Source organism: Robertmurraya sp. FSL R5-0851 (genome assembly GCF_038002965.1).
In the GTDB taxonomy this organism is placed as follows: domain Bacteria; phylum Bacillota; class Bacilli; order Bacillales; family Cytobacillaceae; genus Robertmurraya_A; species Robertmurraya_A beringensis.
In genome coordinates this window covers 1-461,373 of sequence record NZ_JBBOOE010000002.1, presented here as the reverse complement: position 1 = coordinate 461,373, position 461,373 = coordinate 1, and the positions used below count along the sequence as shown (strand labels likewise).

General features: G+C 35.1%; 436 protein-coding genes, 31 pseudogenes and 2 riboswitches (1 of these 469 only partly in view). Of the genes and pseudogenes, 216 read left to right on the top strand and 251 right to left on the bottom strand.

Annotation, left to right across the window (positions count from 1 at the left end; translation table 11 throughout):
- Window positions 1-1,120, top strand: a pseudogene (locus MKX65_RS26515) (IS3 family transposase); it begins 442 nt to the left of the window's first position.
- Window positions 1,121-1,225: 105 nt separating this feature from the next.
- Here the strand turns inward: MKX65_RS26515 and MKX65_RS26510 are convergent.
- From MKX65_RS26510 to MKX65_RS26495, 4 genes are all read right to left on the bottom strand, one after another.
- A complete protein-coding gene (locus MKX65_RS26510) occupies window positions 1,226-1,720 on the bottom strand; it encodes a hypothetical protein (RefSeq protein WP_340906839.1) in 495 nt (164 codons plus the stop codon).
- Window positions 1,717-2,388: an ArsR/SmtB family transcription factor gene (locus MKX65_RS26505; RefSeq protein WP_340906838.1), complete on the bottom strand. Its 672-nt coding sequence runs from the start codon at window positions 2,386-2,388 to the stop codon at window positions 1,717-1,719. Before MKX65_RS26505 ends, MKX65_RS26510 begins: the two co-directional genes overlap by 4 nt.
- A 193-nt stretch (window positions 2,389-2,581) precedes the next feature.
- On the bottom strand, window positions 2,582-3,436 hold the full coding sequence (locus tag MKX65_RS26500; RefSeq protein WP_340906837.1) for a hypothetical protein: 855 nt from the start codon (window positions 3,434-3,436) through the stop codon (window positions 2,582-2,584).
- 444 nt (window positions 3,437-3,880) lie between these two features.
- Entirely contained in the window at window positions 3,881-5,158 is a 1,278-nt protein-coding gene (locus MKX65_RS26495) for an IS110 family transposase (protein WP_160549947.1), read from the bottom strand.
- A 539-nt stretch (window positions 5,159-5,697) separates the two neighbouring features.
- Between MKX65_RS26495 and MKX65_RS26490 the strand changes: the two genes are divergently transcribed.
- Both MKX65_RS26490 and MKX65_RS26485 read left to right on the top strand, forming a co-directional pair.
- Entirely contained in the window at window positions 5,698-6,087 is a 390-nt protein-coding gene (locus MKX65_RS26490; RefSeq protein WP_340906836.1) for a hypothetical protein, read from the top strand.
- Window positions 6,087-7,184, top strand: a complete 1,098-nt coding sequence (locus tag MKX65_RS26485; protein ID WP_340906835.1) for a PD-(D/E)XK nuclease family protein — start codon at window positions 6,087-6,089, stop codon at window positions 7,182-7,184. Before MKX65_RS26490 ends, MKX65_RS26485 begins: the two co-directional genes overlap by 1 nt.
- 49 nt (window positions 7,185-7,233) lie before the next feature.
- Here the strand turns inward: MKX65_RS26485 and MKX65_RS26480 are convergent, their stop codons facing one another.
- The 5 genes from MKX65_RS26480 to MKX65_RS26465 all read right to left on the bottom strand — a co-directional run bounded on the left by MKX65_RS26480 (window position 7,234) and on the right by MKX65_RS26465 (window position 9,630).
- Window positions 7,234-7,518, bottom strand: a complete 285-nt coding sequence (locus tag MKX65_RS26480; protein ID WP_340906833.1) for a hypothetical protein — start codon at window positions 7,516-7,518, stop codon at window positions 7,234-7,236.
- A 217-nt stretch (window positions 7,519-7,735) separates the two neighbouring features.
- Window positions 7,736-7,861 (bottom strand): hypothetical protein, encoded by a 126-nt coding sequence (locus MKX65_RS26475; RefSeq protein ID WP_263479876.1) that lies wholly within the window; start codon window positions 7,859-7,861, stop codon window positions 7,736-7,738.
- Between the two features lie 45 nt (window positions 7,862-7,906).
- Window positions 7,907-8,806: an IS3 family transposase gene (locus tag MKX65_RS26470; RefSeq protein WP_040344397.1), complete on the bottom strand. Its 900-nt coding sequence runs from the start codon at window positions 8,804-8,806 to the stop codon at window positions 7,907-7,909.
- An 11-nt stretch (window positions 8,807-8,817) separates the two neighbouring features.
- A complete protein-coding gene (locus tag MKX65_RS27250; protein ID WP_016205489.1) occupies window positions 8,818-9,129 on the bottom strand; it encodes a transposase in 312 nt (103 codons plus the stop codon).
- 21 nt (window positions 9,130-9,150) lie between these two features.
- Window positions 9,151-9,630 carry a hypothetical protein gene (locus MKX65_RS26465; RefSeq protein ID WP_340906831.1) on the bottom strand — a complete coding sequence of 160 codons (480 nt, stop codon included), beginning with the start codon at window positions 9,628-9,630 and terminating at the stop codon, window positions 9,151-9,153.
- A gap of 161 nt (window positions 9,631-9,791) precedes the next feature.
- Here MKX65_RS26465 and MKX65_RS26460 point away from each other — a divergent pair, with 161 nt between their 5' ends.
- Both MKX65_RS26460 and MKX65_RS26455 read left to right on the top strand, forming a co-directional pair.
- The gene (locus MKX65_RS26460) at window positions 9,792-10,415 is read left to right on the top strand and encodes a hypothetical protein (protein WP_340906830.1); all 624 of its coding nucleotides are present in this window, start codon (window positions 9,792-9,794) and stop codon (window positions 10,413-10,415) included.
- A 78-nt stretch (window positions 10,416-10,493) separates the two neighbouring features.
- Entirely contained in the window at window positions 10,494-10,766 is a 273-nt protein-coding gene (locus MKX65_RS26455; RefSeq protein ID WP_340906828.1) for a hypothetical protein, read from the top strand.
- A 166-nt stretch (window positions 10,767-10,932) separates the two neighbouring features.
- On the opposite strand, the gene MKX65_RS26450 is transcribed toward MKX65_RS26455, so the two are convergent.
- Window positions 10,933-12,333 (bottom strand): hypothetical protein, encoded by a 1,401-nt coding sequence (locus tag MKX65_RS26450; RefSeq protein WP_340906827.1) that lies wholly within the window; start codon window positions 12,331-12,333, stop codon window positions 10,933-10,935.
- 829 nt (window positions 12,334-13,162) lie between these two features.
- Between MKX65_RS26450 and MKX65_RS26445 the strand changes: the two genes are divergently transcribed.
- From MKX65_RS26445 to MKX65_RS26435, 3 genes are all read left to right on the top strand, one after another.
- Entirely contained in the window at window positions 13,163-14,317 is a 1,155-nt protein-coding gene (locus MKX65_RS26445; protein WP_340906826.1) for a hypothetical protein, read from the top strand.
- 979 nt (window positions 14,318-15,296) lie between these two features.
- The gene (locus tag MKX65_RS26440) at window positions 15,297-15,773 is read left to right on the top strand and encodes a hypothetical protein (protein WP_340906825.1); all 477 of its coding nucleotides are present in this window, start codon (window positions 15,297-15,299) and stop codon (window positions 15,771-15,773) included.
- Entirely contained in the window at window positions 15,754-16,383 is a 630-nt protein-coding gene (locus MKX65_RS26435) for a hypothetical protein (protein WP_340906823.1), read from the top strand. The genes MKX65_RS26440 and MKX65_RS26435 overlap by 20 nt, the downstream gene beginning before the upstream one ends.
- A gap of 145 nt (window positions 16,384-16,528) precedes the next feature.
- On the opposite strand, the gene MKX65_RS26430 is transcribed toward MKX65_RS26435, so the two are convergent.
- The 3 genes from MKX65_RS26430 to MKX65_RS26420 form a co-directional block, all read right to left on the bottom strand.
- Complete coding sequence (locus MKX65_RS26430) at window positions 16,529-16,861, bottom strand: YolD-like family protein (RefSeq protein ID WP_340906821.1); 333 nt, start codon at window positions 16,859-16,861, stop codon at window positions 16,529-16,531.
- 303 nt (window positions 16,862-17,164) lie between these two features.
- A complete protein-coding gene (locus tag MKX65_RS26425) occupies window positions 17,165-17,449 on the bottom strand; it encodes a hypothetical protein (RefSeq protein ID WP_340906820.1) in 285 nt (94 codons plus the stop codon).
- A gap of 18 nt (window positions 17,450-17,467) precedes the next feature.
- Window positions 17,468-18,313, bottom strand: coding sequence for a hypothetical protein (locus MKX65_RS26420; RefSeq protein ID WP_340906819.1), 846 nt, complete (start codon window positions 18,311-18,313; stop codon window positions 17,468-17,470).
- A 230-nt stretch (window positions 18,314-18,543) separates the two neighbouring features.
- Between MKX65_RS26420 and MKX65_RS26415 the strand changes: the two genes are divergently transcribed.
- On the top strand, window positions 18,544-18,906 hold the full coding sequence (locus MKX65_RS26415; protein WP_340906818.1) for a hypothetical protein: 363 nt from the start codon (window positions 18,544-18,546) through the stop codon (window positions 18,904-18,906).
- A gap of 55 nt (window positions 18,907-18,961) precedes the next feature.
- Here the strand turns inward: MKX65_RS26415 and MKX65_RS26410 are convergent, their stop codons facing one another.
- Genes MKX65_RS26410 through MKX65_RS27245 form a run of 3 tightly spaced genes read right to left on the bottom strand, consistent with a single transcriptional unit; the run spans window position 18,962 to window position 20,355 of the window.
- A complete protein-coding gene (locus MKX65_RS26410) occupies window positions 18,962-19,087 on the bottom strand; it encodes a hypothetical protein (protein WP_263479876.1) in 126 nt (41 codons plus the stop codon).
- Between the two features lie 45 nt (window positions 19,088-19,132).
- The gene (locus MKX65_RS26405) at window positions 19,133-20,032 is read right to left on the bottom strand and encodes an IS3 family transposase (protein ID WP_040344397.1); all 900 of its coding nucleotides are present in this window, start codon (window positions 20,030-20,032) and stop codon (window positions 19,133-19,135) included.
- An 11-nt stretch (window positions 20,033-20,043) separates the two neighbouring features.
- On the bottom strand, window positions 20,044-20,355 hold the full coding sequence (locus tag MKX65_RS27245) for a transposase (protein ID WP_016205489.1): 312 nt from the start codon (window positions 20,353-20,355) through the stop codon (window positions 20,044-20,046).
- Between MKX65_RS27245 and MKX65_RS26400 the strand changes: the two genes are divergently transcribed.
- The gene (locus tag MKX65_RS26400) at window positions 20,338-20,622 is read left to right on the top strand and encodes a hypothetical protein (protein ID WP_340906817.1); all 285 of its coding nucleotides are present in this window, start codon (window positions 20,338-20,340) and stop codon (window positions 20,620-20,622) included. The two genes, MKX65_RS27245 and MKX65_RS26400, sit on opposite strands and share 18 nt — an antisense overlap.
- Before the next feature lie 64 nt (window positions 20,623-20,686).
- On the opposite strand, the gene MKX65_RS26395 is transcribed toward MKX65_RS26400, so the two are convergent.
- Window positions 20,687-20,989 (bottom strand): hypothetical protein, encoded by a 303-nt coding sequence (locus tag MKX65_RS26395; RefSeq protein ID WP_340906816.1) that lies wholly within the window; start codon window positions 20,987-20,989, stop codon window positions 20,687-20,689.
- Window positions 20,990-21,682: 693 nt separating this feature from the next.
- Between MKX65_RS26395 and MKX65_RS26390 the strand changes: the two genes are divergently transcribed.
- The 3 genes from MKX65_RS26390 to MKX65_RS26380 all read left to right on the top strand — a co-directional run bounded on the left by MKX65_RS26390 (window position 21,683) and on the right by MKX65_RS26380 (window position 25,096).
- Window positions 21,683-22,489: a hypothetical protein gene (locus tag MKX65_RS26390; protein WP_340906815.1), complete on the top strand. Its 807-nt coding sequence runs from the start codon at window positions 21,683-21,685 to the stop codon at window positions 22,487-22,489.
- A 127-nt stretch (window positions 22,490-22,616) separates the two neighbouring features.
- The gene (locus tag MKX65_RS26385; protein ID WP_340906813.1) at window positions 22,617-24,008 is read left to right on the top strand and encodes a hypothetical protein; all 1,392 of its coding nucleotides are present in this window, start codon (window positions 22,617-22,619) and stop codon (window positions 24,006-24,008) included.
- Between the two features lie 866 nt (window positions 24,009-24,874).
- Window positions 24,875-25,096 carry a hypothetical protein gene (locus MKX65_RS26380; protein WP_340906812.1) on the top strand — a complete coding sequence of 74 codons (222 nt, stop codon included), beginning with the start codon at window positions 24,875-24,877 and terminating at the stop codon, window positions 25,094-25,096.
- Window positions 25,097-25,229: 133 nt separating this feature from the next.
- Here the strand turns inward: MKX65_RS26380 and MKX65_RS26375 are convergent, their stop codons facing one another.
- Together MKX65_RS26375 and MKX65_RS26370 are read right to left on the bottom strand one after the other, a co-directional pair.
- The gene (locus MKX65_RS26375) at window positions 25,230-26,345 is read right to left on the bottom strand and encodes an IS4 family transposase (protein WP_160549960.1); all 1,116 of its coding nucleotides are present in this window, start codon (window positions 26,343-26,345) and stop codon (window positions 25,230-25,232) included.
- Between the two features lie 353 nt (window positions 26,346-26,698).
- A complete protein-coding gene (locus tag MKX65_RS26370; RefSeq protein WP_340906811.1) occupies window positions 26,699-26,824 on the bottom strand; it encodes a hypothetical protein in 126 nt (41 codons plus the stop codon).
- A gap of 164 nt (window positions 26,825-26,988) precedes the next feature.
- On the opposite strand from MKX65_RS26370, the gene MKX65_RS27240 reads away from it, so the two are divergent.
- From MKX65_RS27240 to MKX65_RS26360, 3 genes are read left to right on the top strand one after another with little or no spacing between them, the layout of a single operon-like run.
- On the top strand, window positions 26,989-27,300 hold the full coding sequence (locus MKX65_RS27240) for a transposase (protein ID WP_016205489.1): 312 nt from the start codon (window positions 26,989-26,991) through the stop codon (window positions 27,298-27,300).
- 11 nt (window positions 27,301-27,311) lie between these two features.
- Window positions 27,312-28,211 carry an IS3 family transposase gene (locus MKX65_RS26365; RefSeq protein ID WP_040344397.1) on the top strand — a complete coding sequence of 300 codons (900 nt, stop codon included), beginning with the start codon at window positions 27,312-27,314 and terminating at the stop codon, window positions 28,209-28,211.
- 45 nt (window positions 28,212-28,256) lie between these two features.
- Window positions 28,257-28,382, top strand: a complete 126-nt coding sequence (locus MKX65_RS26360) for a hypothetical protein (protein WP_263479876.1) — start codon at window positions 28,257-28,259, stop codon at window positions 28,380-28,382.
- Window positions 28,383-28,557: 175 nt separating this feature from the next.
- Here MKX65_RS26360 and MKX65_RS26355 read toward each other — a convergent pair whose 3' ends face one another.
- Entirely contained in the window at window positions 28,558-28,902 is a 345-nt protein-coding gene (locus MKX65_RS26355; protein WP_340906810.1) for a hypothetical protein, read from the bottom strand.
- Between the two features lie 1,084 nt (window positions 28,903-29,986).
- On the opposite strand from MKX65_RS26355, the gene MKX65_RS26350 reads away from it, so the two are divergent.
- The 7 genes from MKX65_RS26350 to MKX65_RS26320 all read left to right on the top strand — a co-directional run bounded on the left by MKX65_RS26350 (window position 29,987) and on the right by MKX65_RS26320 (window position 36,430).
- A complete protein-coding gene (locus tag MKX65_RS26350) occupies window positions 29,987-31,453 on the top strand; it encodes a UDP-N-acetylmuramoyl-L-alanyl-D-glutamate--2,6-diaminopimelate ligase (protein ID WP_340906809.1) in 1,467 nt (488 codons plus the stop codon).
- Window positions 31,454-31,684: 231 nt separating this feature from the next.
- Entirely contained in the window at window positions 31,685-32,197 is a 513-nt protein-coding gene (locus MKX65_RS26345) for a VanZ family protein (RefSeq protein ID WP_340906806.1), read from the top strand.
- A gap of 93 nt (window positions 32,198-32,290) precedes the next feature.
- Entirely contained in the window at window positions 32,291-33,109 is an 819-nt protein-coding gene (locus tag MKX65_RS26340; protein ID WP_340906805.1) for a C39 family peptidase, read from the top strand.
- A 37-nt stretch (window positions 33,110-33,146) separates the two neighbouring features.
- Entirely contained in the window at window positions 33,147-33,536 is a 390-nt protein-coding gene (locus MKX65_RS26335; RefSeq protein ID WP_340906804.1) for an urease accessory protein UreH domain-containing protein, read from the top strand.
- 145 nt (window positions 33,537-33,681) lie between these two features.
- A complete protein-coding gene (locus tag MKX65_RS26330) occupies window positions 33,682-34,935 on the top strand; it encodes an IS4 family transposase (protein ID WP_340902419.1) in 1,254 nt (417 codons plus the stop codon).
- Window positions 34,936-35,104: 169 nt separating this feature from the next.
- Window positions 35,105-35,476 carry an urease accessory protein UreH domain-containing protein gene (locus MKX65_RS26325; RefSeq protein WP_340906959.1) on the top strand — a complete coding sequence of 124 codons (372 nt, stop codon included), beginning with the start codon at window positions 35,105-35,107 and terminating at the stop codon, window positions 35,474-35,476.
- A gap of 330 nt (window positions 35,477-35,806) precedes the next feature.
- The gene (locus MKX65_RS26320; RefSeq protein ID WP_445677973.1) at window positions 35,807-36,430 is read left to right on the top strand and encodes a nitrite reductase; all 624 of its coding nucleotides are present in this window, start codon (window positions 35,807-35,809) and stop codon (window positions 36,428-36,430) included.
- Between the two features lie 565 nt (window positions 36,431-36,995).
- On the opposite strand, the gene MKX65_RS26315 is transcribed toward MKX65_RS26320, so the two are convergent.
- Together MKX65_RS26315 and MKX65_RS26310 are read right to left on the bottom strand one after the other, a co-directional pair.
- On the bottom strand, window positions 36,996-38,273 hold the full coding sequence (locus MKX65_RS26315; RefSeq protein ID WP_340906802.1) for an IS110 family transposase: 1,278 nt from the start codon (window positions 38,271-38,273) through the stop codon (window positions 36,996-36,998).
- Window positions 38,274-38,378: 105 nt separating this feature from the next.
- Window positions 38,379-39,251 (bottom strand): LysR family transcriptional regulator, encoded by an 873-nt coding sequence (locus tag MKX65_RS26310; protein ID WP_340906801.1) that lies wholly within the window; start codon window positions 39,249-39,251, stop codon window positions 38,379-38,381.
- Between the two features lie 138 nt (window positions 39,252-39,389).
- Between MKX65_RS26310 and MKX65_RS26305 the strand changes: the two genes are divergently transcribed.
- The 3 genes and pseudogenes from MKX65_RS26305 to MKX65_RS26295 all read left to right on the top strand — a co-directional run bounded on the left by MKX65_RS26305 (window position 39,390) and on the right by MKX65_RS26295 (window position 42,272).
- Complete coding sequence (locus MKX65_RS26305) at window positions 39,390-40,538, top strand: threonine synthase (RefSeq protein ID WP_340906800.1); 1,149 nt, start codon at window positions 39,390-39,392, stop codon at window positions 40,536-40,538.
- 29 nt (window positions 40,539-40,567) lie between these two features.
- Window positions 40,568-41,854 (top strand): cation:dicarboxylate symporter family transporter, encoded by a 1,287-nt coding sequence (locus tag MKX65_RS26300; protein ID WP_160548476.1) that lies wholly within the window; start codon window positions 40,568-40,570, stop codon window positions 41,852-41,854.
- A 32-nt stretch (window positions 41,855-41,886) separates the two neighbouring features.
- A pseudogene (locus MKX65_RS26295) lies at window positions 41,887-42,272 on the top strand (RidA family protein).
- Window positions 42,273-42,369: 97 nt separating this feature from the next.
- Here MKX65_RS26295 and MKX65_RS26290 read toward each other — a convergent pair.
- Window positions 42,370-43,287 (bottom strand): plastocyanin/azurin family copper-binding protein, encoded by a 918-nt coding sequence (locus MKX65_RS26290; RefSeq protein ID WP_340906958.1) that lies wholly within the window; start codon window positions 43,285-43,287, stop codon window positions 42,370-42,372.
- A gap of 346 nt (window positions 43,288-43,633) precedes the next feature.
- On the opposite strand from MKX65_RS26290, the gene MKX65_RS26285 reads away from it, so the two are divergent.
- The 9 genes from MKX65_RS26285 (at window position 43,634) to MKX65_RS26245 (ending at window position 52,327) form a co-directional block, all read left to right on the top strand.
- Window positions 43,634-43,981: a metal-sensing transcriptional repressor gene (locus MKX65_RS26285; protein WP_160548478.1), complete on the top strand. Its 348-nt coding sequence runs from the start codon at window positions 43,634-43,636 to the stop codon at window positions 43,979-43,981.
- A gap of 15 nt (window positions 43,982-43,996) precedes the next feature.
- Window positions 43,997-44,203 (top strand): copper chaperone CopZ, encoded by a 207-nt coding sequence (copZ, locus tag MKX65_RS26280; RefSeq protein ID WP_340906797.1) that lies wholly within the window; start codon window positions 43,997-43,999, stop codon window positions 44,201-44,203.
- An 85-nt stretch (window positions 44,204-44,288) separates the two neighbouring features.
- Window positions 44,289-46,652, top strand: a complete 2,364-nt coding sequence (locus tag MKX65_RS26275; RefSeq protein WP_340906796.1) for a heavy metal translocating P-type ATPase — start codon at window positions 44,289-44,291, stop codon at window positions 46,650-46,652.
- 12 nt (window positions 46,653-46,664) lie between these two features.
- Window positions 46,665-46,796, top strand: coding sequence for a hypothetical protein (locus MKX65_RS26270; protein WP_340906795.1), 132 nt, complete (start codon window positions 46,665-46,667; stop codon window positions 46,794-46,796).
- A gap of 139 nt (window positions 46,797-46,935) precedes the next feature.
- Window positions 46,936-47,658 carry a YwmB family TATA-box binding protein gene (locus MKX65_RS26265; protein WP_160549846.1) on the top strand — a complete coding sequence of 241 codons (723 nt, stop codon included), beginning with the start codon at window positions 46,936-46,938 and terminating at the stop codon, window positions 47,656-47,658.
- 1,507 nt (window positions 47,659-49,165) lie between these two features.
- The gene (locus tag MKX65_RS26260) at window positions 49,166-49,480 is read left to right on the top strand and encodes a four-helix bundle copper-binding protein (protein WP_340906793.1); all 315 of its coding nucleotides are present in this window, start codon (window positions 49,166-49,168) and stop codon (window positions 49,478-49,480) included.
- A 671-nt stretch (window positions 49,481-50,151) separates the two neighbouring features.
- Window positions 50,152-50,697, top strand: a complete 546-nt coding sequence (locus MKX65_RS26255) for a redoxin domain-containing protein (protein WP_160549843.1) — start codon at window positions 50,152-50,154, stop codon at window positions 50,695-50,697.
- An 11-nt stretch (window positions 50,698-50,708) separates the two neighbouring features.
- Entirely contained in the window at window positions 50,709-51,446 is a 738-nt protein-coding gene (locus MKX65_RS26250) for a hypothetical protein (protein ID WP_340906791.1), read from the top strand.
- Window positions 51,447-51,661: 215 nt separating this feature from the next.
- A complete protein-coding gene (locus MKX65_RS26245) occupies window positions 51,662-52,327 on the top strand; it encodes a hypothetical protein (RefSeq protein ID WP_340906790.1) in 666 nt (221 codons plus the stop codon).
- Window positions 52,328-52,565: 238 nt separating this feature from the next.
- On the opposite strand, the gene MKX65_RS26240 is transcribed toward MKX65_RS26245, so the two are convergent.
- Complete coding sequence (locus MKX65_RS26240; protein WP_340906789.1) at window positions 52,566-54,257, bottom strand: methyl-accepting chemotaxis protein; 1,692 nt, start codon at window positions 54,255-54,257, stop codon at window positions 52,566-52,568.
- 578 nt (window positions 54,258-54,835) lie between these two features.
- Here MKX65_RS26240 and MKX65_RS26235 point away from each other — a divergent pair.
- Window positions 54,836-55,810, top strand: coding sequence for a F510_1955 family glycosylhydrolase (locus MKX65_RS26235; protein ID WP_340906788.1), 975 nt, complete (start codon window positions 54,836-54,838; stop codon window positions 55,808-55,810).
- A gap of 173 nt (window positions 55,811-55,983) precedes the next feature.
- Here MKX65_RS26235 and MKX65_RS26230 read toward each other — a convergent pair.
- Window positions 55,984-57,426 (bottom strand): annotated as a pseudogene (locus MKX65_RS26230) (multicopper oxidase family protein); the annotation flags it as partial.
- A 205-nt stretch (window positions 57,427-57,631) separates the two neighbouring features.
- On the opposite strand from MKX65_RS26230, the gene MKX65_RS26225 reads away from it, so the two are divergent.
- From MKX65_RS26225 to MKX65_RS26210, 4 genes are read left to right on the top strand one after another with little or no spacing between them, the layout of a single operon-like run.
- On the top strand, window positions 57,632-58,162 hold the full coding sequence (locus MKX65_RS26225; protein ID WP_340902976.1) for a DUF6431 domain-containing protein: 531 nt from the start codon (window positions 57,632-57,634) through the stop codon (window positions 58,160-58,162).
- 44 nt (window positions 58,163-58,206) lie between these two features.
- Entirely contained in the window at window positions 58,207-59,562 is a 1,356-nt protein-coding gene (locus MKX65_RS26220) for a DDE-type integrase/transposase/recombinase (protein ID WP_160549917.1), read from the top strand.
- Entirely contained in the window at window positions 59,555-60,355 is an 801-nt protein-coding gene (locus MKX65_RS26215; protein WP_197197386.1) for an AAA family ATPase, read from the top strand. Before MKX65_RS26220 ends, MKX65_RS26215 begins: the two co-directional genes overlap by 8 nt.
- The gene (locus MKX65_RS26210) at window positions 60,352-60,588 is read left to right on the top strand and encodes a DUF5348 domain-containing protein (protein ID WP_340902974.1); all 237 of its coding nucleotides are present in this window, start codon (window positions 60,352-60,354) and stop codon (window positions 60,586-60,588) included. Before MKX65_RS26215 ends, MKX65_RS26210 begins: the two co-directional genes overlap by 4 nt.
- A gap of 4 nt (window positions 60,589-60,592) precedes the next feature.
- Here the strand turns inward: MKX65_RS26210 and MKX65_RS26205 are convergent, their stop codons facing one another.
- The gene (locus tag MKX65_RS26205; protein WP_340906787.1) at window positions 60,593-60,838 is read right to left on the bottom strand and encodes a hypothetical protein; all 246 of its coding nucleotides are present in this window, start codon (window positions 60,836-60,838) and stop codon (window positions 60,593-60,595) included.
- A 264-nt stretch (window positions 60,839-61,102) separates the two neighbouring features.
- A complete protein-coding gene (locus MKX65_RS26200; protein WP_340906785.1) occupies window positions 61,103-62,197 on the bottom strand; it encodes a D-alanyl-D-alanine carboxypeptidase family protein in 1,095 nt (364 codons plus the stop codon).
- A 527-nt stretch (window positions 62,198-62,724) separates the two neighbouring features.
- On the opposite strand from MKX65_RS26200, the gene MKX65_RS26195 reads away from it, so the two are divergent.
- On the top strand, window positions 62,725-63,234 hold the full coding sequence (locus MKX65_RS26195; protein ID WP_340906783.1) for a GNAT family N-acetyltransferase: 510 nt from the start codon (window positions 62,725-62,727) through the stop codon (window positions 63,232-63,234).
- 116 nt (window positions 63,235-63,350) lie between these two features.
- On the top strand, window positions 63,351-63,875 hold the full coding sequence (resA, locus tag MKX65_RS26190) for a thiol-disulfide oxidoreductase ResA (RefSeq protein ID WP_340906782.1): 525 nt from the start codon (window positions 63,351-63,353) through the stop codon (window positions 63,873-63,875).
- Between the two features lie 267 nt (window positions 63,876-64,142).
- Here the strand turns inward: resA (MKX65_RS26190) and MKX65_RS26185 are convergent, their stop codons facing one another.
- From MKX65_RS26185 to MKX65_RS26175, 3 genes are all read right to left on the bottom strand, one after another.
- Window positions 64,143-64,556, bottom strand: coding sequence for a cupredoxin domain-containing protein (locus MKX65_RS26185; protein WP_160548885.1), 414 nt, complete (start codon window positions 64,554-64,556; stop codon window positions 64,143-64,145).
- Window positions 64,557-64,982: 426 nt separating this feature from the next.
- A complete protein-coding gene (locus tag MKX65_RS26180) occupies window positions 64,983-65,549 on the bottom strand; it encodes a TVP38/TMEM64 family protein (RefSeq protein ID WP_340906780.1) in 567 nt (188 codons plus the stop codon).
- A 139-nt stretch (window positions 65,550-65,688) separates the two neighbouring features.
- Window positions 65,689-67,053 carry an ATP-binding protein gene (locus MKX65_RS26175; RefSeq protein WP_340906778.1) on the bottom strand — a complete coding sequence of 455 codons (1,365 nt, stop codon included), beginning with the start codon at window positions 67,051-67,053 and terminating at the stop codon, window positions 65,689-65,691.
- A gap of 421 nt (window positions 67,054-67,474) precedes the next feature.
- On the opposite strand from MKX65_RS26175, the gene MKX65_RS26170 reads away from it, so the two are divergent.
- From MKX65_RS26170 to MKX65_RS26160, 3 genes are all read left to right on the top strand, one after another.
- Window positions 67,475-68,389, top strand: a complete 915-nt coding sequence (locus MKX65_RS26170; RefSeq protein WP_340906776.1) for a F510_1955 family glycosylhydrolase — start codon at window positions 67,475-67,477, stop codon at window positions 68,387-68,389.
- A gap of 147 nt (window positions 68,390-68,536) precedes the next feature.
- Entirely contained in the window at window positions 68,537-68,728 is a 192-nt protein-coding gene (locus MKX65_RS26165) for a DUF2187 family protein (protein ID WP_340906775.1), read from the top strand.
- A gap of 427 nt (window positions 68,729-69,155) precedes the next feature.
- Window positions 69,156-69,311, top strand: a complete 156-nt coding sequence (locus tag MKX65_RS26160) for a hypothetical protein (protein ID WP_340906773.1) — start codon at window positions 69,156-69,158, stop codon at window positions 69,309-69,311.
- Window positions 69,312-69,320: 9 nt separating this feature from the next.
- Here MKX65_RS26160 and MKX65_RS26155 read toward each other — a convergent pair whose 3' ends face one another.
- Entirely contained in the window at window positions 69,321-70,748 is a 1,428-nt protein-coding gene (locus tag MKX65_RS26155; RefSeq protein ID WP_340906957.1) for an MATE family efflux transporter, read from the bottom strand.
- An 88-nt stretch (window positions 70,749-70,836) separates the two neighbouring features.
- A complete protein-coding gene (locus MKX65_RS26150; RefSeq protein WP_340906772.1) occupies window positions 70,837-71,598 on the bottom strand; it encodes a hypothetical protein in 762 nt (253 codons plus the stop codon).
- A 268-nt stretch (window positions 71,599-71,866) separates the two neighbouring features.
- Here MKX65_RS26150 and MKX65_RS26145 point away from each other — a divergent pair.
- A pseudogene (locus tag MKX65_RS26145) lies at window positions 71,867-72,085 on the top strand (glutaredoxin family protein); the annotation flags it as partial.
- 225 nt (window positions 72,086-72,310) lie between these two features.
- On the opposite strand, the gene MKX65_RS26140 reads toward MKX65_RS26145, so the two are convergent.
- On the bottom strand, window positions 72,311-74,323 hold the full coding sequence (locus MKX65_RS26140; protein ID WP_340906771.1) for a LysM peptidoglycan-binding domain-containing protein: 2,013 nt from the start codon (window positions 74,321-74,323) through the stop codon (window positions 72,311-72,313).
- Window positions 74,324-74,999: 676 nt separating this feature from the next.
- Between MKX65_RS26140 and MKX65_RS26135 the strand changes: the two genes are divergently transcribed.
- Entirely contained in the window at window positions 75,000-75,593 is a 594-nt protein-coding gene (locus tag MKX65_RS26135) for a cell wall hydrolase (protein ID WP_160547483.1), read from the top strand.
- Between the two features lie 281 nt (window positions 75,594-75,874).
- Here MKX65_RS26135 and MKX65_RS26130 read toward each other — a convergent pair whose 3' ends face one another.
- Window positions 75,875-76,387, bottom strand: coding sequence for a hypothetical protein (locus tag MKX65_RS26130; RefSeq protein WP_160547484.1), 513 nt, complete (start codon window positions 76,385-76,387; stop codon window positions 75,875-75,877).
- Window positions 76,388-76,932: 545 nt separating this feature from the next.
- Between MKX65_RS26130 and qoxA (MKX65_RS26125) the strand changes: the two genes are divergently transcribed.
- The 5 genes and pseudogenes from qoxA (MKX65_RS26125) (at window position 76,933) to MKX65_RS26105 (ending at window position 82,109) form a co-directional block, all read left to right on the top strand.
- Window positions 76,933-77,799, top strand: a complete 867-nt coding sequence (gene qoxA / locus MKX65_RS26125; RefSeq protein ID WP_160547485.1) for a cytochrome aa3 quinol oxidase subunit II — start codon at window positions 76,933-76,935, stop codon at window positions 77,797-77,799.
- Between the two features lie 92 nt (window positions 77,800-77,891).
- A pseudogene (gene qoxB / locus MKX65_RS26120) lies at window positions 77,892-79,823 on the top strand (cytochrome aa3 quinol oxidase subunit I).
- Window positions 79,823-80,419, top strand: a pseudogene (gene qoxC, locus MKX65_RS26115) (cytochrome aa3 quinol oxidase subunit III). Before qoxB (MKX65_RS26120) ends, qoxC (MKX65_RS26115) begins: the two co-directional pseudogenes overlap by 1 nt.
- A 1-nt stretch (window position 80,420) precedes the next feature.
- Entirely contained in the window at window positions 80,421-80,702 is a 282-nt protein-coding gene (gene qoxD / locus MKX65_RS26110) for a cytochrome aa3 quinol oxidase subunit IV (RefSeq protein WP_160547486.1), read from the top strand.
- Between the two features lie 78 nt (window positions 80,703-80,780).
- The gene (locus MKX65_RS26105; RefSeq protein WP_160547487.1) at window positions 80,781-82,109 is read left to right on the top strand and encodes a serine hydrolase; all 1,329 of its coding nucleotides are present in this window, start codon (window positions 80,781-80,783) and stop codon (window positions 82,107-82,109) included.
- A 163-nt stretch (window positions 82,110-82,272) separates the two neighbouring features.
- Here MKX65_RS26105 and MKX65_RS26100 read toward each other — a convergent pair whose 3' ends face one another.
- The 8 genes and pseudogenes from MKX65_RS26100 to MKX65_RS26065 form a co-directional block, all read right to left on the bottom strand.
- Window positions 82,273-82,821, bottom strand: a complete 549-nt coding sequence (locus MKX65_RS26100) for a cytochrome c biogenesis CcdA family protein (RefSeq protein ID WP_445677972.1) — start codon at window positions 82,819-82,821, stop codon at window positions 82,273-82,275.
- Between the two features lie 167 nt (window positions 82,822-82,988).
- Entirely contained in the window at window positions 82,989-84,122 is a 1,134-nt protein-coding gene (locus tag MKX65_RS26095) for an IS110 family transposase (protein WP_160549954.1), read from the bottom strand.
- A gap of 251 nt (window positions 84,123-84,373) precedes the next feature.
- Window positions 84,374-84,508, bottom strand: a pseudogene (locus MKX65_RS26090) (cytochrome c biogenesis CcdA family protein); the annotation flags it as partial.
- A gap of 15 nt (window positions 84,509-84,523) precedes the next feature.
- The gene (resA, locus tag MKX65_RS26085; RefSeq protein ID WP_160547489.1) at window positions 84,524-85,051 is read right to left on the bottom strand and encodes a thiol-disulfide oxidoreductase ResA; all 528 of its coding nucleotides are present in this window, start codon (window positions 85,049-85,051) and stop codon (window positions 84,524-84,526) included.
- Window positions 85,052-85,121: 70 nt separating this feature from the next.
- On the bottom strand, window positions 85,122-85,904 hold the full coding sequence (locus MKX65_RS26080) for a C39 family peptidase (protein ID WP_160547490.1): 783 nt from the start codon (window positions 85,902-85,904) through the stop codon (window positions 85,122-85,124).
- Between the two features lie 384 nt (window positions 85,905-86,288).
- Window positions 86,289-87,639: pseudogene (locus tag MKX65_RS26075) on the bottom strand (IS3 family transposase).
- A 105-nt stretch (window positions 87,640-87,744) separates the two neighbouring features.
- A complete protein-coding gene (locus MKX65_RS26070; RefSeq protein ID WP_160547491.1) occupies window positions 87,745-88,707 on the bottom strand; it encodes a cation diffusion facilitator family transporter in 963 nt (320 codons plus the stop codon).
- Window positions 88,708-88,947: 240 nt separating this feature from the next.
- Window positions 88,948-90,003 carry an NAD(P)-binding domain-containing protein gene (locus tag MKX65_RS26065; RefSeq protein WP_160547492.1) on the bottom strand — a complete coding sequence of 352 codons (1,056 nt, stop codon included), beginning with the start codon at window positions 90,001-90,003 and terminating at the stop codon, window positions 88,948-88,950.
- A 295-nt stretch (window positions 90,004-90,298) separates the two neighbouring features.
- Here MKX65_RS26065 and MKX65_RS26060 point away from each other — a divergent pair, with 295 nt between their 5' ends.
- From MKX65_RS26060 to MKX65_RS26035, 6 genes are all read left to right on the top strand, one after another.
- Window positions 90,299-91,552 carry an IS4 family transposase gene (locus MKX65_RS26060; protein ID WP_340902419.1) on the top strand — a complete coding sequence of 418 codons (1,254 nt, stop codon included), beginning with the start codon at window positions 90,299-90,301 and terminating at the stop codon, window positions 91,550-91,552.
- 328 nt (window positions 91,553-91,880) lie between these two features.
- The gene (locus MKX65_RS26055) at window positions 91,881-92,129 is read left to right on the top strand and encodes a FeoA domain-containing protein (RefSeq protein WP_160547493.1); all 249 of its coding nucleotides are present in this window, start codon (window positions 91,881-91,883) and stop codon (window positions 92,127-92,129) included.
- A complete protein-coding gene (locus MKX65_RS26050; RefSeq protein ID WP_160547494.1) occupies window positions 92,126-92,818 on the top strand; it encodes a FeoB small GTPase domain-containing protein in 693 nt (230 codons plus the stop codon). The genes MKX65_RS26055 and MKX65_RS26050 overlap by 4 nt, the downstream gene beginning before the upstream one ends.
- Window position 92,819: 1 nt before the next feature.
- The gene (locus tag MKX65_RS26045; protein WP_160547495.1) at window positions 92,820-94,220 is read left to right on the top strand and encodes a nucleoside recognition domain-containing protein; all 1,401 of its coding nucleotides are present in this window, start codon (window positions 92,820-92,822) and stop codon (window positions 94,218-94,220) included.
- A 483-nt stretch (window positions 94,221-94,703) separates the two neighbouring features.
- Window positions 94,704-96,683, top strand: a complete 1,980-nt coding sequence (locus MKX65_RS26040) for a sulfatase-like hydrolase/transferase (protein WP_160547496.1) — start codon at window positions 94,704-94,706, stop codon at window positions 96,681-96,683.
- 235 nt (window positions 96,684-96,918) lie between these two features.
- Window positions 96,919-97,317, top strand: a complete 399-nt coding sequence (locus tag MKX65_RS26035; protein WP_160547497.1) for a FixH family protein — start codon at window positions 96,919-96,921, stop codon at window positions 97,315-97,317.
- A gap of 70 nt (window positions 97,318-97,387) precedes the next feature.
- On the opposite strand, the gene MKX65_RS26030 is transcribed toward MKX65_RS26035, so the two are convergent.
- Window positions 97,388-97,879, bottom strand: a complete 492-nt coding sequence (locus MKX65_RS26030; RefSeq protein WP_340906956.1) for a PCYCGC motif-containing (lipo)protein — start codon at window positions 97,877-97,879, stop codon at window positions 97,388-97,390.
- Between the two features lie 341 nt (window positions 97,880-98,220).
- Between MKX65_RS26030 and qoxA (MKX65_RS26025) the strand changes: the two genes are divergently transcribed.
- The 4 genes from qoxA (MKX65_RS26025) to qoxD (MKX65_RS26010) all read left to right on the top strand — a co-directional run bounded on the left by qoxA (MKX65_RS26025) (window position 98,221) and on the right by qoxD (MKX65_RS26010) (window position 102,059).
- On the top strand, window positions 98,221-99,150 hold the full coding sequence (gene qoxA, locus MKX65_RS26025; RefSeq protein ID WP_160547498.1) for a cytochrome aa3 quinol oxidase subunit II: 930 nt from the start codon (window positions 98,221-98,223) through the stop codon (window positions 99,148-99,150).
- A gap of 80 nt (window positions 99,151-99,230) precedes the next feature.
- Window positions 99,231-101,180 (top strand): cytochrome aa3 quinol oxidase subunit I, encoded by a 1,950-nt coding sequence (qoxB, locus tag MKX65_RS26020; RefSeq protein ID WP_160547499.1) that lies wholly within the window; start codon window positions 99,231-99,233, stop codon window positions 101,178-101,180.
- Window positions 101,177-101,773: a cytochrome aa3 quinol oxidase subunit III gene (gene qoxC / locus MKX65_RS26015; protein WP_160547500.1), complete on the top strand. Its 597-nt coding sequence runs from the start codon at window positions 101,177-101,179 to the stop codon at window positions 101,771-101,773. Before qoxB (MKX65_RS26020) ends, qoxC (MKX65_RS26015) begins: the two co-directional genes overlap by 4 nt.
- Window position 101,774: 1 nt before the next feature.
- Entirely contained in the window at window positions 101,775-102,059 is a 285-nt protein-coding gene (gene qoxD / locus MKX65_RS26010) for a cytochrome aa3 quinol oxidase subunit IV (RefSeq protein ID WP_160547501.1), read from the top strand.
- Window positions 102,060-102,079: 20 nt separating this feature from the next.
- Here qoxD (MKX65_RS26010) and MKX65_RS26005 read toward each other — a convergent pair whose 3' ends face one another.
- A complete protein-coding gene (locus tag MKX65_RS26005; RefSeq protein WP_160547502.1) occupies window positions 102,080-102,334 on the bottom strand; it encodes a hypothetical protein in 255 nt (84 codons plus the stop codon).
- A 261-nt stretch (window positions 102,335-102,595) separates the two neighbouring features.
- On the opposite strand from MKX65_RS26005, the gene MKX65_RS26000 reads away from it, so the two are divergent.
- The gene (locus MKX65_RS26000) at window positions 102,596-103,936 is read left to right on the top strand and encodes a peptidoglycan DD-metalloendopeptidase family protein (RefSeq protein ID WP_160547503.1); all 1,341 of its coding nucleotides are present in this window, start codon (window positions 102,596-102,598) and stop codon (window positions 103,934-103,936) included.
- A gap of 31 nt (window positions 103,937-103,967) precedes the next feature.
- Here MKX65_RS26000 and MKX65_RS25995 read toward each other — a convergent pair whose 3' ends face one another.
- Entirely contained in the window at window positions 103,968-104,729 is a 762-nt protein-coding gene (locus MKX65_RS25995) for a hypothetical protein (protein ID WP_160547504.1), read from the bottom strand.
- 224 nt (window positions 104,730-104,953) lie between these two features.
- On the opposite strand from MKX65_RS25995, the gene MKX65_RS25990 reads away from it, so the two are divergent.
- Both MKX65_RS25990 and MKX65_RS25985 read left to right on the top strand, forming a co-directional pair.
- Complete coding sequence (locus MKX65_RS25990) at window positions 104,954-105,661, top strand: ZIP family metal transporter (RefSeq protein ID WP_160547505.1); 708 nt, start codon at window positions 104,954-104,956, stop codon at window positions 105,659-105,661.
- A gap of 57 nt (window positions 105,662-105,718) precedes the next feature.
- Window positions 105,719-106,057 (top strand): metalloregulator ArsR/SmtB family transcription factor, encoded by a 339-nt coding sequence (locus tag MKX65_RS25985; protein WP_160547506.1) that lies wholly within the window; start codon window positions 105,719-105,721, stop codon window positions 106,055-106,057.
- A 178-nt stretch (window positions 106,058-106,235) separates the two neighbouring features.
- On the opposite strand, the gene prsW is transcribed toward MKX65_RS25985, so the two are convergent.
- Window positions 106,236-106,925, bottom strand: coding sequence for a glutamic-type intramembrane protease PrsW (gene prsW, locus MKX65_RS25980; protein WP_160547507.1), 690 nt, complete (start codon window positions 106,923-106,925; stop codon window positions 106,236-106,238).
- Window positions 106,926-107,182: 257 nt separating this feature from the next.
- On the opposite strand from prsW, the pseudogene MKX65_RS27235 reads away from it, so the two are divergent.
- Together MKX65_RS27235 and MKX65_RS27230 are read left to right on the top strand one after the other, a co-directional pair.
- Window positions 107,183-108,093 (top strand): annotated as a pseudogene (locus MKX65_RS27235) (YIEGIA family protein).
- 48 nt (window positions 108,094-108,141) lie between these two features.
- Window positions 108,142-108,300 carry a capping complex subunit for YIEGIA gene (locus tag MKX65_RS27230; RefSeq protein WP_377058895.1) on the top strand — a complete coding sequence of 53 codons (159 nt, stop codon included), beginning with the start codon at window positions 108,142-108,144 and terminating at the stop codon, window positions 108,298-108,300.
- A gap of 135 nt (window positions 108,301-108,435) precedes the next feature.
- On the opposite strand, the gene MKX65_RS25965 is transcribed toward MKX65_RS27230, so the two are convergent.
- The 4 genes and pseudogenes from MKX65_RS25965 to MKX65_RS25950 all read right to left on the bottom strand — a co-directional run bounded on the left by MKX65_RS25965 (window position 108,436) and on the right by MKX65_RS25950 (window position 111,273).
- Window positions 108,436-108,858: a disulfide oxidoreductase gene (locus tag MKX65_RS25965; protein WP_340906955.1), complete on the bottom strand. Its 423-nt coding sequence runs from the start codon at window positions 108,856-108,858 to the stop codon at window positions 108,436-108,438.
- Window positions 108,859-108,869: 11 nt separating this feature from the next.
- A pseudogene (locus MKX65_RS25960) lies at window positions 108,870-109,548 on the bottom strand (DsbA family protein).
- 66 nt (window positions 109,549-109,614) lie between these two features.
- Window positions 109,615-110,706 (bottom strand): CopD family protein, encoded by a 1,092-nt coding sequence (locus MKX65_RS25955; protein WP_160547509.1) that lies wholly within the window; start codon window positions 110,704-110,706, stop codon window positions 109,615-109,617.
- Window positions 110,707-110,709: 3 nt separating this feature from the next.
- Window positions 110,710-111,273 (bottom strand): copper resistance protein CopC, encoded by a 564-nt coding sequence (locus tag MKX65_RS25950; protein ID WP_160547510.1) that lies wholly within the window; start codon window positions 111,271-111,273, stop codon window positions 110,710-110,712.
- A gap of 239 nt (window positions 111,274-111,512) precedes the next feature.
- Here MKX65_RS25950 and MKX65_RS25945 point away from each other — a divergent pair.
- A pseudogene (locus MKX65_RS25945) lies at window positions 111,513-112,773 on the top strand (IS110 family transposase); the annotation flags it as partial.
- A 1,247-nt stretch (window positions 112,774-114,020) separates the two neighbouring features.
- Window positions 114,021-114,887 carry a peptidylprolyl isomerase gene (locus tag MKX65_RS25940; RefSeq protein WP_160547511.1) on the top strand — a complete coding sequence of 289 codons (867 nt, stop codon included), beginning with the start codon at window positions 114,021-114,023 and terminating at the stop codon, window positions 114,885-114,887.
- Between the two features lie 210 nt (window positions 114,888-115,097).
- Here the strand turns inward: MKX65_RS25940 and MKX65_RS25935 are convergent, their stop codons facing one another.
- Window positions 115,098-115,934, bottom strand: coding sequence for a hypothetical protein (locus tag MKX65_RS25935; protein ID WP_160547512.1), 837 nt, complete (start codon window positions 115,932-115,934; stop codon window positions 115,098-115,100).
- A 692-nt stretch (window positions 115,935-116,626) separates the two neighbouring features.
- Between MKX65_RS25935 and MKX65_RS25930 the strand changes: the two genes are divergently transcribed.
- Window positions 116,627-117,484: a cytochrome c oxidase assembly protein gene (locus MKX65_RS25930; protein ID WP_160547513.1), complete on the top strand. Its 858-nt coding sequence runs from the start codon at window positions 116,627-116,629 to the stop codon at window positions 117,482-117,484.
- 523 nt (window positions 117,485-118,007) lie between these two features.
- Window positions 118,008-119,258 (top strand): murein hydrolase activator EnvC family protein, encoded by a 1,251-nt coding sequence (locus MKX65_RS25925; protein WP_340906764.1) that lies wholly within the window; start codon window positions 118,008-118,010, stop codon window positions 119,256-119,258.
- Between the two features lie 271 nt (window positions 119,259-119,529).
- Here the strand turns inward: MKX65_RS25925 and mntR are convergent, their stop codons facing one another.
- Window positions 119,530-119,949, bottom strand: coding sequence for a transcriptional regulator MntR (mntR, locus tag MKX65_RS25920; protein ID WP_160547514.1), 420 nt, complete (start codon window positions 119,947-119,949; stop codon window positions 119,530-119,532).
- A 226-nt stretch (window positions 119,950-120,175) separates the two neighbouring features.
- On the opposite strand from mntR, the pseudogene MKX65_RS25915 reads away from it, so the two are divergent.
- Window positions 120,176-120,412 (top strand): annotated as a pseudogene (locus MKX65_RS25915) (cation diffusion facilitator family transporter); the annotation flags it as partial.
- A gap of 38 nt (window positions 120,413-120,450) precedes the next feature.
- Here MKX65_RS25915 and MKX65_RS25910 read toward each other — a convergent pair.
- Window positions 120,451-121,044: pseudogene (locus tag MKX65_RS25910) on the bottom strand (IS3 family transposase); the annotation flags it as partial.
- 369 nt (window positions 121,045-121,413) lie between these two features.
- On the opposite strand from MKX65_RS25910, the gene istA (MKX65_RS25905) reads away from it, so the two are divergent.
- Window positions 121,414-122,976, top strand: coding sequence for an IS21 family transposase (gene istA, locus MKX65_RS25905; protein WP_025909802.1), 1,563 nt, complete (start codon window positions 121,414-121,416; stop codon window positions 122,974-122,976).
- A gap of 2 nt (window positions 122,977-122,978) precedes the next feature.
- Window positions 122,979-123,350: an ATP-binding protein gene (locus MKX65_RS25900; protein ID WP_340906762.1), complete on the top strand. Its 372-nt coding sequence runs from the start codon at window positions 122,979-122,981 to the stop codon at window positions 123,348-123,350.
- 61 nt (window positions 123,351-123,411) lie between these two features.
- Here the strand turns inward: MKX65_RS25900 and MKX65_RS25895 are convergent, their stop codons facing one another.
- The 3 genes from MKX65_RS25895 to MKX65_RS25885 are packed head-to-tail and all read right to left on the bottom strand — an operon-like array spanning window position 123,412 to window position 126,638.
- Window positions 123,412-124,434 carry a site-specific integrase gene (locus MKX65_RS25895; RefSeq protein ID WP_251520838.1) on the bottom strand — a complete coding sequence of 341 codons (1,023 nt, stop codon included), beginning with the start codon at window positions 124,432-124,434 and terminating at the stop codon, window positions 123,412-123,414.
- Complete coding sequence (locus MKX65_RS25890) at window positions 124,421-125,404, bottom strand: tyrosine-type recombinase/integrase (RefSeq protein WP_251520841.1); 984 nt, start codon at window positions 125,402-125,404, stop codon at window positions 124,421-124,423. The genes MKX65_RS25895 and MKX65_RS25890 overlap by 14 nt, the downstream gene beginning before the upstream one ends.
- Window positions 125,397-126,638 (bottom strand): site-specific integrase, encoded by a 1,242-nt coding sequence (locus MKX65_RS25885; RefSeq protein WP_251520844.1) that lies wholly within the window; start codon window positions 126,636-126,638, stop codon window positions 125,397-125,399. Before MKX65_RS25885 ends, MKX65_RS25890 begins: the two co-directional genes overlap by 8 nt.
- Before the next feature lie 148 nt (window positions 126,639-126,786).
- On the opposite strand from MKX65_RS25885, the pseudogene MKX65_RS25880 reads away from it, so the two are divergent.
- Window positions 126,787-127,218, top strand: a pseudogene (locus MKX65_RS25880) (ATP-binding protein); the annotation flags it as partial.
- Between the two features lie 360 nt (window positions 127,219-127,578).
- The gene (locus MKX65_RS25875) at window positions 127,579-128,481 is read left to right on the top strand and encodes a DUF2268 domain-containing protein (protein ID WP_025911946.1); all 903 of its coding nucleotides are present in this window, start codon (window positions 127,579-127,581) and stop codon (window positions 128,479-128,481) included.
- Between the two features lie 188 nt (window positions 128,482-128,669).
- On the opposite strand, the gene MKX65_RS25870 is transcribed toward MKX65_RS25875, so the two are convergent.
- Window positions 128,670-129,119: an AraC family transcriptional regulator gene (locus MKX65_RS25870; RefSeq protein ID WP_025911945.1), complete on the bottom strand. Its 450-nt coding sequence runs from the start codon at window positions 129,117-129,119 to the stop codon at window positions 128,670-128,672.
- 362 nt (window positions 129,120-129,481) lie between these two features.
- On the opposite strand from MKX65_RS25870, the gene MKX65_RS27225 reads away from it, so the two are divergent.
- Window positions 129,482-130,687 carry an ABC transporter permease gene (locus tag MKX65_RS27225; protein ID WP_082804596.1) on the top strand — a complete coding sequence of 402 codons (1,206 nt, stop codon included), beginning with the start codon at window positions 129,482-129,484 and terminating at the stop codon, window positions 130,685-130,687.
- A gap of 579 nt (window positions 130,688-131,266) precedes the next feature.
- Here the strand turns inward: MKX65_RS27225 and pdxR are convergent.
- Window positions 131,267-132,667 (bottom strand): MocR-like pyridoxine biosynthesis transcription factor PdxR, encoded by a 1,401-nt coding sequence (gene pdxR / locus MKX65_RS25865; RefSeq protein WP_061794359.1) that lies wholly within the window; start codon window positions 132,665-132,667, stop codon window positions 131,267-131,269.
- Window positions 132,668-132,829: 162 nt separating this feature from the next.
- Here pdxR and MKX65_RS25860 point away from each other — a divergent pair, with 162 nt between their 5' ends.
- From MKX65_RS25860 to MKX65_RS25805, 12 genes and pseudogenes are all read left to right on the top strand, one after another.
- Window positions 132,830-133,456, top strand: coding sequence for a hypothetical protein (locus MKX65_RS25860; RefSeq protein WP_061794360.1), 627 nt, complete (start codon window positions 132,830-132,832; stop codon window positions 133,454-133,456).
- Window positions 133,457-133,496: 40 nt separating this feature from the next.
- The gene (locus tag MKX65_RS25855; RefSeq protein ID WP_061794361.1) at window positions 133,497-133,904 is read left to right on the top strand and encodes a DUF2000 domain-containing protein; all 408 of its coding nucleotides are present in this window, start codon (window positions 133,497-133,499) and stop codon (window positions 133,902-133,904) included.
- A gap of 14 nt (window positions 133,905-133,918) precedes the next feature.
- Window positions 133,919-134,689 carry an SUMF1/EgtB/PvdO family nonheme iron enzyme gene (locus MKX65_RS25850; RefSeq protein ID WP_197174533.1) on the top strand — a complete coding sequence of 257 codons (771 nt, stop codon included), beginning with the start codon at window positions 133,919-133,921 and terminating at the stop codon, window positions 134,687-134,689.
- A 12-nt stretch (window positions 134,690-134,701) separates the two neighbouring features.
- Complete coding sequence (locus MKX65_RS25845; RefSeq protein WP_235831252.1) at window positions 134,702-135,340, top strand: molybdopterin-dependent oxidoreductase; 639 nt, start codon at window positions 134,702-134,704, stop codon at window positions 135,338-135,340.
- A gap of 26 nt (window positions 135,341-135,366) precedes the next feature.
- Window positions 135,367-136,686: an APC family permease gene (locus MKX65_RS25840; protein ID WP_061794352.1), complete on the top strand. Its 1,320-nt coding sequence runs from the start codon at window positions 135,367-135,369 to the stop codon at window positions 136,684-136,686.
- A gap of 43 nt (window positions 136,687-136,729) precedes the next feature.
- A complete protein-coding gene (hisC, locus tag MKX65_RS25835) occupies window positions 136,730-137,833 on the top strand; it encodes a histidinol-phosphate transaminase (protein WP_340906755.1) in 1,104 nt (367 codons plus the stop codon).
- Between the two features lie 30 nt (window positions 137,834-137,863).
- Window positions 137,864-138,631 carry a fatty acid desaturase family protein gene (locus tag MKX65_RS25830; RefSeq protein WP_340906753.1) on the top strand — a complete coding sequence of 256 codons (768 nt, stop codon included), beginning with the start codon at window positions 137,864-137,866 and terminating at the stop codon, window positions 138,629-138,631.
- Between the two features lie 134 nt (window positions 138,632-138,765).
- Window positions 138,766-139,881 (top strand): IS4 family transposase, encoded by a 1,116-nt coding sequence (locus tag MKX65_RS25825; protein ID WP_101730630.1) that lies wholly within the window; start codon window positions 138,766-138,768, stop codon window positions 139,879-139,881.
- A gap of 147 nt (window positions 139,882-140,028) precedes the next feature.
- Window positions 140,029-140,271: pseudogene (locus MKX65_RS25820) on the top strand (fatty acid desaturase); the annotation flags it as partial.
- Between the two features lie 26 nt (window positions 140,272-140,297).
- Window positions 140,298-140,915 carry a LysE/ArgO family amino acid transporter gene (locus MKX65_RS25815; protein ID WP_061794395.1) on the top strand — a complete coding sequence of 206 codons (618 nt, stop codon included), beginning with the start codon at window positions 140,298-140,300 and terminating at the stop codon, window positions 140,913-140,915.
- A gap of 355 nt (window positions 140,916-141,270) precedes the next feature.
- Entirely contained in the window at window positions 141,271-141,696 is a 426-nt protein-coding gene (locus tag MKX65_RS25810; RefSeq protein WP_235831259.1) for a type II toxin-antitoxin system PemK/MazF family toxin, read from the top strand.
- Window positions 141,697-142,378: 682 nt separating this feature from the next.
- Entirely contained in the window at window positions 142,379-142,735 is a 357-nt protein-coding gene (locus MKX65_RS25805; protein WP_115596795.1) for a hypothetical protein, read from the top strand.
- Between the two features lie 19 nt (window positions 142,736-142,754).
- Here MKX65_RS25805 and MKX65_RS25800 read toward each other — a convergent pair whose 3' ends face one another.
- Both MKX65_RS25800 and MKX65_RS25795 read right to left on the bottom strand, forming a co-directional pair.
- On the bottom strand, window positions 142,755-145,712 hold the full coding sequence (locus MKX65_RS25800) for a Tn3 family transposase (RefSeq protein ID WP_160549439.1): 2,958 nt from the start codon (window positions 145,710-145,712) through the stop codon (window positions 142,755-142,757).
- Between the two features lie 27 nt (window positions 145,713-145,739).
- The gene (locus tag MKX65_RS25795; protein ID WP_061793710.1) at window positions 145,740-146,294 is read right to left on the bottom strand and encodes a recombinase family protein; all 555 of its coding nucleotides are present in this window, start codon (window positions 146,292-146,294) and stop codon (window positions 145,740-145,742) included.
- Between the two features lie 321 nt (window positions 146,295-146,615).
- On the opposite strand from MKX65_RS25795, the gene MKX65_RS25790 reads away from it, so the two are divergent.
- Genes MKX65_RS25790 through MKX65_RS25770 form a run of 5 tightly spaced genes read left to right on the top strand, consistent with a single transcriptional unit; the run spans window position 146,616 to window position 152,363 of the window.
- Complete coding sequence (locus MKX65_RS25790; RefSeq protein ID WP_061793711.1) at window positions 146,616-147,674, top strand: threonine aldolase family protein; 1,059 nt, start codon at window positions 146,616-146,618, stop codon at window positions 147,672-147,674.
- Window positions 147,667-148,863, top strand: coding sequence for an MFS transporter (locus MKX65_RS25785; RefSeq protein WP_061793712.1), 1,197 nt, complete (start codon window positions 147,667-147,669; stop codon window positions 148,861-148,863). Before MKX65_RS25790 ends, MKX65_RS25785 begins: the two co-directional genes overlap by 8 nt.
- Window positions 148,860-150,089, top strand: coding sequence for an ATP-grasp domain-containing protein (locus MKX65_RS25780; RefSeq protein WP_340906744.1), 1,230 nt, complete (start codon window positions 148,860-148,862; stop codon window positions 150,087-150,089). Before MKX65_RS25785 ends, MKX65_RS25780 begins: the two co-directional genes overlap by 4 nt.
- On the top strand, window positions 150,082-151,281 hold the full coding sequence (locus MKX65_RS25775; protein ID WP_061793714.1) for an ATP-grasp domain-containing protein: 1,200 nt from the start codon (window positions 150,082-150,084) through the stop codon (window positions 151,279-151,281). The genes MKX65_RS25780 and MKX65_RS25775 overlap by 8 nt, the downstream gene beginning before the upstream one ends.
- Window positions 151,281-152,363, top strand: coding sequence for an ArsR/SmtB family transcription factor (locus MKX65_RS25770; protein ID WP_061793715.1), 1,083 nt, complete (start codon window positions 151,281-151,283; stop codon window positions 152,361-152,363). The genes MKX65_RS25775 and MKX65_RS25770 overlap by 1 nt, the downstream gene beginning before the upstream one ends.
- Window positions 152,364-152,517: 154 nt before the next feature.
- Here the strand turns inward: MKX65_RS25770 and MKX65_RS25765 are convergent.
- Window positions 152,518-153,290 (bottom strand): annotated as a pseudogene (locus tag MKX65_RS25765) (IS3 family transposase); the annotation flags it as partial.
- On the opposite strand from MKX65_RS25765, the gene MKX65_RS25760 reads away from it, so the two are divergent.
- The 16 genes and pseudogenes from MKX65_RS25760 to MKX65_RS25685 all read left to right on the top strand — a co-directional run bounded on the left by MKX65_RS25760 (window position 153,237) and on the right by MKX65_RS25685 (window position 171,219).
- Complete coding sequence (locus tag MKX65_RS25760; RefSeq protein ID WP_340906738.1) at window positions 153,237-154,019, top strand: cation diffusion facilitator family transporter; 783 nt, start codon at window positions 153,237-153,239, stop codon at window positions 154,017-154,019. The pseudogene MKX65_RS25765 and the gene MKX65_RS25760 sit on opposite strands and share 54 nt — an antisense overlap.
- Window positions 154,020-154,935: 916 nt before the next feature.
- Window positions 154,936-155,130 (top strand): hypothetical protein, encoded by a 195-nt coding sequence (locus MKX65_RS25755; RefSeq protein ID WP_340906736.1) that lies wholly within the window; start codon window positions 154,936-154,938, stop codon window positions 155,128-155,130.
- Window positions 155,131-155,253: 123 nt separating this feature from the next.
- Window positions 155,254-156,819, top strand: a complete 1,566-nt coding sequence (gene istA, locus MKX65_RS25750) for an IS21 family transposase (RefSeq protein ID WP_340906734.1) — start codon at window positions 155,254-155,256, stop codon at window positions 156,817-156,819.
- Window positions 156,816-157,205: an ATP-binding protein gene (locus MKX65_RS25745; protein WP_340906732.1), complete on the top strand. Its 390-nt coding sequence runs from the start codon at window positions 156,816-156,818 to the stop codon at window positions 157,203-157,205. The genes istA (MKX65_RS25750) and MKX65_RS25745 overlap by 4 nt, the downstream gene beginning before the upstream one ends.
- Before the next feature lie 69 nt (window positions 157,206-157,274).
- The gene (locus tag MKX65_RS25740) at window positions 157,275-158,516 is read left to right on the top strand and encodes a site-specific integrase (protein ID WP_251520844.1); all 1,242 of its coding nucleotides are present in this window, start codon (window positions 157,275-157,277) and stop codon (window positions 158,514-158,516) included.
- Window positions 158,509-159,492 (top strand): tyrosine-type recombinase/integrase, encoded by a 984-nt coding sequence (locus MKX65_RS25735; protein WP_251520841.1) that lies wholly within the window; start codon window positions 158,509-158,511, stop codon window positions 159,490-159,492. Before MKX65_RS25740 ends, MKX65_RS25735 begins: the two co-directional genes overlap by 8 nt.
- On the top strand, window positions 159,479-160,501 hold the full coding sequence (locus MKX65_RS25730) for a site-specific integrase (protein WP_251520838.1): 1,023 nt from the start codon (window positions 159,479-159,481) through the stop codon (window positions 160,499-160,501). The genes MKX65_RS25735 and MKX65_RS25730 overlap by 14 nt, the downstream gene beginning before the upstream one ends.
- Window positions 160,502-160,623: 122 nt before the next feature.
- Window positions 160,624-161,055: pseudogene (locus MKX65_RS25725) on the top strand (ATP-binding protein); the annotation flags it as partial.
- Window positions 161,055-161,315, top strand: a complete 261-nt coding sequence (locus tag MKX65_RS25720) for a hypothetical protein (protein ID WP_340906730.1) — start codon at window positions 161,055-161,057, stop codon at window positions 161,313-161,315. The pseudogene MKX65_RS25725 and the gene MKX65_RS25720, both read left to right, overlap by 1 nt.
- A gap of 1,079 nt (window positions 161,316-162,394) precedes the next feature.
- On the top strand, window positions 162,395-163,672 hold the full coding sequence (locus MKX65_RS25715) for an Nramp family divalent metal transporter (RefSeq protein ID WP_340906727.1): 1,278 nt from the start codon (window positions 162,395-162,397) through the stop codon (window positions 163,670-163,672).
- 299 nt (window positions 163,673-163,971) lie between these two features.
- Window positions 163,972-165,231 carry a cytochrome P450 gene (locus MKX65_RS25710; RefSeq protein WP_160547517.1) on the top strand — a complete coding sequence of 420 codons (1,260 nt, stop codon included), beginning with the start codon at window positions 163,972-163,974 and terminating at the stop codon, window positions 165,229-165,231.
- A 256-nt stretch (window positions 165,232-165,487) separates the two neighbouring features.
- A complete protein-coding gene (locus MKX65_RS25705; protein ID WP_160547518.1) occupies window positions 165,488-165,859 on the top strand; it encodes a metalloregulator ArsR/SmtB family transcription factor in 372 nt (123 codons plus the stop codon).
- A complete protein-coding gene (locus tag MKX65_RS25700; protein ID WP_160547519.1) occupies window positions 165,852-168,023 on the top strand; it encodes a heavy metal translocating P-type ATPase in 2,172 nt (723 codons plus the stop codon). The genes MKX65_RS25705 and MKX65_RS25700 overlap by 8 nt, the downstream gene beginning before the upstream one ends.
- Before the next feature lie 197 nt (window positions 168,024-168,220).
- A pseudogene (gene lpdA, locus MKX65_RS25695) lies at window positions 168,221-169,637 on the top strand (dihydrolipoyl dehydrogenase).
- Window positions 169,638-169,712: 75 nt separating this feature from the next.
- On the top strand, window positions 169,713-170,495 hold the full coding sequence (locus MKX65_RS25690; protein ID WP_160547520.1) for a ZIP family metal transporter: 783 nt from the start codon (window positions 169,713-169,715) through the stop codon (window positions 170,493-170,495).
- Between the two features lie 61 nt (window positions 170,496-170,556).
- Window positions 170,557-171,219 carry a CadD family cadmium resistance transporter gene (locus MKX65_RS25685; protein ID WP_160547521.1) on the top strand — a complete coding sequence of 221 codons (663 nt, stop codon included), beginning with the start codon at window positions 170,557-170,559 and terminating at the stop codon, window positions 171,217-171,219.
- Between the two features lie 88 nt (window positions 171,220-171,307).
- Here the strand turns inward: MKX65_RS25685 and lspA are convergent, their stop codons facing one another.
- On the bottom strand, window positions 171,308-171,757 hold the full coding sequence (gene lspA / locus MKX65_RS25680) for a signal peptidase II (protein ID WP_160547522.1): 450 nt from the start codon (window positions 171,755-171,757) through the stop codon (window positions 171,308-171,310).
- A gap of 252 nt (window positions 171,758-172,009) precedes the next feature.
- On the opposite strand from lspA, the gene resB reads away from it, so the two are divergent.
- Together resB and ccsB are read left to right on the top strand one after the other, a co-directional pair.
- A complete protein-coding gene (gene resB / locus MKX65_RS25675) occupies window positions 172,010-173,653 on the top strand; it encodes a cytochrome c biogenesis protein ResB (protein WP_160547523.1) in 1,644 nt (547 codons plus the stop codon).
- Window positions 173,654-173,666: 13 nt separating this feature from the next.
- The gene (ccsB, locus tag MKX65_RS25670; RefSeq protein ID WP_340906721.1) at window positions 173,667-174,842 is read left to right on the top strand and encodes a c-type cytochrome biogenesis protein CcsB; all 1,176 of its coding nucleotides are present in this window, start codon (window positions 173,667-173,669) and stop codon (window positions 174,840-174,842) included.
- Window positions 174,843-174,985: 143 nt separating this feature from the next.
- Here the strand turns inward: ccsB and MKX65_RS25665 are convergent, their stop codons facing one another.
- Together MKX65_RS25665 and MKX65_RS25660 are read right to left on the bottom strand one after the other, a co-directional pair.
- Entirely contained in the window at window positions 174,986-175,660 is a 675-nt protein-coding gene (locus MKX65_RS25665) for a hypothetical protein (protein ID WP_160547524.1), read from the bottom strand.
- Between the two features lie 68 nt (window positions 175,661-175,728).
- Complete coding sequence (locus MKX65_RS25660) at window positions 175,729-177,081, bottom strand: alkaline phosphatase (RefSeq protein ID WP_340906950.1); 1,353 nt, start codon at window positions 177,079-177,081, stop codon at window positions 175,729-175,731.
- 1,092 nt (window positions 177,082-178,173) lie between these two features.
- Here MKX65_RS25660 and MKX65_RS25655 point away from each other — a divergent pair.
- From MKX65_RS25655 to MKX65_RS25630, 6 genes and pseudogenes are all read left to right on the top strand, one after another.
- Entirely contained in the window at window positions 178,174-178,542 is a 369-nt protein-coding gene (locus MKX65_RS25655; protein WP_160547526.1) for a metalloregulator ArsR/SmtB family transcription factor, read from the top strand.
- Complete coding sequence (locus MKX65_RS25650; RefSeq protein ID WP_340906718.1) at window positions 178,535-180,670, top strand: heavy metal translocating P-type ATPase; 2,136 nt, start codon at window positions 178,535-178,537, stop codon at window positions 180,668-180,670. The genes MKX65_RS25655 and MKX65_RS25650 overlap by 8 nt, the downstream gene beginning before the upstream one ends.
- Window positions 180,671-180,949: 279 nt before the next feature.
- Window positions 180,950-181,402 (top strand): annotated as a pseudogene (locus MKX65_RS25645) (cation diffusion facilitator family transporter); the annotation flags it as partial.
- A 75-nt stretch (window positions 181,403-181,477) separates the two neighbouring features.
- Window positions 181,478-183,039, top strand: a pseudogene (locus MKX65_RS25640) (IS3 family transposase).
- A gap of 165 nt (window positions 183,040-183,204) precedes the next feature.
- A pseudogene (locus tag MKX65_RS25635) lies at window positions 183,205-183,639 on the top strand (cation diffusion facilitator family transporter); the annotation flags it as partial.
- Window positions 183,640-184,001: 362 nt separating this feature from the next.
- Window positions 184,002-184,124 (top strand): hypothetical protein, encoded by a 123-nt coding sequence (locus tag MKX65_RS25630; protein WP_340906716.1) that lies wholly within the window; start codon window positions 184,002-184,004, stop codon window positions 184,122-184,124.
- 203 nt (window positions 184,125-184,327) lie between these two features.
- Here MKX65_RS25630 and MKX65_RS25625 read toward each other — a convergent pair whose 3' ends face one another.
- On the bottom strand, window positions 184,328-184,672 hold the full coding sequence (locus MKX65_RS25625) for a winged helix-turn-helix transcriptional regulator (protein ID WP_160547529.1): 345 nt from the start codon (window positions 184,670-184,672) through the stop codon (window positions 184,328-184,330).
- 551 nt (window positions 184,673-185,223) lie between these two features.
- On the opposite strand from MKX65_RS25625, the gene MKX65_RS25620 reads away from it, so the two are divergent.
- The 26 genes and pseudogenes from MKX65_RS25620 (at window position 185,224) to trxB (ending at window position 204,620) form a co-directional block, all read left to right on the top strand.
- Window positions 185,224-186,486 carry an IS110 family transposase gene (locus MKX65_RS25620; protein ID WP_160547530.1) on the top strand — a complete coding sequence of 421 codons (1,263 nt, stop codon included), beginning with the start codon at window positions 185,224-185,226 and terminating at the stop codon, window positions 186,484-186,486.
- Between the two features lie 537 nt (window positions 186,487-187,023).
- Entirely contained in the window at window positions 187,024-187,521 is a 498-nt protein-coding gene (locus MKX65_RS25615) for an arsinothricin resistance N-acetyltransferase ArsN1 family A (RefSeq protein WP_340906713.1), read from the top strand.
- Between the two features lie 13 nt (window positions 187,522-187,534).
- Complete coding sequence (locus MKX65_RS25610; RefSeq protein WP_160547531.1) at window positions 187,535-187,750, top strand: hypothetical protein; 216 nt, start codon at window positions 187,535-187,537, stop codon at window positions 187,748-187,750.
- A 46-nt stretch (window positions 187,751-187,796) separates the two neighbouring features.
- A complete protein-coding gene (locus MKX65_RS25605; RefSeq protein WP_160547532.1) occupies window positions 187,797-188,246 on the top strand; it encodes a MarR family transcriptional regulator in 450 nt (149 codons plus the stop codon).
- Between the two features lie 49 nt (window positions 188,247-188,295).
- The gene (locus MKX65_RS25600; RefSeq protein WP_160547533.1) at window positions 188,296-189,354 is read left to right on the top strand and encodes an NAD(P)-binding domain-containing protein; all 1,059 of its coding nucleotides are present in this window, start codon (window positions 188,296-188,298) and stop codon (window positions 189,352-189,354) included.
- A gap of 91 nt (window positions 189,355-189,445) precedes the next feature.
- On the top strand, window positions 189,446-189,619 hold the full coding sequence (locus tag MKX65_RS25595) for a hypothetical protein (protein WP_340906710.1): 174 nt from the start codon (window positions 189,446-189,448) through the stop codon (window positions 189,617-189,619).
- A complete protein-coding gene (locus MKX65_RS25590) occupies window positions 189,583-190,818 on the top strand; it encodes an NAD(P)-binding domain-containing protein (protein WP_340906707.1) in 1,236 nt (411 codons plus the stop codon). Before MKX65_RS25595 ends, MKX65_RS25590 begins: the two co-directional genes overlap by 37 nt.
- A gap of 68 nt (window positions 190,819-190,886) precedes the next feature.
- Window positions 190,887-191,174, top strand: coding sequence for a hypothetical protein (locus MKX65_RS25585; RefSeq protein WP_160547534.1), 288 nt, complete (start codon window positions 190,887-190,889; stop codon window positions 191,172-191,174).
- Between the two features lie 38 nt (window positions 191,175-191,212).
- Window positions 191,213-191,503, top strand: coding sequence for an MFS transporter (locus MKX65_RS25580; protein ID WP_160547535.1), 291 nt, complete (start codon window positions 191,213-191,215; stop codon window positions 191,501-191,503).
- Between the two features lie 71 nt (window positions 191,504-191,574).
- Window positions 191,575-192,081, top strand: coding sequence for a hypothetical protein (locus MKX65_RS25575; RefSeq protein WP_160547536.1), 507 nt, complete (start codon window positions 191,575-191,577; stop codon window positions 192,079-192,081).
- A 267-nt stretch (window positions 192,082-192,348) separates the two neighbouring features.
- The gene (locus tag MKX65_RS25570) at window positions 192,349-193,077 is read left to right on the top strand and encodes an organomercurial lyase (RefSeq protein WP_160547537.1); all 729 of its coding nucleotides are present in this window, start codon (window positions 192,349-192,351) and stop codon (window positions 193,075-193,077) included.
- 82 nt (window positions 193,078-193,159) lie between these two features.
- Window positions 193,160-193,558, top strand: coding sequence for a mercury resistance transcriptional regulator MerR1 (merR1, locus tag MKX65_RS25565; RefSeq protein ID WP_160547538.1), 399 nt, complete (start codon window positions 193,160-193,162; stop codon window positions 193,556-193,558).
- Window positions 193,559-193,571: 13 nt separating this feature from the next.
- Window positions 193,572-193,841 carry a transporter gene (locus tag MKX65_RS25560; protein WP_160547539.1) on the top strand — a complete coding sequence of 90 codons (270 nt, stop codon included), beginning with the start codon at window positions 193,572-193,574 and terminating at the stop codon, window positions 193,839-193,841.
- On the top strand, window positions 193,838-194,140 hold the full coding sequence (merT, locus tag MKX65_RS25555; RefSeq protein ID WP_160547540.1) for a mercuric transport protein MerT: 303 nt from the start codon (window positions 193,838-193,840) through the stop codon (window positions 194,138-194,140). Before MKX65_RS25560 ends, merT begins: the two co-directional genes overlap by 4 nt.
- Window positions 194,141-194,158: 18 nt before the next feature.
- Entirely contained in the window at window positions 194,159-194,527 is a 369-nt protein-coding gene (gene merP, locus MKX65_RS25550; protein ID WP_160547541.1) for a mercury resistance system substrate-binding protein MerP, read from the top strand.
- A gap of 13 nt (window positions 194,528-194,540) precedes the next feature.
- Window positions 194,541-194,720, top strand: a pseudogene (locus MKX65_RS27220) (heavy-metal-associated domain-containing protein); the annotation flags it as partial.
- A gap of 87 nt (window positions 194,721-194,807) precedes the next feature.
- The gene (gene merA / locus MKX65_RS25545) at window positions 194,808-196,436 is read left to right on the top strand and encodes a mercury(II) reductase (RefSeq protein ID WP_445677971.1); all 1,629 of its coding nucleotides are present in this window, start codon (window positions 194,808-194,810) and stop codon (window positions 196,434-196,436) included.
- A 203-nt stretch (window positions 196,437-196,639) separates the two neighbouring features.
- Window positions 196,640-197,122 carry an NUDIX domain-containing protein gene (locus tag MKX65_RS25540; RefSeq protein WP_160547542.1) on the top strand — a complete coding sequence of 161 codons (483 nt, stop codon included), beginning with the start codon at window positions 196,640-196,642 and terminating at the stop codon, window positions 197,120-197,122.
- Window positions 197,123-197,227: 105 nt separating this feature from the next.
- A complete protein-coding gene (locus MKX65_RS25535; RefSeq protein WP_340906949.1) occupies window positions 197,228-198,217 on the top strand; it encodes an arsenic resistance protein in 990 nt (329 codons plus the stop codon).
- A 352-nt stretch (window positions 198,218-198,569) separates the two neighbouring features.
- Entirely contained in the window at window positions 198,570-198,920 is a 351-nt protein-coding gene (locus MKX65_RS25530) for a metalloregulator ArsR/SmtB family transcription factor (RefSeq protein WP_160548514.1), read from the top strand.
- A gap of 14 nt (window positions 198,921-198,934) precedes the next feature.
- Complete coding sequence (locus tag MKX65_RS25525) at window positions 198,935-200,233, top strand: arsenic transporter (RefSeq protein WP_340906698.1); 1,299 nt, start codon at window positions 198,935-198,937, stop codon at window positions 200,231-200,233.
- 21 nt (window positions 200,234-200,254) lie between these two features.
- Window positions 200,255-200,674, top strand: coding sequence for an arsenate reductase (thioredoxin) (gene arsC, locus MKX65_RS25520; protein WP_160548513.1), 420 nt, complete (start codon window positions 200,255-200,257; stop codon window positions 200,672-200,674).
- A gap of 88 nt (window positions 200,675-200,762) precedes the next feature.
- Window positions 200,763-201,116, top strand: a complete 354-nt coding sequence (gene arsD / locus MKX65_RS25515) for an arsenite efflux transporter metallochaperone ArsD (protein ID WP_160548512.1) — start codon at window positions 200,763-200,765, stop codon at window positions 201,114-201,116.
- 12 nt (window positions 201,117-201,128) lie between these two features.
- Window positions 201,129-202,898, top strand: a complete 1,770-nt coding sequence (gene arsA / locus MKX65_RS25510) for an arsenical pump-driving ATPase (RefSeq protein WP_160548511.1) — start codon at window positions 201,129-201,131, stop codon at window positions 202,896-202,898.
- A gap of 310 nt (window positions 202,899-203,208) precedes the next feature.
- A complete protein-coding gene (locus tag MKX65_RS25505; protein ID WP_160548510.1) occupies window positions 203,209-203,637 on the top strand; it encodes a dual specificity protein phosphatase family protein in 429 nt (142 codons plus the stop codon).
- Between the two features lie 32 nt (window positions 203,638-203,669).
- Window positions 203,670-204,620, top strand: a complete 951-nt coding sequence (trxB, locus tag MKX65_RS25500) for a thioredoxin-disulfide reductase (protein WP_160548509.1) — start codon at window positions 203,670-203,672, stop codon at window positions 204,618-204,620.
- A gap of 192 nt (window positions 204,621-204,812) precedes the next feature.
- On the opposite strand, the gene MKX65_RS25495 is transcribed toward trxB, so the two are convergent.
- Entirely contained in the window at window positions 204,813-205,472 is a 660-nt protein-coding gene (locus MKX65_RS25495) for a DUF4352 domain-containing protein (protein WP_160548508.1), read from the bottom strand.
- 59 nt (window positions 205,473-205,531) lie between these two features.
- Complete coding sequence (locus MKX65_RS25490; protein ID WP_160548507.1) at window positions 205,532-206,929, bottom strand: alkaline phosphatase; 1,398 nt, start codon at window positions 206,927-206,929, stop codon at window positions 205,532-205,534.
- A gap of 1,243 nt (window positions 206,930-208,172) precedes the next feature.
- On the opposite strand from MKX65_RS25490, the gene MKX65_RS27215 reads away from it, so the two are divergent.
- The 5 genes from MKX65_RS27215 to xerS all read left to right on the top strand — a co-directional run bounded on the left by MKX65_RS27215 (window position 208,173) and on the right by xerS (window position 212,481).
- Complete coding sequence (locus tag MKX65_RS27215; protein WP_016205489.1) at window positions 208,173-208,484, top strand: transposase; 312 nt, start codon at window positions 208,173-208,175, stop codon at window positions 208,482-208,484.
- Window positions 208,485-208,495: 11 nt separating this feature from the next.
- Entirely contained in the window at window positions 208,496-209,395 is a 900-nt protein-coding gene (locus MKX65_RS25485) for an IS3 family transposase (RefSeq protein WP_040344397.1), read from the top strand.
- A 45-nt stretch (window positions 209,396-209,440) separates the two neighbouring features.
- Window positions 209,441-209,566: a hypothetical protein gene (locus MKX65_RS25480; RefSeq protein WP_263479876.1), complete on the top strand. Its 126-nt coding sequence runs from the start codon at window positions 209,441-209,443 to the stop codon at window positions 209,564-209,566.
- Between the two features lie 652 nt (window positions 209,567-210,218).
- The gene (locus tag MKX65_RS25475) at window positions 210,219-210,956 is read left to right on the top strand and encodes a DUF3800 domain-containing protein (RefSeq protein WP_340906690.1); all 738 of its coding nucleotides are present in this window, start codon (window positions 210,219-210,221) and stop codon (window positions 210,954-210,956) included.
- Window positions 210,957-211,356: 400 nt separating this feature from the next.
- Window positions 211,357-212,481, top strand: coding sequence for a tyrosine recombinase XerS (xerS, locus tag MKX65_RS25470; protein WP_160548506.1), 1,125 nt, complete (start codon window positions 211,357-211,359; stop codon window positions 212,479-212,481).
- A 326-nt stretch (window positions 212,482-212,807) separates the two neighbouring features.
- Here the strand turns inward: xerS and MKX65_RS25465 are convergent, their stop codons facing one another.
- Window positions 212,808-213,353: a hypothetical protein gene (locus MKX65_RS25465; protein WP_160548505.1), complete on the bottom strand. Its 546-nt coding sequence runs from the start codon at window positions 213,351-213,353 to the stop codon at window positions 212,808-212,810.
- Window positions 213,328-214,482: an ImmA/IrrE family metallo-endopeptidase gene (locus MKX65_RS25460; protein ID WP_160548504.1), complete on the bottom strand. Its 1,155-nt coding sequence runs from the start codon at window positions 214,480-214,482 to the stop codon at window positions 213,328-213,330. The genes MKX65_RS25465 and MKX65_RS25460 overlap by 26 nt, the downstream gene beginning before the upstream one ends.
- Before the next feature lie 393 nt (window positions 214,483-214,875).
- On the opposite strand from MKX65_RS25460, the gene MKX65_RS25455 reads away from it, so the two are divergent.
- Complete coding sequence (locus tag MKX65_RS25455) at window positions 214,876-215,574, top strand: hypothetical protein (protein WP_160548503.1); 699 nt, start codon at window positions 214,876-214,878, stop codon at window positions 215,572-215,574.
- Window positions 215,575-216,668: 1,094 nt separating this feature from the next.
- Here the strand turns inward: MKX65_RS25455 and MKX65_RS25450 are convergent.
- A pseudogene (locus MKX65_RS25450) lies at window positions 216,669-217,812 on the bottom strand (reverse transcriptase domain-containing protein); the annotation flags it as partial.
- A 139-nt stretch (window positions 217,813-217,951) separates the two neighbouring features.
- Between MKX65_RS25450 and MKX65_RS25445 the strand changes: the two are divergent.
- From MKX65_RS25445 to MKX65_RS25435, 3 genes are read left to right on the top strand one after another with little or no spacing between them, the layout of a single operon-like run.
- Window positions 217,952-219,187, top strand: a complete 1,236-nt coding sequence (locus MKX65_RS25445; protein ID WP_340902104.1) for a site-specific integrase — start codon at window positions 217,952-217,954, stop codon at window positions 219,185-219,187.
- Entirely contained in the window at window positions 219,180-220,166 is a 987-nt protein-coding gene (locus tag MKX65_RS25440) for a tyrosine-type recombinase/integrase (RefSeq protein ID WP_340902106.1), read from the top strand. The genes MKX65_RS25445 and MKX65_RS25440 overlap by 8 nt, the downstream gene beginning before the upstream one ends.
- Window positions 220,153-221,166: a site-specific integrase gene (locus MKX65_RS25435; protein ID WP_340902108.1), complete on the top strand. Its 1,014-nt coding sequence runs from the start codon at window positions 220,153-220,155 to the stop codon at window positions 221,164-221,166. The genes MKX65_RS25440 and MKX65_RS25435 overlap by 14 nt, the downstream gene beginning before the upstream one ends.
- A gap of 113 nt (window positions 221,167-221,279) precedes the next feature.
- Here MKX65_RS25435 and MKX65_RS25430 read toward each other — a convergent pair.
- The 7 genes and pseudogenes from MKX65_RS25430 to MKX65_RS25400 all read right to left on the bottom strand — a co-directional run.
- Window positions 221,280-221,957 (bottom strand): annotated as a pseudogene (locus tag MKX65_RS25430) (reverse transcriptase domain-containing protein); the annotation flags it as partial.
- A 963-nt stretch (window positions 221,958-222,920) separates the two neighbouring features.
- The gene (locus MKX65_RS25425) at window positions 222,921-224,240 is read right to left on the bottom strand and encodes a TrkH family potassium uptake protein (protein WP_160548502.1); all 1,320 of its coding nucleotides are present in this window, start codon (window positions 224,238-224,240) and stop codon (window positions 222,921-222,923) included.
- Window position 224,241: 1 nt separating this feature from the next.
- Window positions 224,242-224,895 (bottom strand): NAD-binding protein, encoded by a 654-nt coding sequence (locus MKX65_RS25420; RefSeq protein WP_160548501.1) that lies wholly within the window; start codon window positions 224,893-224,895, stop codon window positions 224,242-224,244.
- A gap of 69 nt (window positions 224,896-224,964) precedes the next feature.
- Window positions 224,965-225,092: riboswitch (cyclic di-AMP (ydaO/yuaA leader) on the bottom strand.
- A 240-nt stretch (window positions 225,093-225,332) separates the two neighbouring features.
- Window positions 225,333-225,806, bottom strand: a complete 474-nt coding sequence (locus tag MKX65_RS25415) for a hypothetical protein (protein WP_340906682.1) — start codon at window positions 225,804-225,806, stop codon at window positions 225,333-225,335.
- 539 nt (window positions 225,807-226,345) lie between these two features.
- Window positions 226,346-227,640: pseudogene (locus MKX65_RS25410) on the bottom strand (IS110 family transposase).
- Between the two features lie 461 nt (window positions 227,641-228,101).
- Window positions 228,102-228,515 (bottom strand): type II toxin-antitoxin system death-on-curing family toxin, encoded by a 414-nt coding sequence (locus MKX65_RS25405; protein WP_160548499.1) that lies wholly within the window; start codon window positions 228,513-228,515, stop codon window positions 228,102-228,104.
- Window positions 228,512-228,676 (bottom strand): hypothetical protein, encoded by a 165-nt coding sequence (locus MKX65_RS25400; protein ID WP_340906679.1) that lies wholly within the window; start codon window positions 228,674-228,676, stop codon window positions 228,512-228,514. Before MKX65_RS25400 ends, MKX65_RS25405 begins: the two co-directional genes overlap by 4 nt.
- Before the next feature lie 563 nt (window positions 228,677-229,239).
- Here MKX65_RS25400 and MKX65_RS25395 point away from each other — a divergent pair.
- Window positions 229,240-230,355 carry an IS4 family transposase gene (locus MKX65_RS25395; protein ID WP_340902899.1) on the top strand — a complete coding sequence of 372 codons (1,116 nt, stop codon included), beginning with the start codon at window positions 229,240-229,242 and terminating at the stop codon, window positions 230,353-230,355.
- Between the two features lie 240 nt (window positions 230,356-230,595).
- Window positions 230,596-231,711: an IS4 family transposase gene (locus MKX65_RS25390; protein ID WP_340902901.1), complete on the top strand. Its 1,116-nt coding sequence runs from the start codon at window positions 230,596-230,598 to the stop codon at window positions 231,709-231,711.
- Window positions 231,712-231,967: 256 nt separating this feature from the next.
- Here MKX65_RS25390 and MKX65_RS25385 read toward each other — a convergent pair.
- Window positions 231,968-232,111 (bottom strand): annotated as a pseudogene (locus MKX65_RS25385) (transcriptional regulator); the annotation flags it as partial.
- 391 nt (window positions 232,112-232,502) lie between these two features.
- Between MKX65_RS25385 and MKX65_RS25380 the strand changes: the two are divergent.
- Both MKX65_RS25380 and MKX65_RS25375 read left to right on the top strand, forming a co-directional pair.
- Window positions 232,503-233,393 carry a cytochrome c oxidase assembly protein gene (locus tag MKX65_RS25380; RefSeq protein ID WP_340906676.1) on the top strand — a complete coding sequence of 297 codons (891 nt, stop codon included), beginning with the start codon at window positions 232,503-232,505 and terminating at the stop codon, window positions 233,391-233,393.
- Between the two features lie 90 nt (window positions 233,394-233,483).
- The gene (locus MKX65_RS25375; protein ID WP_160548496.1) at window positions 233,484-235,388 is read left to right on the top strand and encodes a copper resistance protein CopC; all 1,905 of its coding nucleotides are present in this window, start codon (window positions 233,484-233,486) and stop codon (window positions 235,386-235,388) included.
- A gap of 561 nt (window positions 235,389-235,949) precedes the next feature.
- Here MKX65_RS25375 and MKX65_RS25370 read toward each other — a convergent pair.
- A complete protein-coding gene (locus MKX65_RS25370; protein ID WP_160548495.1) occupies window positions 235,950-236,570 on the bottom strand; it encodes a methyltransferase domain-containing protein in 621 nt (206 codons plus the stop codon).
- 171 nt (window positions 236,571-236,741) lie between these two features.
- Between MKX65_RS25370 and MKX65_RS25365 the strand changes: the two genes are divergently transcribed.
- The gene (locus MKX65_RS25365; RefSeq protein ID WP_160548494.1) at window positions 236,742-237,125 is read left to right on the top strand and encodes a hypothetical protein; all 384 of its coding nucleotides are present in this window, start codon (window positions 236,742-236,744) and stop codon (window positions 237,123-237,125) included.
- Window positions 237,126-237,474: 349 nt separating this feature from the next.
- Window positions 237,475-238,884, top strand: a complete 1,410-nt coding sequence (locus tag MKX65_RS25360; RefSeq protein ID WP_160548493.1) for a fused MFS/spermidine synthase — start codon at window positions 237,475-237,477, stop codon at window positions 238,882-238,884.
- Between the two features lie 104 nt (window positions 238,885-238,988).
- Here MKX65_RS25360 and MKX65_RS25355 read toward each other — a convergent pair.
- The 5 genes and pseudogenes from MKX65_RS25355 to MKX65_RS25335 all read right to left on the bottom strand — a co-directional run bounded on the left by MKX65_RS25355 (window position 238,989) and on the right by MKX65_RS25335 (window position 245,900).
- Window positions 238,989-239,584: pseudogene (locus MKX65_RS25355) on the bottom strand (cell wall hydrolase).
- 386 nt (window positions 239,585-239,970) lie between these two features.
- Window positions 239,971-241,248 (bottom strand): IS110 family transposase, encoded by a 1,278-nt coding sequence (locus tag MKX65_RS25350; RefSeq protein WP_340903327.1) that lies wholly within the window; start codon window positions 241,246-241,248, stop codon window positions 239,971-239,973.
- Between the two features lie 363 nt (window positions 241,249-241,611).
- Window positions 241,612-242,898 (bottom strand): murein hydrolase activator EnvC family protein, encoded by a 1,287-nt coding sequence (locus MKX65_RS25345; protein WP_340906670.1) that lies wholly within the window; start codon window positions 242,896-242,898, stop codon window positions 241,612-241,614.
- Window positions 242,899-243,209: 311 nt separating this feature from the next.
- A complete protein-coding gene (locus MKX65_RS25340) occupies window positions 243,210-243,806 on the bottom strand; it encodes a DUF1405 domain-containing protein (RefSeq protein WP_160548492.1) in 597 nt (198 codons plus the stop codon).
- A gap of 123 nt (window positions 243,807-243,929) precedes the next feature.
- A complete protein-coding gene (locus MKX65_RS25335) occupies window positions 243,930-245,900 on the bottom strand; it encodes a sulfatase-like hydrolase/transferase (protein ID WP_160548491.1) in 1,971 nt (656 codons plus the stop codon).
- A 590-nt stretch (window positions 245,901-246,490) separates the two neighbouring features.
- Here MKX65_RS25335 and MKX65_RS25330 point away from each other — a divergent pair.
- On the top strand, window positions 246,491-247,171 hold the full coding sequence (locus MKX65_RS25330) for a response regulator (protein ID WP_160548489.1): 681 nt from the start codon (window positions 246,491-246,493) through the stop codon (window positions 247,169-247,171).
- Window positions 247,172-247,307: 136 nt separating this feature from the next.
- Here MKX65_RS25330 and MKX65_RS25325 read toward each other — a convergent pair whose 3' ends face one another.
- From MKX65_RS25325 to MKX65_RS25310, 4 genes are all read right to left on the bottom strand, one after another.
- Complete coding sequence (locus MKX65_RS25325) at window positions 247,308-248,270, bottom strand: metal ABC transporter solute-binding protein, Zn/Mn family (RefSeq protein WP_340906665.1); 963 nt, start codon at window positions 248,268-248,270, stop codon at window positions 247,308-247,310.
- Between the two features lie 147 nt (window positions 248,271-248,417).
- Complete coding sequence (locus tag MKX65_RS25320; RefSeq protein ID WP_340906664.1) at window positions 248,418-249,917, bottom strand: UDP-N-acetylmuramoyl-L-alanyl-D-glutamate--2,6-diaminopimelate ligase; 1,500 nt, start codon at window positions 249,915-249,917, stop codon at window positions 248,418-248,420.
- Window positions 249,918-249,982: 65 nt separating this feature from the next.
- Window positions 249,983-250,738 carry a flagellar motor protein MotB gene (motB, locus tag MKX65_RS25315; RefSeq protein WP_160548486.1) on the bottom strand — a complete coding sequence of 252 codons (756 nt, stop codon included), beginning with the start codon at window positions 250,736-250,738 and terminating at the stop codon, window positions 249,983-249,985.
- 752 nt (window positions 250,739-251,490) lie between these two features.
- Window positions 251,491-251,664: a hypothetical protein gene (locus MKX65_RS25310; protein ID WP_160548485.1), complete on the bottom strand. Its 174-nt coding sequence runs from the start codon at window positions 251,662-251,664 to the stop codon at window positions 251,491-251,493.
- A 279-nt stretch (window positions 251,665-251,943) separates the two neighbouring features.
- Between MKX65_RS25310 and MKX65_RS25305 the strand changes: the two genes are divergently transcribed.
- Window positions 251,944-252,615 carry a response regulator gene (locus tag MKX65_RS25305; protein WP_160549373.1) on the top strand — a complete coding sequence of 224 codons (672 nt, stop codon included), beginning with the start codon at window positions 251,944-251,946 and terminating at the stop codon, window positions 252,613-252,615.
- 329 nt (window positions 252,616-252,944) lie between these two features.
- Here the strand turns inward: MKX65_RS25305 and MKX65_RS25300 are convergent, their stop codons facing one another.
- From MKX65_RS25300 to MKX65_RS25260, 9 genes are all read right to left on the bottom strand, one after another.
- On the bottom strand, window positions 252,945-253,880 hold the full coding sequence (locus MKX65_RS25300; RefSeq protein ID WP_340906662.1) for a F510_1955 family glycosylhydrolase: 936 nt from the start codon (window positions 253,878-253,880) through the stop codon (window positions 252,945-252,947).
- A gap of 130 nt (window positions 253,881-254,010) precedes the next feature.
- On the bottom strand, window positions 254,011-255,174 hold the full coding sequence (gene spoIIP, locus MKX65_RS25295) for a stage II sporulation protein P (protein WP_340906661.1): 1,164 nt from the start codon (window positions 255,172-255,174) through the stop codon (window positions 254,011-254,013).
- A gap of 181 nt (window positions 255,175-255,355) precedes the next feature.
- Window positions 255,356-257,788 (bottom strand): heavy metal translocating P-type ATPase, encoded by a 2,433-nt coding sequence (locus MKX65_RS25290; protein ID WP_340906660.1) that lies wholly within the window; start codon window positions 257,786-257,788, stop codon window positions 255,356-255,358.
- A gap of 346 nt (window positions 257,789-258,134) precedes the next feature.
- Window positions 258,135-258,341, bottom strand: a complete 207-nt coding sequence (copZ, locus tag MKX65_RS25285; protein ID WP_160549370.1) for a copper chaperone CopZ — start codon at window positions 258,339-258,341, stop codon at window positions 258,135-258,137.
- A 186-nt stretch (window positions 258,342-258,527) separates the two neighbouring features.
- Complete coding sequence (locus MKX65_RS25280) at window positions 258,528-259,157, bottom strand: YdhK family protein (protein WP_340906659.1); 630 nt, start codon at window positions 259,155-259,157, stop codon at window positions 258,528-258,530.
- A gap of 100 nt (window positions 259,158-259,257) precedes the next feature.
- On the bottom strand, window positions 259,258-260,070 hold the full coding sequence (lgt, locus tag MKX65_RS25275; protein WP_160549368.1) for a prolipoprotein diacylglyceryl transferase: 813 nt from the start codon (window positions 260,068-260,070) through the stop codon (window positions 259,258-259,260).
- A 335-nt stretch (window positions 260,071-260,405) separates the two neighbouring features.
- Window positions 260,406-260,903, bottom strand: a complete 498-nt coding sequence (locus MKX65_RS25270) for a Rieske 2Fe-2S domain-containing protein (protein ID WP_160549367.1) — start codon at window positions 260,901-260,903, stop codon at window positions 260,406-260,408.
- 99 nt (window positions 260,904-261,002) lie between these two features.
- Window positions 261,003-261,203, bottom strand: a complete 201-nt coding sequence (locus tag MKX65_RS25265) for a DUF2933 domain-containing protein (RefSeq protein WP_160549366.1) — start codon at window positions 261,201-261,203, stop codon at window positions 261,003-261,005.
- 37 nt (window positions 261,204-261,240) lie between these two features.
- Window positions 261,241-261,612, bottom strand: a complete 372-nt coding sequence (locus MKX65_RS25260) for a hypothetical protein (protein ID WP_340906657.1) — start codon at window positions 261,610-261,612, stop codon at window positions 261,241-261,243.
- Window positions 261,613-261,929: 317 nt separating this feature from the next.
- Here MKX65_RS25260 and MKX65_RS25255 point away from each other — a divergent pair, with 317 nt between their 5' ends.
- Window positions 261,930-263,429 (top strand): transposase, encoded by a 1,500-nt coding sequence (locus tag MKX65_RS25255; protein WP_340902990.1) that lies wholly within the window; start codon window positions 261,930-261,932, stop codon window positions 263,427-263,429.
- Window positions 263,430-263,929: 500 nt separating this feature from the next.
- Here the strand turns inward: MKX65_RS25255 and MKX65_RS25250 are convergent, their stop codons facing one another.
- From MKX65_RS25250 to MKX65_RS25235, 4 genes are all read right to left on the bottom strand, one after another.
- Window positions 263,930-264,181 (bottom strand): hypothetical protein, encoded by a 252-nt coding sequence (locus tag MKX65_RS25250; protein WP_160549364.1) that lies wholly within the window; start codon window positions 264,179-264,181, stop codon window positions 263,930-263,932.
- A 14-nt stretch (window positions 264,182-264,195) separates the two neighbouring features.
- Window positions 264,196-264,861, bottom strand: coding sequence for a response regulator transcription factor (locus MKX65_RS25245; protein ID WP_340906948.1), 666 nt, complete (start codon window positions 264,859-264,861; stop codon window positions 264,196-264,198).
- Window positions 264,848-266,242, bottom strand: a complete 1,395-nt coding sequence (locus tag MKX65_RS25240; RefSeq protein WP_340906656.1) for a sensor histidine kinase — start codon at window positions 266,240-266,242, stop codon at window positions 264,848-264,850. Before MKX65_RS25240 ends, MKX65_RS25245 begins: the two co-directional genes overlap by 14 nt.
- A 210-nt stretch (window positions 266,243-266,452) precedes the next feature.
- Window positions 266,453-267,541, bottom strand: a complete 1,089-nt coding sequence (locus tag MKX65_RS25235; RefSeq protein ID WP_445677970.1) for a YncE family protein — start codon at window positions 267,539-267,541, stop codon at window positions 266,453-266,455.
- Between the two features lie 181 nt (window positions 267,542-267,722).
- On the opposite strand from MKX65_RS25235, the gene MKX65_RS25230 reads away from it, so the two are divergent.
- Both MKX65_RS25230 and MKX65_RS25225 read left to right on the top strand, forming a co-directional pair.
- Window positions 267,723-268,838: an IS4 family transposase gene (locus tag MKX65_RS25230; protein WP_160549961.1), complete on the top strand. Its 1,116-nt coding sequence runs from the start codon at window positions 267,723-267,725 to the stop codon at window positions 268,836-268,838.
- Between the two features lie 294 nt (window positions 268,839-269,132).
- Window positions 269,133-270,374, top strand: coding sequence for a hypothetical protein (locus MKX65_RS25225; RefSeq protein WP_340906654.1), 1,242 nt, complete (start codon window positions 269,133-269,135; stop codon window positions 270,372-270,374).
- 200 nt (window positions 270,375-270,574) lie between these two features.
- Here MKX65_RS25225 and MKX65_RS25220 read toward each other — a convergent pair whose 3' ends face one another.
- From MKX65_RS25220 to MKX65_RS25200, 5 genes are all read right to left on the bottom strand, one after another.
- Window positions 270,575-271,099, bottom strand: a complete 525-nt coding sequence (locus tag MKX65_RS25220; protein ID WP_340906653.1) for a DUF2269 domain-containing protein — start codon at window positions 271,097-271,099, stop codon at window positions 270,575-270,577.
- A complete protein-coding gene (locus tag MKX65_RS25215) occupies window positions 271,083-271,319 on the bottom strand; it encodes a hypothetical protein (RefSeq protein ID WP_160549362.1) in 237 nt (78 codons plus the stop codon). The genes MKX65_RS25220 and MKX65_RS25215 overlap by 17 nt, the downstream gene beginning before the upstream one ends.
- Before the next feature lie 551 nt (window positions 271,320-271,870).
- Entirely contained in the window at window positions 271,871-273,229 is a 1,359-nt protein-coding gene (locus MKX65_RS25210; RefSeq protein WP_340906652.1) for a 4Fe-4S binding protein, read from the bottom strand.
- 611 nt (window positions 273,230-273,840) lie between these two features.
- A complete protein-coding gene (locus MKX65_RS25205; protein WP_160549947.1) occupies window positions 273,841-275,118 on the bottom strand; it encodes an IS110 family transposase in 1,278 nt (425 codons plus the stop codon).
- 87 nt (window positions 275,119-275,205) lie between these two features.
- Window positions 275,206-275,445 carry a hypothetical protein gene (locus tag MKX65_RS25200; protein WP_340906651.1) on the bottom strand — a complete coding sequence of 80 codons (240 nt, stop codon included), beginning with the start codon at window positions 275,443-275,445 and terminating at the stop codon, window positions 275,206-275,208.
- A gap of 413 nt (window positions 275,446-275,858) precedes the next feature.
- Between MKX65_RS25200 and MKX65_RS27210 the strand changes: the two genes are divergently transcribed.
- Window positions 275,859-276,155: an AbrB/MazE/SpoVT family DNA-binding domain-containing protein gene (locus tag MKX65_RS27210; protein WP_445677966.1), complete on the top strand. Its 297-nt coding sequence runs from the start codon at window positions 275,859-275,861 to the stop codon at window positions 276,153-276,155.
- Between the two features lie 313 nt (window positions 276,156-276,468).
- Window positions 276,469-276,882: a response regulator transcription factor gene (locus MKX65_RS25195; protein WP_340906650.1), complete on the top strand. Its 414-nt coding sequence runs from the start codon at window positions 276,469-276,471 to the stop codon at window positions 276,880-276,882.
- A gap of 80 nt (window positions 276,883-276,962) precedes the next feature.
- On the opposite strand, the gene MKX65_RS25190 is transcribed toward MKX65_RS25195, so the two are convergent.
- Window positions 276,963-277,475, bottom strand: coding sequence for a hypothetical protein (locus MKX65_RS25190; protein ID WP_340906649.1), 513 nt, complete (start codon window positions 277,473-277,475; stop codon window positions 276,963-276,965).
- A 226-nt stretch (window positions 277,476-277,701) separates the two neighbouring features.
- Between MKX65_RS25190 and MKX65_RS27205 the strand changes: the two genes are divergently transcribed.
- On the top strand, window positions 277,702-277,890 hold the full coding sequence (locus MKX65_RS27205; RefSeq protein ID WP_445677965.1) for a DUF3896 family protein: 189 nt from the start codon (window positions 277,702-277,704) through the stop codon (window positions 277,888-277,890).
- Between the two features lie 264 nt (window positions 277,891-278,154).
- Here the strand turns inward: MKX65_RS27205 and MKX65_RS25185 are convergent, their stop codons facing one another.
- From MKX65_RS25185 to MKX65_RS25170, 4 genes are all read right to left on the bottom strand, one after another.
- Window positions 278,155-278,601, bottom strand: a complete 447-nt coding sequence (locus MKX65_RS25185) for a hypothetical protein (protein ID WP_340906648.1) — start codon at window positions 278,599-278,601, stop codon at window positions 278,155-278,157.
- Window positions 278,602-278,928: 327 nt separating this feature from the next.
- Window positions 278,929-279,939, bottom strand: a complete 1,011-nt coding sequence (locus MKX65_RS25180; RefSeq protein ID WP_340906647.1) for a hypothetical protein — start codon at window positions 279,937-279,939, stop codon at window positions 278,929-278,931.
- Between the two features lie 642 nt (window positions 279,940-280,581).
- Entirely contained in the window at window positions 280,582-280,980 is a 399-nt protein-coding gene (locus tag MKX65_RS25175; RefSeq protein WP_340906645.1) for a hypothetical protein, read from the bottom strand.
- A 275-nt stretch (window positions 280,981-281,255) separates the two neighbouring features.
- A complete protein-coding gene (locus tag MKX65_RS25170; RefSeq protein WP_340906644.1) occupies window positions 281,256-281,813 on the bottom strand; it encodes a hypothetical protein in 558 nt (185 codons plus the stop codon).
- A 339-nt stretch (window positions 281,814-282,152) separates the two neighbouring features.
- Between MKX65_RS25170 and MKX65_RS27200 the strand changes: the two genes are divergently transcribed.
- From MKX65_RS27200 to MKX65_RS25160, 3 genes are read left to right on the top strand one after another with little or no spacing between them, the layout of a single operon-like run.
- Complete coding sequence (locus tag MKX65_RS27200; protein ID WP_016205489.1) at window positions 282,153-282,464, top strand: transposase; 312 nt, start codon at window positions 282,153-282,155, stop codon at window positions 282,462-282,464.
- Window positions 282,465-282,475: 11 nt separating this feature from the next.
- Window positions 282,476-283,375: an IS3 family transposase gene (locus tag MKX65_RS25165; protein ID WP_040344397.1), complete on the top strand. Its 900-nt coding sequence runs from the start codon at window positions 282,476-282,478 to the stop codon at window positions 283,373-283,375.
- 45 nt (window positions 283,376-283,420) lie between these two features.
- The gene (locus MKX65_RS25160; protein WP_263479876.1) at window positions 283,421-283,546 is read left to right on the top strand and encodes a hypothetical protein; all 126 of its coding nucleotides are present in this window, start codon (window positions 283,421-283,423) and stop codon (window positions 283,544-283,546) included.
- A 325-nt stretch (window positions 283,547-283,871) separates the two neighbouring features.
- On the opposite strand, the gene MKX65_RS25155 is transcribed toward MKX65_RS25160, so the two are convergent.
- The 11 genes from MKX65_RS25155 to MKX65_RS25105 form a co-directional block, all read right to left on the bottom strand.
- Window positions 283,872-284,816 carry a DUF5677 domain-containing protein gene (locus MKX65_RS25155; RefSeq protein WP_340906642.1) on the bottom strand — a complete coding sequence of 315 codons (945 nt, stop codon included), beginning with the start codon at window positions 284,814-284,816 and terminating at the stop codon, window positions 283,872-283,874.
- A gap of 127 nt (window positions 284,817-284,943) precedes the next feature.
- Entirely contained in the window at window positions 284,944-285,888 is a 945-nt protein-coding gene (locus tag MKX65_RS25150) for an HNH endonuclease (RefSeq protein WP_340906641.1), read from the bottom strand.
- A gap of 266 nt (window positions 285,889-286,154) precedes the next feature.
- Window positions 286,155-286,745, bottom strand: a complete 591-nt coding sequence (locus tag MKX65_RS25145; RefSeq protein WP_340906640.1) for a hypothetical protein — start codon at window positions 286,743-286,745, stop codon at window positions 286,155-286,157.
- A gap of 213 nt (window positions 286,746-286,958) precedes the next feature.
- Window positions 286,959-287,759 carry a DUF2726 domain-containing protein gene (locus MKX65_RS25140; RefSeq protein ID WP_340906638.1) on the bottom strand — a complete coding sequence of 267 codons (801 nt, stop codon included), beginning with the start codon at window positions 287,757-287,759 and terminating at the stop codon, window positions 286,959-286,961.
- A 55-nt stretch (window positions 287,760-287,814) separates the two neighbouring features.
- A complete protein-coding gene (locus MKX65_RS25135) occupies window positions 287,815-288,378 on the bottom strand; it encodes a hypothetical protein (RefSeq protein ID WP_340906636.1) in 564 nt (187 codons plus the stop codon).
- 145 nt (window positions 288,379-288,523) lie between these two features.
- Window positions 288,524-289,633, bottom strand: a complete 1,110-nt coding sequence (locus MKX65_RS25130) for an AlbA family DNA-binding domain-containing protein (RefSeq protein ID WP_340906634.1) — start codon at window positions 289,631-289,633, stop codon at window positions 288,524-288,526.
- Window positions 289,634-289,767: 134 nt separating this feature from the next.
- Window positions 289,768-290,112, bottom strand: a complete 345-nt coding sequence (locus tag MKX65_RS25125) for a hypothetical protein (protein WP_340906633.1) — start codon at window positions 290,110-290,112, stop codon at window positions 289,768-289,770.
- Window positions 290,113-290,284: 172 nt separating this feature from the next.
- On the bottom strand, window positions 290,285-290,503 hold the full coding sequence (locus tag MKX65_RS25120; protein ID WP_340906632.1) for a hypothetical protein: 219 nt from the start codon (window positions 290,501-290,503) through the stop codon (window positions 290,285-290,287).
- Window positions 290,504-290,523: 20 nt separating this feature from the next.
- Window positions 290,524-290,733: a hypothetical protein gene (locus MKX65_RS25115; RefSeq protein ID WP_340906630.1), complete on the bottom strand. Its 210-nt coding sequence runs from the start codon at window positions 290,731-290,733 to the stop codon at window positions 290,524-290,526.
- A 49-nt stretch (window positions 290,734-290,782) separates the two neighbouring features.
- Window positions 290,783-291,709 carry a hypothetical protein gene (locus MKX65_RS25110; protein WP_340906629.1) on the bottom strand — a complete coding sequence of 309 codons (927 nt, stop codon included), beginning with the start codon at window positions 291,707-291,709 and terminating at the stop codon, window positions 290,783-290,785.
- A 186-nt stretch (window positions 291,710-291,895) separates the two neighbouring features.
- Window positions 291,896-292,378, bottom strand: coding sequence for a hypothetical protein (locus MKX65_RS25105; RefSeq protein WP_340906628.1), 483 nt, complete (start codon window positions 292,376-292,378; stop codon window positions 291,896-291,898).
- Window positions 292,379-292,554: 176 nt separating this feature from the next.
- Between MKX65_RS25105 and MKX65_RS27195 the strand changes: the two genes are divergently transcribed.
- From MKX65_RS27195 to MKX65_RS25095, 3 genes are read left to right on the top strand one after another with little or no spacing between them, the layout of a single operon-like run.
- Window positions 292,555-292,866, top strand: coding sequence for a transposase (locus MKX65_RS27195; RefSeq protein ID WP_016205489.1), 312 nt, complete (start codon window positions 292,555-292,557; stop codon window positions 292,864-292,866).
- An 11-nt stretch (window positions 292,867-292,877) separates the two neighbouring features.
- Window positions 292,878-293,777: an IS3 family transposase gene (locus MKX65_RS25100; protein WP_040344397.1), complete on the top strand. Its 900-nt coding sequence runs from the start codon at window positions 292,878-292,880 to the stop codon at window positions 293,775-293,777.
- A gap of 45 nt (window positions 293,778-293,822) precedes the next feature.
- Complete coding sequence (locus MKX65_RS25095) at window positions 293,823-293,948, top strand: hypothetical protein (RefSeq protein ID WP_263479876.1); 126 nt, start codon at window positions 293,823-293,825, stop codon at window positions 293,946-293,948.
- A 66-nt stretch (window positions 293,949-294,014) separates the two neighbouring features.
- On the opposite strand, the gene MKX65_RS25090 is transcribed toward MKX65_RS25095, so the two are convergent.
- The 3 genes from MKX65_RS25090 to MKX65_RS25080 all read right to left on the bottom strand — a co-directional run bounded on the left by MKX65_RS25090 (window position 294,015) and on the right by MKX65_RS25080 (window position 295,994).
- Complete coding sequence (locus MKX65_RS25090) at window positions 294,015-294,479, bottom strand: helix-turn-helix domain-containing protein (RefSeq protein WP_340906627.1); 465 nt, start codon at window positions 294,477-294,479, stop codon at window positions 294,015-294,017.
- A 312-nt stretch (window positions 294,480-294,791) separates the two neighbouring features.
- Window positions 294,792-295,601, bottom strand: a complete 810-nt coding sequence (locus MKX65_RS25085) for a hypothetical protein (protein WP_340906626.1) — start codon at window positions 295,599-295,601, stop codon at window positions 294,792-294,794.
- A gap of 174 nt (window positions 295,602-295,775) precedes the next feature.
- On the bottom strand, window positions 295,776-295,994 hold the full coding sequence (locus tag MKX65_RS25080) for a DUF2187 family protein (protein WP_445677964.1): 219 nt from the start codon (window positions 295,992-295,994) through the stop codon (window positions 295,776-295,778).
- A gap of 263 nt (window positions 295,995-296,257) precedes the next feature.
- Between MKX65_RS25080 and MKX65_RS25075 the strand changes: the two genes are divergently transcribed.
- Both MKX65_RS25075 and MKX65_RS25070 read left to right on the top strand, forming a co-directional pair.
- Entirely contained in the window at window positions 296,258-297,724 is a 1,467-nt protein-coding gene (locus tag MKX65_RS25075; protein WP_340906623.1) for a hypothetical protein, read from the top strand.
- 59 nt (window positions 297,725-297,783) lie between these two features.
- Window positions 297,784-298,212 carry a GIY-YIG nuclease family protein gene (locus tag MKX65_RS25070; protein ID WP_340906622.1) on the top strand — a complete coding sequence of 143 codons (429 nt, stop codon included), beginning with the start codon at window positions 297,784-297,786 and terminating at the stop codon, window positions 298,210-298,212.
- 687 nt (window positions 298,213-298,899) lie between these two features.
- On the opposite strand, the gene MKX65_RS25065 is transcribed toward MKX65_RS25070, so the two are convergent.
- The 5 genes from MKX65_RS25065 to MKX65_RS25045 all read right to left on the bottom strand — a co-directional run bounded on the left by MKX65_RS25065 (window position 298,900) and on the right by MKX65_RS25045 (window position 301,971).
- A complete protein-coding gene (locus tag MKX65_RS25065) occupies window positions 298,900-299,139 on the bottom strand; it encodes a hypothetical protein (protein WP_340906620.1) in 240 nt (79 codons plus the stop codon).
- Window positions 299,140-299,180: 41 nt separating this feature from the next.
- Window positions 299,181-300,347, bottom strand: a complete 1,167-nt coding sequence (locus MKX65_RS25060) for a hypothetical protein (RefSeq protein WP_340906618.1) — start codon at window positions 300,345-300,347, stop codon at window positions 299,181-299,183.
- Window positions 300,348-300,410: 63 nt separating this feature from the next.
- The gene (locus MKX65_RS25055) at window positions 300,411-300,587 is read right to left on the bottom strand and encodes a hypothetical protein (RefSeq protein ID WP_340906615.1); all 177 of its coding nucleotides are present in this window, start codon (window positions 300,585-300,587) and stop codon (window positions 300,411-300,413) included.
- A 16-nt stretch (window positions 300,588-300,603) separates the two neighbouring features.
- A complete protein-coding gene (locus MKX65_RS25050; protein ID WP_340906614.1) occupies window positions 300,604-301,320 on the bottom strand; it encodes an XF1762 family protein in 717 nt (238 codons plus the stop codon).
- 21 nt (window positions 301,321-301,341) lie between these two features.
- Window positions 301,342-301,971 (bottom strand): DNA cytosine methyltransferase, encoded by a 630-nt coding sequence (locus MKX65_RS25045; RefSeq protein WP_340906613.1) that lies wholly within the window; start codon window positions 301,969-301,971, stop codon window positions 301,342-301,344.
- Window positions 301,972-302,134: 163 nt separating this feature from the next.
- Here MKX65_RS25045 and MKX65_RS25040 point away from each other — a divergent pair, with 163 nt between their 5' ends.
- Genes MKX65_RS25040 through MKX65_RS25025 form a run of 4 tightly spaced genes read left to right on the top strand, consistent with a single transcriptional unit; the run spans window position 302,135 to window position 308,692 of the window.
- A complete protein-coding gene (locus tag MKX65_RS25040; RefSeq protein WP_340906612.1) occupies window positions 302,135-303,466 on the top strand; it encodes a hypothetical protein in 1,332 nt (443 codons plus the stop codon).
- On the top strand, window positions 303,453-306,197 hold the full coding sequence (locus MKX65_RS25035; protein ID WP_340906611.1) for a hypothetical protein: 2,745 nt from the start codon (window positions 303,453-303,455) through the stop codon (window positions 306,195-306,197). Before MKX65_RS25040 ends, MKX65_RS25035 begins: the two co-directional genes overlap by 14 nt.
- On the top strand, window positions 306,190-307,929 hold the full coding sequence (locus MKX65_RS25030) for a hypothetical protein (protein WP_340906610.1): 1,740 nt from the start codon (window positions 306,190-306,192) through the stop codon (window positions 307,927-307,929). Before MKX65_RS25035 ends, MKX65_RS25030 begins: the two co-directional genes overlap by 8 nt.
- Window positions 307,930-307,942: 13 nt before the next feature.
- Complete coding sequence (locus tag MKX65_RS25025; protein ID WP_340906609.1) at window positions 307,943-308,692, top strand: hypothetical protein; 750 nt, start codon at window positions 307,943-307,945, stop codon at window positions 308,690-308,692.
- A 123-nt stretch (window positions 308,693-308,815) separates the two neighbouring features.
- Here the strand turns inward: MKX65_RS25025 and MKX65_RS25020 are convergent, their stop codons facing one another.
- The 7 genes from MKX65_RS25020 to MKX65_RS24990 form a co-directional block, all read right to left on the bottom strand.
- Window positions 308,816-309,181, bottom strand: coding sequence for an ArsR/SmtB family transcription factor (locus MKX65_RS25020; protein ID WP_340906608.1), 366 nt, complete (start codon window positions 309,179-309,181; stop codon window positions 308,816-308,818).
- A gap of 221 nt (window positions 309,182-309,402) precedes the next feature.
- Entirely contained in the window at window positions 309,403-310,668 is a 1,266-nt protein-coding gene (locus MKX65_RS25015) for an FtsW/RodA/SpoVE family cell cycle protein (protein ID WP_340906607.1), read from the bottom strand.
- Between the two features lie 5 nt (window positions 310,669-310,673).
- Complete coding sequence (locus MKX65_RS25010) at window positions 310,674-311,084, bottom strand: PadR family transcriptional regulator (RefSeq protein ID WP_340906606.1); 411 nt, start codon at window positions 311,082-311,084, stop codon at window positions 310,674-310,676.
- A gap of 2 nt (window positions 311,085-311,086) precedes the next feature.
- On the bottom strand, window positions 311,087-311,557 hold the full coding sequence (locus tag MKX65_RS25005) for a sigma-70 family RNA polymerase sigma factor (protein WP_340906946.1): 471 nt from the start codon (window positions 311,555-311,557) through the stop codon (window positions 311,087-311,089).
- Between the two features lie 628 nt (window positions 311,558-312,185).
- Window positions 312,186-312,542, bottom strand: a complete 357-nt coding sequence (locus tag MKX65_RS25000) for a GntR family transcriptional regulator (protein ID WP_340906605.1) — start codon at window positions 312,540-312,542, stop codon at window positions 312,186-312,188.
- 284 nt (window positions 312,543-312,826) lie between these two features.
- Complete coding sequence (locus MKX65_RS24995) at window positions 312,827-313,441, bottom strand: VanZ family protein (protein WP_340906604.1); 615 nt, start codon at window positions 313,439-313,441, stop codon at window positions 312,827-312,829.
- Window positions 313,442-313,522: 81 nt separating this feature from the next.
- The gene (locus MKX65_RS24990; RefSeq protein ID WP_340906603.1) at window positions 313,523-313,927 is read right to left on the bottom strand and encodes a hypothetical protein; all 405 of its coding nucleotides are present in this window, start codon (window positions 313,925-313,927) and stop codon (window positions 313,523-313,525) included.
- 285 nt (window positions 313,928-314,212) lie between these two features.
- Between MKX65_RS24990 and resA (MKX65_RS24985) the strand changes: the two genes are divergently transcribed.
- Window positions 314,213-314,737: a thiol-disulfide oxidoreductase ResA gene (gene resA, locus MKX65_RS24985; RefSeq protein WP_340906602.1), complete on the top strand. Its 525-nt coding sequence runs from the start codon at window positions 314,213-314,215 to the stop codon at window positions 314,735-314,737.
- An 84-nt stretch (window positions 314,738-314,821) separates the two neighbouring features.
- Here the strand turns inward: resA (MKX65_RS24985) and MKX65_RS24980 are convergent.
- Window positions 314,822-314,943, bottom strand: a pseudogene (locus MKX65_RS24980) (IS3 family transposase); the annotation flags it as partial.
- A 399-nt stretch (window positions 314,944-315,342) separates the two neighbouring features.
- Here MKX65_RS24980 and MKX65_RS24975 point away from each other — a divergent pair.
- Entirely contained in the window at window positions 315,343-315,786 is a 444-nt protein-coding gene (locus MKX65_RS24975; RefSeq protein WP_340906601.1) for a Panacea domain-containing protein, read from the top strand.
- A gap of 68 nt (window positions 315,787-315,854) precedes the next feature.
- Window positions 315,855-317,717 carry a hypothetical protein gene (locus MKX65_RS24970; protein WP_340906600.1) on the top strand — a complete coding sequence of 621 codons (1,863 nt, stop codon included), beginning with the start codon at window positions 315,855-315,857 and terminating at the stop codon, window positions 317,715-317,717.
- 262 nt (window positions 317,718-317,979) lie between these two features.
- On the opposite strand, the gene MKX65_RS24965 is transcribed toward MKX65_RS24970, so the two are convergent.
- The 3 genes from MKX65_RS24965 to MKX65_RS24955 form a co-directional block, all read right to left on the bottom strand.
- The gene (locus tag MKX65_RS24965; protein ID WP_340906945.1) at window positions 317,980-318,198 is read right to left on the bottom strand and encodes an HNH endonuclease; all 219 of its coding nucleotides are present in this window, start codon (window positions 318,196-318,198) and stop codon (window positions 317,980-317,982) included.
- Window positions 318,199-318,259: 61 nt separating this feature from the next.
- Window positions 318,260-318,868, bottom strand: a complete 609-nt coding sequence (locus MKX65_RS24960) for a hypothetical protein (protein ID WP_340906599.1) — start codon at window positions 318,866-318,868, stop codon at window positions 318,260-318,262.
- A 207-nt stretch (window positions 318,869-319,075) separates the two neighbouring features.
- On the bottom strand, window positions 319,076-320,191 hold the full coding sequence (locus MKX65_RS24955; RefSeq protein ID WP_160549407.1) for an IS4 family transposase: 1,116 nt from the start codon (window positions 320,189-320,191) through the stop codon (window positions 319,076-319,078).
- 202 nt (window positions 320,192-320,393) lie between these two features.
- Between MKX65_RS24955 and MKX65_RS24950 the strand changes: the two genes are divergently transcribed.
- Window positions 320,394-320,744 carry a helix-turn-helix domain-containing protein gene (locus MKX65_RS24950; RefSeq protein ID WP_340906598.1) on the top strand — a complete coding sequence of 117 codons (351 nt, stop codon included), beginning with the start codon at window positions 320,394-320,396 and terminating at the stop codon, window positions 320,742-320,744.
- A gap of 236 nt (window positions 320,745-320,980) precedes the next feature.
- Here MKX65_RS24950 and MKX65_RS24945 read toward each other — a convergent pair whose 3' ends face one another.
- The 6 genes from MKX65_RS24945 to MKX65_RS24920 form a co-directional block, all read right to left on the bottom strand.
- Window positions 320,981-321,739, bottom strand: a complete 759-nt coding sequence (locus MKX65_RS24945; protein ID WP_340906597.1) for a DNA cytosine methyltransferase — start codon at window positions 321,737-321,739, stop codon at window positions 320,981-320,983.
- 65 nt (window positions 321,740-321,804) lie between these two features.
- Window positions 321,805-322,101, bottom strand: coding sequence for a DUF5983 family protein (locus MKX65_RS24940; RefSeq protein WP_340906596.1), 297 nt, complete (start codon window positions 322,099-322,101; stop codon window positions 321,805-321,807).
- Between the two features lie 18 nt (window positions 322,102-322,119).
- Window positions 322,120-323,154 carry a hypothetical protein gene (locus MKX65_RS24935; RefSeq protein WP_340906595.1) on the bottom strand — a complete coding sequence of 345 codons (1,035 nt, stop codon included), beginning with the start codon at window positions 323,152-323,154 and terminating at the stop codon, window positions 322,120-322,122.
- A gap of 37 nt (window positions 323,155-323,191) precedes the next feature.
- On the bottom strand, window positions 323,192-323,515 hold the full coding sequence (locus tag MKX65_RS24930; RefSeq protein WP_340906594.1) for a hypothetical protein: 324 nt from the start codon (window positions 323,513-323,515) through the stop codon (window positions 323,192-323,194).
- 88 nt (window positions 323,516-323,603) lie between these two features.
- Window positions 323,604-324,380 carry a hypothetical protein gene (locus MKX65_RS24925; protein WP_340906593.1) on the bottom strand — a complete coding sequence of 259 codons (777 nt, stop codon included), beginning with the start codon at window positions 324,378-324,380 and terminating at the stop codon, window positions 323,604-323,606.
- A 134-nt stretch (window positions 324,381-324,514) separates the two neighbouring features.
- Window positions 324,515-325,126: a hypothetical protein gene (locus MKX65_RS24920; RefSeq protein WP_340906592.1), complete on the bottom strand. Its 612-nt coding sequence runs from the start codon at window positions 325,124-325,126 to the stop codon at window positions 324,515-324,517.
- A gap of 296 nt (window positions 325,127-325,422) precedes the next feature.
- Between MKX65_RS24920 and MKX65_RS24915 the strand changes: the two genes are divergently transcribed.
- Together MKX65_RS24915 and MKX65_RS24910 are read left to right on the top strand one after the other, a co-directional pair.
- Window positions 325,423-325,881: a hypothetical protein gene (locus tag MKX65_RS24915; protein WP_340906591.1), complete on the top strand. Its 459-nt coding sequence runs from the start codon at window positions 325,423-325,425 to the stop codon at window positions 325,879-325,881.
- A gap of 129 nt (window positions 325,882-326,010) precedes the next feature.
- Complete coding sequence (locus MKX65_RS24910; protein WP_340906590.1) at window positions 326,011-326,247, top strand: hypothetical protein; 237 nt, start codon at window positions 326,011-326,013, stop codon at window positions 326,245-326,247.
- A 100-nt stretch (window positions 326,248-326,347) separates the two neighbouring features.
- On the opposite strand, the gene MKX65_RS24905 is transcribed toward MKX65_RS24910, so the two are convergent.
- From MKX65_RS24905 to MKX65_RS24890, 4 genes are all read right to left on the bottom strand, one after another.
- Window positions 326,348-326,704, bottom strand: coding sequence for a hypothetical protein (locus MKX65_RS24905; RefSeq protein ID WP_340906589.1), 357 nt, complete (start codon window positions 326,702-326,704; stop codon window positions 326,348-326,350).
- A 235-nt stretch (window positions 326,705-326,939) separates the two neighbouring features.
- Window positions 326,940-327,647 (bottom strand): hypothetical protein, encoded by a 708-nt coding sequence (locus MKX65_RS24900; protein WP_340906588.1) that lies wholly within the window; start codon window positions 327,645-327,647, stop codon window positions 326,940-326,942.
- A gap of 75 nt (window positions 327,648-327,722) precedes the next feature.
- Entirely contained in the window at window positions 327,723-328,826 is a 1,104-nt protein-coding gene (locus MKX65_RS24895) for a hypothetical protein (RefSeq protein WP_340906587.1), read from the bottom strand.
- A 216-nt stretch (window positions 328,827-329,042) separates the two neighbouring features.
- Entirely contained in the window at window positions 329,043-329,609 is a 567-nt protein-coding gene (locus tag MKX65_RS24890) for a hypothetical protein (protein ID WP_340906585.1), read from the bottom strand.
- A 337-nt stretch (window positions 329,610-329,946) separates the two neighbouring features.
- Here MKX65_RS24890 and MKX65_RS24885 point away from each other — a divergent pair, with 337 nt between their 5' ends.
- Window positions 329,947-331,080, top strand: a complete 1,134-nt coding sequence (locus MKX65_RS24885) for an IS110 family transposase (protein ID WP_160549954.1) — start codon at window positions 329,947-329,949, stop codon at window positions 331,078-331,080.
- A gap of 184 nt (window positions 331,081-331,264) precedes the next feature.
- On the opposite strand, the gene MKX65_RS24880 is transcribed toward MKX65_RS24885, so the two are convergent.
- The 12 genes from MKX65_RS24880 to MKX65_RS24825 form a co-directional block, all read right to left on the bottom strand.
- Complete coding sequence (locus MKX65_RS24880) at window positions 331,265-331,468, bottom strand: hypothetical protein (RefSeq protein ID WP_340906583.1); 204 nt, start codon at window positions 331,466-331,468, stop codon at window positions 331,265-331,267.
- Window positions 331,469-331,576: 108 nt separating this feature from the next.
- Window positions 331,577-332,005 (bottom strand): DUF4257 domain-containing protein, encoded by a 429-nt coding sequence (locus MKX65_RS24875; protein WP_340906582.1) that lies wholly within the window; start codon window positions 332,003-332,005, stop codon window positions 331,577-331,579.
- A 154-nt stretch (window positions 332,006-332,159) separates the two neighbouring features.
- The gene (locus MKX65_RS24870; RefSeq protein WP_340906580.1) at window positions 332,160-332,438 is read right to left on the bottom strand and encodes a hypothetical protein; all 279 of its coding nucleotides are present in this window, start codon (window positions 332,436-332,438) and stop codon (window positions 332,160-332,162) included.
- Window positions 332,439-332,701: 263 nt separating this feature from the next.
- The gene (locus tag MKX65_RS24865) at window positions 332,702-333,316 is read right to left on the bottom strand and encodes an excalibur calcium-binding domain-containing protein (protein WP_340906579.1); all 615 of its coding nucleotides are present in this window, start codon (window positions 333,314-333,316) and stop codon (window positions 332,702-332,704) included.
- A gap of 209 nt (window positions 333,317-333,525) precedes the next feature.
- Window positions 333,526-334,641: an IS4 family transposase gene (locus MKX65_RS24860; protein ID WP_160549961.1), complete on the bottom strand. Its 1,116-nt coding sequence runs from the start codon at window positions 334,639-334,641 to the stop codon at window positions 333,526-333,528.
- Window positions 334,642-334,925: 284 nt separating this feature from the next.
- Window positions 334,926-335,723 carry a thermonuclease family protein gene (locus MKX65_RS24855; RefSeq protein WP_340906577.1) on the bottom strand — a complete coding sequence of 266 codons (798 nt, stop codon included), beginning with the start codon at window positions 335,721-335,723 and terminating at the stop codon, window positions 334,926-334,928.
- A gap of 26 nt (window positions 335,724-335,749) precedes the next feature.
- A complete protein-coding gene (locus tag MKX65_RS24850) occupies window positions 335,750-335,914 on the bottom strand; it encodes a hypothetical protein (RefSeq protein ID WP_340906576.1) in 165 nt (54 codons plus the stop codon).
- Window positions 335,915-336,616: 702 nt separating this feature from the next.
- On the bottom strand, window positions 336,617-336,757 hold the full coding sequence (locus MKX65_RS24845) for a hypothetical protein (protein ID WP_340906575.1): 141 nt from the start codon (window positions 336,755-336,757) through the stop codon (window positions 336,617-336,619).
- 53 nt (window positions 336,758-336,810) lie between these two features.
- The gene (locus MKX65_RS24840) at window positions 336,811-337,101 is read right to left on the bottom strand and encodes a hypothetical protein (RefSeq protein ID WP_340906574.1); all 291 of its coding nucleotides are present in this window, start codon (window positions 337,099-337,101) and stop codon (window positions 336,811-336,813) included.
- Between the two features lie 9 nt (window positions 337,102-337,110).
- Window positions 337,111-338,064 carry a helix-turn-helix domain-containing protein gene (locus MKX65_RS24835; RefSeq protein WP_340906573.1) on the bottom strand — a complete coding sequence of 318 codons (954 nt, stop codon included), beginning with the start codon at window positions 338,062-338,064 and terminating at the stop codon, window positions 337,111-337,113.
- Between the two features lie 132 nt (window positions 338,065-338,196).
- Entirely contained in the window at window positions 338,197-338,535 is a 339-nt protein-coding gene (locus MKX65_RS24830) for a hypothetical protein (protein WP_340906572.1), read from the bottom strand.
- Window positions 338,536-338,686: 151 nt separating this feature from the next.
- Window positions 338,687-339,277, bottom strand: coding sequence for a hypothetical protein (locus MKX65_RS24825; protein ID WP_340906570.1), 591 nt, complete (start codon window positions 339,275-339,277; stop codon window positions 338,687-338,689).
- A 345-nt stretch (window positions 339,278-339,622) separates the two neighbouring features.
- On the opposite strand from MKX65_RS24825, the gene MKX65_RS24820 reads away from it, so the two are divergent.
- Together MKX65_RS24820 and MKX65_RS24815 are read left to right on the top strand one after the other, a co-directional pair.
- Complete coding sequence (locus MKX65_RS24820) at window positions 339,623-340,789, top strand: tyrosine-type recombinase/integrase (RefSeq protein WP_340906569.1); 1,167 nt, start codon at window positions 339,623-339,625, stop codon at window positions 340,787-340,789.
- 156 nt (window positions 340,790-340,945) lie between these two features.
- Window positions 340,946-341,992 (top strand): outer membrane protein assembly factor BamB family protein, encoded by a 1,047-nt coding sequence (locus MKX65_RS24815; protein WP_340906567.1) that lies wholly within the window; start codon window positions 340,946-340,948, stop codon window positions 341,990-341,992.
- Window positions 341,993-342,553: 561 nt separating this feature from the next.
- On the opposite strand, the gene MKX65_RS24810 is transcribed toward MKX65_RS24815, so the two are convergent.
- From MKX65_RS24810 to MKX65_RS24755, 12 genes and pseudogenes are all read right to left on the bottom strand, one after another.
- Window positions 342,554-342,790, bottom strand: coding sequence for a DUF5348 domain-containing protein (locus tag MKX65_RS24810; RefSeq protein ID WP_169102663.1), 237 nt, complete (start codon window positions 342,788-342,790; stop codon window positions 342,554-342,556).
- Window positions 342,787-343,587 (bottom strand): ExeA family protein, encoded by an 801-nt coding sequence (locus MKX65_RS24805; protein ID WP_340902837.1) that lies wholly within the window; start codon window positions 343,585-343,587, stop codon window positions 342,787-342,789. Before MKX65_RS24805 ends, MKX65_RS24810 begins: the two co-directional genes overlap by 4 nt.
- Entirely contained in the window at window positions 343,580-344,935 is a 1,356-nt protein-coding gene (locus tag MKX65_RS24800; RefSeq protein WP_160549919.1) for a DDE-type integrase/transposase/recombinase, read from the bottom strand. The genes MKX65_RS24805 and MKX65_RS24800 overlap by 8 nt, the downstream gene beginning before the upstream one ends.
- Before the next feature lie 44 nt (window positions 344,936-344,979).
- The gene (locus tag MKX65_RS24795; RefSeq protein ID WP_340906172.1) at window positions 344,980-345,465 is read right to left on the bottom strand and encodes a DUF6431 domain-containing protein; all 486 of its coding nucleotides are present in this window, start codon (window positions 345,463-345,465) and stop codon (window positions 344,980-344,982) included.
- Window positions 345,466-345,727: 262 nt separating this feature from the next.
- Window positions 345,728-346,657, bottom strand: a complete 930-nt coding sequence (locus tag MKX65_RS24790; protein WP_340906566.1) for a hypothetical protein — start codon at window positions 346,655-346,657, stop codon at window positions 345,728-345,730.
- A gap of 148 nt (window positions 346,658-346,805) precedes the next feature.
- Window positions 346,806-348,367, bottom strand: a pseudogene (locus MKX65_RS24785) (IS3 family transposase).
- Window positions 348,368-348,896: 529 nt separating this feature from the next.
- Entirely contained in the window at window positions 348,897-349,583 is a 687-nt protein-coding gene (locus tag MKX65_RS24780) for a reverse transcriptase domain-containing protein (protein ID WP_340906943.1), read from the bottom strand.
- A gap of 99 nt (window positions 349,584-349,682) precedes the next feature.
- Entirely contained in the window at window positions 349,683-350,696 is a 1,014-nt protein-coding gene (locus MKX65_RS24775; protein WP_340902108.1) for a site-specific integrase, read from the bottom strand.
- Complete coding sequence (locus tag MKX65_RS24770) at window positions 350,683-351,669, bottom strand: tyrosine-type recombinase/integrase (RefSeq protein WP_340902106.1); 987 nt, start codon at window positions 351,667-351,669, stop codon at window positions 350,683-350,685. The genes MKX65_RS24775 and MKX65_RS24770 overlap by 14 nt, the downstream gene beginning before the upstream one ends.
- Window positions 351,662-352,897, bottom strand: coding sequence for a site-specific integrase (locus MKX65_RS24765; protein ID WP_340902104.1), 1,236 nt, complete (start codon window positions 352,895-352,897; stop codon window positions 351,662-351,664). The genes MKX65_RS24770 and MKX65_RS24765 overlap by 8 nt, the downstream gene beginning before the upstream one ends.
- A 150-nt stretch (window positions 352,898-353,047) precedes the next feature.
- Window positions 353,048-353,701 (bottom strand): reverse transcriptase domain-containing protein, encoded by a 654-nt coding sequence (locus tag MKX65_RS24760; RefSeq protein ID WP_340906564.1) that lies wholly within the window; start codon window positions 353,699-353,701, stop codon window positions 353,048-353,050.
- 598 nt (window positions 353,702-354,299) lie between these two features.
- On the bottom strand, window positions 354,300-355,259 hold the full coding sequence (locus MKX65_RS24755) for a DNA/RNA non-specific endonuclease (RefSeq protein WP_340906563.1): 960 nt from the start codon (window positions 355,257-355,259) through the stop codon (window positions 354,300-354,302).
- A 241-nt stretch (window positions 355,260-355,500) separates the two neighbouring features.
- On the opposite strand from MKX65_RS24755, the gene MKX65_RS24750 reads away from it, so the two are divergent.
- Window positions 355,501-357,096 carry a histidine kinase N-terminal 7TM domain-containing diguanylate cyclase gene (locus tag MKX65_RS24750; RefSeq protein WP_340906562.1) on the top strand — a complete coding sequence of 532 codons (1,596 nt, stop codon included), beginning with the start codon at window positions 355,501-355,503 and terminating at the stop codon, window positions 357,094-357,096.
- 242 nt (window positions 357,097-357,338) lie between these two features.
- Here the strand turns inward: MKX65_RS24750 and MKX65_RS24745 are convergent, their stop codons facing one another.
- The 3 genes from MKX65_RS24745 to MKX65_RS24735 form a co-directional block, all read right to left on the bottom strand.
- Window positions 357,339-357,533, bottom strand: coding sequence for a DUF2187 family protein (locus tag MKX65_RS24745; RefSeq protein ID WP_340906561.1), 195 nt, complete (start codon window positions 357,531-357,533; stop codon window positions 357,339-357,341).
- Between the two features lie 192 nt (window positions 357,534-357,725).
- Window positions 357,726-358,025: a hypothetical protein gene (locus MKX65_RS24740; protein WP_340906558.1), complete on the bottom strand. Its 300-nt coding sequence runs from the start codon at window positions 358,023-358,025 to the stop codon at window positions 357,726-357,728.
- 39 nt (window positions 358,026-358,064) lie between these two features.
- Complete coding sequence (locus tag MKX65_RS24735; RefSeq protein WP_340906556.1) at window positions 358,065-358,874, bottom strand: hypothetical protein; 810 nt, start codon at window positions 358,872-358,874, stop codon at window positions 358,065-358,067.
- A 323-nt stretch (window positions 358,875-359,197) separates the two neighbouring features.
- On the opposite strand from MKX65_RS24735, the gene MKX65_RS24725 reads away from it, so the two are divergent.
- Genes MKX65_RS24725 through MKX65_RS24715 form a run of 3 tightly spaced genes read left to right on the top strand, consistent with a single transcriptional unit; the run spans window position 359,198 to window position 362,808 of the window.
- Window positions 359,198-360,334: a tyrosine-type recombinase/integrase gene (locus MKX65_RS24725; protein WP_340906554.1), complete on the top strand. Its 1,137-nt coding sequence runs from the start codon at window positions 359,198-359,200 to the stop codon at window positions 360,332-360,334.
- The gene (locus MKX65_RS24720) at window positions 360,335-362,422 is read left to right on the top strand and encodes a tyrosine-type recombinase/integrase (protein WP_160548902.1); all 2,088 of its coding nucleotides are present in this window, start codon (window positions 360,335-360,337) and stop codon (window positions 362,420-362,422) included. It abuts the gene before it with no gap.
- A 5-nt stretch (window positions 362,423-362,427) separates the two neighbouring features.
- The gene (locus MKX65_RS24715; RefSeq protein ID WP_160548901.1) at window positions 362,428-362,808 is read left to right on the top strand and encodes a DUF6262 family protein; all 381 of its coding nucleotides are present in this window, start codon (window positions 362,428-362,430) and stop codon (window positions 362,806-362,808) included.
- A gap of 216 nt (window positions 362,809-363,024) precedes the next feature.
- Here the strand turns inward: MKX65_RS24715 and MKX65_RS24710 are convergent, their stop codons facing one another.
- The gene (locus tag MKX65_RS24710; RefSeq protein ID WP_160548900.1) at window positions 363,025-363,183 is read right to left on the bottom strand and encodes a hypothetical protein; all 159 of its coding nucleotides are present in this window, start codon (window positions 363,181-363,183) and stop codon (window positions 363,025-363,027) included.
- Window positions 363,184-363,200: 17 nt separating this feature from the next.
- Window positions 363,201-363,884 carry a hypothetical protein gene (locus MKX65_RS24705; protein ID WP_160548899.1) on the bottom strand — a complete coding sequence of 228 codons (684 nt, stop codon included), beginning with the start codon at window positions 363,882-363,884 and terminating at the stop codon, window positions 363,201-363,203.
- 165 nt (window positions 363,885-364,049) lie between these two features.
- Here MKX65_RS24705 and MKX65_RS24700 point away from each other — a divergent pair, with 165 nt between their 5' ends.
- On the top strand, window positions 364,050-365,489 hold the full coding sequence (locus MKX65_RS24700; RefSeq protein ID WP_340903366.1) for a DDE-type integrase/transposase/recombinase: 1,440 nt from the start codon (window positions 364,050-364,052) through the stop codon (window positions 365,487-365,489).
- A 983-nt stretch (window positions 365,490-366,472) separates the two neighbouring features.
- Window positions 366,473-366,886 (top strand): hypothetical protein, encoded by a 414-nt coding sequence (locus tag MKX65_RS24695; protein WP_160548898.1) that lies wholly within the window; start codon window positions 366,473-366,475, stop codon window positions 366,884-366,886.
- Window positions 366,887-366,949: 63 nt separating this feature from the next.
- Here the strand turns inward: MKX65_RS24695 and MKX65_RS24690 are convergent, their stop codons facing one another.
- Entirely contained in the window at window positions 366,950-367,459 is a 510-nt protein-coding gene (locus tag MKX65_RS24690; protein WP_160548897.1) for a DUF4367 domain-containing protein, read from the bottom strand.
- Between the two features lie 262 nt (window positions 367,460-367,721).
- On the opposite strand from MKX65_RS24690, the gene MKX65_RS24685 reads away from it, so the two are divergent.
- From MKX65_RS24685 to MKX65_RS24665, 6 genes and pseudogenes are all read left to right on the top strand, one after another.
- On the top strand, window positions 367,722-367,979 hold the full coding sequence (locus tag MKX65_RS24685) for a hypothetical protein (RefSeq protein WP_160548896.1): 258 nt from the start codon (window positions 367,722-367,724) through the stop codon (window positions 367,977-367,979).
- A gap of 377 nt (window positions 367,980-368,356) precedes the next feature.
- The gene (locus MKX65_RS24680; RefSeq protein WP_445677963.1) at window positions 368,357-369,526 is read left to right on the top strand and encodes an IS6 family transposase; all 1,170 of its coding nucleotides are present in this window, start codon (window positions 368,357-368,359) and stop codon (window positions 369,524-369,526) included.
- A gap of 46 nt (window positions 369,527-369,572) precedes the next feature.
- Window positions 369,573-369,884: a transposase gene (locus MKX65_RS27190; RefSeq protein ID WP_016205489.1), complete on the top strand. Its 312-nt coding sequence runs from the start codon at window positions 369,573-369,575 to the stop codon at window positions 369,882-369,884.
- An 11-nt stretch (window positions 369,885-369,895) separates the two neighbouring features.
- The gene (locus MKX65_RS24675; protein WP_040344397.1) at window positions 369,896-370,795 is read left to right on the top strand and encodes an IS3 family transposase; all 900 of its coding nucleotides are present in this window, start codon (window positions 369,896-369,898) and stop codon (window positions 370,793-370,795) included.
- A 45-nt stretch (window positions 370,796-370,840) separates the two neighbouring features.
- Window positions 370,841-370,966, top strand: a complete 126-nt coding sequence (locus tag MKX65_RS24670; protein ID WP_263479876.1) for a hypothetical protein — start codon at window positions 370,841-370,843, stop codon at window positions 370,964-370,966.
- A gap of 63 nt (window positions 370,967-371,029) precedes the next feature.
- Window positions 371,030-371,332: pseudogene (locus tag MKX65_RS24665) on the top strand (integrase core domain-containing protein); the annotation flags it as partial.
- 395 nt (window positions 371,333-371,727) lie between these two features.
- Here MKX65_RS24665 and MKX65_RS24660 read toward each other — a convergent pair.
- The 14 genes from MKX65_RS24660 to MKX65_RS24595 form a co-directional block, all read right to left on the bottom strand.
- Window positions 371,728-372,273: a hypothetical protein gene (locus MKX65_RS24660; RefSeq protein ID WP_340906552.1), complete on the bottom strand. Its 546-nt coding sequence runs from the start codon at window positions 372,271-372,273 to the stop codon at window positions 371,728-371,730.
- 23 nt (window positions 372,274-372,296) lie between these two features.
- A complete protein-coding gene (locus MKX65_RS24655; RefSeq protein ID WP_340906551.1) occupies window positions 372,297-372,461 on the bottom strand; it encodes an aspartyl-phosphate phosphatase Spo0E family protein in 165 nt (54 codons plus the stop codon).
- 131 nt (window positions 372,462-372,592) lie between these two features.
- Complete coding sequence (locus MKX65_RS24650; protein WP_340906549.1) at window positions 372,593-373,438, bottom strand: hypothetical protein; 846 nt, start codon at window positions 373,436-373,438, stop codon at window positions 372,593-372,595.
- 32 nt (window positions 373,439-373,470) lie between these two features.
- Entirely contained in the window at window positions 373,471-375,621 is a 2,151-nt protein-coding gene (locus MKX65_RS24645) for a type IA DNA topoisomerase (protein WP_340906548.1), read from the bottom strand.
- A gap of 21 nt (window positions 375,622-375,642) precedes the next feature.
- Window positions 375,643-375,852 (bottom strand): hypothetical protein, encoded by a 210-nt coding sequence (locus tag MKX65_RS24640; protein ID WP_340906545.1) that lies wholly within the window; start codon window positions 375,850-375,852, stop codon window positions 375,643-375,645.
- Between the two features lie 145 nt (window positions 375,853-375,997).
- On the bottom strand, window positions 375,998-376,222 hold the full coding sequence (locus MKX65_RS24635) for a hypothetical protein (RefSeq protein WP_340906544.1): 225 nt from the start codon (window positions 376,220-376,222) through the stop codon (window positions 375,998-376,000).
- Window positions 376,223-376,233: 11 nt separating this feature from the next.
- Window positions 376,234-376,548 (bottom strand): DUF2325 domain-containing protein, encoded by a 315-nt coding sequence (locus tag MKX65_RS24630; protein ID WP_340906543.1) that lies wholly within the window; start codon window positions 376,546-376,548, stop codon window positions 376,234-376,236.
- Window positions 376,549-376,629: 81 nt separating this feature from the next.
- Complete coding sequence (locus MKX65_RS24625; protein ID WP_340906542.1) at window positions 376,630-377,040, bottom strand: hypothetical protein; 411 nt, start codon at window positions 377,038-377,040, stop codon at window positions 376,630-376,632.
- Between the two features lie 132 nt (window positions 377,041-377,172).
- A complete protein-coding gene (locus MKX65_RS24620) occupies window positions 377,173-377,808 on the bottom strand; it encodes a hypothetical protein (RefSeq protein ID WP_340906541.1) in 636 nt (211 codons plus the stop codon).
- Between the two features lie 24 nt (window positions 377,809-377,832).
- Window positions 377,833-378,396 carry a hypothetical protein gene (locus MKX65_RS24615; RefSeq protein ID WP_340906540.1) on the bottom strand — a complete coding sequence of 188 codons (564 nt, stop codon included), beginning with the start codon at window positions 378,394-378,396 and terminating at the stop codon, window positions 377,833-377,835.
- Window positions 378,393-379,067 (bottom strand): hypothetical protein, encoded by a 675-nt coding sequence (locus MKX65_RS24610; RefSeq protein WP_340906539.1) that lies wholly within the window; start codon window positions 379,065-379,067, stop codon window positions 378,393-378,395. Before MKX65_RS24610 ends, MKX65_RS24615 begins: the two co-directional genes overlap by 4 nt.
- Before the next feature lie 370 nt (window positions 379,068-379,437).
- On the bottom strand, window positions 379,438-380,301 hold the full coding sequence (locus tag MKX65_RS24605) for a hypothetical protein (protein WP_340906538.1): 864 nt from the start codon (window positions 380,299-380,301) through the stop codon (window positions 379,438-379,440).
- Between the two features lie 13 nt (window positions 380,302-380,314).
- A complete protein-coding gene (locus tag MKX65_RS24600; RefSeq protein WP_340906537.1) occupies window positions 380,315-381,925 on the bottom strand; it encodes a DEAD/DEAH box helicase in 1,611 nt (536 codons plus the stop codon).
- A 157-nt stretch (window positions 381,926-382,082) separates the two neighbouring features.
- Window positions 382,083-383,207: a reverse transcriptase domain-containing protein gene (locus MKX65_RS24595; protein ID WP_340906939.1), complete on the bottom strand. Its 1,125-nt coding sequence runs from the start codon at window positions 383,205-383,207 to the stop codon at window positions 382,083-382,085.
- A gap of 145 nt (window positions 383,208-383,352) precedes the next feature.
- Between MKX65_RS24595 and MKX65_RS24590 the strand changes: the two genes are divergently transcribed.
- The 3 genes from MKX65_RS24590 to MKX65_RS24580 are packed head-to-tail and all read left to right on the top strand — an operon-like array spanning window position 383,353 to window position 386,567.
- Entirely contained in the window at window positions 383,353-384,588 is a 1,236-nt protein-coding gene (locus MKX65_RS24590) for a site-specific integrase (protein ID WP_340902104.1), read from the top strand.
- Window positions 384,581-385,567: a tyrosine-type recombinase/integrase gene (locus MKX65_RS24585; RefSeq protein ID WP_340902106.1), complete on the top strand. Its 987-nt coding sequence runs from the start codon at window positions 384,581-384,583 to the stop codon at window positions 385,565-385,567. The genes MKX65_RS24590 and MKX65_RS24585 overlap by 8 nt, the downstream gene beginning before the upstream one ends.
- Window positions 385,554-386,567 carry a site-specific integrase gene (locus tag MKX65_RS24580; RefSeq protein WP_340902108.1) on the top strand — a complete coding sequence of 338 codons (1,014 nt, stop codon included), beginning with the start codon at window positions 385,554-385,556 and terminating at the stop codon, window positions 386,565-386,567. The genes MKX65_RS24585 and MKX65_RS24580 overlap by 14 nt, the downstream gene beginning before the upstream one ends.
- A gap of 113 nt (window positions 386,568-386,680) precedes the next feature.
- Here the strand turns inward: MKX65_RS24580 and MKX65_RS24575 are convergent.
- From MKX65_RS24575 to MKX65_RS24555, 5 genes and pseudogenes are all read right to left on the bottom strand, one after another.
- Window positions 386,681-387,358, bottom strand: a pseudogene (locus MKX65_RS24575) (reverse transcriptase domain-containing protein); the annotation flags it as partial.
- 642 nt (window positions 387,359-388,000) lie between these two features.
- Entirely contained in the window at window positions 388,001-389,734 is a 1,734-nt protein-coding gene (locus tag MKX65_RS24570) for a hypothetical protein (protein ID WP_340906535.1), read from the bottom strand.
- 167 nt (window positions 389,735-389,901) lie between these two features.
- On the bottom strand, window positions 389,902-390,114 hold the full coding sequence (locus MKX65_RS24565; protein ID WP_340906534.1) for a hypothetical protein: 213 nt from the start codon (window positions 390,112-390,114) through the stop codon (window positions 389,902-389,904).
- Between the two features lie 28 nt (window positions 390,115-390,142).
- Complete coding sequence (locus MKX65_RS24560; protein ID WP_340906533.1) at window positions 390,143-391,030, bottom strand: ArdC family protein; 888 nt, start codon at window positions 391,028-391,030, stop codon at window positions 390,143-390,145.
- A 625-nt stretch (window positions 391,031-391,655) separates the two neighbouring features.
- Window positions 391,656-392,735 carry a DnaA N-terminal domain-containing protein gene (locus tag MKX65_RS24555; RefSeq protein WP_340906532.1) on the bottom strand — a complete coding sequence of 360 codons (1,080 nt, stop codon included), beginning with the start codon at window positions 392,733-392,735 and terminating at the stop codon, window positions 391,656-391,658.
- A gap of 493 nt (window positions 392,736-393,228) precedes the next feature.
- Between MKX65_RS24555 and MKX65_RS24550 the strand changes: the two genes are divergently transcribed.
- Entirely contained in the window at window positions 393,229-393,492 is a 264-nt protein-coding gene (locus MKX65_RS24550; protein ID WP_340906530.1) for a helix-turn-helix transcriptional regulator, read from the top strand.
- 377 nt (window positions 393,493-393,869) lie between these two features.
- Here the strand turns inward: MKX65_RS24550 and MKX65_RS24545 are convergent, their stop codons facing one another.
- The 42 genes from MKX65_RS24545 to MKX65_RS24340 form a co-directional block, all read right to left on the bottom strand.
- Window positions 393,870-395,279 carry a DNA cytosine methyltransferase gene (locus MKX65_RS24545; RefSeq protein WP_340906526.1) on the bottom strand — a complete coding sequence of 470 codons (1,410 nt, stop codon included), beginning with the start codon at window positions 395,277-395,279 and terminating at the stop codon, window positions 393,870-393,872.
- 56 nt (window positions 395,280-395,335) lie between these two features.
- A complete protein-coding gene (locus tag MKX65_RS24540; RefSeq protein ID WP_340906524.1) occupies window positions 395,336-395,518 on the bottom strand; it encodes a hypothetical protein in 183 nt (60 codons plus the stop codon).
- The gene (locus tag MKX65_RS24535; RefSeq protein WP_340906523.1) at window positions 395,519-396,025 is read right to left on the bottom strand and encodes a hypothetical protein; all 507 of its coding nucleotides are present in this window, start codon (window positions 396,023-396,025) and stop codon (window positions 395,519-395,521) included.
- 12 nt (window positions 396,026-396,037) lie between these two features.
- Window positions 396,038-397,891, bottom strand: a complete 1,854-nt coding sequence (locus MKX65_RS24530; RefSeq protein WP_340906521.1) for an LPD1 domain-containing protein — start codon at window positions 397,889-397,891, stop codon at window positions 396,038-396,040.
- Window positions 397,892-397,992: 101 nt separating this feature from the next.
- A complete protein-coding gene (locus tag MKX65_RS24525; protein ID WP_340906519.1) occupies window positions 397,993-398,298 on the bottom strand; it encodes a hypothetical protein in 306 nt (101 codons plus the stop codon).
- Window position 398,299: 1 nt separating this feature from the next.
- A complete protein-coding gene (locus MKX65_RS24520) occupies window positions 398,300-398,644 on the bottom strand; it encodes a hypothetical protein (protein ID WP_340906516.1) in 345 nt (114 codons plus the stop codon).
- A 13-nt stretch (window positions 398,645-398,657) separates the two neighbouring features.
- Window positions 398,658-399,122 carry a hypothetical protein gene (locus MKX65_RS24515; protein WP_340906515.1) on the bottom strand — a complete coding sequence of 155 codons (465 nt, stop codon included), beginning with the start codon at window positions 399,120-399,122 and terminating at the stop codon, window positions 398,658-398,660.
- A 204-nt stretch (window positions 399,123-399,326) separates the two neighbouring features.
- Entirely contained in the window at window positions 399,327-401,126 is a 1,800-nt protein-coding gene (ltrA, locus tag MKX65_RS24510; protein ID WP_340906513.1) for a group II intron reverse transcriptase/maturase, read from the bottom strand.
- Between the two features lie 710 nt (window positions 401,127-401,836).
- The gene (locus MKX65_RS24505; RefSeq protein WP_340906511.1) at window positions 401,837-402,394 is read right to left on the bottom strand and encodes a DUF6094 domain-containing protein; all 558 of its coding nucleotides are present in this window, start codon (window positions 402,392-402,394) and stop codon (window positions 401,837-401,839) included.
- On the bottom strand, window positions 402,391-402,702 hold the full coding sequence (locus tag MKX65_RS24500; RefSeq protein WP_340906509.1) for a hypothetical protein: 312 nt from the start codon (window positions 402,700-402,702) through the stop codon (window positions 402,391-402,393). The genes MKX65_RS24505 and MKX65_RS24500 overlap by 4 nt, the downstream gene beginning before the upstream one ends.
- A 127-nt stretch (window positions 402,703-402,829) precedes the next feature.
- Window positions 402,830-403,264: a single-stranded DNA-binding protein gene (locus tag MKX65_RS24495; RefSeq protein WP_340906508.1), complete on the bottom strand. Its 435-nt coding sequence runs from the start codon at window positions 403,262-403,264 to the stop codon at window positions 402,830-402,832.
- A gap of 79 nt (window positions 403,265-403,343) precedes the next feature.
- On the bottom strand, window positions 403,344-403,748 hold the full coding sequence (locus MKX65_RS24490; RefSeq protein WP_340906506.1) for a DUF6018 family natural product bioysynthesis protein: 405 nt from the start codon (window positions 403,746-403,748) through the stop codon (window positions 403,344-403,346).
- A 212-nt stretch (window positions 403,749-403,960) separates the two neighbouring features.
- On the bottom strand, window positions 403,961-405,007 hold the full coding sequence (locus tag MKX65_RS24485) for a hypothetical protein (RefSeq protein WP_340906504.1): 1,047 nt from the start codon (window positions 405,005-405,007) through the stop codon (window positions 403,961-403,963).
- 119 nt (window positions 405,008-405,126) lie between these two features.
- A complete protein-coding gene (locus tag MKX65_RS24480) occupies window positions 405,127-405,444 on the bottom strand; it encodes a hypothetical protein (RefSeq protein ID WP_340906502.1) in 318 nt (105 codons plus the stop codon).
- 41 nt (window positions 405,445-405,485) lie between these two features.
- Window positions 405,486-406,340, bottom strand: coding sequence for a hypothetical protein (locus MKX65_RS24475; RefSeq protein ID WP_340906500.1), 855 nt, complete (start codon window positions 406,338-406,340; stop codon window positions 405,486-405,488).
- A gap of 331 nt (window positions 406,341-406,671) precedes the next feature.
- Window positions 406,672-407,793 carry a DUF418 domain-containing protein gene (locus MKX65_RS24470; protein WP_340906499.1) on the bottom strand — a complete coding sequence of 374 codons (1,122 nt, stop codon included), beginning with the start codon at window positions 407,791-407,793 and terminating at the stop codon, window positions 406,672-406,674.
- Between the two features lie 516 nt (window positions 407,794-408,309).
- Window positions 408,310-408,999, bottom strand: coding sequence for a hypothetical protein (locus tag MKX65_RS24465; RefSeq protein WP_340906498.1), 690 nt, complete (start codon window positions 408,997-408,999; stop codon window positions 408,310-408,312).
- Between the two features lie 17 nt (window positions 409,000-409,016).
- A complete protein-coding gene (locus tag MKX65_RS24460; protein WP_340906497.1) occupies window positions 409,017-411,017 on the bottom strand; it encodes a hypothetical protein in 2,001 nt (666 codons plus the stop codon).
- A 113-nt stretch (window positions 411,018-411,130) separates the two neighbouring features.
- Window positions 411,131-411,364, bottom strand: a complete 234-nt coding sequence (locus MKX65_RS24455; protein WP_340906495.1) for a hypothetical protein — start codon at window positions 411,362-411,364, stop codon at window positions 411,131-411,133.
- Window positions 411,365-411,378: 14 nt separating this feature from the next.
- Window positions 411,379-412,272, bottom strand: coding sequence for a hypothetical protein (locus tag MKX65_RS24450; protein WP_340906494.1), 894 nt, complete (start codon window positions 412,270-412,272; stop codon window positions 411,379-411,381).
- 92 nt (window positions 412,273-412,364) lie between these two features.
- Window positions 412,365-412,763: a hypothetical protein gene (locus MKX65_RS24445; RefSeq protein WP_340906492.1), complete on the bottom strand. Its 399-nt coding sequence runs from the start codon at window positions 412,761-412,763 to the stop codon at window positions 412,365-412,367.
- A gap of 16 nt (window positions 412,764-412,779) precedes the next feature.
- A complete protein-coding gene (locus MKX65_RS24440) occupies window positions 412,780-413,001 on the bottom strand; it encodes a hypothetical protein (protein ID WP_340906491.1) in 222 nt (73 codons plus the stop codon).
- A 17-nt stretch (window positions 413,002-413,018) separates the two neighbouring features.
- Entirely contained in the window at window positions 413,019-413,456 is a 438-nt protein-coding gene (locus tag MKX65_RS24435; RefSeq protein WP_340906490.1) for a hypothetical protein, read from the bottom strand.
- Window positions 413,453-413,986: a hypothetical protein gene (locus MKX65_RS24430; protein ID WP_340906488.1), complete on the bottom strand. Its 534-nt coding sequence runs from the start codon at window positions 413,984-413,986 to the stop codon at window positions 413,453-413,455. Before MKX65_RS24430 ends, MKX65_RS24435 begins: the two co-directional genes overlap by 4 nt.
- 373 nt (window positions 413,987-414,359) lie before the next feature.
- The gene (locus MKX65_RS24425; protein ID WP_340906487.1) at window positions 414,360-414,680 is read right to left on the bottom strand and encodes a hypothetical protein; all 321 of its coding nucleotides are present in this window, start codon (window positions 414,678-414,680) and stop codon (window positions 414,360-414,362) included.
- A gap of 222 nt (window positions 414,681-414,902) precedes the next feature.
- Window positions 414,903-414,985: riboswitch (cyclic di-GMP riboswitch) on the bottom strand.
- Window positions 414,986-415,384: 399 nt separating this feature from the next.
- Window positions 415,385-417,598 (bottom strand): CARDB domain-containing protein, encoded by a 2,214-nt coding sequence (locus MKX65_RS24420; protein WP_340906485.1) that lies wholly within the window; start codon window positions 417,596-417,598, stop codon window positions 415,385-415,387.
- 87 nt (window positions 417,599-417,685) lie between these two features.
- Window positions 417,686-418,579, bottom strand: a complete 894-nt coding sequence (locus MKX65_RS24415) for a hypothetical protein (protein ID WP_340906484.1) — start codon at window positions 418,577-418,579, stop codon at window positions 417,686-417,688.
- A 735-nt stretch (window positions 418,580-419,314) separates the two neighbouring features.
- Window positions 419,315-419,812, bottom strand: coding sequence for a peptidase M23 (locus MKX65_RS24410; RefSeq protein WP_340906481.1), 498 nt, complete (start codon window positions 419,810-419,812; stop codon window positions 419,315-419,317).
- Window positions 419,813-419,823: 11 nt separating this feature from the next.
- Window positions 419,824-420,201 (bottom strand): hypothetical protein, encoded by a 378-nt coding sequence (locus MKX65_RS24405; protein ID WP_340906478.1) that lies wholly within the window; start codon window positions 420,199-420,201, stop codon window positions 419,824-419,826.
- 62 nt (window positions 420,202-420,263) lie between these two features.
- On the bottom strand, window positions 420,264-420,440 hold the full coding sequence (locus MKX65_RS24400; protein ID WP_340906476.1) for a hypothetical protein: 177 nt from the start codon (window positions 420,438-420,440) through the stop codon (window positions 420,264-420,266).
- A 26-nt stretch (window positions 420,441-420,466) separates the two neighbouring features.
- Entirely contained in the window at window positions 420,467-420,622 is a 156-nt protein-coding gene (locus MKX65_RS24395) for a hypothetical protein (RefSeq protein ID WP_340906473.1), read from the bottom strand.
- A 182-nt stretch (window positions 420,623-420,804) separates the two neighbouring features.
- Entirely contained in the window at window positions 420,805-421,722 is a 918-nt protein-coding gene (locus MKX65_RS24390) for a hypothetical protein (protein ID WP_340906471.1), read from the bottom strand.
- A 14-nt stretch (window positions 421,723-421,736) separates the two neighbouring features.
- Window positions 421,737-422,720: a hypothetical protein gene (locus MKX65_RS24385; protein ID WP_445677962.1), complete on the bottom strand. Its 984-nt coding sequence runs from the start codon at window positions 422,718-422,720 to the stop codon at window positions 421,737-421,739.
- On the bottom strand, window positions 422,713-424,233 hold the full coding sequence (locus MKX65_RS24380; RefSeq protein ID WP_340906468.1) for an ATPase, T2SS/T4P/T4SS family: 1,521 nt from the start codon (window positions 424,231-424,233) through the stop codon (window positions 422,713-422,715). The genes MKX65_RS24385 and MKX65_RS24380 overlap by 8 nt, the downstream gene beginning before the upstream one ends.
- Window positions 424,234-424,249: 16 nt before the next feature.
- Window positions 424,250-425,410 (bottom strand): ParA family protein, encoded by a 1,161-nt coding sequence (locus MKX65_RS24375; protein WP_340906464.1) that lies wholly within the window; start codon window positions 425,408-425,410, stop codon window positions 424,250-424,252.
- A gap of 18 nt (window positions 425,411-425,428) precedes the next feature.
- Window positions 425,429-426,193, bottom strand: a complete 765-nt coding sequence (locus MKX65_RS24370; protein ID WP_340906462.1) for a hypothetical protein — start codon at window positions 426,191-426,193, stop codon at window positions 425,429-425,431.
- Window positions 426,190-427,716, bottom strand: a complete 1,527-nt coding sequence (locus MKX65_RS24365; RefSeq protein WP_340906460.1) for a hypothetical protein — start codon at window positions 427,714-427,716, stop codon at window positions 426,190-426,192. Before MKX65_RS24365 ends, MKX65_RS24370 begins: the two co-directional genes overlap by 4 nt.
- Before the next feature lie 254 nt (window positions 427,717-427,970).
- Window positions 427,971-428,555, bottom strand: coding sequence for an HD-GYP domain-containing protein (locus MKX65_RS24360; protein ID WP_340906459.1), 585 nt, complete (start codon window positions 428,553-428,555; stop codon window positions 427,971-427,973).
- 12 nt (window positions 428,556-428,567) lie between these two features.
- Entirely contained in the window at window positions 428,568-429,524 is a 957-nt protein-coding gene (locus MKX65_RS24355; RefSeq protein WP_340906458.1) for a hypothetical protein, read from the bottom strand.
- The gene (locus MKX65_RS24350; protein ID WP_340906456.1) at window positions 429,524-430,387 is read right to left on the bottom strand and encodes a S1 RNA-binding domain-containing protein; all 864 of its coding nucleotides are present in this window, start codon (window positions 430,385-430,387) and stop codon (window positions 429,524-429,526) included. Before MKX65_RS24350 ends, MKX65_RS24355 begins: the two co-directional genes overlap by 1 nt.
- 238 nt (window positions 430,388-430,625) lie before the next feature.
- A complete protein-coding gene (locus tag MKX65_RS24345) occupies window positions 430,626-431,282 on the bottom strand; it encodes a helix-turn-helix domain-containing protein (protein ID WP_340906454.1) in 657 nt (218 codons plus the stop codon).
- Between the two features lie 31 nt (window positions 431,283-431,313).
- The gene (locus MKX65_RS24340) at window positions 431,314-431,805 is read right to left on the bottom strand and encodes a restriction endonuclease (RefSeq protein WP_340906452.1); all 492 of its coding nucleotides are present in this window, start codon (window positions 431,803-431,805) and stop codon (window positions 431,314-431,316) included.
- 169 nt (window positions 431,806-431,974) lie between these two features.
- Here MKX65_RS24340 and MKX65_RS24335 point away from each other — a divergent pair, with 169 nt between their 5' ends.
- Window positions 431,975-432,178 carry an alpha/beta-type small acid-soluble spore protein gene (locus MKX65_RS24335; RefSeq protein WP_340906450.1) on the top strand — a complete coding sequence of 68 codons (204 nt, stop codon included), beginning with the start codon at window positions 431,975-431,977 and terminating at the stop codon, window positions 432,176-432,178.
- Window positions 432,179-432,219: 41 nt separating this feature from the next.
- Here the strand turns inward: MKX65_RS24335 and MKX65_RS27185 are convergent, their stop codons facing one another.
- The 5 genes from MKX65_RS27185 to MKX65_RS24315 all read right to left on the bottom strand — a co-directional run bounded on the left by MKX65_RS27185 (window position 432,220) and on the right by MKX65_RS24315 (window position 437,243).
- Window positions 432,220-432,378, bottom strand: a complete 159-nt coding sequence (locus tag MKX65_RS27185; protein WP_445677961.1) for a DUF4275 family protein — start codon at window positions 432,376-432,378, stop codon at window positions 432,220-432,222.
- Window positions 432,357-432,680 carry a DUF4275 family protein gene (locus MKX65_RS24330; protein WP_445677969.1) on the bottom strand — a complete coding sequence of 108 codons (324 nt, stop codon included), beginning with the start codon at window positions 432,678-432,680 and terminating at the stop codon, window positions 432,357-432,359. Before MKX65_RS24330 ends, MKX65_RS27185 begins: the two co-directional genes overlap by 22 nt.
- A 179-nt stretch (window positions 432,681-432,859) precedes the next feature.
- On the bottom strand, window positions 432,860-433,102 hold the full coding sequence (locus tag MKX65_RS24325; RefSeq protein WP_340906449.1) for a hypothetical protein: 243 nt from the start codon (window positions 433,100-433,102) through the stop codon (window positions 432,860-432,862).
- A 66-nt stretch (window positions 433,103-433,168) separates the two neighbouring features.
- A complete protein-coding gene (locus MKX65_RS24320; protein ID WP_340906448.1) occupies window positions 433,169-435,922 on the bottom strand; it encodes a type IV secretory system conjugative DNA transfer family protein in 2,754 nt (917 codons plus the stop codon).
- Window positions 435,912-437,243, bottom strand: a complete 1,332-nt coding sequence (locus MKX65_RS24315) for a replication-relaxation family protein (RefSeq protein WP_340906447.1) — start codon at window positions 437,241-437,243, stop codon at window positions 435,912-435,914. Before MKX65_RS24315 ends, MKX65_RS24320 begins: the two co-directional genes overlap by 11 nt.
- A gap of 1,248 nt (window positions 437,244-438,491) precedes the next feature.
- On the opposite strand from MKX65_RS24315, the gene MKX65_RS24310 reads away from it, so the two are divergent.
- Both MKX65_RS24310 and MKX65_RS24305 read left to right on the top strand, forming a co-directional pair.
- Window positions 438,492-438,917, top strand: a complete 426-nt coding sequence (locus MKX65_RS24310) for a hypothetical protein (RefSeq protein ID WP_340906446.1) — start codon at window positions 438,492-438,494, stop codon at window positions 438,915-438,917.
- A gap of 1 nt (window position 438,918) precedes the next feature.
- Window positions 438,919-440,370 carry a cell division protein FtsZ gene (locus MKX65_RS24305; RefSeq protein ID WP_340906444.1) on the top strand — a complete coding sequence of 484 codons (1,452 nt, stop codon included), beginning with the start codon at window positions 438,919-438,921 and terminating at the stop codon, window positions 440,368-440,370.
- A gap of 299 nt (window positions 440,371-440,669) precedes the next feature.
- Here the strand turns inward: MKX65_RS24305 and MKX65_RS24300 are convergent, their stop codons facing one another.
- Window positions 440,670-441,641, bottom strand: coding sequence for a hypothetical protein (locus MKX65_RS24300; protein ID WP_340906443.1), 972 nt, complete (start codon window positions 441,639-441,641; stop codon window positions 440,670-440,672).
- Between the two features lie 865 nt (window positions 441,642-442,506).
- On the opposite strand from MKX65_RS24300, the gene MKX65_RS24295 reads away from it, so the two are divergent.
- From MKX65_RS24295 to MKX65_RS24255, 9 genes are all read left to right on the top strand, one after another.
- On the top strand, window positions 442,507-443,457 hold the full coding sequence (locus tag MKX65_RS24295; protein WP_340906442.1) for a hypothetical protein: 951 nt from the start codon (window positions 442,507-442,509) through the stop codon (window positions 443,455-443,457).
- A 494-nt stretch (window positions 443,458-443,951) separates the two neighbouring features.
- Window positions 443,952-444,830, top strand: a complete 879-nt coding sequence (locus tag MKX65_RS24290; protein ID WP_340906440.1) for a tyrosine-type recombinase/integrase — start codon at window positions 443,952-443,954, stop codon at window positions 444,828-444,830.
- Window positions 444,831-444,939: 109 nt separating this feature from the next.
- On the top strand, window positions 444,940-445,521 hold the full coding sequence (locus MKX65_RS24285) for a hypothetical protein (RefSeq protein WP_340906439.1): 582 nt from the start codon (window positions 444,940-444,942) through the stop codon (window positions 445,519-445,521).
- Entirely contained in the window at window positions 445,518-446,201 is a 684-nt protein-coding gene (locus tag MKX65_RS24280; protein ID WP_340906438.1) for a hypothetical protein, read from the top strand. Before MKX65_RS24285 ends, MKX65_RS24280 begins: the two co-directional genes overlap by 4 nt.
- A 15-nt stretch (window positions 446,202-446,216) precedes the next feature.
- Window positions 446,217-447,065 (top strand): hypothetical protein, encoded by an 849-nt coding sequence (locus MKX65_RS24275; protein ID WP_340906436.1) that lies wholly within the window; start codon window positions 446,217-446,219, stop codon window positions 447,063-447,065.
- A 581-nt stretch (window positions 447,066-447,646) separates the two neighbouring features.
- The gene (locus tag MKX65_RS24270) at window positions 447,647-448,033 is read left to right on the top strand and encodes a glyoxalase superfamily protein (protein ID WP_340906938.1); all 387 of its coding nucleotides are present in this window, start codon (window positions 447,647-447,649) and stop codon (window positions 448,031-448,033) included.
- 953 nt (window positions 448,034-448,986) lie between these two features.
- Entirely contained in the window at window positions 448,987-449,193 is a 207-nt protein-coding gene (locus MKX65_RS24265; RefSeq protein WP_340906434.1) for a hypothetical protein, read from the top strand.
- A 505-nt stretch (window positions 449,194-449,698) separates the two neighbouring features.
- Entirely contained in the window at window positions 449,699-451,846 is a 2,148-nt protein-coding gene (locus tag MKX65_RS24260; RefSeq protein ID WP_340906432.1) for an AAA family ATPase, read from the top strand.
- Window positions 451,840-453,636, top strand: a complete 1,797-nt coding sequence (locus tag MKX65_RS24255; protein WP_340906429.1) for an ATP-dependent helicase — start codon at window positions 451,840-451,842, stop codon at window positions 453,634-453,636. The genes MKX65_RS24260 and MKX65_RS24255 overlap by 7 nt, the downstream gene beginning before the upstream one ends.
- 212 nt (window positions 453,637-453,848) lie before the next feature.
- Here the strand turns inward: MKX65_RS24255 and MKX65_RS24250 are convergent, their stop codons facing one another.
- The 3 genes from MKX65_RS24250 to MKX65_RS24240 are packed head-to-tail and all read right to left on the bottom strand — an operon-like array spanning window position 453,849 to window position 460,839.
- Complete coding sequence (locus MKX65_RS24250; protein WP_340906427.1) at window positions 453,849-456,278, bottom strand: hypothetical protein; 2,430 nt, start codon at window positions 456,276-456,278, stop codon at window positions 453,849-453,851.
- 60 nt (window positions 456,279-456,338) lie between these two features.
- The gene (locus MKX65_RS24245; RefSeq protein WP_340906426.1) at window positions 456,339-459,728 is read right to left on the bottom strand and encodes a hypothetical protein; all 3,390 of its coding nucleotides are present in this window, start codon (window positions 459,726-459,728) and stop codon (window positions 456,339-456,341) included.
- Window positions 459,721-460,839: a restriction endonuclease-related protein gene (locus MKX65_RS24240; protein WP_340906424.1), complete on the bottom strand. Its 1,119-nt coding sequence runs from the start codon at window positions 460,837-460,839 to the stop codon at window positions 459,721-459,723. The genes MKX65_RS24245 and MKX65_RS24240 overlap by 8 nt, the downstream gene beginning before the upstream one ends.
- Window positions 460,840-461,373: the final 534 nt, after the last annotated feature.

Sequence of the window (461,373 nt, the reverse complement as noted above, 5' to 3'; positions counted from 1 at the left end):
CAGAAGCTGCAGCCTTATTACTATTAAGAAAAAAGGCCCAAGCGATCTGGGGGGACCAAGAGGACGAATGATCAGCCCGTCAGATCGCGCACTAGCAGTAGAACTCATCCAAGAAGCAAACCAAAATGGTGCGCGATTAGCCCCGGCGTGTAAAGAATTGAACATTAGCGTTCGCACCTATGAACGCTGGATTTCAGAAGGTGGAATCAAGGAGGATCAACGCCCTATTGCGTTACGTCCAGAGCCAAAAAATAAATTAACGATAGAGGAAAAACAAGAGATACTGGAGGTTGTTAAAAAAGAGGAATTTGTAGACCTACCGCCTACTCAAATCGTGCCAAAATTAGCAGATCAATGCATTTATATCGCCTCCGAATCTAGCTTTTATAGAGTTCTTCGTGAGCATAAAATGCAAAATCATCGGGGAAGAAGCAAAAAGCCCGAGGGTAGATTACCAGAAAGTCATTTAGCAGTAGCCCCAAACCAGGTATGGACATGGGATATAACGTGGTTAAAAGGGCCGGTGAAAGGCTTGTTTTATCGACTCTACTTAATTATCGATATTTTTAGTAGAAAAATCGTAGGTTGGGAGATTTGGGAGTCAGAGGAGGCAAAACACGCTGAAGATTTAATGAAGAAGACGATTATTAGTGAAAAAATCCAAGGTAAACCACTCGTTTTACATTCCGATAATGGCAGTCCCATGAAAGCCGCAACATTTCAGGTATTACTTGAAAAATTAGGGATCCAAAGCTCTTATTCAAGACCAAGAGTAAGTAATGACAATCCCTATTCTGAAGCAATGTTTCGGACTCTGAAATATCGACCTGAATTCCCGTACAGAGGCTTTGAAACACTTGAGGCTGCACGTGAATGGGCATTAAGATTTGTGAATTGGTATAACTGTATACATTTACACAGTGGTATAAATTTTGTGACGCCAGAACAATGCCATACAGGTGCGCATATTGGGATACTGAAAAAGCGCAAAGAAGTTTATGAACTAGCGAAACAAAAGCATCCAGAACGTTGGACGCGCTCAACTAGAGACTGGAGTGCACATGATTCAGTGGCTTTAAACCCAATAAAGGACAAGATAGAAAAGGATGGAACAAAATAGCCCCACTGCGACTGAGCTTGAACTACCCATTCCCTTCTCATCAAAGAACAGAATGAATTCTGTTCTTTGATGAGAAGACCACCAAGCAAAGCGCGGTAGTTACCCTTACGTTCTTACACTAGTAAACAAGTTAAATGCGACAACTATCTTGACAAACACCGGAGTTCCCTCTAATAAACTATTTGCTTGTACTAACTCCTTTTCAGAACATATATCAGGCAATAGTGAGAATGAAAGGCTTGCATATATCGGCTGAACTAGGCCTAATAAACATTGTAAAATAATTAAACCTATAATTGTAATGTGATTTTCTCCACTTAAATAGCCTAAGAGAGGGAGAAGGTACGCTCCCGAACGAATCAGTTGTATATTTTTCAGCATTTTTTCTTTAATAACATGGTTAAGAAAAGGCGAGCTTATCCCTTGGAGTATTAAGGAAGGAAGAAAGTAAATCAACCAGAGTGCTCCCATCCATTCTTTTGAACCAGTTAATTCATATAACAATAAACCGTTAACAATTCCGCCAGCAACTCCTCCAAATTCTGAGATAATCTCACCAATCCAAAGAGCTTTAAATGATTTTGAATATGTCATTTTCATAGTTTGTCACCCAGGTATTGAGTAAGACGTGAAGTAAATGACTGGATTTGCACTGTGTTAACTGAATAGGTACCCTTATCAACGGAAATAAACTTTGCTGCTTTAAGTAAAGAGAGTTGATGATGAAGTGTTGTTTTAGAAACATTAAACTTCACACTTAGATCTTGAAGTGATTGTGGTCCTCTTATAATTTGATAAAGTAATTTTAATCTAAGTTCGTCCCCCAAAGCTTTATGTCCCCGAATAAGATCCTGTGGGGGTACTCCTGGTTCTAGTAATGCTTGATCTTTTAATGGATAAAAGATCAATTTGGTATCACTTGTACGTAGTTCTAAAATCCATGGACGATAGGATACATGTGGAATAAGCTTGATATGCCATATAGAAGGCTCAGGCAGGTATTTTGCTCCACCCGTTATTCTTTCAATCTCTTCAATAGGTTTAGTATTATCAATACTTAATTGAAATTTTCCTTCAAAGGATAATGCTTGCATCCATTTATTCCAATCGACTATTTCGTGTAACCAATCATACCAATCAGATAGAGTCTCAATAAATAAATCAATAATCTCATTTTTTGTTTTTTGAGCAATCGATAGAACATAACCCTCTAAGTAATCATGTTCCTTAAATAGAGATGCATATTCTGTAAGTGTATTTGGGTTCATTGCAGCGTTACGTCTGAATGTTTCATGTAAACGATCTTTGTAGGGTAATAGCGTTTCATAAAACTCTTGTGAGGTTAATTTTCTTATTGCGTTCGAAAAATCTTGAATTGTAATTGTAGAGAGTTTGTTTTGCATTAAAAGTATACCGTACCATAGATTTGTACTTTGGATAACCTCCAAGTTTTTTATTAATCTAGGTGACATTGAACAATAACTTTACAGTATCTTTGCTAAATCGGATAAACTTCACCCTTTTTCCATAGCTACCTTTATTAAAAGTACTGGCTTCTTGAAATGATTTACGAGATCGATAATCTCCAATTGTCAACTCAATAACTTCTGATGCTCTTGCTCCAGTTTCAAAAAGTAATCGAGCAATTAAGATTTCTCTTAATGACCAGTTTACTCTTTTCCCTGCTCCATAAACTTGATAGGGAAGATAAATATCACCAATAATTTCGGGTTTCCATTCCTCATTAATCAATTTAAAATAAGAATCTGTCAATCTTCTATGATGTATAGCATCCTCTGTTCCTGCTTCTGATGGCATTCGAGGCTTGTCTTTTCTAACCCCTTCAGTCCCTCTTTTATAAATATTTAAAACAGCATGTGAATCAATTAAGGGATTGGAATACAAATAGAACTTTAAATGAATTAGTGATTTATAAAATGATTTTAACGCTGAAAGAAATCGATTTACTGTATTAGGACTCTTGTTTGTACGGTTTACAAACCGAAAAGTATCTTTCTCTCTAATTTTACAAGCCATTTCACTCATAAGATAATCTTCAACGACTTTACGTATCCTGTCGGGTGAATCGTCCCATTTAACGTGTTTCCCTTGATAATTACTATATTGATCCAACCAAGTAAAGAATGGAAGGAGGGATTGAATGTACGATAGAGTAGAACTATTACTAATCCTACCAGTACAATCATGGTAATACTCTGTTAAGGGAAGAAAGGGTTGATCATGACAATTAAAGACTAACAATTTAAAACGACTTTTTACTCCTTTAGGACAATAATCATACCAATATTTGGACATGAATTTTACACCAACTCCTTCTTCGATATTCTAAGTAATATTGAAAAAAATAAATTATTTAGACCTCCCTCTATAAATGTTGATTTAGCAACAGTTTAACCCGTTGCTGGGGTGTCAAAAAAATATTTTTCGACACGTTCCCTAACAATATTTTTATATTATGTGAATCTATTCCAATACATGGGTACGCTACGCGGTCACTACTGGGTAATAGTGGTAAGTAGTGTTAGGGAATTATTTGATGCACAATGGATCTCTGCGTAACTTATGATGACGTACCCTCCCATGTCTCTGGGCATCAATGTGCCTACATTCCTTCGTTCGGTCTAGTCATAAGGCAGAGGCTAGCGAAGCTCCTTTAGGGACTCAAGGTCGAATGGAAAAAATATTGCCAGCTTCTCCGTGTCATCCTATTGTCTAGGTCTTTTAAGGGGATGTAGAACTTTACATAGCCTCTGCGAGACTAGGAATATCCTTCATCATTCGCTGTGCGTCAAACGCTTTGTGCTTTGTACAGATTCCATGTAACACTTTTAATAGTTTTCCGCATAGTACCACGATGGATTGCTTCTTGCGTAACGGATTTTCCTTACGGTTTGTGTAATACTCATGTAGTTTTCTAAAAGCTTCATTATGGCGAATCATCGGCATCATCACCCGGAAAAGGAGGGCGCGTAGCCTTCTTCTGCCTCTTTTGGAAATGCGCTTCTGTCCTTTGTGTTGCCCAGAGGAATTTTCACGTAATGTTAGTCCCGCAAGTTTCATGATTTGGCGTGAATCTACATAGTGTGAAAAACTACCGATTTCAGCTAATAAATCGACAATTGTAACATCTCCAAGTGCTTGAACTGATGAGAGCCATTCGTACTCTACGGATGTTTGTACAAGTTCAACCAAGTGCTGTGTAATGCTTTCAATATCTTGTTCCAACTGGTGATAACGGCGAACGAGTGTGGCGATTTCAATACGGGCCATCTCACGTCCCTCTGTTACTCCTATGGAGTTAGCAGCGACTTCAATGAGACGCATTGCTTTCGGTCTCTGGGGGGATTTGAGTCCCTCAACCTGACGATAAAGAGTTAAAACTTCATCGGGTTGTTTCTGATGAAGATCACTTGGAAATGGGGTACATTCAAGTACAGCCATAGCCATTTTTCCGAATGATGGAAACACCTGGGTAAACTCAGGAAAATAGCGATCTAACCAGCGAATCATCATATTTTTGACAGCTCCAAGTTCCTCTGTCAATTTACTCCTAAACGTTGCTCCCACACGGAGTTCAGCTTCCTTGTCTTTCAAGATACGTGGATAACTGAAGCGCCCATCTTTTATGAGTCGAGCGATTACCAGCGCATCTTTGCGGTCATGTTTGGTTGGCAGATTGTCATCTAACTCTTTTGACCGTTTGACATGCATAGGATTGGCCATAACTAGGGGGATGCCCCGTTCCTCTAGAAAATAGGCTAAATTGAGCCAATAATGGCCAGTAGGTTCAATCCCTACGATGACTTCCGTTTTCTCGTGTTCTTTCATTTCAGTTAGAATACATTGATAGAAAAGTTCAAACCCATCTCGAGACTGAGAAACAGAGAATGACTTTCGGAGCACCCGTCCGCGATCATCCACAAAGCAAGCGTAATGAATCCTCTTGGCAATGTCGATTCCGACTACAAGTGTTTTTTCGGTGACTTGATTTATTTTATGATTTTGTTTAAAATCCATATGGAGTCCTCCTTGGTTAACTAAGTTAGGGGTCATCTCGGCATACGATTTGACACCCCGTATCATACCAAGAGGGCTCTTTTTTGTTCAAGTCCCCGATAATCCTTCTAACAGGAATGCTCCTTTATACAAAAAAATACACCACTTTTAGATAAGTGATGTAGATAATTCTATATTGTGTGTGACATTATAGACAAGTTACCTTTAGTATAAGAATAAGATACATTCACTTATACTTTATATTACAAAGTAATACCGTCATTCGTGGAATGGGCCGAATAAATCGCACAACAACATAGACCCCCCTCATTAATTAGAGGAAGGTCTACGTTTGGTCCTTAAAGATGAATACAACAAAACAACCAGTCATCAAGAGTGTATAAACACTTTTGATGTTTTTTTATTCTGTCCTTAATGATACTTTTTAACACCATTTTTGTTATATTTAAGAAGCCTGTATGCGTTTAGTTTCGACTTTTAGATGATTGACACCAAATTTGTTATAGTAAATGATTTTCAAGGGGAGGGACATAAGCAAAATGGATAAAGAAATGTTACCCGAACAGGATAAAGAATTGGCCTTTCAATCCATCATATTAAACTTGCTAATTACCGCCCTGGATCGTGACATAGAAAGTATTAATAACTATAAGTTAAAACTGAAGAAGCAGCACGTACTCTTCATGGAAAAGATACGTCAACGTATCCAAAAGGATTTAACACAAGTTAGAAAGGATATGGGACGTAAAGGGATAAAGGTTTTTGCCATGGAGAATACGAACGAAGATTTCTGTAGTTATCGTTACTTGGTTCGAGGATACGAGAGCCGTTTTAATTGCTTTAGACCAGCTCTAAAGATGCATACAGAAAAACTATTAGCAGCTTATTATGAAATTGATCATGAGGATATAAGAAAGAGTGAGAAATAGTGAATACCTTTACATTACTAGGTTCGTTTTATCGTGAGGATGTAATAACGGACTTCTTAGCAAACCTTATTAATGAAGAGATAGCTTTTGCAGATTGGTTTATGAAGACCATCTGTTCTACATATTTGTTAGAGAATGAAAAAGTAGTAGCACGTACTCGTGTTGGATTAGGGAAGGGGATAGGTACTCCAGATCTTATCATCGAGAAAAAGAACGGTATAAAAACGAACATGATTATTGTAATCGAGAACAAGTTAGGGGCCTTGGAAGGGGTAGAGCAAACGAACCGGTATGCGTCTGAACAAGGGAAGAACGCTCTCATTTTTGAGTTGGATGTAAACAATGATGTACCATTTAAGTTCTTATTTTTAACTCTAGACCCTTACACTCCCGCTTCCAATAAAGAGTTTCAAAAGCAAGACTACCGAGCTTTCTTAGATGTGGACTGGAGCAATCATGTAAACCATCCTATAGCGGAACAGTTACTTAGAGATTACAGTAAACTACTCCATAATTTTTACCAACCCGTTATAAACTGTAAGCCTACTGATCACATTGCAGAAAAGACTAAGAACCTCAATGGGCTGCAGAAAAAATTGATTTGGATCAACATACTCCAACAAGCAACTGAAGTAAGTCATCTAAACATGACATTCGGGGAAGCTGGGGGATCAGGACGTAATACTGCAGTCTTTCTATTCAGTAAACCAGAATGGAAACAAGATAATTTTGATGGCAATGTTTTACTCCCTACATCAGCTAATATTCACTTTGAGTTAGCAGTTAACTTGTTGGACTATAGTAAAGTGAAAGATTTCCACTTACATTATGAGCTGAATCCTTATAAACCAAAGGATAAATACGAGAAGGTTACTGGATACCCTGAGTACGTAAACCTTCGTACAAAAAGAAGAGAAGCATTCCATGAAGCAATAAAGGGTTTGGATTGCTATCGCATTCTTACTCCACGAAAAGGAAGTAACTCCTTTTTAAGAATCAGCATTAATCAGAATGAGCGGTTTGAAGAGGTAATAAACGAATTAGTAACAATCATGAACCAGATTACTCCACTTATAGATAATATTCTTGAAATATAGAGTAAATGTAAAATGGACCGTCACGGTCCATTTTCTATTTCTGTTAATTTTATTTGTTATTTAAGCTAAAGTTATATTTTTTATTTATTTTACTAGCAATTTTGCCTAAAAATTCTTGGACGGTCATATCTTCAACTTCATTGGTGTACCATGCTAGCTTTGCTCCCTTATCCATCCGATTGTATTCAACTTTTAAAGGCATATATGTATTCATGGTATAAGTGTAGTCAAACTTGATATTCAATTTATTTCCTTCAGGACTTTCTAATATTACGTTATATATTGGGTTCTTATATTCTGGTTCAAACTTTACTTTCTTTATTTTCGTTCGCATTTCTTTCTCCTTGCTAGGTTTTAATTATCTATTTAAATTCATTACGTGTTTGTTTAGATATTCCTCAATTTGCATGTACCTAAGTATTGGTGACTGCAATGCTTTGGTTTCTTTTCTTGAGTAGTTTCGCAATTGTACTAGACACTCTTGATATCGGATTAACCCCCGAATTTTGGACAATAACTCTCTTATTCTTTCATTTCCTCAGTTTTTTATTTTATAGATTTCTTTCATTATTCTTCAAAAAGGCCATGTTGCTTGACATGGAGCCTCTGCGGGCATGATTCTCCTGCCAAGAAGCCAGCTGTTTTACAACATTGGCATCGCCGAACGAGGCTATCATGCCCGCCACTCCAAATCAAGCTGATGCTTTGAATGAATACATCCATTACACCCGAACCTCCTTGATCACCAATGAATCTTGTTTTTGATAGAATTCCTTTGGTGACAAATCTAGTATACTAGAATGCATACGTCTCTCGTTGTAGAACTCCATAAAATTCATGACTTCTTGATATGCTTCTGTGTAGGTTTCAAACTGCCATCTGGATAGGCAATCGTCCTCAAAAATGCGATGGAAAGACTCAATATGAGCATTCATATTTGGTGTTCTTGGTGGAATTCTTTCGTGCTCAATTTTGGAATCTTCACAAAACTTTTCAAAAGTATGGGAAATAAACTGCGGTCCATTGTCTGTTCGGATTACAGGTTTTTCCAATTCATCATATTGTTGGCGTTTTAATAATGCCCTTTTCAGTGTCTGTTTGACATCATCTCCAGTGCAGCTTAATCCCATATGATAGGTAATGATGCCCCTGTCATAAACATCGATGATGGACATGACAAAGAAAAAGCGATCCTCACCTTCGATAAAGCCATATTTAATGTCAGCTTCCCATAGCTGATTAGATCTTGTAATAATGCGATTTCTTGCTAGTTTCCTAGGGTATGAGACTTTCTTTTGGCGCTGTGGGCGTAAGATGCCCAATTCTTTACAAATCCGGTATACTTTTTTCTTGTTAATTTTAAGTTTGTATTTTCGCCTTAAGACCTTAGTGAGTTTGCGATAACCATAGTTATAGCAATCACCGGCAATCTCTTCTAGTAGAAATTCTTTAATCTGTTCGTCTGATATCTTTTGACCGTCCTCTTGGATCGAATAACCTGGTGCTGGACGTCCCTCACTTACTTTTTTCTCCTCAACACGATAATTCTTTTGATAGTAGTATGTGGATCGAGGAATACCTATGATTTTAAGCACCTTTGAAATCGAGTAGCCTTTTTGAATCCATTTGTTAGCTACTTCATGCTTTTCAGCAAGTGAGGGTTTTTCTTTTTTATAAGATCCCTCAGGATCGCTATTTCAAGGTCTTTTTCACCTAATAACATTTTAAGTTTTTCATTTTCTTTGGATAATTCTTTGGAGTCTATATCTGGCAGCACAGCCACATCTACTTCACCAAATTTACCATCTTTGTATTCACGAACCCAGCGACTAACCATATTGGGATTCAGATCATACCGGCGAGCTACAAGGGTATTCTTCCCTGTGTCTTGGGCTTCCTTGATGACTTGTAATTTAAATTCTTTAGAATGTTTTATTCGTTTCATGATGTCAGCCTCCTTGGTACATTAAGCAGTATAATAAATATTACTCTTATTGTCCAAGTTCATTTTGGGGCTTATGAGATATTTCTCATTTATTACAAGTTCTAGATCTACACCAAACTTATCTTGAATCATTTCTTTTACAATATTAACTTGATAGATTTGGCTATTTTCACGTGTTGTCTTATTGTCCTTTACGATTGGGGACCAAAGTATATAGTGTTTTTTATAGCCTGGCAGGTACTTTTCAGCATACTCAATATCTTTGCTAAATTTATCGTACAATTTCTGAATGTTATTGCTTTTATTATCCTTCCCCGTATAAAGCAAACCCGTAGTCAAATGCGTTGTAGATTCACAAACATAAGCTTCATTTGTCTTAAGATTTACCCCCACAACATCTATTTCACCTTGAACATCTTTTGTATAGAGATTCCTCTGAACAAAGTCACATTCTTTAATATATTCTAAGTAAGAGGCTACAATTTCTTCACCTATATTCATATTTACACCTCAATAGTTTTCTAGCAAAATATTCAATTTCAATTATAAACTCTTTTCTAATGATTGTTCAATTGAAGAAGAAGTATAATTGGTTTAGCTAATATCTGAAGTTATCTATAGTTATCTATTAAACTTACCGTTGCACATAAGGAGACGATAATATGAACCGCCTATATCTAGTTGGAATTTCACTTATTTTGCTTGTATCACTATTTGGGTGTTCTTCTAATTCTCATACAGTTGAATCAAATGAAGACAATGAAGTAATAGTCAACAAGCCAGCTAATAAGGATTCAACAATTAAACCCTCTGAAAAAGAATACGTAGAGGAATTAGCTGATACTACTCATGAAGGTGTTTCCAAGGAGGAAATGGAACAATTAAAAGAAAAGTTGAGAACATACATATTTGTTGAGTATATGGGTAGCTCTGATTACGTTTATGCAAAAGGAGTTAATTGGACAGAAAATTATTATGATAATCTAACCGCTGAAGAGATCTGGAACGTTATAGAGGAATATAAGAAAATGAATAACGGTGAGGAAGGGACATTGTTTGACCAAGCTAGTTATCTATCTGTAAATGCACCTATAAAAGATAATTGGGAAGAACTATTTTTAGAAAACTGGGAGAATAGCTCTTATGCAGAAGATAACCAAATAGAAACTATGATTGATAAAGGGGATTCAGTTTGGATTTATACCGATAATATGCCTTATACAGGTGAGGAAGACAATTATCCATTCATAACATTATTTAAGCGAACCGGTAATTGGCACGGCTAAAGTATTTTATTATTTGCATAGAAAATCTAAGAGGTAGAAAAGGCACAGTCACTCGAAAAAATGGAGGTCGGTCATAAAATGGAAAGTCATTTTACCATCAAAGGGGATAAAGAGTCTGGAAAGTATATTGTTCATGAAAGTGGTAGACTAGAACCAGTAATCGAAATTACTGGTATGCACTATGGTGGATTAAAAGAGGCAAGACAAAGGATTGGAAACTATTTAAAGAATAAAGGGTATGCTCTTAACAGTGTATTTGAACATCGTTGTATTAAACCTGGTAGAAAAAATAATCCAATCCATAGTTGGACTGTTGAAGAGTACTTAATTGGAGCACCAAGGAGAAAGTAATCCCTCTACAGAGGAGCAGTTTATACAATATTAATAGAAAACGCACCACGTGGCGGAACCTGTCCCCTAAAAACGCACCACCTATTCGGTAGTATCTTAGTCTTCAATAAACATAATAAAAAGTAGTATGGGTACTGTCAAAAGGAGGTACCTATACTACTTTTTCTCATTTTTCAAGCACTGGTAGAACAGAGGATAACCATTCAAGCAGTCTCTCTTTTGTATTTTTTCTAAGTTTCATAAAGGTTGATTCATCAGTCATCAATCTTGATATAGTTGGCTGACTAACCTTGGATACTTTAGCCAGCTGCCGATCACTCAAATCAAGCTTGTCCTTTACGTTAGCAAGGATTCTTGGAGTTAATGGGATATCTCCCTTGATAACAGATTCCACTTCACTTGCTACGGATAGATAACTTTGTAAGGCCTGTACTTCCTCTTCCTCCACTTTAAAGAATGGAGCGATATTTTTAGGAGGGGTAATGATCACACGCTGCTTCAAGAAGTAATCAAACAACCAACCTCTTTTGTTTAATAGTTCAGGATCCAGTTCTCCATCTGGTGTTCCATATCTCCATGAACCTATTACTCCATCTTCTCTTAAATCTTCAAGGATACGGGTAAACTCTTCTAGAAAAACACTTGGCTTTTTCTTACGATTATCCGTAATCTCAAGACCCATCACGCTGAGTAATCCTTTTTCACCACTTATAGGATATGAATATAAGGAGATTTGCTTTAGTTTCTTATTTAAGTCCCAAGCTAAGTTTAAATATCTAGTTAGCCTTTTATGATATACCTGGTGCTTAAAGTGGTATTTAAGTGCCTGCTGCGACATTAACCGCATGTTGCTTTTATCTTCTTCTTCCTCTAACAAAAGATTCTCCATAAGAATATTACCTGGTCGTACATATACCTGTTCGAAGCCTAATGGCTCATCATTTTCGTAGTACATTTTGTAATCCCCGATATAGAAAAGACTTTTGACTTCCTCTGTTTCAGAGATGTTTAGGACAACACCTGTTTTTGGATCTACCTCTACATCCTCAACTTTCCTACCTAAACTTAAAGTCAGGCTAAAAAGCTTTGTTAACTCTTGCATCGCTTTAATTCTTTTTTGTTTATGATAAACCGGTGTACCATCTGCAAGGTGTTTATGAGGAGATTCTTGTCTGAACTGCAAGATATCATCAACCGTCAGGGAAATCATTCCTGAGCTATCTTTTTGCTTCTGCTCTGTCCATAATACACGCACGACATCGAAAACGTCCCCAGTGTATTCATCAAGGTCCATAATGGTCTTACTCATTAATAAATTCCATTCAATACTTTTACTCTCTTCTTTTTTGATAAAAGGAGTAAGTTTCCGCTTTTCAACGAGACTAACCATTCCCTCTTCGGGGTTTTCTATTTTGGACTGTGGATAGGGATATACTTCCGACTCTTGAAAGTTATCTCTCGCGATCGCTTCTTGAATTCTATAATTAAATACGTAATTTTTATCTAAAATAAATTCCTCGGACAAAATATCTTCGATTAGAACTTTATTGTTTGATCGGATTGCCATACGTTTTTTTCACCTCAAACAAGCTATTTCTCTTATTCTATCATGCTTGTAGCGATGTGTAATCGCTTTTGAATAGGGATATTCATCAGCTTCATTTCCTTATGAATCACTTTTTGAAATAGGACAACTTAGAGGATATAACAATTACATCCTCACTAAAAACACTGATATATAGCGTTTTTATTATATAGAAGAGTGATTCATAAGTAAGAGGATTTCTCTTATGAATCACTTTTGAAAAAAGGACAACTTAGAGGATATAACTACTAGTGATAATGGTATTTCTAAAAGTGAAACCCTTATATATCAAGGTTTCTCTAACTTTTCAGGTGATTCATAAACTTTTTCTGTTTTTTCATTATGAATCACTTTATAAAAAAGGACAACTTAGAGGATATTACCTAGTAACATTCATTCATTAACCCACTTAATCCCTTATATTTCAAGGCTTTTTCCGTTATCTAAAGTGATTCATAACCATTTTATCTATATTTCCTTATGAATCATTTTTAAAAAAAGGACAACTTAGAGGATGTAATATGAATCACTTGGGACAACTTAGAGGATATAAAAAATCGCCAATCTCCCATATTTCCCTATAAATCAACATTATCTTTACTCTTTTTGATTTTCGTTATGAATCACATAGGACAACTTGGAGGAAGTTAAAAAAATTGAAAATTTTACTAAACCCATTCGTATCAGTACTTCTAATGGTATATCAATATAAAGGTTTTCCTTTATGAATCATTCGGTTTGTTAGAATACAACTAGTATTTGTTACCAATATGTCGAAATTATAGCAATCTTACCAAAGGGAGGGGATACAATGACTACGATTAAAACCATTAACGGGAAAAAGTTCTTTCAAGATGGACTAACAAAACTGAAAGTAGAGCATGATTGTTATCCTCTCCCAGCTTCAGCTGTGTGTACTTATGTTTTATTTCATTTAGAGTGTGACGATTTAGGACGAGTACACGCTAACTCATTTTCTCTAACTAAATTCACGAAAATGACAGGGATTCCTTCCTCTACATTATATGGGGGGATGGAGGCCCTGTTTCAACGTGGTTTCATACAAGAGGTGATCGTTAAGAATCAACCATACTATGAAATTATCGGTTATTCAACATGGAACACTCCAGAATTTAATATACACTCAGGAAGAGAAGAAGGGTTAAATTACTTCCGTATTCCTTATAAAATTACGGAAGGCTCCGCTTTAAAGAGATTGGTATCTTCAAGAGATGCTGCAGGAATCATTATGCTCCTTGATCTCTTTAATGCTTTTACTCGATTAGTCAATCTAAAGGGGAAGAAAGCAGAAGAAGGGTTAACTCGTAGAATGGGTTACCTAAAGCAAAAAATGAAAAAAACTGCCCTTAAAATTAGACAATGGGCTGAAATTATTGAAGGTTTATTTACTTTTGAACCAGTAGGAGTAGCAGAACGAAGACCACGAAAAGACCGCTTAACTGTTCGAAAGCAAAATAACCCCGTACAAGTATTTATCGAAAAGTTCAAAGTCACGATTAATCCGTCTCTAATTGCTGAATTAGAAGATACATACGATACACAACAAGTAGAAGCCGCCGTAAGAAAAGAAGTATCATTCAAGCTTGTGGAAGAAGGTATTAAACATACTCAAAAGGATATTAGAGACATTCTTGGGTCTGTAAAACAAGAAGTGATCGATGTAATGAAATACTATAATGAATCAATTCCTAGAAGGAATAAAGTTATATTTGATGTATTTAATTCTGCCTTCGGACAATTCATTGATTTCTATAAAGATAAGAAGGAGAATGACCCCGAAAATCAAGTGCGGTCTATTGGAGCATTTATACGTAGCAGCTTGATTTCTTCGTTTGGACACTATGTAAACAACCCTAATCCTTATGGTGAAGTAGTAGAGGAAGCAATCTTCCACTATGCAAATGCAAATCGTAAGTATCCAAATTTTATACAAAAAATGAAATAAATTAGCTCTGTTAAAAAAATGTAGATTAACAGGGCTATTTCTCGTGTAGTTAAACCCTTCCTTTCTTTACAAAATCCAGGTTCATTCAGACAAAAATCAAACCACCTGAAACTTAATCTGTTTCAGGTGGTTTTTTCTAAAAATCACTATTCGGTTATCCACATGTGGATAAGTGTATATTCTGTTTCACTATTTCTTACTAAGTTAGTAAATTGGTAATGTACCTGTTTAAAAGTGGTTATTTTGCTGATAAAGATGTTTACAAATGAATTATCCGATTCTTTATTGGCATAAAGTACCGTGAAAATCAGTAACATCAAGGCTCCAAGCACCCTAATTAGTTCTCTATATTTTTAAATATTGTTTTTTTATATCTTATTCTGTACTTATATTATAAATACCTTAAATTTATACTCTTATTTATTTAAGTTATACAAAGTAAGTTGAAAATTAAAAATGGAACTGGAATTTTCTAATAAAAAAATTTGTCTTATATTAAAATCAATATAAGGTAGGGGAGTCAAACTTTAATCTCAGTAAAGCCTTAAATCAGTAATAACTCTCTCAGCATTTTAACTTTTCCTTTTCTATTTGAAACGTTTGCAAAAGGATAGGAGATTCTTTATCCGTACGAACTCTAAAGAGGTCCTAGAAATTAAGTTTCAAATAACCAAAAAATGATCCTTACACCAAGTAAGGATCATTTCACTTTAACAGCAATAATTTTAAATCCTGCTTTCTTTCTTCGTTTCTCCAATTCTTTTAGAGCCTTTATTTCCTTTTCCCTCTGTTTCTTACTCATCTTACACCCTCCAATAGAATTCCCTCTTAGTTAGTCCCATTATGAACAGATATGGCTAGAAATATACAAAAATAGTTCTAAACCTTGTCCCTTCATCCATATATATCTAGTAAAGAGTGGAAAAGTGGAAAAATGACCGAAAGTTACCTACTAAAATAGTGAGAGGTGGGGGAGAGGATGGACTACATTAATCCACTGTTCAATAATATCGAGATAGCAAATGAGAAGAAACCTCCTACACCAAGTCAGTCAAAAAGAACACCTTCAAAAAGGGCGATAAGATCAGATAAGTGTCACTCAATAAAATTCCCTGTTTCTCCAGTGATTCAAATGAAACTTAAAAGCTACCGTGCGGAAGCAGCAAGAATATATAAGTCTCAAAGAAAAGAGCCTCTTAGTCAGACGAAATTTAATACGCAATTGTTACGATTTGGACTTCGTAATGAGCATATTCTATCCTGGCAGCACGATTACAAAGATACCAAAGTCTATATGCACACGAACCTTCTTGAAACGGAGTATATAGAAATTGGAGGTCCTCATGGTCTGGCTATTCGTAAAAATCTTTCAGAACGTAAGGTTGTTTATCAGGTCATGCTTTCAATAATGAAGTGGTTAGAAGGAGGGGGAACGATTGAAAAAATCCTACAGTAACTTAAATGTGTTACAGGAGAGGTTATCGGGTAATACGGAAGAAAGAGGATTTTTTAGCTATTTCTTTAATAATAGACCAACTATCGAAGTGAAGGTACCTTACTATGAATATTTAAGAGGAGAAGTCTTCTGTGATGATCTTCGGGATAATTTTGAATCAGAGGTTCCCTTCCACTTTGATGCTTCTCATTTGATTTATCTCTTATACGAAGATTTTCTAAGACAAATTAAAATGGGAGCTAAGAATGAGCAAATAGCCAAATTTATCTTGGTGGGTAAACAGAATTACTTTCGTAAGAGGGTTCAAGAGAAACGGATCATGAAACCTATTTCTAAATACGTATTTGAATTTGAAACGGTGGAAGAAGAAGAAATAGAGGAAACACCTTCTGAGGACGCAAAAATGGCCTATATTACGATTCGGATGAAAAAATCCGAGCTACTAAGAGCGGAAGTGTTATTACACGATTTACAACCCTTTATGAGTTCTGGGGAAAGTGTAACCGTCGAAGAAGTCATTGCTATTGTGTTTCTTAATTTCATTGAGATGATTAAGAAGGAAGGTAACACATTGAAATTGCAAAAATCTATATTGACTCACCTTAAGTAATTTCAGTTTCAGACCAATTTGTATAGATTACGATAACATAAATATAAGCACCCTTTTAAATAGAGGGTGCTTACTTTAGTCTAGTTGCAATTCATAGCTGTACATTAAGTATATGACAAACCGTTTAGATTATTGCATGTATGCTTCAATTAATTCGAATATCAATAATGTTTTTTAGTTCAATCTGTGTCCATTGGTCAAAGGAATCCACTACACGTATGTACTTGCTATATTCATTCATGTAATGGATCGTACCTTTTGTTATCTCATATCGAGCCTTTTTGTAGAATGTTACGGTTGCCTCCAAGTTGAACTCCATGCAGTTACATATGGTCTGGTCCAACTTTTCAAGATGTTGTTCATCCAATTCTGGCATCTTCACATCGTCTTGCTCTTTGTACATCTGCTTAATACTGGCTATTTGTTCAGGCATGAATGCTACAGGTCTATACTTCATCAATCCACGATCCCTAAGCATAAAATCAACCTTTCTAATAAGAACATTTGTTCTCATATCTTATGCCTGAATTTCAAGTATTACAACAGAAATAAAAAATTATTTAATACTCAATTTATTTTTTCTGCGGAATATCAATCCAAAACCTCCTGAAACTCCGAACGATAATCCTAAAGCCACCGAAAAGGCAGTTAGTAGGTTAAATGAGGATTTAAACATAGCATTTGTAATAATCCCAATTAGAAAGAATATAAGAAATTTTATCAAAAATTTAAAAGTAAATTGTCTTAATTGCAAAGAATACACCTATCCTTTATATATTTCTTAATATAACTTGGCTAGAAGAGTAATAACAATAAAAACCAATGCTAATTTGACTCCTTGAATGACCGATTTCTTGCTCACTTTTTTCTCTTTATCCTTTACGGCTGCTAGGTCAATCCCAGACAGAATGGTACCAATGTATGCTAACCCTGCAAAACCTAATAGTTCATATTTATCTTCACTTACAACTATGGACCAATCCTTTATATAGCTGTATATCAAAAAAGCTCCAAAGACAGCAAACATATAAATGGTTGAGATTTTAGATAGCTTTTTCTTATCCATTTCATTGTTTCTCCTTTGTTAGACGAATATCCGATTATGCTCAAGGAATTCAAGAATAATATCCACACCTTCTTGATTGGTCGGTAAATTCATGGATGAAGTAGAGTAGATCACGAGAGGTAATCCTTCAGAATTCCGAACAGGTTTAAACTTATAGAATCTTTGTCCCACTTTCCCTTTAGGACCTTTTAGCGTTTTGCAATCTTCAAGAACGAAAAGGTTAGAATAGTGACTTAATATATCTATCCACGGTAGTCCGATTCCTAATATATGTCGTACCGCTCTTGTGGAAGCTATTTCTTCAAGTACTCTGATAGCATGTATAGTACTTGGTAAGTTGTATAAGGTCTCCCGGTCTTTTTTTGATACCTTCCATGAGTCTGAATGAAAAGGGAAAAACTCAATAGTATGTAAAAATCCAATGTCTTCACCAAGTAATTGGCGAACTTCTATTAATTTTCTACCTCTCCAATGTTTGTTCTTTCCTCCAAATACACGGTCGTATTCCCGTTCTTTCTGATGAAACACTTCCTTTGTCCAGATGTTGGTACAGTGACGCTCAACGATATTCAAATTCCATTGCTTTCTAGACTCTATCTCAGAATCAGAGGGGAATTGTTTTAACACATCCGAAGCGTTCAATGAACCAGGATTGATTAAAGGCACTAATACATCATTTTTCATATCTTCCTCAAAGTAACCATAGAAGGGTTGAGGAAAGTAATTTAAATTGAATTTTTCACGGGTCCGTATAGAAATCTCTTTAAAATCGTTATCCTCCGCTTGAAAGCTGGATAAGTCTTTTTGTTGCAAATACTGCTTTTTCCAATATGCGCTTAATTCCTGAATAGCGATTCTTTCCATAGGCTAACACTTCCTTGAAACAAAGAGATAAATGTAATCATAGATTACCAGTTCTTACTAGAAACGGCTATGAGAAATATGGGTAATTATCCCAAAAAAGGCAATAAATTTTTTCGTTATTGTGAAAATACGCAATATCGGAATTTTATTATTGGTAGCCTAATCTTAACCGATTGTTATGGAAACCATAAAATCCTGTTAATTCAATAGGAACCAAGGAGAGAACGAGAATGAAAAAAACAAAAAAGTTAATTATGACTGGGGTTATCGCAGGAGCTACCCTATTGCCGACGGCTGTGGGTGCAGCAACTCCAACTTTAAAGGACGCATTTATTAATTTCAATAACTACAAAAATTCTTATTCTAAGACATTAGCCACTAATACTGAAAATAAGATAAAAGCAAATAAAACGGTATTAAAAGAGTTAGATACCAAAGAATCAAGTTTAAATACAAGTACTAACAGCAAGATTAAAGAAGCTAACAATGAGATTGATAAAAAGATTAAATATTGGCAAGAAAAAGGGAAAAATAATACTGACCCAGTTAAACAAACCCAAATTCAGTATGAAATTAAACTTTTAGCGGATTAACCCCCGAATTTTGGACAATAACTCTCTTATTCTTTCATTTCCTCAGTTTTTTATTTTATAGATTTCTTTCATTATTCTTCAAAAAGGCCATGTTGCTTGACATGGAGCCTCTGCGGGCATGATTCTCCTGCCAAGAAGCCAGCTGTTTTACAACATTGGCATCGCCGAACGAGGCTATCATGCCCGCCACTCCAAATCAAGCTGATGCTTTGAATGAATACATCCATTACACCCGAACCTCCTTGATCACCAATGAATCTTGTTTTTGATAGAATTCCTTTGGTGACAAATCTAGTATACTAGAATGCATACGTCTCTCGTTGTAGAACTCCATAAAATTCATGACTTCTTGATATGCTTCTGTGTAGGTTTCAAACTGCCATCTGGATAGGCAATCGTCCTCAAAAATGCGATGGAAAGACTCAATATGAGCATTCATATTTGGTGTTCTTGGTGGAATTCTTTCGTGCTCAATTTTGGAATCTTCACAAAACTTTTCAAAAGTATGGGAAATAAACTGCGGTCCATTGTCTGTTCGGATTACAGGTTTTTCCAATTCATCATATTGTTGGCGTTTTAATAATGCCCTTTTCAGTGTCTGTTTGACATCATCTCCAGTGCAGCTTAATCCCATATGATAGGTAATGATGCCCCTGTCATAAACATCGATGATGGACATGACAAAGAAAAAGCGATCCTCACCTTCGATAAAGCCATATTTAATGTCAGCTTCCCATAGCTGATTAGATCTTGTAATAATGCGATTTCTTGCTAGTTTCCTAGGGTATGAGACTTTCTTTTGGCGCTGTGGGCGTAAGATGCCCAATTCTTTACAAATCCGGTATACTTTTTTCTTGTTAATTTTAAGTTTGTATTTTCGCCTTAAGACCTTAGTGAGTTTGCGATAACCATAGTTATAGCAATCACCGGCAATCTCTTCTAGTAGAAATTCTTTAATCTGTTCGTCTGATATCTTTTGACCGTCCTCTTGGATCGAATAACCTGGTGCTGGACGTCCCTCACTTACTTTTTTCTCCTCAACACGATAATTCTTTTGATAGTAGTATGTGGATCGAGGAATACCTATGATTTTAAGCACCTTTGAAATCGAGTAGCCTTTTTGAATCCATTTGTTAGCTACTTCATGCTTTTCAGCAAGTGAGGGTTTTTCTTTTTTATAAGATCCCTCAGGATCGCTATTTCAAGGTCTTTTTCACCTAATAACATTTTAAGTTTTTCATTTTCTTTGGATAATTCTTTGGAGTCTATATCTGGCAGCACAGCCACATCTACTTCACCAAATTTACCATCTTTGTATTCACGAACCCAGCGACTAACCATATTGGGATTCAGATCATACCGGCGAGCTACAAGGGTATTCTTCCCTGTGTCTTGGGCTTCCTTGATGACTTGTAATTTAAATTCTTTAGAATGTTTTATTCGTTTCATGATGTCAGCCTCCTTGGTACATTAAGCAGTATAATAAATATTACTCTTATTGTCCAAGTTCATTTTGGGGCTTATGAGTTAGAAGCAGAAAGAAAACGAAAAGATACCGAGTTAAATCTTACTGAAAGACTTGAAGTTGAAAAGATTAATACTCAACGGAAAGTAATTCTAGAAGAGATTGAATCGTTAGAATCTAATCACACTGAAAATATTGGATTAATTTCAAAGGTATATAGCTTCTTCTCACCATTTAAACCAACAAAATAATAAGAAAAGCTCCTTTCACTGTGAATTTGCAGTAAAAGGAGCTTTTTTTACTTAATGGTTGATTTTAATAAAGCGGACGAATACCTAATTTATTATAAAACTGATCAACGAAAGCCTTAGCAGTTTGATAAGACCATTCTGCACACCCACTACCAAGACATTTATCGGGATAAAAAGGGTTACCAGTACCTAAATATAGTTTACTCTCATCAAATTTTCCTCTTAATTCCTTTTCCACATCGTATATAGAACCTGGATCTTCAGAGGTAACCCATTCCGGTTTGTAATGAACTAACCTATTCCTTAGTTGTATTAATAACCTAATATCCTCGAATAGTTGGTGGTCTATCTTCTCCTTACCAAGCACATTTAGAAATTCCATATATTTTGCTGATATTAGAGACATCTTTTCTGGTGGTTTGAGATTTCCTCTTTTAATCTTTCTCGCTAATATTTTAATCTCATCAACTTCTTCAATAGTTAGCGCTTGCCGTAATGTTGCAGTATCTCCATCAATAGCTTCAGCTAATAATTCATTGATATTTGATTATAGAAAAGCGACTGAGGCAAAAATACATCCAGTTACATAAGAGAAATTTTGGTATGATTTGCCTGGAAATGAATTACCATCGTAATTATCCTCTAGCTTTCTACTTAATTTAGAAAAAAGTTTAGCTGACTTTAAATGACTAATAGATAGTGGTGTCCAAAGCATAGTGCCAACAATCCTTTCCTATTAACAATTCTAGTTTAATTAAAGACCAAATCCTCTGTAGTGATGTACCTCTCAATCAGTCCTCTTCTACCTACATCCTCAACTTCTAGATTAAGCCGACCACGGTACCATACTATGGAAGAACTATTGTAAGGAGGGGCATGCCAGTGAATTAATAGTAATTCGGTATCATTTAACTTTTTAGAGGAGTATTTTACACCTTAAGGACACTCTAATAAACCTAATCTTAAATGAATAGAACCTCTAACATTCTATCTCCCATATTTTATCTGCGATTATATAAAAGTCTACCCTTATTTTATAATATTTTACAGCTATTGGATAATGGATATAGACAAGAAGAGGGTTCTTAAATATGATGAACCCTATCTTATCAGGTTCGAAGGAGAGGGAAGAAAACAAATTGAGATTAGTCGGGCTTATATAGAGTTAATTGAAAAAGGGTATTCTTTAGCTGTTGAGGAAGTATCCAGTTATCTCCGTTGCTCCTACCAGTATGTAATTAAAAAAATAGTTCCAGAGGTTCCACACATTCGAATAACAGAAGTTAGTAAACTTATGCTGATGAGATATGCTACTAACCATATTATCGATGAAACTATGATTCCCTTGTTTAATAAACGAATCTTGTTTAACCGTTTTGAGTTTGAACAGTATATTTGCAACAAAGCAGAAAAGGTAATTACATATAAAAGATTTTATGAAAAGGATTTTGATCCCGCTGCAGTCCTTGAAATAAAAGAGAAGCTGCTTACACTTAATCACGCAAAGAAAGCACAACCGGTCTCATTCCGAAACCACATGCAACGGGTGATGGATAGTTTTATCTGGAAAGATTTCGAAAACAATACTCGTGTTATTCCCATAGATAGTTTCCCTTTATCCTTGAAAAGTCAGCGTGATCTTGTCAGTGAATGGGGATTAAAATATAAAGTGAACTTCTATAGAAGGATTGAAACACAAGGGATAAATAAGGTTAGAATTGGTAATTTAATCCGCTTTGACAAACAGATGGTTGAAGAGGAGTATCTAGCTCATATGTACATATCCGTTTATTATCGGTTAAAGGTCAATTATGGAGGGGCATTGACTAAAATAATCCAGGATCGTGCCATAGAGCTACTAGAATAAGTTCCTAATCTAATATGTTATTAATATAGGTAACATATAGTATGTTATATGTTTGGCTAATAACTATCGCTATAGTCTATTTTAGTTATAATGGATAGAGATAATACTTTGTACAGGTGGTGGAGAAGTGAATGCTGCAATCCTTCATTATGGATTAGTAAACATTGAGGAAATAAGGATTAGATTAGAAGAACAGGGATTTAAAAGGGTAGACGTTAAGGCTAAACTTGAGGCGGATTACCGTTCTTTTGCAAAGAAGAAAGCATTTCACTGTCTTTGTTGTGATTCACCAGTTGAAATGGTTTTACCATTTGATCGAAATTTTTATTTTCGTCATTGGGATAAATCCGAATGTTCTTATAGTGAAAACTATAAAAAATATGAAAAGAAAATTAGCACTTATGAAGAACCAAGAAAACATATACTGGGCAAAACTATCATCCGTACCATTTTAGAGGGGCAATCTAAACCCCTTGGATTAACGGTAGAACCCGGATATCTATATCGAACGATTTTATCTATAGTTCCCGATTTCATCATAAAGCATCCAAATGGCGATGTATGGGCTATTGACTATTTAACTGGTATTAGAACCAATACAGCGTATTCAAAAAATGTAGAAAAGCGTAAAGAAATTTACGAGCAGAATAATTTCAAAGCACATTTCTTCATAGATGATGAATGGTTAGCGTATAAATCTGGCCTTCCTTATACGACTTTTGTTCAAACGGAAATTGATTCAAGTGTAATTACCTCAGAAGATTTGGATTGGCAAGACTATATTAAGGCTCTTCCTCCAGAACTCATAAAAGTCTTAGTCGGTGACACGGTATTGCATTATTTTCCTAAAAGTATCACTTACATTAATCCAACAAAGAGAGAGGCTACCATCTTACGTTATCTATTATTAGATAGTAATAATGCCCGACTTTTAGCAGAACCTATTTATATTTCATTAGAAAATGCCCTCTCTATTGATCCTGAACACATGGAGTTTAACCTTTTCGGGGAGAATGAGAACCTTGAACGAATGGATACAACGGAAAAGCTTTTCAAAGAACTTGATGAAATTAAGTTCAAGGAGGAGCAAGAACGGATTTTAAAGAAACAGTTAGAGCAGCAACAAAAGAAAAACACCTCTGAAGCTTCAATAGATGATCATCCGATTGAGTACTCTAATGAGAGAGGGTCTATTTTTAATGAGACATATGAAGAGACTGAAAAAAGGGTAATTGCAAAATGGGGAAATCCAAATAGAAATCACCAAGATGTTTCCCCAACACCTGAAGGTATTTGGAATTTAGCTGCTTATTTGAACTTGCTTCCTGTAAATGTCGAAGAATCGACAGATTACAAAAGAAAACGGAAAAAGGAAAGAGAGCTGATAGAACGTATTGTTAATCACTCAATTACTGGTGAAACCTATATTTTAGGTGGTACTAGAGCCTGGAAAGAGACTATATTAAGCGAACTAGGAAATATAAGTAATGGGTGCCATTGGAATTACAGATTTAATTAAGTTATTAAAGGAAAGAGGTTATACATTTACTCAACCTGAAAAGCATATTGAGTACCCCATTAGGGAGTTTGTTGGCCATGTATCAAAAATTTTAAAAGAACCACTCATATTGAAGTGAAACGTGTAAAGGAATGAAAGAAAAATTTATTCCTTTTCTATTCCAGATATTTTCTAACCAAACAGGATAATTAATGGGCATTTAGCCCACACACCGCTTCAAAAATTCTATGTTATAATGAAGGAAATACAATTGAATAGGCTTTCGAGGGAAGGTCGGCTCACCCCACAAGAGAAAGGGGGTGAGTAGATGGTGTCCATACAAGACGCATTAACCTTGGCAATTAACCTTTGGTATGTTTACTTTAACATTTGTCGGAGTAGTCGTAGCAATTGTGACACTTGTGAAAAAAGACAAATAGACCTTCCTTTTCGAACCTGAGAAATTCAAAGGAAGGTCTATCTCAATGATACCTGAGCCGATTGCCCCGAAAGGCAAATTCATTGTATTTACATCAGAGGTGTTACCAGCAACTTTGATGTTTTTTTATTATAACCATTATAACACAATCATACTAAAATTATAAATTACTTATCAATTGCTTTATGAACACCTTATAAACCCTTCTAATTCCCTTTGTTAACCCCAATGGTCCTGAGATAATTAAATTGGAAGAATAAACGGGCCATAGCCTGTTCCTAACTCTGTAGGTCAGATGGTTAACTCTAAGTACACGCCCATAAAACAAATAGCAAAGATTCTTTTATCAAAATTGAACCTCAATTAGCCGATATATTCCTAGCATTGTTTACATAAAGGGAAAAAAGTCAATAATGCTGTTATATATTGGTAGAGTGAGGGGATTAATATGGGGAAGCAAGTTTCAATAGATGAATTACCAGTTGAACTTCAAAAAGCCTTTAAAGAATACTGTAGTATATATCCTTATTTATTATTAAACGTAGTAAAGTGTACGTACAGTGAAATTCCCATACAAAAGGGAAAAGATCACCACTATCAGATTTATGCTAGCGGAAAAGAGGGTTCATTTGTTATTTTTCATTTACCTATAATCACTAGTGTTGCATGAATAATATTTAAATTTTCAGTTTAATTATTTTCCTTATTTGGAGCCAAAAAAGGAAATACCCATACAAAGGTGGCTCTATCCATTTGGAAATTATTTTACAATTAGACTGAGGTGACACCGACAGTTTGGCTGATTAAGGAACAGCCTTTCCTTCTATTTTTCGAATCCAGATCGTAGCCGGCTTCCACAATGCTGCCTTTAAATATCGGCTAATCTGCAGAATTTTCCTCTTGCTGTCCGTCTCGATCTGCGCGAGAACATTGAGACAATAGACGATTAACGCGATGAACACCTGATTCTGTATCGCCCACTCGCTTTGGCCGTAGAACTTTTTGATGTTTAAGTGCTGCTTGATCCATTTGAAAAAAAGTTCAATGGCCCAGCGGGCCTTGTACATCTCTGAAATTTCTTCTGCGCTCAAATCAAAACGGTTTGTGATGAGGTGAAGCAGATTCCCTTTTGAATCAGCCACTTTTAGAAGACGGAAGTAATTCTCTGTACGGTTTTGTGTGCTTCCGAGCAACACCATTTGATCAGACAAAACAGATGAATCATCAGGTAATGGAAAATCACTGACTTCTCGGATCACAGCGTTTTTGCGTAGTCTAGAGAGAAAAAAGTATCCATCATCCGTCATACGGTCAAAGCGCTCGTAGTCCAGATATCCTCTGTCAAACACATACATGCATTCTTTGTCATCGACCAGAACCTCCAACTGACCTCGGTCATGTTCACTGGCTTTGGTGATGACGGCTTTTTCCGGATAGGAAGATCCCTTTTCCATGAAGACAAGACGAAGATGTAACTTTACGCCTGCTTTAGTTTTCCGAAATTTTGCCCACCGATGATTCGTCAAATTAAGTGGCAATGTACTCGAATCAATGATTTTCAAAGGCATAACCAGTTTTGTATAGTGGGTTTTGGCGTGAATCCGCCCCACTAAATCGAGGAAAAGAAGTTGAAACAGATCTGGATTTAAGCTGTTTAACCGTCGAGATAACTGAGAAATACTGATCGAATCTAGTTCAATTCCCTTTTGAAGCTGTTCGTCAAAAAGACAATCACCAAGAGCGTGCAGGCTCTCGACTTCAACTAGCTGCGCAAAGAGCAGCAGTTTCAGGAAGGACTCTGTCCTTAACTTTTTTGTATAATAGTCTAATTTCTTGATTTTCACCTGATCTTCAATTAATTGAAGATTCATGGCTGAAAACCATTGCCCAAATGAAGTTTTTCGTGTAATCTTGTCCATGCGTGTGTCCTTTTTAGTGGATTTGGACGGGTTACCACCTGACTTATCCATTATAAAGGACTTTTTCTTTGCACAAAATAAAATTAGTGAAGATTTTGAGTCTTTTTAATATTGAAATTAAATTAGTGCAACACTAGTGACCTATAATAGATGTTCCAAACTATGAATCTAAAGTAGAGACCACTTTTTTTACCTTAGATGATTTGAAAGTATTTTTCCTTGATTCGGAAGAGGGAAGGGAAACGTTAGACCATTTAACTTCAGCAATCCTTTGAGGTTAGTTAAGGAGAATTTCTAATAAAAAAGTAAAAGCGGATGTACTCACCATAATGAGATATCCGCTTTTTTCAATTCTACTCTTCAACTATCTTAATAAGGTCATTTAACACTTTTGGATATAGTTCTTGTCGTAACTCTTGTAACTGTCTAGATTTCTTTAAACCAATAATAGATAGAGCAATAAAGACAACCAACACCATAAGATAAAACACTAAGAAGGGGATATCAGTAATCGATAGATTAAGTATGTAAAAAGCGGTATATCCCAAAACAAAGATTGACCATACTCATAAGCCCCAAAATGAACTTGGACAATAAGAGTAATATTTATTATACTGCTTAATGTACCAAGGAGGCTGACATCATGAAACGAATAAAACATTCTAAAGAATTTAAATTACAAGTCATCAAGGAAGCCCAAGACACAGGGAAGAATACCCTTGTAGCTCGCCGGTATGATCTGAATCCCAATATGGTTAGTCGCTGGGTTCGTGAATACAAAGATGGTAAATTTGGTGAAGTAGATGTGGCTGTGCTGCCAGATATAGACTCCAAAGAATTATCCAAAGAAAATGAAAAACTTAAAATGTTATTAGGTGAAAAAGACCTTGAAATAGCGATCCTGAGGGATCTTATAAAAAAGAAAAACCCTCACTTGCTGAAAAGCATGAAGTAGCTAACAAATGGATTCAAAAAGGCTACTCGATTTCAAAGGTGCTTAAAATCATAGGTATTCCTCGATCCACATACTATTATCAAAAGAATTATCGTGTTGAGGAGAAAAAAGTAAGTGAGGGACGTCCAGCACCAGGTTATTCGATCCAAGAGGACGGTCAAAAGATATCAGACGAACAGATTAAAGAATTTCTACTAGAAGAGATTGCCGGTGATTGCTATAACTATGGTTATCGCAAACTCACTAAGGTCTTAAGGCGAAAATACAAACTTAAAATTAACAAGAAAAAAGTATACCGGATTTGTAAAGAATTGGGCATCTTACGCCCACAGCGCCAAAAGAAAGTCTCATACCCTAGGAAACTAGCAAGAAATCGCATTATTACAAGATCTAATCAGCTATGGGAAGCTGACATTAAATATGGCTTTATCGAAGGTGAGGATCGCTTTTTCTTTGTCATGTCCATCATCGATGTTTATGACAGGGGCATCATTACCTATCATATGGGATTAAGCTGCACTGGAGATGATGTCAAACAGACACTGAAAAGGGCATTATTAAAACGCCAACAATATGACGAATTGGAAAAACCTGTAATCCGAACAGACAATGGACCGCAGTTTATTTCCCATACTTTTGAAAAGTTTTGTGAAGATTCCAAAATTGAGCACGAAAGAATTCCACCAAGAACACCAAATATGAATGCTCATATTGAGTCTTTCCATCGCATTTTTGAGGACGATTGCCTATCCAGATGGCAGTTTGAAACCTACACAGAAGCATATCAAGAAGTCATGAATTTTATGGAGTTCTACAACGAGAGACGTATGCATTCTAGTATACTAGATTTGTCACCAAAGGAATTCTATCAAAAACAAGATTCATTGGTGATCAAGGAGGTTCGGGTGTAATGGATGTATTCATTCAAAGCATCAGCTTGATTTGGAGTGGCGGGCATGATAGCCTCGTTCGGCGATGCCAATGTTGTAAAACAGCTGGCTTCTTGGCAGGAGAATCATGCCCGCAGAGGCTCCATGTCAAGCAACATGGCCTTTTTGAAGAATAATGAAAGAAATCTATAAAATAAAAAACTGAGGAAATGAAAGAATAAGAGAGTTATTGTCCAAAATTCGGGGGTTAATCCGCATATATTTGCGATCTTTTTGTACACTTTAAGAGTATGTTCCTTAGCCATATAAAGTTCAAATGGGTTACGTTCATTCTTACTTTTGCCTTTCCAATTGGCTTCAGCTGCTTTCATGCTCTGATCAAATTTTTGCAGTTCTGTTTCTTCCTGGGAAGGTTTAACTTTTTTTTTTCAGAAAAGCGAATTTGCCGGGCTATACTTTCAATTTCTTCTTTGTTATCTTCTCTAAACTCCTCTTGCCATTTCTTATCTTCTAATTGTTTGATTCTGCGATTAATGCCCAATAAACCGGTTAGGGTGTAGGTTGCTATAGACAAGCAGACGATAGAAACAAAGAGAGAATAAGTGTCATTGTTGTAACTCGGATTAACGATAGTATTTATGTATAATAGCAATGCTGCGATTCCAATTATAAAAAATATAAGAAATAGCCTTTTTGTACTGAAATATATCATTCTATTTCTCCATTCAATGTAATCTTTAATTTATAAAAATACTGTTTAAGCCCTTTTAAAACACGTTTAAATCCCCAATACGTCAAAAAGAAACAAACACCAAATAAAGAACTATTATTAAAACTGCAATTAGATTACTATCATGGTGTAAACCCACATCCTCAAACTTTTTTAAACGATATATTCTGTACGCTTTATTCTGATCCTCCACGAATTCAATTTATCTACTACGGCCAAGCCGTTTTTTCAAAAAATGTTGCCGTTTATTTATATTTCGGATCCTTCTAGCGCCTTCATATTCACCAAAGAGTTTATTTCGTATAGTCCGGTAATGTTGAATACTATTTAATTCAATTACAACTAGTGGGTAATTATTTTGACAAATGAAAATAGAAATTTAGACATTCTTGAAAAAAAAGTATTTTTTGCACAATATCTCGACATTTTTATTCTACTATACATGTGTGATTAATTGTTAAAGTGGATCTGATACTAACACTAAAGAATTAAAGGTAACTAAAGTATTTAGTTACCTTTATTATTGGTCCGTATTTATTAAATATTTTACCTAGTATCTAGCCAAAAGAGTTAGAAGAAAGTATTGCTTTTGTGATTATGTTTGAGAAAAAATTGTTATTGAATAATTGGCTTTCAAAGAAGTAAGAAGGGGTTTAGGTTTATTTATGTTATTTCAACCCCTATAACATCCTCATTTTCTATAAACATAAGCTTCTTCTATTAAGGCACCTGTACCATAACCCTTAGTCAAGATAATGACTAACTCTTTCTTCTTATCTTTATTTATGTCTTCATAAAAGGCACAGTTGAATGTGTGAAAAAATGAACCTGAAAGATAGAAAAATTGCAGAATTTATGCAGTTTAGGGTGATTACGACCAGGGTAAAAATGGTCTTATGTGCTTAAAAGCGTTTTAGGAAGTTAAGGGAACTGACTTTAGCAGAACGAACCAAAGATATATCTTTCTGAATTGGTAGAAAGTAAATCTCAATGGGGTCGATAATATAGAAACGTAATCTATCAAGTCAACTTAGAATTAACTGAATTAGGAGGTCGGTGTTTGTAAATGAAGCTAAACCAGCTTATGTTCCCTTTAATTGGAACTGAAATCAAACCTGATATTGAAATCAATAGTATTCAATTTCAATCGAGTTTGGTTCAAAAGGGAGATATTTATATTGCAATAAGGGGATTCACCAATAATGGACACAAGTATATTGGTGAGGCCATTTCAAAGGGAGCTTCGGCAATCGTTGGAGAAGAAGACCTTTTATCTTTGCCTATACCATATTTTCGCGTGGCTGATTCCAGGGAAGCGTTAGGAAGGTTAGCAGCAAGCTTTTATAACTTTCCAGCGAAAAAGCACAGAATGATAGGAATAACTGGGACTAATGGCAAGACCACAACGGCCTATATGGTGAAATATATATTACAATATGCAGAAAAGTCTTGTTCTTTGATCAGTACAGTCTCCAATTACATAAATGGGCAGGAGTTAGTTTCCACCGCAACGACCCCCAGTTCATTGGAGTTAAACAAGTTATTAAGTTTAAGTAATGATGAAAGTGTAGTTATGGAGGTTTCCTCACATGGTCTTGATCAAAAACGGGTTGAGGGTATTGAATTTGAGTTTGGTCTTTTTACGAATCTGACTCAGGATCATTTGGATTATCATAAGGACCTTAACGAGTATTTTGAAACCAAATCTAAACTGTTTGATTGCTTGGGATCCAATGGAGCAGCAATCATAAATTCTCGTTGTCCCTGGGGTTTAAAGATGATTGAAAGACTCAGATGTAGAGAGATACCTGTTTACACGTTCGGACACCAGGCAACGGATGATCTTCAGTTACTGACTTTCAATGAACAGCTAGACTCCGATTTCATCATTCAAGAAAAAGGGAAAGATGAGATATGGAACATTAAATTATCCATGCCGGGAGCCTACAATAGAGAAAATGCAATGGCCGCCATCCTGTTGGCTCGACGAATGGGAGTCGGTATGAAATTAATTTGTGAAGCAATCGAAACATTCCCAGGGGTTCCTGGACGCTATGAAGTTTATCAACATCATTCGGGTATATCTTTTGTAGTTGATTATGCACATACACCGGATGGGATTGAGAACTTCTTGGAAACAGTTAAGAGACGGGAAAATAAAAAAATAATTCATATTTTCGGATTCAGAGGAAACAAAGACGTTTCGAAGAGAAAACAAATGATGGATATATCCTCATTCTACTGTGATGAGATCATTTTGACTTTTGACGATTTAAACGGTGTTTCAGCTAAAAAAATGAAGACAGAATTGAACGAATTAGCCGTTAAGTGGGGAAAGGGAAAGGCACGTATAATAACGGATAGGACGAGTGCTATTGAGTATGCGTGGGAACATGCTGATAAAAATTCTTGCATTATTATAACCGGGAAGGGGCCTGAATCCTATAAGGAGGATTTCTCTTTGCCTACTGATACTGATGCTGATACAATTAAATATTTATTTACAAAGAAAGTTAAATTTATTGAGCGATAGAATTTGACTGATGGCCTTAAGCCTAATGATAGACAGTATGTATTTAAAAAAGCTAATCATGCTGTCTTTGTTTATCTTGATAGGCTTAACAAGAATATTAATACACTTTTCGTTTTGGAAGGATGAAGAAGATAAGATGGGGTGGGGAATATACGAAAATCATTCTTACGTTCGCTAATATTTTCACAGTGTATGTTTTTACTTTCACTGCCATTTTTGATGCAATTATTCATGTATCTACATGAAGTCGTTATCCTGGTTATTTGGATCGGAATCACTTTACTTGTATACTTTATTGTATGCTTTGTTAGAAACGAGAAGATGGTTGTATCCTTGTATATTATTTTTCTACTATTAATTGTTTATTCAGCCAGTCTGGGGCTGCTTCTTTTTAATCGACCGACTGAACAATATTATGGGAATTTTAATTTAATACCGTTTAGTACCATTCAATTTTATTTTTCAGGCAAGGTAAACCCATTTATTTCATTTTATAATTTAGCAGCTAATGTATGTTTGACCATTCCCTTTGGTTTATTTTTAATGATTAGGAGAGAAAAGCATAATTTATCCGTTTTGAATATTATATTTAGTCCTCTTATTTTTATCTCTATAATTGAAGTCCTTCAATATTTCTCCCACCGTGGAAACCTTGACATTGACGATTTGATTCTAAACTTTACAGGAGTATTAATTGGTTTTTTAATTTACCCTGTTTTTAAACGAGTGGTTCAAATAAAGTAGAAATATTGGTTTAAGAGGTTGAATTTATTAGTTTACTAGTGTAACTCGGCTTGGTTATTTTTATTGCGAAATAAGTTATAAGGAGATTTTATCTTGGGGGAAAGAGTAGGAAAAATAGCATTATCGATTTTAATCATTGTTGCTTCAGCGATCAGTTATTTTCTATTTGCCATAATTAAAAATGAGGGAGGAGTGAGGAACCTACTAGATAGAATTTCTCAGGATAATAAGGTGGAAACTGTAAAAGCATCTGGTATGAATAATTTAGTTGTGCAAATAAAGGAGAATGTGTTGTTGGATGCTCCAATTGTAAAACAATTTCCGGAGCTTCCGAGAGGATGTGAGGTTACTAGTCTCGCAATGCTTCTCCAGTATAAAGGTATCGATATTGGAAAAATGGAACTGGCGGAAAGAGTTATCAAGAATACTACTCCCTTGAAAAAAGAAAATGGAACGATATATTGGGGAAACCCCAATGATGGATACATAGGTGATATGTATTCATACAGCAATCCCGGTTATGGAGTGTATCATAAACCTATTAAAAAGCTAGCAGAAGAATTTCTTCCCGGACAAATTATTGACCTTACAGGGAGAAATTTCGAAGAATTGAAAACTTATTTGTCACTTGAAATTCCAGTTTGGGTAATTATCAATACTACTTATCAACCACTCTCTGAAAATGCCTTTGAAACTTGGAAGACACCTAGTGGAGAAGTGAAGATTACCTATAAAGAACATTCTGTATTAATAACAGGTTACGATAATAAATACATCTACTTCAATGATCCCATCACAGGTATTAAGAATCTAGCGAAGCCAAAGGATCCATTTATAGAAGCGTGGAAGCAGATGGGAAGTCAGGCCATCAGTCTTCTTCCTGATGCTAACACGATAGAAGGGAGTAAATAGGCTGTAAAAACTCAGAATAAAAGGGGGGGAAGCTTTTATGTACGAGATATTTAGTCAGATTAGTAACTTATTTAGCCAACCATTAATCAACATTTTCAGAGAAACGGAGGGTATTCCTCTCCTGTCTGCTTTAATTTTGGGCCTTGTAGGAGCGTTAGCACCCTGTCAATTTACAGGTAATTTGGGTGCTATTACGATATATGGGAATCAATCGGTTCAAAAAGGGCTCGCTTGGAGGGAGGTTCTCTTTTTTATCTTAGGGAAAATCGTTGTGTTCGCCTTATTGGGTCTAATCGTTTGGGTTGTGGGGAATGAGGCCAAATCAACGTTAACAATGCTTTTTCCCTGGGTAAGAAAATCTTTTGGACCATTACTAATCATTATCGGATTTTTTATGCTTGGAATCATTAGCTTTGCATTTATTTAAATTAAATTTGTCAAGACATTTTTACGGAAAGGTATCTGTAATTTTATTGAAAATATGGTAAATACAAGTCTTCTTGGGTATAAAAAAACCCCTTATAATTAGGTTTGGTAGTCCTGTCCAAATCCCTAAATATAAGGAGAATCCCATGGACAAGGATAACACAAAAACCACAATTAATGAACTACTAAAAGTATTAGATGAACAAACTTTTACTAAATTAATCAATGTAGTGGACATCGACAAGTATGTTAAGAAACTGACGGCATATAAATTTTTGCAGCTACTCATCTTGGCACAAATCAATGAATTAGACAGTTTAACCCATCTATCCAAGCATTCGAAAGATAAGAAAGAACTTCAGGTTCACCTGAATATGGATGGCATTAGTACATCTCAGCTTTCCAGAAAACAGTGTGATCTATCTCCGAAGTTGTTTGAGAAGATCTTACACCATCTTGTTTTTATGATTCAGTCCCAAATGAAACAATCTCCGATTGTTCGAGATATTGGACGTCTTCATGTGATTGACTCATCGACAATGAGTATGTCCATATCGCAGTATCCATGGGCAAAGTTTCGCAAAACAAAGGCCGGCGTTAGACTGCATTTACGGGTCGTTGTGACCAAAGATTTAACAATCCCTGATAAAGCCGTTCTATTGCCGGCAAAACATGCTGACCGGACCCAAATGAATGAACTAATCGAGATTGATCCTGATGCTCTTTACCTTTTTGACCGAGGATATGTGGATTACAAGCAATTCGATAAGTACTGCCTGGAAGGCGTTCGATTTATTACTAGACTTAAGAAAAACGCCGAAATTGAAGTACTAAGCGAACAATCACCCGATCCCGAAAATTTGATCTATCAAGATGCTGAGGTATATCTTGGAAATGCACAAAATGGTACGAAGATGCAGCACACCCTACGCCTAATCAAAACTAAAGATCAAGAAGGAAATCTTGTTATTATCGTTACTAGTTGTTTTGACCTTACTGCCAAAGAAATCGGAGATTTATATCGATATCGTTGGAAAATAGAAACTTTTTTTAAATGGATGAAACAACATCTGAAGATCAAATCCTTCTTTGGAAAAAGTGAAAATGCTGTCTATAATCAAATCTGGATTGCCTTGATCACATATTGTCTTGAAGTATTACTTCAATTTAGAGTCAGCCACGATGGCAGCCTGTTAGGGCTGAAAAGGACTTTAGAAACTTGTCTTTATGAAGGGCTTGATGCATTTATTCGTGCTCTTTTCCAGAAACCATCCCGACACTCAAAAGGACGAAGAAAATATGATTGGGAAAAAGATTTCGCATTGATTGTACGCCAATTTGACGAAGGTGAGGTGGATCACCTAGACGATTTAACATTTGACCCACTTTACCAATACTAAAAGGAAATAATTTACCAATTGTGGATAAGGACTACTTCTTATATCCTTATCAATCTTTTTAAATTCCGGATAAAACAATATATCTGAATATTCAATTATTTGTAGTTTCACCCATAAAAATCCAATTTGACAAGTTTCAAAAATCTTTATGCAACGCTAATGGCTTGGAATAATAAAATTCAGAAGTTCTCTAACCTTAGGAAATATTCCAAATAAATTTATGAAAAAAGGTAAGATAGGGGCATTTTTGATGGGCGTGAGTTTTACCCTTGGCTTCTGCCCGACAATGTTTGTATTGTTTTTTATCACTCTAATGCCTATCGCACTAGCTGTACCCTACGGACCAGTTCTTCCAGCTATTTTTGCTGTAGGTACATCGATCCCTTTAATCCTTTCCATCTTCTTAATATGGTATTTTGATTTAAGTGGTAAATTGTTGAAAAAGAACGGAAGAAAATTGGGGTTATTCGTTCAGAGGTTGGCGGGAGTAGTCATGCTTTTAATTGGAGTCCTGGACACATTAACTTATTGGGGGATTTAATTGGATAAAGAGCCATCTGAAGCTGAAGTTCCCCTATAAAGTTAGACTGTTTTTCTCTTTAAGCGGAATGTGGTTGGCATAAACGCGGTATTGTACCGAGTTTATGCCTTTTTTTACCTTAAACGCCCCATAGTAAATTTAGTAATCTCCCGTACTAACCAGAAAAACTTTTATTAACACCTATTTACATTCGGTAAAAGGATAAATTATACTATAGAGGGGTACCCTAAAACATAGGACGAAAGTGGAATTTAGTCTTTAAAATTAAAGCTTAAAAGTTAAAAAAGGAATTATTAAATAACTTAGGGTTAAGAAAGGGGAACTACCATGATGAGTGATAAAAAGATTAAAATTGCGGTCAACGGAGGAATCAAATTCGGTGCAAAGCTAACCGCCAAGCAACTGATCGTTTTAGCAAAATATCTGGAGGAAGGGGAGGAGCTTGAGCTCACAACATTCCAGCAATTATACATTGAAATTCCAGAAGAAAGAAAAACAGAAATAATTGCTGAATTTGAAGAAGCAGGCTTAAGCTGTTACCCAGTTGGGAATTATGTGAAAAGTCTACGAACCTGTAATTTTTGTAAAGGCGCTGAAGAAGAGGGGATGCCGGTTGCCATTGAACTAAATAAGCGGATTGCAGGAAAACATGTACCTTTTACGTTAAAACCTGCCTACACCGGTTGTCCAATTGGATGTGGTGAACCAATGATTAATGATATTGGAGTCATGAAAATTAAAGATTCCTATAGCCTTTATGTTGGAGGAAAATCAAAAGGTAAAGACGCGGAAGCTGGGATATTGCTAATGGAACAACTTCCACCTGATGAACTGTATCAAGCGATTGATAAGATTATTAATCTTTATAATGAGCAAGGAAAGAAACGGGAAGCCTTTCATAAATTTGTAAAAAGATTTGGGGCAGACGAACTTTTGGCTAGTATTAACCAATAGAAAACCAATGGGCATCTATCTATTTAGAAAAGCTGGCCAATCCCCTAGAAACAGATTTTTGTTTTTAATAATTGTCACCATTTTATATAGATTTCAATAGGCCATGGAGGAGTGAACTCTCTCTCCTTGGCCTTTTTATTGATAATAAGGAGAACATGGTGTCCTCGATTAAAAACTTAGAAAACCTCCCTCTATAAATATTGATTTATCAACGGTTTGAGCCGTTGGTTGAGTGTCAAAAAAATATTTTTCGACATGACCTTTAACAGTATTTTGATAATATGTGAATCTATTCCATCCTATGGGTACGCTACGCGGTCACTACTGGAGAATAGTGGTAAGTAGTGCTGGTGAAATATACGATGCACAATGGATCTCTGCGTAGCTTATGATGACGTACCCTCCCATGTCTCTGGGCATCTGTGTGCCTACATTCCTTCGTTCGGTCTAGTCATAAGGCAGAGGCTAGCGAAGCTCCTTTAGGGACTCTAGGTCGAATGGTGAAAATAATGCCAGCTTCTCCGTGTCATCCTGTTGTCTAGTTCTTTTAAGGGGATGTAGGGTTTTAAGCAGCCTCTACGAGACTGGGAATATCCCTCATCATTCGCTGTGCGTCAAACGCTTTGTGCTTCGTGCTGATTTCGTGTAATACTTTTAGTAGTTTCCCGCATAGAACCACGATGGATTGCTTCTTACGTAACGGATTAACCGTACGAGTTGTGTAATATTCATGCAGTTTGCGAAAGGCCTCATTATGGCGAATCATGGGCATCATCACTCGGAAAAGGAGGGCACGCAGCTTTCTTCTTCCTCGTTTGGAGATGCGTTTTTGTCCTTTGTGCTGACCGGAGGAATTTTCACGTAACGTTAATCCCGCGAGTTTGATTAGTTGGCGTGGATCTTGATAATGTAAAAAGCTACCGATTTCAGCTAAAAGATCAACGATAGTTGTGTCTCCAAGCCCCGGAACCGTTGAGAGCCATTCATATTCTACAGATGTTTTTACAAGCTCAACTAAGTGTTGCGTAATACTTTCGATATCTTGTTCTAGTTGATGGTAACGGCGGACAAGCGTGGTGATTTCAATACGGGCCATCTCGTGTCCTTCTGTTACTCCAATAGAGCTAGCAGCGATCTCAATAAGGCGCACTGCTTTTGGTTTTTGAGGGGATTTTAACCCATCGACCTTTCGATAAAGAGATAAAACTTCATCAGCTTGTTTCTGGTGAAGATCACTCGGAAATGGGGTACATTCTAGTGCGGCCATCGCCATCTTGCCAAATGTCGGAAAGACTTGAGTGAACTCAGGAAAATAGCGATCTAACCAGCGTATCATCATGTTTTTGACAGCACCTAATTCCTCTGTCAACTTACTTCTAAACGTTGATCCAGCACGAAGTTCAGCCTCCATACCTTTTAAGATACGTGGATAGCTAAAGCGTCCGTCTTTAACTAATCGAGCGATGACGAGCGCATCTTTACGGTCATGTTTCGTTGGCAGATTATCATCCAATTCCTTTGAACGCTTGACGTGCATTGGATTCGTCATGACAAGTGGAATGCCTCGCTCTTCTAAAAAATAAGCTAAGTTGAGCCAGTAATGGCCTGTTGGTTCAATACCAACAATCACTTCTGTTTTTTCATTTTCTTTCATTGCGGCCAAAACCCGTTGATAGAAAAGCTCAAAACCATCTCTAGATTGTGATACAGAGAATGACTTACGGAGCACTCGTCCACGGTCATCCACAAAGCAAGCGTAGTGCGTGCTCTTGGCAATATCGATTCCTACAACAAGTGTTCTTTCGGTGACTTGATTTATTTTCTGATTTTGTTTAAAATCCAATTTGGAGTCCTCCTTGGTTAACTAAGTTAGGGGTCAATTCTGCAGATTTGACACCCCGTATCATACCAAGAGGGCTCTTTTTTGTTCAAGTCCCCGAAAATCCTTCTAACAGGAATGCTCCTTAATATAATCTGAAAGTACCTCCATGTTGCTATATGTAGATGATTGTTTCCTTTTCAGCAAATAAATAGATCTGCTCGGAACAGGAACGTTTGCTTCAAATGGAACATTAATAACTTTCCCTTCAGATATTAGACGCTTTGCTACAGAATTGGGAAGAAAACCGACACCATGTCTGGAATGTAAAAATTTCAGAAGAAGAGAAACATGGTCAACCTGTAGTTGGTAATTTAGTTGATTCGAAGTGATCTTACTAAACCAATCTGAAAAAGACCCACCCCAGTCTAAATGAATATATAGATTACGTAAGTCCTCTGGTAGGACAAGAGGTTTCTTAAATCCAAATTGAGGATTAGCTACCAAAATAAAAGTATCTTCAATAATTAGCTCCATCGTAACTTTCGTATGATTGACAGGATAGAAGACAATTGCCATATCAATTAAGCCGTCAATCATTTTTCTGATAATAATATTGGAATGTTCAGTGATCATCCCAAGTGAGGTTTCTGACTGTGATTTTTGGAATGCATCTACTGCTTCGAATAATACATAATCCCATAAAGCATGAGTTGTCCCTATAACGATATGATTTTTATAGCTGTTTTCTACTTGTACAAGCTTTGTTCCTTCATCAGTAAGTTCCAATATTCTCTCTGTATAAGGGAGAAAAATAATTCCTGCCTCCGTTAGTTTAATGTTTCGCTTATCTCTTTCAAACAATTCTTTTCCAATGTGCCTCTCTAACATTTGTATTCTAGTTGTAACAGTTGATTGAACAACGTTTAAAAGTTCTGCGGTTCGAGTAAAACTTTTCGTATTTGCAACAAGAACAAAAGCTCTTAGTTGATCAATATCCATTAAAATGCCTCCTTCACTTATTTAAAATCTTGATAATACATATTTAAAATATTCGTTTTACAAATTCATTCACTTTCTCTAAGATTAACATTAATTCTAATTATTCAAAATATTAAAATTAATCACAGGAGGGATAAGGTGTACGATTGGAATGGTCTTATAAAAGCTCTCACTTGCATTAGGTGTGAACATCACTTGGAACCGGATGATTACTTTAAAGGGTGTCCCCGTTGTTTAGATGATGGGTACCCTGCCAGTTTAAAGATTCTGTTTGACTACAAGAATTCATGGGATATCGATCAAAAAGCAAGGGGGATGTTTCGATATATCGACCGATTACCCTACCGCTCATTTCCCACCCTCGGTGAAGGGGGAACGCCGGTCATTCATTTGGAAGGACTGGCGGATGAATTAGGTATCCCTGAGTTGTGGTTGAAAAATGAAGGACAAAATCCAACAGGATCCCACAAAGATAGAATGAGCCCTCTTATCGTTGCAAGGGCTGCTTCACTAAAACGAACAACAGTTGTCGCTGCTTCAAGTGGAAATGCAGGTGCGTCTTTGGCGGCCTATGCAGCAGCTGGTGGTCTGCAATGCAAAATTGTGACCACACCAAAAATTGGCCGAATCTGGGAGAAAGCAATTCGTACTTCAGGGGCAGAGATTATCAAAGTATCCAATTCAAAGGAAAGATGGGAGGTAATAAGAAATCAAGTAGAGAATGAGGGGGCCTATCCTGCTACAAACTACAGCTCCCCTCCAGTAGGAAGCAATCTGTTCGGTGTTCAAGGATATGTTACAGTTGCTTTTGAAATTGTTGAGCAAATGAAAGCTAACTTGCCAACTGCAATTATCATCCCTTGCACGAGAGGTGACCTGCTATGGGGGATATGGGAAGGGTTTATAGAAGCAAAGCGAATGGGGTGGATTAATTCAATTCCTCGTTTATATGCAGTAGAACCTTTTCCTCGTCTTTCACAAGTTCTTCAAGGAAGTGACTATCGAGAGGAATTTAAAGGGGATTCCAGTCAAATGCCTTCAATTGGAGGAAATACAGTTACCTACCAAGCGATGCACGCTATTAATTCATCAGGTGGAGGAGCCGTTTCTATTCCTAATATTGAAGTAGAACAAGCACAAAAGGACTTAGCAAAAAGAGGTTTATTTCTCGAAGGTTCCGCGGCGGTCACCTGGCCGGCAGCATCAAAATTGATTAAATTGGGAGAAATCAATAAAAATGACAAGGTTCTTCTTATGCTTACATCACACGGTTATAAAGGAGTATAAATAGCATTTTTATAAAAGGGGGAAAAAGAATGAAATTAGCCACCAGAACACTAATAGCTATTTTACTGGGTATTTTAACAGGATTGGGATTGAGCATATACACACCTGGAATTTACGAAATCTTAAATAACTACATTTTCGCTCCTGTTGGTGAATTGTTTATTAAGGCAATTAAGATGGTAGTGGTCCCATTAGTTTTTTCAGCAGTGGTTACCAGTATTGCGTCTGCAGGGACTCCTAAGAAACTTGGTCAAATGGGGCTAACCACCATTTCATTATTTGTCATTACCACTATTATTGCGTGTACAATTGGAATTTTAACGGCTATAGCAGTAGGACCTGGTAAAAACGTACAGTTACCCGATACTGCTTCTTTAGAACAAGGGGAAAATGGGGGGCATGGTAGTTCCACGTCTGGATCAGAAGAGGTACCAACAATAAGGGAAACGTTACTAGACATTATACCTAGTAATCCAATCGAAGCGATGGCTTCAGGAAACATGTTACAGGTTCTAACGTTTTCCTTGCTTTTTGGTATTGCATTGGCCCTTGTTGGAGAAAAAGGTCAAACAATAAAACACTTTATTTCACAATTAAATGAAGTGATGATGAAACTGGTTCTTATTTTTATGAAAGTCATACCTTTTGCTGCCTTTTCACTTGTCGCTACAGCTATGGGGACTGCTGGTCTTGATTTGGTTGGTTCGATGGCAAAATATGTAGTGTCTATTGTCCTTGGTTTGGTAATCTACGTGGTACTCACCTATGGTTCTATGATTTCTTTCTTTTCTAATTTACGTCCAGTTGCATTTTTACGTCAAATGATTCCTGCTATGGGCACAGCATTCGCTACAAGCAGTAGTGCAGCTTCGTTACCAATTACTAAGAGTTGTTGTGAAGAAGGATTAAAAATATCCAAGAATGTCAGTGCTTTTGTCCTTCCTCTTGGGATGACAATGAACATGAATGGTGCGTCTTTGAGCCATGGTGTTGCAGCCGTATTCGTAGCTCAACTGAATGGCATAGAACTTGGACTCATGCAATACCTTACAATCATTTTAATATCTCTTTTAGCCTCGGTTGGAGCACCAGCAATCCCAGGTGGTGGAATTGTATCACTTTCTATGATATTTCTAGCAGTGGGTCTCCCTATTGATGGTGTTGGAATCGCTATTATATTAGGGCTCTGGAGATTGGTAGATATGCCTTTAACCTCAGTCAACGTCTTAGGAGATGCGGTATGTGCGAGTGTCATTGATAGGCGTATGAATAAGATACCCGAGGTAGTACAGTCTAATGAGACCTTAAAGGCATAGTTACAAATATAAAATAAAAAGGAGAAATAAATATGGGGAAAGAAGTTCACACTAACCGCGCTCCTATGGCAATTGGCCCATATTCTCAGGCCTATCAAGTTGGTTCTTTTTTGTTTACATCCGGACAAATACCATTAACACCAGCAGGAGAAATAATAAATGGGAATATAATAGAGCAGACCCACCAGGCATTCAATAATCTCCGAGCAGTCTTAGAGGGTGGGGGAGCATGTCTAAACGACGTGGTAAAAGTAACAGTATTTATACCAACCTTAATGAGTTTACGAAGATTAATGAGGTTTATGCTTCTTATTTTGGAGACCATCGTCCTGCACGTTCATGTGTTGAAGTTTCACGGTTACCAAGAGATGTGGCAATAAAACTAGAGGCAATAGCCTTTTTGAATAACAATAGATAATTAAGAAAAGCCTGATAAGAATAAAAGCTCTGTTGCGATGGTATTCACAACAGAGCTTTTTAAGTTGTTTAGATTTTAGAATGAATTACAAAACAATTTAAATTACAACGATAACACCTGTCATTCCTTCTTCTTTATGACCCGGGATGGTGCAATAGAACTCATACGTCCCTTTCTGTAACGGAGTAAAAACTAATGTTGTCGTGTCTTTTGCAGGTGCATGTAAATGGAAATCTGGACTGTTTTCTCCATGTCCCGCATGCCCCACTTCAGTTTTCTCAACAGGAAACTCTTTAATTTCAATATCATGCTCAACAGAATCAAGGTTATCCAATGTAATGGAAGTCTGTTCTCCCTCTTTTACGATGATCTTTTGAGGGTTATAAAGAAAATTAGCTACCTGAACACGGATCATAGCATTTTCCGGCTGTATATCACTCGGTTGTTGAGACTTATCCTCTGGTTTGGATATATTTGATTCTGACTGGACTTGTACCTTACTGAACTGACTGCCGAATATCAACATACCGGAGAGGATAAGAAAGGCAAACGCAGGTTTGGTGTACCATATTCTGTTAGCTATTTCTTTTGTTTTAGCCTGAATTCTTAGTGCAGGAAATAATAACAAGAAGCTAACTGAAAGGGTAAGAAAAATATTAATGAGGGTGTGCGCCTGTACTGTTGAAACCATTTCTCCTAGCATCGCACCCATCATGCCACCCATAAGACCAGCCATTAGACCTTCTAAAAAGGCATAAACCCCAAATCCAAGACCGCAAATAGCTCCTCCAATAACACCAGCTAGTATAGCTAAGAGGGTAGAAAGATACAAATTTCCTTGTAACATAGTTCCGAATAGCAATCCGGCCGTTAGACCCACATTCATTCCTATAGTCATGGATAAAACCATGCCAGCCATGTTTTTTAGTCTGTTCCGAAAATAAAAAGACAAAAATGTAGCCAAAAGGATAATACAAACAAGTGTACCTAATACAAAATAATAAAAAATGTTCATCACATTCAACCCTCCTGTATTGCTACAATGATATGACTAAGCCGTACAAGCCATACCAAATTCTTTATATTTAATGAAAAACAGATGAACATATCTTTAGTAGTTTCTAAATAATTGATAAAAGGACAAAAAAGAATTCATAAGAGCGAAACCATGGATTAATATGAATGGGAATATAATTGTATGAAAAATATAAAGAATATAATTACGAGGAAGACATCATACAAATGAATTTGACTGACAGAGGAATTAATTACTTGCTGAAGATACTTCTTTAAACAAAAAATATTAAATTCACCTATTTACATACTATACTGGGGTATAATATAATGAACTCAAGGAGGTAATGATTATGGAAAATGAATTGTTGAAAGACGATCCAGAAATCACAGAAGATGACTGCTGTACGAGTGACAGAAAAAGCCATCATTCTGATAAAGTGAAGAAGAATTTGGTTAGCCGCTTAAATCGTATTGAGGGTCAAATTCGAGGTATTAAAGGGTTAATTGAACGAGATACTTACTGTGATGATGTCATTACTCAAATTGCGGCTACTCAGTCCGCTTTAAATAGTGTTGCAAGAATTCTTCTTGAAGGCCACCTAAGAAACTGCGTTGTGGAGAGGATTCAAGAGGGTGATATGGAAGTGTTAGACGAAGTACTAGTAACGGTTCAAAAATTAATGAAAAAATAAAAGGAGATGTTATCGATGGAAAAAATTACATTAAATGTTCAAGGTATGTCATGTGGTCACTGTGTAAAAACTATTGAGGGAAGTGTAGGGGAACTTAAAGGAGTTTCTAAAGTTAAAGTGAACCTTGAAGATAGTAAAGTGGATGTAGAATATAATGCAAGTGAAGTTTCTCTTAATACTATTAAAGAAACAATTGATGACCAAGGTTACGACGTTGAATAATACAAAAAGATGAGGTGCTATTATGTTATAGCACTCTCTCTTTTTCACAAAAACATACCCTGTATAGGTATAAGGAGTTGTGTATATGAGTGAAAATGTTCTTGTAAAAGAAAAAGTATCTGAGGACCAATTTCAAATCACGGGAATGACCTGTGCGGCCTGTGCGACCCGAATTGAAAAAGGTTTAAAAAAGATGGAAGGAGTTAAGGACGCTAACGTTAATCTAGCATTAGAAAAGGCCACTGTTAAATATGACTCAACTAAAATGGGCCCTGCTGAAATTCAGAAAAAAGTACAAGATCTAGGCTACGATGTAATAACTGAAAAGGCTGAACTTGTCTTGACAGGGATGACATGTGCAGCTTGTGCCACCCGCATTGAAAAAGGTCTAAATAAACTTGATGGTGTTATCCATGCGAATGTTAACCTTGCACTTGAAAAGGCATCAATAGAATATAATCCTTCTATTGTGACTACAAAGGACATGATTGAAAAAGTAGATAAATTAGGCTATGGTGCTACAGTAAAAACCAATGAAAACGAAAAGGAAACAGTGGATCAGCGCTTAAAAGAAATAGAAAATCAGCAGGGGAAATTTATCTTTTCGCTGATACTTTCCCTGCCACTCCTGTGGGCCATGGTAGGACATTTCAGCTTTACAGCGTTTATTTATGTACCAGATGCGCTTATGAATCCTTGGGTCCAGATGGCTTTAGCAACTCCTGTTCAGTTTTATATCGGAAAGCAGTTTTATGTAGGGGCATATAAAGCGTTAAGAAACTTTAGTGCCAACATGGATGTCCTAGTAGCACTTGGTACTTCAGCAGCTTATTTTTATAGTGTTTACCTTGCATTTGAAACGCTTGGTACAGATGTTCATTCAGTTGGATTATATTTCGAAACAAGTGCAATTCTAATTACATTAATTATTTTAGGGAAGTTATTTGAAGCGAAAGCAAAAGGTCGTTCTTCAGAAGCGATTAAGAAGTTGATGGGTTTACAAGCAAAAACAGCTAAAGTTTTACGTGAAGGGGAAGAAATTGAAATTCCCCTTGAAGAAGTAGTTGCAGGGGATATTGTGTTCGTTAAACCAGGTGAAAGTGTTCCTATCGATAAGACTGTTGGCGATAGTGTAATAGGTGCAACAATTAATAAAAATGGATTTATCAAAATTAAAGCCACAAAAGTTGGCAAAGATACAGCTCTTGCCCAAATTATCAAGGTGGTGGAAGAAGCTCAAGGCTCAAAAGCACCAATCCAACGTCTAGCTGATTCCATCTCGGGGATTTTCGTTCCCATTGTTGTCGGGATTGCAGTTGTGACATTTTTCGTGTGGTATATATGGGTGGCACCGGGGAATTTTGCAGAGGCATTAGAAAAACTGATTGCCGTTCTTGTTATAGCATGTCCTTGTGCCCTTGGTCTTGCAACTCCAACCTCCATAATGGCGGGTTCAGGCCGAGCTGCAGAGTTTGGAATTTTATTTAAAGGCGGGGAACATTTAGAGATGACCCACCGAATTGACACGGTTATTTTAGATAAAACAGGAACTATTACAAACGGTGCACCGGTTTTAACGGATGTAATCACTGATTTAAATGAAACGGAATTCTTAACACTAGTGGGAACTGCAGAGAAACAATCAGAACACCCACTTGCCGAGGCAATTGTAGAAGGGATAAAAGAAAAAAACATTAGTCTTGCAGAGGTTTCAGAATTTGAAGCTATTCCAGGATTCGGAATAAAAGCGATTGTTAACGGAAAAGAGATCCTTGTCGGGACTCGTCGTTTGATGAAAAAATACAATGTAGATGTAGATCATATTTTACCCATTATGGGAAATTTAGAAAAGCAAGGGAAAACAGCTATGCTAACAGCCATAGAAGGCAATTACGCTGGAATCGTTGCGGTGGCAGACACAATAAAAGAAACATCAACCCAAGCAATCCAGCGCCTAAAAGATATGGGTCTTGAAGTTATTATGATTACAGGTGACAATCAGGAAACAGCCAGAGCCATAGCAAAGCAGGCTGGGGTCGAAAATGTCATTGCAGAAGTATTGCCAGAAGGGAAGGCCGAGGAAGTAAAAAAACTTCAGCAACAAGGCAAGAAAGTAGCCATGGTAGGAGATGGCATTAACGATGCTCCTGCACTTGCCATAGCAGATATTGGGATGGCAATCGGAACAGGTACGGATGTGGCGATGGAAGCAGCGGATATAACTCTTATACGTGGAGATCTTAACAGCATTGCAGATGCTATCTTTATGAGTAAGAAGACCATTCGAAATATTAGACAGAATCTTTTCTGGGCATTTGCCTATAATACTCTAGGAATCCCAATAGCTGCTTTAGGTTTCTTGGCGCCCTGGCTTGCAGGAGCGGCAATGGCCTTCAGTTCTGTGTCAGTAGTTCTCAATGCATTACGTTTGCAACGAGTAAAATTATAGGGAGAAGTGTATATGAAAAAATGGGTAATTTCAGCACTAGTTTATCTTGTGGTTGTTGTTGGGGCATACTACGCATACTCTTCTATTGCAGGGGAGCCTACTGATGAGGCGGATCATTCCAATATGCAAATGGAAGATAAATAAAAGTATAGATTTAACTATATTGTTGTTACAACGGGTCCTTTTAAAGGACCTGTTTTTTTATGAGGAAATATTTTTTTATTAGATTATCAGGTATATATTTTACTAGATTGCCCATAATGATGGGCAGGGGGGAAGAAAAATGAAAAAATCATTACTATTAATTTTTATAGGATTAGTTCTATTGTTTAGCTTTTATGGAAAATATCGTGAGGTTCAAGCACAAGAGGAAAAAGTAATTAGTACAGTTAATACCATTAAAAAAGCTAAAGGCATTATTAGTGAGTGGACAATTTATTATAGTGAGGAAACGGAACTCATAAAAACACTAAAAGAATATAGAAAGATGGAAACAAGCCTTAAGCAGGATTATCCTAACTTCAAATGGATTGAAGATGATTCGAAGGAACACCATATAAAAATTACTGGCAGTGCTGTAGAAAACGTAAAGGAAAAGGAACTAATAACATTAACCGCATATAAATCTGGAGAAGGATACAAAGTTCTACAGACATATAGCTATACAAGTAAAAAGTGGTCGGAGAATACCTATTTTGACATTCTTCAAAAGTTGAACAACAAAAAGGATGTATTTTTTACTGTAAAGGCAAAATTAAGTGATTCAGGAATGACCGACTTAAACGAGAAAGCGAATTTATTATTGGACGAACTTTCATCGGTTCAAGTCGAAAGCTTAAAAGAAGAAGATTTTGTATCGATTTCAGCTTTTAATGACAATTGGGAATATTTCCTTCCTACTGCCAATCATAAAAAAATGAATCTACAGTTGGCACTAAGAAAAAATGTAGACGAATCTAAGATAAATCTAACTATTGGTAGTCCTATTATTACCGTGGAGTATTAAGATGAAAATTTAGTTAAACAAGAGTATGTTATTGGAACTCGAATGATCTTAATAGATTTAAAAGTTAAATTATTCGCGGCATAGTAGGAGAGCAAAGAGTATTAGAGTGACCGAAAACTCCCTAGACTTAAAATATGGCTTTGATAGATTGTCTTTTCAAAAGGAAAACGAGCTGTCACTGCTTAGGTTTTAATCGATTACTTTTTCCCAATTCAATCTTTATCTTCCTGCTCGAGTATAAATTTAAATCAAAAAACCATAACCTCATTAGGCACTTTTACATACACTAAAACAAAAATGCAATTGATCAATGGTAAGGAGAGGTTACATTTGATAATCGCCGAGTATGGTAGGGAATTGTCTAAAATAGGGAAAAGAATTTCTGATTTGAATAACCAAAATAAAAGGGAAGATAATATAATTCAAAAAATACTTAATCTTATTAATATATATGAAGAGGCGTTTAATCAATAAAAAAAGGTGGAAGCACCACTAGTTTTTAACCCTGAACATATAAAATTACTAGATTCATTTGAAGAACTAATTACTGCCTATGCAATACAGTTGAAATCAATCGACGTTAACAAAGAAATAAGTAAAATTGAGTTATATCTTAAGGGTAAAAGTAAAGAGGAAGAAGTAATTAGAAAAATAGGAACAATCTTAATATCACTACTCTCAAAATGTAGTAGTTTAGCTTTGAGCGAGAACTTGAAAGAGTTTTGGGAGTGAGGTTGATGGCTAAAAGTAAAGTAAAACAGAAATTAAAGATGACAATGATATATTAAAGATCCAATAAAAAAACAAATTGCAGTTACTCAGTGGATTCAAACAGTTGTGGTTATTGCCGAAGCTATTTTACTGACTATATTATATTCTTTAAACGGAGATTCTGAGGGGGAGAAAAAAATACTAAATGGAATTTGGGCCAAACAATAGGATAGTTGCTTGAAGCAACTGGAGTTACAAACCAAATAAACAATACAAACGAGTATTCTATTTTTAGTTCTCAAAAATAGCAGTAACAGGAGATATCGTCCAGTCAATTGGATCGGTACTACAGGCATTAGGTGGAGAAGAATTGCTGTTACAAGATGGTATAGGGAATTTATTCGAATCAATAATTCCCTAAGAAAATTTTATAAATGAAATGATTAGTTGGATGATTTTTACTGGGCCTATTTTTTAATTAAAAAGGGCTCTTTTTATTGTATTCTGCAAGGTTTGTGCATATATGTCTTAATGGCATTCATGAAGAACCTGGGGAAATAATAAATCCATGAATAAAAATTTGTAGTGTTTTGATTAAACATCAAGTGACGAATAATGGGTGAGAAATAACAACCTTTTCCTTACTGTCATTGGGAATAGATGTAGTTTCAAGATTTTAATTTTTCCTGAAGAAATGTTGAAACAACGGGAATAAATATGCAGTTTTTATGTAGTTTAAAACACTAAACCAAGGGAAAACTTAAAGTCGTAATGGACAAAAGGAGGTGTATTAAATATGAACCATGAACAATGTATTAAAGCATGCTTGGAATGTATGGAAGCGTGTAATGTTTGCTTCGATGCTTGTTTGAAAGAAAATCATATGATGGCAGATTGTATCCGCATGGATCGCCTATGTGCTGATATGTGTGAGTTTGCTGCAAAAGCAATGCAAACGAATAGTCCCTTTATCCAGCAAATCTGTCAGTTATGTGCTGATATTTGTGAGGCCTGTGGAAACGAATGTAAGAAACATAACCATGATCACTGCCAGAAATGCGCTGAAGTCTGCTTCAGATGTGCAGATGAATGCCGTAGAATGGCATCTTAATCACTTGAAATATTTTCTTTAAAAAGAAAAGACGGCCTCTTGAATGCTGAAGTATTCCTTTGGGAGCAGGTACTCAGCTGTAAGGGGTCGTTTTTTTTTACATACTACTTACTATCTAATTGTTCAAAATCGATTAGATATTTACTGGATAATACATCTGGCTCTAAAGGTATAGAAGTAAGGTTTCCAAAGTTTCCACCGTTACTATCATTTCTGCATGGTTTCTCTATATTTACCAAGTATGATAGTTATATCCCCACTGTTTACGGAAGGAAGAAATGGTGCTAGCTTCCTACCGCATATTTCACCCTGTTGTTCAGCTTTGGGTTGTTTACTAAATAACTGGTGTCTTAAGGGACGATTTTACGAAATAACCGGTGAATTCAAAATAAATATTTACATACTCATAATTTGCTTTTCACTAAATTTCATAATCTAGTAAGTAACCAGAGTGGAGATTTTTTGTAAATGATATGTATTATGTTATGAGCTTATCTATTCTGTTTTTTATATTGACTTTTTTATGGTGAAATTCTGGACCGAGGCTCAATCAGCGATATATCAAATGTGTTTATATTTTAAATGATCACTAAGATTAATCATTCTTGATTTAGATTGTTTTAACGAATTTATTTGTTTTTAAAAATTTTCTAATAAGAGAGGGGTTTCTTATGAAAAAAACGATTAAAATTGTTTTACTTGGTTTGCTACTATGGGCTTTTGTATTTACTGTAAACAAAGAGATTACAAAGTTTCAGTCTATCTCAAAAAGCACTGTAAATACTGAACAACTACCTCAAAAGAATTTTCAGAGACCTAGTTTTTCCTTAACGGGTTTGGATGGAAAGCAATATTCAACGGATGAAGTCTCTAAACCGCTGGTAATAAATTTTTGGGCTTCCTGGTGCGGACCTTGTAAAGTGGAAGCTCCAGAACTAGTGAAACTCTATCAAAAATATAATGATAAAGTCGAAATATTTGCAGTGAATCTTACAGAAGGGGATTCAAAAGAAGCTGCTAAAAAATTTGCTGATTCTTATGGTTTCCAATTTCCGGTGTTGTTGGACACGGATAACAAGGTTTCAGATATGTATAGGGTGACAGCAATTCCCACTACATACTTTGTCAACAGAGATGGTATTATCGTTGATCAGATATTGGGTTTTGGGGGTGTTGAATTATTTGAAGATAAATTTGAAAAATTAGCGAAAGAATAGGTGGACGTTATATGAATGAAATTATTCAATTAAGCCCATTTATGGTGAAATATCAACTGATTGCAGTTCTGCTTAGTGCTGTAATAGGCTATTTCCTATTAAGGTACAAAATGAACAAATTGAATATTGAACCTGAAGTGTTCTCTGATGTACTTGCTGGTACTCTATTTATAGGAATTGTTGTCTGGAAATTTGGCGGTGTCTTTTTTAATCCTAGTGTTTTGTGGACAAATCCATTATCGATTCTGTTTATTAGCGGTAGTGAAAAGACAATTATCTTTGCCATTTTTAGTTCGTGTCTGTATTTGGGCTATAAATTAAAGAAGGGCAATATGCCTTTTTATTATTGCTTTGATGTTCTTCCTTTCGGAATACTTCCTTTTGTGTTTATATATAGCCTTCTAGTTCCAGGTATTGGATTTGAAACCACCCTGCCTTGGGGAAAAAGCTTAGCAAATTCAGAAGTTAACTATCACCCAATTGGTTATTACCGTGCAGTGTTATTCGCTTTTTTAACTTTTTATATTTTGAGGCTCAAAGCTAACGTCGGTACGGGAATCAATTTTTCTCAATCATCCATTGGTATCGGTGCAATTGGCTTGCTTACATCCTTTTTTATTCACCAAGACATTGTCCTAATTGGCCTGTCTTTTAATCAATTGTTACATTTAATATTGCTTTTATTCGGAATTGCAGTATTTAAGTCCAATAAAACAGTGGAGAAGGACGAAACTCAGTTTATAAACTAAAAAGCACAGAATCTAGAGTCTCATATTAACATGGATATGGGAGACCGTAATAATATACTACAATGGGTTGTCAAAATTAATAAAACTATATAATAGCCTACAGGTAATAATCGGTAGCTTTATTCTAAAAAAGAGTCCACTGCATTTACTTACCATAAGAGTTTAATCCCAGATACTTTCAAATCCAATAATAGAAAAGGGGAGTTAGATTTTCATTGAAAACTTTGAAAAGAAATTTGGTTGTAGGGTTGTTTTCTATCATAGCAGTATACTTATTTTTCTTATCTCGCTCTGGATGGGACCCAATGCATGCTTGGAATCGAGCTTTTGCTGATGTTTCATTGTTATTACTATTATTGACTCTCGTGATTGGTCCTTTGGGCAAGATAAATCGATTCTTTATTTCTTATAGACCATGGCGCCGTGAAATGGGTATCTGGAGTGCGTTGACGGCAATTATTCATGTATATATACTATTCGATGGCTGGTTCCAATGGGAGCCTATCAGAACCATAGCAGGTTTTGATCAAGCTACAGGTCAATTGTTTTTTGATTCTGGGTTTACTCTTGCTAACCTTCTTGGTTTAATTGGATTGGTGTATGTGTTCCTCCTAACACTTATTTCGAATAACAAATCAGTGAAACTTCTGGGTAAGCCAGCATGGGATTATGTTCAGCAAAAGAGCAGCATATTATATATACTAGTAGTGGCGCATACTGCCTATTTTCTCTTTTTCTATCGAATCGGTAATGCCAACTGGTTTCAAAAACCGTTTCTAGTATTCGTTATTATCCTATTCTTAATACAATGGGGTGTTTTTTTTCTTACTGTATTAAGAAATCGAGCCAAGGCTAGAAAAGCTCTTGTGAATCAAGATTAAACTTCTAAATACGTTGTTATGTTAGCAATCTATGCTCCTTAACGAGTAGATCCATACAGAGGTAATATGTCATTATCATATGTCTACACTTTAGGAGATTACTTAATCCGAATTAAGGAGAATAGAAAGATTATCAAGGGAGAGAAAACTATTTAAGAATATAACTTATCGGATTTATAAGATTTAAACTAATAAGATTTTAGAAAAAAGAGGTGCTTCAGGGCACCTCTTCATTTTTTTAAATCTTAAAATTGTTTATTGTTTTTTGTAAAGTCTCGGACATATTACGTAATGAGTATGCTGAGCATGCTATATTCTCTAGACAAGTTAATTGTTGTTGAGAAGATAATGCAACTGTTTGAGCATTCCCTGCAGATTGATTGACAAGCCTTGCTACATTTTCCTCTGAAGCTGCCACTTGTTTGGTGGTCTTAAAGATTTGTTGAGAAGCAGTCGATACTTGTTGTGTTTGTTCTGCTACATCTTGAATAGCTGTGTAAATAGTTTGAAAGGCCTCACCCGCTTTGGTTACCATCAGCAACCCTGTGTTTACTTCTTTTGTCCCCCTGCTCATTACTTGAACAGCGGATACGGTATCGTCCTGTATCCCTTTAATAAGCTTAGCTACCATATCTGCAGATTCAGCCGATTGCTCCGCCAATTTGCGTACTTCATTTGCTACCACTGCAAAACCCTTTCCATGTTCCCCAGCCCTCGCGGATTCAATAGTAGCGTTCAAAGCTAATAATTGAGTCTGAGATGAAATATCGGTAATGGCATCGATAATTTCTCCTATTTGAGAAGTCCTTGATCCCAATTGTTCAATAACAGAGGCAATATTTCGGACGGATTGATCAATCAAATTCATTTGGTATACTGCCTTTTGTATTTCTTCATTGCCTTTATTAGCTTGTTGAGAGGCGCTAACGGATGAATTAGAAACCATAGTGGCCGTTTCAGCAATTCGTTGTACATCACTTGCAACTGCCCCCATAGCTTTTACACTCTCCTTTGTTCCTTCCAACGCTGCTTCAGATCGAATAGATACTTCCTGGACAGAGGCTGCTATTTGATTTGCTGACTCTGTTGTCTCCTTTGCAACTATGGTAAGTTCTTGGGAAGAAGCAGCTACTTCTGTTGAACTAAGGGCGACCTGCTGGATTAAACTATGGAGATTTTTCTTCATTTTATTAAAAGAAAGGGCTAGATCTCCAATCTCATCTCTATTATTAATCAGTAGGTCATCAATGGTTAGGTTTCCTTCCGCAATCTGTTCGGCTACACGGGCAATTTTCAAAACGGGTTTTGTTATAATCCTACCCATATAAAGTGCAATGAAAATACCTGATATAAGAGCTATTAAGCTAATAATTAAAGTTAGTATTTTTATATTCTTAACCTTTTGTGTTGTAGTCTGATGTTCCTTCTCTAACAGTTCCTCCTGTAAATTAGCCATTTCTGAGGCAGACCTCATGAATTCATCTCCATGCTCCGCACCTTGTTCAGAAGCAATGCGAGTATATTCCTCTTTATTGTTCTCTCTTTTAAGTGTGAGTAATTGAACTGTAGTTTCTGCATAATGAGCATTCATTTCATTCATTTCTACGAAAAGCTCTTTTTCTGCATCAGAGGATATGAGAGATCCTAGTGTGTTTTTTAATTCTTCATAGTCCTTTTCTGCATTTTGATAAGCTTTTAAATCCTCATCATTTCCAGTAAGAAGATAACTAATAAAAGACTTTTGCTGTCCATTTACCGTGGACATCATGTCTTTTGTTATCATTGCCTTTAGAGCGCGTTCATCCACCAGGTCACTATATAATTTATTAACAGAGGTAATTTCATATAATCCAATAGCTGAAACCAATCCTAACAGTAAAACTATTATAAAAAAACCGCCAAACATTTTCTTTTGAAGATTCATTTTCATATATGTTTTCTCCTTTATAGTATTTATCCTAAGAATATAATAAAAATGTCCAAAAAATATGAAGATAGTCACAATATTTCTTGGACGTTTGAGTTTAAAGTCCCGATTCATTCTCATAATATGGAGAAAAAATTAATACAAATAGAAAATGTAAGACTTTTATTAATCTACTTCAGTTGATGCAACGAGTGTTTTTTTTTATATAGGCTTCTATTGATTAAATATGTATTAGTCAAATAGTGAAGAATATTCGCCTGCACACTTTCTCGATAATTTAACGATATAGTAAAAATTAGTTTTAATTTGGGAATTGAAAGAATAAAAAGAACTTCATACAATGATGGTTACGAAAGAGTAAAAAGATTTTTGGTACTTAAGGATTTAACTTTCTTAGTGGGTAAGAAGTGCTAGGTGAGAAATATGTTATTAAAAATTAGATAAAAGTAGCATTGGAAGATTTAAAGGAAGGGGATATAACAATTAATAATAAAATTTAATGCTAGATAGGGCCTCTATTTCTATATAATGATTAGAGTTTGGAATTAAATAAATTTCGGAATAACTAGGAGATGACTAAAATGAAGAAAATATTAATTGCTTTAGGAGCATTTGCAATGATTACTGCATTAACAGCATGTAATCAGGAGGACACTGGAGAAGGACAAAGTAGTAATGAGCAAACAAAAGAGATTGAAAATTCTTCAACTAGTATTGCTTCCAATAATTTTTATGAGGCATTCGATGGAGATATTGACCATATCCATGGGATGGGATATGCAGGGAGTCAGGGTGCCGTTTATTTTGCAGCTCATGATGGTTTGAAGATTTTGGATAATGGAAATTGGTATAAGACAAAAGAAGAGAATAATGATTATATGGGCTTTAATGCTACTGAAAACGGATTCTACTCAAGTGGTCATCCAGGTTCTGATTCCACTCTACCAAATCCTGTTGGGATAATTCAAACGACTAATGGGGGTCAAACTTTGGAGTCCCTTACCCTTGAAGGTGAATCCGACTTTCATGCAATGGGAGTAGGTTTTAAAAATGAGACAATAGTATTATTAAATGGTCAAAAAAATTCATTGATGGAAGAAAATTCGTTCTATTTGAGTGAGGATAAGGCTAAAACGTGGAAAAAAGTCAGTGCAAAGGGGTTGGAAGACCAAATCTTAAGCATTGCCGTGCATCCAACAAATGCTAATTTAGTTGCGGCTGTAGGTATGCAGGGAGTATATCTATCTGAGGATAAGGCAGAGAGTTTTACCCTGATCAGTGAGGGACTACAAGGAACTTCAGTGTACTTTACAGAGGATGCCCTATTCTATGGGGGATATAATGGGAGCGCAGTACTTGTAAAACGAACGTTACAAGGAGGGACTGAAGAGGATTTACCGCTTCCTGAATTAAAGGAGGATGCGATCATGAACATTGCTCAGAACCCTCAAAAAGAATCAGAGATCTTTATTGTTACATTTAACGGTAATATATATCAGTCAACTGATGGATCAAATAAATGGAATCTACTTGTAGAGGATGGGAAGATTCAATAAAGTATGTCTTTTTGTTACACAAAAAATGCACTCTGAAAATATATTGAATAGCAATGCAAAAGCCTTCAGATATATTAAATACTGAAGGCTTTTGTTTGTAGCTAACTAATATTTGCTTTCATTTCTCTTAATATCAAAAAAAGCGGTCACTATTTAAGCGACCGCTAGTACTGTTATTCTGGTTTATTTCCAGCTTCTGGATCAGGTGTGAAGGTTGGCTTAAAGCCCTCATACGTTACTAACGTTACCATACCAGCTGAAGCATGATGCAAGTCATGACAGTGGAAAAGCCAGTTTCCTGGATTATCAGCCTTGAATGCAATTTCATATTCTTCACCAGGTTTTAAGTTAATTGTATCTTTTATGATAGGAGAGCCCTCGATTGGCTTACCATTTTTGCTAAGAACTTGGAAGAACTGTCCATGAAGATGCATTGGATGATCATCTGATTCCGAATTATTAACTAACTTAACCTTGACGTTGTCACCTTCTTTAACCACTATATTTTCTGTATCAGGGAAGGTTTTTCCATTGATGGTATACACCATCTCACTATTATCCATTTCTGTATTCAGATTCATGGTGTACTCTAAATCAAAGTTTTGGTCTAGCGTAAATTCTCCATCCTTTGCAACACCGTAATTAGTGAAAGTGAACTCTGGAAGGTTTTCACTTTGATTCGATTCATCAGTTGATTTCGTATTTCCTTCGTATTGAATCTTTGTTTTCATACCATCCGTGCCTTCCATGTCGCCGTGACATTCTAGGAACCATTCACCTGGATTATCAGCGACAAATTCAATATCATACCGTTCCCCAGGTGCAATTGTTAATAATTCATCCTCGATTTCCTGTGGTTCATTTAATTCTTGCCCATCGATAGCTACCACTTTAAACTTGTGTCCGTGTAGATGGAATTTGTGAGACATGAATCCTATGTTGGCTAGACGAATTCGAACCTTTTCGCCTTCCTTCACCTTAAGAGGCTCAATCAAATCCCCGCTTTTTCCATTAATGGTGAAGATGTCATAGCTATCCATACTGTGTTCCATTGCTTCCATGCCACCGTCACTACGATCTTCGTTTTCTTCTGAATTGTCTTCGGAACTCATGCCAGACATGTTGCTATGATCCATACCCTCCATATCTCCCATTTCTTCCATTGAAGCTTCATCTGGATTACTCATCCATTCATCAAGCATGAGAGTATAATCTCGGTCATATGTTGTTTCTTCAGGCTCAACGATAAAGGATCCATAAAGACCTTTATCAAGCTGTTTTACACCGTCCTGGTGAGTATGGTACATATATGTCCCTTTTACTGAGGCTGTGAACTCATAAGTGAATGTTTCACCAGGCTGAACAGCGTTTTGAGTTACGCCTGGTATACCATCCATCTCATTAGGAACTGGAAGACCATGCCAGTGTATTGATACAGGATCTGGCAATTCATTTTTTAATGTAATCTTTACTTGTTCACCCTCTTTAACACGTATTTGTGAACCAGGTACAGAACCATTAAAAGTCCAAGCATCTACTTTTACGTCAGTAGTTAATTGGTGATCTGCTTCTTTTGCAACCAATGAAATTTCATTGCCTGTCAGTACTTGTGTGTTTTTGACATCTTTAAATTTCCTAAAGTTGACGGTATTGCCTGTCCAGAATTAGTCGATTATAATGTCCGTATATAATTCGAAACATTTCGACATTTATTTTGGGGAAAGGAAAAGACGTCCCCCATAATGTATAACTGCGCCAACAGTTATACAGGAGACGTCCCACAAAAAAAGTATATGATTATTGTATCAGATTATCAGCTGATTGAAAACATACTTACTGGAGTTTTTAGTTAGGGGTGCGGGGAGGATTCCTTCCCCATGCTGCGGGAAAGACATGTTGGTTAGAGGTACAAAGAATCGAAAAGCCAAGGATCATACAGGTCAGAGTAAGACATATAACATCCGAAGATTGCAGTGCACCAATTGTCAGACCATTCATCATGAACTTCCAGATTTATTGATTCCTTATAAACGCTATGAGGCTGAATGTATCGAAGACGTTCTTACGAACCCGTCCACCCACATTGTTCCCGCCGATGATTCCACTCTTTCGAGATGGTACGGCTGGTTTCATCAATTTGTGGATTATTGGATAGGCTGTTTGAATTCCATCATGATCAGAACCAACCAAGGAAATATCCCCCTGGATGTCACGTCCAAATGTTCAGGGACCGCACTTCAAAGGATAGGACGCTTGGCAGGAGATGCCAATGGATGGCTAACAAGAATTGTCCGGCCCATCGTAAATATTAATTTATGGATACACACCCGTTCTGCATTCATTGTCCAATAACACCTGATTTACACTCGTGATAGACACAGAGAGGAGAGTGTATCATGAGGGAACATAAGAAATCAGAGGAATTGGCAGTGCAGCGTTTTCAGCTGATATCCCCTTTATTGGCAGAGGGGCTTGACGCTGGGAAGGTAAAGGAATTAAGAGACCAAATAGTGAAGGCCAGCGGTCTTTCAGAAAGAACCATCAGGCGATATTTGGCTCAATTTCAGGAAGATGGGTTTGGGGGACTAAAGCCACAAGGAAGAAAAGGTGCTCGTAAGTCTGAAGCTATCCCTCCTCATTTATTGGAACAGGCAATCCTTCTGCGTAAGGAAGTGCCAAGCCGGAGCGTAGCACAAATCATACAGATACTCGAGTGGGAAGGGTTGGCTGAGCCAGGACAGATCAAAAGGTCAACGCTCCAGGAAAAGCTCACTGAAAAAGGTTACAGCACACGGCATATGCGACTTTATTCCCAGACAGGAGTAGCTGCCAGGAGATTTCAGAAGCGACATCGCAACCAACTATGGCAATCAGATATCAAGTATGGCCCTTACCTGCCGATTGGTCCCAATGGAATGAAGAAACAAGTGTATCTTGTCGCCTTTATCGACGACGCAACCAGGTTTGTGCTTCATGCAGCTTTCTACCCTACATTGGATTCAAGGATCATTGAGGATTCCTTCCGTCAGGCCATCCAGAAGTATGGTGTTCCAGAGGCTGTCTATTTTGATAATGGAAAGCAATATCGAACCAAATGGATGTCGCGTACCTGCTCAAAAATAGGCACCCGCCTTACTTACACACGGCCGTACTCAGCTGAATCAAAAGGGAAAATTGAACGCTTCAATAGAATCATAGATTCATTCATCAGTGAGGCTGTCATCGAAAAACCCAATACACTTGATCGTCTGAATGAGCTTTTCCAAGTGTGGCTGACAGAGTGTTATCAGAATAAGCCTCATTCTGCACTTGGGGAGAAAATTAGCCCGGAAACGGCATTTCGTTCAGATAAGAAAGCGATTCGGTTCATCGATCCGGATACGTTGAGTAATGCATTTCTCCATTGTGAAACGAGAAAAGTCGATAAATCAGGATGTATCAGCTTCATGGATCAAAAATATGAGGTGGGCCTGGCATTCATTGGACGACAGGTTGAGGTTGTTTATGACCCTGCGAATATCAAGGAGCTGACCATTGAGTTCGAGGATCATACTCCTTGGAAGGCCAAAAAGCTTGTCATAGGGGAAAGAGCTGGGAAGCGTCCTGCATTACCTGAGCACCTACAGGTGCAGGATGTAGAATCTTCAAGACTATTAAAGGCAGCTGAACGAAAGAACCAAAAACGTCAAACTGAACAGAAACCTGCCGTGACCTTCCGTGCCGTTTGGAAGGAGGATGATTCTCGTGTTTGAAGCCTTCTATGAAATGGATAACACCCCTTTCGCCAGAGATCTTCCGACTGATCAATTGTATGATTCCTCCATGATGCAAGAAATCCTTGGAAGGCTGAAGTACACAGCTGAAAGACAGCTTTTTGCCGTTTTGAGTGGGGATAGTGGTACTGGAAAGACCACGACCATCCGTAAGTTTGTGGACAAATTGGATAAAGGGAAATTCCATATCCTTTACCTGTCCGACTCTAAATTAACACCTCGTCATTTTTACAAAGGTCTTTTGGAACAGTTAGGCTCCGAAGCGAAGTTTTATCGAGGAGATGCAAAACGGCAGCTTCATCGTGAGATTGAATTAATGAAAGGCATACGAGGGCTACAACCTGTGGTGGTAGTGGACGAAGCCCATCTTCTGGACCGGGAAATGCTTGAAGAGGTTCGTTTCTTACTGAACTTCAAAATGGATTCGCAAAGTCCGATGGCACTCATTCTCGTCGGTCAAAGTGAATTGTGGGATCGTCTTCGACTCCAATCCTACGCAGCGATACGCCAAAGAATCGATATCCAATTCCAGTTAGGACATCTCGATCGTGCCCAGGTTGAGGAATATGTTTCTAGGCATCTTCGTTATGCTGGAGTTGATCAACCAATTTTCTCTGACGGGGCGCTCGACGAAATCCATCGGTTTTCTGGTGGTGCCGCAAGGCTGATAAATAAACTCTGCACACATAGTCTACTCTATGGCTCACAAAATGGCCGAAGGATCATTGACGACCATATGATCAAGCAAGTCATACAGGGTGAGCTTTCATGAAAAGTCGCTGGAAAGAAATGAATTACAATGAAGAGTTGGATTGTTGGGTCGTGTTTTGGGGAGACAATTCTGGTTATAAGATGAGATGTGGTGAATGGTTTGATCTACATCTGGGAAGTGGGAAGACTCTTTCCTGCCGCTTGGAATTGGGCAGAGACTGGTATATCCTTACGGGTCGAAATGATGTTAGGTTCTACCTTAAGAAAAATGAGACGTATCAAGTTGATTTGTAAATCATTAGGGAAGCATGTGAACTGCTTCCCTTTCATTTTTGGACAGTGAATCCGTCAGTTTTAGGACAATCAACACCGTCAAGTTCTGGACATTGGAGAACGTCATTAACACTTGTGTACTGGTCGTCACTACTCCTGTAGTGGTTGGTTTTTCCTCACTTTTTGTCCCTTCATCAGTATTGCTCTGGTTAGAACATGCTCCTAATATAAGGACTAAGAAAAAAAGAAAAGCTACATATTTAAGCTTCATCGAAGCCACCTCCAATATTTTTCATATTGTTGATGGTAACAAAAATACATGCAGAAATTATGAATTTTCCACAAAAATTTAAAAGAGGGTAAAATACATAAAATTTATTTGAATTCTTCAATCAAGAACAAATAAAAGGAGAGGGGAGCGAGATAAACGCTCCTTAGTTGATGGGTAATGGAAAGCCTATTCAATTTTCTAAAAGGAATGATTGTTAGTTTATTCTTAAAAGAATTTAAATTAGAATCAAACCAATATTAAAAACTACCTATTTTGCTTTCTTTTTATTATAAGTAGGATAATCAAAGAAACTATTAACACCGTCAATGGTAATGTGTAGAAATTATTCATCATGGCTTTAATATTACTTTGTTTTTTGACTGTTTCTTTTTCTGGGTTACTCAATTGTCCCTGATTACGTAATAATTCATCTTCTTGGTTGACAGCTAAATTATTTGAATTCTCCTCAATTACTTTAAACCCACTATCTAACAGGTTAGTCATGTCTTTGTATGCTGTATCAGAATCCTTAGATTTTAGAAGTACGGCAATTAATTCCGTCCCCTTTTTTTTAGCTGAACCTACTAAAGTGTACCTTGCTTCATGAGTGAACCCATTTTTAATCCCGGTCGCTCCTTCATACAAATCAAGTAAAAGATTATGATTAACAATTTTCGGATCGCCTTCCCATGGTATCCCTAATTTTGAGGCATCAATCTTTTCATGTTCCATTAAGTCGTTTCTCCAGAAATGACTATCCCAGGTATACTGTTTATGTTGTACAATTTCTTTAAAAACATTGTTCTTCATTGCATATCGAGTAATAATTGCCATATCATACGCTGTAGTATAGTGATTGTTATTAGGGAGTCCACTTGCATTTGTAAATTGGGTATTATTCGCTCCAATTGATCTTGCAAAAGACGTCATTTTCTTTGCAAATTCCATTTCACTATTCGAGATGTGTTCAGCAATTGCTACAGCACCATCGTTACCAGAATGTAACATGATTCCATATAGTAGATCCTTTAAAGAGATTCTATCACCAGCTATTAATGAGAGACTGGTACCTTCCGTATTCTGTGCGTGTTCAGAAATTGTTACCGTTTCATTTATATCTCGTTCCTGAATAGCTATAATAGCTGTTATTATTTTGGTTATGCTTGCAGGAAATTGTTGTTTATTCATATTTTTTTCTATTATGATTTCACCAGTTTTACTATCTATTACTATATAAGAATCCGCATTTATTTCCTGATATGAATGCTCTTGAGCATAGATTCTTTCACTAAATATAAACAAAAATACAAAAATCAGTGTAATAACGATCAATGGTTTATTAATAATGTAGGCTTTCAATTTGATTCCCCCAAGTTTCTTTTGCTTTAATTAATTATTAAGATGAATGTTAAGTGAAACTAGACTTTAAATTTTTTAGAATTCTAGTAGAATGTATTTTTTTGTCTAGTAAATCTGTATGTACATTCTAGGGAAAATATGAACTAAAACTATATTAACTTCCTTTACTTTTTTCTAAGATAGTTTTTATTTAAATTTGGAAGGATTCCTATAGAAACAATACAACTTGTATTAATTATATTAATTTTAAATATGTTTAAAAATCCATAGTTTCTGCAAAAGTAGATGATATGATTAAAATCTAGGACACCCCCTTAAAGCACCCTTTATTTTTTGGGGTGCTTTTTCATTACAAACAAACAGTGAAAAAAATATATCCTATTTTGTTTCATAGGATGAAGAGCAATAAGTAGTGGACACTGGAATATTGGGTTGATATTTATAGATTTTTAGATTTTTTATCAGTATCTAAGACTTTATAATCCACTTATATTAAAAATTTGATTGAAAAAGAGGAGGGTATACAAATGGTAAAAATTCGAAAGGCTGCAAGCAATGAAGTTGAAATAATTCGAAGGGAAAGAGTTAAGGCATATGAAGAACATGAAAATAGTATACCTAAAGGGCATTGGGAAGCTCTAAAGAAAGCAATTTCATCGGACACTGACGAACAACCAGGTGTAGAACTATTAGCCGCTGAACTAGATGGTAAAATAGTAGGAAGTGTTGCTATATTCCCTTCAAAATCAGATGTCTATGATGGGTTTACTGATATGTTAGATTATCCTGAAATAAGAATGCTCGCTGTTAATGAGGAATATAGAGGTCAAGGGATTGCTGAAGCCTTAATAAAAGAATGCATAGTTAGAGTGAAAACGAAAGGTTACCAACATGTTGGTTTACATACAGCAGATTTTATGATAACCGCCATGAGGCTATATAATCGACTTGGATTTGTGAGGATACCAAAATATGACTTTCAGCCCGCGGATGATGGAATAATTGTAAAAGCCTTTCAACTATCAATCAAAGATTAAAAAAAGTAATTAGATAATATAACAAAGGGTACTTTGAAATCTGAAAGTCTTACTGGTTTGTGAAAAAATATTTTGTAATTGATTTTTATTGCATAGTGAGTAAGGAGAGGAGTTTCTTGAAAAATAAAAGACAAGTTTTCCGTACTGTTATTTTATGTGTTCTCTTATTTGCAGTTGTTTTTACAGTATATGCTAATTTCACTAAAGAAAAAGGCGATATTAAAAAAGGTTCGGATGCACCTGACTTTGTTTTACAAACACTTGATGGGAAGGAAGTAAGACTATCCGAATTAAAAGGCAAGGGAGTTTTTCTAAACTTCTGGGGAACCTGGTGTAAACCATGTGAAAAAGAAATGCCTTATATGGAGAACCAATATTCTAAATTCAAAGAGAAGAATGTTGAGATTCTTCCAGTAAATATAGGAGAGAGTGATCTTTCGGTTTCTACATTTGTCGAGAGGCATGGATTATCGTTTCCAATCCTTATGGACCGTAAAAGTGAAATAGTAGATTTATATAACATTGGTCCAATTCCAACCACTATTTTAATAGATGCCGAAGGAAAAATAGTTGATTCTATAACAGGTACTTTGACTGAGCAAGATATTATTAATCACTTGACATCCATTTCCCTATCATAAAAGAGAGAGGGTATCCAAATATTTAGTTGGATACCTTTTTCTCTTTATAGGATTTTTTTAATAACCATGTTACAAATTTTACTTCCATTACAGATGGCACACAGTGTAGGTAAACTTACTAATGGAAGAAAGGGTCAAAGAATCAGAATTTTACTTCCATAATAACCATAATAAATCCTTATATTTATTACATACAAAGAGCTACTTAACTATTATAGTATTAGTAGGATAAAACCCTTATGGATAACTAATACTGTTAAGTACAGTTTATACTACAATTAAGGTTGTCACCATGGTAGCGTGTCCATTACCACACGGAACACTACAATATATCTTATATTCACCTGGTTCTTCAGGTGTAAATGTCGCCATCCCATCTCCTTGAATATCAATATCAAATTCATCAATTGCTAGTCCATGATATCCTTCACTATTTGTAAGAGCAATGTTCACTTCTTCACCGGCTTTAACAGTAATTTCTGACTGATCAAATTCCCAGTTACTTGCTGTGATATTAATAGTTGAAGCATCCTGAGAACCCGTATCTTCTGATTGTTCACTTGTCTGATTTTCTGCAGTTTCTTCATTATTATTTGGCTCACTACTTTCATTTCCACTACATGCTGCAAGCAGTAAAACCAAACCTAAAAATAGTAGTGATAAGAACCCCTTTTTTTTCAAGCCAATTCCTCCCTTTTAACTTTTCAACGACAATCGTAATTAAAAAGTATCTATTTTTTATCGAAAAAGAGTGACAATTATGTGAACATTTACTTTTTAAACAAATTTATTTTTTGTTTGACGTGTTTTTTGAAGGAGGAATGGGAATTCAATCTTTTTTATTGTTTATGTAATGGAAATTTATCAAATTTTTCTTATACAAAACATGAGGATAATTTAATTTAATGGGGGAACTTGGTGAAATATTCAAAGATAACCAATAAATTTATTCTAACTATATTTATCATTTGGTGTGCTTTAAACAGTGGTTAGCGAGATATCAATTTTCTTTATGCTTCCGGAGGGGCCGGTGCTGTGGACAGAGCATCGGCTGTAGGCATACCAGGTATATGAGGATAATCTCGCTCGGGTTAAGGTAAAGTATTTTTAGGCATGCTTTCTTTTTCTTACCCAATAATACAAAGTGAATACTGAAAGTCCCAATACTAATGAGAAAATCTGCCACTCTGTACTTAAGTCAAGAAGTCTATCAACACTGTACGCTTCAATAAACAAAGCGGGTACTTTTCCTAATGTGCTAGCAAGGCAGAAAGATATTAGTGCCATTTTGCTGTATGCAGCAGCCAAGGTCACTACCCCGGAGGGAACAAAAGGCATTATTCTTAGGATTACTACCAAAAGAAAGGCCTCAACACCTTTTGTGGCTTGTAGCTTTTTTAATAGCTTATTGTTGAGTTGAACATGGCTTGTTAGTTTGGACAGTCCTTTTCGATAAAGGATAAAACTAATTATTGCTCCTACAGCTTCGCCTATTATGGATAGGATGAGACCTGATCTAAAGTCAAATAGAGTAATATTTGCAGCAGTAAGAAAGGCGCTCGGAAGCACACCCGAGACGGCAACAATGATATTTAGAGTCAAACTAATTAAGACTATAAGTATAGGATTTTTAGGTAACCACTCGAGTAAATATTCTTCCATTTCTATTTTCATTAACCCCTTTGTAACCACGGCGAATTTCGTCAGCTCAGCTCACAAACCTAGTATTGCGAATATTTTCATTAAATTGTTATATAAAAAAATAAGTCAATACTACATGGTTTAAGACAACAAACAATAAGCTTTCCATGTTTTAGCCCCTAAAAATCAAATTGAATTCCGTGCCTGAATTTTCTTTGCTCTTTACTTCAATAGTGCCACCATGTGCATGTACCAAATCTCTTACTATCGCAAGCCCGAGTCCTGTTCCTCCTAGAGAGCGGGTTCTGGACTTATCTACACGGTAGAAACGGTTAAAAATATAAGGAATATCTTCTTCTGGGATCCCTTTTCCATTATCACTAATCGTGATTTGGACTTTATGTTTTTTTCTGGAAACAATCAAATCTGTTCGGGCTCCTTCAGGAGAATACTTAATAGAATTATCAAGTAAATTAAAAATGATTTGTTCCAATCTAAGGGGATCCGCGAATAAATTGGCATCCTCAGTACAGAAAATATGGAGCGTCATATTCTTTTCACCAAAAGCGGGGGATAGCTTTTGATCAATTTTCGCTAAAAACTCCTCAATGTTAATTTTTTGTTTTTGAATAACAAATTGATTTTTGTCTATTTTTGCAAGTTCGAACAAATCCTTGATCAAATCGGATAGCCGTTTTGTCTCGTCAAGGATGATGTGAAGGTATTTTTGATTCTCTTCCTCTGAGAGTTTCCGTTTCAAAACTATATCTGCATAACCTTTAATATACGTTAACGGCGTTCGAAGTTCATGCGAGATGCTTGCAAGAAAATCATTTCGTTCACGTGTGAGATAATTAAGTTCCTTTGCGAGCAACTCAATTGATTTTCCAAGGTCACCAAGTTCATCATCTCCTGTTTTCGGAAGAGTGACTAGAAAGTTTCCTTTGCTGATTTTGGACGTAGCCTCTTTCATTTCAATTAGTGGTTTGGTAAGTGCTTTTGAAAGCAGAATGATAATAATAAAGGTTAATATGACCAATATCAATCCAGCTAAAAGGAAGTGGTCGTTCAAACGTTTGATTAACGTTTGGACAGATTCTGTGTCCTGGAACATATAAACATACCCTATGACCTGTTCATCTGTTTTTATTGGAGTTACTGTTGAAATATATGGTTTTTTCCTCCAATTCTCTTCGAGTATTCTCCCTTGGCGTGGAAGGCTCGTGGGTTGTTTCTTAATATATTTGTAAAAATGTTGACTCTCAGCCGAAGATGCCAAAATCTTATTGGAGGCATCAGTTATGACCACGTCAGTATCTGCTTCAGATTCCATTAGGGCAACATGGTTAAGAGTTGGTGTATCAAAATGCATTTCAAGAATGGCCCTATGAGAGTTTCCTCTAGTTTGTAATGCATAAATTTCCTCCTTAACCCTGGAATCAACCAATGCAGAATGAAGGAAAAAAAACATAAAAGTTTCGAGTCCGAAAATAATAAAGAAAAAGACAATACCTAGCTTAACTGAAAGCTTTTTCAAGAAAAATCACCCATTTCGTCATATCACCTTATTTTACTGTAAGATTTTCAAGAAATTATGCAGAAATTGTTATCAATTGATTATTAATATATATTTCAGTGTTATAAAGAAAGTTTTTCAATTGCATTAGAGTCGTTAAAACAAATATTTCTTTCTCCACATTTTCTCCAAAATTATACATTATAATGGATGTGCACTCACATTAATGAAAAATTCCTATACATATTTTTTAGTGGAAATTTCGGAACAATAAAACTATAAATACCGTGTTTACAGTTAAAGTTATTCTAATTAGATTGGAAAAATATAGATGAATTTCCGAATAAAGAACAGATCATTCTTTAAGCAAGTCTTTTTTGATTTTTTTTATGCCTTACAGGTATTGCTAGATTCTAAATAATAAACATAGGGAGATGTATAGATGAAAGTAGGGATTCTTTTAACAACTTTGATTGGCATCTTTTTAGTAGGTTGTACAAAAGAAAATACATTAATCTCCTCCTTTAAACCAGCAAAGGAAATAAAAATTAGCCATATACATGGTATAGGTTATGTGGGAAATGAGAGTGAGTTGTATATTGCAACACATGAAGGTTTAGTTAAATATGTTGACGATAATTGGTTTGAAGACAGATATAATAAACACGATTACATTGCATTTGAAGCAATGAGTAACGGATTTTATTCAAGTGGTTACGAATCTTCTAACTCAAACATCAAAACTCCACTGGGTATTGTAAGGAGTGTCGATGAAGGCAAATCTATAGAATTTTGGCAATTTTATGGTGAAACAGATTTTAGCCACCTCACTGCCGGCTACAATCAGCAAAGTCTATATGTCATTAATGAAATACCCAATCAAAAATTAAATAAAGGTCTGTACTACTCAGTTGATATGGGGGTTACATGGACACAAAGCCTACTCTATGGTCTTAACACCAAAGCAGTTTCAAGGATTGCTGCGCATCCTTCAGAACCTAATATTATTGCAGTTTCTACAAAAGAGGGTTTGTTCTATTCAAGTGATTTCGGTGATAATTTCAAGCTCCTTAGCGAACCAAATATGATTACAACTGTCTATGTAGAGGAAAACTCCCTTATTTATTCATCAATTGAAGGAGAGGATATTTTCTTGAATGAAATGAGTATGGATTCAAGTCAAGTAAGTAGGATTTCTTTGCCGGAACTTCTAAAAGAAAATCCAATAACAAATATATCTACAAACCCCAATAATAGAGAGGAAATTACTATTACAACATTAAGGGATGACATTTTCCTTTCATTAAACAGAGGAAAGGAATGGACCAAAATTTCATCATATGGAAAACTAGATTAAAACTTCATTTTAATTAAACTTTTATTTATACGTTTATTTGTCTTTAGCTGTCTATAAAATTCTCGACTCTATGTGGAGGTAAGGTAGGAAAACAATCAGGTGAAAATAGAAATAAAATTGTTTATTTCATTTTATAGGAGTGATTTCATGAAAAAAACTAAAGCAAAAATTAATGATCAGATTGAGTTTGTTAGAGAAGGTTACCTTTTAATAGGGTTAGTTGAAAGTGTGAGAGATAATAGTGTGATTGTTGAAATATCATATGACGATGCTAGTAAATTAAATTATGTAAATAATAAAACAGTGGTTAGTCATTCAAATTATATTGTTATTGAATAATTGGCTTTCTAAGAAGTAAGAAGGAGGATTTAGGTTTATTTATGTTATTTCAACCCCTATAACATCCTCATGCGCAGTATACAGCTCCAGACGATGATCGTATCCTCATGGTTAGTTCAGATTCATAATTTAGTACGATAATTTATAGGCTTACCAGAAAAACGCAAAACATAACTCCTTTGAATAAGAAAACCACCTAATACTGTGTATTTTCATTTGAGAAATAAATTGTGATCTCTTGTACATTACAAATAGGAAAGTAAATATCTTTAAGAAAACGGTAAGAAGAAAGAGTTCGTACTCGATTCCTTTAATATTTAAACATTTTGATTTAGATAGATATGTTCGGAGATACAACAGGGACATTTAAACAGGGAAAAAAGCAGGAGCAAAAGGCTTTTTGCCTGGGGAGAGTTACCACTAGCCAATGCGGTATTTCTTGATTTATTTAGCCAAACTAATAAGTTTCGTATCCATTGATAGTAGATACAACGGCCGTTTAATAAAGAAAATCACTGCTGTCACAAGTCCGCTTCGTACTGAAATGGAATTGACAGCAGTCTGGTTTGGTGTTGGAACTTAACCGATATTTTTAATAGTTGTTAGCACATGAAGACATATTTTCCTTTGTTGATTGTGGATGGCAGTGTGCCTCGGGCTCTGGAGCATCTCCAAGCCTAACCCATTTTCCGCTTTTAAATTTGACCATCAAGACGATTGCACGAAAGGCAATATCGAGACCTATTGCAATCCATACTCCTGCAAGTCCCCATTCAAATCTAATACCGAGTAAATAGACTAGAACAGTACGAACGGCCCATATTCCGACAGCCGTTAGGTACATAGGGTATTTAGTGTTATTCGCACCCTGGAATGCTCCCGTCAAAACTAACAGGATAGCCAAGAAGGGCTGGAAAATACCTGAAATCTTTAGAGCAGTACCGATATCATTGATAACGGCCTGTTCTTTTGTAAAGAAGGATGCCGCCCAGTCGCCGAGGAAGAATAGCAAAACCCCAAGAACAACCATTGAGCTAAAGGCTAGATAAGTCGAAAGCTTAGTGTAATTTTTGGCCTCTTCATAATTTCCTGCTCCTATTTGCTGACCGACAAGGATAGTCGTTGCAGTAGAAAAACCATAGCCAATCATATAAGAAAATACCTCAACATTTCCTGCAATTTGATGAGCAGCAAAAGCATTGGTACCCAGAGCAACTACAAACCCAAAATATACAATTTGACCTGCTCTCATTAATAACCGTTCACCCGCTGCTGGAGTTCCGAGGGTCATAAGTTCCTTCAAGTGAACTTTATCTGGCTTCCAGTAATCCCTACGAAAAACAAGTACATTTGAACGGTTTATATAGAAAAATAGAAGAACACTTCCCACAAATCTTGAAAAGACAGTTGATAAAGTTGCACCAATTATCCCCATTTCCGGGATAAACAAAAAGCCAAATATTAGCACATAGTCGAGAAAAGCATGCAGGACATTTATAATAATGCTGACGTACATAGGAGAACGTGTATCCCCTGCTCCTCTTAATATAGCGCTCATGACAAACATCAATGACATAAGGATTGATGAAATACCGACAATTTTAAAGTATAAGGAACCAACCTCCAGTACATTCTCTTCAATTCCCATCAGTTTTAGCAACGGTTCCGAAAAAAATAGTGTAAGGACGCCAGTAAGTAAACCGCACAGAATGGCTAATAAAATCGATTGCTGTGAAATGTGGCGGGCTTTTTCTGGAAGATTTGCTCCAAGGAAATTGGCAATTCGAACATTTGCAGCTACCCCAATGGCCATGAATAGGGCAAAATATATTGCAAGAATGGCATTGGTTACCCCAACAGCAGATACCGCAGCCAAGTCAATTTTTGAAACAAAAAACGTATCAACAAAGCCAAGGGCAGTTTGAAAGAAATTTTCGATTACAGCTGGTATGGCGAGGATTATAATTAGTTTCAGCCGGGATTTATCAGTGTCTGCTTCCATAACTTTTTTGGAATTCATATGTCCCTTCAAGATCTATCCTCCTTTTTGTCAGGAAAATAAGTATTATTAACATTAAGAAAAGCAAACAGGTGCCAGGTGTGCTTTTCTAGATTAGTTCATGAGGAACAGGGATCACAAAAGGAACCGTATACAAGTTACCCTTAAATTTAAATTGCCCCCACATCTTATAAATACCAGGTGCTGGAAATGAAGTCGTGTATGAGACAGTTTGCTCTATACTGGTTTCATCAGTAGGGTGAACATGCAAGAAAATTTCTAAATCTTCGCTAACAATCACCACGTGACCTGCAGAACCAAGATATGTTTCAAGTTCAATTGGTTCCATACTATTAGCATCTTTTACTGTAAAAGCCATCTGTAAATGTTGGTGTGCTGTCAAAGCCTTAAATTTAAGCTCGAAGTGCAAGTCATTAACTGTTTTATTAAATTCTTTGTCTGGTATAATCATCTCTTTGGTTTCTTTACCTGTGGTCTGTATATCAAAAGTTGCTAACTGCTGGGAGCCATTTTCCGGCATGAAGTCTGCAAATAATCTATAACTGCCTGCTTTAGGGAATTGAGTTTTCACCACAAATTGCCCCTCACCCCTGTACTCAGGATGAAGGTGCTGAAAGGATGACAGGTCTTTACTTATTGCTAATAAATGCATTTGTTTCTCATGAATAACAGCAAAGGAAGTAGCAGAATATCCATGTTTGTCTTTAATGGTTATGGAGATTTCTACATCTTTGTTAGGTATGGTTTTTTCAGGATAGACCTTCCATTCTACATTTAATTCGCTATCAATACTGTAATCATTGTGTTTAAGATCAATTTTGTTATGATCATGTCCGTGTTCTACATTCATATTTATCACCTCTTTTATAGCATGACCGTTAACTTCTATTGTAACTCCACTTAATTCAATTTCTCTTGACCTTTAACTTGTATTTCTGGACAAGATGTATAAGAAAGAATGGGGGTACATAAAGGTGGCCTCTGAACAATGCCCCTTTTTTAACAGATGAGTATTTCCCATTTATAAATCAATAATAATAATAGGGAAAGGAGTGTTAAGGATGTCAAAGATGTCGATTGAATTATATACAAGACCAACTTGACTAGATTGTAAGGTAGCGAAGGAGTTTCTTTCGCAACACCATATTGCTTACACTGAATATGATCTTACAATACTCCCTGAAAAAGAAGCAGAAATGATTGATCGTACAGGTGTGCGAATTGTTCCTGCTTTTATTTTAAAAAAGAAGGGATTTTCCGGTTTGTTTAACAAAACACAAATATTTATTGGGTTTGAAATAAATCAACAGCAAATTGAACAACTGCTCCTTACGTAATTTTTTTTCTAAAAGGCTGAGTTTAACTATTACGTCTGGTAAGTAGTTGGTTATTTACAACCTATAAAAATGGAGATAAACGTTCCCGATATTTAATTGAGATTTTAGAAGAATTTTGTATTTTTTTCTCACTATTGATAGGTAACTGGGAATTGGAAGAAGAAAATTCAGAAAACGACCCTTACAAAGAAGAACTCCCTTTTCGAAGGGAGCTCTTCTTTGATTTTATCTTAGGCCTGCTGCCCGCTCAACTTGGGCTTGATGAGAGGCGTCGGGTTTCCCATCTACGTGACGTGTAGAGTTACTAAAATACACATCGAAATGCCCGGTTATACCGTTATTAGCGATATATTCACGATCATGAGGCATAAAGCTCATGCTAGCAGCAATTTTTCTACCTTCTATTTCGAGAATAACAGCTCTAGGTGTCCATGAATAACCTCCCCATATAGACTTAGCAATGTTAGTGTCATTAATGGTAGGCGTTTCACTGTCAGCATGGTTTGCACCAATAGTGCGGGTAATATTGAAAAACTTCCCTGTTGCCAAATCTGTAACCTTTACTGTTTTTCCGATAGTGAAAACATACTGGGCCTCGGTCCACCAATCCAAAAATTCACCGTGCTTTTCGCTTACAACTGGTTTTACGGCAATATTATGAACTGGAATTTTAAGCCTCTGTCCTAATGTAAGCATACTGGTGATCGTTAAATTATTTACTCGTAAAAGTTCACTCTGTGGAATTCCGTAACGGACACTTAAGTCCCAAATATTATCCCCTGATACTACAGTGTGTGTTAAATAGGTCAATGTATTTTCGCTAGTTTGAGCTGGTGCATTAATGCCGTTTGGTATGGTTAAAGCTTGTCCTACCTGTAAGATATCTGAGTTCAAGTTATTGGTTGAACGAATATTATCAACTGATACTCCAAACCGTTGGGCGATAACAGAAAGTGTATCTCCTGATCTCACAGAATAAGTAAACGTATTTCGTTCTTCGGTATTAGTAATCGGAGTTGGCGTTTTAGTTTCATTAGGTTCAAGACTTGGTGTTGGTTGTGTCTCGTTTGTTCTTGTTGGTATGTTGAGTATTTGCCCAATTCGCAATAAATCGGTTCCTAGATTATTTGTACTTCTAATAAGTGCGACGGTAGTTCCAAATCGTTGCGCGATATTCCATAAATTGTCCCCTGCGACTACTGTATATGTTGATGGGGCAGTTGGTGTAGCTTGTTCATTCGCACCTGCTGGAATTTCAGTTGTTGTATTCCTACTAGGTATGACTAAGACCTGCCCAATTTTTAATAAATCCGTTGTTAAGTAGTTAGCACTTCGCAATGCCTCTACTGTCGTTCCAAAACGCTTTGCAATCACGGATAAACTGTCTCCTCCAACAACCGTATAATTCCTGGTAACCTGTTCCGGGATAGGTGCTGTTGGTGCAGGTGTGTTTGGGGGTAGTGTCAAGGTTTGTCCAATTGTCAACAAGTCAGTAGTTAAATTATTTGTAGCACGTATAGCTTCTAATGTTGTACCAAAGCGTTGAACAATGGAATATAAAGTGTCACCGGCGACCACAGTATACGTATTTGTTTGTGTGGGTTGTGTAGGGGGCGAAGTTGTTGGTTGAAGTATAGTTTGTCCCTCAATCAACACTGGGATAATCAATACTTGCCCAAGCTGGATACTATCACTAGTTAAACGATTGGCTTCCTTAATAGCATTAACCGTAGTTCTGTAGTCTCTTGCAAGTACTGTTAAATAGTCACCTTTTTCTACTTTATGGAATGCTTTTGGAATAATCAGTCTCTGATTAAGTTGTAAGATATCAGAAGTTAAACTGTTTGCTCGTTTAATATTATTAACCGTTGTATTAAAATTCCTCGATACACTCCAAAGGGTGTCACCAGAATTAACCTGATAATATATCGAGCCATCTTGTGATACTTGATTAGTGGATGCTGTAGAAGTGGCTGCTTGTACAGAAGATTCATCCCCACCCATTAAAGGAAGAGATGTAACTGCAATTCCACCAATGATAACTTTTACCATCGTAACCTTGATATTAGGGTAGCGTTCTCCAATAATCTGTTTTGCTAGCGCAACTACATCTTTTCTTTCTCTAGGTAACGTGCCTAATTCATTAGCAAACTCCGATAAGTGATCGGCTAAGTAAATAACAATTTCGTACTCGTCATTTTTTATCAACCTAATCTCATACCTCTTGTATTTGTCCATACTGTCTCCAGCTCCTTAAAATAGTTTCTTAAAAAATTACACAACTCATTCTTCTTTAAGTGAATTTCTCAGCACAAATAATAATTTAGCCACCTGTACGGATATAAGATTGATTGAGAGATAGCAGTTAATTAAATATGAACGCCAATATCTAAAGGTATCTTCAGTTAAATCCTATGAGAGAAGCATAATTATTTTAAGGTGGAAGGAGCATATATAGTTATTTAATCAAAATATTCGCCTAAAGCTATTTGTTGTATTTAGGGAGATAGGGGAGAAGTATTTAAAAGGCATAAGCTCCTTGCAAATCTGTCTTTTGAAACAGTGTGAAGAAAAGCTTCTATAAGGGGAAAATTAAAATGTTAGTGTTGGAAGTTCGATTGTTACTTGTAAAGAAGGGTGGCAAATGCGAATGAAGATGGTGATAATAACAAATAACATTCAGTTGTTACAATGCATTCACAGTTGTAAAATTTAAACCAAAATTATACTAAATAGCAAACTTTTAGGTGAAAATAAATATGTGGAGAATATTTCCTAAGGATATATTAATACTTTACTAGCCTGGGTTTGGATGGACTAGATTGCCCACTTCCATTTTTTGTACAAACAATAGGAATGTTACATCTGATAGCCTAATAGTAGACAGAGAAACGACTACTAGGAGGTTATTGACTTGAATAAATTTAAAAAACTGATAGTAGCAGCTGGACTTATGTTATCCATTTCATCATTTACATTAACAAATCAAACTGAGGCTGCAACAACATATACAGTTAAATCTGGTCAAACATATTGGAAAATAGCTACAGGTTTCGGCATTCCTTTAAATAGTTTAATGAGTGCAAATAATAGTAAGCCACTTATTGCAGGACAAAATATAACACTACCAAACTCTCCAATTTCAGCAGCAGATAAAGATTTAATGGCACGTTTAGTTCGTGCAGAGGCTGTAGGTGAACCGTACGCTGGAAAAGTGGCAGTAGCGGTTGTCATTCTTAACCGTGTAAAAAGTGACCAGTTCCCTAATTCGGTCCGTGGAGTTATTTATCAAATATCAAATGGATATTATGCGTTTACTCCTGTAGCAAACGGTGAAATTAATAAGCCGGCTGATGCTGAATCCAAAAGAGCTGTTAATGAAGCAATTGCCTTAATGGGTAAAGGTGGGGGCTCATTGTTTTTCTATAATCCTGATACTTCTACAAATTCATGGATATTATCTCGACCTGTGACAGCTAGAATTGGAAATCATGTTTTTGCAAGGTAAGAATAATGTATTAAAGGGGACAATCTTAAAAGATTGTTCCCTTTTTAAAAATTCATTTCATTTTATTCACGAGTTTTAATACATAAAATTTACCTTTACTTTAAATACGAAATACTATCAAATAGGTTGGCCCTATTTGGCTTACCGTATTCTAACTTAATCCTTCATACTTTAATATAACTTTAACTTAATTGGGGACTATGTGTTGGAAATATAAAGTAAGAGGCACTCCCTAGATAAGAGGGAGTATAGGATAAGTGGTCTTAACTTATCAAGATTTATTAATCCATTAACAGATGTTTGTGACGGTTTATTATGTTTTGCTGTGCTTCTTTAGAAGACATAGGTGGTTCTTGGTTAAATGATCTAGTGATAAAATTCGAATACAACTCTTGAAGCTTTCCTTGTTGTAAAGACATTTCCTTGTGGATTGCTTTTACATTAGGATTCTTCATCATTAGCGCAGACATGAAGTTCATATTGGACATATTTTGAGCGGTAGCTCTTCCTTCAATAGCTATAGGTTTATCTTGTTCAGAAGTAGATCCTTCAAGAGAGGATGGAACTATTTCAAATTGAATAGGTTCAAGTTTTACTTCTTTTGTTCGATTTGGATCTAGGAGTTCTAGCATTACTCTGACATGATCCAACATAACCATATATTGCTTTTGAATGATTTGTTTTAAATTAAGATTCTTTGTTTGGTAATAGTAAATTCTTAGTTTATATAAAACACCTTCATGAGTTGTCAAATGTTCGTTTATTAATTGAACATCGATCGCAGGTATGATCAACTTTAAGCCCCTCCAATTATTTAATGTATAGGTATACATCTATAGCCTATGAAGGACTTTTATTTTCGTTCATATACATATATAGTATCCCAATTTGAGTTTGTTAAGGATTCTTATGCCTTTATTGAAGTTATTGAACTAAGAAAAAAACGAGAAAACTTATGTAGGAATACATCCTTTTGCTGTGGAGTATGTTGTAACGGTCGTTAGAATTGTGAAGCTGTCTTGCAAATAGTTAAGTAACCTGTAACTACTATATATGGCAATTTTCAAAAAACGGAGAAAATCTATATAAAAAATCAAAAATTTAAATACCCTTTATATAAAATTTAATAACAAACGAGCAATGAGGCATGTGTCAAGCCTAAATGCTCGTTTGTTTTTTTGTGTTAAAGACTATTGTCGAATTTGTGACAAATTCAATTCTTCACAAATTCTCAATACTTGAATGATAGTATAACAAACTGAAGTTCATTGTAAGATCTATACATTAAAACTCTTATAATCCATGAATTACGATTATTGATTATGAAAGGAGTATTTACATGAAATTTAAATGCGGAGTGTTAACGTTTATAACTATTGCCACAGTGCTAACAGGATGTCAACAACTAACGGTATTAGATCCGAAAGGTCCTCAAGCTGAGAGACTTGCGAGTGACATCCTTTTGACAATGGGGATCATGGCATTTATTGTCATTGTTGTTTTGGCACTATTAATCTACATGTTAGTTAAATTCCGTGCTTCTAAACAAAGTCCATCTGATGAACCGCCCTATATTGAGGGGAATGCATGGGTTGAAGCGGTCTGTGTAGGGGTACCGGTTCTAATAGTTGCCTATCTTTCGTTTGTATCTGTTCAAAGTAACTATATTGTTGAAGCAACACTAAAAGGATACGAAGATCAAGAGCCTTTAGTCATTTATGCTTCGTCTTCTAATTGGAAATGGCATTTTAGTTACCCTGAAGAAGATATTGAGACGGTTAATTACTTATATATTCCAACTGATAGACCTATTGAGTTCAAACTTTATTCCTACGGACCAATTACTAGTTTTTGGATCCCACAGCTTGCTGGCCAAAAATATGCAATGAGCAACATGGTTAATACATTACACTTAGCCGCTGATGAACCTGGTGAATTTATGGGGCGAAACGTAAACTTTAGTGGGGAAGGATTTGCGGAAAATACCTTCAATGTAACTGCGATGTCTCAGGTTGAATTTGAGGAATGGGTAGAAGAAGTTAAGGAAACAGCTGACCCACTGACTGAGAAAAAGTTTAATGACTTATTAGAACCTGGTCATCTTGGGCAAATGACCTTTACGGGAACTCACTTAGAATTTAACCCACCTCCAGAAGAAAATGGATCCTCTGAAACAGCGACTTCCAATGATGAATCAAAGAATTAATCATCAGTTTTTGAGTAATTTCGAGTTGAATATACTAGTTTTTAATTTTAAGCATGAGGAAATAAAATATTTTTCAGAAGGTGCAACAATGGATGGAATTCTTTGAACGGTTTATTGTACCCAATCCAACACCTACGATTTATGCTTCAATGGCAGCTATCGGTCTTACGGTGATTGCAATCATTGCTGGTTTAACCTATTTTAAAAAATGGGGCTATTTATGGCGTGAATGGTTAACTACTGTTGATCATAAACGAATCGGTATTATGTATTTGATTTTAGCTTTATTAATGCTTTTCAGAGGTGGAGTAGACGCACTTATGATGCGTGCTCAACTTTCTGCTCCCGAAAACAAATTGCTCAATGCACAGGAGTATAACGAGATTTTTTCAACACATGGAATAGTAATGATTTTCTTTATGGCGATGCCATTTATTTTTGCCTTAATGAACTTTGTAATGCCGTTACAAATCGGAGCTCGTGACGTAGCATTTCCACGACTAAATGCGCTAAGTTTTTGGTTATTTTTTATGGGGGCGATGTTATTTAACATCTCTTTTGTTATTGGTGGTTCACCGGATGCAGGTTGGACTTCTTATTTCCCGCTTGCAGGGAATGAATTTAGTAAATCCGTTGGAACAAACTACTACATGATATCTATCCAGATATCTGGTATTGGTTCCTTAATAACTGGTATTAACATGATTACGACTATTCTTAAAATGAGAACGCCTGGCATGACCTTAATGAAAATGCCAATGTTCACTTGGTCTTCATTAATTGCCAATGTCATTTTTGTTTTCGCGTTCCCTGTGTTAACAGTAGCTCTTGCGATGGGAACAATGGACCGATTATTTGGAACAAACTTCTTTACATTGGATAATGGGGGGATGGGGATGCTTTGGGCGAACCTGTTTTGGGTTTGGGGACATCCTGAAGTATATATTTTAATACTCCCTGCATTTGGTATTTATAGTGAAGTTATCTCAACTTTTGCACAGCGTAATTTATATGGTTATAAATCAATGGTTGCTTCAATGGCCATTATTTCAATCATGTCATTTTTAGTATGGGCACACCATTTTTTTACAATGGGACAAGGTGCATTAACGAACAGTATCTTCTCGATCACAACCATGGTGATTGCCGTCCCGACAGGGGTTAAAATATTTAACTGGCTGTTAACTCTTTGGAAAGGGAAAATAGAAATTACTACCCCAATGCTTTATGCTCTATTATTCATTCCGCTCTTTACGTTGGGAGGAGTTACCGGAGTTATGCTTGCGATGTCAGCTGCTGACTACCAATATAACAATACAATGTTCCTAGTCGCCCATTTTCACAACGTGATAATTCCTGGAGTAGTTTTTGCTATGCTTGCCGGTCTAACGTACTACTGGCCAAAAATGTTTGGTTTCATGCTGAATGAAAGAATTGGGAAATGGACAGCTTGGATACTCTCTATCGGCTTCGTATTAGCCTTTATGCCTATGTATGTTACTGGTGTAGATGGGGGCAGGTACGTCGGATGTACACGTACTCAGCAGAAAGTGGTTTTGGTCCATTAAATATGGTTTCGTTTATTGGAGCAATTATTATGGGTATAGGTTTTGTTTTAATCGTATACAACGTATACTACAGCACTCGATATGCATCTAGGGATATCAGTTCAGATCCATGGAATGCACGGACTCTAGAATGGGCTACTCATAGTCCAGTCCCTGAATATAATTTTGCGGTTGTCCCTCAAGTACAATCAAGTGAAGGATTTTGGAATGCGAAGAAAAAAGGTCATGAATTATTTAAAGGTTATGCCCAATAAAAGTGGCGTTCCATTTATCATGAGTTGTATCTTCTTGGTTTGGGGATTTTCTTTAGTATTTAGTTTATGGATTCCTGCTATTCTTTCAACGATTGGAATTCTAGCCTGTATTGCTCATCGCTCATTTGAACAGGATCATGGTTATTACATCTCTGTTGAAGAAATTAATGGGACAGAAACAAAAATAAGAGGTGCTAATTAATGAAAATTGAACAATCACTACCACTTGAATATAGCACGGAACAAAACAAAATAAATATACTAGGTTTCTAGATTTTCCTTGGGTCGGAAATAATGCTTTTCGCCACTCTATTTGCTACCTATTTTACCTTAGTAAACCGCACAGGCAACGGCCCTACTGGAGCTGAGATTTTCCAAGTTGGTCCAGTACTCATAGAAACACTATTACTGTTAACTAGTAGTTTCACCGTTGGTCTTGGGATTCACGCAATGAGAATGGGGAAGCAAAATGCAATGATTATGTTTTTTACTATCACCCTTCTTCTTGGTTTAGGATTTTTAGGAGTTGAAATTTTTGAGTTCATTACGTATATACACGAAGGAGCTGGAATACAAACTAGTGCATTTACATCTATTCTATTAACAACCTTAGGAACACATGGTGCACACGTAACACTGGGTCTATTCTGGGGTTGGTTTATTATCTTGCAAGTGAAGAAACGTGGGTTGACTCCTCAAACAACGAATAAAGCGTTTATCTTTTCAATTTACTGGCACTTCCTAGATGTAGTATGGATCTTCATCTTCAGCTTCATCTATTTGAAAGGAATGATGTAATATGACCGAATTATTCCCTCGGAAACAAGTAATAGGGTTTGTGTTTTCGTTAATTCTTACCGCGGTAGCACTTGGGGTTTATTTCTTTGACATGCCGTTTGCAGTAGGTATGACGGTACTCCTTTTAACAGCATTCGCACAGGCAGGTCTTCAACTTATTGTTTTTATGCATGCTGGTGAAACAGAGGATAAGGGTTCGATTTATATAAATATATACTACGGATTAATTATTGCCTTAGTTACCATCTTTGGTACATTACTAGCTATGGTTTGGAATATGTAACCTTACTAATAAACTGGTATGTACAAAAATAATTGATGAAAATATAGCAATTGCAATTATATTGGAGGTAAATTTGTTTTGAAGGGTTTAAAAAAAATTTCAATATTACTTATTATTTTCTTTATCGTTTTAACAACAGTATTAATAAGTTTCGCAAGTAAATCAGATGCAGCTGAAGATGAGTTGGATTTAAAGTTAGAAGCCGCTATTCTGATAGATGCCGATTCAGGTATTGTATTATTTGAAAAAAATGCAGATGTTGTACTGGGAATAGCTTCAATGTCGAAAATGATGACTGAATACATGGTTCTTGAGGCAATTGACCAAAAAAAGATTTCTTGGGACCAACCAGTTGAGATTAATGAATACGTTCATAAGCTCTCAGCAGCTCCGGGACTATCCAATGTGGGTCTCACACAAGGTGAAGCTTATACTGTAAAAGAGCTCTATGAGGCAATGGCGATTTTTTCCGGTAATGCAGCAACAGTTGCGCTCGCTGAACTTATTGGTGGTACAGAAAAGAATTTTGTTGAAATGATGAATAAGAAAGCCGAAGAACTTGGTCTGAAAGACTATAAATTTGTAAACTCATCAGGGTTAAATAATAGTTCTTTGCTGGGTAATCATCCTGCAGGAGGGCCTGATGAAGAAAATGTTATGTCTGCAAGGGCGACAGCAAAGTTAGCGTATCGTTTGTTAAAAGATTACCCTAAGGTATTAGATACTGCGAGTCAACCAAGATTAGAATTTAGAGATGGTAGAACCTATGATAACTTCAATTTCATGCTTCCAGGACTAGTATATGGGTATGAAGGAGTTGATGGATTAAAAACTGGTTCTACTGATTTTGCTGGATATGGCTTTACAGCAACTGCAAAAAGAGGCAATCAACGGTTTATTTCAGTGGTGATGAAGGCCGATACGAGAGATATGCGGTTTACAGAAACAACAAAAATTCTAGATTATGCTTTTAATAACTTTAAAAACGAAATAGTAGTTGAAAAAAACTATCAACTAAAAAGTAAAGATTCAGTGCCAGTGACAAAAGGAAAAGAAGACCAGGTTGAAATCCAAACAGTTGACGAAATCATTCTCCCAATTAAAAAGGGTGAGGAAGATCAATATGTACCAAAGCTTGTCCTTGATAAAGGAAAATTAGATGAAAAGGGAAATCTAACTGCCCCCATTAAAGAGGGTGATAGGGTTGGATATTTAACCATCCAAACTAAAAGTAATGAGCCTATTAGTTATTTAACTAGTGAAGATGAAAATCTCGTGAAAGTGGATGTTGTTGCAGCAGAAGATGTTGAAAAAGCCAATTGGTTTGTGTTAGTGTTGAGTGGAATAAGAGGATTTTTTGGTGCCTTTCTCAACAATGTATCAACATCAGTAAAAGGGTTATTTTAACGTAATAAATGTTTGGCTTCCTGGATCTTACAAGGAAGCCATTTTTATGTTGGTTTTGGAGTTTTTGAGAAGAATTACGACAGGAAATAATAATGAGTAAACATTCATATACTTATTAGTAATTGAGTCATAATATGAAACGATGGGATGTGTGATAGTAATCTTAAAATCCCGTAAACCCGCCAAAAAGTGGTGTTAAAAATGTAATAATTTTTGTCATCATGTTAAAGTATAATAATACTCCCATAAGGACCATTAAAATGCCACCTAAAGCCATAATAACAGCACTATGAGTCTTTAAAAATGTCATTTTATCAATAAACAGAGACATTAGTAGAAAGGGGATAGAAAAACCTAATACATAAAGGAGCATATAGAAAAGTCCTCTACCAGGATCTGATACTCCTAATGCGATTACCCCAGCAAGAATTGGGCCTGTACATGGTGTCCATCCAGCTGCAAAACCAATCCCAATAATAATTGAACCTATATAGCCTGAGGGTCTTTTTTGAAATTTTATTTTTTTATCGGATTGAAGAAAATCAAATTTAAGCAGGCCAGAAAGTACTAAACCAAAGAATACCATTAAAATGGCACCTAATTGTCTAAGTAAATCTTGATAATCTAAAAAAAACGAACCGATGAAAGAGGTGGACAAACCTAAAGCTATAAAAATAATTGAAAATCCTGCTAAAAAAAGAACTGTATGGATGAAAGCTTCTCTATTTAATATCCCTTTTCTGTGAAAATAAATATGGGTTTAAACAAGATCAGTTGTGTTAATGATATTATTAATGCAATTTTTGCAATAGGAAAGCAGAGGTACCTAAATTTATGGTATCTCGAATATCTTTTTTAACTTTTGTCTATACTGCTAATTTATGTTGACTCATGGTAGGGTTCTTTGTTCTTTAGCATGTGATAGATGATTGTAAGCATTCGATGTCCAATGGCAACGAGTGCTTTTTTCTTTCCTCTTCTTGCAGCTAGTGACCAATATTTAGCGGATAACCTGGTGTTTTTACTTCGTGATGCTGCCCACGCAGCTTCGCAAAGTGCTGACTTAATATGAGGGTTTCCTTTCACCGTCCGTGTGCTTTTTCTTTTCCCTGCACTTTCATGATTTCCTGGTGATAGTCCTGCCCAGGAAGCAATATGTTTGGAAGTAGGAAATTGTTCCATATTTACTCCGATTTCTGCAATTATTGTAGCTGCTGTATCTTTTTTAATACCTGTCATCGTGACAATGATATCCACTTCTTCTTTGTAGTCTTTTAAGATTTCATCTATCCTTTTTTCAATATCTGATATTAACTCTTCTAGATAGACAATGTGCATCCAAGATTGTTTGATAAGAAATAATTGGTGGTCATTTATCGTACCAAACAAGGAGTCCGTAATTGACTGTTTTTTATGAGCCATTCGACCATGAATTCTTTGTTCAACGTCTTTTTGATCTAAGTAACCATTAGACATTAGTTGTTCTAAAAGTTTCCTGCCGGAAACTCCAAATACATCTGAAATTACTGTACTTAATTTGATATTTGAAGTCTCAAGTACCTTTTGGATTCGATTCTTTTCAGATGTCATATGACCAATCCATTTCTTGCGGAGACGAGTTAGATCCCTTAGATTTCTTATGTCCTCTGGAGGAACAAAGCTCTTCTCTATTAATCCATGTCTTAATAATTTGGCAATCCATTCTGCATCTGACACATCTGTCTTTCTACCGGGAACGTTTTTGATTCTTTGTGCGTTTGCCAAGGTAATATCAAAAAAATCTTCTAAGATGTTATAAACAGGTTTCCAGTAAACGCCAGTGCTTTCCATCGCAATATGAGTTACCTGTTTTTCTTCTAACCACTTTAGAAGCCGAAACAAGTCTTTAGTCATAGTAGGAAATGTTTCAGTTTCTTTTACCAGGTCTGCCTCTGATTCACCCATTAGGACACAGGCTACAATAGTCTCTGAGTGAACATCCAAGCCAGCACACCGTTTGTACAATGTTTCCATTTGTTCAACCTTCCAGAATTATATTCCACAAACAGTGGAATGAATTTGAAATTAAGCATTTTTCTGTTCGTAGTCATCTCTCATAGGAGAGAGCTAACAATGGGTTGTGCACCAAATTCATTCCAACAGTTTTTTGTACAGGGTAAGACCACCAATAAGAGCCACGTCATATACTCACTGTTTGTGGTATCTACATTATGGAGTGGGGAACCAATTTTCATTCCTGGGTTAAGAGCGAAAGATCATGATTGTTTTTTGTTCTTTAAATCGTTTACCGACACCCCAGTTATATAAGATAGAAATGCGGGATATAACGGAAGGGAACATGGTGATAAAAATGAAAGAAGACCTGCTCCAAACGCTAAAAATAAATTGACTTGTTCCATAATTCATCACCTAACTCAAGGTTTAATAAGTTCCATATAGTTTGCTATATCCCGTTCAGTCATACTGCCAGTTATGACCTTCACTATTGTCCCGTTCTTATCAATTAAAAATGTTGTTGGAATAGGAGTTATATCATAAGTTTCTGTAACAGCTGAATCTTTATCTTTAAGTATAGGAAATGTAAGACCATATTTATTGGCAAATGCTTCAATAGCAACTTCACTTTCTCCTATATTAATAGCTAATGTCTCTACTCCTAGATCTTTATAATGTTTATACTGTCTTTCCATATAGGGCATTTCCTTTTCACACGGTTTGCACCAAGTTCCCCAGAAATTTAGGAAGACTCCTTTTCCATTTAGATCAGAAAGTTGAACTTTGTTTCCTTGCATATCCTCAAGTAAAAAATCAGGTGCTTTTTCTCCTGCTTGAACTCGCATTTTTTCAGTAAAGAAATTTTGGTAAAGTGTATAGGATATTGCTAATAACATTATTAGTAACAAGCTTATTCTAAAAATTGTCCGCTTTTTTTTGTTTCCCATGCTATTCTCCCTTTTATTATATAAATAATTAATTAAATATTCTTATAAAATTTATTAATAAACATTGTAATTAATAATAGGTGACTGCCTGCCTCCCTAATTGCTCCCAAGCCGCAATAAAATTATCCGTAGAAACCCTTTTATTTTTTCCTCCATTTAAAGGATCATTAAAATAAACATACTTATCATCGTAACCTGTTATTAGAACTGAATGTAATCTATACGTTATGTTCACATCACCTCTAGGTGTTTGCCAGGTTTCGAAAGCGCTATCTGGTAAACTATTATATGTTGCATTAGTAATAACCCAAACTGGGCTACCAAGGGAAAGATATGTTTTTAATTCATTAAATTCACTCCCTGTTAGGTCAACTACTTTCCCTGGCATATACTCCTCTGCAAGCTTTTTTATTGGAAGATGGTATACACCGTAACCGGGATTATTATATGAATACATATCTCCAATGAATCCATCGTTAGGATGCCCCCAAGAAATGTTACTACCTTCTTTTATTAAAGGTGTTGTATCTTTTGGGATTTTTTCGGCTAATTCCATTTTTCCTACATTTATACCCTTATATTGTAAAAGCATGGCTAGAGATGTTACCTCACATCCCCTAGGTAGTTCAGGGAATTGCTTAATAGTAGGGGCATCTAACAAAACGGTATCTTTAATTTTAATAATAGGTAATCGATCTTTTTTAGCTTCAAATGATGTAGCGTTAAATTTTTTGTTATCAATTATTTGTGCAAAAGTTATTTCTCCATACTTTTTTTGTACAAATAGGGTATAGAGGCTGAAAGTAGAAAGTAATAAAATAATAGAACCTAATATATATTTCCAAATTTTCATAGTAAATGATCTCAACTTTATGATAAGCAGTATTTAAATTTGTGCAGATCTAAATTGTTGATTTTATATCTCCCTTCTAATCTTTAACAATGTACAACCTTATTATATTCTAGAACCACACCTTACTCAAAGGTTAATTTGAATGAAGTAGAAATCATGTAGACACAAAACAGATTGAAAAGAAAGGATTACTTATAATTATCGAACGTTTTGATAGCTTTTTTTATTAAAGATTTGTTGATTGGATTAACCTCGGGAAAATGTCTCGGCTATGCCACGGGAAGATTCTTCTACGCATCTAGCCGTACTACTTCACTAAAACTTATTGTAAAGATAAAAGACTGTAGACAAACTTGATCTGACCCAAAAAAGTTAGACAATAATTTAAGCAGCTTCTAAGATCTGAGTCCGGTATTGTACTGGACTTAGGTCTTTTAATTTTGTCTTCATACGTTTGTGATTATAGTAATTAATATAATCTACTAATTCTTCTTCAAAGTGCTCCATACTTTCGAATTTCTGGAGGTAAAGCAGTTCAGACTTTAATAAGCCAAAGAAATCCCTTCCATGACGGCGTTGTCTAAACAATTTCCCTTACGGGACATGCTTTGTATGATGCCATGCTCCTTTAACGTTCTTTGATATCTTTTCATTTGGTAATGCCAGCCTTGATCGGAATGGAGGATGACTCGATCTTCTGATGTTAAACGCTGAGTTGCTTGTTCCAACATATCACCTACAAGTTGATAAACTGGTGGTTTCATTACTGTATAGGCAATGATTTCGCCATTACATAAATCTAGGATGGGTGATAAATAGCGCTTCTCACCAAATAGATGGAATTCCGTTACATCTGTTACCCATTTTTGATTCATTTTTTCTGCTTTAAAATCACGTTGAATCACGTTCGGGGCAATACGCCCGACATTTCCTTTGTAAGAGCGATATTTTTTCAATCGAACCAGGCATTTTAAGCCCATTTCATTTATAAGACGGTTGATGGTCTTGGGATCATGAGAAAACCCGATTTTCTTTAATTCTTTTGTGATTCGACGATAACCATAACGCCCTTTATGCTCATGAAAAATAGATTGGATAGCTGTCTTTACTGCAGAATATTTATCTTCCCGATTTAAACGTTTTTCCCAATAATAATAGGTACTACGTGGAATTTCAGTGACTTTGATAAGGGCCACTACATCATAGATTGCCTTTAGTTCATAAATTACTTGCGCTTTAATTTTGGATGGAATTTTTCCTGCATTTGAACTAAGGCATTTAACTTTTTTAAATAGGCGTTCTCCATTTCAAGATGTTTAATTCGTTCTTCAAGCGCTTTAGTTGAACCTTCAACTAACTTTCTTTTTTTTGTTTCTTTTTTCATGGATGGTAGCCCCTTTTTCTTAGGAATGAGGGCATCGAATCCACCAGCATTAAAATTTAGCCGCCATGTTCGAACTAATGATGGAGAAGAAATATTAAAAATAGCAGCTGCATCGTAGGAGGATGTACCCGTATCCTTCATATAATTAAGTACATCCATTTTAAACTCCGCGGAATAACTTGTATAGGATTTCTTAAATCCCTCTTCTCCCTGTATTTGATATAACCGGACCCATCCTTGAATCATTTGATAAGAAACGTTATATAAATCTTGAAGTTCCAAAAAACTATGTTTCCCCTCAAGGTAAAGACGAGCAATAAATATTTTCTCTTGGGCTGTAAAATTAGCCATAAAAAACACCCCTAAATCGTTAGATTTAATGTCTAACAATTTAGGGGCAGTTCAACTCGAAATACATTGGGTTTGTCTACAGTCTGGATGTATCATTAGGTAGGTTTAAACTTTTAATTCATTATGAGCAATCTGAGATTTTTCAATTTGAATAGTGGTGTGTTCAATAAGAAAAATATCATGCATTTTATTAATGGCTTCTTGTAGAACCTCTTGACTGTTAATGTTATCCTCAACTAAAATATGACAGCTAAATGAGTCTAATCCAGAAGTGATTGTCCAAATATGGAGGTCATGGACATCAATTACCCCTTTTATTTCTAATAAAACAGACTTTACTTCATCTTGGTTAATACTAGGGGGAGTACCCTCCATTAAAATATGAGTGGAATGTTTTATAACTCCCCAAGCACTTTTTAAAATCAGTAAAGCGACCAAAACTGAAATAATTGGGTCGGCAACATACCAATCGAATAAAAGCATTAAAATTCCAGCAATTATAGCTCCAACCGAGCCTAATGCATCACCAAGAACATGTAAGTAGGCACTACGTAAATTTACATTGTTTTTTACATCACCTTTTCTCATTAGAGACCAAGCGCTAAACAAATTTGCAAATAAGCCTACAGATGCAATTAACATCATTGAACCACTTGCAACAGTGGGTGGTTGGAAAAAGCGGCCATAAGCTTCCCACACAATAAACCCGGCAATAACAAATAAAGTAACACCATTGAACAATGCAGCTAAGATTTCAAAACGATAAAAACCATAGCTTTTGTTTGCTGAGGCTGGTTTAGAAGCAAACCAGATAGCGACTAAACTTAATAATAAAGAGCTGGCGTCACTCAGCATATGTCCTGAATCTGATAATAGAGCTAAACTGTTTGTTATTAAACCACCGAAAAACTCTAAAAACATAATAATTGTGGTAACCAATAGTGCGATTATTAACCCTTTTTTATTGCCTTCCCTGGCTTCCTCAAAGTGATTATGGCCGTGTGAATGACCATGATGATCGTGGCCATGATGATGGTGACTATGACCATGGTGGTGATGATGCCCCATAATAATGCCTCCTTTGGTTCATTTTTAACGTTGTTGATTTACTTAATGGATTGATTAAGGTGTTAAATATTGTAATTCAGCTTAATTTCTTGCTGCCTCCCCATGTTATAACTAGGGGAGGTATGGTCAATATAAAATACAGAGGATTTTGCAATTATGCCAAATAAATATGAAAACTCTTTATAATTAGTCCAGTGAGTACTGACAATAATGATCTTAGTTGGATACGTATTGAACTGCTTATGCTTTGAAATTTGTTGCTAGAATATTTTGATACAAATACTCTGCATCATCCCCAACCCCTAATAACAGAGAAGATCCTCTCCGATGTTGCCAGGGGAGTCCGAGAAAATATAGACCCTTAATATTAGTAATACCTCTAATGTGATTTATAGTCCCATATGAGTTAAGTAAGCCTGGGATATCAATCCAATTAAAGTCTTGTATAAAACCAGTAGCCCAGATGATATTATTAATTTTTAAATTCGTCTTGTCCTGAAAGAGGATCTCATTTTTTTCCCTGACATCAATAGCTCTCGGTTTTATTTTGACTTTGTTTGTTTTAATATTTTTTTTCAATTCATCTCCAAAGAGAATGTCACCTTTACTTTGAAGTTTTCTACCAATAAAGGATTTATTGTCAGCTTTTAATATCCCCAACTTGTCTAACCACCAAAAAATACTTCGCCTCGCTATAGTGAGAGGTAGATATTGAATATCGTGACTAATCGATAGGTATGTTTCTCGGGTATCCGATAATTCAAGTGCAATTTGAGAACCGGAATTACGACCACCGACTACTAATACAGATCCACTGTTTAACTGAGATTGATTTTTATATTGGGAAGAATGTACCTGCATAATGTCTTTATCGATTTCCTTAGAAAATGAAGGAATATTAGGGTATTGATATGAACCAGTCGCAATTATAATATTCCTTGCTGTAAATGATTCATGCTCCGAAAAAAGCCTAAATAGGGATCCCTCTTTAATGATTCTTGTAATATTGGTGTTCATTCTAAAAGGTAATTTAAAAAACTGTACATAATACTCTAGATAATCTGCTACTTCATCTTTTGTTGGAAACCCATTAGGATTACCTTCCAGTGATAGGCCAGGTAAAGAACTGTAAGAACGTGGTGTAAATAAAACTAAGGAATCGTACCTATTTCTCCACGTATTACCAATCCTTGAGCCTTTGTCAAGGATTAAAAAAGATAATTTCGTCTTTTTTAAAAAATACCCCATAGATAAAGCAGATTGACCAGCGCCAACTATAATTACATCATAAAACATAAATATATACTCCTCATATATATTATATATGAACATATGCTCATATATAATATATAGTGTCATCCTTGTTTTTGTCAATTCTACTTCAAGAAATTTATGGTTTTTTCTCGTTTATATTTATACCTAAACATTAGCTTTGCATTTATTTAAATTAAATTTGTCAAGACATTTTTACGGAAAGGTATCTGTAATTTTATTGAAAATATGGTAAATACAAGTCTTCTTGGGTATAAAAAAACCCCTTATAATTAGGTTTGGTAGTCCTGTCCAAATCCCTAAATATAAGGAGAATCCCATGGACAAGGATAACACAAAAACCACAATTAATGAACTACTAAAAGTATTAGATGAACAAACTTTTACTAAATTAATCAATGTAGTGGACATCGACAAGTATGTTAAGAAACTGACGGCATATAAATTTTTGCAGCTACTCATCTTGGCACAAATCAATGAATTAGACAGTTTAACCCATCTATCCAAGCATTCGAAAGATAAGAAAGAACTTCAGGTTCACCTGAATATGGATGGCATTAGTACATCTCAGCTTTCCAGAAAACAGTGTGATCTATCTCCGAAGTTGTTTGAGAAGATCTTACACCATCTTGTTTTTATGATTCAGTCCCAAATGAAACAATCTCCGATTGTTCGAGATATTGGACGTCTTCATGTGATTGACTCATCGACAATGAGTATGTCCATATCGCAGTATCCATGGGCAAAGTTTCGCAAAACAAAGGCCGGCGTTAGACTGCATTTACGGGTCGTTGTGACCAAAGATTTAACAATCCCTGATAAAGCCGTTCTATTGCCGGCAAAACATGCTGACCGGACCCAAATGAATGAACTAATCGAGATTGATCCTGATGCTCTTTACCTTTTTGACCGAGGATATGTGGATTACAAGCAATTCGATAAGTACTGCCTGGAAGGCGTTCGATTTATTACTAGACTTAAGAAAAACGCCGAAATTGAAGTACTAAGCGAACAATCACCCGATCCCGAAAATTTGATCTATCAAGATGCTGAGGTATATCTTGGAAATGCACAAAATGGTACGAAGATGCAGCACACCCTACGCCTAATCAAAACTAAAGATCAAGAAGGAAATCTTGTTATTATCGTTACTAGTTGTTTTGACCTTACTGCCAAAGAAATCGGAGATTTATATCGATATCGTTGGAAAATAGAAACTTTTTTTAAATGGATGAAACAACATCTGAAGATCAAATCCTTCTTTGGAAAAAGTGAAAATGCTGTCTATAATCAAATCTGGATTGCCTTGATCACATATTGTCTTGAAGTATTACTTCAATTTAGAGTCAGCCACGATGGCAGCCTGTTAGGGCTGAAAAGGACTTTAGAAACTTGTCTTTATGAAGGGCTTGATGCATTTATTCGTGCTCTTTTCCAGAAACCATCCCGACACTCAAAAGGACGAAGAAAATATGATTGGGAAAAAGATTTCGCATTGATTGTACGCCAATTTGACGAAGGTGAGGTGGATCACCTAGACGATTTAACATTTGACCCACTTTACCAATACTAAAAGGAAATAATTTACCAATTGTGGATAAGGACTACTTCTTATATCCTTATCAATCTTTTTAAATTCCGGATAAAACAATATATCTGAATATTCAATTATTTGTAGTTTCACCCATAAAAATCCAATTTGACAAGTTTCAAAAATCTTTATGCAACGCTAATGATACCTAAAGTAAAAATAAAGTAATTATGATCCGATTTATAAGGAAAGGATATAATTTCACTAATTTTTTTGGCTTTTTAAAAATAAGTTTGACAATTTCAAAATATAATCATATTATAACCACAAAGTTGGATTGAGGCAAAAAAAGAGCGGAGGGTAAATAAAAATGAGCCAGTCAAAAGTAGTGAAGTTATCTGAAGCCAAGAAGGGTGATTCTATACGCATTACCAAGTTGGAGATAAGTGGAGTTATGAGAAGAAGATTACTGGATTTAGGATTCGTTCCTGGTTCTATCGTTGAAGTTCTAAGAAAGAGTCCTATGGGTGATCCAATTGCATACCGAGTTAGTCAAACAATAATTGCTTTAAGAAAAGAAGAGAGTAATAGAATCGAAGGGGAGTTGATTGTGACATGAGTAAATCGTTCCAAATCGCCCTTGCCGGTAATCCTAATACGGGGAAAAGTACATTATTTAATCTTCTTACAGGATTAAAGCAACATACTGGAAACTGGGCAGGAAAAACGGTGGACTTAAAAGTAGGAAATTTTTACATTAAAGATAAAATGTTTGAAATGATTGATTTACCTGGAACATATTCTTTGTTTTCAAATTCTAAAGATGAAGAGATCGCACGTGACTACATTGTGTTTAACAAACCTCATGTTACACTGGTTGTTTTAGATGGGACTGCACTTGAGAGAAACATGAACCTAGCTTTGCAAGTAATGGAGATAACTGACAATGTAATTGTTTGTATAAATCTAATAGACGAAGCAGAAAAATTAGGGATTAAGATAAATGAAAAAGTGTTAATGAAACGATTAGGAGTACCGGTGATTAAGATATCAGCTAGAAACAAAACGGGTATTCCAATGTTACTGGATACAATTGATCGTTTGGCATCTGGAGTAATTCGATGTAAACCATATCAGTTGAAATACGATGAGGAAACAGAGCAAAAAATCAACCTCCTACTACCAGAAGTTCGTATTATATCAGGTGGAAAATTTCCAGAAAGATGGTTGGCTTTACGGCTACTTGATGGAGATAAATCACTTTTAGAAAAAATAGAAAAAGAACTTTCGAATTCTGAGGTGATATAAGATGGAGTCACAACAAATAAATATTAACATGAAGATTAAAGATCTAATTCAACAGGCTGAACGACTCTCCTCTTTTACTATTCGTGATCGGATTGTGGAACAAATTTATAACAATAGTCAGGAGGTAATAAAAGAGGGGGTAAGTTTCACTAAAACAAGGTATGATCAAAGAACTGAAAAGTTAGATGCAATATTTACATCTCCTATTTGGGGATATCCAATAATGCTTACTATGTTAGGAATCGTTTTTTATCTAACCATTGCTGGAGCAAACATCCCATCAAGTATGTTGGCAAGTTTCTTTAGCTGGGTCGAGGGATATTTGAGTCTATTTTTCAATGCTGTTAATGCACCAGAATGGCTCCATGGTGTATTGGTTTTAGGTTTATTTAGAGGAACAAGCTGGGTAATTAGTGTGATGCTGCCTCCGATGGCTATTTTTTTTCCTACCTTTGCACTATTAGAAAACTATGGGTATTTACCAAGAGTTGCGTTTAATATGGATCGTTTATTTAAAACTGTAGGGGCTCACGGCAAACAATCCTTAACCATGGCTATGGGTTTTGGCTGTAATGCAGCCGCCGTTATGTCTTCAAGAATAATCGAATCTCCACGTGAGAGAATGCTGGCAATTCTGACAAATAACTTCGTCCCTTGCAATGGTCGTTGGGGAACACTCATTGTATTGTCATCACTATTTATGGCAGCCGGTTTTACAGGAGGGATGAAGTCATTAGTAACAACATCTGTGATTGTAGGAATCGTATTGTTTGGAATAATAATAACCTTCCTTGTCTCATGGGTATTATCTAAAACTGCTCTTAAAGGTGTACCGACCCATTATACTCTAGAATTGCCCCCATATAGAAAACCAAAGTTTGTTGATACTGTCATCCGTTCTTCACTAAATAAGTCTGCATCCGTTCTAAACCGTGCAATTAAAGTAGCTGCTCCAGCTGGGGTGTTAACGTGGATCTTAGCTAATATCTCGATAGGTGATGTTAGCATCCTATTGCATATTGTAAACTTTCTAGATCCACTAGGAAAGTTAATAGGGTTAGATGGGTATATTCTTATGGCATTTATAATAGGTTTGCCAGCAAATGAAATTGTACTCCCTATACTACTGATGGGATATCTTTCTACAGGAGCATTAATTGATGTGGATGGAATAGAGGGGCTTAAACAAATATTTTTAGACAATGGGTGGACTTGGTTAACCGCAATAAATATGATGCTATTTTCCTTGTTACATTATCCATGTGGAACAACACTAGTAAATATCTATAAGGAAACAAAAAGTATTAAATGGACTTTTTGGTCCTTTATAATACCCACAGGAATCGCTTTTTTAATTACTTTCTTAGTCGCTCAAACTGTGCGTATTATGGGATGGGTATAAACTTGAGTCTTTGCTAATTAACGAATAACTAGGGAGTTTGGATTTATGTGAATCACCTTTTCGAGAACATTCTAATTATTTTTTTCTTATTTTGTATAATGGTTTCTTACCTAATGCTAAAAAACAAAAACCACGGGTGGGAATTTACAGGTAAGATTTGTTTGTTAATCTTTATTATACTAATAGTAACATTTATTATTAGATTCTTTTAAACGGTAGCTTTATAAAGCTACCGTTTTACTTATTAAATAGAAGAAGGAATAAAGCGCTTTGTATGCATTCTTTTAATAATAAATAGGGAAATATATATGCCTCTAAATAACAAATAAAATTTTATTGTTTGCAAAAAAAATTAATGTAGTAAGCTATGAAACGCATATTTATAATAGAAAAATGGATAGTTAATAATTATTTAGATGGATTTTCCTATTTTTTTTTTATATAATTTATGTTTTAATACTATGTTAGAAAGAAGGTGTTAAAATGAAAAACTTTTTTCAATTGGCTCAAAGAAGAATCAATCTAGCGTTTGAGCACAACCATTACATCATTTTTTTCTCTGTAGCGGTAATCTTACTTTGGTTAAAAACATATATAGTTCAGTTAACACAGTTTGACTTAAATACGGAAAGTTCACTACAAGATTTTTTATTACTTTTAAATCCACTTGGGTCATCTTTACTCTTACTAAGTTTTGCGACTTTGTTTAAAGGAAGAAAGAAGTATTTAATTTTATTAACTACTTATTTTTTATTAACGTTCCTAGTATATGCAAATACTATGTATTATCGGTTTTTTAATGATTACATCACCTTACCGACTTTAACACAGACACAAAATTTTGGGGATGTTAGTAGCAGTGTTACCTCTCTTTTAAAACCGTATGACATCTTGTTTTTCTTAGATTTTCTTATTTTAGTAGGATTGTATTTTGTTAGAAATAAAAAAATTCAAGATAAAAATCCTGGACGGCGATATGTAGCAGCTATGTTTTCTTTGGCTTTAGGTTTTTCTTTCTTTAACCTAGCTTTGGCTGAAGGGGATCGTCCACAGCTGTTAACTAGGGGATTTGATAGAAACTATATAGTTAAGTATTTGGGTCTATATAATTACACTTTGTATGATGCAGTTCAAAGTACAAAGGCCTCTACTCAAAGAGTTTTGGCAGATAGTAACGATATCACAGAGGTAATCAATTATACAAAATCAAATCATTCGGAACCTAACCCAAAATACTTTGGGGCTGGAAAAGGAATGAATGTTATTTATCTTCACCTTGAATCCATGCAAAACTTTTTAATTGATTACAAATTGAATGGAGAGGAAGTAACACCGTTCCTAAACTCCATGACAAAGGAAGAAAATACACTTTATTTTAATAATTTCTTCCATCAGACAGCACAAGGGAAAACAGCAGATGCAGAGTTTATTTTAGAGAATTCCTTGTATGGACTTCCACAAGGGTCAGCATTTACAACAAAAGGCTTAAATACTTACCAGGCTGCCCCTGCTATATTGGGACAACAGGGTTACACGTCAGCGGTTTTCCACTCAAATACGGGGAGTTTTTGGAATCGAAATGAGATTTATAAATCTTTTGGATATAACAAATTCTTTGATTCTAATTACTACACGATGGATTCGGAAAACATTGCAGATTACGGGTTAATGGATAAGCCATTTTATGAACAATCCATTCCTTTATTGGAATCTTTGCCTCAACCCTTTTATGCAAAATTTATACCAGTAACGCACCATTTTCCATATGAAATTGGGGAAGAGTACGCTTTAATTCAACCTCATACTACAGGGGATAAAACTGTTGATGGATATTTTCAAACAGCACGTTATGCTGATGAATCATTAAGGCAGTTTTTTGACTATCTAAAGAAGTCTGGTTTATACGACAACTCTATCATCATCATGTATGGTGATCATTATGGAAATTCGGTCAATCGTAATAAAGCAATGGAGAAAGTATTAGGTAAAGAAATTACACCTTTTGAGAGTGCGGGTTTACAAAGAGTACCATTATTTATTCGTGTACCTGGGATAGAAGGTGGAGTGAACCAAGAATATAGTGGTCAAATAGATATTTTACCAACACTACTTCATTTACTTGGAATTGATACAAAAAATTATATACAATTTGGAACAGACCTATTATCAGAAACTCATAATGAAGTTATTCCGTTTCGAAATGGTGACTTTGTAAGTCCAGAAGTTTCATCCATAGAGGGTAAATATTATGACTCGAAGACTGGCCTTGAGTTGCTTCTTGAAGATAAGTTAGTGCTTGCAAAGGAATATAAAAAAAATGTAGAACTTAAATTAGAGGAATCCGATAGAGTAGTAAACGGAGATTTGTTAAGGTTCTATACTCCAGAAAACTTTACTCCTGTGGATAGATCTAATTATGATTATAATAAAGAGGATACCCAGGAAGTTAATAATCAAAAATAAAACACAAAAAGGCTGAATTGAGAATATCTCAATCAGCCTTTTTGTGTTTTGTTTTCATTAATCAGTTATTAGTTTATACAAATTCATTTGTAAAAAGAGCGATCCTCAAAATACCCAATATAGATCTAACTATTGGAAATAATGACGTATATTTGTCACAATGACAACTTCTATATATGATAAAATTAATTTAAGTAAATTTATTAAAGTAAAAAGTGTAGAGGTGAGCTTTTTTATGGCGAAATTCGGAACCTATTTATTGGCCATATTATTTTTTCTGGTTGGTTGTAATAACAACGTTGAAACTCAAATTAATGATGAGGTCCCTGAAATAATTGAGGTTACGGTTGAAACTATCCCTGATGAACTAAAAGTCAATGAGGAAGTAATTATTCAAGCTAAAATTACACAAGGAGAAGATATAGTAAAAGATGCTGACGAGATGCAGTTTGAAATTTGGAAAGAAGGTCAATCTGATCAGGAACATGTAAAAGTAGAAGGAGAGTTAGATAAAAAAGAAGGTGAATATTACATCAAGAAGACTTTTACCGAACCTGGTCTTTATTTTGTAATTGCACATGTTACGGCAAGAGGGATGCATAATATGCCAAAAGTCGAGTTCCAAGTTAAATAATAGATGAAAAGGAATATACAAGGTTGATAATGAATAAGACCGGCAGCTTTGAAGCTGCCGGTCTTATTCATTAACCTTTAGGCATTGGAGTAGGTGTAGCTGGTGTACCTAAACCTTCATATTTTTTGTCAATGTTTTCACGAATGGTTTTTAAATCTGTTCCTTTTTCATATTCTAGTTTCGCCTCACGGGCGATATCCACACAGACACCTCAGCCAAAGCCCATGGTATCTAAAAGGGCTACATCACCTTGTACTGAATCCACAAAGCAGTTTGTATTGCTTGTATGTCCGTCTTCTTCATAACAACCACAATAACATGGCATGTAATCCAAAACTTCTGGATGTTCAACTGCAAATTGATAGGCTTCTAAAATTTTGGGATTGTCTGTTAAATTAGTAACTACAGACCAATCATTACTTCCCATTGTATACTCTAACTTTGGTTGAACTTGTTCAGATTTGCTAGGTGGTTGCTCTTGTTCATTTTCTTGACTCTCTAAGGATGAACAACCCGTAATAACTATTGTACTAAATACTAGAGTGGTAATTATTTTATTCAGATAACTCACCTCAGTTTTTACAATTTTGATATTAAAATAATATCATTGGTTGTTTTGTAATACAATTGCCAAAAATTCGAATCAAATTGAGGTGAATTATCATGGGATCCTATAAGAATCAACGGATTGTTTGGAAAAAAATACAAAAAACTTGAAAAAAAATCCTTTTTAATATTGTCACATTTATTCTACTAAACTAATGATATTATTATAAATGCATAAATTCTTATTTGTATATCTAACTATTTCTTTGTGAAGAAATGCGCATGTAAGCAGAGATATCTATGAATATATGTGCACTTATTAAAATGATGAAAATATTTAAAGAAAGGGGTACCTCTATGAAAATGAAATTGGCATTATTTTCGTTAATTTTCACTATTGCCACTGTGTTAACGGGATGTGAACCGCTTCTCGTTTTAGACCCGAAAGGACCTCAAGGTCGTACAACATCCGATGTTATAATGATTTCGATTTGGACAATGGCTATTGTCGTAATTGTAGTCTTCACACTCTTTGTGTATATAGTTAGGAAATATCGTGCTTCTAAACAAAGGGAAGATTATGAACCACCTCATATTGAAGGAAGTATTAAATTAGAAATTCTTTGGACATCTATTCCAATCTTAATCGTTGCTTTCCTTTCGTTTATTACGGTTAAGTCAACCTATGAAGTGGAGGATGTCCCAAAGGGATATGAAGAAGAGCCATTAGTTATTTATGCTTCTGCATCTAATTGGAAATGGCATTTTAGTTACCCAGAGGAAAATATTGAAACGGTTAACTATCTCTTTATTCCGACGGATCGTCCGGTTCAGTTTAAACTATATTCTTATGGGCCAATTGCGAGTTTCTGGATACCACAGCTTGGAGGTCAGAAATACGCAATGTCTGGAATGGTAAATACCTTGAATTTAGCAGCTGATGTTCCTGGTGAATATATGGGTCGAAACGCTTCGTTTACTGGAGAAGGATTTGCTGAACAAACGTTCAACGTTCAGGCAATGACTTCTGAGGAATATGATGAGTGGGTAAAGGAAGTTAAAGAAACTGCTGAACCTCTTACAGAAGAAAAGTTTAACGAATTATTAAAACCAGGCCACCTTGGACAGTCGACCTACACTGGAACACATTTAGAGTTTTCGCCACCTCCGGCAGCTCATCATAATGGTGGTTCTACTGAAAATAACGAAACAGACCCAGAAAAAGCAGATCAATCTGACTCAGATTCATCTGAAGGGAATTCTGATCATAGCAACATGAATCATTAATAATTAACTCTCACTAGCTCAACGTTAGTTTTTATGAAGAGCAATAAGCAATATTATTCCTGAAAGGGGTCAAAAAAAGTATGGATTTCTTTGATCGATTTGCCGTACCTAATCCAGGTCCAACAATATATGCATCGATGGCAGCCATTGTACTTACTATGATTGCCATTGTTGTTGGGTTAACCTATTTTAAAAAATGGGGGTATCTATGGCAAAACTGGTTAACAACTGTTGACCATAAACGAATCGGTATAATGTATTTAGTTTCTGCCTTATTGATGTTATTCCGAGGCGGAGTAGATGCGATTATGATGCGTGCTCAAACTGCTGTACCTGATAACAAATTGTTAGGTGCACAAGAGTATAATGAAATATTCACCACTCACGGAGTTGTGATGATTATATTTATGGCTATGGCTTTCATTATGTTTTTTATGAACTTCGTAGTACCATTACAAATTGGTGCTCGTGACGTGGCCTTCCCTAGATTAAATGCAGTAAGTTTTTGGTTATATTTTTTCGGAGCAATGTTATTTAACATTTCGTTTGTTATCGGTGGTTCACCAGATTCAACCTGGACATCTATTTTCCCTTTAGCAGGTAATGAATTTAGTAAATCTGTAGGAACGAACTATTATATGATTGCTCTTCAAATTTCTGGTCTAGGAACGTTAATAACAGGTATTAACTTTATTACGACCATTCTTAAAATGAGAGCGCCTGGAATGACATTGATGAAAATGCCAATGTTCACATGGTCTGCTTTGATTACAAATCTAATCATCGTTTTTGCCTTTCCAGTTTTGACTGTTGCTCTTGCAATGGGAACGTTTGATCGTCTGTTTGGTGCTAACTTCTTTTCAATGTCCAATGGTGGTATGGATATGCTTTGGGCGAACCTGTTCTGGGTTTGGGGACATCCGGAAGTTTATATATTAATCCTACCGGCTTTTGGGATATATAGTGAAATCATTTCAACTTTTGCAAGACGTAATCTTTATGGGTATAAATCAATGGTTATCTCTATGGTAGCTATTTCTGCACTATCATTCTTAGTTTGGGTTCACCATTTCTTCACAATGGGTCAAGGAGCTTTTGTTAATAGTATTTTTTCTATTACAACCATGGCTATTGCGGTACCGACTGGTGTTAAGATTTTCAACTGGTTATTTACCCTTAGAAAAGGAAAGATTGTTTTTACAACACCAATGCTATACACATTAGGCTTTATTCCGATTTTTACTATCGGTGGTGTAACAGGTGTTATGCTTGGGATGGCTAGTGCTGACTACCAATATCATAATACTATGTTCTTAGTTGCTCACTTCCATTTAGTTATAATTCCAGGTGTGGTTTTTGCGATGATTGCAGGACTCTTTTATTGGTGGCCAAAAATGTTCGGCTTTATTTTGAATGAACGATTAGGAAAATGGTCATTCTGGTTCATCTCTATCAGCGTTTGTGTAACATTCTTCCCAATGTTTATTTCTGGTTTAGACGGGCAAGCTCGTCGTATGTATACCTACTCAGAATCAACTGGATTTGGAATTTGGAATATGATTTCGTTTATCGGTGCATTGGGATTAGCCGTAGGGTTTGCTTTAATTGTGTACAATATATATTACAGCATTCGCTACGCACCAAGAGATATACCTGCAGATCCATGGGATGCACGTTCTCTTGAATGGGCTACTCATAGTCCGGTTCCAGAATACAATTTTGCAATTGTGCCTGAAGTTGATTCAACAGAAGCATTTTGGGATTCAAAGAAAAAGGGATATAAATTGTTTAAGGGTGATATCAAGAAAATTCATATGCCAAATAACAGTGGAATGCCGTTTATCTTAGGAGCAATCTTCTTCGTATGGGGCTTTGCGTTTGTATTCGGTATTTGGATTCTTCTAATCCTTTCAACAATCGGACTTTTTGCTTGTTTAGCATTCCGTTCATTTGAGAAAGATCATGGTCGCTACATCTCTGTTGAAGAAGTAAAAGAAACAGAAGAAAAATTGGGAGGTACTAGAATATGAAGATAGATCACTCGCTCCCTCTCGAATATAGTACAGAACAAAATCGTTTAAATATCTTAGGGTTCTGGATTTTCCTTGGAGCCGAAATTGCACTTTTTGGAACGCTTTTCGCATCATATTTTACATTAGTAAATGGAACTGGCAACGGACCGACAGGAGCAGAAATTTTTGAGATTACTCCAGTACTAATTGAAACCATCTTGTTATTAACAAGTAGTTTTACTATTGGCCTTGCGATCCATGCTATGCGTATTGGAAGACTAAAAGCAATGATGACATTCTTTGTCATAACACTAATTCTTGGCCTAGGATTCTTAGGAGTAGAAATATACGATTTTGTAGTATATATTCACGAAGGCGCTACGCTACAAACTAGTGGCTTTACATCAATCCTTTTCCTTACGTTAGGAACTCACGGAGCTCACGTTGCGTTTGGTCTATTCTGGGGTCTATTCATCCTAATACAAATTAAGAAACGTGGATTAACCCCTGAAACAACTAATAAAGCGTTCATTTTCTCTCTTTACTGGCATTTCTTAGACGTGGTGTGGATCTTCATCTTTAGCTTCGTCTTCTTGAAAGGAATGATGTAACTTGAAAGAATTGTTCCCACTAAACCAAGTTTTAGGTTTTGTATTTTCGTTAATTTTAACTGCTGTTGCACTAACGGTTTACTTCTTTGATTTATCATTTACTGTAGGTGCGTCGATTCTTCTAGTGACAGCATTCATACAGGCAGCCTTACAGTTAGTTGTGTTTATGCACGCTGGTGAATCAAAGGATAAGAAGTCGATTTACACGGCAGTTTATTATGGTTTCTTCATAGCTTTAGTTACCGTATTTGGTACGTTACTAACTCTTATATGGGGTTATTATTAAATGTTTACCGAGGGGCGTCTTTATGGGCGCTCCTTTTTTGTTATAGAAACGATTCTATTTGGAAGGTGCATTTTATTAAGAATTTCTTCTGTTACTACAAAAAATACACCCATAAGAAAGATAAAAACAGAACCGATTACTATCCCAACACCAATTGGTGTCAAAACGCTGTAACCGTTTACAAACAGTCCGATAAAGAAAGAAATGATTCCAAATGTAAGACTCGTTAAACTAACGTACTTCACTACATTAAGTATTTTAACTTTAGATTTCATCACATTCATCTCCTTCATTTCTTTATATATAAATTATTCACTAAGTTCACAAAGTTGTCAAACATTTTTACAAAAATACGCAAAATTACGCTTGACTTTAAAATAAATTTTGGTGTAAGTGGAATATGTGTTTTAATTTCAATAAAATCCATTTAAAAGTAGATTACAATTTTGTAACATTTTGTCGATTGATAATTTCGTATGTTATTATAGAAAGGGATTGAAAGAATGGACATCAAGTTTATAGGGAAGTGGTAACTTTTGGCCTCAAATAATGTTATAAAAAAAATATTATACATAACATCCACTTTATTAATAGTATCAAGCTCTATTAGTTCAGGAGAAGCTTCAGCCAAAGTTGAGTTGCAAAAAATTTATCATGTTTATGTAGGTAATCAATATATTGGCATTGTCCACGATATTGATGAAGCTCAATCAGCTATTAAGCAAAAGATACAGGAATCAAAAAATAATTATCCTAACTTAGAAATGGACACGTCAAAAGAGGTTGAATTTGTCCCTGAAAATACTTTTCAACCTAAAGAGCATGATCAACAAACAATTGAATGGATTAATAATAATATTGAAATCAATGCTGTTGGGCAAGAAATTAGATTCGGTGATCGGGCGGTTTTTGTAGCAAGTAAATCAGATGCGGATGAAGTAATAAAAACACTAAAGTCAAAGTTTACTAGCGATGGTACGCTTACAACATACATTTCACCAGAACCACTTGTTGAAGAAGTAAAGGTAATTCCTCAAAATGTATTAGGTGTTTCAGATGCTGTTAACTCAATCTTAAAAGGAACTCGCGAAAACGCTTACCATATAGTAGAAGAGGGTGAAGTTCTTGGGGAAATTATTAATAGTTATGACATATCTAAAGAGGAGTTTTTTGAACTAAACTCTATCAGCGAAAACTCCGTATTAAAAATCGGTCAAAAACTATTGGTGAAATCCTACAAACCTATCGCTGATGTAATGGAAGAGAAACTTGTTACTGAAAATGAGCCAATTCCTTTTGAAACTGAAGTTGTAGAGGACGAGTCTCTTTACAAGGGAGATCAAAAGGTTAAACAAACAGGTTCAAATGGTGAAAAAGTAATTCAATACAAGTACATTAGTAAAAATGGTCAGTTAGAAAATAAGGAAGTTGTAAAAGAGGATATTATTAAACAACCTGTAAAACAAATCGTGGTTAAAGGGACCAAAGTTATTCCATCAAGAGGAACCGGTACTTTCACTTGGCCAACAGTTGGTGGCTATGTATCTAGTAAAACAGGGGCAAGATGGGGTACTATTCATAAAGGTACTGACATAGCTAGGCCAAGTGAACTTTCTATACTCTCAGCTGATAACGGTACGGTGACATTTGCGGGTTGGGACGGAGGTTATGGGAATAAGATTGAAATATCCCACAACAACGGCTATAAAACTATCTATGCGCATTTAAGCTCAATTAGTGTAAATGTTGGTCAAACCGTGGAAGAGGGAAGTAAAATCGGAATTATGGGGACAACAGGTGATTCTACAGGTGTTCATCTTCATATTGAGTTGTATAAAAATGGGCAGTTGAAAAATTTCTTAGATTATGTAAATTAATTATAAAAAGAGAAGGGAGAGACTAAATAATTTAGTCTCTCCCTTCTCTTTTTGCTGTAATTGTAGCACATATGGTAATTGTAAAGGTAGTAAGAGTCAAATGCATGAAAGAGGTAAATACATTTTGCTCGTGTAATCTTGGTAAGACCCCAAATAAGATAGTTAATAGTAATGTTACTATTAAATATATCGATCTTGTTTTATATACATTATAAGAGATGGATAAGGATAGGATATATGCAGCAATTAATAATATTGTAATCGCTAGTATCCCATGTAAAGAGTTTACGGTACTTGAAAATAGTGTATTGCTGACCAAGCCAAGATTGTTTGTAGTTGAATAAAATAACTCACTAATATTAGAGTGTTTAAAAAATGCGCCAATAAGAGTTTCGACAAAGATAACTATCAATAAAATTTTAGATGGTTTCTTAATTATATTTAAATTGACAACTTCTTTTGGTTCTTGTGTTGAGTAATGCAAATAAATCACGGAAGTGAGTAATAGAAGATTTAGTGTTACTTCTAATGTTGAAAATTCCAGCCTCTCGTTTACCAATTGAAGTAGATAAAGAAGACTAGAAAGTATTGCAAAGAACCTTGAATTCTTCCTTTTTTGATTTTTCAATGCGTTAATAGAAATCAGAAGCAAAAAAAATCCTAATACAATATTAATTGTTCGATGGGAATATTCAATCCAAATTTCCCCTGAATCAGTAGCTATGACTAAATTTCCTATAACAAGTCCAAGTATTGTTATAAAAATAGTAAGTTTTGTAATCCTATTTATCATAATAAATCATTCCTATCTACATATATGAATATATTTGCATATACTCTTATTAGAATATCATGTAAGAGTCTTAGCCTCAATAATAAGTTGACAGATCAATTCTCTCACTGTATTTAATAAATCATTAAATTCGTTAATTATCAAGTATGTAGATGAATGATTCTTAATTATAAGCATACATTTTACTATGGACGTGTTCTCAATAATTTTGAAAGGGATTGTACATGGTACCTATATGGATTTTTTCCGCATCCCTTATTGGTTTATCATTAGGGGGATTTCTTGCAGTATTGTTAGTTGGATTAAGGAACAATCAAAGTACTGTTATACTTTTTAGTGGTGGAATGATTTTGGGTATACTTATATTAGAGATAATACCAGAGGCCCTTGAAGAAAATCATATTCTTTTGTTAATTGGGATAATTATTTCTTTTGCATTTTATATTTTAGTACATGATTTACTAGATAGGTCAAAATTTATTAAGAAAGATCCTAATAAGAGCAAACCTTTAAAGGCTGGATTGATTATTGTTGCATCTTTATTAATACATAACTTTCCTCTAGGTGTAACTACAAGTAATCAATTATTAGAAGGGAACAGTACATTCCTTGCTGCAGTTTTGATTCATAACATACCAGAAGGAGTTATACTAGTTAGTCCATTACTAACAGCAGGTTTGCCGCTCATAAAAGTTATTGCTTTAATTGTGTGTTTAACAATTCCAACAACTATTGGTGCTTTTTCAAGTGTGAAAGATATTATAGGTGTGGAAACAGTCTTACAAGTGGTCTTCCTGGGAATAAGTATTGGGATGTTATTATCAGTTGCTTTAAAAGAAATGATAATTCCTTACATAAAAGAGGGAAGAAGTAGTATTTTATCGTATATAACATTATTATTGGGGTTTTTGTTAATCTATCTCGTATTTTAGGAAAGAAAAAATAAATGTTATAATAACTTATAATACTTGGTAGAGGTGTACAGCAAAATGTCCAAATTTGAATATGATGATTTTATAGAAAAAAGTAATGAAAATGATGACCTTGATGAAGAAACCTTATTTATCGTTTCCCAGACCTTTAAGGCTATTTCGGATCCTACAAGGATAAGAATTCTACATCTTCTATCACAGAAGGAGTATTCTGTAAATGAGATGGCAGATAAACTTACAATGCTGCAATCTACGGTATCACATCAATTAAGATTTTTAAAAAACTTGAGGTTGGTGAAATACAGACGGGAAGGTACGTCCATTTATTACACTTGTGATGATAAACATGTTATGGATATACTACAACAAACAATAGAACATGCGAGACATCATTGATATTCTTTTTATAGTTCAACATCAAAGTGAAATATATATTTCTTCATCTGTAGCTATCGAGAACTATCTCGATAGCTTAAGTTTTATTCCATTATTCATTATTATGTCTATTACTTAGAACTTTATAAGCAGTGGATAACAGGAGTTACATATTTTGTTAATGGAGTAATTAGTTAATTTAATTTATATGTTTATACCTTATTGTTTTGTCATCAATCCCTTCTCTAGGAACTATAGAACTAGCAGATTTGACCTTTATTAAAGCTAACCACCATAGAAAAGCCATAAATGGTACAATAATTAATAACCAGTTTACAAAAGAATTTATTATAAAATCATATGTTCCGTGTAGGATAAATGGAATTAGGATGGAGAATGTTAAACATCTTCTCCTTATAGATGCGCTAAATTTCCCTTTTCCTAAGTAATACCCCATGATAACTCCAAGTAAGGCGTGAATTGATACTGGTAAAAGTGCTCTCCCTATGGCAACTTCTATACCATTAGTAACTAAATACATGATATTTTCGGCAGTTGCAAACCCTACAGAAGCTGATACCCCATATACAATTCCATCATAAGGCTCATCAAATTCAACATGGTGATAAACAGTGTAAATTAAAATAAACCATTTGAAAAACTCCTCAAGGAGACCAACAGTAATAAACGACTTAATAAAATTAGAGTTTATTAGGTTTTCTACATCTATAACATACTCAATAAACATGATTGGAAACACAAGCAGGGCCCCTAGGATAAACATTTTAAATACTAATGAAAGTGGCTCAGGCTCATATTTATCTTTTAGGTAGAAATAACATAATAAGGCTAATCCAGGTGCAGTCCCAGCAGATAAGATCCCCAGCATAAACTTCCTCGTTTCGAACCTTTTATTTAATCGTATCACGTAATGTCAAAATAGAAAATGAATATTTACGAATTGAATCTCACGGTTAAAATTCTTATTCAGGCTATATTATTAGTCAGGAATTAGGTATTTCCAAGGGAGTATAATTGTCTGTTTAGTGGAAAGTGGATTTTTTTCTTACTTAAATGAAAAGGGTATTTGTCATTAGGTTATTTTTTAAAAAGAAAGGAGAGAATGTGTGTTAGAGGAGTGAGAAAATGAATGGTGGAATGATTTCAACAGAGCAAATTGTATTAATCGTTACGGCGATTGTAGTCGGCACTCTTGCAAGAATCTTAACAATAAAAGAAGATTATTTTCAATATCCTAGTTTTCCTAATGGTTATCTCATTCATTTAATAACGGGATTTGTAGCAGCAGCATTAGGGGCTGTTGCCATTCCTGCTCTGACGACTAAGAACTTTGTAGCAGTAACTTTTTTAACCCTTGCAATACAACAGTTTAGAGATGTTCGAAAGACAGAAAGGGATAGTTTAAAAGATCTTGAAACCACGGAGTATGCGTATAGAGGAGATGCTTATATCGATGGCATTGCCAAAACATTTGAAGCACGTAATTATTTTGCATTAATCGTATCTTTCGCGACGGGACTTACAATCCAAATAGTCGATAGCAAATCAACATGGATAAATATTGTCTGTGGCGTGGTAGTCGGCTTGATTGTGTTTTTAATTGTAAAACGATTTTCAAAAGGAAAAAGTGTTGGTGATATTGCAGATGTGAAGGAAGGAAAGATACAAGTTAAGGGTTCAGAGCTCTTTGTGGATGAATTTATGTAACTAATCAACTAGGAACTAAAAATGCTCAAAATTTGGTCGAGAAGGGTGGACTTGCTGTTATAGTGTATCCTCGTGAAAATCATTTCCGAATAACCCTTGATAACTATGGACAAAGACAGGCAATCTTGTTTGAGGCTACAAGATCATTAGGGGTGAAAAGATATCATTTCACAAGAAAAGACTATGAAGATGGACGTGTAGTGATTGTACTAGTACCAATCGTGAATGACATAAACAAACTTATAGAAACTATTAAGAATACGCCATTATTGGAAAGTTCAAAGAAAAGTCACTTGGTTATGAAAACAAATTTATTAGGGAGGGAGTAGTTTGGGACGTGAAGTTACAGCAAGACCTAATTATGAGATTTAGCATTTATAACTACAGATAAGGAGAAGTTATTAGGTGGAAAGCAACTTTCATTATGGGCAAAGGATGAAAATGAAGCTGAGGCTTTAACGGTAGATATTGCCAAGGCAATGAAAGCTGATGTAGTACAAATGAAATCAGGAGATTATCTTGTCTTGCGTGTATAAACAAGCGGAAGGTCTATTTATGTAGGACAAAAAGTTAAGATTGGTTTAACTAACTCCAAAAATCTTCGGGTAAAAAGTAAAAATAAGAGCAGTATGGGAGATGTTATCAACTTTACTTCTGCTCTTATCAATAGTTTAATTTTGTGTTTGTTTTACAGGCTTTATATAAATCATCAAGTATATGATTATAGTAAAGGCAGTTAGTGCAAGAAATGGTATTGTAACAAATCCAAACCAATTTATATATTCAGTAGTACAAGGAACACCATTAACACAAGGTTTTAATTCTGCAAGTCCTGGTACTTTTTGCAACATATAATGATAAAAGGATATGCACCATCCTATAATAGCCATAGGTAAAGCGATTTTTTTAACTGATAAATCATTTTGAAAAGTTCCAATTCCTAGTATTAACGTTAGAGGATACATCAGAATACGTTGATACCAACAAAGTTCACATGGAATAAAACCCCGTATTTCACTAAAATAAAGACTTCCAAGCATCGCGGTGATAGAAACAATCCATGCCATATACAAATAGACTTGATTAGAATTAATTTCTTTCATTTTTATTTATCCTCTAATTCTTTATTTATAAGACTTTTAATTTTTTCATAGTCAAAAGGATCATCAAGCATTGTGCCGTTAACCATGATGCTTGGTGTCTGTTGGACCTTGAAATCTTCTACTAGTACTGAATCTTTGTTTACTTCGTCTATTACTGACTGACTCTTCATATCTTCCTCCAACTGTGTCACATCAATATCAGGTATTAAGCTAGCAGTTTCCTTAATTTTCTCCATTGTGATCCATAATGAATCGTGGTCTTCATCTGGTTGTTCACTAAAAAGTTTTTTGTGGAAATCCCAATATCGCTCGGGATTTTGTTTATAGATAGCTTCAGAAGCTACAGAACCCAGTTTCGACTCGTCTCCATGAAATAAGACGTTAATGTATGAGACTTTAACTTTCCCAGTATCAACATAATCTTTTACTAACTGTGGAAAGATGGTTTCCCCCCAAGTTTTACATGCAGGACACTTAAAATCACCGAATTCAACTACAGTTACAGGTGCTTCCGATTCTCCTAATGTTGGTTGACCTTCAATCGATGGCTGTGTTCATAACTAGTCCCTATGCTCGACTCAGAAGTTTTCTTATTTATTACAATTAAGGCACTTAATATGAAAATAATAATATGGTGATAATTACTGCAACTTTAAAAGGTGAAGTCTTTCTTTTTGTCATCTTGATAACTCCTTTATTTTAAGTTTGTAACTAATTAAAATGATAGGTAATAAACCTATCGAATGACTATTTAATGCTTAGTATTAATGCTAGGTAAAAACAAATAACAGATAGCATATTCATTAGGAACGATAAAATAGTAGGAACTCTTTTTATAAATGAGAAAATTGATAAAACCAGGAAAAGGATTGCTAATAAGAAAAACGAAAAACTTGTTAAGTTTAGTACTAGCTGAACATTCATATCAGGTTGAAACTCTCCCTGATATAATATTGTAAATAATTTTGAAAGAACACCTTCTACAATCGTCGTTTCATGAGGAGGAGATTGTTGTCCTAATGCTGCTGTTGCAGAGAAAATAAGTAAAAGCACAATACTTTCTACTCGTACCCAGGGTGTAGGATTAAAGGTAATATCTTTTTTTATTTTTTTTTTAACAAGTATACTGTTTATCACTATGTATACCATTAATGGAATAATAAGGATATGCTTTATTAATAAGGATTGCCCATAAGGGATCATCCACGAATTTGAATAATCCTTAAATTCTACAACAAAGGTCATTAGAATAAGCCCTGTTAAAATAGTAATGATGAAACAAAATAGAGCAATAGGAGTAAACCATTTTAAAAACTTTAACCAATTTGAATTACTTTTGGAAAACCAACTAACAACAATTAAAATCCCAACCCAAATAGTTACGGCAGTAAAATGGGATGTATGAGTTAAAAACCCTTTTACTTGATCATATGAGCTAGCATGACTGGACCAGCCTAGAGCTAGAATTAAGAAAAAGGTAAAGATAAGACCGATCCAGCTATATTTAGCTTTATTTTGGTAATCAAACCATATGACAAATATGTATAATAAATTTGCCACAATAAAAGTGAATACCCATGATTGTCCCACTTCAAACGTAAAAAGTACAGACAGGAAAGTTTGAGCAAAACCAATATCAGGAGATAAGAATAAAATCAATTGTAAAACGGGAAAAAATGAAAAGATGGCGATTCCACCTGTTGCAATCATTAAAATTCCCTTTGGTACCATAATATCCGGACGGTGTGTACTTGGTATTAGATAAAGTACAAAACTTCCTATCGTTAATGAAAAGCAAAGGTATAACAATGTCTGACTAATAATTCCAATAGTAAGCATTTTCTATTTCTTCCTTTTCAAAATTAATAAGAAACTTCCAATAACGATAACTATCAGAATTCCAATAATAGAGGGTATAACATACGATGGTAATTTGTTTTGTTGAACATCTTCTTGTTCTGTTTCTATTCTTGTTTCTGTATTCTCTGTATTCGCCGCATCATCTGGTTGAGATTGTGGTTCCTCAGTATTTTCGGGAGCGGTTTCAGAAACAGGTACATCTACCGAAAATGACAACTCGCCTTCTATTGGGTGACCATCTGCACCGATAATCTTCCAATTTATTTGGTACGTCCCATTTTCTAATGGGTTTATTAAACTTCCTACCATCTGGAATTCGGATAATGTTATATTTTCAACGGGGATAGTATCTCCATTAGAATATTTAAGTTCAAATGTACTGTTCTGTTCGACTTTTGTTTCAAAATTTAGGGTGATTTGTTTTAATTCCTCTTTAATTACTTGTCCATTTTGAGGAATGGAACTTTCTAATCCTGTGTGAGCAAAAGTGTTGTTAACAAAGCCGATGAAAAAAATAATTGTTAACAGAGATAATTTTTTTAACATTAGTAACCTCCAAATAGTATTAACTTATTTACGAACTTAATTTTAGCAAAGTGTTATATCTAATTCAAAAAACCATTTGAATAAAATGTGACAAATTTGCAAACTTTCAACTTGATAATTATTGCTTGACAGGTTAGCATTCCTGTAGATTGTTATTTTTGAGCTTTGATAAAAATAGGGCTCCTCAGTAAGATATGAATAAGACACGACTCTAACTCAACCTAGGAGGAACCCTTACTATGAAGTTTAAAATGCAGGACAAACAAAATCAACTAATAGAGAGAATTACTGATAAACATATCGTTGTTGGTGTGGATATTGCACAACAATTTCACGTAGCCAGAGCTGTCAATTTCCGAGGGATTGTAGTAGGAGATCCAATTACGTTTCAAAACAATGAAGAGGGATTTTCAACCCTTTTAAACTGGATTGATAAGCTTAAGAGATTACATAAACTTGAGGTAGTGATAGTCGGTATGGAACCTACTGGCCATTACTGGATCAACCTTTCTAAATGGCTAATGAAACAAGATATTGAGGTCGTGACAGTCAATCCACATTTAGTAAAAAGAAATAAAGAGAACCGCGATAATAGCCAATCAAAAAGCGATAAGAAAGATGCCCTGGTAATAGCCGACATGGTGAAGAATGGTTACTATGCCTTTGTGAGGAATACTTCCGAGTCGTTTGAAAAACTTAGGGTCCTCATGTCTAATCGGGATGTGATTGTTAAAAGACTTGTTATCTCTATTAATCAATTGAATCGCTGGGTGGATATTGTTTTTCCTGAACTTAGACAGGTATTTAAAGATATCACTGCTAAAGGGGCAATCGCCACATTAAGGCTCTTCCCATCCCCAATGGAACTGGGTTCCATGAAGCCTGAAGAGATAGTGACCGGTTGGAAGTCACTCATGAAAAGGCAGCCTGGATTAAAGAAAGCCTATTTACTTCTCAATGTAGCCAGGAAATCTGTAGGTACAAGACAAGCTATTGAGGCTTACAAATTTCATTTAGAACAATTACTCGAAGAGTATGATCTTGCGGTTCAACAACTTGAAAGGGTTGAGCGTGCAATAAAGGATGAATTACCTAAAATTCCTTTTGCAAATAAGTTACTTATGATTAAGGGAATTAGTGATATTTCTTTAGCGGGTATTTTAGGTGAGGCAGGCGATTTAAGTGGGTTTTCACACGGTAATTCTTTACTCCGCCATGCAGGACTCCGCAAGCTCAGGGAAGTGGAAAGGGCAAATAGTCATTTCAAAGCGTGGAAGATCAAGGCTTAGACGGTTCCTTTATCTAGCCACTATGAGTCTAGTGATGAACAATCCGGAATTCAAGGCCATCCACTCAAATAATGTTAAAGTCAAGAAAATGAAAAAGATGAAATCTATCATGAAACTGGTAGGTAAGTTGGTCAGGATCTTTGTAGGAATAGCACGCAAAAACGAATCGTATTCCGCCAAGAAAGTCCAACCATTATCCGAGTTGGCAGCGGATCGAGTGTTGGCTTATTCGCAGGATTTCAAATATGTACGGAGTACCAGATTTATTAAACAAAAGGGCACTGACCCATCAGGTTAGCATAACTGGCCTCCACCCCTTGGACGGGCATGACGAAGGAATGATAGGGCAATTGACCCGTTGAGACATGGGAGGGAAAGCCTCCAGGGGCGGCGTGGAGAAGTACATTATATGGTATAATATGGAGTGGAATGCTACTCCTCTATTCAACTATGCCATCGCGTGGCCACTTGTCCTAAAACAACTCCTTTCTTTTAAGAAATATAGATTCTAGGCGGATGAAATCCTGCGAATAAGCGAGTATTCGTGAGATAATCGTAATAAACTGAGGGAGTTCAATAAATAGTATTACTAAATGAAATTTTATAGAAGATATTAAGTAATTTAAAAACCGTTCGGAATTCGAACGGTTGGATTATTTGTTAATAATTGGATTTCAATTTTTTGTATGTAGGGTGATTTTTCCTAATATTGAATTTTTGTAGATCCTTTAATCAATTTGTTTCTCTTCTTGACCGAGTTCCCTTAACTCTTTGTCAGATTTTTTCTTGAAAATATATATAACTCCTAGAGAGAAAAGAGATAGAACTAAATAAAATATAACAGTATACAACATTTGAATCACTTCCTATTTATATATAGATTGGTTAGTAATGGAAAGTATTTTGGGAATAGAAAAAATACCTTGTACTATAAAAGATTCAATTAACATATAAGCCAGGATTTTGCTCATTTTGAATAAAATAAAAGGTGGAAATTCGAATTGTTTGTAGTTGTAACTAATACCTTTTTTCGAAGGAATTAGTTACAGTTGTTTTTAAATATTCAATACCTTTTTAGTCCTTTAAAATAAAAGGAACCTTCCAACTTCATGTTAGCATAAAAATCAGGTGCTTGATATAATTCTATTAATAAAAATTAGAAAGACTATTCGTTTAATGTATAAATAAATTTAGAAGCACTCAAATAGAGTGCTTCTTTTTAAATAGAAGGGTAAAACGTCCTAGGCCTCTATACTATATCAAAAGTTTGCAGAAACTGTGCATTTTTCAGAAAAACTGGTGAAAAGTTAAAGGTAATCTCAAAAAAGCAAATATGTGTTATTTTAGATAAAAGAATAGATTGACTTTTTTTGGTTAAATATCATAATATATATGAGCATCTATTCATAGATAGATATTTGGAGAATTATTTAATACTAAAACAAGAGGAGTGTTCGTATGAAAAAATTGATTTTAGCAGTTTCTATGACTGGTGGTCTTATTGCTTTAAGTGCTTGCAGTTCTCAAACTACTAATTCAGAAGCAATAGTCCAGACAAAAGTAGGTAATATTTCAAAAGAAGAACTTTATACTGCCATGAAAGATAAATATGGTGAACAAGAACTTCAGCAACTTCTCTATGAAAAAGTGTTAGGTAATAAATACAAAGTAGAAAGTGAAGAATTAAATAAAAAATTTGAGGAATTTAAAGCACAATATGGTTCTAATTTTGAAATGATACTTGCACAAAATAATATAAAAGATGAAAGTGAATTTAAAAAAATACTTAAGTTTCAACTCCTAGTAGAAAAAGCTGCAATAAAAGACATAAAAGTTACTGAAAAAGAGTTGAAAGAAAGTTATGAAAACTATAAACCAGAAATAAAAGCAAGACATATTCTCTTAGAGGATGAGGAAACAGCTAAGGAAGTAAAGAAAAAGTTGGATGAAGGGGCCGAATTTGAAAAGCTAGCAAAGGAATATTCAAAGGATCCTGGTTCTGTTGAAGCAGGAGGAGATTTAGGGTGGTTTGGTTCAGGTAAAATGGTTCCTGAGTTCGAAAATGCTGCCTATTCACTTGAAATCAATCAAATTAGCGAACCAGTAAAAACTCAAAATGGATTTCATATTATTCAAGTTTTAGAGAAAAAGGAAAAAGAATCGTTTGAAAAAATGAAAAATGAACTCGAATACAATATTAAGGTATCAAAAATCGACGACAGTAAAATTCAAGAAGTTTTACAAAAAGAACTGAAAGACGCAAATGTTAAAATAAAAGATGAAGATTTAAAAGGGTTACTTGAAACTGCTAGCACCCAACAATAATTCTTTTAGAATTTCAATCCCTGTAGTAAAATTAAATAATGATCAGTTCACAATAAAATTTAATTTAAGAAGGATTTTTTTTACAGTATAAAAGAATGATTACCCGTTGGGCAATCATTCTTTTTTTATATTAGTTTTTTATCCATCTCTTCACTATTTTGGGGGTACTTCGTTTTCTTTTAACACTTTTGCAGTGTTTTTTGAAGGTTACTATTTATATTTGTCTAACTTAATTAAGGCCTCATTTTGGATTATATTTATTAAATCTTCTCCATACAATTCTTGAAGCCTTCTATAAATACTCAAATACATTTGGAAAATGTATTTTTCATCTTCTTTTACCTTCTCAAACCGAACGAGATTTCCATATTTGAGTCTTCTAAAGCCAAGTTTTAGTTCGACTTGTTTGTAAAAATCAACCTTATATTTTATTCCATACTCTTTCATTATTTCTTTTTGAGTATATAACTTAACTGGAAAAGAATTTATATGTAAATTCTCTTGTTGATTTTCAAATCTAACAACTCCATTTTCGTCGGTGAAATATTTTTTCTTCAAAATATCCGTAATTCTTGTCATATGAGATTGTAGAGTTAGCTTTTTGCCTTTTTCGTTACCTCTAGCAATCCTCTTTTTAATTTCATCAATAAATCCAGGTTCAAAATCATTTTCTGAGAATTTCTTGTATGAGATAACCAGCTCTATTGAATTGCGGATGTGTTCTTTAAAATTATCCTCAGAGAGAAGTATTCTCTTAGTGAACAATCTAGCTCTTCTTTCTTCAATCCCATTGTCTTTTGCGTATTTCATTAAAATCATTTTACTAAGACGGGTAATTCGAATATGTTTCACCTCAGGGACAATCGTATTAATAACATACGGACCTGTACAATTTAGATAGGTAGCAGCATCATCTATCGTAAGACGATATCCATTCTCAATGTAGTGAAGATATTCCGAACAAATATCCTTCCTACTTTTCGATTCGATTCTTATAAGATTTGTTTCTTTATAAGGTTTCTGTTCATTTTTTATTACTCGATCCATGTTAAATAAATCCCCTTTTATATCAAAAAAACGTGTTTAATTTATTATTAACATATGTTTAAAATATAAAAAAGAAATTAAGAAAAATGAAAAGGGGCTTATACGCTCTTATAATTCTTTTCTGTTCTTATAGTTTTCAAGGCATTAATTTATAATATTTCTTCAGGATTCACCTTAAATACATTAGCTTTGCTTATCCATCTAAATGGGTGTATTTGTTTTAATATGGTTGGGGAGTCTTCAACAACAGCTATAATGATATAACACAATTACCATAAAATTTTGATGTTGGGTAATTTTAAGGGTAATCACAAATTTAATCAATACAAAAACAGAGAAAATAGAAATTAGATATATTAGTAGAAACCATTTCACATTACTTTTCATGGATTTAGAACGGACGAGATTATATAAAACCCTTGATATTCCTGAGTTTTTGAGATTCATATTCTATGAAGTTTCAAGGGATAGCCCCTAGTAAACAATTATTTATGGAAATGTTTAAAAACAATTGATTATAATTTATATGAACATATACTCACGAAATAAGGAGAGGTTTTATTTGCTTGAATCATTCTTTTACGTAATCTTTTTGTTAATAGTAATTTGTTTGGTATATGGTTTATTTTTATACAAAGTTTATAAGCGGAGAAGAAGGTAATTAATATTAAAAAGGGAGAATATAAAATTATATGAATATGCAACATAAAGCACTTAGTGAACTTTATTTTGAATGGAACATACCGTTAATTATTGTTTGCTTGGCAATTGCTTTTTTATATGAACATAAACGAAAAACTATGGAGTTCCATCTAACAAAAAATCAAAAAATCAGCTTTCATCTTGGAGTATCGCTTTTAGCAGTATCATTGGGTTCACCACTAAATAGTGTTGGGCATTATCTTTTTTCTGTTCATATGTTCATCCAATCAATAATTTACCTTGCGGTCCCACCTTTAATTCTTTTCGGATTGCCAAAAAAAGAAGTGGGGAAACTAATTAACAAATATAAAATCGTAAGGAAAACAATACATATCGTTACAAAACCTGTACTAGCTATTCTTTTGTTTAATGTTGTTTTTTCGTTTTATCATGTGCCTTTCATTTTTGATTTTATAATGGGAAATCAACTTTATATTAATCTATCCATTCTTTTTCTTTTCTTTCTGTCTTTCATTATGTGGTGGCCTATTCTTCCACCCGTTGATAGTATAGAAGGTATGAAACCACTTTATAAAATAGCTTATATTTGTGGTATGGGCATTCTTCTTACTCCTGCTTGTGCCCTGATTATTTTTTCAAAGGATATTTTATATTCTTCTTACATGCATATGCCTAGACTATTCGGGATTGGTACACTGGATGATCAACAGGCTGGTGGTGCACTTATGAAAATTATTCAAGAGGCGATATATGGATCTGTATTGGCTGTCATATTTTTTAAATGGGCAAAAGAACAAAGAAACTTAGATTTAGAAAGTGAGATTGATAGAAAGGAAGAAGAGTATCTACAAAAATTTAGAAATATAGATACGGATTCATTAAGCTAAGATAATTCGAACGATTCAAACGGAGGAAAAAAGAAGACAGTTTACCGAAGCCTTGGATGAATAAATTAATTGACTTTGGTTCTGATAAATAGAGAACAAGTATACGGATTGAATCTGTCCAATAGGTATACCTCAAATATTCTATTTCGCTAATGTGCAAATAAAATGCCTTGTTCTGCATAAAATCAGTAGGACTAAAAAAGAAGATAAGCCCTTAGGCAATCGAAAAATCTTGTTGATTAGTCTAACTCTTTTAATAGGTAGAAAATATCAAAATATCTTTGAATGATTTTTTTATTTTTTATATGGAAGTAATTTTAGTTCATTCCGATAGGGAAATGATAACTTTAATAACCTACTAACAGGATAGATAGTTTTATTTGAAAAGAAACTGTAATAAAATTGTTTTAGTATTCGACAAAAACAGTTGTTATTATTTAGATAAGAGGAATTAAAACGACAAAATAACTGAAGAATACCTATATTTTTCAGATTCTAAATATAGTTAAAGGTGAGGTAAAAAGTGAAGAGTACAATAATTTCAGTTTCAGTTCTTACTTTGTTAGGGTTCGGTGTAACTTTATCAGAAGTGCCGACAAAAGTATTAGCTGAAGCTAATTTAGAAGACTTGAAGGAGCAAAAAAATGAGATTGATAGTAAACAGTCATCCATTGAATCTGAAATTGGTGATACGGAAAAAGAAGTAAACAAAATTAAAAATGAACAAGCAAAATTAGATGCTGAGATTAAACAGTTAGATTTATCAATTACCGAAGCAGAAGAACAAATGCTGTCAAAACAGAATGAAATTAGGGAAACCGAAAATCAGATTTCTAAATTAAAAGAGGAAATAAAGATAGTCGAAGAACGAATGGCAAAGCGTAATGAACTCCTAAAAAATCGCGCTCGTTCCTTCCAAGAGAATGGTAGTATGATTAGTTATATCGATGTTTTGACAGGAGCAAATGACTTTAGTGAATTTATAGATCGGGTAGAATTAGTTACCACCCTATTAGAAGCAGATAGAGCTATTCTACGAGAACATAAAGCAGATAAAGAATTGCTGGAGGAATCGAAGAAAAACTTAGAGAAAGAGGCGGAAAGCCTTCAAATAAAACTTAAAGAAATTGAAGTGTTAAAGCAAAACTTAAATACACAGAAAGATGAAAAAGATAAGTTAATGGCATCTTTGGAACTAGAGGAAAAACAGTTAGAAAACTATAAGATGGATCTTGAGGAAGAAGGACAGCTATTATCCTCTCAAGAATCAGCTATAAAAAGGGCAATTGAATTAGAACAAGAACGCCAAGCAAATAAAGCTAAAGAAGCCCAAAATTCCGGAAGTGGTGCTTCTGTTTCGGCTCCACCTGTTTCTAGTGGTTATTTTACAAGACCAACGAGCGGAGTTGTATCATCAAGTTTTGGTTCAAGATGGGGTGCAAATCATTTTGGGACAGACATTGCTCAAACAGGTACAGTACCTGTTGTTGCAGCTGCTGACGGGGTTGTTATAAATTCATACTATTCATCTAGTTACGGTAATGTGGTCTTTATATCCCATTCTATTGAAGGTGTGACCTATACAACAGTATATGCTCATATGAGCAGTCGTTTAGTTGGTTCTGGTGAAGTTGTTTCTAAAGGTCAAATGATTGGTTACCAAGGTAATACAGGTCAGTCATTTGGACAACATTTACATTTCGAGCTTCATAGAGGTGCTTGGAATTCTGGAAAAACTAATGCAATAAGCCCTATTGGCATTGTCCCATTGTAAATAATTATTAGATTATAAGAACTAAATAAAAGAACAACCTAGAGCATCTCATTAGGTTGTTCTTTTATTTATATAAGCATATGGATTTTTTTAAAGAAATATCTATTTTATTAGGTTAACAGACCGGTGCCCATTAAGTAAACTACTAGAACGTACAGTTTATCGTGTCAAAACGGGTGAGAATCGGAAAATAAGAATGCATCCTTTATTTATTTTATAAAATTTTATACTAATGCTTTAAATACATACCATTTGACCAAACAAATCACTGTTACCTTTTATCCTTTCGATGAATTTCTTTTAATGCCTTTATCCGTTGTTCATCCTCTTCGAAAAATTGTACCAGGCCATTTATACAATCCAACGTTTTCAGACTAAGATGGTGTTCAATCCTTTCAACTTCCTCATAGATTAAATCTTCATCAACCCCAATGATGCGAAAGAGAGATTCCAATAATTCATGTCTATAAACAAGTTGTTTTCCCATGTTTTGACCATATGGAGTAAGAATTATTCCACGGTACTTTTCATAGATTAAATATTTATTTTGATCTAATTTTTGAACCATTTTCGTAACCGAAGAAGGGTTGACACCAAGAACATTAGCTATATCAGACACACGTGCATACCCCTTATTTTGAATAAGTAAATAAATTTTTTCAATATAATCTTCCATACTAGGTGTAGGCATATAATCCTCCTATATATTCAATACCTTTATACATTATAACGAAATTAGAATAAAAGTTGCACATCATCAGTTAATGAATTATTTTGTTTTTTTCTGTAATTTCTTAATAATCTTTAGTACTGGTTCCCACATTTATTATTTAAAGTATCTACTTTAAATAAAAATTCAATGAAGTTAAATACTATATATAACTTGTGAATTTTCGAAGGTACTTTTAGAGGAGGATATGATGATTAATACAAATTTAAAGAAAGCTGAAAGAGGAGTTTGGATTAGTATTTTAGCATATATTTTTCTTTCAGTTATTAAGTTGATTTCTGGTAATATAGGTAATTCGGAAGCCTTAAAAGCCGATGGGATAAACAATCTAACGGATGTTATTGCATCGGTGACTGTTTTAATTGGGTTGAGATTTGCCCAAAAACCTGCTGATGAAAATCATAAATATGGTCATACAAGAGCAGTAAAGTGTACCCGTTGTAAAGGACATTTAAAAAAAGGTTATGCCACATCAAGTAGATGATTTCTGTATTCAACAGGGGTCATCTTCTTTAAATTCCATTGATATCTGAAATTGTTATAGTAAGTCATATAACTTCTTATTTCCCTTTTAAGTTCTTCTAAAGAATTACACGGTTTTATAAATGCTTCATCCTTAAAATGTCCGAAAAAAGACTCTTGTGGAGCGTTATCCCAACAGTTTCCCCTTCTTGACATTGATTGTCCTAGACCTAGTTTTTTTACGTGCTTCTGAAAATTGGGACTAGTGTAGTGTACTCCTTGATCTGAGTGAATAAAGGCTCCTTCTGCCAACTCTACTCGTCTATTATTCTTTAACTTTACTAATGTATCCGTAGCTAAATCCAATGTAAGTCGATTAGAAACATTATAGGCCAATATTTCATTCGTTGAACTATCCTTAATAGTGGACAAATAAGCTTTTTGTCCCTTACCGTAATATAAATAAGTAATGTCAGTAAGTAATACCTTACCTGGGATCTCTTGTTTAAATTCACGGTTAAGTAAATTTGGTTGTACCGAATGTTCTTGGGTAGCTTTTAACATCTTTTTATAAGGGTTGGCTCTTCTAATAGGGGTCCTACCAACAAAAAGCGCAAAACATACGCTAAGCAAATTTCGCCATAAAGAAAGCCGATTTTTCCTACGTTAAGGAAGTATCGGCTTTTCTTATTGTACACTAAAGTAAAAGCCCATTTTTTATTTGACATTAACGTTGCGTAATACCTTAACCTTGTAATGTGGAGGTGAATTACGCTGCTTACAACTGGAGAAGTTTATAAAATAACTGGACTTACTGAACGCTTGTGACTGCTAGAATAAAGTGTACAGTTTTTGCTTGATAAGATGAAACGCTTATTTACCCAAATATACCAGCAAAAAATATCAACCTATCACTGTAAAATGATCATAGTTCATACTTGCAGTGGAGGTTAGCTAGCGAAGGTGGATAAGTGGGAAATGTACATGGAGATAAAGCAATTATTAAAGCAAGGATTTAGTCAGACAAAGATAGCTGAAAAGTTAGGGGTTTCTCGAACAACTGTTTACAGGCACTTAAAGAGATCTCCTTCGGAGATGGCGGAATGGGTTGATTCTCTTCAGTATAAAAAGAAAAAATTAGATCCATATAAAGAACTGATTTTATCTTGGTTGAGAATGCATCCGGATATGTCAGCAGCACAAGTTTATGATTGGCTTTTAGAGAAATATAAAGATCTAACTGTTGGAGAAAGTACAGTAAGAACATATGTAAAAGCATTAAGAGAAGAATACAAAATAAATAAGGAAACATCTCCTCGAATGTATGAGGCAATTCCTGATCCCCCAATGGGAGAACAAATGCAAGTAGATTTTGGTCATACGAGACAAAAAACTGTTGATAATAAGGAAGCCAAACTCAACTTTATAGCTTTTGTCTTATCACATTCTAGACAAAAGTATAAAGAGTGGTTGGATAGACCATTTACAACACGGGATGTTATACAAGCCCATGAGAACGCGTTTAAATGGTATGGAGGAATGACCAATGAGATCGTTTATGACCAAGATAGTTTAATTGTTGTTAGCGAAAATGGTGGAGATCTAATTTTAACTAAAGAATTTCAGCAGTATAGAGAATCCAGAGGAATAAACCTTCGGGTTTGTAGAAAAGCTGACCCTGAGAGTAAGGGAAGAATAGAAAATGTAGTTGGATTTATCAAACAAAACTATGCCAAACATAGAGTGTTTCATAACATCGACTCTTGGAATGAGCAAGGATGGGAATGGCTGAACAGAACGGGTAACTATAAAATACACAATACAACAAAAAAGAGACCATTCGAAGTGTTCCTCCTGGAAAAGCAACACTTAAAACCAGTCTCCCAAAATATAGATATTCAAAATAACTATGAGATAAGTATAGCAAGATGTGTTCATAAGGACAATACTATTCGTTACCAATCTAATCGGTACTCTCTTCCACTTGGAACTTATAACAAATATGAAAAAGTATGTATCAAGGAAACGGAGACTAAAGAATTAGTTATTTATATACCTGATACTGGCGAAATTATTGCAAAACATTCAATTCCCGAAGGGAAAGGGATGTTAATAAAAGATAAAAAACATAGTAGGGATCGTACAAAAGGTGTTGGAGCATTCATTAATACAGTGGCTGAGAGATTTGAAGATAAAGAACTAGCCTTTAAATATTTAGAGAAGGTTAGGGAAAAAAATCCTCGTTACATTAAAGACCAGTTGCAAATCATCTTGCGCGAAACAAAAGGTATCGATAACGAAGTACGCACTAAAGCGTTAGCAGAGTGTTTAAAAAGGAAATTATACAGTGCAACTGATTTTGGCGATATCATTGCATATGTGAAACGTCAGCGCCAGGTACATGAAACAGTTATTGATAAAAAGAAAGAAGTTAAGACTTTGAACAGGCTATCAGAATGGGTTTTAGAAACAGAAGCATACAAAAGAAAAGTAGATACTTACACGGTTTTAATGGAGGTTGAATAGCGATGAGCCAAATCCAACAATTACAAGACATAATGAAAGGGTTAAGACTCGTTGAAACTGCCAAGCATCTCCCCCATTTGATCAGAGAAGCTGAGCAAAAAGACCTTTCATTTACTCAATTCCTGTTAGATGTCACTTCTTATGAGCAAACTCGAAGAGAAGAAAAGCAACTAAACAACCGATTAAAGTGGGCAACTTTTCCTTTCAGCAAAACACTTGAGGAGTTTAATTTAAAAGAACAAAAGTCTTTAAGCAACAAACAACTAAATAGATTAAAAGATTTAACTTGGATAGAACAGCTGTACAATTTGATTTTATTAGGGCCACCAGGTGTAGGTAATTATCGAAAGTTTTTGTTTATGGAAAGATATTAGTAATTAGGCGTAACATTCGTAGCTGGCATAACAAATATCTTTCCATAATACTCCAAAATTCCTATCGACAAAATTCCTCCAGCCACTTTAATAAATCTGTATCCTCATCCCAAACAGGGGTATCTTGCTTCACAACCTCCATATATGCGGCTTCTAATGCATTTCTTTTTATTTCCGTATTTGCTCTTAAATATATATCAGTTGTAGTAACATTTACGTGTCCTAGTAAATCCCTTATATAAATTAGATTTACACCAGCCTCCAATAAATGCATAGCTTTTGTATGCCTGATCATGTGAGGATGAAGTCTGTCAGAGAACAGAACATCTGAATGATTTTCCTTAGCCTGTTTTAAATACTTTTCTAAAATGTATGTGATTCCAGGCCTTGTAAATGCGCGTCTATTGCTATTAAAGAAAAGTGGATAATCTTGTTTTCCATTTTCCAATAGTTTGTTTTCTTTCATGTAATTCTCCAACAGAACTCTTGTTTTATCCATAATAGGTACACTTCTTCGTTTATTTCCTTTGCCGGTTAAAGTAATTGTGGCTGGTTTCGTAAGTCTGACATCTCTTGTTTTTAAATCAATTAATTCTTGTACTCGTGCCCCTGTATCATATAGAGTAGCCATTAACGTTAAATCTCGACGCCCTTTTTTCTTGGTAGTATCAGGTTGTTCTAATATATACCTTAAAGATTCCTGTGAGAGGAATTCAACCGTCTTTATCTCCCTTTTTTTAAAGGGAATTCCTAATATTTTTTGACATTCAAATATATTTTCAGGGTGTTCTGACTGTGCATAACGGTAGAAACTATGGATTGCTGCTAGTCTTTGATTACGGGTGTTAATTCCGACGTTACGCGACTTTTCAAGCCAAAGGAGAAAGTCTCTAATTTTTTCTGCTTTAATTTTTTCAAAGGTAAGGTACTCTGGCCTGATTTTCAATTCTAAATTAAAATAAATTAGCACTTGTTTAAAGGTATCCCGATAGGACTTTATCGTATTAGTACTAACATTACGATGGCTAGGAAGGTAATCGGAAAGGAATCGTGTTAGTGTTCTGGCAAAATCAGTCTGTTTCACTGAACGATACCTCCGGTATTAAAGTTGAAAAATTCTGTTCAACTGATGCAATAATTTTTGGATATAAATCAGCAGTCAGTCTTAAGTAATGTTGTGTACCTCTTAAATCAACGTGTCCTAAAAATGCAGAAAGATAGGGAAGGAGATTCGTAATATCTTCTTCATCTAAGACCCATTTTTTCAAACAATGGACCGCAAAAGTGTGCCTAAAATCATGAAGTCTTGGTCCCTTTCCACTATGGGATATTCCAGCCTTCCACAATATCTCTCTAAATAGGTTATATATAGTACTTTCCTTATAATGTCCTCCGTAAGGGGATTGGAATAAATAAGTATCACTGGACTTTAGGTTATGAGTTTCTTTTACATACAAACGACAACGCTTCGTCAATGAATCTGTCATTGGAACATTTCGTTCTTTTCCAAATTTCGTATCCCGAATGAATAAAGTCCCATTACCCAAATCAACATCTTTTAGTTTTAAATTCAATGCTTCTGAAATCCGGAGGCCACAACCATATAACATACGGAACAGAAAAGGTAAGGTCAGATGTCTGTTGGGAGAAACATCTGAAAAAGGATAAATGTCGCATGTGGTAAAAATGTTCTTCAACTCTATTTCAGAAAAAATGTAAGGAACATAAGAATATCTATCAATCGAAATAGTTGCAGCTGGAAAAATGTATGCCTGATACCCAAGACGAACCATATATTTAGCGAGCCCTCGTATGATAGAGATTCTTCCATTTCTAGTACTGACAGTCTCATTTGGCCTTTTTTCTGTCCAAAGAAATACTAATTCTTTCGAAAGTTTTATATCTATTAAGTTTTCATTGGCAGCCAATGTGTCAAATTGTTTCAAAAGAGAAGATCCTTTTTTGTACTTATAGCCAACAGATCTCTTTTCCTCAATGTATCCATCAATCAATGGACCAAGAATACTTTGAAACACTACAGATTTCTTAGACATTCTTAAGCACCTCCTCTGGATCAATGGCACATTTCCTTAACCCATCCATTCCTGTATGCAGATAGACATTGGTAGATTTAGAATTAAAATGTCCTAGGATCTCAGAGATTACTGGTAATGGGGTTCCCTGCTCAAGCAAAGTACTCGCAAGAGTATGACGAAGCGAATGTAACCCTTGCCGTTTACCATCAGGAACAGTAATTCCAGAAAGTCTGGTATATTTTGTAATGATATTATGAAGATTAGCGTCTCTTCCAAATGCCTCAAAGGGTGCATTCATCCGAATAAAAACGAATGGAGAGTTACTAATAGGACGCCCATTTTTTAGGTAATCAATTAATGCCCAACCTATATCATTTAATATTGGATATGACACGATATTCTTTGTTTTATTTTGTCTTATTTCTATATTTTTTGATTGCCAGTTTAAATCTGATAACTTCAAGGATTTGATGTCACCAACCCTAATACCAAGTTTGGCAACCAGAAGCAGAATCGCATAATCTCTCTTTCCGGTTGGGTTCCCTCTATCAATACTATTCAACATACGAATAACATCATCTTTATTCCAGACAGAAGGAACAGGTGGATAATAATATTTACTCTGTTTAGGAACTTTTAAAGACAAATCTTCATCCGTATATTGGTTAAAATAGAGAAATCTTAAATAAACCCTAAGGGCTGTTAAGATAGATGCAATACTTTTTTCATGATACTTATAAATTGTTTTTACATAATCAGAAATTATATTTGCAGTAATATCATTCGATTTTTGAACATCTCTACTGTCAAGATAATCTATGAAAAAGAACAAACGTTGCATCCGTGTTCGTAGACCTCTTTTGGAGTACTCGTTATTTTCGCATTCCTTTTCATAGCCAGTAAGTTCTGATTCAAACTGTGGTGGTTTAACATATCCTGGCTTTTTTACAATCCTTCGGATAATCACACCATGAAGCTGATAATCGCCTAGAACTCTAATTCTTCTAATAGGACCTTTGAGTTCTTTAGGTATAGCTTCTTGATAATAGTTAACTGTACAATTGTATGTTTCCTTCAAAAAAGCCCTTCCTAACGCTTCTGAAAAATAGAACTCATCTCTTGCATTTGCAAATGAAATTACTCTTTTGTAAAAAGCACGATATCCACAAATAGTGTTATATGCATAATTTAGCCTTTCTAATTCAGATAAAACATTTGCAACTAATTCTTCAATGATTATTCGATTTTCCATATGGCACCTCCTAGATTTTAATAAATCTATTGTGAGGTGTTATGGAAAGAAATAAACGTATATTTCAATTCAAATAGGGCATATACACTTATTTCTTACCATAAACAAAAACTTTCCATAATTCCCCTTATGAAAAGCTTTGCATAAGGGCAAAACTCACCTGGCCGTAGGCCTAGGAATAGAGGCTATTAACCAAGGGTATAAAGCGATATTCACATCAATGGGAGATTTAATTCATAACCTGAAAACAGAAGAAATCACACGAAAGTCAAAAGCAAGAATGAAAAGAATTAGAGAGGCTGATTTAGTCATAATAGATGACTTAATGTTTATGGCAATGGATCAACAAGAAGCTAATATGTTCTTTCATTTAATTAATGACTTGTATAATCAGTCTTCCATTATCTTGACCTCTAATAAGGCACCAAAAGAATGGGGAGAATTATTGGGTGATCAAGCTATAACAACAGCAATTCTAGATAGGATTCTTCACCGAGTAGAAATCATTCATTTAAATGAAGATAGTTATCGTATGAAGCATCGTTCTACCATATTTGGGGAACAAAGTGTTTCAAAATAACGAGCAAAAATTGTTTCATTCTACTTGACGGTCACAACGCTCTATACGATACTATTCTAATTTAAATTTATTGAAAGCAAATAAGAATGACAACGGTCAATTGGTTTTATTCAAGTCAGACTTCGAAAAAATTGTGCAAATTCTCGCTGCAAAGATAACAGGTTATAAACTTAAAGATTTAATAGACCGACAACCTTCATTAAGTTGTATTAAAAATGACATGACTCAAATGATTACAGATCTAGAAAATATATTATTTCATTTGGACTTAACTGACTCCGAAGAAAATCTTATGAAGAATATAAAGTTGCTTCAAAATTACAATACTAGATATTTACGAAAGAAGTGATTGAAATGAGCATGAACTATAAATTAGTTAACACAATAGAACAATACGAAGAATTACTTGCAATTACGGATTTGGAAGAAAGAAGAAATTATTTTCGTTATACAATGATGACGCCATTTAAGGAAATGTGGAATTTAATAAACGTTCCTATAAAAGCAAAACAAGAAAATGGTTATGATGTTTTAATGGCTACGAAAATGCTAGGTTACGCAGACATTTCTAACGATAAACAAATTCAACAAGGACTATCTATCTTAAATGATAATAATGCCTTTGTGGTAGCAGAGAATACTATCAAAAACTGTATAGAAAAAGCTAATAAGGAAGGATTGAAAGTGAATGCCGATGAAATAAAATTTGGATTGTATGTTGCAGACCCCGACAAATTGAAGCTTCAGAAGGGATATACGGGGTTTGGAGGTATTCCCGGGTTTATTACTGTGAATATTTATCCAAATGATTACAATTTGCCTAAACTTCCTGCTGTTATTGCCCATGAGTTCCATCACAATATTCGTTTTTCTTATTTTGATTGGGATCATGGAAATGTAACAGTGGGAGATTATCTTGTCATAGAAGGTTTGGCGGATTCGTTTGCAAAAGAACTGTATGGAACAGAACAGCTAGGACCTTGGGTGACTAGTATGGACAAAGACGATTTAGAGTACTCAACTTATGTTATTGGAGAGGCTTTAAACATAAAAGGATTTGCCGAGGTAAGTAGCTATATGTTTGGTGATGAAATTGCCAAACAAGAAGGATATCAACCTGTAGGCCTTTCTTTTTGTTCTGGTTACGCAGTAGGTTATGAGGTTGTCCAGTCCTTTATGAAAAAGCAAAATAAAACGATATATGAAACAACGTTAATGTCTAGCGAAGAGATCATTAATGGATCTGGCTTATTTTCTTCCTGACGGGGCGAATATTTAGTTAATAAGAAGTAAAAATACACTAGTCATTTATCCATTTAATACAATAAGAGCATGCCTTAATGTAAATTTTTTTAAAACATGCTCTTTTGATCTTCTTAGCAACAACTGATGTTATTAAATAGATTTATATTTTCGTTTGTAAAATTCAGTAATTTTAGACACCCGGAAAGTCATGGTTTTATTGGGACACAAATTTCGCAATAATGGTTATTTACCATATCATAAGTGTATCTTTCCAAAATAGGCTTGTTATCAATTTGATATCCAGTACTTTGTACAGCTGTAAAAATTTCTGCATATGCTTTTTGGATATCTTCCGCAGTATGTTTGATTTCGTAAACAAGGTATTTACCACCAGAAATTTCACCTTCATAAATTGAATCATCCATTTGATAATCATTTGAAAGCACAATACAAGCATCATATCGACAGTTTTCAGGTAGTGTTGTCTCAGGGTTATCTTGCGGGACTGCAAAAATGATTGACGATTCAAAAAGATTTTTTTCTTTAGCCCATTTTTTTAACTTCTCCATTACTTCAATATTTGCAGAACCATATGAGCCAACTCGTCGTACATAAGCGATGCGATAGTTTGGAAGTGTTTCGACTTTAAATTTCATAGATTCTCTCTTCCCTTCTTCATTTATATTTGTTTGGTACATTTTGAATGTAGCATGCTTTAAAATTATTTACATTTGAATTTTTAAAATATTATTGTCCAGAAAATCACGAGTTTTGTAACATGTATCTAGCTTGTAAAATATTAACATGTTATCATTTTGATTAAAGGGCGCTTTTTAATTTTGTTCTGCAATCTGGGCCTTAAAGGAATAACATTTCTAAATTAAAATGGATATTTATGTTAATTTTTGTGTAAGTTGTGAAACAATGTACTCAAACTTACCGGTGCAATTGTACAACAAGAAAAATTAGCTAATTGAATTATACATATAGTGCCATTAGGATATTATTCAATGAAAGTATGGGTGTATTAATGGATATAAAAACATTATGGGGGTTAAGGGTTCAGGAATTTTATAGAAAGATGTTCAGATACTATTCAATAATTGGTGCGAATGTTGTTTATTTTTTTCTGATTATTAGTAGTATCTTTATTTATTATTTTAATTTATTTCTTCAGTGGATACCTCCTCAAATATCTGTTGAAGTAATCTTATCACTATTTGTAACCTTCATTTTAATGCAGACAAAAGTTCGTACATTTATTAAAAGGGCAGATATAGTCTTTTTGTTGCCATTAGAATGGAAATTAAAGTCGTATTTTATTAAATCACTTGTATATAGTTTTGTTATTGATTTTATTAAATCGCTTAGTTTGATTACCATTTTATTATCCCTATTTTTACACAAAACTAATATAAGTCTTCCAGTCTTCTTTTTAATAGTGGGGATTGTTTCTTATAACATTTTAATGAAGTGGACTGAACAATGGTTAAAGAACCATGTACAATTTGTGTTACATAGGTTAAATAGGTTTTTTTCAATATATTTAATGTGTTACTTTTTGTTTAAAAATGACTGGGTTTTTGAGCTTGTTTTAATGAGTATAAATTTCGTCTATTTAATTTATTTTATAGGAAAAAAAAGAAATCTGAATTGGCAGTGGCTAATAGTTGAAGAAGAAAGTGCCTTATTAAGAAACTTTAAATTTATTAATATTTTCATGGATGTTCCTAATCTTAAACGTTCTTTTCGGAATAGACGTTTGCTCACTATGATTCTGAAAAGGTGTATCCCATATAGTCAAAGTAGCACATTCGTATATTTATACTCACACTTGTTTGTAAGATATAATGATTACTTTTACCTTTATTTAAGACTAACTTTAATTGGCATATTTGTTAATTATGCTATACCAACAAGTGGTTGGATTTTTAATCTCCTAATTTTATTTATGACTGGATATCAAGTAATTCCTTTACAACATGAAATTAAACAAAGTGTATTACTTTACCCTATTTCTAAAACCCAGATAAATGATTCTTTCTTAAAGTTTGTCTTGGTTGTATTATATGCACAATTATTTATTCTATATTTCGCTATGTTCATTTATACTTCTACTGCTAAAATATACTATCTTGTAATTGGAAGTTTATTTGTTTATGTATTCGTGTATTTCTTTGTATCAAAGAGAGTCAATGTCTCAGGAAGTGCCTTAAAAGAATAGCGTGGTGTTCAACTAACAAGGGCTTTAGCAAAATAACTGAGGAACTATTTTGCAACTTTGAAGTTCTTCAATTTTCCGTAATCGGGTGCGTTTGTAAAGTAACAAAAAAGGTCTGATTTCCCAATTTTAATGCTGGGAAATCGGACCTTTTTATATTTATATATAGTGCAAAATAGCACTTAAAATGAGTGCGAAATAACTCCAAAAGTGACACCCTTTTGTCTACAAACTGAAACGCCATTGGGGCGTTTTTTATTTGTTTACTGATCATAAAGGGAAAGGAAATTTCCTGACTGATTAACAGTTTTTTTCGAGAAAAATAGTGAAAGCAATCCTACAATTAGAACACAAATACCGATAAAAAAGAGTTTGCTTCAATAAAAGTCCATAAGAATAAATAAATGCTAAAGACTAAGAAAAGCCATCCTATAATAGGATGTTCGAATATACTTTACGCATTAGATTCAATCTTTCTATCTAAATTTCTTTTTATTTCAAACTTTTATAAGTGAACATTATGGACATATTTTATTGACCGGTATTAAAGTCCAATAACCACATTCATATGGATATAAACTTTTAAATTAGAGCTTGTTTTAGTCTATTGATACCTTCTTTTATTTCCTCTATTGTTAAATTTCCATAACCTAAAATTATTTTATTTTGATGCATTTCCTTTTTAATGGTATGAAGTTCGACTGGATAAATATTAATTTTATGTCGTTCCATTATGCTTTTTACTTTTTGATCTGTAAACTCTATGTTTTTAAATTCAGCAATCAAATGCAGGCCTGTTGAATCCCCTAAAATTTTCACCTTATTACCAAACTCTTCTGTTAAACATTTTTTCACCTGATCCCGTCGTGCTTTATAAATTTTTTTCATTTTTCTAATATGGCGCTCCAAATGTCTTTCATCTATAAAGCGTGCAATAGTAAGTTGTTCTAATGAGGGGGTGTGAAGATCTGTGAACCATTTTAAATCTTTACATCGTTTTGTTAAAGAAGGCGGAAGAATTAAGTAACCTAATCTAAGCGCTGGTGACAATATCTTGCTAAAAGTTCCTATGTAAACCACTCTATCTGGATCAAGCCCTTGAAGTGAATTAATGGGAGCACCTTGATAACGAAATTCGCTGTCATAATCATCTTCTACAATATAGCAATTAGCTTTTCGAGCAAATTGAATAAGTTGAATCCGGCGTTGAATAGGCAAAGTCCCTCCAAGTGGAAACTGATGTGACGGTGTGACAAAAATAAAACTAGGTTTTTTATCTAGTGGAATTAAATCTGTTCTCATTCCTTGTTCATCCACAGGTATAGGATAGAGTGTTGAGCCTGGAGAAGTAAAAATTGTTTGAATTTCATGAGTAATAGGATCTTCAATCATTACTTCATCCCCAGGGGAAAGAAATAGATTAGCTATAAGAGATAAAGCTTGTGTTGCTCCGGAGGTAATAACTAATTGGTCTGGATGGCAATGAACCCCCCTTGTTCTTTTAAGGTAGCGAGAAAGGATATGACGTAGTTCAATTCTCCCTTCAGGATAGCCATAACCAAAAATGGAATGAGAAGTATCTGCACAAACTTGTTTAGAGATTTGTCCCCATGTATTCCTTGGAAACATATCTAAAGCAGGAAGACCTGAACGAAAATCAATAATGTCGTTTGTTTCCTCTTTTAATTGATGCATGTCAAAAAAAGATAAAAAATCTTTTTTCTCCTGTTGATCCAAGTATGCTCCTTCAGCAACATATGTTCCTGACCCTTGCCGTCCTTCTATATATCCTTCTGCTAATAATTGGTCATAAGCTTCTACTACAACATTTCGTGAAATACCTAGACTTGAGGCTAATTCACGGGAAGGTGGAAGACATTCCCCGGCTGAAAGTTCCCCATGTAATATACGCATACGAATTTGTTCGTAAACTTGTCTAATTAAAGGCATATCCATTGTTCGATCAATTGATATCCACAGCATACTCTTCACCCTTGCTTTCGTTTTCAAATTGGTCCTATAAAATTTTATAATAATTGGTCCTTATACCAACCATTTTACCATGCTAAATTATAAAAGGGGAAAGAAGTTACACATATTGGAAATATACAACGTAAATAATCAAATCGATACAGGTGGTGTGAAATGGCCGTAAAATCTCAGGTAAGAGAGCAAAATCATCGTTTATCAAATTGGAATGATAGGCTTTTTTCTTCTTTATTTTTCTTAGATCAACTTGAAATTGCTACTCTAGGTCCTTCTGGAACCAGCAGTGAAGCATCAGCTGAATATTTGCTATCATCACTAAAAGCAGAACATGGAAAATATTCGCTTTTCCCTTCTTATGAAGAAGCTTATGAAAGCTTGGTTTCGGGAGTATCTAATGTTCTTCTTGTAGCGAATGCTTACAAGGGAATAGATAAGTTTTACATGTCAAAGGATATCAAATTTTTGTTCCCATTTGTCTTTGAAACACCTTTATATGGAGTTGCAAAAAGACCATGTGAAGAATTGGATACGGGGCGTCCTTTGATTATTGCAACTCATCATGCACCTTCAAGTCTTCTTCCTTGGTTCTTAGCTGATTTTGACATGAACTATGAAGTGCTGCTTGTTAATTCAACAAGTGAAGCTGCGGTTAAATTGCAGAATGGTGATGTTGATCTTTGTTTAACGACTGAAAATGCCGTCAAAAAATATAATATCGAATTCATTTCGCCTACCCGAACTATTTTAATGTTATGGTCCGTTTTTGGCCGAAATCAACGATAGTATTAATTCAAACTTAACAAATGGAGGAATAATCGTGGAAATGAAATGTGTAATGGTTATTGATGCGGATTTACCAACAGGATTAATTGCAAATACTGCTGCGGTGTTAGCCCTTACTTTAGGAAAGAAAATAGATGGAATTATTGGGCCAACTGTAATAGATGGAAGTGGTCATTCTCATGTAGGGATAACTACCACTCCGATTCCTATTCTGAAGGGTGATTCTCTAAAGATTAAGGATTTAAGAGATAAGGTATATGCTGAAGAATTTTCCGATTTACTTGTTGTTGACTTTAGTAATGCTGCACAAACAACAAAAAATTATGAGGAATATACCCAAAAAATAGCGACATTCTCAGCAAATGATCTAGAGTATTTAGGATTAGCTTTATGTGGAGACAAGAAAAAGGTTAATAAACTAACTGGAAGTATGGGACTTCTAAGATAATGGGGGAATCTATGGTGAGTAATCAAGTGAAAAATCAGTTAGAAAATATGATAGTGATCCCAGGTGGGACGTTTCTCCGAGGGAGTAACGATTCACCAGATGAACAGCCAGTTAAGTTGGTTACTTTAAATGATTTTGCTATTGATAAAACACCAGTAACAAACCAACAATTTCGAGTGTTCGTAGAAGAAGGAGGATATGGAAATCCGGTCTTTTGGGCACCAAAAGGGTGGGATTATATCAATGATAACAATATAAAATACCCAAATTATTGGTATGACGATCACTTTAATCAAGATGATCATCCGGTAACAGGAGTCAGTTGGTGGGAGGCAATGGCCTTTGCTGAGTTTGCAGGAAAGACCTTACCGACTGAAGCACAATGGGAATACGCTTGTAAGGGTAAAGATCAAAGAAAATATCCATGGGGAAACGACGAACCTACTTTTGAGTATGCAAACTATGCCGTTGATTGCAATCCTGAAGAATTAAATCGTAGCTCGACATCTGTTTTTGCATTCCCTAAGAATAAATCTTTTTTCGGATGTTTAGATATGGCAGGGAATTTAGCAGAATGGTGTTTAGATAACGCTTCTCTTAATTACAAATGGGATGAAACAGGAATGAATCCATTATATCTTTCATCACAAGAAGATTATCACATTGTTAGAGGTGGATGCGGATTACATAATGAAGATTTTATGAGATGTACAGCAAGAGACAACTATCCTGTTTCAGTTAGAGATAATTTAATTGGTTTTCGTTGTGTTATCAATACTATTTAAGGAGAGAGAAATGTGAATTACCCAATGCTTAAGACTCCAAATTTAGACCGAAAGCCATCTTCGCTTCGGTATTATCAAGAAGGTCCACCTAAATCTATTGATTTAGATACTTGGCATCTATCTGTTACTGGATTGGTAGAAAAAGAATTAACTTTTACCTATCAAGATTTATTAGAAATGCAACAAGTAGAGGAAAGTAGAAGAATGGTTTGTGTCTGTAATTGGAGTATTCGCCGTCCATGGAAGGGAATTTTGTTATCCAGCGTTATAGAAATGGCTGGAGTAACTAATCCTGAAAAATACTATTTAAAGCAAACTAGTATAGGAACTAAGGAAAAAGGTGTATATGAATCAACTATTCCTTTAGGTGATGCTCTTTCCAGACGAGCATTGATTGTTCATACGGTTGATGGGGAACCTTTACCAATGGAACAAGGATATCCATTAAGATTATTCGATTTTGGGCTGTACGGATACAAAAATGTAAAAGGTTTAGCAAAATTGGAAGTAACAGAAGAATATCAAATTGGGGAATGGGAACGACGTGCGGGATACGATATCAATGGTATAGTTAGGCCTAAAAAATACTGGATTGCAGATTTGAAAAAATGGGGTTTTATAGAAAAACCAGGTGAAGTCACGGAATTTTAGTTTAATTGATGAAAAGGGGTATTTTTATGAGCCTAAAAAGAGATTTAGGGTGGAAAGAAGCTACTTCTCTAGGAACTGGAGCTATGGTAGGTGCTGGTATTTTTATTCTAAGTGGTGTAGCAACTGGAAAAGCAGGCCCAGCTGTGATGCTTGCTTTTGTCATTGCAGCAATCTTAGAGATTTTACTTGGATTATGTTATGCAGAACTAGCATCAAGATACCCTAGGGCAGGTGGTGCCTATGAATATGTTAGTCAAACAATGGGATCATTTGTTGGAACTCTAATTGGATGGTCATACTGGGGGGCATGGCTTGCAGCAAGTAGTTTCGTTTCCCAAGGATTTGGGAATTATCTTCATTCTTTAACGGGTGCCCCTCCGTTACTGAGTGCGATCATTCTTCTTCTTGTTTTAGGATTTCTAAATATGCTTGGAATAAAGTTTAGTGGTGTCGTTCAAGTGGGAATTGTAGTTGTTGAAATTATCGTACTTATTTTATTTTTTGCTCTAGGTTTTGGTCATGTGAATTATTCATTATATACACCGTTTGCCCCTAATGGCTATGAAGGAATACTTGCTGCCGCATTGGTTGGTTTTCTTTCCATGGTTGGCTGGGATGTAATTGTGGATGCTGGAGAGGAAATGAAAAATCCGAGTAAAACCATTCCAAAAGCCATTTTATCATCCATTATCATTGTACTTGTTCTGTACTCGGGACTATTATTTGTTTCAACAGGAGTTGTTCCTTGGCAGGAACTTGGTTTATCAAAAGTACCAGTCGCTTTAGCTAGCCAACAATTTTTAGGGGATTTTGGACCGACCTTAGTCAGTATAGTGATTGTTATAGCTTTACCAGCAACAGCCAATGCTTTTATCATATCGATTTCGAGAACTGCCTTTGCGATGGGTCGTAATGGATTATTACCGAAAAAATTTGGATTTATCCATCCTCGATTTCAGACTCCAGTTTTGGCAATATTGTTAGGGGTTAGCATACAAATTATGTTTACCCTTGTAAGTTCAATCAATATTGCCGTTAATGCAACTGGCTTTTTGTATCTCCTTACGTTTATTTTTACGATGATTGCCTTTTTTATTTCGAGGAGAAAAGTATCTGTTGAAGAAAGAGCAAATCAGTTTTCAGTCCCTATGTATCCTTTTTTACCAGCCCTTGCCTTAATTATTAGCATTTGTTTACTCGTTCCAGTTGGAGGGTCCGGTTTCTTTTCAGGATTGATATGGTTGTCAATCGGATTTGCTATCTATTTAATTCGTACTAAGTCAATTAAAGAAACTGATAGGATAAGAATAAAAGAGAATGAGGCTAAATTCTCTTCTGCGAAATGATATTGGATAAAACATTATTATAATTCTATAGGAGGTGTTTAATATGAAACCTAAAAAACAACTTTCGACAATAACACCCTATCATCCAGGAAAAACAATTGAAGAAGTTAAACGTACTTATGGTCTTAATCATGTAGTGAAACTTGCTTCCAATGAAAATCCATATGGTTGTTCTCATTACGTTCAAAAGTCAATTATGTCTGAGCTCAACAAACTATCCTTTTATCCAGACAGTCGGGCAGATAGATTAAGAGAAAAACTTGCTGATTCTATTGGAGTGAATGAAGATCAGTTTATATTTGGAAATGGAACTGATGAATTGATTCGGATGATATGTAGAGCTTACTTAGGATCGGATACAAACACAGTGATGTCAGATTTGACTTTTTCTCAATATAAACGAAATGCGATTATAGAGGGGGCAGAGGTCCGAGAGGTTCCCCATGTAAATGGTCGTCACAATATTATGGGAATGATCGATGCGACTGATAAAAAGACAACGGTCGTTTGGATTTGTAATCCTAATAATCCTACAGGTGAGTATGTTCGTAAAAATGAGCTCATAACACTTTTAGATGAGCTCAACAAAGACATCCTTGTAGTCTGTGATGAAGCGTATTACGAATACGTAGATGCAGACGATTTCCCGGATACAGTATCTATAATGAATAAGTATCCTAATTTAATGATTTTGCGAACTTTTTCGAAAGCTTATGGTCTAGCAGCACTTCGTATTGGTTATGGTATTTGTAAAACGGAAGTAATTAATGTTTTAGAAACAGTGAGGGAAACATTTAATACTTCTCGTTTAGCCCAAGTGGCTGCTGTCGCAGCTTTTGAAGATCAATCCTTTATTAAAGAGTGTCACGAGAAAAATCGAAGGGAACTGCAACAATTCTATTCATTTTGTTGGAGATTTGGACTCTCTTATTTTCCAACCCAGACTAATTTTATATTTATTGATATGAAAAGAGACACAGATAGTTTAGCAAATCGTTTATTATCTAAAGGATTTATTATTCGTCCAGGTAGTGAGTTTGCATGCCCAACTAGTGTAAGAATTACGATAGGTAGCTCAGCACAAAACGATGATCTAATTGCACATTTGTCACAATTACTTCAGATGTCGGAAATGATTGAAAAATAGAGTTTTATATTGCGGCAGGAGGATAGAAGTATGCAAACAAACACGGATAAACATAAGATTAAAAAGGCAAAGTTCTCTGCAGAAATACGTTCAAGAACTAAGGAGCTACATAAGAGGAATAATTGGTATAATTTCTTTTCTATTGGCTATGATTGGGCTATTATTACATGTGCAATTGTCTTTGCTAAAACATTTCCTGACTGGTGGACCTATATCATTAGCATAGCTATTATAGGGAGTAGAATGAGAGCTTTCGACAACTTAATGCATGAAGCAAGCCATTTGTTGTTATTTAAAAATCGTATTTTGAATAAATGGATAGCTTGCCTGTTTGCTGCATTTCCTGTATTTACATCCTATACTACTTACTGCAATTCGCACTATTTACACCATAGGCACCTATGGGATATAGAAAATGATCCTGATACTAAAAGATATGCCCTAATTGGATTGGACAAACCACAAAATAATATAAACAGATTTATAATGAAACATATTATAAAACCACTTACATTAACACATGTTCCAAAATATATTTATGGCACAATTAAAGTAAATATCTTTTCAAAAGAAGAGCCTTGGTCAGAAAGAGTTGCTAAAGTTTTATATTGGTTGTCAATTATTACAATTAGTGTTACTTTCAACTTTTGGCAGGAATTAATTCTTTTCTGGTTTGTTCCTCTTCTATCCACATTTCAAATTATAAGATATTGGGCAGAAATGGCGGAGCATTCAGGTTTAAAAAATGAAAATGAACTATTCGCAAGTAGAAATACTTTTGGTAATCCAGTACACTAGTGTTGCATTAATTTAATTTCACTATTAAAAATACTCAAAATGTTCAACTTTATTATATTGTGCAAAGAAAAAGTCCTTTATAATGGATAAGTCAGGTGGTAACCCGTCCAAATCCACTAAAAAGGACACATCTCATGGACAAGATTACACGAAAAACTTCATTTGGACAATGGTTTTCACCAATTAATATTCAATTATTTGAAGAACAGGTGAAAACGATGAAATTAGATTACTATACGAAAAAATTAACGACAGAGTCTTTCCTAAAATTACTACTTTTTGCCCAGCTAGAAGAAATCGAAAGCCTGCATGCGCTAGGTGATTGTCTATTCGATGACCAACTTCAAAAAGGGATTGACCTTGATTCGATCAGTATTTCTCAGCTGTCACGGCGATTAAATGGCATGAACCCAGATCTATTTCAAAGGCTTTTCCTTGATTTGGTCGTACAAATTCATGCCAAGACACACTATACGAAACTGGTCATGCCGTTAAAAATCATTGATTCAAGCACATTGCCACTTAATTTGACCAATCATAAATGGGCAAAGTTCCGTAAGACAAAAGCCGGTGTGAAGTTGCATCTACGCCTTGTGTTTATGGAAAAAGGTGCGTCCTATCCCGAAAAAGCAGTCATAACAACGGCAAACGAACATGATCGTGGTCAACTTGAAATCATGGTCGATGACAAGGAATGCATGTATGTGTTTGACCGTGGCTATCTAGACTACGAGCGCTTTGATCGCATGACAGATGATGGTTACTTTTTTCTATCAAGGCTAAGAAAAAACGCCGTTATACGGGAGGTTTATGATTTTAAACTACCCGAGGATTCCGCTGTTTTATCAGATCAAATGGTCCTGATTGGTACAACCCAAAACCGTGCTGAAAATTACTTTCGCCTTCTAAAAGTGCTTGATTCCAAAGGAAATGAACTCCATTTAATCACCAATCGCTTTGATTTGAACGCTGAAGAAATTTCAGAGATGTATAAATCAAGGTGGGCCATTGAGTTGTTTTTTAAATGGATCAAACAGCACCTTAGCATCAAAAAGTTCTACGGACAAAGCGAATGGGCCATTCAAAATCAAGTGTTTATCGCACTTATCGTTTTTTGCCTACATGTTCTTGTTCAACTTGAGACAAATAGTAAGCGAAAAACCTTAAAAATTAGCCGTTATCTACGGGCTGCCCTTTGGAAACCAGCCCATATTTGGCTCCGAAAAATTGAAGGAAAAGCCATTCCTTGATAAGAAAGTTGTCGTCGTCACACAGGTCTAATTGTAAATAAATTTCCAAATGGATGGAGCCACCTTTGTTGGGTATTTACTTTTTTGGCTCTAAATAGAGAATATAATTAAACTGAAAATTACGAAATTATTTATGCAACACTTGTGAATCCAGTAGAAAAATTCTTTTTACATCCACATCATGACAACTATCACTTAGTACATCATTTGTTTCCAGCGATCCCCCATTATAATTTGAAAAAGGCTCATTTAATTTTAATGGAGGACCCAGCATATAAGGAAGCACACCATTGTACAGGCTTCTTTAGATCATTCCTACCTGGCTTTTATAGCGTGGTAGAAGATATATGTGGCCGTTACCTAGATAGACATAAAAAGAAAATAAGCTAATTGTTTAAGCGAAGGGGGAAAACATTATGTTAGCAGCACTAATTCACGGAATAGTATTAGCCTTTGGGCTAATACTTCCCCTTGGGGCACAGAATGTATTTGTATTCAATCAGGGGGCTTCTCAACCAAAATTTAGAGGAGCCATCCCAGTTGTAATTACAGCTTCACTTTGTGATACTTTACTCATTTTATTAGCAGTATTAGGGGTATCTGTTATCGTATTATCTGTTCCTGTTCTGCAAACAGTCATCTTTTCTATAGGGCTATTATTTCTTCTTTATATGGGGTGGTCTATTTGGAATAGTGATCCTGCAAACCTGAATCAACAAGAAGTAGCCATGTCGCCTAAGAAACAGATTTTGTTTGCTATGTCAGTGTCCCTTCTTAATCCCCATGCAATTCTTGATACGATTGGTGTGATTGGAACTAGTTCACTTAGCTATACGGGTACAGAAAAAGTAGGATTTACTGTCGCATGTATTGTCGTCTCTTGGCTTTGGTTTCTAGGTCTTGCAATAGCCGGAAAAGTAGTAGGTAACTTTGATACAGAAGGAAAGCTATTAAAACTGCTAAACAAAGTATCTGCAATAATTATATGGGGAGTAGCTTTATACATAGCTATTGAGTTGTACAATATGTTCTAGAAATACTAAAAGCTTTAAAGGGAATAACTCAGGATTTCCAACCTTAGCAGATTTTTTCGTCTTTTTGCTGGTAGGACGTAAACCTGTAGGCAGTGCCTTAGATGCCTTTGATAACCATATTTCTCCCTCAATTTCGAATCAATTTCGAATTGATTAAAAAACCTTATCATAAAAAATGATATATGGTTTATAATCGTTAATTAAGGGGGAAACTATTCATGACCACTACAGATAAATTAAATGATTCTCAGAAGAACCGGTTGAAAGACATATTATTAGACAAGCTTTCAACACTTCATAAAAAAACTTCAGAAAAGCTTTGATTATCATCAATTCCATTCCCGAAAAGTGCCGTTTGGATCAAAAATCATACGACCATGCTGTTTTAAAAAAGGCAGATAAGAAAAAACTGCATCCAACGCGCCCTGTAAGAGGGGAGATTTATAATGTTCTCATCTCTGAAGATAACGTCGGGACTGAATTAAACGGGAATCACTTGTGTGTTATTATCTCGAATAAAAAGAAAAACCTATATTCTGAGAAAGTGAATGTGGTACCCATTGAGGGTGATGGTAAAAAAATCGATCCCAAAAACAATATCCAGTTAACAAACGCTGACCTTGAAGATGGAAATTTAGATAAAGACCCATCGAAAATCATCGGAGCTGATATTATGACGTTAGACAAGGCCAGGTTGGAACGAAGGATAGGCAAATTAAAAGATGACAAACTAGATGAAGTAATTGAAATGGTTAAAGCACAATTAGGTATTACCAACTAAAAGCTTGATTTTTTCTTGGTATTAGTGTATTATCAAGGTAAGAAATGAACGTTATCAAGCCCGATGGGCACCGGCTTAAATAAGCTTTTCAAGAAAGAGTCATTAGCATCTTTGTGATCTGGTGGCTCTTTCACCATTTATGTATCTAATTTTAACTTTTGCATATATTAGAATGTATAGTTTATCAAGCCTTTACGGCACCGGCTTCCTACGGAAGCTTTTTCAAGCTATACGCACAGAAGGTCCTAATTTTAATTAGGGCCTTTTTATTTTTGTAATGTGTTCATATTGAGTATAAGTGCCGATAGCAAAATGTTTTTCTCCTCGGTGTTAGGCAATTTATTGCTAGAAGCATGTATAAATTGTTCATGAAATCCTGTCCAACTGGCCACTTCTAATAATAAGTCTGTAAGCTTTATTCTTGGCAACATTTCATATAAGGGGTACAGACAGCAAAACGGAATTATCTTAACCAGCCAAAACGGATGACTTTACAGTATTCAATGTAAAGTCATCCGTTTTTTTGTTTCTTTAAATCCTAGATAACTGTATTCAGTTTTATAGTATTTATAGTAAATTAAGAAGGCTTATGTTTAAGGGGCTGACTTAAGGATTTGATGGTCCCCTTAATAAGCAGCAAAGGCTTGAAAAAACATCATTAAATCAGGAGGATTCAACAATCATGAATACGTTCAACCTAAAAGAAACAACAGCCGTGTTACACTCGTATGGTTTCAAATGTGACACAGAATTGGTAAGTCATTGGATAAGTGAGGGGAATATTAAAAGCATTGAAAACGGTGGAGTATACGAAGTTTTGGAGGAAGAGGTTTATAGATTTATAGAAGCATACAGATGGGAAGGTACAGCCTTTGAGGAAGGCATTGATGATCAAACTAAGATTGAGAGATTACTAGAAGAAATTTCGGATCTTAAAAAGCAAATTGTAAAACTACAAGAAGGGGTCCTACCAACAAAAAGCGCAAAACATACGCTAAGCAAATTTCGACATGAAAAAAGCCGATTTTTCCTACGCTAAAGAAATATCGGCTTTAATTTTATTGAATAAGAGGACGCAGTGAATTTAAACTAGCTATTTTCCTCATATCAAAGGTGTATTCACCAAGAAAATTGATATGCTCCCATCCCAAGGGTGAAATATGTTTTAGCAAGTATTCTCGCAAATCCCCTTTTTCCTTCAACAAATTTGTTGCTTCGGTAAGGTATACGGTATTCCATACGCTAATGGCATTAATTATAATGTTTAAAGCACTTGCGCGTTGAAGTTGATCTTGCAGTCCTCGTTCTCGTAATTCACCTCGTTTTCCAAAGAATAATGCTCTTGCCAAGCCATTCATAGCTTCTCCTTTATTTAAGCCTCGTTGAATACGCCTACGTAGAGCTTCATTAGATATGTAATCTAAAATAAAAATAGTCTTTTCGATTCTTCCCATTTCTCGTAAGGCAGTAGCTAACTTGTTTTGTCTTGCATATGACCCCAATTTCCCCATAATCAGCGAACCAGACACTTTTCCTTCTCGAATCGAATGGGCTAAACGGAGTACGTCATCAAAGTTTTCCTGAATAATCTTTGTGTTAATCCGTCCACGAAGTAATTTTTCTAGGTCAGGAAAATCACTTGGCTTTTGAATTGTGTATAGTTTGGAATCAGCTAAGTCACGAAGCCTTGGCGCAAAACGAAAACCTAACAAATGACTTAATCCGAATACTGAATCTGTATAGCCAGCTGTGTCTGTGAAATGCTCTTCAATATTTAATTCTGTTTCATGATGAAGTAACCCATCGATTACATGGACAGCATCTCTTGCATTGGTATTAATGACTTTCGTATAAAACGAAGAAAATTGATCACTTGTAAACCGATAAATAGTTGCACCCTTTCCGGTACCGTAATGAGGATTTGCTTCCGCATGCAACGATGAAACACCAACTTGTACTCGCATTCCGTCAGATGAAGATGTAGAGCCATCTCCCCAATAAGAAGCTAGAGCAAGTTTGTGTTGAAAATTTACCAAAGTTGCCTGTGCTCGATTTATAGCATCATCATACAATCGCCATTGTGCGGCATTGGCCATCTGGTGATAAGTAATTCCAGGTGTAGCATCTGCCATTTTAGTCAACCCAATATTTGTTCCCATTGCCATAAGTGCAGCCATCAAAATGACCTTTTCTTCTCCCTTCGGAGGGCGATTGGTGGAAGCGTGTATTAACATTTCGTCAAATCCTGTCCAGTGCGCTACCTCCATTAATAGATCAGTGAGCTTAATTCTTGGGAGCATATTATATAAGGATAAACTGAAGGTTCGTGCATCTTCTGGGGTATTCTTTTCCAAACGATCCACTCTAAGTTTTGCTTTTTTTATATTTACTCCTTCAAGACTATCAAGATTATTTGAAATCCATGTAAAGCGTTCAGCTAGAGCCTTCCTTCTTTCTTCAAGATATTCCTCTGCTGATGAACGAACCGCCAGTCTAGTTTCCTTTAGATTGGTTGTTGTCCATTCATCTTTGGGAACAAGGTACTCCTCAAAGTCTTTATGGAGCCTACTACCGACAACAGATACGTCTCCTGAACGAATATGATTTTTTAATTCTGTAAGGGCAGCCATTTCATAATAATGCCGATTAATGGTTCCTTCTTCATCGTATACATGCTTTTCCCATCGTTTTGGAACGAAATCTAACGGAGCTTCATCTGGTACTTTTCTTTTTCCAGATTCATTCATTTCGTTCAATGTTTTTAATGCACGTAATAATGGTTCTGCTGCTTTTGTAGAACGAAACTCTAATGATTTCAGAAGAGTAGGGGTATACTTTCTCAGATAAGTAAATCGATTCTCTAGCAAATCAAGGTAATCATAATCCATTGGTCGAGCTAATTTTTTTGCCTCTTCAACAGAAGTAACGATTTTATCCCAAGGCATTACCTTTTCAATGGTGCTAAATGGATCAAGTCCTTCATCTCGTGCTTGAATAAGTGCAGCCCCAATATCTGCAAAATGAACAACTTTTTCATTAACTGCTTTTCCATTTTCCCTTTGCATTTCCTCTTGGGTTTTACGGCCTTTCGATTGTAAAATCATCATTTGCCGATCATGAATTTCAATTGCTTGGTCAATTAAATCCTGACTTAATGTTACTAGATATGCTATAAGAATGGCGTATTTCTTATTGTCTTTAAATCTACGAAATGAATGGGGTTCATAACGAGCCCCAATGCGAGATAATTGAAGTAATCGATTAGGATGAACTTCATTTATGTTTAATGGCAGTTTCAACTCTCGAATATATTCTAAACGCTCTATTACTTTTAGAAAGGCATCAGGTGATGATTGGCCGGGAAGTTCTCTCAACCATGCTAATGGGGTTTTCCTGCTTTCCACAAAGGGATCTATAAGTTGATCCAATTTATGTTTTTGCCACAATGAAAGAGTGGTGGTTAAGGATTTAAAAATCTTTTCCTCTGCCCTACGACGGGTTTCCCACACGAGCCTCTCTATTGTAGTCATTCCAGGAAGAATTATTTTTCGATTCCTAAGTTCCTCTTGAACAGTTCGAAGCAGATACATGGAATTACCATTTTGAAGAGCATGCTTCAAAAGATACTGAGCTAATTCCCGATATGTACTTACAGAAAAATTCTGATATCCGTATACCTGTCGAATCTCTTCCATATGTTCATGCTTGGTTGGGTCACGTTGGGCATATAAAGAAAAAGAATCAGGATTAGCATTGATTTGTTTAGCAATATATTGGATTACATAATCTGGTATAGGTTCAACATCTGTGAGAGACCATCCGGGATAGCGCAGTACACATAATTGGACAGCAAATCCCAAACGATTATGATCTCTTCTATGCCTTTTAATAATCTCCATGTCATATTGAGAAAAAGTATAGTAGGTTTCTAGTTCCCGTTCGGTCATATCAGCCGGAATTCTTACAAATTCTGCTCTTTGATCAGCTGTAAGCAGTTCCTTTCCCCTTGATGCCATTTCCTCCCGTCCCTTCATAAGTTTAGTTTATTTCTTTTCTAGGTATCGATAAACGGTTGTTCGTGAAACTCCCCACATTTGAGCAATATCTGTAATAGGTGTTCCACTTGCCACTAGTGTCTTTAACATTTCTAATTCTTTCTTATCTAACTTTTCCGGTCTTCCTCCTAATCGTCCTCTGGCTCTTGCTGCAGCACGACCAGCTGCCGAACGTTCGTGAATAAGATTGCGCTCAAATTCGGCAAAAGCCGCAAAGAGATGAAACATAAGCTGTCCCGTAGCGCTAGCCTTGTCCATCGTAATGTTTTCTTGCAGGCTATGAAAACTAACGCCTTGATCATTGAGATCATTGACAATCTTAATAAGATGTTGCATATTCCTTCCCAATCGATCCAAGCGCCAGACCACTAAAGTATCACCAGTTCGAACAAAACGGAGAGCATCTTCTAATCCCTGTCGTTTATCTTTAGCACCACTGATCTTATCAGTAAATATCTCTTCACAGCCATGTTCTTTAAGCGCATCTAGTTGTAAATCTAAATTTTGAATGCCTGTGGAAACGCGCGCATATCCTACCTTCATTTATTTCATCCTTTTTTGATTATTCTGCTTTTTATCGTAACATAACTTAATTGGATGGCAATATCTGAACATAGATTTATTTACAGGGTTTATGAACAATTATTGAATACAGAAAGGTAGAAAACTAATTTTATAATGCCATGTTCATTAATTGATGAGTATCTGAACAGTAATATTAATTGGTAGTTATTGGTAATTTCCACTAATAACAATTATTTTCCAAAAGGGAATTGATTATCTCTTAATTACATGATAATATAATTGCGTAATTGTGTAAATGTGTAATTACATATTAACTATACTTCTGTGAGGTGCAAAACAATGATTGATATGAGAAGCGATACTTTAACAAAACCATCTGAAGAAATGCGGGAAGTAATGAGGACTGCTATTGTAGGTGATGATTGCTACGGTGAAGATGAAAGTGTAAATAATTTAGAAGACTATTGTAAAGAACTTTTTGAAGTAGAAGGGGCACTGTTTGTTCCTAGCGGAACAATGGCTAATCAAATAGCAATAAAAGCCCAGGTTGAAGAAGGAAATGAAATTATCACCGAAGCAAATTACCATATTAATTTTTATGAAAGTGCTTCGACTGCAATACTTAGCAGAGCAGTATTGAATTGTGTAAGAAAAAAAGACGGGATTATTAATAAGGGCGATGTCGAGGAATTAATAAATTCAAAGCCGAGAGGGCCTCTATATTCGAAACCACAGTTAGTCACTATTGAGAATACAATAAATTATTATCAAGGTAAGACTTTCCCAATTGAAACCATTAAAAGTTTGTACAACTACACAAGAGAAATAGGTATCTCACTCCATATGGATGGAGCAAGGTTATTTAATGCCCATATTGCTACTGGAGTTCCTTTAAAGGAATATGCAAGAAATGTTGATTCCTTAAGTGTTTGTTTCGCAAAAGGACTGGGTGCACCTTATGGCTCAATGCTTATGGGGAGTGAAGATTTTATACAGTCTGCTAGAGCATTAAGAAAGCAGTTTGGAGGGGGATTACACCAAATTGGAATGTATGCTGCTGCAGCTCAATACGCATTGGATTATCACCTTATAAAAATAAAAAAAGATCATCAACTTACAAAAGAGATGGCTGTTTTACTAAATGAAATTCCAGAGATTTCAATAAATGTTGAAAGCATAGAAACCAACATGATCTTTATAAACATAAATAGCTTAACTAACAACACAAATGAATTTTTAAGATTATGTGAAGAGTACGGATTATTACTTTTTCCTTGGTTACCTGGTTTGGTAAGGATAGTGATTAATCGGCATATATCTAGGGAGGATATTTATAAAGCTTCAGAAATAATAAAGACGGTTGTAAAAAAACTCTCTAGGAGTGTTGTTTATGTATAAAATAAAAAATGAAGGAGTATTAAGCTTTTTTATCAGGGTTTTTAATTCGATTGGTTTTTTTTCAATAATTCCTCTCCTTTCACTTTGGTTGGTAGAGGTGAAAGATATAGAGATTAGTAAGGCTAGTTTTATAGTTGCAGCATTTACTTTTATGTCCAAGGCAGGAAGTGCTTTTGTTGGAGGAATTATCAATAAGCTTGGACTAAAACAAAGTTTACTTATTGGCTTATTTGGTTCTTCCTTAACACTTCTAGTGATTACCTATTCCACTAACTATTTTATACTTCTATTATTTGTTATTACTTTAGGTATATTTATATCTTTATATAATATTGCCTTAAAAACGCATATTTCAATGCTTGAAGAATCCAAAAGGCTAAATGCTTATGCGTTACTTAATATTGCTGTAAATGTTGGAGCATCCCTTGGTCCTCTTTTAGGGGGATTAGTATTAGATTGGAATCCAAATAATCTACTAATTATCAGTATGTTTAATTATGTGTTTGCTGGATTTATAGCTCTGCTTCTCCCTAACATACAATTAAAAAAATCAGAGGAAAGTTTAAATATTTTTGAGTTTATTAAATACAGAAAAGAAAATAAAGGATTTAAAACTTTTTTAAGATTTACACTGTTTTCTTCTATTTTCTGGTTTCTTTATACACAAATATTTACTACTTTTCCAGTTGTATTTTCGCAAGAATTTACTGGGAAAACAATAGGTCTACTTTTTACAATAAATGCGATAACTGTAATACTGATTCAAGGTGTTTTTCCAAAATTTCAACCTCTTATTCGTAAAGAATTATGGTATTCAATTGCATTTGTGTTAATTGGTATTTCTTTTATGGTTTTGTGGCTTAACCCAACAATTCCATTTGTCGTAATAGCTATAATTATATTTAGTATAAGTGAAATTATATGGGTCCCATCAATTGATAGTGAACTAGTAGCTAATAGAGGTGAACTAAGCTCATCATGGGCATTTGGAGTTGCTGGAGTTGTATGGGGATTGGGAGAGTCCCTAGGAAGTTTTGTAGGTTTAAATCTTTATCAGTATTTTAATGATTTTACTTTCTTAATTTTATTTGTACTTTCTGCCTTTATATTAACAATCCATATTTTAAGCTTAAAATCTAATAATAAATTCATACAGACTAGAGAATATTTAGAGGAGAAGAAAATATGAAAAACATTTTATTTCTTGAGACCAATACTACAGGAACCGGATCAAAAGCTATGAAAATAGCAAAGGAGAAGGGTTATAAAGTTCATTTTTGGACATCTGATTTTGGTCAGTATAATTCTATGCAAGAGGATCATCCGAGTAAAATTGCAGACGAATTTCTAGTTATTGATACTTATGATATTGATCAAATGAAGTATGTAATTAATGAGAAGCAATTGAGTTTTTCAGGAGTTTTAGCATTTGATGATTATCACCTCTTGCCAGCAGCATCATTGGCGAATGAACTTAATTTGCCTGGTCATAAAACATGTTCTTTAGAAAAAGTTAGAAACAAAAGAAAAATGCGTGATCACATTATAAAAAATGAATTTAATTTAATTTCTCAACCAGAGTACAATGCTGTTTCTTCTATAGAAAACCTTGACCAATTAAAATTGAATTTCCCATGTGTAATTAAACCAGTAGATGATAGTGGAAGCAACGGAGTAACGGTCTGTAAAAATGAAGAACAATTAAGAAACTCATTAACAACTGAGATTAAAAGAAAAACAAATGAACGTGGGTATCAATTAGCAGAAGAATGGCTTATTGAAGAGTTAATAATCGGAAAAGAGTATTCTGCTGAAATGATATATACCGATTTACAATGGAAGCTTGTTTCCATTACCGAGAAAGAAACCTTTGGTGAGCATTCAGTTGAATGTGGTCATGTAACTGGCCCCTTAGATTTTCCTTTTACTAACCTAGAAGAAAATCTATCAAAATTACTCGAATTATTTGGACTTAACTTTGGAGCCTCCCACATTGAGTTTTTTATTAACGAAAACAATTTATATTTAGTGGAAATAAACCCCAGATTGGCCGGGGATTGTATACCAAAATTAGTAGAGATAGCTACAGGTATAAACATGGTAGAGCATGTTGTACTCCAAGCTATAGGTACTAAACCGAATATTGGTGATAAGAAAGAGAAATATGCATCCATTCAGTTCGCTCTGCCGACATCTTTAGGGGAATATACAGAAGTGAATGGAGTTGATAAGGTTAAAGATACAAAAGGTTATGTAAGAATGAGTATTAATAAATTACCTTATAGCTCAACAGGCATAAAAAGCAGCTACAACCGGTTAGGTTATATTATTACAAAGGGTGATACAAAAGAAGAGGCCCAAGAAGCTGCTAAAGAGGCTATAAATAGCTTAGAATGGAGTGTTACTAATGGATAAAGTTTTAATTATATTAGGTGCTAGCGAATTTGGAGTGTTAGCAGGAAAAAATCTTGGTTTTAAAGTCATAGTAATTAGTCCTAGATCTACAGGTATCTCTACTAAAGTTACCGATCAAGCAGAGAGTATTATTATTGTAAATAGTTTAGAGGATGAAGAAGAGATATATCAAAAGGTTAATGATATTTTAAAAATTTATAAGAAGATTGACTTAGTAATAAGTTTTACAGAATTAGGGTTAAAATCTGCTTCAATTATCAGCGAAAAACTAAATTTACCTACTAATCACCTTGAAGTTATAGAATCCACTAGAAATAAATCACTTATGAGAAAAATATTTTTAAAGAGTGATATACTAAAATTAAACTATAAAGCAGGCCTTATTAGTAATTTTCATCATCAGGAATTACCGATTCAAACTCCCTTTATTATCAAGCCCCTCGATGGTTATGGTAGTAAAAATGTCTCTTTTATTGAAAATCATGAGGAATGGACAGAATGGCATCTGAAGAATAAGGAAGACAATGATACAAAGTGGATAGTTGAACCATATATAGAAGGACCTGAGTATAGTATTGAAGCAATTTCTTCAAAAGGGAAGCATTTTATATTAGGAATAACTGAGAAAGACACAACTGGAAAACCGAACTTTATTGAAACTGGACATTCTGTTCCAGCATCCCTAAATCAGGACTTATATGATCAAATTATACACTTAACAAAGGAATCTCTAACATTAATAGGAGTAGAATATGGCCCTAGTCATATTGAAGTTAAATGGGATAATAAGAACAATAAAATAGTTATTATTGAAATGCATACTAGACCAGGTGGTGATTACATCCCCTATTTGCATACCCTTTCAACCGGTATAGATCAGTATGAAATAGGTATAAGATCTTATTATGATCCATCTGTTTTAGAATTGGTAATGACTAAACACGTCAAGCATAGTTCAATCAAGTTTTTAACATTTGCAGAAGGAATATTATTAAGTAAAGGATTTTCAGATAAAATCAGTGATGAAAATATCAAAGAATGGGATATATATTATAATATTGGTGAAAAAGTAAAGGAGACGGCTGATTCTTATAGTCGTGCAGGACATATCATTGTAAGTTCAAATTCAAGAGAATCAAATAAACAATCATTTAATTCCTTTATAAAAAATTTACTTATTAAAATATATTAATGAAAGTTAGTGATTTTATGGCTGTTTTTACCATAGCAACTATTAATAGCAATTGTACGGTGGAATGTAAGATTTCCCCTTTATTTGAAATGATGGCTTGTCTAAGAAGTTGTTACTTAAATAAAGGTGATAATGATGAAGATTTAAAAACTTTTTACAAAAAGAATTATAAAACTTTGAGTAAGTTTTATGGGAATTTTGAATATGGTGCCCAGTTAGCTGAATGTATCTTAGGGATGAAGGAAGATCATACTTTTCCAAATTTTATTAAACACTTGAATAATTTGGAGAAAGAAGAATTTTTATATTATCTACTAGGAAGATATATTGAGGCTTTTGAAATTAAAAATATTTTAGAAAACTCAAATTCACCAAGAGAAGAAATTAAAAATAGAATTGAACAGTTAAATGGTATTATCAATGAAGAACAACTAGAATTTATTGAAAGTTTTAACTCCTACTATAATGAATTGATCCAACTTTGGACTGATTTCTACGAGAACCTTTTTAAACGGAAAGAATTAGATTTAGAAGATAAATGGGAACAAAGTAATAATTCACTCGATGTAGACTTATTGTCGAATGGTTTTGATAAGGTTGTCTCTAAATTACTAACAGGATATGAAATACCTGAGCAATTTCCAACTAGAGAAACTAAATTGATTCGTTTTTACCCTTCTTTATATGTTTCTCCAAAATTTATAGTAATTTGGGGTTTAGGTGAATTAAATATAGTATACGACGCATCAATATATTTAAGTAAAGAAATAAATAATGAGTTGATTAAACAAAAATTAGAAGAAGAAAAGTCTTTAGAAAGCTTATCTGAAATTGGAAAATCACTTTCAGAGCTAGGAAGATTAAAAATACTTTCTTTAATTTCTAGCAACTCCAAAATTAAATCTCAGGAAATTGCGAATGAATTGAATATTACCACAGCTACAGTATCGAGACATCTTAGCCTACTCAAACAGAATAATTTAGTAATTGAAAGAAAGGAAAACGGATTTAACATTTATACTATAAACCAGACGGAATTTGACAATTATTTTAATAATATTAAAAAGTATTTCTTTAACTGATCAATTTATTTAAATTATCTATACCCTTGCTTAGGCGAAGTTTACCTAAATACTAATATTAGTTAATAATTCTTTTCCAATAGAAAAGCCGATGATTCCTTAGCGTAGGAAAAATCGGCTTTCTTCATGTCGAAATTTGCTTAGCGTATGTTTTGCGCTTTTTGTTGGTAGGACCCCTAATAGGGCATATAATCTTGAATTTCTTCATAATCCTTCGGATTCGTTTTAAGTTATATTTAATATCAAACTGCCCTTTTAACGTCATCTTAATTTGCCGTGCACCTTTATGACGTCGCTTAAAATGAAAAGCTTTTAAAATATTTTCTTTTAAGATTAAATCTTCTTTTTCACGGCGATCTCTGTTTTCCTGAGATTTCGGAGAAAAATAATGATAATAACCCGAGCGAGAAACACCGGATATTTCGCATAAGTAACTTACCATATTTTTAAGTTCATACTTTTCTATTACTGTACGAATTAAGAGAAATTTCTTTTCCGCTGATACTTTTACTCGTTTCTCTCCAGCCCCCTTTCCATCATGTCTAACTTTTTTAGTAATTCATTTTCAGCTCGCAACAGTTGAATTTGTGCTTCTAATTTTGCATTTTTTTCTTCTAAACTAAGCTCTCTTTTAGTGGGTCTCCCAGAATGATCTTTACGTGAATCTCGAAGGCCCATTACTCCAGATTTATTATAAGCAACACGCCATCTATACGCTGCTCTATTTACTCTAACGATACCAGTGATATCAATATCAAAACCTTTGTCCTCAAAGATCTGTCGTGGTGATTTTCCATTTTCGCTTTCAGCTATAAAAATCCTTTTAAATTCATCAGTATAGGTAATACCTTTTGTACTGACAGATTTGACATATTGATTATTAGAAAGGATTTTTATTTCTTTATCATTGAAGAGTTTTTTTGGCATAAGATTATTCTCCGATTCCCACATTTTTTTTCATTATACATAAAAGTACCCGATAGGGCAGACCTTTTTTTCAGTGTCTACTCTATCGGGTACAGTTTAGCAGAGACTATTGCCTCTTTAATAGCAGCAATAATCATGTTTATAGTAGGACTGCAAGTTGTTACAGAGGCCTTTAAAGAATTTTTTTCTCCTACGGATGAAATACCAGAATTATTTACTGCATTTATAGGTCTTTTCAGTGCCATTTTTATGTATTTTATATATAGATATAACCGTAAATTATCAATGGAACTTAAGAGTAAGGCACTTTATGCAGCTGCACAGGATAACCGTTCAGATGCATTAGTTAGTATTGGTGCTGTTATTGGGATAATTGGTTCATATTTAGGTTGGGGTTTCTTAGATCCTGTTATTGCTGCCATAGTAGGCTTTGTCATTTGTCATACTGCCTGGGAAATATTTAAAGAGGCTGTTCATGAATTAACGGATGGTTTTGATGCTGCGAAGCTGAAAGAGATTGAAGAAGTAATAAAGAATACACCTGGTGTTACCTTAGTTAAGGATTTAAAGGCAAGGGCATCCGGTAACATAACAACTGTTGACGTTATAGTGTTTGTTAAGTCAACTCTTTCGGTTCATGAAAGCCATTTAATAACTAATCGAATTGAACAAAGCCTTCAAGATATTTACAATATCCAAAGGGTCCATATACATATTGAACCTTATTAATATTGTTTTACATTATTGGATTAATTTTGATTGGTAATGAAAATATTGGATGAACAATACAAAGAAAAATGTGTTATAAAGAAATCCTATAGTGGGGGAGACATTATAAAAGATTATGACAAAAAAACCGCATTTCCTGCGGCAGAAAAGAGTAGTTAGTGTTTCATACTTACAACCTATGTATTACTTCTAATATTGTGCTTTAAAATGTAATAATGTCCTAACTTTATTTTCAGGGATAATATCAAAGCACACTCTGGAAGTTGTAAATGCTATATTCTTAAGGATTCTGAGGAGGAAAATGATAAACTGATATTTATATTTGTACAACTTCCACATTCGTCCGTTATTTTAGGAGCAGAATATTTGGTATAAAAGGTAAAAAAAGCTGTCACAAGTCAGAAGTCAGCTTTTTCTGTTTTTATCAACCTAATAAGAAAATTTATCTCTTTACCAATCTTAGTAATATACAATGACAATCGCCTATATCATTGCATAGGATATTAAAGAAATGGGGTGAAAGACACTGAGAGAATATATTCTATAAATTTGACAATGAGGAACAGCTTACCAAGCTTGAAAAAAGAATATCCATTGCTTCTGGATGATATTCGTTGGCTCATTACTAGAGGGAGTTCAAGATGTTCTAAATGAGAAACAAGTATTACAAGTAATTTGGATTCAGACCATAGGGTAATTCTTTGACAGTTATGGTATAACAAAACAAACTCTTTCAAGAGAGGAAACAATTTTGGGTTGACTTAGCAATAATCTCAAATATAGGGATTGGATACAAAGTATTAGGTGGTATTCTTGAGGCTTAACAAGAGAACTAGTTAATAATGAAGATATAGAAAATTTGAAATCATATCTATTTATTCAATAATTAGATATATATTTTCAAGGAGACCGGAAGATGGACAATAATAATTTTATTGAATACGGAGTTTCACTAAAAAAGATTGGCGAGGGATTAGTTCAATCTTCAATATACTCTGTTATTCATATTGGTGAGGATCTAGATATAATGATAGATAAATTAGAACGTCAAGTAACTTCACATGAAACAAATGCTGTCCGATTAGAATCAATAGCCCCTTGTGACTGCTAGAATAAAGTGTACAGTTTTTGCTTGATTAAATGAAACAGATAATTACCCTAATATACCAACAATAAATAATAGCCTGCCACAGTAAAATGATAGTTAGTTATTTTACAAGTGGAGGCCAGTAAGGTGGATAAATGGGAAATGTACATGGAAATCAAGCAACTATTAAAACAAGGTTTTAGCCAAACAAAGATAGCTGAGAAATTGGGGATCTCACGTACAACAGTCTACAGGCACTTAAAGAAGTCGCCTTCGGAGATGGCTGAGTGGGTGGACTCTCTTCAGTACAAAAAGAAAAAATTAGATCCCTATAAAGAACTTATCCTCTCATGGTTGAGGATGCATCCAGATATGTCAGCAGCACAAGTGTTTGATTGGCTCTTAGAAAAATATGAGGATTTAGAAATTGGAGAAAGTACGGTAAGAACTTACGTGAAAGGACTGCGAGAAGAATACAAGATCAAAAAAGAAACAACTCCTCGAATGTATGAGGCAATTCCTGATCCTCCAATGGGAGAGCAGATGCAAGTAGACTTTGGTTATACAAAACAAAAAACAGCAGATAACAAGGAAGTGAAGCTTAGCTTTATAGCTTTTGTCCTATCGCACTCTAGACACAAATATAAAGAGTGGTTGGACCGACCTTTTACTACACAGGATGTTATTCGAGCTCATGAAAATGCCTTTAAGTGGTATGGCGGAAAAACCCGTGAGATCGTTTATGACCAAGATAACTTAATTGTAGTAAGTGAAAATGGAGGAGATTTAATTCTAACCAAGGAGTTTCAACAGTATAAAGAATCTAGGGGGTTAACCCTTCGAGTTTGTCGTAAAGCTGACCCAGAAAGTAAAGGAAGAATAGAAAATGTAGTTGGCTTTATTAAGCAAAACTTCGCAAAGCACAGAGTGTTTCATAACCTTGATTCTTGGAATGAGCAAGGTTGGGAATGGTTAAACCGAACAGGTAACTACAAAATACACAACAGCACAAAAAAAAGACCGGTGGAAGTATTCCTCCTCGAAAAGCAACACTTAAAACCAGTCTCTCGACAAATAGATATTCAAAATAACTATGACACTAGTATAACAAGGAGCGTGCATAAGGACAATACTATTCGGTATCAATCGAATAGATATTCATTGCCCCTTGGCACCTATAACAAACTAGAAGTAGTCTGCATAAAGGAAACAGAAAATAAAGTAATCATTTATACTCCTGATACTGGTGAAATTCTAGCGAAACATTGTATTCCTAATGAAAAAGTTGTGTTAATAAAAGATAAAAAGCATAGTAGAGACCGTTCAAAGGGAGTTGAACCTTTCCTGGAGACTGTAGCAAATAAATTTAATGAGACAGAGATTGCCTATCAGTATTTACAGAAGATCAGAGAAAAGAACCCTCGTTACATTAAGGATCAGTTGCATATCATTTTACGTGAAACAAAAGTAAGCAATAGCGATGTACTGGACAAAGCATTAGCAGAATGTATAAAGAGGAACTTGTTCAGTGCAACAGATTTTAGCGATATCGTTGCCTACGTAAAACGACAACGTCAAGTGCATGAAACAACTAAAAAGGAAATGAAAGAAATTAAACCCCTAAATCAGCTATCTGAATGGGTACTAGAAACAGATGCATATAAAAGAAAAGTAGACTCTTATACGAAATTAATGGAGGAAAATAGGGCATGAGTCAGTTTCAACAACTACAGGAAAAGATGAAAGATTTAAGACTGGTTGAAACAGCGAAGCACCTTCCCTATTTAATTAAAGAGGCAGAGCAAAAGGATCATTCTTATACACAATTTTTATTGGATATAGCTACCTATGAACAAACTTGTAGACAAGCAAAGCAGCTAAATAATCGGTTAAAGTGGGCCAATTTTCCCTTCTATAAAACATTAGAAGAGTTTGATTTAAAAGAACAAAAATCATTAAGCAATAAGAATTTGAATAGACTAAAAGATTTAACCTGGATAGAGCAGCTTTATAATTTAATCCTCTTAGGACCGCCAGGTGTGGGGAATTATGGAAAGTTTTTGTTTATGGTAAGAAATAAGTGTATATGCCCTATTTGAATTGAAATATACGTTTATTTCTTTCCATAACACCTCACAATAGATTTATTAAAATCTAGGAGGTGCCATATGGAAAATCGAATAATCATTGAAGAATTAGTTGCAAATGTTTTATCTGAATTAGAAAGGCTAAATTATGCATATAACACTATTTGTGGATATCGTGCTTTTTACAAAAGAGTAATTTCATTTGCAAATGCAAGAGATGAGTTCTATTTTTCAGAAGCGTTAGGAAGGGCTTTTTTGAAGGAAACATACAATTGTACAGTTAACTATTATCAAGAAGCTATACCTAAAGAACTCAAAGGTCCTATTAGAAGAATTAGAGTTCTAGGCGATTATCAGCTTCATGGTGTGATTATCCGAAGGATTGTAAAAAAGCCAGGATATGTTAAACCACCACAGTTTGAATCAGAACTTACTGGCTATGAAAAGGAATGCGAAAATAACGAGTACTCCAAAAGAGGTCTACGAACACGGATGCAACGTTTGTTCTTTTTCATAGATTATCTTGACAGTAGAGATGTTCAAAAATCGAATGATATTACTGCAAATATAATTTCTGATTATGTAAAAACAATTTATAAGTATCATGAAAAAAGTATTGCATCTATCTTAACAGCCCTTAGGGTTTATTTAAGATTTCTCTATTTTAACCAATATACGGATGAAGATTTGTCTTTAAAAGTTCCTAAACAGAGTAAATATTATTATCCACCTGTTCCTTCTGTCTGGAATAAAGATGATGTTATTCGTATGTTGAATAGTATTGATAGAGGGAACCCAACCGGAAAGAGAGATTATGCGATTCTGCTTCTGGTTGCCAAACTTGGTATTAGGGTTGGTGACATCAAATCCTTGAAGTTATCAGATTTAAACTGGCAATCAAAAAATATAGAAATAAGACAAAATAAAACAAAGAATATCGTGTCATATCCAATATTAAATGATATAGGTTGGGCATTAATTGATTACCTAAAAAATGGGCGTCCTATTAGTAACTCTCCATTCGTTTTTATTCGGATGAATGCACCCTTTGAGGCATTTGGAAGAGACGCTAATCTTCATAATATCATTACAAAATATACCAGACTTTCTGGAATTACTGTTCCTGATGGTAAACGGCAAGGGTTACATTCGCTTCGTCATACTCTTGCGAGTACTTTGCTTGAGCAGGGAACCCCATTACCAGTAATCTCTGAGATCCTAGGACATTTTAATTCTAAATCTACCAATGTCTATCTGCATACAGGAATGGATGGGTTAAGGAAATGTGCCATTGATCCAGAGGAGGTGCTTAAGAATGTCTAAGAAATCTGTAGTGTTTCAAAGTATTCTTGGTCCATTGATTGATGGATACATTGAGGAAAAGAGATCTGTTGGCTATAAGTACAAAAAAGGATCTTCTCTTTTGAAACAATTTGACACATTGGCTGCCAATGAAAACTTAATAGATATAAAACTTTCGAAAGAATTAGTATTTCTTTGGACAGAAAAAAGGCCAAATGAGACTGTCAGTACTAGAAATGGAAGAATCTCTATCATACGAGGGCTCGCTAAATATATGGTTCGTCTTGGGTATCAGGCATACATTTTTCCAGCTGCAACTATTTCGATTGATAGATATTCTTATGTTCCTTACATTTTTTCTGAAATAGAGTTGAAGAACATTTTTACCACATGCGACATTTATCCTTTTTCAGATGTTTCTCCCAACAGACATCTGACCTTACCTTTTCTGTTCCGTATGTTATATGGTTGTGGCCTCCGGATTTCAGAAGCATTGAATTTAAAACTAAAAGATGTTGATTTGGGTAATGGGACTTTATTCATTCGGGATACGAAATTTGGAAAAGAACGAAATGTTCCAATGACAGATTCATTGACGAAGCGTTGTCGTTTGTATGTAAAAGAAACTCATAACCTAAAGTCCAGTGATACTTATTTATTCCAATCCCCTTACGGAGGACATTATAAGGAAAGTACTATATATAACCTATTTAGAGAGATATTGTGGAAGGCTGGAATATCCCATAGTGGAAAGGGACCAAGACTTCATGATTTTAGGCACACTTTTGCGGTCCATTGTTTGAAAAAATGGGTCTTAGATGAAGAAGATATTACGAATCTCCTTCCCTATCTTTCTGCATTTTTAGGACACGTTGATTTAAGAGGTACACAACATTACTTAAGACTGACTGCTGATTTATATCCAAAAATTATTGCATCAGTTGAACAGAATTTTTCAACTTTAATACCGGAGGTATCGTTCAGTGAAACAGACTGATTTTGCCAGAACACTAACACGATTCCTTTCCGATTACCTTCCTAGCCATCGTAATGTTAGTACTAATACGATAAAGTCCTATCGGGATACCTTTAAACAAGTGCTAATTTATTTTAATTTAGAATTGAAAATCAGGCCAGAGTACCTTACCTTTGAAAAAATTAAAGCAGAAAAAATTAGAGACTTTCTCCTTTGGCTTGAAAAGTCGCGTAACGTCGGAATTAACACCCGTAATCAAAGACTAGCAGCAATCCATAGTTTCTACCGTTATGCACAGTCAGAACACCCTGAAAATATATTTGAATGTCAAAAAATATTAGGAATTCCCTTTAAAAAAAGGGAGATAAAGACGGTTGAATTCCTCTCACAGGAATCTTTAAGGTATATATTAGAACAACCTGATACTACCAAGAAAAAAGGGCGTCGAGATTTAACGTTAATGGCTACTCTATATGATACAGGGGCACGAGTACAAGAATTAATTGATTTAAAAACAAGAGATGTCAGACTTACGAAACCAGCCACAATTACTTTAACCGGCAAAGGAAATAAACGAAGAAGTGTACCTATTATGGATAAAACAAGAGTTCTGTTGGAGAATTACATGAAAGAAAACAAACTATTGGAAAATGGAAAACAAGATTATCCACTTTTCTTTAATAGCAATAGACGCGCATTTACAAGGCCTGGAATCACATACATTTTAGAAAAGTATTTAAAACAGGCTAAGGAAAATCATTCAGATGTTCTGTTCTCTGACAGACTTCATCCTCACATGATCAGGCATACAAAAGCTATGCATTTATTGGAGGCTGGTGTAAATCTAATTTATATAAGGGATTTACTAGGACACGTAAATGTTACTACAACTGATATATATTTAAGAGCAAATACGGAAATAAAAAGAAATGCATTAGAAGCCGCATATATGGAGGTTGTGAAGCAAGATACCCCTGTTTGGGATGAGGATACAGATTTATTAAAGTGGCTGGAGGAATTTTGTCGATAGGAATTTTGGAGTATTATGGAAAGATATTTGTTATGCCAGCTACGAATGTTACGCCTAATTACTAATATCTTTCCATAAACAAAAACTTTCGATAATTGCCCTTATGCAAAGCTTTTCATAAGGGTAAAACACACCTGGCAGTAGGATTAGGAATAGAAGCCATTAACCAAGGATTTAAATCGGTATTTATCTCAATGGGTGAATTAGTTCAAACGCTAAAGACAGAAGATATAACGCGCAAATCAAAAGCAAGAATGAAAAGGATTAGGGAAGCAGATTTAGTCATTATTGATGATCTCATGTTCATGGCAATGGATCAGCAGGACGCAAATATGTTCTTTCATCTCGTTAACGATCTATACAACCAATCGTCAATCATACTTACTTCGAACAAGGCACCAAAGGAATGGGGAGAATTATTGGGTGATCAAGCTATCACCACAGCCATTTTAGACAGAATCCTACATCGTGTGGAAATCATTCATTTAAATGATGATAGCTATCGAATGAAACATCGTTCTACCATATTTTGGGAAAACAGTGTTTCAAAATAATGAGCAAAAACTGTTACATTCTACTTGACGGTCACACCCCTCCAAGTATTATAGAAAAAGAGCATTTAGAATTAATCGATTTTTTAAAATACCAAGCAATAAGAAAGAAATATATAATTGAAAACATTAAATTAAGCGGGGAAAATATTAATTTGGAAGAAATCTTTACCGAATTAAAACAATTAGACAATAAGGGATTTAATATTATAATTTTATTTAAATCAATGATTTTAAATTTGTTTAATAGCTTAGAGAGGTGACATTCTAAAAAATGACCTTAAGTCCTAATCTACAAAATTTTTATGGTAAAGAAAATGATAGGTTACTTAAATCCTGTAATTCTGTTTAGTTATTTTGGTTATTTCGATTGTCTTTTCTCATCTTTGTAAGCCCCTTTTTCTAAAGAATTAGGCTGTAAATACCATTGATTCTAAGGCTGCTTCACCATCTTCGAACCATGACCAGATAAGAAAAATTGAACTGCATACTGCTTTTTCTATAGGAGCCAATCCATTGTGTTCATGTTATTAAATGTATTTTACTTATCTTTAAAGAAGAACCATTTTGGGTCTTCTCAAAAGCATCAAGATAACATCTTTCCACCCAGTATGCAATTACTTCGGTACTAGTTTTGAAAATAAATTTACATTCCATAAATGCCACTGCTTCTAAACAAAGTTATTTAGCATGCGCAAATATCGCATAGAATGAAATAGTATTAATTTTATTGGGAAGATATTGATTAACTATTAGGTGTTTTAAATAATCCTAGAGTTTATATGAAACTTTAAAAACTTTTTGAAATGTATTTTTTATCCAAGAATGGATAAATCTATTTTTCATCTTTAACTGTATCTAGATTCTCCGTATGATATACAATAATAAAGCCCCAACTCATATATGAGAGGGGCTTGAGTTATTTCTGTTCTTTGAAATCTTTTCTTCCACCTCTTTTTAATCATTTCGTTTTTCACCTCTATTTTTGTATTCCCTTATTTTAATAGTATTAGTGTTTTTATTATTTAATAAAACATAAGCGAGTGTTACATAAATTTCCAGTGGTCAAAGAAGTCTTTTTTTTGATAACTGAGTAAGGAATAGGTTAATAACACCAATACTTTCTGCAAAATCAGCAACGAAAGCATAACTCTTTTGTTTCTATTTAATAAGTTAGTTCAACATAATCTTCAATAAAAGTCCTGAATTTTCAATATCTTTTTACATTTAAAGTTTAATAATAGTTGCACATAATGGAGTAGGAGCATATAATTTGGTCGAAGGAAACATTTTTATGTTGGACAAAAAAGATAGTAGTTACGCAAAAGAGAGGTGCATCAAGGTGAAATCTAATACAGTGAAACAGCAGGTATTGGCAAAGACAGCTCAAGATGCTTTAAGTGGCAGGACTCATGGATTCAGAAGGTTATTACCGTTTCTAGGACCTGCATTTATAGCAGCAGTAGCCTATATTGACCCAGGTAATTTTGCAACAAATATTGCTTCGGGATCCCAATATGGATACATGTTGCTTTGGGTCGTGTTATTCTCAAACCTAATGGCCGTGTTGATTCAATCCATGTCTGCGAAACTCGGTATTGCAACAGGTAAGAACTTACCCGAAGTAGCTAGAGAACAATTTCCGAAGCCCGTGTCCTTTGGACTCTGGATACAAGGCGAGCTAGTCGTAATGGCAACGGATCTTGCAGAATTTATAGGTGCTGCGCTTGGATTATATTTGCTGTTTGGAATTCCTCTCCTTCCATCAGCGATAATAGCGGCAATTGGTTCTTTTGCAATCCTTGAACTACAAAGAAGAGGTGTAAGATCTTTAGAGGCGGGTATTGCGGGGCTTGTTTTTATTGTTGTTATTGCTTTTGGAATTCAGGTATTTTATGCAAAGCCAGAAATCGGCCCTTTTTTGACTGGATTATTTATTCCAAAATTTGAAGACGTAAACAGCGTCCTACTTGCTGCTGGAATTCTCGGAGCAACAGTTATGCCACATGCTATTTATTTACACTCGGCACTTACGCAACGACGGGTTATTGGTAGAAATGAAGAGGAGCGTAAAATGATTTTCCGTTTCGAGTTTATTGATATTATAATTGCAATGGTAATTGCAGGGGCTATCAATGCAAGCATGTTAATAATAGCTGCATCTATGTTCTTTGAAAATGGATTAATTGTTCAGGATTTAGAAGTAGCTTTTGAACAGCTGGGGATCTTAATTGGTCCTTTTGCAGCTATTTTGTTCGGTATCGGTTTGCTTACAGCAGGTTTATCAAGTTCCACGGTTGGTACCATGTCTGGTGATGTTATTATGCAAGGGTTTATAAGGAGAAGAATTCCATTATACTTAAGACGCCTAATAACCGTTACACTCCCACTTATCATCATTGCAATGGGAATTAATCCAACAAAAGCGCTTGTAATGAGTCAGGTTATTCTATCATTTGGAATTGCATTTGCGTTGGTTCCATTAGTTCTATTTACAAGCAATCATAAACTAATGGGTGGTTTAGTTAATAAAAAGATTACGACAATTACAGCATGGGTCTTGTCTTTTGTTATCATTGCACTAAATATATTTCTCCTTTACCAATCTTTCTTTCGATAATAAAGAATAAACAGACAGCACCCCATAAAGTTAATGTTCCCCCAATATTGGGCAAACATTGACTTTATGGGGTGTCTTTATATGCAAAAATATGCTCGAATATGAATTTTAAAATTAACAACGGACATTAGCCATTTAACTTATCCATAAAGATTATACCTACCTGACCAATAGCAAACTGATATTCTCGTTAGAAGAAAATTACTGCTAACCAAATGATACATACAGGACGAACACCGAGTAAAAAATAAAAAGTTACAAAAAATAAACTCATCCTGATGAAAAAGGAGTTGAGTAAAATGTCAGATACGAATCAAATGCCTCGAGAAGAAGGAATAGATCATAGCTTAAGTCTTATTAGAGAAGGTTACTTGTACATTTCAAACAGGTGTCAAAGTTTCAATTCTAATATTTTTGAGACCAGATTGCTTGGGAAAAAAGCAATCTGTATGGTAGGAAAAGATGCTGCGCAAGTTTTTTATGACAATGAAAAATTCATGAGGGAAGATGCTGCACCCAACCGTGTAGTGCTAACGTTGTTTGGAAAGAATGGTGTTCAGGCTTTAGATGGAAAGTCCCATCAACATCGCAAGGAAATGTTTATGTCTATCATGTCTCCTGAAGGACTTAATAAACTCAAAGATATAACAAAGCACCAGTGGGAGAAAACACTAGATAAATGGGAACAGATGGATAAGGTTATTCTTTACGAAGAAGCGAAGGGAATTATGTACAGAGTCGCCTGCCAATGGGCTGGTGTCCCGATTCAAGAAGACGAAGTAAACAGATGGACAAGAGACTTGGGGGCGATGTTTGAGTCGGCAGCTGAAGTTGGTCCAGCTCACTGGCTAGGGAGAAATGCACGGAATCAGGTAGAAAAGTGGGTAGGTGAACTAATCGAAAAGGTTCGTGATGGAAAAGTAACTCCTCCAGAAGATACGGCGTTACACAGATTTTCCTGGCATCGTGATTTGGATGGGAATCTTCTGAATACGGAGATCGCTGCTGTGGAAGTAATTAATATCTTGAGACCCATTGTTGCAATTGCTATATTCATAAATTTCATTGCATTAGCAGTATACCATTATCCAGAAGAAAGGGAGAAACTTAAATCTGATGATGGTAAATATGCTCAGATGATTGTACAGGAAGTTCGACGTTTTTATCCGTTTTTTCCGTTTGTAGGGGCGCGGGTAAAAAAAGACTTCACTTGGGGCGGCTATAAATTTGAAAAAGATACTTTAACATTGCTCGATCTTTATGCCACTAATCATGACCCGGAAGTATGGGGAAATCCTGAAAAATTTAATCCTGAGCGGTTCGCGGATTGGGATGATAGCCCCTTTAGCTTCATACCACAGGGTGGGGGTGATTATTCATTAGGTCATCGCTGTGCTGGAGAGTGGGTGACCATTGAAGTCATGAAAGTGAGTCTTGATTACCTAGCTAATCGATTGGAATACGAGGTTCCTGACCAGGATTTAAGTTACAGTATGGTGAGAATTCCTAGTATTCCCCATAGCAAAATAGTGCTAAAGAGTGTAAAGCGAAAGATATAATTACACTACATTATTCGAATGATAACCTTATTAAGCTCGCCAGACGTGCTAATATTAATGAGAGAGTTGAAAAGACAAAGTCCGTTTTTCTTTAACAAAGAGAGAATCGGGCTTTTTCAATTGTTGAACTTCTTTTTGCCATTAGTAGCAACTTACAATCGTAATTAAATAACAATCAAATATATATTTGACTATTTGTTTGTTGTGACTTAAAATAATATTCAAATAGATGTTTGATTGAAAAGAGGTGATAAACTTGAAAAATGATGGATGTGAAGTTACCTGTATAGATGAAGAAAAAGTCAATAGAGTAAGAAATGTATTAATCCAACAAAATTCATTGGACGTAGCTAAAATTTTTAAAGCTTTGTCTGATGATACGCGGATTAAGATTGCATTTGCTCTTTCATTAGAAGATGAATTATGTGTATGTGATGTAGCCAATATTGTGGGTGCTACAAATGCTGCAACATCTCATCATTTGAGGTTACTTAATAATCTTGGATTAGCAAGGTATCGCAAAAAAGGAAAGTTAGTTTATTATACATTGGATGATGATCATGATCATGTAAAGCAACTAGTACAAGTTGCATTTGCACATCAGAAGGAGGCTGTGAAAAATGTCTAAAGCAAAAGCATTAGAGAATGAAAAAAATGTGTACCGCGTTCAGGGATTTACATGCGCAAATTGTGCAGGGAAGTTTGAAAATAATGTTAAAAAACTTCCGGGAGTTCAGGATGCAAAAGTAAATTTTGGCGCATCAAAAATTTCCGTTTACGGGGAAACAACGATTGAAGAATTAGAAAAAGCAGGTGCATTTGAGAATCTTAAAGTGACATCGGAGAAAACTGTAGGACCATCTTCAGAAAGGGGGAGAGAGGAAAAAGAGGTTAAAGAAGAGAAAGTCCCTTTCTATAAAAAACATAGTACTTTGCTCTATTCAGCCTTATTCGTTGTCTTTGGTTACCTTTCCGCAAATGTAAATGGGGATGAGAACATTGTAACTGCATTATTATTTGTAGCATCCATGTTAATCGGAGGATTACAGCTCTTCAAAGTTGGTTTACAAAACTTATTACGCTTTGAATTTGACATGAAAACCCTGATGACAGTAGCAGTTATAGGTGGTGCGATTATAGGAGAGTGGGCAGAAGTTGCCATTGTTGTCATATTATTTGCGATCAGTGAGGCTCTTGAACGCTTCTCTATGGATAAAGCCAGACAATCGATTCGTTCGTTAATGGATATCGCTCCAAAGGAAGCCCTTGTTAGACGGAATGGAAAAGAAAGTATGATCCATGTGGATGATATTGTGGTTGGAGATATTATGATCGTCAAACCTGGTCAAAAGATTGCTATGGATGGTTTGGTTGTAAGTGGGTACTCTGCAGTTAATCAAGCAGCGATTACAGGTGAATCCGTCCCTGTTGCCAAAACCGTTGATGATGATGTTTTTGCAGGTACTCTAAATGAAGAAGGATTACTTGAAGTAAAAATAACCAAACTTGTAGAAGATACAACCATTTCTAAAATTATTCATCTGGTAGAGGAAGCACAAGGTGAACGCGCTCCTTCGCAAGCATTTGTGGATAAATTTGCGAAATATTACACACCGATCATCATGGTCATTGCAGCATTAGTTGCGATAGTCCCTCCTTTGTTCTTTGATGGTAGTTGGGAAACATGGATTTATCAAGGTTTAGCTGTTCTTGTAGTTGGTTGTCCTTGCGCGTTAGTTATTTCAACTCCGATTTCTATTGTTTCAGCGATTGGGAATGCAGCGAAAAAAGGTGTACTAATAAAAGGAGGTGTTTATTTAGAAGAAATGGGTGCCTTAAAAGCCATTGCATTCGATAAAACAGGTACCTTAACAAAAGGTGTTCCAGTAGTAACTGATTTTAATGTGGTAAATAAACAGGTAAATGAAAAAGAAATACTTTCTATCATTACTGCATTAGAGTATCGTTCTCAACATCCACTTGCCTCTGCGATCATGAAAAAAGCTGAAGAGGAGAACATTAGTTATTCTGATATTGTAGTAGAAGACTTCTCTTCTATTACGGGTAAGGGTATCAAAGGAATTGTAAACGGGATGACTTATTATATTGGTAACCCGAAACTCTTTAAGGAATTAGCAACTTCTAATTTCGATAAGAACTTAGAGCAAAATGTAACAACTCTACAAAATCAAGGAAAAACAGCGATTGTAGTTGGAACTGATAAAGAAATACTCGCTGTTATAGCGGTAGCTGATGAAGTACGTGAATCAAGTAAAGAAATTATTCAAAAGCTACATCAACTTGGGATCAAAAAAACAATTATGCTTACAGGTGACAACAAAGGTACTGCTAATGCTATCGGAGGGCAGGTTGGAGTATCAGAAATTCAGGCTGAACTGATGCCTGAGGACAAATTAAATTATATTAAACAAATGAGATCTGAGTACGGTAACGTAGGGATGGTTGGAGATGGTGTCAATGACGCTCCGGCGTTGGCAGCTTCTACAGTTGGGATTGCTATGGGTGGGGCTGGTACAGATACAGCGTTGGAAACGGCAGACGTTGCACTAATGGGAGATGATTTAAGAAAACTTCCATTTACTGTGAAACTAAGCCGTAAATCTTTAAATATCATCAAGGCTAACATTACCTTTGCAATCGCTATTAAATTAATTGCGTTGTTACTAGTCATTCCGGGTTGGTTAACTCTTTGGATCGCCATTCTTTCTGATATGGGAGCAACCCTTTTGGTAGCGCTAAATGGATTACGACTTATGCGAGTGAAAGAATAAAGACAATAGTGGCTTTCCAGACAAAGTGGAAAGCCCTTTTCTTGCAATGATTGTATTAAAAAAATAAATTAAATCAATTCTAATAAAGATGTAAAGGTTGGGTATAAGTAAAACATCAGTATTTATATTACATAACGGTGTCATGTGATTTTATCTTTAACTATAATTCTTTTCAATCACCGAAGGAGGAAGCTGAAATGACTGTAGCTGTTAAAAAAGATGTTGATTTATTAATTATAGGTGCAGGATCTGGAGGATACGTAGCCGCCATACTGCCGCTCAGCTGGGAAAACAAGTAGTTCTAGTGGACAAAGCGGAACTAGGAGGGGTTTGCCTTAACCGTGGATGTATACCATCGAACGCTCTTATTAGTGCATCTGAACGAGTAAAACACATTAAACATGCGAGTGAAATGGGCATAAAAGTTTCTGGTGAAATTAAAGTTGATATGCCGGAAGTAGTGAAGTGGAAAGACGGGATAGTGAACAAGCTGACGAATGGGGTTCGTACCCTGCTAAAAGGCAATGGAGTGGAGGTGATTAGTGGGGAGGCCTATCTCACTGAATCCCATACCGCAAAAGTCAGGATAGATAACGAAGAACATGTATATTCTTACAAAGATTTAATCCTTGCTATAGGGTCCTTACCTACGGAGTTAAAAAGTATGCCATTTGATAAAAAAAGAATCATCTCTTCAACTGAGGCATTAATGCTTCAAGAAGTACCAAAACATTTAGTTGTAGTAGGTGGAGGCTATATCGGTTTGGAGTTGGGTACTGCTTATGCCAAATTCGGGGCTAAAGTGACCATCCTTGAGGGGTCAGACACCATTCTTCCAGGTACAGATCCTTTATTAACTAATGTAGTAAAACGTCATTTAAAGGAATTGGACATCACCGTCATAACTAACGCTTTCGTCCAAGGCGGAGAAAATACTGGTGATGAAGTAAATGTCCATGTTCAATTAAATGGAAAAGAAGAAATATTTAAAGGAGATTATTGCTTAGTTTCTATAGGAAGAAAACCAAATACAGCAAAAGTTGGTTTAGACAATATCGGAGTAGTGTAGATCAACGAGGGTTTATTAAGATAAATGACAAATGTCAAACAAACATCGAACATGTATATGCAATAGGGGATTGTGCCGGTGGTTATCTCCTTGCTCATAAAGCTAGTTACGAAGGGAAGATAGCTGCTGAAGTAATAAGTGGTCAAAATAGTGTAATTGATTTTCGAGCCATGCCTTTTGTTATTTTTAGCGAACCTGAAGTGGCCTATACAGGTTTAACGGAAAAGGAGGCAAAAGAACAAGGATTCGAAACAGTTACTAGTCGCTTTCCATTCCAAGCGAATGGCAGAGCATTATCTGTGTCGGACGCGGATGGCTTTGTACAAGTTGTAGCTGAAAAGAAAACAAAAATGGTGTTGGGGGTACAGATGGTAGGTCCAGAAGTATCATCACTCCTTTCTGAAGCGGTTTTTGCGATTGAGGCAGGGGCAACAGCCGAAGATCTTAGTCTTACCATACATGCTCATCCTACACTGCCTGAGCCACTGATGGAGGCGACAGAGGGTATTATGGGACATGCCATTCACATGTTAAATAAAAAGTAATAGTGAACACGCAGGTTGACCTACATTTTTCATTAGTGCAGGTCTGATCTGTTAAATTTACGGGAGAGGGAATCAATGACCATACTGTTTTACGTTATTGCCGCTGCTTTGGCTAATATCTTGGGTGGCCTTGTGATTTTCCTTAAAATAAATTGGTCTAGGAGAGGCTTAAACGGCTTAATGGCTTTGAGTGCTGGAATACTTTTTACAATTGCTGTTATGGATTTAATACCAGAAGCATTGGAAATTCATGAATCCAGTGCCATATATATTGTTATAGGATTTGGATTGATCTTTTTGTTCCAACAGTTTCTTGCACCCCATTTTCATTTCGGAGAAGAGACTCATACACATTCTCATTCTCAAAGGACAACCCTTAGTGCTTTAGTGGGTATGTTGGTTCACACGTTTTTTGATGGTGTTTCTATTGTTGCCAGTTTCAAATTAGATGAGAGAATACGATTTGTTGTATTAATTGCTGTATTACTAAACAAAATTCCGGATGGTTTGACGATTTCTTCAATTGTATTTGCCAGTTTAAAAAGCAAGAAGAAGGCAATAGGAGCATCATTCTTATTGGGTGTATCAACGATAGCAGGTGCGATAGCTTCCTTGTTTTTAACTCAATTTTTCACTGTTGATAGCAGTATCCTTGCTATCGCTCTTTCCATTACATCAGGTATATTTCTATACATAGTTACAGTTGATTTGTTACCTATTGTAAATGCGATGGGAGATAGACCCATTATTCTCTTCTTTTTTGTTGGAATTTTACTGTATTTTGCTCTTCACTTGATATTGAACCAGTTATCTTTTCATGTGCACTATCCAGAACATATTTTGTTTATTCAATTTTAAAAAATGTAAATTATATTGCATGTACTAATATTTTATTGAAATCATAGTGGAGTTGATAAAAATGGCAATAGTCGTTATATCTGCAATTGGTGCTTTCATAGTAACCAATATTGATGACATTTTTGTTTTAATGCTTCTGTTCTCTCAGGCAAATGCACAGGCTAAAGCAAATGACAGTAGGAAGGTTAACATGCACACAAAAACTAAACTAATCTACCCTAGAGATATAGTCATTGGTCAATATTTAGGTTTTGCCTTATTAGTTTTGGTTAGTCTGTTAGGTAATTTCGGTCTTATGATAATACCTGAGCAATGGGTTGGTTTACTTGGTTTAATTCCAATCTATCTAGGAATTAAACTTTTTATTATGGGTGAAGATGAGGATGAAGGAGCAATCCTATCTAGTTTGAATTCTGGAAAATTTAATAAATTATTCTTGAGTGTCGCTTTTATTACATTTGCTAATGGTGGGGATAACATTGGAATCTATGTACCTTACTTTTCTACTCTAAATTCAAGTGAATTGTGGATCACTGTTGTTATCTTTTTCATAATGGTGGCAGTCTGGTGTTTCATAGGTAATCGATTGGCAGCTTTCAGACATGTATCTGAAGTATTAGAAAAATTCGGAAGATGGATTATCCCTATTGTATTTATTGGATTAGGTATATATATCATGGTTGAGAATGAAACTTTAAATGCCATTTTGAATTTGGTCAAGTAGGCTAGTTTATTCAAAAAAGTCCCTTTGGAGATTCCAAAGGGACTTTAAATTTTTGAAAAAGATTATTGAGTTTATTTAGTGGTTGGGTCTAATTGGATTGATTTCTCTCCGTTTTTGCTTCTCTAAAAGTACCTATTAGTAATAAGAATACCCCACTAATAAGGAAGACATCTGCTGTGTTGAAAATGGGGTAATTTATAAATCGGATATCAAACATATCAGTTACTTCTCCGAAGATTAATCGATCTGTTACATTGCCAGCGGCACCACCAATAAAAAAACCAATGGCTAATCGTGTTAGTTTATCCGTTACTTTTCGGGAATAAAAGATCATTGCAATAATGGCAATAAAAGCTATGCTGATTAGAAAGAATTTTTGTCCCGAAAAAATTCCCCATGCAGCTCCTGGATTACGATGGGAGGTTAGATGGAAAAAGTTATTAATAATAGGAATGGTTTCACCATATTCCATAAAGTTTCTGGTCATATATTTAGCAAGTTGGTCAATTGCTAGTGTGATAAGAGCAATCCAGTACAAGATTTTTCACCTCAACATTATAATATAGAGTTCCTATTATTTACCCCCTCGCATAATATCTTTAAAACATTCAAATAATTATTTGAGTATTTTGTGTTTCTAGATTAAAATTAATAGGGAATTATGTCAAGATTCAAATAAAAAAAGGGGGAGTTTTAATAAATATGTTTTCACAAGTAATTCCTGTTTAATCTTTGTCACTCTACCATTCTATATTATAAAAATAATTAATATTGGTTAGGCGCTTTTAGAATGGAACTTGTCAAATGTGAATGTGGTTATTCCATTCCATATGGAACGGTTCTTTGTGAATCTTGTGGACGAACTATCAGTGATAACAGAGGAGAAGGTTCAAATACTCTACTGGATATGAGATATGATGGAGGTGCCAGACGCTCACAAACGTATAAAAAATCAATTATTGATAAAATTTGGAACTTTTTTCCATCCGTTAAAGTGGGAGTTTGGATAATTGTTCTTCTTTTAATTGCATCTGCAATTGGAACAATTTTCCCTCAAGAGATGTATATTCCTCCAACCGTTGTTCCACAAGAGTTCTATAAGGAAAAATATGGATTTCTTGGTCAAATGTATTTTGAATTAGGTTTTCACAATCTTTATGGTTCATGGTGGTATTTTTTATTAATTGCAGCTCTCGGTATATCACTTGTTATTGCAAGTTTAGACCGGTTTATTCCACTATATCGGGCTTTGAAAAAACAAGGGATTACACGGCATGAAAGTTTCATGCGCAGACAGCGCCTTTTAAGTGAAACCATTGTGACAGAGAACATTAATGAGCAATTGACGTTGCTAAAATCTAAATTAAAAGGAAAACGTTATAATGTATCGGAGGAAAATGGTAATATTTTAGCTGAAAAAAATCGATTTTCAAGATGGGGACCTTATGTAAATCATGTCGGCCTTATTATCTTCCTTATGGGTGGGATGTTGAGATTTGTTCCAGGAATGTACATAGACGAAATGCTTTGGATTCGTGACGGTGAAACAAGTGTTATCCCAGGGACAGATGGGAAATATTATTTAAGCAGTGATAAGTTCATTATTGATACTTATCAAAAAGAACAAGAGGATGAAGTTTTTGGAAATACTCTTACAAGAGTTGGAGATGGAAATGTAGTAAAAAACTTCCAAACAAATGTGACTTTGTATGAACGAAAAGGGGAAATTGTTCATGGATCGAAGCCCGAATTAAAAAAGGTGAAGAATGAACAAATAAGAGTAAATTATCCCTTAAAATACGATTCATATGCTCTTTACCAGACTTCTTATAAATTAAATGAATTGAATAAGTTTACTTTTAGTTTAATAGACAAAGAGACAGAAGAAAGTTTTGGTAAGATTACTGTAGATTTGCTGGATCCAAAGAAGGAGTATGATTTAGGCGATGGGTATAAAGTCGAAATAGTTACTTATTTTCCAAACTTCTATTTCAATAACGAAGGTGAACCTGATACAAAAAGCCGAGTTCCCGACAACCCAGCATTTGTTTTTAATATGATATCTCCTGCAAAACCAGAAGGCGAAAAAAGCTTTGTTGCCATCCAACAAACGCTCGACCCAGTGGAAGACAATCAATTAAAACTAAAATTTGAAGGCCTTGAAACGAAAAACCTTTCGGCTTTGACAGTTCGGAAAGACCATACTCTATGGTTTCTTGGTGTAGGGGGAGCTATTTTCATGATTGGAGTTATTCAAGGAATGTACTGGAATCATAGACGAATATGGATTAGAAGAGTCGGTGACAGCTTATTAATTGCAGCACATACAAATAAAAATTGGTATGGAATGCGAAACGAAATAAACGGTATTTTAAAAGAATCCAGCATTAATAAACTATCCGACCAATCAAACGAAACTACTAAAAATAAATAGAGGAGGAATAAATGTGGTAGCTTTAAGTAGTAATTTACTATATACAGCATTCTTACTTTATCTAGTTGCAACATTTTTATTTGGTGGAGCCATTCGAGATAAAAGAAAGCTATACGAAAAACCGAGCAAATGGGCGACAGTCGCAATAATTGTCACCATCCTAGCTTTTGTTTCACATTTGGGTTATTTTATTACACGATGGGTTGCATCTGGACAAGCGCCTGTTAGTAATATGTTCGAGTTTATAACTGCTTTTAGCATGATGATGGTTCTTTCATTCATTATACTTTATTTTATTTACAAGGTAGCTATACTCGGTTTGTTTACTTTACCAATTACATTGTTGATTATTGCTTATGGGAGCATGTTTCCAACAGATATTGCTCCATTAATACCCGCTCTACAAAGTGATTGGCTCGCTATCCATGTAACAACAACGGCACTAGGATCAGCTATTTTAGCGAGTAGTTTTATTGCAGGTGTAATTTATCTAATTCGTTCTGTTGATCAGACAAAAAGCTCAAAAGGGAATTTTTGGCTAGAGGTGGTCTTGTACACGATTGTGGCGACGCTTGCATTTGTGGTAATTACAAGTATATTTAGAGGAATAGGGTATGAGGCGGTCTATAAGTGGGTTGATAAAAATGATCAGGTGGTTGAATTGACGTATAATTTACCTTCAATTATAGGGCCAAATCAAGGAGAATTACTTACAAAAGGTAAAATGGAAGCTCTTGTTGAGGTACCAGCAATCGTCGCAGCAGGTAAATTAAACACGGTGGTTTGGTCTGCTGTTACAGGTTTAATTCTATATGGAATTCTTAGATTTATTTTTAAAAAGAGAATTGCTGCAGTTCTTCAGCCATTAACAAAAAATATCAAACTTGATTTGGTCGATGAAATTGGATACAGGTCAGTTGCAATCGGTTTCCCAATATTTACTTTAGGGGCTCTTATTTTTGCAATGATTTGGGCGCAAATAGCCTGGACTCGTTTCTGGGGATGGGATCCTAAAGAGGTATGGGCCTTAATTACGTGGTTATTTTATGCTGCCTATTTACACCTCCGTCTATCGAAAGGATGGCATGGTGAGAAATCAGCTTGGCTTGGAGTAATAGGTTTTGGTATTATTATTTTCAATCTAATATTCGTTAATCTAATTATTGCTGGTCTACATTCATATGCCTAAAAAAAATTTAATCACTGAGAAAAAAGAACTTAGGTTTCAAAATTTATTTTGAAGCCTAAGTTCCTTTTTCAATAAAAATATGGAAAAAGATATAATAGAAAATTATATATTAGTTCTAGGTTGGAATTGAACATAAGAAGATACTAAAATTCAATTTGGATCTTTCCAGCATCAGTTATTTTTTTATCTGTTTGATTAAAAACATCGCTTGTTGTAATCTCTATCGAGTCAATGTCTGATTCTTCTAAAATAAAACCTATGTTACCCTTTTTCTTTGCATTTGCTTCTATTTGTCCATTTAATTCCTCTAGGTAAATATCATCTTCCCATGTCTTTTTCTCACCTGAATTGGTGTTTATTATTGCAGCAGGTGCAAATTTTAGAGGTTTATTTGACGTGTTTTTTATTTCTACAAATAGTTTAATAAAATCAAACTCTTGAGCTTGAGTATAAGAGTGATAGAAATCAATTAAGCTATAATCTGGTTTAAATTGGAGTATCTTTACTTCTCTTATAGTTAATTCGATTTGACCTATAAGAAAAGTATTAGTTTCATTATTTATTGCCTTTAATATTCCCTCACCTTTATGATCTTTAAACGATTGCCCTATCTCTAGTATAGTCCTGTCATCTATCACTTGAGGACTAACAATATAATCTTGATAGTAACTTGGTATTCCATTGTTAGAATTTGTTGAATTTGATTTTATATCTTGATTTCTCTCTGTTGTAACAGATTTATTAGTAGTATTACTATTATTGGAGCAACCTATTAATATAATAGATAATATTAAACATAGAAATATTGCTTTTTTCATTTTAACTCCCCTATGTTAAAAAGAATGTCCATTGTAGATTACAATGGACATTCTTTTATTTTTTCAAGTTATTTATCGTTAATGTTAATTTTAGATTTCAATAAATCAAAGATAATTTTTGCGTGGTCAGTATTGTCAATACTGCCAACAAATTTATCACTTGATGGACCGAAGGCATATACTGGGACGTCTTCACCGGTATGTCCACCAGTTGTCCAGCCAGTCTTAGAACGTTCATTAAAAATATTTTCAATGGCATTGTCTATATTTGTGAAGTTTTTAGTTACAGCTGCATCTTTAACAGTTTGAATTTCTTTATTAGATAAGTCAAGACTAATGAATTGTTTTAAAGTTTCCTCCACGTTTTCGCCATTTAAAATTTGATTAGCCATAAAATCTGGAGTGCGTTTTGCTGATTTGATTGGCTCACCAAACCAGTTATAATTTCCGTTAGCCCCTATAGAAAAGCCACCTGTAGAGTGGTCTGCTGTGGCAATAACTAATGTATTCTTATCCTTTTTAGCGAATTCAATTCCTGCTTTGAATGCTTTCTCAAAATCCTCCATCTCACTCATAGCCCCAACGATATCGTTATCATGACCGGCCCAATCAACTTGGCTTCCTTCAACCATATGGAAGAAACCATCTTTATCCTTTTGTAAGCGATCAATTGCGGTTTTTGTCATTTCCTCTAAGGAAGGAGTATCATTTTCACGGTCTATCGCTTTAGGCATACCTGTTGGTGCAAACAAGCCAAGAACTTGCTCATCTTTATTATTCAGTAAATCATTTCGATTTGTTACGTAACTATAATCATCTTTTTGAAATTCTTCTACTAGGTTACGGTCCTGTCGTACAAATAGGTCAGTTCCTCCACCGAGCATAACATCTAATTTATGTTTTCCATTGATTAACTCTTCATAATAATCATCAGCTATACTATTCATATTTTTACGGCTACTATCGTGAGACCCGTAAGAAGCAGGGGTAGCATGTGTAATTTCAGAAGTAGCGACAATGCCAGTTGATTTGCCTTTCTCTTTAGCTGCTTCTAGTACGGTTTTTACTTCAGTTTCATCATTATCTACAGCAATTGTATTGTTGTATGTTTTAATTCCAGCTGATATGGCTGTTGCAGCAGAAGCTGAATCTGTAACATTTTGTGATGGATCTTCCGGATATGTCATTTGCTGTCCGACTAGATATTGATCAAAGGCTGTTTTTTCTGTAATTTTTGTAGTTGGATCATCCTTAAGATAACGGTATGCTGAAGTATAAGATGTACCCATTCCATCCCCTATTAAAAAGATAACATTTTTTACTTTACCGGTATTTTGGCTATTATCTTTGGCTTCAACTGAGGAGAAAGATCCTGTAAAACTAGTAAGAGCTAAGGAAGTAACAATTGCAAAAGGTATAATTTTCTTTTTTAAATTCTTTTTTCCTCCTAATTTGGTTTACATGTAATATAATATTTTAGTAGTTTTAAGTGCTTGTTAACGTAGGGTGTTTATATTGTAAATATATAGATAACAAAAATGTTTATTCCTTTCTCCTGAATTTAGTTCTATAATACTAGGGTGTTCGGTGTTTTCTTAATAGTGTAGTTTAATATTTTTTTTGGATAGTTCAATGGTATCTCATAGAGAATATAATTAACACAAATGGCATTTACATTTTATTTACAAATTTAATCTCTTGTTTACAATCAACGCATTTATTCGACAAACTTTGTTAACAACAAAGATGATTTCCATTGCAATTGACAATTGGATTAACGTATTACATTAACGTATTACATAAGGAAGAATTTTAAAGAAATGAGTCATTATTTCTTTAAAGTGTTTTATAATGAGTAAATAGATACAATGCAATCGTTCTCAAATTCCCATCTTATTATCTTAAAAAAATCTATCATCTTCTATATAAGATATATGTTGTTCATAGAAATATTTTAGTTAATTTTTAAAGGATTTTTTCAGAGAAATTAGAATTTAAGAATTGGACTGCATAAAATATATGTCAACAAAAATAGCTAATATCTTCTATGATAACCAACAATTACTTGTTGTAAGTCCAGTGAGTTTGTTTGCTTATATACTTAAATTTTATCCGTTCAAGATAATGCAATGAAATAGAGGGTATTTTATATAAAATGGCCCCTATAAAAATTAGAGAAAAATAAAATGTCTGGATTAATCACTTATTAGTTGAGGGAGTTTTTTTATAAGGGATATTAGAGGTAGAAATTACAACCCTTTTAGCAAGACTAAATTGGTGACAAGAACCTTGTTTTTAGTAAGGTGTTGGAGGTGTTTCTCTCAACTAAACACTATGTATGTTAATGATGTGGATACTATGTGCAAGACGGAAATATATGTAGCAACAATTGATAATTAATTATAATCATTTAAAGATAAAATATCATAAATTACTCCCAATAGTAATTGACCATTAAACTTTAATTACATATACTGATAATCAAACGAACATTTGAATAAAGGGGTGAATTTATGAAAGAAGAAGATATCTGTGAAATATCCTGTGTGGACGAAGAAAAGGTAAAAAAAGGTAAAGAGTCAATTTCTGCAGTAGATACCCTTACTGTTGCACAAATATTTAAGGCCCTTTCAGATGACACTAGAATTAAAATTGCTTACTCTTTAAGTGAGGAAGATGAACTTTGTGTTTGTGATGTAGCTAATATCGTCGGTTGTACCACGGCAACGGCATCCCATCACTTAAGACTTCTTAGAAACTTAGGGTTAGCTAAATACCGTAAGGAGGGTAAATTAGTTTTTTACTCTCTTGATGATGATCATGTAAAACAACTTATAATGATTGCAATTATGCATCAAAAGGAGATAAAAACTCATGGGTGAAGCAGTTGAACAAACAAGTAAAAAGGCAGTATATCGAGTCCAAGGATTCTCCTGAGCTGGCTGTGCGACAAAGTTCGAAAAGAACGTAAAACACCTGGATGGTGTTTCTGATGCGATTGTAAATTTTGGTGCTTCCAAAGTAACGGTATACGGTGACACAACGATCGAAGAATTAGAAAAAGCAGGCGCTTTTGAGAATATAAAAGTAATACCTGAAAATGAACGTTTTGATGAAAAGAAAGAACCCTTTTTCCAAAAACACGCCACTGTAATTATGTCTCTAATTTTTCTATTAATGGGTTGGTTTTCAGGTAACCAGTATGGAGAAGAAAGCTTACCTTCTATTATAGCTTATGGTGCTTCCATTCTAGTGGGTGGCTATAGATTATTTACAACTGGATTAAAAAATTTATTACGTCTCCAATTTGATATGAAGACACTCATGACTATTGCGGTGATAGGTGCTGCGATTATTGGAGAATGGGGTGAAGGAGCGACAGTGGTTATCCTGTTTGCTATCAGTGAAGCCTTAGAAACTTACTCCATGGACAAAGCACGTCAATCTATACGCTCTTTAATGGATATTGCTCCACGAGAAGCCCTCATAAGAAGAGGGTCAAAAGAACTTATGGTAGCAGTAGAGGATATTCAAATTGGCGATATTATGGTAGTCAAACCAGGGCAGAAGATTGCAATGGATGGTGTGGTTGTAAAAGGGTTATCTTCTGTTAATCAGTCGGCTATTACGGGTGAATCTGTTCCAGTATCCAAAGGTGAAAATGATGAAGTGTTTGCAGGAACTTTAAATGAGGAAGGGTTACTCGAAGTTAAAGTAACTAAGCATGTGGATGATACCACAATTTCAAAAATCATCCATTTGGTTGAAGAAGCACAAGCAGAACGTGCTCCATCTCAAGCATTTGTGGATCGGTTCGCTAAATACTATACCCCAGTAATCATGCTCATTGCTTTAGGAGTGGCTGTCATTCCGCCTTTATTTTTCAGTACAGATTGGAATACATGGATTTATCAGGGACTAGCCGTTTTAGTTGTGGGTTGTCCATGTGCTTTAGTTATTTCCACCCCTGTCTCCATTGTCACAGCGATTGGTAATGCAGCTAGAAATGGGGTTCTTATTAAAGGTGGGATTCACTTAGAAGAATTGGGTGCGATTAAAGCAATAGCCTTTGATAAAACAGGAACGTTAACCAAGGGAGTTCCTGTTGTAACAGATTATCTTCCACAACAAGATGTAGATGATCATGAACACCTTACCATAGTTGCTGCGTTAGAAAATGGTTCTCAACATCCGTTAGCTTCAGCCATCATGAAAAGAGCTGAACAAATGATTTTACCTTATCAAAGTACGACAGTTGATGATTTTACTTCAATCACCGGTAAAGGAATTAAAGGTACTGTAGATAACCAATCCTATTATGTTGGTAGCCCTAGCTTATTTGAAGAGCTTTTAGCTGGTGGGATTCCTAATGACCTTAAGACTTTAATTACTGAATTACAAAATCAAGGTAAAACAGTCATGGTGTCTGGCACATCTAAACACATTATGGCACTTATCGCTGTAGCTGACGTGGTAAGGGAAAATAGTAAAGCTGTTATTAACAAGTTACACTCACTAGGTGTACAAAAAACGATTATGCTGACAGGTGATAACCTAGGAACCGCTAAAGCGATAGGGGCTCAAGTTGGGGTTTCTGACGTAAAGGCAGAGTTACTTCCACAAGATAAGTTAGCCTTTATTAAAGAATTAAGGGCTAAGTGTGATCGTGTTGCTATGGTGGGGGACGGTGTAAACGATGCGCCGGCTCTAGCAGCTTCTACAGTAGGGATTGCCATGGGAGGTGCAGGAACAGATACAGCACTGGAAACGGCAGATATTGCTCTCATGGCAGACGATCTGGGTAAATTACCTTTTTCCTTAAAACTCAGTAGAAAAGCTTTAATGATTATTAAGCAGAATATTACTTTTTCGTTAGGAATCAAGCTAATTGCTTTGTTACTTGTTATTCCTGGCTGGTTAACCCTATGGATTGCTATATTTGCAGACATGGGTGCTACCTTACTTGTTACTTTAAATAGCCTGAGACTACTTAAGATAAGGGATAAATAATAACAAAGGCTTCTCATCAAATATTATAACCTAAACTGAGAGGACACATATCTTTTATAAAACCGTAGAGTATTTCTACGGTTTTTTTATTTTAGAAAAATAAAGTAAGCTACTTTTTTAGAAGAATAGGAAAGTTAAATATTTAATGTATCTATTAGTTTTTACCTAGCGAAACATATTTCTCTCCAGGTTAGATTTGTTTATCGAACAAAAAAGGTTGCTGTAGACCCACGGCATTTTGTTTTGGTAATATAAATTGGCTTGGTAAGGGAGGTATTTTTGTTAGAGAAAGAAAAATATAAAGACCTCAAACGTGGGGAATTTGGAGCAATTATTACTATTATTACTTATATTTTCTTATCAATAGTTAAAGTAGTAGTTGGCCTATGGTCTGGATCAGAAGCTTTAAGGGCAGATGGTCTTAATAATGGTACTGATATTGTCGCTTCTATAGCCGTTTTAATTGGGCTAAAATTTGCACAGAAGCCAGCAGATAAGAATCATCCGTACGGACATTGGAAAGCAGAAACAGTTGCTTCTATGGTAGCATCATTTATTATGGCTGCGGTGGGATTGAATGTTGTTTTTGAGGCTATTAATAAGTTTGTTATAGGTAGTCATGAGTCCCTCAATTTAGTCTCTGCATGGGTTGGTTTATTCTCTGCGATTGTTATGTATTTTGTTTATCGATACAACATTAATTTAGCAAGAGAAATAAAAAGTCAGTCTGTTAGGCCCCCTCTGTTAGGATAGATGTCGTAGGGAACTTTAGTGTATAGTTTAAATCATACACGGAGGTTGATCGACATGAAAAGTAATAATGGTAAACGTTATACAAAGGAAGAGAAAGCATCAATTATTAAGAGAATGATGCCCCCCACTAATGAATCGGTTGGCCAATTAAGTGAAGAGTTGGGCATTACTGAACCCACGCTTTACAAGTGGAGAAAAGAGGCTAGATCATCTGGAAACCCCACACCCGGAGATGGACAAAGTTCTGAACACTGGAGCAGTGAAGATAAGTTTCTCATAGTTATGGAAACATACTCAATGAATGGTGCGGAGCTAGCGGAGTATTGTCGAAAAAAGGGACTTTATAAAGAACAGATTGACGCATGGCGAGATTCATGCCTTAATGCAAATGGGCGAGAATCTAGTCAAACAAAGCAGTTAAATCAAGAATTAAAAGAGGAGAAAAAGCGAGGAAAGGCATTAGAGAAAGATTTGCGTAAAAAAGAAAAAGCATTGGCAGAAGCTGCAGCCTTATTACTATTAAGAAAAAAGGCCCAAGCGATCTGGGGGGACCAAGAGGACGAATGATCAGCCCGTCAGATCGCGCACTAGCAGTAGAACTCATCCAAGAAGCAAACCAAAATGGTGCGCGATTAGCCCCGGCGTGTAAAGAATTGAACATTAGCGTTCGCACCTATGAACGCTGGATTTCAGAAGGTGGAATCAAGGAGGATCAACGCCCTATTGCGTTACGTCCAGAGCCAAAAAATAAATTAACGATAGAGGAAAAACAAGAGATACTGGAGGTTGTTAAAAAAGAGGAATTTGTAGACCTACCGCCTACTCAAATCGTGCCAAAATTAGCAGATCAATGCATTTATATCGCCTCCGAATCTAGCTTTTATAGAGTTCTTCGTGAGCATAAAATGCAAAATCATCGGGGAAGAAGCAAAAAGCCCGAGGGTAGATTACCAGAAAGTCATTTAGCAGTAGCCCCAAACCAGGTATGGACATGGGATATAACGTGGTTAAAAGGGCCGGTGAAAGGCTTGTTTTATCGACTCTACTTAATTATCGATATTTTTAGTAGAAAAATCGTAGGTTGGGAGATTTGGGAGTCAGAGGAGGCAAAACACGCTGAAGATTTAATGAAGAAGACGATTATTAGTGAAAAAATCCAAGGTAAACCACTCGTTTTACATTCCGATAATGGCAGTCCCATGAAAGCCGCAACATTTCAGGTATTACTTGAAAAATTAGGGATCCAAAGCTCTTATTCAAGACCAAGAGTAAGTAATGACAATCCCTATTCTGAAGCAATGTTTCGGACTCTGAAATATCGACCTGAATTCCCGTACAGAGGCTTTGAAACACTTGAGGCTGCACGTGAATGGGCATTAAGATTTGTGAATTGGTATAACTGTATACATTTACACAGTGGTATAAATTTTGTGACGCCAGAACAATGCCATACAGGTGCGCATATTGGGATACTGAAAAAGCGCAAAGAAGTTTATGAACTAGCGAAACAAAAGCATCCAGAACGTTGGACGCGCTCAACTAGAGACTGGAGTGCACATGATTCAGTGGCTTTAAACCCAATAAAGGACAAGATAGAAAAGGATGGAACAAAATAGCCCCACTGCGACTGAGCTTGAACTACCCATTCCCTTCTCATCAAAGAACAGAATGAATTCTGTTCTTTGATGAGAAGACCACCAAGCAAAGCGCGGTAGTTACCCTTACGTTCTTACACTAGTAAACAAGTTAAATGCGACAACTATCTTGACAAACACCGTAGGGCAGCTGCAAAAGATAACTTATCAGATGCTTTAGTAAGTATAGGAACTGTAATAGGAATTCTGGGAGCACAATTAAATCTTCCATGGTTAGATCCTTTAACTGCTGTTCTAGTAGGTTTAATAATATGTAAAACAGCATGGGAGATCTTTAGAGAGTCTTCTCATCACTTAACTGATGGATTTGATGACGAGGATATAATGATCTACAAAGAAACTATCCTTAAGACTGATGGAGTGAAAGAAGTTAAAGACATAAAGGCAAGAAATTACGGAAATAATCAAGTAGTTGATGCTGTAATACTAGTACACTCAGAACTAAGTTTACAGGAAGCCCATCATATCTCCACTAAGGTCGAAAGTGAGCTTAAGATAAAACATGAAGTATATAATGTGCATGTCCATGTTGAACCACTAGAATTAGAAACAGTAGTCTAATATATAAGTGGGAAGTGTTATTTTTAAAGGATAATCTACTTTTTTCATTTGTATGTTACTGTATAAAGTGGTCTTAAATATTATTAGCCTAATAAAAGTAGTGTTTAGTGATCCCTTTTTATTAAGGGATTTTTTGGTTGCATTTTCTATCCACGAGGAATACATTCCTGGATACTGATTTGTTAATACTTAATGAAAAAAGGATCACCCCAAAATATAACTTTCTTCCCTTTTAGTACGGATTATGCTTTTAGAAAAACTTTCTGGCTCTCATGAGAATAATAGGCATATGTCTTTAACGCTTATAGAGTATTTACATAATCTAAGATTGTCACTAATACTGGAAGGAGAAGATATAATGAATGAAAATAAACGTCTATATGGTGGATTTACGGCTACAATATGGACAGTATGAAATTAAGGATCCTGGATCAATTAGCTGTATTCTAGTTCATGAAACAGATGTTCAAAAGGTAACCCAATAATAAAGTCCACTTTCTTAGGAGGTGGCGCTTCTTAACTTAGTTTCTAATAGATTCTACTGATTCTTTAGGATTGAATAACGGAGTCTCGTACCACGTTCAGTTTGTATTATTAGGCAACCAGAAAATATTTCTGGATGACCATTTTTATTTATATATCTTTTTTAACAGTAACCAGGGTAGCGGGTACTTGTTAAAGAAAAGTACTATTTAGTAGAATTGCTACTATTTTCTTTTTCCCATTTCTGGCCCCAATCACGTATTTCTTCAAGGATGCTTTGGAAATCTTGACCTTTGTCAGTTAGGGAATATTCTACGGTAACAGGTACAGTTGGGAGTGCATGTCGGTAAATCATACCACTTTTCTCCAAATGTTTTAAAGTTTTAGTTAAAGACTGGGCGCTAATGGTGTTAATATTGCGTTGAAGTTGATTGAATCGTAATGCACCTTTATTCAAATGACCAATCACCAAAAATGCCCATTTTCCTCCTATGATAGTTAAAAATTCATCAATAACAGAACAGCAATCCTCATCTGAGATTTTGTTCATATCACCCCTCCTTTATATACTCTTGAAAATTGAGTAATCCAATTATTAATAATATCGTCATAACAGTTCGGCTATTTAAAATAGTAGATTTGGTTATTTATGTTGTCAATAAGCTAGAGCTTTATTCCACCTAAACTATTCGTACATCAGTTGTCCTCATGTACTCTTTTAACACTATTTGGTGATTTAAAAGAAAACGCCTCAACCTAATGCAAAGTGACCCCACCAGTGCGATCATATTTTAACTCACCCACCAATTTTTGTAATTGAGTGGCTAATGAGCTATCAGTCTTTTTGCTTCAAAAGCCCAAATTTATCCTTACAAGATATATCCAACCATAGTACCGAGCATTAACTCTATAATAACGTTCTATAAATTACTGAGAATACTGGAGAAAACGTGAGTTTTCACTTTGTTTATTGAGGGAGTTTAGCATTCCTGTAGATAGTTATTTTTGGGCTTTGATAAAAAGAGAGTCCCTCAGTAAGATATTAGTATAGACACCACTCTAACTCAAACCTTAAGGAGGAAGCTCAAATAGAAGTTTAAAATGCAAGACAAACAAAATCAACTAATAGAAAGAATTTCTGATAAACATCTGGTTGTTGGGGTGGATATTGCCCAACAATTCCATGTAGCTAGAGCTGTTAATTACCGAGGTATCGTAGTAGGAGATCCTCTTACTTTTGAAAACAGTGAAGTTGGCTTTTCATTCTTTATGGAGTGGATACAAAGGCTCCAAAAATTAAACCAACTAGATTCAATTATAGTAGGTATGGAACCTACGGGACACTACTGGATAAACCTCTCAAAGTGGCTAATTAAACAGAGTGTGGAGGTTGTAACGGTTAATCCCCACTTAGTAAAAAAGAATAAAGAAAACCGTGATAACACTCAATCAAAAAGCGGTAAAAAGGATGCTTTAGTTATTGCTGATATGGTGAAAAATGGTTATTACTCTTTTGTGCGTCACACATCAGAGTCATTTGAAAAACTAAGGGTTCTAATGTCTAATCGAGATATTGTGGTTAAACGACTAGTAATGTCAATTAATCAATTAAATCGTTGGGTGGATATGGTTTTTCCTGAACTAAGGCAAGTATTTAAGGATATATCGAAAAAAGGTGCTATTGCTACACTTCGTCTATTTCCTTCACCAACTGAACTGCGTTCTTTAAAACCCGAGGACGTTGTTACAGGGTGGAAATCTATTATGAAAAGGCAGCCTGGCCTAAAGAAAGCTCAATTAATAATTAATCTTGCCAAAAAGTCCATCGGGACTGGACAAGCTCTTGATGCTCATAAGTTTCATCTGGAACAATTATTAGAGGAATATGATCTTGCAGTTTGTCAACTCGAAAGAGTTGAACTAGCTGTTAAGGAAGTGTTAAAACAAATACCGTTTGCCAAGAAGTTGCTTACGATAAAGGGTATCAGTGAAATATCATTAGCTGGAATTCTTGGAGAATCAGGGGATTTAAGTGGCTTTTCTCACGGAAACTCACTACTTCGACATGCAGTCTTACACCTATCTGAAGCAAGTTCAGGTAAGTGGAGAGGGCAAATTATCATATCTAAACGGGGAAGGTCTAGATTACGAAGGTTTCTTTTCTTAGCTACAATGAGTTTAGTAGCGAATAACCCCGAATTTAAAGCAATTCATGCCAACAATGTGAATATGAAAAAAATGAAAAAGATGAAGTCCATTTTGAAATTAGTAGGTAAGCTTGCACGTATATTTGTCGGAATTGCACGTCGGAATGAGACATATTGTCCTGGTAAAGTTCACATTTTACTCGATCAAGCTGCTTAAAAATATTATGAAGTAGACGGATTTGTTCTCGAAGAGAACTTTATAGAATTACTATTATATACGAATGTTGGCTTATTTGCAGGATGAAAATATGTACGGAGTACCAGGTTTATTCAACAAAAGGGCACTGACCCATTAGTTTAGCACAACTGGCCTCCACCCCTTGGATAGGCGTAACGAAGGAATGATAGGGCATATGACCCGTTGAGACATGGGAGGGAAAGCCGCCAGGGGCCGCGTGGAGATGTACATTATATGGTAGAATATGGAGTTGAATGGAACTCCTCTATTTAAACATGTCTTCATGAAGCCTAAGCGTCTTATTTCACTCCATCTTTTTGCATATACAATCTTAAGGGTTATGAAATCCTGCGAATAAGCGAGCATTCGTGAGAAAATCGTATTAAACTGAGGGAGTTCAATAGGGGAAGTCAAAGAAAGTATTTCCCCTTTATTTATTAAATACTTGCAAAATGCAAGTTAAATGGTTTATATTTAATTTAGTAATAACTTGGTAAATGTTAGGGGGGTAAAATAGTGTTAATTAGGGAAGCAAACATAAAGGATTTAGAACCCATTATGAATATATACAACCAAGGAATTGAAGACAGAATAGCAACTCTAGAATCTGAGACAAAAGATCTTTCTTATATGAAGAACTGGTTTGACCAACACAAGGGCCGTTATAAAATAATTGTCGCCGAACAAGAAGGGCACGTATTAGGTTGGTCATCGATAAATCAGTATAGTGGCCGTTGCGCATATGCAGGTGTTGGTGACTTATCGATCTATATTGCTCGGGATTACAGGGGCAAGGGAGTAGGAAGCCTCTTACTAAAAGAAATTGAGAAAGTGGCAATTGAAAATGGGTTTTATAGGATCGTCCTTTTTACATTTCCTTATAATAAGATCGGGCAGGCTTTGTATAATAAGAATGGATTTCGAGAGGTTGGTACTTTTAAAAATCAGGGAATTCTGGATGGGAAGTTTGTTGATGTTATGGCAATGGAAAAGATGATTGTCCCAACTAATTAAAGGGGGAGAGAATATGACAGTGAATCATTCTAGCGTTCTCTCAATTGATTACTTCGTGTCCTATTTTAAACTAGTCATGTCATCCAGGAATTATGAAATTGAAGAGGCAAAAGAATTTATGATTCAACACTTTTTTAAAGGTAATGTAAAGTTATATGGGGAACAAACATTTCGAAGTTTTAACTCGGCATATTCGGGATTATGTTCAGAAAAGATTAAAGATTTATAGTTGCAATTTGCAATCTATTTTATATAATAGGGATGAGGTGGTAAAATTGGAAAATCTTCGAGAATTGTTTCAAGTGATGACAAGACGTTTTGGACTTTTAAATAAAAATTGTTGTAGTACTGGCGGATATGATATATCCCTCATTCAAAGTCATATCCTTTATGAGATCGACCACCATCATAAACCTTCTATCCAACAAATTGCCGATATACTCGGAACTGATATTACGACATTTAGTCGTCAAATACAATCATTAGTAAAAATGAACTTAGTAAAAAAAACACCTGACCCTGATGATAGAAGGATTAGTATTCTTTCCCTAACAACTGAAGGGAAATTTATTGCAACCACTATTGATCATGAGATGAATTCATATTTAAATGAAGTTTTTTCTCATATGAATGAGTTTGAAAAAGAAACGGTTATACGTTCAATTAAACTTTTAAATGATGCTATGGCTAAATCTAGTGTATGTTGTAGAAATATTTTGGGGTAACTCCCATTTTGTTATAAATTTGCAATTTAAAAGTAAAGTGGAGGCGTATATGGATAAAATTTGGGATGCTATTGTAATTGGTGGAGGTCAGGCAGGTTTAGCATCTGGGTATTATTTAAGAAAAAGTGGTCTTCAATTTTTAATTCTTGAATTGAGTAACTCTGCAGCAGGTTCTTGGCCTAATTATTATGACAGTCTTAGATTGTTTTCACCAGCATACTCGTCATCATTGCCAGGAATGAAATTTCCAGGACAGCGCGATTATTATCCTACCAAATCTGAAGTAATAAGTTACTTGAATGACTATATTCAACATTTCCAACTTCCAGTAGAAGTAAATAAGCAAGTAATATCTGTTGAGAAAAATAATGATATTTTTACGGTTGTTATTAAGACTAGTGAGAGGTATCATTCTAAAACAGTTATTAATGCTACAGGTTCGTTTCGAAATCCGTTTATACCTGTGGTAAAGGGAAGGGAATTATTTAAAGGTCGTATTTTTCATTCCTCTGAGTACCGTAATCCAGACACTTTTATTAACCAAAGAATAATTGTTGTTGGAAGTGGCAATTCTGTTGTCCAAATTGCCATTGAGCTTTCAAAGGTTAGTAAGGTAACTTTAGCAGTAAGAAATCAGGTTCATCTACTAAAACAAAAAGTATTAGGTCAAGACCTTCACTTTTGGCTAAAGATAACTGGATTTGATCATTTCCCTTTTTGGAGATTTGGTAAAACTGCACCCAAATCAAATTCAGTAATTGATCTTGGACAATATAAAGAACATCTTGAAATAGGTAAACCAGACCAACTTCAAATGTTTACTTCATTCTATAGTGACGGAGTCATTTGGCCAGATGGAAGTAAGGAGCCAGTGGATACTGTAATTTTTGCAACTGGATATAGAAATCATCTACCTCACTTAATAGGAATTGGAGCAATTGATTTAAATGGTGACCCCCTTCATGTAGCTGGTGTCAGTACCGCAGTCGAGGGATTGTATTATGTAGGGATAGAAGGTCAACGCTCCTTTGCTTCTGCTACTTTAAGAGGGGTCGGGCCTGATTCGAAGTTTGTCATTCGAAAGTTATTACGTTATTTAAAAACATAGATTCATTAAACAGAGATGTTAGTTGTAAATTGCAATTTTTTGATAACAATTTGAAGATTAGAAACTTATATAAAGGAAAGGGAGTAAATATATGAAAACGAATGTTGAAAAACTACCAATTGCAATCATTGGAACAGGTCCAGTAGGGCTAGCTGCGGCAGCCCACCTTATTTCAAAAGGAGAGCTCACTCTGTTGGTGCAAGTGTACTCGAATGGGGACATGTTAAGATGTTTTCCCCATGGCAATATAACCTTGATAAGGTAGCGAAATCCTTGCTCGAACAAACAGGATGGATTGCGCCTAATCTAAACGCTATTCCTACAGGTTCTGAACTTGTTCAAGACTATTTACTCCCTTTGAGTAATCTTCCTGAAATAAGTAATAATCTACATTTGAATACACAGGTTGTCGGAGTTGTAAGGAAGAGTATTGATAAATTAAAAACTTCGAAGAGACAAGAAGCTTCTATTGAAATTTATGTGGAAAAAGAAGAACAAACCAGTATTTATGAAGTTAGGGCAGTTATTGATGCCTCAGGGACATGGAGAACACCTAATCCAGTTCTATCAAATGGGTTATGGACCAAGGCCGAGAAAAACTTAAAAGGTAAAATAGAATATGGAATCCCTAATGTCCTTGGAGACCATAAAGAGAAATACGCTAACAAGACAGTAATGGTTGTTGGTAGTGGTCATTCAGCTATCAATGCATTACTTGACTTGTCACGTCTCAAAGAAGAATTTACGGAAACAAATATTATCTGGGTATTAAGAAAATCAAATATCTCTCAAGTTTATGGGGGACAAGAGAAGGATGGCTTGCCAGCACGTGGAGAGCTTGGTATCAGAATTCGAAAAATGGTTGAGTCTGGTGCTGTGAAAGTCTTTACTCCATTTCATATTAATACTGTTAAACAAGAAGAGAACCATGTAACAGTAAAAGGTATCTACAATAGTGAAGAAACTATTATAAATAGCATAGATCAATTGATTGTAAGTACTGGTTTTAGACCAGATACTTCGTTCCTAAATGAAGTTCGTATAAATCTAGATCCAGCAGTTGAGAGTGTAGAAGCCTTGGCACCACTCATTGATCCCAACGTTCACAGCTGTGGGACAGTGCGGCCACACGGTGAAGCAGAGCTTAGACAACCAGAAGCAGGGTTATACATTGTTGGTATGAAAAGTTACGGAAGAGCACCGACTTTCCTATTAGCGACAGGATACGAGCAAGTAAGATCGGTTGTAGCTTATCTTACAGGTGACCTTGAGGGGGCAAAGGAAGTTCATCTTGAATTACCTGAAACAGGCGTATGTAGTGTAGGAGTCTCAAGTTGTTGCGATGAACCTGCGATTTCAAACGTAAACACGTGTGATACAGAGAAGAAAGGTCAAGTGCTTGCTACAAGTTCATGTTGTGGACCCATAAAAATTGAAATAGAAAAAACATCTTGTTGTAAGTGAACTAAAGACCAGCCATTAAAAGGGCTGGTCTTTTGGCTAAATAGAACCTATAGAAAAGGATAGTAATAATGGGGAAAAAGAATAGACAGTCGATTGTTGCTTTGGCATTAATTACAGCCATTTGCCTAGCTGGTGATGCTATGCTTTACATTGTCTTACCTATTCATTGGAGTGGGGTTGGTTTAAACTCCTTGATTGAAGTAGGGGTTCTACTATCTATAAATCGGTTTGTGAGGCTTCCTTTGAATCCTGTAAGTAATAGGTTTTTTATACAAGAAGTTGTCTTTCCGAACTGGAATTACCCTGGCTGTTTTTCTATCGGGAATCACGACAATTGGTTACGGATTAGCAAGTGATTTTTCTATATGGATCATCCTTCGATGCTTATGGGGGCGTGGCATGGTCACTTTTCAAGTTGGGTGCTTTCCTTATTATCATGCATTTATCTACCGATGATAATCTTGGTGTAAACATGGGTACTTATAATGGTTTATATAGGCTAGCAAGTTTAGTAGGAATGTTAATTGGAGGTCTTTTAGTTGACCTAATAGGTTTAGAAGTAATCAGTTTCTTCCTAGGATTGGCTGTTTTTACAACGACTCCATTTATCTATGGATATATACCGAAAACATTAGGTGGAACAGAAGACAACCTGCAAATGGTGTATCTGTACTTAACGTACTAAGTTATGTGAATAACACACCATTAATATGGATGCTAGTTACAGCGTTTTTTTCAGTCATGATCCTCGAGGGAATGATGAATGCAACACTTAGTCATTTGATTGGTGTTAGATTTCAAAAAGAGGATTTTTCACGTGTACTTATAAGTCCAACGGCAGTCGCAGGAGGTTTACAGGCGATAAGATGGGGGATGCTACCTCTCATCTCACGAAAAGTTGGTCAGGTACTCGATAGAAGTGATAGGAAACATCTTGTATTAGTTCTTTTCATGGCCTTTAATTCGGTCATGCTTCTCATTATCCCATCTAATATTTCCTACATCATTTGGTTTACGGTGTTGTTGTTACACCTTGTAATTTCATCATGTACGACCAATATCATTGATACCCTTTACTCAAACTTATCATCTAGAGGCGAAAACAGAGTTCTCCTAAATAACTTTGTACACCATTGTCGTCGATTTAGGTGCCACACTTGGGCCATTTCTTGGATATGGGTTCGTGGATGTATTAGGTTTTATAAGTGTGTTTTTGATATGTTCTTTTATATGTCTATTACTTACTCTAAAATGGTTGGTTAATAACAATTCATATCTAGAAAATACTCAAGAATCTCTTAAATAAGTAGAAGTAAAGATATGTCCTTTAAGCACACAAGCTAACGAGCTTTCCTTTAAAAAACAGTCTACCAATCCTGAACAGCTTTTTTTAACCAAAGGGGAAGGTTAATTTAATAAGAAAATATAAAAAAATTCACACTTGACCCTGTACCATGGTACAGGGTTTATTCTATATTAGACGTAAAATTACTACAATTTCAATTGCAGATCATTAGAGGAGGCAAGGATATGAATCAAGATAATTTTAATCCATCGTTAAAGGACAAGGTGTTACAGTCACTCAACCTATCTGTAGGAGGATTTGAGAAAAAAATCGGTTTATTGTCTACTTCAGAGAATAATAGACGCATACAGATTCTTCTTTCCATGTCTGAGGGAAAAATCATCAACATCAATGATTTAACTGCAACAGAGGAACAAATTGATGACCAATCTGCACTTAGGCGTTTAAGGGAATTGGATTTAATTAACTGGGACCAAAACTCTGGGGATGTGACGGTGGCGTATCCTTTTTCCGGGGTTCCGACACCGCACCGGGTCACTGTGGCTGGAAAGTCGCCTGCTTATTCCATGTGTGTGATTGATGCTCTAGGCATTCCGTCGATGTATACAGATGCAGTGATTGAATCGGAATGTGCATTTTGCGGTGAAGAGATTACTATTGATGTTAAAAACAACTTACCTGTTGCACAACCTAATACCGTTATCGTAGGTTTGGGAACAACGGGTGCTGCCAATAGTAACTCTTGCTGTGATTCTTCTTGCGGACCGAATGAGCCAACATCTGTTGCAACTAGTTGTTGCCCAGCCATTCAATTTTATTGCTCCGAGGAACATTGGCAAAAAGCGAATGAAAAGAATGCAATGACCGCGAAGGACAAGTTGACTCTTGCGGAAGCCTTTGAGGTTGGAGCTGCTGTTTTTGGTAGCACGTTATCTAGCTCTAAGGGTGAGTAAAACCTCATGAATGAAGTAAACTATATATTTACCCTGTACTAAGGTACAAGGTATATGCAGTTAGTGAGGTGAGGTGAGACATATGCAGTTTCGTATCGGAGAACTGGCTGACAAGTGCGGTGTTAATAAAGAAACCATTCGGTATTATGAGCGTTTAGGCTTAATTCCAGAACCTGAACGTACCGAAAAAGGATACCGAATGTATTCCCAACAAACGGTCGATCGATTACATTTCATAAAACGGATGCAGGAATTGGGATTTACTTTAAATGAAATCGATAAATTGCTAGGGGTCGTTGATCGTGATGAAGTAAAGTGCCGTGATATGTATGATTTCACTGTTCTTAAGATAGAGGACATTCAGCGTAAAATTGAAGATTTGAAAAGAATTGAACAAATGTTGATAGATCTTAAAGAAAGATGTCCTGAAAACAAAGATATTTATGAATGCCCTATTATTGAAACACTGTTGAAAAAATAAGAGGTGAAACAGAATGAAAAACACAATAAAAAGTTCAGGTTGGTTTCTTGTCGCGCTCATTACATGCCCGTGTCATCTGTTTATACTACTTCCGTTGATTGCAGGAACAGCACTTGGGTCATACTTCACGGAATATAAAGATTTAATTTTCATCTTGATGGGTCTTTTGTTTGTCTTTGCTCTTTTAAAGGGTTGGAGGAAACTTGAACCTGAAATACAAAAGGAAACAAAGAAAGATACAACCACACATGATTGTTGCAGTATGGAAAGGTTCAAGTCATGAAGGGAAAAGTCTCGCAAGTAGCCACTATGTTTTCAGCTTTTGTTATGGCTGGTTGTTGTTTGGGTCCTTTAATCTTGATTCCCCTTGGACTTACCGGGTTTGCAGGCGCGTTCGCATTCTACTCTTTAAAATACCGGTTATTGTTTAGCATCGTTACCATTGTATTGCTTGCATACTCCTTTTATATGGTTTATGGGAGCAAGGGAAAAAGAAAAAGTTCTGTTATTGGATTATGGATCACGACGTTTTTTGTTTTTGGCATGTTTCTTTTTTTATTCATCGTTGAAGGGGGAATATAAAAAAATGGGGTGCTTTATATGAAAGTACAGATAATCACGTCCATGGTGGTATTATCCCTTTTGTTGGTAGTTATTGCGTGTAGTAACAAACAAGAAAAAGTATCGGTAACAAAGAGTGACTTGAATACAGTTGCTATGAATTTAGAGAAGGATGTAAAAACTATTACTGAAAACGATAAGACTGGGACTTTCTTGGTTATGGCAGGAATGGATTGCTGCCCTCCATCTGTTGTGGAAGATGCCGTTGCACAAGTAGATGGTGCTGGCACAACAGCTGTTAAAGTCAACGGAAGCACAGCAGAAGTAACGGTTTCTTTTGATGAAACTAAAACAAATTTAGATGCAATTAAGACGGCAGTTTTAGACTTAGGTCTTCCCGTCGAGTAAAAGGAGGTTTACCATGAAAAAATATCGATTAAATGTGCAAGGAATGACATGTACTGGTTGTGAACAGCATTTATCTGTTGCTCTTGAAAACTTGGGTGCAAAAGCGATTGAAGTTGATTTTCGCCGTGAAGAAGCTGTATTTCAACTTCCAGATCACGTGGAGGTTAAAGCTGCCAAAAAGGCGATTGCTGAAGCAAACTATCATCCAGGAGAAGCAGAAGAATTACAATCGGAACAAAAGACGAATTTATTGAAAAAATATCGGTTAAAAGTTGAAGGAATGACATGCACAGGATGTGAAGAACACGTTGCTGTTGCCCTTGAAAATATTGGTGCAAAGGGGATTAATGCCGATTTTCGACGTGGTGAAGCTGTATTTGAGCTTCCGAATGATATAGGGGTTGGATCAGCGAAACAAGCCATTGTTGATGCAAAATATCAACCGGGCGAAGCAGAAGAAATACAAGTGCAATCGGACAAAAGGATAGATATAAGTTTAAATGATGCAGGTAACTATGATTATGATTACATCATCATCGGTTCTGGTGGAGCTGCCTTTTCATCTGCCATTGAAGCCGTTGCTTTGAACGCAAAAGTGGCTATGATTGAGCGTGGAACGGTGGGTGGAACTTGCGTTAATGTCGGATGCGTTCCATCCAAGACCTTATTAAGAGCAGGGGAAATCAATCATCTAGCAAAAAATAATCCATTTGTGGGATTACACACTTCGGCTTCAAATGTTGATTTAGCGCCATTAATAAAACAAAAGAATGATTTAGTAACCGAGATGCGAAATGAAAAATATGTGAATTTAATTGATGATTATGGTTTTGAATTAATAAAAGGTGAAGCAAAATTCGTAAATGAAAATACAGTTGAAGTAAATGGCACTCAATTAACAGCCAAAAGATTTTTAATAGCTACAGGTGCTTCTCCAACTGTACCTGATATTCCTGGATTAGACGAAGTAGACTATTTAACAAACACTAACTTATTGGAATTAAAGAAGGTTCCAAATCGTCTTACCGTGATTGGTTCAGGATATATTGGTTTAGAATTAGGACAACTATTTCATAATCTCGGCTCAGAAGTTACCTTAATACTAAGAAGTGAGCGTTTATTAAAAGAATATGATCCAGAGATTTCTGAAGCTATTACGAAGGCCTTAATAGAACAGGGAATTAATTTAGTAACAGGTGCAACCTATGAACGAGTTGAGCAAGATGGAGATATTAAAAAAGTGTATGTTGAGATAAATGGTAAAAAGCGAATTATTGAAGCGGAACAATTACTAATTGCCACTGGAAGAAAACCGAATACAGAATCATTAAATTTACATGCTGCAGGCGTTGAGGTTGGCTCCCGTGGTGAAATTGTCATTAATGATTATCTTAAAACGACCAATTCACAGATTTATTCAGCTGGAGATGTCACTTTCGGTCCCCAATTTGTTTATGTAGCTGCTTATGAAGGTGGACTTGCTGCCCGTAATGCAATTGGCGAACTAAATCAAAAGGTGAATTTAGATGTAGTTCCGGGTGTTACGTTTACTTCACCATCGATTGCAACTGTTGGTTTAACAGAGCAACAGGCAAAAGAAAATGGATATGAAGTGAAAACATCAGTCTTGCCATTGGAGGCTGTTCCAAGAGCGCTCGTCAACCGGGAAACAACAGGTGTTTTCAAATTAGTGGCAGACGCGAAAACATTGAAAGTGTTAGGGGCGCATGTAGTGGCAGAAAACGCAGGAGACGTAATTTATGCAGCAACATTAGCTGTTAAATTCGGTTTAACTGTTGGAGATCTGAAAGAAACGATGGCTCCATATCTAACAATGGCAGAAGGATTGAAGCTGGCTGCCCTAACTTTTGATAAAGATGTTTCGAAATTATCTTGTTGTGCAGGTTAAAGCTCCTTTTCGGAGCTTTTATTTATTCATCGGGTGCATTAGTGGAACACACGGTATTTTTCTTCTTCAAGTAACGTAGGTTAAAAAGTGGTAATATGAGGATATAAAGCGACTAACTAATTACGGCTAAAAAGTAGTAGGTTACTCTATTAATATATCTGCAAATTGTTTCTTTAAAAAAATCACCAGAAGGAGTGGTATTTATGGGTTATTGTGAAGACTTAAGAGAAATGATCGGAAATTCTCCATTAATAATTATACGACCAAGTGTAGTTATCGTTAATAATTATGGAGAAGTTTTATTGAGTAGATATTCAGGTGCAACTTGGGGAGTTCCGGGTGGAATATTGCAGTTAAATGAGTCAGTGGAAGAATGTATTACACGAAATGTCTTAGAAGAAATAGGCATAAGGATAAAGTCGATAAAATTATTTGGTGTCTATTCAGGTAAGGCATTAATAAATCGTGTCGAGGAAAGTGGAGATGAGTATCAAACGGTTGTCATTGGTTATTTATGTACCGAGTACGAAGGAGAAATAAAACCTGATAGCAATCAAGAAATAGAAGCGAAATTTTATAAATTAAATCAGTTACCTGAAGAAATCGATCCTTTTATTAAAAACAAGATAGTCGATTTAGCTTTTCCAAAGGTTAATTCAAATGGCACTTGTTGTGGGAAAAAGTGAAGGAAGGGCGATAATATTTTGTTTAGTGTAGCATTGATTTTTTTATTAGCTGGTTTAGCTTAAATTGATGGCGAGGAATGTAATATCAATGAGGGGAGTTTGAACATAATTATTACTAGGGAAAAATTAGAAAATCAACAAATTTGGATATATGGTATTTCTCTTATATTTGGAGGAGTTCTAGGTATCACAAACGAGAATTTAGCTAATAGCTTAGACTGGACTATTTCGCCACTCATAGCTATTCTCATGTTTGGAATGTTTGCCCAAATTCCATTCTTGAAACTGCGTGAGGCAATTTCAAATCTCAGATTCATGGTGGCATTACTAACTGGAAATTTTATAGCTGTCCCCATAATTGTATGGATATTAACAACAATATTTCCTCAATCACCTCCAATTTTATTAGGTGTTTGTTTGGTTTTACTTACTCCTTGTATTGACTACGTAATAGTCTTTACTCAACTTGGGAAGGGGAATGAGAAATTGATGTTAGCTTCAACGCCTATTTTGTTTGTAGTACAAATGCTATTACTTCCTGTGTATTTATGGCTAATTATAGGTGAAGAGATGGTAGAAGTTGTTCATTTAGAACCATTCCTAGAAGCTTTTTTATTACTAATAGTTGCGCCTCTAATACTTGCCGTAATCACTCAATTATGGGCTAAAAAGAATACCATTGGTGAGAAGGCAATAGATCTTACAACATGGTTGCCCGTCCCATTTATGGCTTTGGTATTAATTGTGGTAGTAGCTTCGCAAATTGGCAAGGTATATAGTGATTTCGAGATAATTGTACGCGTAATTCCTATATATATTTTATTTTTAATTATTACACCAATTGTATCTCGTCTTATCGCATATGCGTTCAAATTAGATAACGGTTCAGGAAGAACATTAATCTTTAGTACTGGGACAAGGAACTCTCTTGTAGTTCTTCCATTAGCTTTAGCTTTACCTCAGTCATGGGCAACGTTAGCTTCAGCTGTGATTGTTACACAGACTATCGTGGAGTTAATAGGAGAATTATTCTATATCAAGGCTATACCAAATCTTATACTGAAAGATCATACTAATTCAAAAGCGGAAAATTAAGCATAGTAACTAACTTTTTTATGAGGAATATATCTTTTCCATCCTTCGGAAGTGTTTATGAACTTAAAAATGGGGAATTTGTGTTCTTTTTATAAATTATAAATCCAAGTGCCAAGGAATCCCTTAATATAGGGATTTTTTTGTTTCACCGAATCTCGTTCTTTACAAAACCTTTACAAAGTTACTATTGAAATTAATAAATAAGCATACTATTATATAAGCAAATGATTATATAGTGATTAGCATATTTGATAGTTTGAATTATGGAACAGAACATAACAAATACTACCCATTAAGGGATCAAATAAGTTGATTATTATATAAACACTAATTGATATAGGAGGTGTTTCTCATGCAAGTATCCACAACAGTGGAAATAGAAAAGGCAGCAACCATCTTAAAGCTTTTAGGTGATAAGACAAGATTAACTATGGTTAAGATACTTGACTCCAATGATTGCTGTGTATGTGAGTTTGTAGAAATTTTTAAAACTAGCCAACCTGCTATTAGTCAACATGTACGCAAGTTGAAGGATGCAGGGATTGTCCGAGAAACAAGAAGAGGTCAATGGATCATCTATTCCCTAAATAAAGACAGTGAGTTCTATGCCTTTGTTCAAAACTTGCTACAGCATCTTCCGAATCAAGATTTTAAGTTACAGGAATTAGAAGAGCAGGGATTACGTATCTCATGTGATTCGTAATAGGGGGTTATGTGGTGACAGAGGTAGTATTAGCATCATTGATTTTTTTAGTTACATTAGTATTAGTAATCTGGCAACCAAAAGGTCTTTCCATTGGATGGTCAGCCTGCGGAGGAGCGATACTGGCGCTTCTAGTCGGAGTAGTTGATTTTAATGATGTTGTAGATGTGACATCCATTGTCTGGAATGCGACTTTAGCTTTTATTGCAATTATTATTATTTCACTCATTTTAGATGAAATTGGTTTCTTTGAGTGGTCAGCTCTTCATATGGCTAGAGCAGCTAAAGGTAATGGAATAAGGATGTTTATTTACGTTTCCATCCTTGGAGCACTAGTCGCAGCATTTTTCGCAAATGATGGGGCGGCACTAATCTTAACACCAATCGTCTTAGCCATGGTACGCAATCTGAAATTTGATGAAAAAATGGTGTTCCCTTTCATTATTGCTAGTGGATTTATCGCTGATACAACGAGTTTACCATTAGTCGTTAGTAACCTAGTGAACATCGTTTCTGCAGACTTCTTTGGTATTGGATTTGCTGAATATGCATCGAGAATGATCATTCCAAACTTCTTCTCGCTAGGTGCTAGCATCTTAGTGTTGTACCTTTATTTCAGAAAAAATCTTCCGAAGGACTATAACTTATCAGATCTCAAAAAGCCTGTTGATGCCATTCGTGATCAAAAGATGTTCAGACTTTCTTGGATAGTGCTAGGAATCCTGCTAGTTGGTTACTTTATTAGTGAATTTATTGGAGTACCAGTATCAATCATTGCTGGAATTGTGGCTATTTTCTTCTTAATAATGGCTAGAAGAAGCCCAGCTGTTAATACAGGAACAGTAGTAAAAGGTGCTCCTTGGGCCATTGTATTCTTTTCAATTGGAATGTATGTAGTTGTCTATGGATTAAGAAATGTTGGTTTAACTAACGTGTTAGCTGATTTAATTCAAGTAACAGCAGACCAAGGTTTATTCGCAGCAACCATTGGAATGGGCTTTATTGCAGCCATATTATCTTCGATTATGAACAACATGCCGACGGTTATGATTGATGCCCTTGCCATTGCAGATACCAATACAAGTGGCGTTATTAGAGAAGCACTTGTTTATGCAAATGTCATTGGTTCCGACCTGGGACCAAAAATCACACCAATTGGTTCTCTAGCCACTCTATTGTGGTTACATGTTTTATCCCTAAAAGGAGTTAAAATTTCTTGGGGTTCGTACTTTAAAGTTGGAATTATCTTAACCATCCCAACATTGTTCATCACACTTGTTGGCTTATATATTTGGTTATTATTTATACACTAAACAACAAAGGAGAAACTTATCATGTCTAAAAAAACAATTTACTTCTTATGTACAGGAAATTCTTGCAGAAGCCAAATGGCAGAAGGATGGGCAAAGAAACACTTAGGTGAAGAGTGGGATGTGAAGAGTGCTGGTTTAGAGGCACACGGATTAAATCCTAACGCAGTAAAAGCAATGAAAGAAGCAGGAATTGATATTTCAAATCAAACTTCAGATACAATTGATCCTGAAATCTTAAACAATGCAGACCTAGTTGTTACACTTTGCGGACACGCTGCTGACCATTGCCCAGTTACACCACCACACGTAAAGCGTGAGCACTGGGGCTTTGATGACCCAGCTAAAGCTGAGGGAACAGACGAAGAAAAATGGGCATTCTTCCAACGCGTTCGTGATGAAATAGGTGAAAGAATTAAGCAATTCGCAGATACAGGAAAATAATCAAACATCCCAGAGAGACTCACTCTCTGGGGAATTCTTTACCTAATATATAAGGATATGCTTATTTAATTTTAAAAGGGGTGTTCTTATGCCGAAAGTAGAAATTTTTGACCCAGCTCTTTGCTGTCCTACTGGAGTCTGCGGACCAAGCGTAGATCCAGAATTAACAAGAGTGGCAACGGCTTTATTCATTTTAGAAAAAAAGGGTTATGACATTTCTAGATTTAACCTTGCAAGCGAACCTGCTAAATTTGCAGAAAATAAGAAAGTGATTCAATACCTAAACGAAAAAGGACCTGATTCACTCCCACTTACATTAGTGGATGGAGAAATTGTTCAATCGGAAACGTATCCTTCTACCCAGAAATTAGCTGAATGGTTTGGTATCGCTGTTGAAGATTTAGAAAAAAAGAAGGTAACGAATAAAATTGATTTAGTTTAGGAGAGAAGAGATATGTATCAATCGTTTGATCCTAAAAATGCCGTCTATACTCCCTATCTTTTTTTCACTGGTAAAGGTGGAGTTGGTAAAACATCAACTGCCTGTGCAACTGCCGTTTCTTTGGCTGATGAAGGGAAAAAAGTGTTATTAGTTAGCACTGACCCTGCTTCTAATTTACAAGATGTTTTAGAGGTGGAACTAACAAATATACCATCAGAAATTCCAACGGTGCCTAATCTGTTTGCTTGTAACTTAGATCCCGAGGAGGCAGCTAGAGCTTATCGTGAAAGGGTAGTAGGGCCTTATAAGGGTGTTCTTCCTGATAGCGTAGTTGCAACCATGGAGGAGCAAATGTCAGGTGCTTGTACCGTAGAGATTGCAGCATTTGATGAATTCACTAGCTTACTTGGAAATCCTGAAATAACAGAGAGTTACGACCATATTATTTTTGATACAGCACCAACGGGACACACCCTAAGGTTGCTCCAACTTCCAACAGCCTGGACTGGTTTTTTAGAAGAAAGTACTCACGGTGCTTCATGCTTAGGACCATTATTTGGCCTTGGTGAAAAGAAGGACCTCTATAGTAAAACAATGAAAGCTTTATCCGATTCAAAGCAAACGATGCTAGTCCTTGTAGCAAGACCAGATGAATCCTCTTTATTAGAGGCAAATCGAGCCTCTAATGAGCTAAGGGAGATTGGAATTCGAAACCAATCATTAATTGTTAATGGTCTGATGGAAACGTATTTGCCTGAGGACGAGGTTTCAACTTTCTTCTACAAGAAGCAAAGGAGTGCTCTAAGTGAGGTGCCAGAGCAACTTAAAAAAGTTGTCATATATTCGTTACCTTATGTCTCCTATTCTTTAACGGGTATAGAGAGCTTAAGACATTTATTGAAGAATTTCATATTGCCATCCGTTCAAACTAAAAGTACGGGGAATGAGCAGATTAGCCTTCCTGAGCTGAAAGACTTAGTTGAAGACCTCTCTCAACAAAACAAACGTGTTATATTCACGATGGGTAAGGGTGGGGTTGGAAAAACAACGATTGCATCAGCTATAGCAGTAGGTCTAGTGGAACAAGGGCATAAAGTTCATTTAACCACAACAGACCCAGCTGCACATGTAGGTAATATTTTTAAGGGTGAAGAACTCAATAACCTGATAACTATCAGTCAAATTGATCCGAAGGTTGAAGTGGATAAGTACAAGGAGGTAGTCCTTGCCACTGCTGGTAAAGATCTTGATGAGGAAGGTCTTGCTTACTTAGAAGAAGACTTAAACTCGCCATGTACAGAAGAGATTGCCGTTTTTCGAGCATTTGCAGAAGTAGTTGAGCGAGCAGAAGACGAGATTGTGGTCATTGACACGGCTCCAACTGGACATACCTTGTTACTTTTAGATGCAGCACAGTCTTATCATAAGGAACTATCACGGTCTACGGGAGAAGTACCTGAAAGTGTGCAGAAGCTTCTACCTCGTTTAAGGAATCCTAAGGAAACGAGTGTAGTGATAGTCACGTTAGCTGAGGCAACTCCTGTATTAGAAGCTAGCCGTCTACAGGATGACTTAAAACGAGCAGATATAAATCCCGAGTGGTGGGTTATCAATCAAAGTCTGTATACAACTAAGACAATGGACCTTGTCTTAAATGGTAGAGCAACATCTGAAGAACAATGGATATTAAGAGTAAAAGAACTCTCCAATAAATGTGCAATTATACCAGTTGTTAAAGAGGAAAGCATTGGGTACGACCAACTTAAAAATTATTTGAAATAAATTGAGAGGATGATACAAATGCAAATTACAAATGAAGCACGAGACATGTTGAAACAAGTGTTTGCAGATAAGAGTGTTAATAGCATTCGAGTTTATTTTGCGGGCTATGGCTGAGGACGCCCACAGGTAGGACTGGCTCTGGATGAGCCAGAAAAAGATGATAAAGTTGTAACAATTAACGACATTCAGGTAGCGATTGATGAAATGATTGAGGACCATATTGAAGGTCTAATTCTAGGACTAAATGAAGAGCGTACGGCTTTTGTTCTAGTTGGAAATGAAAGTGATTGCTGCTAAGGAGGATACAAAAATGAGCGAGAAAAACTATCAAGCTTTAATTAAGGACCGAATCTTTATTGGTGGTGCTGATCATGTAGATGAGGTAATGGAAAACGAAAAGGTAGATGTTATCTATGATTTACGTGCAGAAGCTCCAACACAAGAGTCAAAGTATAACCGAATTCACCGTCCAATCGTAGATGATGCAGAACACCAAGAAGAGTCTGTGAAACAGGCGATTGATGAAGTATTTAAGTCTTACAATGAAGGTAAGAAAGTGTATTTCCACTGTGGTGGAGGTAGCAACCGTACTGGAACAGTTGCGATTGGAACACTTCTGGGACTTGGTGAGGCGAAAGACATTAATCAAGCAGAGGAAATGGCAACAGCTATTCGCTCAAAAATTAAAGTAAAGCCAGAAATGAAAGAAGCCCTGAAAAAAATCTATCCTAACGCATAAAGGTGATTAATACCATTAGGGAGTGGGGAACAATGTCAGTAGAAAAAATATATGACGTGATTATTATTGGTGCAGGACCAGCAGGTATGACAGCTGCTGTTTATACTTCGCGTGCCAATTTATCTACATTGATGATTGAGCGTGGGGTACCAGGCGGTCAGATGGTTAATACGGAGGAAGTTGAGAACTACCCTGGCTTTGAGCATATTCTTGGTCCAGAACTATCCACAAAGATGTTTGACCATGCAAAGAAATTCGGTGCGGAATATGCATATGGAGACGTAAAAGAAGTCAATGATGGCAAAGAATATAAAACAGTTGTTGCAGGTTCAAAGCAATATAAGACACGTAGTATCATCATTTCGGCAGGAGCTGAGTATAAAAAACTGGGTGTACAAGGCGAAAAAGAGCTCGGTGGACGAGGAGTTTCTTACTGTGCAGTATGTGATGGAGCATTCTTTAAAGGTAGGGAACTAGTAGTGATAGGTGGAGGAGACTCTGCCGTCGAAGAAGCGGTTTATTTAACACGCTTTGCTTCTAAAGTAACTGTTGTTCATAGAAGAGACCAGTTACGCGCGCAACCAATCCTACAAGATCGAGCTTTTGCTAATGAAAAAATTGATTTCATTTGGAATCATACTGTTAAACAAATCAATGAGAAAGACGGTAAGGTTGGTAGTGTCACATTAGAGTCTACGATTACTGGAGAAACAAAAGAATTCCAAACTGACGGAGCATTCATCTATATTGGAATGGTTCCTTTAACAAAGCCGTTTGAAACTCTGGGCATTACTAATCAAAGTGGATATATTGAAACTAATCAATTAATGGAAACTAAGGTAGCTGGAATATTTGCTGCGGGAGATAATCGAGAAAAAGCATTAAGGCAAATTGTTACAGCTACAGGAGATGGTAGTATCGCAGCTCAACAAGCCCAATATTATGTAGAAAGTCTGTTAGAAGAATTAAAAATAAAGAATTAATACTTAGCCGCAAAGGTAAACTTTGCGGATTCTTTTTTGTTAATATACTTTGTGAAAAAATGCACTTAAAGTTCTTTATTGTCAATGTATCTTTATATTAGGAAGATATTCAGACACTTTTAGAGCTAACGTCACGTTTGTTGTTTTCCCCCCAATGTTCTATTAATTAAAAAACCACTCCTACGAGTGGCTTCACTGGTTAAATTGAAATTCTAATTCCTGACCTTTTTGGATTAAATTCTCTTTTTGATCAAACACATCGCTTGTAAGTAGTTTAAACGACTGGATGTTTGAGTTTTCTAAGATAAAGCCAACATTCCCCTGCTTCTTTTCACCAGGAGCATATACACCGTGTAATTCGTCTAGGTAAATATCTTTTTCCCATGTGACCTTTTCACCCTCACTTGTTTCAACAAGTGCAACAGGACCAAAGTTTACTTTTTCGTTTGATGTGTTAGTTACTTCAAAGAATACCTTTACGAAATCAAATTCTTCATCATGAGTTAACACGTGGAAATAATCAATCATTCCATAGTCAGGACGCAGGTGAATCGTCTTGACTTCTTTTACTACCAACTGAATGGGTCCAAGATTAACGGTTTCATTTGGTGTAAGCTGATTTAGAAGGGTGATTTCCCCTTTACGGTCTGAAAGTACCTCGCCAATTTCATCAAGTTCACGATCATCTGGTACCTGAGGGTTTGGAGCATATTCAGTTGTCCCTTTAGCTGATTGCTTGGCTGTTGCAGTTTCTGTAGCTGTAACTTTGGCTTCGCTTAACTTCGTTTCGTTATTACAAGCTGTCATCACAATTAAAAGTAAGAGAATGAATGCTATAGTAATTTTTTTCATAGTAGTCTCCTTTGAAGAAAAAGAACCCGTTGCCTTCCAACGGGATTCTTTTCTATTCTTTATTTATCGTTAATAACTGTCTTGTTTTTTCCTTTTTCTAATAAGTCAAAGATGATTTTCGCATGATCGGTGTTGTCGATTTGACCTGCAAATCGATCACTAGCTGGGCCATATGCATAAACAGGAACGTCTTCCCCTGTATGTCCACCAGTTGTCCAACCAGTGTGAGAACGTTTGTTAAAGATGTTTTCGATTGCATTATCAATTTCTACAGTACCTTTTGAAACAGCAGCCTCTACCGAAGTAATTTCAGCATTTGTTAAAGCAAGAATGTTTTGGTCAATATACTTTGTCAATGTTTCTCTTACACCAGCCCCTGATGAAATTTCAGCTGCCATAACGTCAGGAGTGCGCTTAGCTGCTTTAATTGGCTCACCGAACCAGTTGTAGATTCCGTCAGCACCAATTGAGTATCCACCAGTTGAGTGGTCAGCTGTAGCTACTACTAATGTATGCTTATCCTTTTTTGCAAACTCAATAGCTGCTTTAAATGCTTTTTCAAAGTCTTCCATTTCACTCATCGCACCAACGATGTCGTTATCATGGCCAGCCCAGTCGATTTGGCTTCCTTCAATCATTAGGAAGAAACCATCTTTATCTTTTGATAAACGATCAATTGCTGTATTTGTCATCTCTTCTAATGAAGGTACGTCTTCTGTACGGTCAATCATCTTCGGAAGTCCACCTTCCGCAAACAATCCTAGGATTCTATCATTTGTATCTTTTAATAGGTCTTCCTTGTTCGTTACATAGCTATATCCAGCTTCTTGGAATTCTGCTGTTAAATCACGATCTGGACGATCAAATAGGCTTGTACCACCACCAAGTAAAACGTCTACCTTTTGCTTCCCATTAATTAAATCATCAAAATAATCATCTGCAATAGCATTCATATTTTTTCTACTCTCATCATGAGAACCGAATGATGCTGGTGTAGCGTGGGTAATTTCAGAAGTTGCCACTAAACCAGTAGCTTTGCCGCTTTCTTTTGCTGATTCTAATACAGTTTTTACTTCTGAACCATCATTGTCCACTGCAATTGCATTATTGTACGTTTTAATACCTGCAGACATAGCAGTTGCTGCAGATGCTGAATCTGTTACGTTTTGTTTAGGGTCCTCGGGATATGTCATTTGTTGCCCAACGAGATAATTATCGAATGCTGATTTTCCTACAAGTTTAGAATTGTCGCTGTCAGTCATATATCGATAAGCAGACGTATAGGAAACTCCCATTCCATCTCCAATTAAGAAAATAACATTTTTGATTTCAGCATTGTTGTTTGTAGATTTTGCCTCTACCTCAGTTGTGGAAAATGATCCTACTAAACTTGTTAGCGCCAACGTTGTGACGGCTGCAAACGGAATGAACTTCTTCTTAAATGATTTATTAAACATCAAATTTCCTCCTCTTATTTATAATTACATGGTATATGTTATGTAATGAATATGAAGCTACTATTAAGCTTGCTTGCTAGTTTTGTAAATTTACAACTTTAGTAAAAAGGAACTGTTTTTCATAAAAAAAGCTCTTTTTTAATATATAGACTAAAATATTAGGTGATTTATCCTAGTGTTTTATATTTTCTAGTTTTTCTCTTTACAATTTCTTAATAAACTTCTATAAAAACACCTAAAACCACTCGGCAATATAAAATTCGAGAACTTATTACCACACGAGGTCATTACTTCCGAGGAATTCTATTGGAATCAACAGAGGGGCCAGTACAGCTTATTGATTAAATTAAGGTGAAGTATATGATACGCGTCTTGAGGGAAAAGTAGAAGGATGGAATAATATTGGATTTGACGACTCTCGCTGGAAATGGGTAATTAAATTTGTTTATGAAGGGGACCTTGTAGCAAGTAGTTAGGCAGCCGCCTAAATGCTGGAGGAAGATAGAGTTTACCCAAAACCAGGTAAAGAAACGTTTATCTTTGATGCGAATGATATTTACTCTTTCACTTGATGAAAAATCCAAGTCTTTGACGCGTAGATTAGATAGCTCATTAACATGGATTCCGCTTCTAAAAATAGGGAAAGGATACTAATAAAATATTTTAATTCAGCAGGTGTGAGGGAGACTTCATAATCTGTCTTTATTAATCTAAAAACTCCGGTTCTTTATCCCCAATAAATATTTTTAAGTAAGGTTTTTGCAAACTCATTAAAGGCTTCAGTAACTACTTCTAAAGAGATCGAAGGGAAGACTTTTGACTATTAACTGTTTTAGGATGGATTTCTTTTGTTTCATTTTCATTTATAAATACTCTGTAATTTTTCTTGAAACGAATTTGAATTAGTTTCTTGCTTCTTCCAGAGTAATATTCTCAAGTGTAGTAGGGGGAATATCCTTAATGGATTCACACTTAGCAATGCCTTCAGCTTTTAACCAATTAAAGAAATCTCTAAATCCCTTACCTAGTTAAATAGAGTTAGGGGGGAGCGGATATCTTGTTAAGCGTCGAACATAGTTAACTACATAGTATGGCATTTCTTTTAAAAGGAGTTCCAAACGACTTTCGTAATTTTCATATTGCTCTGATATTGCCATAAATAAATCTCATAAGCCCCAAAATGAACTTGGACAATAAGAGTAATATTTATTATACTGCTTAATGTACCAAGGAGGCTGACATCATGAAACGAATAAAACATTCTAAAGAATTTAAATTACAAGTCATCAAGGAAGCCCAAGACACAGGGAAGAATACCCTTGTAGCTCGCCGGTATGATCTGAATCCCAATATGGTTAGTCGCTGGGTTCGTGAATACAAAGATGGTAAATTTGGTGAAGTAGATGTGGCTGTGCTGCCAGATATAGACTCCAAAGAATTATCCAAAGAAAATGAAAAACTTAAAATGTTATTAGGTGAAAAAGACCTTGAAATAGCGATCCTGAGGGATCTTATAAAAAAGAAAAACCCTCACTTGCTGAAAAGCATGAAGTAGCTAACAAATGGATTCAAAAAGGCTACTCGATTTCAAAGGTGCTTAAAATCATAGGTATTCCTCGATCCACATACTACTATCAAAAGAATTATCGTGTTGAGGAGAAAAAAGTAAGTGAGGGACGTCCAGCACCAGGTTATTCGATCCAAGAGGACGGTCAAAAGATATCAGACGAACAGATTAAAGAATTTCTACTAGAAGAGATTGCCGGTGATTGCTATAACTATGGTTATCGCAAACTCACTAAGGTCTTAAGGCGAAAATACAAACTTAAAATTAACAAGAAAAAAGTATACCGGATTTGTAAAGAATTGGGCATCTTACGCCCACAGCGCCAAAAGAAAGTCTCATACCCTAGGAAACTAGCAAGAAATCGCATTATTACAAGATCTAATCAGCTATGGGAAGCTGACATTAAATATGGCTTTATCGAAGGTGAGGATCGCTTTTTCTTTGTCATGTCCATCATCGATGTTTATGACAGGGGCATCATTACCTATCATATGGGATTAAGCTGCACTGGAGATGATGTCAAACAGACACTGAAAAGGGCATTATTAAAACGCCAACAATATGACGAATTGGAAAAACCTGTAATCCGAACAGACAATGGACCGCAGTTTATTTCCCATACTTTTGAAAAGTTTTGTGAAGATTCCAAAATTGAGCACGAAAGAATTCCACCAAGAACACCAAATATGAATGCTCATATTGAGTCTTTCCATCGCATTTTTGAGGACGATTGCCTATCCAGATGGCAGTTTGAAACCTACACAGAAGCATATCAAGAAGTCATGAATTTTATGGAGTTCTACAACGAGAGACGTATGCATTCTAGTATACTAGATTTGTCACCAAAGGAATTCTATCAAAAACAAGATTCATTGGTGATCAAGGAGGTTCGGGTGTAATGGATGTATTCATTCAAAGCATCAGCTTGATTTGGAGTGGCGGGCATGATAGCCTCGTTCGGCGATGCCAATGTTGTAAAACAGCTGGCTTCTTGGCAGGAGAATCATGCCCGCAGAGGCTCCATGTCAAGCAACATGGCCTTTTTGAAGAATAATGAAAGAAATCTATAAAATAAAAAACTGAGGAAATGAAAGAATAAGAGAGTTATTGTCCAAAATTCGGGGGTTAATCCGAAATCACCATTTTATTTTTCGTTACAGAACAAACGTTCTTTACAATGCTATTACTATGAATTATTGTTTTATAATAATTCTTGTCGTAAACTGGATGTAGCTTGTTAAATATAATTAACGTCGAGAGGCAGTATGTTAAGAATTCATTTTTCTAGTTTTTATGAAAGTAAGGAGTTCATTGTAGTTTGGAGGAAGATAATGTGCGGAAAATCAATATCTTCTACATATTCATCTATAAGTGCTTCCAAGTCGGTGATTAATCACGCAGGCTTCAATTTTTATGAGTAGTCACATAGTAACTTCGCGTTAAATCGTAATTTAATGCACAGTTGGAAATAGACATATAGAACATCTGTTTGATATAATAAAAGAGACTAGAAATCATTAATTCTAGTCTCTTAGTACATTTATAAGTATGTCGATTAGTTCAGCTCTGTAATAAACGGTAGCGGGGAAAAACTAATACAAGGTTGTAGTGCAGCCCTACAGTAATCGGTAGCGGGGAAACAGATACAACTTACTTAAATATATTACCTATTAATATTCTTTTAGTCAACCAAAACAACCTAATGTCATATTGGAGACGCCTATGAACTATTTAATTTATTTCGACGAATCTAATAAAATTGATCAATTCAATAAGCAGTATTCATATTATGGAGCTTATGGTGAGTTAGACACTTCATTAGCGGTCATCGTTGAAAAGATACGCAAAATATTTAAAAGCAGTGGATCTAAAAGCGAGCTACACTTTACTGAATACACTAAAGACCGTCATATAAAAAAGTATTTCCAAGCCTTACATACAGCCATTAATGAGAATATGAGAATTAACATTCTAATTGTAAATAACCAGGATGCTCTTGCCTCGGCCGCCAAAATAGGATTAAGTACACAAGAATTGCGTAATTTATTCTACATAAAGATCCCAGAAAGGCTATCTTATGGCCTGACCAGAGATTTATCCCACTTAGACCATGCAATTCAATTAGTACAGGTAAAAATAAAAATCGATAAAAACGATGAATACGATCGAATTAAATTAAATGAAAAGCTAGTCGAACAAATGAATGCCCATTCTGCCTACAGAAATAAGAATTATCGAATCCTTAAAGCCATCTCTCAAGACTCGAAGAAGTCCATCCCTCTTCAAATAATAGACACATTTATGGGAATTGTAGTTTTCTTACTTGAGAAAAGTTATATGGAGGATACAGATATAGCTGCTATAAAAAGTGACCTTATTTATAGGTTTTTGATTGAACAAGATAACCTATTAAAGTTTCAAAAACAGATTAGATTATTAGAGTGGACAGGTAGTGAGTAGTTAGCTCCTATTAATATTGGAGAGCATCTCTCCCCTTTTATGGTTCATAAAACAAATTACGATATTAATGAGCTAAGCAAGGTTCAAAAGATTCTATTAGAAAACCCTTTAATCACAACTAAGGAATTAAGGGAAAACATGGGCTACACTAATGCAAAACTACGCTTACTACAAGGTTATAGAGATCAATTAACTGGGTATGGAAGAAATACTTTTATAAGTAACTAATACTTTATTTTCGAAATTTTTTCTTTCACTATTGAATTTGTTATTAGACTTCCTCTTAGTAATGGATAACTTTCATTTAGTTGACAATAAATAAATTATGGTTAACTATGCGTAAAGATTGGATTTCACGCATACTTTCGACAAAATCCGACAAATAAGGTGATGATGTATAATGGCTGGTCCTTCTCGTGAAAAATTAATGCACGAAAAACGCTTAGAAAGTAAATTGGTTGATATGCCGGAATATGTTATTGAGTACATCCGTGCAAAAAAACGAGCGAAATTTTCTGTTTCTACTCTCCTTGGCTATGTTCACGACTTTCAAAAGTTCTTTGAATGGCTGAAGTCGGAAGGTTTAACTCAAGTAAATCACATTAAGGACACACCACTCTCTATTTTAGAGATACTTAGCAAAGAGAACGTGGAATATTATAAGGAATTATTGGAAGAAGAAAACATCAGTGAACGCGAAAATGTAATTAAAAAGCGTTCAGAGCAGTCAGTTCATCGGAATATAAGCGCTCTTAAATCTTTATTTAACTATTTAACAACGGAAACTGAAGATGAAAATGGTGAATGTTATTTTTATAGAAACGTATTTAAGAAAATAGTTGTAGGTAAAGAAAAAGCAACCGCTAGCAACCGTGCAAGGAAAATAAGTTCAGTAATATTAGGAGACGACGAGATTACGGAATTTTTAAATTATTTGAAGAACGGATATGAGAAGAATCTGGAATCAAAGAAGAAATCTCTCTTTCTAAGAGATAAGGAACGTGACATTGCTCTTATTAGTATGATGTTAGGCAGCGGTGTTCGGGTAAGTGAAATTGCTAGCCTCACCCTTCACTCTATTGATTTTCAAAAAGAGCAGATTGATATTGTCCGCAAAGGAAACAAGGCGGATACAGTATTAGTCCTCCCTTCTGCCATGAATGATTTAAAGGAATACTTACGTGTTAGACAAGAGCGATATAAACCTCAAAACAATGAACCTTACGTATTTTTGGCTAAATATAAAGGGGCTGCTCAACCTATATCTGTCCGAGCTATTCAGAGTCTTGTGGAGAAATACACCCGGGCCTTTAATTCAAATGAAGAATTTGAAATTGGAAAAGCTTTAAGTCCGCATAAATTTCGTCACTCCTTTGCAAGCGAATGGGTTCGTAAAGGTGGTGGAGCAGTTTTATTGAGAGACCAACTGGGCCACAGTTCATTTGAAACAACTACCAAGTATACAAACTTATCTATTGAGGAAAGTAAAAAAGTCATAGATCACATTGAATCTACTAGAAAATAACTCCAAAATACAATTATAAATCTAAATGGATAAAAAATGACCCACCTTGGTCCGCATTGTTAAGAGGCGTGGTGGGTTCTGTTAAAAATATAGTATAAACTTTAGATGCTCTTGTCAAAGCAAATCAAAGTAAACAATGGAATCAGGTTTCGAAAATCTATCTTTCTTCGATAATTCGTAATGTAAGTATTATCAAATAGTTGAATTCAAAGAGAACTCTGTCGAAGTATAAACTAAAGCATATATGTGAAAAAAAACGGACCACTTTCATGGTCCTTTTCTACCTAACTTACTTCATTTATATTCTTCGCTACTGAAATCCTTCTTTATGACTCTTTTATTTTAAAGTAAGAAAATAAGGCATGCTTTACTTTACGCCCTAAATAAGCTGAGCATTCCGGAGAGAACAATTTTTTTACTAAACGATGGAATTCTCCCTTACTGATAAGTCCGTGCTCGAATGCACAACAAAGTATTCCCACCGTCCCTGTACATTCGATTTCATATTCTTGACAAATACTCATGACTCTTTTTTCATTTGATGTACAGTAAATCATTTTTTCCCTTGCAATAGCAATACATTCGGCATCATATTCAGAAAGAGCCGGCTTTTCATCCAATATTCTCGATAAGAACTCAAAGGATTCGAATTGTTCTAAGGCGGTTGGTTGGTACTCCAACCACTCCATATTAGATTGAATGGTTTCAAGTATTGCTTCACGATCCAGTATACTTTGGGGAATATAGACTTTTACAAAAACTTTATTAATTAAAGATATACATTGAAGTTCTGTGAAATCATTTAGGATATTATTATCTAATACTCCTACTTTGCCTAAAAGGCTTCTAATCTTCTGTATATTGATCTCCATAGTCCTCTTCTTCAGCCCATGCTTTAACAAGCAGGCGTGCCTCCTTGTCGTTTAATAATAACAATTCGGCAACCTTATTTGTAGTCACCTTATCTTCTAAGTATAATCTACGAAGAATGGATTTCATTTTTTTATTTTTTTCAATATATTCAATAGGTTGTGGCTCTTTAAAATCAAACCCCATTCTTTTTAAGTTGTTAAATAATGCTCCAAAAGTCTTTTGTTCTATATATCCTTCTTCTTTTAAGGCCATCAGCAAAGCCTTTGCGCTAACACCAAATTCTTTTTTAACTTCATAAACATTGCTGAAATTTGAAATGAATCCACGGAATAGTTTTTTATATCCTCTAAGTTGATTTCTTGGAATTAAGAAATAACTTGAAAAATTATCAACTAATTTTTCGTTTATATTATTACGTGATTTACTATATGCTAATTCTCCCGGCTCCCTGTCATAATCCTCTCTGTGGAAGATAAGGTGCCCTAGTTCATGAACAGCACTAAATATCTTTCTCTCCTCAGGGATATCAGGATGATCATTAATGATGATAAAAGCACCCTTATCCTCTGAATAAGCCGATAATCCAAATATCTTACTATTGTCCATTCTTAATGCCAACACATTAATATTATTTTTTTCAAGTATGGAATAGATGTCATAATCAATAACCTCATCCACTCCAAATGCTTTTCTTTGTTTTTCGGCAATTTCTTTTATTAATTCATGGTCATCATCAGTCAGTTTATTTTCTTTTAGATGTAATTTATATGCTTGAGGCAAAAAAGCTAAGTTATTTTCTCCAGCCAATTCCAAGATTCGGATGTATTCATTAAGAAATTTGTTTAGATAATGGGCTAAATCATCGTCAAAGTTTTCCTGAGGATTATCAGCTCTAAACATAAATGACATGGATTCTTCATCTGAAACTAAAAACCATTTTAATGGCAGGTTATATTTATTAGCTAACCTAAATAATCTGGCACTATCAATGACCTGATCACCCGATAGGTATTTAGCTACTGTAACTCTGGTCACCCCAATTATGTTACCGATGTCTTCATTGGTTAATCCTTTAGATTGCTTCAACCTTTCGATGTTCTGTCCAATCACCTTCGCTATGTCTTCCATCTTAAACACACCTCCTCTTAGTTGAATCTTATGTTAAAAATTCTTTCCTTATTTTCATTATATTATACTTTTAATGTAAAGAAAAGTTTCTTTTTCGCTTGACCACATAAAAAAAAACAACTATACTAATAATCAGATAGTTGTTTTTCCCATAGACCAACCAATCATACTGATACGGCAATATCAGTCAAAGGGATGTCTACGTTCCATTATTAAACATATAAGCATTATATAAAAATTTTTTTAAAAAGGCAATGTAAATTGTCTTATAAAGGAATGGAAAATACGGAACAAGGCTTATCCATGTGATTGTGTAAAGAAAGGGGAATCAATGGTAGTAGGTCTTTTGTGGAAAAACCTCCATCTATAACAAACTCTATGGAGGTAAGAAAAATGAACATTATTTTTTTGCAGGAAATGACCGCAACTATTCAAAGGCTTTCCCGTTACAATGAAGGGCGTTCTGACCGGGTTAAAGTTCAAACTCTCCTTCAAACTGTTGAGGCAATTCCAGAAGGGCAATTTTGGTACATTCCATCTGGGACTAGTGTTCCACCGCATGTATTGGAATTTCTACGAAAGGATGCTGAATCAAGAGGGGAACAGTTTCAGCTGCCTATGATTCCACTAAAAGCTGACATTCTTGAAAGTACAGAAGATATCCAGGAACACGCAGTGTTAGGAAATCTAAGAGAGGTCTTGGATGATGTAAACAAGGCCATTCTGGTTTCTGTAATGAAAAAAACCGAATTGACGAAACTTCCAGGACGTTCAAAGGAAGGTCATTTCGTTTATGAAATCACCTATGAGCACAACATTTATGAAGTACCAGGACAACCAAATCATTATGAATTTGTTACTCAACTTCCTTTCTCCGGGTTACAACTGTACCCAAGTGGAGGTAGAGTCGAATTAGTGGTGTTGTTGCCAACTAGCGCGATTGTTGATCAAAACTTAACAAAAGGAATCGATGAAAATGGAGCGGAACTTCAGAAATACTTTACCCCAATTCCTGCTACCAACAAAACTGTTGTTTCTTTTGATTATCGTTTAGACCCAATATTCACTGTACATTATTCTTATAACGAATAGAAGTACAATAAAAGACAGGTGACCGAAATGTCATCTGTCTTATTATATTTCCCCCCTACTACTATGAATAAAAACAAAAAGTAAAACCAGAGACGACTTCCTCTCTGGTTTTGAAATGAAATAGCATTGTTTTTGTGTATCCAAGATAATCAATTAAATTATCTAAAAATTTCTTTTCTTAAATTATCTATACTTTTTTGTTAATAATCATGAATAGTAATATTAAATTCAACCATTTTTGGGGTAAGCGAAGCCTTTTTCGCTGCTACAACAGCATAGAATGCTCTACACTTTCTCCACTAAAGATACCATCTGAAGGAAACTATTTGTTTTCGTCTCGCCTATATGTGTCTAGATAACCACTATGTTTTTTAACATTGTTCCGCAAACCCTTAATGCAGAATTGAACATATTTTTCTATTCTATATACAATAGGACAAAATACGGAGTCTATAACACCTTTTTAAATAATTCACAAAATTGGTGTTATACGAATTGTTGAAGTACCTTTTCTATTACTATACTGTTCCCTTTGTTCTGACTCGAGCGACACAAAAATACTTACAAGAGTGACACAAACATACTGAACTGATGTTTTTTTCAGTGTCTTTAGATTAATTTAGAGCATCTACTTTAATTATTTGCACCTGGAATCCATTTTATTAAAGATTGCGACATGAATTAATAAAATGACACAAAGATACTTAATATAAAATGACACAATAATACTGAAAGGCTTTTTGGTTTTAGTATTATGATGTCACTCGTCATTTTTTCTAACTGGTGTTACTTCTTATAGGTCCCCTTTACCGTTACCAGCTTACGCGATATCTCTAAAAGTCTGTATTAGTACTCTCAAAAGTAAACCTTTTTGATATAAAAAGAGTTTTAACCCTTCTAAGATTATTACTCACTTGCAGCAACATTGAAGTTCCTTTTGAAACATGTTATTAATACAGATAGGTAAGGGTTTGAGATTATCGCTCCCTTTTCCCCCTGTTCACACCGTACGTGCGACTTTCACCGCATACGGCGTTCCAACTAATCCAATTCATTCAATTCTATGTACTCAAGTGAAATTAGTTTAATTCCAATCAAATCGTATAGTTTTTACATAAGCTTCTGAGTTCATTTACTTTTCCCTTTAGTTTGCTGTTCAGTTGTAAATCATCAAGAATAGAATTAATTTTATTAATATCTTTCAGATGTACGAGCCTGTGAAGAGTTTCATGTAGAACTATCAAGTTTGAATAACGGTCATCCTTTGAGATATGGTAAGGAATCTTATGATGACAATGCCAATCACTCTTACCAAGTTCTGCTCCTGTAACTGCACATTTTCCATATTGAGCAATGAACTTGCTAATGCGGTTATCGTTATATTCAATCGTTCGATTTGGAATAAAGATTTTCATGACATGACTTAAAACGCTCTTGTTAATCGCTTTTAAATTGTTGTGTATTTTCTTTCTACCTTCGGCAGTATAATTACTTATATCTTGCGAGAAGCAAAGATTCGTTTTATGCCGTTGGGCATAGATAGGGACAAACACCATGTTTTGAATTTTAAAGAATTGTGGTGAATATCCTTTATAGCGTTTTTGGAGCGTGGTAGTCATTTCATCAAACTTAGCTTTTGTTCTGAAATGCTTTAGTCGATTATATAAAGTCTTGTTTAGGTGGGAGGACAACTCACTTAAATTATTAGAAATGTTAGTTGCTGGTGCGTAATAGTTTTGAATTCCCATTACTACTGTATTGTAGTGCCAAACTGTTTCGGCACACGGTTTTTTCTGTATTGTTTTTATAGAATCTTTAATTTTAATGAGGGCATTGGACTTAGCTTTCTTCGTCATATTGGATTGTGCTACAAATCCAAACCTAGTTTTCCCTTTTTGTATCGCTCGAAATGAGAACCCAAGGAATTCGGAAGAATTCTTCTTTAAATTGATAACCTTCGATTTTTCATCACTTGTCTCTAGATGTAATCTGTTTTTTAGAAAATCCGTAATCGCATAATTCATTTTTATCGCTTGCGAGCGAGTGACAGAGTACCTTAAAATCATCAGCGTACCTGACAATGTAACATTCCTTTAGGTTTGACTTCTTGAGTTGCTTAACTCTACTTCCATTCTGTTTATATTCATGGTTACTCTTAAACGTTTCCCATTGATTACTGACCCACCAATCCAGTTCATTTAGAACAATATTTGATAAGAGTGGTGAAAGTATTCCCCCTTATGCAAAGAAAGTGATTATGCAAAGTAACCAATAAAAAAGTTATTAATTCAACGATTCTAGTCTATTTACTTTGCATAATAACCGAAAATGAATTATGAGCTTGATGCTCAAATTATCATTTTGGGAGGAAATACATATGCAAAAGAAACCGTTGGATGCATTAATTCAGGACCTAGAACAAGAAATGATTCGGCTTGGCTATACCGAGGGATCTATGAGGTTTTACCGAAGTAGATGGCAGAAACTGCTCCAATTTGCACATGAACAAGGTGAAACATACTATTCGGAAGGGTTGGGAATTAAGTTTGTTGAAAAATACTTTCATATCCTCGAAAAAGATTTTGATAAATCTCTTACACAGTCAGAGACTCAAGAACTTCGAATTATTCGAATGATTGGTGATTTTCAACTACACTCAACTATTTTACGTCGCTACTATAAGCATAAGGAAATCCTTACGGATTTTTACTTTATCGAAATTAGTAACCGTTTTAAGCAATACTGTGTAAATAAAGATTATTCCAAAGCCACAATAGACCATTATGTAAAACAATCTGCTAGATTCATGGATTATCTTTCTTCGCAGAAAGTTAAAGATTGTAAAGAAATCAATCTTACATTGATTAACGATTACATTAAAACCTTGGCGGGATATACATACAAAACAGTAGAACAAAATATCTGTTCCTTGCGTGCCTTTTTCCGCTTTCTCCTAGTTACAGAAGAAATAAAGATTGATTTTGCTTCAAAAACGCCTATGATTCAGGCAAGAAAACAGACCCGTATTCCATCTGTATGGACAGAAGATGAATTGAAAAGGTTAATCTCTGCCATTGATAGAGGGAGTCCAAAGGGCAAAAGAGATTATGCAATTATATTAATAGCATGTTGCCTCGGCTTAAGGTGTACAGATATTAAAAATTTGAAAATGGAGCACTTTCTCTGGGCTGAGAAAAGGCTTGTATTTACTCAATCAAAAACTAGGCAGCCTTTAACTCTTCCATTAACACCGGAGGTGGGATGGGCAGTTATTGAGTATCTTAAGTACGGTCGTCCTAAAATAAACAGCCCCTATGTATTTGTAAAGCACATGGCACCATTTGGGCCCTTTTCTGAAGGAGATCATTTAAATCAGTTAATTAAAAGGTACATGGAATTAGCACACATTCCTACATTAAAAAAAAGAAGAGGAATGCATTCCCTTAGGCATACCATGGCCAGTATACTTCTCGAAAAAGATACACCACTTTCCACCATTTCAGATATCCTTGGTCATGTAGATACAAACTCAACAGCAGTTTACTTAAAGGTTGACATCAAAAGGTTGAAAGAATGTTCCCTTGATTTTAAGGAGGGATTGAGTGATGAGTGAAATCATATATAAAGGCCCTTTTAAAAGTCATATCCAAGCTCATGTGGGACTGAAAAAGGCTATTGGATATAAATATGATAGGGATTCACGTGATTTAAATCGATTTGACAGTTTTACAATGGAAAAGTATCCCCAAGCCACTGAACTTACTAAAGAAATCGTATTAGACTGGTGTAGTAAAAAAACTTACGAGGCACAAGCAAATTTATGTTCACGCGCATCAGTCATCCGCCAGTTTGGGAAATATCTGGATTCCATTGGAGTTAAAGCATATATCATCCCCAAGGGATACTTTCCTACGGAGGAACAATATGTACCGTATATTTATTCTTTTGATGAACTAGAAAGGTTTTTTGCTGAAACGGAAAAATGCAAGTACTGTTCCGAATGTCCACACAGACATCTGATTATGCCCGTGTTCTTTCGTATGATTTATATGTGCGGTTTAAGGGTATCCGAGGCAAGGCTTCTCAAAGTAGCTGACGTTGACCTTGAAAATGGTATTCTGACTATAAATCAATCTAAAAAAGATAACAGCAGGTTGGTACCAATGTCGGTGTCCCTTACGGAACGTTGTCGGATTTATTCGAAAATGGTACATCCTTATCCAAGTGCCGAAGATTATTACTTTCCTGCGCTTGATAACAGACCGATGACGACCGGAAATGTCTATAAAAATTTCCGTAGGTTTTTATGGAGTGCTGGAATTTCACATGGTGGAAGAGGAAATGGTCCTCGTATCCACGACTTTCGCCACTCTTATTCAGTTCATTGTCTGAAAAAATGGGTTGATGAAGAAAAGGATTTAACGGTATATCTTCCAGTACTTAAAACGTATTTGGGTCACGATTCCTTTAAAGAAACTGCTTATTATCTGCGCTTGACTGCGGATGTGTTTCCATCTATTACATTAAGGCTTGAAACGCGGTATCCGGGAATGATTCCTCAATTAGATGGTGATAACGATGAAACCAACTGATTTTGCGAAGCACCTTACGGAATTTCTTTCGGTGTACCTTCCGTCACAGAAAAATGTCAGTAGGAATACCATTCAATCATATCGTGATACATTTAAACTTTTGATAAAGTATTGCCAAGAAAAGAAAAACATTCGAGCAGAAAGGATTACTTTAGATATTCTTTCAAGTGAAACGCTTATTGGCTTTCTGGGCTGGCTAGAAAAGGTTAGAAAATGTAGCATCTCTACTAGAAATCAGAGGCTTTCAGCGATTCATTCCTTTTTTCGTTATGTTCAGGCCGAAGAACCTTCCGGTCTTTTCCATTTTCAAAAAGTAATCGCAATCCCCTCCAAAAAGGCAGAGAAAACTGTGGTGGAGCATCTGTCACCAGAGGCTATGAAACTACTTCTAGAACAGCCCGAAAGGGGCTGCATTAAGGGTCGACGTGACCTTACATTGATGAGTGTTCTGTATGATACTGGCGCAAGGGTGCAGGAACTAATTGATATAAAAGTAAGGGATGTAATCTTAGAAAATCCGGCAGTGATTGTATTAACAGGAAAAGGAAATAAGACAAGGCGAGTTCCTCTTTTGAAAAATTCCGTATCATTATTGGAACGCTATATTATCGAAAATAATCTGGATAAACCATGGAAAAATGAATATCCTCTCTTTACAAATAATCAGCAAAACAAGCTTACTAAGGAAGGGATTGCCTATATAATAACAAAATATGTTGAATTAGCTAGGAGAACATCAACCCTAGTTCCTTCGAAAGTGAAACCCCATATGTTTCGTCACTCGAAGGCAATGCATTTACTACAAGCAGGAGTAAATCTCATATACATACGTGATTTTCTTGGACATGTAGATATAAAGACGACAGAAATTTACGCCAGAATAGATACTGAGACGAAAAGAAAGGCAATTGAAAATGTTTACCCTGATTTGATTGATAGCACTCTTCCCGACTGGAATAAGGATCAGGCATTGCTTACTTGGCTTTCCGAATTAAAGTAGGCCAGAAATTATGCAAAGTAAATGGGATATAACCCCTTATTATTTATGGGTTTAGAAAGTTTACTTTGCATAATATTTTACTTTGCATAAGGTGGATTATGCAAAGCTTAGCATAATCCACCTTGCGGGGTTCCTTTGGTTGGCAAACCCTCTCCTTCAATCTCTGCTTTCAATAGCTTTGAAATAATAGAGAGTAAGGATTTATCTTTAATGCCCATAGACCATATTTGTTTGAGTAACTTACTATGGTTGACGTTATCAAAAAATCCTTTTATGTCCACATCTACACAATGATAAAGACCCGCCATATTGATAAGCGATTCTAATCTCGCTTTTGCATGGTGGGTACTTCTATTTGGTCTAAAGCCGTAACTATGTTTATGAAATTTTGCTTCACAGATGGGTTCTAAGACTTGTAAGATACATTGTTGGATAATTCTGTCCCAGATTGTCGGTATTCCTAGTGGTCTTACTTTTCCATTTGCTTTAGGAATAAAAACTCGTCGTACACATTCTGGTTTGTATGATTGAAGCGAATTTTGAACGTGTTCAATTACTCCTTCTACCGACAAATGCTTAATGTCATCAATGGTTAATTTATTTGTCCCTGCTGTTTTACTCCCTGTGTTTCTTTTAATGTTTCGATAAGCAAGACGTATATTTTCATCGGATCTGATCAGTTTCATTAAGTCATAGAAATTTTGACCATCGACACTTTGAGAATATAAATTATCGAAGCAATGTTGCATATCGTAATATTCATTGTGTCTCAGTTTCTTCCGTTTCAACAAGTTGGTGACTCCCTTGGGAGTTGAACCTCTCTTAGTCTCACAAGAACCTTATTAACCGATAAAGAACTGTGTTACATGGTTGAATGATTCTTTTTAGTCTAGTGGCTATCCCTCCAGGTTGATTAGACCTTTCCTTGGTACTGTGCCACCACTTTCACTGATACAAAGACAAGTTATACAGTAACTATTTTCATTACTGCTTTCCTTATCAACGCTTCTTAGAGAGTAAGCTCTCCACGATATCAGCTTACAATGTTGAATTATATCTATTATAGAATGAACTTAGGTGCTTCCTGTAAGCCTGTTAACCGTTCATATGCCTGTAACATATCATGGACTTTTATATTTGTTAGTCTTACTCATCCACTGTTAACCTCACATTAAGTGATATACACATTTCTATGTATTGGGCGTGTAGACCCGTACATTCAGAAGTTCGTCAGCTTAACCTTTTATTATAGGTTTATTTGCATTCTCACCATATTCAATCAACTCAAGCACCATGAATTACACCACTCCATCGAGGAGGCTTTCGGCAGCCAAAACTGCTACGGTAATTTCTCACGCCTTTTCGCCGAGCTTATAACACTATCATTCTTACTAACTCAAATGCTATTCGACTAAGAGAGAACCCTTCAGGGCGTTACCCCATCATTTGATTCTTCGATATAACCCTTCAGTTCCGACAGGAACTGTCTGACCTTTACCTGAGTATTGTAGCCAATCTCAATTTGAGCCAGAAACATTTCGCACAATAAAAGCCCCCTATTATTTAAGTGTATGGGTTCACAATCATAGCTTTAAATTTCATTCTCATTATCTCATTAAAGGATGCTGCCCTTAACTGCAATAAAAGATTCCATAAGAAAAAGCATTAATCTTTCTAAATTAATGCCCCCTATCACAAACTTGAAATATCTTTAATAAAGCCACCTTAAAGGTGGCCAAATGAATCATACATACTTATCCTGTTAAAACATCCTCTTGAGGATAACGTATTTTAGATTTTTCCTGCCGTGCAAGAGAAAATGCGAGTGTTAATGGCCCTAATTTACCAGTGAACATGACTATGATAATAACTATCTTACCAATAATTGAAAGGGAAGCAGTAATCCCCATAGATAAGCCTACGGTACCAAAAGCAGAAACAACCTCAAACAAAATTGGTAAGAAAGTTGAATCCTCCGTAATGGTTAATACAAAGACAGCTAAAAATACTAATGTTAGAGCAATCATAGTAATAGCAAGTGACCGAAAAATGATGGTATCGCTTATAGATCTTCTAGCAACAACGATTTCTTTTTTTCCTTTTAAATAAGTAACAACCGTCAACACAATAATTAAGAATGTGGTTAGTTTAATTCCCCCACCTGTAGAAGCACTTCCAGCACCTACAAACATTAAGAGAATCATTAGATGAATAGTGGGGTCGGTTAAACTCCCAATATCTAAAGTGTTAAATCCTGCTGTCCTAGGCGTAACAGCTTGAAAATACGATGCCCACCATTTTTCCACTACAGATAAGGACCCTAATGAATTGGGGTTTCCATATTCCAAGAAGAATATAAAGAACATGGCTAATAGGTTTATAACAAACGTACCAATGATCATAATTTTCGAATGTAGGCTAAGCTTTTGAAACGTTCGTTTATTCTTTAGGTCGGCTAAAACGGTAAAGCCAATTCCCCCTATGATAAAGAGTAAAGTTATAACAATATTAACAACTGGATCTCCAACATAACGGCTTAAACCGTCAGACCATAAGGCAAATCCAGCATTATTAAAGGCTGAAATAGAATGAAAAAAGCTATAATAGATTCCTTTAGCAAACCCCATTTCAGGAACCCAACGCAGAGATAGTAAAATCATGGCTATTAGCTCGATACCTAATGAAAAGATGAATAGATTTCTTACTAATTGAACAATCCCTCCTAGAGAAGTTTGATTTAAAGCCTGTTGGACGAGAACTCTTTCTTTAAAACCAATCTTCCTTCCAAGAACCAAGTAGATAAGGACAGCAAAGGACATGATCCCTAATCCCCCTAACTGAATTAAAGAAGCAATGACGATCTCACCAAAAAGAGTATAGGCTGTTTCTGTATCAACAACTACAAGGCCTGTAACTGTCATGGCTGATGTAGCTGTAAAAAGTGCATCCAGCCAACTAACAGTAGTTGTCGTTGCAAAAGGAAGTTTAAGAAGAATTGTACCCAATAGTATAGAAATAGCAAAAACCAAAACCAATAATTGCGACGGATTTACGTTTATAAATTTATTTTTCATGTTACACACCTTTTTCTTCAAAACGGTTTAAATCGGAATTATGTCCTATCACAATCAAAACATCTCCTTTTTGTAATACCTCTTCCGCTACTGGTGCAACAATTACGTCCTCCCCGCGCTGAACAGCAACCACACTGCACCCATATTTTGCTCTAACATCGAGTTCAAGTAAAGTTTGATTATGTAATTTATCGGATGCTACTATTTCAACGATACTATGGTCCTTAGAAAGTTCAATATAATCAATAATTTTTTCGGATGCGATATAATGGGCTACCCGTTTGGCCATGTCCCTTTCTGGGTGAATAATTCGATCCGCACCAATTTTATCTAAAACTTTATGATGATAGTCATTTTGAGCCTTTGCCCACACTTGCTTAACTCCCAGCTCTTTTAAATGGAGGGTAGTTAAGATACTTGCTTCAATATCGTCTCCGAATGAGACAACCACTAAATCAAAATTTCTAATACCTAAATGCTTCAGAGTAGGTTCATCAAGAGTATTTGCTTGGATAGCATGAGTGGCATAAGAAGCAAATTCATTTACTTTGTCTATGCTTTTGTCTACTGCCATTGTATCAATTCCTAATTCATTAAATTCTTTAACTAAACTCCCTCCAAATCTACCCAATCCTAGTACGGCTATTTGCTTCATTTGTCTCCGTCCTTTCCAGAAAATAAAAAAGACCATTCTAAAAAATAGAATGGCCCGTATCATTAAATACATTCCACCCTCAATTCGCCTACGAGGTTAGCTGACGGATTAGGAGTTGAGAGTCTCCTTCTACTAAACGTAGATTCACCCCAAAAGATTGGTTCCCCCGCTCAATTTAGATTAGGCATTTCATTTAATTTTTTCTTAGACAAATATATATCCACTTTTTCTCGTTGTCAATAAGTGGTTTAAATGTTGAATCTAGAAGAAAATATCTACAAAGCGTAACTTTGTTTTATGTCTTTATTTTTTTGCTATTCCTCTTGAGTAAAACTGCTTCTTTTATACAACAAAGAAATTCAACAGAAATAGGCATTAATCCACCTCTGGATCAACACCCTTTTAACAGTAGCTAGCGTAAGCGATATATTTTATAACTATAATTTTAGTCTACTCTCATTTACAATCGTTTTTTCGATGACATATTGATATCCGTAGATAATAATTGATAGCAATATACAAATAAAGTACCAGCTAGTATGAGTGATTTTTTTAAATTTAAATGCACCCACCTTTTCCCACACAGTAGCCATAGGAAAAGCATTAAAGATATTTAGCATTACATTAACAATCAAATATTTCGGGAAATTACCATAAGTAAATTTAAATATCCATAATGTTGCTACAAAGTATGGCCCTAATATGTATGAGAAATCTACATTCCCTGGGGAGAATGGGTTTTTATTTTTCCACCATCTTTTCTTATTGCTGATGACACTAAAGACACTTATAAATAGATTAACAAAACTTGCAACAGGTAAATACCTTAAGAATGATTTCTTGTCCATAAACAAAACAGAAAGCCAAGGAATGACTATCATAGTTAGAGAAAACATTTGCTTTTTCTTCAATAACATCGACCTTTCAATTTGTTTGTGTATATCATTCCCGAAGAAATCCTTCTCTATTTATACCTAATGCAATTACCAACGATTTTACTAATAAGAATAGTTCCTATTCCATAAACCTCCCTCAATAAACAAAGTGAAAACTCACGTTTTCTCCAGTATTCTCAGTATTTTATAAATTGTAATTTTAGAGTTTAAGCTCGATACTATGGTTGGATTTATCTCGTAAGGATAAATTTGGAGCTTTGGAGTAAAAAGACTGATAGCTCATCAGCCACGCACTTACAAAAAAATGGTGGATGAGTAAAAATATGATCGCACTGGTGGATATCCACATATCTTATGGAGGTCAACCCTCCCATGCCTCACAGAGTCTTCGCTCTCAAATTCCTTCGTCCAACCTTTCCATGAGGTGGATGTCAGTCATGCTGCCCCACAGGGTCCTTGCCCGAAGTTTTATTGCTTTGCTGACTAATCCGTGCTTCAAATGTACGAGACTTCTAACACCTAAAACTCTTTTCTACTATACTGGTCCTACTGATTTAAGCTGTTTTTTCAACTTCTACGTTTACTCTCATATGAGGGATATCCTTTAACATTCGCTCTTCACTAAACTCAAATTGTTTTTTACCAATGGCAAATAATATACGTATTAACTTATTGCACAAGGCTATCAAAGACTGCATTTTCTTTAGAGGATTATCCGGACGCTGCGTGTAATAGGCATGCAACGCTTTAAAAGCCGAATTCTTCGCAACCATAATCATACAAACCCTGAAAAGGAGAGCCCTTAGCTTCTTCCTACCTCGTTTGGTGATTTTTGTTTGTCCTTTATGTTTGCCAGAGGTGTTCTCCTTCAAGCTCAGTCCAGCTAGCTTTATGATTTGTCTAGGGTGAGAATAATCTTGAAGATTTCCTACTTCCGCAAAGAAGCCGGCAACCGTATCTCTGCCTACTCCCTTAATAGCTAACATTTGTTGAACACCAGGAATATGTTCAATTAGGTTATCTATCTTATCATCTAGTTCTACGAACTTCTTTTGTATCTAGTCATACTTATCAAGCAGAGTTGCTAGTTCTAATTTAGCCATACCAGCACCTTGGCGAAGTCCGATGGACTCTTTTGCTGCTTGTTTTAACTCTAGTATTTTGTTTAGTCCCACACTCCGACTAACTGCCTTTCGTAAATGTTCCAATAAGAACTGATTAGTGAAATCAGTCAGTTCATGTGGTAAGGCTCCTAGCCTTAAAAACTGTAAGGCTGCTTTCCCTTCCCAACTCTTAAAGACGGTTAAAAACTCAGGAAAATACCGATCTAGCCAGTTGTGAATCTGGCCTTGCACCGTTTGAAGGTCATCAGTTAGGAGATCACGTATTTTTTTCGCCACGCGGAGTTCTGCATAAACACCTTGTGGAATCGTTGGTTCAGCATATCTCCCGTCCTTGACCAACTGAGCGATGACTTAGCGTCTTTCACATCGTTTTTAGTCGGTGAATTATCGTCAAGTTCCTTACTCCTCTTAACATGTATCGGGTTCACAGCGACAAACTTTATATCATTCTCTTTTTGTATATGTGCTAGGTTTAGCCAATAGTGGCCAGTAGGTTCCATTCCTACTATCACTTTTTGCATCTGTTGTTCTAGCTTTAATTGATTGATCCAATTGAGAAACAGTTCAAATCCTGGCTTGGTATTATCAAAATAACACGGGGAACCAAACTCCATTCCTCTATAGTCCTGTGCACGTGCGACATGCTTGTACTTGGCAATATCAACACCTATAATAAGAGTTTGAGAAGTGATTTGAGCAATCTTTTCATTTTGGTTATAATTCATTTTAAGACCTCCTGGTGTTAATTGAGTTCGTCCTTTTTGCTAGCCGGCTTTAGGACTCTCTCATTCTACCAAGAGGTTATTTTTTTGTTCAAACCTCATTTTCATTCATTACAGGAATGCTGCCCCATATCTTGAATAAGGATGTTTGGTAAGTTCGATTAGTGTTAATAGAAATTTTGCGAACAACCTAAGCACATAAAAAAACGCCCAAAACCCATTGATATCAATAGGTTAAGGCGGTTTAGACTAAATCGGTAATTAGTGTTAATTGGTGTTATACGAATAGTTGAATTATTAATTTATATCTAAAAGCACTCTTCATTTTGACGTCCTCTGTTACCTTTAAAGAAAAAATTCTTCAAAACATAGTGGTGGCTAATAAATAACTATTTTAGTCATATTCATAAAGTTTGCATTAAAAAATGATTACTTATCTCTCTATATAGACAAATAAGTAATCATTAATCAAGGTCATCTTGGTAATAATAAATCTCAGAATGTTTTTCCAACCAAATTTCAACATCTTCTAGTAAAGGTCTAGAGTTTTTGTCAGCAATCTCTATACATCTATTAAATAACTCTTCATTTGAAACGGTAATTTTATAACCATTCAAATTCAAAAAAGTACTAGCTGCTAAATAACCAGTTCTTTTGTTTCCATCTTTAAAACAATGATTAATAGTAATGAAATACATATAAACTGCAGCTTTTAGAAACAATCTAGGATAATATTCGAAATCGCCGAACCCTTCTTGTGGCATTGCAGCCTTTGCTTCTACACAACCCTTTTCATAACCTGCCAAACCACCGTATCGTTCTAGTGCAAGATCATGTATTGCTAATAAATCTTCATATGTTAAATATTCAAAGTTCAATTCTTACTCAACTTTCTAAGAGCTTCATCGTTACGATCACATGCTTTATTTACAAGAGCTAAAATTTTCTTTTTTCGTGCGTTTTTTTGCATTTCTTTCAGCTCCTTTTCAGTATATGTTAAATCTATAGCCATTTCGTTGTCTTCCTCCTTATTGCACATACAATCACCTCTAATACCATGTTAAACAGGTTTATTGTGTGATGTATATATAAACTTTATACTAAATTCAAACAATTTTCAAGGAATATGAGAATAAAATAGCGGAAGGTGTCATATAATGTATAATTTAGGCTAATTAGTGAGTATTCGCGGATTAGACTAAAATCTATTGTAGTTTAATTCTTATTCTTATTATAGATTTAGGGTTATTTCAAAATATAGAAAACCCACTATGGTCCCCTTTTTCTAGAGGAGTAGTGAGTTCAATAATGATCAAAATGTTGTAGATGTGATGTTATCAATGACTTAAAGATTATCTGCCACATCAATATTACAAATAATATAAAGCATATTTTAATTACTTCTAGTAAACAAATTCATAACTTCTAATATGTATTATAGATTTTAGCTATTAGGAATAATCACTAGTGTTGCATTAATTTAATTTCACTATTAAAAATACTCAAAATGTTCAACTTTATTATATTGTGCAAAGAAAAAGTCCTTTATAATGGATAAGTCAGGTGGTAACCCGTCCAAATCCACTAAAAAGGACACATCTCATGGACAAGATTACACGAAAAACTTCATTTGGACAATGGTTTTCACCAATTAATATTCAATTATTTGAAGAACAGGTGAAAACGATGAAATTAGATTACTATACGAAAAAATTAACGACAGAGTCTTTCCTAAAATTACTACTTTTTGCCCAGCTAGAAGAAATCGAAAGCCTGCATGCGCTAGGTGATTGTCTATTCGATGACCAACTTCAAAAAGGGATTGACCTTGATTCGATCAGTATTTCTCAGCTGTCACGGCGATTAAATGGCATGAACCCAGATCTATTTCAAAGGCTTTTCCTTGATTTGGTCGTACAAATTCATGCCAAGACACACTATACGAAACTGGTCATGCCGTTAAAAATCATTGATTCAAGCACATTGCCACTTAATTTGACCAATCATAAATGGGCAAAGTTCCGTAAGACAAAAGCCGGTGTGAAGTTGCATCTACGCCTTGTGTTTATGGAAAAAGGTGCGTCCTATCCAGAAAAAGCAGTCATAACAACGGCAAACGAACATGATCGTGGTCAACTTGAAATCATGGTCGATGACAAGGAATGCATGTATGTGTTTGACCGTGGCTATCTAGACTACGAGCGCTTTGATCGCATGACAGATGGCGGTTACTTTTTTCTATCAAGGCTAAGAAAAAACGCCGTTATACGGGAGGTTTATGATTTTAAACTACCCGAGGATTCCGCTGTTTTATCAGATCAAATGGTCCTGATTGGTACAACCCAAAACCGTGCTGAAAATTACTTTCGCCTTCTAAAAGTGCTTGATTCCAAAGGAAATGAACTCCATTTAATCACCAATCGCTTTGATTTGAACGCTGAAGAAATTTCAGAGATGTATAAATCAAGGTGGGCCATTGAGTTGTTTTTTAAATGGATCAAACAGCACCTTAGCATCAAAAAGTTCTACGGACAAAGCGAATGGGCCATTCAAAATCAAGTGTTTATCGCACTTATCGTTTTTTGCCTACATGTTCTTGTTCAACTTGAGACAAATAGTAAGCGAAAAACCTTAAAAATTAGCCGTTATCTACGGGCTGCCCTTTGGAAACCAGCCCATATTTGGCTCCGAAAAATTGAAGGAAAAGCCATTCCTTGATAAGAAAGTTGTCGTCGTCACACAGGTCTAATTGTAAATAAATTTCCAAATGGATGGAGCCACCTTTGTTGGGTATTTACTTTTTTGGCTCTAAATAGAGAATATAATTAAACTGAAAATTACGAAATTATTTATGCAACACTAGTGGTTCAATATTATTATTTTGTGCAAAGAAAAAGTCCTTTATAATGGATTAGTCAGGTGGTAACCCGTCCAAATCCACTAAAAAAGGACCATCACATGGACCAGATTACACGAAAAACTTCATTTGGACAATGGTTTTCACCTATAAATCTTCAATTATTTGAAGAAAACGTGAAAACGATGAAATTAGATTACTATACGAAAAAATTAACGACAGAGTCATTTCTAAAATTACTACTTTTTGCGCAGCTACAAGAAATTGAAAGTCTGCATGCGCTGGGTGATTGTCTTTTCGATGACCAGCTTCAAAAAGGGATAGACCTTGATTCTATTAGTATTTCTCAGTTGTCACGGCGGTTAAACGGCATAAACCCTGATCTATTTCAAAGGCTTTTCCTTGATTTAGTGTCACAAATTCATGCCAAAACGCATTACACGAAACTCGTGATGCCGTTAAAAATCATTGATTCAAGCACATTGCCACTTAATTTGACCAATCATAAATGGGCTAAATTCCGCAAAACAAAAGCAGGTGTAAAGTTACATTTGCGCCTTGTGTTTATGGAAAAGGGTATATCCTATCCTGAAAAGGCCGTTATGACAACGGCAAAAGAACATGACCGTGGTCAGCTTGAAATCATGGTGGATGACAAGGAATGCATGTATGTGTTTGACCGTGGTTATCTAGACTACGAGCGCTTTGATCGCATGACTGATGATAGCTACTTCTTTCTTTCACGGCTACGCAAAAATGCAGTCATACGGAACGTATACGATTTTAAGCTACCCAAGGATACAGCTGTTTTATCAGACCAAATGGTGTTGATAGGTACGACTCAAAACCGTGCTGAAAATTACTTTCGGCTTCTAAAAGTGATTGACTCAAAAGGAAATGAACTTCATTTAATTACAAATCGTTTTGATTTAAGCGCCGAAGAAATTTCAGAAATGTATAAATCACGGTGGGCCATTGAGCTGTTTTTTAAATGGATCAAACAACATCTCAGCATCAAAAAGTTCTACGGTCAAAGCGAATGGGCGATTCAAAATCAAGTATTTATCGCACTAATTGTTTTTTGCCTACATGTTCTCGTACAAATCGAGACCAGAAGCAAGCGAAAAACCTTACAGATTAGCCGTTATCTAAGGGCTGCATTGTGGAAACCAGCGAATGTTTGGCTTCGAAAGATTGAAGGAAAAGCCATCCCTTAAATATGCAAATTGTCGTCGTTGCAAAAGTCTAATTGTAAATAAATTTCCAAATGGATAGGGCCACCTTTGATTGGGTATTTACTTTTTTGCCTCTAAACAGGGAAGGTGAGTAAACTGAAAATTATGACACTATTTATGCAACACTAGTGAGGAATAATATAGTATTTAAATTTAAGCAACTATTTATTAGTTAATTTGAGCTATTTGCCTTTGTAAATTGTTATATTTTTCTGCGATTTTGTCGCGGTTTCGCTCAAGCAATTTTAATCCTTGTGTCATCTGCAAGAGCCTTAAATATTTGTGCAACAGCGATAGTGTTTTGGTTGGAGACTGATTCCTTCACTTTTTGTACTTTTTCTCCATCCACACAGGATATTTCACAAACATCATCGTGTTTCATCACTACACCCCTTATTCAAACGTTTATTTGTATATTAGTATATGTAAAACTTTTCTTTTGGTCAATTAGATGTTTGAATGTTAAATAATTTATTTCTATGTGAACTGCTTATTAAATAACTATTTGGTATTCGTGGGTGTCAATATTGTATAGGAAGAGGAAGTTGCCGATGCTGTCATGGTAAGCCAAGATGGGGGTATAGAGGTACAGAGGACTAACTTTGCCAAAACTAATACAAAAGACTAATTAATTACTACTTAAACTATAGAAACAATTGGTTTCACTAGAGGATGTACCTTTACTTATGTGTTTCTTCACATTTTCAACAAATTTATATGATAGTATTACTTTGTAAAAAAATTTAACGAAGAGAGGTTTTCCTATGACCTTCATGAAAGGAATCATAATTTTAATCGTATTTTTCATCTCATATCTTCCGAGAGGTGTATATGCTTCAGGTATAGAAGACCAGCACCTTGAACTTTCTAGTTATACTTTTTTTGAACTTTGGAACCCCTTACTTTTTATTTCAATCCTATTAATCCTTAGAATCTATCTTTTTAAAATACGAAAAAGCAAAGAAATTTTTGTTAATGGTTTAGGGAAAGTAACGTTCTTTTGCGGATTAATGATTATATTTCTCGCATTAGGAAGTCCTCTACATATTTTAGGTGACAAATATCAATTTAGTGCTCACATGCTTGAACAATCACTCATTTATATTGTTATGCCCCCTTTGGTTTTACTAGGCTTGTCAGAACAAATGGTTACACCGATTATCAACTTTGTTAAAAAATATAAGATATTTATAATCCTAAGGAAGCCCCTCATTTCTCTATTATTATTTAATGTTTTATTTTCGTTCTATCATATTCCGGTGATATTTGATGTATTAGTTTCAAATACTATACTGCATAATATTACTCACATAATTTTGACCATTACAGCATTTTTCATGTGGCTACCAGTTGTACCTCCAACAAAAAGCTTAGAATCTTTATCAGCTCTCAAGAAAATTGCTTATCTATTTGGGGCTGGAGTTTTACTCACGCCAGCATGTGCTCTAATTATCTTTGCGGATAGTCCTATGTATACGACATATGCTAATGCACCACAGCTTTTTGAAGCGTTACCTCCATTAGATGATCAACAGTTAGGTGGGGTAATTATGAAAGTTATTCAGGAGATTATGTTTGGCTCAATTATTGGTTATGTCTTTTTTAAGTGGGCAAAGATAGAAAGCTTAAAGGATTACGTTCCTGATAAAGTTTTTTATAAGTAATACTCTTATTGGAGTACTAAACTCGTAAAGAGCAAGAGTAATAGATGCTATTTCTTGTTTCTTTTTTGTTATTGAAAGGAGTTCTATATAGTGAGTTTTTTTATTAAGGAAATAGGAAAAGTTAGTCTCCTATTCATTTTCATATTCTCTATATTTCCAGAAAGTTTTGCTCAAGCTCACTCATCGCTAGTTAAAACGCTACCGGAAGGTGAAGAGGTATTAAAAGAAAGTCCTCAAACCATTGAAGTTTGGTTTCTTGACCCTGTTGTATTACATTCAAACACAATAACATTGATGGGGTCTTCGGGTAACCGAGTAGCGTTTGAAAATGCTTATATCGATCCCAAAGATCCAACCCATATTATCGGGAATGTTCCAGATACTTTACCTGCTGACAGATACACAGCAAACATTAATGTTATTGCTTTAGATGGCGATATCTTAACAGAAACGTTTAGTTTCAAAGTTTTAAGAGAAGAGCCCAAGAAGCCAGAGTCTTTAAAATTAGTGAAACATTCTCCGGTTGATGGCCAGATATTGAACGGTAAACCTAATAAGATTGATTTATGGTTTACCCACAGTGCAGAATTAACAGCAATCGGTGTTTTTGATAGGACTCAGCAATCAATAAAACTAAAGGAGCCTTATAAAGACCCTGAAGATCCAGCTCACATAATTGTTGAATTTGATGAACCACTTGAAGACGGAACATATCAAGTCACCTGGTATGCAAGCTCAAGTGAAGAGGAACTAAGCAATCAATTAGAAATTGTAGATGTCTTCTATTTTGCAGTCAATGAATTTACATCTATTGAAGATGGCAGCATTGGGACAATGATACAAACATCTTGGTTTCCTGATTTGGACTTAAAACAGTTTGGCTATTGGTTTATCTTTCTAGGATTATCCATCCTGTTTGGTTCCAATTTTTTTATTCATCTGGTTTCAAAGGAAGTAAAAGAGTATAAACGATGGAAACGAATTTCATTGGGATTAATCTTCATGACCACTATGGGAGCTAGTTTTTTAATTCGTCAGCAAAGAATAGAAATGGCAGACCTCCCTTTGCTAGAGTTTTTCTCTTTACAGTATATTTGGATTCCGGTTGTTCAAATCGTTCTTCTTTTGTTAGGCTTTATGGTTAAGAAGCTAGAATTTCTCGCTTTTGGAATTGCTTTACTTATGGGTCCATTTGTAATGGGACATGCCTCTTATCCCCGATACGGTGGATTTTTAACTATAATGGTAAATATCTTGCATCTGGTTGCCGCTTCTATATGGCTAGGAGGTTTATTTGCTTTACTCACCATGGCCAAAAGAAATGAATTTGGAGAACTACTAAAAAAGGTTGGAACAAGTTTCTCAAAATGGGCATTCTGGAGTTTGCTTGTTATCATCTTGACCGGCTTTATCATGACTATCCAGTATGTTCCATCTTTTTCCTTCGAAAGTTTTATAAAAAGTCAATGGGGAAAAGCTGTAATCATTAAAATTGGATTAACCCTACTTATTGTATTTATAGGATTTTTACAGAGAAATACACTTCAAAAGTTAGCCGCCGCTCTCGTAAATAAATTTTATAGACGGGGGATTATCGAAATTTTGTACGGCGTATTTCTTCTACTATTTGCTTCTATTTTAGTTGTTTCAACTCCTAGTGCGGCGGAACGGGGGATATATCCACTAAAAAGCTCGTACGAACAGGAATTAAAAGTTGATATATCTCCTTTAAAGGAAGGACTGAATGTGTTAACACTAGATTTTAAGAAAGAAATCGATATGGAGAATGTGAAAATAAATATTTCTATGCCTCCAGAAAATGATATAGAATATGATGCATTTAAAATAAAGGAAGGAACGTTTAAAATAACAGGAAATATTCTACATGGAGCGGGCTCTTTATTGATGAAAGTTGAAGCAAAGGAGCCAAATGGAGACATTCGTAAGTATGAATATACCATTGTTGTTCCTGGTGAAAGAATGGGCAAGGAGTAATAAGTAGAATCCTTAAGCCAAGTAAATAAATTACTAACCCAACCATTTCTTAACCTCCGCAGTAGAGAAAGCATACCTATTCTTTTTGCCGTTTATATGCTTAGAAATGAATTCCAATTCTAATATCATTTTTTAGGACTTTATTGTCCATGTCCTTATCTGTTTCTTCCGGTTCCATGTTCCCAGTATCTTTGCAATTAGAAACTCTATAGCTGTACTCTTGCCTTTTCTATTATGATATTTGAATTAATCGGACAGGAACAAATGGGAAATAAAGCAGGCTTTATTGTACGAAAAATTGAGGAGTATGAAAATTTATTTTAAAGAATAGTAGTTTTAGAAGAATACTCACCTGTACTCACCTCTTAATTTATGAAAATTAAGAGGTGAGTTCTTTATGAAAAGAATAGCGGTTCATTTCCCTTTAACGGTTTTTTATTATTATTTGAGAGAATTAATACATATGACATATAAAAATCCCCTTCACTAAACACACCTTTTAACCAAAAACCATAGTTATAGGACATGCGAGTAAAAGTAAATACTCTTTATAATAAATCCTTATTTCTTTGGTGTAAGTACAAGTTTCCTCATGATTGTTCCCATAAGGTATTTTTCAGATATAACTGATAACCCGGCTGCCTCAATATTATTCATGGTGTCACGGTTAATGTTTGCACCCCAAAGTTTTACAGGAAGGGGATTTAATAGATCCATTATTGCACCAATAATTTTGTTCTCACTCCTCATATGTTCAAGCATTAGAATTTGCCCGTCTGGTTTGCATACCCTTCTAATCTCTTTAAGCCCTTTTATAGGATCGGGGACAGAACAAAATACACACGTCGAAACAACAGTATCAAATGTATGGTCTTCAAAAGGAAGGTCTTGGATGTCAGCCTCGAGAAACATGGTAGGGTGAGATTGATTGATACTCCCTGCCTTTTGTTTGGCAATATTTAGCATCTCACTGCTAAAATCCACCCCAGTTAATGATGATATTCCTTTTGGATATAGTGGAAGGTTAATACCTGTCCCTACCCCAACTTCTAATACCTCTTTTGAAGCTAAGTCCAAAAGGTCCCGCCTCCACTCTATTCTAATCATTTTATCCATGTAATCATATATTTTTGCCACTCTATTATATCGTTTAATTATTACTTCATTGATATTTGCTGACATAGTTAAACTCACCTTCCTCATCTGAAGAGTAATGATACTTATACTGAATCAAATAAGTGTTATTTAAAAATAGTGTAACTTAAAATTATGCATAAAGTATGGAGAAGGGAAAAATTTATAGTCGTTCCCAAAATGGTGAATCTACAATATAATAATAAGGAGGTGATAAAGATGTGTTTTTCCTATGATCAAATTGAACTTCAATCGCATAGACTGGCCAAACAGATAATTCAACAATCAAAACATAATCCAGTACGTCTAAATTTAGTTGGTAATAGCAGTATAGAATTAAAAAATCGAAATTTAGAATTTGATAAAATGCAAACTCAAGATGGATCATTACCCCTTATTAAAAATGTTATCCTTCAGGATCAAGTTGGTAAGCTTTACAGCATTGAACCTTGTGAAAATGGATTGAAATTTGCCCAAGGAGAAATCACCTATAAAGAATATTTACAAAACCAAAAAGGAGAAAACAAGAAACTGATTGGTTTTTCATTAGCATTTATAACATTATTTCTGGCTAGTGGTTGGGGACTTGTTACATTTTTATAATTAATATAGATTTTACTAAAAAGCTGCCATTTCTTGGCGGCTTTCCTCATTTTTGGAGATTAAACCTAAACACATTGCTACATATTTACTGGTTATCTATAGTTGTTACTATATAGATATATAAATAGCCAAAGTATATATTAAGGTCAAAATTTTTAAACATAAGAAAATCTGCATAACTTCTTCACATTTTAGTGGTATTTTATAATTTATTTATATAAAAAAGAATAAGATTTAGAAGTTTTCAATACTGTATAGTGACTTCTTAAACAATCTGTTCTTTACAGGTTCCAGATTAGAGATCCTTACTAACAACTACTATAGAAATCAAAAAAGAATGGAGTTAATAATGCAAAAAAAAGTATATTTTAATTTATTCGTATTCAGTTTTGTTATTATGGGACTAGAAATGACCGCTTCAAGATTTGTTGCACCTACATTTGGTAATACAGTTTATACTTGGGGAATTGTAATTTCAATCTTTTTAATAGGATCTTCAGTGGGGTATACAATAGGTGGATTTGTAGCAGACAGAAATTCTAATAAAACAATATTACTTAGCCTTAATTTAATAGGAATACTGTTAGTAACTCTTATACCTACCATTAAGGATATAACATTTCCCTACCTTAGTCCTTTACCCAATGAGGTAGGTACAACGTTGGGGGTAACGGTTTTATATCTTTTCCCTAATTTAATCTTCAGCATCATTGTTACTGTCCTAATGAAGGTTGGGCTCAGTGATAATACTACTGGAAGAGTTATTGGAAATCTCCATACATTCTCTGCAGTAGGTAGTGTATTAGGAACTATTGTGACTACATTCTGGTTAATTCCCGTTGGAAATATTAATACTGTAATTGGTATATTAGCTTTAATGGTATTTATAAGTTCATTATTTTTTTATGAGACAAAAACACGCTTGGAAATTATATTAGTTGTAATACCAGCTCTCTTTATACTCCTGCTTTTTTTGGACTCTAAAAATGAGCCGGTTGGTGAAATATTATACCAGGACACTAGTTTATATCATGAAATTGTTGTCTATCAGACTGAATACTTTGATGGGAAAAAGGGACCTTTCCGATACATGAACTTCGGAGATGATGACACAATTCAAGGATTGATGGAGATAAATTACCCTGACCGACTTAGCTTGGACTATTCAAAAAGTATATGGGAAATATCAGAGACATTCAGACCAGATAGCCAAAACGTCTTTATGATTGGTCATGGTATAGGCACGCTGACACAAAAGTTTGAGAAGAATGGAAAAAAGGTAAAGGTTGCAGAAATAGATAAGCAGGTATTAGAGGTAAGTAGAGAATACTTTGGTTATGAAGGAGACAGCGTAGAAATCGGTGATGGTAGAAGAATTTTAAGTAAGCAACTAAATAAATTTGATGTTATGGTGTTAGATGCTTACAATAATACAGAGCAAATTCCATTTCACTTAATTTCAAAAGAATTTTTTACTTTAACAAGCGATAAACTAGATGAAAATGGGCTCCTACTTGTGAATGCTATTGGAAAAACAAAGGGAGACGAACTCATCAAGTCGATGAATTCTACATTAAAGTCGGTCTACCCATATGTATCCGTATATTCTTTTGAAGATAAAAAAGGTATTCAAAATCTGACATTTGTTGCTAGTAAGAGTAAGTTTGACAAGAATAAAATCAAGCAACAAAAGTTATTCCAAATTGGCGAGGGTGAAATAATCTTAGATGAGAATACCAAGTTAAGAAACGTAAACTAATTAGCCCTATATTATAGGTAACAAAACCTTATTCGTAAGATAAAAAAAGGTCTTCCGAAGTTGACTTCAGAAGACTTTTTTATGTAGCTAACACACTATGATAACTATTTTGCAAAACGATGATTACCAATAGTTACAGTGACTTCACGAGAAAGGATCCATTTGCTCGTAGCCGTTTTTGGATTATAAAAATATAATGATCCTTTTCCTTGTGCTCTATTTGCTATAGCTTCTTCTACAGCTTTAATAGATAATTTATCGGCCGGTTGTTTAATGGTTCCATTCTTAACTGGAGTAAAAGCATAATTTCCATTTACCCTTTGATATATAACCTCTTTTATTGTATTTGGGAAGCTTTTGCTATCCACTCTGTTAAGAATAACGGTTGCTACAGTAACTTTTCCTGCGTATGGTTCTCCTTTAGCTTCAGCAGATACAAGACGATCCATAAGTTGTTTATCTTCAATAGAAACGGTTTTATTTGGAATTAGTAATTTTTCTCCAGCTTTTATGGAATCATTAGACTTATTGTTTATATTTTTTAGTTCAGCCACAGATATACCATACATATTAGCTATTCTCCATAGTGTTTCCCCTCTCTTAACAAGGTGGTTATAGTCGATGCATTAGATTGAGAACTGAATCCAAATAGGGATAATGTAAGAGTTGTGACAATTAATAGTTTTGTTAGATTCTTCATAATTACCTCCCTCTATAAATGTTGATCTATCAACGGTTTACCCCGTTGGTGGGGTGTCAAAAAAATATTTTTCGACACGTTCCCTAACAATATTTTTATATTATGTTAATCTATCCCAACACATGGGTACGCTACGCGGTCACTACTGGATAATAGTGGTAAGTAGTGTTGGAGAATTATGTGATGCACAATGGATCTCTGCGTAGCTTATGATGACGTACCCTCCCATGTCTCTGGGCATCAATGTGCCTACATTCCTTCGTTCGGTCTAGTCATAAGGCAGAGGCTAGCGAAGCTCCTATAGGGACTCAAGGTCGAATGGAAAAAATATTGCCAGCTTCTCCGTGTCATCCTGTTGTCTAGGTCTGTTAAGGGGATGTAGAACTTTACATAGCCTCTGCGAGACTAGGAATATCCTTCATCATTCGCTGAGCGTCAAACGCTTTGTGCTTTGTACATATTCCATGTAACACTTTTAATAGTTTTCCGCATAGTACCACGATAGATTGCTTCTTGCGTAACGGATTATCCTTACGGCTTGTGTAATACTCATGTAGTTTTCTAAAGGCTTCATTATGGCGAATCATCGGCATCATTACCCGGAAAAGGAGGGCGCGAAGCCTTCTTCTGCCTCTTTTGGAAATGCGTTTTTGTCCTTTATGCTGCCCAGAGGAATTTTCACGTAATGTTAGTCCCGCAAGTTTAATGATTTGGCGTGGATCTCTATAGTGTGAAAAGCTACCGATTTCAGCTAATAAATCGACAATTGTGATATCTCCAAGTGCTTGAACCGTTGAGAGCCATTCGTACTCTACGGATGTTTGTGTAAGTTCAACTAAGTGCTGTGTAATACTTTCAATATCTTGTTCCAACTGGTGGTAACGGCGAACGAGTGTGGCGATTTCAATACGGGCCATCTCACGTCCCTCTGTTACTCCTATGGAGTTAGCAGCGACTTCAATGAGACGCATTGCTTTCGGTCTCTGGGGGGATTTGAGTCCCTCAACCTGACGATAAAGAGTTAAAACTTCATCGGGTTGTTTCTGATGAAGATCACTTGGAAATGGGGTACATTCAAGTACAGCCATAGCCATTTTTCCGAATGACGGAAACACCTGGGTAAACTCAGGAAAATAGCGATCTAACCAGCGAATCATCATATTTTTGACAGCTCCAAGTTCCTCTGTCAACTTACTTCTAAAGGTTGCGCCCACACGGAGTTCGGCTTCCATGTCTTTCAATATACGTGGATAACTGAAGCGTCCATCTTTTATAAGACGAGCGATTACTAGCGCATCTTTACGATCATGTTTGGTTGGTAGATTGTCGTCTAACTCTTTTGATCGCTTGACGTGCATAGGGTTGGCCATAACTAGGGGGATGCCTCGTTCTTCTAGAAAATAGGCTAAATTGAGCCAGTAATGGCCAGTAGGTTCAATCCCGACGATAACTTCCGTTTTCTCTTGTTCTTTCATTTCACTTAGAACACATTGATAGAAAAGCTCAAACCCATCTCGAGATTGAGAAACAGAGAATGACTTTCGGAGCACCCGTCCACGATCATCCACAAAGCATGCGTAATGTGTACGTTTGGCAATGTCGATTCCAACAACAAGTGTTTTTTCGGTGACTTGATTTATCTTCTGGTTTTGTTTAAAATTCATATGGAGTCCTCCTTGGTTTACTAAGTTAGGGGTCATTTCGGTACACGATTTGACACCCCGTATCATACCAAGAGGGCTCTTTTTTGTTCAAGTCCCCGAAAATCCTTCTAACAGGAATGCTCCTATATGTGCGTCTGTTTGTAAATGATCAAATGTAACAATGTAATTCACTAAAAACATATGGTAATCAATATATTTTAGATAAATATACTAATCTACTAACTTAATAGATTGGATAAGTTTCTTATATTGTTTGTAAGAAGACCGTCCCTTACAAAAAGCGATAAAGACAACAGCTTAGCGAAATATCACTAAGCTGTTCTTTTCCCTATGGATCCTGTAGATATTGTTGGCAAAAATATTTTATAGAGGAACAATACCAATAGGGTTTATAGCATTTGTTTTTCCTGCATTCCAGGATCCTTTATGGAGCTCGAAATGTAAGTGTTGTCCAAAAGACTGGCCTGTATTTCCTTGGTAACCGATTTGTTGACCCTTCGAGACAGTTTGACCTGTACTTACTAATCTACTACTCATATGAGCATATACGGTGGTGTATACTTGTCCTTCAATAGAATGGGAGATAAAAACAACATTACCATAGCTCGATGAGTAGTACGAATTCATTACAACTCCGTCCGCTGCTGATACAACCGGTACTGTGCCTTTTTGTGCAATATCCACACCAAAATGATTAGCTCCCCATCTTGAACCAAATCCTGAAGTCAAAACTCCGCTGGTTGGTCTCGTAAAAGATCCATTTGAAACAGGAGGAGCTGAAACTGAAGGTGCGGAAGTAGCAGGTGCTGAAGCAGAAGTACCACCACCGCTACTTACAGCATTTTGAGCTTGTTTTGCTGCTTGATTCTTTTTCTCTAATTCAATAGCTTTTTGGATAGCGGATTCTTGAGAAGATAATAACTGTGCTTCTTCCTCAAGATTCATTTTATAATTTTCAAGTTCTTCTTCTTCAAGTTGTAAGGAAGCCATTAACTTATCTTTTTCCTCTTTTTGAGTATTTAAGTTTTGCTTCAATGTTTCTATTTCTTTAAGCATCACTTGGAGGCTTTCTGCTTTTTTTTCTAAGTCCCTTTTTGAGGTTTCCAACTGATCTTTATCTGCTTTATGTTCACGTAGGATATCTCTGTCAGCTTCCATTAAAGTTGCAACTAGTTCTACTCGATCGATAAACTCGCTGAAATCCCTAGCTCCTGTTAGCACATCAATATAGCTAATCATACTACCGTTCTCTTGAAAAGAACGGGCACGATTTTTGAGAAGTTCGTTACGCTTTGCTATTCTCTCTTCAAGTACCTTTATTTCCTCTTTCAATGCTGCAATTTGAGTTTCGGTTTCACTTATCTCCTTCTGTTTTGCAAGCATTTGTTCTTCAGCTTTTGTAATGGATGAGTCTAATTCCTTTATTTCAGCATCCAATTTTGCTTGTTCACTCTTTAGACTGTTAACTTTCTCTTCGGTTTCATCTATTTCTGATTCAACTGAATTTTGTTTGCTATCTATTTCACCCTTCTCTTCCTTTAAATCTTCTATTTTCGTAGTCTCAGCAAGTGCTTTTATTGGAGATTCAGATAATGTCACGCCCAAACTTATTAAAGATAGGACCGAAACTGATAATATTGTATTTTTCACCTTTTTTCTCACCTTTAACTATTAAATTTCATTTAATCAATATTCAAACATTATAGGGAAATATGTTAATTATTCGGTTATCTTGTCGTTTTATTGCCCTTGTTTAAATTTTATCATCTGTTTTTGTCGAATTCGCTGATAATTTTATTACAGTTTCTTTTCAAATCTGTCTATTGGATGACATTTGGATGCCTCCTTCACCTATGCCTTTATTTGTTAACTAGAAAACAATACTTGTTTTTTATGCCTGATGAAAATAAAAAGCCAAGATCGAGATTTTGATCTTGGCCTTTATGCTTATTAATAAGGTACTATAGTGATAATTCTTTCTTTTGAATCCTTCCAGCTAAATAAGCAATGGCAATTGATATAACGCTTAACCAAAACGTAAAATAACCTATTTGAGGCATGTAATTTCCTAATACTCCATACCATGGCATCATAGAGAAAACATAGTCTATCACATCATTATGAAGCGTCCAAACAGCTGCAATAGCTAAGTGCCATAATTTAAATCGATAAAAAGGCGCATACAATAGTCCTTGTATGGCCATTGCAGCATGAGAAACGATCAACATATATCCTGTCCAGTGAAGGTTGCCTGTTACTTTTAATGTAAGTATATTCATGACAACAGCCCATACCCCATACTTAAACAGGGTAACTATGGCTAACGCTTCAAAGAGTGGCCAATTCCTTTTAAGAAGGAATGCTCCCAATACAAATACAAAGAACAAACTAGCAGTTGGGCTGTCAGGGACAAAAATGATAAATTTAGCTGGGGTTTCAACTAGTTGATACTTGTACCAAATATAACCATAAACTGTTCCCAATATATTAATAATAAACAAAGCCCAGATAAACCATTTTTTTCCTAATAAATGATTAAATAAATACAATTCTGTCATCCTACTTTCTTGATATTTACCAAAAAATAAATAAATTTTAAAACTATACCCCGCTTCTAAATCAATAGTTTAAAAGCGGGGTAGTAGTTTTTCTGCTAGGATACTAATTGAAACCTTAATTTCCTATTCTTCTTCCTCATCTTTTTCCTCATCTTGCAAGGATTCTTCATTTAAATGGATAGCCTTTGAGTAATCTAGTGTAGAAGGGTCCGTCTTTTTAATGGAGTCTAGTTCGTGAAAACGAAGTAAGTCTCCATATACAACTTTATCGGACATTTCCAATTCACCTTTTACAATCTCACTATATTTCTGATATATGGTTTTATCTTGTACTTCTAGTCCAGTAAGGTTATCATAAATTTTCCCTTTAATAGATGTTACTTCTTCTGTGATAAAGTCTCCGTTTCTAAAGCTAACAATTCCATCTCTTTCTTTGGAGAGTAAATCATCCCCAAATGATACTTGATGTTTAGTATCAATTCCTAAAAGGTGTAGGACCGTTGGCCGGACATCAATCTGACCACCATAAGTGTCACTCATAAACCCTTTTAAACCTGGTGCATAAATGAATAGAGGAACCCTTTGTAATTGAGCTTGTTCAAAATCAGTTACCTCTTTGCCAATAACTTTTGACATAGCATTCTTGCGATTCTCCGAATTTCCATAATGGTCCCCATACATGACAACCATTGTATTCTTACTTAAGCCTGATGTATTTAGATCTTCAAAAAATTGTTTTAATGCCTCGTCAAGATAACGTGCTGTTTGAAAATATCTATCAACTGTTTTGTCACCTGTGTTAGCTGGTTCAATCGATTGATCCTCTTCATCTAATGGATATGGAAAATGGTTAGATAAGGTAATTAGTTTAGTATAAAATGGCTGTGGCAAACTTGTTAAATATGGAATGGTTTCTTTTAAAAATGGTTTATCTTCTAACCCGTAATTTAACACATTCTCCTCTACCATATTATAATACGTTGCATCATAGAACATATCGTATCCTAAAGACTTGTACATTGCTTCTCTATTCCAAAACGTCTTATAATTCCCATGAAATACTGCAGAATAGTATCCTTTGTCTTTAAGGATAGCTGGTAAACCTTGGTACGTATTTTGTGCTTTAGTTGTAAATACGGATCCTTGGGGAATAGGATATAAAGAATTTTCCATTAAAAATTCTGCATCAGATGTTTTCCCCTGGGCCGTTTGATGGAAAAAGTTTTTAAAATATATCGTATTTGGATCTCTTGTCAAAGAATTTAGGAACGGTGTTACCTCTTCACCATTTAATTTATAGTCAATTAGGAAGTTTTGGAATGACTCCATAGAAATATAAATCACATTCATACCCTTAGCAGACCCAAAATATTCAGGCTTTGGGCTTGTATAATTAGCATTGGTGTAATTCTCTACTGTTGTTATATCGTTACTGTCTGCCAATACTCTTTGTGCAGAGGACCGGGAATTTTGAATAATATCATATATGGTAAAATTATAAGCCCCTAGATATTTTACTAAGTAGTTTCTATCAAAAGTACGTGTTAGTAACTGTGGGCGGTCCAATTCTGCAAGTGCTATATTTGATGTTAAAATGATAAATCCTGTAATAAACACTGCAGTCAAAGATCGTCTTGGAAGTGCTTTTATAGGTTCAACCTTCTTCATAATTATGAGTAATAGTAGGATTATAGTGTCTGTAAAGTAAAAAATATCATAAGGGTGAAGAAGTGCCCCTACACTTCCTCCGAGATCTCCAAAATTTTGGGTCTGGAACAATACTGGTACGGTAATGAAATCACTAAAGAACCGATAATAAGCTACGTTCGCATATAATAAAAAGGATAAAAAAGCATTAATGGACAATAGTATCCATTGCTGTTTTCGACCTTTAAAGAACAAAGAGATACCTAAAAATATAACTGCTGAACTAATTGGATTTAACAACAGCAGAAATTGCTGCATTCCATTGCTTACACCTAAGTTAAATTCTCTGAGATAGACAAAATAAGTTTTTAACCATAATAAGACTACTGCTATAAAATATAGCTTCAATATTTTAAATGAAAATAACTCTAGTTTTCTTTGAAACATATAATAATATCCTCCTTGATCCGATGGGTTAATTTATAGTTCGAATAATATAAAAAATGATATTCATTACACGAAAAAAATATTAACCTTTGATCTATACCTATACAAATTCTCCACTCACAAATATTCGTTATCTACTTCTAAATTTTTTTAGGGGGATTTTTTATTATTAGGTTATTTGATGTTTACTTATTACTAGTATAAGTAAGAATATAAATATATGAATAATACCCCAATGCCAATACAATTTTTCCTTTTTCCCCTACTCTTACTTTCATCATTATGGTTTAGGTTCTTTTTCTTGTCTTAAAATGCATAAGACATAAAATAAGTATGCCATAATATTTTGAAGAAAGTGTGCAGATGAATTAATAATTTTAACTGGATTATTTTACTAGTTATCTTTTGTATGTTATGTAATTAGAGATTAAGTAACATGGTTAGCTAAGTGAATTTCTAATATGAGAATATCTATGTTTATGTATAATCTGCACAAATTTATCAAATTTAAAGTGTATACTCTTTTGAAAGGAATTTAAATAAGGTTAATAAGTTAATAATTCTCACATATTTCAAAGGAGCAAAGGGAAATGAAAACCATTTTATTAGTTGATGATGAATTGATGATGTTAGACTTATTATCTTTATATTTGACACCTGAAGGATATAAGTGTATCAAAATGACATCTGCAAAAGCTGCAATCCAGTATTTGGAGTCTAATCCGGTGGACTTAATTTTATTGGATATTATGATGCCTGAGATGGATGGTTGGGAGGCTTGTAAAGAAATTCGAAAGTATTGGAGTATCCCTATAATCATGCTAACTGCGATGAGTGAAAAATCGGATATTGTAAAGGGTTTAAAGTCTGGAGCTGATGACTATATTTCTAAACCTTTTGATGAGGATGAATTGACTGCTAGAATTGAAGCTATATTACGCAGACAAACGAGTGAAAATGGTAAAATCTCATTTAAAGGCCTGATTTTAGATCGTGACTCATATGTACTTCAATATTATGATACAGAAATCTCACTTACACCAAAAGAGTTTGGAATTCTAAGTTTGTTGTTAACTAATCAAGAAAAAGTATTTAGCCGTGAGCATTTAATCAATACTATTTGGGGTTTTGAAGTATTAACAGAAGACAGAACAATAGACTCGCATGTAAGGAACTTACGAGAAAAATTAAGGAAAGCAGGCTTTCCAATTGAGAATCATTTACTTACCATATGGGGAGTCGGATATAAATGGGCCGGAAAGGAAAATTGATGAATCATTTTTCTTAAGTAAAAAAGAAAGAAAAAAGACCAGTACATTATTCAACTGGTCTTTTTTCTATGTTTAATTCAAGTTACATGAGCTAAATTAGATTTAATTGGTTATTAGTAATAATATACTAAGAAGTTTATTTCAATACCTGTCTAATCGTTTCAATATTCTTTTCCATAACTGAAATATAATCTTCGTTATTTTTGACATCTTCTTCAGTCAGTGATTCTAAATTGTGAAGCGTTAATGTATCCGCACCGATTTCTCGTTTTATTACCTCTGCAACTCGATTTTCTACATTTTGTTCGAATAAAACATACTTTATATCTCGATTTTCAGCAACTTTAATAATTCCCTCTAAACTTTTTTGTGATGGTTCATTGCTTGGTGAAAGACCACTGATACCAACTTGTTCTAATCCGTAAGCATCTTGCCAATATCCATAAGCAGAATGAGAAACAATAAATGTCTTATTAGGAGACTGTTCAACCATCGATTTGAAAGATAAATCAAGTTGTTCTAGATCTTTCTTCAGTAGATTAAAATTCTCTTCAAAATACTCTTTTTGTTCTGGTTTCATCTCAACTAAGGCATTTTTAATATTCTCTGCTAGTTGAATTGACCTCTGTGGATCAAGCCATACATGGGGAACATTGTCACCTTCATTTTCATCTGCATGTTCCTCTTCCTCTTCTTCACTTTCAGTTTCATTTAAAGATTCAGATGAACTTATTAGACGGACTCCTTCGGAGGAGTTAATAATTTTCGTATCTTCATTCTTCATTGCGTTGATTACAGCATCTGTAAATCCTTCTATCCCAGTTCCTAAATAAATAAACATGTCACCTTCAGCTATTTTTATCATTGTTTTATTTGTTGGTTCAAAAGAATGGGCGTCTGCACCTGTCGGGACAATGTTTTCAACTTCCACAAACTCTCCGCCGATTTTTTCAGAAAAGTCTAAAAGCGGATAAATGGTTGTATATATTTTAAGTATTTCTTGGTTATTTGTTTCTTTATTATCGTCTTTAGAAGTCGATTCACTACATCCAACCAATAAAAGAATAATAAAAAAGAGTAAAGATACTAATTTTTTCATTCTTGGTCCTCCTCATATTTTTCGTAAATAGTAATCATTACGATTAATATACTATATCATAAATAAAATAAGTCAACATTATCATTGAAATATGCAGAAAATATGAAGGGAGAGACCAGGAATTAAAATAGATTTTTTAGAATTGCGTTATACCTGTTGTTGATTGAAGCTTAAGTTCCGCCGAAGTTCTTTTTCAAACTGCCCTTGAACATACAGAACTGTTTCTTTGTCAGTATTTGTTGGTAAAACAAATGGTTGTTTATATTGTTCAGGTCCCTTACCTGTAATTACGATCCAGTCGCCTGTTTTTCCCATTTGTTGAGCAGTCTGAATGGCGAGGGTTCTATCTAGAATAATTAAGCCTTTTTCAGGAGAGTTTTTACTTGTAAGATTCTCCATCATATGGAACATCTCATTGACCTTTTCGTTGTTTAGATCATCTATAGTCAAAATGTAATAATCGCTGATTTTTGACGACACCTCTACCATTTCAGCTCTCTTTGTTAAGTCACGCCCACCACGAAACCCAAAGATATGAATGATTCTTTTGGCACCGCACTTTTTGACAGTTTGTAGAATAAACTCAAAGGCATCTGCAGTATGAGCATAATCCACAACAAAGGTTGGACCCAAGTCATGTCTATAAATTTCAAATCTCCCAGGTACTCCTGGGAAAGAGTTTAAAGCAGATAATATACTCTCCTTTTGTATAGACATGAATCTAGCAGTAGAGTAAGCTAATGCAGCATTATATAAATTATAGAGCCCTGGTATAGGCAATTTAATTTCTACCGACTGATCTTCTTCTGTTAACAAAATAAAAGGATTTTTTGCACTTTCATAAGTAGTAATGATCAAATCGTTAGAGTTAGAAGTTCCTACCAAATAAGTTGTAATTTCCCTCTCTTGTAGTATCTTATAAAGCTTCATTCCCCAATGATTATCACCGTTAATAATGGCAAAACCACATGGTTTTAATTTTTCAAAAAGCAATGATTTTGCCAGAAAATATTCGTCCATTGACCCGTGGAAATCTAAATGCTCGTGATAAAGATTGGTGAATATACAATAATCAAATTTGATTCCCTCTAACCTATATTGAGCTAATCCATGGGAAGACACCTCCATTATTACAACCTGATCTTTGCTAGAATGTAATAACGAATTAAGTTTTATCGAACCGGGAGTTGTATTTTCAGAAACCAATTTTTTACCATTTATAATATTGTATATCGTTCCTATAACAGAACAGGTTATCCCATTTTTCTCTAAAATTTGTTGCAACATAAAACTTGTGGTTGTCTTTCCATTAGTACCAGTAATTCCAATCATTATTTTTTTACTACTAGGGTCATTGTAATAATTCTTAGCAATTATACCTAATGCCCTTCTACTGTTATCAACTTGTAGATAAGGAATTTCTAAATTGTCTATCTCTTTTTCTCCAATAACAATGGAAGCTCCAAAACTGACAGCATGTTCTATATAGTCATGACCATCAGAGCTATAACCACTCACTGCAACAAAAATATATCCACTTTTTACTTCTTTAGAATTATCTGCTATACCTGTTATGAAGATATCCTTATCCGAAATATTCGGATTATTTTTGACTTGTATTCCTTTAATCACATCCTGGAGTATCATTCGTCATTACACCTTCTTTCTATAATTAATCATTTTTAATAAAGTTGTAAGGGAAACGGACGGTACTAATCCCGAGGAAGCACAAGTATTTCAACCCTTCTATTTCTAGCTTTTCCTTCCTCAGTATCATTTGTTGCTATAGGCTTAAATTCTCCAAAACCTTTTACACTAAATAAACGAGGATCTAGCCCTTTATTATTAAGTAAGATTTTCATGAAATTCACTGCTCTCTTAACACTAAGTTCCCAGTTTGAATCAAAGTCTGCATATTGAATTGGTACGTTATCTGTATGGCCACTAATAACAATCTCCCTTGGTGTATCCATGATAAGTAACTCAGAAATATCTTTTGCAATTTCAATATTTTCTAATCGAATCTCAGCCGCTCCAGAATCGAATAACATATTATTATTAATGGTAATTAACAGACCCTCATCTGTTATCTGCGTTTCTAAACTCTTTTGTAGGTTCCTTTCATTAATGTAGGTTGTTACTTTATTTTGAATCTTTTCCAATTCATTTTGTTCTACATCCGTGGATAGGTTATTATTCTCATTCTTTTGTTTCTGCTGCTCTTGGGTAGTATCCTTTGACACTGAGTTGTTATTATCAGGTTCTGGATATTCCATTACACCCGTTCCACCTGTTAATACCTCGTTAAATGCTTGGGACATTGCATTGAATTTTTTTGCATCAATTGAACTCATTGAAAATAAAACAATAAACAAAGCAAGTAACAAGGTTAATAAATCTGCATAAGGAATTAGCCAGGACTCATCCACGTGATCATCATATTTGCCCTTCTTACGTTTTTTACTCATATTAATTTCTCCCGCTTTCAGCAAGTAATATGTTCCATCTCAATATAAAAAGTTGTTCTTAAGATAAAAAATAAAGTTATACAAAATAGATGAAATTTAAAATAACATATAATTGTGTAGATATTATGGAGATTTCAGATAAAATTCATCTTCCCTGTTTGGTAAATAATTGGATCAAAATAAATAAGGGGTGTCGAGTTTTAAGAGATTTGATCGTGGAAGGGGACAACTAAAAAAGTTTAGATAATCATTAAACAATGTGAAACTGCGAAGACCCAAAGGTTTAAGAAAAGGTAATTGTAGTAATAAGGAGGATAACAGGAAGGATGATATTAAATTCATAAAGTAACTTTGATAGCTGGATTTTATAGTATAGGTTAGCTATTGAAAGGGTAATTTTAATTGTAAATATATTGTATAAATAAGAGTATAAAGGAACCCAATTGTACTTCATATTTTTTTGAAAAGGCTTTATGAGTTATTCAATTTACCTCTATATTTTTAATCCTATTTGTCCATGTATTCAAGGATTTTATATACGCTTGCCAGGATCATCAATAGCAATAAGGAATAACTCCCAAGGTATAGTGTAAAATTAAAAAAATCCATCCAGTTCATAATGCAAACCTCTCATTTTTATTTTTTTATCAATGTATATAAAATAGTTAATCTATAAATAATCAATTTGCCTAATTTGAATGTTTTATACTCTTCCAAAATGTTTACCTACTATAAGCAGTATTGTTGAGTCCTTACAATAAATTATGATCATTTTCTCTCATTTTTTTGTATCTTTGAATATCTACAATTTTGTTGGATTGGCTATATGAGATATGACCATAATCCTTTCCTTTATTCATCAGTTTGATGAATTTTACAACTAATATGAGAACAATAACTAGGCTGATGACCCCCAACAATTTCATTTCTTCCTCTCCACCCCTTGAGATACTGCCATTCAATTTTTTCTTCCTATCAACCATATTGTATTTAAATAAGATATGGATATCGTTTATTGAGTATTAATTAATCAGATGTAGAAATGTTCTATATAAACTATACCAAGATAAATTGCAGATTTTATGCATTTAATTACTTCACATTTATTTTTTAGGGGGAGCAACAAAGTTTTTTTCTCCATATTTTTTTCATATTTTTTAGGTAAAATTTAAACAACCTAAATTATTCAAAGGAGTATCTAATATATGAAGACGATATTAATAGTTGATGATGAGCCACGGATGTTGGATTTGATTAGCTTATACCTAACGCCAGTTGGTTACAAATGTATAAAAATGAACCAGCCAAAGGAAGCACTTAAGTACCTATCACAGAATAAAGTTGACCTTGTTTTATTAGACATTATGATGCCTGAGATGGATGGATGGGAGACTTGTGTAGAGATAAAGAAGATTGTAGAAGTACCTATTATTATGATAACTGCACGGACAGATAAAGCAGATGTTGTTAAAGGTTTGAGTATAGGTGCAGATGACTATATATCTAAGCCGTTTGACGAAGAGGAATTATTAGCGAGGATAAATGCTGTACTTAGAAGGAACAATAATACTTCTAATAAAATCGTATTTAAAGGATTAGAATTAAATCCAGAGTCATATGAGTTGCGGCATAATAAAAATCTTATATCATTAACCCCAAAAGAACTTTCTATTTTGAGTTTGTTTCTAACAAATCGTAATAAAGTTTTTACACGTGATCATCTGATTACCACTATTTGGGGTCATGGAGTAAATACAGATGACAGAACGATAGACTCCCATGTAAGAAATATAAGAGATAAATTAAGAACATCTAGTTTCCCTGTGGACGATCATTTAAGCACTGTTTGGGGAGTTGGTTATAAGTGGTCTGACTAAATAAAACTTAATGCGTTTAAAAAATTCTGAACCATCGGATTATCTAGGTTTATTGAAGAAATGGACACATTTAATGTGAATAGGTGGCATAGTTTCGTAACGGAACTATGCTTTTTCAATTGAATATAATACATACTTTCAATATTTTTATTACAAAAAAGACACAATTCCAATACACAAACAAAAAAATAGAACATGCATTCTTAGTGCATGTTCTAATCTGGCATAAGGTTTTGAGATTAACTAGTATATGATATGAACAATTGAATATAGAATATTTAGCCAAGCACATGAACAGTCAAAATACATTTAGTATACTGAATTACTTATCATTCCTGGTTAATACCCTTACCTAAATTAACTATACTTTCCCAATCCGCTCCATTGTTTTTGCTAACATATACATTGATCTGATCTGTAGCAATAGCAATCTCATCGGGGTTATTATAGTTATTAGTAATATACATAATGTTACCATCTATATTTTTAGGAAGATCAACATTCTTAACCTCTTTGTTATTTAAACCTATTTTGATTATTTTTTTCTCATCAGTATTTTGACCAACAATTAATTCATCTTGACTAGAGATAGTTCCAGTACTTGCTATTATGTCATCTGATAGTAATTGAAAGGATTCTCCGTAATCATTAGATAAATATAGGCCTTTATCTGTCCCAATGACCACCACTCCTTTTTGTGTTGGGTGTGCTATGAATGTTCTAGGATTTCCTGTAAGTCCGTTTAAGGCCATCTCATTCCAAGATTTAGCTTTATCCTTTGAATAGTAAAATCCTGCTTCCTTCATCTTTGAATTTGGTTCAGGTGTATAAACATATAAGTCTTCCGTTTCATAGCCTACCGTTAAAGAATGGAAATCAACTTCCCCGTGTAAATCCACCACGTCTATAGTCTTACCATTATCCTGACTCTTTACGATCCCTAGAGGATTTTTTAAACTTGATGTAGGACCAGGATGTCCACTACTATAGAACCCATTTTTTATAGGTGAATAACCCATATAATCATTTTTCTCACCATCAGGTGTAGTCCATTTTCCATCATTATATTCCCTTAATCCGTCATGTACAGCTGCAACTAACTTTGACCCATCTGAAGAAAAACTTAAACCATGTAGATCAGGGAAGCTAATATTCTCTGTTTTATTTTTCGGAATGAAAATTAATCCAATAAAAACCACCATAATCCCTAAAAGTAGCCACCCTAATCCGTTTTTACTCTTTTTTTGCATTTTCTTTTTAGACATAAACCTTGCCTCCTACCTCTTACTTTCAAGGACAATAATACAATTAAAGTGTGCATTTTCTATGAATTCTTACTACTAATATTGTCCTTTTTTCAAAAAGAATGGAGAATATTGAAAACTAATATTATGCCTAATTCCCACTACCACTAACCTCTTCTGCTTTCCAAAAATATTCACTAAATACTTCAGCAAAAGCTTTTATAGAATGATCTAGCTCCATACTATTATTTTCTACACCACCAAATTCAAGAAGCATAGATTGGCTAGATAGATCTTGATTATAAACTCCATTCCCATCATCTTTTGTCTTAATAAAGACACCTCTACTAATTCCTGGGTATTTTTCTTCAAGTTTCTGATTGAGTTCTTTGGCTAGAGCAAGGTTACGTTCGTAGTTTTTATTTTCCTTACCTACAATAAAAAATAACCTTGCATAGTCTTTTCCGTTTATTTTGGTTGTTGTAAGCTCTCTATTTTGAGAGTCTCTATGAATATCGATCAAATATTGAATAGATTCCTCTTGTGCCATAGCCTCTTGAACCAGTTCTCTCGAGAGAATGTAGGATTGATTGTAATTCCAGTTCTTCTTTTTTAATTCTTCTGTCACATTAGCTTTACTTTGACTCGCACCTATCCCACGTTCAGCTAGTTCTTCCTTAAGTTTATTACCAACCGCAATAACATTTTTGGTTTCTGCAAGACTTACTGCTTCATTTGCAGTCTTATTTCCTTCTAAAAGCGGCAAGAATGCTTCCCAACTATGAGAATGATAAATGAATACTGCATCTTTCTCAGTCTTTAAGGATGGTGTATTAACTGGGGGATTCTCCTCACTATTTGATTTCGCAATCTCGGTTTCTGATTGCTCTCTTTCTTTTAATAAAATCTCTAAGGGAGGTGGAGACTCCATTGGCAATGTGGTTAAATTTGTACCTATACCAGCAACAGCGATTTCTGTATTAAAGGTTAAAAATCCAGGTAGCTCTCTCCCGAGAAAGGTTCTAATGTCTTCTGGCCAAATATTAAGAACTGTTGAAAGTAGTACCTTTGGTAAAGGGGTATCCGCTTGGTCGGTATTAGGACTATATAGACTAATTTCAGATGCGATAACATCTATGAAAAATTCTGTCGAAACATCTTCAAAAGATCTAGAAAGCCAACTATAGGAAAATTTATATTTTAAATCAAACAGACTTGTTATTAAAATGATACTAAACAGAATCATAAAAAATCCTAAATATATAGATTGGAGCTTTAATATACCAGGCACTTTTATCACTTTTATATACTTCATAACAACCTCCGTCATTTAAATTGTGCTTAGTATAATCTATTATTTTTATTAAAAAATAGAATTAATTTCTGTATTTTAGTAGTTTTTCCCCAATGCAATAATCTATTTGAAACAGAAAAATTAAATTGGACAAAAAATAACCTACTGAAAAATCAGTAGGTTAATAAGTAGTTTTTTATATTTATCGTTGAGTTTTCCAATTACGAAGAAACAAGGTGTTTCCTACGACAGAGACCGAACTAAACGCCATTGCTCCACCAGCTAGGATTGGATTAAGAAGACCCATCGCAGCTACCGGTATTAAAACAATGTTATAAGCAAATGCCCAGAAAAGGTTTTGACGTATCTTTCTCATAGTGGTCTTTGATAGGCTAATTATATCTACTATTCCCAATAAATCTCCGCGCATTAAAGTGATATCGGCAGCTTCAATGGCTACATCTGTTCCAGTTCCTATGGCAATACCTACATCAGCTGCAGCAAGGGCAGGAGCATCATTAATTCCATCTCCAACCATTGCAACGATCTTTCCTTCTTGTTTAAGCTTTTCTACCTCAGCCGATTTATCTTCTGGAAGCACCTCTGCAAGAACTCGATCGACTCCTACTTGTCTTGCGATCGCTTCTGCAGTGAGACGATTGTCCCCTGTTATCATAATAACTTCAATTCCAAGTTCTTTCATCCGTTTTATTGCTTCTGCTGAGCTCTCTTTAACTGTATCTGCAACAGCAATGATTGCTTCAAGCCTTCCTTCTATTGCAATTAGCATAGCTGTTTTTCCTTCGCCTTCTAGATTCTCCATTCTACCAAGGGCATTTTCAATATTAATTTTATTTTTAGCCATTAACTTTTTATTTCCAATCAAAATATTTTTTTCCTTAATTTCAACTTGAATTCCATGCCCCGGAATGGCGTTGAAGTTTGTTCCATCTATCAATTGGTAGCCTTTTTCCTTGGCTCTATTAACAATGGCTTCACCAAGTGGATGTTCTGAACCTTTTTCTGCGGAAGCAGCTAGTTGTAGTATTTCTTCTTCAGAGTAAATACCATAGGTTACAATATCAGTAACATCTGGTTCTCCTTTAGTAATGGTTCCTGTCTTATCTAAGACAATCGTGGTTAGACGCTGAGAATTTTGGAGATGCTCTGCTCCTTTAATTAAGAGACCATTTTCAGCGCCTTTCCCGGTACCAACCATTACTGCTGTCGGTGTTGCTAATCCTAAAGCACACGGACAGGCTATGACAAGTACGGCGATAGTACTAACCAGTGCTGGGGTAAATCCTACTAAGAAATAGGTAATTATAAACGTTGCTATAGCGATTAAAATTACTATCGGTACAAAAACTCCAGAGATTTTATCTGCGAGTTGTTGGATCGGTGCTTTCGACCCTTGTGCCTCTTCAACAAGCTTAATGATTTGGGATAACGCTGTGTCTTTGCCAACTTTAGTGGCTCTAAATTTAAACGAACCATGTTTGTTAACTGTAGCACCAATCACAGTATCTCCGTATTTTTTACTAACTGGCATGCTCTCACCCGTTAGCATAGATTCATCTATTGTAGTCGTCCCCTCTATAATTTCACCATCAACAGGAACTTTTTCCCCTGCACGAACAAATATCACATCACCCAGTTGAACATCCTCAATAGGAATATCAATTTCTTCATTGTCTCTAATTACACATGCGGTCTTAGCCTGAAGTCCCATCAATTTCTTTATCGCTTCCGAAGTTTGCCCTTTAGCACGCGTTTCAAGTAGCTTACCAAGAACAATCAGTGTCATGACAATTACTGCAGCTTCAAAATATAAAAATTGACTCGTTCCCATAATCGTAACAATTAAACTATAAAAATAGGCTGCTGATGTACCAAGAACGACTAATACAGCCATATTAGAACTTCCGCCCCTTACGGCGTTAAATGCATCACGGTAATAGTGGCCACCTACATAGAATTGTACTGGAGTGGCAAGTAAAAACTGAATCCAGGGATTCATATGAAAGAATCCACCACTTCCATACTCCATTGTAAAGTCGGAAATCATTTGCGCTAAGAAAAATAGCGAAAGAAAAGCCCCAACCATAAATTTTATTTTTTGTTTTTTATAGGAAGCTTCCCGTATACTTTTTTCATAGTCTTCATCAACCTCTCCGATTACCTTAGCATCATATCCTGCTTTTTTAACAGCTGTAATTAGCTGATCAACATTGGTCTTTCCAGGAATATACTCAACTGTTGCTTTCTCCGTTGCAAGGTTTACGGCTGCTTGTGTTACTCCTTCGATTTTACTTAAACCTTTTTCAATCCTAGTTGCACAGGCAGCACATGTCATTCCTAGGATGTTAAACTTTACTTTTTCCTCTTGAACTCCATAACCAATCTTTTTGACTCTAGATATAATGTCATCAATTGACACCTCTGAAGGTTCATATGATACAGATGCTTTCTCTGTTGCAAGGTTTACACTAGCTTTTTGGACCCCAGGTATTTTATTTATGTTCTTCTCAATCCGGTTAGCACAAGCTGCACATGTCATACCAGTGATATTTAACAAGACATTTTCCATGGCGACATTATGAGGTTGATTTTTTAATTTTGCTATTTCTGTCATGTCCTCTTTCCTCCTAACTAATTTACACACAATGTTCTTATTTTTAGTAAATTTTAAATGACGGTACAATTTTGTTTAAACTGATAACATCATTCTTCTAACATCAATCTAGATATAAATTTTCGTTAAAGACTGGGAAGTCAAACGCTTCAGTATCTCCTGTCTTGACAATGTCTTTTTAGCATAAATTCTTTTCTGATTAAGACTTGTTATTAATTCATCAATAGTGGGAATATTACTGTTATCTTTTTCCTTTGACATGTTTCTTCACCTTCCATACCTGTGTGGGGTATATATTTTTAAAAAAGAGAACGTGCTTACATTAGCACGACCTCCTTCTCCATTCTTAGATTACATCATAACCCTGTTCATCAATGGTCCTTTTTATCGTTTCAAGATTTATATCATTTGAACTATATTCTATCTCAACGGTTCCTTCCTTAAGGTGAACTTTGACCAAAGAGACACCTTCTAGTTCATTTACACTACCTTCAATCGAATTTACACAATGACCACAAGACATCCCCTGAACTTTAAGTGTTACCTTTTCCATTAGATCTCGTCTCCTTTATGGTTTTAGTTTGAATTATATTCTTAACTTACTTATATTATATGATACCCTAGTATGGTATGTAAAGTGAATGTTCTGTGACAAAAATATGGGGTTTTTATGATGTTTTAAAATAAAAAGAGGAGCTGTTTTCTATAAGAAAACAACTCCTCTTCTTCATATTAGACATTATTCAACTGGTGAAAGTTCGCTTTCAGTAACCCATTGGTGATTGGTTACTCTTTCACCACCAGTAGTAGGTGTAAAATCGATCATATAGACGGTTGTCTCTTCTGCTGAGTCAATTACAGCCTTAGCTCCATCCATGCCATCCATATGTTCTGCATTAATTGTTACTTCAGCGCCCGTTTCTAGAGGCTGTTCACCAGCATCAGGAATTTCTTCGTGAATAACCCACTTATGGTTTTCTGCTGGTTCTCCACCATTTGTTGGGGTATATGAAATGGCATATGCAACCGTATCATAAGCACCGACAATAGTTGCTTCAGCACCTTCCATACCTTCCATATGAGCATCTTTGATGATTGCTTTACTTCCGACTTTATATGTTGGATTTTCTGATACCTTTAACCCTTCAGGCACTTCTCCTGTACCAGAATGATCCATGTCCATGCTTTCTTCCGATCCAGAATCATCGTTTTCTTCAGTTTCTGAACCCATATCCATATTTGAGTGATCCATGTTTTCCATACCCTCATCCTGGTTGGAATCACTCTCCTCATTACCAGCACACGCAGCTAAGGTGATTACTGTAAGTAGAGAAACTAGCGCTAGCAATATTTTTTTACTTTTCAGCATAATATAAAATCCTCCCTTATTTAAACTACGAGCATAGTATATACAATAAATTTGCAAAAAATATGCAGATTCCTAATGTTTACAATTAATTTCCTTTTTTTTATATAGATTTAGCGGATTTGTTATTTGAAAAGCCTTTCCAACGTCTAATTCCTATAATAAATACTGCAATACCAATTAGGAGTAATGACAATACTTGTGCAATTCGTAATGAATCAGTCAACATTAGACTATCAGTCCGTAATCCCTCGATGAAAAACCTTCCAATAGAGTACCAAATAATGTAAGAAAAGAATAATTCACCACGATAAAGTGGGAACTTCCTTAGTATGATCAATAATGAGAAACCTAATAAACTCCATAAGGACTCATACAAAAACGTGGGGTGGTAATATGAACCTCCAATATACATCTGATTAATAATGAAGTCTGGGAGATTTAGATTTTCTAAAAAGCTTCTTGTAACTGCTGTTCCGTGAGCTTCTTGATTCATAAAATTTCCCCATCGACCAATTGCTTGCCCGAGAATAATACTTGGTGCTGCAATATCAGCAAGTTTCCAAAATGAAACATTCTTTTTCTTTGCGAATATAACAGCGGTTATTATTCCTCCAATTAAAGCCCCATGAATAGCAATTCCGCCCTGCCAAATCGCCATGATTTCACTTGGATTCTCTACATAGTAATCCCATTTAAATAACACGTAATATATTCTTGCACTTATAATGGCTATTGGAATTGCCCATAGTAATAAATCTGAAAATATATCCTTATTGAGTCCTGATTTTTCAGCTTCTTTCGTCGCAAGAAACCACCCTAAAAATATGCCAAATCCAATAATAATACCATACCAATAGATAGTTATTGGACCCAAATCTAAAGCTACTCTACTTAACGGTTGGATACTATCCATAAATTTCTCTCCCTAAGTTAGTTTTATATTTACTTTATTTATGATACAAAAAGAATATGGAGAAAGTATGCAAACATCAAAATTTAAGAATTTGTTATTGCTTTCGCCAAATAAAATGGTCATCGAAAAAATTCCGATAACCAATACATTGCTTTTTATAGAATCTTATTTTTTTCTTTTTAGTACAAAATTAATTAAGGAATATACTATATAATCCGATTGCACCTACTACTAAAACCCAAATGGCAAAGAATTTGAAGGGGGAAATTTTTTTTCTATTATTAGACTTTCCTTTACAACAACTCACTGTAGTCTCAACTCGCTTCTTTATTTGTTTACCTTACAGTTGGATTTAATATAGATATATACACATTTCCATTCTCCACATATGGACTAAACATTTCTAAGGGTCTTGGTGGTGGCCCACCTACATTTACTCCGTATTCATCGTACTGACCACCATGACAAGGACAATAATAACGAATGCCCTCTTTTTGCAATTTCTCATCAGCATCACCTACAACACAACCCAGATGGGTACAAATAGGAGACAAAATAAGTAAGTTATTATCTTCAAAAGTCTTGTTTATATAAACAAATCCCTCCATTTTTTGTTCGGTCCAGGCATCTTTTATATTTACTTTATAAGGCACCTTTTTGGGAAATATCCCTTTATTAAGTTCAGTTAGGGGACCTAGGTTAACCATAGAGTCTGTATCCAAAGATAATTCTTTATTACTACATGCGCTTAATCCAATAGGTACAATAGAGATTACAATTAAACCCGTAGTTCCTTTCAGCGATTTACTAATAAATTCTCTTCTGTTTAACAAAAATACTTCCCTCCCCAGTAACCGATATTGTATTTATATTATGAAGGTGGGTAGATTATAGAAACCGTGAATTAGTGTTAACAGATGTTTTAAATTATCTTAGGACTCTTTTTTTACTAATGAAGAAAGTAAGTCAATTTCTCTTTTCAATTCCTCATTTTCTTTCTCTAAATTTGTTAGCTTACTTGAAATATCGGAATTAAAATGAGTATCGTGCTTCTTATGATTACCATGTCCTTTCATACAAAAAATCATCATTAATGGACAAAGTAATATGAGTAAATAGGAAAGCCATTCCATACAGTTACACCTCTCTAAAAAAATTTAAAAATAAATATTATTGAAAATTATTACTATTTTCTGATCCACCTGTACCATGCATATCCTTATACATCTCCTCTAATTGTTGCTCTTCTAATTCGGGATGCATTTCTTTCATATGATCTTTCATCTGTCCGAAATTCATATTTTTGTCATTCATCATCTCTTGCATATCGCCATTCATCATCTCTTGCATGTTGCCATCCATCATTTCTTGCATGTCGCCATTCATCATACTATTCATGTTTTCAGTATTCATTTTTCCAGAATTCTTAACGGAATTATCCTGAGTTCCTACATTCTCTTTTGCTGAGGCGTAATACAGGCCAGTGCCACCTCCGACAATTAATGCAGCTGCTAAGGTTACTGTAATTAGAGTCTTTTTCATGATCTTTTCTCCTTTTTAATTAGATTTAGTAATTATTAAAGATGGACCAAAATTTTAAATCGATAGCTCCTCCTTACTAGTTAATAGACTCTCGGCATTCGCCGAGTTAGATGGTACAAGGATTTTCTTGTACCATTTTTATTTGATTCCTCCTACTTTTAGTAGGGGGATGTTTCACGTTTTATAAGAAGAATTGGAAATTCCTCAGTGAAATTTTGTTGATTTTTTTGTCGAAAATACTTGACTTTTTGAAAACACCACAATAATCGCCGGCGAAGGGATTTATTTCCTTATAAACCGTGAATTGGGGTGTTGAGGTGAAGCCAACTGTCGTTAGTCATGAAGATTACCAAAACTTCGTTTTAGAACAATTAAGAAAGCATTACTCTGGTAACGTCCTTACTATTGTAAATAATGATTGGCCCATTATTTACAAGTTATGGATCACTGACCTTTCTCAGATTACCTCGTGGCTTCGGAGCTCTTATTCGAATAAAGGTCCGGAGCCTCGTGATCCGTCTTCTATGATGCGCTCTTACCTTTTGCTTCTTTTGGCTAAACCAACTCTCAGTATTACTGAATGGGTTGATGAATTGTATCGAGTGCCTTTCTATGCCATCATGAGTGGCTTTGAACCGGGGAAAGTTCCTGGTATAGGGACTTTCTACGATTTTTTCCACCGTTTATGGGGAAGGGATAACGCTAATATAAAACCCAATATCAAACCGAAACGCCAAAAAAAGAAAAAGAAGAAACCCAAGAAAGGCGAAAAAGCGTCCCCATCAAGTCCAGGTATAGTTAGAAAGTTAATCGATCGTTTTTTTCGTTATGATGCTAAGAAAAAAGTGCTGCCAAGCGATCGATTATTTGAATTATTTCAATCTCAATTTCTCCATGTATCAGCGAACCTAGGCTTACTCGGAGACTTGGACGCTCTAGGGGTTGTCGGAGACGGTACCCCGATTGAAACGGCTAGATTTCCAAGAAGCAAGCGTACTTGTGAATGCAGTGCCCAAGGACTAACGAATTGTAACCATCCTCGTCATTATTCCCAACCTGACATCGACTCAGGGTGGGACAGTTCACGGGAACGCTACTTCAACGGATACCATCTCTACATGTTATCCACTAGCGACAGTCGATACGACCTACCCTTGTATCCAAGACTTCAACCAGCTTCCCGGCATGATTCTGTCAGTCTTGTTGCCAGTTCTATTGAATTTTCGCAACGCACTACCTTGGGCACAATTGGTAAGATTCTCTTGGATGCTGCTCATGATGCGGAACCTATTTATGAATTGCTAGATCATTATAATATCGAGCCTTTCATTGATCTGAATGTTCGAACCAAGAAAAATTTCAGCACTGAAAGCGATATACAAATATCTCCCGAAGGGACACCAATTTGTTCTGCAGGGTTAAAAATGAAGCCCAATGGTTTTGATAAATCCAAAAACCGGCAGAAATGGAGATGTCCACTCGCATGCGGCACAAAAATTACTTGTGAGAATCCCTGTTCTAAAGCTAAATACGGTCGAACATTTCATACATTCCGGAAGGACAACCTTCGGTTGTTTACTAAGACTCCGAGAACGTCTGAAAAGTGGAAGCTAACTTATAAGCGTCGTACATCTGTAGAACGGTCGAACAAACGTGAAAAGGTTGATTATCATTTAGAATTAGGTCGTCATCGTTCCACGAAAATGTGGTACATTCGGACTTATGCCATTATGATGTGCCAACATATTGATGCTTGGTACGACGTTAAAAAAGAAAAGCTGAATCTCGAAAATGTCATTTTTAAAAAGTCTGCTTAATCATTTTTAAAAATTTTATAAGCAAGGCTTATTTGGTATGCATTTTTTTGAAAAAGGAAATGAAAAAAAGGAATTTTCATCGAATCGAAGCTAATTTCCAGTTATTTTTTTACAAATCCCATAAAAATGACTTAGTTATTCCGAGAGTCTATGTTATTGTTTTCTATGTTTTAACTATAAAAAACAATCATGGAGAAAGTATGGAGATAAGTGTAGGATAGAAAAAAATTTCAATAAAAAAGCGTGTCTCAACAGAGACATGCTTCAGCTAAAGAATACAGTTTTTTTATAATAATGAGCATACATAATAAGGGGTATGTCAAACAATACTTTACATTGAACCATCATTATTGAGGATTTTTCATATTTAAATAGAGAAAAAATTATTAGAAAAATAATGTAATTAATTAAAATAATTTCAGTTAAACAATTCCTTTACATTCCTTTTTTTGACCCAATCATAATCAAGAATAGAATATAACAGTAGTTTAAAGTGATAGTTATTGTTTTTCGTTCCCTTTTTCCTTCTTACTAATGAAAATCCAAATTAATAAACCAATTCCAATCATGATTAAACATACCCAAAAAGTCTGATTAAACCAATACTTCACATGATGAAACATCATCTCTTTACTCATCATCATACCCATTGATTCAGGAGGAAACCAAACCATCTTTAACACAAAGAAAAGAAAAGAAAAACCTAATACAATAAATATACTTAAGATAATTACCGGCCATTTTTTTTTCATATTCTTTTATCACCCTACTCCACTTTGTAGCCAATTCCCCAGACCGTTTTTATAATGGACTTTTCAAAACCGAGGGAACTAAGCTTTTCACGTAAATTTTTAATATGGGAATCCACCGTACGATCTTCTCCGGAAAATTCTAAGCCCCAAATCTTCTCTACAAGTTGCTCTCTAGATAAAACATTTCCTCGATGTTCAACAAGAACTTGTAACAAATCAAATTCTGTTTGTGTAAGATTCAGTTTTATTCCTTCATGAAAAATCTCTCTAGAAGTTAAATTAATGATAATGCCATTGTATTTAATAATTTCATCGTTTGATTGATTAAGATTAGTCCTTCTAAGAAGGGCCCCTACTCTTACAACTAATTCCGCTTCATCAAATGGTTTGACCAAGTAATCATCAGCTCCTGAAGAGAACCCGGTTACTTTGTCCTGGACTGTTCCTTTTGCTGTTAACATTAAAATAGGTATGTCAGAGATTTCTCTTATTACCTCTAGTGTTTTCCACCCATCCATTACAGGCATCATTACATCAAGAATCATTAAGTCAAAATCATTTCTTTTTACCTTTTCAAAGGCTTCTTGACCATTCTCAGCTTCATAAATATCATAGTTCTCCTGCTGCAAGTAAATACGAAGCAGTTGTCTCATGGTTTTTTCGTCATCAACTATTAGTATCTTTTTCATCGTTCTCTTCCTTTTCTAAATAAATGGTAAATACGGAGCCTTCGTTTTCTTTACTTTTAACCTGTATACTCCCATTGTGGGCATCAATGATCTGCTTAACAACATAAAGTCCTAATCCAGATCCCCCAGTTTTCCTTGTTCGCGATTGGTCAACTCGATAAAACCGTTCCCATATTTTAGGTAAGTCCTTTGAAGGGATTCCAATTCCCGTATCTGAAATTTGAAGAACAATAAAATCTCCTAATAAAGTAGATTTAATCGTGATAGTACCTTGAGAAGTATATTTAATGGCATTTTCAATTAAGTTATAAATTACTTGCTCCATCCTTTGGGGATCGATAGATATATCGGGTATTTCTTCATTCAAGCTTAAAATCAATCCAATCCCTTTCTCATTTGCAACAGGGTTTAGATTTTTTGTTGCTTTTTTGATTACTTGATTTATGTTAGTTAACTCTTTTTTTAACACAAACTGCCCTGTTTGAAGTTTGCTCATTTCAAACAAATCATTTATTAATATAGATAATCTATGGGCTTCTTTATTAATGATAGTTAGATACTCTTTTTGTTCTTCACGGTCTTTAATAATATCTTTATTTAAGATATCACTATATCCTTTTAAATAAGTAAGTGGGGTTCTAAGCTCATGGGAAACGGCAGCTAAAAAATCACTTCTACTTTCTTCAAAATACTGTAGCTGATCACCTAAATTTTGAATCGAAAACCCTAGTTGTGCTACTTCATCTTTTCCTTTTACCGGTATATTCTGCTTATACATTCCCATGGCCATTTTTGAAGTTGCTTCTTTCATATACAAAAGTGGACGTGTTAATCTTCTAGATAAGATGCCTATTAAACCAAATGCTAGTAGCAAAATTCCAATGGTAGCTACAATAAGTAGAAGATTCATAACAAAAACAATTTCTCTAAGAATCGATGCTGGATAGTACATATACACGTATCCTAAATGATCTCCAATAGGGGTTACCGAGATAAGATAACTATGCTGTTTCCAATCTTCCTCTAAAATGGTTCCATTACTAAGGCTTTTAGTAATAAGATGGTCAACCATCTCTTCATCTGGTTTTTTTGAAAAAGCGACAAATTGTTGTTTGTTGTCTGTTACAAGTACATCTGTCATTACACCTTTTTCCATTTCGACTACGTGATTTATTGCAGATTGATTAAAATCTTCTGCCAAGATACGGGCATGATTTTGTCCTTTGGCTAACAAATCCTGTTTTATATAATCTACAAACATATTTGTAAATACGCCATATAATATGAGCCCGAGAAGAAGTAATAATGTAATAAATACACCGCTAAATAATAGCCCGAGTTTGAATGAAATACTGTTTAGCTTTGAACTCAATTTTTCTTACTCCTTTAATTCGCACAAAAAATAGTACGTACTCGTATATTTGATTTTCTCTAATTACATCAGTCCTCACTTATATTATATCTTCCGTTTTCATAATTAAATAATAAGTGTTATAAATGAAGAAATTATGAAGTTTCTATGTTTCTAATAAAAAAGTTTAAGCCGTACTCTATTTTGAGTACGACTTAACTGTAATTTTCACTAATCCATGATACTTATTCCATTAGGAGTCTCTCCCACTTGAATTGTCCCAGTTACTGTATAGGTTTCAAGATCGATGATACTGACTGAATTCTCATACATGTTTGTTACATAGGCAAATTGATTATTGGGACTTACAACAACACCGTGAGACCCTTTGCCTGTTTCAATGGTTGTTATTACTTTCTTTTCTTTTATATCAATGACACTAAGAGTATTAGAAGGTTTTTCTGGTGTACCTTGATTAGCAACATAGGCAAATTGGTCTTTAGCGTCAATGTAGACTTGAGCTGGTCCAATGCCAACATCTACTTTTGAAATACTTTCTGATTCCACATCGATGATTGCTAGCTTGTTTTCTCCATTAAGTGTTGCAACTAACGTTTTTCCGTCAGAAGTAATATCAGTAGTAACTGGAGTTGCTCCTACTGTAATTCTTTTCTCTTCCTTCATTTTTTCAATATTTATTACACTTACCGTGTCTTCACCCATATTTGCTACATAAGCATATTTATTATCTTTAGATGTTCTAAATCCATGAGGTCCTTCACCGGTTGAAATTGTATTTATAACAGTATAGGTACTTAAGTCGATCACCGAAACGGTATTATCCTCATTATTTGTTACTAATCCATATCTTCCGTCATCTGTAAAAACAACGTGAGCTGGATGATTACCTACTTCTACCTTGTTTTGTATTTCGTCTGTTTGAGAATTATAGAAAAGAACCAATCCTGGCATTTCCATATCCCCATGGCCGCCTTCTGCGGTTGGAACCACAGTTACTGCAAATAGTTCGCCATTTGGAGATGTTTGAATGTTGTGGACAGCTCCATCTACTTCAATGGTTGAAACCACTTCATTATCAGCAACTCTAATCTTGTTTATGGATCCCCCTTCATTAGCAGTAAAGTAGAACTTTTCCTCTTTATTACTTTCCTTTATTCCTTTTGGTTGTTTAGTATTTTCCTCAATATCTGTTGTCGTATTACCCTTATTTCCAATGGTTGTGGTATTGGAAGTACAACCAGTTAGAAATATAGCAAAAATGATAAGTAAAAATGGGATACTAAGTAAACTTCTCTTCATCATTTATGGCCTCCTTAAGTTATGATAGTCTTATATTAATTCACTAGTGTTGCGTTAATTTAATTTGACTATTGGAAATACTTAAAATGTTCAATTTTATTATTTTGTGCAAAGAAAAAGTCCTTTATAATGGATAAGTCAGGTGGTAACCCGTCCAAATCCACTATAAAAGGACATACGCATGGACAAGATTACACGAAAAAATTCATTTGGACAATGGTTTTCACCAATAAACCTTCAATTATTTGAAGAACAGGTGAAAACGATGAAATTAGATTACTATACGAAAAAACTAACGACTGAGTCATTCCTTAAATTACTACTTTTTGCGCAACTACAAGAAATCGAAAGTCTGCATGCACTAAGCGATAGTCTATTCGATGACCAGCTTCAAAAAGGAATCGACCTTGATTCTATCAGTATTTCTCAGCTGTCACGCCGATTGAATGGGATGAATCCAGATATATTCCAAAGGCTTTTCCTTGATTTAGTATCACAAATTCATACCAAAACGTACTATACGAAACTTGTGATGCCGTTAAAAATTATTGATTCAAGCACGCTGCCACTCAATTTAACCAATCATAAATGGGCAAAATTTCGCAAAACAAAGGCGGGAGTAAAGTTGCATCTCCGTCTTGTGTTTATGGAAAAAGGTACTTCCTATCCTGAAAAAGCCGTTATGACAACTGCAAAAGAACATGACCGTGGTCAGCTTGAAATCATGGTGGATGACAAGGAATGCATGTATGTGTTTGATCGTGGCTATCTAGACTACGAGCGCTTTGATCGCATGACTGATGATGGCTACTTTTTTCTTTCCAGACTACGTAAAAATGCAGTCATACGGGAAGTTTTCGATTTTAACCTACCAGAGAAAGCGACTGTTTTGTCAGACCAAATGGTATTGATTGGTACGACTCAAAACCGTGCTGAAAATTACTTTCGCCTTCTAAAAGTGATGGATTCAAAAGGAAATGAACTCCAGCTTATTACGAATCGTTTTGATTTGAGTGCCGAAGAAATTTCGGAGATGTACAAATCTCGCTGGGCAATTGAGCTATTTTTTAAGTGGATTAAACAACATCTCAGCATCAAAAAATTCTACGGTCAAAGCGAATGGGCAGTTCAAAATCAAGTGTTTATCGCACTGATTGTTTTTTGCCTACATGTTCTCGTACAAATCGAAACAAAAAGTAAGCGAAAAACCTTACAAATTAGCCGTTATTTAAGGGCTGCATTGTGGAAACCAGCGAATATCTGGCTTCGAAAGATTGAAGGAAAAGCCATCCCTTAAATAAACAAATTGTCGTTGTCGCACAGGTCTAATTGTAAATAAAATCCAAATGGATGGAGCCACCTTTAATAGGGTATTTACCTTTTTGGCTCTAATCAAGAAAGATGATTAAACTGAAAATTATGACATTATTTATACAACACTAGTGATATTAATTAGAATTATTTTTTTGAAATGTGATTCACATCACATTTCGATTTTTTTAAAAGGGAATCTAACAATTTATTGAAAATCGATAGTTTCTGCAAAATTATCCTTTAAAATAAAGTGTTCATTCTTTGTGGAGGTAGAGTAATGATGGGAAAATCAATGGAGAACGTGCTAAAGGAATATCGTGAGGACGAAGAATCGGTTTTTAATAACTGGTTTATGAATAACACTGAACGCTTAAAAGCTTTTAGAACTATTCGCAGCGGTTTAAAAATGGTAATTCGTGAGATTGAGACAAATGAGTTCGGAAATGATTTTAAAGAGTCATCTCTTGAAACCGTTGTTACCGCCATTTCGGAACAAAAGGAAATTTTTGAAGGAGCTGCTCATGCTTTTTATTGGAAACCAAAGCTAAGAATTCCCGATATCTATGAAAATGAGGCAAATAAGAAAGCTTTCGCTCGTTTTTTAAAGATGTGTCTTCAGACAAGTAATGAAAAACAACTTCTAGAGCAAATCTTTCTTTTAGACTCCCAAAAAATTAAAGGTCTTGGACCAGCAGTTGCTAACATACTTTATTTTATTCACCCTACCATTTTCCCTCCTTTTAATACTGCTATTATTAAAGGTGCAAATTTGTTATTTAATCAACGCTTAAAACTTGGTTCTTGGGGTGAATATTTAAAAATGAGAGATTTAATTCTCGATTTTAACCAAGAACATAGCAAGCTTTTATCAAAAGATTTAGGCGCAGCTGGTGGCCTTTTATATGAAATTGGAAACGGCCGAATTATTACTAGCGAAAATTATGAAATTGCTTTAGAAAAGATTGAGAAGGATAAAAGAAAAAGACACAACTCTATTCAAAATGAATTACTTGAAGAGAATACCCATACAGAGATGCAATATCATCTAGCAACGTTAGGAAAAGCCTTTGGGTATAATGTTTGGATTGCTCAAAATGACCATAAAAGGACCTGGGATAATTCAGCGCTTGGGGAATTTTCATTAACGGGTCTTAAGCTTCCTCATGTTCCATCCAGTGTAAAGGATACGATTCGATTGATTGACGTACTTTGGCTGAATAAAGAAGGAGATATTATCTCTGCGTTTGAAGTGGAGAAAAGTACATCGATCTATTCCGGCATCTTAAGATTAAATGATCTTTCAAAGTCTTTATTACATAATGACTGTAATTTTTTCTTAGTAGCCCCTGATAAAAGAGAAAAAGAAATCAAAGCACAGTTGCTTCGCCCCTCCTTTCACAATGATCATACATGTTCACTTTCTTACATATTATTTTCGGATTTAAGAAGTAATTGTGAAGCCATGTGCAAATTTGGTTCGGACGTTAATACGTTGTCAAAGATTTGCAAGACGCTTTAGATAGTTTGTTAGCCTAATAGCAAGGTTGATCCATATTATAATAAATCTGAGAAGAAAAAAGGATGGTTAACATTTGAAGACTAACTCAAATGCTAACCATCCTTTTATTCTTTCATTAAATAAAATGTTATTTAATAAAAAAGTTATCTTCCCTAGTTATATTCATTGAATTTATACCGACTTGTCTATACTAGTCCCCGTCACTGACTAGAACCCTTTCGACTTTTCTGTTGTTTTTGCCAACCGTATCGAGTCATACCCTTTGGCTTGTAAACCGAAAGAATCATAATTATTAATAGAATTACTAGAGCACCAACAGCGTGGCTAATACCTGCTCCCATTTCGCGCAGTTCATTTATCGAGGTCGTTGAATCTGCAGCTATACTTACCATCCGGGTGAGTGATTGTGTAAATGCTAGTAAAATAATGATAGAAAAAACAGTTAATATTAATTTAAAAATTACCCAGTAGTGCCGAAATAATCCCCATGAGGTTCCGAGTGAGATAACAATCCCAGTAATTAGAGATGCAATCGCTAACGGGACTAGAACATAACTTGTAATTGGTTCCAAAGCAAGATAAGCAGCGCGTACCAACGAAATATCCTCACTTGTTTTAATAACAACCGCAAGAGAAAGATAGGCTAAAACGGCACCTAACCATCCGACTGAAACAGTGATATGCGCAGTGAGTGTGAACTTACGCAATCTAGATGACATGTTCATGTATCGGTCCCTCAATCAAGTCTTGTTTCATATTTATGATCTGATCACCCCTAACGGCTTGAGCAGTTGAGAAGTGGCGACCTGGTCCGTGGTTACCACCGATGCCGGTGAGTTTAAGAATAATGAACAGTACTATCAATGCTACGATGATAATACCTGATATTTTCACCCAACGTGGTGTGCTTGGTGGCTGATTTCCAGAGTTTGTTGGTTTACTCATCTTATTAACACTCCTATTATTTGGATTTTGCTTTTGATATTTTGATATTGCTCACAAGTTATTCTTGCTAGGCAAAAGTATAAACAAATATTAACTATTTGGTAATTAACAATTACAAAAGAATTACATCAATCAGATGAAACTAATCAGATAAAGGTTACCATTATTCTCTGAAATAATATAGAAATATCTATCAATTTCACTTTCGAAAATATCCCATTAATCCTCTAAAAATTTTTTTCGTTAGGAGTTTCTTTTTATTATTATTTAACCGTTTCTTTTTATATAGTATCAAACAAATAAATTATGTGTCAGCACAATAATTGGGCAATGTAAACTCTCACTTTAATTCGCTTTATCAATGTCTATACAATAATAGCAGCTTACTATTATTAATTTCGTCATCTAAACTTCTTTTGTCATTTCTTTTTATTATTAATAATTGAAAAACTTTAATACATAGAAAAACGTTCGGGGGATAATCCCGAACGTCAAATCAAATCAGTTTTAATTAATAGTGTTTTAATTAATTGTTATCTTACTTTTTCTACCTATACTCTATGGCTCATTGGTAGTGAGAATAAATAGATATTGATAATTCCCAAAATTAGCATTAGAGCATAATATGGGAGCATGGATTTAAATGTTGCCTTTTTCCCCATCTTATAAGCAGTGTAAGTAGATCCAATGAAACCTATACCTATAATTAAGTATTGTAAAAGTTGCACAGTAGATGTAGATGCTAAGCTCAGATCACCTGTAGTAACTTTACTACCAAATAAACTCAATGAATTAAACCAGATGGCTTTCCCCTCTGTGATAATATGAAACAAGTTATGACCTAAATGTCCAGCTAAATCTAAAGGAATAAATGCGTATCCAAAAAGAGTGAAGTTTTTCTTTACGGAGTTAGGCATTCCCAATACGGTTGCTAATTTAGCTGCTCCTAATAATAATAGGATAGGTAACGCCATTGAGAAAATGAATGCGATTGTAAAATTCACTTGGTAATTAGATGTTCCGGTAAAAGAACTAATGATTGATAAGATATCTTCCCAAATTTCTAACATTGTTATGTTTTGTACAAAGACAATACCCATTATAACTGCAGCTAATGATGCATGCTCAAGCTTTGGATTCTTAAGGCCCCACAACTCTTTTGTAGGAACTCTTAAAGATAATCTTATAGAATCATTCGGACAATTTTTCACACAATTTCCACAGATATTACATTCGGCACTAGAGTCCATGGTACGAGGAAACTGGAACATCGGACACCCTTCTGCTTTATCACTCCCCTTAAAACATGATTGGGTTTTACATGTTTTACAAATATCTGGTGTCCCTCGTAACTCTAGAGCACCTGATCTTGAATAGTTACCAGCTAACCCTCCAAGAAAACAAAGTGTTTTACAAAATGTTCGTCTCTCATAGAATACTGAAGTAGCCACAACCATAGTTACCAATAAAAGGAGAAGGTATCCTGATCCTCGAGGAGATTCAACTATCCCCCACACATGATCGCTGTACGTTATCGCAATAAAAAATAAATCAATTAACCATATACCATATTTCCTTAAAAATTTAGGCATAGGACGTTCGCTACCGACAAGCTTTCTTACAATATCACTAACTTTACCGAATGGACATATTGCACACCAGAACCTTCCCGTGGCAATAAACAAGATAGGTATTAATGGCCACCATAGAACCCATGTCATTGTTGTACCAAAATTTCCGTGGGGACTAACTGTTCCTGCAACTAATTCAAATACAATAACCGAAAATACTATTAAAACCATCCACTGAAAAATACCAGGATACCATTTACTTTTGATAAACTTCTTAATAATTGGTATAGATAATAAATTGAATGGAGTTTTGGGTGCAGATTTATTTGGCATAGACATGTTTGTTCCCTCTTCCTTTTATCAATTTATTCCATACACCAATAAGGATGAATGCAAGATTTATTAATCCAAAAACGGTTAATACGCGATAGTTTGGAGCACTTTCAGTTATCTCTTCAGTGCCGTGCCCACCCTCTTCACCATGCTCGCTTTCTTCTGAGTTGGGACTACTTTCATTTTCGGCTCCATGTTCACTGTTTTCTGTACTATGACTTTCCTCTGTTTCAATTCCTCCCTCTATAAATGTTGATTTAGCAACAGTTTAACCCGTTGCTGGGGTGTCAAAAAAATATTTTTCGACACGTTCCCTAACAATATTTTTATATTATGTGAATCTATTCCAATACATGGGTACGCTACGCGGTCACTACTGGGTAATAGTGGTAAGTAGTGTTAGGGAATTATTTGATGCACAATGGATCTCTGCGTAACTTATGATGACGTACCCTCCCATGTCTCTGGGCATCAATGTGCCTACATTCCTTCGTTCGGTCTAGTCATAAGGCAGAGGCTAGCGAAGCTCCTTTAGGGACTCAAGGTCGAATGGAAAAAATATTGCCAGCTTCTCCGTGTCATCCTATTGTCTAGGTCTTTTAAGGGGATGTAGAACTTTACATAGCCTCTGCGAGACTAGGAATATCCTTCATCATTCGCTGTGCGTCAAACGCTTTGTGCTTTGTACAGATTCCATGTAACACTTTTAATAGTTTTCCGCATAGTACCACGATGGATTGCTTCTTGCGTAACGGATTTTCCTTACGGTTTGTGTAATACTCATGTAGTTTTCTAAAAGCTTCATTATGGCGAATCATCGGCATCATCACCCGGAAAAGGAGGGCGCGTAGCCTTCTTCTGCCTCTTTTGGAAATGCGCTTCTGTCCTTTGTGTTGCCCAGAGGAATTTTCACGTAATGTTAGTCCCGCAAGTTTCATGATTTGGCGTGAATCTACATAGTGTGAAAAACTACCGATTTCAGCTAATAAATCGACAATTGTAACATCTCCAAGTGCTTGAACTGATGAGAGCCATTCGTACTCTACGGATGTTTGTACAAGTTCAACCAAGTGCTGTGTAATGCTTTCAATATCTTGTTCCAACTGGTGATAACGGCGAACGAGTGTGGCGATTTCAATACGGGCCATCTCACGTCCCTCTGTTACTCCTATGGAGTTAGCAGCGACTTCAATGAGACGCATTGCTTTCGGTCTCTGGGGGGATTTGAGTCCCTCAACCTGACGATAAAGAGTTAAAACTTCATCGGGTTGTTTCTGATGAAGATCACTTGGAAATGGGGTACATTCAAGTACAGCCATAGCCATTTTTCCGAATGATGGAAACACCTGGGTAAACTCAGGAAAATAGCGATCTAACCAGCGAATCATCATATTTTTGACAGCTCCAAGTTCCTCTGTCAATTTACTCCTAAACGTTGCTCCCACACGGAGTTCAGCTTCCTTGTCTTTCAAGATACGTGGATAACTGAAGCGCCCATCTTTTATGAGTCGAGCGATTACCAGCGCATCTTTGCGGTCATGTTTGGTTGGCAGATTGTCATCTAACTCTTTTGACCGTTTGACATGCATAGGATTGGCCATAACTAGGGGGATGCCCCGTTCCTCTAGAAAATAGGCTAAATTGAGCCAATAATGGCCAGTAGGTTCAATCCCTACGATGACTTCCGTTTTCTCGTGTTCTTTCATTTCAGTTAGAATACATTGATAGAAAAGTTCAAACCCATCTCGAGACTGAGAAACAGAGAATGACTTTCGGAGCACCCGTCCGCGATCATCCACAAAGCAAGCGTAATGAATCCTCTTGGCAATGTCGATTCCGACTACAAGTGTTTTTTCGGTGACTTGATTTATTTTATGATTTTGTTTAAAATCCATATGGAGTCCTCCTTGGTTAACTAAGTTAGGGGTCATCTCGGCATACGATTTGACACCCCGTATCATACCAAGAGGGCTCTTTTTTGTTCAAGTCCCCGATAATCCTTCTAACAGGAATGCTCCTTCTTCTTGCTTTGTATTTTCTTCGGAACTTTGACTATCATCTACTCCTTCTTCATTACCAATGGACTGGATATTATTTTCTTGATCTGTGCTAATTTCAGTGGTATGGGTTGTATGACTATCTCCCTGACCCTCTGCAAACACTGATGGACTATTAATCAGTAAAAAGGTCATGGCTACCACTGCTAATACCCTCTGCTTCATAATCTACCTCCGTAAATGTTGTATTTCGCATAGTTACAATTTATAGAGGAGATTTGCAGATTTGATGGTTTTTATTTGTATAATTAAAGAACAACTTTCATGAATCTGTGACATTTCTCATTGTGTTAATGAAACGAAAAAACGCCTCTCATATAGAGAAGCGTTTTTTCTGTACTTTTTCCAAAAGGTGGTCTAGCAGTGCTAGGGCTAAATTATATCTGATTATTTTGTTAAAGTCTATTCTTCATTCATGTAAGATCTTCTCCTAAACAGTTCACATTTTTATTGAATTAATAAAAAAATCGTTTTTTTCTTCCATCTTTCCTATAACGCCTTTAAATACCATTTCAATCTGCATAGTTTCTCAACAATTTTCTTATAAACTATAAAAATCTAATGAATTATAGGGGTAGGTGTACTCGTTGTACTGTAGACGTTTACTAAAAACCGGTCAAATTTCAATTCCAAAAGAAGTCGAGGATGAGCTTAATATTATGGAAGGACAATTCCTTTCTTTATACAGAGAAGGTAACAGAATTGTTATTGTTAAACAGCATTCTAACCCTACTTTAAACCAATGTATTTATAGTTATAGGAAAATATCATTACCCATAGAGTTACGTAGATTAGCAGGTTTTACATGTGGGATGCTATTGGCACTAAATTACTGTAAAAACGAACAAAAGATATTAATACAAGCCCACGGTTAAGGTGATTTTTAAATCAGCCATATCTCAAATAAATATTCAAGGGGTGAGATAAATAGCAACTATACTTTTTATAGGAGATGTACAGAAAATCAGTGTAGAATATTATCTACACTTACATGGAAATTATTTAATTATTACAAAAGAATCTTTAGAAGACGCATATGCCCTTATTAAGAAGGGCTCAGTTGAACTTATCATTATTATAGATCCAAACCCCGTCCACTTATGTATGCAAATTAGAGAATTTTCAAATACTCCTATCATCGTTAAGTCCATAATAGGAAGTAAAGAGGAAGGGATTAAATCTCTTAATATGGGGGCAGATGATTATTTATATGGTAACGTTTATCAAGAAGAATTTAGTGCCCGTATAGAAGCAGTTTTAAGACGATCTGGAAACGACAAACAAATAGTTGAATTAAACCAATTAGTATGGGACAAGAGATTATTAGAGCTAAAATACCAGCAAAAAGTAATACCGCTGGCCCCGAAAGAGTTCAATATAATTGGGGTCCTTCTACAAAAACCTGAAAAAGTGTTTACAAATGAAGAGCTCGTTTTAGCTGTGTGGGGGAACAAAGATAAGGTGGACTCAAAAACTTTACATTCCTATATCAGAAATATAAGGGGCAAAATGAGGGACGCAGCATATCCAGTAGATTTGCATCTTATTACTGTATGGGGTGTTGGGTACCGTTGGCATTCACTTCAAGACACTACTAACTGAAGTATCTTTTCATTTTTAAGGAAAAGGGACTTTTATTAGTCCCTTTTTTTATCTAAATCCCCTCTGGATGCTTTCAAATCTTATTGACTAATCTCCTCCTGAAGCCACTTAAATGTTCTAGACTTTACCCCATTAATGTTATTTAATTTCAATTCTAAAAATGGAAACTCACTCTTCCAGTTTCCGTTCACTTTTATATATCCTTCAGTATGATGACTTTCAGTAGTGGATGGTTCCCAAGTAATACTACCAACTTCTTCATTTTGCCCAATTGAAATTTCTGTAAGGTTGTCTAAGTCAAATTCTGATAAGTCCACCGAATGCGTGTTCATTTCTACTAGGAATACATAATTTTCTTCATCGCTTTTTTCAAGTAATGGAGTGACACTAATTGTAACTTCTCCTTGGTTGTCTGTTTTTGTTATCTCATTATTACCCTTATTCACTTGACTTGTTTCAGTTTGAACTTCTTCTACTACTTTCTTTTCAACCTTTGGCTTTTCTCCAACGATTGTTATTATCGCAAAGTAACTTATTAAACTTGTAATTCCAAATAAAAGAATTAAACCTAGAATCTTTTTAGCCTTTGTCATTTCTGTCACCCCATAGAATTTTATAAAAATAAGATCTCATAATTTTTTGCAGAATTTAACGAAAAAACTTGAATACTTTATGAAATTTAAGCAGTGACCATATTTTTTAGATTAACTTTCAAAACCTATAATCAATGTTCACTCAATTGCTACTATTTCTGCAAAGACTCTTCATCTTTATTTTTTAGAATGTAAGGAAGTAAATATTAAACAAGAAAAGGAAAGGGTGGAACTTTTGAATTATTTTGAAATAAAGCGTCACTTAGCAATTAAAATCGAAAATTTACTAAAAAGGTTAGACGACCCGAATCTACCAATTTCTGATGGTGAGGCACTTAGGAATATGATTGATAATTATCAATATATATCTGAAATAGCAGAAATGAACCACTTCCAAAGGGGTATAAAAAATTAAAGAAGTCACCGCTACTTTTGCGAAAGTAGCGGTGACTTCTTTTAATTATGAAATTAGCTGCATTAAATTGATATTATATGAAGTTATTTTTATTCCGTCAACGAGGTCAAAAGAAGAGCATTGCTCCCCTTTGACAAGTAATACAAAAATACTTATAGAATGACACGAAGAATATTAATAAAAACGACAGTTAGCCAATGTATAAAAAGTTCACCAACAACTTTTCTATAGAATTAGTAAAAAACAATTTTTACTAATTCTTACCTAAATAAAGATTGGTCCTTTGAAAACCATATCTTTATCATAGAAAAGAATATTTCCTCGACTAGAGTTCTTAATGTTTTCTTCTAGAACGGCTATTAAAGAAAAATAATTGTCCTCGATTGCCATAAAAATCTCTCCAAGATTGTTAAATTGAAATCCGTGTAATCTATCTATTAGTACTGAAATTGTTGATCTAATATAGAAGTTTAAATGGTCAATAATTAAGTTAATATCTCTTTCAACAAAGGCAGCATGAACCAGGTTATTTCTTATTCTATATATTCTTTGGATATGCCAACTAGTTGTTTTATAATGGTTTGAAATAAAATCAAACAAAGTTTTACTATTTTCAAGAGCAGAAATTATTTCCTGGCATCTTTGAGATAATAAGGTATAATCCGAGATTCCAGAAACTAAGTTGCTTGAGGCAGCTGGATCAGTTAACAAATCAAAAAGTTCTTCTAAGTCATCTTGTGAGGGCTCATGAATGTTTAAACTAGTTCCATTATTAGTAGAGATGATTACTCCTGCTCTTTTACAATCATATAGGAAGTTCTTTAAGATCCGCTGAATATACCTGGAGCATAAAATAGATGGTACGATTTTTTTTATGTGCTCAATATTAGTTTCGTAATGACCTGTTACTAATAAAGATTCTATTGAAGTCCATAAATTTGAATACGTAGTTTCAACAGATAGTGATTCTACGGATAAATTATACTGTCTAAAAAAGGTATTAATCCTATTCTTTGTTTCAGTATCAATAGACGTATTTTAAAAAATTTCTTTAGTAGTTTCTATGCTTTCACTGTCTATATTGTCGTAGATTAATTCCTTTGATTTTAATTCGTAACTTGTGACTCTCTCTTCATCAGGCATTATTACTACACAGTGTGTAAAATTTGTTATTGGTATTTCGTAATAACTTAACAATGATATTTTTTCAGATAGTTGATTTGTGCTTGTGTATACAGCTGAATGAATGTCCTCAATATAAGCTTCCGAAATAATTTGAATGTAAAATGCATTTATATCAAAATGATTAGGGTCAACATTATTAAAAGAAGAAAGGATTTCACTTCCGCTTAAAACACTAAGGCCTGCATGCATAAGGTTTTCAATAGATTGATTTTGATCTAACTTATAATGACAATGGAAAATCCCTCGTCTGGATTTTATTGCGCTTTTAAATTCTTCCCATTTATTACTAAAGGGTTGTTGATTACTTTTATTCAAAAAGTACACTTTAACTAAGCGGTGCAAACTTCTAGAAGACCATCCATTATTAATTAATTCTGTTCCTAAAACATCAGTAAGATGTTCAATGTTTGTTAAATCATTATTTGTAATTGAGTTTTCGAGTTCACCAATAATTAAATCAAGATAGCTACTGGATATAATATTTAGAGAATATTTTAATCTGTACTCTAACCTTAATGTATCAGATTTTTCAGTTTCATTTTTTTTAATGCCTTTTAAACCTCTTAACAAAGAGTTAAGTAAATCGGGATGGTGTTTCCTTAAACAAATATCTTTTTCTAAGTGTTTTCGACATTCGGCAATAAGCTCATGGATATTGGAAGGGGAAATTATGTCCTTTTTTATGTATTCCAGTACATCTTTAATTTCTTCAAGAATTGAATGAGTGTTTCTTAACTTAACTTGGTAAGTGTTTATAGTTTTAAAGAAGAACATCTCACGCCACTTTTGAATAAATAGCATCTCTGCATCATTAGTAATATTAAAGGTGGATATTAATATTGAATTATTTAATTTGCTTTCCAATTTCAAGAGCTCCTTTATTGACAAATTAAAAATTATATCTTAGAATGATTTTATACTAATAAACATTAAAACGTAAAGAAAAGTCCAGTGTCTGAGCGAATGCCTGCCTGGGCTTTTTCTTTTATTAATTATATCATATATCAAATTTAAACTCTTCTTTCCAACAATTCGTTAAACAGATATTTAACGCGAAAATGATTGATAACAAAAAACTTCTCCCCCTCAGGAAGAAGTTACGTTTTTATGTTCTTAGGCCAGTGCTAGTACGGCTACCTTAATTAAATCACTTGCAAAATTAATCAATATTCCTGTTCCAATGGTTTTACTAGCGTTGAAATACTTGTTAGTTTTCATTGGCAACACCTCCAGTGCAATCGTAGCACTAATTATCATACACAAAACTAAACAGATAAACGGTAGCGTACCAAACGCACTAACCACTGGACTAAAAACATAACTAGCAAATTGCTTTTAAATTATAGCACATTTTCAGAAAATTTTCAATTCCCTTGATAAATTTTACTAAAAAAACGCCTAAACCTCTGATATCAGTTTAAGCCCATTGTGATAAGAAAACATCCGCAAAATTGCAGGCTTCAAATCAGTATTTTCATTCCCGAGTATTTCACGGGACATAAATATCTAATTGTCTTTCTTCATAGCATTCCTCAAATTTTCTATAAAAAAATGCGGTGAGTTAGCAGTACCATAATGCGGATTAAAAGTAATTATTGGCTTTCCTGCCGAATCCAATTCAATTTTCGCAGTAGCGGTTTGTTTACCAGAACGAGACTTAAACCAATACTCTAACACGTTATCAACAATTACCGCTCTCAAACCTCTGGATGTATTTTTGGCTAACTCATTTAATTCACTTTCATTCAATCCAGCAAATGTCTTTTCTGGATTATTAGTAGAATCAGAGACAGCTTGGGCTATGTCGGAAACCACACTAGATGACTTTTTCCTCTTTATTAAAGCATAACCAAGAATTCCTGCTACCGGTATTATTAGCGGCTTAATCATTTTTGACATTTTCATATCGATACTTACCCCCAATTTTAATTTAATAAAAATTTATTATCATAAGATCTTTTACTTCAGCGTGATCTGAGAGTGACACAATAATACTGGAACTATGACACAAAAATACTAAATATCTTGTGAATTCTCGAAATATAACAGATTATTTATTTTAGGCTTTTGGTATATTGAATTTATTAATAACTGTTTTTAAATCTCCGTTTTTAATGTGAGTGTATATCATAGTTGTCTCTAAAGAGGAATGCCCTAATTGTTGCCCCTCACCCTTAGAGTCAACCAATAAACCAAAAAACTATGCGTACTTGATTTTCTTGTACTTTGAAATGTTCCTTAATGGCTGTCAGATTATGAATTACTTCTTTAACTGATTCTTCCGCAGGATTTTCAAAAATTTCAATAACTTCTTTTCCTTGTTTCTGAAGAACAGGTAGCATGTGTTCATTCCAAGTGCTGTACAATCTATCCCCATTTTCAGACATAGCGTTCTCATATTCTTCTTTTATTACGTAACCCTTAATTTTAGGCAAACCTGTCCAATTATAATTTTTAAGCTCACTGAGTGTGTAATAACTGTGATATCTAGCAATATCCCTATCTTTTTGAGATTCCCTTCTAATAATAAAAGAGGCTTCTTTTGGCAATCCCTTCGGATTAGAAATCGGTTCATAACCTTCATAGTTTCGTACACCAGCTAATACTGCGAAAAACGGATAATCTTGGCCCCTTGTAAAAATCCAATCATCATAATTATCAGAGTCATTTGGATCACATACCGCTTCCCAGCAACCGTTTGTTTTTACTTCGGCAAACATAAATATATCCGTACTCATATCAATTCCCTCTATTCACAAAAATTTGATATTTATTAGTATTCTATCATATTAACGTTATATAAACATTGAAGGGCATAATCTAAGGCTCTCCTTTTTAGGAAGAGCCTTACTTCTAGTCCATTATAAAACGCTTGATATTTAATCATTATCCACTTCGTTATTAATACTGAGTAACCCGATTTTCTTCTTTGTACTTATCTTTTTGTTCAATCACATTTACTAGTTCCTCGATAATATCATTTAACCTCATCTGACTAGCTCATAAGCCCCAAAATGAACTTGGACAATAAGAGTAATATTTATTATACTGCTTAATGTACCAAGGAGGCTGACATCATGAAACGAATAAAACATTCTAAAGAATTTAAATTACAAGTCATCAAGGAAGCCCAAGACACAGGGAAGAATACCCTTGTAGCTCGCCGGTATGATCTGAATCCCAATATGGTTAGTCGCTGGGTTCGTGAATACAAAGATGGTAAATTTGGTGAAGTAGATGTGGCTGTGCTGCCAGATATAGACTCCAAAGAATTATCCAAAGAAAATGAAAAACTTAAAATGTTATTAGGTGAAAAAGACCTTGAAATAGCGATCCTGAGGGATCTTATAAAAAAGAAAAACCCTCACTTGCTGAAAAGCATGAAGTAGCTAACAAATGGATTCAAAAAGGCTACTCGATTTCAAAGGTGCTTAAAATCATAGGTATTCCTCGATCCACATACTATTATCAAAAGAATTATCGTGTTGAGGAGAAAAAAGTAAGTGAGGGACGTCCAGCACCAGGTTATTCGATCCAAGAGGACGGTCAAAAGATATCAGACGAACAGATTAAAGAATTTCTACTAGAAGAGATTGCCGGTGATTGCTATAACTATGGTTATCGCAAACTCACTAAGGTCTTAAGGCGAAAATACAAACTTAAAATTAACAAGAAAAAAGTATACCGGATTTGTAAAGAATTGGGCATCTTACGCCCACAGCGCCAAAAGAAAGTCTCATACCCTAGGAAACTAGCAAGAAATCGCATTATTACAAGATCTAATCAGCTATGGGAAGCTGACATTAAATATGGCTTTATCGAAGGTGAGGATCGCTTTTTCTTTGTCATGTCCATCATCGATGTTTATGACAGGGGCATCATTACCTATCATATGGGATTAAGCTGCACTGGAGATGATGTCAAACAGACACTGAAAAGGGCATTATTAAAACGCCAACAATATGACGAATTGGAAAAACCTGTAATCCGAACAGACAATGGACCGCAGTTTATTTCCCATACTTTTGAAAAGTTTTGTGAAGATTCCAAAATTGAGCACGAAAGAATTCCACCAAGAACACCAAATATGAATGCTCATATTGAGTCTTTCCATCGCATTTTTGAGGACGATTGCCTATCCAGATGGCAGTTTGAAACCTACACAGAAGCATATCAAGAAGTCATGAATTTTATGGAGTTCTACAACGAGAGACGTATGCATTCTAGTATACTAGATTTGTCACCAAAGGAATTCTATCAAAAACAAGATTCATTGGTGATCAAGGAGGTTCGGGTGTAATGGATGTATTCATTCAAAGCATCAGCTTGATTTGGAGTGGCGGGCATGATAGCCTCGTTCGGCGATGCCAATGTTGTAAAACAGCTGGCTTCTTGGCAGGAGAATCATGCCCGCAGAGGCTCCATGTCAAGCAACATGGCCTTTTTGAAGAATAATGAAAGAAATCTATAAAATAAAAAACTGAGGAAATGAAAGAATAAGAGAGTTATTGTCCAAAATTCGGGGGTTAATCCGCTAGTATCTTTACCAAGTATACTGGAAGTTTTATAAAGCAATCTTTTTTCCTGTGCAGTCATTTCATATCCCTCATCTTTAACATGGTCATACAGTCATTATTCCCTCTGTTAAATATTTATATACTCATAGTTTCGAAGTTAACAACCTTAGCCTATTGAAAGCAAATATTGCTACACTAAATATATAAAAAAAAACGGGTAGCGATACGCTATCGTAATAATGAAATAGACTTAATTAAATTCGGTAATCTCTTTAATAACTAATAAGTCAAATTAAAAGTAGTATTACTTATGTTCACAACTTTATCGTTAAGCACCATATCATACCAATCCACAAACGCTTTACCTTCACTTTCACTAAACTCTTCTAAGATATAGCGGTATAATTCGTAAACTAACATTATTGTGTGAATAGCAAGCGTGGGAATGTTCGTAAATTGCCTTATAGTAGGGTTCAGGCTTATGCCCTCACTATACCTAACTAATCGACCTATCGAACCGTTACCGTGTACATAGCTAGACAAATCCCGATATAATAATTCGTATTGACTTTGTCTATCTAGTTCAACCGCTAATTGTTCAAGGGTGGTAATTTTATCGTCTGAATATAAGTTGTACCAATTCGGGTTCTTTTTATTTTTAGCTTTAACGTACCTTTCGTACTCTTCATTTACTTCCTTAAACGGTTCCTCTGCTAATAATTTTTCGAGACCTGCAATTTCGATGTTATTACTTTTATTGGGTATAAGCACCGCCAATTCTCCCAACTTTTTTCTAAAGGCTATCCCTTGTTGCGTGTTTGGATCTAATTGTTTATAGACTTTGATACGCTTCTTAGCAGACGTAACTTGGTAAGCTAAGGAACCTTTCCTTATACCTAAGTGTATCATCCGTTCAATAGATAGCTTTTGCTCGAACATTGTACGTAGTTGCGGTTTTATCGCATCTCCGCTACCTTTTTGTATCAAAATGACAATACTATCTAACGAAGTTAAAAACTCAGAAAATAACGTTACAAATGAAATATCATATTCATTAAACTCGGAGTTGGCTTTAACAATATCGGGAATGTATGTACCGTAATCGACTAGCATTTCTATTGGTTCTGCAATACGGTTTAATGCCTGTTTAATATCGTGGTCCAGTTTTCTGTTTATTACATCACGTTGCCCTATTACCCTTCCATTTTTTCCGAATTTAACCATTATTTTTTCTCCTTTAACAAGTGTGGGGTTACCAAATTATACCGCATTTAACTAAATTAAAAGAACAAATAAGTTTTTATTTCCGAGCAAAAGCCCCTCAAATATGAGGGGCTTGGTTAATGATTAATTACCTATTTTCACTACCTCCACCCCAAAGCTCCCTCCCGCCTGTGTGTCCGGTATTTGCATGTTCCTCTTGATTTACAAGTTGAAGAAGTCCAGGCTGCTCATTATGATGCCATGTATATCCTTCAGGAGTGTCTCCATTACTAAGAGCCTGTATGTCGGTGTCTGTTAGTCCTAGCTCTTCTGCAAGGGAAGGATCAGCTTGAATAGCTTCATAGAGTTCTACGTTAGCATAGCTAAATTGAACGTAGTCTGACTGAAGGTATAGACTTTCATCAATAGTAACATCAAAATTAGATTCGAATATTGGGAATACACCAGTTACGCTTTCTCCATCTGGAAGAGTAACGGTTTTTTCAACAAAAGGTACACCTGTTTCTGGATGTTCAGAACCCGCTAAATCTTCATTAATATTTCCTTCTAATCGGTTAGTATCATTATCTACTAATGGTGTTGAGTCTGAATCAATTGGTGTATCTGTTGGAGAATCGGCTAAAACCACTCCATCCGCTCCATCAACTAGATCGACAACTCCCACAGCTAATGCTCCTATAGCAACAGTTTTTACAAGGGATGCAGCGCCTCTTTTAATTCGATCATTGTCTCCATCAATCACTCCACCTACAACATCTGAACCGTTATGAATGGTATGCTTGACCGTCTCAACTACTCCTTTAGCTGTCCTAGAAACCGCATTACCCATGTCGCCTAATCCCTTATCTCGTTGGGAAGGATCTTCTTTAATGATGCCCGTAACTGTATTTACTGCTCCATAAGCTACTTGTCCAACGGTATCACCAGCAAATTCAGAAGCTTGCTGCACTCCTTTTCCGATATCTTCTATTAAATCAATACCTGATACCTTACCAAAGGCCTCAATAGGCTTTCCTACTACAAAACCAGCTGTTTTTCCAGCAAACTTACCTAAACCCCTAATTATACTCATCTTTGTTATCCCTTCTTCTGTAAGTGTTAGTTAAATAGTAATATAGTAATAGTTCCATTTGAAGTAGATTAAGTTAAATTTTTCTAGATAATAACGGGAAAAGTGAATTTAAAGTACTCTATATACATAAAAATCGATGTGGATTGTACTGATTTCTTAAACTAATACAATAGTTAGAGGGGGAAATAAAAAAACTCCCCCCTTTTTTTAGGAAGAGTTTTTCAATATGTCATATTTCTATAATTCCAAATTTATCGGTATCCATATTAAATATCTTTTTCGCTTTCGATAATTAACCCAGGGTTGAGATGGATATATCTAAAACCATTATAAACAGTCTCTCCCTTTCCGAAATCATCTTCATAATTTTCTGGAAGATGAATATTTTCAAGCACACTGTTTATCTCCTCATCTGTTAAAGTTGGCGAAACTGCCTTAATTAACTTTTTAGAAAGAAGATAGTGTAAGATTGTTCTATCTGGATATTCTAATTCTGATGTGTTGGGATTTAAAGAAACATCCACACTACGTATACTAGCATTCTTATGATTTATTACTCCATTTATGGAGAAGCCGGGGGTAATTTCATAATTAAATGTGTCTTGTACAGGACCATTATTTATTTCCAGGGATGGTATTTCAAGTGGAACATTTTTAACTAAAACAGATGTGAGTTCCTTATTAAAATTAATTCGGAATTCTTCACTATTCAAACCTATTGAATTAAGTATTTCCTCCTTAACGACCTCTTCCGTTTTTGTGGTGCCCTCTGAAGTATTTTCTGTGGTTTGCTTTGCTTCACACCCAGTGACATACAAAACACCTAAAATTATAGCAATATATATAAAAATTCTCATGTAGGATCATTCACATCCCTTTTCATAAGTTATGTACTGAATCAAAGATTGATTTTCATAAACTGTATTTTTCAACATCTCGTATTTATTATAAGTAACAATATTAATGTACGCTGCATTTGAAAAGTCATCTATAACAGGTTGGAAGCCATATTCTCCTATTGTTAGTACCACATCTCCTGTAATATTCCTTAATGTTTTGTAGTACGTACTTCAGTCATACAATTTCTCCTCTCTAATAACCAACTCAAATAAGTGTAAAAAGTAAGAAACGGTGTCCTCAATTTGTTCTTCATTTTCATCGTAAGGAATGTCTATTACAGGCAACCCAATTTCCCAGCAAAAGCGCCGTTTTTTTCTATCACGTATCCTTCTTTGTTTGGCACCATCCCTTCCACCAAAGAATTTATTTCTGATAGTCCTATAATGTTGGACCCCGTTAAATTCAATTGCAAACAGAGGAAAATTATTATTACATATAACAAAATCTAAACGCAGTTCATTTTCATAACCAAAACGTTTAAGAGAAACTTCTTTTATAAATTCAATGTTATTATTTTCTAGCAAATCGGTGATGAATTTTGCTTTTTTCGATTCTGTGTTTTTTCCTTTACACTTAGGACAAGTCGCACCGTTTGTTACATCTAGAGGCTTGACCATCCATTCATGACCTCTGCTACATAGATGTAAACCTTTGGTTTTCTTTGATTTATATGGACCTATAAACATTATATCTTTTCTGTTATCTTCTAGGAATTTTAGATATTTTTGATGATAAGCAGAAACTTCTTTATTTAAATTCGTTCTCCAAACACTGGAGCTCCAAACGTAATTACTTGATTCACTATTTATTACATATGATTTTATTAGTTTAAAATAATCACTTTCTGATATAGAAGCCAGGTATTCTGTATAAGTTTCTAAACTGTTTGTTCCTTTAGATTTCTTTTTCTGTAGATGAATACAACCATACCTATCTTTTAAGAGCATAATAACTTTCCCTTTAAACTCCATAGAAACAACACTCTTTCAGGATAAATTTCCACAAATTCAAACTAATAAATCCGGTTTAAATTTTATAGTTTTTTCTAACTGCCCTTAAATTTCCGATAGCTTCCTGAAGGATCTTTTTATAAACTTCTTCCTCTACCTCGATCAATAAGTTGTTAGCCGTATCGTAAATTTCCTTTAGATTAAAAGATGGCACTTCAAAAGTATATTCTAGAGTATATTGGAACTCTTGAGGAGATAAATAGCAATAGTGAAGTTCTAAATTATCATTATTACCGAAAATAGCTTGGATTTCTGTAAAAAACATAGCAGGGGAAATTGGTTCATTCCAGTGTATTTCGTTTGTAGATAACTTTATTAATAGGGTAACACCATACTCATTTACTTCCACTACTCTAATGTAATTATTAGGAGATTTAGAACTAACTACGCTTTTTACTCCTGGGAGTAGACAATATACGTCATCGTTCCCAATATCCGGAATATCTCTAGCATCAATATCCTGTATGTATTTCTTGGGTAGAATAAAGTAATATACATCATCAAATTGGTCATTTAGATAGATCTCATCTAACATAACACCACGATAGCTTATTCTTCCATTTCCATCTTCTTTGAACATAAAGTCACCTTCCAATCTTTATTTATATTACCTAAAATAGCCCGCTTTTCATAAAAGAATAAGGATAGACTCGTAAAAGTCTAACCTTGACAAATATTTGTTATCTAGTTTTTTCACAATTACCCTTCCTATAGTGAGAGTAAGGTCAAACGGTAGGTTGTGGTATTATAAAACCTGCTGCGTTCATTAATAACTCATTTAACATCTCTTCGTATTCGTTTAAATTTGAAGGGTCAGAAATAGTTATTGGAGGAAATATCAAATCATTTTGTCGTAGCCTTATACTTGTAAAACTTTCAAGGTGATAAGATAATGGTTTTTCTTTTACATCTAGTATAGAAGTTAAAATAATATATGGTCCATGAAGTCCTAATTCATGTAGGTTATAAAAGGCATGTGGAATAACCTGTAGTATTCGTTCTATAATCCTATCAGCAAAAATGGTAGGATTGTGTTCAAAGTTTAATAAATTCCTATCCGCTAATTCTATAATGCCCTGCCTATTTATGTGATGATAACTGCTATTGTATATTCCAGCAATCCCATCAAATTGAATTTTAGGTTCATAGGAATTAGTCGTTCCGAACAATGTATTTAGCCTGAACCTTTGATAAGTTAAAGAAGAAACATAAAAGGATTCCATAAATGATTGGAGTGGGACAATGTTTACCAATAATGTCGCACCATCCTGGAGTTCCCAATACCCCTCATTAGCCTTTATTTTCATGATTCTTTCTAAATGATAGTGCTTAATCTTTTCATGTACATGATTCGATAAGGTAAACCGTTGTTTGATCTCAACAAAATCTAAAGGGTATTTCCCAGCATTATTTCTACCATAGAATTTTTCTCCGTTAACAATATGTGGACCGATATAAGATTGAGGAACTCGAATATGAAGAATAAAATTATTTTTATCGTCTAATGGGTAGAAGTTCATCGCAATTCCAGTAATTTGTGGTTCAACAATATCTCGTAAAATATTTTCAACTCTTTGCATGAGTCTATCTTTATCTTCTACCTCTATCCCTACTAAGTCAGAGATAATTCCTTGTTCTTCAGTAACACCAATTATTAAATCCCCACCTGAAGTATTAGCAAAACTAGTAATATCCGCCGCAAATTCTTTTCGTTGGGGGGAGCTATCTAGGTTAAGATCTCTCTTATAATCTATAGATTTACCTTCCTCCACTTCATCAGCTTTAAGAGTCCTTATATCTTCTAAACCTATTTCACTAAATGGTTTATTTAACATGATTCCACCTACATTGACATAATTTAGTTAAGAATTTATTAATGGTTTCTTCTAACAATTAATCCAAGTCGGATTCGGTTAGTGATTTTACCCAAATCATCCTATAAGGAAGGGCTTTATGCCTTTTACATTATCTATTTAAAAGTAATCTCCATCTTTGACTCATCTTCCTGATACGCATACCCCTCTTTAATTAATATAGGAGCAACATAAGAAGCTAGAGCGGTCCTAGTTACCTTTGTTTGCAACCATGCACCTAGAGACCCATCATGGGGACTCGTCCTAGAAGTACCTATTAACACCTTACGGCCCTGGAATTCTTCTAAAAGATTATCAAGGTGTTCTTTTTCAATGGTTTTTTCTCGATCAAAGTCATGGCCAAAATATAAGGTAATGCCTGTGTCAACTGAACCTTTATATTTAAACCGCTTTTTCCTTTGTAAAGTAAAAACTTCGTTTAAATTCTCTACTAAATTCAAGTAAATACCTCCCTTGTTAAATTAAAATTATATTACGCCCGGATGTCCCTCTTTCTGACACTCTCTGCATGCATTGGTATTGGGATGATGTTGTTTTTACAGACTTCACAAACCTTTTTTCCTTTCATATCCCATAAAAACGCACATTTCTTACAGAAGGTCTTTGTATCCTTTAATGAGATATACCGTTGATGCTCTTGTCTACATTTAATACATTTGAACTTCGGCACCATCGTTCACAAGTATCTTTAATTAATTGCTTTCTTTTGTCTTGCCATTCCTTCGTCTGCCAAGGTTTTTTCTTACTGTCATAAATTAGCTTTGCTGCCTCATCATATGACATTTCATTGTTAATTAAAGCTGTCTTTATCTGTTCAAGGGTAAGTATCATATTTAGCTCCTAAAGGTAAACTAACCTAAAAGGGTCAGTAAAGTTTTATAAAATACAAAAAGCATTAATGCTATTGATAGTAAATTTGAAATGTTATTGGGTACTTTAAAACTCCGCAGCAGAAACTTACATATCAACCCGGTTAGTAAAGGAACAAATAAAATTACAGCTAGTTTAATAGCCATACTATCAATGGTTCCTTTTAGTGGACTAAAATCAATCTCATTCATTCGTTAGTGCTCCCTATAGCTTTATAAAAGGTTTTTCTTGTTTTACTCATTACTTCTTGAGATTATTGTTTTCTATGGTTAAATCTTGGACTTGTCTCTGGAGTTGTTCAATTTTTTCATATAACTCCCTATTATCTTCACGGCTTTGTTGGTTAAGCTCTCGTTCTCTTGCTAAAAGAGCCCTTTCTTTATCGACTTCTGCTTGCTCGGCTGCTCTAGTTAAATTGATCTCGTATTCCCTACTTTTTCGGACCATTTCCTCTTCTAATCGTTTATTAATATCCTTCAACTCTGAATTTTCTTTAGAAATTGGCTCCATTTCCTTTAGTTGTTCAAGAGTATCTACGATCTGTTGGTTAAGCCTGGACTTCTCTTCTTTATGTTGAAGCTTTAATTCCTCTAACGATTGGATATATTGACTTTTTTCGGCAGCATTGTGCTCCTTTGCGGTTTCCAGCTCTGCTTTTAAGCGGTCATTGTCCCCTTCTAGTCGTTCCATCCCCTTTGTCAGCTGTTCTTCTAATTTCGTAAAGCCTTCTACCTTCGAGGACAGACTTAATATCTGGCGGTTTAGTTCTTCAAGTTCCTCATCCTTTACTTGAAGGTTCCCCTCTAGCAAACTAATTTCTTGTTGGAGCCTTTGTTGTTTTTCTTCATGGATTCTAATGGTATTATTAAGATGTTCCGTCCAATTCCCTTTTTCAACAGCAATCCGATTCATTTGATTTAAAAACAAGGTGTTGATTAGGTTCATTGCTTCTTTCAATGCTGATACATCACTTGAAAAATGCTTACGCAATTCAGGAGAAATATTCTCCTTATCAAGAACCAATTCATTGGCCGCGATCTTATGGATGACCGATTCAAACCATTCTACATCTTTCATACCTGAATCAGATATTAATTTTTGAACTAGAGTAAATGATTCGTTCCCCAAGTTAAAGCCTTTGGTTTTTCTATCCTTTTCCGCTGACATTTCCTCTCACCGCTTCCAATCTTATCTTATTTACATTATACGACTTTGTTAACAGGAAATATACTGTGTTAACTCGTTTTTTGTACTGTTAACAGTGGTTTAACTGGTTTAACAAGTTTATTAACCATAAAAAAAAGACCATCCTATAAAGATGCCCTTTTATCCTAAATCTTTAGTTATTCATTTTTAGATAAGATCTAATTGAAGTAATAATCCCGCACAACTCTCAGGGGAATTTATTAATACCCGACCGTCCTCTTCTACCCAAAATTGAATGAATTCCAATTGCTTTAACGGAGTATTAACCTTCTCTACCCTTTCTTTAATTCTTACTATATTAGGGTTAGCCATAACTAAGATGGTTTTAGCTGGAAGAGTATTTCTTAGCTCCATCAACTTACATATTTGCATATAAGTGTGTGTCTTTATTTGGTTAGAATCAAATACTGTATCCTTCCCATGGTTGTTTGCATGGGATCCTTTTGATTCTACATATATAGACCAACCATCTTTCTCTCCGTAAACATCTATACCGGTTTCATTACCTTTTAGATATTTCACATTCTGGAATCCATGTTTAACTAAATATACTGCCACGGCTTTATTTACTTCATCTTCGTTCATAATAAAGGGGTCAGGGACCCTCATTTTTTCAACGCGTACTGGCATCGTTCCATCTCCTAAGAATATTCAGTTATCTATATATTCCTCAAAAGTGTCAAACTTTCCTTCGTTGCAAAAAAACAGTGTTACAAAAAAACACCTATCTCATAAGCCCCAAAATGAACTTGGACAATAAGAGTAATATTTATTATACTGCTTAATGTACCAAGGAGGCTGACATCATGAAACGAATAAAACATTCTAAAGAATTTAAATTACAAGTCATCAAGGAAGCCCAAGACACAGGGAAGAATACCCTTGTAGCTCGCCGGTATGATCTGAATCCCAATATGGTTAGTCGCTGGGTTCGTGAATACAAAGATGGTAAATTTGGTGAAGTAGATGTGGCTGTGCTGCCAGATATAGACTCCAAAGAATTATCCAAAGAAAATGAAAAACTTAAAATGTTATTAGGTGAAAAAGACCTTGAAATAGCGATCCTGAGGGATCTTATAAAAAAGAAAAACCCTCACTTGCTGAAAAGCATGAAGTAGCTAACAAATGGATTCAAAAAGGCTACTCGATTTCAAAGGTGCTTAAAATCATAGGTATTCCTCGATCCACATACTACTATCAAAAGAATTATCGTGTTGAGGAGAAAAAAGTAAGTGAGGGACGTCCAGCACCAGGTTATTCGATCCAAGAGGACGGTCAAAAGATATCAGACGAACAGATTAAAGAATTTCTACTAGAAGAGATTGCCGGTGATTGCTATAACTATGGTTATCGCAAACTCACTAAGGTCTTAAGGCGAAAATACAAACTTAAAATTAACAAGAAAAAAGTATACCGGATTTGTAAAGAATTGGGCATCTTACGCCCACAGCGCCAAAAGAAAGTCTCATACCCTAGGAAACTAGCAAGAAATCGCATTATTACAAGATCTAATCAGCTATGGGAAGCTGACATTAAATATGGCTTTATCGAAGGTGAGGATCGCTTTTTCTTTGTCATGTCCATCATCGATGTTTATGACAGGGGCATCATTACCTATCATATGGGATTAAGCTGCACTGGAGATGATGTCAAACAGACACTGAAAAGGGCATTATTAAAACGCCAACAATATGACGAATTGGAAAAACCTGTAATCCGAACAGACAATGGACCGCAGTTTATTTCCCATACTTTTGAAAAGTTTTGTGAAGATTCCAAAATTGAGCACGAAAGAATTCCACCAAGAACACCAAATATGAATGCTCATATTGAGTCTTTCCATCGCATTTTTGAGGACGATTGCCTATCCAGATGGCAGTTTGAAACCTACACAGAAGCATATCAAGAAGTCATGAATTTTATGGAGTTCTACAACGAGAGACGTATGCATTCTAGTATACTAGATTTGTCACCAAAGGAATTCTATCAAAAACAAGATTCATTGGTGATCAAGGAGGTTCGGGTGTAATGGATGTATTCATTCAAAGCATCAGCTTGATTTGGAGTGGCGGGCATGATAGCCTCGTTCGGCGATGCCAATGTTGTAAAACAGCTGGCTTCTTGGCAGGAGAATCATGCCCGCAGAGGCTCCATGTCAAGCAACATGGCCTTTTTGAAGAATAATGAAAGAAATCTATAAAATAAAAAACTGAGGAAATGAAAGAATAAGAGAGTTATTGTCCAAAATTCGGGGGTTAATCCGCTATTACGGTGTTTGGTTTTTGCTTTCATGGTTCTTATACAAGATATCATTATCAATTCCCTCTTGTTCAATTTGCATTGTCCTTCCATTATTACAGTGAGAACATAAGGTAATTAAATTGTTTTGATCTTGTTCATCTTCTAATTCACTCGGCACAATTTTTGCTACGACTACCTTAGTTTCAGGTGCAATGTTTCCGCATAACTGACAAGTAAAATTATCACGCGTTAATACTTGATACCTGATTAAATCTTTCGTATCAATCTTTTTATGTTCACTGGTATCAATTAGTTCATTTTCTATCTCAAGTGCTTCCACTAACTTATAAACTGTTTCCTTAGTTGGGTTGTCCACAAAACGTTCTATCTTAGAAATTTGAGAGTGGCTAACCCCGCTTAACAATTCTAATTCTCTAAGCGTTAAATTCTTTTGCTTTCTTGCCTCTCTAATTATATCTCCGATTCTCATACCTTTTCACCCTTTAACTTAACTATAGATAAGCCTAAAAACATTAAGTGCAAGGATCATGGCTGCACTGACAAGTACACTTAACTTTATGTAGTTACTAAAGACATTTTTCAAATAGGATAAACTATAGATTCGTTTGTCTGGATTAAACCGTATATCCGCTATTGAATTTGCTATTAATCCTCCTAAAAGCAAAATAATATTAAAAATTATAAACACAAAGATATTTCCTAATAAGAAGTCCGTGTTATGCTTTCCTCTCTCTTTAATCACCTTTTTTAATATTACGTGGTCCAGGTAATTAAAGTTTCATTAGTCATAAAACCCCGTTATTGCTTTCTCTTGGATCACTTTCATGACGTGCTCGCCATGTTTCTCTCGAAGCATGTTAAAAATACATATATACGTTTGGAAAACAAAATCATTTGTTTCTTGAATCTTCTCATATCTAATCAAATTCCCGTATTTTAGTTTCCTGTATCCCAAAGATAACTCTACATTTCTGTAAAAATCAACTTTATATACAAGGCCATGCTCCCTCATTAATTCTTCTTGAGTATACAGCTTAATTGGATAGCTATTAATCGGGTAATACTCGGGCTTATTCTCAAATCCGTTCCACTTTTCGGCATCCAAAATTTTTGTCATATAAGATTGTAGGGTTAATTTTCTTCCCCTTTTCTTTTCGTTAACTTTTTCAATCCTTTTATTCACCTCATAAATAAATTCAGGTTCAAAATCCGAGACAGAAAACCTCTTATAAGAAAGGACATGCTCAATCGTATTATTAATATGTTCCTTAAAACCCTTTTCAGAAAAAAGAATCCTCTTGGTAAACAGCTGGGAGATACTATTATCAATTCCGTAATCAATAGCATACTTCATAAGGATCATCTTACTCAATTCAGTAATACGAATATGTTCTACTTCTGGTACAACTTTATTAATCACATGCTGGTAAGTGCAACCAAGATAGGTAGCAATATCTTCTACGGTTAAGCGGAAGCCATTCTCTATGTATTGAAGATATTCTGAACAAATTTTCTCCCCAGTTTTCGCTTCAATTCGAATAAGGTTATTCTCTTTATATGGGTTCTTTTCCCTCTTAACATACGGTTCCATTTTGATATGCTCCTTTAATCGAACATTATATATGTTACCTTTATTATTAACATAGTATAGATGTAGAGGGAAGTAAAAAAGCCCATCATTACTTGGGCTCATTAATAAACGATATTTGTAACTAGTCCAATCAATGCTATAAAGCAAACCAAAACAATAAAATAGTACGTAAGCTTATCTAGCATGAGCTGTTTTACCTTGTTCTATGATGGTGTAGTTTTTGTGATTAACAACTGTATTGTTGTTCTCATAACCTAAAACGAATTTCGAATAGTCATCGATTTGAACCAAGACGCTGTTGTCTTGTACCTTCGTAACCTTCCCTTCATGGGTTCCTTCTTTCCGATTGAAAAGGATAATGTCTCCTACTTTTGCTTTAATAATCTTTGCCATATATATTAACCTCCAATATAGACAAAAAAAGAGTGCCCCAAAACGCAGATCATCCTTAGATAATCTTGTTTTGGGGCACTCCCATTCGTCCAATTTAATTGAATTCATAATAGCATATTTGGTTTAATAAATAAACAAAAATGCTACAAAGGTATTTCATCAAGGTTTTATATTATTTACATATTTTAGGTGCAGGTGTTTGTCCGTATTTAGTGTTCCAATGTTATTATTAATATATAGTTTAAATGCTAGGAGGAAATAAGTTGGATTTCAAGCGAATACCTGTTGTATTAAAACGCTATTCATTTGATGCTAAAATGCATAAATGCCAATCACATTCTAAAAAACTAATGACACTTAACGGTATAGTTAATGCAGATAAATTAAGAAGTATGGCTCTTCCCTGGGATTTAGAAACATTTGCTTTATTTTCCACTATAACTCTTGGCGAATACTCTAATGCTGACTTTGAGGATAGACGTGGCGATAGACAATTTGTTGAAATAATAAGTGCTCTCAAGAGATATATGCCGCCAAAATTAGAAGAAGCAATGGATAGCAACAGCAACAGTTTTCTCGATTATATTATGATAGTTACAGGGTTAAACCAATTTCAAATACAAGAAAATATTCCATATAAAGTCTTTCGTTACTCCTATATATTCAACTTTATTAACGATAATGTAGATATGAATAAGCATTTCATTGAAAAGTTCGGTTGCGGATTTGAAGATTTTATTAAGTTTGGTTTTAGCATTCAATTACTTTTCTCTAATGAATCTATTAATCAAGAGAGTTTATATAATTTTGTAATAGAAAGATATAGGCATATTGTCGAAACATTAACAATAGAACGGGAGAAATTTAATGATCTCCAGCAGAGGATTACAGACGATATTACACATTATATATATGGTTTTAAATATTTTTATCAATTCCCATTTATCTCTTATAATCAAAAATTATATCTACCGCTACCACATCTTATAATGCACGCTGTTACGTCTTCGCTTTTATTTAGGTTAACTGAGGGCAATAATCATTTACGTCAGCTTTTTGGCAAGGAAGTTCTAGAAAGTTATCTTTTACATATTTGTCGGTTCTCTGAACATTTTGATGAAGTCGCACCTGAATTTTCTTATCACCATAATATGAATCGAACGTTAGACATTATGGTACGTAAAGATAGTCAATGTATTATGCTAGACTCCAAAAGTATGAGTCCAAGAGTATCCATTCGTAATCTGTCAGATAAAGATATATTACATACAATTGACAGGATGGCAGAAGCGGTTAAACAAGTATACTTACACATCACTCAAAGATTTAGAGTAGATTATTATCCTTTTGAAGAAACAGTAGATTTCAAGAAAGAAGATATTTTTGGAGTTGTCATATTATTTGAAGATAGTTACGTTCGTAGGGATATTATTATGTCAAACGCAGCAGATAAATTAGGCCTAATGAAAGATAGCGAAGAATATAAATATTTATTATCTAACGTAAAGGTAATGGGCCTATACGAACTTGAGAAAATGTTATTTGTTAAGGAAGATATCTTTCGGCTACTCTCTGCTAATAGGGATAACCCAAGTAAATGGTTTGATCTTTCCTATATGGATTTTGAAGGAGGTGCAAAGGAAGTAGTTAAAGAAGTTAGTGATATCACTGACATCATGAAAGATATAATTATTGATTTTGCAAATGAATTAGTACCCAAGTCGGGTTAATTTCATCATAACGCTAGTCGAAACCTAAATTGTTCTTCTTAAAATTTGTGAGGTATAACATGGAATCTATAACAATCAAATGGCATGGTCCCTACTCATTATTAAATCTTGGTTATAAAGATGTTGCTGGTAGCATTGGTATTTATGCCATCTACCGAACCTACGGAAACAAAGAAACTCTTTTGTATATTGGAAAAACAGAAAGAAGCTTCTCCCAACGATTAGCCGAACATTATAAAGATTGGCTTTATCAAGAAAAAGGTACGATTACCGTTAGATTAGGGATCGTAGAAATCCCATATGGAAGCAGGTTCTCTCCTAAGCGATTAAGAGACGTTGAATCCTTATTAATCACGTGGCATTCCCCGCTTTATAATACTAGTTCAGCGGTCTATTATAGAGGCAGATTTAATCTGGAAATTAATAATGTAGGAAGAAGAGGATTAATAGAAAAATTCGTTTCGACTGAAGATCTGGTTTGGGCTTAGAAAGAAAATCTATGGGGTATAAATAATAATTTTGATTTCCTAAAAGTATAAAAAAAATATATAAAATTTCTATAAATTTTTTTAACATATGCTATAATCAGAAATATAAAGTTTACTTATGTAAACTTTTTTATTAGTAACAGAAAAACCAAGGTGCTGAAACACCTCGGTCTTGATACAAACTGTTTCAATTGAATGATTGACTCGGACAGAAACAATTGTTCATTATACTATTCACTCTAATACTCTATGAAAAGGAAGTAGCCTAGCGTTCCCCAACGTATTATGGCTGCTTCTTTTCATATTAAAGATAAAAATAGTGCGATCATTACAGTAAAGATAACAGAAAAGATACTAACTATTAATGAACTGAACATACATATTAATGATAAAACTTCAAAAGTTTTTATATTAACCACCCCACTTTCTAGTAGGAGTAGTCAATCAATCTTTCGAAATAGTTTGATAGTCTTATTGTATTTCATAATTTTAGGCTTGTAAACTAGCCTAAAAGCTCTCCTAGCAAGGTTTTAGGAGTAGATAGCTCTAAAACGGCTCTATACTCTATTTCACGGCCAACGTTCCTGATTGAAAAAATTTTGCTTTTTTTTATACAATGATAAAGGTAACTTCATTCTACGAAAAACCCGTTGTAAACGATTTTAGTTTATAACGGGTTCTCTTACATTAAAATAAGCTTAATTGCTCCAGTTCAGGGGTTTTGATAACCTCTTCTACCTCCTGTTTGGTTTTTCTTATTTCCGTTCCAGGAGTATCCTCATTCTTCCCTTTTGATGCATAGTGAGGTGAATGTTTAATTTGATAACAGCGACAACGCTGTTTCATATTAGGATCCGTTGTAGCAAAGATACACTCCAACTTTCCATAATCGCATTTATTAAAAGCATGACAGCAGCTAAATTCCATTTTCTTTTCCTCCTACCATAATTGGCATATTTAATATTCCTTTATGCTATTTGAGCCATATCCAATAGGGATAGTTGACTCTCTTCAAGGTTTTCTAACCCCAATAAGAATTTAATGTTATGAGCAATAATCTCCATCGTAGACATCTCTACTGGGGCCTCTATCCGCTCTCCAGTCGGTAAGTATACCTTTCTATCAGACCACTTACGTGCGTTTAGATACGCAGTCGAATCAGCAGAGAAAATCCCAAAGTCTAATAGCATTTCATTTGCTATTCCTAGTCCATGAAAGCAAACGTTAGGATGACGTTTCGTAATCACCTTCAGTTTATCCCGAACAAAGTCTTTACGCGAGCTTAAGAATGGGACACAGCCACCTATAGCGACCATTTCAGGCTCTTTTTCTACGATTCGGTCTAATTCCTCCAACGTGTCCGTTATTTGCCACACAGGGTAAATATGAGCGTCGGTCAATTCTTTAAGTTTCTTATAGTTCTCCCTTGTCTTCTGTGGATTTCCGATACAATCTAATGGCATAAATCCTAGTATTCTCGGATTACTTTTATGCTTATTGATAAATTGAGCGTACCCTTCAAGGATCATCTCATCTAACAATTCCGACTCAAATAGAGCCGGCTGATAAACCTCGTTTTTCTCATCCTTTTTTGACTGGTTAAACAAGGAAAAAGCTCCACTGTCACAAATACAAAAAAGGTCGTTTTCGTCCAATTGACGTAAACAATTAGGTGACTCCAAGATACTTTTATAATTGAACAGAACGTACTTTCCACCCAAACTTTTTAGAAGAGAAAGAATGTCCGGAGACCGTTCTAAACCGCTAAACCAGTGTCTTGTTCCGATTAAAGATACTCGAAAGAGACCATGTTTTAACTTCAGCAACTTGCTTTTATCTCGAAAACAATGAACGATAATGGCAAACATGGCCGAAGTGAACTCGGAAAAGATCTTAAAATCTGAGCGAATCGCTGTTCTCTTAAAAAAGAAAAAAGTAATCGCTTTTCGAATACTAGTCCGTTCCAACTCGATGGGATTAGCCCCTTTTTCAGTTATCACGAATACATGTGTTTTGCCATACTCCACTAAACGGTTGATGTTTCCTTTAGCGGTACGATAAAACCCTTGTTTGTTCATTTCTCTTTGAAACTTTCTCTCTACCTGTCTCGCATTTACGGTATATTCTAGATACATTTTTATTTCCTCCCATAAAAAAGAGAAGAGCTTATAAACTCTTCTCTGATTCCTGTATTATGATTAGAACTTATCGCTTAAAAACGAATAAATTCGGATTAAACCAATGACAGCGAACACTAGTCCAGTAATAGCTCCAACTACTGAGCGAATTACTTTCACGACCACGATCAATGCTATCACTCCTAGAACTAACATCCATAAGGACGGTAGTTGGAGCAAGCTTGTCAATAAATCCATAACAGTTCCCCCTTAATTAACTAATTTTCTTAACCCATCTTTTCTTTGGTCCAGTAGGAGCTTTATCAGTTCTCTTTCTTGAACGACAATTCCAAGAACCACCCTCACTGATACCATCGAGGTAAAACCCACTAGCTTTAAGGGAGATACCTGTCTCTTCCTCCAATGTATACGAAATAATCCGCTTATACCCGAGCGCTTTTCCCGCTTGATAAACTGCGGATAGCAACTTCGACACACCATTTTTATAAATGCTGCTTTTCATACAACATCTAGTAATCTCTAAGGTTCGTGAATCATCTAGATAACGATTAACCGGATTTCCAGCTATGGCCACACCTACTAAGTCTTTCCCATCACTAAGACCAACACTAAAACGATGCCCCTGGGGAGCTTGATGATGACGATGATGGGTGTTTATAAACTCACAAGCCTGTTTAAAGCTAAGAGGCACTGTTTCTAACATTAAAGGCTTTGGTTCCTCCAATAGTAAGCGTTCGAGCGGAATATCCCTTTGATACCAATCTAGGAAAGTATGAATCTGTTCCATGACTAGTTCCTTTGCTATGTCCTTTGAAAGAGCACTATCCCAAATGATTTCATATCCATCGTCTAATAAATCACCTAATGCTCCATTTTTTAACTCTTCATCATTGGTAATTATGAATTTATTTGTTTCTACTTTATAGAAAATCCAATAAAAATTGGTTGATCTACCGCTAACATATAGCATAGTAATTCCTCCTGCCGTAGCCTAAATAATGAAGGCTAGCTGATTGTTTTGGTTTTGCTCCAATGGAATGGTCATTTGACGTTCCACTGATTGTTGAACCCTCTGCTTCATCAATGAATAAGCCACTTCTATCCCGATTGCCCGAACGACATTACCCGAAACTGATTGACCAAGTAGCGCAGCTCGTTGGTTTTCAGAAATGAATTCTGGAAACGAGAAACTGTCAGGTACATCTAAAAATCGAGCTAATTCATCCGAACGGAACAATCTCCATAAATCAGGATTCTCAGGATGTTTGAAATAACTAGAAGTTACATTGATTTTTGCGTAATTCGCAATGATACAAGATATCTTCTTGTCCTCCAAACCGACTAAAGTACGATTTTTGTGAGCGCTAAAATTGTTCTTTTTTCCATCCTTTGATAGCAAATGCTCCATGGTAGACCCTTTAATCGTTCTCCAATCCCCTTCTTCCCAATCCTTACCTAGCACTTGTCCGACCGTCAGTCGCTTATGCTCGGGCAGCTTAGGGATAGTAGGAAATTGAAAGTCCGTTTCCTCTCTGAAAGCCACTGCGTATCCACGTTTTCTGCTTGAAACAGAACCTAGTTCATACGCATCGATGGTGGTCACATTCCAATAAGGAAACAATGGTGCTAGCAATCCTTTTAAGTGTTCAAAGGAACGACTTTGAAAGTAGTTGTATAACTATATTTGGAGGTAATAATAAATTATTTACTATTTTGGTCGATAAACCTTTATATATCATTAATCCAAAATTATATCCATTAAATATTATATGGAGTTAATTCGAGTGGGGGGAAAAATGTTTAAGGGTCAAATGAAGTATAAATATACTGTCGTGGAATTTGCAACAATGGATTTTTTTGAAGGGGAGATTTTTAAAAAACAAGTAATTGGTATTGGGTTAAGAGATGAAAAAACTAATAAAATATATCCTTCACCCATAACAAACTACATAAAGGGTATGTATAGAAGGAAATCAGGTTCTTTAAGTAATCAAAGAAATGCAGCGTCTGAACTAACAAAGTTTCTAAACTTTATTATAAAACAAGTAGAAAAGGGACATAGAGATTTTCTTCCTTTGAATGAAAAAGGGTTGTTCGGACTAAAACTAATTCATGGTTCAAAATATATATCCCTCCTTTCTTTAAGGGCACGTGCAGGTAAGTTAGATTCTAATTACGTTTATAGAATGGAATATTATTTAATAAACTTTTTTCACTGGCTTAATACACAAGGAATAATAGACGAGCCTTTTAATATTTTAGAGGGTTCGCCATTTGATGACTTGGAACTTGGTACTATATACCCTCCCAAAGATGCGGGTATCTCAAGTAAGCTTGTAGACTTTGGGGATAATAGGTATGCATTGGCAGTAAGGTTTATAAACACTGCTGAAAAAATATCTCCTGATATTGCATTGGGTGTTGCTTTTCAATTCTTTGGGGGGTTAAGAGCTGGTGAAGTTGTGAACCTAACAAAGGATAGTTTAGAAAAACCAACTTATTGGAATGGCAACGATGATGGAATCAGGAGCTTTATTTTACGAATTAGAGATAACCAGGAACTTCTATTTGGTCACAAAAAGAATCATACACACGAGCAAGTAAAAAGACCTAGGAATCAATATTTACTAGTTAATGACGTATTGTCAAAAGTATATAGAAAACATAAGGTCCATTTGGATTCACTTACCAGAAAATGTGAAATAAAGAACGAAAAAGCTCTCTTTGTCTCATCGAGTAATGGACATCCTATATCTGGAAAGAGCTATTACGAAAAATTCAACAAAATAAAAAAAGAGTTTTTGAGGCAATTGAGTAAAGAAGAGCAAGTTGAGGATTATGAATATCTTACTAGTAAACACTGGTCAACCCATATATGTAGAGGTGTTTTTACTAATTTTTTGCTAGAAATTGGTGCAACCGTCCCAGAAGTTGCTGTTGCGAGGGGAGATAAAAATATACTTTCAGTACTTTCTTATGTTGAGGAACAGAATGCTATAAAACTTACTAATGAAGCGATTAATAAAATTCGTGAGGCGTATACAGATAAATTAGCAAAAATTGAAGAATCAAATATTGAAAAATGGAAAAAGGAAGTTAAGCATGGAGAAAATTAGCATTAAAGAAGCCATTTGTCTATTAGATAATAATGAAGAAGTTAATGGGGAAATAAACCAAATAGATAAAAAACTTTATCTCAATGGAAATGTTATTAGGAAACTTTACCCTGAATATTCAATGGATTATAAAACACTAAGAAGGTTAGCAGATGAAGGGAAAATTAAATCTAAATTTGTTAAGGAAATCCAGTTGTTTTCTGTCTACGACGTAGTCGAATATAAAGTGAATTTAAATTTATTTAGATCAGGTTTTATAACTATAAGACAATTCTTAAAGAAATTAGGAATACCAAAACCAGTAAGTAATAGCTATTATAATGAAAGATTTTTAGAATTACATAATAATGGAAATTTAAAAATGGTCTGCATTAACGAAGTAATCAAGGGTAACAACTACTATATTTTAAAATTGGACCTTGAAAAATTTTGTAATAATATGGTCTCTCTAGTTGAAGCAGCAGAAATAATGGGAAGTAACGTAAATGATTTTGCTTATATATGGCCAAAAATTGGTAAGCCAATTATAAAAATACAAAAAAACAATCAGCAATATCACTACATATATAAAAATGACTTTTATGAATATCGGGATAAAAAAATAGCCAAACATAATTCATATTCACGACAGGCTGCAAGTTTTAAGCTTAATATATCTCCGGCAAGTTTTGAGAAAGTGGTAAATGAATATAGTTTGACTCCAGTTTATGAAGAAATAGGAGAAAGAGAAAAGAAAGTATATTTTAGTCAACAAGACATCGAGTTTTTAAAAACTGAGCAAGATAAATTATGGGATTATTACTTAATTCACTATTATACGCGGGATGAAGCAAAAAAGTATTTAAATTTGACTGAAATAATTACAAGGTATGGTTTTACAACTGTTCCAATACCCCCTCTGCTAAGAACTAATAGAACAGAAAGGAAAATGAATAAGATCCACCATGTTTACCTTAAATCCGAAATAGAAGAATACAAATTTAAAAAAGTGAATTATGAGAAAAAACGTGACATTATAAACCGTATGGATGCAGATCCTTTTTTAATTTTTAAGATTGCGCTTAAAGAATTTAAATATATATTCCCCCCCTCTTCGAAAAATACTGAAAAATTCTGGCTTCAATTTGTTGGGAGGAAACTACAGAGGACAAATGCTAGTGATGATACGAAACGAGATTATATCAAAGAACTATTACGTGTGACAGAATTAATAATAAGTAATTCAATAGATAGAGATATACTGACACAATCCCATAAAGAGCTAAATTTAAGAATATTTAGGAATAAGGATATACCAGCCAATATTAAAAATCATTTTATTTCATTTATTCGTGCAATAAACAAAAATTTATCGAAAAAAGGCTTAAAGGGCTATGACTTAAATAAGTTAGATTTTAAACCTATTCCAAACGAAAATGGAAATGAAAAAAGTATATATCAAATTAGTGAATATATGGGTTTGTTGGATTACGTTGGGGATATATCTCTTCATAAGAACAAAGCAATAAGAGATGCAAAAAATGCGGGAAGTAGTAATTATGTTAATTACGCTTCATCTTGGCTTTATGTTCTATTACATATGAACAATGCATGGCGCCATAGAGATATAACTTTATTTCCACGAATTGATATAAGTAAAACTAGAGTTGATAGCTTAGAATGGTTTGAGGGAAATGAATTGACACTTGAAGAAGCTAAATCAATTATCAATCAAGTGAAATCTATTAACTTTATTCATTCAAAAACTCAAAAAAGAAGGTACTTTTTCTGCTCGGAAGAGTTGACCCTTGCGTTTGCATATGCTGCGATAATATGTGAACTACGATGTAAGAAAGCTAGTAGTAAGACCTTAATTGATTTTAACAGCGTAAAAAGAAAATTCACTAACACTCATAGAAAAGCATTTTTTAGTAGTTTTATTTCAACGTTTAGTTTTGGTTCCAGAAAAATGAATAGAACACTAATTAGTTATATATACAACGTTATCAAGAAAGTAACAAAAAGAAACCCTCTAGAAATCACAAAATTCATTCGAAGTCACTCAGATGAAGAAATAACCAATATTTATATCGACATACCACGAGAACATATTGATTTTCTTACAAATCAATTATTTGAAGTTGGTCATTTCGGATACTCTTATGAAATTTTAGGTGATTTATTATTGGGACAGCCTTCAACAGATAGAGTTGCCAGAACGAATCGATCTCTATTAATCAAAAATACATTTGGAGACTATGTCCAAATTGAGACGATTGCTGCTTTTTTTAATGCTCTACTACGGGAAAGGGATCTAGTTAAAAAGGTACTAAATAACCATCCGGATTTAACTGACCTCTTAAATTGTATTAATCTTGGGCAACAACCTGCTAAGCAATATGGTTATCAATGTGTATTTCAGAGGTGCCAATTTCCAGAAAAAGAATGTGGTGACTGCCCTTTCGTAATCCCCCATATTTATGCTTTATCAGATATTGGACAAACAATTGTTGATAGACTAAATGATTTCTCTGCAAAATTTTATTTAACAGATAAAGTCGGCGAAAAAACAAGACTAACTAATAGACTTTATCCACAGTTATTTTTATTAAAACAAGCAGTTGAAAAATTCGGTGAGGATACTGTTACACAATTTATCCCAGGAGGGTTACCGGCCTTAAAAGAGGAGTTAAAAAAGTTGCCTAGCGCATTAGAATATTTAACTATAAGATCAGGAGAAAAAAATGAGTAAGCATGGTAGTTTTACGTCAGCAGAAGATGCATTAATTATTGAAGAATTTAATGATTATAAATTTGATTTAGAATCAAGTATGGAGTTAGCTAAAGAAATATTACTGAAAGAACATCAACTTGGTACCCTTCTTGAAGGGGAATTTGAGAAAGACATATGGGTATTCGCGAATAACATTTCAGACACGACGGTCACATTTGACTTCAATAAAATCTATTTTTCTTCTCTTAGGGAGAAAATTAGTAAATTTGAATTGATCAACATTATAAAGTGTTGGATTACCTCTTTACTGTCGAGAATTGGTCCACAGTCAGTTCAAAATTACTACCACTCATTTCTTAAGTTTTGTAACTTAACAGACTGGTTTAACTCATCCTTATTGAAGGAGACCAAAAGGTATTTTGAATATAAAATATCGAATCGACAATGTTGGGATATTACTATAGCTGTTCTAAACTTTCTTGATTACTTTGAAGATTTAGAGTCTGGAGACTTTCTTAAGTTACTATTAAAAGCGAAATCTAATTTAAAGACAGAAACTTTCAGTAATACAAGATCATTACCTCCATCCAAAGAGGTTATATTATTTTCATGGATTCTAGAGGATTTTTTCAATAAAACCTCTTTCCAAAGTGATGAATACTATAGATATTTCCCCATTTTCCTTTGGTGGAACTTGACAAATTTAATCCCAATAAGACCTTCAGAGTTCTGTAAGATGGACCGGAATTGTTTGTTTTCACAGGAGGATAAATACTATGTTAAATTACCTAGAATTAAGCAAAAAAATAACGTTGGAAGAATTCAAATTATTGATACTATTTTAATACCAAAGGAATTATTTGAAATAATGAACGAGTACAAAAATAGTACTAGTGAATTTGGGTTTTCCGAAACATTTATTTCATATATGTCAACTACACCTAAACAGTTCAAAAAGGTGAATGCTGAAAAGTTTAATTTAGGTGTTTTTGAGTACATATTATTAGATTTTTATACCTATATAGTAGCCGAGAGATACGGTTATTCTGTAAAGTTCCCCACTTCTTGGGATAAGGCTAGAATTCAACATATGGAGGAAAAACCCGTTAATTATGATGTAACCCAACCCTTGAAACCAGGAGATACTAGACACTTTGCTTTTTTAAACTTAATGAGACAGGGTTATCACCCTGTCGAAATTGCAAGATTAGGGGGACATACAAAATTACAATCACAATATCATTATCATCAACATCAAGAATACTGGGTAGATACGGAAATTTTGCAGCTGATGCAAAAGTTTAAGATAAATATTAAGAATGATTCACATGGAAAAGTTAATGCATATTCATTACACCTTGAATTTGGCGATTACATTAAGGAGCATCATATTTTTCGTCCTCCTAGTACAACTTTTAAACGAGATTTAGAGATTGGTTACTGTACTGACCCTGAGCAATATTGTCAAACAGACTGTTTTTCTTGTGACTACTGGAGAATAACAGATGAAGAATATTTTGATAAGGCCTCCATAATAAATGAGGAATTAGCCAAAAGGGACAATGAGGTTAAGAAACTTTCTAATGTATTATCTAATCTACATAAATTAGTAATTAAAAATGCTCATAGGGATGAAGAGTATGCAGAGTTCAATCCCCATATTAATAAAGATTTATTGCTTACAAAATATCAGCTTGACTCAGCCCTTTATAGGTCTATTAAGTTTAGGGGAAAAATAAGAAAAAGGTAAGATGGTGAAAACATTGGGAAAAACAAGTAGAAGTGCCGGTAGGCCTAAGGCATTGTATCCGCAGGAACAGTTGAATTTGGTACTACATCTCTATGACAAGAATAGGACATCCAAATCGATTATAAAATATATGGACGTATACCACTTTTCTAGAAATCTTTTTGAAACTGGTGATATAAGTTATGAGTTTACAGAGTATTTTTGGCGTAAAGGTGATGGAAGAGTAGCTATTGATAAGATGAATGCAGTTTACATGGAAACTGTATTCATTGGGTCTCAAGAAGACAATAAAATCCATGTAGTTAATACTAAAGATGCTGTAGAGCGATATTTTAAAGGAAAAGACAAAGATAAAGAGAAAATAATAGGATTGCTATCAATAAATGAAAATAGATTACAAAGATACATCAAAAATTATGAAAGTTTGAAGGAAAAAAACAGGAAGAATGAAATGCTCTTACAAGAGGAAAGAGAGAAAAATAATTTACTCAAACAAAAGGTAAATGACTATGAAAATATTTTATTTATGTGGTTAGAAGCGAGTATAAATGATGATGTACCTCTTGAGAATCTTATAACCACAGGGAAGAGCAGAAATCCTATTGTATCTTACTTGTTTGAGACAGCGTTTTCTCCTAATCCAATGGAGGGATATAGCAAATTCGAGGAGTTTAGGAGGACAAAAAAGGGGCGAAATAAAGATAATATAGTACCATTTACTGATAAAATACAAAAAAGTATTCTTGATGATATGGATTTCTAATATATGGTAGCACTGTGAAGGCTTGTGTTATATGTTATATAAATCATCCACGTCTAATAAGAAAGGCCAATTTTCTTCTATTAGCCGTAGGATGATTTATAAAATATTTAAGATTAGATGGCTCTACGTAAGTTTTTGCTGATTAAATATCCTCTGATGTTTAAACATTAATTTGATTCCCTTTTTAACTTCATTATCGTATAAGGAGTAAAGTTTAGCGTTTTTTTCAATTCTTGCCCTTACTAAGCCAAGATTTTCGAGAAATCGTAATTGGTATGAAGCTGCCGAAGAAGTCAGTCCTATTTTCACAGCGATATCTCCCACTGACAACTCATCCGAAATAGATAGGAAATATATAATATTAATTCTAGTGGGATCTGACAAAGCTTTAAACACCTGAGTAAGCGCTAAAATTGTGGGTTTTGATATATTATTATTTAAACTACCTTGGGATTCAATGTCACCAAAAGGTTTTTCGTCTTTGATCATGTGAAGTCCTCTTTTTATGTATTCTGATAAAGCGGGGTCTTTTGAGCTATTTTAATATATATTAGCTAATTAAACAAATGCCCCCTTTTCTTTAAGTGTAATAATTCACAAAGATAATACTTTGATAAATGTTTTCAATAACATCAACCCAAAAACGGCTATCGTTAATGACAGCCGTTAGATAAGAGTAAACAAATCCCCTCTTAAGTCTTATAAAGATATTAGATTTTTAAAGCTATATTTTTCCGACGATACACGCTTAAAACTATCCCAATTAGTAGAGAATTTAAAACAGTTGGTGTTAGACCGTAGCTAATAAACGGTAATGACATCGATATAATTGGCAATAAGCCAAGGATCATTCCCACATTATAAACAAATTGGATAGAAAGTAGTGAACATACTCCAAGGATTAGTTGTTTTCCGAATCGGTCCTTTATTTGTATAGAAAGGACGATCATTCTAAATAGAAGCAATGAAAGTAGGACGAGTAGAAACGCAGCTACTAGCCACCCATAAAAATAGGTGATATTTGCAAAGACCATATCAGTTGTTAAGTCGGGAATAGGATTCACAGCTTCCTGGTTTCCAAACCAGCCACCACTCTTTATAAAATCTTTTAACATTAAGTACATATAACCTGCGTCTTGTGCGTAATCCTCTGGATTTAGGAATGCTAGTAATCTAACCCATTGGTATTCTTCCGTAGTAAACCAAAGAAGAACTACAAAGGTAAGAAAAAGACCAAAAGAAACGCCAATAGTTGTAAATTTGGCTTTTTTACTGATTGAACAAGAAAGAAATAAAGTTAACACCATTATGGAATAAATAAAAACATCAGTAAGGCTTGGTAATCGCATAAATAAGAACACGGAAAGCAAAAACACAATAAACACTACAAGCAGTTTTGGTTTTTCCTTCGACATATAGCAAGCCCAGAACACTAGAAGTAATGGCAATACTACCCTCACACTAATGATAAATCCAGCTATTTCAAGATAACCAACTCCGTTTATCCTAAAACTTGGGAAATAGTTAAAAGCAAGCAGTAACCCAAATGCTACTATAAGAGATAGCCAACCCAATTTCTTTATTTTTCTATAATCTATTAACATCACAGTTACTGTAACTATAATCCCCATAGCAATAAACATCAGCTGTCTAATCATAAGATTTTGAGAATGTACATCTTGTACATTTATTATAGGCAGTATACCCATTGATATAATGATGAGAAAAAGCCCAAATAGTTTCCAGTCAAAAACAGGACGATACAGTTTATTAAAGTGAGTACCAAGTTCTGCTGGGCTCCCCATTTGCTTTATAGCTTTTTCTTCAGCTTCGTTTTCGTTTGCACCCTTAGATACTAGTTCTGACTTAGACATTTTCAAATGATAACTTAACTCTTTGTAGACAACTTCCTTCGCTTCTTTTGATTTTATATATTGCATAACTTCGGTTAAGAAATGTTCCTTATGATTAGTCATATTAATTACCTCTCCAATATTTCTTTTAGAAAGTAAGCTTTACTATAACCTTCGTATTCAAGATATTTTAAGAACTTTAACCCTTTGGTACTAAGCTGATAGTACTTAACATCAGGTTCATCCCAGTATGTGTGAAGGTAACCTTTATGTTCGAATTTATGTAAGGACATATAGAGGAAGCCCTCTTCGTTCTCAAACTTTTCAATTCCTCTTGCACGTAGCAATCTACTTAATTCAAAGCCCGTACGTTTCTCCTTAAGTAACTGAAAAATGGCTAATAATACATCGTCTTCTGAAGGGGTAGATAACTGGCTAATTTTTCGTTTAATTTTATTTTTGTGTTCCTCCGTAAAAGCAAGTTCTTGTAAAACCGTTGTTTTCATAGCCTTTTTAAAGTTCTTTAAACGATCTTCCATATTTATACCTCCAAGCTTTCTTTTAAGATTTCTTTTGCTCGTTTTAGCCTGGTCTTAATCGTATTCTGATTCACACTTGTTAGGTGAGAGATTGCCTTAATCGGTAATTCCTCAAAATAGTATAAATATACAACTTCCCTGTATGTATCTGGCAAACTCATTACGGTTCTAACTAATTCTGCGTCTTCATATCTCTGGATAACTTGGTTTTCCACTTCTTTCTCCTGGCTAGGGATATCCCTTACTTGTTCCTCAGAAACGATGATATGTTTATGATGCCAGCTCCTTAGATAGTCCTTACAATGATTAATTGCAATTCTCCAAATCCAAGCTTTTATTGAAGATTTTTTTTGATATTGTTCTAATTTTTGATAGCATTTAACAAATATCTCTTGAGTAAGGTCTTCAGCTAACTCCCTCTTACCTACGTATGAATAAGTAAGGTACAATAGCGATTGACCATACTGGTCCATTAGCTGTTCAATTAGTTTCTCCCTGTCATTTACTATAAGCTCTTTAATGATACTATCTTCCAAGGCACTCTGCTCCCTTCCACCAATTAGACGATTCTAAAACAGAGAAAGTTTTTGTGATATGATAAAAATTGTTTTTTCATTAAAAAAAGAGCCAGGATATTCCTAAGCTCTTAACCCCCGAATTGTTATTCAATAATACTGCAACTATTGTTAAATAATGTTGCTCTAAATTTATGTAAAAAAGGACCTTGATCTTAGTGGATCAAAGCCCGTTATTCCTAAAATTTATATTCTTTCCTTTTAATATAACTGAGAAGATCATTAATAAAATAAAGCCAACCAACGACATTATATTAGTAACTATGACTAAAAGCCCTCCAAATATATTTCCACATAACCATTTTCAAATATTCCAAGCTTGAAAGAAGGCTTCATTAAAGAGATGATGATAAGTCTGTAGCAAAGAAGTGATGAAGCGAAAAGTGAGGCAGGATAGCTAAGTATCAAAAACGAGAAAGAAAGAGCTTTTGAAGGCTCTTATCCAGAATTAGGGGGCCAAATCACTATAGATTTCCTTAGGTTTTGCAAACATATACATCCCTTTACTCTTTTAGGTGGTTTGTTACTAATATTTCCCTTTTAGAATGGTAACTATTTCACTGAATGAAACATTAATATCTTTTACGTCTTCTAAGAATACATCTAAATATTTCCTAATTAAATCTATACGTATTTTTTTAATTACCAATAAATCGTCCTGTATAGTGCTATTTCTATTTGGGTGATTAACAATTATACTTTCTCTTTCCAACTCAGTAAAAGCTCTTTGTACCGTGTTAATATTTACCCCTAGTAGAGTAGCAATTTCCCTTCTTGAGGGCAAAATTTGCCCTGGAAGTAGTGTTCCATTTATTATTTGGATCTTGAAATACAGAACAATTTGTAAATATATAGGATTGTTTCCGTTAAATTTAATCTTCAAGTTCTTTTACACCACTAGTATCTGCCTAATAAAAGTTAACTGTCATTATAGCAAGGGTCGGGTCCATATACGATCATCTACTATTGTATGAATATGATCGAACATTTTAAGCAAAAACAATACAGAGAACCTATAGATAAAAATGAATTAAGGTAAATAAAGAGGTCTAAATCCGGGACTTACCGGATTTAGACCTTACATACTGCCTAAAGAAATAACTGTTTAATCTTAAGGGATATTAAAAAAGAGAATTCGTTGATTTTATTTTCCTCTACACTGATTACTTAGTTTAAGTTAACCTTTTTAACATTACTTGAAATCATATCATCAATTTTTTGAAATCCTAAATATTTTGAAATAAGAAAACCTAAAATAGCACCACTAGTATTTAGAATGATATCGTCGATATCTGTTATACGATAATTAAAGTCAATAAACATAGATATTATGAGTTGAAAAATTTCTATTGCTAAGGATAAGATAAAACCAAATATAAGGACATTTTTAAATTTATTTTTAAATAATAGGGGCACGTATATCCCAATTGGAATAAACAACAAAACATTCCCCCCTAATTGACGTACTATCTGATAGGTGTTTGAGGATATTTCTTGAGTTACTATGGTGTCTAAAATAGAAGTAAATGGTAATATGTTGAATGTAATACTACTATCACTTTGGGTGCCTCTTAATACTGTTAAGTGTTCTGCTCCAATAGGCAATGGAAATAAGGTTAATCCAATGATTGCAAATATATACACAATAAATGACCCCAAAATCAGATCGATCAGGATGTTTACTTCTCTTTTTAAGATAAACTTTGCTATTAATTTGTAAGTAATATAAGTAATCCCAATTAATATTCCTATTGCATATGGTATTGAGGAAGATAAAAGCATAATTATTTCTCCTTTATTACTGTGCTAGTTTTATATCCTCCTAGATAAAGATAGTGTCTAATCTAGGAGGATATAAAATTATTAGTAGTTAAACATTCCAACTGTTCCTTTTACATAAACTTTATCATCATTTTTCCAAAACGTAAAATAATAATTTCCTTTTCCGACACTAGACCATTTAGATGTTGAATCAGCAGTTCTAGAGTGGGTTACAGTTCCAATATGGTCATCAGCCCATGTGTTATCTCTATATAAAGCTATATAAAAAATACTGCTTGTTCCATATGCAGATTGTCCGTCAGCAGTTTTACCATATGTAGTGATACCAAGGTTTGAACCATCATAAGAACGAGTGGCACCTTTAAAACCACTTGATGTTAGAATAGAGAAAGTGGAAACATATGAAGAAGCCATTGCTAAACTCGGTAATAGTAATACAAAACAAAAAGCAGAAATGGATAATATTCTATTAATCTTTTTTTTCATTGTACACCTCATTAGAAAGTTTTTAAATAGAGTTGATAATAATAGTTTAATATTTAATTACAGTTAATCTATTTTTTACCAAGGTAAAATTATACATTAGCGCTAATGAAACTAACTATATCAATTAATAACTCTATTTGTAAATACCATATGTTCAAAAATATGTCGAAAATGTATAAAATATGTAATTTTATATATATATTCCTATCAATGGATATAATTGTTTACCTTTCCAAATTTGTTTATTAATATTGGAATGATAATATATAACAGGAGGATCTAACTGTGGAGAAGAAAAAACGGTATTGGTTTCGAGTTTTTATCCTTGCTTTATTGTTTCTTTCAGTTGTGTTTGTGCTCTATATGAATATCACAAAAGAAGATATGGTAAAAGTAAAAATTAATGAAAGTGCTCCTAATTTTTCTCTTAAAAATTTATCAGGGTCAGAACATAACTTAGAAGAATTAAAAGGAAAGGTAGTATTGTTGAATTTTTGGGGTTCATGGTGTAAGCCCTGTAAAAACGAAATGCCTGCAATACAAAATGTATATGATAAATATAAGAATAATGGCTTTGAAGTATTAGCAATTAACATAGAAGAGTCCGAATTTGTAGTAAGAAATTATTTTGAACAAAATAATCTACATTTACCAGTACTGTTGGATAAACAAAGTGAAGTCACAAATTTATTTAATGTTGATTTGCTCCCAGCAAGCTTTATTATTAATAGGGAAGGAAAAGTTGTACAAATACATGAAGGAGAAATACAGGAGGGACAGTTAGAATCCTGGGTTAAATCGAATTTATAGAATTTTTGTATAATGTAGTAATATTGATAAAGTTAATCAAGGGCCGCTGTTAGCCAGATTTTTTAAGTGTACCCGTTGTAAAGGTCATTCCACATGGAGAAGATGATTTCTGTATTCAACAGGGGTCATCTTCTTTAAATTCCATTGATATCTAGATTGTTATAGTAGGTCATATAACTTCTAATTTCCTTTTTAAGTTCTTCTATTGAATTAAACGGTTTTATAAATGCTTAAAGTAATGTAAGAGAATATTATTAGTAAGCGATACCTACACGTGATTTTATATAATTGTTACTTATAATCTGCTTATATGTAAAATCTGCTGTATCCGATACGTATATTCTATCTCCACCCACCGGCAAAAAATCTTTAAAGAAGTTGCTCAACAAACTGGACCGTTTGTTGAATTCTAGTTAACAGCACTCTTAAACTCCCTCAGTTTGATACGAATATCTCTCGAATGCTCACTTATTCGCAGGAATGGTGCCAAAAAACATTGTTGAAAATAACATAGCCATTAATTTTAAAGAAATAAGTTGTTTTTTACCGTAAACGAGTGACATTTTTACAGATTTAGTCTAAAATTTAAGTAAGGAGGTGGTTATATGCCAACAGCTAAAGATGTTGCAAATTATTTTATTAGTTTAAGTGTTCCAAGCACACCTTTGGCGATTACTCCATTAAAGTTGCAGAAGCTAGTATATTATGCTCAGGGTTGGTATATGGCTTTTAAGGGAGAACCTCTATTTCATGAAGATATTAAAGCTTGGGATCATGGTCCTGTAGTACCGGAACTTTACTTTGATTATAGACATTTAGGTTATCTTACAATCCATCATAAACCGTTTGAAAATAAGGTGAATGGAAAACGCATCTTTACTAAACCGCAGTTGGATATCCTTGATGCAGTATGGGAAGCATACGGAGAATATGATGGGAAATACCTTGAGGAGTTAACACATCAAGAGGATCCATGGCTATATACCGATAAAAATGATACTATTATTAAAAATAAAATTAGGAAATATTTTCAAACCCAAATTAATTAAATGGTGTAGATAAATTTAAAGAGACGAACACTAGTCGTCTCTTTTTGTATGTGATAAGGAGATTTTCTATGGACAAAAAAATTATCTACGAAGATTTTAAAAAATATATAAATCGTCTCTATAAAAGTTTCTTAGCAAAATGGAGATTTACGTTAACTATGGGAATATGGCTAGTGGACAGAATAGTTTCTTTCTTCGCCTTATTTCCAATGCTAGGTTTTTTATTTTTAGTTATTGCTTTTTTAATTTTTTATTTTGTTCTAGCTCCCCCTGTGGATAAACCAGTTTCTCCGGAATTAAGAAATGCTATTTATTATTTTTTTGATAGTATTGGTTTTAATCATTTTGGAGATATAACAGTTAGGGATATTATCTCTAGGACTACAAGCTCCTTGGGATTTTGTTTATCAATAATTTCTGCAATTTATGTGTTCACCCATAGGGAACAAAAGAGTGTAGCTCCTTCTGCTTCCATTAATTCTAGAAAGAACCGTTTTGTAGTTGTTGTTCTAAGTATCTTTTTATTTACTATGTTTACAGGATATACCCTTGTAGAAAATTATAATGCTTCGATATTACAACCTGATTCTTTGCATATTTCAAAAATCCTTTTTTCAAAAATATTGTTATGGGCCATCGGTATTGGTTGGTCTATAGGTAATTTTATCGATTTAATTAAGTCGTTATTTGAATCAATGAGTATAGACAAAATGCTTAGGAATTCCATAAGAGATACTAATAGTGAAATAAGATTAATCACACGTACCTATAGGCATAAGTACTTTAATAAATTTATAGATAATCGATATAGAAAACTCCATTATAATATAGAAAGTGTATTCCAGAATTTGAAATATGCCGCTGATAATAATATGAATAAAGAATTTGAAGAAAGTGTTTATAGACTTGCTAATGTAATTAATCGCTTAAAAAGTGAAAATAAAAAATATAATATTGATAATTTAGCTACTTATTTACTTGAACAAGATAAGAAAAGTTTTATAGATTTATATAATTCTTTGTTAAGAAACACTTTATCGCTCATTAATCACCTTTATAAAAATCAACACTACAGAAAAGGGAGAAGCCTGGTTTCTCTTTATTTTTCTATCTATGTAAATGGAGAGGGTAGACTTAAGCAAAATTTCTCCTTAAGTTTAAAAGAATTTTTAGACTCCCTTGACATTAATAATGAGAGACAGTTAAGAGCTTTCTTAGATGAGTTAGGAATTCTATCGGAAGAGCAAACCTTTATTACTTATAAAAGTCTTATCATGAAGTTAATTATCCAAAATAATGTAAAAATGTTAACAAATATAGTTTATGATTTTAAAGAAAATATTATACAAAAGCAGCAAGAAACTAAAGACATAAAAATAAAGGCATTGGCTCAAAGGAAGGCAGTTGAGTTGGAAGGTTCACTAATTGTTATCCTAATGCAGTGTTTAGTTAAGGGTATTGAAATATCTCATTATTCAGCCACTGGATTCTTAATAAAATATTTAGTTACAAATTTTAAAGGTACACAACTAAAAAAAGGTTTTTCAGTGTTGCAAAGAAATCGGGATTTATTTACGAAAGTTCTAGAGCAAGATAAAAGTTTGGATAATATGAGTGAAGGGCATAAAGATTTTGAGTTAATTACCATTAATAAAGAAACTTTTGATTACTGCTGTAAGAAACTATGTATTTTGTTATATGGTCAGCAAATATATGCAGATAATAATAATTTGTGGTTCGTTAGTGACAATGTACACCATCAAGATAAAATTGACTTAGCAAAAGAGTTTTATGACTGTACTTTTTCTGCTTATATGATTAAAAAAATTGAATCTTCATCTTACGGTTTGCTATTCCTTAAGGACAAGGAAGTAATGCAGGACATTTATTATAATTTAGGTGTTCCATGGAATGATAAGGTTTTAAGTTAAACCATGATACAAGCACGCTTAGGTAGAAACTAGGCGTGATTCTATTTTATACGTCTTTGAATTCCACATCTTATGGATTTTATTTATAATAATCCAAACCATACCTCACGCTACCATACCTTACTCTGCCTTGCCGGAACGTATCGTACCAGACTCTACCGGAGAAAATAAAACCATACTGTACCTCACCAAGCTACTTTGACCTATCTCTTCAGCAATAGGCTGGTCATTTCCTATTGAACAGGTTCCTGTTTCGATTAAATTATTTCCATAGATGATTTCTCCAGTTAACGGGAATTACCCCATCTTTTAAAGCTTTATAGATCATACCTCTGTGTCTGTAGTCCACTCTTAAGACATGACAACGCCTACATAGTGTTCTTAGGTTTTTAAACTTATTGGAACCTCGTAAACCACTTACTATATGATCAATATGGCAATCTTTGATTCCAACCGGTATCCTACATTTTTTACAACACATATCGTCTCTTTTCCAAACAATATATCTTAATTTAGACCAAGTAGAACTTGGGGTTCTTTTTTTAGGCATGTTCGATTCTTGGATCCTGGTAATCCAGCACACTAAAGCTCATTACCTCAAATCGTCCAAAACCAATTTTTCTACCATCTCCTAATCCAGCAAAATTACCAGCCTCGATACAAACTGAATGTATTAAATCTGGATTTATTAGGCTGCCATCCCAAGAAACTAAGAATTCTGTTTCCCATCCTTTATTAGTTGCTAACCTATAACGAATGTTTTTAACTCCTCTTCTTGTTACAGGTCGAACATCGATGTATGTTTCTGCATCACCGTCAGTAGATATATCTTCTATGTTACTGGGAATATATCGGTTTAGTAATATTTTTTCAGATAGTACTTGTAAAGTAGCGGCAACATCACTTTCTATAGTTCCCCTAGATTTAGGGATGAATTTACCACCAGCTCGAAGACATGAAAAAATATAACTAGGGTCCAAGTAAAGTTGGCCCTCATCAGTAATGCTAAAGGAATTTTTCCATTCCTCGGGATTATTACCAGGTACCCCACTTCTTGAAGTTCTTTTTAGTGGGATACTATCAACCGTAAACTTATTAAATAATAATGGTCTCACTCCTCTAATAGTCACTTTCGCAGTTAAGATTGTCACTAAAACCACCTCCAATAATACTTATAAGTATTATTATCCGTATTTTATATAATGCATACCACTAGTGTTGCATAAATACTGACTGAATTTTCAGTTTTAAAGTTCTTCCCGTTTAGAGCCAAAAAAGTAAGTACCTAAGCAAAGGTGGCTCCATCCATTTGGAAAAATATTTACAATTAGACAGTTGCGACGACGACAGTTTGTGTATTAAGGAATCGTTTTTCCTTCGATTTTCCGAAGCCAAATATGTGCCGGCTTCCACAAAACAGCTCTTAGATAACGGCTAATTTGTAAGGTTTTACGCTTGCTTTTTGTCTCGAGTTGAACGAGGACATGTAGGCAAAAAACGATTAATGCGATAAACACTTGATTGTGGATCGCCCATTCACTTCGACCGTAGAACTTTTTGATATTGAGGTGCTGTTTGATCCATTTGAAAAACAACTCAATTGCCCAGCGCGATTTATACATCTCTGAAATCTCTTCGGCGCTTAAATCAAAACGATTCGTAAGTAACTGAAGTTCGTTTCCTTTTGAATCCATCACTCTTAAAAGACGAAAGTAGTTCTCAGTACGGTTTTGAGTTGTACCAATCAACACCATTTGATCGGACAGAACATTCGTATCCTCGGGTAGATTATAATCGTAGACCTCTCGTATGACTGCGTTTTTACGAAGCCTAGATAGAAAAAAGTACCCATCATCTGTCATGCGATCAAAGCGTTCATAGTCTAGATAGCCCCGGTCAAATACATACATGCATTCCTTGTCGTCTACCATGATTTCGAGTTGACCACGATCATGTTCCTTTGCCATTGTTAGCACAGCCTTTTCAGGATAAGAAATTCCTTTTTCCATAAATACTAGGCGCAAATGTAACTTTACACCCGCTTTTGTTTTGCGGAACTCTGCCCATTTATGATTAGTCAAATTAAGTGGCAATGTGCTTGAATCAATGATTTTTAACGGCATGACGAGTTTGGTGTAGTGTGTTTTGGCATGAATTTGTGCGACCAGATCAAGGAAAAGTCGTTGGAATAAATCTGGATTCATCCCATTTAATCGTCGTGAAAGCTGAGAAATACTAATGGAATCCAGATCAATGCCTTTTTGGAGTTGATCATCAAAAAGACAATCACTCAACGCATGAAGACTTTCTACTTCTTCAAGCTGTGCATAAAGTAATAATTTTAAAAATGATTCCGTCGTAAGTTTTTTCGTATAGAAATCTAATTTCAATGTTTTCACTTGATCATCAAATAATTCAACATTTATAGGTGAAAACCATTGTCCAAATGATGTTTTTCGTGTAATCTTATCCATAAGATTGGTCCTTTATTATTGGATTTGGACGGGATTACCACCTGACCTATCCATTATAAAGGACTTTTTCTTTGCATAAAATAATAAAATTGAACATTTTGAGTTTTTTAAATAGTGAAATTAAATTAATACAACACTAGTGAATGCATACATATTAATTAGTGAATTTTTCTTGTCTACAGTTAAATAAGAGGTGAGTATTTTGTCTAATTTATTATTGACTGTAGGCTCGCGGATAAGGGCCATTAGGAAACAAAAAGGTTTAACACAGGAACAACTTGCTGAATTAGCAGGACTACAGGATTCTTATATTGGGGGAGTTGAAAGAGGAGAACGAAATATTTCAATGGAAACTTTAGAGAAATTGTTAGTAGGGCTGAATATATCCCCTCTTTTCCTTTTCCAATATCATTCAATAGATATTGAGGGTGAAGGTGATAAAAAGGATGTAATAAATAAACTTAACGTTATCCTTGAAAACTCAACTAAAGATGAATTAATCCTTATTTATAATATTGTAAAAGAAATAAAAGAATACAATAGAAAAAATTAATGTATGCTCCCCTATAAGTTTGTCACAATTTATTCATTAGCTTCTACTAATAATTAATAAAAAAGGGAAAGTTAATATAAAAGAAGACCCGACTGTAGAAAAAGAGGGGAAGTTAGGTTATTTAAAAAATAGCCTTTTTATTTTGCTTTAAATAGGATATGACTATTGTAAACCAGATTTTGTCCAGGAAATATGGATAAAATTAATACAATATAGTATTGATAACAAAAAAAATATTATCTCCACGTACTTGACGTTATACAAAAGTAGGAAGGTACTTGCTCGACAATAATGGCCTTACAATTGGTTGCCATTACTAATCTCGCAAAATGCGGTCCTAAGCCTTCTAATACACCATTGCTTTGACCGCCAAGGCTACTAAATGTCACGCATGGTGGTGACAGCCACGTTACATCAACGGACGGAACGTAAGAAGGATGTAGGCTCTTCACATCTCCCCAATACGTACTTGATGAAGAGAAGTTATGAGCATATGATTCTACCGCTAAGTTCCATACATCTGCGCCTATCTTACCCTCGAAAAATCCAGTACTTTCAAGGACAGATGTTGCTACGCCTGCACCGGATGGGAAGGAAGCAACCGTTAACTTACTCATCGGATTGTTACTGCTTAACCGAGGCTGGCCGATAACACATAAGTCAAAGGTTTGTTCTTTCCTTATCACAATGACCGAATCAGATACCAAAATATCGATCTTCTCCTTTGTGCGGAACAGGAGAGCTAAATCACCGTTTGAATAATCAATCAGGGGTCGCTCTTTATTCCAGGAAGGACGTTTTCTCTTTGATACTCTGTAAAAAATTTCCTCCGCTTTCTTAATGACCAATGCTTGCTTGACATAGGTGTAGGAAATGGATTCTCCCACTTCAAAATTACCTGCTTCAAGAACAGCTGGCTCAAGAAAAATACGAGGATTGCCGTACTTATTCGTACTCGTCCTTACATTCCGTATCATTTTTACACTTGTGTCCACGATGATTCCTCCTTAAATAAAAAGACAGAGCAAATCAGTTAGATTTCTCTGTCCTTATATGTCCTCTATTCGTATATGGGTAGATTCGGTTCGACTAACGATTCACAATCGAACATGATCCACTGAACATCTATTGAAACCGCGTAATCCAACACTTGTTTCATATCCTCTGGAATGGATTGAAAGGTAGGCTCATTAGGATTCACTTTATAGTCTTCAGGTATAGGAATAAACCAACCATAATCACTCTTTTCATAGGGTGATAATGGATAAGGGTTGTCCATTAACCACTGTCTTGTTGACTCGGTTAAGTGAATCGTACTAATGTCTAACATTCTCTCAATGATTGTCTTTTGTATCATTTCTTTCTCCTCCAATTCTTAGATAGCCATTGCTAGCTGGAAGTTTTCCTCTTCAAAGAAGTCCCCTTCCTTCTTGTCCCCAAAATCAACGAAACAGCCGCAGCCCGAAACATCATACTTTAGGTCAAACTGGTCCTCTTGTGTGGTAAACCCTGTATTCCCATTTAACTCTCTTGCGTATTTAGCAAGCGGATAAGCACCACCATGTCGCTTTAAAAAGCTGTATTGGTTGATTACAAGATCCGTAGGGATATACACTTTTGGCCTTTTAGCTCTACCATAAAAGTAATCACTATAACAATCTTTCAGATTCTTATGCCATAAAGCCTTTACTTCATCATCTAAACCATCTACTTCAAGATTCTTAATGTAGTGGTACTCAGATACGTAAAGCTTTAAATAATGTTCCTGTTCAACAAGCTCATTAAATACTTGTGGCATCTCTTCTTTAAGTCGTTTAAAGTGAGCTAAACCTCCTCTTATACACCGTCCTCCACAATTGTTGTGACTGAAACCTTTTAAATAAAGTTCAGGAATCCGAATATTCCACTTATCCAATACATCTTGATTATTGATAAAGTAGTCGATTAAGGGGAATTGGCATTCGAATGGAGACCAATTTCTTTTTATCGGTTCCGAACGATGTGCCTCCTGGAAATCTATCCCAAAATAAAGAGTAGCATCTATCCGAAAGTCCTCTTGCTTGAGAAACTGTTTATTTCTCCATACTTCAATCTTAGGAGTAATGCCTTTCTTTAAATAATCGGCTGCCACTTTCATTTTCAAGTACTTAGAACAATTGGGAATTCGGTTGTTAAAGATCACATGTTGTTCGAACATTAGTTGAATTGGCGTCAATCCTGTACTGATTGTGACTAGCGGTAACTCCAATTTATCTGCTGTTTCATGAACGAATCGGTACAAGTCCCCGTCCTCCCAGAGCGTGTCACTAAAAATAAGGAGCACGTTATCGTTCGGGTACTTTTCTTTAACAAAGTCCACTACAGAGAAGCTCGATGCTCCACCAGAGAAGAAAATGATATGATTTTTCATGGTATATTCCTCGATTCTTTTATATGTTTTTCCTCTGCTATGAAATCAGTTGTTGGTGAGTTGAAAGATAGTTGTTTTGATACTCTAAATGAATGGCTAACAAGAGGGATTTTAATTCTTTGAAATCCTCCTCTATTAGTCCAGGTTCATAGATACAATCAGAAAACCAATACTCCCCATCTCTCCGCATACAACCTACTTCAAACGGTCTGAATCCTTCCCCCTTACTCCCGTTAAAATCTTCTAGAGAAGCTGTTACATTCGGATCAAGATAATGAAGGTTAGGACCAATCCGTTTTTTCCAAAGATAATCACTCCATCTACACCCACTCTTACCGCTATTCGGAACCCTTCTATACAATTCAGGTTTCTAAAAGCATAGGTAAATCCGTCTTTGTTGGAGAAGATCCAATTTGGAAATTGCTCTTGGATAGAAAAAGGCTGTGGATTCATTTAGACCACAACCCTTCACGTTCATTCCACGTAAACCCTTCATTAATGGCTAACGCAACAAACGAATCATCGTTATCAGCTATGTTATAACCCATATCCATCAATTCGTACCTTACCTGTTGGTCATTCAATTGAAGAGTAAACCCTTTTGCATAGGCATACTTTCCGCAGCAGATGACTTCCTCCGCTTCCTTTACGAAATAGCCTGTTTCCTCATGAGTAAAGAGAGAATGATAATAGGGGTTATACAGCACTTTTGAATAATCAGCTGTTACATTCACGTTATACGCAAGCAAGGTGCCTCTGATATACGCATGAACCCTTTTTCTCTTCTCATTTACCGTTTTCATTCTTCCGCTTTCAGATACGACAAATCGAGCATCCTTCAGATGAACCGTACTACAATGAGCGAGTACCAATCCTGTCTTTGAATCGCGAATGCTGTAGCCATTATCTGTATGAAGATTACGGTATACGTCTACTGTTGCTCCCAACTCAACCTTTCTTTCCTTATAAGGGGTAAAGAACTTATCTTCTTCTGGAGAAGGTGTTTCAATTGGTTTTACAGATAGAATATCTCCCGAATAAAAAACGTCAGCAGAAGTATCTCCGAACTCCCAAAAAAGAACATCAATAATGCCTGAGTCGTAGTTGTAATCCAATCCTCTAAATTCACCTTGAATCGTTACATTCTTGGTATCATTCTTTGGATCTGGAACAACAATCTCATAACAATCTCCAACATTCTTAAACTTCTCATATGGTTTTTTCATCTTTCTTCCTCCTTAAAATAGAAAAAGACAAAGAAATCTGTACGTATTTGTACGGTTCTTTGTCCTCCATAAATTATGTTTTTTATATGTACAGTCGAATGGTATCTGACTGTAACAATCCATCTCCATGTGTGTTAAATCGTAAGCATTGATAGAGCATACTGGTAATGATCTTTTGATAAATCCCAGTTAGTTACTCCATTTGTTAGTGCGATCTTACGATTCATCACTTTTCGATAATCCTTTACTCCATCCAGAAGAGAAATCAAATTCTTTGGATAGGTTAACCCGGTCTTTATCTCAAATTCTTGAATAAAATTCTGGTCACGGGTAGGAAACAAAGCTTGGTCTTGAAAAGTACCAATTGTCATTTTATCTACTTTATTACTTGCATGATTCTTATAGATAACACGATACTCATGGATTTCCTTTACTTCACATAGTTCATATAAGGTTCTCCACTTTCCAAAAGCTTCTTTTCTGCAAACAAAAAAGAGCTGACCGATAGTTGGTTGTATCCCACTAACATCACCCCAAAGACATTTCATATGCTCGTATTTGTAGTAATCCTCAAAGATTCCGTCTATAGTTGATTCATTATTAGAGCGGTATTCTTCAAGTTTGGTATAACCCTCTACAAAATCTTCCACCTCTTCTACCACCTCATATTCTTCAGTGATTGACCCGGAATAGGGACTATGTAGGTAATATAGATTTAGTATCCTGTGACGTTTCAGCTTGTACATCTTTAACCCTCCAATAAGTAATATTTCTTATTTTTTTAAAAATTAACAGACCACCTTTCCGAGAACGCAAAAAAGCCCTTGGATAGAATTTAGACACACTGAAACAAAAGTGTCTTCCTTCAACCCAAAGGCTGCTAGTTTAATAGAATCCCGCTAACGATATGTAAAGATCGTTGCAATAAAAATAAGAAATAATAAAAAAGATATGTCTCAATTATATCAGTTGTTTAAAGATTGAATAGAAAAGATAGTTATAATGACTTTATAAGATAAATCATTAAGAATTGAGGTCGAAAATGTCATCTGAATATAGTTCAAATCACGCACATATCACTGGGGAATTTGGGGAGCTCTTAGTTTTATACTGGTTATCGAAGAATGGGTATGAAAGTGTACATGCTCAACATGTTGGAATTGATATTATTGCTAGTAAAAACGGAAAGCGATTAGGTATATCCGTTAAAAGCAGAAGCAGAAAAGAAGGAAAATTAGATTTCTCTTTAACCATGAATGACGTTGATAATCAAATGATGAAAGTTAAGGATGCCTGTTTACATTTTGATTGTGAACCTTATTTTGCATTTGTAGTAGATCAGATTGACACTATAACGGTCGTTGTAACTCCTCTTTCCGTTATAGAGACTTATTACCCTGGTAGTTCAAAATCTTCTCGAAGTTGGAATATCCTTAAATTATCTAAAGATGGCCGTACAAGTATGTTTGAGATAGATTGGAAAACAAAAGGTACAATATAAAAAAAACGATACTAGAGCAAAGATTAGGTTGCTTCGTAATGGTGTATTTATTTACCTGTATTACGGAAAAGGAATTTAAGTTAGGCTTGGAGAATACAAGAGTATCAATTCATACTAGGGGGAAAGGTAATGGACAAGTTAACAATGATAGCTGGTCTTTTATTTCTAAGTGAAATAAAGGAATACCAGGATTCGGCCATAAAATTATTAAATGGGGACTTAACATTGGACTCAGCCAAAAAAATCCCTAAACTTGCGGAACAAGTGTATGAGCTTGAAAACCTTTTAAAAACTGAATCAGTAGATGAAGATACTCAACAAAAAGTGATGAAATTCGTGGAAGAGTATTTATTTGAAGTAGTATAAAACTGGATAGAAATAAGGGACTCTTAAATTGAGTCCCTTTTTTTGTTAAGCAAAAGCAACTGTTTACTGGATCAACAAACCCATAATTGAACCTTAATTATTAATTTGCAAAAGTAGTATGCTTCGCTTTCCACTTTTCAAGAGCAATAAATAGCCAGAATGAATAAATACCCAGAGTGATGACACATAAGAACCACCACTTAATCCAATTTCCGAAAAGGCCAATTGCACTTCCATTGAATTTAAGTCTGCGCCCTTCAACGACAGTATGGTTGATTTTCCATCCATATATCATTGTAAGTGCCCAAGGATAACAAATCGCGAATGTAAACACAGTCACTAACCAGCCAAGTAAAGTCCAACCTATAAATTGTAAAAGTCCACCGTCAAAATATGACTTACCTGTTCCAGTTGCAACATGTTGAATATTATTGTTAATTACAACTTCTGTACTCATTATTTCACCACCTTCCATTTTGGGTAAATTATCCCATAAAAACTTATGAAATCTAGTATAATTTATTCATGCGTAATGGTACATAGAAAATTTTAATATATTTAATTAGGTTGATATTTTGTTAGTGTTAGTTTTTCTTAATCGTCACTTGCAACAGATTAATGTTTGAATTAATAAACGCTGTATTTTCCATTGAGAAATACAGCGTTTTCTATTATTCAAATCAACTTTCTTCTTATTGAATGATTTTGCTTTCAAAGAATTGCTTACATTGTTCCTCGGTTATATCAGTAGTTGTAACTTCTTTATGCATTAGATTACCGGGATTCTTATTATGTTCAGGTTCATTTTCCATCGGGTCAGGGTCATTTTTCGCTCCATCTTTATTAGTGAAATTTAAAATATGTCCTAATTCGTGAGCCAAAACTTTCTCTGTAGCACTTTCTGACATTATAATAAAGCTATGATAATATGATTCCTCTTCAAATTTTCGATACCATGAACGTCCTGAAACACCACTTTTTAAAGCATCCCCTTTAGCATATAGTATTACTAACTCAATTTCGGGAAAATACGTTTTATTATGATTAAAAATGCTCTTCATCTGCTCTGTATAATCAGATTCTAGAGTTTCAGCATCAATAACCGCTTTATCAGGATTACCTGTTGTAACTGGCCCCCAAACAGGTCTAATGGTTAGTTTTTTTCCACATTTGTCTGAAAATAGGGATTCGACAGATATAAGGTGACTTTTTATTTTCTCCTTCATTTCTTCGGTAACGTCATAGGTTACTGCTGTAGATCCCCTAGCTACAAGTCTTTCCTTGTTTATAGAACTAACTATAATAGCATTTACATATTGGTTATCTGGGACTGGTAGCCTCTTATGTCTTCCATTTTCAAATTGAGGTCCCGAACCAAATACGTCTTCCCAAAAGCTCAAGATTAAACCCCCTTCATAATAATTAGATGCATTCCCTTTTTTGTTCAATCCATTCCCTTGAAGTGCTTAAACTTTTCAATGATCTCGGGGATCAGTTTGCATATCCCTAATACAACACTCCGCTCTTAATGGAGGACTAGTCCAATATTTCACAGCAGCTTCGGGTAAACCAGCTGTATCACCACCGCAACCTATACCTGCATGTGTTCCAAAGCTTTCTTCGTAAGCTATATGGGTTCTTCCAGTCGTATGCATCATCTCGTGAATTACTGTTTCTGCCAGTAGATTTAGCCCATTGACCTCATCGGTAGCTGGGAAGGAACTTTCTTTTATACCTATCTCACTAAGACTCTCAGGATTCACCCTAGCCCGTGCATCAGCATCGGAATTAAGCGCGGAAAAGTGAATAACCTTTTTAAATCCATCTTGAATTAATGATTTAGATTCCTCTTCATTTAGATAGGAACACTCATTTATTGATTTTAATGCGACTTTAATCGCTTTATAAATCCTTAATACGAATTCATCACTTAAATTTTCATTACTAAATACTTTTTTATCATTAAATGTATAGTTCCAATGAACATGTTCCAAATATTCAGGAATATCTTCTACCTCAGCAAAGCCTTCTTTGAAAAATAGAGCGAAAACTGCATCTCCTCTTTCTCTCGGATTTAAAGGGTCTGCTTCAGTATATACTGGAATACCAGTTACATAGTTCGTTTTAACTGCAAAATCATGTACTGCTTTGAACTGCTCACGATGGGTACCAAATAACGGGTAAGTAATTCCAATAGCTATGAAATCATTCAAATAAATCAATTTAGGATCGGCAGCTTCCTCAAGTATGAAATTCACACCGAGAACTACATAATTGTCCTTTTTAGCTTGTTCAAAGGTGGGAATTGCCCCTACATATGAACCTCCTACTATATCTGGTTTCTGTACAAGTAGATTAGCCTCTCTTAACCACAAAGGTATAAATTCTGGATATTCAAGCACTTCTCCTAACAAAGATACTGGCATGTCTTGGTAAACACATGCTTCTTTTTTTAACTTTACTACTGGCAAGTAATTGTAATACTTTCCTGGTATATAAGAAAATGTTGGATAACCCCCAAAAAAGCCTTCCCGATGGCTATACCGATTTATTGAAATCATCTCTGTCCTATCACTCAACGTAATTATCCTCCTTTATCTACTCTATATTTAATAACTTTGTCTCTCATCAACTAAAATTATTAGTGTTATTAATCGCGCATATTTTTGGACAAATAAAATAGAAGCGGTTAAATCACCGCTTCTTATGTAGGATTTCTCACGTACTAATTCTAATACTCTTTGGACAATAATTTTTTTCAAAATCTTTATGGAGTCTAAAACAATTCCGTTAACTTATTTTACTTCCTTCCAAACCCCATTATTAAGGTTTCTTTCAATCTCTTCTATTGGCCACGACTCAGATATTAATTCCCCATCTTTTATTGTTAAAACCGCATACGTGTAGTGTCCTTCATGTTCTAACTTATAGAGTTTATAGACGCTTGGTTCGTTTCCTACCTTAAATTTAATCGGGTGCATGGTACTAAACCTCGTTTCTTCATCTAACGTTTTATATCTATTTTCTGCACTATCTAAAATTTCATTAATCTGTGTCATAATTATTGTACGCACTTTTTCATTTGGGGCAGCCAATAGTTCCATCTTGAGTTCCTGTAGCTTAATATCCTCTTCTTCTGTTAGAAGGTCTTTAAGACGTTTAGGCGACCCACTATCAGAAGTTTCCTGTCTTCCGTTTCCGTTCATTAAAGAGTCATATCTAATTTGCGCTAGACTTATTAGTTCATCTATTTCTGTTTGGATAATTAATCTCTGTTTTTTATTATGTGCTTCAAGTAACTCAAATTGCAGATTTTCAAATTGTTCTAGTTCTGTTTCGTTGAAAAAATCCTTAAGACGCATTATCAGCACCCCTTCCATTTGGTATATGCCTTTATTTTAAAGGGGATTTTCTACTAAATCTATTATAGAAATAAAATAACAAAAAACAATCATGATCTTTCGCTCTTAACCCAGGAATGAAAATTGGTTCCCCACTCCATAATGTAGATACCACAAACAGTGAGTATATGACGTGGCTCTTATTGGTGGTCTTACCCTGTACAAAAAACTGTTGGAATGAATTTGGTGCACAACCCATTGTTAGCTCTCTCCTATGAGAGATGACTACGAACAGAAAAATGCTTAATTTCAAATTCATTCCACTGTTTGTGGAATATAATTCTGGAAGGTTGAACAAATGGAAACATTGTACAAACGGTGTGCTGGCTTGGATGTTCACTCAGAGACTATTGTAGCCTGTGTCCTAATGGGTGAATCAGAGGCAGACCTGGTAAAAGAAACTGAAACATTTCCTACTATGACTAAAGACTTGTTTCGGCTTCTAAAGTGGTTAGAAGAAAAACAGGTAACTCATATTGCGATGGAAAGCACTGGCGTTTACTGGAAACCTGTTTATAACATCTTAGAAGATTTTTTTGATATTACCTTGGCAAACGCACAAAGAATCAAAAACGTTCCCGGTAGAAAGACAGATGTGTCAGATGCAGAATGGATTGCCAAATTATTAAGACATGGATTAATAGAGAAGAGCTTTGTTCCTCCAGAGGACATAAGAAATCTAAGGGATCTAACTCGTCTCCGCAAGAAATGGATTGGTCATATGACATCTGAAAAGAATCGAATCCAAAAGGTACTTGAGACTTCAAATATCAAATTAAGTACAGTAATTTCAGATGTATTTGGAGTTTCCGGCAGGAAACTTTTAGAACAACTAATGTCTAATGGTTACTTAGATCAAAAAGACGTTGAACAAAGAATTCATGGTCGAATGGCTCATAAAAAACAGTCAATTACGGACTCCTTGTTTGGTACGATAAATGACCACCAATTATTTCTTATCAAACAATCTTGGATGCACATTGTCTATCTAGAAGAGTTAATATCAGATATTGAAAAAAGGATAGATGAAATCTTAAAAGACTACAAAGAAGAAGTGGATATCATTGTCACGATGACAGGTATTAAAAAAGATACAGCAGCTACAATAATTGCAGAAATCGGAGTAAATATGGAACAATTTCCTACTTCCAAACATATTGCTTCCTGGGCAGGACTATCACCAGGAAATCATGAAAGTGCAGGGAAAAGAAAAAGCACACGGACGGTGAAAGGAAACCCTCATATTAAGTCAGCACTTTGCGAAGCTGCGTGGGCAGCATCACGAAGTAAAAACACCAGGTTATCCGCTAAATATTGGTCACTAGCTGCAAGAAGAGGAAAGAAAAAAGCACTCGTTGCCATTGGACATCGAATGCTTACAATCATCTATCACATGCTAAAGAACAAAGAACCCTACCATGAGTCAACATAAATTAGCAGTATAGACAAAAGTTAAAAAAGATATTCGAGATACCATAAATTTAGGTACCTCTGCTTTCCTATTGCAAAAATTGCATTAATAATATCATTAACACAACTGATCTTGTTTAAACCCATATTTATTTTCACAGAAAAAGAGCCGTATCCCTCAGTTAAAAGGAATACAGCTCTTTTACTTAAATTGCATGTTCATATGTGGTTGCTTGCTCTTCACTACTAGTGAATAAAGCATTATATCTACTTCTTGCAGCATCTAAAATCTCATCAATTTGTGCCAGGATCAGTGTACGCACTTTATCATTTGGCGCATCAAGTAATTCTGATTTTAATTGCTCAAGTTTCGTATCCTCTTCTTCCGTAAGAAAGTCCTTAAGACGCATAGGTCTGTCTCCTTTCATTGATATATGTTTTTGCTTGTTAGGCTCCGATTAAATGTTGATTTTATTATAACATATAACCCTATGCAGAATATGTAAGAAAGAGCAGAATTACTCTTGCTCGTTCTTATCAACTTGATTCACATCTTCTACTGATTGGGAAGATAGCTGTTCAGCATCTTCTTGCTTAGTAGACTTCTTTTTGGATGGAGAAGGTAATTTTTCATTTATCTGGTCATTAACCTTCTTTAACGCTTCCTCGTTTTTCTTCTTATTATTAGCGTCTGCTGTTAGTACGGCTGTTTCACCTGCTTGTCCGCCAATAATCGCAAGGATAATCACACGTCCTATTTCAGTAGGTTCACCCATTAAAACAGTGATAACAGCACCCACCACACCGTATAGACAATCCGGGACGAACCCTGGATCTACGGCTGTCTTTAAATTACGTGGTTTTTTAATGGTGTTGTTTCGTTTTGCATGGTTTAATAGCCCCATCACAGCACCAATAATGACCGTAATAATCATATTAGTTAGCATTCCACTTCACTCCTTTCATTTGATGTGCCGAAAAAATGGCATAAAAAATGACCTAACGAGTGATAGATTAAATTTATCTTTGTAGATAAATAGTCCACCAACCATTAGGCCGTTTCTAGAAAATACATAAGCATTTTTGTTTTCTCCCAAAATTTCATTGGATTTGTAAGATACTAAACCATTGAGGTTCAGATGTACCGACTTGTTCAGAATGATGACAATTCGGACATTCTAAATAATACTCCTCTAAGGTTAAATACCTTTCCATTTCCTTTTTAAAGGTAGGGTCAGATTCATCTATCCCGCGGTGATGTAATGAATCTTTATAATCGTCTTCCTTTAAAAATTGTTCCTCTGTAATTGTTGTTGTGAATTCATGATCACAAGTTGTACAATCACATTTCATTTGTTTCCCAATTAAACTTCTACTCATTTTACCTTTTTCTCCTTCCTTATCACTCTTCAGCGAAAGTACAGTGCTCTAAACACAAAAAGGCGACCTGGGAAGATAGAATTTTAATGCACCTCAAATAAAGGTGTAAATCCATCAACCCAAAGGTCGCTAATAGTTTAAAAGAGTCCCGTTAATCCAACAAAAGAGGATTACAAAAAAATTATAAAAACAAAAAAACTTATGGAGTAATTTTACTATATTGGTAATAGGGATTCAAGATTATTTAGTTTTCTAGGAATCTTTTAGTCATCACAAGCTATTCCGTCTCCATCTCTGTCTAGTCTGTGATCACCAAAGCCTGCCGCAATGGATGCTTTCATAAAGCTTGTTGCTTCCCCTTGTCGTGAGAAGTCACTACAGTCTCTATCTACAGAATAATTAACAGCTGGTGTTGACTGCGCTTTTGCTTGCTCTGCTTTTTTCTTTTCCTCCGCTTCAGCAGCTCTCTTCTTAGCTAGTTGTTCAGCAAGTTTTCGTTGTTCTTCTTCACGCTTTTTTTGTTCTTCTAGTCGTTTCTGTTCCTCTTCAGCTCGTCTTTGTTCTTCTAGTCGTTTCTGTTCCTCTTCAGCTCGTCTTTTTTCTTCCTCAATACGTCTCTTTTCCTCTTCAACTTTTCGTTGTTCTTCCTCGATCTTTCTCTTTTCTTCATCTTCTTTTGCTATTTGTTCAGCTTTTTCAAGATTTGCAACTAGTGTTTCCGCAGCATCCTCTTCTCGTCCGAAATTACCAACTTCATGTAGGACACAAGGAACAACCCTCCACAATAGCAAAAATATAAGAATTATAATGATAAGTTTCCCTTGCCATGTAGACTTTTCTTCTTTTTTTCGACGATAAATCCACCATAGTGTTACCAATATAATGATTAATAAGATAATGTTCCAAATCGATCCGAAAATACATTTAATCGTAAAAAATCACTAGTGTTGTATAAATAATGTCATAATTTTCAGTTTAATCATCTTTCTTGATTAGAGCCAAAAAGGTAAATACCCTATTAAAGGTGGCTCCATCCATTTGGATTTTATTTACAATTAGACCTGTGCGACAACGACAATTTGTTTATTTAAGGGATGGCTTTTCCTTCAATCTTTCGAAGCCAGATATTCGCTGGTTTCCACAATGCAGCCCTTAAATAACGGCTAATTTGTAAGGTTTTTCGCTTACTTTTTGTTTCGATTTGTACGAGAACATGTAGGCAAAAAACAATCAGTGCGATAAACACTTGATTTTGAACTGCCCATTCGCTTTGACCGTAGAATTTTTTGATGCTGAGATGTTGTTTAATCCACTTAAAAAATAGCTCAATTGCCCAGCGAGATTTGTACATCTCCGAAATTTCTTCGGCACTCAAATCAAAACGATTCGTAATAAGCTGGAGTTCATTTCCTTTTGAATCCATCACTTTTAGAAGGCGAAAGTAATTTTCAGCACGGTTTTGAGTCGTACCAATCAATACCATTTGGTCTGACAAAACAGTCGCTTTCTCTGGTAGGTTAAAATCGAAAACTTCCCGTATGACTGCATTTTTACGTAGTCTGGAAAGAAAAAAGTAGCCATCATCAGTCATGCGATCAAAGCGCTCGTAGTCTAGATAGCCACGATCAAACACATACATGCATTCCTTGTCATCCACCATGATTTCAAGCTGACCACGGTCATGTTCTTTTGCAGTTGTCATAACGGCTTTTTCAGGATAGGAAGTACCTTTTTCCATAAACACAAGACGGAGATGCAACTTTACTCCCGCCTTTGTTTTGCGAAATTTTGCCCATTTATGATTGGTTAAATTGAGTGGCAGCGTGCTTGAATCAATAATTTTTAACGGCATCACAAGTTTCGTATAGTACGTTTTGGTATGAATTTGTGATACTAAATCAAGGAAAAGCCTTTGGAATATATCTGGATTCATCCCATTCAATCGGCGTGACAGCTGAGAAATACTGATAGAATCAAGGTCGATTCCTTTTTGAAGCTGGTCATCGAATAGACTATCGCTTAGTGCATGCAGACTTTCGATTTCTTGTAGTTGCGCAAAAAGTAGTAATTTAAGGAATGACTCAGTCGTTAGTTTTTTCGTATAGTAATCTAATTTCATCGTTTTCACCTGTTCTTCAAATAATTGAAGGTTTATTGGTGAAAACCATTGTCCAAATGAATTTTTTCGTGTAATCTTGTCCATGCGTATGTCCTTTTATAGTGGATTTGGACGGGTTACCACCTGACTTATCCATTATAAAGGACTTTTTCTTTGCACAAAATAATAAAATTGAACATTTTAAGTATTTCCAATAGTCAAATTAAATTAACGCAACACTAGTGGTAAAAAATAGTAAAAACAAGATTAATATTGCGATGGCCCACTTCTCATACTTTTTTTCTTTCTCTTTATCCACTTAGGTGCTACCTCCTGATGTCATTAACTCCCTTAATTTTACTATAGAATATGAGACCATCAACCTATTATTATTTGATTAGTTTTTGTAGTTCAATAACTTTTTCTAATAACTTATCCGATAGCTCTTCTTTTAGTTCACCTGTTAATTGGTCTGCTATGTCTTCTGTGATTACTTCTACATTGAAGCCGTTTTTATCATCAACATATCCTGGAATACTCCAAATGTTTAATCCTGACTCCTTTGCGATATTCTCGGCCTCTTTATACATATCAACATACATATAGTCCCCATATAAATAGGCAACTCTGGCTAACCCCATAATTATTAATTGTTGTTGTATACTCTTCCCTCCAATAGCAGCATGAATGAGGTATCGACCATATTTGTCCATTTCACCTGCAGAATCATCTCCAACTATTTCAATGGTTTGTCCTAAAATTAAATTTGTTAGAAACTCAGTGCTGGCATCCCCGTATGGTTGTTTCTCTTTAGTCCATTCGGGACTATTTAACCCCAATAAACGTCCAGTCACCTCTTCACCGCCAAGAGATGGGTCAAGGTACTTAATTGTGTCACCATCAATCACTTTTGTTACAGTTACTTTTCTAGCCCCTTCTAAACTTACCTCTTGGGTTTGCGAAGGTTGCTGTGTACTGCTTATCGTTTGCTCATCGGTAGTATGGTTTGACTGAGATTCATTGGGCGAAGTGCCTCCATTCGCTGATTGTAGTTCTTGGAAATAGTCTTCTTCTGTAAGTGGTATACTTTCACTTTTTCCTAATTCATATTTTGGGACTTCCTGTGTAGTAACAGTAGAACAAGCGGTTAAAAGTAGAACAAATAGTAAACAAATCATTCTTTTCATAGCAGTTCTCCTCACCATGCTAATTATTATTTAATGACTGATAAGGCAAAAAACAGAAAGATATGCGCAACGATAAATAATCCGATTCTATTAGCTAACATATAAGTGTTTTTCTTACCTTCTAACTCTTGAGCCATTCTTTCATCAAGGGCAATAGATGGATTCTTAGTGAGAATATGCTTTAATAGCATTTCACCTCTGTTTTTTCCAGACACAAAGTTATGGTCAATCTTTACTTCCTCCCCATTGGATAAAACAAATACAGAAGATTGAAAGATGATGGAGTCTTCATTCCTCGATCATAGGGGAAACATTTGAAGCCAAAAATATGTAGCAACCACCATAAAATATATGGCTACTAAGGGGTTAGTTCTAATGGTTTTTGTTTGCAATTAACTCTCTCCTTTTTATTGTAAAAATAAAAATGGGAACAACTCAAAATCAGCCATTATTAATGACTAAAATTGGGTTGCTCCCATTCAGGTATGTGACCTACCTTTGTGAGGTAGGTAATGTTATTACATAGTCTACCATATATGTACGGGAATTTTAATCTATATTTAATAGTTAAATTACTATGTTATATATAGAGGTAACATAATTATTTTTGGTATCATCACTTTATTACTATTTTTTCATTTCTTTTTTCTCTTTAATAAAGAAATAGCAATGATCAAAATACACCAACTAAGATAAGATGACATATGGGCCTCCATTTTTTACATCTTAATTAAACAACTTTATTAAATCTCTAAAGATAAATATAGCGACACCTATCAAAATTCCTAAAACACCCCCTAAAGAGTATTCACTCTTAAACAGTTTTTTCATCATTAAATAAAAGCCCCTACTATCCGAAATACAACTCGATTAGGAGTGAAACTAATTCACTCCTAAAATCCTAAATGGCTAATGTAAAAGGAGATACCAATAGCAAGTAATCCAAAAAGAGCTGTAATTTCCTTGCGTTCCCGATATAAGGCAGCATCCCTTGTAAAAGTGATAAGAGCAAAAGCTCCACCGATGATCAACATTACTCTAATAAAAAATAGTATCGTTTCCAGTTAAATCACCTACGATTTCCCATCTAGATATCTAGACTTATAAGGTCCTTTCCATAAAAAAATCCGAATTTATCTCTGTCAAAGTCCACTTTGTAAGAAATGGTTCCATTCTTCGGGTTTTTTGATGATGTACTTATGACACCCTTTTTATTTTCGTAATCCTTTATATAGTAATAGTCCTCGGGTTCAAGTTCTTTGGCTTCATCGTCTGTCAATTTTTTCACTTTAACCCTGTCTCCATCTTGAAAAATTACTTCTTCCACTAGGGAGGACTCTTCCTTTTCTTCAATCTCGAATAAATCTAGTTGGTTCATAGCCATCCCTCATTTATCGTACTTTTCTTTTAGGATCTTTAAGACAAACTCTTCCATCGTTACCCCTTCACGTTCCGCATCTTCCCTAACTTTTTCTTTTAAGTGGGAAGGAGCTGCAATTTGAATGATCTCTAAATCACTATCGATATAGAATCCGTCCAAACGTTTAGTAACACTACCCTCTACAACTGATTCCTCTAACAATTGAAACTCTTCTGCAGTTAATTCTTCTTTAATAAGGATTGGCTTAACTTCAATAGTTACTTTTTGATTATCAACTAGGAATACCTTTAGGTTCTTTGTACCGAGGTACTGGTAAAAGTAATTCATAATAGTGCAAAATGTTTCTGTTACGGTAAATTCAAACTTGGCAAACCCTTTTTTGTTAATGTAACCAGGGTTCGGAATGATTCTGAACGGTTCGTAACCACTCTTTTTTATGTCTTTATAGGCAATTTGTTGACCGTTTTCTGTTGCTAAATAAGGCTGGCCATGCTCATCTAATAATAAGAAGTTTTTTGTAGTACCATTCTGATCTTGAAACTCTTGGAACCAAGCAAATTTTGTTTTCTTATCATAGAATTCTTTACCTTCACTCTTTTTCATTTCTTCATATACGGATTTAAACCGCTCTAACTCCTCGAAAGAAATGAAATTAAAGATTTTCCCTCTATATTCTTTTCGCTCTGCTTTTAGTTGACCTTGTTGAATATATTGCAGAATGGTTCCACTATGAACCCCTAGCATTTTACCTGCTTCGCTTGTGGTCAGTCCCGGTTTTGCTAGTGCCTTCTGTAATTTCTCGATATCATCCTTATAAAAGAGTTTGGTCTTATCAATATAGTGATTTTTATATACTGGAGTTAGTTCCCCATCTTTTACATATTTAAGAATGGTCGTTTTTTTCACATCAAGCATTTTTGCAGCTTCTTCAGTCGTTACAATCTCTCTTTCTAGGTCCATATATAACACCTTACTTTCCATACAATAAATAATTAACTAAACAATTTACCTTAAATTATATCAAAAGATTTTGTATGGATTTAAAAAAGGGTAAAAATTTTTTACCCTTTTTCTTCTATAATATATAGTAAACTATCGAATTAACTTTTCATTATAAGCGTACTGTATATATTCCTCTATCTTATCAGCAATCTTAGGCCGTTTCGGATTAGATAGAATTTCTTTTAAATATGATTTTTTTAGTATCAGCTGGTCATCACCATGTAATAACTCAACCTCTACGGATGTGCTAAATTTTGTTGTTAGCGTCCTTACCTCTATTCTTATTCCGCAATCGAGTTCCGTAAGAAAATACGTCAAAACTTTTAACTGAATGCTACCGTCTCTTACGATCTTTTCTGAAGTTCTAAAATTCCCTCTCATAATAAGTCCTTTCTGTGCCTCTAAAAAGACCATTATGTTAAGTGCCATGATGATAAAAGGTCTCACACTGATATATAGTAAAACAACACAATAATAAAGTTGGTAACTATCTTTAGTGTTCAGTTACCAACATTAATGTCTATAGTAACGAATTACATTAATGTTGGTAACTCATTGCTGTGGTGCTTACTCTAGATAATTACTTCAATTTTGCTACGTATTCTTCTGCTTCTGTCTTGGTATCAAAAACCCTATTCAATTGCATAGAGGATAAAGTATAGTGACCTCCATTAGCTTCGTGACCAACTATGTATGCTTTAGCGCTTTTCCCCTTTGGAACAATGATTACAGGAATAATTTCTTTTCCATTCACAAAATAACCGCTCCTTGGACTCAACCACCCTAGATTCTTTTCGAACTCCTGCCTACCGGTTATTAATTTATCAATGTTCGTTCTCTTACTAACCTTCTCTACACCCGCTTGTGTACACTGCATATCTATATTTCCTTCGGTTAATACTCGTATAGGGAACTTGGTTGTAGGTTTGAGGTCGTAGATGATACCCAATTTTCCATTACTTTTTAATTTTACTGGTCTGCCTATGTGAATATCTTCACTTGCAAGAATAGACCCTTCCGAAAGAGACCAAGAGTTAATCTTGTACTTCTTTGCAAATTGCTTAATCATTTCCTTTTCCCCTAATTCACGTAACTCTTTTTCACTCATACCCTCTGGAGCATCAATTTCTACCGAAATTGGAGCAAGGTTAAAAGTTAATGTTTTTTTCATGTAAATCAGCCCTTTTTAAAGTTTTCTTGTTTAAGAGAATCTAGCAATCAAGAACTTACCAAAATTGACTAAATTCCCCTTCTGAAACCAATATAACAAATTCAATTATCAATGTCTAGTTAATTATTAATATTGAGTTAAATTAATAATTAAATTAATATTTTTATATTGTTGTATATAGTAGACAAATAACCTCTTTTTCGTGTAGGGTTATAGTTAAGTAAATGGTTATTTTTTATTACATATCTAATATTTTTGCATTCTTAGGTTTTGAATTTAAGTTAAATTAGATATTGGAGAATTACATAGGATAAAAACTATTTAATGTAGGGGGGGTTGTTTAAGATGGTTAATTACGAAGTAATTCAATATAAAATTGATTCAATCAATGAAATTAGGCAATATGTTAATCAGTCTGATAGTATCGCTTCTTTAACTAATCAGTTGTTAAATGATTCATTACATAATCAATTAATCGATATGATAGATGAGGAAGGAGATGAAGATTACTCCTTATTTAACGATATGGAAATGATTTACCTCTTCGTTCATAAAAAGAGAGATATGAATGATAAGAAGAATCGAGGAGAAAACACTAAGAAGGAATATTTGCGGGATGTTCTTCTCTTTTATAAGCAATTGATTGAACAGGCTGAGTTGATTGAATTGACCTTACAAGGTTTGGAGCAATACCAGCTGTTTAAAAGATTAACCGCAAGACACCTACGCAAATATCAGGAATGGTTGAAAGGTGCTCCACTAGGTAAAGGGAAGAAACCTTATTCCGTTTCAACGCTTAGTAGAAAGATAATGATTATTCGAGGATTCCTCAACTTTTTATTTGAAAGTAAATACATTGAGCAGCCGATACATAAAAAGATGCTGAGTAGCAACGTTAGGAGTGAGGATCGACCATACAAAGACCTTTCCTCTTACGAAGTAACAAAGATATTAGAGGGATTTAAAAACCATCCAATCGTGTACGGAGTTATATCAGTGCTTGCTACTACTGGATTGAGAATACAGGAGCTTTGTACGGCTCGTGTTTGTGACTTATCTTTTGTTGATGGGGACTATTGGTTACTGGTAAAAGGTAAAGGTGATAAGCGGAGAGAGGTATTAATTCATTCCAATGTACTGAAAACTATTGAGCAGTTTCGCTTAAGAAGAAGGTTATCATTTAAGCTGGACCCTAGTGATCAGTCCCCTTTATTAACAACTGCAAGCGGAAAGGCTTACGATTATAAATATTTATCAAACTACATCACGCGGAAAATACAGTCTTTGGACTATGACTTCGTTAAATACCGCTCATCGCCTATTACTCCACATGCATTTCGACATTTCTGGGCCATACAATCGGAAGAAAATGGGGTTAATTTAAGTCAAATTCAGTCAGGACTAGGGCATTCAGATGTGAAAACAACCATGATCTATTTAAAGAGGAAAACACTACGGAAGAATCATGCAGCTCACGCATGGAAGAATTCCGATATAATAAACAATATATAAGTACTTGTTGAGACAAATGTTAAGAATAATAGAGACACCGATAGTTGCGTCAACCTTCTCTTGAAGTATTTATATTTCTATAATTAAATATGGCTATCAAGTAGAATTGCTTAACTAAAAAAATAACAACTAACATTTAAGATTGGTGGAATAGGTATGTCAGAAGTAAGTTTTATTGGAGGATTTGATGTTGTATGGAGAAAAAATCAGTTACCTGGGTATCCGAAGATGTCCCTAAAAAACAACTTGGTTTTAGCTCAGATAGGTGGTAATTTATTTGGATTAGATCCTTCAACAGGTAGAGAATTGTGGGAGTTCAAATACCCTAACCAAGGTTATAATATAAATCACATATCAGATTATGACGATAATATCTATTGTATTAATAATATTGGTAGAAGTCATCATAGCGAGACTAGTAGATCCTCAGTCTTGTACAATCTAAACAGAGCGAACGGAGAGATAATTTGGAATATAAAATTATCTGATCATGTAAACCTACCAGCCGTAGCAGGGAATGAAATAGTAGTTATAGAATTTTGCGGAGATCTAATCGGAATAGACAAAAAAACAGGGAATAAAAAGTGGACTCTACCAACTGAAGGTAAACAACCTATCTTTTTATCTATACATAAAGATATGGTTATATTTGTTGTATCTCAACGTATAAATTCTGGTGAGAGTCCTGGAAGTATTAAACATATATATATCTTGGACATAAACACCGGTAAGGTAAATAAAAAATTCGAGGAGAATACCCTCATTGGAAAGTTTTATATCTCTAAAAGTCATTTATTTTACGAATGTGGCACTTTGGATGATTTGAATTATTTTTATAGAGAGTTTATTAAGGGAATAAGTTTAAAGTCGTTAAAAGAATTACCATCAGTCTTAAAGGTGAATAATAACGATATTATAGATATACATAACGGAACATTCTATTTGTTATCAGATGAATCTTTAACCTGTATAAGTTTTTCAAATGAAATAAGGTGGCAAAAAAAGATTGGTTTCAATCCTGGTCATTCTATAACTACTTTTGAAGCAGGGGTAACATATCTAAAGGATGGTAACTGCTTGTTTGCTCTTAATCCAGCGACTGGTGAGGAGTATTGGAAAAAGGAGCTACTTCCTACCAATACAGTAACCATTCCTTTCGTCTATAAGGGATTAATACACGATTTTGCTCTTAACTATAGTTAGTATTCTTATCCCTTCTTCGGAATGGAATTCCATGTACATGATTAATATATAAATTAAAGTCTAAAAAAGTCCAGGTGTTTACACTGGGCTTTTAGGCTTTAAGGAACATAATTTTCCATTCATTCATAGATCCTACCGCCAATACTAGTATCCTATTTCCCTACTCTACTCACTACGGACATTAGCCTATCTTGGCGCCCTTGGTCAACGAATCCTATTTAAGGAATGCTCCTTTTCTATCGCTCTCCCCCTGTTTTGACATCATTACTAACTAACAATTTCCAAATCTCGTTATATGGACAACACAAAAAAACGCCTTCCTCCTTCAAGAATGGCGACATTTTGTTGAATAAAGGTTCACATTTTTATGTAAAACTCTTTCAAAGTGTTTTAATGATAATAACAGTTTGATTTAAGTTAAAATTCCAATGTAGTTAAAGTTGTTATTTAGTGTTAATGGCGTTTTATTATGTCCCGAAATTGACGTTACTAATTGTCCCAACACTGACGGATTCACTGTCCAAAATGAAGGGGAAGCACCTTTATGCTTCCCCTAGAATCTTACAAATCAACGTGATACGTTTCATTATTCTTAAGGTAGAACCTAATCTCATTTCTGCCAGTAATGATGTACCAGTCTCTACCCAGTTCCAAACGGCAAGATAGAATCTTTCCATTTCCTAGATGGAGATCAAACCATTCACCGCAACGCATTTTATAACCTGTATTATCTCCCCAAAACACAACCCAACAATCCAACTCAGCGTTGTAGTTCATTTCTTTCCAGCGGCTTTTCATGAAAGTTCCCCCTGGATAACTTGCTTAATCATATGATCATCAATGATTCTTCGACCATTTTGTGAGCCATATAAAAGACTATGTGTACAAAGTTTATTAATGAGCCTTGCGGCACCACCAGAGAACTGATGAATTTCATCAAGCGCCCCATCAGAAAAGATAGGTTGATCAACTCCGGCATAACGAAGATGCCTAGATACATATTCTTCAACTTGAGCACGATCGAGATGGCCTAGCTGGAATTGGATATCGATTCTTTGGCGTATGGCTGCATATGATTGCAGTCGAAGTCGATCCCATAGCTCGCTTTGACCGACGAGAATAAGCGCCATCGGACTTTGCGAATCCATTTTGAAGTTTAATAGAAAACGAACTTCTTCAAGCATTTCCCGGTCCAGAAGGTGAGCTTCATCCACTACTACAACTGGCTGGAGTCCTCGTATACCTTTCATCAATTCTATCTCTCGGTGAAGCTGCCGTTTCGCATCTCCTCGATAAAACTTCGCTTCAGAGCCTAGTTGTTCCAATAGCCCTTTATAAAAATGGCGCGGGGTTAATTTTGAATCTGATAGATAAAGGACATGAAATTTTCCTTTATCTAATCTATTCACAAACTTACGGATTGTCGTAGTCTTTCCTGTACCACTATCTCCACTTAGGACCGCAAAAAGCTGTCTATCGGCTGCATATTTTAGCCTTCCAAGGATTTCTTGCATCATGGAAGAATCATAAAGTTGGTCTGTTGGTAGATCTCTGGTAAAAGGTGTATTGTCCATTTCATAAAAGGTTTCAAACACGAGAATCATCCTCCTTCCAGACAGCACGGAAGGTTACGGCAGGTTTTTGTTCGATTTGACGTTCCTGATTCTTTCGTTCAGCTGCCTTTAATAGTCTTGAAGAGTCAACACTCTGCACCTTCAGGTGCTCAGGTAATTCAGGCCGTTTTCCAGCTCTTTCCCCAATGACAAGCTTTCTAGCTTTCCAAGGAGTATAACCCTCGAACTCAATGGTAAGTTCCTCGATATTCGCAGGATCATAGACAACATCAACCTGTCGTCCAATAAATGTTAAACCCACCTCATATTTGTGATCCATGAAACTGATGCATCCTGACTTATCAACTTTTCTTGTTTCGCAATGAAGAAAGGCATTGCTTAAAGTATCAGGATCGATAAAGCGAATTGCTTTCCTGTCCGAACGAAAAGCTGTTTCCGGACTAATTTTCTCCCCAAGTGCAGAGTGAGGCTTATTCTGATAACACTCTGTCAACCACACCTGAAAAAGTTCATTCAGTCGATCTAGAGTATTGGGCTTTTCGATGACAGCTTCACTAATAAATGAATCTATAACTCTATTAAATCTTTCAATTTTTCCTTTTGATTCGGCAGAATAAGGCCTTGTGTAAGTAAGACGAGTGCCAATTTTGGAACATGTGCGTGACATCCACTTGGTTCTATATTGCTTTCCATTATCAAAATACACTGCTTCCGGAACACCATATTTTTGGATTGCTTGTCGGAATGCATCTTCAATGATTCTTGAATCTAGAGTAGGATAAAAGGCTGCATGAACCACTAACCTTGTGGCATCGTCGATAAAAGCGACAAGATATACTTGTTTCTTGATTCCATTTGGACCAATAGGTAAATATGGGCCATATTTGATATCTGATTGCCAAAGTTGGTTCCGATGCCGTTTCTGAAATCGTCGGGCGGCAACTCCAGTTTGAGAATATAGGCGCATATGTCGCGAACTATATCCTTTTTCAGTCAGCTTTTCCTGCAGTGTGGATCTTTTAATTTGTCCTGGTTCAGCTAATTCTTCCCATTCAAGAATCTGGATAATCTGTGCCACACTACGGCTTGGCACTTCTTTTCGAAGAAGAATAGCCTGTTCCAATATATGAGGAGGGATAGCTTCTGACTTTTGAGAACCTTTTCTTCCTTGTGGCTTCAATCCCCCAAATCCATCCTCACGAAATTGAGCTAAATATCGCCTAATAGTTCTTTCTGAAAGGCCATTGGCTTTCGCAATCTGTTCTTTTAACTCTTTTAATTTTCCAGCATCAAGTCCTTCTGCCAATAAAGGGGATATCAGCTGAAAACGCTGCACTGCCAATTCTTCTGATTTCTTATGATTCCTCATGATACACTCTCCTCTCTGTGTCTATCATGAGTGTAAATCAGGGGTTATTGGACAATGAATGCAGAACGGGTATGTATCCAAAAATTAATATTTACAATGGGCCGGACAATTCTTGTCAGCCATCCATTGGCATCTCCTGCCAAGCGCCCTATCCTTTGAAGTGCAGTCCCTGAACTTTCGGACGAGAAATCCAGAGGGATGTTTCCTTGATTGGTTCTGATCATGATGGATGTTAAACACCCCAACCAATAATCCACAAATTCATGAATCCAGCCATGCCATCTCGAAAGAGTAGAATCATCGGCTGGAACAGTATGGTCGGATGGATTCGAGAGAACGCTTTCAATACATTCAGCTTCATAGCGCTTATAAGGGATTAATATATCCGGCAGTTCATGATGTATCGTACAGCAACAAGTGCACCTTAGTCTTCGGATGTTATAGGTCTTACTCTGCCCTGAATGATCAATAGATTTACGATTCTTAGATCCTATTACCAACATGTCTTTCCCACAACATGGAGAAGGAATCCTCCCCGCACCTCTAACGAAAAACTCCAGTTAGATTGTTTTCAATCAGCTTATAATCTGATACAATAACCATATACTTTTTGGTGGGACGTCTCCCGTATAACTGTTGGCGCAGTTATACATTATGGGAGTCGTCTTTTCCTTTCTCCGGAATATATTCATGGACATTATACTCGACCACTTCCGGACAGGCAATACCGTCAACTTTCGGTAATTTAAGAGTGTCAAAAACAATTTAGTTTTCTTCTCAATTATTAACCATTTAGCTTTTTAAATTATTATATGGATTTCCATCAGGATTGGAACGTAAATATCCTCCACCCTCTTCTACTGTCCTATCTATTGATGTATCACCATCTCCGTCAACCCAAATTGTATTTCCGTCTGATAACATACGAGAATGAGGTTCAACAAAATGATTATTAGGGCCCTCAACTAGTTCAAGGGAATTATAATCAAGTGAGTCTAGGACATCTAATGCATCTATTGCGTCACTTAATAACCCAATGCCTACTGTTCCGAAAATAAGCATCATAACGCTTTTATTAACTTTAGCATCATCATCATAAACGATTCCTTCCACTAAGTTTACAATATGTCTAACTGGTGCTGAAACCATATTCCAAGCAAAGACAGCAGCTTTACTTAGTAGGGATTTCTTTTTTATCTTAGAAAGTTCATCAATAGCTGATTGATATTTAATCAACTGATCATTTAAGTGACCGATTATTTTTTGTGAGTGCCAAATCAACTTTTCTAAATTATTTCTTCTTATATGGTATAAGTATGGAAAAAACTCTTTTATTTCTGTATCATTTTCTAAAATTTCTAATGTATATTGAGCCGATTTGATATTGGAATCGAAATACTGAATTTGATATTTAATTGTATAAATTACACCAATCAAATTATAAATAATTCCAAGGGCTTTTTCATCAATATCCATACTTTTGTAACGTTTTTGGTCTTCATATGCTTCCTCCCCCTGTTTTATAATGGAGTAGCTTGTTGGATAATCTTTAAAAAATGAATTGAAACCCAGTAAATAAGCATCATAAATCTGATCAAATCTTTCAAGTATTTTAAGTGCGTTTTGTCTTTTATTTTCACTATTTCCTTTAGATGAATAATATTTGTCTAAATTATTTTTGCGAATCTTAACTTTTTTATTTTCATCTACGGTGTTTGTCAAGATAGTTGTCGCATTTAACTTGTTTACTAGTGTAAGAACGTAAGGGTAACTACCGCGCTTTGCTTGGTGGTCTTCTCATCAAAGAACAGAATTCATTCTGTTCTTTGATGAGAAGGGAATGGGTAGTTCAAGCTCAGTCGCAGTGGGGCTATTTTGTTCCATCCTTTTCTATCTTGTCCTTTATTGGGTTTAAAGCCACTGAATCATGTGCACTCCAGTCTCTAGTTGAGCGCGTCCAACGTTCTGGATGCTTTTGTTTCGCTAGTTCATAAACTTCTTTGCGCTTTTTCAGTATCCCAATATGCGCACCTGTATGGCATTGTTCTGGCGTCACAAAATTTATACCACTGTGTAAATGTATACAGTTATACCAATTCACAAATCTTAATGCCCATTCACGTGCAGCCTCAAGTGTTTCAAAGCCTCTGTACGGGAATTCAGGTCGATATTTCAGAGTCCGAAACATTGCTTCAGAATAGGGATTGTCATTACTTACTCTTGGTCTTGAATAAGAGCTTTGGATCCCTAATTTTTCAAGTAATACCTGAAATGTTGCGGCTTTCATGGGACTGCCATTATCGGAATGTAAAACGAGTGGTTTACCTTGGATTTTTTCACTAATAATCGTCTTCTTCATTAAATCTTCAGCGTGTTTTGCCTCCTCTGACTCCCAAATCTCCCAACCTACGATTTTTCTACTAAAAATATCGATAATTAAGTAGAGTCGATAAAACAAGCCTTTCACCGGCCCTTTTAACCACGTTATATCCCATGTCCATACCTGGTTTGGGGCTACTGCTAAATGACTTTCTGGTAATCTACCCTCGGGCTTTTTGCTTCTTCCCCGATGATTTTGCATTTTATGCTCACGAAGAACTCTATAAAAGCTAGATTCGGAGGCGATATAAATGCATTGATCTGCTAATTTTGGCACGATTTGAGTAGGCGGTAGGTCTACAAATTCCTCTTTTTTAACAACCTCCAGTATCTCTTGTTTTTCCTCTATCGTTAATTTATTTTTTGGCTCTGGACGTAACGCAATAGGGCGTTGATCCTCCTTGATTCCACCTTCTGAAATCCAGCGTTCATAGGTGCGAACGCTAATGTTCAATTCTTTACACGCCGGGGCTAATCGCGCACCATTTTGGTTTGCTTCTTGGATGAGTTCTACTGCTAGTGCGCGATCTGACGGGCTGATCATTCGTCCTCTTGGTCCCCCCAGATCGCTTGGGCCTTTTTTCTTAATAGTAATAAGGCTGCAGCTTCTGCCAATGCTTTTTCTTTTTTACGCAAATCTTTCTCTAATGCCTTTCCTCGCTTTTTCTCCTCTTTTAATTCTTGATTTAACTGCTTTGTTTGACTAGATTCTCGCCCATTTGCATTAAGGCATGAATCTCGCCATGCGTCAATCTGTTCTTTATAAAGTCCCTTTTTTCGACAATACTCCGCTAGCTCCGCACCATTCATTGAGTATGTTTCCATAACTATGAGAAACTTATCTTCACTGCTCCAGTGTTCAGAACTTTGTCCATCTCCGGGTGTGGGGTTTCCAGATGATCTAGCCTCTTTTCTCCACTTGTAAAGCGTGGGTTCAGTAATGCCCAACTCTTCACTTAATTGGCCAACCGATTCATTAGTGGGGGGCATCATTCTCTTAATAATTGATGCTTTCTCTTCCTTTGTATAACGTTTACCATTATTACTTTTCATGTCGATCAACCTCCGTGTATGATTTAAACTATACACTAAAGTTCCCTACGACATCTATCCTAACAGAGGGGGTCTATACAAAAAGAAACTATAACAAAACCGAAAAATAAAATTACTAAAACTAAAATAATTACAAGGATTGTCTTAAACAAATCTTTTAATACTCCTTTCAACCATACTTAATCTCCTATATATAGGTATAGTATCCTGCATCCTTTATACTAATCGCACATTTATTTTAACATATATATCCAACCTTTGTAGCAGTAATTTTTATCAAAAAATTCTCTCATTTGTTGATAAATAATCAACTCTTTATTATAAATACTAATTTTAAGAAATTTAGTTTTTATTGATTTTTATTAATTCAAACCTACTAGCTTAGTTGTTTTCATCCTGATTATTTTTTCACTCTCCTAATGAACTAGTCGAGTAGAAAGGAGCCTTCCTACCTTACGGTAAGTTGTTCTCCTCCCCCTCACAGAACCGTGCTTGCGCTATTTACGCACACGGCTCCTCCTAGTTATCATTACAGAATATAGCTAATCTCTTCTCTAAGTTCATAGATATTTACCTTAACTCTTGGTAAAGGAAGTGGATATCTACTGAGGAAGAGATTAAATTTGTTCCATGTAAAGGACTTTCTTTGGCTCCTTCTGTTTAGCCATTTAAATAGTAAGTTTTCAAGTCTCTCTTTGAAATTGTTAACAGTTTGGATGTTATCTGTCATGCAATAATAGTTGTAATAACCAGTGAGCGAGCGTTTAAGTCTATCCATAATCATATGAATAGATTTATTTCTATTAATCTTCAACCATTCTTTAGTTTCTTTTAGTTTGCCTTGAACTTTCTTCCTACTGGATTTTCGTTTCACACGAAATTTTCCTTCTTTACTTTTTCCGCAATAGTGGGTAAATCCTAAGAAATCAAATGTGTCTGGTTTGCTATTTCTATCTCGCTTTGCGTTATGTACTGCAAACCGACCAAAGGAAATAATTTTCGTTTTATCCTCGGCTATTTCCAAATTAAATTTCTTTAATCTAAGCTTTAATGAATGGAAGAATTGCTGGGCTTCGCTCTTATGTTGAAAACAACATACAAAATCATCTGCGTATCTTACTATATATGCCTGCCCTTTACATTGTTTCCTAACCACTTTTTCAAACCATAAGTCGAGAACATAATGGAGATATACATTGGCTAATATCGGAGATATTACTCCACCTTATGCAAAGTAAAATATTATGCAAAGTAAACTTTCTAAACCCATAAATAATAAGGGGTTATATCCCATTTACTTTGCATAATTTCTGGCCTACTTTAATTCGGAAAGCCAAGTAAGCAATGCCTGATCCTTATTCCAGTCGGGAAGAGTGCTATCAATCAAATCAGGGTAAACATTTTCAATTGCCTTTCTTTTCGTCTCAGTATCTATTCTGGCGTAAATTTCTGTCGTCTTTATATCTACATGTCCAAGAAAATCACGTATGTATATGAGATTTACTCCTGCTTGTAGTAAATGCATTGCCTTCGAGTGACGAAACATATGGGGTTTCACTTTCGAAGGAACTAGGGTTGATGTTCTCCTAGCTAATTCAACATATTTTGTTATTATATAGGCAATCCCTTCCTTAGTAAGCTTGTTTTGCTGATTATTTGTAAAGAGAGGATATTCATTTTTCCATGGTTTATCCAGATTATTTTCGATAATATAGCGTTCCAATAATGATACGGAATTTTTCAAAAGAGGAACTCGCCTTGTCTTATTTCCTTTTCCTGTTAATACAATCACTGCCGGATTTTCTAAGATTACATCCCTTACTTTTATATCAATTAGTTCCTGCACCCTTGCGCCAGTATCATACAGAACACTCATCAATGTAAGGTCACGTCGACCCTTAATGCAGCCCCTTTCGGGCTGTTCTAGAAGTAGTTTCATAGCCTCTGGTGACAGATGCTCCACCACAGTTTTCTCTGCCTTTTTGGAGGGGATTGCGATTACTTTTTGAAAATGGAAAAGACCGGAAGGTTCTTCGGCCTGAACATAACGAAAAAAGGAATGAATCGCTGAAAGCCTCTGATTTCTAGTAGAGATGCTACATTTTCTAACCTTTTCTAGCCAGCCCAGAAAGCCAATAAGCGTTTCACTTGAAAGAATATCTAAAGTAATCCTTTCTGCTCGAATGTTTTTCTTTTCTTGGCAATACTTTATCAAAAGTTTAAATGTATCACGATATGATTGAATGGTATTCCTACTGACATTTTTCTGTGACGGAAGGTACACCGAAAGAAATTCCGTAAGGTGCTTCGCAAAATCAGTTGGTTTCATCGTTATCACCATCTAATTGAGGAATCATTCCCGGATACCGCGTTTCAAGCCTTAATGTAATAGATGGAAACACATCCGCAGTCAAGCGCAGATAATAAGCAGTTTCTTTAAAGGAATCGTGACCCAAATACGTTTTAAGTACTGGAAGATATACCGTTAAATCCTTTTCTTCATCAACCCATTTTTTCAGACAATGAACTGAATAAGAGTGGCGAAAGTCGTGGATACGAGGACCATTTCCTCTTCCACCATGTGAAATTCCAGCACTCCATAAAAACCTACGGAAATTTTTATAGACATTTCCGGTCGTCATCGGTCTGTTATCAAGCGCAGGAAAGTAATAATCTTCGGCACTTGGATAAGGATGTACCATTTTCGAATAAATCCGACAACGTTCCGTAAGGGACACCGACATTGGTACCAACCTGCTGTTATCTTTTTTAGATTGATTTATAGTCAGAATACCATTTTCAAGGTCAACGTCAGCTACTTTGAGAAGCCTTGCCTCGGATACCCTTAAACCGCACATATAAATCATACGAAAGAACACGGGCATAATCAGATGTCTGTGTGGACATTCGGAACAGTACTTGCATTTTTCCGTTTCAGCAAAAAACCTTTCTAGTTCATCAAAAGAATAAATATACGGTACATATTGTTCCTCCGTAGGAAAGTATCCCTTGGGGATGATATATGCTTTAACTCCAATGGAATCCAGATATTTCCCAAACTGGCGGATGACTGATGCGCGTGAACATAAATTTGCTTGTGCCTCGTAAGTTTTTTTACTACACCAGTCTAATACGATTTCTTTAGTAAGTTCAGTGGCTTGGGGATACTTTTCCATTGTAAAACTGTCAAATCGATTTAAATCACGTGAATCCCTATCATATTTATATCCAATAGCCTTTTTCAGTCCCACATGAGCTTGGATATGACTTTTAAAAGGGCCTTTATATATGATTTCACTCATCACTCAATCCCTCCTTAAAATCAAGGGAACATTCTTTCAACCTTTTGATGTCAACCTTTAAGTAAACTGCTGTTGAGTTTGTATCTACATGACCAAGGATATCTGAAATGGTGGAAAGTGGTGTATCTTTTTCGAGAAGTATACTGGCCATGGTATGCCTAAGGGAATGCATTCCTCTTCTTTTTTTTAATGTAGGAATGTGTGCTAATTCCATGTACCTTTTAATTAACTGATTTAAATGATCTCCTTCAGAAAAGGGCCCAAATGGTGCCATGTGCTTTACAAATACATAGGGGCTGTTTATTTTAGGACGACCGTACTTAAGATACTCAATAACTGCCCATCCCACCTCCGGTGTTAATGGAAGAGTTAAAGGCTGCCTAGTTTTTGATTGAGTAAATACAAGCCTTTTCTCAGCCCAGAGAAAGTGCTCCATTTTCAAATTTTTAATATCTGTACACCTTAAGCCGAGGCAACATGCTATTAATATAATTGCATAATCTCTTTTGCCCTTTGGACTCCCTCTATCAATGGCAGAGATTAACCTTTTCAATTCATCTTCTGTCCATACAGATGGAATACGGGTCTGTTTTCTTGCCTGAATCATAGGCGTTTTTGAAGCAAAATCAATCTTTATTTCTTCTGTAACTAGGAGAAAGCGGAAAAAGGCACGCAAGGAACAGATATTTTGTTCTACTGTTTTGTATGTATATCCCGCCAAGGTTTTAATGTAATCGTTAATCAATGTAAGATTGATTTCTTTACAATCTTTAACTTTCTGCGAAGAAAGATAATCCATGAATCTAGCAGATTGTTTTACATAATGGTCTATTGTGGCTTTGGAATAATCTTTATTTACACAGTATTGCTTAAAACGGTTACTAATTTCGATAAAGTAAAAATCCGTAAGGATTTCCTTATGCTTATAGTAGCGACGTAAAATAGTTGAGTGTAGTTGAAAATCACCAATCATTCGAATAATTCGAAGTTCTTGAGTCTCTGACTGTGTAAGAGATTTATCAAAATCTTTTTCGAGGATATGAAAGTATTTTTCAACAAACTTAATTCCCAACCCTTCCGAATAGTATGTTTCACCTTGTTCATGTGCAAATTGGAGCAGTTTCTGCCATCTACTTCGGTAAAACCTCATAGATCCCTCGGTATAGCCAAGCCGAATCATTTCTTGTTCTAGGTCCTGAATTAATGCATCCAACGGTTTCTTTTGCATATGTATTTCCTCCCAAAATGATAATTTGAGCATCAAGCTCATAATTCATTTTCGGTTATTATGCAAAGTAAATAGACTAGAATCGTTGAATTAATAACTTTTTTATTGGTTACTTTGCATAATCACTTTCTTTGCATAAGGTGGATTATGCTAAGCTTTGCATAATCCTCCTTGCGGTGTACCATTGTCTGTCTTATACTTCTTACCTTCCTCCATGTATCCACCTTTAAGAAACCTGTTGATTATTCTCAGTAGGTTAGGGTCAGCGATTCGAAGTTTTAGAAACTCCATCATCCATCTGTGATCAACGTTGTCAAAGAAACCTTTAATATCTACATCTACTACATAACTTACTGCTCTCTTTTCAATGTAAAGATTCAGTATCTTCAGCGCATCATGGCAGTTTCTATTAGGACGAAACCCAAATGAACAATCTAGGAAGTCATTTTCATAGATAGAATTTAGTATTTTGGTAATTCCCTTTTGTACAATTTTATCTTCATGTTCAGGTATGCCCAACGGTCTTTTCTTATTTGAATTGAGCTTTGGGATATACATTCGTCTTACTGGAACAGGGCGATAGCTCTTGCTTTTAAGCCTACTTACCAAATCAATTATGTTTTCTTCTAGGTTTTCACTGTATTGTTCTTTAGTCGTTCCGTTAACACCCGTTGCCTTTCTATTTGGCAATCCATGATGACACTGTGTTAGTGATTGCTCATTTAATAAATGAGCAAGTGATGTAAATTTCATATTAGGCTGAGACTTTGCTAATTCTGCTATCCTTAGTAGTTTTGTTTCCATTATTATTCCTACCTCTGTGTGTAGTTAATGTGTCCCTAGTGAGGGTGATAACTGGTAGCTAGCCTTCCCTCCATCGGCATTACCCAACTTCATTGGTACTACGCTGCTATCCGACTCCCTACACGGCATTTGGTTTCCTTGCTTGTTATCGCTTGTACACCATACTCTTCTAAAAAAAAATAGAAAAGACCGGTAGGGTCTCCCGAGTTGCCGTATCATATCAATGTGAAGCGTGCCAAGGTCTCTGACTCCAGAGAGGTTTTATTCTTCTTGCCTTTGATGAAGAATAAAATGTTGCTTTCTACCGCAGTTAAGGTATCAGCCCTCTCAGTCTACTAAAGTTTATGGAGCTCAATCCCTTCAACCATTTGGCTTTCGGCCCACTTCCTAACTGTCTACGCTTAAAGACTAAAGTTACCTTTAGCCCTCCAAGACTCGCTACGAGCGAATGGCTAGTTCTTACTCGGCGGGAATCCCACCCGCTATATGATACGACCTAGGCTCGGCCGCACAACTGCCGCGTTTTTGGAATATAAAAAGAGGTCCCTCCATTATTGAAGGAACTCCCTTAACATTAAAGTAAAAATATTCGATTTGTTTACTCTCCTACTAGTCCATCTCCATCTCGATCATCCATATATTTATAAAGCCATGAATCAGAAGAAATTGGCATTTCATAGCCAGCTGCTTTGGCTTCTGCAATCGTAACAATTCCATTATGATTGGTATCCACTTTACTAACATCCTCATTACTACTTACCGTTTCATTTGCTGGTACATTGTCTGTTTTCGGTGGCGTACTCGTACCTGTTGTTACCCCTAAATTTTTGTTCACATCGTCTGGGTTTACATTGTCAAATTCGTCTGTAATGGTTCTGCCCTGTATTTTGTATGTGAATTTATAATGATTTGGAATTTGCGTGTGAGTATTTGGATATTTAATCACTGCTACGAAATCTGTAGAACCTCCTGCATCTCGAATCACTTTTTCCATATATGCTTGATTGCCGTGCCTATTGAGAATGCTGTCTTGAGGTGTAATGTTGTATGCGTTAGATACTCCCCCAAGTGAGTCAGCAATTACATGTCCTTCATCTAATTCTTCACTCTCTGTACCGGGAACCTTTGCTTCATCAGAATAGTATCTCCCAGACGATGAAACATGTTCAGTATTCGGATTTTGGAGTGTTATATTTTTTGCCTCAACACGAATTAGCTGTCCGTACTCATTAGTGAAGGCCCAATACTTTCGGTCACCATAACCAATGTCAACAACCACGTTAGGTTCACGATATCCAGACAAATCACCACCATCAACTTCAATAAGTTTGTATCCTGAGAACAGTTCATTATTTGATTGGGTTTGTGTTTCCTCTACTACTGGTTCATCAACCGTAGTGACAGTTTCTTCTTTTTCATTATTTTTATCTGTTTCAACTGTGGTTACTTCTTGTTTATCTGTTTCTATAACAGTATTGGATGCATCTTCTACGTTGGTACAACCAACTATAAAGATGGTTGTTAATAATAAGATTAAATAGTTCATTTTCTTTTTCATTTTAGGACTCTCTTATAATAGTTTTATATGTTCATTCTTAAAAAAATCTCGAAATGTTAAGGTAGATTAACGTTGTTAACCTATTGATATAGTATATTCTAAAATCGAATATATTTCAGTATTAAGATTTTGTTTTTATTTACAGCATAATCCTCCTTGTATCTTGAAATAATTAACTGTTAAATGGGAGTATGATATTATTAATCTTTAATTTATAAACTGGTATAAGTGGAGTGCAAAAATGAATAGTGAATTAATATTGTATGTTTTAATCATTGTTTTAGCTGCTGTGTTGAGTGTGTTTTTATCCTTTTTCACTTACCTTAAACTCCGAACTAACCCGGGTGCAAAGCCATTCTTGGTGGTAACGATATTATCATCACTCTTTTCCTTTTTCTACATCTTTGAGTTAACAAGTACAACACTCAAGGAAATAAAATTATGGCTTAGTTTAGAGTACCTTGTAATGCCTTTTATTCCAGCTTTTATTCTTTTGATGTGTTGTGAATACATAGGAAGAAAAATACCTATTTGGGTTTATTATGTTTTGTTTACAGTTCCTTGTATCACTATTTTTATGCATGCAACCAATGAGATGCACCACCTCTATTACACATCGGTTACTTTGAGAACTCATACACCATTTCCAATAGTGAAATTTGAATATGGGGTGTTTTTTTATTTTCATGCATTATATTTATTTCTTTGCTTAGTCATTAGCATTATTACTTTACTTGTTCATCTAAAAAAAGGGTTATTTATTTTTCGAATGCAGATCTTAACGATGATAGCAGGATTAATCTTCCCTATTGTTGCTAATTATTTTTATTTAAATGACCTAAGTCCATATGGGATAGATCTGGGGCCTGTGTCTATGAGTTTGTCTTTTCTCTTTCATACTCTTGCTCTGATCTCCTATAAAATGTTTAATGTAACACCTGTCTATAGGGATACGGTCTTTGAGAGGATGAAGGAAGGAGTCCTTGTTTTAAACAAGGATGATGTGATTCTTGATTATAACCATGCCATGATGGTAATCATGCCCGCCCTTACCTCCTCCATCATTGGAATGCCGTTAAAATCCGTAATTACGGGAAACGAACAACTTGATGAAATCATAGGACAAGGAGAAGATTGTGACTATGAAATTTTGAAAGATGGAGAAAGGATTCACTTTCAGGTACAATTTTCTCACATAGAAGTTCAGAAAAATACGAGTAGAGGCGCTAAGATTATTTCATTCGTTAATATTACAGAAAAGATAGAATTACAGGAAAAACTTAAAGAATTTGCTTCAATTGATGGACTTACTCAGGTATTTAACCGCTCATTTTTCATAAAAAAAAGTGAAGAACAACTTAGATCTATGGTCGTGGGTGAACAAGTGGCCTTCATTATGTTTGATATTGACCATTTTAAAAAAGTGAATGATACATATGGTCATCAAGCAGGAGATTTAGTCCTCTCCCATGTGGTGAATATATCTAAGAATAGTCTAAGTGGAACGGATTTTATTGGAAGGTACGGTGGAGAAGAGTTTGTCATTATGCTACCTAATACATCTCTAGACGACGCATATGCTTTATCCAACAATTTGCGTTTAAGAGTGTTAAAGAGTTCTATTCTAGTAAATAATGTTCAAATACAGGTTACATTGAGCCTTGGAGTTTCAAGTAAACAAATTTACGGGGATGAAAATATTGAAGAGATGTTAGGTGATTTAGTAAACAAATCTGATCAAGCTTTATATATGGCAAAAAGGAATGGCAGGAATAATACTCAAAAATATGTTAGAGAGCAGTTGAGCAAATACATTGAATTAGGTGCGGAAATCTAATATTAAACTAAAGAACACCTGTACAGAATAATATATACTATCTTACATAAGGAGGTAATTAACTATGAATGACCCGAGTGGTGGAAGAAGAAAAGATCCTGGTGGTGGAGGATTAAATTAATTAGTGGAAGCACCCAGTTTTTTAATGGGTGCTTTTTATAATTCATAAACAAGCTGGTTGTCAAAGATGGAGATAAGTTAGTGGAATAGAGATGTAAAAAAGGAGGATATCCCCTCCCTAATTATTTTGAAGATAAGTTTTTATAATTTGAATGGCTAACAACGGTTCTATTATTAGGTAATAAAAGTAGCTTTTGATCATCCTCTGTTATTTCCACTATTACTGTGTTTTCATTTACAACTACAATCGTTCCTTCGAATATCATTCCATTTCTTGAAAATGTAATTTTGTCTCCCGCTTTTGTATTTGTATTCATATGTACCTCTCCTTATAAGTAGTATGCTTATTTTCTACGACCGCTTATTTTACTTATCTCCACTAATGAATGTACTTTATTATAAAAAAAGCCTCTCCAGGAGAGGCCAAGCGGTATAAAATATACCTTACAGGGGTTTTTATTATAGCATTACATATAATATTTTCCAAATAAACAACTGAACATAACCAATTATCTATTAAAAAAGAAACGGTATAATCCTAGAATGAAACAACCTACAGCAACCATAAAGGCAGTACCACTTACGAATGAAAGGATATGATAAAAAAATCCTGGTGAATCATCATATGAATTCATAATGCTGCTGTTAACAGCAACTATAGTTGAAAGAAATTTAAAGATAATTCCTATAATAAATGAAAATATACCGACCCTGGCAGTTTGAGACATATTATTGAATGAGTGTTTAGTCTTTCTAGAGAGTAAGAAAAATACTCCAATAAATAAAATTATAGCTAAAATTAACTGCATGTTGATGTTACTCCTTATTTTGTTCGGATAGAAAGGTTACTATTGAATACTCTCTTCAAGCTTTTTAATAAAATCATTTATCTTTTGTTCATTATTCGTAAGGTCAATCGCCAAAGATTTATATCCCTGATCACTATTGATAATCTTTTTGCTGTTTGCTTTACCATACTTATTAAGGAATTCAATATACTCTTCTTCGGATACAGTTTTACTTACTTCCCCTTCGGTTATAGTGTATAGATATCCTAGTTCACCGGAATTACCCGAATATGACTCTTGTTTTTCTGCTTTAGCTAGTTCCTCAATAGTAAAACCATCATGGCCATAAAATATATCAAACGTGGTAGTATTACTTCCCTCTGTCAGCTGCCCTGACTCATTTAGGAATGCTTGTCCATCAGGTGTAATATTCACATACATTGAACCTTCACTTAAGACTCCAAAATCCCCATGATCCTTAGTCATTAAGCTATGAGGTTCTTCGGATTGCTCCGTCCATATCCCTTCTTTGTATAATGGGAATCCATTTTCGGTAACACCAGATATCTCATATACGACATATAGTTCCTCGGTACCATCGTTATTAAAATCTAAGAGGTCCACATAGGCTAATCCTTCATTTCCACCTAGCTTATCGTCTTCTGTTAAGATACCATGAGTATCAATAAGTTCATTTATCTTTTTTAAATAGGATGATGCAAATACAGTTTCTTTATTACTTACATCTCCAGTAGAGGATTGCTCTTGTGTTTCTTTATCAACATTTGTTTCTTCTATTTTATCAGAACTCTCGCCACATCCAGTTAGTAATAAGAGTGAAGCTCCGAATGTAAGTAGTAACTTATTCATATATATACCGCCTTTGAGTAGTGTACAGAATTTTTTTTGCTACCTATTAAATAGATTTCTTCATTCCACAATTACTACATTCTCGAATAAATTTTCCGTTTCCTACTGAACTATTAAAATGTGCTCTCCCACAGTTATCGCAGCGTCCACTCTGCTTGTTAACTATACTATAATTTATAGAGGATACTATGTATAAAATGATATATAGTTCCTCTTTTTTATTACACATTAAAATTATTATATATATTAAATTCATTTTGTATAATATGTTCAAATTGTTATGGTATTAATAATCACAAAACGAATTCTAGGAAGGTAAATCTATGAGGGTACAAGAAGTTATTTTTGAAAATAAAAATAAAAGATATATGTTATTAGACGACAATGGTGTTCCCATCATCACAGTAATTAGGTATTTAAAATTCTTAGAGCAAAAAGGAAAAAGCAGCAATACTCAAAAGACCTATTGTTATGCTTTAAAGCATTACTTTCAATTTCTACAGGAAAAAGATTTAGATTATAGGAAAATTAAACTAGAGTATTTAGTGGAATTTATCGGGTGGTTAAGAATTCCAAAATCTATAGGCAAAGTTACCCCAATTAAAGGGAAAAATAAAGTGAAATCTGAAAGAACTATCAATCTAATAATTACTGTAATTACAGCATATTATGATTTTCTTTATAGAAATGAAGAAATATCTATAGATTTAGTAGAAAAGTTGAATAAAAAAGGATTTGTTAAACATGGCTCCCAGTACAAAGATTTTCTATACCATATTACTAAAGGAACACCTCATGGACGAAATATATTGAAATTAAAAGAACCAAAGAAAAAGAGGAGTATTCTTACCAAGGAGGAAATTCAAAAGTTACTCAATGCAACAACTAATATTCGTGATAAATTTTTACTTCAATTATTATTTGAGACGGGGCTGAGGATTGGTGAAGCTTTATCACTATTTATTGAAGACTTTGTACTTAGTCACAAAGACGGGCACCGTATTAAATTAGTTGATCGTGGAGAACTAATAAATGGGGCATCCCTGAAAACTGGTGAACGAGAAATACACATATCCCAATCATTGATAGATATATATGATGATTATTTATATGAAGTAATTGATGAACATGAAATAAAATCTAACTTTCTCTTTATTAAGCTTAAAGGAACCAATGTCGGTGAACCGATGAACTATCAAGATGTAGCGTCTCTATTTAAAAGATTAAGAACAAAAACGGATATAAAAGTTAATCCACATCTCTTTAGACATACTCATGGGACTATATTTTATAGACAATCCAAGAATATTAAACAGGTCCAAGAACGCCTTGGGCATAGTAATATACAAACAACTATGAATATGTATGTTCATCCTTCGGATGAAGAAATACGAGAGGAATGGGAAAAATCACAACATGCTTTCCAACTAGCTAATGCTTTAGAAAGGAACGACTTATAAATGATTGATTTAAAGAAAAGAAGATTTGATAGCACTGTTACACAAGAGCTTTCTATGTATGTAGTAAAGAAATTTAATGATGATGGTAGTTTGTCATATGAAACTAAAACAGATTCATATTTTTTAGATAATGATACTTGGAATGTAGACAAATTCAAGGAGATAGAACAGTTCAGCCAACAATATAAGAACTTTCGAGAACGATACTCTCATAATGCTCAAATCTGTTTTTGTATTAAAAATAATCTACTAAATCTACAATTTAAATATATTTTTCACAAAAAGGTATTTAATGAAGAATGGAGTTTATCCTCGACGTTCCATGCTAATTCAACTAATTTTAGAAGATTGCAATCTTTTATTAATCAACAGTATCCTGCCTTACAATCATTAGACGATCTCGACATAGAGGAAGCAGACAGAGAATGGAATTTCTGGATTAGTCAAAAAGGTTATGCAAAAGAAAGAACTAGCCACATTAGGGACCAAGACAAGACTTTTACCCTAAGGAGTACCCTTTCTAATTTTCTTGTAAGATTATTTAATGAATATAAAAAATATAGTGATACAAGAGAGGAATGGGATAAGGATAGATGGAATGTTAAAGAACTGCATAATCTTTACGGTGTTAAATATAATAAATCAAAAACTATCCCCTACTTAGTCTTTTCAGATATTAAAAATAGTATCTTTCGTAAAGAGTTAAAAAACTATTTTAAAAAGAAATTAATATCAAAATATCTTGTAGCAGAAACAGCGATTGGTTATTTGCAACATTTACGTTCATTTTTTAATTTTGTTGATATTAAAGAACCTAATTGGAGAGATTTATCGTTACTAAGCAGAAAACATATCTTAGAATTTATTGAACAGTTGACAAAATACTCTAAACAAAATAGTAAAATATCAAATCAGGAGCGTTATATTATTCAAGGTATCATTGCGCTTAAACAGTTCTTAATGTATTTAGAAGAGACAGAATCACGAATTTCCCCAAGGCGTTCAGTAAAGGTCCTTATATTTCCTTCTGATAAACCTAAACAAAAAAAGAAACCATATGACCAAATAGACCATATACCAGACTTTGTAATTGAACAACTCTTTCTTCAACTCAATGATTTACATAAAGATGTGCAACCTATTGTTTGGATTGCATTTAAAACAGGATTACGAATTTCAGATTTATTACTACTTAAACAAGACTGTTTAGTAAAGTTAAATGGAAAGTTTTATATTGTTACTGATATTGAAAAAACAATTGTTCAAGGCCATAGAATACCAATTGATGAGGAATTAGCAAATATAATTACATCACTTATAAGAATTGCTGAACAAAATAGTACAGAGGATAATAATCCCGAAAAATTTATATTTATAAGATATAAAGGTACTAGGAAAGGGTTACCATACACACAAGAATGGGTTCGATCAAAACTAAATAAATTAGCCAGAGAAAAAAATATAGTTGATGAGAACGGAAATCTCTACCACTTTGGAGCACACCAATTTCGACATACGTATGCAATGAAATTATTAAACAACGGTACAGACATTTTAACTGTACAAGAGCTACTAGCCCATGCGTCACCAGAAATGACTCTAAGGTATGCACGTTTATTAGACGAAACAAAGAGAACTGCTTTTGAAAATGCTATTAAACAGGGTATCTTTCATTTTGATTTAAATGGTGAAATGCGGGAAATAAGACCTAACGAGGACGTACCAGAAGATATACTTGAGTTACTATGGCAAGATCATAAATTAAGTGCAATTGATAACCCTTATGGAACTTGTCATGCCAGGATCAATGGTAATTGCCCCTACTCACAAGAACCTCCATGTTTAACATGTAATGGTGGAAGTCCATGTAAAGATTTAGCAATTGGCTTTTCGGACTTAGATATAGAAAAATACAACCTCTTAGTAAAAACAACTTCAAAAACTATCGAATTACTAGAAACAAGAGGAAGAAATGATATTGCTGAGAAAAACAAAAAGAACTTGGACAGATATTTAGATATATTAAACACTTTAGAAGGCGGCAATGTTATATTTGGTCGAATAGATCGGATTATGAAAAAAAGGTGATGTAAATGTCAAAGTATAATAGGCAGGAACAATTAAAGCAAATACATGAAGCAAGAAAGGCTCTAACCTATCAAAGAGTTGATGATGCTATCAAAAGTCTGGTTAGGAAAAAAGAGATTATTAACTTTAATAGTGTAGCTATAGAAGCTGGAATATCCAAGGCAACACTATATAACCACAAAGAATTACGAGTGAGAATCGATTTATTGAGAAAACAACAAGGAAGAACTAGTGCGACCTTAAAAAAGAAAGATGACATAAATGAGAATAGCAAAACTGCAATTATTGAATCGTTACAACGTCGTATTAAGAAACTTGAAGGTGAAAATAAGCAGCTACGAAGTCAATTAAAGATAGCATATTCAGATGTATATAAGCATATCTAACAGATTGCTAATTAACTATAGGGGAAAGATAGTAAAACAAAGCCTTGATACATTTATTAATGTAACAAGGCTTTTTTATTAGACGACTCTGCGAATGATGCTATTCTAAGCAATCCTTTTTTAGTAAGATTACGATATTTGACTTTGCAATTGATCGGTTCAATGAGTCTATATATTTCATTTCATTAACAACCTTCAAAATACTCAGATATATATTCAAGTATCTTTATTTTTGACTCTTATTCTTCTAATGACCTCACCTACGATCAACCCAATGGCAATAGCTATAATTGCTGGCAATTCGATTGTACTGTCAAAGAAATATAAAATTAAAGCTGCAATAATAAAACCAATTAATATACCTAAGTAGTTCATTTGAATATCACTTCTTTCTATGGAGTACAGGAAGCTGGAATAGGTTGAGAGCTGAAGAACTTCCCGCTTTCAACTATTGAAGAAACGACGCTACGGCTAGAATTAGTCCATACTTTAGTTTGATTAAAATATGGAGTTGCTGAACATTTCATTGGATATCGATATTGATAAATTGTGTAATATAGTGTTGATGCAGAACCTATGAATACGCTTACGGCAGCCAAACAACCACTATAAGGAGCTTTAGTTACAGTAGATAATGCTGCTGCGGCCGCTGATGCAGTTAAAGTTGCAATATTTAAACTATAATTAAAGGCACCAACATATGTTCCGCCTGACGGAACGGCCATAATAGAGAAATCTCCTGATGTATTCTGCTGTTCGTTAACTTCAGCTATCTCAAACTCTTGCTTTTCACCATTCACAAATAGCTCTTTTGTATTAGGATCATATTCAATTATAGTCGTGAAATCCTTTTCAATTAACTCAGCATACACAGTTCCGTTGGCTTCGGTTTTACGTGTAAACGTCGCTTGGCCGTTTTCTGTCTGAACAATTTCTTTAGTGACTTTTGTTTTGTTGTTTTCATAGTAATATTTCTCTTTATTAACTTGACTTGTTTCTGCAGAGGCCGAAGAAAAGTACGGGAACATTAAAGATAAAGATAAAAAGGTGATACCAACCAATTTCTTGAATTTCATTATTCCCCCTCCAATCAATATGTCGTATTGTCAAAACTTTTATAGTAAATAGGTTATTAAATCCTATCTAAGAGGGCTTTATAAGCAAAAAAATTGCCACCCCCTGAATTCTAAGGATAATTGAGGTTACGACACTCTCAACAACCTAGAAAAGGAAGTGACAATTTGTACCCTCAAATTATAACCTATTTATTAACTTTTATAAACTATCAAGAACAACTCATTCGAACATTGCTTACTTTATTGATTGGTAAGAGTATGTTTGATAAGCCTACTGAACAGCCCGTAAATAAACCATATCGAAAACTTCAAGTGGACGACCTTCCGGTCATTGAAGTTCTGGAACAGCTTGATTATCGAGTTCTTCTTAGTGAATATCTAGAGAAGAACGGGAAACCACTTAAACCTGTTCAAAGGCGTAAGAATGCAAAAGTTTCCGTACCTAAAGCCATGAACTGTCCAAAGTGTGGTGCTCCATCGGATTATCTTTATGCCAACAATGGAGATAAAGGTCAGTATCAATGCAAGGTGTGTACAGAACTTTTCAGTGAAAAGAACCGTTACTCTAAGGAGGCCATCCTGAAGTGTCCTCATTGTTCCAAGACTCTCGAGAAAATAAAAGAAAGAAAAGATTTTCACGTGTTTAAGTGCAAGAACAATGACTGTTTTTATTATCAAAAGAAGCTCAATGGGATGACTTCAAAAGAAAAGAAAAGGTTCAAAAAGGACCCTCAAGCATTTAAATTGAGATACATTTTCCGTCAGTTTTATATCGATTTCCAGCCGTTATCCAAGGAATCACCAGAACTGCCGGCCGTGGACTTATCAAAGATTTATGCATCCCCACATACATTAGGATTGATCCTAACCTATCATGTAAACTATGGCCTTTCGGCCCGTAAAACAGCTGCGATTATGCAGGACGTACACGGAGTGATGATTTCACATCAGACTGTATTGAACTACGAAAATAGCGTAGCTTTATTACTTAAACCTTATGTGGATCACTATCCCTATGAACTTTCAGACCAATTCTGCGGTGATGAAACGTATATCAGAGTAAACGGTCGATGGCATTATTTATTTTTCTTTTTTGACGCCGTGAAAAAGATTATTCTTTCGTATCCGGTGTCGCCTAATCGAGACACAGCAACAGCCATTCGAGCAATTGATGAGGTCTTAATCAAGATGAAAGAGATTCCAGAAAATCTGACCTTTGTGGTAGACGGGAATCCAATCTATCTTTTAGCCCAACATTTCTTCGCTCAACATGGGATTTCATTCGATGTGAAGCAGGTCATTGGATTAACCAATGAGGACCCTGTTTCGACCGAATATAGACCACTGAAACAAATAATTGAGAGACTTAACCGCACCTTTAAGGGCAATTATCGCTCCACTCATGGATTCGGCTCTGAACATGGTTCCATTTCATACGTCACCTTATTTACGGCCTACTTTAACTTTTTGCGTCCGCATGCCGCCTTAGAAGGAAAAGTGCCCGTAGTGAATCCAGAACTCAAGGGGCTTCCAACAATGCCAGCACGTTGGACAAAGCTCATTGGATTAGCACAACAATGGATAGTAGAGCAAAGACAAGCCTAACTTTTTGTTTAGCTGAGCCCTTAAGCTAATTCAGCAATCGGCGGAGCGAACTCTTGACAAACCGAACTTGCCAATGGTTTAAAATGGAAACAACCAAGGGCTTATTTGGTATGCCTTCTTTTGTTCCCTTCGCCCTTGTTAAACAATCCTCAAACCATTGGCGTGTTTGTCAAGAGCGATTGCGGCGCATCTCCATCCAGTAAATAGGAGAGAAACTAACCCTTTAGGTAGTTTTCATAAATCTTTTGACACTACCCAATATGTCTTCCTGTTAAGTCTATGGTGTTATAGAAAAAAAGATTCTAAATAGACAACCAAATTTTAAAATAAAAACCAAAAATTGTAAATAAATTTATAGTTTTTTGATTAGAAAGAACTATACTTATACTAAATTTGGGAGTATATAGAATATGTACACTTTGAGATATTTTAATTTAAGTCTTGATAACGCAAACTCTACTATATATGTATCATCGTTGTAATAACATTTGTGATACAAACATTTAAACAACAACTCAAAAGATATTTTAAATTGGAGCTGATAAAAATAAATTGGTTGAAACCTGTAACCTAAAGCCATGAAATAGTAAATAAATTACTATATGATAATTTGAGTGAAAATAATCTATTTGATAAATTAAGGAACAAGATCAATCAAAAGCAAAATAATTACACCTATAGTTCCATTTTTAAACATACATGGTACAATAAGTTACTCATAGGTAATGCTGAAACCATCCTAACGCTCTCCAAAGTAAGGGATGGTTTTCACGCAAAGAATGACCACTAGTTGCATGAACTAGTGGTCTTTTTACTTTTGTAGTTGGTTAAAAAGCACTGATTAGAATGGATGGAGTGACTCTAAATACCTATCAATACTTAGACTTTATGCTTATTTTCACATAATTCAGACTTATTTATAGAAAAAAATGTAATATTATTCTATAATTTGGATATATTAATAAGTTGGAGGTTAAATAATTATGAAGGTGTTTGCAAAAAGAATTTTAATCACTAGTTTTCTATTAGCGTGTATTTTCACTTTAATTCCTAATATTCAAACAGAAGCTGCTGTTAGTGGAGAATTTCGAATTTGGGCACAGGATAATGGAGATTATGATGGTGTAAAGATATGGCATCATCAAGGGGGGAATATCTCTGCAAAAATATTTCAACAAGGTATACATAGTGGGCAGCAAGCCAATACAGTTTGGACGTTAAGGACAGCTTCTGGACGGGAAATTAGTGCAACTTACTTACCGTTTGATTACAATGGCACCATAACATTTTATAGTGTAGCACCGGGTGATTACACGCTGACTTGGAAATCACTAACCAACAATGATACAGAGGGGACATATCGAGTTTATAGTAACGGCGGCTCTATATTTAAGTAAGATTAGTTAGGGGAAAGTTCTACATTAAAGATTGTTGAACTTTCCCCTATTTTACTTTTACTGTTACTGTTCAGATATCATAGATTCAGCAATCTGAACTAACTCAGCTTTTGACAATCTAGAGCTGAATAGAGAAATTAATGTATCCCCTTGAATCCACATTAACGTTCCTCCAGTAACCTCTTTATACTTCTCGGTAGGTAATAGTTTCTGAAATATAGCGTTTATACCTTTTATTTTCAGATTTTCACCAAAATCGTCTAATTTACCATTTGATTTAGTCTCTGCTATAGATACCATTAAATATGTATCAGTCTTGTCTAGATAATTTAATCTTACAAGCTGTATTTTCTCTGACTCCTTTGACTCTTCTGTTGGTTCTTTTATTTCTAATATCCAATCCTTTGGAAGCTTGGTAGGCATTATAAATTTAAAATCTGTTTTATCCTTAAATTTTTCGACTTGAGGTGTTTGGTCAAGATGAATAGCAGTACTCATTTTTTCCTTATTACTATAACCTATATAATTTAAAAGTAATACAGATATTAGTGGTGGTAAAATAAAGAATTTCATTTTTAAAAATTCCCCTTTCTTTTTTATTAGTATTGGGAATTAAGGACCAACTAATACCAACAACATATATAGTTTCAAAAAAATAATTATAATTCTAAGCATCCAAACATGTCAGCCAAAGTATTCTCCCTATGTATATATATTTTTATATTTTTTCCGTTTTTGTCTTTTGATTTAGATTCTCTTTATAACGTCTAATAGAGAAAGGATCTGAAAGACGAAATTCTGTTATTACATCCTGGTCAGATAGCCCTTTTGATAAGTGGTCAACTCGAAAATAAGTATTGGAGACAAACAATATGTTGTAGATTTAAGTCCAGTAGGTATCAAGCTTGAGAATGTTTTTAAAGATATATATTTTGGAGGAATTATAAAATATGAAGTAGAAAACAAACATCTTATCGCTAGGTTAACTGCTCAAGTTTCTCCAGCATACTCTATTGGTGAAGTTATTATCACTTTTGAATATCGTGACAAAATGTATCAAGCAAAATCAGTGGACTTTCATCCCTACAAATAAAGTTTGTGAATAATTTTACATAAGCTAACAAGGGCGTTGTTTTAATAAGAAAGGCCATAACATATTAGCCATATAAAATATGTTATGGCCTTTAATTTATTTACCATTTTTTAATTTAGGTCTTGATAACAAGCAGTCCGGGAAGCTTTTAAAGTCATAGATTATGCTTAAATCAATAGGTGTCTCTTCGTTTGGTGTAGTCATATTTTACCCTCTCCTTAGTTACACGTATTGTCAAAACTTTTATATTAAAAAAGTTAATAATCCTTGATATAAAGGGGTTTAAATGCAAAAAACTTGCCACCCCCATAGTTTTAGGATAAAAGTGAGGTTACGACACCGAACACTTAATCCCTAAAAGCTAGGAAGTGACAAGTTTGTACCCTCAATTATTAACTTATTTAATGGAATTTATCAAGTATCAAGATCAGGTAATTCGAACATTACTTACCCTGCTTATTGGGAAGGGCATGTTTGAAAAGCCTGAAGAAACTCCTGTAAATAAACCTTACCGTAAACTTCAGGTGGATGATCTTCCGATCATCGAAGCGCTCCAGAAACATGATTATCGTATTCTTCTTACAGAATATCTGGAGAAGAACGGTAAGCATTTAAAACCTGTTCAAAGGCGTTCTAATGTAAAGACAGCGGTGTCTACATCAATGAGTTGCCCAAAGTGCGGTGCTCAATCGGATTATCTCTATGCCAATAATGGAGGCAAAGGACAGTATCAATGTAAGGTGTGTACTTGTGTTTTTAACGAAAAGAGCCGCTATTTGAAAGAGGCTATTTTGAAGTGTCCTCATTGTTCTAAAACACTTGAGAAAGTCAAGGCGCGAAAAGACTTTGACGTGTATAAGTGCAAGAATAATGACTGTTCCTATTACCAAAGAAAACTGAATGGTATGTCTTCAAAAGAGAAGAAACAGTTTAAAAAGGACCCTCAAGCCTTTAAGATTAGATACATTTACCGACAGTTTCGAATTGATTTTCAGCCATTGTCTAAGTCTACTCCACAGAAGCCAAAGGTAGATTTATCAAGGTTATATGTTTCGCCACATACATTAGGGCTCATTTTAACCTACCATGTTAACTATGGCCTTTCGGCCCGTAAAACAGCAGCACTGATGAAAGATGTTCACGGGGTATCTATATCGCATCAAAGCATTTTAAATTACGAGAATGCAGTAGCCCTTACACTTAAGCCTTACGTAGATTACTACCCGTATGAACTTTCTGACCAGTTCTGCGGGGACGAAACCTATATCAGGGTGAACGGCCGTTGGCATTACTTGTTTTTCTTCTTTGATGCGGTGAAAAAGATTATTCTCTCTTACCCAGTATCACCAAATCGGGATACAGCTACGGCGATCCGTGCGATTGATGATGTCTTAGTGAAGATGAAGGATATTCCTAAAGACCTTACGTTTGTGGTGGACGGCAATCCGATTTATCTTTTAGCTCAACACTTTTTTGCCCAACACGATATTCAGTTCGATATTAAGCAGGTTATCGCTCATAAGCCCCAAAATGAACTTGGACAATAAGAGTAATATTTATTATACTGCTTAATGTACCAAGGAGGCTGACATCATGAAACGAATAAAACATTCTAAAGAATTTAAATTACAAGTCATCAAGGAAGCCCAAGACACAGGGAAGAATACCCTTGTAGCTCGCCGGTATGATCTGAATCCCAATATGGTTAGTCGCTGGGTTCGTGAATACAAAGATGGTAAATTTGGTGAAGTAGATGTGGCTGTGCTGCCAGATATAGACTCCAAAGAATTATCCAAAGAAAATGAAAAACTTAAAATGTTATTAGGTGAAAAAGACCTTGAAATAGCGATCCTGAGGGATCTTATAAAAAAGAAAAACCCTCACTTGCTGAAAAGCATGAAGTAGCTAACAAATGGATTCAAAAAGGCTACTCGATTTCAAAGGTGCTTAAAATCATAGGTATTCCTCGATCCACATACTATTATCAAAAGAATTATCGTGTTGAGGAGAAAAAAGTAAGTGAGGGACGTCCAGCACCAGGTTATTCGATCCAAGAGGACGGTCAAAAGATATCAGACGAACAGATTAAAGAATTTCTACTAGAAGAGATTGCCGGTGATTGCTATAACTATGGTTATCGCAAACTCACTAAGGTCTTAAGGCGAAAATACAAACTTAAAATTAACAAGAAAAAAGTATACCGGATTTGTAAAGAATTGGGCATCTTACGCCCACAGCGCCAAAAGAAAGTCTCATACCCTAGGAAACTAGCAAGAAATCGCATTATTACAAGATCTAATCAGCTATGGGAAGCTGACATTAAATATGGCTTTATCGAAGGTGAGGATCGCTTTTTCTTTGTCATGTCCATCATCGATGTTTATGACAGGGGCATCATTACCTATCATATGGGATTAAGCTGCACTGGAGATGATGTCAAACAGACACTGAAAAGGGCATTATTAAAACGCCAACAATATGACGAATTGGAAAAACCTGTAATCCGAACAGACAATGGACCGCAGTTTATTTCCCATACTTTTGAAAAGTTTTGTGAAGATTCCAAAATTGAGCACGAAAGAATTCCACCAAGAACACCAAATATGAATGCTCATATTGAGTCTTTCCATCGCATTTTTGAGGACGATTGCCTATCCAGATGGCAGTTTGAAACCTACACAGAAGCATATCAAGAAGTCATGAATTTTATGGAGTTCTACAACGAGAGACGTATGCATTCTAGTATACTAGATTTGTCACCAAAGGAATTCTATCAAAAACAAGATTCATTGGTGATCAAGGAGGTTCGGGTGTAATGGATGTATTCATTCAAAGCATCAGCTTGATTTGGAGTGGCGGGCATGATAGCCTCGTTCGGCGATGCCAATGTTGTAAAACAGCTGGCTTCTTGGCAGGAGAATCATGCCCGCAGAGGCTCCATGTCAAGCAACATGGCCTTTTTGAAGAATAATGAAAGAAATCTATAAAATAAAAAACTGAGGAAATGAAAGAATAAGAGAGTTATTGTCCAAAATTCGGGGGTTAATCCGATCGGGCTTACCAATGAAGATCCTGTATCAACGGAGTATCGACCACTAAAGCAAGTAATTGAAAGACTCAATCGCACATTTAAGGGTAATTATCGCTCAACACACGGGTTCGGATCTGAACACGGCTCTGTTTCTTTCGTCACATTGTTTGTGGCTTACTTTAACTTTTTAAGGCCTCACTCTGCATTAGAAGGTAAGGTGCCCGTGCTTAATCCGGAGTTATCACAGCTCCCGAATATGCCAGCACGATGGTCTAAACTTATTGGTTTAGCACAAGAATGGATCATTGAGCAATCAGCCTAACTTTTTTGTTTAGCAGAGCCCTTGAGTAAATCAGCAATCGGCGAAGCGAACTCTTGACAAACCGAACTTGCCAATGGTTTAAAATGGAAAAAACCAAGGGCTATTTGGCATGCCTTCTTTTTGTCCCCTTCGCCCTTGATAAGGGAATCTCAAACCATTGGCGTGTTTGTCAAGAGCGATTGCGGGTACTTCCAATACAAAAAAGAGAGAAAAACAAACCCTCAGGTTACTTTTTCATAGAAGTTTTGACACTACCTAGTTACATGAGTAAATAGTCCTTTTATAAATTTATCTTCAGAACCCTTTTAATAATAAAGTAGGTGATATAAAAAACCAATTAGAAAATTTAAAGCCGGCCGTCTGTTCATAGGAAGGGATTAAGAATTCCTTATGCCTTATGATGAAAACTCACCTTTTATTTTGTATTTGATCTTTACCGTTTTCCACTTGTCTCTATTAATGTTAAGTTTGTTAGCATCTATATAGTCATCGTATCCTTTTTCCTTTGATAGCAAAAACATCCCAAATTCTTTTTCACTTATTTTTTTTCCTCCATAATAAGCACTTATTATAATCTTGCCATTAAAATCCTTATCGTTGTAATTATTGACCACATAGTTTATATTCCTGTTACCGCTAGTAGATGCTCCAGTTTTGTATAACTCTACAAGGATTTTTTCAGTGGTTTCATCTTTCGGTAAATCATTCTTTATTAGTGCGTACTTTTTATCCATTTTCTCAATTAAAGGTTTCTCTTCAGTATAATAACTAGCTATTAAAATAGGAGTTATGATAAAAATCAATACCCCTAATAATAGCAAGTTTGATTTTTTCCAAATGGCTTTGAATCCTTTTTTTCTAAAGAAGAAAGCAATGATCGGAGATACCATTCCTACTATAATAAATACAAATACCGCTAAACCGCCTAATATATCAAACAAAGTTATTCTCCTCTCCCTGGTTACTAATGACGTTGCTGGTAAGTCAGAATGAGTTTATCTAATTCCTGACTTAAACGCACCGTATCCATGTTTTTAATGCCTTTTTTACGAGAACTTTCTATCATAGCTAAACGAAGTTCCTCAATAGATTTCATTAACTTTTCATCTTTTCTGAGTGTTTGTAACATCTATTAATACCCCCTCTTGATGCTATGTTTGTTCAGTTCCTCTTTGGCATTAATCATTTTTGTGACGATTGCTTGTGTCACATTCTTACTATTTACAAAACCAAACAATTTCTGTCACCTCTAAATTACGTTTATGGGAGCATCTCCAAATATTTATTTGATTTGATATGAAGCTCTGATGTGTTCTTACCCTTAAATTCATTCTTTATTAATCTAAATCCATAGGACAATATTTTACGTCCAATAAGCTGTTCATCTTTGTAAGTGAAGTGTTTAAAGTACTTGTCGAAAATAACTAAACTAAACACAACATTATTGATGGGCTCAAAGTTGAGATAGATTACTTTCTCTCTACGAATGACCTTTCGAATAGTTCCATAAACAAAATAACTTAGTGACTCATTAGCTTGTCCAGACCTAGCTAATTCATGTGCTCGATCAGCACTAACAACTATCTGTGAAAGTGGTATTTTCCTTCCTTTTACACTTACTAGGATGCTTGCTAGAGTATCAGGCTCATAGGAAGTCAGAAGCTTTACAATCGCTTTTAACGTACTTATACTGTTAGGTGTGTTGGACTCTTGTTTAACTTTTACTTCATTTAGATCTTTTATTTTTTTCTCGGACTCTTCCCTTTCGATTACCTTCTTTTGATAGTCTGGATCAATTTGAGCCATATTTAACCGGATAATTGTTTCGGGGATCCCTTTTCCCATTAATTCAGACTGGTACTCTTTTACTTTTTCTACGCTTTCCTCAAAGGATAACATCTTGTAAAAACCACAGCTTGACTTATGCTTAGACTCGTTATTCTTTCCAGTGGTTTTAAAGTACGGTACGGTTGACTCTGTACCTGGAACATAGATGATGTTAGTCTTGCATGCTTTATCAATACAATATATCCTCTTTCCATGTTTGTCAGGATTGTACTCAGCAGCTGTAATTACTTGCCCATTATGCAACATAGCCGAATTCATAAAATCACCTCCATTCTAAAAAACCATTATTATTAATTAGGAAAACGATAAGTAAGTTTCTTTTGGTTTTCGTCCCACGCAAGAAATGCATCAAACGTTTTTTCTTTTTTCTTACTTACGAAGTTTTTAATGAGAGCTGTTTGTCCAGTTGTTAGGAGCTTTTTAGCATTTTCTTTACTTATGGTCTTCTCGGACATTGTTTTTGGTATCCTAAAGGTACAGTTGTTCTTACTGTAATTGCTACAGCCATAGAAGGTATCTCTTTCGATGACTACCCCTCCACATAGTTTACAGGTACCTACTTCTTCTGCTTTTTGTATTTCTTTTATAAATGCGCTAAAATCCCATTTTTCAGCATTACTAACTAGTTGTTCAACGATTTCTCTTGTGATATCTTCGGTACGTTTCACAAAAGAGTTTAAATTACCTTTTCCCTTTTCAATCTCTTTTAGATAACGCTCCATGTGTCCAGTAGTTAAGACAGAAGTAACGTAACTATTTAATCCTAATGCTTCAATGAGTATTTTCCCCTCAGGCAGCATAAACACTTGGTTCTTAACAATCTTTACATAACGAGCAGTTAACGTGTTTACAATGCTTGCTCTTGTGGCCTCTGTTCCGAGTGATAATTCCCCTTTTCTAAAATCTCCTTTGTCCTTACAGTAATGAGATGCATTCACCATTATTCCTATTAGGTCCCCTTGAGTAAAACGAGAAGGTGGGGCGGTTGAGCCTCCCTTTATTTCAGTAGATAAAACTTTTCCAATTTGGCCTTCTTTAACAGTAGGTAAGTTTACCTCTGCCTCTGCCTTCTCTTCACTGGCTATGCCCTTATAAACCGTCTTCCATCCCTCGTGTTTGGTTTGATTCCCTTTGCTCTTGAAAGCAAACTGGTCTTGTATGGTGGTTAGAATTTCAGTTGAATCATAGACGAAATCGGGGTAATGGGCAGCAATTACAGATTTCGCAACCAAATCATAAATTTGTTGTTCTCCCTTCGGCAATTCAAGCGGATTAACTGCTTCTTCAGTAGGAATCATGGCATAATGGTCACTCACTTTAGAACTGTCCGTAAATCGCTTATTCTGAGATATATCTAGGGTAGCTCCATTAACTAACTCTTGGTAGCACTCATACTTTGACAGATTATTAAGTATGGTTGGCATCCAAGCGGATTCCCCTTCGGTTAAGTACCTTGAATCTGATCGTGGATAGGTTAATAACGATTTGTCGTATAGCGATTGGCAAAACCCCAAAACTGCTGCAGGTGACATACCAAACAACTTATTAGCATGAATTTGCAAGGCAGATAGGTTATATAATTGAGGAGGCTTAACCCTTTTTTCCTCTTGAGTAACCGAATGCACCTTTGCTGGTTGCGTCTGACAAAAATCAGCAAATGCTTTGATCAGTTCCTCATCCATATCAAAAATATGCTCTGAATCTTTGCTAATCCATTTACCCATTAGAACGGCTTCACCAAATTGAAACTGTGCAAAAAGGTCAAAGTATGGCTTACTAACAAAGTTCTCGATCTCCTGCTCACGTTGATAGATGATACCAGCAAGCGCGCTTTGCACTCGACCTGCGGAAAACGTCTTATTTATCCCCTTTTGGTTTAATAAACAAGTTAGAGCACGGGAGGTTGATATACCAACAACCCAATCAGCACGTTGCCTAGCGATTGCCGCCCTATTTAAAGATTCATATTCAGTGTTATCTTTCATCGTTTTAAAAGCCCGGATGACGGCATCTTTAGTTAAGCTTGAAGCCCAAAACCGCTTTACAGGCTTTTTATTGCTGAAATAGGTTAAGATTTCGTTAATAAGAAGCTGACCTTCACCCGCTGGGTCCCCACAGTGGACAATGGTTGATACGGAAGGATCTCTTAGCCATTTCTTATAGTTATTAAGTATTTTCCTTTTATCTGGTGTTGGCTTTAATTTATATTCGGAAGGAATGATAGGAAGGCTCTCTAGAGTCCATGTTTTATATTCTTCGGAGTAATCACTTGGTGCAAAAAGTTCGAGGATATGTCCAACAGCCCAAATAGCCACCGCGCCTTCAGGGAAAATCTCACAAGGTGCAATGACTATATGATTTCCTTTATCGGTATGTTTAAATGGTTCACAAAGTTTTCTTGCCTGTGCAGGTTTCTCGGCACATAATAGCATTCTTCCCATTTCCCGCTACCCTCCCTTTGCTCACATGACATGGAGCTCTTTATCTAAGAAGTAAAATCGAGAACAAAACCACTCGTCATGTTCATAACCAGCTGGATGATGTTTAGCGATAATATGCTGTTCACCTTTATCATCGACGACTTGTAACCCTTCAGGTGTAATGGTTCCGATATATTGTTTGTCTGTAGTGAAGTTTTCGCTTCCACAATCATTGATACATCTAACTATCATATCTTGATCTACCTTTCTATTAGTAATGAAACCAATAACCCTCTAGGCAGATAAGGAATATTCCTTTTCTCCGCCTGTACAGAAAAACAATTATAAGGGGGGATGGAGATGTACTATCTCCCTAGAAGGTTACTGATAAATCCTTTTAGGACTGATATAACTTAGGTTCAGCTATCTTGTCCGTTGCAACATTAAGTAGTCTGCTTTTAAGATGTCCTGAATCCATTTTCTTAACTTGCTTAACAAATTCATCCAGGTCCTTTATATCACGAATAGTTTCAATTAAAAGCTGCTCAGCTCTAGTTAGCTCAACTAGTTTTTTATGTGTATTGACAACTTTGAATGTCATCTCTTTATTTCGTTTAAACATTTTGCTCCTCCTTATGCTGCTACTGAAGTGTTTAAAAAGCTGACACACTTTTGGATAGCACCGCTTGCTCCTCTTCCATCATGAGTGATCATTTGAACACCTAGTTCCTTACATACTTCTTTCACGATGTCCATGCTCACATGTCCCAAAGCTCCAAGGAGAATAACGACACAATCAGCTTTTTTTACCAGATTTCTAAACTCTTTTTTGTTACCGCCGTTCCGGGACTTCCCACAATGAAATAATACTTCTACTCCATGCTTCTTCCCAATTTGCTTATAAGTTGTCTCCTGGCTTCCTCCAAATACAGCTACTGTTTTTTTCATATTGAATAACCTCCGATTTTTGAATGATAATTTAAAATAAATATATCATATATAAATTCAAAATCAAGTGGTTTATATGACTTATTTTGATGTTAATTTTTTTAATAAGACCTGACCAACGTCTGGATGTACGTAGATATCGTTATAATCGAGTATTTCTTTTAATACATGAAGCATATCTGAAGTGGGCATGTTTTTTAATAAAAAGCCATTAAAGATATCTAAGTCTACGTTATCAATATCATCTGCTTCCAAACTAAGTAAAACGATCTTGGAGCCTTTCTCCCTCATTTCATTTAAAAATTCTTCTAAGGTATCAGTAGATACGTCATCCACAATGATTAGTTTTGGAATGTTCTCAGTATGATAGTTCTCTAGAGCCTTAGTTTCCGTTTTTGTTATACCGAACATGTTACCAAACTTAATTTCCAGAAGCTTAGACAACCCTTCCTGGAAAGGAGTTCGTTCATTAATTATCATGATTTCTTCCATAGTTGCCACCACCTATTAAATAAAAAAACCCTGCTGTAAAAGAACATACGGATGGTATGCCTTCACAACAGGGTTTTTCCCTTTGTTTTCAATTACTATTATTATAGCTTGTAAGTATCGGTAATTTCAATATTACTTTGCCCAATTTCTTGGTTTTGGTGAAGAAAGGGACGTAATCTGGCCATTAGCAAGTAAGCCATATTGTCCATAACCATCTTCATCAACGATCCACACCACTTTAGAAGCAAGTGGTACAGACGATTTATGATTGTGAAGAGGGATGGGAGATTTATATACCTTCTTTGTCCAACCTATTTTGGCACTTTCCCTATCTTTCGGAGTCACCATCGGTTTTTGGTAGAGGTTTACAATCCAGCACCCGTATGTTCCACAAGGTGATATATACCAATATGCATCATCTCGGAATGCAGAAAAGTCTGGTTCCAACGGATATGTATACATTTCTTTATATACTTTCTTCCCTACAAATTCACGAAAGATCTCAGGATCATCTAACAGGTAGTCTGCCTCTTCCTCAATTAAAGTAAACCTAGTGTTCATTATTTTACTATTTGATTCAGGTAAGGTCATGCTCTTGTGTAAGAAGAAGCCACATCTCGCTGCATCGTAAGCACTATCGACATCAACTTCAAGGTGAATTGAACATTTTTCTGTTTTCTCATCATAGTATTCACAAGTATTACGGCAAGTAATTAAATCGTGAGTTGGACACTCCTCTTTTTTATTATCTATCACAAGTTTTAACATAACATTCACCCTTTTCAAACTAGATTAAACAGCTCCTAACACTATTGGAGCTAGAATGGTTAGTAATGTAAGTACGGCAGCTATGCCCCACATCCGCTTACTCCATCTCCCGAACTCAGGATGTTTAATCAAGTGGAAGAACAAGTAGAATATAAGTCCGATAGAAATCATCCAGTCTACCGTGGAGTAACTAGTAGCGGTTATTAATCTGATAAAATCACTTGCTAATAATGTAACACCCTTTCCGTTTGTTGTAAACAATAAGAGCATTAAAACACGTATGGAGAAAAAAGTAATAGGTACCCAGATTAATAAACCGGTAGATCCTTTCATGACTTGTCCTGTCTTAGTAACGATACTATAGCCTAAGCGAACCGCTCCAAAAAGGAACATAAGAGTAAATATAGCTGAGAATAAGTTAGAGATAGTAGGAGCAAGATTATTTACCCCGTCGTTCCAAACCCCTAACTGTTCATTGAGGGTTGGACCATTATTTTTCCCTATCTGTAATGGACTGGCTTTAACGGACAATGGTAAAAGTAAAAGGATTATGACTGAAGTGAAGCCCGTTTGAAAAAAACGACTCATAGTTTTTTACCTTTAGCATCAAATTTAAAGCAAACCCCAGTCTCATATGTTGCTGTATTCATTCTCCCATTTACAATAGGTAATGTGATTCTGTGTTTATAACGCCCCTTGTTAGAATCAATTGTATGGTCAATAGTCGAAGCCCATTGTCGAAGAATTTGATTGTTCGGTACAGATGCATTACTTAAAATGGTGTTTACCTTTTTCCCATCTAAATCCATAGAGAATCGGATACTACTTAAGGATCCTCCATGCCATACAAATTCCACACGAGTCAAGTAATTGCGGAAAGGAACTAGTCTTGTTAATAATGGTGTTAGTTTTCTAAGAATTTGCGGTGAATTCATTTCACCAGGGAATGTAGTTAACATTCCAATTTTTATAGAGTTGTGTTCAAATTCACCCTCTGGATCTACAGCAATAGTCGCATCAAGATTCACATTAAGTTGATGACAGATTGGACCAAGCCAAGATAGATCAGAGAATACTAGGTGGTCTTCAATATTCTCATAGTATGTGTCTGCTTGTGGTATACCTTCAATTCCTGCAGTCTCTATGTAAACAGTCCCTTTCTTGTATCCAATTTCGATTTTGTTAATACCCAGTTGTTTACTTCTAATAGTTTGGCTCACTTCTTCAATGTGAGTTTCGGTTAGTATTGGTGCGGCCATTATAGGTGACCCCTTTCTTCCTTGCTAATAATTTTTGTAGTATTGCATGAAAAAAGACTATCTCTCTATAACTCTGTATCTATTTTCGTTTGTAATTGTCTTTTTTACGTATTGCACAATTATCAATCTCCAAAACTTACAAGTAATATGCGACTATTATCCTACGCAAGTGAAATCATTATAAACCTATTTTACTACTGCTTTTTGTCGTTTTGTGTCGAAAATATATAAAAATTTACAGAGTTTTGTCGAGACCGTATTTTTTAAGATTTTCAATACCAAATGTTTACCACATTTGGTGTAAGTAAGGGAAATTGTTCCCGTCCTTACACCAAAAGGCGACAAAAAGTCGCACAATTGGGAATTATTCTTAAATAGCAATTCGAACGTCCTCTTCTTCTCTAAGGAAGCGTTCTTCATCAGGAATCATGTACTCATCTGTAGCGGATGTTTCTACCCGAACTAAGTTCTGTACAGTGATCTCTTTGCCATGTCGAACAATATCTAAAATTAGAACGTCATTCTTGTGAATCTTAGAAGCTCTTTCACCAACGTTAATCCAAATTCTCTTCCCATCTGAAACATGGATATATTGCTCTTCCATACCAATGACCGAGACTACCCATTGTTGAGGGCCATACATGTTGTCGATAATCTTGGCAGATGCAAATGCTTCATACCCGCTTGGTGAGGTAACAACTTCTTCTCTCATTAGGTCTTCCATATGAATACAATCTTCTTGATTGTCTACTAAGTCATCTTCATATGCTGTGACATAAGTCCCTTCCTCGATAAACTCTTGCCCTGATTCATCGTAATCAGCAAGGCTTACCATTTCGTATCCGTAATCAAATTCTGCTTGCTCTTCATCCGTCACGTAGGTTGCAATTGGTTCATACTCGACTTCTACAGCAGTATCTGAATCCATACCTAATTCTAGTTGAAGTTCAGCAAATAGCCCTTCTGCTTTTTCATCAAGTTCAGATTGCATAGCGACTGGTTTCATAGAAACAACAGGTGCTAATACAGGTTGTGAAACAATTGATGATTCTACCTGGTAAGATTGATTTTCAAAGGCCTCTTTGGGCTGACTACAATCTCTAAACATTTCTGCTAAACGTTCATGATAATCGTAGTACTGTTGCACCTTTAACTCTTGAATTCTTACAAATACATAGTTTTCGATCAGCCAGTATACATATACTAGACAATCTATTGTTAATGTGATTGTCATTGAATTGGTCCCCCTAAAATAGTTCAAACGCTAATTGTCCTGTAACTGGAGCTTTGCGTTTTTTAGTTTTTATTTTGTCTTCTGCCTTAACTTCAAACAATGAAATTTGTTCTTCAGTAGCTACTACCTTTCTCTCATAATCTGTTAAATAAGCAACCATTTCACCGTCTTGAATACAATCAAATCCAAAGGCTTCAATGAGATCTACTTCTAACACTCCGTTTACGAAGCTAAACCCATTAATCTTCCCTTGTTCAATATGACTTATAATGGTTGATGATTTGCGAATAAGTACGTTTTTAGAAGAATCCGTTTCAATGTGTTGATTCACCCAAGCAACATATTGTTCTTTAGGTGTTAGCACTTTCTGCTTCTTCTTGCCGATTCCTGCTAGAATTTCTCTTGCTCGATCGGAAGCTTCCGCTGTCCATTCTTCTGTACTTCCCTTAAGGACTTTCCCTTTTTTTATAGATTCAATTAACATTGTTTGAAGATCTGCATCATCTGAACCTAACATTGCGTTAAGACCATCTGAAGAAGCCTCTCCGTTAATTGCACCCGCTGCCTTATTCTTTTGAGCAATAAGCATAGCCATGGTTTCTTGATACGTATCTTTATAAGCCAAATAGTAGAGTCTGCATTCTTCGGTTTGACCGATACGCCATGCTCTTCTACTTGCTTGGTTGATCGTAAAGAGAGACCAGCTGAATTGATAGAAAATGAGTGTAGGAGTACAAAGCAAGTCTAGACCAACCTCGACAAGTGCCTGTGAAACGATACAAACATCGTATCCTTCTTTCTCAATTTTCTGTTTCAACCATTCACTGCGCTTATTGGTTTTAACCGTAGATGTATCTAGGATACAAACCTTCGCACCAAGTTGCTCTAGAACTATTTTTAATCGTGGACGCACATCTCTACCTTCTACACTCGAACCAGTATCCCTTACATAAACAATGCTCTTTCTTCCTTCATCCAGTTCTCCTTTGATGATTTCCTGAAGCTTTTTCTCTTTATTTAAGAGGTGTTCTGCAGGAAACTTCTCTGGTTCCCAAATTAAATCTCTGTGACCAGATTCAGTTTTAATCGAGAAAGCTGGGAAAGAAAAAGGATTATCAGGATAGGCAATGCCGTTTTGAGTAAGAGGCATGTATAGCTTATAACCATCATCTCGACTATTAATGGCATGCTCGAATGTATTGACCATGTTTCTGTAGTGAGGTTTTAATTCTTCTTCCAAATCTACAAGAATAGTAGGGACATTCACGAGTTCCACCGGATCTGGCCATACATCTACTAGTCTTACAAGTACAGAGTTTTGTACAAGAAACTTAGAGAAAACATAAGGGGAAATCCCTGGCATAACTTTCTCTGTTTTTCTTGTCACACCACCTCTAGACTGCTTGTTGCTGTATTCACCAGTATCATCAGAACCATAAATAGTCGTCTCGATATTCCCAAAATTTTCATTCCATTTTCTTACCTCAGTGTACGCGAATCCATTCTCAACCATAAGGTGAGGGAATAATCTCCAAAGAGTGTAATAGACATCTTCTGCTTTACCACCGAAGAGCGTCCCTGTTCCGCCAATTACTTTCTTAGAAACAGCAGCGATACTGCCCAATGAATTTCCCTGGGCACTCAGACCAGCTTTAAATAGCGATAGGTAAGTCTTTGGATAGTTATTTATAACTTCCTCCGCAAACAGTCATTTCAGACTGACCTTTTCCCCCGCTCCACACCGTACGTGAGCCTTTCAACTCATACGGCGTTCCATCTTGCTACACAGCAACTACTTTTTCAAGTTTACAAAGGCTTCTTAGTTGGTTTAACTTCTTTAATTCAGTGAAGTTAAGCATTAGGACTCTCAAATATTTTTGTATGGTATCGGTATTAGTAGCGTGGATGAGTCTGTGAACATCCTTGTGTATTACAACAAGGTTATTGAATTCATTCGTTCCCCCCAAGTAGATTGGTAGTTTGTGGTGACAATGTACGTCTTCAGCTTTTAAGGGCTTTTTAGTAATTGCACACAATCCTTTTTGCATGGAATAGACTGATAGTCTGTTATCCATGTATTCTACCGAGCGACTTGGGATTTGAGATTTCATTAGTTTAATGATTTCTATATCCCAAGAAAAATGGTCTGACATATCATATGGATTAAGGGATTGAGTAAAGTTGAAATTAGATGTTGTCCTAATTTCGCCGATAGGGAAAAGATAATCATTGTCCCCTATCTTGTGTGTCTTTCTCTTTCCACTGTAAAACCTAAGGTAAGTTGACTTACTTTTTAAGTTGTTTGGAAATCCATATTTAGCTACTTTCGATAACCGAGATTTAAGAGTTCTTAAGAGCCGATATTCTATATCCTTGAAATCGTGAACAACGTGTGTGGCATACTTAAAGAATTGATGTACGCCTAATACAGTTGCATTGTATATCCTCACATTTTCGGGAGTAGGTTGTTTTTGTATCCTTTTTATTCGTTCTTTAAGGGTTTCTTTGATTTGAATCTTTTTCTTATCAGACACATTACTGTTTGCAACATATTTCTTTCCTTTTGGTACAGCCTTTATTTTGAAACCAAGAAATTCAGAGCTCTGTTTACGAAGATTTATCACTTTAGATTTTTCTGGTGAAATATCAAGTTTGAGTCGATCCTTAAGATAGCCTTTAATGGCATGAAACCATTTCCATGCTGTCTTATGGTCTCGAGTCATAACTTTAAAATCATCAGCGTATCGTACGATGTAACCTTCTTTGAGCTTGGTCTTTCTTCTTAGTTCACGGATTTTTACATCATTACCAGCATATTTGTGCTCAGTGTTGAAAGTATCCCATTGGTCGGCCACCCATTTATCTAGGTCATTTAATACAACGTTCGATAAAAGAGGTGAGAGAATTCCACCTTATGCAAAGAAAGTGATTATGCAAAGTAACCAATAAAAAAGTTATTAATTCAACGATTCTAGTCTATTTACTTTGCATAATAACCGAAAATGAATTATGAGCTTGATGCTCAAATTATCATTTTGGGAGGAAATACATATGCAAAAGAAACCGTTGGATGCATTAATTCAGGACCTAGAACAAGAAATGATTCGGCTTGGCTATACCGAGGGATCTATGAGGTTTTACCGAAGTAGATGGCAGAAACTGCTCCAATTTGCACATGAACAAGGTGAAACATACTATTCGGAAGGGTTGGGAATTAAGTTTGTTGAAAAATACTTTCATATCCTCGAAAAAGATTTTGATAAATCTCTTACACAGTCAGAGACTCAAGAACTTCGAATTATTCGAATGATTGGTGATTTTCAACTACACTCAACTATTTTACGTCGCTACTATAAGCATAAGGAAATCCTTACGGATTTTTACTTTATCGAAATTAGTAACCGTTTTAAGCAATACTGTGTAAATAAAGATTATTCCAAAGCCACAATAGACCATTATGTAAAACAATCTGCTAGATTCATGGATTATCTTTCTTCGCAGAAAGTTAAAGATTGTAAAGAAATCAATCTTACATTGATTAACGATTACATTAAAACCTTGGCGGGATATACATACAAAACAGTAGAACAAAATATCTGTTCCTTGCGTGCCTTTTTCCGCTTTCTCCTAGTTACAGAAGAAATAAAGATTGATTTTGCTTCAAAAACGCCTATGATTCAGGCAAGAAAACAGACCCGTATTCCATCTGTATGGACAGAAGATGAATTGAAAAGGTTAATCTCTGCCATTGATAGAGGGAGTCCAAAGGGCAAAAGAGATTATGCAATTATATTAATAGCATGTTGCCTCGGCTTAAGGTGTACAGATATTAAAAATTTGAAAATGGAGCACTTTCTCTGGGCTGAGAAAAGGCTTGTATTTACTCAATCAAAAACTAGGCAGCCTTTAACTCTTCCATTAACACCGGAGGTGGGATGGGCAGTTATTGAGTATCTTAAGTACGGTCGTCCTAAAATAAACAGCCCCTATGTATTTGTAAAGCACATGGCACCATTTGGGCCCTTTTCTGAAGGAGATCATTTAAATCAGTTAATTAAAAGGTACATGGAATTAGCACACATTCCTACATTAAAAAAAAGAAGAGGAATGCATTCCCTTAGGCATACCATGGCCAGTATACTTCTCGAAAAAGATACACCACTTTCCACCATTTCAGATATCCTTGGTCATGTAGATACAAACTCAACAGCAGTTTACTTAAAGGTTGACATCAAAAGGTTGAAAGAATGTTCCCTTGATTTTAAGGAGGGATTGAGTGATGAGTGAAATCATATATAAAGGCCCTTTTAAAAGTCATATCCAAGCTCATGTGGGACTGAAAAAGGCTATTGGATATAAATATGATAGGGATTCACGTGATTTAAATCGATTTGACAGTTTTACAATGGAAAAGTATCCCCAAGCCACTGAACTTACTAAAGAAATCGTATTAGACTGGTGTAGTAAAAAAACTTACGAGGCACAAGCAAATTTATGTTCACGCGCATCAGTCATCCGCCAGTTTGGGAAATATCTGGATTCCATTGGAGTTAAAGCATATATCATCCCCAAGGGATACTTTCCTACGGAGGAACAATATGTACCGTATATTTATTCTTTTGATGAACTAGAAAGGTTTTTTGCTGAAACGGAAAAATGCAAGTACTGTTCCGAATGTCCACACAGACATCTGATTATGCCCGTGTTCTTTCGTATGATTTATATGTGCGGTTTAAGGGTATCCGAGGCAAGGCTTCTCAAAGTAGCTGACGTTGACCTTGAAAATGGTATTCTGACTATAAATCAATCTAAAAAAGATAACAGCAGGTTGGTACCAATGTCGGTGTCCCTTACGGAACGTTGTCGGATTTATTCGAAAATGGTACATCCTTATCCAAGTGCCGAAGATTATTACTTTCCTGCGCTTGATAACAGACCGATGACGACCGGAAATGTCTATAAAAATTTCCGTAGGTTTTTATGGAGTGCTGGAATTTCACATGGTGGAAGAGGAAATGGTCCTCGTATCCACGACTTTCGCCACTCTTATTCAGTTCATTGTCTGAAAAAATGGGTTGATGAAGAAAAGGATTTAACGGTATATCTTCCAGTACTTAAAACGTATTTGGGTCACGATTCCTTTAAAGAAACTGCTTATTATCTGCGCTTGACTGCGGATGTGTTTCCATCTATTACATTAAGGCTTGAAACGCGGTATCCGGGAATGATTCCTCAATTAGATGGTGATAACGATGAAACCAACTGATTTTGCGAAGCACCTTACGGAATTTCTTTCGGTGTACCTTCCGTCACAGAAAAATGTCAGTAGGAATACCATTCAATCATATCGTGATACATTTAAACTTTTGATAAAGTATTGCCAAGAAAAGAAAAACATTCGAGCAGAAAGGATTACTTTAGATATTCTTTCAAGTGAAACGCTTATTGGCTTTCTGGGCTGGCTAGAAAAGGTTAGAAAATGTAGCATCTCTACTAGAAATCAGAGGCTTTCAGCGATTCATTCCTTTTTTCGTTATGTTCAGGCCGAAGAACCTTCCGGTCTTTTCCATTTTCAAAAAGTAATCGCAATCCCCTCCAAAAAGGCAGAGAAAACTGTGGTGGAGCATCTGTCACCAGAGGCTATGAAACTACTTCTAGAACAGCCCGAAAGGGGCTGCATTAAGGGTCGACGTGACCTTACATTGATGAGTGTTCTGTATGATACTGGCGCAAGGGTGCAGGAACTAATTGATATAAAAGTAAGGGATGTAATCTTAGAAAATCCGGCAGTGATTGTATTAACAGGAAAAGGAAATAAGACAAGGCGAGTTCCTCTTTTGAAAAATTCCGTATCATTATTGGAACGCTATATTATCGAAAATAATCTGGATAAACCATGGAAAAATGAATATCCTCTCTTTACAAATAATCAGCAAAACAAGCTTACTAAGGAAGGGATTGCCTATATAATAACAAAATATGTTGAATTAGCTAGGAGAACATCAACCCTAGTTCCTTCGAAAGTGAAACCCCATATGTTTCGTCACTCGAAGGCAATGCATTTACTACAAGCAGGAGTAAATCTCATATACATACGTGATTTTCTTGGACATGTAGATATAAAGACGACAGAAATTTACGCCAGAATAGATACTGAGACGAAAAGAAAGGCAATTGAAAATGTTTACCCTGATTTGATTGATAGCACTCTTCCCGACTGGAATAAGGATCAGGCATTGCTTACTTGGCTTTCCGAATTAAAGTAGGCCAGAAATTATGCAAAGTAAATGGGATATAACCCCTTATTATTTATGGGTTTAGAAAGTTTACTTTGCATAATATTTTACTTTGCATAAGGTGGATTATGCAAAGCTTAGCATAATCCACCTTGTGGCACGCCTTCTTTTGGTATACCTTCGCCCTGAATGGGAGCTTTTAGCATTTTACCGATAACAGCAAGAACTCTTTTGTCTTTGATGCCAATATTCCATAACTGTTTGATAAGCAGATTATGGTTCACGTGGTCAAAGAAACCTTTTATATCAATGTCTACTGCGTAATGAAGTTTATTGATATTTATAAGAGTCTGTACCCTGGCTACAGCATGTCTGGTAGTTCTTAAGGGTCTAAATCCGTATGAATGGTTATAGAATTTTGCTTCACAGATAGGTTCTAGAACTTGAAGAAACATCTGCTGAACAATTCTATCCCTTATTGTCGGAATCCCAAGAGGTCTTTGTTTCCCATTTGCTTTGGGTATCCAGACCCGTCGGACAGCTTTAGGCTTATAATCAGTAACAATCTCTCTCATTGTTTTAATGAAAGTTTGTTGGTCTGACTTTCCGATGTGCATGATGTTGTATCCATCTGTACCTTTTGTTTTTGAACCTGTATTACTTTTAATGGTTCTGTAGGCAAGCAGTATATTTTCATCTGATAAAATCAGATCCATTAGATCCTTAAAGTTTGTTTTACCTCTTTTACTTTGTTCATAAAGTTCTTTTTGAATTTCACTGAAATTGTAATAAACTTTATTTCTAGTAACCCTTGTGCTCATCGGTGTGAATATCAACTCCTGATATTACTACTCACCTTCTTACCCGAAATATGAGCTACAACTTTTAATCAAATAGTTGGTGTTTCACAAGACTTAGGGCTATCCCTCCATTATGTTTCCATAATTTCAAAGGTACTGTGCCCTTACTCTCACAACAGTAAATGCATTTCGGCAGAGCCTTATAGCAACCTCCCCGGTGGTAGACGTTTAATAGGAGTCTGTTGCTTTCCACGTTCCAATAAATCTAGCTATACATATGACCTTAGGTGTCTGCTTTGAACCTGTGAATTTATGACTTCTTAGCCAGTCATCCCGATTTTCATAACCAACAATTTTACTAATCGGTAATTCACCCCGCTGTTGCGGTGCAAAGAGTTTCCTCTAAGCTAATCCTCTAGGCCCTTTCATTCGCAGATTCGTCAGCTTCTGTTGAAGCATTCTCACCATAGCCATTTTGTAGCACCCCGACCTATCTCTATCCATATCCATATGGACTTAGGTTAAATTCGGCCGACTTTACCTAGCTTCATACTCTTAATCACTACCAGATTTAAAAGCATGTAGGAGTATTAGGTAATTGGTTTCAGCGCAGCATGACGGCTTCATTCCCAATTTCAATTTATTAGTTGTACTTAACTTTGGTTAAGCCACTCTTTTCATGAATTTCTCACTTATAGAGTAACGTGTCGCACGTTGATGGATCTCATCAACCACTGTAATATCAAAGAACCATCTCATCTTACGGCGAATATATTCGACTGTCGCAATTCTTCTTGGGTTCCCTTGTTGCTTCGGAACTTCCGGTTGTGACAACTGAATCTGCTCTACTAGTTTATGGTTTTTATCTTTCAAGGCATGGCTCACATTCTTTTCATGCTTTAGCCAACCGTTAATTGATTCATAACGAGTAGGAACTTTTTTCGTCCACAAGCTTTCTCCACATTCAGAACAAAATGCGTTTGCCGGATTTTTAGAGTTTTGTAGTCTTCTTGACTCTCCGAATTCATGCTCTTGCATCGTGCGTTTCACTTGGTTTTCTACTTCATTCCCGTCTTCGTCGATCGTGGTTTCTTTTGATTCGACTACTTGGTGGGCTTTGCCACAACAAGGACAATAGTAACCATCGCGATACGGAAGTTCTTTTTCTTCCTCTTGAACATGGGTTTTCTTATATTCGTAATGCACCGCTGGAACCGTTGCACAATCACCTCGCATCGTTGTAAACGAAATAACAAAGAAGGTCGGTTTTTGTGGTTTTGGTCTACCTGCGTATGTCCAGTTTCGATGGAAAGCAATCAATTGATCTGTTCTTTCTATCACATGAACATCTGCATACGGAATAATTTCCATGATTTCCTCTGGCCACTTTTTGGTTAAACTAGGAGGACACATAAGACAAGCGAAATATCCCTTCTTGTTGGACATTGCAGCTATCACATCTGGAATGGCTGTCATCATTGTTGATTTGCCAGTACTCATCTCCCCTTGGATTAACGCCACTTTCTGCTTCTTTAACACTTTTGCAATCGCAGTACTCACATGAGCTTGTACTGGGAATAGTTCACGTTTGTATGTTGAAATCTGTGGATGAACAGGATCTACAATTGGGTTATGAATCGGTGTTACCCTATCTGAAACCTTTTTGACCATATCGTCCATAAATTTCGTCATATACGTGCCTAAATCTTCAATGGATTCCACTGAAGCGCCAGTACCTGCCTTAGGAAACTTAAGCATTCCCTTTTTTATCATGTCAGAGATAATGTCGTCTGCTTCTTGTTCTCCATTCTCTTCGCTGAACTTAAGTTTGTAGATGGAAAATCCATTTGGAAATAAGGAAGGGTCATAATAAAACTTCAACTCTTCAATACATCCACGTCTAACAAACTCATCCAAAATGATATTTTTCCATTCAGGTAAGATATTAAGTCCGTATTTACCGCCACCTAACAGCTGACGTAAGTCTTCTGCAGCATCGTTTTCAAAAGAAAGGATGTAATCTCCATTCCCTAACAGATCATCATGCACGATAGCAACGGCTTTCCGATTACTGTTAATCGTCATTTTGAAGCTCTCATATTTGCCTTTATCGGTATACAAACGTAACTGAGAGACAAATTTATAATCCGTTAGTTGCTTTTCTCCATGCCCAAAGGAAATGCCTGAACTTCCAATATCAACAGACGCTTTCATCGCTTGTAATGTTGAATCACTCCCAGCAATAATGGTCATCAGAAGTTTAGCTGATTGCCATTCTTTCTCGGGTTCTTCTACCGCAAGCGCATAACAAAAAGCATTCTGCCAAGCTTGGTCTAAGTAAAGTTCTAACATTTTTGGGTTTTCATTTGTTTCCTCAATTTGATTCCAATTAATCATTCTGGCTCCCCTCTCAAAAATAGATAAAGGAGCCGAATGGCGTTCCCTTATCTACTATGAGGTAAGGGATACACCTCCCTATTGAATTTTATTTACATTGTTTTATCTCCAAGCTTTTATATAAACATGCATGATAAATGAGTCTTACACTTCTCTATGAATCTGATTTATATCACTTTGTCCAAGTGCTCTTTAAACGCTTCAATAACTTCTTGTTTTGCTTTTTCAATGGATTCTGCATAGCCAACAGTTAAGTTATGGGCAACACCGTTGCTCATATGAACTCTAAACCAATTGCCTAGAGGTATTGTTGAAACATGCTCAACGTAAAATTTATGTCCAGCATATTCTTCAAGGTGACTAGATAGTAGTTCACTCACCTTTGAAGCACTTCCTTTCTGTGTAGTTCTAAGCTGACTGTTGAAGTTGTCCTTCCTGTCCTTCCATCAAGGCTCTAAACTCGTTAATTATTTTTCCTGAGATATCTGATATCTGGGATCCGTATTTAACAAGGGAGTCATCATCGTTCTTTTTCCATGACTTAACGTAACGGAAAGAATAGTCAGATGTATCGAGACCAAAGAACGAACAAACAACAAATGCAGAACCTTCAGCAACTACTTCTTTTTCACTAGAAGAGGATTTTGTGTCATACCTATGGACTCTTGAGTGTACTAGTTCATGTACAAGTGTTTTACAACGGTGATTAATACTAAGCGTGTCGCTAACAACGATTTCGTGGGTATATGGTCGATAATAACCATTAGCACCATCCGCATCACCATAAGTTACAGGACAATCATCTATTAAAGCAATTTCTTCAGCGCACTTGATAATTTCTCGTGCCTCTGGACAATCACCCTCAAGCTTAATGCGTACCATGTCAATTGGAAGTGCGTCACCCTCTGTCTGCTCATAGGCAAAAACAGGAACGGTACCGAAACCGACTAGCTGATAATCCTCTGTGGACGAACCATTTTCATCTTTTTTATCAACCTTCTTGAAGTTGGGTTTGAAGATTCTAATGGCTTTTGAACCCTTTTTAACTTTTCGTCCTAAATCACTCCAATGCTTAAAAGATGCTATAAAACTAGCATTGGGGTATTGAGCCTTTGCCACCATAAGGTTCCTGAAAGAATAATTAGGCATGAGTGCCTTCATTTCAAGAATTGCTTTGTAATCTTCGGGTGAATACGTAAAGTTCTTCACTCCTTCATCTAGGATCGACACAAGTTCTTCAACTCTTTCTTCCAAACTTGGTCCATCATACTTCTTCCACCTAGTACTCTTTTTCATGTAACAGCGCCCCTTTTAGAAATTTTATATATAAAAAAGAGAATAGGAAAAATCCCATTCTCTTTGAAAACACCACCATCAAATTGGCTAAATAAACGCAAAAAAGCCCTTGAAGTCTCTGAAATAAATAGCAAAAAACAAAATGTTTAAGCTATTAGTCCATCAACCTCAAAGGCTGCTATGTTTAGTAGATTCCCGCTAATCCTATGTTGGATTGCAAACAAAAAAAATTAAAAAGAAATATAGGCTTATTATACTCGTTATGACCTCATTCGACAAGCTATAGATTAATAGAGAAAAATGCGGATGGTAGTGCTTATTATATATTTTTTTTAAGATATTATTCCCCTTTGTATTTATTCTGATTAAAAATTTCATAACCAGAGGTTTAAAATCTTTTAACCTATTAACTACCTTTAAAATTTTTTAACCTGGCACTCTTTTATAAAGAGCTTTATTTTATACCTTAAAAATCTATTAAGGTATACCTAGAAATTTTTTTAACCTATACCTTATGAAAATCTTAACCTAATATAAAAATCTAATAAACTACCTTTAATATCTTTTAAACTCCTTTAAAGACCTTTAAACCTCCTTCCATAAAAACAAAAAAATACCTCCGTTTTTATACAGAGGTACTTAATGATTTATATTCAATAGTTTCAATGTCTATGTCATAGTCCGACAATGCTTCTTTAATTAAATAGTCATACTTTTGCTGTAACCAATCTCTAGCAAATTCATTTGGTGCAATTATATAAATTGATTGTTGACCATTGTTTACTTGAAGTTGAACATCTTTGAAAAAGGTCTCAAAAGAAGGCTTAGAGATCTTCTGTAACACATAATGATTAATATGTTTTAATATCATCGTTTCGGATTTATCCATGGATACTTGAAGCGTAGTACTTTGATCTAATGCGGCAGCAGTTTCCTTTCTAGAGGCTTTAATAAGTTCCCCGTATTTCTGCCATTGCTTATATATTTCTTCAAAATCAATTTTGTTTTCAATAGAAACCTTTTCGTTATTCTTAATCATGGAATCAACGTATTTTTCATGTTCTTTTCGGAGACGTTCGGGTAAACCCTTTTTCTCCTTTTTAAGAGCCTTTTTAATATGTGCTGGGGCATCTTCTGGTATCTCAATATCAGGATTACCATATATAAGTGCTTCTGTTAGCAAAGGAACTTTTTTTCTGATTTTAAAGATCGGTCCTTCCTCTACACCCTCTCTTGAGCGATTATACACTCCGAATTTATATGAAAAACCGTATCTTTCTAATATATCTAAGTAGTTATGAATGGTAGGTCGAGACTTATCCATTTTTAAGCTAATTAGTTCGAAATTAGGGTAACAGAAATCTTTTGAACCATATGCAAACCGCTTTAAATGACCGTAAAGCGCTAGTCCTTCTGCATTTAGGTAATAGGACCAAAAATCAAATAAATAATTATTAAAGATGGTTAATTCCCCATCTATGTAAGGGATGTTTTCACCATATGAATCTAGTGAGAACTTTCGAACTTCATCTTCATTATAAATAACCTTATCTTGCTCAGGAACCCAATAAGTAAGGGTTACTAAGTTTTCCTCTTTTTCCTCTTTTACAAGCTTTAGTCTGGGGGATAGATTACCGTTATCAATCAATCTAAAGTATTCAAGTTTGTCTTTTTTCCCCTTTAAATTGAGATTTTCATCTTCCATATATGTCTCCTCCGATTCTCCCAACCAGCTGCTTAAATTGCAAGTGTTGTCGAAGGTTTCCTACTTGTAAAATATCGTACTCATGGTAAAATATATACATAATATTTAGTAAGAAATCCTACCTCTTTTGAGTTTTCAATCATCTGTCAGCGGCCAAACTGTTTTAGATGGTTGAAAATGAGCGGGTGGGTTTTTTTGTGTCTTATTGTGTCGTTTAATTTCCATAGTATCAATAATATCGGTAGACTAATAAAATAAATTTACTAATCTAATATAATTTTTTTAGCAATGGCCGAATAAATTATGGAAATCCAATAAAAAAAACCCTAGACGAAATAAACCGTATACGTGTACGGCTATTGTCTAGGGTTTTTCCCTTTTGAGATATTCAAATAAATTATATACATCTATTAAACCATGATTTATAGTAAATATCATATAGGAATATTTGCCCATAATATACCCATTTAAAAGTAAAGAAGGAAATAATAGTATGATTACCATTACACTAGGTAATAGCCTACGACTAGCAAGACTAGCAAAAAATCTTACCCAAAAACAAGTTGCCGATGCTATTGGTATGTCAGTCCACTCAATTCGTTATTATGAAAGAGGTGAAGTTAAACCAAAAAATGAAACGGTTGTGAAGTTATTGAAGCTGTATAACTATCCTTGCACTCTCCTAGCAAACGAGGGGGAATTTATTGAAATCAGTTGTTCGTTTCCTAATTGCACTGAACATTCTTGTACATATTAATGACAAATTTACATAAATTCAAATGACAAATTATATTAAAATCTATGACAAATTTAGATAAAAAAAAGATAACATAAACAAATAAAAAAGACCATGGTATACAGTATGAACTATATTACCTTGGTCTTTTTAACTTTCATAATAAAGCGGAATTGAATTTAGATATGACACAAATTTTAGAGAATAATTTTTCATAATTGGCAGGAATAGAGTTCTCCTAACCCTTTAATCATTAGTTGTTTTTCATAATTAAGTGGAAAAAATCTTAACTCAATTTCTCTAATTTCCATGATATAACTATCATTCCGGATAATTGTGAAAATCTATTCCAGATAATTTTGATGCAATTCCAAGTAATTATTAAAAATTACTTTTTATTAAGTTAGTAATAATTCGAGTTGTCCCCCGTTATTAATACTGTAGCTGGTTTGAATCGATTTCACCTTTTCAGTAGCAACGGTCTTTACCTTCATAAATGTATATGCTATGCGATTAGCGATGGCTTTAATTACACGTCCACAAACAGACTGTCCCAACATTTCATACTTTCTTATCTTTTGTATGTTGTCTGTAAATGAAAACGATTCTGGAATGTCTAGAATGCGTTTAATCTCGTCTATAGATAAAAACCTAAACGACTTTCTATCATCGCTTAAAACGTGACTATTAGAGGCTGATTGAGCGGTATAACGTTTAGGCAAACATGCGATCCGTTCAACGGCCTTGTCAACGAAAGTTAAATCTAGACTTCTATCTTTCCAGGAGGAACCACGACTATTAAAGGACTCCATCCATTTTTCTACTGACTTCCATTCATGCACCACACCCGAACGGTCTAAGTAATCCTTTAACTTCTTCCTTCTTCCTTTTGGAGCTGTAGGAAATTGAAAATGAATAAACCTCTCTTCATTTTTAAATGCTACAGAATACGTTCTTTTTCTCATGGATATGTTACCAAAATCCCAAGATTCAATATCCTTTTGAGCCCAAAATGGATAATCCTCTTGGAGAAGACACTTTAATGTAGCCCAAGCTGCACTCCTGAAGAAAGATGGTACATTCTCAAAAAACAAGACCTCTGCCTTTGATGATTGTATAATTTTGGAAGTGGCTAATGCTAAATCATTCATTACCCCTGCATCGCCAAAACCCAACGAGCTATGCTCATTACAAGGTAAAGTAACGAATGCCATATCAACCTCCGCTACATCCATACAATCTCTCAGATCTCCATTGAATACCATAGTATTAGGAAAATTATGAAGCAGCACTTCTGTACTATCGTCTTCCAATTCTATCTCTTGTATTGGCGAAAAATAATTTGTAGATTGAAGAATTGATGTACCTACACCCGCTCCCGCACACACACTTAAAAAACGTATACGTTGGTCTTTCGGAGTAGGAATCGTAGAATTATCAAACAACTTATATTCAAGCGGTTTAATGACGACTCTTCCTTTATTCCCTTTTCTATAAACATTCATCTCCACTTTCTGGTTTATGTCTAAAAAAGCATATTTTGCACCTGCCGTATCTATAAGAGGTCGTTCTTGCTGACTAAGTTTACTCTTTCTTGAGGATACATGCATTGTATGAATGTTCTCTTCATTTTCAAACGGATAGTTTTGAATAATGATCTCTTCTTTCTCTTCCGATGTATGAATGAAGATTTCACCCTTTGGTTCGAATCCTGCTGCCTCACAAATTAAATGTTGAAGAAACAGTCTTGGTTTCTCGGGCTTCCCTTTTTTTGATACACTGTATACCTTTTTTAATTTTAAGTTCATTTTTATATCCTCCTAATAGTAAGAGGACTCCCTTGTGGAAAGTCCTCACAATAGATTTATAAACGGTTATATTCATCTTCCACGGCTGTATCGTTTAGGACATTGCTATTGAAGATGTATAACAAGGCCTCTGACTTGGAATGATTTCTCATTTGAAGGTCATTGAATACAAATGACAAATAACGGTCTTTATCAACAAAGCGTTTCATCTTTTCTTCATCATAGAGAACGGCAGTCATTTATAAGTCCCCCATTCCTAAATATGGGTCGTTTTTAGATATGATATGAGCATCCTGCTTTTCTTTGCTAGCAGATTCATGGCAAGATAAATGCCATGCTTCAATCCCCGAACGTGGATGTTCAACAGGAATATTGGGTATGTTCTTCCACTCGTTTATCATTTCCTGAGTGAGTTCATCTCCCGATTTCCATGCTTTGTCTCCAGGTACCATATCGATTCCTCGTTCTTTTGCTATTAAGATACGAAAATCAATCCAGTTCATTAACTGACCTTGATAGACTTTTTTGTTAAAATCGGTCGAATCCTCAAAGCACCATAGAGAACATTGAACCTCTTTTAGACTGTCCCAGCTATCATTTATGACCTGTCCATAACCGTCATATTCGCCTTGAATACTCTCTATTACCTCACCATGACGGATATGTTTTAGAACCACCTGTTGGCCCTTAAATCCGTTGTATTTGAGTCCTTGATTACAACCTATACATAGATATGAATACGTCATACACTTTTCCCCCTATTTTAAAATTTCAATATCACGTAGATACTTGAAAATTAATTCGAATTTTTCATTAATGGCTGTTCTCTCTTCTCCCATAGGAAAAGCTATGCTATCTGTACGAGTCCCTGCTACGAGGTAATCGCTTCTTCTTCCGCTTGCTACAAGCTTATCTTGGATATAGGATTCAAAGGCTCTAGCGGTAAGCTCCACATTGGAACTCCAATACTTATCTACCTTCCCCTTGTCTAATGAGATGGAAGCTTGATAGTAGTTAGACTTATCCGTTGGGTATGGAATTCTATCCACTCGCTCACCTGTTTGCTGCTCATGAAACCAAGCTAAGGCTTGAGCAAACTTTTTTATATTTCTCTCGAAAGCTTTTTTCGCTTTTTCGATTCTTTGGTCTGCATGGATGCTAACACGTGAATAGAATTGAATATCTGACTCTAGCTGAGCTTTAGCCGATTCAACCTTTTCAGTCATAGCAGCCAATAAATCTCCGTTGTGACGACGATAGCAAGACTTAAATTCTGTACCTCTCCAAAAGGTTTTATCGTCATTCGTATTCTCAAAGTAAGCTACACTTTTCCCTTTCTTAATCACTTCAATTAGTTCAGAGAACAGAATGGATACCAAAGAATCAATGTGTGAACCTAAAGTATCTGGGTTTGAAGCATAGTCTAACTTTCCGTACTTTCCGTTATGGCTTAGGCGGTAGAGGTAACTGTCATATGAGTGCCAAAATTCATGGGCAAAGATTCCAAGACAACCACGTTGTTTGGTCATGTTTATGACGTTAGAAAACGGTTCATAGTGCGCAAGGGCAGAACCGCCTCTTCCTCTAGCTCCGAAGGCCATGGCAAGCGTTCCATCGAGAGATACAAACGAATAACCTACCTCGAGTAATTCAGCAAGATCCATCATCGCTTCTGATGAACGAAGAAGATGTTCAGTTGCTTTAGAATCATCGACGTAATGGCCGAACTCAACTCCACGAAAGCCAAAGAACTGTACTAAATCTTCGGGTTTTTCTACAGGACTTTGAGCACCACCAATACGATCTGGTCGCTCAGGTAATGTCCGCTCCCATACAGGCTTTCTCTTCCCTGTAGATTTTTTTTCTTTTTTTCCTAATAAATCCTCCCAGGAATCAACCTTAAGAGCATTCCTAATAGTACTCCCGTAGCTTGTTTGGCTTTTGAAAAGGTTACAAAACTTCTTTCCTAAGCTGCTTAAACCTAAACGGTTTGCCCTTTCGATACCTCTCATAATGGTCTTACAGTTCGCTAACTGGTTACTAATTTTTTCATAATCCTTTGACCCTTTTTCTAGATCCTTTTGCATGGCTAGCAGTTCATCAATTCTCTTCACATAAAATGAGCAGTCTCTGCCTTCGTAACGAATGATAGTAGAAACGTCAGAAATAAATGAATATAAGTCTTCCATTTCTCTAATCATGTCAAAACGGTGAAGCACAAATTGCGCAGCCTTCATATATTGCTCACGGCTTTCTTTTGAATCACCACTTGGAGTAGCATCTACTCGTTGGATGATCAATTGTTTGGCACGAGCAACAGAAGGCTTTGTACAATTCTCGTTCTCTTTTTCCAAAGAAAAGCTTTTAAATAGTTCAGATTTTGTTATAATTTGAGCAGCAAGGACAGAGCTAATATTTTCAATCTCTTCTAAAGCAGAAAAAGTTTGATTATCCTCAAATCCCTTTCTAAGTGCCGCTAAGTCTTTACGTGCCAACCCGATCTTCTCGCCCACATCGTACGAAACCTTCTTATTGATTTGTTGCTCCGAACGTATATCTAATACCGCTAAATTACTCTCTTCAACGCTAAATAAAGACATTTGATTTTCCATGATTGAACCTCCAATAATGTTTTAAAGTAAAAAAAAGAGGCATGAAGAAAATTTCTTCAAAACCTCTTTTATATGCCACAAGACCTTTACAGTCTTTTTGTTTAAACCATACTCAGCAAAACAGGCATAATACCTGAATCTGATTGTACGAGCTGGTACCCACCTGAAAATGAATACTTTCCGTAACAGTTATGGAATGTATACCCCTCTTCCACATAAAATGAAAGACTTTCAATTGCTTCTCGAGTCGAATCCTCATAGGATAAGATGCGTTCGTCTAAGAAGTTGAATTCTCTTAGCCAAAGACGAGCTACCACTTGGTATTCGTCCTTACATCCTCCAGTGGGAAATTGATAATACCCAAATTCATAATTTCCAAATGAACATACCCTGATATATTGGATCACATTATTCCCCCATGTGCTTGCAAGTATAGGACTGATCCTTAATCATGCAGTAAGCACTCATGAATAAATCATTAAGCATGCCAAGTGTTAATTCATCGGGTGATATAGAGTAGGTAAAATCATTTCTAAACTCATATTGCCACATCTCATTAAATGCTGTTTGGTTATACTCTATCCAAAACTCTTGCGGTTCCTCAAAGTCTCCACCGATAAATTGGATATAGAATTTACCAGCTTCTAATTTGATACCAGTAATTTCATTTGAGAAACCAAGTACCTCGAAGAAGTACCATTCTTCTTCTTTCATAAGAGATACTGTAAGATTTGAATCTGTTAACTTCTTCATATCTTTTCTCCTCCTAGACCAGCTTCATAATTACACCGCTCGGGGTAATTACCTTAACGGACACTTCCCGGCGAGTTTTGATCTTAGTAATTACGGATACACTACCACTTTCATTTAGCTTTCGTTCGGTTGAAGGAATCTTCTTCACGATTTCAAGTCCTTGAACCAAGTGGTAATTGTCTCCCTCTCCTATTTCTCCGTTTACCGCTCCACTAGCTAATAAGAGTGCTAGTTGACCAGAATTCAAAGGTAAAATAGGATTTCCTCCGATTTCTAATTGCCTTGGCTTAGAACGGTTCATAAATGCTTGGAATCCCTTGCTCTGACGAATGCTGTCTACGTAATCAGATTTATTCGCTAGTTTGGTATAGAAGGTTTTTAATTCCTCAACACCTGCAGGTACATTCCATTTCTTGCCCGCTGTAACAAAACGATCGATCGGAGTAACTTTCTCGAGTACAAAATCATCGGATTCCATGTGAGTAAGAAAATCAAAAAGCTTTTGGTTAAACTCTTTGTGTTTTCCAGACTTCTTGTTACCAATAAATGACGATAGGTAAGTCTTCGGATAGTTGTGATTAAACTTCCTCCGTAAACAGACATTACAGCCTGACCTTTTCCCCCGTCCCACACCGTACGTGATAGTTTCCCATCATACGGCGTTCCATCTACCTCAGTTATCCTAACAGATAGGTTCTAGGTGACACTTCTCACGGTAATTGTTAACTTTCTCTATTGCTTGACTTTTTAGGTTAAGCAATTTTAGATATTTGTTTATTGTCTCAGAGTTTGTAGCATGAATTAATTTGTGAGCGAATTTGTCTATGATTCGCAGATTTTTGAAATCATCTGTTCCTCCTAGACTAATAGGTACATAGTGATGACAGTGGACATGTTCTGCTGGTAGAAAGTTACCAGTTATCTCACATCTGCCGCTTTTCATGCTGTACCTGCTAATTCGGTTGTCAAAGTATTCAATGCTTCTATTAGGTATGTTAGATTTCATAAGTTTCCTTATTTCAATCAAAACATTCCCCTTTAGTTCCATATGGATATACTGCCTTCCTTGTTCGGTGAATGGTGTTAAATATTGTGAAAATCCTAATGGAGTTTCAAATTTAACATCCATCAACGGGTATAGGTATACATCTCCGAATCTATAAGTCTTAATGGAACATTTATAGAATTTCTTGTATGAAGGAGGTGCATTTATAGGGTATCCATATTTACTTACTCTATTGAGACGATTGTATAGGGCTCTGCTTAATTGAAAGGCGATATTCGCAAATTGTATATTTACGAGTGTTGCACGCTTACTGTAATTATGGATACCAAGTACCCAGCTGTTATAAAGAAGTGCATTTTGGGGTGTAGGATTCTTTTGCAGCTGTTTGATTAGTCTGCGTCCTTTCACCTTATGCTGTTCCTTCTTTTTAGCGGTAATTCCAGTTCGTGCAACATATTTTCTGCCTTTTGTTTCAGCTTTTAATGTAAAGCCAAGAAATTCGGACTTGTTTTTACGTAAGTTGACCACTTTTGATTTTTCGGGTGAAATGTCGAGTTTTAGGCGGTCTTTTAGATAGAGTCTCACGGCATGATACCACTTGTTGGCAGTTTTCCAATCTCTACATAGGATTTTAAAATCGTCAGCATACCTAACGATATAACCTTCTTTGAGTTTTGTTTTTTTGATGGCTCGGTATTTGTTGCTTGGATTATCATATCCGGTTCGAGTTTTGAAGTTTTCCCATTGTCCATATACCCATTGGTCTAAGTCGTTAAGTACCACGTTGGATAGTAATGGTGATAAGATACCGCCTTGTGGAGTACCTTTAGTTGGAATGCCTTCCCCATCAATTTCAGCCTTAAGCATCTTGCTAATTATTCGTAGGACTATTCTATCTTTTATCCCTATATTCCATAGCTGTTTAAGTAGTAGGGTATGATTGACGTTATCGAAGAATCCCTTAACATCAATATCTACTACATAGTGGAGTTTCGTCAGGTTAATTAAAGAACTAACTCTAGCTAGGGCTTGATGTGTAGACCTTAGCGGACGAAAACCATATGAGTGATTGTAGAATTTAGCTTCACAAATAGGTTCAAGAACCTGTTTGAATGCTTGTTGTATAATTCTGTCACTCATGCTTGGAATTCCTAGAGGTCTTACGCTACCGTTTGGCTTAGGTATAAAAACTCTCCTAACTTTCATTGGCTGGTAATTAGAAAGACGTTTCTTAATAAAGGAAACTAGTCCTTCTTCCGAGAGGTTCTGAAAATCTTTGATAGTCCTTCCATCTACTCCCGGTGTTTTTGAGCCCTTGTTAGTTTTGATTGTGCGATAAGCAAGTAGAATGTTTTCTCTTGATGTGATGATGTCGTAAAGACGTTCAAAAGATTTACCTTCCTTGCTACCTCTGTATAACTCGTCGAAAGTTTCGGTCATACCGTAATATGACCAGTACCGTAATTGTGTTTGCATAGTGGATCACTCCTTTCTCGGAATGATTTCCCATGTTCATACCTGATCCTTGCAATAAGCCTCTTAGAATATCTGTTTAACTTTTGGTAGACTCAGGGCTATTCCTCCATTTCCATTACAGAAACTTCAACGGTAGTGCCCTTACTCTCACAAAGGTAAATGCATTTCGGCAAATGGAGCCTTATAGCAACCACAGGAATGACAGTCCCCTTTTGATGTGTCCTTTGCTTTCCCAGTTCCTCTGATTCTATCTGTGCATATGTCCTTAGGTGGTTCCTTTGAGCCTGTGAATTTACATCACCATAGATTGATGTACGAATTTCATAGCATCTACTTTTACTTTTCGATAATTCACCTGATATTCATATCAGCAATACCGTTAGATATTGACCAGTTCTAGACCCGTACATTCGGAACTTCGTCAGACTATATTTTGTTGGTCATTCTCACCATAGACATTTTATAGACACCCAGCCTATAGGTTACATCCTTTACCTCTAAAGGACTTTCGTGTGACAAGATTGTCATTACGGTAACTTTCAACTGACTTTACCTAGCTTCATACATCTATTCCTGTCCTAATAAACGCATGTAGGAGTATCAGTGAGGTCGTTTCAGAAATCATGGTTTCCTCATTCCAACCTTCGAATCAGAAGTTAGATTTACAAATGAGTAAATCCAAGTGATTTCGCCATTTTAGGCTTAGTCACTTAACAGGTCACACAAATGCACTGGCGATAATCATCGAAATCTTCATCAGAGAAACGCATCATGCCAACATTATAAAAATGAGTGGCCAGGAATCGAGCAATTTTCTTATCCGCAAATCTATAAGAAGGAATCACATACATCATTAATCCTTTGTCTTTAAGATAGCGGGTATTTCGGTATAGTTCGGTCCATTCTTTGCGTTCAGCTGAATCGTCGTCCATGCCTTTCATCGTAAAATCATAAGGTGGGTTGAGATATAGAAAAGAGACTGCATCATTCTGGATCACCATACTCTCGATTGGAGCATTGATAAGGTGAGTTAAAATGGATTCTGCTTTCTCGGCTCTTGCTTTATCTAATTCCACTCCGTAAGTACTGATTCTACAATCCTCTGTTTGGAAAGTGGTTGCTAGTTGATTAAGGATTTCTCCTTCTCCACAAGTCGGGTCTAGCCATACTCCGCTTCCTTCCACTTCTAGTAATTGAGTTAAGTATTCTCCTTGTTTTTGGGGAGTGGCGAAAAAGCCAGCTCTTATCTTGTTACCTACATGACTCATAAACTTAATCCTCCTAAAATATTAGTTTTTGTATCGGCCCAAGTACGATAGCCACCTCTCTCATAAAAATCCTGGTATGGATCACGAAAGGTATCTAACATGCTAATAAGCTCTTCGAATATCTCCTTTGAAATCTTGCCCTTCTTAAAGAAGTTTCTAAGGTGTGTTAGAGCGACAACCTTAAACATCTGGTCCTCTTCTGTATAAGCACAATAAATGGTGATATAAGCGAGGTATGGAAGGTTTTCCTTTGCTTTTTGTAAGAAAGGCTTAACCGCTTCTTTATTTTTGTAACAATGCGGCAGCATATCCTTGATTCCTCCTTAAACAAAAAATAGCAAGAAATTAGTTTCTTGGCCCCCTTTGCCTTTGCAATTTAAATAAAAAACGTTCACTCTTATAAAGAATGAACGTTTCTTGAATTTCAGCCGACCTTTATCTCATCCAATCAGGTATATCAGCATCGATTTCTTGACTGCCTGAGAATGGATCTTGTTGGTTAAAAGGTGGCTCCTCATATGAATTATCTCCGTTTGTTGCGTTAGAATGGTTGTTTGAAGGTTTACGAGAATCAAGGAATTCAACATCATTTGCTATGAGTTCCATAGTGTATTGTCTCTTTCCATCTTTATCGTAAAAACCAGTTCTAAGCTCTGCATCAATCGCAACTAGACTACCCTTAGTTAGATATTTAGCACAATTGTCAGCTAGCTTCTTAAACGTTTTAACTTGTGGAAAGTCAGCCTCACGCTCACCTTGTTGATTCGTATATTTACGATTGACAGCAATGGTAAGTACACCGACTTTATTTTCTCCTCCACGAAGTTCTACATCCTTTGTTAAACGACCCGTTAACATTACCTTATTCATAAATATATTTCCTCTTTTCTAATTTTATTTGACCTAGTCAGTCAGAAGCCCTTTTTAATATTTTGTAGTGTGTGATAAATTAGTTTTCAATGTCAAAAAAATAGCTTAAAAAAGCTGATTTTGCACGTTCCACTAAGGAAGGACGAGACGTATAGTTAGTACTCATATGGTACGTTTTTTCGCCTGTTCTTCTCCACATCACTTTTTCCCCAGTAGCACTTTCAATCGCAGCAACAAATGTTAATACTTCACGTAGAGCTTTCTTTTGATCAAGTTCTTTCGCGATGTAAAAGCGACGAGTACCATCTTTCAAAAGAACCTCTATAGACATACGGTATTTCGCATTCGAAGCTAGTGCTTTCGTTTTCTTTCTACAATCCTCTACTACATCTCCTTGAATTCCTAATAACTGTGACATTGTTACAGCCATTACTACCACCCTTTCTGAAATAAAATAGTTAAATATTTTTATATTAGAACGCAAAAAAGCGCCCTTCAGAATGGACTTTAATAGACACATAGAAATAAAGTGTCTTAAAATCTTATCCCAAAGGACGCATACGTTTAATATCATAACCCGCTAACCAAATATATGGTTGCAAAAAAATTAAAAAAACAAAAAGTAGAACTGATATAATCTTACTATTTATTGGAGTTAGAGGCAATAGTTTTAGTGGTTTATTAGGTAAAAAGTATCTATGATAAATATGTTTTCAAGGCATATCGAAGATTTTCTATTTTGATACAAAATAGTTCGTAATCAAAAGTACTTCCATTTTTAAGAGACTTAACGGATAGTCTTATCTCTTCCCATTCCCTCCGCTGTCCTATAGACATTACAGATTCTAAATTAGATAGTTTCTTCAGTTCTTTTAAATGTAGTTCTATTAATGTTTGATAAGTTATCAATTTTTTGCTATCTCTCTCTTTCTTGTCCAATTCAGTTATATATTCATCAATTATTGGCAAGTGTCTTTCTAATAATGGGAGATTTGCATACGCAAACTCTCCGATTTCTAGATCCCCTATTTTCTCAGCGTGTTCTTGCTCTATTAGTAAGCCGGTTGAGTGAACAAATTTATTTAATATTTCCTTTTGTTCTTTAGAGATTAAGGTATTAAATACAAGCAATTGTTGCTGTGTAAGATTGTTATAGGCTTCTTCCCTTTTTAACTGTAGGTCGTATTCAGTCATCAAATATTTTACTTTAGCTAATTGGTTGTTTGTGAGGGGGATATGAAGCTGAATTTGTTGTTTTATATTCAGTGGAATAGTATCAACGACAAGGTATTTAGTTAAATCAGGATTGTCTTTTTGCTTAAACTTAAGTAAGATTTCGTCTCTTTCTAAATCAACTAGATGAAAACCAGTTTTAATATCTTTGAGTACTTCTGGTTGAAGATCGGTGTAATGCTCAAAACATGTTTCTCCTAATTTATAGGTTGTATCATCCCTTTTGTGGTAAACGATATATTGGAAACGTAGGGATTTTCCACATTCACATTCGTAGGGTCTACTTCCATAGCCCCCATCTAAAACGTCTACTAACACCCACTCATCCAACATTTCTTCAACTGCTTCTAAACTCATATTATCCGATAATACAATACCTTTCTTATTAGCTAATGTCTCTATCCATTTACTCTTTTTACTTTGCTTCGTATGTTCCATAAGAAAGTTTCTTTGGTCTTCTGAAAGACTGGACATTATATTTTCTACTTCACGTTTGCTAAGTGCTCTCATTGAGTTTGTACCTCACTTCCCTCATAGTAAAATATTAACATTATTAGATAATGGGTTCGATCAAAAAATAAGTAAATAACAAAAAGAAGTCACGTATTACGTGACCCCCAATCGAGTTCTTATAATGTCTGTTCAAACCACTGAATAAACTTATGATACGTTTGTTTCCTTGTTTTCTTTAGTACCAGTAATACTGGTAACATAAAAAACTGTAGAATGCTAATGGTTAAACCCGCTTTTATAAAGAAGTTTAAAGTTCCAAACGGGGTATCTAACAATAGAATTCCAATTGAAAATGCAGCTAATGCAACAGCAGACAGGAAAAAGCCTAACTCATATGGCTTCCCCTTTTTCAAAAATGTCTTTGAAATAATCTTGACCAATATAGCTGCGAACACAGCATACAAAAAAGCAAGTAGGACACTTAAAAATGCCATTACATATTACCATCCTTAAGTTAATTTATTTAGACTATATGCTATATTCTACGATAATATGTTCTTGCATCCAAGTATGTTCCTGCGTAATCCCAAAGTGCATAAAGGGTACCTACAGCTGGGATGCTTTTTAATACTTTTGATGATACAGTTTTCAGAAGTGTCCAAGAAAGAATTTTTCCACTTTTAATCGCATCTATTAAAGCATCCGCAACTGATAAAGCCCCTCCAATTACGGTTAATTCTAATTCCTTTTTCTTTAAATCATTAGCATAAATTTTGAAAATTTTAAAGTTGTCATTACCTGTTTTTGTATATTTATAGTAAGGACTTTGCCCGTTCATTATAGCAGTCGCTGACCCATCGGAGTAAGTAATCCATCTTGTGTCAGCTATGTATGAACCGCCAGAACCGGTTTGGTATCTTAATGAACTTGCGTAATTTATTCCTGATTTCGTAACAGTTGTTGGAGGTGGCAGTACATCGACTGTCCCAGTAGGGACCTCTGGAGTTTCCTGAATGTCAGTAATTTCAATTAATACGGGTTCTTCTGTTTGATCTGAAGTAACTAATATATCACCATTTTCTGTCGTCTCAATGGTTTGCTCACTTTCTTCTACTAGTACTTTTTCACCGTCAATTACTTTGTACTTAGTGATCACTACGTCTTGAATTTCACCATCTGTAATAATTTCTTCATGGTATTCATAAGTAAAGCCATCAGCTTCTAATACTTGATAGATTACTAGGTTCTCAGACTCGACAAGAAGCTGTGTGGGTTGTTCTTCGGTTAAAACTGGAGTGATTTCTTCTGCTTTTACAAGATTTAGCCCAGGTGAAAATAATGCTAGAGCAAGGGAACAAGACAGAGTAATAGGTATTAGTTTCTTTTTCATAAATAACCTCCTAATAATGTAATTACATGAAAATATTACCTTTTAGGCGGAGTTCCGTAAATAGAACGATAGTATTGAAATGGTTAGAATATATTGGTAATAAACTACTGTTTTAATAGAGAATTAAAAAAATACTAGTGTTTTAGTCTAATGTTCTAGAGGTTTTCGAACGTTATTAAGAATCGAAAAAGGAACGTGTTAGGTTCCACATGAATTAACTCCCTGTAAAGTGACTGAGAAAAGAAATAGGAGAAAAAACTCAGACAGAAAGTTAAATCCATTGTGACTGCTAAACACGTTCCTTTTACCATTATTAACTATTGTTTATGTTTTATCCTGTTTGGATAAGTATACTTCCTCCAAATACATTGACTGGTCCATATGAGTACTTCTTCAACCAGAAATAACTAAATATAGATTGAATAATTAATATGCCAAAACCTAAAGAGATTGCTTTTATTGGAGCTATTAAACCATATAAACCGAAAAACTTAAATAATATAAAGCCTATAATGGACTGTAGAAGATAGTTTGTCATTGACATTCTACCTAGATTGCTAAAATAGGTCATATTTATTTCAGTTTTTCTCATTAAGACTAATACGAGTAACACATAAAATAAGCCGATTAATGGCCCTCCAAAAGCTTCTGAGAAGTGATGGGAAATAAAAGAATTTGGATTCAACATTGGTAAACTTTTAAGTGTGAATCCTAATATTCCAGAAGTAAATAAAACATATACTCTTAGATTAGTGTACTGGTGCAGAGATATCTTAGTAATCCACTGACTCTTAGCAAAATAAAGTCCAAACAAGAACATGGGAAAAATGCTAATAATGACAAAAGGAATATTAGACACTGTGTAGAGCTGGCTCCAATCTATAATATTTTGAATGAAACCATTAAAGAAATTACTTTGGTAATTATTTATTATTAATCGGATTAAATCCGTATTGTTAATTGTCGGTAACTCTGTCTTGTTTAATTTCAAAAGAAAACCGTAAAGTAAGTTAGGAATTGTCCATATACTAGCGGCTGCTATGAGAATGTTCTTTGGCTTTAAACGGTAGAAAAGGAGTAGTAAGAAACCTAGCACCGCATAGACTAATAAAATATCGCCATACCAGATAAGAAAAGCGTGAGCTGCTCCGATCACTAGTAAGAAAAAAAGTCTTCTTGAAAAGATATAGTAAGGGTTATAACCTCTCTTCTCTGCGCTTTTAAAAACAAAAGTTAAGCTTATTCCGAATAGCATTGCAAAAACAGGATAAAAATTAGACTGAATGAAGATTCGGAGAATTTCATGTATGTATTGCTCTAGTGGAGTAGTCCAATAAGAACTAGGGTTAGAGTCGTATAGTTCTGGCCATCCAAAAGATATAATATTTACAAATAAGATTCCCGTAATTGCTAATCCTCGAATTGCGTCTAAATTTAATAAGCGTTCTTTCATATTAGGTACTCCTGGTATATATAAGTAATTCTTATAATTTGGTATTAGATTACAATAAATTATTTTATTTTTTTGTAAAATTAGTCTATAATAGGGTTAGATATTCCATATATTAAAAATAAGCGCAGTGCTCGTAACACTACGCTTACCTTAACAACGCATAATCGCAGAATGGGTGCGATTGGCAGAATGTTAGTGAGATCTAAAGTAGAACCCACCTGATCCGGCCAGAGACAGGGTGGGTTCTACTTTTTTATTTTTTCAATCAAAAGTACGATTAGAGTTACCAATGCTACCATGAACATTGCTGTATTCAAATCCACGATTTATCACCTCCCAAATGGAAGGCTCAACCGCCCCACCCTGCAACTATGCAATTGTCTTCTCTATTATACCACAACGAACATACGTTTTCTTCCTGTGTATCCAAAAAATTGTAGGTAATATGTTTCAATTAAAAGAGTCCGCCAAATAAATAAAAAAGAGTGGAACCTTAATGGATCCACTCAATTATAATCATTTTTTATTTGCTTTTTTTATCCTTTTATCCATTGTTGTAATCTTCTGTAAGAGTACATCCAACTTTTTATCGTTTTTAATGCGAATTTCCTCGTGAATCTTATCTTTTAAAGATTGAATCACTTTATTTAGTCTTGATTTACCTTGAGTTTGAGCGGAGTAAAAAATGGTTAAGCCAAACCCATTTACTGCTAACCAACCACCTACGCTATCCCAATCCAATGAAAGGCTCCCTACTTTCAAGCACAAAATGATAAATGACACACAAAATACTAAAAAGGAGAATAGATGTATAAATCTTTCTAATGGACTAAGAAATAACAGGTATCCTGAGTCCTTATCATCCATTTTTTCAAATCCCTTTAAAAGTGTTTCTGTATTTTTCATTTTATTAATATTCTTTAGCTGTGAAAGATCACCTTTGTTAAATACATTTAACTCTTGAATCTCCTCGCCACCGTAACCAAGATGGATATACAATCTATTAATTAATGCTACACCCAAATTAACTACCCAAAGAGTAGTAAGTGCAGCAAGAACTACTGACAAGAACTCCACTAAAGTTAACGCGTCTTCTAATTTCAGATAAATAAAAGTACCAGGTAGTATTGCTAAATAACAAAAGTAAGACAATCTCTTTTGAAATAAAGTTACCCCTTTTGCAATTTCTTTTAATAATTCTATCATTCTATTTTCCTCCTAAATTAAATAATAAATGCGAGCTGACCATCGTTTTTCGTTTGAATAGGATTGGCTGCTACATTTGATAGCTTTTTAGTTTTTTTATTTAAACCTTCCTCAAAAGAAAATAAATTTTCTTCCCTTTTAAATTTCTGTGGTTTTGGCCTGATCCACCTTTGAATAAGTAACCACTTTTTCGATAACCTCTCCTGTTCGGCATGGTCCAATTCATCAAGGACTGTAGAATCCTCTTTTAACCCTTTAATTTCCGTGTCTAACGATATTAAAGAGTTTTGAAGAGTATCTAACATCAAATGATTTAAAGTCGCATGAAAGGCTTCCTTTGTCATTTTCGTAAAGGGCTGTCCATCCGTTCCCATCGTTACTGTTCCAGCTAAGTAAAACCACTCATTTACATAGTCTTTAGCTTGTTCCTGAGTAGTGATCCCATCTTTGCAGACAATAAATGTAGCTGAGTTATAGACAGCTTTCATATGAGCAAGATCAGTATGGTCGTAGTAGCAGAAGATACTTCTACCTGTTAACCGCTGGCGCTCTTTATGATAGACAGCTAGTTCCTTAGCGGACATATTCATCGGCAACTGAACATAGAAAATGGGATTAGGATTTGTTGTCTCATTTTCATTAATAGACCAATCTCTCTTTAGAACAACCGCTCCATCATATTGATGGTTAATTGGCTGTATATCTTCTAAAGAAACATGAAATCCTTCATTGGCCCACTCCTTAAGAATGTGTTCTACCTCTTCATCTGAAATCAGTGAGTATCCAGCCATTTTCTGAGTGTAGAATAACTTTTCAAGCAAGATTCTTCTCATTTCAAACGAAAACTTCCCAGGATCATATTCACCTTTTCCATTTCCTTTTGATGCTCTTTCATAGGTTTGGTACTCTTCGGTGTATTGCTCAAATTCATTGGCATACCAAAGACTCTCATCACCTAGAAAACCATTATCTAAGAAATCATCTTTAGATTTCTTCTCTATATCTTTAATCCCTTTAATCGGATCCTTGTATCTACAATCAAAGGTCACGTCATAAAGAAATGCTTTCCACTCTGCAAGATACGTAACAGAAGTGTCTCCTCCGTCAATTAGTTCTTGCAGCATCTTGTCTTTTCTCCCCGAATAAAGGCATACCCAACATCCGTTTCTGCTGTTGGTAGAACCACACGATTGATTCAATTCACTCTTACTACGGATAACTGGACACTCTTTTGAGTTATTACCGCCATAGAGAGCTTTTAGGTCTTCTAATGGAGTTCCCCATGGGAGTGTATTCGTATTGTAAGATAGCCAATTCCATAAATCATCTGTCGAAATATACTTAATCGGGTGGTAGACTCTCGATTTTGGTACGTAATCATGTTTTCCAAACACATCGTCACCTGAATGGGACCTGATTTTTGACGCACGTCGAATTGACTCATCCAATCTCACACCGAGCAATAGAGTTAACCTGTGCTCATGTTCGGGCTCAGGTATCACTACAGGCTGTTGTTTTAATAATTTCACCATAAGCTCACTCACAGGTTTTATCTTTATTCGGTCCGAACACCAGGAAAATCCCTTACCTGGAGCGGGAGGAATAACCCCTAAACCAATTACATGTCTAAAATATCTTTGAATCATTCGTGGCTGGACTAGATGAACCTCAATTCCAAGTTTTTTACCGTTTTTAGCCATCAATTCTAAGTTAGCATGTAAGTGTTTGGTGATTTGATTTGTCTCCACCAACGTATCCGAAGAAACTATGTGTACCCTTTTATGTCGTTGTTCTGGAGTAAGACTTTCAAGTATTTGCCATGCAAGAGCAGCAACTAGCGAAGAATCCTTTCCACCTGAAAAAGTTAGTACCCAATCAAAACAATCTTTTAGATACTCCTCTTTCATCTGTTCTTTAATGTCGTTGAATTGCTGTAATTTCTCTTCAGGATTTAATATCCAATCCATAAAATTATCATCAGATTCAATACGATTTACATTACGTTCCTCTATTACCATATAAGGCCCATACTAAATAATGAAAAGGAGGGCTTGCCCCCGCTAAACATCCATTTAGCAAGGACTTACACCTCCTTGAATTGTTTACTAGATTAAATTTGGTCTATTAAGCGTTAGGCCGCTCTTTTATCCTCTCGGTTAATGACAACACAATTCACTTTCTCAAGTTTTTCAACGATCTCATTGATACAATTGACCATTGATACTGAATCAGTGATAGGATAAGTTTTGCTAAAACCCATAGCCATGACAGTAACTTCATTTTCATACCCATATATATCTATCTTGTTAGACCATTCTTCTACATTTTTTAGGTCTTTCATTTCCACGTAATATTGAAGTTTCATCTGTATGTCCTCCATTAAGCACCCATACGATTAGCGGCTGCTGTTCGATTTTTATTATCCAACATATTCAGGAATTTCTCCTCATCCTCTAAAGTCATAACTGAAAATTCCAAATCAATCGTCTTAACGGTTTTGAATTGGTCAATTTCCTTTTTAGAGATCGTTCCATTCAAGATGAAACGTTCTAGTAGCTCCGAGTTGGGCTTTCCATACTCAATGAGCAACCACTCTCCGATATAGTCATAGACCGCAGGAACGTTGTATCTTGGTTGGTTGGCTACTAAAGAGATGCTTCCATACTTGTGAGGGATTGGCTCTCTTTTTTCTTTAGGCAAATACATCATTTGCTCAAACTCCGGCAAATTTATGAGCTTCCATTTCAATCGTTCATAATCATTCTTTAGTTCTTTGACGCGCGGTTTTAACATGACTATTTGACTGGCCAGATCATCAATCGCACAATCGTCCGAAATCACAAATGAGTCAGGGAGCTTATTTAACTCCTTCCCTACTTTGTTAAAATTCGGTTTCACAAAGAATGTATCTTCCAATTTAAACTCCTGGATCATGTCATAGTAGAGGAAATTGCTTTTAATAGCCTTATTATCAATTTCAACTACCTGAAGCAATAATCCCACGTCATATAAATACTCATTCAAAGCAAGATAGTCGGTCTCATATACCTTTTTGGCAATGAATCGACCGACTAACCCATGTTTCGTAAATTCATGACGCTTCACTTCTGACGATTTCAATTGTTCTCGTATGGAAGATGAAAGCTTTTTTAGTTTTCCTTCTGATTGTTTCAGTTCTGGGTAATACCCATCCTCGATGAATGTCTCCATGAGAGAAGCTGCAATAGAAGGTTTATTCGCCTTTTGTCCTTTTTTCTTAACCATCTTTATCACCTCATAGACCCCCTATCTAGCATGGCGGGAGTCTTATTGTAAGAGCCCCACTAGAAAGGGAGTTTACTTATGAAGTAAGTAAAATGTTTATATTATGCCACTTGATAAATCTCCATCGGATCAAAGATAGACCAAAGAGCAAAATCCTGTTCAACTTGTTTTCTATTCGGTGAATAGATATAAACAGATTCCAGGGAAAATACTTCAAAGTCTATTTTAAAAACTTCCAAAGGGGACCATTTTTGCTCTTTATCAGCTGCCTCAATGTTTTTCAAAGAAGTAGAAATTCGTTCTTCTACTTCTTTGTCGATACAATCAATGACTTTTCCATACTCAGCTTTAAGATAAAATTCATTCATTTCACCTTTTAATAAAATGCTGCTACAATCACGATGTTGATAAAGAAAGTCAATGATACAATCCTCTCCAATAAAACAATCAGAAATTGTTGATGGGTTCATTAATGTTGCTTTAAACATTATTTTTTTCATCTGAATTCCTCCTAAATTATGCTGCTGTCACAACATCTAAGATTATTAATTCACCTGACTTCACGCCCACTTGTAACATGAGTGCATTGCCAGCTACCTTCCCAACTTCTAATAGATATAAATAGCCATGCTCAGGAGAGAAAGATTGATATTCTCCTTCTTGCTTTAGCAATCGAAGCACTCGGCCTTTGTTACAATTAAAATAATCTAGAAATCGATTTTTTTTAGACTCTGCCATGTGTAATCACCTTAACCTTATATTTGATTTTGAACTGAAGAGAGCGAATCAATAAGAGAAGCAACATGAGTAGTTCGGATACCACGTAAATCACTACCATGTTGAGCTTTTAAAATTTGTCGTGCATGAGTAGCATCTACTGCAGAAATAATTTCTTCGTTACGAATCCATTCTTCATGCTTGCGAACCAAATACGACATTTTAAAAGCAGTTCGATTCCGTCTCTCTCCTCTGTACACTTCCTGACTAGGTAAAACTGCTGTCACCTTATCCAACTTAAGGAATAAGGGTGGGTTGTTTTCACCTTGATCGATGTTGAAAAACGCATGATCATTTAACATAAGGTGATAAACATGAATGTCCCCTTCAGCAATAACCTCTCCATTTCGATAAATGCGGTTTTCAGTAACTACAAATTGTGTCTCAATCCCCGTATAAAACTCGATCATCATCATGCAATTTCCTCCTGTAAACACGAAAAAAGATCGAAACCTTCGCTTGGAACTAAGTCCTCTCGAAGAATATCAATCTCATTTAATGAATCCGCCAATTTTAAGTTTTTGTTTTTTCTACTATGAAGTTTAAGAGTTAAAGAGTTGTTAGATACAACAGCACTTATCCCTTTCTTCATATAAAGTCCTCTAGGGTCAATCATTTGATATGACGGCCTTTTCCTTAATTCCTTGAACCAATCAACATCCTTCATAGATGGGTACTCCAGAATACATTCCACACAAGTTACAAGCGGTTCAAGACAACCAATGGTTAGATCAAAAAGGTAAAGTCCACCATGTAACTCTCCATCAAAACTTACTCGATACGCCTTCATTGTGGTTCGTGGTTGGTTTTCAAAAGGTTCAATTCGAAACTTTGCTCCATCCATGGACCATTCAAAGCCTTTCTTTACCGTTTTAAAATAGATCCCTTTTAGTCTCTTTTCTAAATCAACAGGCTCGATAGGAGCAAAACAAGTAATTTTAAACATGTTCATCATCTCCTAACTGCCTCTTAATACAATCCTTAGAAAAAAAGACTCTCCCACTCTTCTTGTAGAAACCCTCTTCACAAGAATTTTTGCAACTAGATACATAGCCCATAAATCAACGCCCCTTCTTAATGTTTTAAGATAGTTTTTTTAACTTCCCTCTCCATTTAAAACCACGCAAAAAAGCGCCCTTTAAGAATGGACTTTTAATAAACACTACTAATGTTAATAGTGTTTGAGTCTCATCCCTAAAGGACGCTTGTAGTTTAAAATAGAATGCCCGCTAACCAAATGATCGGTTGCCAAAAAATAAAAAAATTAGAAAAAAACTATAATCAAATTTTATCATTTTTTGGTACCTGGATTCAAGACATTATAGTAAATTTGCTACAGTTTCAATAAATTCTGGGTTTACTTCCACTTTAGCTAGATTAGATAATTGTAAAGCTTGTTCTTCTGAAATGTATACTTTGTTTTCACTTTCTTCAAAAGATAACTTCTCTTTTTTAATTTGACTTAAAGGAATTTCTCTAAGAGAAGAAGCAATTATTTCAGGTGTTACATTAGAGATCCCGTTATTGCACGAATGAATCTCTTTTGTTACGTAGATTAGTTCTGTTACTGATTCGTGTTCTCCTTCAAATACCACTCTTTTAATATAATAAAGTACATTTATAATTGATTCATTTGTCATGAGATATCATCCTTTTATTCGTGTGTTAACTATAGTGTACATAATTAGAAAATTGATTATTGTAGATTTTCACAATATATTAGGGTACAAATTTAAAAAAGTATAGAATATTATCTAATCAAGTTAAGGTTACTGCCTTATTCATACAGTAACTTGTAAATTGAAAGTTTGTAATTTCTAAATTCCCTAAGTTTTTCATTATTCATTCTCCTCTTAATTCATACTAAGAGGGTCGGTTACACTAGTTGCTCCACATAATCCAAGTGTCCAAATAAAGATTATATTTCTCAGCTTCCCCAATTCATTGGTTTAGTATCTGATTCAATGTTTACATTATTAATTATCACTTTGTGTAATTCAGAATTTCATTATTCCTTACCTATAATATACCAAATACACCAAAAATGGTATATTTTTAATTCAATTTACCCATGTTTGTATATATCTATATAAATATAAATACCAATTTATATTTTTATCCTTTATCAGACTAAAATGATTATAATACAGAATTTTGATAGTGGAAATATTTTTGGATGGGTAATGTGGAGGAAATTGTTACCAATAAGGAATCATTAAGTGGTTATCTATCAATTATCCAATATGTATATTAATCTATTCTTAAATTTATAAGGTACACTATTATTTTATCATGAAATGTTTAAGAAATATAAAAAAAGCAGATGTATACATCTGCTCCAATCTTAAAATCTTCTGTGTATCCTGAACGTTTTAAAGGAATCTGAAATTATCTCAATGTATACTGTTGTTTTTTTTACAACTCCATTTGAGTATTGAACTTCAAATTCAAAAGCTGCAGGTCCAACCTTTAAGTTCTTGGGATATTCGAGGAAAGTTACATCATACAATTCCCCTTTATAGAGAATATTTGTTTGATAGTTTAATGGCACGGAAGTATTAACAAGTGATTGGTCTGCTCGACTCGCTTTGAGTGTTGCTTTCACGTAGTTTGTCGGATATGGCGAGGTTTCTGCATCCAGCAAGAACTTTTCCCCACTATAAAACTGGTTAGGTTGATTTCCCTCTTTTAAGTGCTGCTGTTTCCAAAGTTCCGTATGGTTAACGTATCCATTAATAATTAAAGGTTTAGAATAGAACCATGTAGAGGTTCCAATTTCATCGTAACCATCATTGACTGTTGTTCGTATATCGTATCTTCCAACCTCTGTGACAAATGAATAACATTGCTCGACTCCACTTGCAACATTTGTTCTTGAAAGAACTGTGGATTCTGTTCCATTATCCTTTTTAATAAAGATCTTCACCGTTAATGGGTTGTTATCTTCATCTTGTGGTCTAGAACAGACTTGTACGGTATCGCCTTCATATACATCAGTTGGAGTATAAGTGAGATCAACGGTTGGCAACGTATTAACTAGAATAGTTCCCTGTTTAGTATTATCAGCATCCGTTTCATTGGTTTCAGCAATCACATTATTGTCATCCACCTTAAACATAAAAGTTCGATTGCCAGATGTCTCAGCTGTAAAGGTATAGGTTAAGGTCTGGTCGCTACCAGAATTATGCGACGGTATATCTAGTTGTGTTTTACGATTTCCTTGTTCATAGAAACCAACTTTATAAGCTCCTACATTTAATTCACCGTTATTGCCTGCTACCATAGAGGCTTTATATTGTCTTCCCTTTACTAAGTGTGTTACTGGAGAATTATTCGTGTCTGTTATTGTTATGGTTTTTGCTGTAAGGTTTGTTGAATAAACTGTTCCCTCGTACTCAACCTCTACATCCCATTGGTCGGAAGTGTAGTACTCATCCCAATGGTCAAACACCTCTTTTGATAAAGTACCCTCATAAGTCGCTGTCCCAGTATAGTCTACTATGTAGTCAGGAAGAGCAAAAGTTCCAGAATAAGCTTGTCTATACTTACTTACTGGAACATTTAAATCGTAGTCAATCCAAACCCCACGTCTGTACTTGTTAAGCTTTCCGCTTTCTGATTTCCAATAATAGGAGCCATTGGAATATTCTAAACGTGATGCTTGTAATGGCCCTAGACTTGCATAAAAATCAGCGTGGACAACTCCTGGTTCATCCCACCCATAGGCAACTAATCTTACATCAGAGGGAGAAAGACTTCTTGGCAACCCATAATATCGGTCAGGAGCCTCTCCTGGCATTGGATCAGTCCAGTTCCCTGCATAATAAGAAGTTGCGTTATTAGACATAAATCCCAAATAATAGTTTGCCGCCTTATCGTACCAATCCGATCTACCCAATGAACGGTACCTAATCCACATTTTTGTATTCTCAATGGAATATAAACCACCGCTTTTTGGAAGTGAGTAGGATACGTTTTGGCCAGTGGCACCATCATAATGAGTTCCATTATATGTAGTAGGAACAGGCGCTTCACTAGCAAATTCTCGATAATTAGAATCAGTCCAATATTGAGTCAGGGAAGCAGTTCTGCCACGTGCCCAATTATCTGTCCATGAAAGTGACACCCTTGGTATATTCCCGCTGTACCCATCCTCATTGATCCCCAGCCAGTAAACTACATCTTCATCGTGCTTTCTACCATATATATTTGAGTAAGTTTTGGTAAAAGTTCGATACTCAGTACGATAAATAGCATCCTGATGATAGTCCTTTTGCTTTGGGCGAAGAATGATTCGTTTTGCAGTAAGTGTTCCTGTAAATCCTCCATCATTATATTGGTAAGTTGATGGATAGTTTCCATAATCGCTGTTAGGATAAGAAACAATTTTAGGATCTTCCCACCTCATATATTTATTGATTGTTCCAGAAGGAACAGAAACCTTTCTTGATTCAGCAGCCTCCACGGATGGAGGTGCGATATAATCAAAAATGGTTGAACACAACAATAAAGAGGCAAGAGTTGATAGTATGACGTTTTTCAATTTTCTTGCTTTCAAAAAATGATCACCTCTTTTTGATAAGTAAAACACTCGAGTCAAAAGACTATGAATGAATATCATAGTCTTTATCTTCCAAAGTTCTAGTTACCAAGTTAAATAGATAACTCCACTTCTTTTCATTCCAGATGTGCTTCCACTTTGCGATGTAATTTCACCCGCTAAAAGTGCATTTACTACAGTTTTCATATCAGAGTAGCTTCCTCCTACACCTGTAGCACCTTTCATAGAAGCATCCATATCTCCTCCACCTAAAGAAGCACTAAATGTGAGAATTCCCGGTAAAGTGCTAGCGATTTGTGACCCTCCTCTAAGAATGAGGACAGAAGAACCGTCACTACCAGTTGTATAACCACCAGGTAACGCATTTTGAACAGCAGTCTCTAATGAGCTTTTAGCTGGTTCAGTTGGCTGGCTAGGCGCTGGTTGGCTTGGAGCTGGCTGACTTGGTGCAGGCTGGCTCGGAGCCGGTTGACTTGGTTGTGCTGGCGCTGGCTGACTTGGAGCCGGTTGACTTGGTTGTGATGGTGCAGGCTGACTAGGCGCTGGTTGACTTGGTTGCGTAGTCGTTGGCTGACTTGGTGCTGGTTGGCTAGTTGTTGTACTAGGTTTTGTCTGAGTAGGTGTTGAGTTACTTGTACTAGGCTTATTAGCTGTAGAAGTAGTTGTATTTGAAGTAGATTTATTTGTAGTCTGAGTTGATTTTGTTGCTGTTTGGTTATTAGAAGCAACAGATTGACTACTTTCTTTCTTATCTTCTTGAGCAACCGCTCCACTTTCTGTAGTAGTATCCTCTTTCTCTCCCTCTTCAACTTTTACCTCTTCCTCGGTTTCTTCTATTGTTTCTTTCTCCTCTTTCTCTGCTTCTTTGTTTTCCTCTACTGTTTTTTCCTTATCTTTCTCCTTATCTACTGCTTCCTCAGTTCCACATCCTGATAAAACCAACATTCCTAACAGTAGAAAACTTAATAACTTTTTCATCATGATCTCCTCCAACGATAATTAGTATGTAGACAACAAAAAAACGGCTCGTTGGAGCGGTAAAAAAGAGCATAGTAAATAACACTATGTCTTATATACCTGGCCCCAAAGAACCGTTACTTTAAACACCCGCTAACCTATAAGGTCGCAAAAAAATAATAGAAAGAAAATTTGATACTACTATTATAACGGGTATTTATGCGCGATACAAGGAGCAACACCTATAAAAGTACAGTTCTTTTAACCTATCATCACTTTAAAATAATTATATCATTAATTAATTCATAATCAATTAAAAACCTAAAAGAACCATAGATTTCTCCATGGTTCTTTTAATTTAATATCTTCTATGAAATTGGAATCCTTCATAGAGTACATCACCTATGATCTGTATTTGTACCTTATCTTGCTTAATAACTCCATTCGAGTATTTAACTTCGAAAATAAAATCTTTTCCCTTGTGTCAAAGATGTATTAGATTCTTGGAAGATTTCCTCATAGAGTTCCCCTCCAAACACAAGTGGACGTAAATAGGATAAAGGCACAGATTTAGTATAGATGGTTTGATTACTTAATAGAGCATTGTTTAACGTGGATTTCACGTATTCAATTGGATAATTAGAAACGTCTGCTTCAAGAATAAAGGTTTCCCCAGAATAAAATTGAGAAGCCGGATGGCCTTGCTCTTATATCATATATTAATTCACAATCAAGTATTCGGTTACCTGTTCTTAATTACTTTATATATTCGTAAACCGCTGCTTGACGGATATAGGTTGTTCCACCTTTAAACCAGCGGGGACTTTCGGTAGTTAGTACTGCTATGACACTTGGTCCATTGACTGTTTCCATTATGTCGTAATCATTATTTATATAGGTATATGGATACGTACGGGTAACTGTATCATCAATAAATTCTAAATGAGAGATATATAGGTCATTTTTAAAGAAGGAATTACTAGTCGGAGTATAAACATAGCCCGCACCTGTATCAAGGTGTAGATTAGATTTTAAACTCTCTGATAAATTATATATCGCTAAATCTTGATTAAAAACGATCCGTCCATTAGCCATATCAATCGGAGAAATAGCTAGAGCAGCATCATGAACAGCTAACTCTAAGGCATTTTTTATTTGTCGAGTAGCAGTTTTATCTGAGTCTAGGTTGATTTGCATTTGAGTAATGAATGCAAACAGCAAAATAAACAGGATCGTTCGTAATGTTGTTGCCATATCAACAACTCCTAATTAATGTATTCACTAAGAATTTTCGTCTCTTTCTTAAAAGTAGATGGAGCTGGGTCAAAGATATCTAAAATAAAAATAAAACCTCTTGGTGCTTCAATGCTTGCTGTTAAATATTGATTTCTTGGTGTTAAAGTTTGGGTTGCACTAATGGTGATCTTATCTGAATCAAAATTATAATTATCCACTAGAGTAGAATTCATTTCGTTAATAATTTCTGGGGTAAATCTACCTTCAATGGATGCTTTTTTTGCTCCTTCCGTAAGGACAACCTCAACAGCCTCTCTGTGTAAACTATCGACGTAAGTAAGAATAGGAGCAAACATGATATTAATTGCGATAAAGAGAGTCATCCACTCTCCTAGAGTCTTAGACATACCCTATCCTCCTTTATTGGGTAAAGAGGGGGATGTTTCTCCTCCCCCTCTTTACTAAATCATTAGTTGTTTGAGTTTACACCAGCACCAGTTGGTAAGTTTTCACTCATATTTGTAATATCTGTTTGATATTCATTTGTTTCAGATCCAATCATGTTGTAACCAATAAAGAATAAGAAGGCAGAAATACTGATTACTGTGATCCCGATTTTTAAGAAAGTAGATAATGTTTGATTCATTTTTTGTTTCCTCCAATTTGGTTGTTTTAGTTTTTAAATTTTAGTTGATGCTCCGTTTTCATCATATCTTCGTGATGAGTATTCTTGCTGTTTAGTGCTTCATAAACTGTACCGAAAAGTAAAAAAACCATAATTCCGGCAACAGAAGCAATAACCATAAAGGTTGATAGAGACTTGTTCATTTGAGATTCCCCCATCTACCCGCTTTGGGTTATATAATCGTCAACATCACCTGAAAGATCATTCATTACCACGTACATGGCACCGAATATGAAAGCCGAAATGGTGACTGCGGTTATAGCTATCTTCATAAAAGTGCTTAACGAACTATTTATTCGACTCACCCCCTTTCGAGTAAACTAGGTTACATTCTAGAAGTTTTTAATATCATTGAAACCATGGTAACGACCACTACTAAGAAGTTCAAAATAATTATGAAATGAGTCGCCTTAATGGGTATTCCAAGCAGGTCTGTAGTAACTTTTCTTTTCCTTCGGTAGTTTTCAATTTGGGATTTAACGAACATATTGTGCATTCCTCGAAGATGGCCAAGAGCCGTTTCTCTGCTCACATCATCAAGATTTTTTATCACTCCGATAAGAGCATGGGCTTCTTTAGAATTCAGTTCATCTCCAAATTTATCTAATGCTACCTTTGGTCCTTCACTATTACTCCAATTTGTTAAAAGAATCGTAAAAGGTTTCTCTAAAACATCAAAATATGGCATTATATTTCTCAACACGTTGTATGTATTGAGTTTATTAACATTCATCATCTCAATTTCATTGATTAATAGGTCATAAAGCATGAATACTTCAGCATGTTTCTTCGCATTGTGATAATCAATGACACGCTTCATCGTATAGACAAATAAAGAAAACGGAAAGCTAGGAGAACCAAGTAGACCAACTACTAGAATTGCTACAGCAGCTATCATAGTTTCTCTGGTTGTTCCCCCATTTATAAGGACAGGACCAACTACATAATAGATGAAAAGAAAAAATACAAATCCACCTAAAAAGAAATAATACCTTGTCCCTGTTAAACCTAACGGATACTGAGCTTTACTTAACCACTCCTCCGCTTTAGAACTCTTTGTCCCTTCAATCACCTTTTCTTTGCTTTTAGCTATACTGGTACGGATCCTTATCCTGTGTTGAATTCTCTCAACATTCGAAGTCAACCCTGTATACACCAAAATGCCTGCTATAGACGAAAGGATAATGGCCACGATATAGATGATGTAAGGTAAAATTTTAAACAGCATTACTTGACTAGCCATAACGTACTCCTTTCTTACAAGTCATTTTTCGGTCTCTTAAGGAAGACAGAAATAATTAGAGAAAAAACAACCCCTATAAGAGATAACGAGAATAATAAAATGGTCCAACTGGTTCCAAACTGTAATTTAAACCAATCCTGAGCTCCTGATGTAACGTATCCGAGTACAAGTGCAAGGAAAAATACCGGTAGAGTAAGATAGCCATTATATACATGGTCTAATGTTTGTGAATGTTCTTCTTCAAGCATTTCAGCAGTCTCTTCCATTTGCTTGTTTAATACCATAAGAGCATTTAAGACTTTCTCATTATAAAGATAGGATTTTAGAATAATACTACCTAGGCGCTTACTCCAACTGGTTCCAGCTGTATAGGTAAATACCTTAATAGTTTCTTTTAGCTCTTGTTCATTTCTAGAAACTTGCAAGTCTGAAATAAGTTTGACAAGAACCTTTCTTAATACAGGATTCTTCACCGTTTTTTGCGTTTCATTTAGTGCATGGTACATATCGTAGTGCATGGCATTATAGTTTTGTGTTAGTTCTTGCACGATAGATAAGAACTCTTCTCCCATTGCAAAGCGAATGTTACTTAACCTCATTCGTAAGAATAAGTAAGGGATCATCGACAATAAGACTCCGAATATAACGGAAACCAATATATCTCCAAAGGAGATAAGGATAAACATTCCGACTGATACCCCAAGCAAACCAGATAGAATTAGGAAGGCTGTCACATCAAATTCATTTCTCTCTTCTCTAGTTGTTCGGATTAATAAATTCAAATGCCTGAGAAAGCGATTATTATATTCCGTACCCTTAGTAACAAGGGTTTTGCTTTGAATTTTCCTTATTCGATAGCGGTAATTCCATTGCGTGTACTTATCCTTCAATGGAGCGAGCATAATGTTTTTGGAAGTCCATAATGTTATGACAATTAGAAGTGCATAAAGGAAAAAGTTGACTCCTATTTGCCAAAACCAAGTCGTTAAATCATCCAATTTCATCATCTCCTAGCAGGTGGTCTACAATATGATCTTTTATCTTCTCGTAGTCAGACATAGGAGAATCCTTCTCTTTCCACTTCAAATGATTTAAAAGAATCTTTGTATCTTCCAAACTTTCATCAGCCATCAACTTCAATAGATCACGACTAATCTTTGATGAGTAATAGTACTTATCTGTAAGAGGACTATAACGAATAAGATCTTGTGTAGAATGTTTACGGGTTTCGTTGTTCCAGATAATCTCTGTTACACCGATCACTCTTTTTCTTCTTCGGTCTCTATCCGCACTCATGGTTACAATAATGTCGATGTTACTTGCTACACGCTGTAATTCATTATCAAAGTTTCGGTTAGGAAACTCATCTAGAATATGTCTCGTGATCTGAGGAACCACATTTTCAACAGTAGTTAAGTGGTAGGTCGATACTGCTCCACGTTCTCCTCTCTCACATGCTTGCAAATAACCTTCTGTTTCTAAGCTACGAATCTCCCCAACTACTATGTAGTCATGTTCCATACGAAGAAGTCTTGGTACCGCATGGTGTAAATCTCCCTCTTTGGCTTGGATTTCAAAGATTAATCGTTCTGGAAACTGTTGCGATAATCCTAACTCAAAGTGTTTCTCCATGACGGCTGCAACGAATGATGAATCTCGTTCTCGAATCATCGTTTTCATAAAAGTAGACTTAGCGGATCGAACACGACCTGCGAAAATGGTATTGGCCATCGATCTAGCTAAGGCTCGGAAGAAAGGAATATCATCTGTTAAGATCGTTCCACGTTGAGCCTGTTCTTCCAGACTCATGTTTTGAACAACAAATCGTCTAAACATGATATAGTTTTCTTTTCCTCTTGGTTTTTGTATCATCGTGATACGAGAACCATCTTCACGCTCAATTTCTAGCTCCGGAGTTTGCTCATTAATTACTGCATCCTTGATACGCATAGTAAACGCACGTTTAATTCGTTCAACCGCTTCAAGACTCTCGAACTCTTCATTTTGTTTCTTAAACTGTCCGTTTTCATCAATCCATAATTGTTTGCCACGAATAACCGCTGCTTCACTAAACGGGAGCTTGTCCCATTTATGAAGTATGCTCATACCCCATACTTCATGAAAAATTGCTTCTGCTAGAGAATCATAAAAAGATGGGTATTCTTTTGTTGTGATGTTATGTTTTCGAAGTACCTCGTTAATTTGATTGATAAAGTACGACATAGCTTCTTGGTCTCCGATAACCGCTCTGTGCTGACGGTCTAACCAACTATCTTGGTCTTTAAGAGCTAATCCATCTTCCGTTTGATTCTTTTTGCTGTCTGCTACTCCATCAATAATGATGTGGTCTAACTCTTCACGAATGGTTTTGCAGATTTGTTGGAAGGATTTCTTTCTCGCGTAGGTTGTGACGAATTCAGTTTTTAAACCCTTTTCCGCTACGATCTTCGCAAGCATATCAGAGGTACTAAACGGTTTCTCAATTCCTAGTTCTTGTTCTAGTTGTTTCAACGCTTATCCCTCCTCTTTACTTGAATATGCTCATGAAGCCTTTGCGCTTTTCTCTTGTTCCATCTAGAACCAGTTCTTTTTCTTTTAATCGACACTCAGAGATGATGAGGTTCGATAGTAAATCAATATTTTTTGTATAGAGAGACTCGCTTGAATCATATAAAAGTCTTTTTTGAGCGGATGCGATTGTTCCTAGCTCCCCCATATCTGGAATGGTAACTACTCTTGTCATATTTAACTCTTCTTCGAGTGCTCGTTCATTAATGAGAGTGTTAGCTGGTTGGAATCGATTTACCACCAACATAAAGTCTTCTGACTTTCCACCGATTGGTTCAATTAACTGCTGATAGACATAAGGGAAGTACCCTCTGTATCCTTTTTCTTCTTGAGTAGCCACTAAAAACTTTAGATTACTAGATAAATAAGACTGAATCGTTGGTGCTGTATCAAAGTGAGTGCCAGCATCAATAAGAATGACATCAAATATCTCTTGGGCGACTTTTATAAGATTTTGAATCTCATGAGGCTGAAAGAATCGTTGCATCTTAATATCCCGATTACCAGCTAAATGATAGAAGGAGCTCTGTTTACTAACGGCTTCTTGTAGTCGAGCGGGTGATATACTCCCTGTTTTAAGGTCAATTTTTAAATCGTTGAGATATTGACCGTTATAATCGTAAAAGTAATCCGCGGGGTCCCAACTGTTTAAACTGAGAACCAAGACCTTTTCCTCTACCCTTTGCGATAGGGAACGAGCTACGTTTAGAACCGTCGTAGAAACACCTGAACCGCTATGAGTACCAAAGAATCCAATTAATCTTTTGGAAAGGAAACTTTCACGATCAGTCAATTGATTCATGATTTCTTCAACCGTTTGCTCCCAAGTATTGTACTCGCTTAGCATCTTCACTTTATGCGCAGCACATAAACGAGTAAGATTCCTCATGATTACATCACTATTGATGGTGTGAGGTTTAAAGAAAACCGGAGTTTGAGGATACTTCTCCCTCAATGTAGGGAGTTGATGAATATCGAATATTTCACCATCCAGGATGATTGCTCCTAACTCAATCGTTGCATCCTTTACTTGGTCCCAAACAAGACATGTGGTGACTTCTTCATGCTTATCAAACAACTCTTTATACATGGAATTTTTAGATATAATCGCAATCTCCACTTGAATTCTCCTTTCTTATTATTGATAAGTGATATATAGTTTGGATCCTTTCGTAAGAACCTCAGTCATAAGCTTTGTAAAATCTTCTTCATTTAAGATAAGTTCAATGTCACTGATTTGCGATGTAGCATTTAAGCGGCTATCCGTTTTTGTACCTTCCTCAGCAGCAACAACCTCTTTGTTTCCTGAGTCCTTTACGTAAGCTACACGAACATTCTTTAGGAAGGGCTTTGTATTCATAATTTGCTTTTCTTCAATAGGAGTAGTAGCTTCATCGGTTGTATCAGTAGTGGTATCTGTTTCTTCAGAAGAAACTTGACTAGGGCCGCTTTGCATAAAGCTTGCTGTTCCATCTGGATTAACTAAATAAATATCGATAATGTCTTTCCTTCTCAACGATCCCGGTTGGGCATAAATCATATCTCCTGTGATTGGACGAATGGCTTCCCCTTCTGCAGCATCAGGAACCATTAAGTCGTAATCAATCATCTTTTCAGATACCATCGAGTTACCTAGTAGATCTTGTTTAGCGTCTCTACCTACAATCTCTTTCAACTGGTCTGCGTAAATGACGTCTTTGATTAAGGTATCTTTGGCTCGTCTTTCAATAATGAGTTTATTTTCTGTAATTCTTTCGGATTTCTTAATCTCCTCACCCGGCTTAACCACGACCACCTGTTCACTGTCGATTCTTTCTTTAATATAGAAGTCATAAGTGAAGATTAAACCAATGGTCGCAAGTGATAAGAAGATACCCGAACCTATTTGAACTGCGGGTTTCATATCTTTTGTTCCTCTCCTTCTGTAAGTTTGCTCTCTTTCTTCTCAATCGTTATGTTCTTATTAAATAATCCCTTAAATAGCCCTGTTCCCTTACGGTGCTTTTTTAAGAATTCTCCAGGCAGGATCTCCTCTAACAGCGGTTGAAGGTGTAATTCCATTCTTTTTTGGCTCTCTTTATACTCATTTAGAAATTTCCCTTCAAGCTGAGCCTGAAAAACTTCTTTAACTGGAAAAACAGGAATACTGGTTATGATTTTGTCCTTATACATATCTTGAATCAGCGCACTTTCTAAAGTTGGCTTATCAAAGCGGTTGCCGATAATGGCAGATTTCTCACTGGATAACTTATCTCTCATGAAGGAAATGCGGTCATCTTTTGTTTCCTCAAAGTACTGGATAAACGGAATATCTGGTTCAAAAACAAAGTACACATGGTCAGCGATATCAAACACATCTTGGAAAAGTTCATACTCCCAATCCGTACCTACATCCATAATGGTTACAGACGAAGAGGAGGAGAATAACACTTTGATTAAGCTTTCAAAAGCAACTTCATCTTCTTGGTATACTGGTTCATTGGTTGGATGCTTACAGATGATATCCACGTCAAATTTATTCCAGTCAAAAACACTCTTTACCTTTGGATCAATGTACTTGCTAAACTGATAAAACTTGCTACGATAATCAGATGCATGTTCCGTTCCAAAAAAGCGGTCGTAGGTATAAGCATTTGAAAAAGGGCTTTCCACGTATGTAGTTGGTACTCCCATTTGGGTCAGCGTTCGTGCTAACAAATGAGAAACGAAAGTGCTTCCGCTACGCTGTATGGGACTCCCTATCATGACTAGTTTCTTTTTTATTGGAATACCAACGATTTTTTCCGTATGGTTATGAACCTGAACGGTATAATCTCTTTTAATTACGTTCTTATTAACTACCTTTTGGACAACCTTTTTCTCGATTACCTTTTGAACGACTTGCTTTTCTGTCTTTTCTTTTCTGTCTTTTTTAGGTGAATCTTCTTCCGCCTCTTCATCTTCGTTTACTTCCTCTTCCGCTACTGGAATAGTAGTTGTATGTGGAACAATGGAAACGAGAAACTTTTCTACCTTGGCAAAACGAGGTTTATCCTTTAATTGTTGGATAAATTCGTCTAAATCAAAAGCATTGCTATTGAAGATATCAAGAATCCCCATACTAACCAGAGAAGAAAGGAAAGGATCACCTTTTGGTCTTTCGCATAAGAATACTATTCTTATGGAATCATCATATTCAACCCTTAGCTTTCTAAAGAAAGTAGCTAGTTCTTGTTCCTTCATTTCGTCTCTTGTAAAATCACTTTCTAGATAGTAGTCGTGGATTACCAGCATATCTGGCTTTTCCAATTCAACTATTTCTTCTAGAAACCGCCGGTGAAGCACTTCCTGGGAAGATAATGTGAAGTAGTCTGTATGTTGAGAGAAAGTTTCTGTGAGGATGTCCGTATATGATTTGTCCCCTACTGCAATAAGTACTTTCACCATGGTATTCACTCCTGAGAAACAAAAAAATACCCGAAACTCAACCTACCAAAACAGTCCATGTACAAGGTACATATGATTGCTTCGATAAGCGGTCTCGGGTATTTCCCGTTGTATATATAATTTGTCTTAAATTCCTATTTTCATATCCCCTAATCGCTTAGAGGATAATCTATAAAACATTAAAAAGGGCTGCTGTTTTTGTTAAAAAACAGAGCTATAGGCTAGTATTATAGTACCATTAAAAACATAGATATTCAAGTGCCATATTGTAATTGTATGGAATATCTTTGTTTTAGAAAACTAAGAAAATCCGTAACAAGTTCCGGGTCAAATTGTTTACCTCTAAGAGTGAATAGTTCTTGGATGACTTCTGTTTGAGTTCTAGGGATTTGATAGATACGACCGTATAACATAGTGTCGTAAGAATCAATAATTCTGATCATTCTTGCTAGTAGGGGAATCTCTTTTCCTATTAAGCCATAATAACCAGTTCCATCAAAATTTTCATGATGAAACTTAACTATTAATGAATACGTGTTTGGTAGATGTTTGAGTCCTTCTACAATACGCTCTCCATACTCGGTATGGAGTTGGATGTGCTTAAATTCCTTTTCGGTCAATCGATCTTTTTTATTGAGAAGAACATGAGGTATGTTGAGTTTTCCAATATCGTGCAAAACCCCGAGAATATAGACTGATTCTATATTCTCAAGGTTCAAATAAGATGCAAATCGATATAATTCATCACCTACTCTAAGGGAGTGTTGATAGGTGGATAAACAGTGGTTGAATAAATTCCCCGTTAATAATTGAGTATCTGTTAACATGGTTTTAGTCATTTGTTCACTCCCTTAGAAATCAATCTGAATCCGCTTTAGCTTCTCGCTTGTTGGGATATAGAAAGAAGTATTGAAACCAGACTCAAGTAAATCTTCTTCTACACATACCCATATTGGAAACGGGTATGTATCAAGCATTAATTCTTTGTGAAGCTGGTTGGCCACTGAGAGTGTTGAAGCAAATAGAATGACATAAGATGGATGATCAGGGAACTCTGATATAGGCAGTTCACCATATCGTTCATATATCTTTTTCCAATTGTAAAGACGGTCTTTAAAGTAACCAATAAAATCTTGTGTACTCTGTACCCGATCCATAATAAAATTCACATTACCTTGTGGAGTTTCAACAAGTCCGACTCCAAGAGGACGGTGATTTTTATGGTGATTGGCGATAACAGGATTCCATTTCCATTGCTTTAAAATTCTCATCTCTATCATGGTGCAACGCAGCTCATTTACTGACACATATCGTTTGATTCCTCCAATACCCAGAGCATCCCAACGATTCGCATCCATAAAGAATTCGGAGTTATAATAATGCTTTAGTAGTTTGAAGCCCGCCATTCCTAATGAATAAGGAGCGGGAGGCTTCACTGTCTCTTCTTGTCCTCTAATTCGGACCTTCCAACGATCGACGAAACCATATCTTCTCATTCGGTCTAACCTGGTAGAAGTTTGAGAGTGACTTAATTTAGGTTCTAAGTATCTTCTAAGCTGGTTTTCATTGGCGCAGATAGCGTCACCTAATACTTTTAAGATCATAAAATCATTCTCATCTATTAATCCCCTTGAAAGGTGTTCAACTGCACGTTCCAAGTTCGTAATCGGATAATACTTCTTCGGCAAGACCTTGCTACCTTTTAGGAAGGGGTGATCCCACAAGGGTAGTTCACCTTTTTTAGTGGTGTAATAGTTGGCTTCTAGATTCTCGTCAAAAGGAACGAGGTCTTGTGCTAATGTTTCCATTACTCAAACAAGAAAGCTCCTACGTCTTTGCGCTTCTTTTTACCCCTCGGATAACCGGTAATGACTACCTTTGCTTGACGCTTCTCTTTATCAATGCTGCGTACACGACAAGAAACGATATCACCAACGATTGGTTCCTCTAACTGATTTGGCTTAACCCCTTTCACTTCAAGGCCAACATCCAACTGAATGAAGATACCGTGCACTGGGTCAACCCCTGTTACTTTCCCTGCTACCGCACTGTGATGTTGAAGAGCTTCTAATTTCACGAAAGGATCTTCCAAGGTGTGTCTACGTGATACACGAATCATATTGCTTTCTTTGTTAAAGCGGATTACTTTTACTTTAATCTTTTCTCCACGCTGAACCTGTTCTTCGATTCTGCGACCGCGGTCCCAACTGTAATCACTCGGATACATCACAGCGTCTACCCCGTTAATACGGACGAAAATGTTACGGTTCTTTGAGTTGATTCCAGTAACTACTCCGTCAAACTCAAATGTATGTAGAAGTTCTGATTGCTCTAGCACTTCTAATTGGCTTAAGAATTTTGCCTTTTTCATCTCATCCGCTTGCTTGATACTTACAATCGCAACTTCTTGGTCTAAATCTAGATTCGTTACAATAAATTCTTGCATTGTACCAGCAAATCCATTTAAAGAGCGGAACTCATGTGCAGAGAACTCGTCTGCTGGGCAATAAGCAGTTACTCCATTTTCTAACATAAGGAAAGCAATTTCTTTGTCTTTAATCATTGAGATAGAGGTAACAACACCACGAACAACCTCTCTGTCTCTTTTAAATCTTGCTAGGTCTTCTAATTGCGTATCGTTAGACCATGATTTTATTGTTAATTCAGCCATTGGTAATTCCTCCTGTATTTAAATATGCTGTAGAATAAACCAATAACAACGCAAAAAGACCCCAAAAACCAGAGCAGTCAAAAGTGACTACTCCGTTTTTGGGGTCTTCCCATTCTCGTTATTCATTTATTCGTTCATTAATTCTTACCTAGAGTGTATAACACCCTTACGAATAATTCAATATCAATTTTTGTATTTACACTAATATAGTCCTATGAAAGTAAGCGTAATAGAATGTTCAGTCTGATTGTTTAAAGCCCTTATCCCACTGAATCTTGAATCTTTGCAATGATTCTTGATTTAGCAACCATTTCCCTTTAATTTTTAATGCTTCAATTGTGCCGGTATTCACCCAGTTTGTAACTGTAGTTTTACTTACTCCTAATAATTCTACCGCACTAGATATGGGTATTGTGTACTTCTCTGGTGAAGGAGCTATCCGGTCTTCAAAGTCCTTAACGTTTGAGAAACTTTCTAAAAGCTTATCAATCTCTTTTACAAAGTTTTTAAAGTTTATGATCAAGAGCATAGGAGCAAGGTCAATTAAAAACTCTCCAGTATAAACTAGCTTTTCTGCAATTACGTTTCCTTCTTCATTCGTGGTTAATTTTAAATGGTCACAGTAAATATTTAGTTCATTTAAGAATTCAAAGTCAACTTCACAACCATCTTCAAAAGAAATGACATCTGGCAAATAGAAACGTAGATATTCTTTCGAAACGAAAATATATAAACGCTCTTGATTATAAGAAAATACATTTTCAGGTGAAATGATAATGACAGCTTCATCTTCTTTATCATCAAAGGGTGTAATTTGTGATGTAAAATCATATTCTAGAAAATTGTAAAGTGTACTTAGAATAGATTTTGTTCTTCTCTCTATGTAACTGTGCATTTAAATCACTCTTTCCTTTCATATAAGTGCATTACTCAGCTATTCTGCTTGATGAAGAATTAGTAGAAATCAGGAGTATCAAATTAACCAACTCGTTACGGTCAAAAAGCTTAACACCTGTAGAATCAGCTAATTCCATCGCTTGGGATGAAAAATAATTATTTGTTATTACCCAAGCTTCTTTTGCCTTATAGTAGGTTCTAGCTGAATTAATTTCTTGAACAGCTTTAATACCCACTTTCCTCTTATACCTTTTGGCTTGAACCACAACGCGTTCGCTTCCCTCTAGAATTAGGTCTGCTCCAAAATCATTTGAACCTGGGGTAATTCTTACCTGGTATCCGTATTTTTTTAAAAGGATAGATAGGTAGTGTTCAAACTCTACCCCTGTCATTTCATCAATCTCATTAATTCCTGCCTTACTCAATTTTTCTTCTAACTCTAAAAGAGCCTTATTTCTTTTCTGTACGTCATTAATCATTATTAATATCGTCATTAAGACGATGATAACTGCAATCAACATAAGAAAATCTAAAGCTGGTGAATTAAATATATCGGTTCCCTCCTTTGCTTTAGGTATTTAAAGATAAATTGATTATCCCATAACTTACCATGTGAATGGTACGAATAATTTAATCTTCCTTTTCCATGATAATAGTGTACTACAATGAAATAATAGGAGATGAGCAATCATGGCAAGAAGCAACAATAACAATCAACTTTTAGTTCCAGCAGCAGAACAAGCACTAGAGCAAATGAAATTTGAGATTGCACAAGAGTTTGGGGTACAGCTTGGAGCCGAAACATCAGCGCGTGCAAATGGATCTGTTGGTGGGGAAATTACCAAACGATTAGTACGCATGGCTCAAGAAGCCCAAACGGGAATGTTTCGATAAAAATAAGGCCCGCTTAAGAACACAGCGGGCTTGGTTTACAATTACCTCTCTTTTTTAACAAAATATGGACCCAACATTTCCTTTTCATGGGTTATTACGTATGTCCAATTAAACTTGGTATCAACTACGTACAAATCCTTTTCGTCTATATCCTCTTCAAATTGCAGGTCACTAGCTTTTAAGTCTTGTGCATTCTCCAATATATAAGCATGGTCTGAGTGTTGAAAAAAAATATAGCATGATTTTTTTCCACTAGATTAAAAGCTTCATCCGCTTGTTTGTTCTCCAAGCATCTCAACCTTTCATAACTAAATACATGCCATAAGAAACCACATGCACCATCTTTATCGTCATATAGGTAAATAGATTCCTTTTCAGATGTACTAAGGTGACTGACAAAGGTGTCTTCCCATGCCTTCCGTAAACGGGGGCCCCATTTAGGTTCCTCGATAACAATCACATTTTTTCGTTTAAATGCATTTAATAAATTCACATTCTTCATCCTCATTTAATATTTAGTCTCCGTGAAAGAGGAATAGCTTTCACCTTCCTTTATTCACATTGATAGCAGGATCTCTTTAATTTAACAGCGCCCTTATTTAATACCCATAATAACAGTATCGTGATAAAGATTGTGCGATGTCATTAAAAAGACTCACCTAAATCGGTGAGTCCAGTCGTTTACCTTGCTATGTCCTTAATACTATCTTTATTTTTATATTTGTTTTGTAACTGAATATCATCTAAATAGTACTGCTGAATCTTTTCCAATGCTATCTCCTTTGCCATTTCAGGAGTATTGGCGTAACACTTATCTACAAAGAACAATTCATCCTTAGCAGTTGCTGCGAACTCATTACCTGCTAGATAAAGCTTGACCTTTACCTTCTTCATATTGAATCTACACTTTTTGATCTTATTCATTTGTTTCTCCTTTCTTTAATACCCCTCATCCATAGGGATACCAAATCAGTTATAACCTATTTTCGATTAATCATCAATTTCAGTAAATGTAAGGAAACCGCTCTTTCCTTGTTTAGTTTGCTCTTTTGCAGATGCTACTTCCTCATGCGTAACTGATTCTGGTACGTGAGAGGTTGGTTCACTAGGTTCTACTTCCTCAAGAGACTTTAACAATTCATCTTCTAATTGCTTTTGCTGTGAACCTAATTCTGTAACCGCAGCTCTCCTTTTAGCTAAGTGATTTATAGGAGAAGGAGTTGAACCCTTGTCTGATTGAACCACAACAGGAGCGGATACTTCGGCATCTTTTGTTACACCTCTTCCCTTTGAGGGTTGAGGTGTTTCTATATCTAAATGTGATAAGGACTCTTCCTCGATAGTAGATAATTCAGATTCTAACGTCTTCTCAAAAACCATAGGTTCCTTTTCTGGTATCTCCTCACTCTGTTTTGGTAATACCATAGGTTCAGGTTTTGATGGTCTCGAATAAAGAGAATCAAGATCAACAGGTTGCTCTTTTCCTGGGAAGACAAGTAGAGGTTCTTTCTCAACAGAATCTTCCTCAATTACCTCTTCCTCCTCAAGAACCTCAAACTCTTCTAAAAGCTCGGTATCCTCTTGAAGCACAATTCCTCTACGATTCTCTAACCATATGGAAGCTGCCTCTTCATCAACGTATACTACCGCTTCTTTAAATTCATCCTTAGGAACAAAGTTTGCATCGATTTGTACCACAGGGACAGGCTTATTCTCCGCTACGATCTTAACAGCACACTGGAAAGGCTTTTGGAAAATGATATCGTTTGGTGATAGAATCGCTTCTTTTGCCTTTGTATATGTGTTACCCATACGAAGCATCGGCTTTTCTTGAAGTGGACTAACCGCTTGCTCTTGGATTCCTTCTTCAAACTTTTCCGCTTCACCAAAGATTTTTGAAAATAACTGAGCATCAAAATCAGGAATATCTCCGTATACCATTTTGTGTCGAAGGGTACCTAACAAGGTGTGCATATACGTTTCCCCATATTTATCTGCTAATTGTGCAATGGTCTGAGCAACAACGGTAATGATCGTCTTATACTTACGCGACTGAGCTGGAAATTCACGAAATGGAGCGTAAATGTAATCAGGGAATTCGTCACAGATTATATGATGAAACGTCGATGTATTTGGCTTTCTTCTAAATACAGCATTTTGTAAACTCAGAAGCACCAATTTCCCTAGAATGTTCGATAGACCGGCCATCTCCCCCTTAGCGGTGTTGACTAAGAGTACGCCTCCGGACTCTAGGTGTTTATCAAAATCAAAATCTGACTTTCCGAATAGTACTCTACGAATCAATGGGTTAGCCCCGATGTCGTTAAGAATATTTCTAAGTCCTTGAACATACTCTGCCTTGGCATCGTAGAATTCTTGTTGACCTCTATATTCCCCTTCTGGGATTAGTTTAGGAACATTTCCGCTACCTGCTCTCTCAGTACGAGGGAGAAGGTTTGAATCAAACCATTCGTCAATTTGCTTAACGATTGCCCAATGGTTTCTTTTGTCTCTATCTTCAATGTCATTAATGTTAGTAGGTATCTGCTTCTTTAATTTCACGTGCATGTTCCGAACAAGGTTTGAATTATCGTACATCTTTAATAACATATCAAACGTAACTTCTTGCTCAGGATCATGCAGCTTTAATAGATAGATATAATGCTTTAGATGGTTTCTTTCACTCTGTTTGAAGAAGTCATTGCCTCCTCCACCATCTTCCGCTAACCCTTCAATAACCATAGCAAAGGCTTCAGCTACTTTATCAACGGGTCCTTGCATTGGATTAATGCTCGGAGTGTTAGGATTCGTGGGGTCTATGTAAAAAACAGACTCTTCAGGTATCCCATGAGCCTTAACCAACTGAAAAGCTTTCTGACACAAATCGTTAGAAGGTTCAATAACACTTATGCCGTTTAAGTACATCCCCTTTACTTCTTCACTATCATAATCCTCTCGTTTATATAAATTTGGATAGTCATTGATGAAGCGGGTCATCCAGTGTAAGTCCTGATTAATAATAGGTAATACCAACGCAGCTGTCTTCCCCGTTCCAATCGAACCTATGATTATATTATTTAATGTACGGTCTCTCCCTGGCTGAACGATTAACTCTTTTGTTTCAGAGGAAGGACCAAGAACAACGTCCGGCCAATGTTCTTTCTTCTCTAACTTAAATAGTTTTTGCAAATGGGCATTCTTGAACTCAAATTCCCAAAATGCTTCATTCAAATCCTTTGAGTATTGAGAATATTGCCCTGCTAGCCACATCATACTTACCAAAGTAACAGCTGTAGGAATGAACATGATGGTAAGTAACAGCGTATTCGTGTCTCCTACAGCAACAGATAACCATATATTACTTACGTCCATAGAAGTGATCCGATTTCCTAGGTACGGCAACAGCGAATTATAAACAGGAGCGGATACCATCCATAGAAAGTAGAAGAGCATCCCTAGTGCCATATTGAGGAACCATGCAACTCGCCATTTTGGTACTTGAAACTTCTTGAATTTTGTACTGACTAACCAGCCAACAATTAGTACGAGTGCGGATAGCCAATATCCTATTCGACCTGGTGAAGTTGGATCTCCGAATAAGATGAACATCGGAATCACACCCATAAACTGTCCAACCATTAAAAAGAAATAGTTGAACATCGCTCGGATGGTTAAGAATACAGATACTGTTCCTAAGACCGATACCGTTATTAGCGGCAATTTAGGAAGTAGTTTATCCTTCATACAGTGAACACCTACTTTTCTTTAACGGTTTAGTAGAACGATAGAAAGCAGCTCCGCTTTTCCCGTTTTTATTTAATTGTTGTAACGAAGTGAACAATATTTTTTTGAGGTTCCATCTCTCCCCTAATGTATCTGTATAGAGTTCATCATCAGTGGCATAAACAGCAAGGACTTCATCTATTTCTCTGCCTAGGAGGTTATTCTCTACTACGTAATTTAGAAAAGATAATTCATCCAATGATTTAACACTGCCCTCATCCATTACCTTCACTAAGACTAATTTAGAAGTCCCCTCCTTCTTCTTAATTATCAGTTGTTTATCAGCATACATGGCTTGCTCAATATTAGGTGGATAAATCTCACCCGGTTCTACTTCAACCACTTCATCCGCCAAGCTACGATTCACTCGGAAGGCATCAACGATTTTTGTTGCTAGTTCCGAATGGTTCATATAGTTACCTGAAAGGATGTCATAAGCCACTTTCCCAGAACGACTCGAGGACACCACGTGAAAATGGAGATTGGGTACCAAGTGTGCACTCACTCTCATAATGTAATCCTTTAGTGTACCAACTCTTTTACTCCGATCTTTAGGTGGAGATTTTACATAGCAAAGAATATCATCATCCTTAGAATCGGGAGGCACAATGAGTACATGGTGGTCAATGCTCTCCAAACCCTGTTCTACGTATTGAACATATCTCTTTACCTTTTCTATAATGGCCTCTGAAAACTCGGAGCCCGTATCGGACTCGATATTGAGAATAGCCTTTTCACTAAAGACGATCCAATCTGGAATGACCATTGGGGTTAATTTTGCTCCAGGAGTAACATGCTGTTCCATCGCCTTTACTTCTTCTTGATTGTTATAAGGTAATTCAGATGGTGGGATCGAATCAAAGGTCGAAAACCCCTTTTTCTCCGCTATTAACATTAATCGAATAATGACTTCCCTTGTTCCGAAGAAATGGTCAGCTGTGGCATGCTTTGGTATCTTTACATTTTTATAGTTATAGGATGGAGTTACAACTACTCCCTCGCTCTTCAATATCTCTAACCCATTCTTAGCAATTCGAACACATTTATAAGGAGTGTTACCGTCTGTATATGCTTCTGTAGTGATGATGTTTATGTTGTGCCATTTTAATAGTTTTTGGTAAATGGCCATTTCCTTATCCTGATACTTGTGGCGAAGAAAAAATTGAACCTGCGATAAACTTACTACCCTATGTTTCCAAACAAGATGAAGAAGGTCTACATCTTTGTTAGTGATCCACACTCTTTTGTTGTTAAACTGATAGATTCTTTTTGTATCTTCCACTTGTTCACCTCCTAAAACAAAAAAGCCCCTATTCAAACAAAGCTACACAAAATGTAACCTTGCATGAATAGGGGCGTCCCTTTGAATATGAATTTTCTATCAGAGTATACCACTTGGATCAGGGTACAATCAACCATTTGTTAGTGAATAAAAATTCGAGGAATACAAAGTTTTATTAGTGTACATGGGAAGATATTAGGGCTGATGCTCATGGGGAGAAACTTTATTTAGGGTACAAAAAATGATATTCAGAAATGAGACGTTTTTTGGGGTATATCCCCTGAAATGGAACAACCTTTAGGGAGAAATACTCAGCGTTTAGAATTGCCCTTCAACCATTGGTACAATCATAAAAAACTACTCAAGTGGTTTGAGAACTTCCATTTGAGCAATAATCGCTTAAATGAAACTGCTCAAATGGGACGCTATTATCTAGCTTAAAAAAGTAAATCATAGCAATGCCACCTAATTTAAAGGTGATGAATAAAAACGTGCATGAATTTATTGTAATTCTATATCTCAAAGAAATTAATCCATATTAAATTTTAGCTCTACCTTCCCCTCTATCCCCTACTCTCCCCATTTAAAGGCTCGTATAAATTACGGTCATTTTTCCACTTTTCCACTCCGATCGTTGCTCAATACTCTATACATATAGTAGCTGGGGGGATCTTAAAAACATCAACACTATATCTCCAGTTAATTAGAGAACTGACCAACATTAACTACGAAACTTTATTACCATCAAAGCTAAACTGCACTTGCTATCACTTTGTAAACCATGAAGACAGAATTAAAATAGAGCTCTTTTAATAGACACCAACACAAGACTCTACATATAGAGTCTAAACCACTTAAATATTGATAAGAAAGTGTAAAAAAAACTAAAAAACTCCATATTTAATAAGGTTTATTAATAGAGTCTATATAAAGATTCTATTAATGAATTTGAGTATAAAACAACTTGAATAAATTCAAGAATTTTATGTTCTACTTTAAAGATAACCCCCATATATAAACAAAAATGGCGAAAATCACAATATTAAGGGTATTAAGCTACTAGAAAAAGTGTTAAAACTCTCTAAAAATCATTATTAGACTCTATATATAGACTCTAAATAAAACCCAATAATATCAATGTTTATAGGGCTAACGCAGACGAAATTACGATGAAATTTTCAATAAAGAGTCTAGTATTAGAATCTATAATGCGTTATAATTAGAAAAAAAGAGAAAAGGAGGATAAACTTGGACAAGGAATTGCACTTGACATACGAAAAGAAACTTTTCCCTCAAGAGATGGTCCATTTATTCTGTGATCTTGTTCAATCGGATGAGACGACTAAAAAAATAATTCTCTTTATCGGAAAGTTAGAAAAGAAACGTACCAAAGGTGAAGAAACGATTACAGGTATAACAATTAATGAAATTATAGATAACGTACAAGTTGAACGTAAGACAAAAGATGAAAAGAAACACACCTATAAGTATGAAATTACTAATCTTCATCGAAAAACCACTGAGCAGCAAGTAGCAAAGTTGTTAAATATGTCTCTGTTATACTATGAATCTGTTAAACCTTATAAAATGCTTTACCTAACCCAAAGAGGTTGGCAAGTAATAGCTGAATTATTACATAGAGATAAACAAACTAAGGAACAAGGAGCGAAATAAAATGTTGTTTACGAATAATAGCCCTGCAATTAATATGACAATGGTTGGTTTTGGACAAGCTGGAACAAGAATGGCTGACGCTTTTGCAGAAATCAAAGATACTAATGGGAGCCCTGTATACAACTGCTTGGCTTTAAATAGTAATGACGGAGACTTGAAAGGTCTTAAATACATACCAAAGAGCAATCAAGTATCACTGGATCTTGGCGGATTAGGTAAAAATCCCGAAAAAGCCATGCGAATCCTTGAGGAAAATGAACATGCAAAAGAAAATCTTAAGCAGTTTATTACAGAAAGAGTAAGACCTAATGATGACTTAGTTCTATTTTTTGCTGGTCTCGGTGGAGGTACTGGTACATCAACGATTATCAAAGCTATTGAAGAATTTAACGATTATCATAACAAACCAATCATTAAAGAAGAGTTAGTAAAGCTGCAGAAGATTACTGATCCTGCTGTATTTAAGAAAGACCTTAGAAAATTCATGGCACAAGCTGTTAAGAATGCATCTGAAAGAACTGTAAAAATCGGTATTGTTGTTACTCTTCCTGTTCGTGAGGATGGCCCTGATGTTTTAAGGCAAGTAAATGATTTTACACAAAAAATTTGGAAGTTAGCGAAAGACAAATCTAAAGGAATTGCATTCGTTATATTCGCTGATAATCAGAAGTTTTCAGATGACTTTGAGGCACTAGCTGACAATACAAAACAAAGCTTAAAAGTAGATAACTACAGAGATTACTCTAACTTACAAATTAGAAATGTTCTTCATGAGATAAATACTGCCACTACTGGTGGTGGAACGTCTGTTACTTTCGATAAAGAAGACTTTAAACGTGTTATTCTAGAGCATCAAGGGTGCTTAGTTATAAATAAAGTCGAAGCTGACATCCGTAATGTAAACAATGAACACGATATTAAAAAAATGTTTACTGATTCAATCAAAGGCAGTCTTCTCCATGAACCAGTTGAACTAGTAGAAAAGCAAGAAGATGGACAATTAATGGCTTCTAAAGTACACCATTTAGGATTACTTGCAGTTATAGCTCCAGACAAAAAGATACCAAGTTCTTTTATGGACCAATCTAAGAAGGCTGTAATTGACGATTTACCGTTAAGCGGCACAGTTTTTAATGGTTATCTTGAGGAGAAAAACAATAGAAAAGCTAGTGTTTATACCTTCTTTAAAACCGAAGGACTACCATCTCGACTTGTAAAAGGTTTAGTTGAAGAATACAAGGAATATCGTGAAAAACAACAAAAGTTTGCTTTTAAAAACTCTGCTATCGAGTCAATTGCTGCAACATCTGAAGATGAAGACGATTTTGATATGGATCTTGATTTATCGGAATTTGGAATAGACCTTGGAGAAGATGATACAAAAGGTACTTCTACTGAAGAAGATGTAGACCTGATTGATATTGACTCCCTTGAATTCGATGATTTAGATTAATAAAAAAGAGGAACTAACATGATCGTTAGTTCCTTTTCTTATTCCGTTCAATTGCGTTAACCAGTGTATCTAGGTGATGTTTTTAAAATATGAATAATTCAATTTCAAAATTGAGTTTAACCAATGAAAATGCTGTTATACCAAGCGTTAACGCTCCTCGGACGACCCATAGCGCAAACGCTATTTAACGTTAATCTCCATTCAATCTCAACCTGAACCTAAGATTATCCAGGCGAACGCAGTTGAGTGTGATATTCAGTTTTCCTATGTATTCATATTAGTTTTCATAGGAAGAACCATTAATTTTGAATAGTAACCAAAACCTCATTTTCAAAGTACAAATAATTTCCGTTCCCGTAAACCCATTGCTCACTACTTCCATATGCTGAGGTTGTTGTGTTAATTGAATCTGGTTTGCCCCAGGATGAATTTAAGACTTCATCTTTAGTCATACCGATCTTGACTCCAAAATTTTTAGAAGGTTGTTTTTTGTTATTGATTTCAACTCTTAACTGGTCAATATAAGGTTGTACTTCTGGAAGGGGCTCTGTAATAGCATTCAAGGATATTTCCGGTAAGGAATCTTGTCCCTGGATATAATTAATACTGCTGTCATTATAAAAATAATCATACGCGATACTCAGATGGTAAAAGTTTTTGCCGAAGTTTGTTAGATTTGAAGCGCTGTCTAAAGAGATTTTAGAATAGTTTCCTTCTTTCATGTATTGGAGGTACTGATCAATTTTAGATTTGGAGGAAGCTTCTCTGACCTGTTTTTGTTTGTTTTTTTCTAGTTCCTTTACGCTTAGTGCTATTTCCTGTAGTTTATCATTAAGATCTCCTAAACCCGATTTGGATTCTTTGTCTAGTGAGTTATAGAGTTCAGTTGCTAATACATGCCTTTCCTTATTAATAAGTACTTCAAAAGAATATTTAAGCATTTCAATTATGTCCTTTTGTAGCAGCTTATCCTTAATTGGAGAGTCGATATAATTTTCTATTAGCGTAGGATAGCGTTTCTGATCATATAGTTCCCTTAAACGAATATAGTCACTAAGTCTATTGTAATATTCAATTTCACTAGTATTTTCCGTCTCACCTCGAGAATCACGAGTTAAAGATCCTGCGTTATTATACTGTCCTTTTTCAAGTAAAAGTTTCACCTCTTCAGTAACTTCCTCCTTAGTTTTTTCTTTCTCCTGTGTACCTTTATCAGAACAAGAAGTTAGTAATAAAGAACAAGAAAGGCATAAAAAAAGTATGTATTTCATATAAAGTCCTCCTTCACTTAGATTCTACCAAATATACTTGCTTCCCTGAGTAAATTACAATCGACAATTATTGCATTGGAACGTCTCCTTCCATAAGAACTTCAAAACCACTAGAAACGTTGATATTTAAGGCGCTACCGTACCTCGGACGACTTATAGCGGAATCACTCGCACGATTTTATTCCCACATAAATTCGAAAAACCCAATAAGACTTATATTAAGATAATACCCATAAAAATCACTAATTTTATTAATCGTTAAAGATTATATTGAAGTTCAAAAAAATCATTAACCCTCTCAATCGCACACGTTCAGGTACGTCCGTCACCCGAAAGTCTTATTATAACAAGCGTTAACTCACCACAAACGACTCGTAGCGTTATAAATCAATTTCGTTCAATTACAAAAACGATTAATAATTACGATGATGATTGAAATTCAACTAAAATAACGTTCTGTACTCAAAGAAATTACAAAATGAATACAGTCAGATAACTTGCATTCAGTTAAATTCAATTTGATTCAGCGTTCAATTTCATTCAAATTCGATTGTTACTCTATAATCTATTGGTATTACAAGCGTTATCTACCAACGGACATCTTATAGCGTTTGAATCACATTGAATTCAAGAACATAATTGAATCGTTTTTACGTAGATGATTTATCAATCTTACATTCATTAACGTAATTGTTTGAATTAGATTTCAATCGCTATAAGTCGTTTGCCCCCACTAACTTTTCCGCTATAAGTTGTCCGCGGCCCCTTAACGCTTGTTATATCAAGGTTTCTATTGATTTTTCCGTAGTCAAAGTGTAGTATTTTGAATAGTTACTGTAGAAATCCACAATCAGGAGGTGTATATATGAGTAAAAACAGAGACATTAAGGAATTGCTCCTTGAAGAAGCTAAGGATGATAGACTTTATAGAAGGGTAGTAATTGAAGGTCTTGAAGATGCTTTGTTTACTCCTGGTATATTGTCTATGCACGAGGATGTTACATATAGCACAGTAGATGCAGGGAAAATTATAGAGCGTTCTGATTCAACAATAAGAAATCATTTTCGTTCAGACTTAATCAATTACATTCAACCTGAAAAATACGGGAAGTATTATAGATTAGATTATAAAAGTATATTTCGGTTACATATCATTTTCATCCTAATGGAAAAAGTGGGGAGAACCACTGTTGATCTTCTAGCTGAGTTAGGTTGGGAACCTTCAATTTCTGTTGGAAATCCAAAAATCCTAAATCGAGATAGTCAATCTGCTTATAGAGAGGTTGCAGCTGGTCTGGAAATACCCGATCTTCAAAGACAGGTGCTTGAATCAAGGTTACAAAGTGTAGAAAAGAGTCTAATCCTACAAAATGCAATTACTCGAATTTTTAAACATGAAAGTGACATTGCAAATATTGATAGATTAGTTGAATCTAAGAAAACACTAATCCATCAAATTCAGTCGGATGCAAAGATGCGCTATTTAGAGGATAAACATAGTAAGCTATTAGCTACTTCCTTAAAGAAAAGTATAAAGAAGCCTTCTTTTTTCGATCTTTTTAAAAAAGCTGAAGAAGTAGATGTAGTACAAATGTCTAGCGAGATAGAAAAAGGTTTAAAAGAAAAAATGGAAGAAGAAATCACCCAGCAAATTGCAATTCATAAAGAAGAAATGAATGAGTTGTTGAAGAAAAAAGAGAAGCTTAATGAGAAATTATTGTTAGAAAAAGAGGCTTTTTCAAAAGCTCAGTTGGAATTAGAGAAAGTTGATGAAGATAATAGTAAAAATAACAATCTTATACAAATTAATGATTGATTATTACGAACGTATGTTTTATACTATAATCAATCAATAGAGTGAGGTGGGGCGACATGTTCCTATTATTTAAAGAGAAAACTATGAAAAAAATAGATACTACAGTTGTAGGAGTCGCGACAGTAACCCTCCTAGCGGCGATCGTACTTACATTTGCAAATTAATATATGAATCTAGAAATTTAAAAAGCCCTAATCTCGTGAAATTTCACCAGATTAAGGCTTTTTTGTTTGATTTTTATTGAACAAGTTGCATGGGTTTGTTATTTCCTTAGCCACAAGAACCTTTTCTATATATTCATTTGAGGGTACATTTGTACCGTAAATATTTATAAATAAAGTCTTAAGTCGTTAAGGTGATTCTACTTCAAGCTAGTTATCAAAACAACATTGAAAATAGAGTTGAGACCAATAATTTTGGAAGAATGTAGGTAATAACGAACATACAGTCGTAAAATTGTTATATAATCATTTTAAAGGAGGGGAGGTTTGGATATGCCTTACGGATTTATACGGTCTATAGAACAAAAGGGATATAGTGATGAAACCATAAAAAGCTATGAACGGGTCGTTAGTCAATTTTTTGTATTTATCAAACAGTTATATCCAGACAGCAAAGAGCCCCATGAAATAAACCCATTAGATATTAAGCAATATTTAGATGGACAGATAGATAACGATAAAAGTATTTCAACAGTTAATAAGGAATTGGCAATTATTAAAACTATGTTTCACTACTTTTGGGAAAATAACATCGTACCAATTGATCCAACAGTAAAGATTAAAAGATACGCTGTTAAAGAAAAACCCGTAGTCGAAATATCTTATAAAGTAATTTCAAGTTTAGTGGATAAGGTTTTATCTAACAGTGATTACTCTAAGCTAAGGAAAGCCTTATTTATTCTAGCTGCAAAGGGCTTAAAGACAGCTGATTTCCGTTTTAAGAAAAAGGATGTTATTGACCATACTTTTAAGGATCAGGTAGACATCAAGCTAAAGAATCGAAAAATCACCTTGCTAGATAAAGAAGCTTCTTATTTCTTGGAGTATTACTATGAAACATTATTCAATGACTCTGAATATGTTTTTACAACTAAGCCTCACGGGTCGGATATTGGTGGCCCAATTGAAGTAATGTCAATCCTAAACCATTTAAGGTATATATCCCAAGATTTTCTTTCTGATAAAAAGCCTTTAAACCTATTAGTCATTCGTAGGGCAATTGCCTATGATCTATATATGAAAAAGTTACCTATTCAGCAGATAGCAAAAGAATTGGGTATTGAAGAGATGACTACATCAAACTTTGTTAAGATGCTTACTTCAGGGGCTAACCAAAAAGACCTTGAAGAAAAAAACGAACTTAGTGTATAATTGGAGCAACAATATAAACGTAAATGGGAAGTGCCCAAGAATTACCTATCATAAATGAGATAGGTTCTCTTAGGCACTTCTTTTTTTGTTTTAAAAGGGAGTCGTGGAAGTGAAAAACAAGAAGACCAAAAACCTTCATGATCTGGCCACTGCCTTACTAATAGGAGAAGGGGAATTTGGAGTAAGAGCAGGGAAAGAAAGGTCCTTGACTGTTCCTTTCGATAGAAAAAAGTCATGGTATTTATCAGAAACCATAAAAAATGAGCAATTAACAGATTTTATTGAGATCAACTCAAAAAGAGGGCAGCTGTACCTCCACTCGCATTCTGTATTAGAAATTTTATATCCACAATGGTTTAAAGATGGAAACAAAATATTTAGTTTTATCATGGATCCAAAACTTTTGAATCTAAAAACTATTGTGTTGTGTATTAATCTCTTTGGGGAGAGGAAGCTCGAAACTATATCAATTCCTACTACAGTTGAGAAAGAGCATATTAAAACACTTGCATACTGCATGGAACAACACTTACAGGTTCCGGTTGTTCCTGGAACTAACCAAATAAAAATCGCAAATATTCCAAACTTTGTCTTAAATTGCATTAATGATTTACCAGCAATACATAGCGCTGAGTTAATTAACTTTCTTACTGATAAAGAGAAGAAGAAAATAATGGAAGGAGTGAAATGATGAAATTTCCAATTATACCAGCGGTTATATCCGTTTCAGTCCTATTATCAGCATGTAGTGACAGTAGATTTGAAGAAGAAGCAAAGAGAGTAGAACAAGTCAAAGCAGAAAAAGAAAAAGCAGAAGCAGCTTCACAGCTTAGTGATAAGGAAAAGTATGAGGTCTACAAAAAAATGGAGAAACCATTGGATGAAGTCATTTTAGAAAATGATTTAGATGTTCTTGAAGAAGTCTCAAATATTGAGGTTGAAACAAAAGATCAATATGAAGATGCTACTGAATTCTCAAAATACGCTTCTCAAGTCCTTTATAACTTCTATCTATCTCAAATAGATGCGAAAAAATACTATGATTTTCTCCTTCAGCATGGGAGTGAAAGGGTTAAATCTGAATTACCAAGTGAAAAAGATACGATTGCCATTTTTACTAGTATTCAAGAATCATTTAAGAAACAAAACATTACAGGTGACTCTTATACACTAACTAATCTCTCCTTCGATCGTATGAAGAGAGAAGGTAATTTTTATCGAAAAGTAGTCACTACAAACGGTGAGGAGTATTTCATCACTACGATTAAAAAAGAAAACGGAGTATGGAAATATGAAGATGATAGTCCAGCGCCTCCATATTTATTAGGTACTGATTTAAATCAAATTAAAGAAGAAACAACAACAGAATAGAAATGGGGAAATGACATGACAATGACTACAGAAAATAACTTATATGAATATATGCAACAGAAATTAAAGGCACATTTCCAAAACAATCAGGATTTTAACCAGGACATTGCTACCATATTTGAATACTATAAATCTAAGCTGGTGGCTATCGTAAAGGAAGCCCACCACGAAAAAATGGAGGAAATGTTATTTGCTAGCATTAAGTCACAAATTACTAACGGTTATTATATGGGATTAGAGATATTGAATGGAGATTCTCAATTTGAAGATGACTTTTTCCGTCAAGCGGAAGGTATGATATCTCAACAAATTCCTGATATGCTTCGAACAGTTACAAATAATAGTATTGAAGAAATCATTACAAATGACGCGTTAAGAGAGCTCACTTCTTGGCTAGTTATGGAGTACGAGGATGTTTACCCCTTGTTGATGGATATCTCTTTAAATACGGCTTCTCTAGGGACTAAATGGGCATTTAAAGATGAAGCTAATAAGAGAGATATAGAATCATATACACCTCAATTCAGAGCGATTTTAGCAAATATAGACGATGTTTCCTACATCGATCCCCAGTCCTTTTTAACACTAATAGCCATCAATGATAATAGTGAGGTATGGGAAATCATTAATTCTGATTATAGAGGTCTAGAAAAGATTGGTGAAGTGACTGTACTTCGCATGAATAGAGAAGAAGAACAAATAATGTACTTTTTAAATGTTAGTCTTAAAAATCAAGTCAACACAAATCAACAGGAATCTATTATTAATAGTGTAGCTGTAAGATTAATGGTGATGAATGAAGTTGAAAGAATGAACATTGTTATTACTGCTTCAAGTGTTGTTGATTATTTTCAATTTAATTAAACGGGAGTGAAATCAATGACCACTTAAACAAAAAAAGGATGGATGAGTTCAGGTATTATTCCTGATCATCTATCCTTTTTCTTCTATGGTGAACACTTTATTTTTTTGACTCATCTGAAGTTATATTCTATTTAACTATTCGCTTTTTGTACATCAGTTGCCCTCATGTACCCTTTTAACACTACTTGTTGATTTATCTTAAAGCGTCTCAACCCGTTGGTATCAATGGGTTGAGGCGCTTTTTAATTTATTTAAATGCTTCGCAAAACTTATATTAACACTAATCATACTTCCTAAACATACTTATTAAACGTACGGGGCGAGAGCTGGCAGTCTTTTTGCTTTATAAGTCCAAATTTATCCTTACGATGTAAATCCAACCATAGTAGCGAGCTTAAACTCTAAAATAACTATCTATAAAATACTGAGAATACTGGAGAAAACGTAAGTTTTCACTTTGTTTATTGAGGGAGTTTAGTGAAAGAAGGAATTTGCTAATAAGATGTCTAATATCCAATTAGAACAAGAGGATTTATTTTTGTTGACCTTAACCAGATTTAATAATGAAATCTCTAATCCAAATGTGTACAGGAGTGTTGTTTTTAATGATTACACCCATCTTTCGAATTTTTGATATGGAGAAAACTCTTTCGTTTTACATTAAATACTTAGGCTTTAAAATTGATTGGAAACATCAATATGCAGAAAATATGCCTTTGTATTTTCAAGTTTCATTAAATGATGCTGTTTTACATCTATCCGAACATCATGGCGACTCTTCTCCAGGTGGTGCAATCCGAATTAAAATAAATGATTTGACAAATTTTTATTCTTCTTTATCAAAAAAGGAATATCCTTACTCTAATCCAGCAATAGAAAAAACACCTTGGGATACTATTGAATTAACAGTTGTTGACCCTTTCTCAAACAGAATCACATTTTACGAAGAAATTAACGCTAATTGTTGAATAAATCTAAAACGTCTCACCCTGTTGGTATCAATAGGTTGAGACGTTTTTGTATTTGTTTAAAAGCTTCGCAAAACTACTATTAACACTAATTATGCCTCGTAAACATTCTTATTGAACAAAGGTTTATGGAAGAACAGTTAAAAATAAAAAGACACTATCCGTAGATAGTATCTTTAAGTAAATCACCGAAGATAAACGGCCAAGTTTTTGTTAGCATTGCTAACAACTTACGGTGAACTCACTGTATAGTATAGCTTTATTTTTTTGTGTTAACAAATAATAAATATTTGCTAAAATTCCACTTTTTAGGGTTCTATTCGCTAATCTTAATGGACATTTCAATAATGGACTTACATGTCGGACAAGTTATATTCTCGATCTGTTTAAATTTAATTTTCTTTAAACCTTTACTACCAGTACGAGAAATATCAAATTTAATCCCACACTCACTATTATTAAGGTTTTTAATTGCGTGTCTATAGGGAGACTCTAGGAAAATTACGGTTGGAAAATACATACTGGATCCTCTTAGTTTTATTTAGACAAATTAGAAAAGGGATTAAAAAAAACGAGGTAGCCCACTAGATAATTTTACGTACACAGTAAAACGTCGCGTTATTCACCTTCGTAAATTTGCCTAATTAGTATTTTATATCATATTAAATTTATTTTATAGACAATGGAAGAAATTGATAAAGAGATTCCAAGATAATTTCTATAGTTCCATAAACAGAAGAAATGACCGCTTTTAACGGTCAGACAAATTGGTTAGTGGTAAGGTACTATACGTTAGTTTGCTTAAAACGTGTAGGCAAATTAAGTTGCAGAGAAGTTTTTCAAAAGATTATATGTATCCCCCATTAAAAAATAATCTCATACGAATATTTATAAGTACCATAGAATTAGTCCTTAAAACATGTTTTTAAATAAAAAGTGGGGGAGACATACTTTTGAAAGAATTTCTTGTTTGTTACATCCTTGATAATGATATTAAACGTGAGAAGATGATAAAAGAGTTTGATGCTTTAAAGGCAGAGGTTGTACATGAATTATTAGAGAAAATTAATACTAATAGATTTTTTCTATCAAAAGGAGAACAAGGAGATTTCTTAGTTAATAGCTCTTTAGTACGGTACATTAGAGTTACTGAGAAATAAACAAGAATAGCTATCTTTGTGAAGGAATGCACTTAGATAATAGGGGCTTTAGTTTAACAACAATCACTATTTTTGTTTATTATATCGAGTTATTGGTAATAAAAAAGGATAGATGCATACAGGTATTATTCCTGGTCATCTATCCTTTTTCTTCAGTGTGATAACACTTTTGATTGACTCAGCTTTAATTTATATTCTATATAACTATTCTGCTTTTAGTACATCAGTTGATCGCATGTAACCTTTTAACACTAATTGTTGATTTAACTTAAACCGTCTTAACCCGTTGGTATCACTGGGTTGAGACGTTTTTTATATTATTTAGATCTTCGCAAAACTTTTATTAACACTAATAGGCCTTCGTAAACATCCTTAATGAACAAACGGGAGGTTTGTTGAATAAGAAATTTAACAAACATTTCAATAATCGACCAATAATACAATATATTTACAAAAAAGTGCTAAAATAGTATGGAAACTTTCAGATGTAGGAGGGGAGAAGAGTATGTATATCTCAAAAATGTATATTAGAAACTTCAGGAATTTCTGTTCACAAAACTTTTTATTTCAACCAGGAGTAAATACCCTTATAGGGGAAAATGGCTCTGGAAAGACAAATGCATTTTTTGCATTACGTCTTATGATTGATAATAATCTACCCATCAGTGCTTCTAAGTTAATAGAAACCGATTTTAATAGAAATTTATCTAGATGGCAAGGGCATTGGATTATTATATCTCTTCAATTTGAAGATTTAGATTCAAGTGAGGGAGCTAATATTTTAGCTCATAAACTTGAACATGTTGATGAAGCTTCAAGTAGCGGCTCTTATCATTTCTATTTTCGACCGAATAAAAAATTTAGAAGAAAATTATACGAGCTATCCAATGACAAAGATAAGGATCAGCAAAAGCTTGAAGAAATTCTAAACGAAATAACTATAAATGAATATGAGGGTGTCTATCATTTTCGAGGTACAGCTGATTTTTCTGATGAAGCAGTATATAGAGAATTGGTTGGTGACTTTGAAAATATTATTTTCCCTAATCCTGATGATGAAAAAAAGGACTTGTTGGGTATTACAACATCCCAAATATTTTTAGTACGATCGGAAATTGCATGTACGCATATTAAAGCTCTTCGAGATGTTATGGCAGAATTACGTAAAAATAGACAAAGCCCGTTATTAAATTTATTAAGGGGTAGTGCAAATAAAATCCAAGTAACTGCTGCATCAAATATTACAAGCAAGGTAACAGATTTGAATGAAACAATCAGTAATCTCTCGGAGATTAAGGAATTGGCTGAAAAGGTTAAAAAGACACTTGATTCAACAATTGGATTTACATATGCACCAAATGTAAGTATTCGTTCTGAGCTTCCTGAGGATATAAATAAACTGTTCCAATCGTTAACACTATGGGTTGGAGATGGCGAAGATACAAGCTATCAAGGCAAACTAGAAGATTTAAGCTTGGGCGGGGCAAATTTAATCTATATTACGTTAAAATTACTAGAATATGAGTATAAGCAACCGACCGAAGAGAAAGCTGCTCATTTCCTATTAATCGAAGAGCCTGAGGCACACATTCATACGCATATCCAGAAAACGATGTTCGATAATTACAAATTTCAGAACACACAGGTCATTACAACAACACATTCAACACATATCTCTTCAGCAAACAAAATAAAGTCGGTAAATATCCTATGTAAAGAGGTTAACGAAACTGTCGTCTGTCATCCAAGTAATGGACTTGATGATAATGAATGCACCAAAATTGAGCGTTATCTTGATGCTACAAGGAGTACCCTTTTATTTGCTAAAGGTGTAATCCTAGTAGAAGGAGATGCTGAGCTAGTCCTAATACCAGCTCTTTTCAAAAGTGTCTTTGGTTTAAGCCTTGATGAAATTGGGGTCAGTTTAATTAATATGAATAGCACAGTCTTCGACCATATTGCAAATTTATTCCATGATCAAAGAATTAGAAGGCATTGTGCCATCATAACTGATCATGACCAATCACTTATACCATTAAAAGCAAATAAAGACGATGATACTGATGAGGAAAGGAAATCTCGAAACTCTGAAATAAAAGGTGAAGAAAGAAAGCAGAAACTAGATTCATACTGCAAAGACAATCCTTGGGTTGAAGCATTTTATGCAGAACATACTTTTGAAGTTGATTTTGTCTTAAACGGTAATCAGCGAGAAATAATACAAACGCTAAGCAAAATATATAAATTGCAAAAATCAATAGACACTTCAAAGGCTTTATTAGAATCCAATGATGATATTATAGTTGGACTTGAAACACTTCGTCTAGCGGATAAGGTTGTAGGAAAAGGATGGTTTGCTCTTACACTTGCAGAGGAATTAACTTATGAAACATTCATTCCAGAATATATATTAGAAGCTATTGCGTTTGCTGCGGGACATATTGGATTTAAACACTTTGTAAAAATGGCTAAGTACAGAATAGAGCAACATTGCAGCTATGATGAATTATGTGAGTTTGTAGATGCTCTTGAAAACCTGAGTGATATTGAACAAACTTATAGTAAGCTAAGAGAATTATGCGAAGAATACTTAGATGAAGATGATAATCTTATATTACTAATCGACAATTATGAGGACTATCACGTATGTTAGACGGTTTAAATTCTCACCAACTAGATGCAGTGACAACGGATAAAAATGCCCTTGTTATTGCTTGTCCTGGTAGCGGGAAAACACGCGTTTTAACTCGCAAAATTGCTTATGAGTTAGAGAGACTCGATAGTAAAAAGAAGTTTATTGTAGCACTCACTTATACCAATCGGGCTGCTGAGGAAATACAAAGGAGACTTGATGACCTTGGCATTCCACAAGAGCAGCTTTGGGCTGGCACAATTCATTCTTTTTGCTATCAGTGGATTATTAAACCATATTCAGCATATGAACCAGCATTAGTAAACGGATTTTCCATCATTGATGATAACAAAAAGCGAAAAATATTAAATGAACTAAAGAAAAAACATTCTATTCCTTCTTTTAGCGACATTAATACAGGACTGGATAGAAATGCGAATTATATGAATGCTGACCCATATAATAATGTAATTGCAAAGGAGTTCCATGAGAGTATCTTAGAAAACAAGGAAATAGATTTTGATTTATTGCTATATTATTCTTATAAAATGTTAATAAACAATAAAAAAATACGCTCACACCTGGCAAATATATTTTCTTATATATTTGTTGATGAATTTCAGGATACACAGGATTTACAATACGCTATTATTGGACAAGTTCTCACTGTGGCTGGCGATAAGTGTAAACTATTTCTAGTAGGGGACCCAGATCAGGCAATATATGGCTCATTAGGAGGAACGCCTAAAAGTCTATACGAGATACAAGAGTATATCGGAAATCAGGAAATAGTGTTTAAAGAGATTCCTGGAAATTATCGATCTACACAAAGAATCGTTGACTTCTTCAGAAACTTTCAGTCAACAGAAGTAAATATAGAAGCACTTGGTCGGCATGCATATGAGAATGGATTCATAACACTTGATACAACAACAAATAAGGATAATCTTTATAAAGAGTTTGCTGATATCATTACTCATAATATAAAAAAAGGTGTAAAGCCAAGCGAAATATGTATCATAGCACCCCAGTGGTACTTTTTAACTCCACTTGCACAAAAATTAAAATCTGTTTTACCAGATATTCCTTTTGATGCACCAGGGGTTTCACCACTGTCAACAAATCGGGAGAATTTTTGGTGGAAATTATCAAGGTTATTCTTATCAGAAATAACCCCAAAAACATCCATGAGTCGTTTTAGATGGATGAGTCAACTAATTAATGATTTAAACGGCTATACAAACGGTTCTTTGGGAAATGAGTACACAGACTGTAGAAAATACCTTAAGATTATCAATTCCATAAAACCGAATGAAACAATAGGCATATTATATTTGGAAGAAGCGTTTAAAGCATTCTTCAATAAACTAGAACTCGATATAAATGATTATTATGTGCTATTGGAACAATGGGATATATTCTTTGATGGTATTCGTACACGGTATGAATCGACTGATTTTATAGGCACTCCAGATGACGTTCAGTACTTTAAGAATATATTTAAGCCTTCAACTGGTGTTGTTATAAATACCTGTCATGGTGTTAAGGGTGAAGAATTTGAAACGGTGATTGCGTTTGGTTTACTTTGGGGATATGTTCCTCACTGGAGTTCTATTAGAAACCAACCATACTATATTACGGAATCTGCTTCAAATAAATTGTTATATGTCATTGGGTCTAGGGCAAAAAAGAATCTACATTTATTTGCTGAAAAAGGTAGGAAATCAAATTCAGGATACGTCTATCAAATAAATCATCAATTAGCACAGACTACGTTTGAATATGATGGTAACTACTATCAAGGGAATTAAGTATTAAACAATTCTTATCCATTTAAAAAGTCGCATAGTTCTGCGGCTTTTTAAATGGATTATTCGGCAGTTAAGACTGGGAGATCTAGTTCCGGAAGTTAATTTTCCGAATCTCATAAATAATTTTAATATGTATTTTGCCAAAAAGCATAAACTAATGCACATTTCGAGTAGAAAAAGGATTAGTCAATGGACTAATCCTTTTAAAGTATCTAAAATAACAATAATTCATGATGCTGCTTTAGTATATGAAGCGGATAAGGATGATTCACAAACGATTCAAATGTAACCGTGATGTTTCTCAACAAATGAACTGCATAAGCCATTTGGTCTTTGTTAACTTCCTTTCCATTGATGGATTGGAATTGAAGCTTAATAGGGATACGGTTGACATACATCTTATTGTAATCTAATTTACTCATGAAACTATTAGCTTTTGTATCTGTTGGCATCTTTGCGGCTATCGATACGTATCCATCGTTGGTACGTGCTAAATACGTTCCTTTTGATGGAAGTTCATTATTTTTAAAGTAGGATACATAAGGTACATTCGATGTATTAAATTCATAGGTCATGATCGTAAACCCTCGTTCACTATCGTTTGCTGTAAATAATTGCTTCTCAAAGATCACAATAGGTTCAGCATTTTCTATTGATTGAATACAACCTCTCCAAAACAATGAGAAGTTTCGTTTATCTCGTTGTGCTAGAGTCCGTTGACTACTTAGAGTAAGATACATCAATGAACCCTCTAATGTAAGCCAATTCGATTGCTCATATTTAACGTGCATCATACCTCGATGGTACCGAGCAATGGTGTAAATAAATCGTCTAGCCCGTCCATAGCCGACTTCTAACACATAGGGCATATAGAATACATAGTGATTCAATACCGCTTCATATGATTGAATATGTTGGTTTAAAAACCCTTTGGTGGCTAAGATATCTTGGATTGATTTAAGTAATCGATTAGATAAATTGACATCCTTTCCATAAAAACATTGCGTCAACATATTTCTTTCCAAGAACCCTAATTTCACTGATTGTTTGGGGTCAGTATAAGCGTTATAGCTTTCATATTCTCCTATCTCTACTAACGCATGTGAAATAGCAGGAGAAGGTGAAACCAAGGCTTTAAAACGTTCTATACGATTTAGGGTGGCATCACGGTAGTCGTTGAAGGACGAGCATTCTAATGGACCAAACAACGTTGAGTCCCACGTATGGTAGATAAATTCAATCGAAAAGTCTTGTAAGAAACTTTCATCTGAACGAGAAATGAAATCAAATCGATGTTCCTGTTGTGTAGATGGCTCAATCTTATAGTTAGAACCACCATTTTGTTCTTCTCTTGAAAATAACGTTTCGATTGCTACTCTTACTTCTTCTTGTATCTTAGTTCGAGTAGAATACACATGAATGGGAATCACCTGATCCCACAAATGTTCTTTTTGTTTGTTACTTACATCTACTCGAATATGTCCACCTTTATAAGAAGTACTTACATTTGGTGCATCCCAATCCTCTTTTCCTAACTTTTTAAGTGGATGTAAGAGTGAAAGGGTAGGAAAAATAGATTGTATCATCAAAAATAGATTGTAATGGTCAACCGTATTTAAGCCCACCTCTAAGTAATTCCCATTCTTATTTTTATCTTCTGCAACATAAGGAATTAAGACCATTGTATTCGATGAATCTTGATATTGGTCAAGAGACGATAATATCGTTTCTAATGGATCTAATTCTAAGCGGTTTCGTTTTAACCATTCTATTGTTGAACGTTCATGCGTGAAACGAGCCGATTGCCCACTTTTCGCAATGGATAACCGCAGCATGTGAGGTGATTTCCATATTGGATTTACCACATAGAAGGAACGGTCATCGTACGATTTCTTGTTTGCATTGTAATGGAACTGCTTCTTAGGGTGTAATCCCACCAGCCAACGACGTAATGAAAAATACACATGAACATGCCAATCGTCACCGGAACGAACCACTTCAAAACGACTCACAATGGAAGCTTTTAATCGCGTTTTAGCATCTTCTTTTGATAAGGTAAGCGGATGGGATACCACTTCATATCCGCTTCCATTATGAGTTTTATACCAACCAGTAGGGTAAGAAGAATCGTTACCTACTTGTTCAAAAGAAGCGGGAATACCTGTTTCAATCATTTGTGTGGCTAGATACCCTTTCATAAACGCGGGAAAGGTTCGAGTATCATGAAATAGAGATGCTACATCTATTTCCAAGTAGGGTATTTTCGCTTGTTTCACTTTGGAAGGGATAAGCAACAGTGATTCTTCATCCTCTTCTAAACATCCCTCAATCCAACGGGAAAACTCCCAATAGAGAAATTCCACATCTTCTAAAGATACAAGTGATACATACATCCACGGTTCTTTCCCTTGTAACGAAGCAGAAGAAAGGTGGATGGAGATAATAGAAGGATAACGACCTTCAATCATGGTTCGGAATTCTCCGAATTTGAAACGACTTTGATATTCGAAACTAAATGTATGTAAAAACGAAACCATTTCAACCGGTAAATAAATGGCTAACACCGATTGATTTTCAAATGCATTAGTTTTTAGAATAAATCCATGCGGTTGAATTACATTCTTAGTAGTAGTAATTGTCATACCTATACCTATTCCTTTCTGACAAAACCCTCTGCTCATGTTGAACAGAGGGTCTATCCATTAATAATTTCTTGTATATGAATGATGAGTGGGTGTAAAAGCTTCTTCTAAACTTTCGATGAACGGTTGATATAACTTATCTATAATAATATCATCACGTTGGGTGAGGATGTTGTTCCATTCTTCTAGCAAGTTATTATTTTTTTTATTCAAAGCTTCTGTTTTTCGATTGTACGAGAATTTTGCATCCACATAATGGACTCGTGCATCCGTATTTCCACGTAAAGTACGGCCAATCATCTGCCACACATTGACGAACGTATACCATGAAATGATCTCACGAATTTCTTCTTCTAAGGTGTCAAATGCTTCCTCACTAGCAATGAGTTTTTCAAAAATCTCATTGGAGCGTTTCACCACATGTTGAATGCCATCTCCGAAGTATTTTTTATATCTAGCCGCTTCATCAACTAGAGCAGGGAGGTAGCCATTCAAGATCGAAATGGCATTGGATACATTTTGTGTCACAAGGTACGGTCGCACCATAAACATGACCGAGCCGAAGTAAGAATAAAAGCTATTTTTCTTTAGAATGTTGTAGCCACGATTAATTGATTGGAGCGGTACGACTAATACATCAATGTCTTTATCAGCAGCATAAATTACTTCATCTCGTAAGATGTTTTCATTGGCAGATTGTTTAGTAATCGCCTGAACTTTATCTTGGAAGAAAGGAATTAACGCTTGATACACCCATTGAGCTTGAACATACGAATTGACCACTAGTAGAACTTTACGTCCTTTATTAATATCGTTTTCGTCTATTTGCCAATGATGCAATTCTTGACGGATTAGGGGTACCATCTGTTGACTTAATCGTTTCAACTGAATTTCTTTTTGTTCTTCCGACACCCCCGAAATGAAAATCGGTTCATTCTCGTGATCCAAAAACACATGAGAAAATTGTTCAATCGTCGGAGGGGTTTCTATTTTAGATTCCAATAAATACGATATGGGTACATCCACATGGTAATGTGTGGAACCTACCGCATAACTTGTTCCTGACAAAAAGACAATACTCGTTTCTTGTTTATCACGGTGTTGGTATAAAGTCCCCCAATTCGTTAATGAAGAACGACCTACTCCTAAGTATTGATAAACTTCAAAGGTACCATATTGTTGGGCTTTCGAACTCTCTTTGAAATAATATTGAAATCGTCTCATCGTAAGGGCATCGGGAATAAACGGCAAATATTTGTAAATATGTTGGTACGTTACTTCAATAAACTCATCAAGGTTACTATTGGTACGAATTTCAACGTAATCCTTTAATTCTAAAATATTATAAAAACATGTATCAAAGACATAAAAATACAGATAAAGCATGAACTTGGCTACATCATCATCCTCTAGGATGGGTTGATTGATTCCTTTTATATTTGGAAATACATGCTTAATTAAGAAAGTACGAATGACGCTCATTTCCATTTCAAATTTCTCGGCTTCTTTTCCTTCATACCTAGAATCCATTTTTATGGTTTCAACCTCATTTATTTGTGAGACAACCAATTTGAGGTACTCTTCTGAATTAAAACGTTCTTGCTGGAAAAACCATTGGAATAATTCGTTTTTCATGACATCTTCATCTTTGGGTAACTCGAACCATTTTCGAGTGACATTTGAAAGAAGAAGTTGCGGTGAAAAGGTGCGTTTTTTTAAGAATTTACGAACGGATTCTTTGTTTTGGATAAGTCCGAAAATAAGGTTTTTCGAACGATTGGCCAAATCCATATAATGAGCAAATCGACGAATGTTCGTATCATTTTGGATTTTTTGATTTTGATCCAATAATGCAAACGCGGTTTGGCGTAACATTTCAAAGCTTTGTTCATGATTTCCGAAAAGTTGATTCTTTGTATTATACATCGCGTCAAAGGTATCTTGAATTCCATCTGCTTCATCTACGTAAATGACATCTAAATACATATTCATTAAATCATAATAGGTTTTATGTTGAGGATTCATAAACGTATACGGAGCCGATTGTTGAATAGCAGCCGATGTCCCAATCCATACATCCGCTTCGGAGAGCTGGCGGTCAGCTTCAAACATCCCACAGGTTAAATAAAGTGGACATAGATACATCTCTCTATCTTTTGATTCAGACATTTGAAGTTTGGTACATGGATATTCTTTTAAAGGGATGGTTGGATCAGCATTTTTAGAGAAGGAATCCATAATGCAAACCCCACCAAAAAAACTCAAAACGTAATTTAACGCTAGTTCTGATAGAATGTGTTTATCTTCATCGGTCGTACGTGTGATTTTTTGAATGAACTGTTGTAAATGACTATCCATATTGGTTTTTCCAATAATCGGTACGGCTTTTATTCCCGTTAAATATAAATCGTATACCCATTTTAACGTATCCGCTGTATTCATGGTGACAATTCCACACTTATTGCCCTGTTGGACCAATCGGAATGTTTCTAAGTGAATAAACGTGGTTTTACCCGCTCCGACAAGCCCAGCGATACCGACTTGTGTATCATACTCTAAGGCTTTTTTGGTTGAATCTGTTGAATAAAGCGTGACATTTTTCTGTCGGTCTTGCCAATAAGTTGTATTAGTTTCCATTTTCCCTAGTGATGCTGCCACATCCAACCGTTTACGGTCCATCTCTTTTGCTACTTCATCCCAATGAGTAGCACCCTCTAAAGATAAAGTGAGTGTAGAACGTGGTTGTTTTTGTCGGCCATGAATTAAGAGGTGTGAACCTTCATTTAAAACTGAATTATCAAACTCTAGCCAATGAGATGGCATCCGATTAGGTTTGTTTCCGGCCAAACTAGAAGTTCGATCAAAAACTTGCTGGTAATGTAAGGTAGTATAATACCCTTTTTTTACATCGTTTTTATAACTTCGAAAAAACGTGATGGGCGTTGCACTAGTAGCAAATTCAGGAATTACAGGCCTTCGCACTATATGAAAAAACGTAAGCATTTTATCAAATAAGTTGAAGCGGTCTTGAATGACCGAGGGTATTTGACGCTGTAACTGAATCTCGTTCGGATCTACACTTTCCACTTCTTCATATGCTCGAAGTAGAGTAGGGAAAGTTAGATAGCGATTAAATTTATATTTCCATGTTGTTTTGGATGAACGCTTTTTAAAGTATACACGTAGCACTTGAACTTGTTCAAAATCAAGAGGTTCTGGAATTAATGTATCTATCCCCATAAAGATAGAGTAAACATTTGATGAGGTTAAAGGAATATTAGGGTAATTTTTTTGAAACGCATAACATGATAACTCGACTTCCGCTAACATCGAAAAGTCAGCATCATCAATCACTGCTGTATCAAGTTGCTTCCATTCATCTTTAAAAGGTTGGAGGAAATCTCCTTGGGTTTTATATAAATTACGAAACATCGATAAGAGTTTAGGCATGATGTACCTCTCTATTTGTAATCTTTTTAACGACTTCTTTGAATCTCATGACACGTAAAGTAAAAGGGACCTGTTCATTAATGAAATCCACATAGGCTTTTGATTTATGATCGGGTACCGCAATAATCGTCGTATGTGACTCATGATACTTTCCTTGACTCAATTCCTCTTGTAACTTGGATAATAGGGTATGGGAGCTTCTGTAGTTTTTTACATCGATTAAGAAGGTATCTTCTTGAAACGTCACTTCTAAATCCCCATATCGCTCTAAATTTGGATATAGCTCCACCACTGCACCTTTTTTCTCTAGTCGTGTTTTTAATTCCATTTCCCATAAACCCGATATGACGGTTGAGAATTGTACTGCTTTTTTGGTACGAAGCTCGGCATCTTGAAATAAAGACCCCATTGTATCGGTGACATCAAATTGTTTCTCACATTCTTCTGTTAAACAACGATAATAACTGTCGGTAATTTTAGTCATTGTCCAACCACATCTCGGGCATAGAAGATAATGGTGGTTTCTAATAGGTTCATAGCATTCCTCAAGGTAATTGGAAAGTTGAGTATCTAACAATCCCTTCATCATAAACTGCTTTAATTCCCGCTCATTTAGTACAGGATGTTCTTGAATAAACAACCGAAATTTAGTATAAAGTTTTTGGGCGTTATCTAGTTGATGTTGGTATTGACGACAATAGTATAAGGCTTTAGCCACCGCGCTACTTTGGAATTCAAATAATGATTCCTTCTCTGAATAGATATAATGACAATCATCGGTTAATCCATACGTATCTAAAAAACGAAAATTCTCTAAATCTAAGTTTTTTAATTCTTTTTTCGTAAAGATTCCTTCTCCCCATTCAGATAAAGGAAGCTGAAACAAGGTTAAGAGTTTTTGATAATTGTTTGGGAACAATTCACGATTACGGTCATCTATTCCACTGCCGTTAAAACGACGATCGGTACTTAAATATCGTTTTATTATTTCTGTATGTATTCGTTTTAATGGGGGGAACGTCGGTAATTTCGAGGGATTGCGTTCTAAATATTGTAGCGTTTCGGTTACTTCTAATACGAATTCAATTAAGTCTTTATTGAAATAATCCATACAATAATTCCTTTCAACCATCTTAATTTACTTTTTATAGCAAAAATGGGTATAGTATTTGAAAATATTATATCATTAAGATGAATAGATTTAAGAAGTTATCAAGTACTAGACGTACAAATAGCTTACCTACGTATTATTGTTAGTAAGAGAAGAGGGGTGAAGATAAGTACAATCCATCAATCGAAACTATAATTTCAAAACATAATGAATTTATGGTTGATTTAGAATGGTTAATGATTGACCAAATCTAGTTGCTGCGAGTACAAGGATACTGGACACTAATAAGTTAAAAGGGCAGCATTCCTGTAATAAATGAAAAAGAGCTAAAAGTTTGTGAAGAGGTGTACTTAAATAAAACGGGGGCTTTAGTAATTTTGTTTACTAAATCAGGTTATTGGTTATAAAAAAAGGATAGATGAATACAGGTATTAATCTTGGTCATCTATCCTTTTTATTCTATGGTAAAGCACTTTTTTTCCTCAGCTTCAAATTATATTCTATATAACTATTCTGCTTTTAGTATATCAGTGG

What these genes read in the sequence shown, in the direction of transcription:
- MKX65_RS26195 (WP_340906783.1), top strand. Translation starts at nt 62,725, where the DNA reads ATGGTAAAAATTCGAAAGGCTGCAAGCAATGAAGTTGAAATAATTCGA.
- MKX65_RS25220 (WP_340906653.1), bottom strand. Translation starts at nt 271,099, where the DNA reads ATGAACATGTCATCTAGATTGCGTAAGTTCACACTCACTGCGCATATC.
- MKX65_RS24905 (WP_340906589.1), bottom strand. Translation starts at nt 326,704, where the DNA reads ATGAGTACAGAAGTTGTAATTAACAATAATATTCAACATGTTGCAACT.
- MKX65_RS25610 (WP_160547531.1), top strand. Translation starts at nt 187,535, where the DNA reads ATGACAGTGAATCATTCTAGCGTTCTCTCAATTGATTACTTCGTGTCC.
- MKX65_RS25055 (WP_340906615.1), bottom strand. Translation starts at nt 300,587, where the DNA reads ATGGATTTATTGACAAGCTTGCTCCAACTACCGTCCTTATGGATGTTA.
- MKX65_RS24775 (WP_340902108.1), bottom strand. Translation starts at nt 350,696, where the DNA reads ATGAAACCAACTGATTTTGCGAAGCACCTTACGGAATTTCTTTCGGTG.
- MKX65_RS25815 (WP_061794395.1), top strand. Translation starts at nt 140,298, where the DNA reads ATGTTAGCAGCACTAATTCACGGAATAGTATTAGCCTTTGGGCTAATA.
- MKX65_RS24625 (WP_340906542.1), bottom strand. Translation starts at nt 377,040, where the DNA reads ATGGAAGAAATCATGATAATTAATGAACGAACTCCTTTCCAGGAAGGG.
- MKX65_RS24585 (WP_340902106.1), top strand. Translation starts at nt 384,581, where the DNA reads ATGAGTGAAATCATATATAAAGGCCCTTTTAAAAGTCATATCCAAGCT.
- MKX65_RS26310 (WP_340906801.1), bottom strand. Translation starts at nt 39,251, where the DNA reads ATGGATATTGATCAACTAAGAGCTTTTGTTCTTGTTGCAAATACGAAA.
- MKX65_RS24850 (WP_340906576.1), bottom strand. Translation starts at nt 335,914, where the DNA reads ATGCTATTAAAGCATATTCTCACTAAGAATCCATCTATTGCCCTTGAT.
- MKX65_RS24340 (WP_340906452.1), bottom strand. Translation starts at nt 431,805, where the DNA reads ATGTTGATTGCAGTTATCATCGTCTTAATGACGATATTAATAATGATT.
- MKX65_RS26440 (WP_340906825.1), top strand. Translation starts at nt 15,297, where the DNA reads ATGGACTACATTAATCCACTGTTCAATAATATCGAGATAGCAAATGAG.
- trxB (WP_160548509.1), top strand. Translation starts at nt 203,670, where the DNA reads ATGTCAGTAGAAAAAATATATGACGTGATTATTATTGGTGCAGGACCA.
- MKX65_RS24295 (WP_340906442.1), top strand. Translation starts at nt 442,507, where the DNA reads ATGAGTAAAAACAGAGACATTAAGGAATTGCTCCTTGAAGAAGCTAAG.
- MKX65_RS25090 (WP_340906627.1), bottom strand. Translation starts at nt 294,479, where the DNA reads ATGAGAATCGGAGATATAATTAGAGAGGCAAGAAAGCAAAAGAATTTA.
- MKX65_RS26080 (WP_160547490.1), bottom strand. Translation starts at nt 85,904, where the DNA reads ATGAAAATTTGGAAATATATATTAGGTTCTATTATTTTATTACTTTCT.
- MKX65_RS24430 (WP_340906488.1), bottom strand. Translation starts at nt 413,986, where the DNA reads ATGTTTAAAATTACTTGTTTTGCTCCTATCGAGCCTGTTGATTTAGAA.
- MKX65_RS24540 (WP_340906524.1), bottom strand. Translation starts at nt 395,518, where the DNA reads ATGACTGCCGTTCTCTATGATGAAGAAAAGATGAAACGCTTTGTTGAT.
- MKX65_RS24690 (WP_160548897.1), bottom strand. Translation starts at nt 367,459, where the DNA reads ATGAAATTCTTTATTTTACCACCACTAATATCTGTATTACTTTTAAAT.
- MKX65_RS24645 (WP_340906548.1), bottom strand. Translation starts at nt 375,621, where the DNA reads ATGGGAAGAATGCTATTATGTGCCGAGAAACCTGCACAGGCAAGAAAA.
- MKX65_RS24345 (WP_340906454.1), bottom strand. Translation starts at nt 431,282, where the DNA reads ATGCACAGTTACATAGAGAGAAGAACAAAATCTATTCTAAGTACACTT.
- MKX65_RS26155 (WP_340906957.1), bottom strand. Translation starts at nt 70,748, where the DNA reads ATGAATTCCAAAAAAGTTATGGAAGCAGACACTGATAAATCCCGGCTG.
- MKX65_RS25735 (WP_251520841.1), top strand. Translation starts at nt 158,509, where the DNA reads ATGTCTAAGAAATCTGTAGTGTTTCAAAGTATTCTTGGTCCATTGATT.
- MKX65_RS24670 (WP_263479876.1), top strand. Translation starts at nt 370,841, where the DNA reads ATGATAGCCTCGTTCGGCGATGCCAATGTTGTAAAACAGCTGGCTTCT.
- MKX65_RS25490 (WP_160548507.1), bottom strand. Translation starts at nt 206,929, where the DNA reads ATGTTTAATAAATCATTTAAGAAGAAGTTCATTCCGTTTGCAGCCGTC.
- MKX65_RS26455 (WP_340906828.1), top strand. Translation starts at nt 10,494, where the DNA reads ATGGAAAGTCATTTTACCATCAAAGGGGATAAAGAGTCTGGAAAGTAT.
- MKX65_RS24335 (WP_340906450.1), top strand. Translation starts at nt 431,975, where the DNA reads ATGGCAAGAAGCAACAATAACAATCAACTTTTAGTTCCAGCAGCAGAA.
- ltrA (WP_340906513.1), bottom strand. Translation starts at nt 401,126, where the DNA reads ATGCAAACACAATTACGGTACTGGTCATATTACGGTATGACCGAAACT.
- MKX65_RS26290 (WP_340906958.1), bottom strand. Translation starts at nt 43,287, where the DNA reads ATGAACATTTTTTATTATTTTGTATTAGGTACACTTGTTTGTATTATC.
- MKX65_RS25795 (WP_061793710.1), bottom strand. Translation starts at nt 146,294, where the DNA reads ATGAAGGTAGGATATGCGCGCGTTTCCACAGGCATTCAAAATTTAGAT.
- MKX65_RS26400 (WP_340906817.1), top strand. Translation starts at nt 20,338, where the DNA reads ATGTTTTATTCGTTTCATGATGTCAGCCTCCTTGGTACATTAAGCAGT.
- MKX65_RS25365 (WP_160548494.1), top strand. Translation starts at nt 236,742, where the DNA reads ATGTGTTTTTCCTATGATCAAATTGAACTTCAATCGCATAGACTGGCC.
- MKX65_RS25020 (WP_340906608.1), bottom strand. Translation starts at nt 309,181, where the DNA reads ATGATCAAAGACGAAAAACCTTTTGGTGACATTGAATCCCAAGGTAGT.
- MKX65_RS24935 (WP_340906595.1), bottom strand. Translation starts at nt 323,154, where the DNA reads ATGAAAAATCATATCATTTTCTTCTCTGGTGGAGCATCGAGCTTCTCT.
- MKX65_RS24995 (WP_340906604.1), bottom strand. Translation starts at nt 313,441, where the DNA reads ATGCTTTTATCTTCCTCAATACCATATGCAATAGGAATATTAATTGGG.
- MKX65_RS24770 (WP_340902106.1), bottom strand. Translation starts at nt 351,669, where the DNA reads ATGAGTGAAATCATATATAAAGGCCCTTTTAAAAGTCATATCCAAGCT.
- MKX65_RS24640 (WP_340906545.1), bottom strand. Translation starts at nt 375,852, where the DNA reads ATGATAGTTAGATGTATCAATGATTGTGGAAGCGAAAACTTCACTACA.
- MKX65_RS24710 (WP_160548900.1), bottom strand. Translation starts at nt 363,183, where the DNA reads ATGAACTACTTAGGTATATTAATTGGTTTTATTATTGCAGCTTTAATT.
- MKX65_RS24280 (WP_340906438.1), top strand. Translation starts at nt 445,518, where the DNA reads ATGATGAAATTTCCAATTATACCAGCGGTTATATCCGTTTCAGTCCTA.
- MKX65_RS25505 (WP_160548510.1), top strand. Translation starts at nt 203,209, where the DNA reads ATGAGCGAGAAAAACTATCAAGCTTTAATTAAGGACCGAATCTTTATT.
- MKX65_RS25420 (WP_160548501.1), bottom strand. Translation starts at nt 224,895, where the DNA reads ATGAAGCAAATAGCCGTACTAGGATTGGGTAGATTTGGAGGGAGTTTA.
- pdxR (WP_061794359.1), bottom strand. Translation starts at nt 132,667, where the DNA reads ATGCTGTGGATATCAATTGATCGAACAATGGATATGCCTTTAATTAGA.
- MKX65_RS26170 (WP_340906776.1), top strand. Translation starts at nt 67,475, where the DNA reads ATGAAAGTAGGGATTCTTTTAACAACTTTGATTGGCATCTTTTTAGTA.
- MKX65_RS24925 (WP_340906593.1), bottom strand. Translation starts at nt 324,380, where the DNA reads ATGAAAAAACCATATGAGAAGTTTAAGAATGTTGGAGATTGTTATGAG.
- MKX65_RS25990 (WP_160547505.1), top strand. Translation starts at nt 104,954, where the DNA reads ATGGTACCTATATGGATTTTTTCCGCATCCCTTATTGGTTTATCATTA.
- qoxC (WP_160547500.1), top strand. Translation starts at nt 101,177, where the DNA reads ATGAAGATAGATCACTCGCTCCCTCTCGAATATAGTACAGAACAAAAT.
- MKX65_RS24695 (WP_160548898.1), top strand. Translation starts at nt 366,473, where the DNA reads ATGAAGGTGTTTGCAAAAAGAATTTTAATCACTAGTTTTCTATTAGCG.
- MKX65_RS24820 (WP_340906569.1), top strand. Translation starts at nt 339,623, where the DNA reads ATGGTTAATTACGAAGTAATTCAATATAAAATTGATTCAATCAATGAA.
- MKX65_RS24350 (WP_340906456.1), bottom strand. Translation starts at nt 430,387, where the DNA reads ATGGCTGAATTAACAATAAAATCATGGTCTAACGATACGCAATTAGAA.
- MKX65_RS25215 (WP_160549362.1), bottom strand. Translation starts at nt 271,319, where the DNA reads ATGAGTAAACCAACAAACTCTGGAAATCAGCCACCAAGCACACCACGT.
- MKX65_RS25655 (WP_160547526.1), top strand. Translation starts at nt 178,174, where the DNA reads ATGAAAGAAGAAGATATCTGTGAAATATCCTGTGTGGACGAAGAAAAG.
- MKX65_RS25120 (WP_340906632.1), bottom strand. Translation starts at nt 290,503, where the DNA reads ATGATACTTACCCTTGAACAGATAAAGACAGCTTTAATTAACAATGAA.
- MKX65_RS26460 (WP_340906830.1), top strand. Translation starts at nt 9,792, where the DNA reads ATGAACCGCCTATATCTAGTTGGAATTTCACTTATTTTGCTTGTATCA.
- MKX65_RS25870 (WP_025911945.1), bottom strand. Translation starts at nt 129,119, where the DNA reads ATGAAATTTAAAGTCGAAACACTTCCAAACTATCGCATCGCTTATGTA.
- MKX65_RS25260 (WP_340906657.1), bottom strand. Translation starts at nt 261,612, where the DNA reads ATGAAAAAGACTCTAATTACAGTAACCTTAGCAGCTGCATTAATTGTC.
- MKX65_RS24755 (WP_340906563.1), bottom strand. Translation starts at nt 355,259, where the DNA reads ATGAAAAAGAAAATGAACTATTTAATCTTATTATTAACAACCATCTTT.
- MKX65_RS24990 (WP_340906603.1), bottom strand. Translation starts at nt 313,927, where the DNA reads ATGAAAAAAAAGATTAATAGAATATTATCCATTTCTGCTTTTTGTTTT.
- MKX65_RS24855 (WP_340906577.1), bottom strand. Translation starts at nt 335,723, where the DNA reads ATGAAAAGAATGATTTGTTTACTATTTGTTCTACTTTTAACCGCTTGT.
- MKX65_RS25085 (WP_340906626.1), bottom strand. Translation starts at nt 295,601, where the DNA reads ATGGAACCGTATGTTAAGAGGGAAAAGAACCCATATAAAGAGAATAAC.
- MKX65_RS25475 (WP_340906690.1), top strand. Translation starts at nt 210,219, where the DNA reads ATGAACTATTTAATTTATTTCGACGAATCTAATAAAATTGATCAATTC.
- MKX65_RS25320 (WP_340906664.1), bottom strand. Translation starts at nt 249,917, where the DNA reads ATGATACTCCAGGATGTGATTAAAGGAATACAAGTCAAAAATAATCCG.
- MKX65_RS24800 (WP_160549919.1), bottom strand. Translation starts at nt 344,935, where the DNA reads ATGAGGAATCATAAGAAATCAGAAGAATTGGCAGTGCAGCGTTTTCAG.
- MKX65_RS25060 (WP_340906618.1), bottom strand. Translation starts at nt 300,347, where the DNA reads ATGTATCTAGAATATACCGTAAATGCGAGACAGGTAGAGAGAAAGTTT.
- MKX65_RS24920 (WP_340906592.1), bottom strand. Translation starts at nt 325,126, where the DNA reads ATGTACAAGCTGAAACGTCACAGGATACTAAATCTATATTACCTACAT.
- MKX65_RS24300 (WP_340906443.1), bottom strand. Translation starts at nt 441,641, where the DNA reads ATGAAATACATACTTTTTTTATGCCTTTCTTGTTCTTTATTACTAACT.
- MKX65_RS24475 (WP_340906500.1), bottom strand. Translation starts at nt 406,340, where the DNA reads ATGAAAAAGAAACTAATACCTATTACTCTGTCTTGTTCCCTTGCTCTA.
- MKX65_RS26180 (WP_340906780.1), bottom strand. Translation starts at nt 65,549, where the DNA reads ATGAAAATAGAAATGGAAGAATATTTACTCGAGTGGTTACCTAAAAAT.
- MKX65_RS25590 (WP_340906707.1), top strand. Translation starts at nt 189,583, where the DNA reads ATGTTTTCCCCATGGCAATATAACCTTGATAAGGTAGCGAAATCCTTG.
- MKX65_RS26320 (WP_445677973.1), top strand. Translation starts at nt 35,807, where the DNA reads ATGAGTGATAAAAAGATTAAAATTGCGGTCAACGGAGGAATCAAATTC.
- MKX65_RS26350 (WP_340906809.1), top strand. Translation starts at nt 29,987, where the DNA reads ATGAAGCTAAACCAGCTTATGTTCCCTTTAATTGGAACTGAAATCAAA.
- mntR (WP_160547514.1), bottom strand. Translation starts at nt 119,949, where the DNA reads ATGCCTACACCTAGTATGGAAGATTATATTGAAAAAATTTATTTACTT.
- MKX65_RS24370 (WP_340906462.1), bottom strand. Translation starts at nt 426,193, where the DNA reads ATGAAACCCGCAGTTCAAATAGGTTCGGGTATCTTCTTATCACTTGCG.
- MKX65_RS25860 (WP_061794360.1), top strand. Translation starts at nt 132,830, where the DNA reads ATGGCCGTAAAATCTCAGGTAAGAGAGCAAAATCATCGTTTATCAAAT.
- MKX65_RS24515 (WP_340906515.1), bottom strand. Translation starts at nt 399,122, where the DNA reads ATGGAATCCGATGATTTTGTACTCGAGAAAGTTACTCCGATCGATCGT.
- MKX65_RS24255 (WP_340906429.1), top strand. Translation starts at nt 451,840, where the DNA reads ATGTTAGACGGTTTAAATTCTCACCAACTAGATGCAGTGACAACGGAT.
- MKX65_RS26375 (WP_160549960.1), bottom strand. Translation starts at nt 26,345, where the DNA reads ATGGACAAGATTACACGAAAAACTTCATTTGGGCAATGGTTTTCAGCC.
- qoxA (WP_160547485.1), top strand. Translation starts at nt 76,933, where the DNA reads ATGAAATTTAAATGCGGAGTGTTAACGTTTATAACTATTGCCACAGTG.
- MKX65_RS25230 (WP_160549961.1), top strand. Translation starts at nt 267,723, where the DNA reads ATGGACAAGATTACACGAAAAAATTCATTTGGACAATGGTTTTCACCA.
- MKX65_RS25250 (WP_160549364.1), bottom strand. Translation starts at nt 264,181, where the DNA reads ATGAAAAAAAAATGGCCGGTAATTATCTTAAGTATATTTATTGTATTA.
- MKX65_RS26235 (WP_340906788.1), top strand. Translation starts at nt 54,836, where the DNA reads ATGAAGAAAATATTAATTGCTTTAGGAGCATTTGCAATGATTACTGCA.
- MKX65_RS25825 (WP_101730630.1), top strand. Translation starts at nt 138,766, where the DNA reads ATGGACAAGATTACACGAAAAACTTCATTTGGACAATGGTTTTCACCA.
- MKX65_RS26240 (WP_340906789.1), bottom strand. Translation starts at nt 54,257, where the DNA reads ATGAAAATGAATCTTCAAAAGAAAATGTTTGGCGGTTTTTTTATAATA.
- MKX65_RS26505 (WP_340906838.1), bottom strand. Translation starts at nt 2,388, where the DNA reads ATGAACCCAAATACACTTACAGAATATGCATCTCTATTTAAGGAACAT.
- MKX65_RS25740 (WP_251520844.1), top strand. Translation starts at nt 157,275, where the DNA reads ATGGAAAATCGAATAATCATTGAAGAATTAGTTGCAAATGTTTTATCT.
- MKX65_RS25780 (WP_340906744.1), top strand. Translation starts at nt 148,860, where the DNA reads ATGAAAAACATTTTATTTCTTGAGACCAATACTACAGGAACCGGATCA.
- MKX65_RS24500 (WP_340906509.1), bottom strand. Translation starts at nt 402,702, where the DNA reads ATGCTGCCGCATTGTTACAAAAATAAAGAAGCGGTTAAGCCTTTCTTA.
- MKX65_RS25155 (WP_340906642.1), bottom strand. Translation starts at nt 284,816, where the DNA reads ATGGTTAAATTCGGAAAAAATGGAAGGGTAATAGGGCAACGTGATGTA.
- arsD (WP_160548512.1), top strand. Translation starts at nt 200,763, where the DNA reads ATGCCGAAAGTAGAAATTTTTGACCCAGCTCTTTGCTGTCCTACTGGA.
- MKX65_RS24735 (WP_340906556.1), bottom strand. Translation starts at nt 358,874, where the DNA reads ATGAATAAGTTACTACTTACATTCGGAGCTTCACTCTTATTACTAACT.
- MKX65_RS25110 (WP_340906629.1), bottom strand. Translation starts at nt 291,709, where the DNA reads ATGTCAGCGGAAAAGGATAGAAAAACCAAAGGCTTTAACTTGGGGAAC.
- MKX65_RS26430 (WP_340906821.1), bottom strand. Translation starts at nt 16,861, where the DNA reads ATGCTTAGGGATCGTGGATTGATGAAGTATAGACCTGTAGCATTCATG.
- MKX65_RS24870 (WP_340906580.1), bottom strand. Translation starts at nt 332,438, where the DNA reads ATGAGTAGAAGTTTAATTGGGAAACAAATGAAATGTGATTGTACAACT.
- MKX65_RS25625 (WP_160547529.1), bottom strand. Translation starts at nt 184,672, where the DNA reads ATGAACAAAATCTCAGATGAGGATTGCTGTTCTGTTATTGATGAATTT.
- MKX65_RS24495 (WP_340906508.1), bottom strand. Translation starts at nt 403,264, where the DNA reads ATGAATAAGGTAATGTTAACGGGTCGTTTAACAAAGGATGTAGAACTT.
- MKX65_RS26070 (WP_160547491.1), bottom strand. Translation starts at nt 88,707, where the DNA reads ATGGGGCATCATCACCACCATGGTCATAGTCACCATCATCATGGCCAC.
- MKX65_RS24940 (WP_340906596.1), bottom strand. Translation starts at nt 322,101, where the DNA reads ATGATACAAAAGACAATCATTGAGAGAATGTTAGACATTAGTACGATT.
- MKX65_RS25700 (WP_160547519.1), top strand. Translation starts at nt 165,852, where the DNA reads ATGTCTAAAGCAAAAGCATTAGAGAATGAAAAAAATGTGTACCGCGTT.
- MKX65_RS25200 (WP_340906651.1), bottom strand. Translation starts at nt 275,445, where the DNA reads ATGAAGCAGAGGGTATTAGCAGTGGTAGCCATGACCTTTTTACTGATT.
- MKX65_RS25465 (WP_160548505.1), bottom strand. Translation starts at nt 213,353, where the DNA reads ATGGAGATCAATATACAGAAGATTAGAAGCCTTTTAGGCAAAGTAGGA.
- MKX65_RS25620 (WP_160547530.1), top strand. Translation starts at nt 185,224, where the DNA reads ATGCAAGACAAACAAAATCAACTAATAGAAAGAATTTCTGATAAACAT.
- MKX65_RS24590 (WP_340902104.1), top strand. Translation starts at nt 383,353, where the DNA reads ATGCAAAAGAAACCGTTGGATGCATTAATTCAGGACCTAGAACAAGAA.
- hisC (WP_340906755.1), top strand. Translation starts at nt 136,730, where the DNA reads ATGAAACCTAAAAAACAACTTTCGACAATAACACCCTATCATCCAGGA.
- MKX65_RS24605 (WP_340906538.1), bottom strand. Translation starts at nt 380,301, where the DNA reads ATGACAATCACATTAACAATAGATTGTCTAGTATATGTATACTGGCTG.
- MKX65_RS26500 (WP_340906837.1), bottom strand. Translation starts at nt 3,436, where the DNA reads ATGTCCAAATATTGGTATGATTATTGTCCTAAAGGAGTAAAAAGTCGT.
- MKX65_RS26250 (WP_340906791.1), top strand. Translation starts at nt 50,709, where the DNA reads ATGAATGAAATTATTCAATTAAGCCCATTTATGGTGAAATATCAACTG.
- MKX65_RS25130 (WP_340906634.1), bottom strand. Translation starts at nt 289,633, where the DNA reads ATGTTAAATAAACCATTTAGTGAAATAGGTTTAGAAGATATAAGGACT.
- MKX65_RS25050 (WP_340906614.1), bottom strand. Translation starts at nt 301,320, where the DNA reads ATGCTATATGTTAGCGGTAGATCAACCAATTTTTATTGGATTTTCTAT.
- MKX65_RS26040 (WP_160547496.1), top strand. Translation starts at nt 94,704, where the DNA reads ATGAAAAACTTTTTTCAATTGGCTCAAAGAAGAATCAATCTAGCGTTT.
- MKX65_RS24915 (WP_340906591.1), top strand. Translation starts at nt 325,423, where the DNA reads ATGTCATCTGAATATAGTTCAAATCACGCACATATCACTGGGGAATTT.
- MKX65_RS26330 (WP_340902419.1), top strand. Translation starts at nt 33,682, where the DNA reads ATGGACAAGGATAACACAAAAACCACAATTAATGAACTACTAAAAGTA.
- MKX65_RS24875 (WP_340906582.1), bottom strand. Translation starts at nt 332,005, where the DNA reads ATGCTAACTAATATGATTATTACGGTCATTATTGGTGCTGTGATGGGG.
- MKX65_RS24970 (WP_340906600.1), top strand. Translation starts at nt 315,855, where the DNA reads ATGGACAAAAAAATTATCTACGAAGATTTTAAAAAATATATAAATCGT.
- merP (WP_160547541.1), top strand. Translation starts at nt 194,159, where the DNA reads ATGAAAGTACAGATAATCACGTCCATGGTGGTATTATCCCTTTTGTTG.
- qoxB (WP_160547499.1), top strand. Translation starts at nt 99,231, where the DNA reads ATGGATTTCTTTGATCGATTTGCCGTACCTAATCCAGGTCCAACAATA.
- MKX65_RS26445 (WP_340906826.1), top strand. Translation starts at nt 13,163, where the DNA reads ATGACTACGATTAAAACCATTAACGGGAAAAAGTTCTTTCAAGATGGA.
- MKX65_RS25890 (WP_251520841.1), bottom strand. Translation starts at nt 125,404, where the DNA reads ATGTCTAAGAAATCTGTAGTGTTTCAAAGTATTCTTGGTCCATTGATT.
- MKX65_RS26265 (WP_160549846.1), top strand. Translation starts at nt 46,936, where the DNA reads ATGAAAAAATCATTACTATTAATTTTTATAGGATTAGTTCTATTGTTT.
- MKX65_RS25785 (WP_061793712.1), top strand. Translation starts at nt 147,667, where the DNA reads ATGTATAAAATAAAAAATGAAGGAGTATTAAGCTTTTTTATCAGGGTT.
- qoxA (WP_160547498.1), top strand. Translation starts at nt 98,221, where the DNA reads ATGAAAATGAAATTGGCATTATTTTCGTTAATTTTCACTATTGCCACT.
- MKX65_RS24355 (WP_340906458.1), bottom strand. Translation starts at nt 429,524, where the DNA reads ATGGAAACATTAGCACAAGACCTCGTTCCTTTTGACGAGAATCTAGAA.
- MKX65_RS24465 (WP_340906498.1), bottom strand. Translation starts at nt 408,999, where the DNA reads ATGATAGAATTATTAAAAGAAATTGCAAAAGGGGTAACTTTATTTCAA.
- MKX65_RS25840 (WP_061794352.1), top strand. Translation starts at nt 135,367, where the DNA reads ATGAGCCTAAAAAGAGATTTAGGGTGGAAAGAAGCTACTTCTCTAGGA.
- MKX65_RS24530 (WP_340906521.1), bottom strand. Translation starts at nt 397,891, where the DNA reads ATGGAAAATCAAATGTCTTTATTTAGCGTTGAAGAGAGTAATTTAGCG.
- MKX65_RS24630 (WP_340906543.1), bottom strand. Translation starts at nt 376,548, where the DNA reads ATGAAAAAAACAGTAGCTGTATTTGGAGGAAGCCAGGAGACAACTTAT.
- MKX65_RS24760 (WP_340906564.1), bottom strand. Translation starts at nt 353,701, where the DNA reads ATGGAAACAAAACTACTAAGGATAGCAGAATTAGCAAAGTCTCAGCCT.
- merT (WP_160547540.1), top strand. Translation starts at nt 193,838, where the DNA reads ATGAAGGGAAAAGTCTCGCAAGTAGCCACTATGTTTTCAGCTTTTGTT.
- MKX65_RS26370 (WP_340906811.1), bottom strand. Translation starts at nt 26,824, where the DNA reads ATGGTGTTGGTTGTCTTTATTGCTCTATCTATTATTGGTTTAAAGAAA.
- MKX65_RS26050 (WP_160547494.1), top strand. Translation starts at nt 92,126, where the DNA reads ATGAGTAAATCGTTCCAAATCGCCCTTGCCGGTAATCCTAATACGGGG.
- MKX65_RS25900 (WP_340906762.1), top strand. Translation starts at nt 122,979, where the DNA reads ATGAGCCAAATCCAACAATTACAAGACATAATGAAAGGGTTAAGACTC.
- MKX65_RS25350 (WP_340903327.1), bottom strand. Translation starts at nt 241,248, where the DNA reads ATGAATTTTAAACAAAACCAGAAGATAAATCAAGTCACCGAAAAAACA.
- MKX65_RS26005 (WP_160547502.1), bottom strand. Translation starts at nt 102,334, where the DNA reads ATGAAATCTAAAGTTAAAATACTTAATGTAGTGAAGTACGTTAGTTTA.
- MKX65_RS27190 (WP_016205489.1), top strand. Translation starts at nt 369,573, where the DNA reads ATGAAACGAATAAAACATTCTAAAGAATTTAAATTACAAGTCATCAAG.
- MKX65_RS26355 (WP_340906810.1), bottom strand. Translation starts at nt 28,902, where the DNA reads ATGATATATTTCAGTACAAAAAGGCTATTTCTTATATTTTTTATAATT.
- MKX65_RS26410 (WP_263479876.1), bottom strand. Translation starts at nt 19,087, where the DNA reads ATGATAGCCTCGTTCGGCGATGCCAATGTTGTAAAACAGCTGGCTTCT.
- MKX65_RS25940 (WP_160547511.1), top strand. Translation starts at nt 114,021, where the DNA reads ATGAAAAAATTGATTTTAGCAGTTTCTATGACTGGTGGTCTTATTGCT.
- MKX65_RS24360 (WP_340906459.1), bottom strand. Translation starts at nt 428,555, where the DNA reads ATGACTAAAACCATGTTAACAGATACTCAATTATTAACGGGGAATTTA.
- MKX65_RS24405 (WP_340906478.1), bottom strand. Translation starts at nt 420,201, where the DNA reads ATGTCTAAGACTCTAGGAGAGTGGATGACTCTCTTTATCGCAATTAAT.
- MKX65_RS25105 (WP_340906628.1), bottom strand. Translation starts at nt 292,378, where the DNA reads ATGCCAGTACGCGTTGAAAAAATGAGGGTCCCTGACCCCTTTATTATG.
- MKX65_RS25145 (WP_340906640.1), bottom strand. Translation starts at nt 286,745, where the DNA reads ATGAGAATTTTTATATATATTGCTATAATTTTAGGTGTTTTGTATGTC.
- MKX65_RS25205 (WP_160549947.1), bottom strand. Translation starts at nt 275,118, where the DNA reads ATGGATTTTAAACAAAATCATAAAATAAATCAAGTCACCGAAAAAACA.
- MKX65_RS25995 (WP_160547504.1), bottom strand. Translation starts at nt 104,729, where the DNA reads ATGATAAATAGGATTACAAAACTTACTATTTTTATAACAATACTTGGA.
- MKX65_RS24720 (WP_160548902.1), top strand. Translation starts at nt 360,335, where the DNA reads ATGATTGATTTAAAGAAAAGAAGATTTGATAGCACTGTTACACAAGAG.
- MKX65_RS26220 (WP_160549917.1), top strand. Translation starts at nt 58,207, where the DNA reads ATGAGGGAACATAAGAAATCAGAGGAATTGGCAGTGCAGCGTTTTCAG.
- MKX65_RS26140 (WP_340906771.1), bottom strand. Translation starts at nt 74,323, where the DNA reads ATGGACAAATACAAGAGGTATGAGATTAGGTTGATAAAAAATGACGAG.
- MKX65_RS24810 (WP_169102663.1), bottom strand. Translation starts at nt 342,790, where the DNA reads ATGAAAAGCCGCTGGAAAGAAATGAACTACAACGCTGAGTTGGATTGT.
- MKX65_RS25265 (WP_160549366.1), bottom strand. Translation starts at nt 261,203, where the DNA reads ATGGAATGGCTTTCCTATTTACTCATATTACTTTGTCCATTAATGATG.
- MKX65_RS27215 (WP_016205489.1), top strand. Translation starts at nt 208,173, where the DNA reads ATGAAACGAATAAAACATTCTAAAGAATTTAAATTACAAGTCATCAAG.
- MKX65_RS27225 (WP_082804596.1), top strand. Translation starts at nt 129,482, where the DNA reads ATGGGTGTATTAATGGATATAAAAACATTATGGGGGTTAAGGGTTCAG.
- MKX65_RS26425 (WP_340906820.1), bottom strand. Translation starts at nt 17,449, where the DNA reads ATGGATAAGAAAAAGCTATCTAAAATCTCAACCATTTATATGTTTGCT.
- MKX65_RS25445 (WP_340902104.1), top strand. Translation starts at nt 217,952, where the DNA reads ATGCAAAAGAAACCGTTGGATGCATTAATTCAGGACCTAGAACAAGAA.
- MKX65_RS26360 (WP_263479876.1), top strand. Translation starts at nt 28,257, where the DNA reads ATGATAGCCTCGTTCGGCGATGCCAATGTTGTAAAACAGCTGGCTTCT.
- MKX65_RS25530 (WP_160548514.1), top strand. Translation starts at nt 198,570, where the DNA reads ATGCAAGTATCCACAACAGTGGAAATAGAAAAGGCAGCAACCATCTTA.
- MKX65_RS25030 (WP_340906610.1), top strand. Translation starts at nt 306,190, where the DNA reads ATGAGTAAGCATGGTAGTTTTACGTCAGCAGAAGATGCATTAATTATT.
- MKX65_RS24555 (WP_340906532.1), bottom strand. Translation starts at nt 392,735, where the DNA reads ATGGAAGATGAAAATCTCAATTTAAAGGGGAAAAAAGACAAACTTGAA.
- MKX65_RS26255 (WP_160549843.1), top strand. Translation starts at nt 50,152, where the DNA reads ATGAAAAAAACGATTAAAATTGTTTTACTTGGTTTGCTACTATGGGCT.
- MKX65_RS24890 (WP_340906585.1), bottom strand. Translation starts at nt 329,609, where the DNA reads ATGCGTCTTAAGGATTTTTTCAACGAAACAGAACTAGAACAATTTGAA.
- MKX65_RS26045 (WP_160547495.1), top strand. Translation starts at nt 92,820, where the DNA reads ATGGAGTCACAACAAATAAATATTAACATGAAGATTAAAGATCTAATT.
- MKX65_RS25770 (WP_061793715.1), top strand. Translation starts at nt 151,281, where the DNA reads ATGAAAGTTAGTGATTTTATGGCTGTTTTTACCATAGCAACTATTAAT.
- MKX65_RS25395 (WP_340902899.1), top strand. Translation starts at nt 229,240, where the DNA reads ATGGACAAGATTACACGAAAAACTTCATTTGGACAATGGTTTTCACCA.
- MKX65_RS25685 (WP_160547521.1), top strand. Translation starts at nt 170,557, where the DNA reads ATGGCAATAGTCGTTATATCTGCAATTGGTGCTTTCATAGTAACCAAT.
- MKX65_RS25425 (WP_160548502.1), bottom strand. Translation starts at nt 224,240, where the DNA reads ATGAAAAATAAATTTATAAACGTAAATCCGTCGCAATTATTGGTTTTG.
- MKX65_RS25985 (WP_160547506.1), top strand. Translation starts at nt 105,719, where the DNA reads ATGTCCAAATTTGAATATGATGATTTTATAGAAAAAAGTAATGAAAAT.
- MKX65_RS24395 (WP_340906473.1), bottom strand. Translation starts at nt 420,622, where the DNA reads ATGAACAAGTCTCTATCAACCTTTATGGTTATTGCTTCTGTTGCCGGA.
- MKX65_RS24330 (WP_445677969.1), bottom strand. Translation starts at nt 432,680, where the DNA reads ATGAAGAATGTGAATTTATTAAATGCATTTAAACGAAAAAATGTGATT.
- MKX65_RS25540 (WP_160547542.1), top strand. Translation starts at nt 196,640, where the DNA reads ATGGGTTATTGTGAAGACTTAAGAGAAATGATCGGAAATTCTCCATTA.
- MKX65_RS25380 (WP_340906676.1), top strand. Translation starts at nt 232,503, where the DNA reads ATGAAAGGAATCATAATTTTAATCGTATTTTTCATCTCATATCTTCCG.
- MKX65_RS26495 (WP_160549947.1), bottom strand. Translation starts at nt 5,158, where the DNA reads ATGGATTTTAAACAAAATCATAAAATAAATCAAGTCACCGAAAAAACA.
- MKX65_RS27250 (WP_016205489.1), bottom strand. Translation starts at nt 9,129, where the DNA reads ATGAAACGAATAAAACATTCTAAAGAATTTAAATTACAAGTCATCAAG.
- MKX65_RS26390 (WP_340906815.1), top strand. Translation starts at nt 21,683, where the DNA reads ATGGATATAGACAAGAAGAGGGTTCTTAAATATGATGAACCCTATCTT.
- MKX65_RS24635 (WP_340906544.1), bottom strand. Translation starts at nt 376,222, where the DNA reads ATGTTTAAACGAAATAAAGAGATGACATTCAAAGTTGTCAATACACAT.
- MKX65_RS25115 (WP_340906630.1), bottom strand. Translation starts at nt 290,733, where the DNA reads ATGAATGAGATTGATTTTAGTCCACTAAAAGGAACCATTGATAGTATG.
- MKX65_RS26165 (WP_340906775.1), top strand. Translation starts at nt 68,537, where the DNA reads ATGAAAAAAACTAAAGCAAAAATTAATGATCAGATTGAGTTTGTTAGA.
- MKX65_RS25095 (WP_263479876.1), top strand. Translation starts at nt 293,823, where the DNA reads ATGATAGCCTCGTTCGGCGATGCCAATGTTGTAAAACAGCTGGCTTCT.
- MKX65_RS25210 (WP_340906652.1), bottom strand. Translation starts at nt 273,229, where the DNA reads ATGTCTATGCCAAATAAATCTGCACCCAAAACTCCATTCAATTTATTA.
- MKX65_RS25600 (WP_160547533.1), top strand. Translation starts at nt 188,296, where the DNA reads ATGGATAAAATTTGGGATGCTATTGTAATTGGTGGAGGTCAGGCAGGT.
- MKX65_RS25480 (WP_263479876.1), top strand. Translation starts at nt 209,441, where the DNA reads ATGATAGCCTCGTTCGGCGATGCCAATGTTGTAAAACAGCTGGCTTCT.
- MKX65_RS24965 (WP_340906945.1), bottom strand. Translation starts at nt 318,198, where the DNA reads ATGTGTTGTAAAAAATGTAGGATACCGGTTGGAATCAAAGATTGCCAT.
- MKX65_RS24275 (WP_340906436.1), top strand. Translation starts at nt 446,217, where the DNA reads ATGACAATGACTACAGAAAATAACTTATATGAATATATGCAACAGAAA.
- MKX65_RS25135 (WP_340906636.1), bottom strand. Translation starts at nt 288,378, where the DNA reads ATGTTCAAAGAAGATGGAAATGGAAGAATAAGCTATCGTGGTGTTATG.
- MKX65_RS24455 (WP_340906495.1), bottom strand. Translation starts at nt 411,364, where the DNA reads ATGAAACTTCAATATTACGTGGAAATGAAAGACCTAAAAAATGTAGAA.
- MKX65_RS25950 (WP_160547510.1), bottom strand. Translation starts at nt 111,273, where the DNA reads ATGTTAAAAAAATTATCTCTGTTAACAATTATTTTTTTCATCGGCTTT.
- MKX65_RS26510 (WP_340906839.1), bottom strand. Translation starts at nt 1,720, where the DNA reads ATGAAAATGACATATTCAAAATCATTTAAAGCTCTTTGGATTGGTGAG.
- spoIIP (WP_340906661.1), bottom strand. Translation starts at nt 255,174, where the DNA reads ATGAAGTATATAAAAGTGATAAAAGTGCCTGGTATATTAAAGCTCCAA.
- MKX65_RS25720 (WP_340906730.1), top strand. Translation starts at nt 161,055, where the DNA reads ATGAGCAAAAACTGTTACATTCTACTTGACGGTCACACCCCTCCAAGT.
- MKX65_RS25335 (WP_160548491.1), bottom strand. Translation starts at nt 245,900, where the DNA reads ATGTTTCAAAGAAAACTAGAGTTATTTTCATTTAAAATATTGAAGCTA.
- MKX65_RS25755 (WP_340906736.1), top strand. Translation starts at nt 154,936, where the DNA reads ATGGACAATAATAATTTTATTGAATACGGAGTTTCACTAAAAAAGATT.
- MKX65_RS26055 (WP_160547493.1), top strand. Translation starts at nt 91,881, where the DNA reads ATGAGCCAGTCAAAAGTAGTGAAGTTATCTGAAGCCAAGAAGGGTGAT.
- MKX65_RS25805 (WP_115596795.1), top strand. Translation starts at nt 142,379, where the DNA reads ATGAATACGTTCAACCTAAAAGAAACAACAGCCGTGTTACACTCGTAT.
- MKX65_RS25390 (WP_340902901.1), top strand. Translation starts at nt 230,596, where the DNA reads ATGGACCAGATTACACGAAAAACTTCATTTGGACAATGGTTTTCACCT.
- MKX65_RS25330 (WP_160548489.1), top strand. Translation starts at nt 246,491, where the DNA reads ATGAAAACCATTTTATTAGTTGATGATGAATTGATGATGTTAGACTTA.
- MKX65_RS24750 (WP_340906562.1), top strand. Translation starts at nt 355,501, where the DNA reads ATGAATAGTGAATTAATATTGTATGTTTTAATCATTGTTTTAGCTGCT.
- MKX65_RS25885 (WP_251520844.1), bottom strand. Translation starts at nt 126,638, where the DNA reads ATGGAAAATCGAATAATCATTGAAGAATTAGTTGCAAATGTTTTATCT.
- MKX65_RS24290 (WP_340906440.1), top strand. Translation starts at nt 443,952, where the DNA reads ATGCCTTACGGATTTATACGGTCTATAGAACAAAAGGGATATAGTGAT.
- MKX65_RS26260 (WP_340906793.1), top strand. Translation starts at nt 49,166, where the DNA reads ATGAACCATGAACAATGTATTAAAGCATGCTTGGAATGTATGGAAGCG.
- MKX65_RS24270 (WP_340906938.1), top strand. Translation starts at nt 447,647, where the DNA reads ATGTGTACAGGAGTGTTGTTTTTAATGATTACACCCATCTTTCGAATT.
- MKX65_RS24910 (WP_340906590.1), top strand. Translation starts at nt 326,011, where the DNA reads ATGGACAAGTTAACAATGATAGCTGGTCTTTTATTTCTAAGTGAAATA.
- MKX65_RS24765 (WP_340902104.1), bottom strand. Translation starts at nt 352,897, where the DNA reads ATGCAAAAGAAACCGTTGGATGCATTAATTCAGGACCTAGAACAAGAA.
- MKX65_RS24845 (WP_340906575.1), bottom strand. Translation starts at nt 336,757, where the DNA reads ATGTTGATCATCGGTGGAGCTTTTGCTCTTATCACTTTTACAAGGGAT.
- MKX65_RS24240 (WP_340906424.1), bottom strand. Translation starts at nt 460,839, where the DNA reads ATGGATTATTTCAATAAAGACTTAATTGAATTCGTATTAGAAGTAACC.
- MKX65_RS25305 (WP_160549373.1), top strand. Translation starts at nt 251,944, where the DNA reads ATGAAGACGATATTAATAGTTGATGATGAGCCACGGATGTTGGATTTG.
- MKX65_RS26095 (WP_160549954.1), bottom strand. Translation starts at nt 84,122, where the DNA reads ATGGAAACATTGTACAAACGGTGTGCTGGCTTGGATGTTCACTCAGAG.
- motB (WP_160548486.1), bottom strand. Translation starts at nt 250,738, where the DNA reads ATGAGTAAAAAACGTAAGAAGGGCAAATATGATGATCACGTGGATGAG.
- MKX65_RS26275 (WP_340906796.1), top strand. Translation starts at nt 44,289, where the DNA reads ATGAGTGAAAATGTTCTTGTAAAAGAAAAAGTATCTGAGGACCAATTT.
- MKX65_RS25690 (WP_160547520.1), top strand. Translation starts at nt 169,713, where the DNA reads ATGACCATACTGTTTTACGTTATTGCCGCTGCTTTGGCTAATATCTTG.
- MKX65_RS25190 (WP_340906649.1), bottom strand. Translation starts at nt 277,475, where the DNA reads ATGACAAAGGCTAAAAAGATTCTAGGTTTAATTCTTTTATTTGGAATT.
- MKX65_RS24440 (WP_340906491.1), bottom strand. Translation starts at nt 413,001, where the DNA reads ATGGCAGAGTCTAAAAAAAATCGATTTCTAGATTATTTTAATTGTAAC.
- MKX65_RS26160 (WP_340906773.1), top strand. Translation starts at nt 69,156, where the DNA reads ATGCGGTATTTCTTGATTTATTTAGCCAAACTAATAAGTTTCGTATCC.
- lgt (WP_160549368.1), bottom strand. Translation starts at nt 260,070, where the DNA reads ATGGATAGTATCCAACCGTTAAGTAGAGTAGCTTTAGATTTGGGTCCA.
- MKX65_RS25460 (WP_160548504.1), bottom strand. Translation starts at nt 214,482, where the DNA reads ATGGAAGACATAGCGAAGGTGATTGGACAGAACATCGAAAGGTTGAAG.
- MKX65_RS24245 (WP_340906426.1), bottom strand. Translation starts at nt 459,728, where the DNA reads ATGCCTAAACTCTTATCGATGTTTCGTAATTTATATAAAACCCAAGGA.
- MKX65_RS24885 (WP_160549954.1), top strand. Translation starts at nt 329,947, where the DNA reads ATGGAAACATTGTACAAACGGTGTGCTGGCTTGGATGTTCACTCAGAG.
- MKX65_RS25015 (WP_340906607.1), bottom strand. Translation starts at nt 310,668, where the DNA reads ATGACTAATCATAAGGAACATTTCTTAACCGAAGTTATGCAATATATA.
- MKX65_RS25855 (WP_061794361.1), top strand. Translation starts at nt 133,497, where the DNA reads ATGAAATGTGTAATGGTTATTGATGCGGATTTACCAACAGGATTAATT.
- MKX65_RS24610 (WP_340906539.1), bottom strand. Translation starts at nt 379,067, where the DNA reads ATGGCCGCACCAATACTAACCGAAACTCACATTGAAGAAGTGAGCCAA.
- MKX65_RS27195 (WP_016205489.1), top strand. Translation starts at nt 292,555, where the DNA reads ATGAAACGAATAAAACATTCTAAAGAATTTAAATTACAAGTCATCAAG.
- MKX65_RS25150 (WP_340906641.1), bottom strand. Translation starts at nt 285,888, where the DNA reads ATGAGTATAATTAGGGGTTTAGGTAAGTTTGCTGGAAAAACAGCTGGT.
- MKX65_RS25170 (WP_340906644.1), bottom strand. Translation starts at nt 281,813, where the DNA reads ATGAGTACGGATATATTTATGTTTGCCGAAGTAAAAACAAACGGTTGC.
- MKX65_RS24445 (WP_340906492.1), bottom strand. Translation starts at nt 412,763, where the DNA reads ATGAAAAAAATAATGTTTAAAGCAACATTAATGAACCCATCAACAATT.
- MKX65_RS25225 (WP_340906654.1), top strand. Translation starts at nt 269,133, where the DNA reads ATGATGGGAAAATCAATGGAGAACGTGCTAAAGGAATATCGTGAGGAC.
- MKX65_RS25010 (WP_340906606.1), bottom strand. Translation starts at nt 311,084, where the DNA reads ATGGAAGATCGTTTAAAGAACTTTAAAAAGGCTATGAAAACAACGGTT.
- prsW (WP_160547507.1), bottom strand. Translation starts at nt 106,925, where the DNA reads ATGCTGGGGATCTTATCTGCTGGGACTGCACCTGGATTAGCCTTATTA.
- MKX65_RS24615 (WP_340906540.1), bottom strand. Translation starts at nt 378,396, where the DNA reads ATGAGTCGTTTTTTTCAAACGGGCTTCACTTCAGTCATAATCCTTTTA.
- MKX65_RS24545 (WP_340906526.1), bottom strand. Translation starts at nt 395,279, where the DNA reads ATGAACTTAAAATTAAAAAAGGTATACAGTGTATCAAAAAAAGGGAAG.
- arsC (WP_160548513.1), top strand. Translation starts at nt 200,255, where the DNA reads ATGTCTAAAAAAACAATTTACTTCTTATGTACAGGAAATTCTTGCAGA.
- MKX65_RS25800 (WP_160549439.1), bottom strand. Translation starts at nt 145,712, where the DNA reads ATGGCATCAAGGGGAAAGGAACTGCTTACAGCTGATCAAAGAGCAGAA.
- MKX65_RS25080 (WP_445677964.1), bottom strand. Translation starts at nt 295,994, where the DNA reads ATGGCAAAGATTATTAAAGCAAAAGTAGGAGACATTATCCTTTTCAAT.
- MKX65_RS24400 (WP_340906476.1), bottom strand. Translation starts at nt 420,440, where the DNA reads ATGAATCAAACATTATCTACTTTCTTAAAAATCGGGATCACAGTAATC.
- MKX65_RS25935 (WP_160547512.1), bottom strand. Translation starts at nt 115,934, where the DNA reads ATGGATCGAGTAATAAAAAATGAACAGAAACCTTATAAAGAAACAAAT.
- resA (WP_160547489.1), bottom strand. Translation starts at nt 85,051, where the DNA reads ATGGGAAACAAAAAAAAGCGGACAATTTTTAGAATAAGCTTGTTACTA.
- MKX65_RS25140 (WP_340906638.1), bottom strand. Translation starts at nt 287,759, where the DNA reads ATGGAGTTTAAAGGGAAAGTTATTATGCTCTTAAAAGATAGGTATGGT.
- MKX65_RS25560 (WP_160547539.1), top strand. Translation starts at nt 193,572, where the DNA reads ATGAAAAACACAATAAAAAGTTCAGGTTGGTTTCTTGTCGCGCTCATT.
- MKX65_RS25435 (WP_340902108.1), top strand. Translation starts at nt 220,153, where the DNA reads ATGAAACCAACTGATTTTGCGAAGCACCTTACGGAATTTCTTTCGGTG.
- MKX65_RS25340 (WP_160548492.1), bottom strand. Translation starts at nt 243,806, where the DNA reads ATGACAGAATTGTATTTATTTAATCATTTATTAGGAAAAAAATGGTTT.
- merR1 (WP_160547538.1), top strand. Translation starts at nt 193,160, where the DNA reads ATGCAGTTTCGTATCGGAGAACTGGCTGACAAGTGCGGTGTTAATAAA.
- MKX65_RS24485 (WP_340906504.1), bottom strand. Translation starts at nt 405,007, where the DNA reads ATGAGAGCACTTAGCAAACGTGAAGTAGAAAATATAATGTCCAGTCTT.
- MKX65_RS25065 (WP_340906620.1), bottom strand. Translation starts at nt 299,139, where the DNA reads ATGGAATTTAGCTGCTGTCATGCTTTTAATAAATGCGATTATGGAAAG.
- copZ (WP_340906797.1), top strand. Translation starts at nt 43,997, where the DNA reads ATGGAAAAAATTACATTAAATGTTCAAGGTATGTCATGTGGTCACTGT.
- MKX65_RS25495 (WP_160548508.1), bottom strand. Translation starts at nt 205,472, where the DNA reads ATGAAAAAAATTACTATAGCATTCATTCTCTTACTTTTAATTGTGATG.
- MKX65_RS26420 (WP_340906819.1), bottom strand. Translation starts at nt 18,313, where the DNA reads ATGGAAAGAATCGCTATTCAGGAATTAAGCGCATATTGGAAAAAGCAG.
- MKX65_RS25280 (WP_340906659.1), bottom strand. Translation starts at nt 259,157, where the DNA reads ATGCTGAAAAGTAAAAAAATATTGCTAGCGCTAGTTTCTCTACTTACA.
- MKX65_RS26480 (WP_340906833.1), bottom strand. Translation starts at nt 7,518, where the DNA reads ATGCGAACGAAAATAAAGAAAGTAAAGTTTGAACCAGAATATAAGAAC.
- MKX65_RS25235 (WP_445677970.1), bottom strand. Translation starts at nt 267,541, where the DNA reads ATGAAGAGAAGTTTACTTAGTATCCCATTTTTACTTATCATTTTTGCT.
- MKX65_RS24425 (WP_340906487.1), bottom strand. Translation starts at nt 414,680, where the DNA reads ATGACAAATGAATCAATTATAAATGTACTTTATTATATTAAAAGAGTG.
- MKX65_RS24470 (WP_340906499.1), bottom strand. Translation starts at nt 407,793, where the DNA reads ATGAAAGAACGCTTATTAAATTTAGACGCAATTCGAGGATTAGCAATT.
- MKX65_RS26345 (WP_340906806.1), top strand. Translation starts at nt 31,685, where the DNA reads ATGTATCTACATGAAGTCGTTATCCTGGTTATTTGGATCGGAATCACT.
- MKX65_RS24840 (WP_340906574.1), bottom strand. Translation starts at nt 337,101, where the DNA reads ATGAACCAACTAGATTTATTCGAGATTGAAGAAAAGGAAGAGTCCTCC.
- MKX65_RS25005 (WP_340906946.1), bottom strand. Translation starts at nt 311,557, where the DNA reads ATGGACCAGTATGGTCAATCGCTATTGTACCTTACTTATTCATACGTA.
- MKX65_RS27245 (WP_016205489.1), bottom strand. Translation starts at nt 20,355, where the DNA reads ATGAAACGAATAAAACATTCTAAAGAATTTAAATTACAAGTCATCAAG.
- MKX65_RS24325 (WP_340906449.1), bottom strand. Translation starts at nt 433,102, where the DNA reads ATGAATAAGATCAAAAAGTGTAGATTCAATATGAAGAAGGTAAAGGTC.
- MKX65_RS24520 (WP_340906516.1), bottom strand. Translation starts at nt 398,644, where the DNA reads ATGAAGAAGTTAACAGATTCAAATCTTACAGTATCTCTTATGAAAGAA.
- MKX65_RS25360 (WP_160548493.1), top strand. Translation starts at nt 237,475, where the DNA reads ATGCAAAAAAAAGTATATTTTAATTTATTCGTATTCAGTTTTGTTATT.
- MKX65_RS26035 (WP_160547497.1), top strand. Translation starts at nt 96,919, where the DNA reads ATGGCGAAATTCGGAACCTATTTATTGGCCATATTATTTTTTCTGGTT.
- MKX65_RS25955 (WP_160547509.1), bottom strand. Translation starts at nt 110,706, where the DNA reads ATGCTTACTATTGGAATTATTAGTCAGACATTGTTATACCTTTGCTTT.
- qoxD (WP_160547486.1), top strand. Translation starts at nt 80,421, where the DNA reads ATGACCGAATTATTCCCTCGGAAACAAGTAATAGGGTTTGTGTTTTCG.
- MKX65_RS24655 (WP_340906551.1), bottom strand. Translation starts at nt 372,461, where the DNA reads ATGTTACAAACACTCAGAAAAGATGAAAAGTTAATGAAATCTATTGAG.
- MKX65_RS24560 (WP_340906533.1), bottom strand. Translation starts at nt 391,030, where the DNA reads ATGAAAAAGAGTACTAGGTGGAAGAAGTATGATGGACCAAGTTTGGAA.
- MKX65_RS25570 (WP_160547537.1), top strand. Translation starts at nt 192,349, where the DNA reads ATGAATCAAGATAATTTTAATCCATCGTTAAAGGACAAGGTGTTACAG.
- MKX65_RS25775 (WP_061793714.1), top strand. Translation starts at nt 150,082, where the DNA reads ATGGATAAAGTTTTAATTATATTAGGTGCTAGCGAATTTGGAGTGTTA.
- MKX65_RS25930 (WP_160547513.1), top strand. Translation starts at nt 116,627, where the DNA reads ATGAATATGCAACATAAAGCACTTAGTGAACTTTATTTTGAATGGAAC.
- MKX65_RS25745 (WP_340906732.1), top strand. Translation starts at nt 156,816, where the DNA reads ATGAGTCAGTTTCAACAACTACAGGAAAAGATGAAAGATTTAAGACTG.
- MKX65_RS24580 (WP_340902108.1), top strand. Translation starts at nt 385,554, where the DNA reads ATGAAACCAACTGATTTTGCGAAGCACCTTACGGAATTTCTTTCGGTG.
- MKX65_RS24250 (WP_340906427.1), bottom strand. Translation starts at nt 456,278, where the DNA reads ATGACAATTACTACTACTAAGAATGTAATTCAACCGCATGGATTTATT.
- MKX65_RS24505 (WP_340906511.1), bottom strand. Translation starts at nt 402,394, where the DNA reads ATGAGTCATGTAGGTAACAAGATAAGAGCTGGCTTTTTCGCCACTCCC.
- MKX65_RS25585 (WP_160547534.1), top strand. Translation starts at nt 190,887, where the DNA reads ATGGGGAAAAAGAATAGACAGTCGATTGTTGCTTTGGCATTAATTACA.
- MKX65_RS24825 (WP_340906570.1), bottom strand. Translation starts at nt 339,277, where the DNA reads ATGAAAAAAACATTAACTTTTAACCTTGCTCCAATTTCGGTAGAAATT.
- MKX65_RS24650 (WP_340906549.1), bottom strand. Translation starts at nt 373,438, where the DNA reads ATGAATTCGGCTATGTTGCATAATGGGCAAGTAATTACAGCTGCTGAG.
- MKX65_RS24260 (WP_340906432.1), top strand. Translation starts at nt 449,699, where the DNA reads ATGTATATCTCAAAAATGTATATTAGAAACTTCAGGAATTTCTGTTCA.
- arsA (WP_160548511.1), top strand. Translation starts at nt 201,129, where the DNA reads ATGTATCAATCGTTTGATCCTAAAAATGCCGTCTATACTCCCTATCTT.
- MKX65_RS24740 (WP_340906558.1), bottom strand. Translation starts at nt 358,025, where the DNA reads ATGCAGTTAATTTTAGCTATAATTTTATTTATTGGAGTATTTTTCTTA.
- MKX65_RS25595 (WP_340906710.1), top strand. Translation starts at nt 189,446, where the DNA reads ATGAAAACGAATGTTGAAAAACTACCAATTGCAATCATTGGAACAGGT.
- MKX65_RS25455 (WP_160548503.1), top strand. Translation starts at nt 214,876, where the DNA reads ATGAACATTATTTTTTTGCAGGAAATGACCGCAACTATTCAAAGGCTT.
- MKX65_RS26415 (WP_340906818.1), top strand. Translation starts at nt 18,544, where the DNA reads ATGAAAAAAACAAAAAAGTTAATTATGACTGGGGTTATCGCAGGAGCT.
- MKX65_RS25830 (WP_340906753.1), top strand. Translation starts at nt 137,864, where the DNA reads ATGCAAACAAACACGGATAAACATAAGATTAAAAAGGCAAAGTTCTCT.
- merA (WP_445677971.1), top strand. Translation starts at nt 194,808, where the DNA reads ATGACATGCACAGGATGTGAAGAACACGTTGCTGTTGCCCTTGAAAAT.
- MKX65_RS25790 (WP_061793711.1), top strand. Translation starts at nt 146,616, where the DNA reads ATGATTGATATGAGAAGCGATACTTTAACAAAACCATCTGAAGAAATG.
- MKX65_RS25875 (WP_025911946.1), top strand. Translation starts at nt 127,579, where the DNA reads ATGAACTATAAATTAGTTAACACAATAGAACAATACGAAGAATTACTT.
- MKX65_RS25310 (WP_160548485.1), bottom strand. Translation starts at nt 251,664, where the DNA reads ATGAAATTGTTGGGGGTCATCAGCCTAGTTATTGTTCTCATATTAGTT.
- MKX65_RS24705 (WP_160548899.1), bottom strand. Translation starts at nt 363,884, where the DNA reads ATGAAATTCAAGAAATTGGTTGGTATCACCTTTTTATCTTTATCTTTA.
- MKX65_RS25195 (WP_340906650.1), top strand. Translation starts at nt 276,469, where the DNA reads ATGGGGGCAGATGATTATTTATATGGTAACGTTTATCAAGAAGAATTT.
- MKX65_RS25400 (WP_340906679.1), bottom strand. Translation starts at nt 228,676, where the DNA reads ATGTGCAATAAGGAGGAAGACAACGAAATGGCTATAGATTTAACATAT.
- MKX65_RS25440 (WP_340902106.1), top strand. Translation starts at nt 219,180, where the DNA reads ATGAGTGAAATCATATATAAAGGCCCTTTTAAAAGTCATATCCAAGCT.
- MKX65_RS25710 (WP_160547517.1), top strand. Translation starts at nt 163,972, where the DNA reads ATGTCAGATACGAATCAAATGCCTCGAGAAGAAGGAATAGATCATAGC.
- MKX65_RS24435 (WP_340906490.1), bottom strand. Translation starts at nt 413,456, where the DNA reads ATGATGATGATCGAGTTTTATACGGGGATTGAGACACAATTTGTAGTT.
- MKX65_RS24390 (WP_340906471.1), bottom strand. Translation starts at nt 421,722, where the DNA reads ATGGCTAGTCAAGTAATGCTGTTTAAAATTTTACCTTACATCATCTAT.
- MKX65_RS26475 (WP_263479876.1), bottom strand. Translation starts at nt 7,861, where the DNA reads ATGATAGCCTCGTTCGGCGATGCCAATGTTGTAAAACAGCTGGCTTCT.
- MKX65_RS24305 (WP_340906444.1), top strand. Translation starts at nt 438,919, where the DNA reads ATGTTGTTTACGAATAATAGCCCTGCAATTAATATGACAATGGTTGGT.
- MKX65_RS26270 (WP_340906795.1), top strand. Translation starts at nt 46,665, where the DNA reads ATGAAAAAATGGGTAATTTCAGCACTAGTTTATCTTGTGGTTGTTGTT.
- MKX65_RS25175 (WP_340906645.1), bottom strand. Translation starts at nt 280,980, where the DNA reads ATGAAAATGTCAAAAATGATTAAGCCGCTAATAATACCGGTAGCAGGA.
- MKX65_RS24365 (WP_340906460.1), bottom strand. Translation starts at nt 427,716, where the DNA reads ATGGTGAAAGTACTTATTGCAGTAGGGGACAAATCATATACGGACATC.
- MKX65_RS26335 (WP_340906804.1), top strand. Translation starts at nt 33,147, where the DNA reads ATGTACGAGATATTTAGTCAGATTAGTAACTTATTTAGCCAACCATTA.
- MKX65_RS26285 (WP_160548478.1), top strand. Translation starts at nt 43,634, where the DNA reads ATGATTATGGAAAATGAATTGTTGAAAGACGATCCAGAAATCACAGAA.
- MKX65_RS26490 (WP_340906836.1), top strand. Translation starts at nt 5,698, where the DNA reads ATGGATAAAGAAATGTTACCCGAACAGGATAAAGAATTGGCCTTTCAA.
- MKX65_RS25630 (WP_340906716.1), top strand. Translation starts at nt 184,002, where the DNA reads ATGAAAATAAACGTCTATATGGTGGATTTACGGCTACAATATGGACAG.
- copZ (WP_160549370.1), bottom strand. Translation starts at nt 258,341, where the DNA reads ATGGAAAAGGTAACACTTAAAGTTCAGGGGATGTCTTGTGGTCATTGT.
- MKX65_RS26465 (WP_340906831.1), bottom strand. Translation starts at nt 9,630, where the DNA reads ATGAATATAGGTGAAGAAATTGTAGCCTCTTACTTAGAATATATTAAA.
- MKX65_RS24955 (WP_160549407.1), bottom strand. Translation starts at nt 320,191, where the DNA reads ATGGATAAGATTACACGAAAAACATCATTTGGACAATGGTTTTCACCT.
- MKX65_RS24745 (WP_340906561.1), bottom strand. Translation starts at nt 357,533, where the DNA reads ATGAATACAAATACAAAAGCGGGAGACAAAATTACATTTTCAAGAAAT.
- MKX65_RS25325 (WP_340906665.1), bottom strand. Translation starts at nt 248,270, where the DNA reads ATGAAAAAATTAGTATCTTTACTCTTTTTTATTATTCTTTTATTGGTT.
- MKX65_RS25575 (WP_160547536.1), top strand. Translation starts at nt 191,575, where the DNA reads ATGATGAATGCAACACTTAGTCATTTGATTGGTGTTAGATTTCAAAAA.
- MKX65_RS25300 (WP_340906662.1), bottom strand. Translation starts at nt 253,880, where the DNA reads ATGTCTAAAAAGAAAATGCAAAAAAAGAGTAAAAACGGATTAGGGTGG.
- MKX65_RS24715 (WP_160548901.1), top strand. Translation starts at nt 362,428, where the DNA reads ATGTCAAAGTATAATAGGCAGGAACAATTAAAGCAAATACATGAAGCA.
- MKX65_RS25665 (WP_160547524.1), bottom strand. Translation starts at nt 175,660, where the DNA reads ATGAAAAAAGCAATATTTCTATGTTTAATATTATCTATTATATTAATA.
- MKX65_RS25160 (WP_263479876.1), top strand. Translation starts at nt 283,421, where the DNA reads ATGATAGCCTCGTTCGGCGATGCCAATGTTGTAAAACAGCTGGCTTCT.
- MKX65_RS24415 (WP_340906484.1), bottom strand. Translation starts at nt 418,579, where the DNA reads ATGAAAAAGTTATTAAGTTTTCTACTGTTAGGAATGTTGGTTTTATCA.
- MKX65_RS26060 (WP_340902419.1), top strand. Translation starts at nt 90,299, where the DNA reads ATGGACAAGGATAACACAAAAACCACAATTAATGAACTACTAAAAGTA.
- MKX65_RS24535 (WP_340906523.1), bottom strand. Translation starts at nt 396,025, where the DNA reads ATGACGTATTCATATCTATGTATAGGTTGTAATCAAGGACTCAAATAC.
- MKX65_RS24320 (WP_340906448.1), bottom strand. Translation starts at nt 435,922, where the DNA reads ATGAAGGATAAACTACTTCCTAAATTGCCGCTAATAACGGTATCGGTC.
- MKX65_RS24880 (WP_340906583.1), bottom strand. Translation starts at nt 331,468, where the DNA reads ATGCGTCTTAAGGACTTTCTTACGGAAGAAGAGGATACGAAACTTGAG.
- MKX65_RS24815 (WP_340906567.1), top strand. Translation starts at nt 340,946, where the DNA reads ATGTCAGAAGTAAGTTTTATTGGAGGATTTGATGTTGTATGGAGAAAA.
- MKX65_RS24830 (WP_340906572.1), bottom strand. Translation starts at nt 338,535, where the DNA reads ATGGCACTTAACATAATGGTCTTTTTAGAGGCACAGAAAGGACTTATT.
- MKX65_RS24725 (WP_340906554.1), top strand. Translation starts at nt 359,198, where the DNA reads ATGAGGGTACAAGAAGTTATTTTTGAAAATAAAAATAAAAGATATATG.
- MKX65_RS24550 (WP_340906530.1), top strand. Translation starts at nt 393,229, where the DNA reads ATGATTACCATTACACTAGGTAATAGCCTACGACTAGCAAGACTAGCA.
- resB (WP_160547523.1), top strand. Translation starts at nt 172,010, where the DNA reads ATGGAACTTGTCAAATGTGAATGTGGTTATTCCATTCCATATGGAACG.
- MKX65_RS26450 (WP_340906827.1), bottom strand. Translation starts at nt 12,333, where the DNA reads ATGGCAATCCGATCAAACAATAAAGTTCTAATCGAAGATATTTTGTCC.
- MKX65_RS24480 (WP_340906502.1), bottom strand. Translation starts at nt 405,444, where the DNA reads ATGGCATTTTTAAGTGTCCTACTTGCTTTTTTGTATGCTGTGTTCGCA.
- MKX65_RS24975 (WP_340906601.1), top strand. Translation starts at nt 315,343, where the DNA reads ATGCCAACAGCTAAAGATGTTGCAAATTATTTTATTAGTTTAAGTGTT.
- MKX65_RS24835 (WP_340906573.1), bottom strand. Translation starts at nt 338,064, where the DNA reads ATGGACCTAGAAAGAGAGATTGTAACGACTGAAGAAGCTGCAAAAATG.
- MKX65_RS26065 (WP_160547492.1), bottom strand. Translation starts at nt 90,003, where the DNA reads ATGTTTTATGATGTAATTATAGTTGGCGCTGGTCAATCTGCTTTATCT.
- MKX65_RS27200 (WP_016205489.1), top strand. Translation starts at nt 282,153, where the DNA reads ATGAAACGAATAAAACATTCTAAAGAATTTAAATTACAAGTCATCAAG.
- MKX65_RS24620 (WP_340906541.1), bottom strand. Translation starts at nt 377,808, where the DNA reads ATGTTAAAACTTGTGATAGATAATAAAAAAGAGGAGTGTCCAACTCAC.
- MKX65_RS27240 (WP_016205489.1), top strand. Translation starts at nt 26,989, where the DNA reads ATGAAACGAATAAAACATTCTAAAGAATTTAAATTACAAGTCATCAAG.
- MKX65_RS26380 (WP_340906812.1), top strand. Translation starts at nt 24,875, where the DNA reads ATGGGGAAGCAAGTTTCAATAGATGAATTACCAGTTGAACTTCAAAAA.
- MKX65_RS24860 (WP_160549961.1), bottom strand. Translation starts at nt 334,641, where the DNA reads ATGGACAAGATTACACGAAAAAATTCATTTGGACAATGGTTTTCACCA.
- MKX65_RS25070 (WP_340906622.1), top strand. Translation starts at nt 297,784, where the DNA reads ATGGAATCTATAACAATCAAATGGCATGGTCCCTACTCATTATTAAAT.
- MKX65_RS26210 (WP_340902974.1), top strand. Translation starts at nt 60,352, where the DNA reads ATGAAAAGTCGCTGGAAAGAAATGAATTACAATGAAGAGTTGGATTGT.
- MKX65_RS25290 (WP_340906660.1), bottom strand. Translation starts at nt 257,788, where the DNA reads ATGACAGAAATAGCAAAATTAAAAAATCAACCTCATAATGTCGCCATG.
- MKX65_RS25370 (WP_160548495.1), bottom strand. Translation starts at nt 236,570, where the DNA reads ATGTCAGCAAATATCAATGAAGTAATAATTAAACGATATAATAGAGTG.
- MKX65_RS26300 (WP_160548476.1), top strand. Translation starts at nt 40,568, where the DNA reads ATGAAATTAGCCACCAGAACACTAATAGCTATTTTACTGGGTATTTTA.
- MKX65_RS26205 (WP_340906787.1), bottom strand. Translation starts at nt 60,838, where the DNA reads ATGAAGCTTAAATATGTAGCTTTTCTTTTTTTCTTAGTCCTTATATTA.
- MKX65_RS24410 (WP_340906481.1), bottom strand. Translation starts at nt 419,812, where the DNA reads ATGGCAACAACATTACGAACGATCCTGTTTATTTTGCTGTTTGCATTC.
- MKX65_RS25035 (WP_340906611.1), top strand. Translation starts at nt 303,453, where the DNA reads ATGGAGAAAATTAGCATTAAAGAAGCCATTTGTCTATTAGATAATAAT.
- MKX65_RS26150 (WP_340906772.1), bottom strand. Translation starts at nt 71,598, where the DNA reads ATGAATGTAGAACACGGACATGATCATAACAAAATTGATCTTAAACAC.
- MKX65_RS24460 (WP_340906497.1), bottom strand. Translation starts at nt 411,017, where the DNA reads ATGGTAATAGAGGAACGTAATGTAAATCGTATTGAATCTGATGATAAT.
- xerS (WP_160548506.1), top strand. Translation starts at nt 211,357, where the DNA reads ATGGCTGGTCCTTCTCGTGAAAAATTAATGCACGAAAAACGCTTAGAA.
- MKX65_RS24570 (WP_340906535.1), bottom strand. Translation starts at nt 389,734, where the DNA reads ATGATTAATTGGAATCAAATTGAGGAAACAAATGAAAACCCAAAAATG.